Here is a 461,373-nt window from a genome sequence, read left to right as displayed (position 1 = left end):
GTGAACAATACGGCGATAACGCTAAAATAAACCTTATTTTTACCGGCTATTTAAATGGTGATAAAATTGACGAAATGCGCAGTGTAAAAATGCTTCGTAAAAAGGGAAAATGGTATATAGATAAAATTGTTGCCGACCCTTACGCTCGTTAAAAATAAATGAATTAAACATAAAAAAGGCCTTACATTCGTAAGGCCTTTTTCGTTTTAGCAGGGCGTGTTGATCTTTGTGGATTGAAATTTGTTCAATCTAGGGGCGATTTAATCGCGGCGCGAGGTTTGTAACCTAGTGGGCTAAGTAAAAACCGAGCAACAAAGAGTTAATCATCCCTAGAAAGAACCCAAAGGGCAGCGTATGTTTGGCATTTATGCTGCGTTATCGCCTATTTATGGGGAATAACCACACTACATAGGCTCTGCCTTGCCTAAAAACCAAACAGTCTGCTGCAAATTCAACCACGAAAGGTCAACACGCCCTAGTATTCAAAGTACTGCGCTACAGCTCACCAGGTTGAAAGTTATCAACTGCAATGGCTTTCTTACGTAGCTTATTAGCATGATGCATTGCATCAGCATCCGTTTGCTCTAACAACTTATTTTCAAGCGCATAATTTATAGCACCTTCAATATCAAGCGTTGCAGGCACACTGCCCTTACGCTGCCATTGTTTTAAGTCTTTAAACTGCACTTGCATATCATGCATAGCTAAAAATGCGCTTTCCATGACCCCTGTACCTGCATTTTCATCTACATAACATAAATGCGTTAAGCGGTTTCTAAATACACCAGGTTGAGTCATACGCTCGCAAATACTTTGTGCTATTTCATCACTTGGTCTGTGGTAATGGTTTCCAAGCGGGAACACGATACGTTTAAGGATAAAATTCACAACCGGATTTGAAAAGTTTTTAAAGAAGCCATTAAACGCTTGGCCAATTTCAAATAATGAGTTCTCAATTGCATATTTTACAAATGGTAAATCAGCTTGTTGGCGCCCTTCATCTTCATAACGTTTTAAAACAGTTGATGCTAAGTACAAATGACTTAATACATCACCCAAACGCGCTGATATCATTTCTTTACGTTTGAGCTCACCGCCAAGCATTAACATTGCAACGTCTGTACAAATAGCTAAGCCTCGGCTCATTCTACTCAGTTGTTTATAATAAATAGCCGTTTCACCACCTACAGGCGCTTTAGCAAAGTAGCTACGTGTTAAGCCATGCACAAATGCCATGCCTGCATTACTTGCTGCAAATAATATATGGTTCATTAATAAACCATCAAATTGTTCAAGTGCTGCGTCGTCATCTTCCATTGCAGCGGCTTCCATTTCTTTTAAAACAAATGGGTGGCAGCGCGTTGCACCTTGACCAAATATCATTAAATTACGCGTTAGAATATTCGCGCCTTCTACTGTAATTGATACTGGAATCCCCATATAGCCATGCGCCAAATAGTTATTAGGCCCTACTTGAATTCCTTTACCTGAATGAATATCCATTGCATCATTCATTACCGTACGACCCATTTCAGTCATATGGTATTTAGCAATCGCTGTTACAACCGATGGGCTTAATTTTAAATCAATCGCACCTGCGGTCATTAATCTGCACGACTCAAGTGTGTAAGTTAAACCACCAATACGCGCAAGTGCCTCTTGCACGCCTTCAAATTGCCCTATAGATACACCAAACTGCTGGCGTACCATGGCATATGCCGATGTCATTTTTGAAGCTAAATGCCCAGTTGCTGCACTTAATGCTGGTAGTGATATTCCACGCCCTGCACTTAAACACTCAACAAGCATTCTCCAGCCACGCCCTGCACACTCTTGACCACCAATGATCCAGTCCAGTGGTATAAATACATCTTTACCGTAAGTGGTACCATTCATAAAGGCCATATTAAGGGGATAATGACGCTCACCCGTTTCAACACCCGGATGATCGGTTGGTATAAGCGCACACGTTATACCTAGCTCTTTTTTATCACCTAATAAAGCGTCTGGATCATACATTTTAAATGCTAAGCCGAGTACAGTAGCCACTGGTGCAAGCGTAATGTAACGTTTTGACCAATTTAAACGCAGGCCCATTACTTGCTCGCCATTGTGCTCACCCATACACACAACGCCTGAATCAGGAATGCTGCCAGCATCAGAGCCCGCCTCTGGCCCCGTTAATGCAAAACAAGGAACATCTGTACCATTAGCTAAACTTGGCAGCCAACGATCTTGCTGCTCTTTAGTGCCATAGTGAAGAAGTAACTCGCCCGGACCTAAGCTATTAGGCACCATAACAGTGACTGCGGCTGTTAAGCTTTTAGTCGAAATTTTTGACACTATCGTCGAATTAGCAATTGCTGAGAACTCACGACCGCCAAATTTTTCAGGAATGATCAGTGCAAAAAAACCTTCTGTTTTTAGGTAATCCCACACTTCTTTTGGTAAGTCTTTGTCTTTTTGTACAATTTGATAATCATCAAGCATCGCCAATAAGGTTTCTACTTGGTTAGCCATAAATGCGTTTTCTTTATCGCTAAGCTCTGGTTTTGGAAAGTGGTGCAGTTTTTGCCAGTCTGGGTTACCACTAAATAACTCACCATCCCACCAAACATCACCTGCTTCCATTGCCTCTCGCTCTGTTTGCGATAATGGCGGAAGCACCTTTTTGAACATTTTAAACGTAGGACGACTAATCAAGTTTAGGCGAATATCTTTAACCGCAAAAATAACCACCACCACGACCAGCAATATTATAAATATTAACATGCGCACATTCCTTACACATTGAATGAAAATAGTAACTTAATTATGACCCATCTTAATTTAAATACAATCATTGCACGACGAGTCGTGAGCCTTAACGCATTCATTTTATTGTTTTAAACATCACTGCTATTATCAACGTTTTAATAACAATAAATTAAAGGAATAGCATGACCCCTTTTAGATTTAAACTAAGTATGAGCGCCTTAATGGTAGCAAGTACTCTTGCTTTAACGGCCTGCGATGCGCAAGTATCTATTGACACTACCGATTCACCACACACTAAAAAAGCTGTAACAGCTAAAGATGCAAATACATTTATAACAAACACAGAAAAAGAACTAAGTGCACTTTATTTAGAATCGAGCCGTGCAGAGTGGATTTACGCAAACTTTATTACTCACGATACATCTGCTCTATCGGCTGAAGTTAACCGTAAAATGACCGAAACAGTCGTGCGTTTAGCAAATGAAGCTGCAAAATACGACGAACTAGAGCTTGATTACGATGCTCGCCGTAAGCTTGATAAACTAAAACTAGCACTTACACTTCCAGCCCCACAAGACGCTGATAAAACAGCGAAGCTTTCACAAATTGTCGCAGAGCTTGGCGGGCTATATGGTAAAGGTAAATACTGTAAAGAAGATGGCAGCTGTTTAAGCCTTGGCGACATGACCTCAAAAATGGCCACCAGCCGAGATTACAACGAACTACTTGATTTATGGCAAGGCTGGCGTGAAATATCAAAACCCATGCGCCCACTTTACGAGCAACAAGTAGCACTTACCAACGAAGGTGCAAAGGAGCTTGGTTATGCCGATACGGGCGCTATGTGGCGCAGTAAATACGATATGCCTGCTGATGACTTTACCACTGAGCTTGACCGTATTTGGGGCCAAGTTAAACCACTTTATAACTCGCTACATTGCCATGTTCGCGCAAAGTTAGGTGAAAAGTACGGCACCGACAAAGTACCTCAAGATCAGCCAATACCAGCGCACTTACTCGGTAATATGTGGGCGCAAGCATGGGGTAACATTTACGATGTAGTTGCACCAGAAAACGCCGATCCGGGTTACGACGTAACCGAGTTATTAGCTCAAAATAATTACGACGAACTTAAAATGGTCAAAGGGGCTGAAAACTTTTTTACCTCAATGGGTTTTGATGCACTACCAGAGACATTTTACGAGCGTTCACTGTTTGTAAAACCAAAAGACAGAGACGTGCAATGTCATGCATCTGCATGGAATATAGATAGCAAAGACGATTTACGTATTAAAATGTGTATTCAGCGCACGGGCGAAGAGTTCTCTGTTATTCACCATGAGCTAGGCCACAATTTTTATCAGCGCGCTTACAACAAACAGCCTTTATTTTATCAAGAAAGTGCCAACGATGGTTTTCATGAAGCCATTGGCGACACCATTGCCCTTTCGGTTACACCAGGCTACTTAAAAGAAATTGGCTTACTAGAGCAAGTACCTGATGAATCAAAAGACATTGGTCTATTAATGAAAATGGCACTTGATAAAGTGGCTTTTGTGCCATTTAGCTTAATGGTTGATCAATGGCGTTGGCAGGTATTTTCAGGGCAAGTAAAGCCGCAAGATTACAATAAAGCATGGTGGGAACTACGTGAAAAATACCAAGGAGTACAAGCGCCTATCGCACGTAGCGAAAACGACTTTGATCCGGGTGCTAAGTACCACGTTCCGGGCAACACGCCTTATACACGTTACTTTTTAGCGCATATTTTACAATTTGAGTTTCATCGCAGCTTATGTGAAATTGCCGGTAACGATAAAGCCATTCATCGCTGCTCTATTTATAATTCAAAAGAAGCAGGGGATAAGCTAAACGCTATGCTTGAAATGGGTTCATCTCGCCCTTGGCAAGAAGCGCTTGAAACTGTAACAGGTAAGCCGCAAATGGATGCAACAGCAATGCTCGATTACTTTGCACCATTACAAACATATTTAGATAAACAAAACGAAGGCCGCAACTGCGGCTGGTAAATAGCGCTGAATAAAAAGCCCGCTCAAATGAGCGGGCTTTTTATTCATATTCTAATTTTAGTTAAATTAGAACTGTAAACTTACATTTGCAAAGTAAGCATCATAATCAGAATCATCCCAGTTATTGCCGTAACCTGCTTCTAAACCAACATTGTTGTTGAAGAAGTGTTGAGCACCAAGAGTGTAATCATCATTTTTATTAACTGTAACAAAAACCGATGTTGCTTTGCTGAAATAGTAGTTAGATGCTAATTCCCAGTTACTTGAACCACCATCAACATCTTCAAATTTACCTTCAACAGTCAAGTAGTTACCTTGCTGTAAATCAGCAAAGTACTTAGCTGCTACTGCACGGTAATCAAACTCATCATCTGCTGTTACTGTGAAACCGATATAATCAGTGCTATTTAATTCGTGGTTATATGCTAGGTCAAACACAAACTGATTCTCAGCATCTTCTACATCAACAAACGTTGCTTTTAATAAAAGGTTTGGATTAAAGAAGTAACCTGCAGAAAGTTCAATTACATCCGTGCTTGAGCCAAAATCACTATCGAAATTATTGTACTGTGCACCTAATACAAAATCTTCTACAAAATACTCACCGCCAATGCTAGTAACATCTGCAAAATCATTATCACTGTATGCACCATAAACATTTGTTTGCTTATTGATGTACTCAAATTGATCGTAAGGACCTAACGTCGCTTTTGGAGAAAAATAATAAGTTGAGTCAACACTTAGTGTGTCATCACCATCTACATCCACGTATCCTACATGGCTGATTGATTGGTAAGTATCTGCGGCTATTGCAGTGGTTGCAGCGCTTGATAATAAAATGCTCGAAATGATAACGGCTAATTTTTTCATTTTAAATTCCCTATAAATATTACTTTTATGCCTCAGCTGTCTAGCCAAAGTCGGGGCGCATCCTAACGCCAAAAAAATGAACAAAAACTGAATAAGAGGTTAGATTAAAACCACTTGAAATGTAAATAATTACAAGTAAATGTAAACAACGGGTATCAATAAAATATACGTAACAATAGTCTGTCATCATTTAAACTCAAAAAGTAACAAATAAGGTACAAGTTGTCGCTAAATTAAACACAACTTAATTATTCGATAAACCTCATCAATATAACCTCCCTCACTAAATTTTTCTAATTTCTCAAAATAATGACTATAATTAATTCATTATTTCTGAATTTATAATAAAGAATAGGTTTGTATAAGTGCATATTTTTATCTGTTTTTTCCAATAACCATTATTTACCAGCAAAAAAACTCCAATACTCATTATTTTATAACTATTATCATCGACTCTACTTAATGGCTTTAATAACAATCTAGCCATTTATGGCAACTCTATTTATAACTTAAAGGGGTTATTTAGATGAGCATAATAAAAGCCGTAATTATGGTTGGTAAAAGATCAAACGTTTATAAACAACAAAGCCCGCTAAATTTAGCGGGCTTTTGATATTACTTTTGTATTAACTAAGTACGGGACTTAATTAAAACTGAAAACGCATGTTAGCAAAGTACGCATCGTTATCAGAATCATCAGCGTTGTTTTCGTAACCCACCTTTACACCAATATTTTTATTGATGAAGTGTTGAGCACCAAAGCTGTAAGTGTCTTGCTTGTTGTAGTTAGCAAATACAGATGTTGCTTTTGAGAAGTAGTAGTTAGTTTCTGCTACCCATTGGTTTTCTGCGTCATCAATGCTTTCGTATTTACCTTCAAAAGTTAGATAGTTACCTTGCTGTAAATCAATAAAGTATTTAGCAGCAACTGCACGGTAATCAAAATCGTCGTCTGATGTAAGTGTAACACCTACGTAATCTGTGCTGTTTAGCATGTAGTTGTAAGCTAAATCAAATAATGCGTAATCGTCGCCGTCTTTGTTTTCAACTAGTGTTACTTTTGCAAGTAAATCAGGGTTGAAAAAGTAACCACCCGTCAGTTTATAAAGCTCACTGTTAGAACCTGAATCTGGGTCTAGGTTTTCGTAAGATGCGCCAACAACAAATTCATTAATGAAGTATTCACCACCAACTGATGTTAAATCGCCAAAGTCGTCATCAGCATAGCCACCATATACGTTAGTTTGTTTATTGATGTATTCAAACTGATCGTACGGACCTAAAGTTTTTTTAGGAGATAAGTAGTAAATAGAATCTACCGCAACGGTGTCGTTGTTATCGCTATTTTTGTAGCTTAGGTTACTAATTGAATTATAGCTGTCTGCAGCAGCCGCAGTGCTAGATAATAAAATGCTCGAAATAATAACTGCTAATTTTTTCATTGTAAGACTTCCCTATGTACATTGCTTTTTATGCTCTAGCTGTATTGCTAAAGTCGAGGCACATGCTAACGTTAGGAAACTGAATGAAAACTTAACTAACCAGTTGTATTTATTAAGTTAATTGTAAGGAAGTGTTGTAAACTGTAAAATTAAAGTAGTTGCAACATCTAGTCAACAACTACTTAAAACATGTACCGTATTAAAGCGCGTGTTGGCTAATAATTCGGTAAACATCGTTAATATTATCGCCAGACTTAAACTCTTTACTAATTGGTGTTGGATCTGAGCCAACCCATATTTTTAGCTCGGCATCTAAGTCAAAATGGCCTGCACTTTCTTTACTAAACTTGGTAATTTTAGAGTAAGCAATACTCACCATTTCCATTTTAGAACCGGTCATACCTTGCTTATCAATTAAGATTAAGCGCTTATTAGTAAAAATAAACATATCACGTACTACTTTATATGCTTTTTCTACTTGCTCGCCGTCAATTAATGTATTGGCGAGGATTTTTTCTAAATCAGAATCGTCAACTTCGCTTGCATTACCCATAAGTCCGCTAAGTAAACCCATTATACTTTCTCCTGTTTAAATATTTGATTCTCTAATGTATGACCATTAACTAACTGCCTGTACTGCCAGTGTTGTTGATGACAAAAATTCAGTAGTGCAATATCAAGTGGATCGCTCGTTGGCTGATACTCAACTACATATTCTTTATGTTGGCTCATATACACACGACTCACACCTGCAATTGCTTGAAGCTGTTGCTCAACATTTTGATAAGCCTCGCTTAGCATTAATGTATAAAAGTGTTTATCGGTATTATTAGTTTTTGTTTGATGCTCGCTTAGTACGCCTTTATCTAAATGAAGTACCTGTGAGCATAGTCGCTCAAGCTCAGTTAAATCGTGAGAGCTTAAAATAAATGTAGCCTGTTCACTTAATTCTGATACCAGCTCACGTACTTCTCTGGCATGAATCGGATCAAGCCCTGCGGTTGCTTCATCAAGCATTACAATTTGTGGTGCGCCAATAAGTGCTTGCGCTATCGTAACGCGCTTGCGCATACCGTGCGATAAATCCCCCGCACGCTGCTTTGCAATTTCTTTTAAGCCAACTAAATCAAGTACACGTAGCGCCTCAGTTTGACTTTGCTTAGCACCCATACCTTGCAGCTTTGCATAAAAGGCGAGTTGCTTATCTATATTAAAGCGAGGGTCAAGTTGCGCGTCTTGCGGTAATGCACTTACTTTATTAAATAAAGCAGCGCTACCAGGTTTGTGCCCTAATATTTCAAGGCTGCCTTTACTTGGCGCAATATAGCCGCACAACAAACTAAATAAGGTAGTTTTACCCGCACCATTTGGCCCAACAAGTGCCACTGGCGCGCCTTTGTTAATTTCAAAGTCCACATTATTAAGCGCAAGTTTTGCACCATACGATTTACTCAAACCGCTAGCTGTAATTAATGGTCTCATAGTGAGCTCCTTGCAAAAATACGTTGAGCAACGCTTAGTAATACCGCTGTTTGCACAAGGGGAATAGTCACAGCGCTCAATAATGGTAAATTTTGCCCCGCTAATAGCTCTATTTGCACACCCGGAAATAAATAATCAAACAGGCCTAATGCGGGTATTTGCCATTGCAATAAACCAACTACAATACCGCCTGCTGCAAAATATAAAATTGCCAATACAATAGATAAACGTGATGAGCGAGCAAAGGTATTAATTAACGTCATTAGTGCTACAAATGGGCACAGAGTAATCACTAATATTAAAAATATAGAAAGCGCACGGGCAAAACCACCAGCCAGTAAACTTGGATCTCTAAAACCCAATACCGCGAGTGTAGCCACAAGCGTTATACCCACCAAACATGCTAATACTCCTAGCTGCCCTAAAAAACGGCCAAACAGTATTTCAAAGCGAGTGGAGCGCAGTGATAAAAACCTTAGTGTGCCGCGCTCTCTATCGCCTACCGTTTGGTCGCTACAAATAAATAAACCAAAAACGGGAAAGCTATAAAGGGCTATTAACCAGTACATAGCAAATTCGGCCTCAGGCCAATCCAATAATTTACTTAAACCAATAGAACCTGATATATCACGGGCTATTTGTTCAAAATCGGGCGCACTTACAATGCCTACTGCCTGCCCTATTGGGTAGCGCAGTATTATTAGCCACACCAATGCAAAGGCAGCTAATGCAATAAGTCCACGTTTAGTTAAAAACATACGTACAAGCTCAAATCCCGCTATTTGCGTTAATCGCCCTACGTTTATCGGTAATGGTGTTGCCATTGACTATCCTTAATGACTTTTTATTTTCTGTTTATTTATCCACACTAAGTGTAAACACCCTGAATTACCAGCAAAAAAAAGCCCACCTATGGTGAGCTTTGTAACAATACATTTAAATGTAATAGTATAAATTGCGATATAAATTATAAATGCTGCTTATAAACCTCAAGTGCTTGGCTTAAATCGCTAATTAAATCTTCTACATCTTCAAGGCCAATATGCAAGCGAATAACCGGCCCTAAATCCCAACCTGTATTTGAGCGCAGCCCTTTCATGGTTAAATTAGCCGTTACCAAACTTTCAAAACCGCCCCACGAAAAGCCCATTTTGATATGCTCAAGGCTATCTAAAAATGCATCAATCGCTTTTTGATTGCCGGTTTTCATCACAAATGAAAACAACCCATTACTGCCATCAAAGTCACGTTTAAAAAACTCATGCCCTGGGCAGCTTTCAAATGCAGGGTGTCGAATATGATCAACAAGCTCATGTTGCTCAAGCCATTTAGCTACTTCTATTGCTGCTTTTTCATGTTGATTTAAACGCACACCCATTGTACGCAGGCCTCTAAGTGCTAAATACGCATCATCGGCACTGGTACATTGCCCTAGTAAGTATGAGTTTTCGCGCAAGGTTGGCCAATACTTTTTATTAGCAACAGCCACCCCCATCATCACGTCTGAATGGCCAACAATATACTTTGTTGCAGCTTGAATACTAATATCAACACCGTGCTCTAACGGGCGATAATGCAAGCCGTTACCGTAGGTATTATCAAGCATGGTCATTACGTTGTGCTCATTGGCTACTTTTACCATAGCGGGCACATCTTGCACTTCCATCGTAATAGAGCCTGGAGATTCTAAAAACAACACTTTAGTATTTGGCTGAATGTAATCTTTAATACCTGCGCCAATGGTTGGCGGGTAATAGGTTGTTGTAATACCCAGCCCCACTAAAATTTTATCGCAAAAATCACGAGTTGGTTCGTACACGTTATCAACCATTAAAATATGATCACCGGTTTTTAAAAACGATAAAAATACTTGGCTGATCGCCGCAGCGCCACAAGGGTACAATGCACACCCTTCGCCGCCTTCAAGTTCTGTAATCGCTTCTTGTAGCGCAAAGTGTGTTGTTGTTCCTCGGCGCCCATAAAATAACGTTTTATCGCCACGGGTTTTAGCTGCATCTTTTAAATCGGCTACAGTATCAAATACAATGGTAGATGCACGCTGTACAACAGGGTTTACTACGCCATGTGTATAGGCTTTTTTTCGCCCTGATGATACCAGCTGAGTGTTTTTATTACTTTTACTCGACATTGTTAATCCTTAAGGGTTTGTGCGCCAATGCTCAATTAAATAACGAGAGATAGAATCGGTTCTAGGCAGCTTTAAATGCTCGCCTTCTTCGTGCCAATTACCAAATTGCTCTAAGTCTTCACGACTAAACCATTTTGCATCGTCTAGCTCTTCTTTATCTACGTTAATTTGCTCAGATGTCGCCTGTGCAAAAAAGCCAAGCATAATTGACGATGGGAACGGCCATGGCTGAGATGCAACATAACGTACGTTATCAACTTCTATGCCTGCCTCTTCTTTAACTTCACGCGCAACAGCTTGTTCCAGTGTCTCCCCTGGGTCTACAAATCCAGCAAGCGAAGAATACATACCAGTGGGCCACGCAGATTGGCGACCTAATAGGCATCGCTCTACTCCGTCAGCAAAGACTTTAGTAACGACCATAATTACCGCAGGATCGGTGCGCGGGAATGTAGGATGCTTACAGTTTTCGTTTTCACATACACGAGAATGCCCGGCTTCCACTGAACGGTTTTTACTACCGCAGCGCCCACAAAAACGGTGCGTGGCATGCCAATAACATAACCCTCTCGCAAGGGCGGCTATTGAGGCATACTTAATGGTTACTTGAGGCCCATATTGGCGAATATCAAAAAACTGAGCGCCCTCGATTAAAGGCGAAAGTACGCTTTCATCCAGATCAGAAACATCCAATGCAAACACACCATGTTTAGCATTGTTTAAACCAACAAAAATAGCACTCGTTAAATCTAAATGTGCCACTTGTTGATACGTTAAATAGCTTACTTTAGGAGTATCTTTAATAAATAGGGTTTGATTATTTTTAACTAAAACCCATTTACTTTGCACCGACATTTGCGCTTTAAGCCACGATGGGTCTTTACGAAAATTTGAGCCTCTATCTAGTGGCATGTTGCTGTAATGAAGCATGTAAGTCCTTGGTAACTCGTTATGCTTTAAAATTACCATAATCATTTAGCAAACCCAATTGATTACAGTAATAAAAAAAGCCTATATAAGGCTTAATTCATCTATTACGGCTTTGTATTAAAATCTCTCATGTTGCAGGCACTTAGCTTGCACTTTTTTAACTATTTTTTACTGTTAAAGTAGCAAAGTATTATCAATTAAATGAAATTGCTCTGCGCTTTGTTTTAATACCTCAGCAGTTAACCTGTCAGCACCGTATACATCGCACGGTACATTATATTGATTTTTTAAATGCCCAAGTAACAAAGCAAAGTCACCATCGCCAGAGAGCAAAATAACTTTATTAAGATTTTTACCCTGCTCTAACATGTCTATTGTTATGCCTACATCCCAATCGCCTTTAGCACTTCCATCACGGCGTTGAATAAATGGCTTTAGCTTTACCTCAAAACCAATCGCACGCAAAATATTTTGAAACTGATTTTGCTTTTCATCTCCTCGATAAATTGCATACGCAAAAGCACACTCAATATTGTATTGCGCCTCCATCATTCGCCAAAACGCATTGTAGTCAAAATTTTTCCCGTAACTCTCACGGCACGTGTAATAAATATTTTGCACATCAACAAAAATACCGACCCGTGGTTTCGTGCTTTGCTGCTCGTTTTGTAAAGTCATTTAGTGTCCTAGTGAGGATTAATAGCAATAAAAGTAACGTTATAAAATAAGTGTACCTTGCAATTTATATTTAAGTAACCTAAATTAGTTACATCCCCTTATGTAACCAATATTGGTTACATATTAAAAAGTAACCATTTTGAGATTTTTATGATTGGTGTGATCAGCGGCGATATTATTAAATCGCAAACAATCCCTAAGCAGCAATACGATGCCATGCTTTACGAACTAGAGCAAAGTTTGCGAAACATTTCGGGTGAGCAAACACTTTGGAATATATACCGAGGCGATGCCTTTCAGTTACAAGTTAATAATCCTGAGCTCCTTTTTAAAAATGCCATACTTGTATATTTACACCTTAAATCGTCAGGTTATGAACTACGACAAAGCTTGGCGCTTGGGCAAATAGATAACCCACGCAGCGATATAAAAACAGCAACCGGTTCTGCTTTTACTCTTTCGGGGCAAGGCCTTGATAAAATAGGCAATCAACGCTTTGTTTTTAATATTAACGAGCAGCAGCTCGATGAAAGCTTAAATCTTAATTTAGCTTTTGCCGACGTATTGCTCACTAAAATCACACAAAAACAAGCAAATGCCCTGTATGTCTATTTAACATCACCAGACAACAGCCACGCGGCACTGGCTAAAGAGCTTAAAACAAGTCGCGAAAACGTAACCAAACTACTAAATTTAGCGCACTACCAACTTATAGAGCACTTTATTAAGCACACACAACACGTTATAAAAAATATAATTAAAGGAGGTGAATAATGGAATTTTCACTTTTACTGGTCGCGCTTATTATTGGCCACTTACTCGCTGATTTTTACTGGCAACCTATGAGTTGGGTAAACGACAGAAATACCCGTCACTTTAAAGCCAGTAAGCTTTATTTTCATGTACTAGTGCATGGTGTAACAAGTGCACTCATTATTACCCTGTGGGAATACACATTCGGGTGGCAGCAACTAAGCAGTGTTTTAATTGCCACGGCGAGCATTATGCTCAGCCATTACTTTATTGATATAGCTAAATCGTATTCTGATAAAGGCGTGGTGCCTTTTTTACTAGATCAAATAGCGCACATACTCGTTATTATTGCGCTCAGTATTTGGTTAACTGATAACAGTAGCTTTATGGCTGCAATTAAAAATATGCTCACTGATCCCAAAATACTGTGGGTGGTATGCGGTTATTTAATTATTTTAAGTCCCAGCGCCGTATTTATAAGAATGATGTTAGAGCGTTTAACAAGTAACTTTTCAAGTACTGGTAGCTTACCACTTGCAGGGCAAAGCATAGGTATGTTGGAACGCGTACTTATGCTGAGCTTTATATTGCTTGACCAATTTGCAGGGCTGGGTTTTTTACTTGCGGCAAAGTCAGTATTTAGGTTTGGTGATTTAAGTGCAAGCAAAGATAAAAAACTTACCGAGTACGTTATGCTCGGCACATTACTTAGCGTAAGTGTTACTTTATTTGTCGGCTTGGGTATTAACTATTTAATCAGGTAGGCAATACAGTAAGTACAAATTACAGGCAATAAAAAACGCACTGCTTCTATTTAATTAAAGAAGGGAGCGCGTTTTTTGTATCAGCATTTAACTAAATTAATTATACCAATTCGCTTAATTAAGTGATCTATTTTGAGGGTGGAAAAACGTGTTGATAGCTAGGCAAAAAAATCGCTATTTAGTTGTTCTAAATGAGACTTTTTTAACGCAGGTAGCGACACGTTTAGCCCCGCAAAATGATTAAGTATTATTGCAGATTGGTATAAACGCCAATATGATCATTAATCGTTATTTGTGCGACGACGGCGTTGGCCATTACCGCCAACAGATTCACGCTTTGCCCATGGGTTTTGCGCGCTGTCATCTGTTTTAGCAGCTGGCTTTTTAGAACCACCACGGCGTGGGCCGGTACCATTACCACCATTGTTCGGCTTTTTACTGTTAGGCTTGCTGCTATCAGATTTAGGCTTATTAAAAGGCTGCTTTTTCTTAGGCTTTTTAGCCGGCAGTGGGCGAGCATCTAATGCGCGTTCAGCTACTGGATTAATAGGCTCAAAACCGTCTTCTTCAGCACGTGGAATAAGCTCACCAATAAAGCGTTCAATACCATATAAATCAACAGCATCATCAACCGTTACAAACGAAATCGCATGACCCGACGCACCAGCACGGCCTGTACGGCCAATACGGTGAACGTAATCTTCATATACATTTGGCAAATCGTAGTTAACAACATGCGGTAATTCAACAATGTCTAAGCCACGTGCAACAATGTCTGTTGCTACTAATACGCGTACTTCACCACTTTTAAAACCATCAAGTGCTTTAACACGTGCGCCTTGTGATTTATTACCATGGATAGCCGCGCCTACAATGTCATCGCGTTCAAGTTGTTTAACTAAGCGGTTAGCACCGTGCTTTGTACGGCTAAACACTAATACTTGTTGCCAATCGTTAGTGCGAATTAAGTGGCTTAGCAATGCTGTTTTACGTGTTTTATCTACCGCGTAAACGCACTGAGTAACACTTTTTGCAGTGGTATTTTTTGCTGCAACTGAAATTTCAACTGGGTCATTAATTAACCCTTTTGCTAATGCACGAATTTCATCTGAAAATGTAGCCGAAAACATCAAGTTTTGACGTTTAGCAGGCATTTTAGCAATTAAGCGTTTAATGTCGTGAATAAAGCCCATGTCTAACATGCGGTCAGCTTCATCGAGTACAAGCACTTCAACGCTATCAAATTTAACTGCATTTTGATTATGTAAGTCGATTAAACGACCCGGCGTAGCTACTAAAATATCAACACCTTTACGAAGACGCTGCATTTGTGGGTTAATTTTAACGCCACCGTAAACTACAAATGAACTCACATCAGAATGCTTAGCGTACTCTTCAACGTTTTCGCTTACTTGCAAAGCAAGTTCACGTGTAGGCGTTAAAATAAGCGCACGTACGTGATTGCTTTTAGCTTTAGGACCCGACGACAAGCGCTCAATAAGTGGTAATGTAAAACCCGCTGTTTTACCTGTACCTGTTTGCGCTGCTGCCATAACGTCACGGCGTTCAATAATTGCAGGAATTGCTTGAGCCTGAATCGGCGTTGGCGTTTCATAGCCCTTTTCTAAAACCGCATTAACCAAAGACTGTGATAAACCTAAACCTTCAAAACTCATATAAACTCTCTTTTAAATAAGGCTACATTAGCCAGTTGCGCGCATTATACCTGTAGTAGCTAAGAATGCATGCCATTATTTACGTTGCAGGCAATTGAGCATAGTTTATTAAAATTAAACCTGTGATTAAGTTGCTTAAAAATGCAAAAAACGGCCATAGGCCGTTTTTTGTTTATACTTAATTACTCTAAGTATTAGAGTTACTTAACACCTAACTCACGCAAACGTTCTTGCAAGTAGCTATCTGCCGTGTAGCGCTCTGAAAGCACAACATCTGGATGCGGGTGTAAAAATAACGGTAATGAAATACGCGATTTAGTAGATGCTTTACCCGTTGGGTTAATTACACGGTGAATTGTCGATGGGAAATACCCGCCCGACGCTTCTTGTAGCATGTCGCCGATATTAATAATTAAGCTGCCAAAATCACATGGCACGTCTAACCAACCGCCATCTGTTTTTTGAACTTGTAAACCAGGCTCATTAGAAGCTGGTAATACAGTCAATAAATTAATATCGCCATGGGCTGCTGCGCGAATAGCACCAGGCTCTTCATCACCCGTCATAGGCGGATAATGAAGGATACGTAACAATGTTTGCTCAGAATCGGCAATCATGTCTTTTAAATCAATTGAAAACTTAGCACGCACATCAGCTGGTGCTTCAGCCTGAACCCAGCTTAATAATGTGCCAGCAAATTCACTTGCTAAACGGTAGTATTCACGTACATCAGCTTCAAGCTGGGCAGGAACGCGACCTTTAGGGTACACATGAAAGTACTCTTTAATGTCTTTTATTGTAAAGCCTTTCGCTACTTCTGATACTGAAGGCGGAAAGTAACCGTCTTGAGTTTCTTTAGAGAATAAAAAGTCGTGCTTTTGCTCTGAGTTAAAAAAGTCTTGCCAATTTTCGTAAATAGACTCAACTAAAGACTGTGGGATTGGGTGGTTTTTTAAAACGCCAAATCCAGTATTTCTCAACGATTCAACAAATTGTGCAGCCGCATCGGGAGCTTTATAATCAACAGTAGGTAATTGCATTGTACGTTCCAGTGAATAGGTTGTGTGAAGTGAGTTGCTTTTAATAGTGCTAAATTACTTATATAAAGTAGCAAAGCCTTCATTATAGCGCTATGCGAGGATAGACAAATGACCTCAAAAACATAAGGACATATGTCCTCAAGACATGGTCACCGACACTTTGCTTGATCAAGATCAACTTATAAAAAAACGTTGAATTTGCAAGGTTTAGTAACTATCTCTGGTCTACTAGGGCGTGCTGACCTTTGGTGGGTGAATTTGCAGCAGACTGTTTGGTATTTAAGCAAGGCAGAGCCTATGATGTGTGGTTGTTCCCCATAAATAGGCGATAACGCAGCATAAATGCCAAACATGCGCTACCCTTTGGGTTCTTTCTAGGGACGATTAAATCGCCCCTAGATTGAACAAATTTCAATCCACAACGGTCAACACGCCCTGACAGAATATATTTTATTTGTGTAAATAAGGCCCCCCATGCGACAAAAAGTATCTTTTAAAAGCGGCGATTTAGAACTTGCCGGCCAACTTGAACTTCCCTCTGGTGACGTTAAGTTTTACGCGCTATTTGCACACTGCTTTACATGCGGTAAAGACATTGCAGCAGCTACACGGATCAGCCGTGCACTCACACAACAAGGTATCGCCGTACTGCGTTTCGACTTTACCGGTTTAGGTAATAGTGATGGTGATTTTGCTAACAGTAACTTTTCATCAAACATTCAAGATTTAGTATCTGCGGCAAATCATTTACGTGAACATTTTGCTCCGCCGCAACTACTCATTGGCCACAGTTTAGGCGGGGCAGCCGTTCTTGCTGCTGCTGAGCATATTCCTGAAGTATCGGCTATTACAACCATTGGCGCACCGTCAGATGCGCAGCACGTAGCGCATAACTTTGAAGCACACCTTGATGAAATTAACGCAGCAGGTGAAGCTAAAGTTAACTTAGCTGGTCGTGAATTTACCATTAAAAAGCAATTTATTGACGATATAGCCAAGTACGATAAAAGCCACATTAGTAAACTTAAGCGCGCATTATTAGTAATGCACTCCCCTATTGATGCGACGGTAAATATTAGTGAAGCTGAAAAAATTTATGCATCAGCTAAACACCCTAAAAGCTTTATTAGTTTAGATAACGCCGATCACCTTTTAACAAATAAAAACGATGCCGACTACGCTGCACAAATAATTGCAACGTGGGCAAACCGTTATGTTAAGTACGACAAAACTAAATACACGGCAAGTTTAACGGGTGGCAATGTACTTGTTGAAGAAAAAGACCATGTATTTACTCAGCACGTAAGTACAAAAGATCATACTTGGCTTGCAGATGAGCCAGTAAAAGTAGGCGGTAAAAACTTAGGTCCCGATCCGTATCATCACTTATTAGCGGGGCTTGGTGCCTGTACGGCCATGACACTGCGTATGTACGCTACACGTAAAAACTTACCACTGGAGCATGTAAAAGTAGAGCTTGATCACACTCGCGATTACAACAAAGATTGCGACGATTGTGAGCAAACAGGTAACCTTGAAGCCATTACCCGTAAAATCACCTTACGTGGCGACTTAACTGAGCCAGAGCGTCAGCGTTTACTCGAAATAGCCGACAAATGCCCAGTGCATAAAACACTACATAATAACCCTGTTATTGTTAGTGAACTGGTAGAATAACTGCCGTAAAATAAATATAGCGCAGGTAACACTGCGCTATGATTTAACTTTTATATACCTAACTTTTACTATCTAAAAATCCCTCTACTTCTTTACTCATTCTACCCACCAGCCATTTTGGCCCGCCATCGTACATATCGTTATGGCGCGATTTTTCTATTAGTGTTTGTGTAACAGGAAACTTATCCAGCTCTGAATCGTTTAACAGCACATCCGCATCAGCTGGGTAATCACTACCGCGTAGAGTAAGTACGCGTATATTTTTATTGCGTGGGATCAACATGCGGCGATGATCGAGCGTAATAATAGTGCTAACTTCATTGGGGTAAATAGAGCCATATAATGCGGAAATATCACCGCCATTAGAATGCCCAAATAAGGTGAGTTTTGTAAAGTCGTACGCTGGGTATTTACTCGCTAGCTCATTAACTAAAAACTTAAGCGTTACTACGCCACGATGCCAGTTTTCCATACGTGTTGTTAAGTAAGGCTGCTCACGATTAAGATCAGGGTCGCTTTTTAGTTCATGTGCAACGGCTATTGTTAAATATCCGTGCTGATTAAACGCATTACTGGCAAACGTATACCCGTTATGGCTAATCCCGTAACCTGCGTTAATAAACGCTACAGGGCATTTTACTTGTTCAGTGCACTTAGCATTGTTACTTGGTAGTGTGATATTGATAGGAATAGTGCGATTACGGCTTTCATCAGTCATAACGCCATCGTTTGCATAGCTTGTCGCGCTTATTGCTGATGTGCTTATAACTGATGCACTTAGAGCTAGTGCGCTTAACATAAAAAGCTTTTTAAGTGTTTTTTACATATTTAAACTTATATAAATTATTGTTTTTAATTAAAAATAATTTTTACTTTATAGGTTTGCATTCTCTATTGTCAAACTATGCGATAATAGTCGCCATTGTTTAAATATATTTAGTAAAAGATCCAATAAATGAAATCATACAATAGCATTCAAGAACGTATAGAAATTTTAGAAGACAAACTAACGGCAATACATGACGAAATCGAAACACTAAAAACCCCTGCTAAAAACAACAATGAACGTATTATTTTTAAGTTTATTGAAACAGGCAGCACAGGTAAAACGAAGGATTTTGTTCGTGAGTTAGGTATTAAATCACCACGTGACGGTTTGTTTTCATCAGGTGACGTTACAAAACTAATTAAAGATGGCGCTGAAGATATTTCACCAGCGTTATTAGCAATCGCAAGACAGCTTGCCAGTGCACGTAATAAAAATGGCCCTAGCCGTTAATTACGCAGTCACGCAGTATCTAGAAGCCCAGCCAAGCTGTCGCTTCTAGATAGTAATCATATTAAACTAAATTAATCACAAAGCTCTATATTAAGGCTGGTAAGCAAATTAAGTGCTTCGAAGCGATCAAACTTAGCATTCGCTAAAATATTATTATTCAAATCTATATTAAATGCTGTAGCACCTACAAAATCACATTTTGTTAAGTTAGTTTGAAAAAACTCACTATCGCGAAAATCTGTTCCTGTAAATTCACTACCGCTTAAATCTGCATGTCTAAAATCAACATTTTTGGCAAAACAGTGTTTTAGTTTGAGGGCTTTGAGGGTTAATTCAAAAAAAGAACTATTGCTGAGCTCGCAATAATTAAAACTCACCGGTGCGTTAATACTAAGCGCTGGCCAATCCACGTCAGTCCATTGCAGACTATTTAATTTACAGTGGCTAAAACTTACATCTTCAAGCGAACTGTAGTTCCATTTAAGTGACGATAAATTACAGTTTTTAAAGTTGCACTGTATAAATCGGCAATTTTTAAACTGCCCGTCTGAAAAATCGCAATCGGTAAATGTGCACTCTTCAAACTCAGAATTTTCAGTTAGTTGCTCTTCGCGCTGTAAAGCGTTAAATTGCTCGTCGAAGTAGTGATTATTATTTGAAATTGACACTATTAACCTAGTTTTTAATGGGCATAGACGCTATTTTTAGATAAATCTTTTTTAAGCGCAAGCACTGCAATAAAAATCAAAGCAAATAGTGGAAATAGCGCTAAACAGCCACCCACAAAAGCTAAAACACCAGCATAGTACTTTTACGCTTACCTATTTTGTAGCTAATTACAGCAAAAATAGGAATACTCAGCACAATAAAAAAAACTAAGAACTCACCAAATAAGGTTGCATTGATCGACATAATAATTCCTTTTTCGTCTGTTCGGTTAAAATACACTCTGCTGCAAATTTAACCAAAAAAAACCCTTAAGCATATAACTTAAGGGTTTTTAAATTTAGCTCAATAAGCAAAATAAAAATTACTCTTCGCTAGGTATCGATTTTTCAACAACACTAATTGCAAGCTCAGCTAAAGAATCCATATTAGGCTTACTAGGCGCGTTAGTTAATAAACACGACGCTTGTGTTGTTTTAGGGAAAGCAATAACGTCACGAATGTTATCGGTACCACATAAAAGCATTGCTAAACGGTCAAGACCAAATGCTAAACCAGCATGTGGTGGTGTACCGTATTTAAGTGCATCAAGTAAAAAGCCAAACTTGTCTTGTTGCTCTTGCTCGTTAATACCTAAAATTCTAAATGCAGTTTCTTGCATATCTGCATTATGAATACGTACCGAACCGCCACCCACTTCGTAGCCGTTTAATACCATATCGTAGGCATCTGAAATAGCCGCAGCAGGGTTTGCTTCAAGCTCACTTGCAGTAATATCTTTTGGTGCAGTGAATGGATGATGCACAGCATGTAATGTGCCCTCGTCATCTTCTTCAAACATTGGGAAGTCTACAACCCAAAGTGGTGCCCAACTATTAAGGTTAGTGATTTCTAAGTCAACACCAATCTTAACGCGCAGTGCGCCCATTGCTTCATTTACTGTGTTGCGCTTATCGGCACCGAATAAAATAATATCGCCAGACTGTGCATTAGTACGCTCAAGTAATTTTGTGATTACGTCTTCGCTTAAAAACTTAGCCACTGGTGATTGAACGCCTTCAGCGCCTGCAGTGTGGTCATTTACTTTCATCCACGCCATGCCTTTAGCGCCGTAAATACCAATAAACTTAGTGTAATCGTCAAGCTGTTTACGAGAAAGCTTAGCGCCACCCGGTACAGTTAATACAGCAACACGACCTTTTTCGTCGTTAGCTGGACCTGAGAAAACATTAAACTCTACGTCTTTAACTAAATCTGCAACATCAACTAACTTCATTGGGTTACGTAAATCAGGCTTATCAGAACCGTAAAGGCTCATTGCCTCGCTGTAAGGCATGATTGGAAAATCGCCTAAATCAACGTTTAACAAAGTTTGCCACATCTCGCGGATCATTTTTTCAGTCATACCACGAACTTGATCAGAACTCATGAACGAGGTTTCTATATCTATTTGGGTAAATTCTGGTTGACGATCGGCACGTAAATCTTCATCACGGAAACATTTAACAATTTGGTAGTAACGGTCAAAACCCGACATCATCAACAATTGCTTAAATAACTGTGGAGACTGTGGTAAAGCGTAAAAACTACCTTTATGAACGCGGCTTGGCACTAAGTAATCGCGTGCGCCTTCTGGCGTTGCTTTAGTAAGTACAGGTGTTTCGATGTCTAAAAAGCCGTTTTCATCTAAAAAGCGACGAACAAAGCTGCTTGCTTTAGCACGTAATTTAATACGATCACTCATTTCTAGACGACGTAGGTCTAAGTAGCGGTATTTTAAACGACGCTCTTCTGAGTTTACTTGGTTAAAATCAAGTGGAAGCGGTTCAGAGCGGTTAATAATTGTAAGCTCAGTACCTAAAACTTCAATTTCACCTGTTGCCATATCTTTATTTACTTGGCTATCAGGGCGTGCACGTACAGTACCTTTTAGCTGAACACAAAATTCTTGGCGAAGTGTGTTAGCTGAACTCATTAACTCTTCAATGTCAGAGTCGAATACAACTTGTACTAAACCTTCTCTATCGCGTAAATCGACAAAGATAAGTCCACCAAGGTCACGTCGTTTGTTGATCCAGCCACATAGTTCAACTTCTTGACCTACGTGAGTTTTATTTAGCTGTCCGCAATATATAGAGCGCATAGTTTTCCTGTCAGATAAAAGGCTTAAACGGTTATATTTATTTGTTTTAAGGCGTGTGATTTAAAAAACAGGTCACCACAATACAAATAAAGCCGCTAGCAATCTAAAAATAATCAAATTAAGCCCTGCATTATACTCAACTAACATTAAGATGCTAGGGCGTGTGCCGCTTTTGCCCCTGAATTTACAGCAGCTCGTTTTGTTATTTGCTACACTATCGCCACTTTATAATAAGGCGCTAGTTTGTATGTTATATATTGGATGCCCGCAGTGGTCGAGTAATGCATGGAAAGGCAATTTATTTTCAAGCCAATGTAAAAACGCCGATATGCTTAGCCAATACGCCCAACACTTTAACTCTGTTGAAGGTAATACCAGCTTTTACGCTGACCCATCGCCAAGTACCGTATTGCGCTGGGCAAACAGCGTACCCGATGATTTTAAATTTACGTTTAAGTTTAATCGTCGCTTTAGCCACGAGCTGCATCTTACTAATGTTCAAACCGAGCTTACTGATTGGCTTAACTTGTTCTCCCCTATTTTAGAAAAAACCGGTCAAATCATGCTGCAATTACCTAAAGCATTTGGCCCTGGTGACTTACCCAAACTCGCCCAATTTATTAGCCTGTTACCAAAAGAGGTTAATTACGGTATAGAGGTACGTCATACTGCGTTTTTTCAAAAGGGTGAAGCCGAAATAGCGCTTAACCAATTATTAATGGCAAACAACATAAATCGCATATCGATGGATACTCGCGCCCTATTTGCGGTAAAACCAACAACCGAAGCGCTAATAGATGCACAGCAAAAAAAGCCCCATTTACCGGTACATGCAATAGCTACTGGCTCAGAGCCTATGGCGCGCTTTGTAATAGCCGATTTACAAAACGACTATAAACCCTTTTATAAACCGTGGCTGAGTAAAGTAAAACAATGGCTTGATGAAGGAAAAACGCCCTATGTGTTTTTTCATACGGCAGATAACCGAGAAGCGCCATTATTAGCAAGGCAGTTTTGTAAAGACCTTGGTTATGATCACAAAGCATTAAACCCATTTACTGGCGAAAAAGAAGCCCACCAGCCAGCACTTTTTTAAAAGTAAAACGACAGAGAAGCAATAATGAGTGAATACGCACGTTACTTTACCGGCTACCCAGCTAACATTGTTGAGCAAGTATTAAGCCTTATAAATAACAAAAAGGTATGTGACTACTTACTTAAAAAGTATCCGCAAGCACACACTATTACCAGCGATAAACTACTTTATAGCTATGCAACCGAGCTTAAAAAACAATATTTAAAAAATGCGCCACCATTTGGTCGTGCGGCGTTTAAAAAGCAAGGCGATATGGTCACCAATGCACTCGGTACACATACGTATCGAATGCAAGGTAAAACCCGTAAACACGATTTAGCGATAAACAGCGACTTGCTCCGCGCTCCCGAGCCGTTATTAAAAGCGTTAGTGGTACATGAGCTCGCCCACTTTAAAGAAAAAGACCACAACAAAGGTTTTTATCAACTTTGCTGCCATATGGAGCCGAGTTACCACCAGCTAGAGTTAGATTTAAGAATTTTTTGTGTGGTAGTCGCAATGGGAGAAAATCCTTATTTAAAATAAGGATTTTAGCGTTATTTAAATGAGTGAAAATAACGCCATACTTAAGTTAATATTTCCTTTCATAACCAAACGCCCATACCCAGTCTTTTATCCCCGTAAGCAGCTCACAACTTAACGCCAGCCCTTAATAAAAAAAGTTTAAAACTACATAATTGCCCTACATTTGAGAACTACACTCTTAAAAGTTAATTTAATCTTTGGAGTTTTTAAATGATGAAAAATACCCATGCCATTTTACTCAGTGCACTGTGCTGCTTAACCTTAAGTGCCTGCAACGAGCAAAACAGCCAATCACTTGAACAATCAAACCTCAATGATTTTACTCTAACCAGCTCAAAAGTAAGTGATGGCGGTAATTTGCCTATTACTTATACATGCGATGGGCAAAGCATTAGCCCGCCACTTAACTGGAGTGGAGCACCTAAGGCAACCAAATATTATGCGTTAATTATGGATCATAAAGCGCCAGAGGGAATGCATTGGTATTGGACCATGTACAATATTGCCGCCGATAAAACACAAATTAAAGCGGGCGAAACTCTCGGTGAAGTGGGCTCTAATAGCGTAAACGATTTAAACCAATACGCGCCGCCTTGCTCTGAAGGTCCAGGTGAAAAAAGCTATACTTATACTATGTATGCGTTATCTGCACCGGTTACCTTTAATAGCGATACAAAGGTAGATCGCTCAGCATTACTCGCTGCTGTAAGAGATATTACGCTCGATACTGCAAGTATGACGGTTAAATACTCGCGAAGCGCCAGTAGCGCCGAGTACAAACCTAATACAAGGCCAAAACCAAATGAGCAACCAAAGCCTGATAAATCATATTTAACCGCTAACGTAAAATCACCTCGTTGCGATGCTATTACACAATCAGTAAGTAATGCAGGGTTTGATCAAAGCGTATCTGTTACGTGCGATGAACAATATGCTTATATTGCCTCATCTACTTATCCTGATCATGAAGTAATGACTGGTATTACAGGTACTAACGAGCAAATACCTGTTCCAGCTAAAGACTATGGCGCACCTATAAAGCTAAATCCTAAAAAAGCAAAAACAATAACAACAATTGATGCAGCCGTAGGTGTTGCCGTTAATGGCGTACCAATATACGACTATTCTTCGCAAGGTGAGTTGGACGTAAATAGCTACGATGAAAAACACGACACGTTAGTACTCGGACAGTTAGATATATGTGGCGGACACGCAGGACGAGGTGATGACTACCATTATCATGTATCGCCAACTTGTATGATTGACACAATGAAAAACCAAACAAGCGATGCCATTATTGGTTGGGCTTACGATGGTTACCCGCTGTATGGCAGTAAAAACCCAGACGGCAGTGCAATTGCCAAAGGTGACCTTGATGTATGTAACGGGCAAGCCGACGACACATTTGGCTATCGCTACCAAACATCAGCTACGCCGCCGTATATTATTCAGTGCTTAGTAGGTGAAGTAGATACAGAAAAATTACCAAGAGTGGCACCACTGAGTGGCGATACTCAAGGTATAAGAGCCGACTTGCGCCCGCCACAAGGAGGCGTTGAAAACCTAACGCACACAATCTCTGAAAACGGCAGCCGTACAATGAGCTACTCATACAAAGGTGAAAACTACTTTACTACCTACAGCCCTGCATCACAGGGAAAAGACTGCTATAGCTTTAAACAAAAAACCATCAGTAATGGTGGCAAAGTTCAAACAGGTACATTTTGTAGAGGTCCGCAACCAAATCACCTTACTCCAACAGTCACTAAGCAAAATACAAATCCTGCCATTACGGGCAAGCATAACTTAAAGCTAGAAGCATGGGCTGATAACTGGTTTACAGCCTACATAGGCGAGCAGTTACTTGTTGAAGATTCTGTGCCTATAACCACAGAGCGTTCATTTAATGCCGAAAGTATTACGTTTTCTGCAAACTACCCTATTGAGCTTAATTTAATAATTAAAGACTTTAAGCAAAACGACACTGGGCTTGAATACATCGGCGCTAAAAATCAGCAAATGGGTGATGGCGGTTTTATTATGCAGCTTACCGACACCGATACAAATAAAGTAGTTGCCGTAAGCGATAAAAGCTTTAAATGCGAAATACTTCACAAAGCGCCGCTCAACAAATTATGCGAAAGCGAATCAAACCCAGTTGCGGGCGAAGGCGTTTGTACGTTTATGTCAAAAGAAGCACCAACTAACTGGCTGCAAAGTAACTTTGACGATACCAATTGGGCTAATGCAGTAGAGCACAACTTTGCCGATGTAGGACCAAAAGACGGTTACGACGACATTAACTGGGATGAAAACGCAAAATTCATATGGGGCGAAGACTTAGAAACCGACAACACCCTTATTTGTAAAGCAATTATTGAGCAACCTCAATAAACAAAAAGGTCAACCGCCTCAATAAAAGGTAGTAATTATGTATTTTTTAAAAAAATCAAAATGGCTAATGCTAGCGTGTATTTTAACAAGTATGAGCGCTCAAGTGAGCGCCCATGTATTAAAAAACACAACAGCCCAAGTAATTTTAAGAGACGGGCAAGTTGAGGTTAAAGTATTAACTAATGCTGAGCATTTAATTTCAGCGCTGCAAAGCGAGCAAGCATGGCTTATGGGCGATATTGATAAGCTTATGCCTACAAACTTAAGTGCAGAGCAACAGGAAGAGTTTGTAAAAAATGCACTTAAACAAAAAACGAGCTTACGTGTAAATCAGCAAGTTATCGTGTTTGAACGCGTCGCTTTTACCACCAGCAACAACAACGAAGCGCACGACCTAGAAATTGTTTTTCAAGCGAAGCACACATTTACAACAGTAGATGAGCTTGCCATATCGTTCCCTAAAAGTTTAGGTGCAGTACACGCAAGCTTTGTAAAACCACAATATAAGTTACTGGGTGCTGGCGATACCGCAAAAATAAAGTTCTAGTCCAAATATCAACATATCTAAAAAGCTTACTTAAAAAGGATTTTAGTAAGCAACTCCCCAAATACGCTAATTGTAGGCACATAATCAATATGCAATACTGCTTGGTACGTTAACACATGATTTTTACTATTTGCCAATCAGTGAAATTAATACATAAATTCTTTTTAGCTTTTTTTATCACTAATATCGCCCTTGTTGGGCTTATGTTTGTGTTTATATACATGACCTTTTCGTCAGGGTTTAACGACTTTGTTGAACAAGAAGAAACAAAGCATGTCGCAATGGTTAAGCAGCAACTTATTGAGCTTTATAGCGAATTAGGCAGTTGGCAACCTATTACGCAAAACACGCAATTATGGCGCTCTATTGTAGAGCCGCAAAAAAAGCCAGGTGAGACTAAAACTAATAAACACACAAGCACCCCACCCAAACCAAATAGCAGTAAAGCAACGCCCTCTTTATTGTGGGTACACTTACCTGCGGGTTCCTTTAAAACAGGGCAACGTATAAGTTTATATGATCAAAATAAAAAAGTTGTTGTTGGTAGAGCGAATTTAAACGACAACCCACATATAGAGCCAATTTTATTAAACAATAACGTTATAGGCTGGATAGGTTTAGTACCTTCAAAACTTGTGCAAAGTAGCCCAGCTAAAGCGTTTTTAGCAGCGCAATTTCATAACTATTTTATGATCACGTTACTCGTTATTGCGCTCGCATTTATTATGGCTATTGTGTTATCTCGCCATTTAATAAAACCAATAAAGCAAATAGTGACTGGCACAGATGAGTTAACAAAAGGAAATTTTGCCAGCAGAATAATTCCCTCTAGTAAAGATGAGCTAGGTACCCTATCCAACAACTTTAATGCCTTAGCCCACACGCTTGAGCAAAACCAACAAATGCGGTTTCAATGGGTGTCAGACACATCCCACGAATTAAGAACCCCGCTTACCGTACTACGATCGCACTTGTTAGCTGTGCAAGATGGTGTATTTACAGCCGACACAAAGCGCATTAATTTACTCATAAACCAAGTAGATAACTTAAGCCACATTGTTGACGACCTAGCCCAACTAGCACAAACAGATAGCGTTAATTTAACCTATAACAATGCACACATTGATTTAATAAACATTTTTGAGCAATCAATTGAAAACTACACCGCTCGCTTTAAAGAGCGTGAATTAAATGTAGATAGCAAAAGCTTAGCCAAAGCCGGTAAATGTATAATAAACGGTGATAAAGAACGCCTTATACAATTATTTTCAAACCTGTTAGAAAATACCTGCAGATACACGCATAAAGGTGGGCAAGTAATAATACTTGCCAACAAAACGCACAATAACATTGAGCTTATTTTACAAGACTCAGCCCCAAGTGTTTTACCAAACGACTTACAAAAATTGTTTGAGCGTTTTTATCGCGTTGAAAAATCTCGAAGCCGAGAGCACGGCGGCTCGGGCTTAGGGCTTGCACTTTGCAAACAAATAGTAGAAGCACATGGCGGTCAAATATCGTTGCACAACTCACCACTCGGTGGGCTAGAAGTTAAAATAACGCTGACACTTTTAGGTTAAAATAATGGCATCACAAAAAATACTTATCGTTGAAGACGAAGAAAACATTGCAGAGGTACTTATTGCCTATGCTAAGCAACAAAATTACGAAACTGAGCACTTTAATAGTGGCAAAGGTGTAGTTAGTTTTGTAAAACAAAACGCAGTAGATTTAATACTTCTTGATTTAATGCTGCCAGATGTTGATGGCATAGAGCTATGTAAGCAAATAAGAGCCTTTTCAAGTGTGCCTATTATTATGCTTACCGCAAAAAGTGAAGAAATAGACCGCTTGCAGGGTTTAGAGATCGGCGCCGATGACTACATATGCAAACCCTTCAGCCCCAAAGAAGTTATAGCACGCATAAAAGCCGTACTAAGAAGGACCAGCCAGCCTAAAACCAACATCATCAATCATAATAATTTCCAATTACACAAAGACGATTACGAAGCACGCCTAAACGACAAAAGTATTGGCTTTACCGCCGTCGAGTTTAAAATATTTTTATTATTTATAAGCCACGTAGGGCGTGTTTTTACCCGCGAAGATATTATTAATAACGTATACAGCGACACAACCGACATATCCGATCGCAACATAGATACACATATTAAAAATATACGAAAAAAGATTAACGACATTCAAGCAGGGCTAAACCCAATAGCAGCGGTTTATAGTGTGGGCTATAAATTTAAAGAGTAGGTAGTATTGCCTAAAGATAGTTATAGCCGCACGCATTAGTAACGAGAAAATAGCTCAATTAAGGAGTGAAATTCTAAAGCACTTGGTAAATCAATTTAAAAAAACATTTCAGAATTAAAAGAAAAATAAACATGTTTAGATACTGCTTCAAGTTATTCGGGTGCAATGAATTTTTTCAACAATGCTCGTCGTCGCCTTTCAAGAAGCTGAGACCTTCTTTTATTAATATGTACTAGCTCAGACTTGATCTGAACTAATACAATTAATACTTGGTAAATATTCAAATACTATTAGTCTACAATTCCTCTCCTTAAGTTGCTCTGCTATTAAATCCCACCATAACTGATCAGTCTCTCCAATAGATGAACCAAATATGCATATTAGATCTGCTTCTGAAATCAACTTTTCACAGTCGGACTCAATGCCATGTCTCATAACTAAATTACAGTCTCGTTTTATCAAATGATTTGTAGCATCAATATTATTTGAAAGTTCTTTATTAATTATTTGCTCAGCATTATCAACGCCGATGACCATATCTGAATCTATTGTCCCATGAACATGGAATATAGAATCTAGCCTATGTAGACCAACATCTTCTTTTTTCTCAATTTTAAGATTTGAGTTACGATTAGAAATATTATTTAGACCTAAAATATGTTCTGCCGTATGTGTGTAATTAAAATTAACTATAGAATAAAAATTATGTCTTCGATCTTTACCCCCGAAGAATTTTCTCAAAGATATTGCATCTCTGACTAAAAGAAACTTTTCAGGATGAAATAGATCTTCAATGAATTTTTCATTATTTATGCTTGATATTTTTTCTTTAGTAAATTGTTTTTGAGCTAAAGTTAAATATTCGGCGAGTTCTTCTACGATATTCTCATGAATATCATCCAATTCATCTAATGAGTTTATTTCTTTTGTATATTCACCAAGAGCTAACTCTAAATCAGACCATTTATCTATATTATTAGAGATATTGTCTTTGAAATTTTTGACTGGATAAGAGTCACTTTCTTGAATTTTGTAAAACCCATAAAAATCATTATAGCTACTTTTTAAACCAAGATTAAGATCAAAGCCATTCCCTATTAAGTACACCGTTTTCACACTTTATTTCCATATTCAATTTTAAAAGACAAAAACTTGGTCGTCATATATGAGCGTATTCAGTTTTTTAATTGTATCGATTGTAAATAGATCAAAAAATTAATTCAAATTAATGCTTAAATAACCTTAACCCACAAAAAAACACGATATAAAATCGCGTTTTTATTTTAATCACTAACCCGAACACTCATAACTAAAGATTAATAGCTGAGCAGTCGTTGGGTTTCGTTTCACTCAACCCAACCTACGTAAATAGACTTAAAGCCCTAGGCCTGCCATAAAATCATCATCGCCATCATCTTGTTCTACTGCTTTAGATGATTTTTCTATGTCCGCTTTTTTACGTGCTTCGTTTTCAATTATGTCATCTGGGTCTAGAGCTTCTGCAATATCAAAGTCATGTAATTTAATGAACTCTGTTTTATCCATCGCTAATTCCAAGTAAAAAATATTTTGCTTACTTGTGGTGAATGTTACGCGGCGAGCTTGCGGGCGATCCATTGTGGTATCTACCGATATTTGAACTTGCTTATTTATTGCCATCATTTTTGGCTGGTTTTGCGTAATAGAGGTATGCAATTGCTCACGCACTTTAGACGTAAAGTCGCCAACAATTTGATTCATCAACTCGCCTAGTACGTTTGATACGTCGTCTGATAAATGGCTATGCGCTATTTCATCTTCTGGCATTCCCATATTGCGCATGTAATCGCCATAAATTTCCATCGCCGCTTGCGAGGTAAAGTTGGTAATTACGAGCCCTGTAAAACCGCCGTCAAATAAAACAAAACAACCAATATCTGGTCGCATACATGTACGTGTTATTTTTTGCACCATGGCTGAGTAGCTAATACCATTGCCGCTGGCTGATGTGAGTACACCTGTCACTGAATGACAAAGGGTTGCTAATATATCGTCTGTGCTGATGACCTTACTTTTGCTCATTTAATCTTCTCTTTTGTACTTATTATTCATAATTCTAGTCAAGCTACTGAATTTATCACTGACTATCCAGTATAAAATGTTAAAATAGCGCCATTATTTACAAAGAGACTGCCTTCGTGACCATAAAAGACAGTATTTATGCCTCTGAGCAACAAGTAAAAGATTTTAGCTTTGACCAAAATGTAGTCGAAGTTTTTCCAGATATGATCCAGCGCTCTGTGCCTGGCTACGCCACCATTGTAAGCACTATGGGTAAACTTGCGGGTGAATACGCACAAAGTAACTCAAATCTTTATGATTTAGGCTGCTCTCTTGGCGCAGTCACGCTTAGCATGCGTCGTAACATTCGCACCGATAACTGCCATATAATAGCGGTAGATAACTCTCAAGCTATGGTTGAACGTTGTAAGGTACATTTACAAGGTTTTAAATCAGATGTGCCGGTTACTGTTACTTTGGGCGATATTAACGAGCTTGAGATTCAAAACGCATCGGTTGTGGCAATGAACTTTACGCTGCAGTTTATTCCACACGCACAGCGCCAAGCCGTGCTTGAGAAAATATACGCTAATTTAAAACCTGGTGGTGTATTGCTGCTAAGCGAAAAAATTAAAGCCGAAAACGAGCAATGCGATAACCTATTAATTGATTTGCACCACGACTTTAAACGTCACAATGGCTACTCTGAGCTTGAAATAAGCCAAAAACGTACCGCCATCGAAAACGTTATGCGCCCAGATACACTAAGCGCTCACTTTACTCGCTTACAAGATATTGGTTTTAGCCAAACTCAAGTGTGGTATCAATGTTTTAATTTTTGCTCAATGGTAGCAATTAAATAAAGAGAGTCATCATGTCTCAATGGTTTAACCAATTTTACGCATCTATCGCACAAAGCCCACTTAGTCACTGGCTAGAAACCCTCCCTGCTCAATTAAAACATTGGCAAAACGAGGCTAGCCATGGTGATTTGCCTAAATGGCAAAAAGTACTTAAAAACTTGCCAGAGGTGGCAACTTCGCATGTTGATATTTCTACTAAGGTAGAAATTGGCGTCCCAGGGGAAATGAGTGATGGCGAGCAAAAGCAAGCCATGCATTTATTAAAACGCATGATGCCATGGCGCAAAGGCCCATTTAGTGTGCACGGTATTGAAATAGATACAGAGTGGCGCAGTGATTGGAAATGGGACCGCCTGCTGCCTCATATTGAGCCATTAAAAGGCCGCACTGTTTTAGATATTGGTTGTGGCTCAGGTTATCATTTATGGCGTATGCGCGGTGAAGGCGCAGAGTTTGTCGTGGGTATTGATCCGTCTGATTTATTTTTATGTCAGTTTCAGGCAATTAAACACTATAATCCAGACGAAAACGTACATTTACTGCCACTAGGCGTTGAAGCATTACCCGAGCTTAAAGCGTTTGATACGGTTTTTTCGATGGGCGTACTTTATCATCGTCGCTCACCTATCGACTTTTTAGCGCAGTTAAAAGCGCAGCTTCGCCCAGGCGGCGAACTCGTACTTGAAACCCTAGTAATTGAAGGCGACGAAAACACAGTATTAGTCCCTACCGACCGCTACGCTAAAATGCGCAACGTTTGGTTTATTCCAAGTACTGCAGCATTAAAACTGTGGATGGAACGCGTTGGCTTTAAAGATGTGCAAATAAAAGATTGCGCTATTACCACGCTTGAAGAGCAACGCAAAACCGACTGGATGGAAAACGAATCGTTAATCGACTTTTTAGATCCAAACGATACAAGTAAAACAATTGAAGGCTACCCTGCTCCACTTCGAGCCATATTAACCGCAAAAGCATAGCTGTTAATTTAACGCCTTTAATACTAAAAAAACGCCTACGGGCGTTTTTTTGTTTATTTAAACAACAAACAGCGGACAAGTGTCCTTGTTAATTATTTCAAAATTACATTTACGCTAGCCGCGACCTTGCAATTGTTGTAAAATACGCGCGTTTCTAAGCAACCCAAAACAACTATTTTGAGGAAAACCTGTGAGCGAACAAAAAAAGTCTCTAAGCTATAAAGACGCGGGCGTAGATATCGACGCTGGTAATGCACTTGTTGAGCGTATTAAAGGCGTAGTTAAAAAAACTCGTCGTCCTGAAGTAATGGGCGGAATTGGTGGTTTTGGCGCACTTTGCGAAATTCCTGAAGGCTACAAGCAACCAGTATTAGTTGCAGGCACAGATGGCGTTGGTACTAAACTACGTTTAGCAATCGACTTAAAAAAACACGATACGGTTGGTATTGATTTAGTTGCAATGTGTGTGAACGACTTAATTGTTCAAGGTGCTGAACCCCTGTTTTTTCTAGATTACTATGCAACTGGTAAACTAGATGTAGACACAGCAGCTGACGTAGTTACAGGTATTGGCAAAGGTTGTGAAATTTCAGGTTGTGCCCTAATTGGTGGCGAAACAGCTGAAATGCCAGGTATGTATGATGGTGAAGACTACGACATGGCAGGCTTTTGTACAGGCGTTGTAGAAAAATCAAAAATTATTGATGGCACAAAAGTAGCAGCAGGCGATCAGCTTATTGCACTTGCTTCAAGCGGTCCTCATTCAAATGGCTTCTCTTTAATTCGTAAAGTACTTGAAGTGTCAAAAGCTGATACCAGCGCTGACTTTGAAGGTAAAACATTAGGCGAAACTCTACTTGAGCCTACGCGTATTTACGTAAAACCTTTACTTGAGTTATTCAAAAACGTTGACGTACATGCGCTTTCGCATATTACTGGCGGCGGTTTTTGGGAAAATATTCCACGTGTATTACCCGCTTCAGCAAAAGCTGTAGTTAAAGGTGATAGCTGGCAGTGGCCACCTATTTTTAACTGGCTACAAGAAAACGGCAATATTACTACACACGAAATGTACCGTACATTTAACTGTGGTGTAGGTATGGTTTTAGTAGTTCCTGCAGACAAACTTGAGCAAAGCTTAACAATGCTAAAAGACTTGGGCGAAAATGCATGGCACCTTGGTGAAATTCAAGATGCAGCAGCTGGCGAAGAGCAAGTTGAAATTGTAGGTGGTGCTAAGTAATGGCACCGACTCGTCTGGTAGTTTTAATCTCAGGTAGTGGCTCTAATTTACAAGCCATCATAGATGCCTGCGAACGTGGCGAGATAAACGGACATATAGCGGCTGTTATTAGTAACAAAGCAGACGCTTATGGCCTAGAGCGTGCAAAAAAAGCAGGTATTGCTACAAAAGTGCTCAGTCATAAAGATTTTGACTCGCGCGAAGCGTACGATGCGCAATTAATGAACGTTATCGACTCTTTTATGCCAAATCTAGTTGTATTAGCTGGGTTTATGCGTATTCTTACTCCTGGCTTAGTGCAAAAATATGTTGGAAAAATGTTGAACATTCATCCATCTTTGTTGCCTAAGTATCAGGGGCTGAATACCCACCAAAGAGCAATTGATGCAAAAGACGATGTTCATGGCGTAAGTGTTCACTTTGTTACTGAAGAATTAGACGGCGGTCCCGTTATTCTTCAGGCGCAAATACCTGTACTCAAGGATGATACAGCAGAAACATTAGCAAAACGCGTGCATGAGCAAGAGCATATAATTTATCCTTTGGTGGTCAAGTGGTTCAGTGAACACAGACTTACTATGGAAGCAGATTATGCAGTTCTTGACAAAAAACAACTTCCTGCACACGGCGCGCACTACTCACAATAAAAAAATAAGTGCCCTGTTGTTATGTGCGGGCGCTTTACTTCCAACTAGCCTAATTGCAGGCGAATTGACCCAATATCAAGCTAACTACGATATTTTACGCAAAGGTAAAAATCATGGTGAGGCTGTTCGTGAGCTCAAAAAAACGGGCGACGATACTTATGAACTTACATACCACAGCAATATTGAGTGGATGATTTTCTCTGACTCTCGTGAAGAAACATCAAAGTTTACCTTTAAAGATGGCAAGGTTACCCCGCATCATTACAACATGATTCGTACAGGGACAGGCCCAGATAAAGATTACAAAATTGATTTTGATACAACAAACAAAGTAGTGACTAGCAGCGCTAGCGAATACCCACTTAAATGCGAATGGACTGATGAGTTTCAGGATGCTATTTCATACCAAGTGCAAGTGCGCGAAGGATTGAAAAAAGGCGAAACAAGCTTTTCATTCCCCCTTATAGATAAAAAAGGTAACCGCCGCGACTACAACTTTGAAGTTGTTGAAAAAGAGATGATCTCCTTACCTATCGGTAATGTAGAAGCCATTAAAGTGAAGCGTTTATACGATAACGATAAACGCCAAGCAATTGCATGGTTTGCGCCAGAAATGGATTACATGCTGGTACGTATGTGGAAAGGCGAAAAAGGTATGGAGCAGTTTGAAGTTCAAATGAATTCATTTACTGTTACTGCGCCTACAGCTGTTGCGCCTGCTACAGCACAACAATCTCAAGAAGCTAACTAAATTTAATTAAACTAAAGTTAAGCTAATATTTAAAATAGGTGGGCTAAATTAGCTCACCCATTTTAAACAATGCAAATTCCCCAGGCTCCATTTTTTGCCAGCGCTCATCATTCGTCAAAGGCCTTGTAGCTATAACTGTTACTACATCGTTTGGTGTGGTCTCTTGTTGAAAATCAACCACCATGTCGGCATCAATCAACGTTGCTTTACCAAATGGCGCACGGCGCGTTATGTAGTGTAAGTTATTAGTGCAATACGCTAAAACAAACACCCCATCGGTCAATAACATATTAAACACCCCTTTTTCACGCAGAGTTTGCGAAAGCTTAGCCGCGTATCTAAAAACCGACGCCATATTACTTGGACGCTTTGGGTATTTTTCGCGAATTTTATCAAGCAACCAACAAAAAACGAGTTCGCTATCGGTGTTACCCACTGGGCGATAGTACTGCGGTTTTAAATCATGATAATTAGATAGCTGCCCGTTATGAGCGTAAGTAAGCTCGCGCCCCCATAACTCTCGCGTAAAAGGATGAGTATTTTCAAGGCATACTCGCCCGCGATTACCTTGGCGAATATGGCTAATAACCGAGACACTTTTAATGGGGTATGCTTTAACGAGCTTTGCAATTTCAGATTGATAACTCGGCTCAGGATCTTTAAAGGTTCTACAGCCTTTACCTTCGTAAAATGTAATACCCCAACCATCTTTATGTGGACCTGTATTACCACCACGCTCTAAAAGGCCTGAAAAACTAAAACAAATATCGGTAGGCACATTGGCTGACATGCCAAGTAATTCACACATTAATAAAATAACCCTTAAAAACCATACATTAAAATAAATAGCGAATATTTGTGTATTAAGCGTACACTAAATTGCAGCCCGCTATAACGGCTATACTTACTTAAAAAGTGTCATTTTGCTATTAGATTTATTTATTTTTACGTTAACACTACTTACGGCTAATGCTTTGACTATACGATAGTTATTGATTGTTCCTTTGTCGGGTAATTAAATATCGTATTTAAGTTACTTTCTACTACAATTTAACATCGTTATGTACTTGAAAATTACTGTTACTAGCGCTACTCTAAGCGAGGTGGTCTGACCTCTATTAAGGAATAAAAATGACACTCATATTTACACTGGTTCTAATCGCGTTGCTATGCACTGCGGTTTACCACAGAGCAAGTTGGAACACAGCACTTGGTGTTTCGGCTATAACTTTATTAATTGGTACCTTTGCGGGTGCTTTTGGTTTAATTAGCTGGTTGATCTTTTTGATCATCGCGGTTCCTCTTTCTGTTACTGGCCTTCGTCAGCAATATATCATCAAGCCTATTTTTGCTACGTTTAAAAAAGTAACGCCAAGCATGTCTGATACTGAAAAATCAGCTATTGATGCCGGTACGACGTGGTGGGAAGCTGACTTATTTTGCGGTAACCCAGATTGGAAAAAACTTCACCAATACCCAGTTCCTAAACTTACTATTGAAGAGCAAGCATTTGTTGATGGCCCTGTTGAAGTAGTATGTAGCATGTTGGACGATTGGGAAGCAACGCACGAACTAACCGACCTTCCTCAAGATGTATGGCAGTATCTAAAAGATAATAAATTTTTTGCCATGATCATCAAAAAAGAATACGGCGGTTTAGAGTTTTCTGCATTTGCACAGTCTTGTGTACTTCAAAAACTAACAAGTAAATCAACATTACTTTCGTCAATTGTTGGTGTACCAAACTCTTTAGGCCCAGGTGAATTATTACAACACTATGGTACAAAAGAGCAAAAAGATCATTACTTACCGCGCCTAGCGAGCGGTCAAGAAATTCCATGTTTTGCATTAACTTCGCCAGAAGCGGGTTCTGATGCAAGCTCAATTCCAGACTACGGTGTGGTATGTAAAGGGCAATGGAATGGTGAGGAAGTTGTGGGTGTTAGTTTAACGTGGAATAAGCGTTACATTACACTTGCCCCAGTGGCTACCGTACTTGGTCTTGCGTTTAAGTTACAAGATCCAGATGGGCTAATTGGCGACAATAAAGAGCCAGGCATCACCTGTGCACTTATTCCAACGGACACTCCTGGAGTTGAAATTGGTCGTCGACATTTCCCGCTAAACGTACCATTTCAAAATGGTCCTACTCGCGGTAAAGATATTTTCGTACCACTTGATTATATTATTGGTGGTCCAGATATGGCTGGTCAAGGCTGGCGCATGCTGGTTGAGTGTTTATCGGTTGGTCGTGCAATTACATTGCCGTCAAATTCTGCCGGTGGCATTAAAATGATTGCCGTTGCAACGGGTGCGTATAGCCGTATTCGTCGTCAGTTCCGTTTACCTATTGGTAAAATGGAAGGTGTTGAAGAGTCACTAGCAAAACTTGCTGGTTACGCTTACAGCTCTGATGCTGCGGTTAGTATGTCTACGGGTGCGGTTGATTTAGGCGAAAAGCCATCGGTAGTTTCTGCCATTATTAAATACCACCTTACAGAGCAAATGCGTGATGCAACTATTCATGCAATGGATGTACTTGGCGGTAAGGGCATCATGCTTGGGCCAAATAACTATTTAGGTCGTGGCTATCAAGGGGCACCTATTGCCATTACCGTTGAAGGTGCAAACATCTTGACCCGTAATATGATTATTTATGGTCAAGGTGCAATTCGCTGTCATCCATTTGTACTTACCGAACTAGGTGCGTGCGAAATTGAAGACCGCGAAGAAGCGCTTAACGTATTTGATAAAGCGCTAATGGGTCACATTGGTTTTACTATGTCGAACCTTGTACGTACTAAATGGCTTGCACTTACCGGCGCTCGTTTTACAAGTGTGCCGTACAACGACGAAACTGCTGAATTTTACCGTATAGCGTCACGCTTTAGTGCATCACTTGCTCTTATGTCTGACATTAGCATGGCAGTATTTGGTGGTTCACTAAAACGTAAAGAACGTATTTCAGCACGTTTAGGTGACTTACTTAGTTACTTATACTTAGTGTCTGCAACGCTTAAGCGTTACAACGATGAAGGCCGTAAAAAAGAAGATTTTGCTCTAGTAAAATGGAGTTGCCAAGATCACCTTTACCATTGCCAACGTGCACTTGCTGATTTAATTAATAACATGCCTTCGGCTCCACTACGTGCCGTGTTAAAAGTATTGTTATTCCCTTTTGGTCGCCCTGTTCGTAAACCAACTGACCAACTTGAGCATAAACTTGCGCAACTACTACAAGTACCTAGTGAAACGCGTAACCGTTTAGCAAGCTACGTATACTTAAAAAATGAGCCGCTTAACCTTGTGGGTCGTCAAGAGCAAACGCTTAAAGACATCCTAGACGTTGAGCCATTATTTGAAAGAGTATGTAAAGAGAAAGGCCTTAAACTGCCATTCTTCCAGCTTGATAAGGTAGCGCAAATGGGGCTTGAAGCAGGTATATTAAGCCAAGCAGAGGCTGATAAACTAGCTGCTGTTGAGCAATCTCGTTTAGATGTTATTAACGTTGATGACTTTGACCCTGCTGACTTACTTGCAGGCAAAGCCGCGCGTAATAGCGTTAAAAAAGAAGCTGATGCTGCTTAACTAAGCTAAGCATTTACAGACCAAAAGCCAGCATATAACGTGCTGGCTTTTTTGTGCACAATAAAAAGTTTTAACAACGTGATGGAATAGTTTAATTCGTTAGATTGTTTAAATAATTATACAGCTTGGTATAACAGGCAGCTCTGACATCTAACCAACCCTAAAAGCTCTGTATTGATTAAATACCCTTAATTCATCTCTATACTCCTGTAAAAACTTAAACCCTCTCAAGAGCTCTACAAGTACAACACTATAAAGTTAATGACTATACCAATTAGCAATAATACTTAGAGCCTGCCTAGCAGTGTTAAAAGTCTCTGATATACGACTGCATGGATGCAGGAGATAGAGCAATGCAGGATCATTTGCCGAAAACAACTAAATAACGAATTATTCCTTATTATCGACATGCTTTTCTTACATCAAAATAGATTACTTAATTAAGCGAATTGGGGTTAAACCTGGCGTTAAGTTAACTGCGGTAAAAGTTTCAAAGTTACGAAAGAAGGGATACAGCGCAATGCACAAGCACTTAACCAGAGCATCGGCAGATTGATATAGGTATTGATACAATAAGGAATATAAGCAGGTTCGTGCAAGGGATGTATTTGATAGCTGATAGCTGATAGCTGATAGCTGATAGCTGATAGCTGATAGCTGATAGCTGATAGCTGATAGCTGATAGCTGATAGCTGATAGCTGATAGCCAAAGAATGTTTTACTAAATTATTTAATCAAGGATTTTATAAGCTTGTTATTGAGGAAATAACAAGTGGCGGAGTGGACGGGACTCGAACCCGCGACCCCCGGCGTGACAGGCCGGTATTCTAACCAACTGAACTACCACTCCGCAGTGGTATGTGCATGGGGTAATGCACTTACTAATTTTAATCATGATATCAAATGGCGGAGTGGACGGGACTCGAACCCGCGACCCCCGGCGTGACAGGCCGGTATTCTAACCAACTGAACTACCACTCCGCAGAGATATCATTATACTTGTTATTACTTAATTTGTTGGCGGAGTGGACGGGACTCGAACCCGCGACCCCCGGCGTGACAGGCCGGTATTCTAACCAACTGAACTACCACTCCAGCATACAAATTTTGTAATATAACGTTGTTTAAATAGTTGGCGGAGTGGACGGGACTCGAACCCGCGACCCCCGGCGTGACAGGCCGGTATTCTAACCAACTGAACTACCACTCCAGCGCATATTTAAACTATTATTTTTTCTTATTGGCGGAGTGGACGGGACTCGAACCCGCGACCCCCGGCGTGACAGGCCGGTATTCTAACCAACTGAACTACCACTCCATAATAAGAATATGTTTTACAACCATACGTTGTGTAAGTGTTGGCGGAGTGGACGGGACTCGAACCCGCGACCCCCGGCGTGACAGGCCGGTATTCTAACCAACTGAACTACCACTCCAGCTTTTACTTACAAGTTTTACGAAAATGGCGGAGTGGACGGGACTCGAACCCGCGACCCCCGGCGTGACAGGCCGGTATTCTAACCAACTGAACTACCACTCCATATTTTCGTTGCTGTTTAGGTCTCCCTGACAGCGGCGTGAATAATACGAACCAACCCCTATTTCGTCAAGGGCTTTTTTGTTTTTTTATAGGTTTTTTAGTCATCTGTCATCGAAAGGTTTAAAATTTCACCTGATCTGTCATTTTTTGAGCCATTTTTACCGACTTGATTTTTTTCTGTGTCGGCAACACCACCTTCACTTGTTTTCTTTTTCTTTAAAAAAGGCAGCTTCACTTTAAATTTAATCGGTTTTTTCTGAACAAATATACGAATTAACAACCAACCGAGTAATAAAATGAGCGTATTGCAGCCTACAATTAAACTAATAATTGCCGATGTGGCCATTTTTTCTTCAACAGGCTCACTCTCAATCATTTTATCTGGCGTAGTAATTGTTGCCGAATCAATTTCGGGCACCGCTTCTATGGGTCGTTCTATCTCAAATTTATACGTTGGTAGCGTTGCCATAAATTCACGGCCATTAATATTAGTGCCAAAAACAGACAGTTCAACACTATATCTACCCCAATCATAATTTTTAACACTAAGCTGACGTGAGTCTTTAGCTGCAGCATCTATGGTAAACATTTGCTCTTCGTTATTGGGATAGTATATTTTTCCCTGGATGATGACTGTTTCTGGCTTAACAATACTTGGGTCTATATTTATAGTTAACAGATGCTCGTCTGTGTCTTGCTCTGCTAACGCGACTTCGGTTACAAAAGGTGGCTCGTGCACTTCTATTGTATTTTGCACAATGCGACGCTGCAGCAGAGGTGTTGCCACGTAAAGCTCTGGTGTCCATTCACCCGCAGGAAAATCTAAAGTAAACTCGCCGGTAAACACACCATCTTTAGGGCGCTCATCAAACCCACGTCCATCGTCTTTAAATTCCGCTACTTCTTGAATGCCTGCGCCAAAGTTAGCAAAGTTTTCATTGTTGGTACTTACAAAGTCAACATTAAGGCTCACAACATCCCTAAATAGGTTTGTGTTAATTGGCTCACCGTCGTTTAGTATTTTCCCGGTGATTTTTATTGTCTCCCCCCTAAACAACATTGAAGGAAGAGGCTCTGCCTCAAGAGATATTTCGCCTAATACAACTATTCTGCTATCGGGCAAAATACTGCCTATTACTTGCCAAGGACCTGCCATAGGTTTTTTTATGGTAACTAAATCGTAGCTGAGTTCGTCAAACCAATCTAAGTTAGGGTTTTTAACTGAGTCAGTAGCAAAGTACTTACTGCCATCGGGCCGCACTAAAATAACAGCAGGTGCACCTGATTTTCTAAAAAACAGCAGTGTTATTTCATCTATTTTGCTATCTATGCGAAAACGATTATCAAGTAAAGGGATCTCATTTTGATGCCCATCGCGCTTGAGCACTTCTACTTGTTTTACGCCATATGCATTGCCAGTAAATAAACTAGCGGCACATAACGCTGTTACAAAATACATCGTTTTCATTAAATCGCCTTATTTAGCGCGCCATATACATTGGCCGCCTTCTTTGTTTACAAGATCTAATCGTGCTTCGTGTGCGCTTTGCTCAGCGTCGCTTGCTCGCAATACAACTAATGGGGCTCTATCGCTATTTAAACGCTTTATACCGCCTTTCTGTTGCTCGCTGCCGTCATCTTTGTTTTGATTCAAATTCAGCTTTGTTTGACCACCCGTCATGGCAAGGTAAACATCGGCTAAAATTTCAGAATCCAGTAGCGCGCCATGAAGTGTTCGCTTTGCGTTATCTACATCGTAACGACGACATAATGCATCAAGATTGTTCTTTTGACCTGGATGCAAGTCACGCGCCATTTTAAGCGTGTCGAGAACTTGACAAAAAGTCTCTGTTTTAGGATAGCCCTGATTAAGTAGTGCAAATTCATTATCCATATGACCAACATCGAACGGTGCGTTATGAATAACTAACTCTGCCCCTTCAATATAGTCGAAAAACTCTTGGGCAATTTGATGAAACAGTGGTTTATCACGTAAAAATTCGTTAGTGATACCGTGAACGTCGATTGCTTCTTCTTCACTTGGCCGTTGTGGGTTTATATAAACGTGAAAGTTATTGCCTGTTAAACGACGGTTTACTAACTCCACACAACCAATTTCTATAATACGGTGCCCTTGTTTAGGGTCGATGCCGGTGGTTTCTGTATCTAAAACTATTTGTCTACGTGCCATATCGAATTTAGCCTGATTCTGGTATCTTTCTATAATCACTTTATTGTACATAAGATCAAGGTAAAACAGTGCAAAAAACCGTAGAGATTTACACCGACGGCTCATGTTTAGGTAATCCAGGCCCCGGCGGTTATGGTATTTTTATGATTTATAACGGCCACGAAAAAGAAATGAGCCAAGGTTATATACTCACAACAAATAACCGAATGGAAATGCTCGCGGCTATTGTAGCCCTAGAATCACTCACTCGAGAATGCGAAGTAAACCTAACAACCGATAGCCAATATGTTAAACAAGGCATTGAATCGTGGATCACTAACTGGAAAAAACGTGGCTGGTTAACATCAGCTAAAAAGCCGGTTAAAAACGTCGATTTATGGAAACGCCTAGATAAAGCCTGTAGCGAGCACAATGTAACTTGGAAGTGGGTTAAAGGGCATAGCGGCAATAAATACAACGAAATAGTTGACGATTTAGCCCGCGATGCCGCTGGCAGTAAAGATTTACTAGAAGATGTAGGCTACCAGCCTTAAATTTATTCTAAGCTAGTTGTTATACCAATTTTATTAAAAACATGTTCATTCTATCGCATTAAATAACTCACTAACTGCGTTAAAAATTATTCATATAGAACAACTATATGTCACAATTTTCGCCTTGTTAATGTGCTATTTTCTTAGCGCTATAATAGATCACTTACTTAATGCAATTGGTATTATTTTTTTGCTCGCACGATTTAAAGTGTTGCTTTGACGTTTGTCTAAGCCCTGCCCCTTTTACTGGTGCAAATTGCGGCCTAGCATGCCACTTAGGTTTTATTGGCGTAAGTGGCGCAACTCTTTTTCGTGCCACCAGCATATAAACACTGCCCATTGGTTTTAAATACTGTTTTGCAAAAGTCCGCCAAAACTCAAATCTTGATAACCTGTTACCTCTTGCCAGTGATGAATAAATAAAACGTTCGTCACTTACAATTTCAAAACCCAATAAATTTAGCCAATCTTTAACCCTCGCAGGGGTAAAAAAGCGCCCCGTCCATGGTAATTTCTGACCACTAAAAGGCAACATTTGTGCAAGCCCACACAAACTAAACGGGTTAAAACCAGTCACTAGTATATAACCACCCGGAATAAGCGTGCGATGTGCTTCTCGTAAAATGTGATGTGGGTCTGAATGATACTCTAAGCAGTGGCTTAGTATGCAGGCATCAATACTGTGCTCGTAAAATGGCAATTCATCTATGTCAGCAACTACCCCGGTGTAAGGCCCAGGCTCTGCAACACACACTTGGTGTTTAATCGTACTTATACTTGTGTTTAATTCGCCACTTAAATTACCCAACTTAAGCATATGATAGCCAAACATACGCGGTAGCCATTGCTCCATTTTACGTTCAATATCTGTGCGTAAATAATCCCCATGAGGAAACTGCTGCCACGACAGTGGTTTGGGTCCTTCTTGAAAACTAAGGGCTGGTTTCATTTTTTGAGCTCGTTATACTATGTGATAAGTGTCACTTTATAGAGCAATTTACCATGGTGCAAGTCAAAGCAATTAAAGCCTTTTCTGATAATTACATTTGGTGTTTAACTACCGATAACAGTAACCAAGCATGGGTAGTCGATCCAGGCCAAGCACATCCCGTATTAACGTACTTAGCTGAGCACAAACTAACGCTTGGTGGTATTTTAATTACGCATCATCACTACGACCACACTGATGGCGTAGCTGAATTAGTTGACGCCTATCCAGATATATCGGTTTATGGCCCTGCAAATAGTCCATTTAAAGGCGTCACTCACGCACTCACTGATGGACAAAGCATCAGTGTGCTTAATATTAACTTTACTATTTTAGCAACTCCTGGGCACACGCTTGATCATATTTGTTACACAAATGATGAACTTGCTTTTACAGGCGATACATTATTTAGCGGCGGATGTGGGCGCTTATTTGAAGGCACGCCAGAGCAAATGTGGAAATCTTTTAATAAACTAAGAGAGCTGCCTGCAAGCTGTGTTGTGTATTGCACACACGAATACACGCAAGCTAATCTTGCCTTTGCCAAAGCAGTTGAACCACGCAATCCAGAACTACTCGCGTACAGTAAAAAAGTAGATGTATTACGCAGTAATAATCAAATTTCTCTACCGACCTCTATTGGACAGGAGCTAAAAATAAATCCATTTATGCGTAGCGATTTGCCAACCATTATAGAGTTAGTGCCCGAGAAATTTATCTCGGTTACAAAAAACAATGAACCTTGGGGAAACTTTGCGAGTCTGAGACAGTTCAAAGACAATTTTTAATGCAAAAACTAATACTTTAATATTTATTTTATTAGAATCATTAACTTAAGATATAGTGATGATTCTATTTCTGCGTTTTAAAATGTCATTAAGTGGCAATGTTAACTCATAGCAGGTAGTATTCGCCGAGTTTTTTACCCGATGTATTGGTATTTATGAATAAATCTCCCCTATTAGTAGCCTTGGCGTTAGCGCTAAGTGGTTGTCAAACACTGACAACATTAGAGTCAGACTCTAAAGTTGCCACGCAAGCAAACCAACAACTCGAAGGCGCAAGTCCTAACGACATTAACAATGCATTGATGGTAAACGCACAATATCAGCAAGTTGACTCTGATGAGCAAGAAGCTCCCGTGTTTGATGATGTGTGGGAGCGAATTCGCTACCAACTTTCTATCGAAATACCGCAAAACCGCCCTGTTGTTACTGAACGTAATTATTACGCTCGCCACCAAGCCTATTTAGATCGTATTTCTAAACGTGCAGAACCTTACTTACACTTTATTGTTGAAGAAGTAGAAAAGCGCGAAATGCCAATCGAAATTGCACTACTGCCTATTGTAGAAAGCGCATTTGACCCGTTTGGTTATTCTAATCGCAGCGCATCGGGCATTTGGCAGTTTATGCCTGCAACCGGTGAGCGATTCGATTTAAAACAAAACTGGTGGTACGACGGTCGTCGCGACATAGTGCAGTCGACTCGCGCAGCACTTGACTACTTATCGTATTTACATAAAACACTTGAAGGCGATTGGCTAAATGCGATTGCTGCTTATAATTCAGGTGAAGGGCGCTTGATGCGCGCAATTAAAAAGAATCGTAAAAAGCATTTACCTACCGATTTTTGGTCTCTTGATTTACCAAGCGAAACAACAGCCTACGTACCAAAGTTATTAGCACTTGCCGATTTATTAAAACGCTCAGATGATTTTAACGTTACATGGCAACCAGTAATTAATGCACAAGTGGTTGAAGTGGTTGATGTTGGCTCGCAAATAGATCTAGCGCTTGCTGCTGATATGGCCGATATGACGCTTACTGAGCTATACAGATTAAACCCCGGTTTTAATCGCTGGGCAACTGATCCTAATGGCCCACATTCTTTATTACTGCCAGTAGATAAAGCAGAGCAATTTAGCCAAAAACTAGCAAACACTGATGTTAAAAACAGATTACGCTGGCAGCGTTATATTGTGGCTCGAGGCGACAGCTTATCAGTAATTGCCAAAAAATTTACAACGAGCTCAAGTGCAATCCGATCGCTTAATAAACTCAAATCAAATACGATTAAAGTAGGCCAAGAGTTACTAGTCCCGCTTACTGATGGCGCTATAAATAGCGAACATTTACCAAAGCAGATGCGTTTAGCTGCTAATAAAGCAACTCGCACAAAGCTTTCGCACACAGTTAAAAGTGGCGACACGTTATGGGACATTAGCCGCGAATATGACGTAACTATGGATGAGTTGGCTAAATGGAATAAGCTAAAGAAAAACTCTGTACTGCGCCTAAATCAAAAACTTACTGTGTATAAGTCAGCTAATAAACCACAAGCAACGGCAAGTACCAACCGTACTATTACATACAAAGTACGCCGTGGTGACTCACTTGCACGTATTGCGTCTAAGTTTAATCTAAGCGTTAACGAAATTATTAAGTGGAATAATTTAGCCGGTCAAAAATACTTACAACCTGGCCAAAAGCTAAAACTTAAAGTTGATGTCAGAAGTAGTTAATTTATAAAACTATATTAAAAGTAAAAAAGTAAAAAGGAGCGCATGCGCTCCTTTTTTAATACCTTAAAATTAAGGGTTAAGCAGGTAGTTTTTCTAGCCATACTTTTAACCAAGGCTCGGTTACCGGCCACGGTTCAAAATCTTCACATGCATCTATTTCTAGGCGGTTGCCCACAGGCTTTGCTTGTAAATCACGAAGTAGCTCGTCAAAGCTTCGCCCTGCGCCACAAAATGTATCGCCGTAACATCTGTCACCCATTGCAATTACACCAAACGGTTTATCGGTAAGCATTGGGAAAGTGCTATTCATTGCAAAGTACAATCCGGCCAAATTACTCGGTACATCACCTTGGCCTGTTGTGGAGGTAACAATTAAAATATGCGATGCATTTTTTATATCATCAAGTGATGCTTCAGTAATTACTGTAGCATTATGACCCGCTTGCTCAATTGTGGCTGCAACTTCATCGCTTAAACGCTCTGCACCGCCATTAACGCTGCCTACAAAAATACTAATATGTGCCATTAATAATCCTTTTCTTGCTCTGGCCAACCTAGCTGCTTACATATTTCAAGCATGTCTTCACCTAGTGGCGCTTTAATTGTTATTGATTCATTACTATAAGGGTGCACAAAACTAAGCTCTGTTGCAAATAACATTAAGCGTCTTAGCTCAAAATGCTCTCTAAAAAATTGATTATGCTGGTTATCACCATGATTTACATCACCAATGATAGGCAGTGATAAGTGCTTTAAGTGTCTGCGAATTTGATGCTTTCGCCCGGTTTTTGGAAAACACTCAACTAACGAGTAACGCACTGTTGGATACTTACCTATAGGAATAGGCAATGCAGCTTGGTGCAAGCAATTAAACTGGGTTTGCGCTTCTTGCGGTGCTTTATCTTGATCTGCAAACTTATCGGCTATTTTATCAAGTTCTTCTTTAAGCGGTTTATCTAAAAATACTGACTCTGGCGCAAAGCCGCGCACTAAGGCCAAATAGCGCTTAGCAATAGTACCTTCAATAAATAGCTGGTTCATATCGCGAGCAGCTTCCGAGTTCAATGCAAACAGCAATACGCCCGACGTAGGTCTATCGAGCCTATGTACTGGAAATACATGTTGCCCTAGCTGGTCGCGCAACATTTGCATAGCAAACTGGGTTTCGTGTTTATCTAAAAACGAGCGATGCACTAATAAACCTGAAGGCTTATTTATAGCCACATAGTTTTCATCTTGATACAAAATAGTCAGCTCGCCATATTCAATAGGCGCTGGACGCTCACTCATTTGGTTCTCCTAAAAAGGTATCAAGGGCTGTTAGTAATTCAATTATTTCATCGCTCCCCGCTTTATTCACAAGTGTCATTTGCGCCATAGGGGCAATAGCAAAGTTACGTGGCAGTGGTTGCTTGTGCGTTATTAATAGCTGTATTTTATCAATAAATACAAATTGTAACCACTGCTCAAACGCCATTGTATCGTGACAAAAAGGAGTATTTGAAAGCAGTGCATCAGCGTCTATTGGCTCACTTTGCCAAAGCGCGTGTTTTTGTAAAAGTGCCGTTAGCTGCACTAAATAAGTTTGGGTTTGCTGGTACATAACCACCCTCTTTTATATATGTAATGCAATTATACCCTGTTCCCTCATAGGCGGCTATGACGTATAATTAATGTAATTTTGCAGTAAAAACAGTTGAGAAAACAATGAGTGATCAAATAGCTACATTAGGTCAGCTTTTAGATGGTGCGGGTACTCAGTGGCGTGCTTTTGATATTGGCAGGCACATTACTAAGCTTGATAAAAAACAATTTTTAGCTATTGAACAAGCTCAAGTGCCTTACCCTTATCCACTTGCTGGTCATGCATGGCTCGCTATTCAATTTTGGGATACTAAAGCCAGTAAAGAACCGTATGTATGGTTTTTAAAGTTTCCACTTGATGAGCAAAGCATGCTGGTAAGTGCTAGTCGCGATCATTTTGCTGATATGGTTATTCAAGCGCTAGGCACTGAAATTACAGGCGAACAAGCCGATGGAAAGCTTGATAATAACCCTTATGTTTTTACACCAAACGCAAATAAATTAGCAGCATTTAACGCCCAAGTAAAAGTACTATTAAAACAGCCTGCATCGCAGTATTACGAGCATGCACAACTGTACTTTAGCGGTAAAATTGGTTTTGATAATTGGCAAAGTGTTGCACTACAGGGTATTGCCGATTTTGCACTACGCTTAGACAGCGATACAAACTTAAGTAATCTGCAAAAAGCATGGGCGCATTTACCTATTGAAGTACTACAACCACTCAGTGCAATGCTTGAACACGTTGAAATACCAACATCAATGAGTGAGTTACTTGTTGATTACACCCAGGGTGCAATTAGTAACAACGACACAGTGGCTATAACCGCAGCACTAAGATCAGCTTCAAAAGGTCAAGCTCAAGGGTTATGCGCTCAATTAGTTGATACTGTACTAAGCTCACCAGTGAAGCACGACTCTGACGTGTTACTAACAATAGCTGGGCGGTGTTTTAAACAATTAGAAAACCCTGAACGCTTACATGTATTTATGGATAATTGCGCGCATCATCAAAAAATTGAAGAACTGTTTCCAAGTATTTTTGCTGACTTAGTTGCAATACCAACTATTCGCCCGCATTTATTAGGCTTATTACGTAAAGAAAATCGTAGCGAAACCCTCGCGCGTGCAATTGGAAGGTTATTCTCTTAAATGGCAAGTTTATGGACGTTCATACTTATTGGTAGTGTAATTTACTTATTTTGGCTTAACCGAAAGGTTGCTGAAGCGGCGAACGTTCATGCTAAACGTCAAAGTGAGCAACTGCAGGTGCAGTTGATGAGTGTTGCATGCACAAAACGCCGCTTTGGTTTTTTAAAGAACGGCAAGCCAGGCATTAAAAGTGAATTTATATTTGAGTTTTCAAGCGACGGTGAAAATGCTTATCAAGGTGTGTTAATTATGGAGAATGAGTTTTTGAAAAGTGTGGTTGTTCCACCGCATAAAATATAAACTTAATATACTTTAAGAGTGTGTGTCTTAAATTAATAAATTTAATTCAACACAAAAAACTAAGGCGTAACTAAAGTTACGCCCCAATTGGACTGCATCCTGCTAGATATCCATTATCTTAAATCCGTATTATCATCCCCTGAACGAGTAAACAACCTTGTTTACCCTCACATTGCATCCTGCAATATCCATGGCCACCTTGGCATACCCACGAAATCTATCGTTTGGCTACATCCGTAGCATCATCCTTGGTAATCCTTTTAAGTAGCTCCTGCCACTTTTGCATCCTGCAATATCCATAGCCATCTTGGCAAACCCACGAAATCTATCGTTTGGCTACGTCCCGTAGCATCATCCCTAGTAATCCTTTAAAGTAGCTCCTGCCACTTTTTGCATCCTGCAATGTCCACTTGCCATCTTGGCAGTCCTGCGTAAACTAACGCTCCTGCTACTTCCTGTAGCGTCATCCGTGATTATCCTAAAGTAACTCCTAGCTACTAAGTGCTTCATGCACTTCCTTATTCTTCCTTGTATCCGTTTTAGCTTGTCCTTTATGCTTCCTGCTAGCGTCTGCTATGTTGCCTATTCCTTATCCTTGGCAGTAACTCAATCATTGAGCTATGTCGTCTTGACAAAGAGAAGTTTAAAGCAATCAGGGGGGAGAAATAGGACTTAACACTAAATAAATAAACGTCACAAAAATGAAAAAACAAAATAAACACTGCAGAACAATGACTTAGAACAAAAAAGGCTACTTATTAGTAGCCTTTAAGTGACAATGCTTACGATGATGTGAGATATATCTCACGGTCTTATGTCCGTTTGGGCGCATTGGCTCACATTATAATTTTAAATAGTTGGCTCAATTATTGATTTAAACAGTAACTCGCCCTCTACTTGATTAAAAGTAAGGTGTTTAAAAGCTTCAAACTTTTCAGTTTTAAAAAATTCAATGTGCTCCTTACGTGTTACAAATACAGCCATCCCCGTTGACTCAGCGTTACATTTAACTAAATCATCCAGCCCACGTAGTAAGTAACGGCCAAAGCCTTGTCCATGAAAATGTGGGTCTACGGCAATAAAAGCTAAAAAATAGTAATTGCCTTTTTGTTTAAGGGCGTCTCTAATTGTTTGTTCTTTATCTATTAATTGATTTGTTTGTAAGTAGCCCGCACTCAGCATTAATTTTAAACGCCAGTGCCAATAACGCTGCGCTTGTAATTGGCTATTAGATTCAAATACACACGCTACTGCTTTTAATTTATCGTTGCGGTATAAACCAATTAATGGCTGTTTTTCTTGCCAAAAACTACTGAGCTCTTCGCGAATTAATGATCGTAATTTTTTTTCGTAAACTGATTTATTTTCGTCATTGTAGCTAAGCATGTTTAGTAATACAGGATCGTCATGATAAGCCTGATAAATTAGGCTCGCTGCAGTACTAATATCTTCTGCAGCTAAATACTGTACGCTGAACGTATCAGCTGGTGTGGTTACACTCATTGTATTTCCTTTATTATTTTAGCTATAGGCTGTTTAACTTTAAACCTAACTATATACCTAAAATTATTAACCGTAAATTCAGCGAGAGTTTAACTAGCAGGAGGTACAGTTAGGTACTAGTATGAATTTTCATTCATTTAAAGGAGCAATATCATGGATACGACAAAACACGACATTAACACACTTTTTGCACAGCTTGGATTACCAAATAGTGATGAGCAAATAGATGCGTTTATTGCCTCACATGAATTAGAAGACACAACATTACTCCAAGAAGCTTCTTTTTGGGATGAGGCACAACAGCACTTTTTAGCTGAATCCCTTGCACAAGACGGAGATTGGAGTGAAGTAATTGACGAGTTAGATGTACGCATTCGTCAAAGTAAGTAATTTTATTTAATGTACCCTCCCTTATTTATTGCTAACATAGCATCTGCGCAGCATTTATATGCTGCGTATTTATTTTATTAAAGAGTTATATATCTAATGAATTCAGTTGTATTTGATGCAATCAAAGCCCTTCTCGATGAAGGCAAAACCCCTACTGTAGCACTAACTAAAAGCCGTTTGGCGCAACCGGTTCCAATGCCGATGATTATTGCAGCAGTAAGCCAATATAAAAACAATCCTGATTCAATTAATAACTTCATGAGAAACCCACAGCAGTCAGATAATACTGAGCTTAAAACAAGTCAATTAGATAGAATTGAGCAAAAACTCGATAAACTTCTTGCGCTGCTAGAACAAAAATAATTTGAGACTATAAATGTTCGTTGTTGATTTAACTTTTGATTGCTACCAAGACACCACCCTAGAACAAGCCGAACAAGCAATAAATCGCTTAGTAAATGCACTGCGTTTTAATGGTCAAATAATGGGAGAAGAATTTCCAACCGTTTTAAAAGATGGATTTTTTATTACCCGCGTAATGTGCCCTACTGAAGATGCAATGCACCCGCTAAATAACAGCCCGTTTGTTAAGCACAGTATCGAAAAGTTACATAGTGCTGGGCTACTTGCGCCAAAAGTAAAAGTGATCGGACAAGATATTCACTCCAACGGTGCTGATTGCTGCAAAGAACCATCAAGTTATATTTTATATACAACCTATGTGCATACGTGCAGCCCGCTTTATTGTGGTGATGACTTTTTGCCTGTGCCGCTATTTCGTATTCCGGCAATTGCTAATGGTGACTATAAAACGCTTATAAAATGGCAAGAAGATTGGCAAGCCTGCGATCAAATTCAAATTAATGGCGCAACCCGTTGTGAATTTCCGGCGCTTGAAGAAATATCGAGTATTCAAAGCGACTTATACAGACGCGGAAAAGACATAACAAAGCGAATTAGTTTTTTAACTAAAAAGCCAACCTATTATTATTTATACCGTGTAGGCGGCGTAGATAAAGCGTCTGAACTTGAACGAAAGTGCCCTAGTTGTAATGGCGACTGGAAATTACCTGAATCGTGGTTTGGGTTATTCGACTTTAGGTGTGAGCCGTGTGGCTTGGTGTCTAATATATCGTGGGATTTTCAGTAACTACTTTAATAAGCGCTTAAAATCAGCTTAGTGATAACGCTAAGCTGATTTATTAAACACGTTTTAAACCTCTAACGCCTTTAAAAAAGCATTAATGTTAGGTGCAAGTACATGGTGTGTTTTTTTGCCTACGTGCTCTAAGCATACCTCGCCAGTGTGCACCAATACACTCACTAGCAAATCATCTTGATCTGTTAAACCAATAAACACTGTTTCTGGCTGCTTGAGCTTGCGTTTCATTAACACGTGGCCCGTGATATTTTGCTGTAGCAAATTAAAGTCTTCTTCGTTCCATGCTTGTAGTAATTCAACCTGATGCCCATCAATACTTGCTAAAATACTTCCACCGTACATATGTCCGTATAGCTCGCTAAGCGCTTTTGGAAACTCAAGTTCTAGTGCACTGGCTAAATCATTAAGCGAACCTGCAGGTCGCTGACGCGCCCCCTGCCATTGAATGTTTCCTTGCTCGTCAACCTCACCAACTTCACATGGGCTTGGCCATTGCTCGTCATGCGCAATAAGTGGGTACTTTGTAGTGTTTTTAAGGGTATTTTCGCTAAATGTTTGATGAAGTTGTTCTATAAGCAATGCAACAGACATACTGTGAAACTCATTTAAATTAGATATAATGTCCCTATTGTAACTATTTAAGAGCAAACATGACAGATTACAGCAATTCTCCAGACCTTAAAGGTAGCGTATTAGGCCAATCTACTGAGTATGTAGATGTGTACACGCCAAGCTTGCTTTTCCCTATTGCGCGCAAACTAAATCGTGATGCTTTAAATATTGACGAAGCAGAGCTTCCATTTAAAGGCCAAGACATTTGGACAGGTTACGAGCTTTCATGGCTAAACAATAAAGGTAAACCGCAAGTTGCCGTGGCCTTATTTACATTTGAATGCCAAAGCAGCCATATTATTGAGTCAAAGTCGTTTAAACTTTATTTAAATAGCTTTAACCAAACCCGATTTGAAAGCATTGATGTAGTAAAACAGCATTTAATTGATGATTTATCAAACGCGGTTAACAGCCCTGTCAAAGTGACTTTATATAATCCTGATGATTACAATTGCTTACCGTGTACAGCGCTGCCAGGTGAATGTATTGATGATTTAGATATTGTGATTAATAATTACGATATTGATGCTAATTCACTTAAAGCAAAAAGTGATGAAGTAGTTACTGAAACGCTCTACAGCCACTTACTTAAGTCGAACTGTTTAATTACCTCCCAGCCTGACTGGGCAAGTGTCATTATACGATACACAGGCGAGCAAATATGTCGCGAATCGTTATTGCGTTATTTAATTTCGTTCAGAACGCATAACGAATTTCATGAGCAGTGTGTTGAGCGTATTTATAGCGATTTAACAACACAACTTAATATTAAAGAATTAGAGGTTTACGCGCGTTATACTCGTCGCGGTGGGCTTGATATAAACCCGTATCGCTCTACGCATTATAACGATACGCCATTTGCAGTTAAAATTAATCGTCAGTAGGTTATTTTAAACTGGAATATGAGTATTAAAAAAGGAGCCTAGGCTCCTTTTTACATTTTTTAATTAATACCAATTCCATTAAGTATGTGATCTAAATTTTACGCCGAAAAAACAATTCAGTTCTAGGCGTAAATTGATGTAAATGGTTGTTCCCTTTGCGAAATTTACAACAAAGAAATGGGTTGTTTTAGCAAGTAAAATAGATCAGCTATTTATTGGAATTGGTATAACTTCGCGCTTAGTGGGTATGGGCATACCACACACGTCAACGTAGTTATGTGCTTTAACAAACCATGGTTCAACACGGTTTTTACGAGCATTTATTAAGTTTTTAAACACCGGTGAGTTTGTTTTCATCACTTTAAATATACTTTTATCGCTTTGTACATCACCAAGTACTTGTATATTGGTAATTGGGTTAAATGCTTTACCTTCACTTGGTGTGCGCGCTAAACGGTTAAAATGCTCTATACCTTCGAGCAATCGACCAAACACCGTAATATTTTTATCAAGGTAGCGCGGGCCTTGCCCTATTGTTACAAAAAACTCCGTACTCGCACTATTTTTATCGTTGTCGCGCGCCATGGCAAACACGCCACTACAATGCACTTGCCATGTTTGCGTATGTGCTGAGTTTTGAGCTACTGCAAAGCCGTTTAAAAAGCCGGTAACTGGTGCATATCCGTCGCCATTTAGCTCAGTAATTAAAAGTGGTTTGTTTGTTGTTAAATAAAACTCAGCTGGAACTGTTTTATCTGCAGTTTTAATTAACTTTTTACCCGAGCTGTCGCCACCTTGCGCTACAAAACCCTCTACAAACCGATAAACGCTGGTGTTTTTATAAAACCCTTCTCGCGCTAACTTTTTAATGTTTTGAGCGTGCTTTGGGGCAAGCTGTTCATTAAGTTCAATATACGCATCGCCCGTTGGCAGCGTTACCTTTAAAATATTTTGAGCATCCACTACTCGCCAGTCATTATCTGTTGCACTAGCAATTACCTCACTCGCGCTCAATAAAGGTAGCTCTTGTTTAGCAAAATCATCACCTAGTTGTTGAGCACAACCGCTCAATAAAACACTAAGCAGAGCTGGCAATATAATTTTTTTCATCGCTTATATCCTTATAATTATTATAGTTTTGGTTATTCCCAATCAAACTTATATAGCACATCAACATTTTGATATAGGCCGCTTGTTATTTCTATGTATAACTGTGAAAGTAACTGATAACGCACAGCCACTTCACTGAGCGAATCAAATACACCCACGCTATATTTAACTTGCAAACTGGGTGCTACGTATCCTGATATTTCTACTTTGGTACTATCACCACTACCTGATGAGCTTAAACTTACATCTGATAACCCAAAGGTTTCACCTACCTTAGAAACAACCCCTTCGCTGCGGCTAACCCCTTGAGAAAGTAATAACTGTGTGAGCATAGCATCGCTTGACGAACTTTCTCCATCGCCTAAAGGTTGGCCATTAAGTAAATATGCGAGTGCTTGTGCTTGATCCATCGCAGGCTCAGAAAATATTTTAAGCGTTGGTTGTTCAACATTACCCGTAAGCGTAACCCCTGCAATGACACCATTTGCAGTCGTATCGGGGTTACGTATTGCTTTAATATTTAAAAATGGTTGTTCAATTGAACCGCTAAAACCTACTTGCCCGGTGCTGATTATTAAATCTTGCCCAAAGGCTAAGTAAGTACCTTCAATTAAGTTAAGCTCACCTGTGGCTATAATTGGTGCACCTTGACTCATTTTTATCGCTAAATCACCCGCAACTTTTGATTCCAAGCCAAACGATTCTACTTTTACATCGTTTTTAACAATCACTTTTAAATCTATGTCGTAATCAAACGGAACTGTTTCGGTGGCCTCGGTTTTTTGATCAACAATAATTTCATCATCGCTAACTTGCACTGCGCCCTCAGGAAGCTCTTCAATCATTATACGACCGTAAGGCACAACTACCTCACCAGCAAGCTTGAGTGCATTATTAGCCAAGCCTATTTTTAAATCCGGCGATACTTTAAAAGTAACCCCTTGCTGCGCGCGTACATAAAACTGATCGCCAACTACCGCCACATTTACAGCAGGTTGCGCACCTTGCCAATCAACGTCACCGGTGAGGTTTATTTTACCGCCCTGGTTGTCGTTTAAGTTGCCTTTTATTGTGGCTGTTGTTTTATCAAACAATACGTTTATATTTGATTTTTGCAGCGCTATAGGCAATTGCTCGCCCTCCAAACTAATATCGCTCACATTAAGCTCGCCATTTAATAATGGATCTTTTAACGTACCTGCTAACGCGACTTTTCCACTAATATCACCTTTTAACTGCTCAAGGGTTTCAAGAAATGGTTGTAAGTCTGAAAGGAGTATTTTATCAATATTAATAGTGCCGTTAAGCGCTTGCGTATTTTGTATGTCGTCAATATCAATTTGTGTGTTTATTTTACCAAGCACACTTGATTCTAAATTAGCTTCAAGCTTGCCAACTTGAGAGTCCGAAAATGCACTAACAGTTAGAGTTTCGATTGGTAATTTAAAACGATCTTCTTCCGAGGTAAGCACCGCTTCTAAGTCGCTAGAATCGATATTTGCGCGTAATGTTTTAAGCGCACCACTTTGCCAATTAAGTGCTACATCGCCAGTTATATTACCGCGAGTACGAATGCTATTAGGTAAAAAGTGCTTAAGCTCCTCAAGAGCTAAATTGCTTAGTTTAGCATTTAGCTGACCGAGGTTTTTTGATTGGGCTAAGGTGTCTATGCACAATTTACTTTGCTCAGATGCCCAACAATGTGCACTTACATCAAAGTCGCCACTTTGCGTATTAACCATAATGGCAATATTTTTAGTATTACTAAAACTAAGCTTTTTATCGCTGAGCGTTACATTACTAAGCTCGCCATTCCAAGTGGTATTATTAATTTTGCCATTAACTTCAAACTCTACACTGCCTTGCTCAGCATCTACAGATGCCGTAAGTTGGTGATCTGTTTTATCCCCGCTAATATCAATTTTAACGCTATTAATTTGCTGTTCGGCTACAAGCGCCGAACCAACACTTACCGAAACATCGGTTTGCCAATCGGCTGCGGTATCTAACTGCCCTTTTACTGATAATTTATTAATGTTTATTTCATCAAAAATAAAGCGATCGAGTATTAGCGCTAAATCAACAGAAGGCGTCAACCTTTCCCCTCTCACTTTTAAATTTGCGTTGCCATCAGCAGTAAATGGAATATTAGCTTTTTCATCACTTTTAAGCGTTACTTTGCCATCAACCTGCCAAGTGTCATCAACTTGCCCGCTTAGTGCTAATTTATTGGTGCCACTACTTAAATAAAAACTATCAATATTAGCTTTTAACGTGTTGTCGAGCTTAAAGTTCGAGGCAAATTCTAGTGGCACGTCGTTAAGTAATCCGTTTAACTTTGTATTATTCATTTGTAGCTGCCACTTGTCGTCAGCTGCATTAAACGAGCCTTTAAACTCTCCTGAAATATCACTGGTAGCGGCATCAGTTAAGTACTGCGCTTTTAAGTTAGCAAGCGTGCCATTAAAGTTAGCCTGTATGCCTTTTTGCCAATCAACATTGGCTTGTATAGTTGCACTGCTTTCGTTCGCTTTAATGCTTAGCGCTTGTAAAGTTGCTTTGGTGAGACTGCCTTTTAATTGGGTATTTAAGTCAACAGCTGGGTACGCGCCTAATTGGCTATTCCCCTGAAGGCTAAGCTGGTAATCGTCGGCATTACCTTGTGCGTTAAGGCTTACATTTCGCACTTTAAGCTCATTACTTTGTGCATCAATAAGCCACTGTTTAATTTTGCCATTTAACTCAAACGGATAGTTTTTTTGCTTTAAATTTGCCGTTGCCGTTAAACTAAGCGGATATTGTCCCTGCGTTTCTAAATTTAAGTTTAGATTTGATAAGTCGCCATTCAACTGCAAATTGGCTTGGTGCTCATCACTTTGTAAAACAACATTCCCTTTTATGGGCAAATTTCCTGCAAGCTCAGCATTAAGGTGCGTATTAAGCTGCCACTGCTCATACTTTGCTGAGAATGACTCTAAATTAATAACCGCATCTTCCACACTTAATTGCAGCGAGATGTTTTCAATAACATGCTGGGCTTCGTTTTGCTCAATCGTAATGTTAGCTATTTCAAAGTCTTCAACAACTAAATCAAGTGGTGAAGTAAATTCTATATTAGGCAGTGCGGGTAGGTGCGTCAAAGGCGCTTGAGTATTTTGCGCCATTTGTGTTTTCGCATCTTGTTCTTGCTCTTTTAAAGCAACAAGTATGGTGGGAATATTCAGGCTTTTAACCGTCAGCTTTGAACCCTCTGCTTTTGCTGAGAGTTTAAAGTTATTAACGCTTACGTTTGCACTTGGATGCTCTAGCGTAAATTTATTGATCGCAATGTTTTTTACAGCAATATTAAAAGGTAAGCTGATTTTTTCAAGCGGCTCTGCCGCGGCTTCTTCTTGTGACTCTGCAGTTTTTGGTAATGTTAAATTTATAGATTTAGCACTTAAGTTATCTATACAAATTCCATCGCACTGCCACCAAAACAAATCAATTTTCAATTGTTGTGCATTAAAGTCCAATCCGTTGCTAGTAAAGCGCACATTAAAGGCATCATTATAAATAAAACGGCCATTTTTAATTTCAATATGTAGTCCATCTACCGCTTTGTTTGCACTATAAGCAATAAATTGATTACCGGGTGCGGTAAATAACAAACAAAATAGTGCGACAACTAACGTGACAAAAATAGCACTTACGGCGGCTGTTATCTTTTTTAATACTGACATTAAATTTCTGGCCCTATGGTAATACTTAAACGTGTGCTTTTACTTTCTTTTGTTAATCCCCAAGCGTGGTCTATACGCACTGGGCCAACAGGTGTTAAATAGCGAAAACCAAAACCAGCGCCTACTTCAAAATCATCAGAAAAATCATTCGTCGCAGTACCACCGTCAACAAATAAAGCTGCGCGCCAGTTTTGAGCAAACTGATAGTTGTACTCTATTGTACTGGTTAGTAAGTATTTACCACCGATGAGATCGCCATCATCATTTTCCGGCGATATTGATTGGTACGCAAAACCACGAACACTTTGATCACCACCTGCGTAAAAACGCAGTGAGTAAGGTACGTTTTCAATATCATCAACAAGCATTGCACCAACATTTGCTTTTAAAAACACTAAATGCTTATCTAAGTAAGTACGTAACCACGCATGTTGCATTTGAACCCTAATCAGATTAGTACTCGAAAGCACATCATCTAAGCCAAACTCAGCAGATATAAGCCACTGCTCTCCCCAGTATGGAGTCGTGCCGCCTTTTGATTTTTTGCGGGCGTAGCTAATGCCCGGCATTAACATTTCTGTGCTTTCTTCCTCTTCATCACCGATGCGGTAGGTTTCTTGGTCGCGGCGTAAAAATGCAGTACGCACCCACTTATTTTCGGTTAACCATTGGCGCTGAACCTGCCCAGTTAATATTTCACTGTAAGTGTCGTTTGTGAGCTCATCTTCTAATTTATAACCAGCAGAAAAACGCCATAAATCATCATTCGGATCATCAACTGGAATGGTATAAGCCATGGAAATATCTTGCTGCCTTTGCGCCACATTTAAATTAGTTTCGAGATAATGGCCGTCTTCTGTGATCCACGGTTTACTCCATTTAAAACGCACTTTGGGCCCTAAGTCAGTACTAAAACCGCCGCCAATTTCATAGCTATTTGCAGGCTTGTGCAACACATCTACCTTAATAGGTACTTGGCCATTTTTACGCGCAGCAATATCGGCGTAAACTCGCACGCTTGCAAAATAAGGGGTGCTTGATAAATCCAAATTATAGTCAGCAATATGTGTTGATTTATAAGGTTGACCCTGAGTAAAAGGCGCAAGCGAGCGTATGTATTTTTCAGCAGGCGTATTACTGGCAATTTTTATATCGCCAAACTGATATCTAACCCCAGTATCAATTACAAAAGTAATAACAGCACTATTTTTCTTAAGTGACACTTCTAATTTGCGCGCTGGCCACTTTGCATCAAAATAGCCAAGCTCCAATAGCATAGATTCTATTTTTTTATGAGCAGAGTCATATCTACCATGATTTAAAACATCACCTTGTTTTAAGTTGGTATTTTTAATTAATGCCTGTAATTGAGTATCATTTTGGCCATCGCCGTTTAGCGTAATATTAATTGCTTCTATGCGAGTTGCAGGACCTCGCTCAACTTTAACAATTAACTCGCTATCGTCTTTATCATAAATAACCTCGACGGTCGGGCTATAATAACCAAGTGCTTTAATGCTATTTTGTACTTGCTTTTGGGCATAACGACGAAGTGTACGGGTTGGTTTTTCACCAATTAATTGCTTGAGATAAAGGGCTACGTTATTTTCTAAATCACCACTTAACCCTTTAATTTCGTAATCTTCTATGACTTTTTCTGCCGCATAGCTATTTGTCGCAATTAAAGCGCTCACAACACATATGCAACGTAAAAACTTAATAAACAAGTAAATATCCTTACTTTTAATATCTTACATAAAACTGGCTGATTACGCGCATATTAGCATAGCCATAATGAGCAACACATTAACTTAATGACAATCTAACGCGTAAATTTAACTTTGAATAAGTATCAGCATAATTAAAATTAGTACGCGTTAAGACAATATTTTAGTTACAATAGTGCCTACGAATAAAAAATTAATTTTAAATGAGTTTTTAATGCAATTCCCTGATGATGATAACGGCCAACTTTTAGCCGAAATAGCCGCTGCTGGCATTGATTTAAATAAAATGCACCAAGTCGATTTTTTTATTTTATTTGAACAAGAAGCCGATGCTGAAAAATTTGCTAAAGAAATAGTCTCTGATGCATTAGTTCAAAAGGCTGAACTTGAAAAATGTAAAGACACTGGCGTTTGGGAAGTAATCACTCAAGTACAAATGGTGCCAGAGCACACCCTTTTAGGACAAGCTGAGCAATACATTGAAAGCATTGCTAATAGCTTTAATGGATACGGTGACGGCTGGGGATTAATGGACGGTGACGAGGCTTAGTTGCCTTTTAATTGTATTAGTTCAATGTACTCTATCAGTTAAGCTTAACGGCTTAACTGATTTGCCTTCCTAAAATTGCCTTTATAGTCAAATAGCTTATCAGCCACTTTCCAACCATACTTTTTGCTTTTTCGTGCAATAACAAAATCTGGTGGTACTAATTCAATTTGTGCGCTTACTACTTGCGCTGCAGTTTTAAAATTAATAGGTGTTTGTCCAAGTCCTACTCGTAGACCAAATTGCTTATTAAATATAAATTGCCCGCCCTTATTTGCGAGGTTATATACCTCATCGCAACTTGCGCCATCTTCATCAAAATACGTTACTTTAATAAGTTCATCTTTAATTTGAGTAACCGATAACCCACTACACCGAAGCACAAGTGCGTCTTTTAAGTTTAATGCATTACGTAACTTATCATCAGGGTCGGCCATTACCGCGCCGCAATCATGGCATTTACGTGCAGCAATGTCATTTTGGACGCCGCACTGCTCACATTCTTTAAACCTAAAACGATAATCGCACTGCTCTTTATGCCCATCATCGTCTTCTAACAGCCCTTTACAACGTCTGCCAAAGTGCTCTATTACTTTGCCAGTGGAGTCTGTTTTGCCCCAAAATATATTCGCAAAACCACAACCTGGGCAAAGTACCTGCACAGGTTCATTATCACTATCGCCTTTTTTATCACCTACTTCTGGGTGAAATAAATTAAAACCATTGCCAGCATAGTCTATTACTAAGCAATCCGTTTTTGATTCAGATAACCTTAAACCTCGCCCCACAATTTGTTGATATAAACTAACTGATTCTGTAGGTCTTAAAATAGCTATAAAGTCGACATGTGGCGCATCAAAGCCGGTTGTTAGTACCGATATATTAACTAGATACTTTAATTGCTTAGCTTTAAATTGCTTAATGATTTTATCGCGCTCAGTGTTTGGCGTATCACCTGTGATTAGTGCACTTTGATGAGCTGGCAAGTAGCTTAATATTTCCTGGGCATGCATTACCGTGGCGGCAAAAACCATAACCCCTTCGCGCTTTTCACTGTATTGAATTACTTGCTGTAATATAGCCTGCGTTGCGCGCTCACTGTTTTTTAAAAGCGCATTCATGTCATCAGTCGTATATTGCCCAAATGCATTGCTATCTAAGGACGAAAAATCATAATGGCTAATTGCTGCATCAACTTCGTTAGGCGGCGTTAAATAATTATGTTTGATCATATACCTGAGCGGCAATTCAAAAATACAACTTTTAAACGGACTTTCTTGAGTACCTTTAACAAAACCATGATAATGGTGATGGTATATCCACCCCATTCCTAACCGATAAGGTGTTGCTGTTAAACCCAATACTTTTAACTGAGGGTTATACTCTTTTAAACTGTTTATTACTTTACCGTACTGACTTTTTTTATCCCCATTTACCCTGTGGCATTCATCAATAATAAGTAATGAATAATGCTCATTTAATTTATTTAAATTACGAGAAAGTGATTGCACACTGGCAAAGGTTACTTGATGGTTTAATGATTTTTCTTTTAAGCCTGCTGAAAATATACTCGCCTCTAAGCCAAAACTTTTATATTTTTGTGAATTTTGCTCTACCAGCTCTTTTACATGAGCAAGCACTAATATTTTTTGCTTAGCTATACGGGCAAGTTCAGCAATAACCAAACTCTTACCTGCGCCGGTTGGTAGTACAATAACGGCAGGATCATTACTCTTTCTAAAGTGTAAAACGGTGCGTTCTACGGCTTCTTGTTGGTAAGGTCTTAGTTTATAGCTCATGGGAAAACAAATAGGTTCAAGTGAGGAGATTTTAGCAAATAATAGCTGGGAGTTTTAAACTTTAATTATATTTTATTGAGGGGTAAACAAAAAAGAGAAGCCGAAGCTTCTCTTATATTTAGCTTTAAGCTAAAAACTTTTCAAGCTCAACACCTTCAAACGCTTTAGGACGACGGCCACGGCCAGTCCATTCAATAGTCTCACCATTAAGTTCCATGCGGTACTTAGGCTTAACTTTGGTGCGCTTGTCTGATGCTCCATCTTGTAAATCTTCTAGCGTAAGTCCTTTTTCTTTTAAAAGATCCAAAACTTCCTGTTTCGCTTTTTGCTGCTGGGTATATTTTGAAATTGCATCATTGATAAGCTGTTGAGCTTTTTCAAGCTCTGTTAATGATGCTGTTTTAATAAAAGATCGGACTTCTTTCATCTATATCTCGCTAAATTGTGTGATAGGAATTATTTAAATATTCTTTTTTAGTATAAGGCTATTTCTCAGGAATGACTATTACAAGATATAAACTAAATAATCTCTCTATTAAATATACGCTATTAGTCTTACCTTATTAAATTAGGAATAATTTAATATAAATTGTCGATGTATAAGGGAACTTCATTTTATAAAAACATATAGTCGATAAAAAACACTACTAATCCGTTGAATAATAAATCCCAACTTTCAGTACAATAAAGCAGCTAAGAACTTATATGTAATTTGCAAATATCATTACTTCGATTCAATTAAGAAAGCCACATTATCTATTCTTAGTGTCAGGTGAATATCATCGGAAATTACAAGGTAACAAACTTAAAAATTAAGTGGGTCAGTAAGTACATACAACCCATAATCTAAATTTTGAAGATAAAATAGCAAACCAAATGTAAAAAGGTCAGAAGCATAAGCAACTGACCTTTTATTATAATCGTCAACGTATTAAAGACGAAACATAATCTATAAACGATTCTTAGAAGTTTTGTTCAACTTTTAAAAATACAGCTCGGCCTAAAACATCATATAATGATGTTGAAGCGTCACGGTAACCTCTAGTGCCATCGTTTAGCTGTGGTGCTTCTTTATCAAACACATTGTTCACACCTAGTACAAACTTACCATTCCATTCATGGTTATATGATACTTGGATATTGTGTTTAATATAGCTTGGAATATCAGCTAAATATGTTACACCATACTCTTCATTACCTGAGTCTTGGTCGCCTATGTAGTATGTAGTCCATGCTGCACCAAATGCATCATTTGTCCAATCAAAGGTAACATTACCACGAAGCTCTGGGTACTCTTGCAGACCAGCATAATCAAACGCATCAGCGCCTTTTTCTGTTACTTCTTCAAAGTCGCTTACATAACTTAGCTCACCTTTAAGAGCGAAATTACCAATGCTAGACTCAAACATATAAGCTGTTTTAAAATCAAAACCTGACGTTTCTAAACTCGCCATATTTTGGTCAAAGCTGTACATTACATCAATACGACCTGTGTTTGGATCGCGAACTACTGCAGGGTTAGAACCATTGTCTTGCTCGTCTTTTAATAGGCGCTCAACACTTACAGCTGCAATTCTGTTTTCTAACTTAATATTATAGTAAGAAAGCTCTACAGATAAGTCATCTGTTACATTCCAAACAAAACCTGTTGTAAATGATTCACCTTCTTCTGGCTCAAGATCTGGATTACCACCAAACCAAGTCTTATGTTGCTGTGAAGCATTTGGGTTACAGTAAATAGCATCAGAACCTGCATTGCCTTGCGTATCACACCAAATTGTATCGTAAGCTTTTTCGAAGCTTAATGCCTGACTAGAGAACATTTCGCCCATGTTAGGTGCACGGAACGATTCACCCCAGCTAGCTCGAACTAATAGCGCATCAGAAGGACGCCATGCAACACCAATTTGAGGGGCAACGTTATCGAATGTTCCTGATACAAATTGTGAACCAACGTCACCTTCTTGCTCGTATTTGTCATATCGAACAGCTGCTTTAATATCAACATTGTATGGTAAGTTTACTTGTAGCTCTGAATATACAGATGTTCTGTCACGCTCTGCATTAACATCATCACCACCTGAACCACCTGACACTCGACCAGAGGCCGATTGAGGGTCGCTCATTTGTTCAAATTCTACTTGCTCAAATTCAGCACCAACTACACCAGCAATAGAAACATCACCATTATCAAACAATAATGTAGATGCTACCGTATCAAATTGAGTACTTGTAAAACGAGCTTGATATACACCTGTATGAGCAGCTTGACCATACAAATCCTTCATGCTGCTATCCCAGTCAGCAAAGCTCATTCCTGATGTGTTAAATATATCATACTCACCACTATCAACTAGCTTTTGAACAACATCATCATTTATAAGGTTTGTATTAAATGAATTAGTTGTAGAACGGCTGTGTTGTACATTAAATTCCCAGTCAATACCATTTGCAACATCTACAAAACCGACTAAACCACCCAAGAAATCAATACTATTAATTTCAGTACGAGTATCTCGCTCACCAATGTTAGCTGAGCGCATGTATAGAGTTAAATCTTCGCCTACAGGGTTTAGAGGATTATCAGCCAACATAGTTGGTTGGTTTGTAGATACTGGTGTACCTGCATAGCGAGAATCAGTTTCAGAAAGTGATGCACTCGCGCGACCGCGGAACTTTAAGTTATCAGTGAATTCATAATTGAAATTTGAAAGCATTGAGTTCTGAGTAGTATCACCAAATAACTTGGTTACTGCACCATAGTTATATAAACAACGAGTGCCTCCATCAACCGTGTTATTTGATTCTGCACACATAGTAGGGCTTGTAACCCAACCACTAGCACCATTACCATTTGGAACTGAGCTAAATGACGAATAATCAGCATAAGTCTCATCATTTAATTTCCAAATATCTCTATCGAATACTGATTCAGCATCATAATATTCATAAGTTAATGTAATATTACCCTTCTCACCAGAGTAACCTGTACTTACGTTAAAACGATTTGTATCACCACCTTCAGCACTAGGTAGTTCAGTATCATATGAAAAACTTAATCCGTTAAAGTCTTTTTTTGTAATAATATTAATAACACCTGCAACAGCATCTGAGCCATATACAGCAGAAGCACCTTCGCGAAGAATCTCAATTCTTTCTACGATCGCCATTGGAATACGAGAAGTATCCGCAGCTGCGCCTGAAGAAGAACTTGTACCAGGCATACGGCGACCATCAAGTAACACTAATGTGTACTCAGCCCCAAGGCCACGCATGTTTATATTACTTGTTGCTGCAGCACCGTTACCGTAACCTGACATACCACGCCAAGAACCAAAGCTATTTACAGAAGTGTTATTTAAAACATCAGCAACTGATGCTTCACCTGATAATTGTAGATCTGCAGCTGTAATAACAGTTACTGGTGATGATGTTTCCATATCAACTTGTTTAATGCGAGATCCAGTTACTTCTATACGTTCAACTTTTTCTTTTTCCGCAGCCATAGAGCTTACAGAAAAAGCTGCGGTAGATGCCGCGCCAAAAGCTATCGCTAAGCGAACCGCTTTCGAGATTTTATTATTTAACATTGGATTACCCCTAGAATATTTTTTAATTATTTTGTTTTCAAAACGGTCTGCAATTAATCACAGTACCTATTTCGGTTTGAATAGTAGGCCCAACTCGAGCAAAAGGTCAACACTTTGACAACGAAAAAACACATTAATTTACAACAACTTAAAGAAACAAAAAACTAACACATTGCGATATTATCACCATTAACTAAAGAGCAATATTCCACTTTTTGGAGTTATGCTAATAAAATGAAATTAAATGTAAGCAAAACTTGAAAGTGAATTAACATTTGTAGATTATGGTGTTCCTAACAAACAAAGGAATTGCTATGAAAACTCACCTCGTATGTATTTTAATACTCACTATCTCATTCTCGGCTTTCGCTGACTTAAAAGAACTTCCGGAAGAATTTTCAGATTTTAGTTTAAATAGAGATATTACTGTCTCATATGATGACTTAGATACTCTTCTAAGTTTTACTGTAATTGATACTGGAGCATCAGATCGTTCCAAACTAAATTCTCAAGCCTCCATCGGTACAAGAATGAAGTCGCATAAAAATAACGACACAGCATTAGAAGCAAATCGTTTCTTCTTTGAAGAAGTAACAAAATCAGAGATTAAAGACGGTTTTTATAAGATTAGAGTTAGCCTAGAAAGTCTGCCAAATGAAATCTCACTTAACGAACTCAGCCTTGATGAGCAACTTGCTTATTGGTTAAACCTTTACAATACAGCCATGTTAGAAAAACTAATCACACACTATCCTATTCGCGATACAGAAGATTTACTCTTTGGCAGCAATTCAATTTTAAAGGATGAGTTTTTAAATGTTGCTGGCCATAAACTTTCTTTAAACGACATACAACAAAATATTGTTTTTAAAAAGTTTGGTATAAAAAAACCAATAGTTATGTATGGGTTTTATCAAGGAAATATAGGAAGTCCTAACATTCGTGCCGAAGCATATAAAGGAAACAAGGTTTATCATCAATTAGTTGAAAACGCTGAAGAATTCGTCAATTCAAATAGAGGAACTAGTATCAAGCGAAAAAATCGCCTGTATGCCTCTAAGTATTATGAGCAAGTTAAACCATTATTCGGAAACTTCGAAAAAGATTTACGAGAGCACCTAAAAGACTATGCAAACCCGCCAATGAGCTCTGATATAAAATATGCTAAGAGCTTTAAAATAGGTATTGAAGATTGGAGAATCACTGATATTTATGGCACAGAGCGAAAGTTTGGTGGCGCAGCGTCAACAAATCCTGCCGCCATGCTCAATGCTGTTGCAAATAACTCATCAAAACCAATAGGAGCTGATGGCGCAGGTTCAGGACTAGGTGCTGTTAACATAAGCTTTTTATCTAATTCTATTTCGGAGAAAACGATGGACTTTGGCCGCTTTTCTCCAGAAATGCTCGAAAAAATTAGAGCTCTCAAGCTAAAAGAAACTGATAATAGTGGCTCTGTAAAAATAAAAGACCTTTAATAAATTTTATTATTTAACTTTAAAAAACACCCTGTTAACATGGTACGAAAAATAGGGTGTTTTATGTCTAACTTTCTTAACTCTGCGCTCGCTGCTTATAATTCACGCCAATATAACCAAGCTATTCTTTTTTTAAACAAATGTGATATTAAAACTGTTGATTGGTATATTTTACTTGCCGCTACATATAGCGCACTTAACCAAAATGAAAATGCCGAACAAACATATTCTTACGCAATAAATAAGTTTCCTTCATCCCTCCCTCTAATTGAAAACTATACAAACTTGCTGTGCAGAACTGCTAAACATTCGTTATGTTTAAACTTTTTAAAAAACACAAGGTATTTGGCATTAAGCAAAAAGGTATCTCTGAATTTTATAGAAAGCTTGATCAAAACCAACCAGTTGTTACAAGCAAAAAAGGAACTTTCTAAAACCGTATCTGATGAAACCTTAAAAGAGAGATATCACTGGTTAAAGCTTGAATTACTAGAACGTTTGGGTGACTTAGAATTAGTTGAAAGCTATCACCTCTCTTTACCTGCCGATTTAAAAAATCAATTTTTATTTAAATATAAACGTGCTTGTAATTTTCGCAATATGGGTAAATTCGACAATGCTTTAGATATATTTTTAATGCTAAGCGATAAGCAGAACAAGTATAGCCCCGAGGTTAACTTTTTGATTGGCTGTACTTACTATGATTTACTAAAGTTTGAGCTCTGTGAGCAGTATTTAAAACGATGTCTTGAACAGGCTCCTAACTATATACCTGCGCATGAGTGTTTAAATAAATTATACTGGGATCGTGCAAACAAATCAGCCCTTATGAGCTCCTACAATAGTACATTCTTAAATCATGCTAAAAACCCACAACTAGTTCAATCACAACTAGCTCAGCTTTTACATTTTAAAGATTTTAATCAAGCCCTTGATGTATCTTCACAAGCAATTAGGCTCTTCCCTGATAACTTAGACATAAAACATGCTCATGGCATCATTTTAGGTAAGCATGGGCAAAGTGATAAAGCATTCATTATATTAGATGAGCTTGTATCACAGGCTCCCCAATCAGCAAGATATAGTGTAGATTTGGCAAACTACTGTATTGAAAATTTTGAATATAAAAAAGCAATATTGCACTTAAACACTGCAGTTAAACACAACCCTTTTAATCAAGAAATCTGGGCTTATTTATCCACAGCTTGGCGCTTAGCTAAAGACGATAAATATCATTGGTTAACTAATTACGATATGTTTGTTAAAACAATGGCTCTACCTACGCCTAAAGGCTACAAGTCGTTTGACTCTTTTGAGAAAGATCTCAAGGAACTATTACTTACTTTACACACTAAAGAACAAGACCCGCTTGATCAAAGTGTTCGAAGAGGAAGTCAAACTGAAGGACACTTACTCTATCGCTCAAATACGTTACTCTCATTATTTAAGCAGTCAATGGAGTCATGTATATCTACTTACTTAAATGATTTACCAGCAGATAGTATGCACCCATTAACGGCAAGAAATAGCCTAAACTTTACTGCCAAAGGCAGCTGGTCAGTAAAACTAGAAAATGGAGGATATCATGCCAATCATATTCATCCTCACGGTTGGTTGTCAGCACCCAGCTATATTTCTATACCTGATGAAATGAGTAAAAATGATCCACTTAAAAATGGCTGGTTAAAGTTAGGAGAAACATGTCTTGATCTAGGAAAAAGAGAATCAATAGATCGCGAGATATGCCCTGAAAGTGGACAAATTATCATTTTTCCTAGCTATATTTGGCATGGCACAAATGAGCTTAAAAGCGATAGACCACGCTTAACAATACCTAGCGATATTATGCCAATTGGTTAATCTAGTTGATTGAAATTCAAACTAGTGCTATAAAAATAAACAAAAACAAAGGATTGATCATGATAAAATGCTTGCTACTTATAATCGCTATTGTTTTTATTCCAGTGAAAGCTGAAGAATTCTCTTTACCCGAAGAGTTTTCAGATTTTGGCTTAAATAGGGATATAAGCATATCTTATGAAGACCTAGACCAACTCCTAGAGTTAACCGTTATTGACATGGGTTTATCTGATAGGACTATTCTAAAACCAATAGTAGGTAATGGCACAAGGTTACGATCTAATAGAGACAGAGATACGGCTTTAGAGGCTAACCGCTTTTATTTCGAAGAAGTTGTAAAATCGGATATTAAGCTAGGTTTTAAAGTAATTCGCCAAAGCCTAGAAAAAGTACCTGAAGAAGTCCCTTTAAACGCATTAACCTTAGATGAGCAATTAGCTTATTGGCTAAACTTATATAATACAGCCATTATTGAAAAGTTAATTGAACATTACCCAGTTAGAAATGCAAAAAAATTACTCGAAGGTGAAAACTCAATACTAAACGATAAATTTATAAATGTTTCAGGTCATACCTTGTCACTTAATAATATTCAACATGATATCGTTTTTAAGAAATTTGGGAATAAGAAAATAGTAATGTATGGCTTCTATCAAGGGATAATCGGAAGTCCGAATTTACGTAACGAAGCTTACACAGCTGATAAGGTATATCAACAACTTTCAGGTAATGCTGAAGAGTTTGTAAACTCCAACCGAGGCGTTCAAGTTAAAAGAAATCGTCTAAGCGTTTCTATTTTTTATGATCAAGCAAAAATTTTATTTCCTGACTTTGAGAACGATCTACTAAAGCATATTTTAAACTATTCTGATTCTTCTATTAACTCACAAGTAGAAGATTCGGAAGAATTAATTCTAGCTATTGAGGACTGGAATGTAACCGACATATACGGCACTGAGCGCTCATTTGGTGAGGGTAATGCCACCAACAAAGCGGCCTTACTCAATGCCGTAGCAGCCAATAGTAACGTGCCTGGTGCAGGCGCTATGAACCTTAGCTTCCTAAGCGATATGTTATCCTCTAAAGTTAGCTCTCAATCTCGCTTTTCACCTGCAGTATTAGACAAAATTAATAAGCTTCGTCTCAAGAAAAAAATCAATAGTAGTAGTGTTAAAATAAAAGACTTACCCACTAAATAATTAAATTGTATTCAGCGCTCTATTGAGTGCTGAATACTCTCAGTGATTAATCTAATACATTATTAAACTCTTCAAAATCAGAAATAGATAAGCTTTCTTTAATATACCTACTGAAATTTTTATATCTTCCCGATGAAGATGTATAAAGAGGCTTTCTCACCTGCCAAACACTAGCAGTACTTACAATATTTTTTTGTTGATGAAATAAACCGCTTTCACCTTGATATTTTACGCCTAAAAATTCGAACAGAGGCAATAATACCCCCTCGGGCTTTGAAACAAGTTCATCATAATTGACTGTAAAAATATCATTAGGATACTTTTTTAGCCAATGTGCTTTAACACGCTGCTGCGCTTTATGATAGTGCACTGTATCATTCAGTGCGGTCGCATAATTCAAACTTGGGCCTAAATGTTGAAAGTAAGCTGATAAACTGTTATCTCTAATATCGCGCTGTGTCCAAATAACTTTTGCTTCAGGGTACATCATTTTAATTATATCAATGTATAAGTAGTTCTCAGGCCGTTTATCAGTAACAAGACTACTTTTTCCCGCTCTTAACTTTAATTCTTTCTCATAACCTTGCTGAAATAATGTTGAGTTAACCGTGCTTGACAGCACTTTAGGCTTATCAATTAGATTGAATAGTTGCTTATGCAAGTAATCAATCTCTCCTCCATTGCTAATCACCTCAGAAGTGCAAATTATTTGTTCTATTAAGGTTGAACCAGACCTAAACATGCCACAAATAATAATTGGAACAATATCGCCAGTCTTACTTTTTACGTTACTAAGCTCTCTTGCTAGTGTGCTACTTACTTTATGTTCAATATCAACTCTGTTGTATTGCGGGATATATTTTCGATTAAAACTATTGGCTTTAGTATAATAAGACCATGATTTTTCATAATCTTTGCTATCGTCAAAAGCTTTCCCAAGCGCATAATACATATCAGCTTTTAACACATCATCTTCTGTAGCTTCTAAAATAGATAGGCTTTTTAGTTCGTATTCTAACGCTTCTTTTTTATTAAATGTTTGTATATCAGCAATTCTCGCATGCGCCAGACCATATAAAGGATTTATCTTTAATACCTGATTAAAGCTCTTTAAACAGTTTTGCTTATCACCAAGCTGCTCATATATATTAGCAAGATTAAAATAGGCATTAATTTTATTTGGTTCAACTGTAATTGCCTGCTGTAAATAATTAGTCGCAGTCCCATAATCAATTAAAAGCTCAGAGTAGACGGATGCTAACTCCACATAAGCGGTATATATATCGTGGTAACCAAGCTCGATAGCTGCTAAGAAAGATGTACTTGCAAGAATACCTTTGCCATCTTTCTTTGCCATTTCACCCAATTGAAAATATGACATTGCGCTATCCGGTACTATTTCAGTGTATTTTTTAAGTAAGTCTATTGCTAAAGAGAATTCATTACTGGCGGCATATAACTGACAAAGAGTATTTACATAATCGAATTTTTTGGGGGCTATTGAAATGAGTCTTCTACAAACTTCCTTACTTTTTAGTAAATCTCCTTCATTCATAGCTACTTTAAACAATACAGCTAAAGCTTGCTCATTAACTTCAGGGTTGTCGCATAAACCTTCTAGGGTTGCTTTTCCTGCCACAATCTTTCCACTATTCAATTGCTGTATTGCAAACAGTAAACTTTCTTTTACCGATTTCATTTTTTCCCCATAAAAAAAGCGAGCCTAAGCTCGCTTAATATACATTAATTAATTCAAATTAGAATTTTAATGAAAGGCTCGCATGGAAGTAACGACCTAACGAATCGTAGTAACCAGCAATAGCATTTGCGTTTGTTGATAATGAACCACCAACTAGAGGTGCCTCTTTATCCATAACGTTGTTAACACCTACTAATAAAGACGTGTAATCATTAATAGTAAATGTACCTTTAAGGTCAATATAGCTTTGTGAGCTAATACCGTCGTCTTGTACTAATGTATCAGCACCAGTGTAATCGTTTACACCGCTGAAGAAACGCCATTTAGCAGTAGCTCTCCACCAGCTGCCCGTGTCGTAGCTAGCAGATACAACGTGACGCCATTCTGGTTGAGGGAAACAACCGTTATCTAATGAGTCAACACAGTCAAATACTTCACTTACACCAGGAATATTATCAAATTCCTTAGTTAACATGTAGGTACCAATGATACTAGTTTTTAATGTACCTTCAGCAATTTCCATATCGTAGTTTGCGCTTAAATCGATACCTTCGTAATGGATATTACCTAAGTTAGTATTTGTAGCAACAACTTGGCCAGAACCAATCCAAAGGCTACCACTACCAGGTGTACGGTCTACGTTATCACAAAATACAGCCGCGCCGCTTTTACCACATTGTGTAACTAGAATTTCTGGGTCAATATTACCAATCGCGTCTTCAAGTTCAATATCCCAGTAATCGATTGAGAAGTTGAAGTTTTCAAATGGGTTACCAACAACACCTAAAGTAATAGTATCAGCGATTTCTGGAGATAAATCTGGATTACCACCAAACAGAGCATTATATTGATCCGCAGGGCTCTTACCTACATTGCCATACTGACTTGCAGAAACACCTGTATTTGCACACTCAGCAGCTGTTAGGCTTGGTGTACCAGCACATGGATCAGTACCGGCCCATAAACCAGTGCTTTGTTGAGCGAATAGCTCACCATTGTTTGCTGCACGAACTGCACGGTTGTAGCTTGAACGAATTTTCCAATCGCTTGTTACATCCCAGTTCATTGCCACTTTATAAGTCGGCTCAGCACCTGAAGTGCTATAGTCTGACCAACGGTAGCCTAATTCAACAAGTAAACTTTCAACTAACGGTAAATCTTCAACGATTGGTAGGCTAAGCTCACCAAACACTTCACGTACTTGATAACCACCATTTAAACTCTTAGTAGTACCACCTTGGCCTAGTAATAGACCTTGTGCATATACTTCATCAGCTGTTCTACTGAATGTTTCTTCACGATACTCTGCACCAAATACTGCAGCAACTGGGTACTCTGAAGATGGAAGTGAGAAATCGAATTCGCCAGTAACAAAACCACTTACAATCAATTGCTCAGTAACACCGTTCAAAATTGCCGTACCAGTAAGTGACTGTGCAGCTTCTTCAGTTACACCATCAAACTGAAAAACATCGTACGGAATACAACCAGAAGTCGCGCTACAATCTTCACCATTTGCTGATAAAGCGGTGATTATACGCGGACCAAAGAAATCATTTTCATATGCTGAAGAAGATGAAGTTGAACCGTATTGAGCAAATGCTTCGTAAGACCAAAGGTCGTTAATTTCGCCTTTACTACCTAATACTAAACGGAAAGAGTTATGTTCAAGGCTGTCTGCACGAGGGCCACCTTCAACGTTACGCTTACCAATATAAGTTGCAAACTGATCACCAGAAGTCAATCCAAAGCGCTCAGTTAGTTGTGCACGTTGTGTATCATTTAATAATGGGCTATCAAAATCAATTGAGTAATTATCATTAAAGAACGTACCAGACTCAGCAATCTGCGCTGTAGTGCGGTTACGCATAAACATTGCTTCCATGAACGGACGGAAGCTATCATTGATTTCGTAGTTAGCAAACATACCTAATGTATGACGTTCATCAGGACGCATAAAGTGGTTAATTGGCGCGTAGTTATATGTATTACCAACTGAAGGAATAAAGCTGCTATCTTGACCTAGAGTCCAGTATTCGTACTGGCCTTCACCAAAGTCTACAACACCGTCAGCGTTAGGAGCTGAGATATAAAAGTTAGGGTTAACAGCATTACCTGAACCACCACAAGCTGTACCAGCAGCATTTAGAGCACAAGATGAGTAATCACGTGCACCTTGGCGTAATTCATTTTGTCTGTTGTAAGTAAAGTAAGCTACTGCATGACCTCTACCACTATCAAATGCACCACCTAGGGTCGCTGCAAAATCAAATGACGCGCCATCAAGACCCGTATTACCTTCTTCATATTCAAAGCCAGCATCATCCATTAGGCCTTGCATGTATTCATTATCGTTATTATGTTGGTAAGCAGTTGTACCTACATTAACTTCAAAACCTTCAAACTGATCGTTCATTACAAAGTTTACAACACCAGCAACAGCATCTGCACCGTAAGTAGATGAACCACCACCAGTCATTACATCTACGCGTTTAATTAGCGCAGCAGGAATTTGGTTAATATCAGCTGATTGTGTGTAGATACCACCTGCTTGCATACGACGACCGTTTACAAGAACAAGAGTACGCTGAGCGCCCATACCACGTAAATCAAGGGTTGCAGTTCCCGAAGCACCATTTGATTGGAAAGAAGTATTAGACGCTTCTAGTTGCGGTAAGCTATTCATCATGTCTTCAACACGAGTAAAACCTGCAACAGCAATTTCTTCAGCAGTTGTTACTTGCACTGGGCTAGCTGTTTCCATATCTGTACGTTTGATACGTGAACCAGTAACTTCAATTCGTTCAACCTTATCAACTTTTTCTTCATCAGCAGCAAACGAACTTGCTGAAAAAGCAGCTGTTGAAGCTGTACCGAAAGCTATCGCTAAGCGAACTGCTTTTGAAACTTTATTATTTAACATTTGATTCTCCCAGAATACTTTATATTTTTTATATTTTTTGCTTGATTACCATTTGTTAATAAATGGTAATCATACGTTATGATAATACCAGCAACACAATGTGGTCAACATAAAATTAACTTATTGTTAATTACCAACACTTTCGCGGCTAAAGCATTACAATTTAAAATCAAAAAATTTACATTGGCATTATTAAATAGTGCCATTACTGCATTAGGGGAAATTATAAAAAAGGGGGGATTGAATTCACAAAGGTTAACTTTTAGCTTCCGGTAACTTAAAAGAGAGAGGTTTGAGTGCTCTTTGATAGCGTCACTTCCATAGCACTAAAAATCATTTCGGCTATTGGGTCTAATTGTTTTTTTATATACAAAGGATAATTCAGTCTTTTATTTGTATCACTGAGCTCTGGTCCATCAAATGTGTAAACATACTCTATAATTTGCCCTCGTTTCACCTCAAAGTTTGGGTTCTGGGCTTTATATTTTTTAACTGCTTGGACATGTGGTGGAATATTCTTTTTATATTCAGTTAAATTTTGTCCTAACCTTTTTCTATAAATTAATTTATCGTCAAATTCTCCATTTTGTAAACGCCTAGAGTAAGAATTAACTAACTCCTCTAAAAGGCTTATTTTATAGTCACTACTGAACAAAGCTTCAAACAACTCTACTTGAAACTCTTGAGCGAACTCAGTCCAATCACTTCGAACTGCTTCAACACCTTTAAATACTAGCTCATTGTGATTTTTATTAATTTTTTGGCCTACATATCGTTTTTTAGAGCCCATCGTTTTCCCCCTAATTGTAGGCATAAAAAAAGGACTGTATAAGGTTTCAAATTCAATCTCCAAAAAGCTCTCTAAGTCGTGCTTCTGACTAATTTCTTGTACCCACTGTTGATTGATATTAATAGCTAATTGTTTACCAATTTCATCGCATTGAAGCGTATTCAAACCGTCATCCAAAGTAATGAATATTGAATCTGTATCGCCATAAATTACATTGTACCCACACTCCTCTATCCATTTTTTTGTGGTTTGCATTATATCGTGCCCACGTAGTGTGATTGAACTTGAAAGACGTGGATCGTAAAAGCGACACCCCCGAGAACCAAGCACTCCATATAAGCTATTCATTATAATTTTTATAGCCTGCGATAACATAGGTTTTTGGCTATCTTTTGCTTCTTGTCTTGTTATTGATAGAGTTTTTATAAGGGCTGGTAAATGATTTTTATGTCTTGAAAAAAGTGCATTATTATATCCTGGAATTGCATCTTTTGGATTGAGCAACCCCTCAATTAAACCAAGAGGGTCTATACAAAAAGTACGCATAATTGATGGATATAAGCTTTTAAAGTCGAGTACAAGTACATTTTTATAAAACCCCGGTTTTGAAGACATTACATACCCTCCAGGACTATCAAAACTTAAGCCATGATCTCCTAAATTAGGTGCTACATAACCACTTCGGTGAAGTAAGGGCAGATAAAGGTTAACAAATGAAGCGACTGAACCGCCCATTCTATGAAGTTCAAGCCCCGTTAATTGACTCCTAACAACAGCAAAATCAAGTAAATTTAATTTGTTAAAAATACGTAGAACCAGTACGCAATCTTGTCTATTGTATTTCGCAAGGGATAACTTATTATCATTAAATTGGCGTTCAATTTCTGCTAGCTGGCCACTTGAACTGATGAACTTTTTCTCACCAAGCTCCTTAGCAGCTACATTTGACAGGCTAAAGCTATCATAGTGGTAGGTCGCATTTTTTAACGTGTCTATACCGTCTATAACAACTCTTCCTGGTATAGTTAATCGAGTATAATGGCCTACTCGTAATTTTATTTTTTCGTTATTACGTCCAAGACGCAATTCTATACCTAGAGTTTCAGCTCTGGAGTGAAGAACAGAAAAATCAAACTCAATGACGTTCCAACCAATAATAAGATCTGGATCTGTTTTTGCTATAAAGTGCTGTAATTTTTGTAAAAGATCGATTTCATCAACACACCATATTACTTCAATTGCATCACTATATTTAATAGGACTGCCAATCATTAATACACAATCAATGCCATGACCGACCAAACCAATAGAGAATAATACCCCTTCTCCATTGCACTCGATGTCTAAAGAAACTGTTTTAAACTTAGGATTTACATCTGGGTTATTTTTAAATTGGCAATTGGTTAACAGCCTATATCCGTCTTTATGTGTAATATCTCCTCTCACCCATGTGGAGCCTTTAATAAATCGCTCCATTAAAAAGCGATCTATAGGGCGTATGTCATCTTCGTATGTCACAATGCCCTCTGCGCTTAGAGCTTTTAACGCATTGTAGTAATGTTTAAGTGATTTAAAGTAGCAACCAGCCACAGTCCCCTGCTGGAAATCTTTTAATTCTACAGGGACAATTTCAAAAGAAACATCTGAGAGCCGCAGTACTTTTTCTACCGTCGCTTTATCCTTTAACTTGATAAAAAAAACAACTGACTCTGGTAAGCTAATTGCTTTTAATGGCCCTTTTTCAGTTAAAAGCCAAATAACAAAACTTACGCCCAAAGGTGAATCAACTGTTTCTGTAGAGAGAATAAACCCCGAGTCTAAGTGCATTAATGAAATAAGCCTTGTAATAAAAAACGACAAAAATAAAATTTGTAAAGCAGGTTATATTTTATTTCTTTCTAAGTTAGTCTTAAGAAAAAATAATATGAGCATTCAATGAGCCCTTCTGAAATTATCCAACACGCTAATAATCTCCTTCAACAAAACAAGCTTCAACAAGCCAAAAAAATAATATTATCTTTAATTCAAACTGCACCAGAGCACCATCAAGCTTGGCAAGTATTAGCCCAAGTACATCGACAGTTAAAAGAGCAAGAGCAATACCAACATGCCATTAAACAATATGAGATGATTGCTTGGTTTAACCAACGTTTAGATAAAGCGAATCAGCATCTATTAAACAAAGAATTAAAACCAGCAGAAAACATTGCCCATGAGTTGCTCAAGCTTGTAGTGAATGAATACCGTGTTTTAGTGTTATTAAGTAAAATAGCTTTTCAGGCAAACGACTTTAAAACGTATTTGGCTATTACTTCTCATAATATAAATATAAATAGCACAAAATCAGCCGCTTATGATGCGCACATTGAAGCATTATTTAATACAAAGCAATATTTAGAGCTAATCTCTTTTTATAATAGGTCGACCAAATTAGTTACTTTACTACCACAATCCCAAAGTCTACTCGCTGCTGCCTATGTAAAAATGATGGACTTCAAAAATGCATCTCTAAATTACCAATCTTTGTTAAATAAAAATTATTACCCCGCATATTGCAATTTAAGACTTGGAAACATAGAAAAGATAATTGGCAATAACCAAAGTGCTATTGCGTACTATTGCAAAACAATAAAACTAGCTCCCCATATCGGCGAAGCCTATTGGAACTTAGCAAACTTAAAAACATATACTTTCACTCAGCTCAATATAGCTAATTTAGAACAGCAGATAACAATAGACTCAAATAAATTAAATAAAGCACAACTTCACTTTGCTTTAGCTAAAGCATATGAACAACATAGCAGGTACGAAGATGCCTTTTTGCAGCTAAGAATAAGTAACGATTTACAAAAGTCACTTACCCCTTACATTACTAATGACTTTAATGAGCGCTGTAAAAAATACCTAACCAAAAAAGTAGCCAATACAGTACATACCTCAACCGAAAATGAAGTCCAGCTAATATTTATTGTAAGCTTGCCTAGAAGTGGCTCTACACTTATTGAGCAAATACTGGCATCGCATAGCCATGTTGACGCTAGCTATGAATTATCAGAAATCAATTCTATTGCAGTAGAGTTAGAAAACCTTCAGATAAAAAGCAACGTACCTTATAAGCTAAATAGTTTGACTCAAGAGCACTTGGCAACATTAGCCAAACGCTACTTAAAATTCATTGAACCTTTTCGCAATAACAAGCCTTACTTTATTGATAAACAACCAGTCAACTTTCAACATATTGCTCTTATCAAAACTTTATTCCCTAATGCAAAAATAATCGATGTACAACGAGATAAAAAAGCGACTGCATGGAGCCTTTATAAGCACTCATTTTCACAAGGCCATAGTTATAGCTACGATCAGGAAGATTTAGCTCACTACATGAATGAATATTATAAGCTGATGAGACATTGGCATAGCGTATATCCTGACGAAATATATACAATTAATTATGAAAGCTTAATAAACAACTTCACTGAAACGGTTAATGATTTATTTGAACATTGCAATTTAGTAGTAGAGCAAGCGTGCTATGAGTTTTATAATAATCAACGTCCTGTTTTAACTCCCAGTTCAGAACAAGTACGTAAGCCAATTTACAAAGAAGCGCTGACTGATTGGAAAAAATATGCAAATCATCTAACGCCACTGCTTAATAGGCTAAATTAGTAAACAAGCTGCTTGTAGTTACACTCTTATAACTCTAAAATCCATAGCACTGTAATTATATACATACTTTAGGTAAATCATCCCATGCTTTCTGACTCACTAAAAAAAACAATTAGGCAAGTACACCAGCATGTGGCTAGTAACCTAAAAGATTATCGCCCTCGTAGCAGTCAAAATTATCTTGTAGCCGAAATAGCAAAAACACTTGCTGGCGAATACCATAAAAAGCAGCGCATTTGCGTAATTGAAGCAGGCACTGGTACCGGTAAGTCTCTTGCCTATTGTTTAGGCGCGTTGCCTCTTGCCTTAGCGCAAAAAAAGAAGTTAGTTATTTCTACCGCAACCGTTGCACTGCAAGAACAATTAATAGCAAAAGAGCTCCCATTTTTTAAAAAGCATTCAGGCCTCGACTTTAAATTTGATTTAGTAAAAGGTCGCCATCGTTATATTTGTGCCCACAAATTACATAATGCTGTAAACGGCGATAGCCAAACACAAATGGACTTTATGCCAACGCTTACTTCACCATTGAGCGCAATGGAAACCAAGTGTTTGAATGAGCTATATAACGCCTATGTGAATAAAAAATGGCAAGGCGATAGAGACAGTTGGGCCGATACTGTACCCGATAGAGTGTGGAACTTAATAGCGTGCGATAAACATTCATGCCAGCGCCAAATGAAGGCTCATCAAACGTGTCCGTTTCAGCTTGCTCGTAATCAATTAATGCAAATGGATGTACTGGTAATTAATCACTCTTTATTACTTGCTGATTTAGACTTAGGCGGCGGTAAAATTTTACCCGAGCCCGACAACACCATTTATGTAATTGATGAAGCGCATCATTTAGCACATATAACACGCGACTTTTCATCAGCTGCTGCCACAATAAAAGGTACAATAGAATGGCTTGATAAGCTCACCAAGTTTAGCGGAAAAATGGCAAAGGTTTTAGTGGGGCAAAGAGCCATTGGCCAAAACTTTAAACTTTGCGACAGTATTAATGACGCGAATAAAGATTTAAAAGTAGTTCGCGATATTCTCGATAATGCTGACTTTGAATATTCGAAAGACGATACTTATCGCTTTGAGCACGGTGAAATTCCAGAATCGCTGCACAGTAAAGCAAAAGACATAAGCGAAGCCACGCAAGATGCGCTGCGCTGTTTAAACAAAATGCACGACACCCTTACCCAAGATGTAAGCGACGGCGACATAAAACCTTACGTTGCCGACCCAATACTAGGCGAAAGCGGTCAATACATAAACCGCTTAGAGCAACTAAACAAACTATGGTTTAGTTACGCAAAAAAAGGCGAAGGTGCTCCCCATGCACGGTGGATAAAACGTCTTGAATATAAAAGCCATCACGACCACTTATTAAGCGACTGCCCTATCGAGGTCGGTTACTACCTAAAAGATAAATTGTGGCGAGAATGCGCGGGCGCTGTTTTATGTTCAGCTACATTAAGTGCACTGGGCTCGTTCGATCACTTTGCTTACGAAACAGGACTTGCTAAAGAAGAAGGCGTTAAATTTATTAAAGTACCTTCTCCTTTTGATTACCCAAAACAAGCCACTTTACGTATTCCGGTATCTAAAGTAGAACCTACCGATAAAGACTTTAGTGATCACCTAGCTAAAACTTTACCGGAGTACCTAAATGATAAAAAAGCGAACCTTGTACTATTCGCTTCTTACTGGCAAATGGACCACGTAACGAAGTTTCTTAGAACAAAAGGTTTTAACTTATTAGTACAAGGTGAGATGTCGCGAGAAGCGTTGCTTAAATTACACACTAAAAATGTAGACGAAGGCAAAGGCAGTATTTTATTTGGAACCCAAAGCCTTTCAGAAGGTCTTGATTTACCTGGTAAATATTTAGAGAACTTAATAATTACTAAAATTCCGTTTGCTGTACCTACTTCGCCAATAGAAGAAGCGCAAGCAGAATTTGTACAAAGCAAAGGCGGTAACCCGTTTTTAACGATTACCGTGCCAGACGCCGCAAAGAAATTGGTACAAAGCTGTGGTAGACTGCTGCGAAAAGAGAGTGATGAAGGCTGTATTACTATTCTCGATAGACGCTTAGTGACTAAGCGATACGGTAAAGCCATGCTCGACACCCTACCACCTTTTAAAAGACAAATAGATTATTAATGTTTGAACTCGCACTCGATCCAACAACTTGGGCTGTTTTATGTGCTGTTGCACTTGCCGCAGGTTTTATAGACGCTATCGCCGGTGGCGGTGGTATGTTAACTGTACCCGCTTTATTAACTGCTGGCTTACCTCCACATTTAACATTAGGCACCAACAAACTAGCTGCTAGTTTTGGCTCGTTAACGGCAAGCTATACATACTATAAAAAGAACTTATTTAGTCCTAAGTTTTGGGCAGCCTCTATTATTGCTACCGCAATAGGTGCATTGATAGGTACTGTTATTGTTGATCATTTAAGTATCGATTTTTTAAACAAACTACTCCCCATTATTATTATTTTAGTTGCTGGCTATAGCTTATTTGGTAATTTAAGTACTACCGAAGGCGATGAACTTCCTAAACTAAACAAAGCGATGAAAATAAAACAATGGCTACAAGGTTTAGCATTAGGCTTTTTTGATGGTTTAGCAGGCCCAGGTACGGGTACTTTTTGGACTGCTTCTAATGGCATGCTTTACAAAATGAACCTGCTACTCAACTGTGGCTTAGCGCGTTCAATGAACTTTGTGTCTAACTTTATATCTTTAATTACCTTTGTTGCACTCGGCCATGTAAACTTTTTACTTGGCATAACAATGGGCTTTTTTATTATGCTAGGCGCATGGTTTGGGGCGCATTCAGCAATACGTTTTGGTAGCAAATTTATTCGCCCAGTATTTAATACTATGGTTATACTTTTAGCATTAAAACTAATTTACGAGGCTTACTTTTAATATGCATTCAATGGCTTTAGATAAACTACGTCAACAAGTTGCAACGCTAAAACAACAAGCTGAGCAATTTGATAAAGCTAAACTTTTTTCTAAAAATCGTTACATGCAAGCACAACCTAGCTTGTTTGACCGCGCAGTTTTTAGTACCAAAAGCATGAACCTAGTCGATTACGTGATAGAAATAGAAGACGAAGTTTCGAGGTTACCGCCAAGCGAGCATCGCCATGCTTATACCTACGCGCTTGAACGTATTGCAGCTCAAATACAAGCTGTATTCAATGTTATTAAATCTACCCCTATTTGGGTTAAAGAAAACAAAAGCCATTATAAACCACGCCCTAAGCAAACCGTTTATAAGCAAGCTGTGCAAAAAATAATGCAATCATCCCATGAGCTTTACGACGAATTAAAACAAAACCATGAGTTTGAACGCCGTTTAGTACTTATGATTGAAGAGCGAAAAATGCAAATGGATAAAGCCTCACCTGCTAAAGCACAAAAGCTTAACCTTGAAATATTAAGCACACACGCTCGATTAGGCCGCTGCAGAAAAGCAATTTCTGCCACCGAAGATAAAATTCAACAAGTAGAAAAACTGCAGCTGCGTTAAGGCGCACTTTACTATGCAGCTTTATTATCATCCATTGTATTCAGACCTTATACTCCCAGAACGTCATCGATTCCCTATTCAAAAGTATAAGTTACTTAAAACAGAAATAGAAAACCTAGGTGTTTCGGCTATTCACTTTCAAGAGCCTAAAAAAGCAACCAAATCTCAACTTTCGCTATGTCATAGCCAACGTTATATAGATGACTTTTTAAACGGCACGCTTAGCAATAAAGCCATAAAAAAAATGGGCTTTCCTTATTCAAATGAATTGGTAGAGCGCACATTACTATCAATTGGGGCAAGCATCCAAAGTAGTGAACACGCGCTAAAACATGGTTTTTCGGCTAATTTAAGTGGTGGCTATCATCATGCATACAGTGATTACGGCAGCGGTTTTTGTATTTTTAACGATCTAGCTATTGCAGCAGCACATTTAATAAATACAGAGCAAGCCGACACTGTTTTAATTTTTGATTGCGACGTACACCAAGGCGATGGCACAGCACAAATCACTCAAAATCATGACCAAATTATTACCTGCTCAATTCATTGTGAGCAAAATTTCCCTCGTAATAAACAGCAATCCACTTACGATTTTGCATTACCCGCTAAAACAACCGACGCTGAGTACCTTGCTACATTAGAGCAAGCACTCGATTTTTGCGTGCGCATACATAACCCTGATATTATTTTGTATAATGCAGGCGCTGATATTTACACAAAAGACGAGTTAGGCTTGTTTAATATATCGCTCAATGGCGTATATGAGCGCGACTTGTTTGTTCTCAACTTCTGTAAGCAACATCAAATCCCACTAATGTGCGCTTTAGGCGGCGGTTATCAGCGTAATTTGAGTTCACTAATTAATGTTCATAAACAACTATTTAAAGCCGCTATCGATTTATAGTAAGCCTTAGTATAGACTCAGTTAAACGGATTATTTTAAAGCGGTGGGAATATGCGATTACACGAAGACATACACAACTATTACGAAAAGATTGTAGTTGAAGAAATCATCAAACTTAAACTTGATGAAAAATATGATGAAGATGTAATGGCTGACTTTTGTTGTACGGTACTAAATCAGCTCCCGCCACGATATATTCGCTACGATGTAGATATGGCGTTTTATTTACCGCAATCAGAACGCATACATATGGAACAACGTGTACAAACAGCAATAAATGTTGCCATCAGCCAAATATCAAAAAAGAAAGAATTAAATGACAAGCCCACTTGATCAAGCCCCTACACATATTAAACTTGCAGTAGATTTAATTATGATACTAGAGCAACACGATGTTGCTCCAGAAGAAGTACTTAAAGCACTTGAAATAGTTAAAAGCGACTTTGAAAAGAAGCTAGAAAAGTCATAACTCTATTATATTATCTGTATGTCGTGCTCGGTAACGCTACCTTCGTGCTTAGTGCAATCAATTTTAACTTCACCAAATGTACGCCTAGGCGAAGTTGAACGCCGACAGGTCATATTTTGTGCTTTAACGCCAAATTGCGTTATATACAACTCAACTGTTTCGTCTATTTGTTGTTTTTGCTGCGTAGTCGCTGCACTGTAAAATGCATCGTATTGCGCAGACCAATTCTCAACCCCCGCTTCTTTTGCAACACCTAGCCAGCCCATTCCGAGTTTAGTAGATTGCTCCAAGTATTGGCCTTTTAAAAACATGAATGCCAACGTATATTGTGCACTTTTATAGCCAAGTGCTGCCGGCTCTTTTAAATCATAAAAAGCTTGCTCGTACAGCCCCTTTTTATACGCTTTAATACCATTGTATTCTTTTTTCTTCATTGTATTGTCGCTGTATAGGCTAACAGGGGTCGACCCACACCCACCTAATAAACCTACAGCCAAAATTGCTGCAACCGATATACATTTAGCCATAACTAGTCCCTTATTATTTTTATATGCGAGTACCGAATCTGGCTTACACTCTTTGCAAAGCCTGCTATTGTGTAATCCTATTTGTATAATTAAAATACTATCATGAGCTTAGCAAGTTTACTTCGGTTATTTTTTCTGGCTGCAATTTGGGGCGCGTCATTTTTATTTATGCGAATGGCAGCTAACAGCTTAGGCCCAGCGGTGTTAATAGAATTTAGAGTTGGCTTTGCCGCACTCACCCTCTTTATTGTGGCGCTGTACTTAAAACGCAGCTTAGCGTTTACTGAGCACACAAAACACTTTTTTATTATAGGTGCGTTTAATTCTGCTCTGCCGTTTTTATTTTTTGCTTACGCAGCCCAAACTATTAGCGCTTCCACACTCTCAATTTTAAATTCTACAACACCAATATGGGGTGTTGTTGTTGGAATTGCATGGACAAAAACAAAGCCCAATAAAAGTATGGTGATTGGTTTACTGCTGGGTTTAATTGGCGTAGTTATTTTGGTTGGGCAAAATCATTTTGTGTTAAATAGCCAATCAATTTTGGCCATAGTAGCGGCATTAAGCGCATCACTTTGCTATGCCATTGCATCGCATTACACTAAAAACGCGCCTAAACTGGCCCCATTCGATAACGCCCATGGCTCAATGTGGGCTTCAAGCTTTATGGTATTGCCTCTTATCTTATTTATGCCAATGCGTGAAGTTCCAAGCACCAACGTTATGTTAGGTGTACTCGTATTAGGAGTAATGTGTACCGCACTTGCTTATATTTTATTTTTTAAATTAATCGACGATATAGGCCCTACCTCGGCGTTAACAGTCACGTTTTTAATTCCGCTATTTGGCATTTTTTGGGGGCATTTAATTTTAGATGAGCAAATTGGGCCAAATACGTTACTAGGCGCACTATTTGTAATTGTCGGTACTATGCTGGTTACTGGTTTTTTACCACGAAAAAAGCACTTAGCTAAAACAAGCTAAGTGCTTATATCAAGCGCATTTACCAAACGCTTACTTTTGTGCTTTTTCGCTTAAGTTTTCAATTAAGTCTTGGGCACTATAGCTGTTGTCGCTGGGTTTTATCCCTTTACCCATTTTAATATCAATCAGGGTGTGCACTTCTTTGCGTTTATCATTGTTGCTCACTTGTACGCCTACACTGCTTGTTGGGCGAGCGCGTGTTTCGCAGGTTAATAAGCCACAGCTTCGCTCATATTGCTGGCTTTGTGATGCACTAATAGATGACGCGGGAGCTTGCGATTTAGACTCAACAAAGGTTTCTTTGTTGGTTACAACAAACCAATCGTAGCCTTGTGTTTGGGTAAGCTCAGCCGCGCGTAATAATGCATAGTCACCGGCATCGGCTACATTATTTGATACGCTTTTAAACTCTACTCGGTATTGATCGTCGCTAATCTTTTGCTCGCTGTAACCTTGTGAGCCATTATTTGCGGCGCGGTAATCAGGTTTAGATGCACAGCCCGCCATAAGTAAAATACTGATAATTAAAATAGATGTTTTCATAGTTCACCTCGTTTTATACACATTATTATTTGTTTGACTGCCACTTTGCGCTAATTGCTTGCTGCTCTTGCGCTCTATCGAGTGGTGCGCCGCTGATCATGCTATCTATAACAGCATCTAACTCACTGTTATTAGACGCCGTTTGATATTGCGCGCCACTGTTACTTTGCTGCGTAGCTGTTTGCGCTTTAATTTGCCAACCGCTTTGCGTTTTACAAGCAATGCTTGTTTGCGTTGTATTATTTGAGCTTAGTGCATACTGCCTACAAAGCTCACCTTGCTGATTTTTAAAACTAAGCTGTGCACTAAATAGTGAGCCATCACTTTGCTTATACTCACCACTACTTAGCTGTGTATTAAGCGCTGTGGCTATGTTACTGGCTACTAAATTTTGCGACTCATTGGGTTGTAAATAGCTCGTCATTGCAATACCAAATACCACAGCAACGCTTGCTGCTATTGCTAAACTTTTATTAGCCGATTGCTTAACCTTTTGCCAAGGCGTTAACGTTACTACATTACTGTTTAACGTGTTTTTTGTCGTTGCTGTATCAAGCTTTGCAACCGTTTTAGCTAATGAGTCACTAAGTGGTGCGTCGTCAATACTTGCTGCGTGCTCTTTTACTAACATGTCTACTTCGCTAAATTCTGCAAGTCGCATTACTAGCTCATCATCGGTTTCAAGGGCTTTACGCACTTGCTCCATTTCGTGCTCGCTTAGTTCTGAGTCTAAAAAGGCGCTAAGTGTTTCGTCGTTAATGTTCATACTTGCTCCTTTTTAAAGTCGGGTTTTATTAAATTATAAAGTGTACTGCGTGCGCGCGATAATTTACTCATTACACTGCCTATAGGTATATCGAGTGTATGTGCTACCTCTTTATAAGCCATGCCCTGCACTGCCACCAGCGATACTATGGCGCGTTGTTCTTCGGGTAATTGCCCAAGTGCTGTATTTACATTTTTAAGCATTTGTTTGTTTTCGAGTGTTTGGTGCTCATTACTTGTTATTGGCTCTGGTAATATATCGGCCTGAGCCGTATTTTGCCTTACCTTGCGTGAGCGGTATTCATCTATCCACACATTACGGCAAATTTTAAATGCCCATTTAGCAGGCTCAACGTCATCTGGAATACCTTTTACTAATAGTTTTTCAATTGTTATTTGCACTACATCGTCTGCATCTGCTTTACTACCCGTTAGCGAATAGGCAAAACGCCTAAGCATGGGCAATAAGGTTTTTATAGTTTCGTTCATTGATTTTTACCCCTTTTATAAAGAAGACGATTCAAAAAAGCATTTATTCCCAAATAATCAAAATAATTTAAATAATGAAATATTTCTATGTGTTAAACGTTAACTAACCAGCATGATAAATTTAATAGAAGTAACCCACTATGAATATTATAAACACACGCGTTAAACACATAATAGCCGCTTCGCTTTGTATGTTTAGCGCAACGAGTTCAGCCAATATAGTAAGAGTCGATCAGGTGCTTGGGCAGCTAAACCCAATAGAGCAGCGTATTGAACAAACTATAGAGCGAGCACAGCGCCTGCCGCTTCCGGTGCCTGTTCCACAAATATCGATTGATGAACTAAAAGCGCAAATTAGTGAGCCAATTAGCAGCTTACCCAATGTGCTTAACATTAATATAAATAGCCAAAACACCGCATTTGTTGAAGTAGAGCTTGAAAACGGCTTTAGAGCAATAGAGCGCCAATGGTTATTAATGGCAAATAGCCAACAACTTAATACCCTAAAGCAGCAAAATGTAACCATCGTATCGGTAAAAAATTACAGCGCACTTAATATGAGCTTAGTGCGCTTTAACGCCCCCCAAGGTGTTAACTCTAAAAGTGAGTTATTAAAAGCGCTTAACTTAGATGAGTCTGCAATACTTGACCGAAACCACATTTACCAAGCGCAAACAGGCGATCCTACCGCAAAAGTAACACCAAATAAGTCTGTTGCTCCTTACTGCACACAAAGCGTAAAAATCGGCATGATCGACAGCGCCATTAATACCAAACACAGTGCTTTTAAAGGCGCCAATATCACCACGCAAAGCTTTTTACCTAAAGGGTTAAGCTCGCCAAATTTACACGGCACCGCCATAGCGGGGTTAATTACAGGTAAAGGAGCAACGCTCAGCCCGCTTTTAAGCAGTGCAGAGCTTTACAGTGCCGAGGTGTTTTATAGGCAATCTGAATATGCACAAGGGGCTACTTTATTTGCCATAGTAGAGGCACTTAACTGGCTAGTTAGTAATAAAATACCCGTAATAAATATGAGCCTAACGGGGCCAAATAACGCAATTTTAGAAGCAAGTATTACTGCAGCTATAAAACAAAATGGTTTAATTGTAGCAGCTGCGGGTAATCAAGGTCCGGCGTCGCAGCCGTTATACCCAGGCGCGTATAAAAGCGTGATAGCGGTAAGTGCTATTGATTCAAAAAACCACATTTATAGATGGTCAAATAAAGGCGATTACATAGACTTTGCAGCCCTTGGTGTAAATGTTGTTACAAGCCAAGGCAATGGAAAATTTGGGAGGGAGTCGGGTACGTCAATGGCGGCGCCGCATGTAAGCGCGGCATTAAGTTGTTTATTGTTAAAACATGGTAATAATAAAACCAAAGCACTTAACGAACTTACATCGCTGGCCGTCGATTTAGGCGAGCAAGGCAAAGACGCCACCTTTGGTTATGGCGCCATTTACCCACCTAAAAGTGCACTTTAACTGACGCCGATAAAACCGACTGAGTATAGGTATTGCTACTAAGCTTTGATTGATAATCGCCATATTCAGCCTCGGCTATTAGTGTTACGTGCTCAAACACAGCTAGGTTATAAAACGCATTAATTACATTTCGGTGCTCATCTCGCAACGGTATTTGCTCAAAAAAATCATCCGTTGTTTGCTCATCGTAATCTTTATTTTGATAACGCCAGCCAGCCCCTACTTTGTTAGCCACATTAAAGGCCGTAAATTTGTGCGTAACTTTAGTAGTAAAGCCGTAACCGTTAAAGTCGTATTGGTTGTCGTCGGCGTTTTCTTTATCGGCACTTAGCGCTGCCATTAGCATGGTTTGGCCATTATTTATAAAATGATAAAGCGCTACATCGCCGCCTACGCCATCGGCATTACGCGCTTTTGCAGTAGCAAAACGTTTAGCTTTGGTTTTTATGCTCATACGTAAATACGTATGCGGGTATAAAAAATGACCATAGTAAGCACTAGCTTGATTAAAATGTAAAAATGTATCGCCATCTACATTTGCTTTTGCGCCATCGTAACGAACTCCTACCTCATGGCTATTAAAGCTGTAGCTGCCATCTAAACCATATTGATGAAGGTCTAAATCGTATTGATCAAATTCATCGTAGTCTTGTTGTTCAAACCGATAGCTTGAGGTTAATTTAGCGCCTTTGGTTAATTGCCATTTTGCATTAACACCGGCTGCGGTTTTTATGCCGCTGTCGCTTTGCGACGAAATATCATCAAGCTCCTGAACAGAAAGCGCCGAGTTACTTAATACCCCAACTTCAGCATCTGCATTTAGCTCAAAGCTACTTTTAAAGGGTTTATTTTGCTCAGGTGTTTTAACGTGGTTGGTTTGTGCAAGCACCGCTTGGGCACTAAAAACACACAATGTGGCGGTTATAACTGCTTTCATATTTATTCTCCAACAGGCCGAATAGGTTTCCCTATTCGGCATTTGTGCAAACACGCGGCGTATTAAAGGCCTAGGTCTAAGTCGTTAGTAATGTTGGTTACTACTTCACTTGCAGTGCTAAGTGCTACATCGTTACTAATTTGATCAGTAACCGCTGCACTCACCTGCCCGCTAACACTTTGCTGTACCGTGCTTTGTAAGCTGCTAACCGTACTGTCTTGCACACTGGCAATTAAAGATTGCTGAACACTGCTTACTACTTCATTACTGGTATTAATTGCATCACCTACCTGCAGTGCAGAACTTACTGAGTTTGCAGCCGTACTAGTAATTGCTAATTGGTTTGTAAGCTCACCCGCATTAAGCGCACTCGCTGCATCAGCTTGTGTTACTGAATCGGTTGCGCTACTCACATTTGAAAGTAAAGAGGCACTTGTTGGTGTATCAGTAGTATCAGGCTGAGTGCCTTGTTCAGAGCTAACAGAAAGTAATGACGATTGGCTCACAGCGGTTGTTAAATTACCCGCCGATGAAGTTAACTGCGCGGTTGTATCAAGCGCTGTATTGGCTGTGGTATTGCCTGTGGCATTTAAAGACGATGCCGATGCATTTAATGCATTATTTAAAGATGAGCTGGCAGATGCAACTAATGAACTTGCAGGCTCTGCGGCCTCACTGCTTTCTTGCGATGGAGTTTGTGTGTTATTTGCCGTTGAATCTGTTTCTTGCGAGTCATCAGCCGTTACTTGTGTATCGCTAGATACGTTTGACTCGTTGCTACCACTGGCTGTTAAACCGTTTTGTGAAAGCGCAATAGATGTAGATGTTTGTTGCTGCGCCGACGTTGACTGAGATAGTTCAATATCAGCGGCATGCACTGCACCTGTAAAAGTACACACACCGCTTAACATCATTACGCTTACAATTTTATTTAATTTAGTCATTGTTTTGTCCTCTAGTTTGTCGGATTGACATAAAGAAGACGATTTACAAAAACACTTTATTCCAAAATAAATTAAAAATTTATAATAAAACTACTTATTATTTAAATTTCATATAGTTAAAAAAAGATAATACGCTACTATGTTTGCGTTTCACTATTTTGTATCAGTAATAACAGCTCGGCAGTAGCCGTTGCATCGGCCAATGCACGGTGATGGCTAGTTAAATTTAAATTAAAATGCGCACTAAGGTTACCAAGCGAATACGACTTTAAGCCTTTAAACGCTTTGCGCGATTCAACCACGGTGCACATTTTTGGCATTTTAAAAAAGTGCCCTGCCATCTCGCACTCTTTTTTAATAAAGCCGTAGTCAAAATTAACGTTATGGGCTACAAAAATACTGCCTGCGAGTTTATCTAATAGCGGCTTGGCTATATCGGCAAATACAGGCGCGCTGTAAACCATACTGTCGCTTATGCCAGTTAATGACGTAATAAAGCCAGGGATATGGCGCTCAGGGTTAACTAAGCTTGTCCAAGTATCAATTACTTTACCGTGCTGTACTTTAACTATGCCAATTTCGGTAATTCGGTTACCGCCTTTTAAGCCGCCCGTGGTTTCTATATCAACCACACTGTAAATACGGTTTGGGTCTACAAACCATTTAACCGCAGCAATGTGTACTGTAAAGCCCACATTTTTTAAATTATCAATAGTGGTTAGTTGGTTGCGCCTAAGCTTATCGCCTGGGGCTTTTACCTCTTCAAAGTGTACTTGGCCATTATTAATAACCATTAAATCGGGGTAGCCGTCTTTTAGCTGTAAATAATGTTTGCTCATGGCTGCTAGGTGCGCAATTAGCGCCTCAAGTGGGCTGTTTAAAATAAGCGCTTCTAGTGGCTCTAATAAATTGCTGCGCCATCTAAACAAACCGTTAGGTTGCTCAAAGTATTGCGCTGCATTTTTGCATACTAAATTAAGTAATGCTTGCGACGTTTGGCACTGAGCTAAGCGCTCGTTTATCTGTGTTTGCTGCGCTTCATAAAAATTACCAAGCCTTAATACTTGCGGATAAATATCAAACTCATTGCATGGCGGATAAGGCGACTCCACAAATAACTCGTGCCAAAATACTAAACCAAACAAACTTTGCCAAAGCGTGTTTTCGGTATTAAATACCTGCATACCTTGGCGAGTATAATAATCGTTTACGCCCTGCTCTACTTCACCTCGGTACAGTTCATCTATTTCTAGCACGCATTGGGTGTCGGCAAGCATGGCACTTAAACGCGAACGTGTTTTTTTATTAAACTTACGCATTAAAAAATCGTCAGCAAAATAAAGTAAATCATCAGTAAGTGGGTTTTCGATAATGGCTTCTAATCGAGCTTTGACCCACTCTTTATTGCCAAGCCTGTATTGCTCTCTTATTTGAATTTCTTGTGCTTCGCTATCATCCACGCACCCTTCAAGCAAACTAAAAGCAAGTTCGCTATCAACTGTTTTTAGCTGCTTATAAAGCCTAACTAATAGTTTGTTTTTTAATACAACGGCAATTGCACCATGTGCAGCTTGCACTAAAACCTGCGACGCTAAAGCAACGTAATCGCTCTCATCTGTAATATTTTTAAATGCTAACCGGTAACGGTTTAATAAATAGTTTGATTGCGCTTCGTCTAGTGTTTCAAAACGCGACAAGCTCTCGCTATGTCCTTCGCGCGTAGCGGTTAAGCCTAAGTCTCGCATTACAAAACGGTTCTGATGATTCACATCACCACTGCTTAGTTTGCCTGCAAATAAAAACTCAAAATACTCGTAGTAATCACTGCGGTTGTTAATTACATACTGGCTATAAAGTGGCGCAAGCTCTTGTGGGCATGCTTTAAAAAACTCACGCGCAATATCCACCAGCGCGCCTTTAGCGGCGCTCTTTTTAAAGCTTATTTGCTCACTGTAATTACTTAGCAACTCAACCAAAGAAGGCTTAGTTAAGTGCGCTAAAAGCTGCGAATAATGCTGCTCGTTTGGCTCAAATAAAATACCCGCTTTTTTTAGCGTATAAATAGCCTGATGCGGCGAGGTTATTTCTTCATAATTAAGCGATTGCGCCTGCACCAAATAAGGCTTTCGCGAGTACACACGCGCCAACATGCACTGGCTTTGCTCATCTAGCTGGTTAATTTTACTAATAAATTCGCGGTGCTTGGGCTCAAGTAAATGCATACATTTACTAGTTACAAACTCAATAAGCTCTCTAAAATGCGCTAAATAGTATTTTGCTGGTAATTCTTTTTTCATAATATCGCCATGACTGTATATAAAAACAGTATCTAGCATTTATGCTTATTATTCAATCTTAAACTTGTAACTAAAACACGCTATAGTGAGCTTATAAAGCAAATTCATTAAAAATAAAGGACTTACCATGAGCGCGCACCCGTACGATATTTTATCACTCAATAACGGCGCAAATATTATTTTTACACCTTGCCCTGGCACAAAAACACAAAACCTAGCGGATTCAATCGCCACATTAAAAGCGGCTGGCACTCACATGCTGCTTTCACTTATGCCGCAAAAGGAGCTTGAAAAAAACAACGTACAAACAATTAATACTGAGTGCAATAAGCACGATATAACCTGGTTTCATTTACCAATAAATGACGACGAAGCACCCAAACAACCTTTTACATCAAGCTGGAACACCCACAAAACCGACATATTACAGGCCATACAACACAAACAAACCATTGCCATACATTGCAAAGGCGGTACAGGCCGCACAGGGTTGGTCGCTGCGCTTATTTTAAATTCGGCAGGTTACACAAAAGAAGAAGTATACAGCCTAGTACAAGGCATTCGCCCTAAAGCGCTTACTATAGAATTGCAAAAAGAGTACTTTGAGAGTTTTAGTCGGTAATAAAAAAGCTAGCGTAAAACAGCAAAGCTACTGATAGTTAAACGCCCATTAACTGGGTCACAGGCATAACCATTAGACGCGTTTATATTACCGGAATGCAATAAGTTACTTGGGTATATTACTGCGCGATTTAGCTTTGCCTCTACACTGTAAACTTGCTCAAACAAAGTTGTACTTCCATTTATATATTGTGGATTTTTATGAAGCTTTTGCGCCATGGCTTGTTGCTTAATAGCTTGCCTATAAAGCATAAGTCGCTCTTTTGTTATACGTTCGTACCCTAGGGCTCTATGCTTATAAAATGAAGTGCCACCATGAGTTTCATCACATAAAAAGTGCACTATAGCAAGTTGATTTATATTAGGTGTATCAAAATGAGGGAGCATTTGTATTGGCCTGAGCTTGTCAGGCTCAGTGCATGCAATTGAAAAAGCAGAAAGAATTACATCGAACTCGCTTTTATCCACCATATCAAAGTGTGAATTAATAATTGGCGCAAGCGCTTTTAACCGCTCGATATAACTAAGCGGTGCTGCTTTTCTTACTCCTGGGTAAAAATCACTTTCTTGTGCGCAAAACGCTTCTCTAGCACTTTGAGAAAACACAGCAAAATTAATAAGCGCATCTACATTATTTACAAAATCATCAATAACAATAATAGGGGTTTTCTCTTCCCCTACAGTATGTATGTGTAACGCCATATTTTCGTTTAGTTTAAAATCAATCATCGGCTAAATTAAGCACTGCATTTTTACGCTCTATCAATGGGTATATTTGGCCAAGCGAGGTTATAACAGTATAAATAGCGGGTAATAAAGCGCTTTGATGTAAAAGTGTAATTTGATCACTATTAAGTTGTGCGAGTCTTTCTTGGTTAATAGTGTATAGGCCGTTTAACTTTGTTTTTTGACTGTTCTGAAACGTTACCTCAAGCGATAATGGCTGCAGTAGATCATGCTGTAACAAGGTATCAATTAACTTTTTATTGTCTATTTCGCCCTGTAGTAAATGCCCTAAACACTGCTTTATTTGTTTGAAATAGCTACTTTCTTCTGCGCTTTGGGTATAAATTGGTTCTAAATTATTCTGGCTTTGCGATCGATTATTAACGACTGCTGGGCTATTTAAATTAATACACACAGGGTATTGAGTTTGCTGCGCATGAGTATCACCAACAAAAAATGGCTGACGCTGTAATTGAAGCGGTAAATACACACCCTGCCACTGCGAGTTCTGGTAAAACAAGTTCTCATGTTGCTCAAAGCCTAATAAAGCATTGAGTGTAAACTCCCCTGTTTCTGAGTTTTTTGCAAAAACTATAGGCTGCTGAACAGCAATTTGGTTTAGTTCCGCCATAACAACAGGAACCATATTAATGTTTTCTGCGTGTGATTGTGCCTTTTGTGTGTCTATTTTTATGTGCTGATGAGCACTTTGTTCTAATGCGACTAAATTTTCCATGTGTGTCTCTATTGTTTTTATGTGTAAATTTTTAAGCTAAATAGTGCTAAAACCATGATTCTTAACTTTATTTAATAATTCTCGGTTACTAGGTAAGTTAGTTACAGCTTGGTTTATCATGCTCTTATTTTTATCAAACTGACTTTTAGCAAAAACAGTGTCTTCAAGCATATAGGCAGTTGTGCTGTAGTCACTTTTAAAGCCCATACCATATAAAACATATTGATAACTCGCAGCTGGAAACACCTCATTGTTACTTGTAAAGTCGTGATCAGCAGGGGCGCGGTATTGCCATAGTTTCATTAGATCTTGTAAGCTTTGAGGAATCGTTTTAGGGTCTCTGTTATCGCTCCAAAATGCGTTATCGTCACGGGTTGATAAAATATAATGTAACTTTAAAAAGTCGATTATTTTTTCCCACCTATAGGTAAACGTCTCATTAAAGCGTTTGGCGGTAATATCCATAATATCCCGGGTATGGGGAAGTTGTTCGCTGATCATTTGTGCTGACATTTCTACTAATACCAATGCAGAAGCTTCTAGTGGCTCTAAAAAACCAGCCGAAAGCCCAACCGCAACACAGTTGTTTTGCCAAAAGTGTGAGCGGTGGCCACTTTTAATAGGGATTTTTCTAATTGTTAACGACTCTATTTTATCGCCTACATACTCTCTAAGCTTTTCCCTTGCTTGCGACTCGGTACTGTACTTACTGGAGTACACATAGCCCACCCCACGGCGATGCTGTAATCCTATATCCCATATCCAGCCCGCTTCTTGCGCTGTTGAAATTGTGTGAGATGCAATACTGTCATTTTCATCTTCATAAGGGACTTGCACTGCTAAGGCGGTATCAATAAACAGCACATCATCGCAGGGCTGAAAAGGAACCTTATAATGCTCGCCTAATAACAATGATGAAAAACCAGTGCAATCGATAAATAAATCACCGCTAATTTCACCTTGTTGATTTGTGGTAACACTTGCAATATCGCCATTTTTAGCACTATTAACCTGTGTTACATCAGCTAAAAAATGTTTAACGCCAAGCTCCTGCGTACAATGTTTTTGTAAAAAAACGGCAAATTTTGCAGAGTCTAAATGGTAGGCATAATTGGCTATAGCAGCATATTCTGGTGTACGAATTGTTTTAGGGGCAAGCCCTTGCTCACAAATAGCTTCTTGGTAACACACTGCGTTTGAAAAAGACGTTGACTCTGCTGTGTTATTTAACCAATGCCCTGCCATATCGGTTTTTGAAAAGCCCTGCGGCAGAACTAATGGGTGATAGTAAAAATCATCATCGCTGCCATCCACCCATTTGGCGAATTTTGCTCCTTGCTTAAAGCTTGCTTCACACTCGCGTATAAAATCGGTTTCGCTAATACCAAGTGCTAATAATGTACTACGCATGGTAGGCCAAGTGCCTTCACCAACACCTATAATTGGTACATTTGGAGATTCAACTAGCACAACATTAAGACCATCGGGGGTATTACTTTTATGGTGCGCCGCTAATCGACCAGCTGTTAGCCAGCCTGCTATACCACCACCAACGACAACCACTGTTTTTATTTCTTTATTTTGCTGGTTCATGCTTGTTACCTATAAAGGCGTATTTAAAAAGTGGCTATTACTAAATGTAAAAGCCACTTTTATTATTTAAGTTAGAAACTTCCACGAACACCTAACGCAAAACGTCGCCCGCTATCTTCAACCATTAGTAATTGATTAGAGAAGCGACCACGTTTGTGTACGTATTCTTCGGTTAAGTTTATACCCTCAAAGAACACCGATACATTTTCGGTAATATCATAGCTGCCACTGGCATCGAATTGTGCATAGTCTTCAACTATCGTCACACCATCACCATTTAACTGTGTTAGTGACTGTACAAAGCTATCGCGCCAGTTATAGGCTAAACGCGCCTGAAATGGGCCATTCTCATAAAAGCCAACCACATTATAAGAGTCGCTTAAGCCTGTTAATGCAAATACTTGAGTTATATCTGCAGGGTCTAGTTCTGCATCACTATCAACAAATGTTGCATTAACCATAAAACCAAAGCCACTATCAAAACTATGCTGTAAGGCTATTTCCCAGCCATCAACAATCGCCGATTCGCTATTATTTGGTAATGTGTTTGTAAATACAGCCGTCGAGTCAGCAGCGTCAGGGTTATCTACATCGTTACCTGTTGAGGGGTCAGTCAACAATCCGCCGTCAGACAATTCAAAGGTTAAATCTTCAGTGGTATTGATAATGAAGTTAGCAACATTCTTTCTAAAGTAACCAGCGGATAAATAACTGGCATCAGCGTAATACCACTCTAATGATAAATCTAAGTTATCAGAGGTAAATGGCTCAAGCGCAGGGTTACCAGAGCTTGATGTTAAATTGCCCCCTTGGCGCGTTGTTTCAATTACTGTTACAGGCGACATACTATCGAGTGTTGGTCGCGTAATTGTTTGTGATACAGCAGCACGTGCTATTAGCTCATCGCTTATTTCAAGCTTTACGCTAAAGTTAGGTAAAATCGCTTCGTAATCTGAACTTGCTGAAATATTTTCTACGGCGCCGAAATTAGCAAGCATTTCTGTTTTATCTAAGATAGTTAACGCGCTAACCGGCTCATCTGTGCCCTTTACTTTTACATCGGTGCTTTCATATCTAAAGCCCGCTGTTGCGTATAAAGGCATGCCTGCAAGTTCAGCTTCAAAATCAAATTCTGTATAAAACGAGAAAGTATCTTCAGTTATCTCAAACGACTTATTACGTTTAACTGCATCAAAACTAATAGGCTGACCATTCGCCGCAGCTATTTGCTCAAGGTACGCAAAGTTTGCCTCTCCATCATGTGCAAGCCATGACGTTGGCATACGACCGCTGCCGCTCACATCACCTAAAAAGTCATCTCCTGCGTCAAATACAAATTGCGCTAAGCCATCCATACTTGGGTCATCTGGGTAACCACAAAAGGTACAGTGAATACCTACGCCTTCGTTGTCCCAACGATCAAGGCTTTTAGTTTCAGTTGAATACATAGCACCAAATTTAACCGAAACTAGGCCTGAGCTGCCATCGTTATGCCAAATGCTATCCCAACGAAACTGATCCACAGTATCTTCTACAGCCCAACCACGGCGAAGCATTACGTGTGCACGGCTGTTGGCTGTATCTAAATGATTTGATACGCCATCAGGTGCAACTGCAGGGTTATAAGCAACACCGTCCAGCTCTTGCTGGCCGCTATAAATGTTAGGGTTAGCAGAGGCAAACTCACTCGCGTAAGGTAGTATGCCGCCATCTACTTCAAATCGAACTCGGTTAGCATAGCCAATCAACGATAGCTGATCGCCACCGCCATTATTAGCCTCACGCTTGGCTTTTGAGTGGCTCAAATCAAACTTCATATTTAAGTTATCGTTTACATGCCAATCAAAGTTTAAACCTAATGCGCTAGAGTTGGTTAAACGATCAAACTTTTTAGCGTGCATATCGGTGGCAAGACCTACCTCTTGATATAAATCAACCACAGTGCCATTTTCATCAACGGTTGGGCCTGCAGCATCACCAAAGCCTTCTAAGTTTGGCGCTGTAAACCAGTGCCCGTAAGACGTTGTGTCTGCTTCTACATCAAAATCTGAATAGAGCGCATCAGCAGTGATAACTAAATCATCTGAAGGTGCATACTGTATAACTAAATTTGCATTAGTGCGTGTACGTGTCTCTGTAGTAACTTTATGATCGTAATTACGTGGCGAAAAAATATTACCGGTGTATGCTTGCCCGCTTTGAGTTTGAGGATTTGGGACGCCTACATTTTCTAACCAGCCATCTACCTGCGCTTGGTTTAAGCGTGTTTCGCGCTCTTGGCGAGAAACAGCAAATAACACACCCAGTGTGTCATCATTAAATGTATTGCTGATTAACCCAGATATCTCAGGTGTGGTTTCTTCGCTATTTTCATCGTAAATACCCTTAACACTGCCCGCAACTTTAAAGCCATTAATAGCAAATGGGCGCGCTGTATTTACATTGACTGTTGAACCAATACCACCTGACTGCTTTGTGGCTGTTGAGGTTTTAAATACGTCTAAGCTTTTAACCAGCTCTGATGCAATGGTATCAAAACTAAACGCACGGCTTTGATTCTCTGATGCCATTTGGCGTCCATTTACAAGCACTGTATTAAACTGAGGGCCAAAACCACGTACTGTAATGAGCTGCCCTTCACCGCCTGAACGGTCTATTGAAACCCCTGTAATACGCTGTAAAGACTCAGCTAAATTTGTGTCAGGAAATTTACCAATATCTTCAGCTGAAATGGAGTCAACCACGCCACCCGCTTCTCTTTTGGCATCCATAGCTCGACCAAGCGAGCCTCTAATTCCGCGTACTTCAATTATTTCTGGTTCTTGTGCTGCTGTCTCTGCTACTGCAGGAAGCGTTGCCATTGTGCTTAGTACAGCAAGTACTGCACTGGACACGCCATTTTTTTTATAGTTAGCCATGTTGTCAGTTCTCTCGAAGCTTGGATCTATTAAAATAGATATTTGCCCATCTTCGCTAACATGCGGTTGCAACCCTGTGCCATCGAGTAAAATCTGTAATGCGTTTATTATTGAATACTCGCCAGCAATAGTATTTGTTTGTAACTGCTGAATTTTATCCAGCGGAAAAAGCAAAGTAATATCGGCTTGCTCGGCAAAATTTATTAGCGATAAATCGGCCCTTTGTCTAGGAATATTAAACACTGCTTTATCGTTTACAGGGCTCGCTTTTACCTCGGTGGTGAATAAGCTAAAAACCAGCACATAAATTGGTAAACAAAGCGGCAAATGCACATATTCCTTGTGTATAGTTTTTGGCCATACACTGAACAAAGACGAGTGACTTTTTATTTTCCTCCATAAATATTTTTTATTTTTTTCAAATAATTTATTTTTTTGACTAGCCATACTTATTATTACTAAACCTTTATTATTTTTTGGTGTGCAAAAAAATGTTGTGGGGTTTCAACTAAAAAGTTAAATATATTTTTATATTAATTAATTGGTTATATGAACACGTATAATTATAGAGCTAGCCTATACGTGTTAATAATTTGAAAAACTGTAGTACACTTGGTATTCAAATTACAAGCTTTTAACAACAAGGATTGATAGTGCCTGCAATTTTACAAATAGAAAAACAATTTATTTTAAAATTGAGTAGCGGATTTTTTATTACCAATCGTCTTAAGCTGTAATGGCAAAACAATAACAACAATTGCCAAAACCACACACACACGAGACACACACTCAATGACAAAAGACACACTATTTTATAAGGCTTATCTGGCCTCGCGCAAAGGTCTCTCAAATGTAGTGGCACGCATAGTGCCTCCACATGAGATTGAAGACATTGTGCAAGAAACTTACGTGCGAATTTGTCAAATAAAAAACACTGAAAACATTTGCTCACCAAAATCTTTTATTTATAAAACGGCGCGTAACCTAGCGCTCGATTATCAAAAGCAAGCCAATATACGACTAGTCGATAGTATCGACAACATGGAAGCATTAGAGCAACTCTTAACGGAACATCAGAAAGACGAAATGTACGAAAATGCGCTTACCGATTGCGAATTTTCAAATTTTTGTGAAGCTGTCAGGCTTTTGCCTGTTCAATGCCGTAAAGTGTTTGTATTAAAAAAAGTGTATGGTTATTCGCAGCGAGAAATTGCTGCTCAATTAAACCTTAGTGAAAGTACCGTGGAAAAACATATAGCAACCGGCGTAAAACGTTGTACGCAGTTTATGCGACAATCTGAAAAAAGTGTGTATGGCAAACCTAACTCTTCTTCACAAAAAAGTGCAGGGGGTAGTCATGAGTAATGTCCACCATATAAACGAACGAAATAATAAGGCAGTCGAAGACGTACGCCTTGATTGTGCTAGTGAATGGCTTGCTAAGCTCGATAGAGGTTTAACTAAACCCGAAAAAGACGCATTGCAGCTATGGTTAGCTCAGTCATATAAAAACGTCGAAGTATTACTTGAAGTTGCACACCTATGGGACAAGATGGGTGAACTCAGCCGCTTATCTGATCTATTCCCGCAATCACAATCTAGAAAAAAACGCCTCCCTGTGTGGTTAGGTGCAACGGCCGCTTCTGTTTTATTGGCTGTTGCACTTAGCTTTTTTCAAGAAGCATTTAATTTTTCATTTTTTTATCCCGTTAATCAGTCAACTGTTGTCGCTAAGCAACTTAACTTTCAAACGGGTGTAGGTGAAAGCAAGGACATAATTTTGCCAGATAAAAGTGAAATTACATTAAACACTAATAGTTTTGTACAAATAAGATATACCCGAGACTCTCGAGTAATTAACTTACTGCGGGGCGAGATACATATAAATGTGGCGCATGATAAGACACGGCCTTTAAGTGTTATTGCTGGTGATAAAGTTATTCAGGCAGTAGGCACTGCGTTTAATGTTGAAGTGGGTAAAAAACAAATAGAGTTAATAGTCACTGATGGCAAAGTGCTTGTTGCCGAACAAACTAGTTCGCAACCATCAAACCTCCAAAAAAATGGAACAAATAAGCTTGGTAAATTTTTATCAAATAACTCTACAGCAGTTTCTAAAGGTGAAAAGCTCGATTTAAGTTTCAAAGGTAAAATAGCTAAGCACGTTGAAAAAGTAGACCCTATAGACGTAGCGGCTAGTCTTTCTTGGCGTAAAGGAAGCCTTATTTTTAGAGGCGAATCTCTTGCCGATGCCATGGCCGAGATTAGTCGATATACGAATATAGACTTTGAGCTTTCTGATGATGAGCGTTTAACAAGGGTACAAGTCGCTGGTATGTTTAAAACAGGCGATGTTAAGGGCTTGTTAGAAGTATTAAATAATAATTTTAATATTAGTTATGAAAGAATTAGCCCAGATAAAATTCGTTTAAATTACGCAGATCCAAGCGCTTCAATATAGTACAGTACACAATAATAAAAATCAGGACACACAATCATGACATCATCTTTATCGCCGAGGAATAATAGCTCGGCGCACACATCAAACACGTGCTCACTTTTTTACGTAATTTTTATCTCTGCCGTGGCTGCTATTGGTGGCTTTTTATTTGGTTTTGACTCGGGCGTTATTAACGGCACAGTGTCGGCACTCGGTAATGCATTTAATTCAAGCAGTGTAGCTACGGGGTTTAATGTTGCCTCGGTATTATTAGGGTGCGCCCTAGGTGCACTTGCTGCGGGGCCACTGGCTGATAAGTTTGGTCGCCGTGCAATTATGATCATCACCGCGATTATTTTTGCCATTAGTGCATTTGGTTCGGGCATTAGCGAAAGCTCTGCGGAGTTTATTTTTTACCGTTTATTTGGTGGTTTAGGTATTGGTGCTGCATCAGTATTAGCGCCAGCTTATATTGCAGAGGTGGCACCACCAGCACTACGTGGTCGTTTAGCTACATTACAACAACTCGCTATTGTATTGGGTTTATTTGCTGCTTTTTTAAGTAACTACTTAATTGCTGATGCAGCAGGCAGCGCGCAAAATATTTTAATGCTTGATATAGCCGCTTGGCGCTGGATGTTTTGGGTTGAGCTTGTGCCTGCTGTGTTGTTTTTAATCGGTGTTTTGTTTATTCCAGAGTCACCTCGTTATTTAGTGGCGCAAGGTAAAGTGGATGATGCAAAATCGGTATTTAGTAAAATATCGAACGACAATGTTGATGCGCAAATAAACGATGTTAAACGCTCATTGCATAGCGATACAAAGCCAAGTATTCGCGATTTATTTATTGATAACAGTAAAAAAGTACACCCAATTGTTTGGGTGGGTGTTGCGCTGAGTGTATTTCAGCAATTTGTGGGGATTAACGTGGTGTTTTATTACGGCTCAGAGCTTTGGCAAGCCGCTGGGTTTGATGAGTCGCAATCGTTATTTATAAATGTACTCGCAGGCACCACGAATATTGTATCAACCTTTATTGCCATTGCCCTAGTTGACAAAATTGGCCGTAAACCACTGCTATTAGTAGGCAGTATTGGTATGTTTATTAGCTTAAGCGCGCTTACTTATATCTTTGGCAGTGCAGGCCTTGATGAAGCAGGCAAACTTGCACTTAGCGATAACATGGGTACGTTTGCGCTTATTATGGCTAACTTATTTGTGGTGTTTTTTGGCTTAAGTTGGGGCCCTGTTGTATGGGTATTATTAGGCGAAATGTTTAATAACCGTATTCGCGGGGCAGCACTTGCTGTTGCAGCTAGTGCGCAGTGGATTGCTAACTTTGCCATTACCATGACCTTCCCTATTATGCTTGCCAACATTGGCCTTGCCGGTGCTTATGGCTTTTATGCATTATCGGCACTTATAAGCATATTTTTTGTTGTTAAATACATAAAAGAAACACGTGGTAAAACGCTCGAATCTATGTAATTTTTAAAAGCGATGATATTAATCGCCAGCAAAAAAAGTAACGGGTGCTAACTACTTAGCGCCTAATCAACAATTATCAATCGAAATGAAACAAACCGGTTTAGGCGCTTCTATTGTTTGGGAAATTTAAAAATGATAACAGAATTCACCCCAGTATCGGCTGCAATAGGCGGGGCATTAATAGGTATAGCGTGTACGTTATTACTGGTTTTATACGGAAAAATTGCGGGTATATCAGGCATTGTTAAATCTGTATTCGCTAAAGCAAATTCAGACTCTCGTTGGCAGTTATACTTTATTTTAGGGTTGTTGTTGGCAGGAGTGGCTGTAAGGGTATTTGCGCCATCTTTATTAGAAGGCGAATTGCAATTACCGTCTTGGCTTATTGTTGTTGCAGGGCTTTTAGTTGGCGCTGGTACAACGTTAGCTAATGGGTGCACAAGTGGCCATGGTGTGTGCGGCATGTCGCGCTTTTCTACTCGCTCTTGGGTTGCAACATGCACATTTATGCTTGTCGCCTTCATTACAGCAAACCTTGTAGGATAAATAATGAAAGCAATTATGATGGTTGTTATAGGCTTTATATTTGGCTTAGGACTTATTATTAGCGGGATGACAAACCCTGCTAAAGTGATTAACTTTCTTACGTATGGAAACCAATGGGACGCAAGCTTAATTATAGTGATGGCTGTTGCCATGCTAATAATGATGCTTACATGGTTATGGGTTGCAAAAAAAGAGAAGCCACTTCTTTCAGGAACGTTTAATTTAAGTGATTTAAAAAAAATTGATGCGCGCTTAATTATCGGCTCGGTACTTTTTGGTTTAGGCTGGGGTTTAAGTGGTATATGCCCAGGCCCGGGCTTGGTTCAATTAGTATCTCTTAAAATGGAGTTTTTATTGTTTTTTGCAGCCGTGCTAGGCGGTATGTGGTTAGCCAAAAAAGTATAATATTTGCTGCCGACTAAACTCGGCAGCTACTTTTACCCAAACAAAGGTACATAACTTGCTGCAATATATATAAAACTATATTGAACAGGTTTAAGTTATGCTAAATAAAGCGCTGGAATTTTCTAACAACACACCTTGGTTAGGCGCAGCGTCCTCCCTATTACTTATAGCTATACTACTGTTTTTAATTCGTTTTTTTGTAATGTACTGGCTAAAAAAATGGACTTCAAAAACCAAATTTATATTCGATACTTTACTAATAGATTCAATATCTAAGCCGCTAACACTGTGCACAATTATTGTGCTACTCACCATTTTAGAGCACGACACTTTCATTATTAGTACTTCTATTTCTCAACAGATCCCTTTTAATAGCATTAATATTGTATTAGCGCTGCTTGCACTTATTATGTTTTTAGACCGCTTTATTATTGGCACTATTAATTACTATGGTAAACAATCTGCCGTGGTTTTTAATTCAAAAAGCATAATTAAAGGCGTGATACGCGTTACATTATCGTCAGTGGGATTACTGGTATTAATGGGCACGTTAGGTATTTCTATTACGCCCATTATTGCCTCGTTAGGTATTACATCACTGGCTGTTGCTCTTGCTTTGCAACCTACCCTCGAAAACTTTTTTTCTGGCGTGCAGCTAGTAATAGATAAACCTATAAGGGTGGGTGATTTTATTGAGCTTGAATCTAAGGAGCAAGGCTTTGTTGATCATATAGGCTGGCGATCTACATGGGTTAAAATGCTACCTAACAATATGATTATTATACCTAATAGCCAATTATCTAAATCGCGTATTATTAATTACTTTTACCCTGAAAAAGAGCTAAGCGTGCCTGTTGATATAAGTGTGCATTACGATTCAGATTTAGAATTTGTTGAACAAGTAACACTTGAAGTGGCTCGTGAAATACTTATTTCACATGAATGGGGTGTTGATGATTACAATACCTTTGTGGTTTTTCATACCTTTGATAGATCAAGCATTAACTTTACGGTGATGCTTAGAGCTAAAGAATACTTTAATCGCTTTTGGGTAAAATCTGCTTTTATAAAAGCCCTGCATAAACGCTATAAAAAAGAAGGTATTGTAATCCCCTTCCCTATTACGGCTATTAACACTACTCAAGAAACCGCTAAATTTAATAGTGATAAAAAGGTGCAAGGCGACACTTAAAAAAAAGCGCGAGTAACTCTCGCGCTAATAAGTATTAAAACTTGTAAGTTATTTGCCCAATAATTTCACGAGGGCTGCCGGGAAAGTGGCCGTTTCGCTCACTAAATCCACTTACCGCGTATTCTTTATCAAACAGATTATTAATATTTACACTCAGCAATACGTCGTCAAAGCGACTCGTCCAGCTCATATCAAATACAGTAAATGGTTTTACTTTTTGGCCACTGGTACTCAGTTGCTCACTTACGTAATTTGCACCAAAGGCAATTGATGAGTCAATTGAATCAATAGCGTAGCGAGTCCATAAACCTGCCTGGTGGCGTGGTGCATTAGCAAAGCGCGAACCATCTCCAAATGTATTTGAAAGCGTATCACCCGTTACGCCGTCTACCACTTGCGTATCGTTGTAAGCGTAGTTAGCCGTTACGGTCCAGTGCGCTGATAAATCACCGACTAAAGTTGTTTCAAATCCTCGGCTTTCTACTTCACCTATATTTAAAAGTGCAGCAATGCCATCCCCCGCTCCCGTATCGTCAGGGTTGCTCATTACCACGTTTTCTTTATTAATTTGGTAAATTGCAAAGGTGCTCATTATTTTGCCATCGAGCCATTGGTTTTTCATACCCAGCTCGGTTTGCTTACCGGTTTCTGGTTCTAAATTACCTTCGCCTTCTACATCTTCTTGGTCGGCTGATGATGTAGGGTTAAAGCTCTCTGAGTAATTAATATATACCGATGTGTTTTCTACTGGCTGATAAGTAACAGCAACGCGCGGCGTTATATCGTTATCTGAGTAACTAAAACCTGTTTCTTGATTAAACTCTTTAAAATGGTCATAGCGCAAACCTGCAATTATTGTCCACTGCTCGCCTATGCTAATTACGTCTTGCGCGTATACACCAAATCGGTCGGTATCTACGCCATCGCGGTTCATGTCGGTAAGGTTATAAGTACCTGGATCGGTTTCACCGTAGTTTAAATTAAAAATATTTAAATTAGCGACGCCATCGGCCTCATATCGGGCGCGAAAGTAGTCATATTCGGTATCAACGGTGTGGTAATCACCACCAAATAAAAACTGATGGATTAATTGTCCTTGTCCAAAGTTATAAACAAAGTCGGTGGTTACACTTGCCTCTTTATTGGCACGAAATTGCTTACGGTATTCACGCTTAATCGTTTCATCGTCAATATTGGCAACGCCATCACCGTTTACATCTACCCAGCTTTGCGACTCATGGTAGGCTTGGTCTCGCTCGTTATCCATGTAACGAAACGTAGTACTTAACGAAAAATCATCATTAAAATAATGGCTAAGTTCTGCTTGAAGCACCAAAGCTTCCATATTTTGATAATCAAACGACTCATTCGCGTTATAACTTGGGTCAACTAAAAAGTTACCGTTGTCATCTACCGGTACGCCGCGTAAGCGGTTTCCGCCTAGGTCTTGTTTAATGTAGTCAACACTTGTGGTTAGGGTTGTTGAATCTGTTAAATCAAATAACAATCCGCCTGTCAGCTCGGTGTTTTTTGAGTCTGCATTGTTACGAAAGCTGTCTTGCTCTTCATAGTAACCACCCAATCTATAAGCCATTGTATCGCTTAAACCGCCGGTCATATCAAGTGATGCACCACGGGTGTTGTAGTTACCCAAAGTAAGCTTTAGTTCGCGTTTTTGTGTGTAGCTTGGCTTTTTGGTTACGTAATTAATCATCCCACCAGGTTCGCCACCGCCATACAAAGCAGAGGCAGGCCCTTTTAATACTTCAACACGTTCAACATTAAATAACTGCGGTACACCAAAGCCCGAATATGGGTCGCCACGCACACCATCATAAAATACATTGGCGTCATCTCTAAAACCACGAAAAGTTACACCTGAGTAGCTGTATTCACTCACACCCGCAATTGAGCGGTATAAATCGGTAATGTCACGCGCGGCTTGGTCAATAATAAGTTGCTCGGTTAATACCTGCGCAGATTGCGGTAATTTAATAAGATCTAAATCCGTTTTAGTACCAATTTTACTTTCGGTTTCTAGGTAAAATTGCTGGGCACGGCCAGTTACTTCTATTTTTTCAATATCGTTATTTTGCTCGGCAAATGCCACATTAGAAAAAGCAGAAAAAGACGCAGCAATACTGAGCGCCAAATATTTTTGGTTAAACATATTGATCCAAAGAAGAGGTTTATAAAACACTGCGAATGATAACGACTATCATTAACATGTGCAATGTAAATAATTTCATATTCATCCTTATTTTTCGAATGAAGAGTTTTTGAGTAACACACTAAATTTGCAGCTCAGCATTAAAAAAATTAATTAGCATTACTGGAATACAGAATTGATATAATATAACATACCTTTAATTGTAATTTAGTAAGATTATTAAATGATAAATAAACTGCCCGTCACAGTGTTATCAGGTTTTTTGGGGGCTGGTAAAACCACTGTACTTAGCCATATTCTTAATAACAGGCAAGGTAAAAAAGTGGCTGTTATAGTTAACGATATGAGCGATATAAATATCGATGCAGCCACTATTAAAAACGATGTATCGCTCAATCACAGTAACGAAAAGCTCGTTGAAATGAGCAACGGTTGTATTTGCTGCACCCTACGAGAAGACTTACTTGTTGAAGTGGGCAAACTTGCCAAAGATGGGCGTTTTGATTACCTCGTTATTGAATCAACCGGTATTTCTGAGCCATTACCTGTAGCCGAAACCTTCACATTTGCCGATGAAAATGGCGTATCACTGGGTGATATTGCCACCCTTGATACTATGGTAACGGTGGTTGATGCCGTTAACTTTTTAAACGACTACGAACAAGCAAATGATTTACAAGATACTGGCGAATCGTTAGGAGAAGACGACGAGCGAAGCGTAGCCGACCTACTTGTTGACCAAGTTGAATTTGCCGATGTAATCTTAATTAGTAAAACTGATTTAATTACAAACGATGAATTAAATAAACTCACTGCCATTTTAAATACGCTTAATACTCAAGCTAACATTATTCCTATTTCAAACGGCCATATTAATATTAACGAAGTGCTAAACACGGGTTTATTTAATTTTGAACGTGCCCAACAAGCACCGGGGTGGCTTAAAGAAATGCGTGGTGAACATATTCCCGAGACTGAAGAGTATGGAATTAGCAGCTTTAATTACACTGCGCGCCGCCCATTTGACCCAGAAAAGTTTTATAACTTTCTTCATAGCACCGAACAATTTGGCAAACTTATTCGCTCAAAAGGTTATTTTTGGTTAGCAACACGCCCTTTATTTTGCGCGCAGTGGAGCCAAGCAGGCGATATAGCTCATTACGGATTTGTTGGTATGTTTTTTAAAGCCATCCCCCAAAAAGACTGGCCTACAGAGCCTGAACTGCTTGCTGACATAAATAATAAATGGGTAGAACCCTTTGGTGACATGCGCCAAGAGCTTGTGTTTATTGGTCAATCATTAAATAAACAAGCGATGATTAAAGCGCTTGATGACTGCCTACTACCAGAAGATGCGGTACTTAAGGGTAAGGACTTTTGGAGAACCTATAACGACCCGTTTCCTATTTGGGAGGAAGAGTAATGAATGCCCTAGCCTCAATAACTGCTCAAATAAAGCCTGCGGAACCGCTGTACCGAAAAGCAGCTAAAGAGTGTGACGCCGATGTATTGCCACAAATTTATAACCAAGACACTAACATTGTTATTTGGCAAAGAGACCTTGAGCAAACATTAACAAATGCAGTTAATACTCTCATTAGCGCAAATGCTTTAAAGCCACTAGAATTTGCGGTATCGCCCGATGATGCGTTTGATCAATTAATAAAAACGCTTAACCCAGAAGATAATAACCGCGATGAAGTTAAAGCGCTGTGTGAAGATATCGCACTGTTGGTTGAAATGTTTTGCTGCCTGTTTGATTTAAAACGCGCCGGTTTAAGGCTAAAAATATTAGATAAACCCATGTGCCCGCGTTTTCATGTAGACAAAATTCCGTGCCGGCTAGTTACTACCTATCAAGGTGTTGCTACGCAGTGGTTAAATCACAGCGATGTAAACCGCTCAAAGCTAGGTACTGGTAATTTAGGTAGACCCGATGAAGAGTCTGGCTTATTTAAAAGCCTAAATAATATTAATCAACTCAAGCAAGGTGATGTTGCCCTGCTTAAAGGCGAGTACTGGGATGAAAACGAAGGTGCAGGGCTTGTACATCGCTCACCAGCGGTGGCTGCAAACGAGCAACGCTTATTACTTACGCTCGATTTTATCTAAAATTTGTTGTGGTGATAAACGCTAAGCTAGTACGCGTTTATCACCCTAGCGATTACTTCGTACAAACCTTGTGTATTTACAGGTTTAGATACAAAATCGTCCATGCCCACACTTAAACAGCGCTGTTTATCGTCTTCGTAGGCATTAGCGGTAATTGCAATAATGGGCACATGTGCCTTAGTGTTTGCTTCGTTAGCACGTATTGTTTGTGTACATTCGTAACCATCCATATTTGGCATTTGGCAATCCATTAAAATTAAGTCAAAGGTGTTACCCTTAAGCACTTTTAACGCTTCAATTCCATCGTTAGCCATTGTAAGTTGTATATGAGTTGGCTCTAACATTTTTGCAATTACTTGGCGGTTTATGGGGTTGTCTTCTACCAATAGTAATTTTTTGCTACCAAGATCAGGTACTGATTGCGACTTTACTGCGGCTGTGGGCTCTATAAACTCAGCTTTAGGCGCATTAATGTAAAACTTGAGCATGCTGCCTTTACCGGGTTCACTATTTAAAGATATTTCACCCTGCATTTTTTTAATTAACCCTTGGCTAATGGCCAAACCTAGCCCGGTACCGCCATATTTACGCGCAACACCTACATCAGCTTGAGTAAACTCACTAAACAATAACGATTGCTGATCTTTTTCTATGCCAATGCCGCTATCAGACACACTCACAAATAATTGCTGGCCACTGTAATCAAACGATAAACGCACAAACCCGCGCTCAGTAAACTTATACGCGTTAGATAATAAATTAATAATAACTTGGCTTAAGCGTAAATCATCTACGTTAATACAATCTGGCAAGGTGTTACTACACTGAACTATAAACTGCACATCGTCAGAGCTTACAATGGGTGAAAACAACGATTTAATATTTTCGATAAACGGCGCTAAGTTTGTTGGGCGCGGGCTAATTTGCATTGCATTAGCCTCAATTTTAGAAAAATCTAAAATATCGTTTAAGATTTTTAATAAGTTTTGAGCACTTTTTTGTTGCGTATCTAAAAGATCTCTTTGCTCGTCGGTTAACGAACTATCACGCAGTAATACTTCACCCATGCCCAAAATCCCGTTCATTGGGGTGCGTAGTTCATGACTCATATTTGCTAAAAACTGCGATTTAGCCACATTAGCTAAATTAGCACGCTCTACTGCTTGCTTAAGCTTGTTAGTTTGCTCAGCAACTTGTTTTTCTAGCTGCTGGTTAAACTCACTGAGTTGTTTGTTTAGGTCTTGGTTTTTTATATTTGACGCTTGCAGGTTTTCTATTGAATGCTGCAGCGCAGTGGCTAGCATTTCAAACTGCTGTTGTAGTTGCAATACTTCTTGCCAACTTGAATCTGTATTAAAAGTATGTTTTTTTGATTTATTAAAGCTTTGCATTAAATTAGTTAAACCACTAATTGGCTGCACTAATAAGTTTGCAAGTTGGCGTACAAACAGCACCACCATAATAATTAGCATAGCGCCTAGCAAAATACTTGGCAGCCATGCTTTAGCTACAGCCATACTCAAATGTTTACGATTATAAAAAGTGATTACTTGCCATTTGCTCTGCGGATTAACATATCTAGAACTATGGTAAACCTCATTATTATTGGAGCGAAATAAATTTTTATCGCCCATATTACGCGTATTAAAACCATCTTCGTTAAAGTCGGTTAATATTTTAAACTGCTCAAGCGAGCTAAAAACCACTTTTTGCTTATCATCCAGTACAACTAACTCGCCAGTATTTTCAAATAAATTAGGAATAAACTGCTCTAATCGTCCAAGCTTTAACGACCCCTCTACTACGCCGAAAAACTCACCATCACGATAAATAGGTGCCGACAGCGCAACAATGGCTTCATTGCCAAGCCCTCGCCCTTGAAACACACCACCGCTATAACCGAGAGGATATTGCTTAGCCTGATTAAAGTAGTCGCGATCAGTGACATTACGCTGCGCCTTAGTTAACCCCGCTATAAGGTTATTAGGCGACGTTATTTCAACGTAGCCGCTAGGGTTTGCATACAAGCTTGTAGCAAACCCTGGAAATAGATTCATTAGCCTTTTTAACTGCTGCTCACTATCTGTGCCCGCGCTTATGGCGTCGCTACTCATTACAATGGCATTTTTATGAAACGTTAAATAATCACTTAATTGAGTGCTTATATATTTGGCTTTTTCTTCAAGTTGGGCGTCTACCTCATACTCTAACCGAGAGTGGTGATCGTTCACTAAAATTACACTGGTAAGCAGTATAACCAATATAATAATAACGCTTACAACATAGCTAAGAATGCGAGCAAGAGGCCTGCCCTGATAGGCACGGCTGGCGTGGGGTACAAATACACTAAATAAATCAACTAAAGCTAAGCTAATTAACGCATTTATGAGGTACTTTGATATTGCAACAACTAGCGTTAACCATGGCAGACCAATAAGGAACTGCCCTATTCCCCAAATTATAGGTAAACCAACTAACAGCCAAAAAACAGTACCAAGAGGGAGTATGGGTTTAGAGCGGCGTAAACAAAAAGTGTAAAGCCAAAAAAGCTCGAGTAAATAAACAATACTCGGCCAGCAATGCCCCCACCTATAAAGTAAAAAGCCAGATACAATCGCAAGGCTTAAGCACGCATAACGCAGCCCAATAAACACTAAGCTACATAATACAAATACTTGCCCAAATAAAAACTCAGAACTGTCGAAAAAATATAACGGCGAGAGGTTAACTAAACCCCCTAGCAACCCTAATAAAACAGCGAGTGTCCACTTACTTCTTTGAGGCATTACTTCAACCCTAGAGTACTTTGTTAACACGCAGTGTTAAATTAATATAATTGCTACATTATTGCGTACAAGTTAAAAGTTGTCTAGCGAGAAAAGGAGCTGGAAACTATTAGGTATTATGGATTAATTTAGTGAAAAAATATAAATATTAAGGAGTTAGCGATATACACCCAATGTTGCTTGAAGTATAAGTTGGCATAGAGTTGAATCATAAAATGGCATAAAGTGACTGGTGTTCTTAAATTAAAAGCTCCTGATACCAAAGCCAGTTTTTTAATGCTAAAAAATTCCGATTAATTTAGTAGAAATAGATATTTCTCATTAAGACTTAAACACCGTTAAGTTTCAATTTTTGATGGTGAAGAAAATGATTGGATAAATTTTATGGGATATCTATGTCGATGACATGACGTACCGATTCGCAACGAACGATTATATTAGCACATCAAGAATAGTGGAAATATCACCTCAGAACCAGCTAATCAAAACAGTCAGTGGTAGCCTTTATCAAGTTATTGGAAAAGGCAAAAAGCCGAAGTGCAAATGTGAGTGAGCCATTTAACAATTTGGTTAATACTAAATTATGTCATCTTATGCTTCTGGTTTATGCAATTTTTTAGTACAAATATGTCAACTTATACTTCAAACAACACCCAATGTTGTTTGAAGTGTAAGTTGACATAGCTACATTTGATTTCATTGAGCTACAACGACACAAATGAAGTGTAAGTTGGCATAAAATTGAAGCGTAAAATGATATAAAGTGACTATTTGGTAGAGTTTATTGAGCCTGTAACAGATTCTGTATAACTGCCATTTAGTTAATATACCTTCGAGGAGTTTCAAACCCGGAAATAAAACAGCCCATCGCCTGATGCCAGATTTGAATAAACATTAACCATTTTTACTGTCATCTTAGATTAGCCAGAAAAACAAAGCCCCAAGCTGATCTCAGCGAGAGGGGCTTTGAATTTAAAAACTAGTTTAGACTTCGTTAGTGTCTAAACTTATGTATTTTTGGGTAGCGTTCGGTGGCGGCGCTGGACAAATTTGCGCACCCTTCTGGCGCACACCGAATACTTCTGCAGGCAAATGCTGATCGAGCTGTTGGTGAAACTGATCGCTTCAGGCAAAGAAAAGCCCGGCACAAGACCGGGCTAATGAAGGTTAAGGCTTGTTGTTGGAAATTTCAATTTTCAAGATCCCTTACCTCAAAGGCTAATCCAGCTATTTATCTATCGTTGCTTAAATTTATCTGAAACAACACGAAAAATAATAGCCAAAAAGTAACTTAACAAGCCGAATGAGATTAATAACAACTCTATTCCTGTTTTAGCAAGAGAAAGCTTAACTAGAAGCCTATATACCACTTCCATTATCATTGACACCATTAAGATTGCGAATCCATTAGGGGATAATAATACAATCTTGAAAAAAGCTTCTTTAACTCTATTTAACATGACTTGTTTCCTGCACACTCAACAGCCCCGCCAGAATTACTAATAACGTTACCCATAGCTTCACCTATTCCAACTGACTCTGATTTAACTGTAGCTCCCAAGGCGCTACCAGTTGTAGAATTGATGTGGGAAGAGATTTGTTTTTGAGCGAATGATGATGTACCTTTTGCTGCTCCAACCACAGCATCAACAGCATCCCCACTAACGCTGCCTGCAACAGCACCAATTGCACCGAGAGCAGCTCCCTTCAAAATTCCCGAGTCTAATTCTTTACCATCAATAGCATTATTCGCTACCGTCGAAGAAGTACCTATTAATGCACCACCATACGCATTAGCCCCAGCCTTTAGCGCAATGCTAGAAGTTAAAGAGGCAATACCTCTACCAAGACCAGCACCAGCAGCACCAGCTAAACCTGCAACTCCAATTTTCGCGACACTATTAAAATCTGCCTTTAACTCACCTGTAATAGCTTGTCTTGCAACCTCTAAACTGACTCTTGCAATAAAACCGACTAACCCCCACTCACCCGTCGGATCCGTCGCATTAATTGGATCATTCCCCACATAGGCATACCAGTTCATGCCGTCTTTGTAGCCGATGGGGTCGGTCTGCATAAAGCGGCCGAGCTTCGGATTGTAAACCCGTGCTTTGTAGTGATAAAGCTTAGTACCTGGGATTAAGATTTGCCCAGTGTAACGGAAACGCGATGAGCTGGTATTAATCGGCTCACCGAATGGGCCATATTTATGTGTTGCTATTATTGAACCTGAGCCATTCGTTTCACTAATAATTGAGCCGCGCTCATCTGCGTGTAAATAACGCTTGTTACCTGTGCCACTACCTTCGTACCACACTAGCGGGTCATCTTCGCCTATACCATGAACATAGCGACGTAATAGACTACCGCTGCTGTTGTATTCCGCAACCAGTTCGTTTGCATCATATAAGAAGGTCGTTTTAGTGCCATTGAGTGTTGAGTAATTTAATCGTCCCGTCGCATCATAGCCAAGCGCTAAGCTGGTACCTGACTTAGACGCAGACGTTAAACGGTTATGTGCATTGTAGTTATAGCGCCAACCATCATAACTTTTTAAGTTGCCGGTTAAAGCTTACCAAGGGCAACAGTCAATACCCCATTAGTTTCATTGGCACTGAACGATGACTGAGGGGAAAGCCAAAGGCCTAACTAATCCTCAATGATGCTTACTACCTAAATTATATGGCGTTATTTATTCAAGACACAGTGAATATTCACACCAATCGGCGTCATTACTGGATGTATAGTCATATTTAAAGTGAGTTTAAAAAATAACAACACTTGGTTTTTTTGAATAAAAAGATCAAGAAAACATAGCTGTCTGCTTGACCGGAACTTTCTAATGGGTGACCCTGCCGACTTTTCACAGCTTGTGCCAGCGAATAACAATCGCTTTATCATTTAGCCGTTCCGCTTTTTTATCATCTACATACAGCACTAAATGAGTGTGGTTACTCATGACTGCATAAGCGCACACGTCAATACAAAATACCTTGGCTAACTCTAACAGTTTATCTTCAACCCAGCCCCTGCGGTGCTCGTAGGATTGACCAGTAAAATGGTCTTCTCCACATAAAAATGCACGGCGCACGCAACGTGAAATACAGTGGTAGTACTTTGTATCTGCCAAACTTACTTGACGTTTTCTTGCGATAGCCATAAGACATCCTGCTTGTTTTTTACACTAAATAAAGCGTAGTACTTTGAGCGTAAAAGTGAAAAAAATTTGAGTGGATGTCTAGTTTAAATTTATAGCTAGAGAAAGGGCGGTAGTAAGTTGCAAAATAAAAGGCTCCTGAATAAATTCAGAAACCTTTATAAACTAACCAGAAGATCGGTCAATGGATCGTTAAGTATTTCTTAACTGATCGGCATTAAGCTTACGCTGGCTTTGAGTTGAGAGCAAATAATGCTAGTTTGGTTGAATCCTAGCCCCTGCTAGCGAGGCTTTGGATTCAACTTTTAACTATTGAGGGCTGTCTATTAATGCACCCCACCCATCACATTTAGTTCCAAACTCAGAAAGAATCCGGTTAAGCTCTAACTGCTCATTGATGACATTTTCATAGTTTAAAATTACATTTCTTTTGAAATATACAGAGATCCTTTCAAGGGAGCTAACTGCTTCTTCATTCTCAAATATATCCGTTTCATAGTTATCAGAAATAAACTTTTCATCACATATACTCTTTGCAGTATTTAAGTTCTTGGCATAGCAATAAAGTTCGATATCAATTTTACTTCCTTTTTTTATCCCATATTGAGCAAGCTCCTTTAGGGTTCTTCCATCATCATCATTTGGAAATTCTTCCATCATAGCTCCCCATTTTGCTTTCTGTACTTCTTACCCGGAGATTCAATAGCATTGTGATTCTTGTCACTTTTTACCCCGCCATACTGATCGATCAACCCAGATTCTTGCTTAAATGAATCCCTATCAGATGCAGCAGATTGAGTTTGAGTACTAACGTGAGCATCATCTGTTTGTTTCTCAACCCTCTTCGCTGAAATAGCTGCTCGTTCAGCATCACCTTTACCAACGTACACTTTTCCCGACTCGTGCTTATTCACATAAGTTCCTGTAGGACAATTGTGAACCAACACGTTTTTCTTCGTAACATAATAAGTATGAAAATCAGCAACAGTAAAGTTATAGGTTAAATCAAGGCGTTGTTCATCGGTGACGCTAACTACTTTCATAGAACTGTGACCGTCAGTTTCAATGAGATCGCCAACTTCTAACTCAATAGTCTGCTTCCATCCTTTTCCAACTACATAGAAGGGGTGGTTATCAGTAGCCTCAATTTTTTGCTCACCCCCCACCTCTCCAACCAACTTGATTTCGAAGATACCGCGATCTGGTTCAACGAAGATTTTGGTAACTGGCTTCCATTCTTGTTCACCCGTGTCTGTGTTCTTTGCCCAGAGCTTTTCGCCTAGTTTAACACCTTCTATATTTTTATAGCCGTCTTCTGTTAGGACTTGAGTTCCAGCGACAAAACAACATGAACGACTGACGCTCTTAGCCGCTGAATCACCTTTTGAGTTTGCCTTAATAATTTTAGCTAGACGCTTTGCTTTTTGTAATGTTTTAATCGGGTTTACAATTCCTAAAGCAGCATCAGTCACCGCGCTACCTAAACTTAATGATCCTGTTTCGGCATAGTTTAATGCAGTTTCTCCATCATCATGTTAATTCCTTTTATATACAAACCGGCTATTACATTGCGTATAGATAGATGCATTAAAAAAGCCTCGGCTAGTGAGGCTTTGGATTCAAATGATTTAATTGGTTACTATTTAAATTAGTTCCATTTGTTCCACATCATATCCTCGTTGCGCCAAAGCCCTTTTCCTTCTTCAAGCTTCATTACCAGATCTAATGTGGAGTCATACAATACAAGTGTACTCAGCGGAACGACTCTTGTATCCTCTTTTTTCACATCCGGACCTGCCCCTGAAAATAGCTCCCATTGATCAACTTCCCACCTCATTGCCTCAGTTACAGCGGCTCCCTTTAGGGCCTCTAAATTTGTCACTGCTGAACAATTTTTAGGTAACCCACTTGAGTAACTACGATCAAACCAAGACCACACTCTATTATTTGTGTCGTTCATAGGTAAATCACAATTCGGAACATCGATTGTCATTAATTGCTTTGGTGGTATTATCTGCATCAAACAAATTTTATCTGCTTTATAATAGTCGATGGCACCTAATGGCAAATTGTTAGACCAAGATTCTCCTGCTCTTTTCAGTTCAAAGCTTCCACTTATGTTTTCCACATTAAATGAGGATGCGCTAGGATTCTTCATCAAGTATTTCGCTGCACAATCTACTATATTTTTGGCTAATTGAGCCGAAAAATAAGCTCCCCCGGCAAAAAGTAGCTCCACACCAAGTTTTTCATGCAGCCCTATGGTATATAAAAAGCGCGGTGAACTTCCCCCACTTGTGGTATACACAAAATAGCCGTGACTATTGATAGCATTACCTATCGTATTTAATGCATCATTTTCATTCATTTAATCTACTTCTCTTTCGCATGTACTTCTTTATGACGGTCTTTGCAAAGTGCAGCACCATTTTCTTTAGTTGTTGGGCCACCATCTGCGTGACGCTGTTTATGGTGACCATCGATTTCACTTAAAGGTTTAGTCTCTCCACAACCAGCATATTTGCCACCTTGATCTTGCAACATTTCATTAGTTTTCCCCCTAGAGTATGTTCTTTTAGGATCTCTGTCACTGGGAGCACCAGAGCCTCTTCCTGTTGGAGTCTTGGGAACCTTCGAAAAGTCACAGACATTGTGTACCCACATATTCGTCTTACCAACGAAATATGTGTGATCAATGTCTACAGTAAAATTATAAGCATATTGTGGTTCTTCGTTAGCATGTATAGGCGCAATAGTAATATCGTTTTCAAACTTTGGTCCAGAAACAATAGTGCCTACTTCAATATCACCAGCCGCTAACAACCCAAGGTTATCTACATAAAATGGATGTTCTGCTGTTGTGGTAATAGACTCTTTTACGCCATTCTCATCTACAACTGTAAATGTAATAGTTTCTTCATGCCTGTCCTCAAAAGTACCAGCAGCCAAACTTACTGGCAGAACACTTCAGGCAAAAAAATGCAAAAACTGACCCCGATTGTTCTACTGCTTCATTTCTTTTCTAAAATAGAAATACAGAAAAATACTCCCTATAGCATTAAATAAAATTAAGACTAAAACTGTTATAAAAAAGCTTTTTTTCCTAATAACGCTAGCTACTAAGGGCATAATCAAAAGAGCTATAAATGCCCCAATTTGCGTTACGTATACAGCCAAGTGTAGTATTCTGTAGCACTCATCAAACACTGACGCCGTAACTAGAAACGTTAAAACTGCTAAAACTGCTAAAACAAATAAAATTATAGAATTGCGCCATAGTGAGCCGACATTTTTCACCGAAAAGTTAGTGTTTTTCATTTAGTTTATCCAAGTTAACTTCTGCCGGCACTTTAAAAAACCCTAAAGTAACTTCAACTTTTAATTTATTTTCATTGTTCAAGGATACATTCCCTGATTTTATTTGCCCTGTTAACTTAGGTCCTTCTTTAGTGACAGAAGTCACTTTAGGCACACCTGTACGACTATCGGATTTTTCTTCTACCTTAAATAGCTGCGCTTTAGCACTAGCAACATTTGAATCTATATTGGCTAACACTTCAATTGTTGTAACATTTTCAGTACCGTGGTCCCCATTTTGAACAGTCATAGAAGCTTCGCCACCAAACTTTGCTGTAGCATTGGGTGTTTTTATGCCAATCTTCGCTCCGATAGCAGGTCCCGCACTTACAGTTGTTGCTTGTCTTAAAGCTCTGTTTTGTTCAGGGGTAATCATCAATGATTTCGGATTATAAGAGTTTTTTCCCGTTAGATCCGTAGCATTGACTGGATCATTTCCCACATACGCGTACCAGTTCATGCCGTCTTCGTAGCCTATGGGGTCAGTCTGCATAAAACGCCCTAATTCATGGTGGTAAACCCGTGCTTTGTAGTGATAAAGCTTAGTACCTGGGATTAAGATTTGCCCTGTGTAACGGAAACGCGATGAGCTGGTATTAATCGGCTCTCCAAATGGGCCATACTTATGTGTTGCTATTATTGAACCTGAACCATTCGTTTCACTAATAATTGAGCCGCGCTCATCTGCGTGTAAATAGCGCTTGTTACCTGTGCCACTACTTTCGTACCACACCAGTGGGTCGTCTTCACCTATACCATGAACATAACGACGTAATAGACTACCGCTGCTGTTGTACTCAGCAACCAGTTTGTTTGCATCGTATAAGAAGGTCGTTTAACTCTATTTAAAGTAGTGTAATTTAAACGCCCCATTGCATTAGGTGAATGAAATTAGGGTTATTATCCGACTTGTCAACAAATCGAGCACGAAAGTCTTCGTCAGCAATTTTGCTTTGCGGTTTTACTTCTATAAATTTTTGCGTGCCGTCTGTGTGGGTAATTAAAAAGTCAGGTGTGTAACGGCAAGTACGGTTATCAAACTCATATTCGTAACCTAGTGGTTGTGCTTCAAATGCGGCTATTGATGGTGAAAATTAAAAATAGAAACATGCATCAAACTCTAAAGAGGATTCGACTAAATAAGTGATTTATCTTTTGACTAGCAAATTTATGGAGGTTTTTACACGGGTGTGTTTTATTTTGTAAATGTGAGTGAGCCATTTAACAATTTGGTTATTACTAAGCTATGTCAGTTTATACTTCTAATTTATGCCATATTTTAGTACAAATATGTCAACTTATACTTCAAACAACACCCAAATGAGGAATTTGGGTGGCAGTCTTACCAGCCACATCTCGGCACACACGTCACAAACTGTGGCTGCTCCCTTCCGGGCCTGACCAGGTTCGCCTGCTAGTGTTGCGAGAGGACCAATAAGACTACCATTGAGGGCCTTGGTTGGCGCGGGAAGGATTATCTCTACTTTTGCTCTGTTATTCAAGGGATAATCTAAAAAGAAAGTGCGATTGCATATTTCATATACAATCGCGACGTATTTAGCTGTTTTAGTGCGTATTAATTGTTCTCTAACTGCGCTTTTATATTACGAAGTGCTGCTTTTACTTTTTTCATGTTTTCTGGACCCATACGTAAAAGCTGTTTTTGCGCAGCAGGTAATTGCTCCCACTCCGAAAACGCATACTGATACGTCACTGAGTCGCGAAGTAACGGCAAGTCACCTTCAGGCTCTGGCGTATCAAGTAATAAATCGATCGCATCGGTTAGCGTTTGATTAAACTCATCATCGCCATAACCAATTTCACTGTATGCATTATTAATAAGTGGCTTGTACTCTTCGTACATACGAACGGCTTGCGCTGCACTCATACTGGTAAATATTTTCACATACGGGGTATAACGCTCGTAGCTGTTAGGGTTAATCGTGAGGATATCGCCTTCATTAACGCTAAATTTTTCTTCTGGCTGTACAACAGGCGTGTGCTTTTTAGCTACCTTACCTTTAGCTAGGTTATCTACAAATACAACACCACGGCGAATTACATCGTCGGTCACCATTAGGCTCATTACTGAGTCGCTTAGGTACTCATCCATTTTAGCAACCACAACTGCATCACTTTCGTTAAGTGTTGGTAGTGGCTCTACTTCAGGCTCCGGCTCACTCGGGCTTTGTGCTGGTACTTCAAGCTCGGCTGGTTTTTCTGGCATTACAGATGGCGCGTCTACCACTGGGTCATTCTCGGGTTTAAGCTCCATCATAGGTTGCTCTTTAACTGCGGGCTCTACCTCAGTGCGTGTTTCTTGCTCGTCACTTGGTGTGAGCAATACGAAGGCGGCCGCACATGCTACGACTATTAAAATAATAACGGCGAAAAGAATATTGTTATTAGGTGGACGTTTTTGAACATCTGATGCTTCTGGTTTATCTGACATACGAACTCCATAAAAATTAAAATGCGATATCACTTAGAGTACGCTAAGTGGATTAAATTCATTCTTACACAAATACTATGACATTTTATAATACGGCAATTATAGCAAAGTAAGTTACCTACTAAATTGGGTGATTAAATAATGTAATAAGCATTAGGGCAGTTATCCTTTGATTCTTCTAGCTTAAAGACTTACAGTTAATAAATAAAGTAAAGACGTAGAACAGTTTAACCACCAATATGAAAATCAAGCAAGTTGATCCACAAAAACCTAAAACTGCCTTATTACTTACAGGTGGTGGCGCACGAGCTGCTTATCAAGTCGGTGTGCTAAAAGCGCTAGCTCATAGTATGCCTCGTACTGCTCCATTGCCATTTAGAGTAATAAATGGCACCTCCGCTGGCGCTATTAACTCTGCTGCATTGGCATGTTACGCTTCTTGTGCGCATTTGGCTGTACGAAAGCTCGAATCAGTTTGGAAAAACTTTTCAACCTCTATGGTCTATAAAAGTGACTTTTTAAGTGTATTTGGCCATATTGCGCGTAATATTTTAACGAGCTTTCAGTCAGAGCATATTAACCACCCACCAGCGAGCTTACTAAATAACCGCCCTCTGCGTAGTTTATTAAACGAGATTTTAGATTTACACCGCATTGAGCGCAATTTACACCGTAATTATTTAGATGCGCTGTCTATTACAGCCTCAAGTTATACAACGGGTGACTCGGTTGCATTTTTTCAATCTAATACGCAAACATCGTGGCAACGTGCTAAACGCGAAGGCCGCGCAACTCGTATTAATGTTGAGCACTTAATGGCATCAAGTGCCATTCCTATGGTGTTTCCAAGTGTAAATATTTATAACCATTACTTTGGTGATGGCTCTATACATCAACTTTCTCCGCTGAGTCCGTCGATTCATTTAGGCGCTGAAAAAATATTTATTATTGGGGTAGACCAACCTAAAGAATTACACCCGCCGGGTTATTCGCCACATTATCCTGGACTATCTGCTGTTGCGGGGCATTTACTAGACAGTGTATTTACCGACACTATGCAATCGGATTTAGAGCGTTTGGCTCGTGTTAACCGAACATTAGGGCTATTACCCGCTCGTGACAAACATCAAGAACTTAAACAAATAGATACCTTTGTAATTAACCCTTCGCAAAACTTTAATGCTATTGCAGCGCAGTATTACGACGATATGCCTTGGGCTATTAAAGTATTGCTACGTACCATAGGTGTTAAAAAACATTCGCAATCGAGCTTAACCAGTTATCTATTGTTTGAAAAACGCTACACCCAGCATTTAATGCAAATTGGTTATGAAGACGGTATGAAAAAATTACCGGAGATACGCAAGTTTTTAGAACTAGATTAAGCCCTAACAGAAACGTTATTCTATGCCGTCGAGCAGGTAGTGCTCTACCCTCTCAACACGCCTTGGTTTACCTTGTAACACTAAAACGTCATTAGCCAATAAGGTTGTTTGTACTGATGGCGTGTCTATTTCGGCCCCTTCTCTGCGCAGTGCTTTTACCAGTACCCGACGCTTTTCTAAATTTAGATTTTCGATTGTTTTATTAACTGCATAAGCTTTATCAGGCAGAGCAACCACATGTAAGTACTCTAACCGGTCACTTGATGTATCTTCGTTATCTTTAAAATAGCCTGCATAAAAGCTTTGCATTAACGGATAACGATTACGACGCTCTTTACTTACTCTTCGCACAATACGCGTCATCGGTACGCCCGACATAGACAACACATGCGACACGAGCATTAAGCTTGCCTCTAACGACTCAGGTACTACTTCGGTTACACCTAGCTCTTTTAAATAATCTAGCTGGCTATCGTCACGGGTACGAATGAGTATTTTAACATTGGGTGCTATTTGCTTTATGGCATCAATAACAACCTGTGCGTGATCAAACTCTGTAAAAGTAATAATAACCAAGCGAGCTCGCTCTACTCCTGCGCACTTTAAAATATCTTTTTGTTTAACATAGCCAAATATGACAGGCTCACCTGCCGCTTTGCCTTCTTGCACTAAAATTGGGTTACTTTCAATCGCAACATAGTCAATTGCTTCGGGCTTTAAAAAACGCGCTATAGTTTGCCCAACTCGCGAAAAACCACAAATAACAACATGGTCGCTATAAAGCGTACTACTTTGTGGCTCACTCTCGAGCGCCAAACTTGGGCGATCGAGTATGCCTAAACGCTTTAAAATAAATGGCGTTTTATCAATCAAAAATGGGGTAAATGCCATTGAAAGCACACCAAGGGCAATTAAAAATGAAGCTTGCTCTGAATTTAATAATTGATGCTGGCCAGCGAGTGCAATAAGTACAAAGCCAAACTCCCCCATTTGCCACAGCATAATGCCACAGGCGAGTGAATCTTGGTTTCGCTCATGCATTAGCCGCGCGCTAAATGCTACCACTGCAATTTTTAATACCAGTAAACCCAGCAAGGCGCCAATAATTATTACGATATGTCCTAGTACAAATAAAATATCTAGCTGCATACCTACAGTAACAAAAAATAGCCCCATTAAAATATCGCGAAATGGGCGTATATCGGCCTCTAACTGATGCCTGTAATGGCTCTCACCTAACATCATTCCGGCTAAAAAAGCACCTAGCGCCATAGACAAGCCAAACATATACGTTAAAAAGCCTGCAAACAACGCGACTAATATGGTGGTAAGTACAAATAACTCATCGGTTCGTACTTGCGCTATTTCTTTAAACACAATAGGCAATACCCATTTACCAATTGCCCAAAGAAGCACACATACAAATGCGCCTTTACTTAGGGCAAACGCTAAAACCCAGCCAATACTTTGAGAGTCACTTGATGCAAATAAAGGAAGTATTATTAATAAAGGAACAACAGCAATATCTTGAAAAAGTAGAACACCAACGGCTAATTGCCCACGGCGCTGATTAAGCTCACCCGTTTCTTTTAATAGCTTAACTACTACAGCGGTTGAAGAAAGCGCCATAATTGTGCCGATGGTAAAACTGGTGAGTAATGAAAAGTTTAAGCAATATAGAATAATAATGAAGAGTAAACTGGTTATACCTACTTGTAATGAGCCCAAACCAAATACTAGGTTGCGCATTGCCATTAGCCGAGAAATAGAAAATTCTAGCCCTAAACTAAATAACAAAAACACAATACCCAGTTCAGCTACAAACTCTATTTCGTGAGATTGTGCAAGCCAGCCAATACCATGACTACCGGCTAAAACCCCCGTTGCTAGGTACGCTAAAATAGGCGGCAAGCCAATGCGCTTAAAAAACCACACAAAAAGAACTGCCGCGACTAATAAGCCAAAAATTTGAGCATTAATACTTTGCAAATGCAGCCTCGCGTTTAAATTAAACTAGTAGCTTGTAAGTAAATATAACAACCATATGTTTTTCATGCAATTTTAAAATATGGCACAAAAATAGCTTAGTTATTGCAAAGTAACACCCTCGGGGGAGAATTTAATGGAAAACGTCCATATTTTGACGCAGCGTGTGTCTGGTCGCGGTGATTTTTTGCCGTTTTCGGCTGAACAATCACCTACAAATGAAATAACTGAAACGCATGAACTCGTCGCAGAGCTACAAACAAGCTTAGTGATCGAGGATGTTCTGGCTATTTACGCTAAATTTGCAAAACAATTGCTCAATTTTTCTGGATTGCAGTTTCAATCAACTTTAGGTACTGCTCAAACATCACAAAGTGATACAAATAGTACACCCTATATTTTTGATTTAGCGATTAATAAAGACCACTTAGGGCAGCTAATTTATTTTAGTAAATTCCCGCTTGGTCACGCAATTGAGAAAAAATTACATACATTACATACTGCGCTGGTTTATCCACTTCGTAATGCGATGATGTATAGCCGCGTACTAAAGCTTGCCACAAAGGATGCGTTAACCGGTTTAAATAATCGTAGTCAATTTAATGACTTTTTACTTCAAAAGCTTGAAAACTGTCGCCGTTATCAACGTCCATTTAGTTTAATGTTGCTTGATTTAGATAACTTTAAACAAGTTAATGACAACTTCGGCCATAAAATTGGTGACGATACACTTAAAGAATTTTCAAAAGTACTGTGTAGTAGTATACGCGGCACTGATTCGGTATTTAGATTTGGTGGTGATGAGTTTGCTTTACTTATTGAAGACCCTGAGTTTACAACTAATAAAGTGATTGCTGAGCGTATAATGTGCTTAGTAAGAAAATCGCCATTAATGTCTAAATACAAAGTAACAACTAGTATTGGTTTTACTTTAGCTAACAGCCAAGATTGCGAAACTGAGATATTTGCTCGAGCCGATAAAGGTTTATACAAAGCAAAGGCATCAGGTAGAAACTGCGCAAAAGCATACTAGCCTTTACTTAACTGCATTAAATAAAAAAGCCTAGCTTCCCCCGCTAGGCTTTGCACTTACCAATTTATAAATAAACAACGCAGCACAGAATCCAAAAAAGAATCCGCTAATTAAATTAAGTAATGCGGTAATAGTAGCAAGCGGTGTAAATAATACTAAAAGCAGTGGCAGGCTCACGCCTGAAATAAAAAATAATCCACCTTTACCTAACCAATAAGCTAATAAAAGTACTGCAGATGCAATCCCACCAGCGACTGCATAACCTAACGTGACTATATTTAACTCAAGTAAAACATTAGCGATAACAGCAATAAGCGCTGTTATTAGCATACCCATTGGCGCTTTTGTTACTAACGATAAGCCAACATGCGGCTGTTTACTCATTTATTTACACTCCCAAAAAATACCATTTTCATCAACATGCTTAGCGCTTATAAAACAACCAACCACTTGAACTAATTCATCATTATAAAAAATAAGTGGCACACTGGCGCGTAGCCACGGCGCTATTTTTGCATCTTTAAACCAATGCTTAACTGTATTACTTCCAGGCTTTTTAAGTGGTTTAATACGTGCGCTATTGCAATTAAAGCGCACTATTACTTGCTCATTTGAGTGTGGAGGTCTTACTCCAAAACCAATGCTTTTAATTAATAAGCGCCCGTCTGCAAGTTTTAGCTGTGAATGATTTAGCTCAATATCTGTTAATACTTCATTTGGTGTTACAAAATACAAATAACCTTGATGACGACGTATTTGCCCATCGAGCAAATCAATACGCATTTGTGCGTCGTTTTTTGCGCACATTGCTTGATTAATAATTTGCTCAAGCTGCTTTTGCGATGGCATGACTTGTGTAAATAATGTAAGCCACGCACGTACTATATTTGCAATACGCGCTGCGCTGTATTCGTTTATTTGGCTAATGCACAGTGCTTGGTGCTCGTTAATACACTTATTTAAATCAAGCTGAGTATATTCATCAAGTAATGTTTGCTGTTGTTGTAGTAGCTCAATACTTCGTGCTGTACATTGTTCAAACCCAGTAAAGCGCTCGGCTAACACAGGTACTATTTTTGAGCGTAAAAAGTTACGGTCAAAACTTTCATCTGTATTTGAGTCATCAGTTATGTGGTTAATACTAAAGCGCGCTGCAAACGCTTCTATATCGCTTCGCTTTACGTTTAACAATGGCCTAAAACATACACGGCCACTTTGCAGCAAACGCGCTTGGTGCATGGCGCCAAGCCCTTTTAAACCCGAGCCACGCTTTAAGCGCAGTAAAAACGTTTCTACTTGGTCGTTTAAATGTTGGCCCAATAAAACAATGCTGCCTTGTGGGCTTAGCTCATCAAGTGCTTTGTAACGTGCATCGCGAGCTTGGGCTTCAAGGCTCGTACGCGACTGCTGCTCAATTACAACTTTTGCGGCTTTAAAAGGCACATCAAGCTCAATACATACGTTTTTGCAAAAGCGTTGCCAGTCATCGCCATACTGGCTCAAGCCATGGTGAACATAAATAGCCGATACATCAATTGCAGGGTTATCGGCCCTTAAAGCACGCATTAAATGCAGCAACACCACAGAATCAACACCACCAGAAAGCGCCACAGTAAAAACAGTGTTACCTTGCTCAATATAGCTATTTAGTGATTTTTTTAATTGCTGATAAATTGCTGTTGTATGCATATGGCCGCACTTTTATATAAAAATTCTGAACATTTTAAAGCAAAAAAGCCGCATAAGCGGCTTTTTTTAACAATTAATGTGTTTAGCAATAACCAAACGACATTAAACGTTTGTAACGTTGATCAAGCATTTCTTCAAGCGTAAGCGCTTGTAAGTCTGCTAGGTCACGCTTAAGGCGTACTTTTAAGTTACGTGCCATAGCATCGTAATTACGATGTGCACCACCTAGAGGCTCATCAACTAAGTTGTTGATTAAGTCTAGCTCTTTAACGCGCTCTGCGGTTACACCCATTGCTTCTGCTGCAAGCGGTGCTTTGTCAGCGCTTTTCCAAAGAATAGACGCACAACCTTCAGGCGAAATTACAGAATAAGTGCTGTACTGCAACATGTTAACTCTGTCGCCAACACCAATTGCTAATGCACCACCTGAACCGCCTTCACCAATAACCGTACATATTGTCGGCACTTTAAGTGACGCCATTACTTTTAAGTTACGTGCGATTGCTTCAGATTGACCACGTTCTTCAGCGCCAACACCTGGGTATGCACCTGGTGTGTCTATAAAGGTCATGATTGGCATTTTAAAACGCTCAGCCATTTCCATTAAGCGTAATGCTTTACGGTAACCTTCTGGCTTTGGCATACCAAAGTTACGTTTAATTTTTTCAGCAGTATCACGACCTTTTTGTTGGCCAATAACCATTACCGGTTCGCCATCTAAACGCGCAATGCCACCTAAAATAGCTGGATCGTTAGCAAAAGTACGATCGCCAGCAAACTCGTCAAATTCCGTGAAAATGCGCTCGATATAATCTCGAGTGTAAGGACGCAACGGATGACGTGCTAACTGTGATACTTGCCAAGCGCCTAAATTAGAAAAAATCTCCTGTTTTTGTTTGGCACTTTTTTCTTTTAATTTGCTGACTTCCTCTTCTAACTCAAGGTCTAATTCGCCAGCGCGGCTGATACTTTGTAATTCTTCAATTTTTGCTTCTAATTCTGCAATTGGAAGCTCAAAATCAAGATAATTGAGGCTCATGCTCTAAACTACCTAATTAGTTAAATTCTAGTTCTACATCTTGCGCAGCCATTAGTGATAACTTATGGATTAAGTCGTCACTTGGCGTAACACACCATTCGATCCCAAGAGTTAATTGCGCCAACGCATCTGGACGTTGGTAATAAACCTTGATCGGACACGTTCCCATTTTATAGGGTTCGAGTACTTTTTGTAATTTATCGAAGAAACCTGCCTCGATTTGCACCATGTTCAGCGTCATTTTAATCGCTTTAATACGCTTTTCACGCGCTTGAGCAATGGTGTTTATTTCTCTGGCGGTCATTGTAATACCACCGGAGAAGTTATCAAAGCTGACCTGTCCAGATATTACCAAGATATTGTTAACTTGAAGCATATCTTGGTACTTTTCAAACTCGTCTGAATACAAGCGTACATCAATCCGTGCACTCTTGTCATCTAAAGTTACTAAGGCCCAACGATTTCCTTTTTTATTAATTAATACCCTAGAAGCAATAACTAAACCAGCTGCCGTTGCAAACACATCACGATTAGTTGGCTGCAAATCTACTATTTTTCCGCTAGTGTAATGCCTAAGCTCACGGCGGTACTGATTTATCGGATGCCCAGTTAAATAAAGGCCTAGCGTCTCTTTTTCGCCATCTAACCACTCGTTATCAGTAAGCCCAGTGGCTTTAATAAAAGCTTGTTCAACTTCATCAGGCTCAGTGGCTAATAAACCAAATAAATCACTTTGTCCTAATTGCTCAGCTTTGTTGTGTTGATCCGCCGCACGCATAGCATCTTTTAAACTGGCTAGTAATGTAGCACGCCCAGATTGGGTTTTCTCTGGCCCTAATTGATCCAAAGCACCTGCGTAAATTAATTTTTCAGTGACACGTTTATTTAAGCGTTTTAAATCAACACGGGCACAAAAATCAAATAAATCTTTAAATGGACCGCCTTTTGCACGCGCTTCTAAAATTGCTTCAACCGGTGCCTCACCCACACCTTTTATCGCGCCAATGCCGTAAACAATTTCACCTTCAAGGTTTACTGTAAACTTAAACTCACCTGCATTTACGTCTGGTGGTAATAAGGTGAGCTTCATGTTTTCACATTCATCCACCAAAATAACTATTTTGTCGGTGTTATCCATATCGGCCGACATTACCGCAGCCATAAACTCTGCAGGGTGATGCGTTTTCATCCACAATGTTTGATACGATACGAGTGCGTAAGCTGCTGAGTGAGATTTGTTAAAACCGTAACCTGCGAACTTTTCTACCAAGTCGAAGATTTTTATCGCAAGCTCGCCGTCAATGCCGTTATTTCTTGCGCCATCTTCAAATGTTGAACGCTGCTTTGCCATTTCTTCGGGTTTTTTCTTACCCATTGCACGACGCAGCATGTCGGCGCCACCTAGCGTGTAACCTGCTAGTACTTGCGCAATTTGCATTACTTGTTCTTGATACAAAATAATGCCGTAAGTTGGATCAAGTATTGGTTTTAAGCTTTCGTGCTGATACTGCGCATCTGGGTATGAGATTTCTTCTCGGCCCAGTTTTCGGTCGATAAAGTTATCTACCATGCCTGATTGCAGTGGACCTGGGCGGAACAAGGCCACAAGTGCAATCATATCTTCAAAGCAGTCGGGCTTAAGGCGGCGTACTAAGTCTTTCATACCACGCGACTCTAACTGGAATACAGCGGTCGTTTCGGCGCGAAGTAGCAACTCAATACTTTTTTTATCATCCAGTGGAATGGTGTTTATATCAACGGGGTCTTTACCTTGGCGCTTCATGCGCACATTGGTCATATCGACCGCCCACTGCAATATAGTCAGTGTACGTAAACCCAAGAAATCGAACTTAACTAAGCCGGCTGTTTCTACATCGTTTTTATCAAACTGTGTTACTGGAAACTTACCTTCGTCATCACAATAAAGCGCAGCGAAGTCGGTAATAGTGGTTGGCGATATTACTACGCCACCAGCGTGCTTACCGGCGTTACGTGTACACCCTTCAAGGATGCGACACATGTCGATTAAGTCTTTTACCTCATTGTCGCCATCGTAGGCTTCTTGCAAGCGCGGTTCTACATCAAACGCTTTGGCAAGTGTCATACCGGGGTCACCCGGAATCAATTTTGAAATTCGATCAACAAACCCGTAAGGATGGCCAAGCACTCGCCCTACATCGCGTATTACCGCTTTTGCAGCCATGGTACCAAAGGTAATAATTTGCGAAACCGCATCTCGACCATACAAAGCCGATACGTGATCAATTACTTCGTCTCGTCTATCCATACAAAAATCGACGTCGAAATCGGGCATTGATACACGTTCAGGGTTTAAGAATCGCTCAAAGAGTAAGTCAAACTCAAGTGGATCAAGGTCGGTAATTTTAAGCGCGTACGCAACTAACGAACCCGCACCTGAACCACGACCAGGTCCAACTGGAATATTATTATCTTTACTCCACTGAATAAACTCCATTACGATTAAGAAGTAACCTGGGAATCCCATTTGGTTGATTACACCGAGCTCAATTGCAAGACGCTCATCGTATTCAACACGTTTTACTTTTCTATCTTCTTCGTCGGGGAATAAAAACTGTAGTCGCTCTTCTAGGCCGTCTTGTGACACTTTTACTAAAAAGTCTTCAATTTTAAGCGAGCCGGTTGGGTAATCAGGTAAAAAGTAAGTACCTAATTGCACAGTTACATTACAACGCTTAGCGATTTCTACGGTATTTTGTAGGGCTTCTGGAATATCGCTAAACAACTCAGCCATTTGCTCAGGTGTTTTTAGATATTGTTCTTCAGAGAATCGTTTAGGGCGGCGCTTATCATCGAGCGTGTAACCGTCAAAAATAGCAACACGAATTTCGTGCGCTTCAAAGTTTTCGGGCTTTAAAAACACCACTTCGTTAGTAGCTACAACTGGTAGCTGCTCTTTAGCAGCAAGCTCTACCGCCATGTGTAAGTAATCTTCTTCAAGCGGTCGGTTGGTGCGAACAAGCTCTAGGTAGTAGTTATCGCTAAAATGCTGCTTATAAAAACTAACAACTGATTCAATTACAGTCGGATTATTTTTTAATAACGCTTTACCTAAGTCACCGTCTTTAGCGCCTGAGAGAATAATTAAGCCTGCTTTTAGCTCAACTAACCACTCGCGGTCAATCACAGGGCGATGAAATACATGCCCACGCTGATACGCTTTAGATATTAATAAGGTAATGTTTTTATAGCCGTCGTTGTCTTTGGCTAATATGGTTAAGCGGCTTGGCTCATCAGGAAACTCTGGGCTACGAACCCAAAAGTCAGCACCCACTATAGGTTTAATACCTGCATTATGCGTGGCGCCATAAAAACGCACTAAACCACAAAAGTTCATTTGATCAGTAATTGCAATGGCTGGCATTTGCAGCTCTTGCGCTTTTGCGACTATTGGCTTTGTTTTAGCAAGGCCATCAACCATCGAAAAGTCTGAATGAACTCTTAAATGAACAAAATCAGGAGCAGCCATGCTTAGCCCTCACCATTGGCTTGCGCCAAAACGCGCTGCACAGGTTTAAAGCTTTTACGATGCTCGTCAATTGCGCCGTATTGTTCAAGCGCTGCAAAGTGCGCTTTAGTAGGATAACCTTTGTGCCCCGCAAAACCATATTCTGGGTGGCGTTTATCAAGTTCAAGCATTTCGTCATCGCGTGCTACTTTAGCTAAAATAGACGCCGCTGAAATTTCGGCCACTAAGCTATCACCTTTAACAACAGCTTGTGCTGGCATAGTGAGTTTTGGCAATCGATTACCATCTATAAATACAAATTCAGGTTGTGTGCTTAATGCCTCTACTGCGCGAGTCATGGCAAGCATCGTTGCGTGTAGAATATTTAACTCGTCAATTTCTGTTGGACTGCAGCGTCCATACGCGTAGCACAATGCTTTTTCTTTTATTTCAACTGCAAGTGCTTGGCGTTTTTTATCCGTTAACTTTTTAGAATCTGCTAAGCCTGCAATTGGTTTAGTGGGATCTAAAATAACGGCGGCAGTGACTACATCACCAACAAGTGGGCCGCGCCCTACTTCATCTACACCAGCAATTAAGGATACATTGGGTCTATCAATTTGCATTTATTAACTCCGCCACAGCATTGGCTGCTTGTTCACTGGCATTTAATCTAATTTTTTTGTGAATAGCTAAAAAGCGTGCTTTTAGCTCTTTGTTATCTGTGTTGAGCATAGGGGTAAGTGCGTTTGTTAAGTTAGTCACATTACACTCGGTTTGTAAAAACTCAGGCACTAGCTCTTCGTCGGCTAATAAATTAGGCAGCGAAAAGTACTTTATATTAAACGTAAATAAAGTTTTAAAAATCCAATAGCTCAAAGGCTTTATTTTATAGCCCACAACCATTGGTTTTTTATAAAGCATACCTTCAAGTGTTGCTGTGCCCGAGGCTAATAAAATAGCATCAGCAGCTTGCATTGCTAATTTTGATTGCCCATCAAGCAGGTTAACATTAAGGTTTGGCGCGGTAGCGTTTAATATATCACTAAACTGCGCTTTGCGTTTTTCGTTAACCAACGGCACCACAATTTTAAGATTGGGGTTTTTAGCTTGCAGCTCTGCGGCTGTTTTAATGTAAGTCTCGCTTAGCAAACCAACTTCAGAGCCTCGACTACCAGGTAGCAGCGCCAGTACTTTGTCATCAAGGCTTAAGCCAAGTTCTTCACGTGCTTTAGTATCGTCGTGCTCAAGTGCAATGTCGTCAGCCAAGGTATGCCCCACAAATGTACATGGCACTTGGTGCTTATCGTAAAATTCTTTTTCAAATGGTAATAATGCTAACACTAAGTTAGTGGCTGCACTTATTGTATGAATGCGCTTTTCGCGCCACGCCCAAACAGACGGACTTACATACTGCACGGTTTTAATACCCGTATCTTTAAGTGGTTTTTCTACACGTAAGTTAAAATCGGGTGCATCAATACCTATAAATACATCAGGTGGGTTATCTACAAAATGCTGCACGAGTTGTTTACGTATTTTAAGCAAACGTGGTAAACGCCCTAGCACCTCAACAAGCCCCATTACCGAAAGCTCATCCATGTCGTAAAGTGTTTTACAGCCCTGCGCTTGCATTTTAGGTCCTGCTATTCCTTCAAAAATAGCGTCCGGAAAGTGTTTTTTAAGGGCTTTAATTAAACCTTCACCTAAAATATCGCCCGACAGTTCACCTGCCACAATACCAATACGTAGTTGTTTTTTATCTTTATTCATTTGATTTTATTTCACAAGTAAACCAGGCGTTCATGCTTGTTAGTTTACCGTGTTTTACTGTTTGGTTAAACGCTTTAAATAACTGGTTTTTTATTACCTAAGTTAAGGCTTTATGTTGTTTGTTTTTAATACTGATGTAGCATAGGAAATATATATTACGCTTTACTAATATGTATGTTGACAAAGATTGCACAAACGTAAATACTATTACAAACTTTCAGTAATTACTGAAAGTTCATTAAATTTTAACTTTGCTAATAAAATGTTGCCCTGTTAATCCGTCACTCTCAAGGAGCCAATAATGATAGATGAAACCTTTGTGGATCTATCGCGATTACAGTTTGCTGTTACCGCTCTCTTTCATTTCTTATTCGTACCTTTAACGATAGGTATGACCTGGATTTTAGTTATTATGGAATCGGTTTATGTTATGACCGGTCGCGAAATTTATCGTGATATGACTAAGTTTTGGGGAAAATTGTTTGGTATTAACTTTGCAATTGGTGTGGCAACAGGCCTTACCATGGAATTTGAGTTTGGTACTAACTGGTCTTATTACTCCCATTACGTAGGTGATGTTTTTGGGGCTCCCCTGGCTATTGAAGGTTTAATGGCATTCTTTTTAGAATCGACCTTTGTGGGTATGTTCTTTTTAGGCTGGGACAGGCTTTCTAAACGCCAACATTTAGGCGCGACCTTTTTAATGGCCATTGGTACTAACATGTCGGCGCTGTGGATTTTAATTGCCAACGGTTGGATGCAAAACCCAGTAGGCGCTGAATTTAACTATCAAACCATGCGCATGGAAATGACCAGTTTTGCAGAGCTTGTGTTTAACCCTGTAGCCCAAGTTAAGTTTATTCATACTGTATCGGCAGGTTATGTGGCTGCCTCTATGTTTGTGCTTGGTATTAGTAGCTGGTACATATTGAAGGGTCGTGATTTAGCATTTGCTAAACGCTCTTTTTCAGTCGCATCAGGCTTTGGTTTAGCGTCAATTTTGTGTGTAATTTTACTCGGTGACGAATCAGGCTACGAAGTAGGCGAAGTCCAAAAAGTAAAACTTGCCACAATTGAAGCCGAATGGCACACAGAAGAAGCTCCGGCTGCGTTTACCGCATTTGGTTTTCCTGATTCAGAAGAGCAAGTAACACATGCGGCGGTTAAAATACCTTACGCACTTGGGTTAATTGCTACGCGCTCACTAGATGAGCAAGTAACGGGTATTAACGACCTAGAAAAACAACATGAAGTACGTATTCGCAACGGTATGATTGCTTATGAATACCTTACAAAACTCAGAAACGGTGAAGATACGCCAGATAATATTGCCAAATTTAATACTCTAAAAGATGATTTAGGTTATGGCTTGCTACTTAAGCGCTACACACCAGATGTTGTAGATGCTACTGAAGAACAAATTCAAAAAGCTGTTAAAGACTCTTTTCCTAAAGTAGGCCCTATGTTTTGGTCATTTAGGATTATGGTTGCCTGTGGTGTGGCCATGCTTGGTGTATTTATATTGGCATTTTACTACAACGCACACCGTGTGATTGAGCAAAAACGCTGGTTGTTATGGGCTGCCGTATTGAGTATTCCACTACCTTGGATAGCGATTGAATTTGGCTGGATTGTTGCCGAGTATGGCCGTCAACCTTGGGCTATATCTGAAATACTGCCGACCTTTTTAGCCACGTCGTCACTAACAGTAAACGATATTTTAATTAGCTTAACTGGATTTATTGTTTTCTATACTGGTTTAGCCATTGTGGAAGGCTGGCTGATGATCCGCTTTGTTAAGCAAGGGCCAAGCTCGCTACATACTGGTAAGTATCATTTTGAATTACCAAACAAAGCTGATAAAACTGAAGGAGAGCAATCATGATTTTTGATTATGAAACATTAAAAATGCTTTGGTGGTTGATCATTGGTGTGCTGCTTATTGGTTTTGCTATTACCGATGGTATGGATATGGGCGTTGCTATGTTGCTTCGCCTCGTTGGTAAAACAGATTCAGAGCGCCGCACAGTAATAAACACAATTGGCCCGCATTGGGATGGTAACCAAGTATGGTTTATAACTGCAGGCGGCGCATTATTTGCGGCGTGGCCTATGGTTTATGCAGCTGCATTTTCGGGCTTTTACTTTGCCATGATGCTAGTACTCTTTGCTCTGTTTTTTAGACCACTTGGATTTGATTACCGCAGTAAATTAGACTCAAAACGCTGGCGCAATAACTGGGATTGGGGCTTGCTTGCAGGCAGCGCAATTCCAGCATTAGTATTTGGTGTTGCGTTTGGTAATTTATTTTTAGGCGTACCGTTTAATATTGATAACCTTATGCGTGTTAGCTACCAAGGTTCATTTTTTGGCTTACTTAACCCATTTGGATTACTTGCAGGTTTAGTAAGTATTACCATGTTAGTTGCTCATGCGGGTATGTGGTTGCAACTTCGAACAGCAAGTGTGGTCGCAGAGCGTTCGGGTCAATATGGTCGCTATTCGCTTATTGTATTTATTGTGTTATTTGCTGCAGCTGGTTTTTGGGTGGCTAACTTAACGGGTTACCAAGTTGTATCTATGGCTGATACACAAAGTCATGCAGACCCTCTAGCTAAAGTAGTCACTACAGCGCAAGGTGCTTGGTTAAGTAATTACAGCACCCGTCCGTGGACAATGACCTTCCCTATTTTAGCCTTTGCAATGGCATTAAGTGCACTTGTGTTTTCAAAATTAAATAAACCTGCACTTGGACTTATTTCAACAAGCTTAATGTTAATTGGCGTAATTATGACGGCCGGTGTTTCTCTGTTCCCATTTATTATGCCATCAAGTAACAACCCTAATATTAGCTTAACAATTTGGGATGCGGTATCGAGCCATAAAACGCTCAATATAATGTTTGTTGCAGTGTGTATTTTTGTACCACTAATTTTGTCCTACACCACTTGGTGTTACGTAAAAATGTGGCGCAGAGTAACGGTAGAAGAAATTGAAAACAACACTCATGGTAGCTACTAAGGAGACTAAACAATGTGGTATTTCGCTTGGATTTTAGGTGTACTTTTGGCCTGTACCTTAGGTGTAATAAATGTAATGTGGTACGAATTTCATCAAAATAAAAACAGCATTGCTGATGATGAACAAGCCATGCACGATTTATTAAATGATGCTAACAACACAAAAGATGACGACTAACCCCCGACCAGATCGCGCGCAGCAGCAATCACTGCGCGCTTTTTTAAAGCGTCAAAGTAAACCCGCTGCAGTGTGGTTAAAGTTAAGCATTGCACTGGGTACTTTTAACGCATTACTGATGATTGCAGGTGCTTATTTACTGGCTCAAGCTATTCATAATGTAATGTTTGAAGGTGATAACTTAGCCCAAGTCACTCATTTATTATGGCCCTTAGCAGGCATTATTTTATTGCGCGCGGTGTTTTTAGCGTTTAGTGAGCGCTTAAGTGCATTTGCTGCGCTTAAAATAAAATCGGCTATGCGCCAAACACTTCTCCATAAGCTCAGCTTACTTGGGCCAAGCTATATAGAACAACACGGCCAAGGCGCTACATTAAACACCCTACATAATGGCGTTGAAGCACTTCACGACTATTATGCTAAATACTTGCCAGGTGTTGCTTACAGCGCGCTTATTCCGCTGGCAATATTGGTTGTTATTTTTCCGACAGATTATAAAGCTGGGCTGATATTTTTATTAACCGCACCACTTATTCCTTTTTTCATGATTTTAGTAGGCTCTAAAGCCGAAGCTTTAAACCAAAAACGCTGGAAGCAACTTGCTGTACTGGGCAATTACTTTTTTGACCGCGTGCAAGGTTTAACTCAGCTAAAACTATTTAATGCAACACGTACCGAGCTTAAACAAATAGCTAAAATTTCAGACGACTTTAGACACGCGACACTCGATGTTTTAAAAATCGCGTTTCTATCATCATTTGCACTTGAGTTTTTAGCCACCATTAGCGTGGCACTCGTTGCCGTAATTATTGGTTTTAGACTATTTTTTGGCACTCTTGATTTTGCCACTGGCTTTGTGGTGCTACTTTTAGCGCCTGAATTTTATTTACCACTGCGCCAGCTTGGTAGCCAATACCATGCACGTTTGCAAGGTATTAGTGCGGCGGCCGATATGGTTGCGATTTTAAATGCCCCACTGCCAAGTGACGTAAATGCGCCAGTAACTACAAGCGCACCTGAAAACAATTTAACTTTAAATACAATTAATTCAATAAGTATTACCGACCTTAATTTTATATACCCAGGTAGTAACGAAGGGATTAAAAATATAAATTTAACATTGCCAAATAAAGGCTTAATCGCAGTTGTGGGCAGTAGTGGCTCAGGTAAAAGTACGTTGTTTGATTGTCTATTAGGGTTTCACCCTGAGGTGATTAACAACCTATCTATTAATGATCAGAGTTTAAGTACAACCGATATTACTCACCTGCAAAATAATATTGCATGGATACCACAACAAGCGACGCTATTTTACGACACCATTGCTGCCAACATTAAATTGGCCAAACCCACTGCCACACAGCAAGAGCTTGAACACGCGGCAAAACAAGCTGGTGTGCTTGAATTTATTAATACCCTACCCGATGGTTTTAACACGCTGATAGGTGAGCAAGGCGAAGGGCTTTCTGGCGGTCAAAAACAACGTATTGCACTGGCTCGCGCATTTATAAAACAAGCACCAGTCTTAGTGCTTGATGAGCCCACTGCGCACCTTGATAGCCAAACAGAGCTGCTTATTCAAGATGCTATTAATGAATATGCTAAAAACAACTTAGTGTTAGTTATTGCCCATAGATTAAATACCGTTAAACATGCCAGCAATATCATTGTGATGCACGATGGAAAAATAGCTGAGCAAGGTGACTTTGAAACACTTGCAGCGCAAAATGGTGCATTTGCTGACTTACTAAAAACGGCTGAACAAGGGGTGGTGCATGCGTAATTTTATTCGCTTATTAAAGCTTTGTGCTCCTCATTACAAAGCTATGCTATTGGGTACATTTTTAGCAACGATTACGGTATTAGCTAATGTGGGCCTGTTGGCTATATCTGGCTGGTTTTTAGCATCAATGGCCGCTGCTGGTATTGCGGGCGTACAAATGAATTATTTTACTCCTGCCGGCACGATTCGTTTTTTAGCTATTGTGCGAACAGCATCGCGCTATGGCGAACGCCTAGTTACCCATAACGCCACGTTTTTATTACTAAGTGAAATACGTACCAATGTATTTGCAACGTTAAGCAAGCTTAACAATGTTGATTTAGCAATGAGCCGCAGCGCTGATTTAGTTAACCGATTACAAAACGATGTAGACGCACTCGACAAATTTTATTTAAACGTTTTACTTCCTATGTTGGTCGCTCTTTTAAGTGTGCCAATCATCATGCTGTTTATGTCGGCCTATAATGGCAACGTCGCCCTTATTTGCTTTACTGGCATTATACTTATTGGTGTGGTTATACCTGCCCTACTTAGCATAAAGCTCACTAAAAACAGCCATAAAGAAACACAACTGAGTGCACAACTTCGCTCTGAGCTTTCAGATACACTTACAGGCCTTAGAGAGCTTAGTATTTATCAAGCCCGTTCGCAGCAGCTTAATAAGTGCGACGAATTAAGCGAGCAGTACAATCAGCAATTATTTATTCGCCACAAAGCACTGGCAAACTCAGATGGGTTAAGCTTGTTGGTTGTTCAATTAGCCATGCTTGCTAGCATAGTAACCATAGTGCCACTGGTATACACAAGCAGTATGGTAAATGTAGAACTTGCTATGTTGAGTTTATTTGTACTTGCAAGCTTTGAAAGCGTATTGCTACTACCCAATGCGTTTATAGAGCTTCCAAGTGTTTTAAAAGCAGCAGAGCGGTTGTTTACACTTGAAGATAAAGCAGCTAGCTCACAAGTTAAAGATACACATGTAGACATTGATGAAAACTTTAGCGCGCAAAACCACACGTTAGCACTTAACAATATTAGCTACCAATATGGTGAGCAAACAGCGCTTACTAATATCAGTTTTGAGTTAATGCCCCAGCAAAAAGTAGCGATTGTAGGTAGAAGCGGCAGCGGTAAAACAACGCTTGTAAATTTACTAACTGGTTTATGGCCTTTGCAACAAGGCAGCATAACGCTAAACAATCAAAATAACGTTGTTGACTTACATTCGTTAAATAATGATATACGCGCAAGTGTGATAAATATACTCGCCCAGCAGCACCATATTTTTGATGGCACATTAAGTGAAAATTTACGTTATGCCGCGCCAAATGCAACTAAAGAGCAAATGATTGAAGCGCTCGCATTAGCTCAATTGAGCCCATGGTTTAGTGAGCTAAAAGAAGGCTTAAAAACACGATTAGGCACTGGCGGGCGTAGCGTGTCGCAAGGCCAGTCTAGGCGTATAGCCATTGCCCAAGCATTACTTAAAAACCCTGCTATTTTAGTACTTGATGAACCAACTGAAGGTCTTGATAATCAATCTAAGCAAGGGGTAATGCAAGCAATAATGCACGTTATGAATAACGCCAGCGTGCTGACAATTACGCACGACCCCGCTCTACTTGCTCAAATGGATAATGTTGTATGGTTAGAAGGCGGCAAAGTAGTTGCACAAGGCTCTCATAAAGAGCTCAGTGGCACTCATCCCGACTATGTTGCGCTAACTACCCGGTTTTAAAACCGTTACTGATACATCAATAACGCCGACTTTAGGGTCGGCTATCTTTTTAAACATACTCTTTGATAAATCAATAATACGACCTCGCACATACGGGCCTCTATCGTTAATTCTTACCGTGACTGATTTGTTATTAGCGAGGTTGGTAACAACGACCTTAGTGCCAAAATCGAATTCTAAATGGGCTGCTGTGGCGGCTTGTTGGCTAAAGCGCTCTCCGTTGGCAGTTGTTCTCCCGTGATATTTGTCAGCATAAAAAGATGCTTTACCAACTTGAGTAACCTCTCCAGTAGATGATTTAACAATAGGTTGGCTACTACAAGCGGCTAAAACTGAAGTAATAAAAAGAGTGACAACTAACTTAGGTAAACGCATAGGATGACTTTTATTATACAAATTAGATGCATACTAACTTGAGCTCGCTGAGTATTAACTGAATTAGGTCTAAACCGTGGGCAATAAAAAACCACCTTCGATTTATCATCTAGGGTGGTTTTTTTATGCTTAGAGCAAAATGCGCGAATTATCTTACGATGCCGCGCTCTGAGCTTTTAACAAAGTCGACCATCAATTTCACAGCAGGGTACTTTTCAGCATCTTCACTAAGTGATTCAATCGCTTCGTCTGCACCTAAGCTTTTACGATAAAACGCTTTGTATGCACGGCGTACAGCCATAATTTCATCACTTTCGAAACCACGACGTTTCATGCCTTCTTTATTGATAGCAGCAGGACCTGCTGGCATACCAATGGTAGTAACAAAAGGTGGTACATCTTTGTTAACACCTGAATACATACCAATAAAGGCATGTGCACCAATTTTACAAAACTGATGAACTCCCGAATTACCACCTAAGATAACCCAGTCGCCTACATGTACATGGCCGGCTACACTTGCATTGTTAGCAAAAATTACGTTATCGCCAATTACCGCGTCATGAGCAACGTGTGTATAAGCCATAAATAAGTTATTACTACCAATTTTAGTAACGCCTTGATCTTGAATTGTACCACGGTGAATTGTTGCACATTCACGGATAACGTTGTTATCACCCATGATCAATGTAGTTGGCTCGTTGTTGTATTTTTTGTCTTGGCAGGCTTCACCCACAGACGCAAACTGAAAAATATGATTGCCAGAGCCAATAGTTGATGGCCCTTTAACAACAACATGAGACTCAATAATACAGTTATCACCGATAACAACATCATTGCCAATATAGCTATACGGACCAACTGAGACATTGTTGCCTAGTTTAGCGCCAGGTTCGATTATTGCTGTAGAATGGATCACTATTAAAACTCTCTTCTCGCACACATAATTTCGGCACTACACACTACTTTGCCGTCGACTCTAGCTTCTGCTGCAAACTTCCAAATGTTGCGACGTTCTTTTAAAAACTCAACATGAAGATGCATTGTATCACCTGGGATCACTGGCTGTTTAAAACGTGCGTTATCAACGGCAGCAAATAAATATAATTCGTTTTCACTACGATTTTCTACTGTTTTAAAACCTAATAAACCCGTAGCTTGCGCCATTGATTCTAATATTAGCACACCAGGAAAAATTGGCTGATTTGGGAAATGGCCAGTAAATATAGGTTCGTTTATAGAAACATTTTTAATAGCATGTAAAGATTTGCCAGGTGTAAAATCAATAACACGATCAATTAATAGCATCGGGTAACGGTGCGGTAATAAACTTAAAATTTCTTGAATATCAAGGCTATTTAATTCGTTTGCCAAAATAGCATCCTTATTAGTGTTCAACGTTATGACTTAGCCAATGCTTCCAGCGCTTTAAGACGTGATTTCATGTCTGAAAGGTTACGCAAGTGAGCTATTGATTTACGCCATTCTTTGTTTGTTGTATGGGGCATACCAGATGAGTAAATACCTGGTTCGGTGATTGATTTTGTCACCATACTCATGCCGGTAATTATAACACTATCACATACAGACATGTGACCATTAATTGCAACCATGCCACCAATTTGACAGTTTCTGCCAATGGTAACGCTTCCTGCAAGTACGGTGCAGCCCGCGATTGCGGTGCCTGAATTAACTTCAACGTTGTGCGCTATTTGACACTGATTATCGATAATAACATTGCTATGAATGATGGTATTGTCCAGTGCGCCACGATCAATTGTCGTACTTGCACCAATTTCAACTTTGTTACCTATGATCACAGAACCAAGCTGAGGTATTTTAACCCATTGCCCGCGTTCGTTCGCATAGCCAAACCCATCACTACCTACAACACTATTTGCTTGAAACAAACAATCTGAACCAATTTCAACATCGTGATAAATAGTCACACTAGACCAAAGCTTAGTGCCAGAGCCTATTTTAACACGTTCTCCGATAAAACTGTTCGGACCAATTTGCGCATTGTCACCTATCACTGCATCAGCTTCAATGACTGCATTAGCACCTATAGCGGCGCTGTCACTAACAATCGCTGTTGAATGAACAGTGGCACTTGGATGTATACCCGTCGAGGCTGAGCGTGGTGTTGTATCCATAAATTGCGCTAATTTTGCGTAACTTACGTACGGATTAGCAACAATAACTTTGCTACCACTAAAGTACTGAGCATCGGCTTGGCTTACTATTACAGCGCTAGCTTGAGTAGTTTCAAGTTGCGAGCGATATTTTGAGTTCGCTAAAAATGCAATATGCCCAGAATGGGCATTTGCAAGTGTCGCTATTTTTTTTATTTCTAAAGCGCCATCACCCTGAAGTTCGGCGCCTAGAAGTTCCGCAATTTGCGAAAGCGTATAATTTTGCATAGAGTGATTATTTCTTACTAACAGCGGCTACAACTTTAGACGAAAGATCAGTTACTTCTTTAGGATTAAAGTAAATTGTTGTGTCTTTTACTTTAACTTCGTCGAAGTCGCCGTCTTTAGCAATTTCTTCAATTGTTTTAATAATCACACCTTGAACTTTAGCAAGTTCTTGGTTTTGGCGCGCTTTGATTTCTTGCTCTAAAGGACGACCTTGTTCAGCAAGATTTTTTTGCATGCCTTGGATTTTATCACGTAGTGCATCTTTTTGAGCTTGGCTCATAGTTGTACTTTCGCGTTTAAATTTTTCAGCTTCAAAACGAATATCGCCTTGTAACTTTTCAAGCTCTTGACGACGTTCAGCAAACTCAGTTTGTAAAGACTGTTCAATTTTAGCCATTTGAGGAATTTGCTTGTAGATTTCCTGCATATCAACAATACCTACTTTGTGTGCAAATGCATTCACAGAAGTACCCATCATTAACGTTGCTAAAACTGCTACAGCTGTTGATTTAAATAATTTTTTCACAAAAAACTCCTTTAGAAAGTGTTACTAATGTTAAAGCTGATGGTTTTCGTATCGTCATCTTCTTCTTTTTGCAATGGATACGCAAAACTGATCAGCATTGGACCCATTGGAGAGATCCATTGTAATGAAAGACCGGTTGAAACCCTAAAACGCATTGGGTCTGAATAGTCATCTAATTTAGCACGTTCATCAACGCCTAAGTTTTGATAACGGTCTACGTTAAACTCAGTATCCCATACGTTTGCAGCATCAACAAAGAAGCTAGTACGTACAGAGCTGGTATTTTCTTCATCTAAGAATGGTGTAGGAACAATTAGCTCCATACCTGCCACTGCTTTAGCATTACCACCAATACGACCTTGTGGCACTAGAATATCAAATTCTGATGCACCACCAATGCTACCGGTTGTAGTACCGTCTGCACCTGGCGTACCCGGAATAGACTGCGGTATACGCGACACAGCACGTGGTAATATTGTATTACGGTCAAAGCCACGAAGTTCCATTTCCGTTATACGGAAGTACTCTTGGAATGGAAGTGTTTGCTCATACCCGTTTGTAGAACCATAACCATTACCATAACCAAGCGCTGCACGCGTTGAGAATACCCAACGGTGGTCATTTGATATAGGCCAGTAAAAACGCGAATCGTAATTCAGTTTAAAGTACTGAAGATCTGAGTTAGGCGTTGTTGCTGTTAAGTTTAGAGTTTGACGCGAACCCGCTGTTGGGAATAAACCACGGTTAACGGTGATACGCGACCAGCCAACACTCAGCTCATACTTAGTAAAGTCAAAGCCTGCATCTGGATTGTCTGGATCTAAGAATGTTTCACGAAGTACACGCGTTTGCTCGTACTCTGCAATATCCGAAAGCTCTTCTTTAATCCAACGGGCGCCAAAGTTAACACGATTTACAGCATCAATTGGAAAACCAATATTTGTGCCTAAACCATAACTTTTTGATTTGTACTCAACAAGACTGAATTTACTTGCATCGTAGTTTCTGTAAAAGATGCTACTGCCTTGCGATACACCATCTGGCGTAAAGTATGGGTCTGTGTACGATAAGCTTAAGCTTTCAGAACCTGTAGACGTATTAAGATTTAAACCAATTTGGTTACCTGTGCCTAAAAAGTTAGATTCTGTTACACCAATATTAAATTGCAGACCTAAGTAAGAACCATAAGCAAGGCCAGCATTAAAGCTACCCGCTGATTGCTCTTTTACAGTAAAGTCTACATCTACTTGGTCATCCACACCTGGTACAGGCACTACGTTGAAATCAACAGTTTCCATGTAAGGTAAACGTTGAATTTGTAGTTTTGAACGCTCGAGGTTTTGATTAGATAACCAGGCGCCTTCAAGTTGTGTCATTTCACGGCGAAGTACTTCATCAGCTGTATTTTGGTTACCACCAACAATAATACGACGAACATATACACGCTTACCTGGATTAACCGATAGTGTTAGTTGTACTTCTTGCTTTTCGTCGTCAATTTCTGGAATTGTACGCACTTCAGCATTAGCGTAACCAAAACGTGCTAAGTAGCTTTTAATAAATTCTTCTGACGAAGTAACTACAGAACCGTTATAAAGCTCACCCGCTCTAAGTGGGATAACACTTTTAATTAAGTCTTCACGGCCAAGCAAGTCACCAATAAAGTCAAAGCCTTTAACGGTATATTTTACGCCTTCAGTTAAGTTAGCTGTAACGTAAACTGACTCACGTTCAGGGCTCACTGATACTTGCGTTGAATCGATATTAAAACGTAGGTAACCACGGTCTAAATAATAACTACGAATTTTTTCTAAATCGCCTTCAATGGTTTGCTTTTGGTAGCGATCGCTACCCATAAACTGCCACCAAGGTAAATCTTGCTGCGATTCAGCAAGTTTAAGAAGCTCTTCATTAGAAAAAAGTTCATTACCCACTAAGTTAATTTGTCGGATAGAAGCTGCATCACCTTCATCAAACTCTAATTTAAGTTTAACGCGGTTACGAGGCAACTTAGTAATACTGATATCTACTTTAGCGTTGTATTTACCAATACTGTGGAAAAACTCAACTAAGCCCTTTTCGATACTATCGATAACGGTTTTATCAAGTGGCTCACCTTGGCGAATATCTTGCTGATCAAGAGACTCATTAAGCTGCTCGTCTTTAATGTCTTTATTGCCTTCAAACTCAATGAAGCTGATGGTAGGACGTTCCGTTACTTTAAAAATAACGTTGTTGCCATCACGAAGGGCTTTTATGTTATCAAAGTGCCCAGAACGATAAAGTGACTTTATTGTTTTTGAAATCGTATAGTCATCAACATTATCGCCTACGTTAATAGGAATATGTGTTAGCGCTGCACCAAGTGCTACGCGCTGCAAACCTTCAACTTTCAGGTCTTCAACAATAAAGGAGTTTTGGCCTAGGGCTGCAAAACTTGCACCCAATAAACTTGTTACTGCCAAATGTTTTTTTATAGCCATTTTATTATCTTTATCCTTTACAACTGTATTACCGCATAACACCCTACTAAAGTGGTGCTTTACAATCGTGTTCTAATTAGTAATTTGCCACGCTGTAAAACTACAAACGCGATACATCATTGAACAAAGCGAAACATGTTAGAAAAATGAGCAACAAGGCGCCCACTTTAAAACCAAACTCTTGTGTCTTTTCAGAGACCGGCTTTTTACGAAAAAGTTCAATTATGTAATACATTAAGTGTCCACCATCAAGCACTGGTAAGGGTAATAAATTAAATACACCCAAGTTAACGCTTATTAAGGCTAAAAAGCTTAAAAAGGCCACTAACCCATAGCTTACGCTAGTTCCAGCGCCTACTGCAATGCCCACAGGGCCACTTAAATTCTTAACCGAAACCTGACCTGTAATTAAATTACCAATCATATCAAAACTGAGTGTAATTAAGCGCCACGTTTCTTTTGTGCCTCGCACGATACTATCGAGCGGGCCGTAATGTCTAGTCTCTACATAACCATTAGGCCATTGCTGTACAACAGGAGCAACGCCTAAAAAGCCTTGCTCAATACCGTTATTATCAATGCGCCCTTTAGGGGTTACTGTAATGGCTTTTATAGTATCTTGTCTTTTTACACTAAATTGTAAAGATTTGTTAGCTGATTGCGTAATAAGATTAACTAATTGCTGCCAATTGCTTATTGTTTCACCGTTTACAGCCAAAATTGTGTCATTAACTTGTAAATTAGCGTGTTCTGCAGCTGAATCTTTAGTCACGGCGGCAATTGTTAAAGTGGCTTGAGGTCTAAATGGTACAATACCTAACGAGCTTAGTGGTGGCACGTCTTGCTGATCTAGTTTCCACCCCTCTAAATTAAGGGTTTTAACACGTGGTTGAAGGTTTTTATCGCGCACTATCACTTCAACGCTTTCTTCACCTAAATTAGACATAAGTGCAAACGTGGCATCTTGCCATGTCGTTATGTCATCATCACCAATTTTTATAATATGTTGAGAAGGCATAATGCCCGCTTGCTCTGCCCGGCTACCCTCGGTAATGCTACCTACCACAGGCTTTACCGACTGCACACCCACCATATACATTACAGCAAGAGCAAAAATGGCAAACAAAAAGTTTGCCATTGGACCCGCTGCAACTATGGCAATACGTGCTTGTACAGATTTAGCGTTAAACGATAAATGACGTTGGTTTGCCGGCACGTCATCAACACGCTCATCAAGCATTTTTACATAACCGCCTAATGGAATAGCGGCAATCACGTATTCGGTATTATATTTATCGTGCCATTTTAACAGTGGCTTACCAAAGCCAATTGAAAAACGCAGCACTTTAACGCCCATTTTTCGTGCAACCCAAAAATGGCCATATTCATGTATGGCCACTAAAATACCAAGCGCTAAAATAAATGAGCCAAGATTCCAAAAAAAATCAAACATATTAATGCGCCACTTTTGTTATAAATTCTGAAGCGCTAATACGCGCTAATTTATCGCACTCTAAAATTTCATCTAAGCTTTGTACATTGGTATACGTTGCAGCTTCAAGCGTTTGTGCATTTATTTTGTATATATCAGTAAAACCAATTTTACCGTTTAAGAATGCACTTACTGCTATCTCATTTGCTGCGTTTACTGTTGTGGTAGCACCTTGTCCGGCACTACACGCATCAATCGCTAATTGTAGGTTTGGATAGCGAGAAAAGTCAGGCTTGGTGAATGAGAAATCACATATATCAGAGAAGTTTAACGGTTTAACGCCTGCATTAATTCGCTCAGGGTATGCAAGTGCATGGGCAATTGGAGTGCGCATATCAGGGTTACCCATTTGCGCTAAAATAGAACCGTCGTGGTATTGCACCATTGAGTGAATAATACTTTGTGGATGTATCACTACGTCTATATCACTGGTGTCGCAATTGAATAACCACTTAGCTTCAATAAACTCTAAGCCTTTATTCATCATAGTTGCAGAGTCTACTGATATTTTTTGACCCATCGACCAGTTAGGATGCGCCACGGCTTCACTTACAGTTACATCTTTTAGTGTGTTTATATCGCGCGTTAAAAACGGACCACCAGAACCGGTAAGCAAAATTTTACTTACGCCGTTATCTTGCAGATTTTTATCGCTTTGTGCATTTTGTAGTGAATGAGGTAAGCATTGAAAAATAGCATTATGTTCGCTATCAATTGGTAGCAAGGTCGCTTTATGTTGTTTAACTTTATCAATAAACAACTGACCTGACATAACTAACGATTCTTTATTAGCAAGGAGTACTTTTTTACCTGCTTCTACTGCACTTAATGTAGGTAGTAAACCAGCTGCACCTACAATTGCCGACATCACGACATCAACATCTGGGTGAGCACATAAGTCGCACATTGCTTGCTCGCCGTGCATAACAAGCGTTTGACATGGTGTATTAGCTAAATAAGCAGATAACTGCTCAGCGGCTTGCTGGGTAGCCATAATCGCATAAAGTGGTTCGTGTTCAATACACAGCTCAGCCATTTTTTTTGCGTTTTGCCCTGCAGCTAAAACAAAAACATCAAATAACTCTTTATTACGCGATACAACATCGAGTGTACTTAAACCAATTGAACCTGTTGCGCCTAAAATAACCAGCAATTGCTTTTGGCTCATAAACTAAGAGTCCACGCATAGCACATTACAAACATTGGAGCTGCAGCCGTCAAGCTGTCAATGCGGTCTAAAATACCGCCGTGCCCAGGTAAACAACGGCCGCTATCTTTTAAACCAGCTTCACGTTTAAACATGCTTTCAAGTAAATCACCTACTGCAGAGAACAATGCAATAAATGCAGTCATTATCGCGTAGATAGGCCAAACACCTAAATCAACATCGGTAAAGTGACAAAATGCTAAAACAAAAATGATAGAAGCGACTACACCGCCTGCTAACCCTTCAATTGTTTTATTAGGGCTCACTTTTGGCATAAGTTTATGCTTACCAAAGCTCTTACCTGAAAAATAAGCACCAACGTCTGCACTCCACACAATACCCAATACGACTAAAATCAGTACCGAGCCAAAATGTGTTGATTCAGCATATTGCGCACTGCGCAGCGTATTTAGTGCAAGCCATAACGGCACAAGTGTTAATAAACCTGCAATGCCGCGCATTACTAAACCTTCATTCCACGCTTTAGCCATTTCTGGATAGCGCCAAATTAAATAACTAGCAACAATCCACCAAGCAAACGAAAGCGTAAATACATAATTTGCATCACCTACTAGCTTGCCATTTTCCCATAGTGATTCAATAGGCCAATGTAAATTAAGCAGGCCAAGTAAGGCTGCAATCAATACAACAAAAGCACCACGTTTGAGCTTATCGCATAAACCCATAAACGCAGACCATTCCCATGCGCCTAATAATACTATTGCACCGGCAAAGTAACTAAATAACGTAAGCGGTGTATAAAAAACCAAAGCTAATGCCGATGGTGCAAGCACAAGTGAGGTTAAAATTCGTTGTTTTAACAAAATGTGACCCTTATTCTATTTAGGTTTGAGCGAGTAATTGTTTTATTTGTTCGCCCGTACAACCAAAACGTCGCTCTCTGGCAACGTAACACGCTATAGCCTCAGCAAATGCTGCTTCATTAAAATCAGGCCAAAGTGTCTCGGTAAAGTAAAGTTCTGCATAAGCAACTTGCCATAGTAAAAAATTACTAATACGAACATCGCCACCAGTGCGAATAAGTAAATCAGGTTCAGCCTGATCTGCCATGCTCATATGCTGTGCTAAGCGCTCTTCTGTAATATCTTCTGCGTTGAGTGTGCCTTGCGCAACTTGCAAAGCAAGTTGTTTAGCCGCGTTAGCCATATCCCAACGACCACCGTAATTAGCTGCAACATTTAAGCGCAATCCGGTGTTATTTTCAGTCAGCTTATGCGCAGCGTCTACCTTGCTACGTAATCCTTCAGAAAATCGTGATAAGTCTCCAATAATGGTCAGTTTTACATTGTTTTTATGAAGCTTTTTAACTTCCTTTGTTAAAACAAATAAGAAAAGCTCCATTAAAGTGTTTACTTCGTCTTCAGGGCGGCGCCAGTTTTCACTACTAAAAGCAAATAAGGTTAACGATTGTATCCCTAATTTAGTACAAAACTGAACAGATTGACGAACTGCGTCTACGCCTTTTTTATGCCCATACACACGAGGTCTATTTCTAGCTTGTGCCCAACGTCCGTTCCCATCCATGATGATAGCAACATGTTTGGGTAAACATTGCTGTGAAATTGTGTCAGCATCTAGAACCATAAATATTGAGTATTCCATAAAAAAACGCCGCCTAGTATACCCTAGACGGCGTTTCAAAACTAATAATTTTAATAGGTCCTGTCGACCTTTCACGATTGTAATTTATTCAATCTAGGCAGAACCCTTTGGGCAGCGCGTTTTTAGGTTTTATGCATTGCTATCGCCTAATAATGGGAAATAACCTCATTACATAGGCTATGCTTTGCCTTAAAACCAAACATACTACTGCAAATTCAACCTCAAAAATAAACAGGGACTTACTTAGATTTCCATTAACTCTGCTTCTTTAGCAGCTAATAGCGTATCCATTTCTTTGATAAATTTATCTGTCAGTTTTTGAATCGCATCATCTGATTGACGCGCTTCATCTTCAGATATTTCTTTATCTTTTAATAAACCTTTTACATCACCATTAGCATCACGACGAATGTTACGAATAGCAACACGACCGCCTTCAACTTCGCCACGTACAATTTTGATTAGGTCTTTACGACGCTCTTCTGTAAGTGGAGGAAGTGGTACACGAATAACAGTACCTGCCGACATAGGGTTTAAACCTAAGTCAGACGCCATAATTGCTTTTTCAACAGCTTGCGCTAAAGACTTATCAAATACACCAATAGCAAGTGTACGAGAATCTTCAATTGTTACGTTAGCAACTTGGTTTAAAGGCGTTGGTGCACCGTAGTACGACACCATAATACCATCTAGGATTGCAGGATGTGCACGGCCAGTACGAATTTTAGATAATTGGCTACCTAGTGCAGTTACACTTTTTTGCATGCGCGCTTGCGCGTCTTTTTGAATATCGTTAATCACGGTTTAATCCTAATTATTTGATTATTTCATCTGAGGCTTGTGAAGAAATAAGTGTTCCTTCTTCTTCACCCATAATTACGCGTTTTAGCGCGCCTGATTTATTCATATTAAATACGCTCAATGGCATATTGTGATCGCGGGCTAGAGTAAATGCCGCTAAATCCATAACTTTTAATTCTTTTTCAATGATTTCATTGTAGCTTAAGTGGCTGTAAAGCGTCGCTTCTGGGTTTTTAACAGGATCATCACTGTACACACCATCCACTTTAGTCGCCTTAATTACTGTATCCGCTTCAATTTCGATACCGCGTAAACACGCTGCAGAATCGGTAGTAAAAAATGGGTTGCCAGTGCCCGCTGCAAAAATAACAACGCGGCCAGTTTTAAGTAAACTAATTGCTTCAGCCCAGTTATAAGCGTCACATACACCATTTAGCGGAATAGCCGACATTAAACGACAGTTTACAAATGCACGGTGTAGCGCATCACGCATTGCAAGGCCGTTCATAACCGTTGCAAGCATACCCATGTGGTCGCCTACTACGCGGTTCATACCTGCTTCTGCAAGTGAACCACCGCGTAAAAAGTTACCTCCACCAATAACTAAACCCACTTCTACGTCAAGCTCTACTAGCTCTTTAATTTCTTGTGCCATACGGTCTAAAACTTTTGGGTCGATGCCGAAGCCTTCGTCTCCCATTAAAGCTTCACCACTTAATTTGAGAAGAACACGTCTAAAAATAGGTTTGCGATTGATAGTCATAGTATAGGGGCCAACTTTTATTGAATTATGGATAAAAAATAACCGCGCTTATGTTAAACATAAAAGCGCGGTTATTTTAAAGAATTTCTAGCTGTGAAGCAAAACCAAATAGTACTTTAATTGCATCTAATTTCCTTTTGCATCACAAATAGTTAATCTTACTGACCTTTAGCAGCTGCAATTTGAGCAGCAACTTCAGCAGCAAAATCTTCTTCTTTCTTCTCGATACCTTCACCAACTTCTACACGTACAAAGCCAGTAACTGTTGCGTTTTTCTCTTTAAGAATATCGCCAACAGATTTTTTAGGTTCCATGATGAAAGCTTGACCAGTAAGAGAAACCTCACCAGTGAATTTTTTCATGCGACCAACAACCATCTTCTCAGCGATTTCAGCAGGCTTGCCTTCATTCATCGCGATTTCGATTTGTACTTGCTTTTCTTTTTCTACAACGTCAGCTGGTACGTCTGAAGGAGTTAAGTACTCTGGACGTGAAGCAGCAACGTGCATTGCAACGTGCTTAAGTGTTTCTTCATCAGCAACACCTGCAACAACAACACCGATACGGTCGCCATGACGGTACTCAACTAGGTTTTCACCAGCAATGTACTGTAGACGACGTACGTTGATGTTTTCGCCAATTTTAGTTACTAGCTCAACACGGTCTTCTTCAAACTTAGCTTGTAAGTCTTCGATAGTAAGAGTGTCAGCAATTGCAGCTTCAGCAACTTTATCAGCAAATGCTAAAAAGCTTACGTCTTTTGCAACGAAATCTGTTTGACAGTTAACTTCTACTAGTACTGCAACACCAGCGTTTTGCTTGATGATGATAGTACCTTCAGCAGCAATGTTACCTGCTTTTTTAGCAGCTTTAGCAGCGCCACTTTTACGCATGTTTTCAATCGCTAACTCGATGTCGCCATCAGTCTCAGTTAACGCTTTTTTACAATCCATCATGCCAGCGCCTGTGCGCTCGCGTAATTCTTTAACTAGGGCAGTAGTTACAGCCATTAGTAAATCCTCAAATCTGAAATCTGGTTTAGATAAGCGGGTTACCCGCTCTACAAGAATAACAAGTCTTCACCTTAAAAAGATGAAGACTTGATGATAGCTAATTACTCAGCTTCAACGAAATCGTCTTTCTCAGCTTGAGCAACGATGTTATTCTCGCGACCTTCAGTGATAGCAGCTGCAACAGCGCTAGTGTAAAGGCTTACAGCACGGATAGCATCATCGTTACCAGGAACGATGTAATCAACGCCGTCTGGGTTAGAGTTAGTATCAACGATTGCAACAACAGGGATACCTAGGTTGTTTGCTTCACGGATAGCAATGTGCTCGTGGTCAGCATCGATAACGAAAAGCGCGTCTGGAAGACCGCCCATGTTTTTGATACCACCAAGGCTTTTTTCAAGCTTTTCCATTTCGCGGTTAAGCATTAACGTTTCTTTCTTAGTTAATTTCTCGAAAGTACCGTCTTGGCTTTGTGCTTCAAGGTCTTTAAGACGCTTGATTGATTGACGTACAGTTTTCCAGTTAGTCAACATACCACCTAACCAACGGTGATTTACGAAGAACTGATCGCTTTCTAAAGCAGCTGCTTTAACTGCGTCGCTTGCTGCGCGCTTAGTACCAACGAAAAGAACTTTACCTTTGTTTGCTGCAGCACTTGATAAAAACTTAAGTGCGTCGTTGAACATTGGTACAGTTTGCTCAAGGTTGATGATATGTACACGGTTACGTGTGCCGAAGATGAAAGGCTTCATCTTAGGGTTCCAGTAACGTGCTTGGTGACCAAAGTGAACACCAGCTTGAAGCATATCGCGCATTGAAACGTTTGCCATTTTATAGATCCTCTATAGTTGTTTAGGGTTAGGCCTCCACATATCCCATAGCACCAACACCGAAGTAATTAAACTTCAAATGCACCCAAGTGTATGTGACGATACGTGTGTGTGTTAAAATAAAATTGTGTTTGCCTTAAATACAAAAAATCATTTAAGAATTTATTTGTAAAAAGACGGCGCGCTTTATACCATATTAAAATTAAATACTCAACGTCGCGTGCAAAATTTGTTCGGCGATAAATGTTAGAAACTCAACTTTGGAGCCTCAATGAGCGCTATTATCAAGACCCCTGAAGAAATAGAGAAAATGCGCGTAGCTGGACGCTTAGCGGCCGATGTACTTGAAATGATCGGTCCTCATGTAGTGCCGGGTGTTACCACCGATGAGCTAAATACACTTTGTCATGATTATATTGTTAATGTGCAACAAGCAATCCCTGCTCCGTTAAATTATCATGGCTTTCCAAAATCAGTTTGTACGTCAGTTAATCATGTTATTTGTCACGGAATTCCAAATGACAAAGCATTAAAAGAAGGCGACAGCGTAAATATTGACGTCACTGTCATTAAAGATGGCTACCACGGCGATACTTCTAAAATGTTCCACGTTGGTACACCAAACATCCAAGCTAAGCGTCTTGCAGAAGTAACACAAGAAAGCTTATACCTTGCTATTAAAATGGTAAAACCAGGTGTGCGCTTAGGTGATATTGGCTCTGCTATTCAAAAATATGCCGAAAGTTTTAATTACTCTATTGTTCGTGAATATTGCGGCCACGGTATTGGCGCAGGATTTCATGAAGAACCACAAGTAATGCACTACGGTAAAGCGGGTACTGGCGAAACTTTAAAAGCGGGCATGTGCTTAACAATTGAGCCAATGGTTAATGCGGGTAAACGCCAATGTAAGCTACTTAAAGATGATTGGACTGTAGTAACTCGCGACCGCAGCTTGTCTGCACAGTGGGAACATACTTTATTAGTGACTGAAAATGGTGTTGAAATTTTAACGCTACGATCAGATGATACTATCGACAGGATCATAGAACACTAATAATAAATAAGAAATTAGGAGCCAGCCCACGTGGCATTACCCAACAAAGTAAAAAAGTTGCTCAGCGATGCTGAGCAACTTAGCGATTATCGCGATTGTTCTAGCTATTTTTATAAATGGTTACATAACGAATTTTCTAAACAACCGGTTGGGAATTTAATTAATGCCCGGGCTGAGTTTATTGACCGCCTACTAATTAAGCTTTTTCATGTTTACGACTTAGCGCGCGAACCTGATTTAGCATTAATAGCAGTAGGCGGATACGGACGTGGGGAGCTACATCCCTACTCCGACATCGATTTTTTATTGCTTGTAACTAAACCGCCAAGCGAAGAAATATGCGAAAAAATAGGCCAGTTTGTCACCATGCTATGGGATCTCAACTTAGAGATTGGTCACAGCGTGCGCACTATAGAACAAGCCATTGATCAAAAACGTGAAGACGTTACTTTTGCCACCAGCTTACTTGAAAGCCGCCTTATTTTTGGTAATCATATTGAGTTTGAAAAACTCAAAACGCATATTCTAGAAACACCCGTATGGCGCTCCGGTGAGTTTTTTACTGCCAAAGTTCAAGAACAAAACTTACGTCACAAAAAGTGCCACGGCACCGCGTATAATCTTGAGCCAAACATTAAAGAAAACCCCGGTGGCCTGCGCGACTTGCAAACCATTATTTGGGTTGCAAAAAAGCACTTTAGAACCGAAACCCTGCAAGAGTTAATAAGTCACGGCTACTTAACCCATGAAGAGTTTCAAGAGCTTTCTGAGTGCCTAGAAAATCTATGGAATATTCGCTTTGCACTGCATCTAGCAGCAGGTCGGGCTGAAAACCGCTTATTGTTTGATCATCAACCCCAAGCCGCCGAAATTTTAGGTTTTGGTAGCGACGGTAAAGCCTCTGTTGAGCGTATGATGAAGCGCTTATTTAGAATAATGAGCCGCGTTCGCGAACTTAACCAAATGCTACTTTCATACTTTGAGCAAAGTATCATGCCCGAAAGTAGTGAAAAAACGGTGATAGTACTCGACAGAAACTTTGAGCAAGTGGGCCATCAAATACGCGTAAAAGATCCATCTGTATTTTTTAGACGTGACCAACTTTTTGTATTGTTTGAGCACATAGCAGACAACCCTGCAATAACGCATATTTACCCAAGCACTATTCGTACAATTCGCCAAGTACGCCGCCGTTTATTAGGGGATTTACAAGATTATGCAGCCTGTCGTGAAGCCTTTTTACGCTTAGTTAAACATCCTAACGGCATGGGCCGCGCATTTACGCTCATGCACAAGCACGGCATGCTTGCCGCCTACTTACCGCAGTGGCGTAATATATTTGGGCAAATGCAGTTTGATTTGTTTCACGCCTACACCGTAGATGAGCACACTCACAAATTAATCAAAAACATTTACGAATATTTTGATAAAACAGGCATTAGCGAGTTTCCTATTTGTAGTGAAATAGTCACTCGAATGGACAAACCAGAGCTACTTTATTTAGCCGGTATATTTCACGACATTGCTAAAGGCCGAGGTGGCGACCACTCAGAACTTGGCGCTGTTGACGCAATAGCATTTGCTAAATTACATGGTTTTTCATCGGTGGATGCAAAGCTCGTTGCATGGCTTGTAAGTAATCATTTACTTATGTCGGTTACCGCACAGCGTAAAGACATTAACGATCCTGCTGTAATAAAAGACTTCGCTACACGCGTTAAAACAGAGCGCCAACTCGACTACTTATATTGTTTAACCGTTGCCGACATACGTGCAACCAACGACAACTTATGGAACGATTGGAAAAACACCCTACTGCGTGAGCTCTACTTACACACGCAACGCGCTTTGCGTCTAGGGCTCGAAAACCCAATGGATCAGCGCGACCAAATTCGCGATAAAAAGCACCAAGCTAAACAACGTCTACTCAACTTAGGCTACCCTGAGAATAAAATTGATTTAATTTGGAGTCGCTTTAAAGCCAACTACTTTACCGCCTTTAGCGAACAACAAATATCGTGGCAAAGTGAGCATTTATTAAGCAGCACCGATTTAAGCCAACCCAGTGTAATTGTATCTAACAAAGCAATGCATGGTGGTACACAAGTATTTGTATACAGCCCTTACTCTGGAGCACTATTTGCAAGATTAGTGAGTGTAATTGGCTCTAAAAAAGCACAAATACAGCACGCGCAAGTACTGACCACAAAAGACGGTTACGTCCTGTTTAGCTTTGTAATACTTGAAGTAAGTGGCGACCCTATTGCAAGTGGTCGAGCGCAATCAATTAAACGTGGGCTTGAGCAAGCACTGAGCGATCCGCGTAAAAAAATTCGCTTTAAAAAGAGCCGCTCGCAACGCTTTAAAGATTTTAATATTAAACCTAAAATTGTGTTGCGCCCACATGCACGCAAAGACCGTAGCTTAATAGAAATTCAAGCCGTCGATATACAAGGTTTACTAACCAAAATAGCCGAAGTTTTCCAAGCGCATTTACTACACATTCACGCTGCCCGCATTACAACGGTAGGTGAACGTGCCGAGGATTTCTTTGTCGTATCTAATAACGAATACCAAGCGCTGACTGATGAAGAGCAAGCAAAAATTCATCAGGCATTACGTAAAAAATTCAACGCCGAAACAGAATAGAGGACACACATGTCAGATTTAAAAACGATGATCGAAAACGCATGGGACAACCGCGATAGCATTAGCCCAAGCACAGTATCTAGCGACGTAAAACAAGCCATTATCGACGCACTTGATTTACTTGATAGCGGCGCAGCACGCGTTGCTGAAAAAATATCAGGTGAATGGGTTGTACACCAGTGGCTTAAAAAAGCAGTATTACTGTCGTTTCGTATTCGCGACAACCAACCAATGAACGACGGCGTAAACCAGTTTTACGACAAAGTACCGCTTAAATTTAGCGACTACACGCCAGAGCAATTTCAGCAAGGCGGTATGCGCGTAGTGCCAAACGCAGTAGCGCGTAAAGGCAGCTTTGTAGGTAAAAACGTAGTACTTATGCCATCGTACGTAAACATTGGCGCATATGTTGACGACGGCACCATGGTTGATACATGGGCAACTGTAGGCTCGTGTGCACAAATTGGTAAGAACGTACATTTATCAGGTGGCGTTGGCATAGGCGGCGTTTTAGAGCCTCTACAAGCTAACCCAACCATCATTGAAGACAACTGCTTTATTGGCGCACGTTCTGAAATTGTTGAAGGCGTAATTGTTGAAGAAGGCGCGGTAATTTCAATGGGCGTTTACATCAGCCAAAGCACCCGTATTTATGACCGCGAAACTGGCGAAATTCACTACGGCCGCGTACCAGCAGGCGCAGTAGTTGTACCAGGCGCACTACCGTCAAAAGATGGCACCCACAGCCTTTACGCTGCAATTATCGTGAAAAAAGTAGATCAACAAACACGTGAAAAAGTAGGCATTAACGCCCTACTACGCTCAATTGATGAGTAACAGTCGGTTGGGTTGAGTGAAACAAAACCCAACGATACTTTGAAGTTAAGTGTTTTAGCTGAACTTTAATTGTATATAGAAAAGCGCTAAGTCCTTTGGGTTTAGGGCTTTTCTTTAAACGATTACTTATCTACGTCAGATTAAAATATAGTCAATTACACCTGCAAATTTTAATCGCTTAATAAACTCTTATAATTGACAATACTCCTAATATAATATGATCTTTCGGCATGTTTTTCTAAACCATCCAAAGCGCCCACTAACCAAGAGGATCTTTCTGAGCCTTTGAAAAAATGCTTAACTTCAAATAAGTAATTTAATTGATCTAAAACACTTTCAACCAGATAACTCCTGAATTCACCATCATTTATCTCAGCAAATAGTGTTACTAGTTTAACTTTATTTATAAATGCATTTTCTAAAAGGAGTACATTAGCTTTTAAACTATTCGCTTTAGCGGATGGCTGTATACTATCGATTGCTGTACGTAATCTAGACTCACTCAAATCACCAAGCTTTAAGTTAGCTGTATATTGCCAATTCAAGCACTGCTCTATTTTATTCTCTTCCTTCTCAATCAACTTTAAAAGTTGGTTACTCTTTTCCTCGTTGAGCAATTGATAAGAAACCGCTTGCTGTGACTCTTGTGACACTCTCGATTTCTTATGTTCTTCTCTAGTTAAGGTCATCTCCTCTCTGTTAAGAGTCATTTCTTCCCTGGTAAGACTAAGCTCCTTAAGCTGCATTCTTAAAGAAAATATTAATAAGAGTACTGTTGAAAAAGATAATATGGGGTTAAGTATCCCTCCAAAGAAGTCCCCCGTAGCTCCCCAATCAGAAATCGTTTTTGCATAGCCTATTCCGAAATAGGTTATGAAGGAAATTATCACTAAAGATGTAATAATTACTAATGTGGATAAACCTATATATATTTTCATTTTGCTATTCATTATCTTTCCTTGGATTGAAAATAGACTTTTTTATTTAGTAAAAAGCTAAATATTAAAATCAGGTCCCACAATAAAGCATAAACGTCTATATAAAAATAAAGTTTAATTAAAACGCATTAATTAGCCATAGGATTTCGTTTCACTCAATCCAACCTACGGAAAAACCTCCCAAAACTAAAAAAGCACTTATAAAAATAAGTGCTTTTGGGTTTGCTCAATTAATACTTTTAATTACAGCGCGTTAAATACGTCGTCTGTTTTAGCTGCGCAAATAAAGTCGTTTTTATGTAGGCCTTTGATTGAATGGCTCCACCATGTAACGGTTACTTTGCCCCACTCGGTTAATAAACCTGGGTGGTGGCCTTCGTCTTCTGCCATGTCGCCTACTTTGTTAGTAAATGCGATAGCTTGTTTAAAGTTTTTAAATTTATAAACACGCTCAAGCTGCATAATGCCGTCACGCACTTCTGGTACCCAGTCTGGGATTTTAGTAATTAATTGTGCTAACTCTTCGTCAGATACTTTTGGCGCATCTACATGACAGGCTTCGCATTTTTGTGCACTTAATGAAGACATTCTAAATCCTTACTTTTAGCTTTTTTAGCATTAATGTTTAACTGGCTAATTTTTCTTTTGGTGGAAATTTTGGGTCGTGCAAACCAAGCTCTTTAGCTCGCTCAACCAAAGTCATAATATCCATTTGCGATATATCAAACAGATCATGAATCGAATTTATGGTGTAGTACTGTGGTTGCATAATATCAATACGGTACGGCGTACGCAGTACATCAAGCACATTCATTGGGCTGATTTCTGGCGTATTTGAGTATACGTACTGAGTCTCCCCTGGGCTTGATAAAATACCACCTCCGTAAATACGCAGACCGTCTTCGGTTTGCATTAAACCAAATTCAACCGTAAACCAGTATATACGCGCAAGGTATACACGGTCTTTTTTCTGCGCTGCGTAACCTAATTGCCCGTACTTGTGCGTAAACTCGGCAAAGTCAGGATTAGTTAGCATGGCGCAGTGGCCAAATATTTCATGAAAAATATCTGGCTCTTGTAGGTAATCAAACTTTTCGCGGCTACGAATAAATGTAGCTACCGGAAACTGCTTGTTTGCCAGTAATCTAAAAAACTCATCAAAGTCGATAAGCGCAGGTACTGGTGCAACTTGCCAACCGGTAGTGGCTAGTAACACTTCATTTAGTTCGCTTAACTGCGGAATACGGTCGTGCGGCAGGTTAATCTTTTTTAACCCTTGCATGTACTCGTTGCAGGCTTTGCCTTCAATGCATGCAAGTTGGCGCGCTACAAGCTCAGACCAAATTTTATTTTCTTCATCACTCCAGTGTATAACACCATTTTCGTCTGGTGTTTTGGATGTGTATTTACTTGCTTTAGCCATAAGTACCTTCTTGGGTGTGAGCCCTAAATCGGTGTCAGTGTGATACTCAAACCTGATGAATATCGAATGACCCCATACTATGCAAAAGTGAAGAAAAGTTTAATAGATAGGCTAATATCAGTATTTAGCGCGATCACCTATATCGTAAATTTAAAATTACACCTGTGGCACATTAAAAATACAGGCATTTAAATAAAGGCCTGTAGGTTGTTTTTATGTGTACACAATTAAATACACCTAACCAACTTTAGTAAAAGCTTGGTCTAAATCACTAATAATGTCGTTAACATCTTCAAGCCCAACCGAGAGTCTGATCAGCCCATCACTTATTCCAGCGGCGGCTCGCTCCTCTGGCGTATAAGGTGAGTGAGTCATAGATGCAGGATGCTGAATTAGTGTTTCAGCATCGCCGAGGCTTACTGCAAGTGTACAAAGTTTCATACTATCAATAAATTGTGCGCCATCTTGTAGCGTGCCTTTTATTTCAAACGCAATAACACCACCAGCGGCTTGCATTTGGTTACCAATAAACTTATAACCAGGGTGCGATTTAAGCCCCGGGTAATATACGGTGCTTACTTGTGGATGTGCTTCTAGATATTGCGCTATTGTTTGTGCGCTTTGACAATGGCGCTCTATTCTAATAGCGAGTGTTTTTAGGCCTCGATTAATTAGCCATGCATCGTGTGGGCTTATGGTTGCACCAATATCTTTTAATACGGTCATTTTAATGTGTGTTATGTGCTCAAGCGATCCACATACAATACCCGCTACCACGTCTCCGTGGCCGTTTAAGTACTTGGTCGCACTGTGCATTATTATATCGATGCCGTATTTTTTGGGTGATTGCAGTAGCGGCGTTAAAAAGGTGTTGTCGACCACACTAATTAAGTTGTGCTCTTTAGCAACTGCGCCAATGAGTGCCAAATCAATAACCGCCATAGTGGGGTTGATTGGCGTTTCTACAAATATCATTTTTGAATTAGGTTTGATAGCAGCGCGTAGTTCGTCCTCGTTGGTCATATCAACAAAAGTGACTTCGATTCCCCAGCGCGGCAACATATGCGAGAAAAATGCAAAGGTACAACCATACAAAGCACTTGATGCAACAAGATGATCTCCTTGCGATAAAAAGCTCAGTACTGAGGCAGATACAGCCCCCATACCTGTTGCGGTTGCAGCAGCTGCTTCACAGCTCTCTAGTTGAGCAACTTTTTGTTCAAGCTCTGTGGTTGTAGGGTTTCCTAAGCGCGTATAAATATAGCCAGGTTCGTCGCCTGCAAAACGCGCAGCACCTTGAGCGGCATTTTCAAAATGAAAGGTAGAGGTTTGATACAAAGGAGAAGTGAGTGCGCCGTGCGGGTCGTTTGCTTTTTGTGGTCCGTGAATACACTGGGTGTTTATATGATGCTTGCTCATTGTAGGCTCATTTTTTGATTATTATGTTTTTGCGATTCAACAATCAAAACGTATGCGCTTACAAACAGCAAGCATGCCGGATGCTCAGATGGCTATTTGTGTAAAAACCATGCAGCTCATGTTTGTACACAAATATTGCCACTGCTAATCTAGGGTCTGTTGAACTTTGCGGATTAAAATTTGTTCAAACTAGGGGCTATTTAATCGCGGCGCGAGGTTTGTAACCTAGTGGGCTAAGTAAAAATCGAGCAACAAAGAGTAAATAGCCCCTAGGAAGAACCCTTTGGGCAGCGCCTGTTTGGCATTAATGCTACGTTATCGCCTATTTTTGGGGAATAACCACATTGCATAGGCTCTGCCTTGCCTAAATACCAAACAGACTGCTGCAAATTTAACCTTGAAAGTTCAACAGACCCTAGTGTGTTGGTTCCGCCTTTTTACGGCTCATAATTTTACCTGCGATGCTTTGCACAGTGCCTTTTAGTAAGCTGCGTTTGTTTTCAAGCCGTGGTAATGGGCGACTAAGCTCCATTGCTTTGTAACCAATACGCGCTGTAAAAATACCGGCACTGACACCTTGCGCAGCCCGCCCCGAAAGCTTACCTAAAAGCTCAGCACTCAATGCTGTAGCAGCAAGGTCAGATACAAGCTCAGCACTGCCTACAAACATTACTTGTTTTATCAACATACGGTAAAGCTTAATGCGGCTTGCGTAACCAAAACCAATGCCGTAAATTTTACCAATTTGTTCTATTAACTTAGTACCGCGCCAAAGCACAGCCATCATATCCACCAGCGCAAGTGGGCTTAGGGCAACTAGCAGTGCGGATTCAGTCGCAAAACGATTTATAAGCTTTTTAGCTTTGGTGTCTTGGGTTATTAATAAACTATTGGCGTACAGCGTCATTATTTCTTTGTCGCTGTGATGCGTCGCTACTTGGTTTTTAAAGGTTTCAAAGTTATCAAGTTCTTGGTGTTTATTAAGCTTTTCGAGCCAAGGTAACGCACCGCCTACTTGCTCGCTGTTTAAAAGCCTGTCAGCTTCAACTCGGTGCAGTTGGTTACGCTTTAAACTGCGCAACATTCGGAACTCTCGCCACAATAAGCGCCCTATTAGCAGTACACCACTTACAACCGCAGTTAAATAAACACTGCCTAAAATAATTGACTGCTCGAAAGCAAATACCAACGAGTACGCAAACTCTAAAAGCACCAGCACTATAAAACTAATAGCAAAAACACCTTTAAGCGTTTGCCACTTTGACTTTTTGTATACAGGTTCTAGATCTATTTCTGGCTCTAGTGCTTCATCTTCAAGTTCTTCGTAATCACTTTGTCCGTGCTGAATAATTTTTGCAGGTGCTAAAACGGGTTCGTTTTGCTCAATGCTTTGCGTATCTATGCGACGCCCTGCTTGAAATGGTTGGTTTGACTCACTCATGTTAATTTGTCTCCTAGCAGGTACTGCATGACATGATCTAATCTAATATGTTTTAGTTGTTTATCGGGGCTCGGCATTGGAGAGAACGATAAAAACTCAAATCCCTGTGCTGGCCACTCATTTTTATTAAGCATCCGCGAGGGAGGTTGCGGCGGTAAATACGTAAGCCAATCAGGTTCGTGTAATGGTTTACCATAAATACAGTCAAGCGTTTGGCCTTTGTCGGTAATCTGGCGCGGCTGCGTTGCTGTAATTGACGACATAGCCATGGTTTCTATTTTTACACCATCAAACTTTAAATGATTACTTTGCTCATGCACGAGCGAATCTAGTAGCAGTGCTAAATCTTTATGGTGTTTTGCACTTATGTGATCTGATTTATTAGCTGCAAATAATATTTTGTCTATGTTGGGCTTAAATAAACGTTTAAAAAAGCCCGACTCACCGTAATTAAAGTGTGCGAGTAATTGGTTTATTACACTGCTTTGCTCTTGGAGTGTTTCGTGCCCTTCGTTTAACGCACTAAGTACATCTACAAGTACAATTTGGCGATCGAAGTGCCTAAAATGCTCATTATAAAATGGTTTTACGACTTCTTTTATATAGGCGTTAAAACGCTTAATTAAATGCGCTAAATTAGAACCCGCAACGACATCGTCACTGTTTATTTCACCCGATACCGGAAAAAACAATAACAATGGCGCGCCTTGTAGGTCGCCAGGCATTAGCATGCGCCCAGGTTGTAACATGGCAAGTTTGGTGTCTTTTTTAAGCCCGACTAACATGCTTTGATAAAGCTGAGCAATATGAGCAAGTGCGTTTTCATCAACGGGAGCGTTTAAGTCAAGTTGCTCAACGGCCATTAAAAAATCACTTGATGTGTTTACGCGCGAAGGCTGAGTTAATAACGGATATTGCTGCTCGCACCATTGAGAATAGCTTTGCTCAAGCATAGGTAAATCAAGGAGCCATTCACCCGGATAGTCAATAATATCTAAATAAAGCGTTGATTGCGGTGAAAAGTGGCCGCGCAGCCCTGCATTACTTTGATACTTTATTGCTAAGCGTAGCGTATTAATCCGCTCGGTAGATGCAGGCCATGTAGGCACCCCATCGCTGGGTAATAATGAATTTAGTGCGCGCGTATAATTAAACGTAGGGACTTTTAACGCCTCTTGCGGCACAACTTTAGTGGCCACATGGCGGTGCTCGCGCATTACATCAAAAAAAGGTAAGTTTTTATCGTCCGCTTGGGTTGTTAAGTGTTTAACAAGCGCGGTAATAAAGGCAGTTTTACCACTACCACTTAGGCCAGTTACGGCAAGCTTTACGTGTTGGTCTAAACTGCGATGAAGGGCTTTTTGTGCTTTGCCTTTAATGCTTTTAAAGGTCTTTTTTGCAAATGATTGGCTCATAAAGTGTCTTGCACCTAATTTGCCGTAATTTATCACGCTGCAAATAAGGTGCTATTAAATCCTTTAAAGTTTGTTAATTTCACGGCTCACCGTAAACTCGCTTGAAGTTACATGGCGCTCCATATCTTGAAGGCGAGTATCTACACGCGTTAAACGCTCTTTTAAATCTTGCAATGCGCGGCGCGGTGGCTCGCCTTTTTGCCATACTTTAAATTTTACTTCTAGCGGATCGTCAGTTTTAGTTGAGCTTTTTGTTTGCGCTGTTGCAGGCTCTTTTTTATCTAAAATGAACCAAGCTGCAATATACGCTACCACAAATAATGGGCCACCCGTTAGCAGTACCGCACTAACAAATATAATGCGAACTAACCATAACTCCATATTAAAGTAGTCACTTAATCCCGCACATACACCGGCTATTTTACCGCGTTGTGGGTCTCTTAATAATTCGCGTTTGGCACTCATACTTTGCGTCTCCATTGTGGTGACTCTTGATCAAGCAATGCTTCAAGTGTTTCTAATCGGTCCGCCATTTTTTCAGCTTTTTGTGCAAGCTCAAGTAATTGGCGATGTTCGTGCTCACTTAAACCTTGGCTTACTTGTTTTTTGCTACGGTAGTGCAAAATTAGCCACAGCGGAGCAACAAAAATCATAAACAAGATAAATGGTGCAACTAATATCTCTGGATCAAACATAATCCTCTCCTGACAATCCGTTTTGATGTTTTTAAGCTGGGGCACATGGGCCCCATATATTTTTATATGTAATTATTTATCAGCTAACTTCTTTTTAAGTTCGGCTAGCTCATCATCTATCTTTTCATTTTTTTGTAGGTTAGCAATTTCGTCCGCTAACGTCTTTTTACCTAAATCGTACGACTCAATTTGAGATTCTAATCCATCAATTTTGGTTTCGTAACGTTCAAAGCGATTAAGTGCTTCTTCTACTTTTGAGCTATCAAGTGTCTTTTTCACTTCAAGGCGCGACTCAGCCGAACGTTGGCGAAGTATAATTGCCTTTTGACGAGATTTAGCATCTGCTAGCTTTTCTTGTAGCGTCGTGACTTCTTGCTGTAATTTCTCAATATGAGACTCTACATGTTCAAGCTCACTCGCTACTGAAGCAACGGCATCTGCCGACTTTTGCTTTTCAAGTAAGGCTGAACGCGCTAAATCGTCGCGGTCTTTACTTAAAGCCAGTTCGGCTTTATCTTGCCAATCACTTACCTGCGCTTTAAGGGTATCTAAGCGGCGTACAATTTCTTTTTTCTCAGCCAATGTTTTAGCTGATGTAGAACGTACTTCAACAAGCGTATCTTCCATTTCTTGAATAATCAGACGAACCATTTTTTCTGGGTCTTCTGCTTTATCTAAAATGGCGTTGATATTAGAATTAACAATATCTGCAAAACGTGAAAAAATTCCCATAACATTTACCTCTGTAATTAAAACTTAGTTAGTCTGCTATAACTAGTATCAATATGCTTGCCAACTTTTTAAAAGTTAAAATACACTTTATTTTCATTACGTTAAACTAAATATACAAATTTCTTTAGTTATCCCTAATTATGAAATACACTAACTGTTAGTAAAAATGACCAAGAGTTAGGAAATATGAGCCAATATCGCCAACAGGATAATTTACTCGGCCAATCAGATAGCTTTCTGTCTGTATTAGATCAGGTATCGCAACTGGCTAATTTAGATAAACCGGTACTTATTATTGGTGAACGCGGCACAGGTAAAGAGCTAATAGCAGCACGCTTACACTTTTTATCAAAACGCTGGGATCAAAACTACGTAAAGCTTAACTGTGCAGCGCTTAACGAAAACCTACTCGAAAGTGAGTTATTTGGCCACGAAAGCGGTGCTTTTACGGGGGCAAGTAAACGTCACGAAGGTCGTTTTGAACGCGCTAACAGCGGCACACTGTTTTTAGACGAATTAGCTAATACCTCAGCTATGGTACAAGAAAAACTGCTGCGCGTTATAGAATACGGTGAGTTTGAACGTGTTGGCGGCAAACAAACTGTAAAAGTAGATACCCGCTTAGTGTGTGCGACAAACGAAGATCTTCCTTATTTGGCCGAGCAAGGTGAATTTAGAAGTGATTTACTCGATCGCCTTGCCTTTGATGTAATTACCCTACCACCACTGCGCGAACGCCAAGACGATATTATGCTTCTTGCTGAGCAGTTTGCGATGAATATGGCGCGCGATTTAGAGTGGGAACTGTTTAGCGGTTTTACCCGAAGCGCAACAGAAGCACTGCTTAGTTATGATTGGCCTGGTAATATTCGTGAACTTAAAAATGTGGTTGAACGCAGTTTGTATCGCCACGGTAGTGAACATATTCCCGTTCACCAGATTATTTTAGACCCATTCGATAGCCCATTTAGACCAAAAGCGCGTATTAAAGCACCTATAGCGGCTCAAAATGTTAATGCAGAGCCTATTGTTGTTGCGCCGCCGATTACTCAAACAAGCAATGATTCAGCCGTTGATATTCAATTTCCGTGCAGCTTAAAAGAGCGTTCAAACGACTTTGAAATAAACATGATTAATAAAGCACTCGAACATAGCCAATTTAATCAAAAGAAAACTGCAGAAGTACTTGGTTTAACGTATCATCAATTACGTGGTTATCTTAAAAAATACAACTTGTTGGATCAACAATAGTCAGAGGTTATGCGGGTGCATAAATTATTACTTGTTTTGCTTACCACCACTTTAGTTGGTTGCCTTGATAGCAAAGAAGAAATCATAGAAGAAAAAAACCAAGGCTTAGTTTATTGCGCTGAAGCTAACCCTGTGTCGTTTAATCCGCAAGTCACGACCACCGGTTCAACTATTGATATAATTGCTAACCAATTATACGACCGCTTAATTAGCATTGATCCTGTTACGGCAGAGTTTCAAAGTGAGCTGGCGACCGATTGGAAAATTAGCAAAGATGGTAAATCGGTTACCTTTACCCTGCGTAAAGATGTAAAGTTTCATACAACTTCTTATTTTACCCCATCGCGGGACTTTAACGCCGACGACGTTATATTCACCTTTAGCCGATTATTCGATGTATATAATCCATATCACTTTGTGGGCGATGCCGATTACCCGTATTTTCAAAGTGTAGGAATTGATCAACTTATTCGCAAAATTGTGCGCGTGTCTGACTACCAAGTCCGTTTTGAATTGTTTAATCCTGAAAGTAGTTTTTTAGCTAATTTGGCTACCGACTTTGCCGTGGTGCTTTCAGAAGAATACGCCATGAAACTTAAGAAAAATAATCAAAAGAACTTATTTGATCAGTACCCTATTGGCACCGGCCCGTATATTTATAAAGAATACCGCCGAGATCATCTTGTGCGCTTTTACCGTAACCCACTTTATTGGAAGCATGACGTTGCACTTGAGCAATTGGTTTACGATATAACCCCTAACGGCACTACGCGCATAGCAAAAATGCTGACTAAAGAGTGCGATGTAACGGCTCATCCGAGTAGTGCACAATTGAGCATTTTAGCGCAACGTGATGATATAAACGTCGAAAAAGAAACAAACTTAAACATAGGTTATTGGGCATTTAATACAGAGCGTGCTCCGTTTGACGACTTACGCGTACGCCAAGCGCTTGCGCACGCAATCGATGTAGATAAAATAATGCAGGCGGTTTATTACGGGAACGGTACTCGCGCACAATCTATTTTGCCGCCAACCTCTTGGGCATTTGAGCCACAAGAAGATATACCTACGTTTGATCCAGAACTTGCTAAAAAGTTACTTATTGAAGCAGGGTTGCCTAATGGCTTTGATATGACGATATGGGCTATGCCTGTGAGTCGTATTTATAACCCCAACGCACGTAAAATGGCTGAGCTTATGCAAAGTGATTTACGCAAAGTAGGCGTTAACGTCAGTATTGTAGAATATGAGTGGAATACGTTTATTCAACGTATTGGCGAGCATAGGCACGACAGTGTATTACTTGGTTGGGCCGCAGATACACCCGACCCTGATAACTTTTTTAGCCCGCTGCTGAGTTGCACCGCTACTTTTAGTGGCAAAAACCCTGCAAACTGGTGTAATCCCCAATTTGATTTATTGCTTACTAAAGCACTAGACACCACTGATTTAAACAAACGTAAAAAATACTACGAAGATGCACAAAGCTTAATTATTAAAGAGTTGCCGTTATTACCTATTGCTCATGGCTTGCGCTTTCAAGCAAGTAGCGCTGATGTGGAAGGCATAACACTTGGCCCGTTTGGTGCTATTTCGCTTGCTAATGCGAGGAAGAAATAATGATCTTAGATTATATTTTACGTCGCCTTGGTTTGTTCTTTTTTATGATACTAATGCTCAGCGTATTTACGTTTTCACTGGCGTATTTATTTCCCGGTGATCCGCTAAGTAATTTAAGTGGCATACCAAGTGGTAACTTTGCACAGCATAGTGAGCTTGAGGATAAATATTTATACAACAGCAATTACTTTATGCAATACATTGCCTTTTTAGGGAGAATATTTCAAGGCGATTGGGGGCTTTCATTTGCCTCTGGTAACAGCGTGTTTAGCCATATTATTGACTTACTACCGGCTACTTTAGAGCTAAGCGTATATGCATTAATTGTATCGGTTGTTATTGGTGTACCTACTGGCATTTTAGGCTCCGGCTATCATAAACGCTGGCCCGACAAACTTATAAACTCTGTCACTATGGTAGGTTATTCAATGCCTGTGTTTTGGCTAGCATTGTTGTTAATAATGGTTTTTTCATTAAAGCTTGGCTGGTTTCCTATGTCGGGCAGAATGGGCCTCCTTTACGAAATACCCGCCAGTACAGGGTTTATATTAATTGATATTGCTCTCGCTGGATTTCCATATAAAGGAATGGCCTTTGTTGATGCGCTGCGCCATTTAACACTCCCTACTATTGTACTGGCCATGTATCCAACCACGGTATTAGTGCGCTTTACTCGCGAGTCTATGCTTAAGGTAATGGATCAAAACTTTATTAAAACAGCTAGGGCAAAAGGCCTTAACCGCCGTCAACTTATCATGCACCATGCACTGCGTAATGCACTACTACCGGTAATTAAGCAAATTGGTTTGCAATTTAGCACCTTGATAACACTTGCGATGATTACTGAAGTTATTTTTTCTTGGCCGGGTATTGGCCGATGGTTAATCGATAGTATTTATCAGCGTGACTTTCCAGCTATTCAAGGTGGATTAATGGCGGTGTCTTTATTTGTTATTTTAGCCTCTATTACAGCTGAGCTTACTTACACTTTATTCGATCCACTCTCGCGGAATCAGGCCCATGGCAAAGTTTAATTTATTTTCTGAAGAGTCGAATAAATCGCCACTTGCGCGATTTTGGCGCAAATTTAAAAACAATCACCCAGCTTTGGTTGGTTTATGGATATTTATGGCGTTTGCATTATTGGCCGCCACAGCTCCTTTTTTAGCGCCCTATGGCGTAAACCAACAGCATAGTGATGCACTACTCATACCGCCCTCATGGCGAGAAATGGGCGATGTACGCTTTATTTTAGGCACCGATGATTTAGGCCGTGATGTACTCTCGCGCTTAATGAATGGTGCAACATATACGTTTGGACTTTCTGTTGTAGCTGCCCTAATCACGACCCTGTTTGGTGTATTAGTGGGGACTTTTGCAGGGATTAGTAAAGGACTGCGTTCAAGCTTTTTAAATCATTTGCTTGATATAACACTTTCTATTCCTTCTTTGTTATTGGCCATAATAATAATCGCCATACTCGGTCCTGGTTTAATGAATACCGTATGGGCAATTATTTTAGCGTTACTACCGCAGTTTATTCACTCGGTGCGCAACCTAATTGTTGATGAATTAAGTAAAGATTACATTACTGCGTTTAGACTCGATGGCGCATCTAATTGGCATATAATATCGCGCGGTATTTTCCCTAATATTTATGAGCATATTGTGGTTATATTCACGATGGCGCTTTCTACCGCGATATTAGATATTTCAGCACTGGGATTTTTAAAATTAGGGGCTCAACCACCAACGACCGAATGGGGCGCAATATTAGCCGAAAATCTGGGCCTTATTTATTTAGCGCCGTGGACTGTAGCACTACCTGGTGTGCTGTTATTTTTAGCCGTGTTATCTACTAATTTAGTAGGCGATGGCCTGCGACAAGTGCTAAAAGCACGTAAGGCTGATTAAATGCAATTACTCGATGTTCGTAACTTAACAATTGAACTACGTACCTCTGAAACTGTAATTAGAGCCGTAGACAGAGTGAGCTTTAGCTTAAAAGAAGGCGAAGTACATGCGCTTGTAGGCGAGTCTGGCTCTGGTAAAAGCCTAATAGCAAAAGCGATTATTGGTGTATTGAACGAACGCTGGGACATTACTGCCGACCGTATTCATTGGCGCGGCGTAGACTTAATGCGTTTAAGCCCAGAGAAACGCCGTAAAATAGTAAGCCAAGATATAGCGATGATCTATCAAGATCCAAGTCGCTGCCTTGACCCAACCGCTAAAATATTTGACCAAATTGCCGAAACACTCCCTGAGGTCGCAACTAAAGGTTTCTTTTTAAAGCGCAACCGCGAGAGAAAAGACAGAGTAAAAGCGCTTATTCATAAAGTGGGCATTAAAAACCACGAAGCAGTACTGAGTAGTTACCCTCATGAGCTCTCAGAAGGCGTATGTCAAAAAGTAATGATTGCAATGGCCATTGCCCGAACTCCAAAGCTATTAATCGCTGATGAGCCAACTACAGCGCTTGAGAGCACAACTCGCGCACAGGTATTTAGGTTACTAAAAAGCTTAAACCAACTTAAAAATATGTCTATTTTGATGATCTCTCATGAACTGGAAGAGATTGCACATTGGTCGCATGGCATTCATGTTTTATATTGCGGGCAAATGGTTGAAGCAGGCCCAACCCATGAAATATTTAAACAGCCTCGCCATCCATACACGCAAGCATTACTAAAAAGCTTGCCAGACTACGAGCAAGGCTTAGCACATAAAGAACCTTTTTATGCGCTTAAAGGGACTATCCCTACTTTGCAACATTTGCCTATTGGCTGTCGCCTTGGGCCGCGTTGCCCACAAGCGCAAAAAGCCTGTGTGGTTACACCAGCCCTGACTAAACATCATGGGCATAGTTATGCGTGTCACTTCCCGTTAATTAAGGACATGAAGTAATGCAGCCACTGTTAAAAGTACAAGCGCTTTGTAAAACCTTTAATGTACGAGCTGGGCTTTTTTCACGTAAAAAGTTTGAAGTCCTTAAAAACATTTCATTTTGCGTAGGTAAAGGTGAAAGCATTGCCATAATTGGCGAAACAGGCGCAGGTAAAAGTACGTTGGCAAAACTACTTTCAGGAGCTGATAGCGCTGATAGCGGGCAAATTTTGCTCGAGAATAATATTATCGAAGATAATGGCGTACGCGATAATCAATGTCGCCATATTCGTATGATTTTTCAAGATTCAGCTGCATCGCTCAACCCAGGGTTAACTATTGGCGAAATGCTTGATGATTGCTTGCAATATAATACTGAGCTTGATGCTAGTGAACGCACTGAAAAGATTGATGCAACGCTTTCTAAGGTGGGTTTGTTAATCGATCATAAACACTACTACCCGCATATGTTTAGCGTGGGGCAGTTACAGCGTGTAGCGTTTTCTCGTGCATTAATTTTAGATCCTAAGGTGATTGTACTTGATGAAGCTGTTTCGTCTTTAGATCCCTCTATACGGGCGCAAATAGTAAACTTGTTACTTAAGCTGCAGCGCGATACAGGCCTTACGTATGTGATGATCACTCATCATTTAAGTTTAGTACGTCACATTAGTGATTTTGTAGTTGTACTTGATAAAGGCGAAGTGGTTGAATACGGTCCTACTGAAGATGTTTTTCAAAACCCTCAATCAAAAGTTACGCAGCGTTTATTAAGCTGCTAAAGCAGATTATAAATACCTAACTTTTTTGTAAGGTAACCGTATTTAACTAGGTCTTCTTGTTAATTGTATTTAATTAACAAGAGATCTCATGCTTAAACAAAAGTTACTACTTAGCCTTTCCCCATTACTCCTTCTATCAGCCTCAGCTATTGCTGATACACCAAAAAAGATTAAAAACTGGGTTGGTGGCGTTGATCATTTAGGTTTAACCGTATCAAACTTAGATGCATCCAAAGCATTTTTTACTGATGTACTTGGCTTTAAAACGCTAGGAAATGACCCAGCCTATCCTGCTTATTTTTTATCAAACAATAAAATAACCATTACATTATGGCGCGTGAAAAACGATGCAAAACGTGTGGAGTTTAATAGAGCAGAAAATGTGGGCTTACATCATTTAGCACTCAGTGTTGAAAGTATCAAAAATTTAAGCGAGCTACATGAACACTTAAAAATGCAAAATAATATTATTATAGAGTTTGCACCCGAAAACTTAGGTAGCGGCCCAACCCAACATATGATGATAAGAGAGCCTAGCGGTAATCGAATTGAGTTTATTGCCAGAGGTAATTAAAAGACAATAAAAAAGGCGCTTTAAAAGCGCCTTTCTTTATGAGCTAAAATTAATTACTCAACAGTTTGTGTAGCCGTTGGTAAGTTAAGCTCAGCATTGGCTTTAAGCGCTTCAATAAATACCATGTAGTTTTTATTTGCTTGCGCCATAGTAATGCTTTGTTTTGCTTGAGGGTCAATATTAGCTGCAACTTGTGCATCTGTTACCGACTTAAGCGCAACAATTGCTGCATCACCATTATTTAAATTAACGAGATCGACTACCGCAGAATCCGCTGGGTGAGCCATTTTAAAAGCTTGAGTCACAATAGCAGGTGAAACAGTGTAGCTTTGACGTGTTAACTGCGCTTCTTGGCGAAGTGTTAAGCTTTGCTCGTTAGCAACATCGTTTAAGCTCTTACCTGCTTGTACTTCTGCAAATAAGCTACGTGCCTTTTCTTTAGCAAGCTCAGATGATTTTTCATTAACTAAACGCGCTTTAATTTCCTCGTTTACTTCATCTAACGGCTTAGTAGCAGCAGCTTTATGCTCGTTAATACGAACAATGATTGCATGCTCATCGCCAAGCTCAATAACTTCAGAATTTACTTTATCTTCAAGTAAATCAACTGATGTTAATGCTGTGACAACTGCAGGGCTGTTTAACGGCTCTGGTAGAGCATTAAGTGCTAAAAGAGGTGTAGATTTAACTTCAACTTCAGCAACTTCTGCAGCATCATCTAAGCGGTCTGAAATTTCAAATGCAAGTGCACCCATTTCAGTTTGCTTTTCGTAAAATGCATCTATTTTTTCAGCTTGTTCTAATTCAGCACGTAAGTCAGCTTTAACATCGTCATACGCTTTAACTTGTTGTGGTTGAATATCAGTAAGCTTAATTATGTGATAACCAAACTCAGAAGTAACAACGTCAGAAATATCACCTTTATTTTCAAGCGCGAAAGCCGCGTCTTCAAATGCAGGGTCCATTACGTCACGCTCAATCCACTCAAGATCGCCGCCCATTTCACCACTAACGATATCGTCAGACGATGACTCAGCAAGCTCTGCAAAATCTGCACCTTGCTCAAGTTGAGCGTGTAGCGCGTTAGCTTTTTCTTTAGCTGCATCATCGTCTTCACTGTTATCAATTAAGATATGCGATACGCGACGCTTTTCTGGCTCAACATATTGTGCTTTGTTTTGCTCATAATACGCTTTAACGTCATCCTCGGTTACCGATTCAACATTGATATCTGCAGCTTTAAGCTCAATGTAACTTACTGAGATAAGCTCTGGAGATAAAAATTGGGATGCGTTTAGGTCGTAGTAATCAGATACTTCTTGATCTGATACTTCAACATTCGCCGCAAGTGCCTCTTTGTTTACAACTACGTATTCAATACTACGAGTTTGCTGCTGAAGAGCAATTGCGCTTTTCAGCTCGCTCTCTAGAGCAAAGTCTGTACCTGCAACAGCAGATACTACCTGGCTGCGTGTCATATCTTTACGTAAATATTCACGAAAAGCATCTGGTTGAAAATTCATTTGACGAATTACTTGTAGGTAACGGTCGTTATTAAATTTTTCACCAATTTGAAAGTATGGTAATTCTAAAATTGTTTTACGTACACTTTCGTCGCTTACGCGAAGGCCTAAATCAGCCGCTAGCTGTGATTGCAATTCTTGTTGTACTAAGCGGTCAACTACACCTTGACGAATTTGTGCCATGTAATTTGGATCAGCTGCAATTTGTGTAAAGTATTCACCAAATTGTTGCTCTAAACGGCTACGTTCATTTTGGTAAGCACGGTTAAAATCGGTTTGACTAATTTTAATTCCATTTACTTCAGCAACGGGTTGTTCTGTGGTTTGACCTAAGTAACTACCGATCCCTGCTAAGGCAAAAGATAAAATCACCGCGCCTAAAATTATTTTGGCTACAGGTCCTTGCGAACCTTCTCTGATTTTCTCAAGCATTTGTTTATCTCTTTTTGATCAAGGTATTTTACCTTGTCACATGTAAAAAAAGCGTATCTTACCAGATACGCTTTTTCACTTGAAGTAACTGGCGGAAAAGTTACTTAACTCATCTGTTGTGGTGAATCAGTAACTTTACACTCGCCATAACTAATGTGTTTAAAACAGTGATTAGTTTACTGCGTCTTTAAGCGCTTTACCGGCTTTAAAAGCTGGAATAGTTGCAGCAGCAATTTGGATAGTTTCACCAGTTTGCGGGTTACGGCCTGAACGTGCAGCACGTTCACGTACTGAGAAAGTACCAAAACCTACAAGTGCAACTGAGTCGCCATCTTTTAGCGCGCCAGATACAGATTCGATGAATGAATCTAGTGCACGACCTGCAGCCGCTTTAGAAATGTCAGCATCAGCTGCGATTTGATCGATTAATTGAGATTTATTCACAATATCATCCTCTTTCATTGTTATTATCAAGAGCGATGGTTTTTTAAACTAACATCACTTTTTTGAAAATTTTAGAGCAAACTTTTAATGCCCACATGATTATATTTTTCTTAAGCCTAGGCCCCGTAAGGGCTAGGCTTGAAAACCAGTGCTTAACTTATCATACCGTTTAGATTTGAAAAGCCCTAAAAAGCACTTTTTTTATGTTTTTTCTTGGTTTTTAGGTGTTTCGACCGAAAAACTCTCAACAGGATGCACTAAAGCAAGCTTTAACACCTCGTCAATCCAAGTAACTGGGTGAATATCAAGACCTGCCAGCACGTTGTCTGGTATCTCTTTTAAGTCACGTTCGTTAATTTTTGGAATGATCACTGTTTTAATTCCACCACGATGCGCCGCTAATAACTTCTCTTTTAAACCACCAATAGGAAGTACTTCACCGCGTAGCGTAATTTCACCAGTCATAGCAACATCTGCTCGTACAGGATTACCCGTTAAGCTAGATACAAGACCCGTTACCATTGCTGCGCCCGCACTAGGACCATCTTTTGGTGTTGCGCCCTCAGGTACGTGTACGTGAATATCACGTTTTTCGTAAAAGTCGCTGTTAATACGAAAAGTATCTGCTCGATTACGCACAACCGTCATTGCCGCTTGAATCGACTCTTGCATTACATCGCCAAGAGAACCGGTGTAACTTAACTTGCCTTTACCTGGCACTGCCGCACATTCAATTGTTAGCAAATCACCGCCAACTTCTGTCCATGCTAAGCCTGTAACTTGACCAATACGGTCGCCATCTTCAGCTTTGCCATAGTCAAAGCGCTGCACACCTAAAAAGTCTTCTAGGTTATCTTGATTGATGGTCACTATTTTAGTGTCTTTTTCAAGTAAGATATTTTTAACTGCTTTACGGCATAGTTTCGAAATTTCGCGCTCTAGGTTACGTACACCCGCTTCACGTGTGTAATAACGAATAATGCCAATAATTGCGCTGTCTTCGATAACTATTTCAGACTCTTTTAAGCCGTTACGTTTAACTTGTTTAGTAATTAAGTGCTCTTTTGCAATGTTTAGCTTTTCATCTTCGGTGTAACCCGACAAGCGAATAACTTCCATACGGTCCAACAATGGACCAGGAATGTTAAAGCTGTTTGATGTTGCTACAAACATAACGTCAGATAAATCATAATCTACTTCAAGATAGTGATCGGCAAAATGACTGTTTTGCTCGGGATCAAGCACCTCTAACAATGCTGATGCTGGGTCACCGCGCATGTCAGATGACATCTTATCGATTTCGTCTAACAAGAATAATGGGTTTTTAACGCCCACTTTAGACATGTTTTGAATTAGCTTGCCTGGCATAGAACCAATGTAGGTACGACGATGGCCGCGAATCTCAGCTTCATCGCGAACGCCGCCAAGTGCCATACGCACATATTTACGACCAGTAGAACGCGCTATAGATTGCCCAAGTGATGTTTTACCAACACCAGGTGGTCCAACTAAACATAAAATTGGCCCTTTGAGCTTATTAGTACGCTGTTGCACCGCGAGGTACTCAATAATGCGTTCTTTTACTTTATCTAAGCCGTGGTGATCGCTATCAAGAATTTTTTGTGCGCCTGCTAAGTCTTTTTTCACTTTAGAGCGTTTTTTCCATGGCACATTAATTAATGTATCTATGTATGAACGCACTACAGTTGCTTCTGCAGACATTGGCGACATCATTTTAAGCTTATTGAGCTCTGTAGTTGCCTTTTCTTTAGCTTCATCAGGCATGCCAGAATCTTCAATACGCTTTTTAAGCGCTTCAAATTCGTCAGGCACATCATCAAGCTCACCAAGTTCTTTTTGAATGGCTTTCATTTGCTCATTGAGGTAATACTCGCGCTGAGATTTTTCCATCTGCTTTTTAACGCGGGTACGAATTTTCTTCTCAACTTGCAATAAGTCTATTTCGCCTTCCATTAGTGCCATTAAATATTCAAGACGTTCTGTAACACTTGAAATTTCGAGCACTTTTTGTTTTTCAGGTACTTTAAGCGGCATATGCGCTGCCATTGTGTCGGCAAGGCGTGCTGGCTCATCAATACCTGAAACCGAAGTTAGTACTTCAGGTGGAATTTTTTTATTTAGCTTTACATAGCCTTCAAACTGGCTAATTGCGCTTCGGATAAAAATATCTTGCTCTTGTTCATCTACAGAATCAGATTCAATAAATTGAGCATTAGCGACAAAAAAATCATCGTTATCAACAAACTCTTCAATTTGTGCGCGCTGTGTACCTTCGACTAAAACTTTAACTGTACCGTCTGGTAATTTTAATAACTGAAGTACAGTGGCAATAGTACCGATACGATAAATATCATCTTGCTCTGGTTCATCTACAGTTGCATCTTTTTGTGCAACCAAGAAAATTTGTTTGTCTTTGTCCATTGCCGCTTCTAGGCATTTTATTGATTTTTCACGGCCAACAAAAAGCGGGATCACCATGTGCGGATATACCACAACATCGCGCAGTGCAAGGACTGGGATTTCGACTCGGTCGGTTCTCTCAAGCGTCATTATAGTTTCTCTTCGCACTTCATTTATTTTAAAGATTACTCAAGTATATGGGGATAACCTAATTAAAGTTCAACAATTTTCCCTAACTCGATTAAATTAATTATAAAAAAAGGAGCCTAAGGCTCCTTTTTCCATTCAAATAGCTTAAAAACTATTCTGATGAAGCTTTATCTTGCTTATTATTTTCATAAATCAAGATTGGATCTGACTCACCTTTAATAACGGTTTCATCAATAACCACTTTGCTTACATCATCCATTGAAGGAAGTTCGTACATAGTATCAAGTAACACGCCTTCAACAATTGAACGAAGACCACGTGCACCTGTTTTACGCTCCATTGCTTTGTGAGCAATAGCAGCTAAGGCATCATCGCGAAACTCAAGTTCAACATCTTCCATACCAAACAATACTGAAAACTGTTTAGTAATCGCGTTTTTAGGTTCACTCAATATTTGCACAAGAGCTGCTTCATCAAGCTCAGTTAATGTAGCCACTACCGGCAAACGGCCTATAAACTCAGGAATTAAGCCATATTTAACTAAATCTTCTGGTTCTACGTCTTTAAATGTTTCACTTAAAGAACGACTCGCCGCAGACTCTTTTACGCTAACGCCAAAACCGATACCGGTGTTTTTATGGCTACGTTGCTCAATTACTTTATCTAGGCCTGAAAATGCACCACCACAAATAAACAAGATTTTAGATGTATCTACTTGTAAAAACTCTTGCTGTGGATGTTTACGACCACCTTGCGGTGGAACAGAAGCAACGGTGCCTTCAATCAGTTTAAGTAGCGCCTGTTGAACGCCCTCGCCTGATACATCACGCGTAATTGAAGGATTATCAGATTTACGAGAAATCTTGTCAATTTCATCGATGTAGACAATACCGCGCTGTGCTTTTTCAACATCGTAATCGCACTTTTGTAAAAGCTTTTGAATGATGTTTTCAACATCTTCACCTACATAACCTGCTTCGGTTAATGTAGTGGCATCGGCCATAGTAAACGGCACGTCAAGTAGGCGCGCTAATGTTTCTGCAAGTAATGTTTTACCACTACCTGTTGGGCCGATAAGCAAAATATTACTTTTACTTAATTCAATGTCTTGCTTAGTCGATTGGTTACGTAGGCGTTTATAATGGTTATAAACGGCAACAGACAATACTTTTTTAGCATGATCTTGACCAATAACATAATCGTCTAAGTGTTTACGAATTTCTTTTGGTACAGGTAGTTTGTCAGACGTATCATGCTTAGGAGCAATGTCTTTGATCTCTTCCCTGATAATATCGTTACACAACTCTACACATTCATCACAAACGTATACTGAAGGGCCTGCAATTAATTTACGCACTTCATGTTGGCTTTTGCCACAAAAAGAGCAGTATAACAATTTATTACTTTTGTCGCCGTCTGTAGGAGTGTCAGACATTCAGCTACCTCATTTTATTACGTTGGCCACCAAAACTATTGGCGGCTATTTCAATACGCTTTAACTATACCAAAATTTATTGGTTTTCGCATAGTAACTCAAAGTGGCAAACAGGCAGTCCTGCTTACCAAGCGCTTACTTTTTGTCGCGATTTGTAAATACAGAGTCTACCAAGCCGTAATCTACAGCTTGCGAAGCACTCATGAAGTTATCACGATCTGTGTCTTTAGAGATAATATCCAATGGTTGGCCTGTATGCTCAGCCATTAAGCGGTTAAGCTTATCTTTAATAGACAGAATTTCTTTAGCGTGTATTTCAAAGTCAGATGCTTGACCTTGGAAACCACCTAATGGTTGGTGAATCATCACACGTGAGTTTGGTAGGCAAAAACGCTTACCTTTAGCACCAGCAGTAAGTAAAAAAGCACCCATGCTTGCAGCTTGACCTACACATATTGTACTTACATCTGGTTTGATGAAGTTCATTGTGTCGTAAATAGCCATACCCGCAGTTACTGAACCACCTGGTGAGTTGATATATAAAAAGATATCTTTATCAGGGTTCTCTGATTCTAAAAATAGCATTTGCGCTAAGATCAGATTTGCCATGTTGTCTTCAACTTGACCTGTTAAAAAGATAATACGCTCTTTTAATAATCTCGAATAAATATCATACGAGCGCTCGCCTTTTGGTGTTTGTTCAACAACCATTGGGACCAATGCATTTAGGGGATCTGTAATACCAGTATTCATACTTATTTAATTCCTTATGCGCTTATACTTATCCTTATTATAAGGAAGCATAGTTATCGTTTTTCGCAAATTTAGAGCCAAAAACTAAAATGGCCCGAGCACGCTGTATAAACAGAGTAACACGAGCCATTTAATCGTTAGCGAGAGCTTAAGTCAATGACTTATTAAGCACCTTGCTGTGGATTCATGATGTCATCAAATGCTTTTTCAACATCAGTAACAACTGCTTTAGCTAAAATAGCTTCAACAGCTTGCTCTTCCATTGCTACATTACGCATTTGCTGCATAAGTTGATCATTACCTTTGTAGTATTCTACTACTTCAGTTGGATCTTCGTATGCAGAAGCTACTGTTGCGATTAATGCTTCAACTTTAGCATCATCAACTTTGATGTCGTTAGCTTTAATCACTTCACCTAATAAAAGGCCAGTTTTTACACGTGTTACAGCTTGCTCGTGGAACAATTCAGCTGGAAGCTCTGGCATGTTTTGAGCGTCGCCGCCAAAACGTTGAGCTGCTTGCTGACGTAGAGCATCAACTTCTTGATCAACAAGTGCTTTAGGCACTTCGATTTCGTTGTTAGCTAAAAGACCTTTGATTGCTTGGTCTTTAACGCTTGCTTTAACCGCTTGGTCTAGCTCACGTGTCATGTTCTTTTTAACTTCTTCTTTAAGCGCGTCTACGCCGCCTTCGGTAACACCGAATTTAGTTGCAAACTCTTCGCTTAATTCTGGTAATTCTTGCGCTTCAACTTTTTTCACTGTGATAGTGAATTGAGCCGCTTTACCTTTTAAGTTTTCAGCGTGGTAATCATCAGGGAAAGTTACATCAGCTACTACTTCTTCGCCTGCTTTTTTACCTACGATGTTATCTTCAAAACCTGGGATCATACGACCTTGGCCAAGTTCTAATGGGAAGTCTTCAGCTTTGCCGCCTTCAAATACTTCACCGTCGATAGTACCTACGAAATCAACTGTTACACGGTCGTTTTCGCCAGCTGCTGCATCAACATCAGCCCACGCTGCGTGTTGCTTACGAAGTGTTTCTAGCATGTTAGCTAAATCTTCGTCAGTTACTGTTACTGCTGGTTTTTCAACAGTAATTTTATCTAAACCTTGAACTTCAACTTCAGGGTAAACTTCAAACGTTGCTGAGAATTCTAAATCTTTACCTGCTTCAAGTGATTTAGGAGCGAATGTAGGCGCGCCAGCTGGGTTGATTTTTTCAGAAACGATTGCTTCAATGTAATTACGTTGCATTACTTCGCCAGCAACTTCTTGACGAACTGCAGGGCCAAAACGCTTGTTAATTACAGATACTGGAACTTTACCAGCACGGAAACCATCTATACGCTGTGTTTTTGACAGTTGTTGTAGGCGTTTTTTTACTTCGGTCTCAACGTTCTCTGAAGGAACGGTGATAGTTATACGGCGCTCAAGGCCTTGGGTCGTCTCAACAGAAACTTGCATGATTTACCTCAATATTCAATTTTGGCGACTGTTCGCCTTCCTTTACAAACAAAGTGTTCTGCATGAGTCTTGATAAAGTTTAAGCGGTTTTTCACACTTAAAAGCATCCGTCGCTACCATGAGACACCATTGCTGCTTTGCCCTTCGGGCACTATGTTAAACAATAGACGCGGCATTATAACCTAATATTTATGATAGTCGAGTATAGGGGGCAATTATTTGGACTAGATAAGGGACTATAAAGACTAACTGAATAAAAAACAGGCTAACTACGGACTAAATAGAATAAAATAGAAATTATTTAATAGAATTATAGGCTAACAGATTTAGATTTATAACTTAGAGGAATTTACTTATTGTTCTTATTAGATAAGAAAATGGTCGGCGATGCAGGATTTGAACCTGCGACCCCTTGGACCCAAACCAAGTGCGCTACCAAACTGCGCTAATCGCCGACATTGAAGAGTTAACTTCTTTTTTCATACTGAACACTTAAACTGAGAGTTTAAGACCATTTTAAGAAAATGGTCGGCGATGCAGGATTTGAACCTGCGACCCCTTGGACCCAAACCAAGTGCGCTACCAAACTGCGCTAATCGCCGATATTCGTTGTAAATGGGGTGACTGATGGGGCTCGAACCCACGACAACCGGAATCACAATCCGGGGCTCTACCAACTGAGCTACAATCACCGCTATATTTACATGTTTTCAAATGGTGCACCCAGAAGGATTCGAACCTTCGACCGACGCCTTAGAAGGGCGTTGCTCTATCCAGCTGAGCTATGGGCGCATCGAAAACTTCATAGTTTACCAATAAGCTATTCGATTATAAAAAATTATAAAAAAATGGTCGGCGATGCAGGATTTGAACCTGCGACCCCTTGGACCCAAACCAAGTGCGCTACCAAACTGCGCTAATCGCCGAAACTTATTATTGCTAGCGAGTGACCTCGTTGACAACGGGGTGCATAATAGTGATTTGACGGGGTTAGGTCAAACGTTTTTTTAAGAAAACCAATCAAGTGCTCATTTTTAGTGCACAATGGTTAAATATTACAATAGTCGGCTGAATTTTAAACTATTTAACAGCTCAAACGTTATATACCTTAAAAGCAACTTGGCGCTGCTATGCTTTTCTGCGAAAATAGTAGGCACATTATAAAACGAGTTAAATAAAGAGCGTATTTTTCTTTATTAGCATTTTTACCCCTATTTTATTATGCATTCGTTTTTAGAGTATCGGTATCTAGTTAATTAACCCCAATTAAAGGTCACCCATGACGGCAAACATCATTGATGGTAAGGCAATCGCAAAACAAGTACGTAGCGCTGTAGCAGAACGCGTAAGTGAACGTGTAGCAAATGGTTTACGTGCACCAGGACTTGCAGTAGTACTTGTAGGACTTGATCCAGCAAGCCAAGTTTATGTTGGTTCAAAACGTAAAGCCTGTGAAGAAGTCGGTTTTATCTCTAAATCATTTGATTTACCAGCAGACACACAAGAGCAAACTCTTTTAGATTTAATTGACGAGCTAAATAATGATGCCGAAGTTGATGGAATTTTAGTGCAGTTACCACTGCCAAAAGGTCTTGATGCTGAAAAGATTTTAGAACGTATTACCCCACATAAAGATGTTGATGGATTTCATCCATATAACATTGGTCGATTAGCACAGCGTATGCCTGCCCTTCGCCCATGTACGCCTAAAGGTATTATTACATTACTTGATTCAACGGGTGTACGTTATAAAGGGATGCATGCAGTTGTCGTTGGCGCGTCAAATATTGTTGGTCGTCCAATGTCGTTAGAGCTTTTATTAGCAGGTTGTACTACCACTGTGTGTCATAAGTTTACTCAAGACTTAGAAACACATGTTCGCCGCGCTGACTTATTAGTTGTGGCTGTCGGTAAACCTGAATTTATACCGGGAGATTGGATAAAAGAAGGCGCTATTGTTATCGATGTGGGCATTAACCGCTTAGATACGGGTAAATTAGTCGGTGATGTTCAATACAGTGTGGCCGAACAAAAAGCGCATTTTATTACACCTGTACCAGGTGGCGTTGGCCCGATGACTGTCGCAAGCTTAATTGAAAACACACTTGAAGCGTGTGAGAAATATCACAGCTAAGCTGTTTAAAAAATCAAAAAAGGGTTGCCATTTGGCAACCCTTTTTTAGTTTGACCTGAATTACTTTAAACGCTTACGCTTTACGCCACGTTGTTTTACCAGCTGAATCTTCAAGTATTACACCTAATGCATTAAGTGCATCGCGAGCTTCATCAGCAGCAGCCCAGTCCTTACTAGCACGTGCTTCATTACGTTTTACAATTAATGCTTCAATTGTCGCAACTTCGTCGTCATCTTGCCCACCTTGTAAAAAAGCTTCCGGTGCTTGTTGAGCAACGCCTAACACTTCACCAAGGCTACGCAGTATAAACGCAAACTTGCCAGCTTGACCTGCGTCACTTTCTTTTACGCGGTTTAATTCTTTAGCAAGTTCGAACAACACAGGTAGTGCTTCTGGTGTATTAAAGTCGTCATTCATTGCTTTTCTAAATTTAGCAACAAACTCATTGCCTTCTAAATCGCATTCTACCGGTACGACATCACGAAGCGCTGTATAAATGCGTTCAAGTGATGAACGCGCTTGGTCTAAATTTTCTTGTGAGTAATTTAATTGGCTGCGGTAATGCCCTGAAATTAAAAAGTAACGAACAGATTCAGCATCGTATGCTTTTAAAACTTCACGCACAGTAAAAAAGTTATCTAACGACTTAGACATTTTTTCTTTATTTACTTGCACCATGCCAGTATGTATCCATGTATTTACATACTTGCCGTTGTTTGCACAGCACGACTGGGCAATTTCGTTTTCATGATGTGGAAACTGTAAATCAGACCCCCCACCGTGAATATCAAAATGCTCACCTAAGTGTTTTGAGCTCATTGCCGAACATTCAATATGCCAACCAGGACGCCCTTCACCCCACGGTGATGACCATGATGGCTCACCTGCTTTGGCTTTTTTCCATAACACAAAATCAAGTGGATCGTCTTTATCTTGAGCTACTTCAACGCGAGAGCCCGATTGCAGCATAGTTAAATCTTGCTGAGAAAGCGCACCGTATTGCTCAAACGTTGATACATCAAACAATACATCGCCATCAGCTGCAACATAGGCATGGCCCTTTTCAATCAAGCGCTTAACCATAACGATAATTTCATCCATATGGCTTGTAACGGTTGGTTCAATATCTGGGCGTAGCATATTTAGGCTATCAAAATCTTCATGCATCGCTTTAGTCATGCGCACAGTTAAATCGTTTGTTGACTCACCATTTTCATTTGCGCGTTTAATTATTTTATCGTCGATATCTGTAATGTTACGTACATATTTTAAATCGTAACCAATATGACGTAAGTAGCGCACAATAACGTCAAAACCAACAAAAGTACGAGCGTGTCCAATATGGCAGTAATCATAAATGGTGATACCACACACATACATGTCGATTTTGCCTTCGACCATAGGTTTAAATTGCTCTTTTTGTCGCGTGAGTGTGTTGTATATATTTACCATTTACTTTGAGTCCTTGACTATTTACTTGAACAGTTATGTTACCACTTGAAAAGCCCCTGCTCTAGCGCTTTATAACAAACCAAACATCTACTTTGTTAATCTTAGCCAACTACGATAAAATAGCGCCAATATTTAAACCAGATATAGGAAAACACATGGTTGTTCTACACACCAATTTTGGTGACATCACCATTAAAATGTTTGAGCAAGAAGCTCCAAACACAGTTAAAAACTTTTTAGAGTATGCAAATGCTGATTTTTTCAACGGCACTATCTTTCATCGTGTAATCGATGGTTTTATGGTTCAAGGCGGTGGTTTTGTACCAGGTATGGAACAAAAAGAAGTTAACGACCCAATTAAAAATGAAGCTAATAATGGCCTATCTAATAAGATAGGTACTTTAGCAATGGCACGTACACCTGATCCTCATTCAGCTACAGCGCAGTTTTTCATTAACGTGAATAACAACGACTTTTTAAACCACAGCAGCGAAACATCGCAAGGCTGGGGTTACTGTGTTTTTGCTGAAGTAGTAGAAGGTATGGACGTAGTAAATAAAATAAAAGGCGTAGCAACAGGTAGTACTGGTTTTCACCAAGACGTGCCTCTTGAAGATGTGATCATCGAAAGCGTTACTGTTAGCTAATAGTAAGTTTACCCACGTAATGTGGAGTATCGGCGGGCATTTACGCAATGTGTATACGCCCGCTTTATTTATATCGAAAAGACTGACCTATGACTCGCCAAACTTACTTTATTGCAGATTTACACCTAAGCGAAAACCGCCCCGACATTAGCGCTGCATTTTTTGACTTTTTAAATACGCATATACTAAATAAAGATGTAGATGCACTTTATATTTTGGGTGATTTTTTTGAAGTATGGGTTGGAGATGACTACATTACAGCGCTGAGTGCCGATGTAGCAAAGCATTTAAGCGCCGTTAATGATGGTGGGACACCTGTTTATTTTATACATGGCAACCGTGATTTCATAATGCGCAAGCAATATGCAGACATGGCCGCAATGACTTTACTCGATGAACAAACAGTCATTGATTTATATGGTACGCCTACCGTTATTTTACATGGCGACGAAATGTGTACTCAAGATACTGAGTATCAAAAATTTCGTAAAAAAAGCCGTGGTTGGTGGTGGCCAAAATTAATGCTTGCAATGCCACTTTGGTATCGTAAAAAAATAGCGCGTAATGCCCGTGAAAAAAGTAAGTTGAGCCAAGCTGATAAACCTATCGAAATTTTAGACGTTGTAGATGAAGCCGTGCTTGCCACCTTTGCCAAACATAACGTTACTAATATGATTCATGGTCATACTCACCGCCCTAATGTTCATACCTATAAAGTTAATGAACAAACGCTTACTCGTACAGTGCTAGGTGACTGGTATACCCAAGGCTCTTATTTAGTCGTTACCCCTCAATCACAAGAATTAATTAGCACGCCTTTCGCATAATTTAAAATCCTGACTATTATTTAACTATATATTTGAATAATAGTGAGAGGTTTAATGATTAAGCTGTTAATTTTCATCGTAGTAATTGCCATTCCTACCAAAGTATTTAGCGAGCAAACATGGCAAATTGTTACTGAAAACTACCCTCCCTATTTTAGCGAAAACCTTCCTGATAACGGTTGGTTATATGAAATCACTCAATCAGCCCTTAAAACTCAAGGCATTAATAGCGAAGCCGAGTTTACGACATGGGACCGCGCCCTAAAGCTATTAGAAAAAAAGAGAAAAACAGCTATTTTAGGCGCTTTTTATTCATTAAAAAGAAATGAAGTTTTTTACTACTCTCGCCCACTTGCAGTTGCTCATTCAGGAATTTTTAAACGCAAAGAGAGTGCTATTAACTTCGATGGTACAGTTCAGTCATTAACACCTTATAGTATTGGTACAGAAGACAATGCCTTTGTAAGCCAAGAGTTTGCTAGAAATACTGAGCTGGCAATAACATCTACTAAAAGCCTTCCTACAAGTTTATACCTGCTACAACAAGGACGTATTGATTTGGTCGCAGGCACTAAAGAAGTAGGGAAGTATTGGCTTGAGCACAATAACGAAGTTGATTTAGATAAGAATAAAATTGAGTACTTATTGCCAGATCTTGCTTCTCATAAACTATATTTAGTTGTCTCTAAATCAAATTACAGGGCAAAAGAGTACTTACAAAAGTTTAATAGAGGGATTGATATAATAATTGAAAACGGAAGCATTGCTGAAATCATGAAGAAACACAATTTCAGCAATCAAAAAACAGCTGAATACATTAATTTTTTAAAAGAAAATTAGCTTTCTGCTATTGGCAAGCCACTATGAAACTTAAAATCTTCATCCTGTGATGAAATTAATTCGGCTTCAATCTCGCCAAATTCTTTAACTCGTTCGGTAATATCAAAATCAGCAATTTCTTGCGCTAAAGTTAGATAATCTTGGTAATGACGGGCTTCAGAGCGCAGCAGCGAAATATAAAAATCACCTAAACGTTTGTCAACATGCGGCGCAAGCTTTGCGAAACGCTCACATGAACGCGCCTCAATGTAAGCGCCTACAATTAATTTATCAACAAGGGCATTTGGCTCAAACGTTTTAACATGACGAAGCATGCCTTTTGCATAACGACATGGTGTAATGCTTTGGTACTCTACACCGTACTCGTCCATAATTTCGAGCACTTGGTAAAAATGATGCAACTCTTCTTTTATCAACAATACCATTTTATCAATTAAATCTTGTCCATATGGCGAATTAGATTTAGGAATTATTGATTTAGTTAGCTTATTTTTAGCAGCGAGATCACGCCAATTCCCTTCACGCTTATAAATAAGCGTTTCAAATGGCTTTAGCCACTCGAGTAAGGCATCACTGCCCTCTTTATCAACAGCGTATTTACGTATTAAAAACATCGCACTTTGAGCCGCTTTTAACTCACAAATTAAGTGATCGATTAAGATGACTGATAAGTTCTCTTTTTTAATTGCCTGCTCCACCCACTGCTGCGGGGTTGTACACACTAAAAAGTTATTGATCGGCTCTAAAAGTTGGCTATGTGGCACGTTGACTGCTCATTACTAAATAAATTTGATATGCCATTATTTTAACACGAAATTTTGTTTGGGATAAATCAAAGCCCTAACCTGTGCAAAAATGTTAATATTGAGTTAACTTGACTTTGCAAAATAAGTGAACCATAACTGTACATAGACTGTATAAAAATAAACCAACCAAAACAGTAATACGTTCCTTTTATGGAGTAAGCACTATGATATTAAATCACCTCTGGGGCATTTATGCTCACCCACTTGAAGAATGGCAAACAATAGATAATCGCCATGAAAGTTTAACCTATAGTTTGTCGCATATTTTACTGATTGCTTTGTTTCCTTCAATAATGGGTTATTACTCATCTGTTTATTTAGGATGGAGTATAGGCGCAGGCGACCCCGTATTTTTAACGCACGATAGTGCGCTATTAATTGCAGGTGCAATGTATTTTGCTTTAATAGCGGGCGTTTTTGCATTGGCGTATTTGGCTCATTGGATGGCCGTTACATTTGGCTCTAAGCCTACATTTACACAAACACTTGAACTTGCAGCTTATACTGCAACACCTGTGTTTATGTCGGCGCTTGCCGCCTTTTGGCCTGTACTTTGGTTTGTAGTGTGTATTGGAATTATTGCACTAGCTTACTCGGTCTACTTACTTTATACCGGCGTACCAATACTTATGCATATTCCAGAAGAGCGTGGCTTTATTTATGCCAGCTCGGTTGTAACGTGTGGATTAATATTACTAGTTATTATTTTAGCTGTAACAGCTATGCTTTGGACAAATGGGATTGTTAGTCCAATGTTTACTTAATAAAGTTTAGCTAATAAAGAGTCGTGTTTGATAGAAATGTTCCCTTTCTTTCCTTCGCAAAAAAGGAGCTAATTAGCTCCTTTTTTTATGTAACGACTTTTTATTAACTAATTATTAATCAGCTTCGTTTTCGTCTTGGTTGTGAATCTCTAAACTTGAAGACATCGCACTTTCGCGGGTGCTTTTTGCTGAATCGTTACGTAGCTCATCAATACGGTTTAAATAGTTTTGATCAATGTCGCCTGTAATATATTGCCCATCAAATACTGAGGTTTCGAACTTAGTAATTTCAGGATTTTCTTGGCTAACCGCAGCTATTAAATCTTTTAACGATTGAAAGATTAAACCGTCAGAACCAATACTTGCATTAATATCTTCAACTTCACGGCCGTGAGCAATAAGCTCAGCTGCTGAAGGCATATCAATACCGTACACATTAGGGAAGCGTATTTCAGGCGCTGCGGATGCAAAGTAAACATTTTTAGCACCAGACTCTCGAGCCATTTCAACAATTTGTGCTGATGTTGTACCACGAACAATTGAGTCATCAACCAATAATACGTTTTTACCTTTAAACTCGCGATCAATTGCGTTTAGCTTTTGACGCACTGATTTTTTACGCATCTCTTGGCCTGGCATGATAAATGTACGACCAATATAACGGTTTTTAACAAAACCTTGACGATACGGTAAATCAAGTACACGTGCAATTTCCAGTGCTACATCGCATGAAGTTTCTGGGATTGGGATAACTACATCAATGTCTTTATCAGCCCATTCGCGTGCAATTTTTTCACCTAGTTTTGTGCCCATGTTTACGCGTGTTGCGTACACAGACATCCGGTCTATTGTTGAATCAGGTCGAGCAAAATAAACAAATTCAAAAATACACGGCGAGTAAGATGCTTTATCTGCACAACTAAGTGAATGAAATTCACCTTCTTCTGTAACATATATAGCTTCACCAGGGGCAACATCACGTACAAACTCAAAGCCGTCCGGTTTTAACGCAACGCTTTCAGAGGCGAACATGTACTCAGTGCCTTTTGCAGTCTCACGTTTACCAAATACAAGTGGACGGATACCATTAGGGTCGCGAAAAGCAACAATACCGTGACCAATAATCATAGCAATTGTTGCATAACCACCGCTTACTTTATTATTTACCTCGGTTACCGCAGTAAATATATCTTCAGGGTCTAAATGCAACTTCTCAGATTTACTTAGTTCATGTGCCATGATGTTGAGTAAGATTTCTGAATCAGATGTTGTATTTACATGACGACGTGCTTCTGAGAATAACTGCTCTTTTAAAGCTTCTGCATTAGTAAGGTTACCATTATGGGCAAGCGCTATACCAAACGGTGAGTTAACATAAAAAGGCTGTGCTTCAGATGAGCTTGAAGACCCTGCTGTAGGATAGCGCACATGGCCAAGACCTATCGTACCTTGTAGTCGTTTCATATGACGAGTGTGAAAGGCATCTTTCACTAAGCCATTTGCTTTGCGTAAGCTGAACGTATTATTCTCAATGGTAATGATACCCGCGGCATCTTGACCACGGTGCTGCAAAACAGTTAAGCCATCATAAATCGCCTGATTGACAGGGGATGTTCCGACTATTCCAACGATACCACACATGTAATTTATCCTCGCCGATTAACGGTTTACTGAATTTAAAAAGCTCGAGTTGTTTTCTAGGTATGAAAAGAACCATTCAACAACAAAGCCAAATTCTGGAATCAAAATAGAATTGCCCCACCAGTGCGTATTGGGTGCACCAGTAAAAGCATCAAGAAAGAAGAGTAACGCGCTCACGACCAACACGCCTCGTAGAGCACCAAACACTATGCCAAAGACACGGTCGGTACCCGATAAACCAGTACGATGTACGAGCTCACCTAAAATGTAGTTTAGTAAACCGCCTAACAGTAGCGTCGCAAAGAATAATATGGCTATGGCCGCCGCATTTCTTAAAAGGGGTTCAGAAATGGTTGTTAGGAAGGAAGCTAAATATTGGTAAAATAAGCTAGAGATGATAAAGGCGCCAGCCCATACCGCTAATGACATTGCTTCTTTTACAAAGCCGCGTATTAAACCGATGATGGTAGACAATACAATGATGCCAATAATGGCGTAATCAACCCAGATCATAAGAACCAATTAGTCGCTAATTTGGGGCGCATTCTATACCCAAACATCGTTAGTATGCAAGTTTAAACGGGAGATTACTGGGTTGTAGTTAATACAAAAAATTAACATTCTAGTCTAGGTATTGTGAGATAAAGATAATGATAAAAAAAATATAAATAAATAAAAAAAGGCTTGTTATACAAGCCTTTTTAAAATTATTTTGTTACTTCGTACTGCGTAACTTTACCATTTAATTTAGTAAGCTCTTTGAGCTGGGGGAGCTGCTTTTGTAATTCACTTTTATCAAGCGAAGGACCAACAAATACTTTGGTTAATGTCCCATTTGGGGTTTTAATCGGTTTAGTAAACGTTTTAAACCCTTCAGCCTTTAATTTAGCCTGTAATGCTTTAACGTTTGCAACATGTGAAAAACTACCTAATTGAATAACATAGGCCATACTCGTTAGGTTTTCATCACTTTTACGTGGTGCAATTGGCTCTGGCTTAGCTTGAACAGGCGCTTTTGTAATTGGTGTAGCTTTGGGTTCTATAGTTGCTTCAACAACTTTATCTTCCACAGCGTAATCACTCTCATCCTTCGCGCTTTGCTGCTCAAAAGCTTCATCGTCAGCTTGAATGTCTTCAATTTCATCTTGCTTTAGTGGCTCAGCATTAGCCATATTTTCATCAATTGACTCTTGAAGATCGATTGTTTTGAACTCAGGGCGGTCTGGGATCGCTTTAAAGCCTTCTTTATAATGCACTTTTTCGCCATCGAGTATATTAGGGATAAACACAATTGCTGCGATCACCACTATACTTGTTCCGACTAAGCGATTAATAAAACTTGAGTTCACCGACATCCTCTCTATTTTTTAAAGTAATTAATAGCGCCAGCAACTGTAAAAAATGAACCAAATATAATCAACATAGTATCACTTTGTTGTTCTGGTAAAATTACATTCAGTGCTTGTGCCACACTATCATAGCTATTAATAGTATTATGATGAGACAATTTCTGCAGTGCATTTTGTAAATTACTTGCAGTGTCACCTCGCGGGCCACTTAAGCTCGCTAATGACCACTCATCAACCAAGTGACTTACTTCTTTAAATACACCCGCTTTATCTTTATCAGCAAGCATAGCGGCTAATGCATGAATTTTAAAGCCTTTATCTTTATAGCTTGATAACTTATTGGCTAAATAACGCGCCGACTCAGGGTTGTGTGCTACATCGGTAAAGACTAAAGGCTCAATACTTAACTGTTGAAATCGCCCTTCGACAACTAAATTAGCTAAACAACTTCGTATAATTGATTCACTAGGTAATAAGTTTAAAACACTTAGCGTAGTTAATGCGGTAGCTGCATTTTGACACGGTATTGCAGGCTTATCTATTTCAAAATTATGTTCTTTATATTGCCAATTAAAGCTCTCAGCATTTTCTTTAAAAATAAAGTCACTGCCCGACAGCGTCATGTTGGCATTAATTTCTTTACCATAATCAGTCATTGTGTGAGGAATATTTAAATCCCCTATAATAGCGGGCGTATTTTCACGAAAAATACCGGCTTTATCATAAGCCACTAACTCACGGGTATCACCTAAGTACTCTTTATGGTCTAAGTCTATAGTCGTGATCACGCTTGCAAAGGGAGTGACTATATTTGTGGCGTCAAAGCGCCCACCTAAACCAACCTCTAGCAATACATAATCGACGTTACAGCGTTTAAAAATTGCCAACGCACCCAAAGTACCATATTCAAAATAAGTCAGAGGAGTGTCTTTACGGCCTTGCTCAAGCTGGTGAAAAGCATCTATATGAAATTGGTCTGCCAATTCTTCCCCATTAACTCGTACACGCTCGTTATAACGAATTAAATGTGGAGATGCGTAAGTACCCACATTGAAACCTTGCGCTAGCAATAGCGACTCTAAGCAGCGTGCTGTGGTACCCTTACCGTTTGTACCGGCAATAAGAATAATTTTACTTGGAGTGTTTAACAGGCCAATATTGTTAGCAACATTAGCAACTCGTTCTAAGCCCATAGCAATGTTAGCTGGGTGAACACTTTCTAAATAAAAAAGCCAATCATCAAGGCTTGATGATTGGCTAGGAGTTTTTTTTGTCATAGCGTGTAATCAGTAAAGCTGAAATTTACGCTACTCTATGCTCTTGTTCCGTAGAAGGCAAGTTCATAAATTTAGCTAAAATGCGTGCAAGGGTATCGCGCATTTCACGGCGGTCAATAATCATGTCAATTGCACCGTGTTCAAGCAAAAATTCACTACGCTGAAAGCCTTCAGGTAATGTTTCGCGAACAGTTTGCTCAATAACACGAGGACCCGCAAAACCAATTAATGCTTTAGGTTCTGCAACGTTAATATCGCCCAGCATAGCAAGTGATGCAGATACACCACCCATAGTTGGGTCAGTCATGACTGAAATAAACGGAAGACCTTTTTCAGTCATTTTTGCAAGTGCAGCACTTGTTTTAGCCATTTGCATAAGCGACATAAGCGCTTCTTGCATGCGTGCACCGCCTGATGCAGAAAAACAAATAAGCGGCATGTTATGCTCTAAACATTGATCAACAGCATCAACAAAGCGAGCGCCAACAACAGAAGCCATTGAACCACCCATAAACGAGAACTCAAATGCTACTGCTGCAACTGGAATACCTTTTAATCGGCCTTTCATAGCTACAAGTGCATCTTTTTCACCACTTGCTTTTTGGGCTGCACTGATACGATCAGAGTATTTTTTAGAATCTTTAAACTTAAGAATGTCTTTAGGCTCATGTTGTGTGCCAAGCTCTTGACGGTCACTTTCATCTAAAAAGTGCTCCAGGCGCTTACGGCCACTAACACGCATGTGGTGGTCACACTTAGGACATACGTTTAATGACTTTTCTAATTCAGCTTTATATAAAATTGAATCACACGATGTGCACTTAGCCCAAACACCTTCTGGGATTTCTTTACGACCTGATGATTTTGTCGTTTTAGGTAAGATTTTTTCTAGCCAACTCATTTGCAACTCTCTTAATGCTGTTCTGTGTCGCGAGCCTGCCAATAGCAATTAGCAGACAAATTTTTTCAATTAAAACATGAATTACACTAACGCGGTATAAAAAACTGGTCTTAGTAGTTAAAAGTGTTCATAAAAAGCACTAACGACAACCATAACTAAATTTCAGCGTCAGGTAAAAACAATGGACCTAAAGGCATTTTAGGAATATTAAACTCTTCAGGATAATCGACATCAACCAAGTATAAACCTGCAGCTTTAGCTGTAGCACTTGCTTTAGCACGCTCTTTACAATCAAGTAATTCTTTCAACCAAATAGGCTGTTGCTTATGTATGCCAATATCCATCAAGCTCCCCGTTATATTACGTACCATGTGATGTAAGAACGCATTCGCCTTAATATCAATAATAACGTAACACCCTTGGCGCTGTACCGATAAATGATGAATAGTACGAGTCGGTGTATTCGCTTGACAATGGATCGCTCGAAAAGATGTAAAATCGTGTGTCCCGATCAAATACTGACAGGCTTCCTGCATTTTAACTTCATCTAATGGGTGATGAAAATGCGTAACCCCTTCGCTTAACACTGCTCCTCGAAAAGGAGAGTTATAAATAATATAGCGGTATCGGCGAGCGGTTGCACTAAAACGAGCATGAAAATCGACAGCAACTGGTTGTGCAAAGCGAATAGCAATATCTTTAGGCAATAAGGTATTCATACCCATTGTAAATGCGACCATGTCACGCGAAGCTTCAGTTTCAAAATGTATTATTTGACCTGTACCGTGCACACCCGCATCAGTTCGCCCCGCACATACTACTTCAACTGGGTGATTACAAATACGCGACAATGCCTTTTCTACTTCTTGTTGTACGCTATTTACATGTGATTGACGTTGCCACCCACTATAGCGTACGCCGTTGTATTCAACTCCAAGTGCTACTCGCATAATTACTGCTTTACCTACTGTGCTAATGAACACGGCATTTTATGCTATCTCTCGACGCAATAAAAGGAGGTGTGCGGTAATACCCTTTTTATTAAAAACATGAACATTTTAATGAATCAAATAACTTAATAATTACGATGTAAATTATTCTTTTATAACAATTACATACTATAAAATTCGCTTCATTAATGCGTTGCTTTTCCTTGTTATAATTAAACTAACATCCATAAAAAAACCCTTAATTAGAATAACCAATTAAGGGTTTTTTTAACAATTTGTTATTTTAGTTTCGCTTTTAAACTAAGTGCCTCTTCTTGAACTTCTTCTGGGCCTTTGTTGATGACATCCTCAATGACCTTGAGCGCAGAATCAAAATCATCAATTTCAATATAAGCACGCGCTAAATCTAGTTTAGCTGAGTAGCCACCACTTTCAGCATCAACATCGGTTGGGTTATCACCAGCAAGTAATGCATCAAACTCACTCAAACCGACATCCATATTAACGTCGGTGTAAGGTTCGTGTTCAAGTTCAGCCTCTTCACTTTCTTCTAATAATGAATCTATATCTACAAATTCATCATTATCAAGTTGCTCAATATCACTACTTTCAACAAGTGGCTCTTTTGTAGTTAATGAGCCATCTTCCTCTAAGTCTTCTTTTAGCAAGCTGTCAAAGTCGACATCAAATTCACTGCTATCCTCAGCGCTTAATTCTTCAGGCTCCGCTAACTCACTAAGTAATGAATCAAAATCAGTTTGCGTCAAATTTGACATAAACTCTTCATCAAGTTCATCGTCAGAGCTAATATCAGTGCTACCTGCTTCATCTGAGTTTGTTAACTGTGCTTCGCGCTCTGCATTTGTTTGCTCTTGCTGCTCGTCTGATAACTCATCAGTTAGCGCTTGCTCTAAAGTATCTTCGTCAAACTCAACATCTAAGTCAGAAAAATCGTCTTCAATTAAAATTTCATCATCAAAATCGTCTTCTAAACTATCTAAATCAGTATTTTCAGAAAGCGCAATTGATAAGTCCTGCTCAGCTTGGCTGGAAGCGACTCCCTGCGCCTCACCGTCTAAATCATCACCTTGTAATTCTTCGGGAGTAAATGGCAACTCACTTTCTAGTGTTTCTTGAACTTCATCAAGGTTAAGAGGTTTGGTATCCTCTTCTATACTAACTGGTTCAACAGAATCAATTCCGTCATTAATTTCTTGCAGTAAATCATCATCAAACGACTCGTCTTCAACCTTAGCTTCTGATTCAGAGAAGTCATTATCAAAATCATCTTCTAAGCTATCTAAGTTAGCATTTTCAGAAAGCGCATTTGCGAGATCTTTCTCTGTTTGGCTAAGTGCTACTGCATTTTCTTCACTCGGTGTATCTTCTTTAGGTTCTTGCGGCTCAAACGAAGGTTCATTCTCCAATAATGAATGATCATCATCTAATTCAAGTTCAGGATATTCATCTAACTCTTCACTTGGCGTTATAAGATCGCTATCAAGCTGCTCTTCAATTTTTGTAAGATCTGAGTCATCGTCGCCCGCTAACGGATCGTCGCCAAGATCTACTTCTATTTCTTCAAGATCGTCGTCAAGCTCATCTAAAGACCAATCTGGTGTTTCTATATAGTCATCATCCGTCGCTTGTTGTAGCTCATTTAAAAGCTCATCAACGCTCTTTAAAGTATCATCTGTATATTCTTCAAGCGCATCTTCAGGATCAAGAAGCGACTCTGATGTATCTGAAAAATCATCAACCGTTACATCTATAAGTTCAGATTCTTCTTTAAGCTCAGGTTCTTCTGCAAGTTCAGGCTCATCGTCAAGCTCAGGCTCTTCTGCAAGTTCAGGCTTATCGTCAAGCTCAGGCTCTTCTGCAAGTTCAGGCTCATTGTAAAGCTCGGGCTCTTCTTCAAGCTCAGGCTCTTCTTCAAGCTCAGGCTCTTCTTCAAGCGCAGGCTCATCGTAAAGCTCTGGCTCTTCTTCAAGTTCAGGCTCTTCTTCAAGTTCAGGCTCTTCTTCAAGCTCAGGCTCTTCTTCAAGCTCAGGCTCATCGTCAAGCTCGGGCTCTTCATTTAATGATGAAGCAAGCGACTCAATATCATCAACATTTAATTCTTCTTGAGCATCTGCTAAATCCTCAACTGAGTCTGCCAATGCATTATCAATTTCTGAATCTCTTACATCTGAATTTTTTACTTCATCATCAATTAGGTTATCTATATCGTCTAAATCAAAGCCATCACTTTGTTCAACTAATGAATCATTTGCAGCATCAACTGCAGCCTCATCAATTAGGTTATCAATGTCGTCTAAATCAAATTCGTCACTTTCCTCAACTAATGAATCATTTGCAGTATCAACTGCTGCCTCATCAATTAAGCTATCTATGTCGTCTAAATCAAAGTCGTCACTTTCCTCAACTAAAGAGTCATTCTCAGTATCAACCGCAGTCTCATCAATTAAGCTATCTATGTCGTCTAAATCAAAGTCGTCACTTTCCTCAACTAATGAATCATTTGCAGTATCAACTGCTGCTTCATCAATTAAGCTATCTATATCGTCTAAATCAAAGTCGTCACTTTCCTCAACTAATGAGTCATCTGCAGTATCAACTGCAGCCTCATCAATTAAGCTATCTATGTCGTCTAAATCAAAGTCGTCGCTTTCTTCTAGAAGTTCATCTTCGTCGAGTAACTCTGCATCAAGTGAGTCATCTACCACATCACTTTTTGGGTCATTCGCCTCATCAATTAAGCTATCTATATCGTCTAAATCAAAGTCGTCGCTTGTATCAAGTTCAGCTGAAGTGTTATTTGAGGTAGCTAATTCTGTTGATGTTTGATCTAATAATTCATCTATATCAAAATTATCTTCATCTGCAAGCTCTTCACTTAAAGCCGCCATTTCATCATGAGATTCTAAGCTGTCATCCTCTAAAGCTTCGCTTGTTTGCGGTGCATCAAACTCAGGTAGACTATCGTCTTCATCAAACAAGCTATCTAAATCGTCATTAGTTAGGATTTCATCATTGTTAATTGAGTCATCAGATAAGTCTAAATCTATATCTTCAGCGTTTTCATCTGAAGGTTGATCAAACCCTTGCTGCATAAAAATATCGAGCTCATCATCGTCATCGGTATTTTCATCATCAAAAACAATGTCATCGCTTAGCAAGCTTTCGAGCTCATCCTGATCAAGTAAATTTTCGTCGCCAGAAAAATCATCTAAGCCGTCGTCTAAATCATCATTAGGCAACATATCACTTTCGAGACTATCATCTAATTGAACACTCAAGTCATCTAAAGGGTCAGGTACAATTGGATCGTCATTTAAGCTTGGGCCTAAATCATCATCGCCAGTATAAGTTGGGGTTTGTGGTAAAAAGTCATCATCGTTTTGCGGCTCTTCTTGATTACTTGCTCGTTTGCGTAAAAACATAACGATTGCAAAAATAATCAGTAACCCAGGAATAAACATTAACAAGCCCAGTACTATGGGATTTGAAAATAATGAGCCAAAATCAAATGACTCTTTTGGTATTACTTCTTGTTTTTTTTGTTGGGCAATAATCTCGTTTTGTTTAACAATGAGTTCTTTTAACTGATTTTGAATTTCGCTGTCTTGTCCTAATTGCAAACGTAAGTTTTCGAGCTCTTTAGATATTCCTGATAACTGTTTTTTAAGATTATTATTTTCGACTAAAATCTCTTCTACATTACTAACTGAGCTTTTAAACTGTTGTTGTAACTCAACAAGCTTAGTACCTTGCTCTGTTTTTATTTCATTTAATTCTTTCTGTATCTCTTTTTTAGCATCGTCTACATCAATTTTACGCGCTTGAGTTACTTTTGTTTGCGCTGAGTTAATTTCGCTTTGTGTAAGCGTGCCATTTTTTTTCTTTTCCCATAATGCATCATCTTGCTCAGAGCGTTGCTTTGCGAGCTGCGTATTTACAGCTTTTATTTCGGCTAAGGTAGGGATTTTTAAATAGGCACCATTTTGAATGTGATTAAGATTTTGTTCTAAAAATGAATCGGGATTTTTGTTATACAAAGCCTGCATAACTTGATAAATACTGACAGAATTGTCTGGGCGCACTTTAGCTGCTATACGCCAAAGCGTATCAGTTGGTTTAATTGGCCCAATTGATCGCCCTTGCGCACCATAGTCAACGCCTTTAGGCCCCTTTAATTGGGTACTGTCCTGAGAGTAAACTGGCGTTACTATCAATGCAGACGCTAATATAATAAGTGTAGCTAAACCGCGCATGCTGATCCTTTAATATTTAAATATTAATAAAACACCTAAAACTTAAGTGCATAAATATTGTTTATTATTGCTATTATCAGCCAAATGACTGACTCGCATTTATTATTACAATCTATTTTTATTGCAAGCTCTATTCCAATTACAAACTATAAACCAGTTAGAGCGTAATATCCATCGCAACACCTTGAAAATAAATGCCTTAAAACATCTTTATAAATAACAATTTATTGAGTGTTATCAATCAGTTTTTGTATTTTTAAAATTAAACGGCAAAAATTTGACAAGCTATATAAACAAAAAGCGGCAAACAACTACTGTTTACCGCTTCAAAAGCATGTTTAGCGCAATTAACTATTACATGTAATTGGCAATAAGCTCTTCTGCAATTTGAATGCTATTAGTTGCAGCACCTTTACGAGTGTTGTCACTTACAACCCACATGTTTAATCCATGTGGATGAGAAATATCAGCACGTAATCGACCTATATACACAGTATCGTTACCACTAGCGTCAGACACTGCTGTTGGGTAGTCACCTTCATCATCAATTAGCTCGACACCAGGCGCGTCTTTTAAAAGTTGTTTAACGTGTTCAAAGTCATAAGGCATGCGCGTTTCAATATTAATTGATTCTGAGTGCCCAAAAAATACGGGAACACGTACACACGTTGGGTTCACTGCAATAGTGGTATCACCCAAAATTTTATGAGTTTCGTTTACCATTTTCATTTCTTCGCGCGTATAGCCATTATCTTCAAAGCTATCAATTTGAGGAATAACGTTAAATGCAATTTGCTTTGGGAATACTTTATTATCCATAGGGCGTGCATTCATCAAATTAGCTGTTTGCTTTGCAAGTTCATCAACCGCGTCTTTACCTGCACCCGATACAGCTTGGTAAGTAGATACATTAATACGGTCTATTCCGTAAGCATCATAAATTGGTTTAAGTGCTAACATCATCTGAATAGTTGAACAGTTAGGGTTAGCAATAATATTACGATTTCTAAAATCAGCTAGGCTTGAAGCATTAACTTCTGGCACCACGAGTGGTATTTCAAAATCATTTCTAAAGTGCGATGTATTATCGATTACAATACAGCCGGCTTCAGCAGCAATAGGAGCATATTTTTCAGATACACTGCCACCAGCAGAAAACAAACCTATATGCGCTTGGCTAAAGTCAAAGCCTTCAACGTCAAGTACTTCAATGGTCTCACCACGAAACTTTATATCTTCACCTGCGCTGCGGCTGCTAGCAAGTAAAAAAAGCTGATCAACAGGAAACTTACGATCTGCTAGCGTTTCAATGATTTGACGGCCTACTAAACCAGTAGCGCCAAGTACGGCAACGTTATATTTTTGCGACATATTTCTTCCTCTATAAACGACATTAAAACAACATCGTTAGTTAAATAATTATTCAGCTATACTAAAGCCAAGCTGGCTAAGTGCTGCTAGTTGTGGGCTATCACCTTGTAGAAATAAAGTGCTAAATTCTCGCCTTATAGGATAGTTTTTACGTAAACTATCAAAGCCGTCGCTCTCTAGACGACGAAGTAATATTCCGTCATCGCGGCGAACGTCATAAATTAAATGCACTAAACGGGCAATATCTTGCTCATTAAGGCTTTGCGTAACAGTTGCATTTGTAACGGCTGGTGTTGGTAAAAAATCATCCAACGATTTAATCGCCTCAACACCTTTGAGCTGACACAGTTTTTGATACAACATTTGTGTACCACGAGCTTTCCCCTCAAGTGTATGCCCTGCAATGTGCACACTAGCGTAACGAATATGCTCTAGTAATTCAGTTAAAATATTGGGTTCTTTCTCCCATACATCAAGTACTAAATCTAAATCAGCCCCAGCTTCCATTACCTCAAGTAATGCTTGGTTATCAATTACATCGCCACGGCTTGCATTAATTAGCGTGGTTCCTGGCTTAAGTGCCTTTAAACGCTCTTTACCCATCATGTGCAGTGTTTTATGCTCGCCACTTTTAACAAGGGGAACGTGAAAAGTAACAACATCTGACTGCGCTAATAACTCATCAAGCGCTACATGCTCTTGTAATAAGCCTTGTTCGTGCTTAATCGGATCGCACAGCAGTACAACTACGTTTAATGCTTTTAATTTTTGCGCCAAACATGTACCAATGTTGCCCATCCCTACAATACCAATTGTTTGACCACACAATGGACGCGCATTTTCTTGGCTTAATGCAAATAAGCTACTAATTACATATTCAGCTACAGCAACAGCATTACAACCAGGTGCACTTGTAAAAGCAATATTTCTATCATGCAGTAATTGCGTATCAATATGGTCAATGCCGATTGTGGCAGTACCTACAAAGCTCAACTTGTTAGCTTGTACCAAAAGTTCATGATTAACATTTGTCACCGAACGAGTAAGAAGAACATCTACATCTATTAATTGTTCAGGCGTTAATTTACGACCATCAAAACGCTCAACCTCACCAAAGTCTGCAAAGTACTGCTCAACTAAAGGCATATTTTGATCGGCAAGAATTTTCATTACAGAGTCCGTTTGGCAATTAAGAGGCGCCATTGTAGCGAACAACCTAGCCTTTACACAAACTAAAAAGGCGCATTTTAGTTAATACAAACACTCAAAAATGGGGATGTGGATTGTTTTAAATCAGCAATTTAAATTAGGAATTTAAACGATGCGAATAATAACTTTACTATTGAATACACAAAGGCCGAATCACAGCATGATTCGGCCTTTATTATGCAAAATAAACTTCAATTACATTATATTTTATTTACTTGATTTTAGTTTATAGCTCAAAATCTTTTTTGAATTTCAAACCAAATTCACTTCGATCATTACTGCGCATTACGCCAACAAAACCTGATTGTTGAAGACGACCAACGTCGTAAACTTCGTTTAGAACGTTTTCACCATACAGTGTAACTTCCATATCGCCATATGGATTAGTGTAGGAAATATTAAAACCAACTAGTTCACGAGAGTCAATTGTCTCACTTTGGTTATAAACTGATTGCCCTTGCATTTCGCTTCGGTACGAATAGTTAGCATTAAATGCAAGTGTTGCGCCGCTCTCTAAATCCATAAAGTAAGAAGGTGCAACCATGACAGTCCAGCGTGGTGTTAGTGCTGGTGAATCGCCTTTACCTATACCTTGTACACCCTCAGCCACTTCTGTTATTTCAGAATCTAAATAACCAACTGCACTGCGAATAGTAAAGTCATCAGTAATAGCGACGGTTGTTTCAAGCTCAATACCTTGTGCTTTAGACTGACCCGCATTTTCTACAATTGTTACGAAACCGCCACCAGCTGTTGGGTCTGAAAACGGTAATGCTAAATCAGTGTAATCAGTCACAAATACCGCAAGCATCATAGATACATTTTCGTGTACTTGGCCTTTTAGACCCATTTCGTAGTTAATCGCTTTCGTTTCGTCAAATGATACAAACTGGTCTGGTCCACCAAATGGGCGCGGTGGAAAACCACCTGTTTGGTAGCCTTTTTGAATCTGGCCATACACATTCATATTATTGCTAAGCTGATAAGATGCATTTACATCCCACGTAACTGCATCAAAATCTGCACTTACATACTTACGAGTAGGAAATGATGGGAATATAGCATTTGCATCTTTTTCATCTTTTGAATAACGAAGACCACCACCTACCGTTAAATCGTCAGTTAAATCGTAGCTTGCATTAAAGTAGGCTGCGTAAGAATTAGTTTCTTGGTTAATTTCAAAATCGCCGTAACCACCAAATGATTCTGTTACTCCGTCATTCAATAAGCCATTGGGTGTATTAAATGGGCTGAATACAAATGGGCCTGAACGTGTAAAGCCATCTTCATTAAAAAAGTAAAGGCCTGACACAAAGTCCATATTATCAAATGTTGCATTTAGTTGAATTTCAAACGAGTACTGATCAGCTCCGCCCTCTTCTGGAAACTCAGATAAGTTTAAAGGTGATGCATCGTCATCTAGGCCACCTTCATACTCAGATGTACGGTAGCTTGAGATAAATTTAGTAGTATAAGTATCGTTAATTGCCCAATCAGCCGAGAAAGATGTGCCCCAACCTGAGTAAGAAGTTGATTCAATACCTGCAACGGTTGTACCTAAATCATCAGGGTCTGATGGAATTAAATCTTGAGTCAATAATGGGAAGTCGCCATTAAACACATCGTTTGCATCTAGCGGGTCAGTTAATTCAATTGTGTAAGGCGATTGACCTGACTCGTTATCAACTCCATCTAAAGCAAAAGTGAATGCTAAATCGCTGTTCGCTTGCCATTTAAGGGCTACACGACCACTGAATTCCTCTTCCTCACCAATTTCTTTCTCTGGATTTGCTAAATTAACAGCTTCACCAACACCATCACGTGTTTTGTAAGATGCACTCGCAGACATGCTTAGTTCATCGTTTAGTGAGTTATTAAAATAAACATCACCAGCAATACGTCCACGACTTCCCAGCTTAGCTGAAGTAGTTACAATACCTTCATCACCAGGTTGCTTTGTAATTACATTTACAGCGCCACCTAATGTATTACGACCATATAAAGTACCTTGTGGACCACGAAGCACTTCAACACGCTCAACATTAGGTAATGATAAATTAGAACCCATTTGACGACCTAAATAAACGCCATCTAAGTATACGCCTACACCTGGATCAGTAGTTATTATGTGATCTTGCAGACCAATACCACGAATGAACACAGACGCATGTGCTGCATTACCAACACCGTAACGGGTGATGTTTAAGTTTGGAACATATTTACCAATATCTTCAAGATTACTCATATTGGCTTTATCAATTAGGTTCGCCCCAATTGATGTGATAGCGGTTGGAGATTCAAATAAGCTCTCTGTACGTTTACGAGCTGTGACTTCGATTTTTTCAAACGCGTCTTGTTTTGCGGTTGTTTTAGCTTCTTCAGCATTTACTGAAGTAGATAGTGCAGCGACAATTGCTAGGCTTAACTGTGAGAGTGTGCGTAGTTTCAAAATATTCTCCAAAGGATACCGTGTGATTTTTGTTATGCTTTTATATTGATAATATAAATTTTAGGCATAAAAAAAGACGCTAAATAGCATCTTTCCTCTGGACAGGTATTATATGACATTATTGTGAATAAATGTATAAATTATTTAAATAAATTCATAGAAAATGACAGTAATTTAAGCATTGTTAGCTTTAGATGAATTATCATAAATAAACCCCTCTAATATTTACCTCACTAATGAACTGTTTTAAAACAAAAAATCTCATAAATACTACTTTAAAGAGCGCATAAAACATACTCATACATGTACTTTAGTGTATAAAAAAAGAGCTAAAACACATTCAGGTATCATTGAAATTAACTAAAAATAAGAATATAGTGCTAAAATGTAGTCTATGGATAGAATATTATGAATATTGAAAATACAGTCAATAAAAGCCCCACATGCTTCACCAGCCCAAATTACACATCACTTTTTTGTGTTGCAGCTGACTTCAACGTCCTACTTGTTAATTATCAAGCTTTAAATGTTATTATCAACCATGAACTTATAAATCAGTTTATGCTAAAAAACGGTCATCAAGGTCTCGTTATTTTTGACGTGCCCAAAGACGGTGATGTTTTGGCATTAAAAGAGTGGCCTAATTTAAAAGGTTTGTTTTATGAAGGCACTGACGAAGTACTACTGCAGCAAGGATTAGAAGCAATAGAACAAGGAAAACTTTGGTTTCCACGTGCGGTAACTGATGGTTGGATGAGACAAATGCTAGCGAGTGAACAACAAACTGCGCTGCAATCAAATAACTTAACCTGCAAAGAAATGAAAGTATTAAACTTGTTATTTTCTGGCTTACATTCAAGCGCAATTGCAGACACTTTATTTATCAGTGAAGCTACAGTTCGTGTACATTTACACAAAGTGTATCAAAAAATAGCTGTAAAAAACAAGCAACAGGCATTACTTTGGTGCAAGAAAAACTTAAGTAAAATCAATAGTTAAGCGGGCTTATTTGAAACCTGATTGTATCTGAATACTCACCGGCAGCTTGCCTTTCGAAATCATTTAATTGAATTTTTAAAGGTAATAGATAAACGGTTTGTCCTGAGTATGTAAATTTATGTTGTGATAAGTTATCTAGTTGAAGCCAACTTCCAGCCAGATCTAGACTGTAATTAATTGCATATTTGTCTCTATAGAGACTATGTATTAATTTCCCATTATTATCTGAACTTACAGACAATTGAACATCTGAATTAGTAACGACTTGTAAACTAGGTAACATAGTGTATTCCTTACTCGGAATTAGTTCTCCCAAATTGATAGTATTTGAAAATGTATTATACCCAAGTACAGAAAGACTTGTCCTAGGGGCAATATTTTCTTGAATACTATATTCTCGCTCATCTAATAACTTACTCCCCTGATCATATAATTTCATTTGGAGCCTATCTGAGTATATACCTGCTTTAATTGGTGTTCCTGACGGTAGGACTAATGTCAATATCGTCGAAGAATCAGTAAAGTTTAACTTTAAAGTTGATGTGCTGACTAACTTACTTTGTATACTCTGCATCTCGTAGGGAATACTTTGAAATTGCCCTTTTAGCTGAGCTTGATTCTCACTTGTTAGCACGAGTTCTAATTGACAGCTTTCATCATTAGTGACGCTTATCCGTAGCTCTTTCTTAGAGTCTACTTGCTGTAAGGCATGGTAGCTTTCAAAATCATCATAAATATGTTCAATCTTATCGAACCTAGCGGCGCATTGCGCATGAATTAAGGGCGTAAAAATAAAGAGTGCTAAACCACCCAATAATAAACTTACTTTTTTATTGTACATAAATAGCTCCTTTGCGCTGTAATTGCTCACCTTCAGATACTTGAATCGTAAAATGTGACTTTTCTGCATTCTTAAGTGTAATTTTATAATTACAGGCGGTTAAACCTGTTAATGCAAATCGTCCTTTTTTATTTGTAAAAAATGTATGCTCTTTTTGGCTGTTTTTATCGATACAAATTGCTGTACCAACTTGTAATGATAAGGGTTTTTTCTGTTGATCATACAAAGTCGCAATCACTGATATGTTTGCAGCAGTCCCTATTGTGATTGCATGACCTGTTCGATAAGGTGAGTAAAGGGTAATTATGCCAGAACCAATATCATACCCCGGCTCTAAGTTATCAATATCGACTGTAACGTTGGTTGAGGCATATGAACTAATATCGTTTAATAAAATAGTTTCGAAGTCTTCATTATCAGCCCTATAGTTATCCTCATATTGTCCCAAGGTGATCTTTTTTCCTCTAAGGCTAGAGTGGGGTTCTATCAAAGCAAAGCTATCGTATATGGGTTTCCCAACAGCCCAACTCTTATCTGCAAATGCTATGCTTGATGCCAAGCTTAATCGGCTCTGATGGTAAGCTGAGGCCTCATTAAACTGCTCGTAAAAACTCCCATGATCAAAGTTCATAACAAAACGATTCGCGTTATATTGAGTATTTAAATCAAAAACAGCTTCATTTTGATCATTTTTTTCAAGCCCAGCTCTTATATTCAAAGCTCCAACATAGCGCTGATTACTATCTTGAGAGAATTCTAAGCGTGTTTTATCCTGCCTAGATTGATGAGATAATTTAGCCCGCCGAGTATTAGAAAACTTATAAGTGACAGACAACCTTACATCCCATTGACTTTCTTCAGCGAGACCCTCCCATTGCCCACCTAAACTATATCTCCATTGGCTATTATCGATCTCACCAGAAAAACTAACTCCAACTGATTTATCAAATTGAGCTTCATCATATGACCTTGATAAACTTGTAAAAAAAGATGTTTGCGTATTCTCTCCCCAAAAAAAACTATAATTAGCCTGAATATAATGCTCTCTTAAGTGAGAACTAGATTGAGAATCAGGTCGATAGCCAAGACCTGTAAAATATCTTGATGAGTATTCATAACCCACCGTAATGTCAGTGTTATTATCACTATGATTTCTATAGTTACTATAAACAATGCGATAAGCATGACCTGTTTTTTCATTGAAACTTATCGCATTTTCAAACGCAATTTGTCCAACTGTAGCTGCATAAATATTTTTAAAACCAATCTGCTGAGAATACTCATCACCTTGTACTGCCGCACCGGCTGTCCAGCTAGGTGTAATGCCATAATCAAGATAAAAGCTAGCTAGTGGCTCGTCGTAATCATAATCTAGCTCACTACCTAAGCGTGAAGGAACGCCTAAATGAAACTCATATTCCAGTTGCCCTTGAGCAAAAAGATCTAAACCGGTCGTTACATCAAAATCAACAAAACGGACTACTCCTGCTATATCAGTAATCCTCAAAGTAATATTATTGCTTCCTTCATTAAGGGGAATATCATCAAGAGAATATATACCTGCGGCTAAATTAAGTTTTTGTACTATCCGCTCGCCAACTAATACCTCAACAGAGGATGGACTCTCCAAGGTAAAACTACGTGAAGCGCTGGGCCTAATAGGCCTGTCAGAAACTAGCGAAAAATCATGTGAAAGCGACAAACCTAGTACCCGTGCCGTTGATTGAAAGTAACTACCTGAACTATAATTATCACCAATGGATATCCGAAGCCCACTAAGCGGTAGGTCATGTATTACACGAGTACCTAAGCGCCTAATATTTGATGAAGTAGGAGCTACTTCAGATAAATACTCCACTTCGTTTTCTAAAACCCACCCTTCCCAACTCACTGCCATTTCAGAGCGAATAGTTAAGAGGTCATCTGTTGTATTCTCGCCTTTATCTTGCTGATACAAATAACTTGAATAAGCATTGAAAAATCCACTCAGTTTAGCAGGTGCAGATGCTGTTAAATTCCTCGAATCTGATTTTAAACTTAGCTGTTGAGGGCGAGTCAATGTAAGAGGTACTGATATTGCTAAGCTAAAATCACTCATATCGAATGAAATATTATATCCAAATAACTCTAATGCTTTTGTATCAATAATGTTTTTATTAACTTTAGACTCTAAAGAATCAAAATCCTCTGAAAATAAAAGTCGTTCAAATGAAGCTTTAATTTCACTCCATTTAAGAGATAAATTATCATTTGGATCAACTGCAAGAGTTATTTTGCCAATAGCATTTTTATTCAGTTCTGCCTCAACGCTGAGTTCGATGGTTCTTTTAGACGGGTTAATTTTTGAATAACATAATTGAGTAAAGCTCAATAAAAATATGCATAATAAAACGCGCATAACTAGCGAGCCAGCACTAAACGTAAATGATTTAAGCTTCCTCTCTGTAACGATTGCGGAATTGGGACTTTTATAACACTGGTGCTATTAGGAGCAAAAAAAACATCGTATCCATTTGCTTTTAATTGATCTTTTAAAATTCGATCGCTTAGAGTTTTATTTTTAGTAATTTTTATTTCATAATCACTTAATCGTCCTGCCCCTTTTCCTTCATTTAATACTTCAGTGACAATAAAGCCATCTTCAACGTGAGGCTCTTTTATAGTCAGTTTAGGAACTAATCTAGGCTGGTCTAAATGAACAATTAAATTTACATTTAACAGCATTGTTAGTTGTGACTGTTTATCTATAGACTGGTTTACAATGGGCTGCTCAATCAAGCTAACTTGATAGCTTTTATCTGTACTAGGAAGTTTTTTATCTAACCATCTAAATTGCAACTGTTGGCTTTGCCCTGGTTGCAAAAATAGTGATGGAGGAAAAACCCACAATGGGGAATCATCTAAAGAAATTAATTTAGGCGTGCCTTGAGAAAAGTCAATTTCGTAAATTTGGATATCAAAAGCAATGTCTCTTGGTAATTGATTATGAACCAAGCTAGAAGCATTATTTGAACGACTATCAGGAGAGAAAGTAACCACCATAGGCGTTACTTCCACAGCAAAAACAGGTGTCATTACACTTACATATATAAAAAAGTAACTGCATATCCGCAGCATTAAAAATTGACCTCTAGATCACTGCTTGCTGCATTAAACCTTGTAGGAATTTTTATTGAAACCTCACGGCTAGATTTAGGTAATAAAATTTTTCCAGTCAATGCTTTACTCAATTCAGCCCCTTCTAATAATAGCTGTTGTTCATCACCTTTAATAAGCCACTGTGCCTGAGATAAACGGATATATTTATTACCAGTATTCTCTAGTAGTACACTCCATGTCTCTGTATCTACTTGACGTTTATTTTTAATTAATAATTTTGCCTCCGCACCTTTGGGAACTACATTAAACAAAGTTCTAAAGCTAACTGACATACCTACGCCTGATTGCCCCGCCTTTTCTAAATCAACAGATGCCTGATCAATGGCTACACGGTACGCTTTTGAGTTTTCTAATATTGGTTCCCCAATATATCGAACAATTACTGATTGACTTTGCCCAGACGGAATAATCGTAGTCATCGGAATAATTAAAAAGTCATCGTCGTTTGCTTTTAATGTTTCATCGCCATTAGGGTCAATTAGTAAATCAAACGCAGATATCTCAATAGTTAAAGGACTGTCTGAAGGGTTTGATATACGAATGGTTTGCTGTGATTGGCTACCTGAAGACTCTAGCTCCGCGACCATTGGTTTAACTTCAAAAGCACCTGTAGAATATGAATTTAACAACACTATAATTAGAAATATATAACGCATATAAAATCCCTCTTAATGAAGTAAAAGGCAGTAGCTACTGCCTTTTACTATGCTGCTTAGTTAGCTGTTATTGCCAACATAAGTGTATCAGCGTAAGTACCTGCATAAACTGGTGCTTGTGTTACAGTTAGTAATATATTTCCAGCTACGCCACCGGCTGCAAGGGTTGGTGAACCAGGACGACTTTGCGATTCTGACTGATCATTTTGGCCATTTTCAGCAGAAAGCGTAAAATCAAATGTATCTGCAGTTAACTTGGCAGTATAGCCGACACCACGATCTTCATGGTCAGCATTTTGTAAGTGCCCTTCAGACGTTGTTAATGACATTGTTGCACCATCAACATCATTACACTGCAAATCAAAGCCTACATTTTTAGTAGCACCTTCTGACAATGTTTGAAAGAATTGTGTAGTGTTAATGTTGCTCACCCCACAAACCGATGACACTGCGCCACCTACATTTAGATTTTCAGCAAATGCTGCGCCAGATGTTAGACTTGCGATTGCTGATAACACGATTAACTTTTTCATTTTAATATTCCTTATCCATGTGACATATTTGTTTTAATTAATAGTTAGTGTTTTACCAAACTCCACCAGATACAACCGATGGTGTCATTTCTATGCGGAGCACATCCTGGTAACTACCTGCATAAATTAAAGGCTTATCTAGTTTTAGTTGTAATTTAGCTACGCTGTTAAATAGAATCTCATCAACATCAAAATTGTAGATAGATTTAAGTTCAAGTGCCGTTGCAGAAACTTCGCTTGAAACGCCCTCTATTGACCAATTCAGGTTATAAGCATTTATTTGAGTACTTTGCTGATGGCGCAGGCCACCATTTTCAGATTGCATTGATACTCGCATAGGTGAATTGCAATTAATCACTAGCTTTGTACTCGCGAGGCCATCTGAAGAAAAGTGAAGGTTATTATTTTGTGTAGTAAAGCCGCACACTGGTGAGATATAACCTACCAAAGTTAAACTTACTTCATCGTTACTGTATGCATTCATTGCAAAGAAACATAATAAAAACCATATTACCTTCTTCATCCGCGCCATCTCCTTTGACCGACCTCGCTAGGACAGGACTGATACTATGATAAATTTGCCGTTTAGAAAGTTGTTATTTGCTTATGACTAGCTTTACTTATTGATAATTTCAACTATGGGAGATATATAAAAATATAAACATTTAAACTAAATAGTTTACTCAAAATCTATAGAGTGGAAGATTAAAGGTTCTATGAAGCAACAAATACAATACTTACGACTTATCAGTTACCTTCAAAAATTATAAGCAAAAATAAAAAAGTTACTACCCACATATTTAGAGACCCAAATCTGGCACTAAACATTTTTAAACATAAAATATTTGCATCTAATTTATAAAAAGAAACAATAATACTAATTAAAATTAAAATTAAAATAAAAATAAAAAACTTAAACTATTCTAATTATTAGATAAATAGAAGTTATGGACCTATAATAATAAAGAAATCAACATCTAAATAACAAATAGGAAATACATATGAAAAAGCTATCTGTAGCAGTAGCTGTATGTGCTGTACTTGCATCTAGCTATGCAAGCGCTGAAGTACGTATTAATGGTTTTGCATCTATAGTGGGTGGTAAAAGCCTAGACAGTGATCAAACCTTATACGGATATGACGATGATATCTCATTTAAAAATGAGAGTAAGTTCGCTTTACAACTATCTGCTGATCTTCAAGAGAAGCTAACGGCTACGGCTCAAATTATTGCGCGTGGAGAGGACGACTTTGACGCCACATTCGAATGGGCATATGTTACTTATGAATACAGCGATGAACTGCAATTTAGCGCTGGTAAAATGCGTGTTCCTTTCTATAAATACTCAGATTTCTTGGATGTTGGCTATGCTTATCGCTGGGTACGTCCACCTCGCTCAGTATACGGTATCCCATTTTCGACTTATGAAGGCTTGAGTGTTGTTTACAACAATCAATTAGGAGATTGGGACTCTACTTTGCAAGGGTTTTATGGCGCTTTTGATGGCGATATAGATGTATTTGGAGATAGCTTACCTGCTGAGTTAAATAATTTAGGCGGTATAAACTGGAGCCTATCATACGACTGGTTCAGTGCACGAGCTGCATATATTGTGGCCGACACAAGCATTTCATCTAATGACAGCGGTTTAATTGGACTTGTTGAAGTACTTAATACTAACGGTTTAACGAGCACAGCAAATGATCTTACTACTGACGAAGATGAAACAACTTTTGTTGGTATTGGCTTCTCTATTGACTATGATAACTTCTTATTTGATGCTGAATATACACAGTTTGAAGTAGAGGGAAGTATTTTGGCTGAACAATCACAATACTATGCCTCTGCCGGTTATCGTATAGACGATGTTATTGTTCACTTCACCTATGAAAAAAATGATGATAAACATGATTCATCACGTTTTAATACTCTTGAATCAATTCCTTTATTAAATACTACAGTGAACTTTGCCCTAGAGAGCATGCGTGCAGAGAGTAACGTATACACCATCGGCGCACGTTATGACTTCCACCCTTCAGCTGCATTTAAAATTGACTTTAGTCGATTTGATGATGACATCACTGACACTGAAACGGATATAGTCGCCGTTGGTGTTGATTTAGTATTTTAATTGGAGCGGAATATGAAAAAATTAATCCTAGCTAGTGCGCTTTCATTATGTTCTTTAGGTGCTGTAGCTGAAGTTGCAGTAATTGTAAATCCTGGTAATGCAAATGCACTTGATGCAGAGACTATTAAGAAAATTTACTTAGGAAAGGCCAAGTCGTTTGATAACGGCAATAAGGTCAACCCAGCAACTCAAAACGGTACCGCTATTGCTGATGAATTCAATTCTAAAGTGGTAGGTAAATCGAGCAGCCAATTAAATGCCTATTGGTCAAAACTTGTTTTTACAGGTAAAGGAACACCGCCTGAAAAGTTTGATTCAGATCAAGCTGTCATTGACTTTGTTGCCGCTAATGGTGATTCAATCGGCTATATAGATAGCAATAAAGCAACTGATAAAGTTAAAGTGATTGCTACCTTTTAATTGCTATTATTAAATAAAAAAAACCACCAAATCGGTGGTTTTTTTATAACTTAACTTTAATAACAATTCGCTCGATTAAGTAAGATATTTTGAGGGAGAAAAACTGTTCAATAGAAATTTTAACACAGCTAGCGTCTGATCTGCCCTCTCAAATTGAATAAGCATTACTTCGAATTGATTTAGCTACGTTACTCAATTTTAAATTTAGCCGTGGCATCTAATAGGTTATCTGAAAGGTAATGAAGGTTTTTAGCTACATCCCTCACAGCCGTTAGCGAGTCCATTGTATCTTCAAATGATACGTGCATATTTGTCACGTTTTCTACAACCATAGCAGCAACTGATGTTTGCTCTTCTGTGGCAGCAGCAATTTGTGAGTTCATTCCATTTATTTCTAACATTTGCTCTGCAATTTTCTCTATAGAAATGCCCGTTTTTTCTGCTGCAGTTGCATTATCTGTAGCCATATCTCTTGCAGTCGTCATTGCAGTAACTGATTCGTTAGCCGCTTCAGTTAAAGTAGTCAACAGCTCTCGAATCTCATTTGTAGAGTGAGCAGTTCGCGATGCAAGCTCTCTAACTTCATCAGCAACAACAGCAAAGCCTCGGCCATGCTCACCAGCACGGGCAGCCTCAATGGCAGCATTAAGTGCAAGTAAATTTGTTTGCTCCGCTATTGATGTAATAACATTTAATATTTGCGACACATTTTTTGTATCGTCTGCTAATTTATTGATAGTTGTAGCAGCGTGATTAATCTCATCACTTAACGTACGAGAAGCGGTTACTGATGTTTGTACTTGAGTTCGACTTTGCTCAACTTCTTTCTCAGCCGTTTGCGCTGCATGAGAAGCACTTGCAGCTGATTGAGAGATATCTCCTACACTCTGTTTCATCTCTTCCATCGATTGCTTTACAATCTCAGCATCAGTGGTTTGTTTAGTCGTTGCACGCTCCGCTTGTTCCATCCCCTGCACTAAGCGAGTAGAGTTTTCCATTAACGGTTCGCAAACCGCGATAATTTCTAACACCGTTTTTTTCAATATGCCAATAAAAGAGTTGAAGTTTATAGATACTTGACCTATTTCATCTTCAGAGTTAACTGTCAATTTAGTGCTTAGCGAGCCTTTACCGCTTGCTAATAAGCTTAAATTATTTGCCGCATCACTTGCCGAAGAAGCAATTCGCTTAGCTATCCAAATAGCCATAAAGAGCAATAAAATAAGCGATACAATAGAAACAACTAACATTAACGTAAGGGCGTAATCAGAGCGGTCCTTTGTGCTTGCAACAAGTTCAAAAAAACGATCGTCAGCTTTGACTTGTGCTGCCTTAAACTTTTCTAGGACATCGTTATAAAGCGCTGTTTTCCTCTGTGCTTGTTGTTGAATTTTACTAAAATCTGCTGTTCCATTTACCATGCCATTTGCGATAGTCGCTGATATTTTTTCGTAATTTGCGAGCTGCTCTTTAGTGTCACTGTGAATGTAAGAGGCATTTATTTTTTCTATCGCAATAATATTCAACTCAAGTTGCTTGTATGTGTCAGATGCTTTCTCGACTAAATCTTGCTCACCAAATGTTACGGCTTGGGTGTAAAGTTCGTCCAGCTTCTCTAAAATGCCAACATTAGCAGATGTTAACTTAACAACTTTGTAGGATGATTTTTCCATTTCATCAAGTGCAATTCTATTATCATTCATAGCAAAATAGTTGATCAGAACAATCACTAAAAATGCAACGACAGCAATACTCGTAATCGCATGTATTTTTTTACTTATGCTGAGATTTTGAAAAGTGAAGCCTGAAGCCATTGTGAATACCTTATTTTATTGTCTAAATCTATTATCGGCTTATTACTCATAAGTGTTAACTAAATTTGTAAAATTTCTAGTTTTTTTTACAAACAATTCAAAATTCTACATAACTAATTGCCCTTTAAAAAAAGAAAGTACAAATAACATTCAATTTAAATCGCAGGCACAAAAAAACCAGTAACATTTCTGTTACTGGTTTCTAAATTTGGTGCGGATGGGGGGACTTGAACCCCCACGCCCGAAAGCACCACCCCCTCAAGGTGGCGTGTCTACCAATTCCACCACATCCGCATTTTTAAGCTTTCGCTTATTTGTTAAACATATGATTTATTTGAGGAGTATAAATCGTTTAACGATAGCATTACGCTAAATTAGTTCGGTACGTCAGAGCTTTGCTCTTTCGTAGATGTTACCGGAACATCTTCTTCAACAGGAACTACAGTTTCTACTGCAGGAGCTGCTTCTAGGTTTTCCCACTCGTCAGTCTTTTTAATTTGACCTGCAGTTAGGTTACCTAGCACAATGCTTAAAACAAAAAATACTGTTGCTAAGCTTGTGGTTGTTTTTGTCATAAAGTTACCAGCACCAGACGAACCAAAAACCGTGCCTGAAGCACCAGCACCAAATGAAGAACCCATATCTGCGCCTTTACCTTGTTGAATTAAAACCATTCCAACTAGAGCTAAAGCCACAACTAAATAAACTACTAATAAAATTTCGTACATCTTATACAGTCCCTTTTGCACTGTTACAGATTGCAGAAAAAGATTCTGCTTTTAGACTTGCGCCGCCAATTAAGCCGCCATCTATATCTGTTTGTGCAAATAATAATTCGCTATTTTTTTCATTAACGCTACCACCATATAAGATGGAAAGCCCTTGTGCTAAAGTGCTATCAAGTGCAGCAATTTTATCACGGATAAATTTATGAACAGTTTGTGCCTGCTCTGGCGATGCAGTCTTACCTGTGCCTATGGCCCAAACGGGCTCGTATGCTATCACAGAATCTTTCAGTGCTGCTACACCTAATTTTTCAATTACTGCATCAATTTGTGCAGCAACTACTTGTTCGGTTTGACCGTTTTCTTGCTCACTTTCACTTTCGCCAACACATAAAATTGGTGTTAACCCAACTTCTTGTGCTCTAGCAAACTTTTCAGCGACAGTTTCATTACTTTCGTTATAAATACTGCGGCGTTCAGAGTGACCAACGAGTACGTAAGTTGCACCTAAGTCTTTTAGAAGCTGTCCGTCTACTTCACCGGTAAACGCACCAGGTGTATTTTCAGAAACAGTTTGAGCGCCTGTAGAAACACCACTAGCTATCATCGCAGGTACAAGTGGGAATGGAGGAAATAAAACAATGTCCATCTCTTGTGATTTTACATCGTTAATAGCATCAGACATTTGTTTAACTAGCTCTAACGAACCATTCATTTTCCAGTTGCCTGCGACCATCGCCTTGCGTATTGCCATTTTCCACTCCACATTAGAAAGCGGGCGAGATATTAACTTTTCTCGCCCAAAGTTACAAGAGGTTATTGTTATTAATCAGTCTGTTTGCTCATAGATTCTACAACAGCTGCAATTTTTTGAGCGCTGTCTATTACAATTTTTTCTTGCTCGGCTTCAACCATAACACGAACAACAGGTTCTGTGCCTGATTTGCGCAGTAAAACTCGGCCTTTGTCCCCTAAAGCAAGCTCAACTTCTGCTACAGCTGAAAGTACCTCTGACGCTTTTGTCGGATCTGTTCCAGCGGTATAGCGCACGTTAATCATTTTCATTGGATATTTAGTAAAACCAGCACCCAAATCTTGTAGTGTACGGTTTTGTGCAACCATAGCTGCAAGTACTTGCAAACTTGATATAATGCCATCACCCGTGCTAATTAAATCTAAATTTAATACATGGCCTGAGCTTTCACCGCCAATTTTCCAGCCTTTTTGCTGTAGTAATTCCATTACATAGCGGTCACCCACTTTACTGCGAGCAAACTCGATACCTTTTGCTTTTAAAGCATTTTCAAGACCCATGTTAGACATTACAGTGCCAACTACACCTCCACCCAACATATCATCTTCGGCAGCTTGGCAAGCAATAATATAAACTAAATCGTCACCATCAAATACACGACCATTATGATCAACCATCATTACACGATCGCCATCCCCATCGTATGCAATACCTACGTCAGCTTTAAATTCAAGCACTTTGCGTTTAAGGGTATCTACATGAGTAGCGCCACATTCATGATTTATATTAACGCCATTAGGCTCGCATGCATGTGTTATAACTTCAGCGCCAAGTTCGCGCATGACAGAAGGAGCTATATGGTATGTAGCGCCATTTGCGCAATCGACAACAATTTTAAGCCCTTCTAAAGATAACCCTTGGGGGAACTGGCTCTTACAAAACTCTATATAACGGCCGTCTGCACTAACTAAACGCGAAGCTTTACCTAGTTTATCTGAAGCAACACATGTCATTTGCTCATCAAGCATCGCTTCAATTTGAAGCTCTACTTCATCGTCAAGCTTTAGACCCTGCCCATTGAAAAACTTAATACCGTTATCGTAATAAGGGTTATGTGAGGCACTAATTACTATACCTGCCTCTGCACGAAATGTTTGCGCTAAATACGCAACTGCAGGTGTCGGCATTGGACCCAGTAATACAACATCAATACCAGCGGCAATTAAACCAGCCTCAAGTGCAGTTTCAAGCATGTAGCCAGAAATACGCGTATCTTTACCTATAATGACTTTTTTAGTACCACTTTGAGATAATACGCGCCCTGCAGCCCAACCCAACTTCATTGCAAACTCAGGGTTAATAGGTGGCGTTCCTACTAGACCACGTACGCCATCAGTACCAAAATATTTTCTTTCTTTCATTATGCAATTCCTTTCTCGCAGGCTTGATATACACCAAGTACGTCTGCGGTTTCTTTAACGTCATGTACACGAATAATTTTTGCGCCATTTTGCGCCGCGATTAACGCACCCGCTAAGCTGCCCGCTAATCGCTCATTTGTTTCTCTATTTAATAGATTACCTATCATCGACTTACGAGATAATCCGGCCAATAATGGCAAACCTAACTTGTTCAAATCATCAAACTTAGCCAATATTTGATAGTTATGGCTAAGTGTTTTTCCAAATCCAAAACCAGGGTCTAGAATAAGTCGCTCAAACTTAATCCCTGCTGTTTCACATGCTTTAATACGTTCACTAAAAAACATATTTATATCTGCAAACAGATTGTCGTAATGAGGTGCGCACTGCATGCTGCGGGGTTGCCCTTGCATATGCATTAAACAAATTGCTACATCTTCATACTGCGCAACCGTTTCTAAGGCGTTTATTTCTTGTAGAGCTCTTACATCATTGACTATATCTGCCCCAGCGAGTATTGCTTGCTCCATAACTTGCGCTTTACTAGTATCAATTGAAATAACGCAATCACTGTACTCACGTATCGCTTTAATAGCAGGAATTACTCGGGCTAGTTCATCTTTCAAACTCACATCTGGCGCGCCTGGGCGGGTAGACTCCCCCCCAATGTCTAAAATTTGCGCACCATCCCCTAACAATTGCATTGCGCGCTTTAGCGCTATTTTGGGGTCTAAAAACTGCCCGCCGTCAGAAAATGAGTCTGGCGTTACATTCAATATTCCCATAATAACAGGCTTTTCAATATTGAGCGTACGTCCTCTGGGAAGCTTTAATATATTAGTCATTGCCAACCTTTATTCTTTTTCTAAATAGCTGATACAAAAAAGCCCCGAAATTCGGGGCTTTCACTAACTATTTTAACGATTATTCAGCTTTATCATCAAGGTTTGTTTCATCTTTTTTCGATGAATCATCCGCTTTTTGACTTTCATCAAGCACTGGCTCTTGAGGCTCTTGCTCTTTTACCGGCTTAGCTTCATGGCGGTCATGAGCATCGCGCGGCTCACGCACTGGTTGGCGCGCCATTAAATCATCAATTTGCTTAGCGTCTATTGTTTCGTATTTCATTAACGCGTCTTTCATTGAGTGAAGAATATCAATATTTTCTTTTAATATTTCTTCTGCTCTTTGGTAGTTACGATCTGAAAACAAGCGTACTTCAGCATCAATTACTTTAGCAGTATCATCCGACATACTAGATGCACGGCTTCCGCCACCACCCATATACATCTCGTTTTGATCTTCAGCGTAAAGCAATGGACCTAGCTTTTCACTTAAACCCCAATGTGTAACCATTTTACGTGCAATATCAGTTGCGCGCTCAATATCGTTACTTGCACCCGTTGTTACTTTGTCAGCACCATAAATAAGCGCTTCAGCAATACGGCCACCATAAAGGCTTGAAATCATTGATTCTAAAAGCTCTTTTGAATGACTAACACGGTCTTGTTCAGGCAAGTACATTGTTACACCTAGCGCACGGCCACGTGGAATAATAGATACTTTGTAAACTGGATCATGTTCAGGAACCATACGGCCCACAATTGCGTGGCCTGCTTCGTGATATGCTGTCATTTCTTTTTCTTGCTCGCTCATCACCATGGTTTTGCGCTCTGCGCCCATCATGATTTTATCTTTAGCAGCATCAAATTCAGCCATACTTACAACACGTTTATTACCACGTGCAGCATAAAGTGCAGCTTCGTTTACTAAGTTCGCTAAATCAGCGCCAGAAAAACCTGGTGTTCCACGCGCTATAAGAGCCGCCTCTACGTTATCGCCTAATGGCACTTTACGCATGTGTACTTTAAGTATTTGCTCACGACCACGGATATCAGGTAAACCAACTTCTACTTGGCGGTCAAAACGACCTGGACGAAGTAATGCAGGATCTAGAACATCTGGTCGGTTAGTTGCCGCGATAACGATAATACCTTCGTTACCACCAAAACCATCCATTTCTACTAGCATTTGGTTGAGTGTTTGCTCACGTTCATCGTTACCGCCGCCCATACCTGCGCCACGTTTACGACCAACCGCATCAATCTCATCTATAAAGATAATACAAGGTGCCGCTTTTTTAGCTTGTTCAAACATATCACGTACACGTGACGCACCCACACCGACAAACATTTCAACAAAATCTGAACCAGAAATTGTAAAAAACGGTACTTTCGCTTCACCCGCAACAGCCTTTGCAAGTAACGTTTTACCAGTACCAGGAGGACCAACCATTAGTACGCCCTTAGGAATACTACCGCCAAGCTTTTGAAACTTAGAAGGGTCACGTAAAAAGTCTACCAATTCGGTAACATCTTCTTTCGCTTCATCACAACCAGCAACATCTGCAAACGTTGTTTTAATTTGATCTTCGCTCATTAAACGAGCTTTACTCTTACCAAATGACATAGCGCCTTTACCGCCGCCGCCTTGCATTTGACGCATGAAGAATATCCATACACCAATAAGCAGTATCATCGGGAACCAAGAAATAAATATACTTGCTAAGAATGATTGCTCTTCAGGTTGTACACCCTTCACATTTACATCATTTTTAAGTAAATCATTTATTAAGTCTTCATCGTACATTGGCATCGTTGTTTGAAAACGTTCACCACTGCTCTTAGTACCAGTAATATTTCCTGTACCGCGGTCGATAATAACTTCTTGTAAAGAGCCACTGCGGACATCTTTAACAAATTGAGTGTAACTTGTTTGACGATCAACTTGCTCGCCACCATTAAAGCTCTGAAAGACTGACATCAGCACAACTGCAATCACCAGCCATAGTATTAAATTTTTCGCCATATCGCTCAAGGGGTTAACCTCTTGTATCCAATTAATTTAAATTCAACTAAACGCCAAGCAACTGTACTACAGTTTGTATCCAGTCGCTACTATATATACTTCCCGAGAACGGGCACGTGAGGCATCAGGTTTGCGTATTTTCACTGCTTTAAAACTATTACGTACATCTTGCAAGTATTGATCAAAGCCTTCACCTTGGAAAACCTTAACAATAAATGCGCCATTTTTCTTTAGTACTTGACTACACATATCCAGCGCAAGTTCTACCAAATACATACTACCCGCTTGATCTACTGAGTTATTACCACTCATATTTGGTGCCATGTCAGAGAGTACCACATCAACATTTTTACCATCAATACGTTTTAGCAACGCATTTAACACAGCTTCTTCACGAAAGTCGCCTTGTAAAAAGTCGACACCCGCAAGTGAGTCCATAGGTAATATGTCACAGGCAATTACTTGACCTTTGTCACCTACTTTTTCTGCCAAATACTGTGACCAGCTTCCTGGAGCTGCTCCTAAATCAACAACGGTCATACCGGGGCGAAGTAACTTATCTCTATTTTGTACTTCATCTAATTTAAAAACCGCTCGTGAACGCCAGCCTTTTTTTTGCGCTTCTTGAACATATTTATCATCAAAATGTTCTTTCAGCCATCGCTGTGAACTGGCTGACTGTTTTTTATTTGTCATAAATTAACACGCAACTAATTAGTAATATTCTCTAGATGGCGTTAGAATACCCTTAATTCAAGCCATATTCAGCAAAATTTGTATAAACATGACATTATCAAACAAACAAAAGCAGTTTTTAAAAGGTCAGGCACATAGCCTCAAGCCTGTAGTTTTACTAGGTTCTAACGGTTTAACCGAAGGCGTAGTAGTCGAAATTCAAAGTGCATTAGAAATTCACGAATTAATCAAAGTTAAAGTTCCAACTGATGATCGTGAAACAAAAGCACTTATTTTTGAAGCAATCGTACGTGAAACTGGTGCGACTAAGCTACAAACGATAGGTCACACTATTGTGCTTTATCGTCAAAGTGTTGAGAAAAAAATACATTTACCACGTAACTAATTAATCCTATTTAAAGGATTTAGTACGTTTAAATTAAAAAACCAGCTTAATGCTGGTTTTTTGTTATATAACACTTTTTAATTTAAAAGCTCATTGTATGGTGCGTTACATCATAATCAGTGCCATTACTTCTGGGCTTATTATGCAATATAAAATACTGAGTAAATTGTGTCTCACTCATAGCTGGCACTTTTTCATTGGAGAGTAGTTCAGCCAGTTGCGGCGTCGTATTACTGTGCCCAATAACAACAACTACACCCTTTAGTTTGAGTAACTCATTTTTTAAATCACCTAGCTCACCTGCGTTATACACATTTAATTTGGTATTAAAATGTGCCTGCAAAGGTGCGGCTGTCTGCAACGTGCGTTTATAGTTGCTGCTAAAAAGATGTATATTTTGATGTTCTTTAAACAAAGTAACTAAATTATTTGCACGTGCCTTCCCCTCTTCTGAGAGCGCTGGGTTTTTCCCCGTTAACTTTTCGCTATGACGAAACAAATATACCTCGTCAGGTACGGCAAATGCCAAACTACAATTAAATGACAAGGCTAAAAAAGTGATTGCTAATATTATTTTATTCATATTTTTTTACCTCGTTTGTATTCTAATAGCCTGTCGATAAATTCAGTTGTTAATTCATTTATTACGCCGGTTTCAGCATTAACGATTAAACTAAAACCAACATTTAAGTGGGGAAACACAACCACATCGCTTCTATATCCTTGCACCCAGCCACTATGATAGTAAAGCGTTTCATCAGCATAATTATAAACCCGCCAACCTAGTCCGTAATAAGCCTCATTAAGGTGTTTTTTCCACACCCTGCGATGCATTTCTTTTTTTGTATGTGTATAAGGACGCGTTTGCTTTGCTAGAGTATCCAATGACAAAACATCTGGGTATTGCCCTAGCTGGGCTTTTAACCAAATGGCCATGTCACTTGCACTTGCGTTTACACCCGCTGCAGGTCCCACTTTATAATAATTTTTTTTAAGCTTAGCGCTATACCAACGTTTTGTACCGCGCACGTGTGGTAATGCGTAATTTTCATCCTGAACCATAGATTCAAAACCTAAGCTGGCATCACTCATTTTTAAAGGCGCAAAAATAGTTTCCCGTAACCACTGCGCATAACTTTTACCACTGCTTTGTAATATCACATTACCTATAAGGCTAAACATAACATTTTGATAACCGTAACATTCGCCTGGTTTGCAAATAGGTTTAACACTAAGTAATTTTTCAACAATACTGGGGTAATCCATACGAGACTCTATCAAATTATCGTACGCATTAGGCACTAACCCACTTGCATGACTTAGAAGGTGAAATACCTTTAAATCATCTTGATAAACAGTCCCTTTGAACTCAGTTATGTAATCGCTAACAGCTTTATCTAATTTAAGTAAACCCTCATTGGCTAATTTAGCTGATAACGAGCCTGCAAATGTTTTAGAAACAGACGCGAGCCTAAACCGGGTATGCTTATTTACTTTTTGTCCATTTCGGGTTTTAGTTACACCCATGGTGTGGATGTAGTCTGAGTTGTTTGTACTTACAATCGAAAGTGCAGCGCCTGGTATACCTTTATTTTTCAGTTTTTTTTGCGCATAACGGCCGTACTTTTTTACAAATGCATCCCAATCAGGATCTGCTTTTGCTGCAAAACTCACAGAGCTAAACAACAAACACAAAGCAGGTAGGCTATACAATAAAGATTTGAGATACTTCATTTTTATAAATTTTATCTTTTTAACTACATCTATGTAGATAATATCATGAAGTTTTGTTTGGACTAACGTACAATACGACGATTATTTGGTTTTTAGTGAGTGTTTAGTACTTATGCGTTTTTTAGTTGTGTCACTTTTTGTTATATTATCAACTGGTTGTACTCTTACAAAGCAGCCGGCCGAGCCACTGGCTATGCCATTAAAGCCAACATTAAAAAGTCAGACCTACCAGCTTGAGTACACCACAGAACACTCATCCCCAAAAGTTAAATCCGTTCAACTTCCTGCACATAAGGTAGTTAGAAACCAAACAGTAAAAATTATTACCGATAAGGCAAGTGTAACCGATAAACTTTTATCGCAAATTAGCCAAGCACTTAACGATAAAAAGCTAAAAGTAACCACTAAAAATAACAGCGACTACACACTAACTATTCAGCAACTTGATTTAACTTTCACTGACGATGTTAAGTACGCAGTAAAGCAACCTGAGAACCCTTTTACATTATATTCAGATATTGCTCAGCAATACCCAACTCAGGAATGCGCTGCAATATTTGCACAAGTAAGTATGCGCCTCACACACAAAGCATCAGGTGATGTTGTTTGGTTTGCTAAATCTTCTATTGATAGTGCAAGTTTTCATCGTGAGCCACTAGTTTATAGTTTCACCGAAGAGCAAAAAATAACTAATGAGCTTGAGGTTGTCGCTTTTGTCCATCAGCAAAATACTGATGAAGCCCGCATGGAAAGACTTGGAAAAGACATTCAAATTCCTCAGTACAAAACGTTGTCAAAGTTATCTAGCCTTGCCAAGCTTAGTGGTCCATGTAACAGAACAGAAGTAAGCGCATTAACGCCTATGATGCAGTTTTACTTAAGCAGTATATTAATCGATAAAATTAAAGTTCAGTAAATTAGGGTATGTTGATCTTTACGGATTAAAATTTGTTCAAACTAGGGGCTATTTAATCGCGGCGCTCGGTTTGTAACCTAGTGGGCTCGATAACTGCTCCTGCGTTATTCTAATGGCTTACATCCATGTAAGAATAAGTAAAAACCGAGCAACAAAGCGTAAATAGCCCTTAGGAAGAACCCATTGGGCAGCGCCTGTTTGGCATTAATGCTACGTTATCGCCCATTTATGGGGAATAGCCACACTGCATAGGCTCTGCCTTGCCTATATACCAAACAGACTGCTGAAAATTTAACCTTGAAAGTTCAACAGACCTAACACTTACTACATTTTTTTACAGATTAAAGGAACGAATTAACAATATACTACGCCTAATAACAAATAATAATTAGGCCCCATAGGGATGAGAAACACTTTGCTTAACCATACTTTAGTTAGCATAACATTGCTTTTTTGCTTTATTTTTAGCACCACAAGTATGGCAAGTAATCGCTATTATGCAGACAATACGTTAGAGCCAACCCAAGGCTTTGCCTGGGATTGGAGTGCAGGTGCGGGCTTTTATATTGAAGATTCTTACCTAATCGGTATCGAATCTTACGATAAGGGCGTTGAGCTTGATTTAAGTCTTGCTGTTTCTTACGATAAATTTTATCTTGATTTTGATCACAATCAACTCAGCGGTGGTCTTGTAATTGGTTACAGCCTTATAGATAAATTTGATTGGGGCTTAGATATACTTGGCACAAATACTCAAGCCGGGTTTGACGAAAAAGGCCTCGGGTTTTATAACCATGGTGTTATAAAAGAACTCCAAGGTATTAAAAAACGTAATTACGATTTTGATGTTGGTCTTAGGCTCTCGCGCCGATTTGAAAACTCACAATTCTCCTTTGAATACCTTCATGACATATCTGGTGCCCATAATGGCTGGGTTATAAATAGCTTTTTTAGCCACATTTTGCCATGGCGAAACTGGGAGTTTAGGTCTGGTGTTGGTTTAAGCGCCTACTCTGCTGACTTTACCAATTATTACTTTGGCATTGATAGCGATGAAGCCACCAGCCTTCGCCCGATTTATACCAGCAATGCCAGTACTAGTATTATCTTTGAGTTCCATGCTGAATATCCAATAAGCCAAGATTGGGTGTTTTTATCCGGTTGGCTTACTACATGGTTTTCAAAAGAAATTGACGACAGCCCAATTATTTCCCAAGGATATCAACATAAAGCCAAGGTAGGCCTACGTTATGTATTTTAGATGGATCTGGGTATTACTGATCTTTCCCAGTACCTTTACTGTTAAAGCGCAGGACCCCCCTGAAGCACTCATAGCACTACCCGACACTTGTGTTGCACTGCGCGAAGGGCGTAATTGCTATGCCGATGTCACACTTACGTGGGAGCAACCTATCATTGGCAATTACTGCCTACGCGATGCAACTTCAAAGTACATTATGCAATGTTGGCTAAAGCAACAAAGTGGTACTTTTAATTATGCTTTTGACTCACAGCAAAGCATTTCATTTGAACTATTTGATAGCAATACATCCAAAGTCATCAGTACAGCAGAAGTAAAACTACAATGGGTTTATCAAAACAGACAAAAAAAACGCCGCTGGCGACTATTTTAATACCAATCGCATTAGGGATATTTTATGGATAACTACGGCACTATTTTACTTGTTGAAGACGATGCATCACTAGCGCAATGGGTTGCTGAATATTTAACAGAGCAAGGCTATACAACGCATGTTTGTCATCGTGGTGACGAAGTTGTTAGCAAGGTCAAAACGTTAAACCCAAATATTGTGCTCCTTGATATTATGCTCCCGGGGCAAGATGGTATCAGCGTATGTAGAGAGCTTCGTAGCTTTTATAATTCGCCTATTATAATGCTCACCGCACGCGATGAAGAGATGGATGAAGTTATTGGTTTAGAAGTTGGCGCAAGCGACTACATAATGAAACCGGTGCGTCCGCGTGCATTACTAGCGCGAATAAAAGCAGCACTGCGTCAAAACAATGAGCCAAATAAGCCACAGGTTAGCCAAAGCATTATTCAAGTTGGTGCACTTAGTATTAATACCGAATCTAGAAATGTGACCCTTAACGAGCAAGATATAAACATATCAAGCGCCGAATATCTATTATTACACTACCTTGCAAGCAATGCAGGTCAAGTTGTCTCACGCGATGCCGTATTTAAAGCGACGAAAGGTAGAGAGTACGACGGGCTTGATAGAAGTGTTGATGTACTTATTTCTGCACTTCGTAAAAAATTTAATGATGATCCACAAAACCCCGAAAAAATTAAAACTATTTGGGGCCGTGGATATTTACTTGTTTCTACCGCGTGGTAATAGAGCGATGAATAAATAAATGAAAAAGTTTTATATATCGCTTCTAGGCAGTGCACTTTTATCTATTGTGGTATTGGGCTGGCTTATTGATGCTTTTAGTCAACAAGCGCATACCCCACAAGATGAATTTAGTCAGCAAAGTAAAATGATCATGGGTTTTAATAAGCAGTTAGCTAACATACCTACATCTGAGCGCAGCGATTATGTAAAACAACTAGCCCGAGAGTTTGATGTTTTAATTGACTACAAGCCAAATGAGTCACTCGCCTTACCACCTTCTTTATTATTACAAATGCACACGCCAGGTGGGCTGATTTTAGAGGATCAGCAAGGCTTTTATATGCTTTATAGTAGCGACGTTTTAAATCCTTTTCACTTATCAATGCGCTTAGATAAAATTTTTGATAGCGAGCAGCATAACGACATTATATTAACTCTACTATTTTACGCAGGCCTATGTGTATTTATGGGGTTTATTATCGCGCCCTTAGCTAAACGGCTAACTGTCTTAAATGAAGCCGCTAAAAAGTTTGCCTCTGGTAATGTTCAAGCCCGAATAAAGGTATCGCACTTTACCTATATAAAAGATGTAGAGCTTACTTTTAACCGCATGGCTAGCCAAATAGAGAAACTTGTCGCCGAAAACAAACTAATGGCCTCAAGCTTGTCTCACGACATCCGCACTCCTATCGCGTGCCTGCGATTTGGTTTAGATGCGGCATTAGATAGCCATGATGAGCAAAAAGTAAAACAGTATTTAACCCGTATGGAAAACGATTTAGATCATATGGAATCGATGCTTAGTAGCTATTTAGCATTTGCTACTTTAGAGCAAAACGCGAATAAACTAACCTATTCATCAACCAATATTAAATCCTACCTTGAAGATATTTTAGTTCAACTTGCACCAAAACTTGAAATGCAAATGCTCAACGTACAACTCAATAGTACAGATAAAATAATAAATGCAGATCTTCACTGGCTGGCCCGTGCAATTACTAACTTATTAACTAACGCATGTGATTTTGCAAACCAACATATTTACCTCAGTGCAAAGTTACACGAGCAACAGCTTATAATAACGGTAGAAGATGACGGCCCAGGTATCGCACAAGAGAACTTTAGTAATGTATTTAGCCCATTTTTTAGAGAGGAAGATCACCGTAACAGAGCCGATAAGAGTTATGGCCTTGGCCTAGCCATTGTTACCAAGGTAGCTGATTGGCATCATGGCAGCGTTAAAGTAAGTAAAAGCACCCAGTTAGGGGGGGCGTGCTTTACTCTCACTATTGCACAGCACCATAATCCGTAAAGCAATAGTTACAGACTGTAATTAACAATTATTAAACAAAATCAACTCGTTATTTTAAACGACTTAATAACAACAATTAAAATCGATGGTCATAACATACACTTTACTTATTAATTTGTGCTAGATCAGCAAATAAGCACTTTTTATTTTTTTACATTTCCAGTAGATTGTCACCGCCGTCACACAATAGAGAAGTACAATAATATGAGCGCAGTTAGAGGCGAGTTTAGCTCTCGCTTTGGTTTTATTATGGCCGCCGCGGGTTCTGCCGTTGGTTTGGGCAATATTTGGGGATTCCCTACACAAACAGCAAGTAATGGCGGTGCTGCATTTTTAGTCGCATATTTAGTGCTTGCGTTCTTTTTAGCCTACCCTGCTTTAATGGCTGAACTTATGATTGGACGTCATGGCCAAGCAAACGCAGTGTCATCACTTCAAAAAATATCTAATAAGCCATGGCAAAAACACTTTGCCTTTGCTGTTGGTTTTGGCGGTATTTTATGTGCTGGCTTTATACTAAGCTTTTACGCCATTGTTGCCGGTTGGATGCTCAGCGCCACAGCTGAACCCATAGCCACTTTAGTTGGTGCCAACACAGCATCTACATGGTTAAGCGAGCAATCACTTACTCGAAATATTATATTCACTATGATCTTTATCGTACTAACAGTCGCTATTATAAGTAGAGGCGTTGAAAACGGTATTGAGAAGTGGTCTAAGCGTTTAATGCCTGCACTTTTAGGCATTTTATTTGCACTTATTGCTTATGTGATGACGCAAGATGGTGCTATGGAAGGCTTAAAAGCCTACTTAGTTCCTGACTTTTCATCTATTTTTGACGCAAAACTATTAGTAAGTGCACTAGGGCAAGCTTTCTTCTCACTATCGCTTGGCACTAGCGTAATGATTATTTACGGCTCGTACATTAGTAAAAAAGAAAACCTCGTTTCTTTAGGTGCCTATGTAACCCTTATTGATGTATTTATAGCCTTTGTTGCAGGTTTACTGATTATTCCGGCTATGTACGTAGCACAAGCTCAAGGCGTTGAAATATTCTCGGCCACAACCGGTAAGCTACTCTCTGAAGATACATTAGTGTTTCAGGTACTCCCCGCTTTATTTGATGGAATGGGCGAAGTTGGCTTATTTGTGGGTTTTTCATTTTTTGCGTTAATGAGTATTGCCGCTTTAACATCATCTATTTCAATGTTAGAGGCGCCAGTATCATACACCGTAGAGCGCTTTGGGATGAAACGCGTTCAAGCAACGTGGTTAATTGGGGCGCTAATCGCTATCGTCAGTATTACAATTGTGTGTAACCTTAGCAGCTTATTTGGCTTAGTAATCACTCTCACTACAAAAGTAGCTCAGCCTTTACTTGGTCTTATGTGTTGTATATTTGTAGGCTGGATTTGGTATAGAGGCTCATTACTAAAAGCAATTCAAGAGGGTAACCCTGAAGTTCACAATACATTGTTTTGGAAAATATGGCCTTGGTATACTAAGTTTGTATGTCCACTTGCTATTGGCATGGTGTTTTTACATTCACTATTGAGCTAAATGATACCTTAGCCTTAAAATAGTTTTAAATAAAATAGCCCACATTAGTGGGCTTTTTTATAGCTGCTTAAATTGGATTTATTGAGTGAGTTTTAAAATCATATCTTGATGAGGTATACCGTCTTCTAGATATTCACTTTTGTAATCTTCAAAGCCAAAGGAGCGGTAAAAATCAAGTAAGTAGGTTTGTGCGCCAATATAAATATCTCGTTCAGGCCACCGCTCTTTACAGCATTCTATAGCTTTACTTACAAGTACAGTGGCGTCGCCTTTGCCACGCGCACTTTTACTTACCAGTACGCGTCCTATTGCGCTGTATTGCTCATTTTTTTCATAGCATCGGGCATAAGTGTGTAGCCGCCCATTGTCTAGTGTATATAAATGCTGTGTATTTAAATCAATATCTACATCATCAAGTTCAGGGTAAGGGCACGCCTGCTCTACAACAAATACGTCTACACGTCCTCGCATAATAGTAAAAAGAGTATGCGCATCTAAAGCATTAAACTGCTCACATTTAAATTGCATTTTAAATCCTATAAACAATAAACCCAGCCTAGGCCGGGTTTAATAAAATTATTCACTTGTTAGTTTATATTAAGCAAATAAGCGCTCTAGTTGGTCGCACAACTGCGATAAATTCACGTGGTCATGCTCTATCGTTAAATCTACATAACCATCGCCTCTAAAGGCCCTGTCTAGCTCTATAAGCACGTGTGTTTTATGTGCCTCTGGTACAAATGACAACTCGATCTCTTGAATGCCAAATAAACTACGGCTATTTGGCTTATATTCAAGTTCCTGATAACAGCCCGATAACGATTGAAATGTTGAAGCGCGCAAATGGCCTTTTTCTACATCAGCCTTCATTAAGCTAAAACCTAGCTTTTCCATCGCCTGCATGCACGTTTTAACAGCTTCATTAGGGTAAATATGTAAATGGTCTTTATCGCTCGGATCAAGTGCTAAATCAATATCTAAACCTGTTTCAAGCCACACATGGGATTGATTGTAACCTGCATTAATTTCTGTAATAGGTGTTTCAGAATGAAGACGTGCTTCAAAAGGGATACTTTTAACTTCGCCAGGCTCAATTGTACCTATATCTGTAATTCGCCATTGGTCAATCACATGATTGGTAAAATAATCGCCATCATCACCTGCCACTTTAACACGGGTCATAAGTAATAAATCTAAGCCTGCAATATCTTGGCTAACATCACCTGCGGTAATGACTATTTGTGCATTAAAAAGCTGACCAGGTTGTAGGTGTTCAGTCTCTAAAACAGTATCTACTTTTGCAGCACCAATACCTACCGACGCTAAAATCTTTTTAAACATATATTTCTCCTTAAGCTGAGCGGTTCTATTATTTGCTCTTGCTTAAACTTCTTCGTTATCGCATCTTAACCATATTTAAAAGCCAATGTCAGTGAAAAAATGTTATTTACATGCTATTTACGATTAAATATATGTTTGATGCGCATTTTTTATACACAGCTAGGCAAGTATTTGATTAGACGCGTTCATTTTTAGGTCTATTTTTATTTTCAATGGTATAAATTTTTCGTTACACTGCAATCCCAAATGAAGTGATATTAAGAATTATGGAACTAATCTATTTTGCCGCCGCGTTTGTGTGTGGCTTTGCTGTTTATCAGTTAAAGCTGCCTCCTCTTATTGGATTTTTATTAGCAGGTTTTGCTTTAAATTTATCGGGTTATAAAAGTACAGAGTTGCTCGATACAATAGCAGCACTTGGCGTAACCCTTCTTCTTTTTAGTATTGGTTTAAAGCTAAAGGTAAACAGTTTAATTAAACCCCAAGTGTGGGCGCCTGCAACATTGCATATTATTTTTAGCAGCGCGCTTTTTAGTGGCTTTATGTTATTGCTTGGTGTTTTCGCTATTCCACTGTTTATTGATTTAAGTTGGCAAAGTGCTTTATTAGTTGGGTTTGCGCTTAGTTTTTCAAGTACTGTATTTGCAGTAAAAGTGCTTGAAGAACGCGGAGAAATGGCAAGCCTTCACGGTAAAATAGCCATTGGTATACTAGTCATGCAAGATATCTTTGCTGTTATCTTTTTAGCGATTAGTACAGGTAAAATTCCAAATGTATGGGCAATTGCATTAATAATTGCTCTGCCTTTATTACGACCTGTCATGTATGGCGTATTAAATCGCTCTAAACATGGTGAACTATTACCATTATTTGGTTTTTTCTTTGCTTTAGTTGCTGGTTATCATGCATTTGAATTTGCAGGATTAAAAGGCGACCTAGGCGCACTCATAATTGGGATGATGTTTGCACCACATAAAAAAGCAGGAGAACTATCAAAATCTCTGCTTAATTTAAAAGACATATTATTAGTCGGTTTTTTCTTAAGTATTGGCTTGAGCGCAGAGCTAACCACTAGCTCATTAATCGTTGCTATCATACTTGTTTTAGTTTTACCTATTAAAATAGCGCTTTATTACGTGTTCACAAATATATTCAAACTACGCGCACGTACATCATTACTTACCGCCTTTAGTTTATCTAACTACAGTGAATTTGGGTTAATTGTATGTGCAGTAGCAGCTAGCACAGGCATGATCACTTCTGAGTGGCTGGCCGTAATGGCAATTGCTGTTTCTATTACCTTTGTAATTGCCTCGCCGTTAAATAAGCGCTCAAACGAGCTATACGTAAAAATAGAGCACTGGCTATTAAAGTTTGAAAGCAAAACTCGTTTAGCTGAAGAGCTACCTGTTAACCTAAACGATACTAAAATAGTCATTTTTGGTATGGGACGTATTGGTACTGGTGCTTATGAAACAATCAACGCGACTCACCCAAATGTTGTTGCAGGCATAGATATAAAACCTGAAGTGGTAGATAAGCACGTTAACAGAGGCCGCAACGTATTAATTGCTGATGCAACAGATCCTGACTTTTGGCAACGAGTAAATCATTCGCAAGTAGAAATGGTCATGCTTGCAATGCCAAAGCATATGCAAAATATTTTTGCGCTAGAGCAACTACAAGCCTCAGGTTATAAAGGCCAAGTAACAGCTATTGCAAACTACCCTGATCAACAAAAAGAGCTAGAAGAAATGGGTGTTCATTCTACTTATAACTTTTACTTAGAAGCAGGTAGTGGTTTTGCAGAGCACGTTAAACAAGAGCTATTTAACGAATAATCACTTTTTATAACGTCTATAAATAACAAAGCCTTAAAATCATTAAGGCTTTGTTATTAGTTTTTAAATGAAAAGCAATTCTATTTACATTCCTTTACAAGCCATTTCACCACGACCATAAAAAACAGGTAGACTATCCATGTTGGTTAAATAAAACCCCATGTTCTAATAATAACTTAATTAGATCCCAGCTAATTAAAGTTCAACTAGGTTTATATTAATCAACAAAAAATTATTAAATCAGAGGGCCTACTCCCTCGCAAAATAGGCTGTTTCTTGCCCGTCACAGCCTATTTTATATTTCTAAAATCCCTTACACTTATGCAGACTTTAAAACCTAAGTAACTCTTATGGATCCAAAACAATTAAAAATAGCTGTAAATACAACGATGCCTTTTGGGAAATATGCTGGGCGCCCTTTATTACTACTACCAGAACCTTATTTGGTGTGGTTCAAACAGCAGGGATTTCCTAACTCGAAACTTGGTAGCCAACTAGCGATGATGTATGAGGTTAAACTAAATGGCCTTGAGCAAATGTTAATGCCATTACTTGAAAAAAATAAAAAATAATTGAGAACTTTTTTAAATACTTGCGGTCTATTATATTGCTACTTGTTGATTTTGGTTTTTAACCGCAAAAAAAGCGCCTTAGGCGCTTTTTTTATGTCTTAAATTTGAGAGGTAAATATACAATAAATTTAGCACCACCTAAGCTTGAGCTTTCTGCTTTACACTCTCCTTGGTGCCACGACACAATTTTAGCAACTATAGCAAGCCCTAAACCAAAGCCACCAGTGTCCTTGCCTCTACTTTTATCTAATCGAGTAAAAGGCTTAAATACGTTTTCTCGCTCAACGGGGTCAATCCCTTCACCATCATCTTCAACAATCAATACTATGTGAGTTGCCTCTTGTAGCAATGAAATTTTGACTTGTTGATGAGTGTATTTGAGCGCATTGCCAATTAAATTTTGAAATACTCGCGCCATAAAGTGGCTATCACAGTAGTAGTTTAAATGCTCAGGGAGGTTTATAGAGAGCGTTGTTCTAGCTTCAAAATTTAGCTTTTCAACAGTGGTTTTTACCAGCCCAGCTAAATCGCAGTTTATTGGCTGTAAACTTGGTTGTTGAGAGTCTAATCGCGCGTATTCAAGCATTTCAGAAACTAGTGACTCAAGCTCACTAATATCTGTTTGCATGTTTGTTAGGTATTTTTCGCCTTTTTCGTCAAGCATTTGTTCTTGTAGCATGACTATTGCAAACTTTAAACGTGCTAGTGGTGTTCTAAACTCATGCGACACCGATGAGGTAAGTTCTTGCTGCGCACTAAGTAAAAACTCAATACGTTGCTGCATTACCTTTAATGTATCAGTTATAGGTAAAAAGAAAGACTTAGAAGAGTCATTTAGTTGAAAGTCTTGCAAACCCTCTACCGCTTCACACGCTTTACGTAGCTTTGCAAAGTCACGCCAGAGTAAAAAGCTCCATAGCCCAACTGGTATGCCTACAATAATAAGTAGTAATAAATACGGCCAAACAGAAGATGATTGCTGCGTTAATACGCCTACCGGTCCTACTTGAAGTAATGAGTCATTACCGAGATCTACATACCAAACAATGCGTTGTTGCTTATCATACAAATATAAGTAGTGGTTTTGATTTAGCTGCGATTGTTGTTTTTGAGGAAGTATTAAATCACGTCGTTCAATCACTTTACTTTCAAAGTTATGCTTTAGTTTTTTAAGACCATTTGGAGTTTGTGAAAGCAACCACAGTGATTGCCCAAACTCATCGTCTAAGAAGACCTGCTGCTGCGACTCTTCATAGGGCCACAGCTGCTCAATAACACCACTTACAACAAATAATGAAACAATGATATATAAGTATAAGCTGGTAAACAGTTTTCCCATTACAGCCGATTAACCTTAAATAGTTCTAAAGATCCCATGCATCAGAAACAAATAAATAGCCTTGTCCCCATACGGTTTTTATACGATACGGCTTATCACTATTATCGCCTAATTTTTTACGAATTCGTGATACGCGTACATCCACAGTTCTATCAAGTCCGTCATATTGACGGCCAATCATATGTTGGTGCACATGTTCTCTGCTTAGTACTTCACCCGCATTTGACGCTAATAGCCATAGTAGTTCAAACTCGTGCGAAGTTAATACAATCTCTGAATCACTTAGTTTTACAATACGGCTTGTTTTATCGATGACTAAATCACCAAACTGCAGTTCTTCACTAGATTTTACTATTGGTTGCCCACGTCGTAGTAATGCATTGATCCGCGCTAGTAATACACGTGGCTCTGCTGGTTTTATTACATAATCATCAGCACCAAGTTCTAAACCAAGCACTTGGTCGAAGTCTTCACCTTTAGCAGTCAACATTAAAATTGGTAGAGTAAATTTATCTCTTACTTGGCGGCAAACGCTAAAGCCATCTTTACCTGGCAGCATAACGTCTAGAATCATTAAATCGGGTGTATTGTTTTCTAGGTAATTAAACACTTCGTCACCGCGGTCTAACACTTCGACTTCAAGGCCATTATGTTCAAGGTAATCTTTTGTTAGCTGTTGTAAACCGAGATCATCTTCAACAAGTAAAATTTTTGGCATTAGTTGCTCCTAAATTAAAAAAAGCTCCACGGAGAGCGAAGCCTACGCCTATTTTTTTTAGCATGGGCGCTTTGTACTTCAACCTGTGTTTTTGCTATTAACACACCCGTATGAGGATTGATTAAGGAGTATATGGTCTCCACCTGAACACGCGCTTTATAATTAAATTGCCCAGAACGCTGCTGCTGCCAGCATTGAAGTAGTTGTTCTTGTTGATACAAACAGACATCACTATAGGTGTTTAATAGCCATTTAAACTGTAAATCAAGATCGCAAAAATCCTGCTGTTCGGAAACCACGCAGACTTTTGGAGAAACACTAAAAACAGGGGTTTGTGCCACGCTAAAACCACTAAAAAAAGTGGTAATAAACACAACTAATATTGAATACTTCATATTAAAAAGTACGATCGAATCCTATAAATGCAGTCATTGAATAAGTACGTTCAAAGAGCGGACTGCCATCCATAGCCGAATAGTCGTAATATGCTACATGAAAACGAAGAGAGTCAGCCTTACTCAGTGACCAACGGGCGTCGATTTTAGCATAAGGTTGCCAACTACTACCAACGTCTATTTTGCCAAATTGAGTTTCACCCTCATTAAGTCCATAAAAATAGCTATTTAGTTCCGCAGATTTATAGTTTATTCCAAGTGTTGGCTTTATTTTAAGCTTTCCTAGCACAGTATGATATTGCCACTGCAATGCACCGCGTACACCTCGATAAACATCGGTTATATCATGCAGAGCCTGAACTGAAAAAACATGGTCATCATTTACATAGTGATATGCAATACCCGCATCCAAGGCAATTTGCCGTTTATGCAAATTATCAATATCAGCGTAGCGAGAGGACGAGGCTTCATTTTGCATTACAAACTGATTATTAAGAGCACTACTTTGCAATGCAAATACATTTTCAGGGTGCCAGTCTATAAAAAAGCGAGATTCAGAGTTGAGTTCACTAACTAGATTAAAGTGATGCTTTGGGGATTGTGAAAATGAATAGCCAAGGCGGCCATTATCAAAAAACCATTGCTCTGCATAAAACGCAATTTGTGGAATAAGCACAAGCGGAATATGATCTCCACCATGCAAAGGGTTGGTTATAACTCCAGCCCCAACGCTTAAACTCAAATGCAGGCGATCAGTTGTTATATCTTGCTCTGTATAATCGTCAGCATGCTTGCTTGCCTGTGTTGCTTGCACCGAAAGGCAAGCAAACAAAGTGCTAAAACATAGAGCAGTTAATAAGGAGAAGGAATACCGCATCAGCGTACATCAAAGTATTAAATTAAGTAAGTTCCCCATACTAGCAAGGTCTTTTTAAACTAGCTCTAGCTGGTTACAATTATTCACAATTTGTATACACAAATGTTAACTTTTGTGTTTTTGAAGTGACAAACCCTTCAAATTAGTTATGTGCGTTGGCTAAGCTGGCACTGCTTTGAGAAACTTTGGAAATGAGGGATAACCTCGCAAATGCTTTAATTCAAATAAAATCTGCAGGAAGCCAACTCTAACAACTTTTTTTTATTAACCTTACAAGCTACTAGGTTACCAAAGTTAATAGCGGCTTTAGCCGTAATAAATCAAGCTTCTGATGCTTATTAAATATCAGGGGCTATTTCTATTCGGTTTCGGCCATGTGTTTTTGCGATATATAAGGCTCTATCTGCACGCTCAACTAAAACTGAGCTATTAGTAAATGGACGTAAAATAGCTAAACCAAAACTTGCAGAAATAGCACGTTTAGCTGTTATATCATGCTTTTTACGAATCGCTAATTTCGCAATAGCTAAACGTATACAATCGGCAAACGCTATTATATCGTTAATAGTGTCAAAATAAGCTGTTATACAAAACTCTTCGCCACCGTATCTATATATATTTGCTGTTTCAGTTGTATTTTCTCTCACTTTTTTGGCAACTAACCTCAACACTTCGTCACCCTTTTGATGACCAAAGTCATCGTTAAAACGTTTAAAGTGGTCAATATCAAACATAATTAGTACGGCAAGAGAATCTTCCTGTGCTTTCTCTGAGTATTCAAAACAAAATTTTACGATATCTGAATCAAACTTACCTCGGTTATAAAACCCCGTAAGCGTGTCGGTATCAGCTGCTTCTTTTGAAATATTAAGTGCTTCTTTTAAATCTTTTATTTCGTTGTAAGCAACAGCTAACTTAGTTTGAAATTCTCTAGCATAATCCTGCATAGCAATAGAATCGTCGGTTAAGCGCTCTACACAACCTAATATTTCATTATAAGAATTTACATCAGCAAGCATATTTAATTCATTTTGTGAATCAACTAAACTTGTTGTAAAGCTTTTGGAATGCTCAAGCGTGGTGCTTATATCTTGCTGGACTTGCTCCATAGTTGTATGGAACTTTTCAGTCATTTCTTGAAAGAAAGCCAGATCGTCTTGCGTTAAATGCTTATCAAAAATTTCTTTTGCTTTGTCTTGTGAGCATGTTTGTTGCTCAGCAATAACATGGTCTAATTCAGCATTTAATGAAGGGTTACTCCCTTGAATGTAACAGTACCAAATTGCATAGTTGATAGGCGTAACCGGCATGCGGTATTTTACCATCAAAGGAATTGCCTTTTTAAGGCATTGAGCAGAATGAGCAAGTGATACGGCGTGGTTCATAAATAAACTCTCAAGCGTCATTGTTTTTATTATTAGCACTCAATGTTAAGTAATAGTAAACTCATACGCAACCTATATTAATACTATTTAACTAATTTGCTTGCTCTGTGTGCATATTAAATTGCTTTTGCTTCTAAAGTTTGCGCAATATTCCACAACGCACTGATTGCAGGGTCATTTAACTCTTTCCTTAATACAGCCAAGCCAATATCAAACCCATCAGGAGCTTGCATTTTTGGTGTTAGTATTTGTACTTTATCTTGCAGCGGGCTGTTATCTAGCACTATTTTAGGAACCATTGCGACACCTAATCCTAAGCTCACCATAGATACCATCGCTTCGTGCCCAGCAACTTGTGCGTAAATTTTCCCGTGAATATTATTTTTGCGCCACCAGTGTTCTAACCTTTGGCGAGAAAAACCTTGTTCTGGCACAATAAATTCTAAATCAGACCAATTAATGTCATCACCATTCTGCGTTAGTTTTTGTGTGATCGGGCATTGAATTTTTGGGCCAATTAATAAAAGTGGTGAGTGCCCAATATCAACAAAGGCAATTTGCGACGGTAATTTATTAGGCTTAGCTGCAATTGCCATTAATTCGTGGCCATCAAGCACACGATTTATAGCAAGTGCTGGGTCGCCTGTATTTAATGTTATCTCTATGTACTGATGCTGCGCACGAAGTTGTTCTAATATTTGATGTAAAAAACTATAAGATGCAGTTACAGAACAATAAATACTTACTTTGCCGTAAATATGCTGTTGTGGGTCTTTTACATTCGTTTTAAAACGTTGCCAATTAGCAAGCGTTGCCGTTGCGTAATCAATAAAGGACTCCCCCTCACGCGTTAATTTAACGCTTCGGTTATCGCGGATAAACAATGCTACTCCAACTTCTTCTTCCAAATGTTTTATATTTCGGCTCAAAGTGGGTGCGCTTATGTGGCAAAGCTCACTTGCGCGCCCAAAGTGAAGTGTTTTAGCCAACGCTAAAAAGTAGTTTAAGTGCTTATGTTCCATCCAACCCCCTGTATTTCATATTATGAAACACTTTAATTCAAATATATCATTTTACGCAAGCAACGATTTTACATATGGTGTTTGTAAGCGCAGTAAACATTGCGCATCTAACAAACATGACTTTATAGGACACTAACAATGGCGAATTATTTCAATACCTTACCTTTACGCGAGCAATTAGCGCAATTAGCGCAATGTGAATTTATGGACGCAGGCGAATTTGCCGATGGCGTTGATGCACTTAAAGGTAAAAAACTAGTTATTGTAGGCTGTGGCGCACAAGGTTTAAACCAAGGCTTAAACTTACGTGACTCTGGTTTAGATGTTTCTTACACATTACGCGCATCAGCTATATCTGAGCGTCGCCAATCATTTTTGAACGCATCTGAAAACGGCTTTACTGTTGGCACTTACGAAGAACTAATCCCAACAGCTGATGTAGTACTTAATTTAACACCAGATAAGCAACATACTGCTGTAGTAAGTGCAATTATGCCGCTTATGAAAAAAGGCTCTACACTTGCCTACTCTCATGGCTTTAATATTGTTGAAGAAGGCATGCAAGTACGTGAAGACATTACTGTAATCATGGTTGCGCCTAAGTGTCCTGGTTCTGAAGTACGTGAAGAATACAAACGCGGTTTTGGTGTACCAACTCTAATTGCTGTTCACCCAGAAAATGACCCTCAAGGTCATGGTTTAGCACAAGCTAAAGCGTATGCAGCAGGGACTGGCGGACACCGTGCTGGTGTACTTAAATCATCATTTATTGCTGAAGTTAAGTCAGACCTAATGGGCGAGCAAACCATTTTATGTGGCATGTTACAAACTGGCTCTATTTTATGTTTTGATAAAATGATAGAAAAAGGCGTTGATGCGGGTTATGCATCAAAGCTAATTCAATACGGCTGGGAAGTAATTACCGAAGCACTTAAGTACGGCGGCGTTACAAACATGCTTGACCGCCTTTCAAACCCTGCAAAAGTAAAAGCGTTCGAACTAAGCGAAGAGCTAAAACTAATTATGCGCCCGCTTTATAATAAGCATCAAGATGACATCATCGACGGCACTTTCTCACGCACTATGATGGAAGACTGGAATAACGATGACGTAAACTTACTTAAATGGCGCGCTGAAACAGCAGAGACTAACTTTGAAAAGACCCCTGCTGGCGATGTGGAAATCTCAGAACAGGAATTTTTTGATAACGGTATTTTAATGGTAGCAATGGTAAAAGCAGGTGTTGAACTTGCTTTTGAAACCATGACAGCAGCCGGTATTATTGAAGAGTCAGCTTACTACGAGTCTTTACATGAAACGCCATTAATTGCTAATACTATTGCACGCAAAAAGCTTTTTGAAATGAACCGTACAATTTCTGACACTGCAGAGTATGGATGTTACCTATATAACCATGCATGTTTGCCATTACTTGCAGGTTTTATGAAAAAAATTGATACAGATGTCATTGGTAAAGGCCTTGGCGAGCACAGTAACCAAGTTGATAACCAAACATTAATTCAAATTAACGCCGCCCTTCGTGAACACCCAGTTGAAAAAGTAGGTGCTAAATTACGTGGCTACATGTCAGCAATGAAAAAGATTGTTTAACCCTAAACGATAAATGTTTCGCTTGTTAGAAACCAAGCCCATATGCTTTGCTTATGGGCTTTTTTATGCATATTCATAAAACTTTAACCATAACACGCTACCTTCTATTCATTTCACAGTAGGCAATATCTAGCTCTAAATAAATAATGTGCTAGTATAGTCCTCTACTCAGTTGTAAAATTAATTAATATCATGACGATACAAAACCTTTCTATTACTCAAAAAATCACAGCTTTAGGCAGTGTTATTGCTATATGCGTAGCGGCACTGATTGGCTTGACCTCTTTATACAGCTCTAAAGACATAATTGAGCAACGTATGATCGAGTCAGAGCTACCTAGTAAACTGCAAACAATCAGTAATCATATAGGCGGTGAAATTAATGAGTTACTTGGTGCTGCTCAGCAACTATCATCAAACGAATTTGTTTTACAGTGGGCTCAGTCTAGTAATCAAGACGACACTTTATTATTAAAAGAATTAAATCGTGTTGCCCAGCAATACGATTTAGCAACAGCATCTTGGGCAAATAGAGACACTGCACAGTACTGGAACCAAAATGGTTTTTTGCGTGTGTTAAAAAACGATACAGCTGATGGCTGGTTTTTTGCGTTCAAACAATCAAAACAACCTTATTCTATCAGTATTTATCAAGAGTCAGCCAATGATGTGAAAATGTTTGTAAATCATCAGCAAGCTAATGGTACTGGTTTAGCAGGTCTTGCAAAAAGCATCACTGATATGCAAAAGCTATTACAGCAATTTAAAATTGAGCAAACAGGTTTTGTATTTATTGCAGATAAAAATGGATTAATTCAACTTCATAAAGATGCCAATAAAGTAGCAAAAGCAAATATTGACGATTTATATACTGCAAATATTCACAGCCAACTATTTAATAGTAATGGCTTTGCACTAGAAGAAATTAGCTTAAATGGCGAACCTACTCTTATAGCTGCAACCCCAATTAAAAACACTGACTTATATGTTGTAGCTCAAGTACCAAAAAGTGAAGTATTCGCAAGTGTAAACACCCTACAATGGCAAATATTTACTTTTACAGTAATTACCGCGTTAGTTGCTAGCTTGATTAGTTACTTACTTGCTCGCTCTCTTTCATCTCCACTTTCTAAAATGGCTGAGTTATTTTCACGCTTAGGCTCTGGCGATGCAAACTTAGCGTACCGCTTACCAGAATCGAGCCAACCAGAGCTCAACAATCTAAGTAATGGCTTTAACCAGTTTATAAATAAAATAGAAACAGCGATTACTCAAGTTGCCAGTGAAAGCCACGATATTCGCCAAAGTTCTGATCATGTATTTGAACAGGCAAAACGAAACTCGCAAGCAATTGATAATCAAAAAGAGCAAACAATATCTGTCGCAGCAGCTATCAACGAAATGGGCGCTACAGTGCAAGAAATAGCACAAAGCGCAGCGAATACAGCTAAGTTAACCGATAACAGCCGTGAGAACACCATTCAAAGCCACAAACAAGTATTACAAAGCCAGGCAACTATCTCAGCCCTAGCTAGCGATATTGATGGCATAACAGAGCAAGTTACTTTGCTTTCTAAAAAAACGGTTGATATAGCAAGTATTGTGGATTCAATTAGAGGGATATCGGATCAGACTAATCTACTTGCTTTAAACGCGGCAATTGAATCTGCTCGCGCAGGTGAGCACGGCCGAGGCTTTGCTGTTGTTGCTGATGAAGTACGCGCTCTGGCAAACCGTACATCGCAATCAACCACCGAAATTCAATCTATGATTGAAGAGCTTACAAGAATATCTGATGATGTAGTTAACGATATTAGCCAATCAAAAGATAAAGCGCAGCAAAGCGTTGGAGCCATGCAAAGCTCAGTAGAATTACTCGATGCGATAGCCGAAACAGCTAATCAAATAAACGATATGGCTACGCTTATTGCAACTGCAACTGAGCAGCAAAGTAATGTGGTTGCTGATGTAGGTCGTAACATAGAGCAAATAAGTGAAATTAGCGATAAAGCAATGAGCGAGCAAATCAATACAGAGCAAGCTATTCGTGACTTGGCAAACAGCGCTCAAACACTCGATGCACTTGTCGCTACCTTTGAAAAACATCGCTAAGCAGCTATAACGGCTATATTTCCTTTGTGAGCAAAAGCTATATTAAAAGCTAGCTTTTGCCCATAGCGAATACGGTTTAATCTAAATAAATTAACTAAATGATTTTAGTGTCGCCGGTATTAAATGCTAAAACGTATGCTTCTTTTTTGGCTCTAGGGAGCTTTTTTAATTGATACTCAAGTTTACTTGCTTCACTTTTATTACCAACTTGTTGTTGATGAATAAGTAAAAGCGGCCCTTTCCCTCTAAGGTTTTTGGCCCCTTTGCCGGCTTGATGAGTTGCAAAGCGTTTTTCAACATTAGTCGTGATCCCTGTGTACCAATGACCAAATCGTGTCTCAACTATATATAAAAACCAAGTAGACTCCGTTTTTAAAATATTCGTTTCGATGTGCTGTAAACTTTTTTCATTATTTATGGTCAAAACATTACCTTAACGCCCTTAACATAAAACAATTGCTTAAAAGGGTTTTACCTTCAGTGACTAATCGGTATCATGCAGATTATAAAAAATAAGGATCACAACTAACAATGCAGTCGTTAAAAACTTTTTCTCTTTGGCTTATCGTTGCTTTAACACTTAGCTCAGCAGCAGGTTGCTCTAGCTGGGTATACCGAATTAACATCCCACAAGGCAACTTTTTAGAGCAATCGGATGTTGAAAAACTTCGTGTAAATATGACTCGAGAGCAAGTTGTTTACGTATTAGGCAGACCTATTGCCGAAGACGCCTTTGATAACAATACTTGGCGTTATATTTACAGCTTCAATAAAGGCCGTAAAAACGAGCAAAATAAAGAGTTAGTAATTAACTTTGAAAATGAAAAGTTAGTTTCAATTTCAGGTGATTATGACCAACCTGAAAACTTTACTACACCGCTCGAGCAATAAATTTCTCAAGTGGTAAAAAAAGGTGAGCATGGCTCACCTTTTTTATTGGTTTATTTAAAAGCTTTTACCATTTTAAACAACGTTAGCGTGTGATTTAATCCGTTAAATTTTCCACGTTTATACCGATTTTCGTTACTTTTCGAGTGGGCGGCCACCCGTTATTTTATTTGCACGCCCTTCTTCTTTAGCTTTTTCTGCACGCTTTCTACGCGCATCTTTAGGGTCTGCAATTAATGGACGATATATTTCTATACGGTCACCGTCTTTTAACTCATAGTTAGCTTTTACAGTTCGATTCCACACACCTAAAGTTAGCGATGTAGCATCTATCTCAGGGCACTTTTGTATAATACCTGACTGAATAACAGCCTGTTCTACTGTAGTCCCTTGTGGCACTTCAATTGATAAACACGTGGCCGTGGTTGGTAACGCAAATACCACCTCAACATTAATCATGCTCTCGCTCCATAAACCTGTTTTGCACGTTGAGTAAATGCACTCACCATATTTTTTGCAACATCGTTAAAAATCTTACCAAAGGCAAGCTCTATTAACTTACTTGAAAATTCAAATTCTAGTTGCAAGTGAACTTTACATGCTTTGGCGTCAAGCTCTTGAAAGTGCCAACGTCCTTTTAACATCTTAAATGGTCCATCAACAAGGCTTAGTAACACTGTTTGCTCATCAACAAAGGTGTTTTCGGTGGTAAACCACTTTTTTATACCCGCCTTGGATATTTCTAAACTCGCGGTCATGTTATTATCATGCTGTGAAACAATTTTTGAGTCTGAGCAATTTGGTAAAAACTGCGAATAAGCTTCTACATCATTAACTAGATCAAACATCTCTTTAGTGCTGTACATAACCAGCGCACTTTTTTCTATTTGTGGCATACTCACTCCCAACTGTGTGGGCGAATTTTAGCAAGCTTTGCGCGTTTCCCCAAATTTTCATGCTGCTTAAATTAAAGCTTAATTTTTAAAAGCATTATTAAAAAATCGATGTAAAACATCTCACATTACGTATATTATAGGGCACTATGGCTAAGAAAAATTCATCAAAATCGACAAGTAATACCATCGCGCTAAACAAAAAAGCGCGACATGAGTATTTTTTACACGATAAGTTTGAAGCAGGTGTTGAACTACAAGGCTGGGAAGTAAAAAGTATCCGAGCAGGTAAGGTAAACATCACCGAAACTTATATTCATCTTAAAAATGGCGAAGCATTTTTGCTTGGCGCGCAAATCCAGCCACTTAATAGTGCATCAACCCATGTAATTTGCGATCCGTTGCGTTATCGTAAGTTACTATTAAGCAGACGCGAACTTGACCGTCTACTCGGTGCAACAGAGCGAGATGGCTATTCATTAATAGCTACAGCTATGTACTGGAAAAAATGTTGGGTGAAACTTGAATTTCATCTAGCAAAAGGTAAAAAGTTGCACGATAAACGTGACGACGGGAAAAATAAAGATTGGTCTCGCGAAAAAGAACGTTTAATGAAACACAAAGTATAAGCACAACGCCTAACTAACAAGTTAGGCGTTTTTTTTATTAAAAAAAACCAACTATTATTTGTTTTATTAATATACAACAAGATTACTATTCATTCAGAATATACATGTAAATAATTTATTACAATTTTATTGTGAATTAATTAATTTAATTATTACTCGCATTTAGGCTGTATTTGTTATTTCCAAAATAAAGCATATGCGCCTATTTCAACCTTCTTCAGCGCATAACATCTGTTTTAAAATCATCCAAAAACACACAAAAAACCATACTAAAATCACATTTCAGTCTAATTGCTAACACTTAATTTACATGATATTAATGTCGTCGCTTGTTATATCAATCCGCTTAAATATGGGATTTATTTAACAATTTAAAAAGGATTGGTATAGAGCAACTAAATTTATAACATATCAACAAGGACTTAAGGATGAAGCAATCAACTGCATTTACACCTAGCTTAATTGCAGGTGCTACAATCGCACTTTCAGCAGGTTTTACAACAACAACTTACGCTGCTGAAGAAGCTAAAAAAGTAGAGCGCATTGAAGTAACTGGCTCACGAATCAAACGTTCAGATATCGAAGGACCTTCTCCGGTTCAATCAATCGCAAGAGCTGATATTGAGAACATGGGTTATGACAACCTACAACAACTCCTCGAAAGAATGCCTGTCGCGGGTAGCGGTACTTTCTCAACACGTGGTAACAACCAAGACTCAACTGCAAATGGGTCTGCTGCTGTTAGTTTACGTGGCTTAGGTGCTGATGCTACGCTCGTACTCATCAATGGCCGTCGTGTATCTATTAGTGCATTTGCCGAAGGTATCACAAACTCATTTGTAGATATTAACAGTATCCCAGTTTCTGCCATTGAGCGAATCGATATACTAAAAGATGGTGCTTCAGCTATCTACGGCTCAGACGCAGTGGCGGGTGTGGTAAACGTTATCTTGAAAAAAGACATTGACGGTGTTGAAGTTAATTTGGGCTACGGTGGTACTGATGGTCCCAATTATGAAGAAACAACAGCAAGTTTAGTATGGGGTACTACTAGCGAGAAAAGTAGCGCGTCAGTTATTATCGATTACTTCAAAAATACATCTCTTTCTTCTGATGAAATGGGCAGCTTAGGTACAGCAAATCAATCACCTTATGGTGGTGAAGATTTTCGCTCATCTCGTGGCTTCCCTGGATATTTTTATGTAGACGGTGTTAAAACAATTGATCCGGCTTGTCCTGCTGAAAATGCAACTTCAAGCGGCAGTTGTTTATTTGATTACGGCCCTTACGGTTATATCGCACCAGCGTCTGAACGCGTGGGTGCTATTTCTCAATTTGAATATAACTTTGATAATGGCATTACGGGCTTTTTAGAAATGGCAGTACAGCACAATACGTCTGTTGCGGCCGGAGCCCCTACTCCACTTGATGAAGATGCAGGCTTAACTGTCCCAGCTAGCCACCCTAACAATCCATTTGGTGAAGACATTCAAATTGGTCGTTACCGTACAGTTGATGCTGGCGCACGCCAATGGGATATTGAATCAGATACTCTTCGCTTTGTTGCAGGGCTTAGAGGTGAGTTTAATGACTGGAGTTGGGAAACCGCTGTACAAAAAGGCCGAAGTAAATCTCTTCAAACAGGTGATAGAACACAAGGTTGGGTGCGTACTGATTTCTTACAACAAGAAATTGATGCAGGAAACTACAATCCATTTGGTGGCACATACAACGACCCTGCTGTAATTGATCGTATTACAACAAGCTTAGTGCGTCGTGGTGAGTCTCACATGACTTCCTTTGATGCAAACATTACAGGCGAAGCATTTAGTTTTGGCGATGATGTAGTAATGATGGCTGCAGGTATTGAGTACCGTGAAGAAGACGTTAATGACATTCCAGATGATCAATTTCAACGTGGTTTAATATTTGGCACAGAGTCTGTATCTGCATCTGCAGATCGTGAACAATACGCAGCCTATGTCGAGTTTTCTATCCCTCTTGCTGATAATTTAGAGCTACAACTTGCTGGCCGTTACGATGACTACAGTGACTTCGGTACAACAACAAACCCTAAAGTAGCTCTTCGCTGGGCGCCTACTGATGAAATCACAGTGCGTGGCTCTTGGGCACAAGGCTTTAGAGCGCCTTCTTTGGCACAAGTTGGTTTAGGTCCATCTCAAGAAAGCCAATTCTTTGTAGATACATACCGATGTGAAGCAACGGGCCTTGATTGTGATGCACTTGATTACAACATTGAATTTGCTGGTAACCCTGACCTTGAAGCTGAAGAATCAGAATCATGGAATGTCGGCTTTATTTGGGCGCCTTCTGCTGAGTTTGGTTTAAGTGTCGATGTGTGGAGCATCACTCAAGATAACAAAATTGATGAGCAAGAGTTTGGTCCAATTTATAACTCTGAGTGTAATAACCAAGATAGTACTGTATGTGTGCGCTTAACACCTACAGGTGGCGATAGCTTAGGAACAATTCAAAAAATTTACAGCACATTTGAAAACGTTTCTTCGCAAGAAGTATCTGGGGTCGATGTTTCAGCTAACTACAATCACTCACTTGATGACTTAGGTTTATTGAAATTTAATTTAGAATGGGCATACCAAGATAAATTTGAAAAAGATGGCCGCGATTACACCGGTGAGTATGGCTATCCAGAGCACCGCTGGATTTTCTCTACAAACTGGGAAATTGGCGAGTTTAATACAAACGTAAACATCAGTTATGTAGGTGAGTTTGAAGATACCCCAGATATTGATTTTGACGGTAATTTAGACTTTGATAGCAATACATCACGTATGGTTGATTCGCAAACATTGGTAGATTTACAAACATCTTATCGTGTTACTGACTCAACTAAAGTATCGCTAGGTGTAAATAACTTATTTGATGAAGAGCCACCATTTGCAATTGGTGATGGCGACGCTGATCTATACGGTTATGCCTCAGGTGTACACAACCCTAGAGGCCGATACTTCTACACTAAAGTTAGTTTCTCGTTTTAACTTTGCGAGCTTATTTTAAAGTGAGCTAACGCTACAAATAAAAAAACCGCCAATTGGCGGTTTTTTTATTTAAAACTAAGGGCTAAATTATAGCTCGCCTTCGTTTTCAGATAAGAACTTAGCAACGCCTTCAGGGCTTGCGTCCATACCTTTTTTACCTTCAGTCCAACCAGCAGGACATACTTCACCGTGCTCAGTGTGGAACGCTAGCGCGTCAACCATGCGAAGCATTTCGTCGATGTTACGACCTAGTGGTAAATCGTTCACTACTTGGTGACGTACGTTACCTTCTTCATCAATTAAGAAAGAACCACGGAACGCAACACCCGCTTCTGGATGCTCAACGTCGTATGCTTTACAAATTTCGTGTTTAACGTCTGCAACTAGTGCGTATTGAACTTTACCAATACCGCCGTCTGCAACAGCAGTGTTACGCCATGCGTTATGTGAGAATTGTGAATCGATAGAAACACCAATTACTTCTACGCCACGCTTTTGAAACTCTTCAAAACGCTTATCAAATGCAATAAGTTCAGAAGGACATACAAACGTGAAATCTAGTGGGTAAAAGAAGATAACTGCTTTTTTACCTTTAATTGTTTCATGAAGGTTATAGCTATCTACAATTTCACCGTTACCAAGAACAGCTGCAGCGGTAAAGTCTGGTGCCTGGCGGCCTACTAATACACCCATTTTATTCTCCAAATATTTTGAGTTTGTTTTCAATTGCTTTCGCAATGCTGGTACTTATATGGGCGCTAAAAATTAAAAACCAATAGCGCATACATATAATTAATTGGCATTCTAAAGTTATTCACTACAAAAGAACAATCGCATTTAACGATGTGAGCAATCGAAAATAACGAACACTTGCAACTTGCGCTAATATGTTTAAATAATAGGTCTAATTTAAAGTGTAAGTTGCGTTGTAACTAAGTAGAAATTTTAAAAATATCGAAGTGGTTTATGCATTAAACTTTTTAGAATTTCATATACGGTGGCGCTAAATTTTACAGATATAAAAAAACCTGCAAATGCAGGTTTCTCGCTTAGACTTAGTCCATTATATCTGAGGGCATATCACCACGGATTTTTTGCCAAATCTCACCCGTTTGATGACCGTATTTACGCATCATAGAAATAGCACCATCATGCTCTTTCTTTTCTGCCAAAATGGTTAAATCTTTATAAAACTGACGAGCAAGTTCACGAGTTCCAGCATCAGAGAAGTAATGACAACCAATCTTTGAATAAAAGCCTCTAAAGCCGTTAAGTATTAATACATAAATACGGTTATTACCCGCAACGGCTAATTCGTGATGCACTTTATAATCATAGTCAGCAAATGCTTGAGCGGTGTCTTCTAGCTCATGGCTTTGTGATAAAATTTCAATCACGCGTTCAGGATTTAACTTAATTGCAGCACGTGTATAAATAGCACTAATATTAGTACGTGCAGATAAAAGCTGATCTGTCAGCTCTGGCATCTTGTCTTCATCTAAGCGCGCTAATGTTTCAAGAATGTTTAAGCCAGACGTTTCCCAAAAGTTATTTACTTTTGTAGGTTTACCATGCTGAATTGTTAGCCAACCATCACGTGCTAAACGCTGTAATACTTCTCTCAAGGTTGTTCTTGTAACACCAATTAACTCTGAAAGTTCTCGCTCGGCAGGTAAAATTGAACCTGGAGGGAAATCGCCGTTCCAAATGGACTCAACTATATATTCTTCAGCAAATCCTGCTGGGCTTTTCGCTTTAAAAATTCTCATCCAGTTCCCACTCGAATTAATCAACACTCATCGTTTTACACGAATAACTGACTGATTGTACCAGACGAAGCACAACTAACAAGTAAAGTAATATATATTAATAAAGTGATCATACATATCAAAGGTGAGATTGTTGCACAGCGTGAGATTTTTGGCTTGGTAAAAAGATCAGAATTGGCTTTTAATTGAACGCACAGTCCATATATATAAAAATTATAATCACACGTATATCAAGGGCAGCTATGTGTAAATACCTAACGTCAGCTGAGTGCCATAAGCCGACCTTGAGACACATAAAGATTAAGACTGCAAAGATACGAAAGCGGAAGTTAGCTTTGGCCTGTTTAACGACAAATATTCCGACAAAGCAGTCATGACTATTAGTTTATTGTTAAATCTAATCTTTCTTTTCGTTCATCTACTCAATAACCCCACGCTAAACGTGACTTTAGCGTGGGGTTAGAGTTCACAGTCATTTTATCTGGATAGCTCTTTTATTTTTTTCTCTGAAAACCAGCGATATAAAACAGGTAAAACAAATAATGTTAACAGTGTTGCAGTTACCAAGCCGCCAACAATAACACTCGCTAAGGGGCGCTGTATTTCTGCACCAACACCATTAGACATTAACATCGGTATCAAACCTAAAGCTGATGTTATAGCAGTCATAAGTACAGGTCTTAATCTTGAAGTAGCGCCTTCAAAAACGGCTTTAGATGCTTCTAGACCGTCTTTAATACGTTGGTTGATACTTTCTACCATAACGACCCCATTCAATACCGCTACACCAAATAAGGTAATAAAGCCAACGGAGCTTGGTACAGACAAGTATTGTCCAGATAAATATAAGGAGAAAACTCCGCCAATTACAGCAAGCGGCACGTTGACCAATATCAGCATAGCTTGACCAACAGAACCAAAGGCAAAGTAAAGTAGTAGTGCGATTAGTGCTAACGATAAAGGTACAACTATAGCTAACCTATTTTGAGCACGTTTTTGACTTTCGAACTGGCCGCCAATCGAAACAGAATAACCTGAAGGTAAGTCAACCTTTTCAGCAATTACCGTTCTGATATCGGCAACCACGCTTCCCATATCTCGATTTTGTACATTTGCTTGGATAACGACTCTTCGTTGTACATCATCGCGTCTAACTTGTGGTGGGCCTGACTCAAATGAGACTGAGGCTACGTCACCCAGTCGCACCCAAGCACCAGTAGGTGATTGAAGCCGAATATCAGCAATAGCTTCTTTGTTACTTCGGTACTCTTCCTCTATGCGAACGTAAATATCATAACGTTCATTACCATTGATTATTTGTCCGGCTTCAACACCACCAATACCATCACGCACAACCTCCATTATGTCACTCACAGACAATCCAAAGCGCGATAGTTCTTGCCTGTTAGGACTTATCACCAATTGCGCTTCACCAGCAATTTGCTCCAATGCAACATCCCTTGCACCTTCAATGTTTTTAATTGCTGTTTCTATTTCTTGACCTTTAGCCGCCAGTACCTCAAGTTCAGGCCCAAACAACTTTATCGCCAACTGAGCCTTAACACCAGATAGTAGCTCATCGACACGAGTCGCAATAGGTTGAGAAAAGTTGAGTAGCAACCCAGGGAATTCTTCTAAAGATCTCTCCATTTTTCCTTGAAGTTCATATCGATTAGATGCACTGGTCCACTCAGAAACAGGCTTCAACCCTATGTAAATTTCGATGTTATTCACAGGCTCTGGGTCTCCACCTATTTCTGCTCGACCAATTCGGCTTAATGCATAGGTTACTTCAGGGAAAGCCATTAGTTTTTCTTCTAGAATTGGTGCCACAGTGAGCGCGGTATCTAAACTGGAAGAAGGTGCAAGCGTTGCTCTTAAGTTTATCGTCCCTTCTTCTAACTCAGGTACAAATTCAGTACCAATTAATGGAACTAATGCAAAGGCAGAGAAAACTAATATAAGTGCGGCTGAAATGACTAATTTGGTGCGTTTTAGTGCGAATGTAAGCCCTTTTCTGTAGAGTTTGTCTAATGGCCTAAGAACAAAGCTTTCCCTCTCTTTTACACCTGACTTAAATAAATAAGTAGCTAAAGCGGGTACAACAAACAACGCAACCACAATAGCAGATATAACAGCTAAAATGATGCTTATTGCCATAGGTTGAAATAACTTTGCCTCAACACCTTCAAAGCTAAATAAAGGCGTAAATACGACTAAAATAATAGAAGCTGCAAAAAATACGGGACGAGCCACTTCTTTACCCGCATTTTGAAGACGTAACTTAATACCATGCTCATCTTGTTCTACATCATGTGGATCAGTATCAGCACTAGGCACTCTTTCTTTTACAGTTTTTAAATGGGTAGAGTCTGGTCTATTTAAATGCTTAAACATGTTTTCAACCATCACGACTGAACCATCAACTAGCATACCAATGGCTACGGCAATGCCACCCAATGACATAAGGTTTGCAGAAATGCCCCACCAAGCCATGATCATTAACGCGATACCAATTGAAATTGGAATAGATATTAGGACAAGGAAGGTTGCACGTATATTCATTAAAAATAGTGCTAATACAATACAGATGAAAATAAATGCTAGTAATAGTGCATCAACTACTGTATCAACGGCTTTTTCAATCAAATCAGCCTGATCATAAAATGGTTCAAAGCGAACACCTTTAGGCAATGCTTGATTAATTAATGGGATTCTTGCATTGATACCATCAATGGTGGCTTTAGTATTAGACCCCATGCGTTTTAAGACAATGCCAGAGACAACTTCACCTAAATTTTCGACTTTACCGTCTTCGGTTTTGCGCGTCATTGTGACAGCACCTTGACGAATTTCACTGCCCATTTCAACTTTAGCAATATCCGAAACCGTCACAACTGTCCCATCAACTGTTTTGACGGGAACTTGTTTGATATTACTAATACCAGCGTCACCACTTTCAAACCAACCTGCACCTCTAATAACAAGCTGCTCTTGCCCACGGTTCATATACCATCCGCCAACATTGGCATTGTTGTTATCTAGGGCACCAACAACGTCTTCTTGCGTTAGGTTATAAGAAAGAAGCTTAGATGGATCTACATTTACTTGGTACTGCCTAACAATACCTCCAAAGGAGAGTACATCAGTAACACCATCGACAGGCATAACGAGTAATTTTACTACCCAATCATTGAGACTCCTGAGTGCCATAGCATCATAGCCTGCATCTTTATCTGAAATAAGAAGGTACTGAAATACTTGGCCTAGCCCTGAGGTGTTTGGCCCCATTTCGGGTGTGCCGACACCTTCTGGTATCAGTTCTTTTGCGGCTTGAAGACGCTCAAATACAAGTTGTCTTGCAAAGTAAATGTCGGTGCCTTCTTTGAAAACAACCGTGACGCCAGACAAGCCTGTTTTAGAAATTGAGCGCACTTGTTCTACATCAGGTAAGGCATACATGACCGCTTCAATGGGGTACGTAATGAGTTGTTCAACTTCTTCAGCAGCTAGTCCTGGCGCTTCAGTATTTACAGCAACTTGAACATTAGTAACATCAGGAAAGGCATCTAAATTTAGTTTTGGTATAACCATAATTGCGCCGACAATTGTGGCAAACAGCGCAATCAAAATCAGGAGTCTATTATTAACAGACCAATCTATTATTTTATTAAACATAGTCTTGCTCCTTAGTGGTTATGCGGATCAAATCCGCCTTTAGCGATTTCAGAAGCAACAAAAAATGCGCCTTTGGTTACAATTCGCGTCCCACTATCAAGGCCAATGATTTCCCTAAAATCACCTAAGGCTCGGCCTAGTTCTACTTCTACAGCTTTAAATTCTCCAGGGTGGTCTTCGACAAATACGGTCCAATCACCATCTGCGCTGCGGATCAATGCTTCTTCTGGCACAGCCATCACTTTCTGCTTTGTGGCAAACTGAAAGTAAACTTTTACAAACATACCTGAATGAAGGTTATCATCAGCATTCTGTACCCCCAATCTAATAATTCTTGTACGAGTTACGGGATCAATTGTATGGGCTTCTTGGATAACTTTGGCATTGTAACTCTGGCCTTCTAATTTAAGTACCGCAGGAGAATCAATTGATAAATTTAGCTTTTTATTTGGAGAAACTTTTGCTTCAACCCATAGTTGTTTTTCATCAGCTAACAACATGACTGAATCCCCAGCATCAACACGTTGCCCTTGGATAAAGTCGTCTTGAAGCACGACACCTTCACGGTGCGCCGTTAATGCATATTGCCCAAATGCTTTAATGTCTTTGTTAGAAATACCATTTATTGCTTTTTCAGTTAACCCTAAAGCAATGAGCTTGCCATAGCTCGCATTGTATGTTGTTTCAGCTTGTAATAATCGACTTTCACTCACCGTCTTATTACCCAGCTTTTTTACACGTTGCCATTCGGTTGAAGCGATTAAATAGTCAGCTTGTGCTTGTGCCATTGCTTCACTAAATAATGTAACTAACTTCTGACCTATTTCTACATACTCGCCAAGCGCTGCATGGCGACTGATAATGACTGACTCTGTACGTGGTGATACCACATAACTTTTATAGCCATTAGCTTTTATTTCGCCAGGTGCATATACGGAGCTAAATTGATATTCAGGCTTAACACTTTCCACTTTAATTTTAGCAAGCGACATCTTCTTTGGATCAATAGTGATACCTTCTTCATGTTCTTCTTCTCCCTCTTTATTACCACCTTCATGGCCGTGCTCGTCATGGTCACCTTTATCTTCTTCATGTCCCTTTTCGTGTTCATGCTCATCTTGATGTTCTTTTTCTTCTTGTTTCGAAACGTTTGTGACAGAACCAGTTCCATCTGACGACTGTGCAAAAGCATCATGATTTGTAGTAAACCCAACTAACAGGCTGCTAATTACTACGGCTAAAAATTTTTTACTAATTACTGTATTCATTTTTGTAACCTATATTTTTAATAAATTTAAGATTTCGTTTTTCGCTACTGAAAAAACAAAGCGCTCAAATCTCAAATTTGGATAACTGACCCATACTTAAAATGAAGGATATTTCTGCAAGCTTGAATTGATTTTCCAAACGTATTCCTGCATGAAGCCCTTCCGCACGTTGATTTAATGCAAGTAAGTAGTCAGAAGTATTAATATCACCAGCTTGCCAGCGCTTATTTAATAAGTTTTCGCTGCTATCTAATCTGCCTTTTGTCAGTTTTTGCCATTGCTCATAATATTTTCTACTGACATTAAGCGATTCATAATTAGCTTTTGCTTCAAAAGACTGCTTTCGATATACCGACTGAAAATTCGCCTCGGCTGCAATGGCTTCTGAATAAGCGGCTTTAACATTATCTGTATAGTTATTTCTGATGTTTAAAGGCATTGAAAAAGTCACACCAACCAAGTCTTCATCTCCACTTTTCCCTGCGCTAACGCCAATGGTTGGATTAGCTTTAGATTCCATAGTGGTTAGTTGAGCTTTAGATTGTTGTCCCTTCCATTTCGCTCTAGCAAGTTTAACTTTTGGATGTTCCTCAACCCACTGGGAGTTAAATGAGTAGCTTGTTGCTCCAAAAGTAAATGAAAACAAATTGGTAGTATTAGGCGTCCAATCAGGCAATAACTCCTGAACCTTTACCTCTGCATTTTTCAAAGCAATTTGAGACTCAGATATTTCACTAAAAATTTGCGACAAGTTTAAATAGACTAGCTCAGCGTCAAGTGGCTCTAGAAGTCCAGCTTTTCGTTTGTCTTCAACAATTCCAACGAGCGTTTGCAATTGCTCTTCTCTTTCTGAAAGTAACTGAGCAGCTTTTTTTGCTGCTTGCCAATTAACTAATGCAGTTAAGGCATTAGCCTTTTTAGAATCGAGTAGAGATAACAATTGTTGCTGGTTTGCATAAACATCAATTTCACCAATGGTTTTATTTGTTGATTGCTTATCCCAAAAATCTATCGTTTGACTGATACCAATAGAGTAATTATCAAAATCACCTTCTTTTTCATAGCTTGCTTCAAGCTCTGGGTTATATACGGCTTGAGTTAAGCTTTTGGCTCTATGATTACTTGCATTAAGTAACTCTTTAGCCGCAACAACTTCGGGATCTTTATTTATTTGACTATCTAGCCATGAAATACTTTTCTGTTTGCCATAAGTGGCAACTGAAAAACTCACAGCCATGCATAAAGACAGGGTTAAACCTGTATTTTTTAAAAATATATACATAAAACTTCTTAATTTTTTAATTTATAAACACGAACCCTTTATCCTTCTCATGGACAAATAGGTCATTAAAAATCAATCTAATTAAGAAATGGGTGGGCGAAGTATCGCTTCAAGGTAAGTATTTGTTTGATCAATTTGATAAGGCGTTTTATTGATAATGTTTAGTTTGCCCGTGGTATTTGAATTACTGACTAAAATCCAAGATAAGTGGCTGCCACTGCAATGACCGCAGTGATGACAATCTTTTTCATTATGCTGCTCATCACCTACATTATCATTTGAGACATTTCGATCATCTGCATGATCATGTTGAGTTTGAAGGTGCTCTATATCTATTTGGTGATTCTCAGATGTTGAGGATGCTACAGCAGTTAACGATTGTAAAACAATCGAAATAACCAAGAGCATTTTTAGTACAACATTAAGGTTCAAAGTTATCACCAGTTAAATATAGTATTTAAAATACTAGCAGAAACTATTTTCTTAAACTAGCTTTTCAATTCAGTTTCCACGCTTTTACATTAAATAATTTTTTATTTGACTCTATAGCCACTATAGATTTTATACTTATTTTAATATTATTACGGAGTGTTAAATATGTCAGAAAAATGTAGTGGTCAGTGTCAATCATCTTCTACCAATGAAGATGTAAAAATTGATACACAATTAGATAACTATAGTGGCGCGTTTGTCAGTACATTTAAAGTACCTCAAATGGACTGTCCTTCAGAAGAGAGATTGATTAGGTTAGCACTTGACTCAATTGAGCCTTCAGTTGGGTTGCAATTTGATATTCCTAGCCGTTTAGTCAAGGTTTTTCATGATGAAAATTTAGATGAGATAACAAAAAAATTACAACAACTCAATCTCGGTGCAGAGTTGGCATCAACTAAAGAAAGTTGCAGCACCGAAGCTGCAAAAGCAAAAGATCTAGCCCAAAAAAATGAGATGAAAGAAGCATCAACGCTAAAATGGTTGTTAGCCATTAATGGAGTCATGTTTTTTATAGAAGTAATTGCTGGGATTATTGCGCAATCTGCTGGCCTTATTGCCGACTCATTAGATATGTTTGCTGATGCTGCTGTTTATGGTTTAGCTATATATGCTGTCGGTAAAAGCATAAGCATGAAACTTAGAGCGGCACATATATCTGGTGTACTTCAAATTATTCTAGCGCTAGGTGCTTTGAGTGAAGTCGTAAGACGCTTTATTTACGGTAGTGAACCTATCTCTTCTTTAATGATGATATTTGGTGGAATAGCACTAATCGCTAACATTGCTTGTCTGTTTTTAATATTTGGCAACAAAGAAGACGGCGCTCATATGAAAGCGAGTTGGATTTTTTCCGCAAATGACGTAATCGCAAACGTAGGTGTAATCTTAGCTGGCTTATTAGTTACAGTAACTAGCAGCCGTTATCCAGATTTAGTGATTGGTTTGATTATTGCTGTTGTCGTTTTAAACGGTGCTCGCCGCATCTTACAGCTAAAGTCTTAAGTAGAAAGTAGTTAAAAGAATGCACCCGTCATATTTTAAACCATATATATCATACGTGATAATGATTTTAATCGCGGTGCAGTCTGTGTTTTTTTCGCAAGAAGAGATTGAAGGAAACTTAATTGAAAGTTCTTTTAATATATCACTAACTGAGTCTATTACCCCGCTAAAAGCTCCTGAAAGCTCTAATTTATTTGAGGAGGGTAATAGCCAAACTTTAATTGATAATTGTAATTTTTGTTGCTGCTGTCAGTTATTTTTAAATACAGATTCTTCTTGTAATATTTTACAAGCAATAGAATATTTCCCTACCTACGCCTTAGTTTCCCCTGAGCTAAAAGGCTATATCTCGGTGCCATTCCGCCCACCTAAATACGCCTAAATTTTATAGAAAATTAAGAAAGGTCAAATGTTAATGACCTAAATATCACATATAAATTTATAGGAAAGTATACATGGCACTTAATACCTGTGTGCATCGCAAGATAGCAATTTTAAGGTGTGTAACACCTCGGCTTAAATATATCGCGTTTCTCGCTTTGTCACTTTTTACATTTAATGTTTATGCCTTTGAGAAGCAGTTAAACCTTCAAGAGGCAATTCAGTGGACGCTTAAACAAAATCCAGAACTTAAAATATTTGATTTCAAGCAAACGGCATTAATTGGACGAGAACAAATCGCAAGTTTAAATCCTGCTTATGAACTAGAGCTTGAAGCTGAGAACTTTGCAGGCTCAGGTGAATTTAATACATTCGACAGTGCTGAATTAACAGTCGCTCTATCTTCGGTTATCGAAATGGGAGATAAACGCTCAGCGCGGATTGGAATTGTTTCAAAATCAAGAACACTACTCACTGCTGAAAAAGAAGTCTCTGCGCTTAATTTAATGGCTCAAGTCACTGAGAAGTACGTGGAAGTACTTGCAGCCCAACAAAGAGTTATATTGGCAGAAAATGCTTTGAGCTTAGCACAAGAAACCTTAGAGATTGTATCTCAGCGTAACCGCGCAGGTGCTACTCCTGAGGCTGAAGTGAAACGCTCAAAAGCAGTTATTGCTCAGGCTAACCTCACCCTTCAATCTGAACAAAAGCGCTTGGAATATCTAAAGCTTTCTTTATCAGCTTACTGGGGAGAAACATCAGTGTCATTCTCTAGAGTAACTGGAGATCTGTTTCAGTTTGGCAATGATAGTGATTTTAGTAGTCTCTTTGCGAAATTAGAGAAAAACCCTGCTATTCAAGTTTATGCAAGTGAGCAGCGACTAAAAGAGGCCGAGTTACAGTTGGCTAAAACAGAGTCAACGGCCAATATCAAATGGTCTGTTGGTGTTAGGCGCTCTCAAGAAGCCAATGATACGGCACTGGTCGCTGGCTTTAGCTTACCTTTGTTTGCTGAAAAGCGAAATTCTGGCGCAATCGCTAGTGCGCTAGCAGAGCGTGACCAAGTTGCCATAGAGAAAGAGGCGACTAAGTTAAGATTTAGAAATCACTTACTACGAGCATACTCCAATAGAAAACAAGCCATATTAACAGCTAATTCATTAAAGCAGTCGGTTATCCCAATGCTTGAAGATGCACTGGAAGATACTCAAGACGCCTATCAAAAAGGTCGATATGGATATCTTGATTATGTATCGGCTAGACAAGAGCTGTTAAATGCTCGGCGAACCCTTATTGACGCGGCATCTGCTGCCCTAATTTATGGCGCAGAGATAGAAAAACTAACAAACGAAGCGCTGTCACTCTAAATAAACATCACTTTAAGTTTAATAACAATTTATTGATTCAGTGATTAACTGAATCGTTTAGGAATTCAAAATGAAAAACTATTTACTCGCACTATTGATTTTTATTGGGTATCTATCACCCATTCAAAGTGTTTTCGCTAGTGAAGATGAACATGAAGGCGAAGAAGGCATAAGCAAAATCGACAATAACATGGCAAAAAAGGTTGGTGTTGAAACAGCCTATTTAGCTTCAAAAACGTTGAACCAAACTATCCCTGTATACGGCTCTACGACGATAGGCGCTGAACAATTATTTCAAGTTAGCGCTAGATATAACGGCGTTATAAAGACAATAAACTTCACTGTTGGTGATACGGTAAAAAAAGGCGATCTATTAGCCGTTATTGAATCTAATGAGAGCTTAAATACTTATAAAATAACATCGCCTGTTTCTGGGACTGTTTTACAGCGAAATGGAAATATTGGCGGTATCACGCAAAACACTAGCTTGTTTGAAATCGTCAAATTTGACACCTTGTGGGCTGAATTTAAGGTGTTTACCAGCCAATATAATCAAATCAAAGTCGGTCAGCATGTTGATATTGAGCAAGGTGAACACGCATTCAGTTCAGTCATCACTAATATTATTCCAGCTAAAGATCAGCCTTATGTTTTAGCACGGGTACGATTAAACAACACTGAGTTAAAGCTAACGTCAGGTCAATTATTAAAAGGCAACGTAAAGATAAACCAATTTGAGGTGGATTTAGCGGTCGAGAAAGTTGCCATACAAGAGCTAGGTGGACAATTAGGTGTCTTTGTAAAAGAAAATGAAGAGTACGAGTTTGCACCACTTGTCCTTGGTCGTTCAGACAAAAACTATATCGAGGTCATTGATGGCCTCAGTAAAGACGCTGAATATGTAAACAAAAACAGTTATCTGATTAAAGCAGATATCTTGAAATCTGAAGTAGAAGACGACGATTAGGAGACGCAATATGATTGAATCAATTTTGCGTCTTGCAATAAATAGGCGCTATTTAGTATTAAGCTTGCTGATGGTAATCATCGGCGTTGGTATGTGGAGTTATCAAAAACTTCCCATTGATGCTGTTCCAGATATAACAAACGTACAGGTACAAATAAATACCTCTGCCCCCGGTTATTCACCTTTAGAAGCGGAGCAAAGGGTAACTTTTCCAGTAGAAAACGCATTAGCTGGACTACCAAAGCTGTCTCACACCCGCTCTCTTTCAAGATATGGTTTATCCCAGGTGACCGTTATCTTTGAAGAGGGAACCGATATTTATTTCGCACGCAACTTAATCAATGCAAGATTAGCTGCGATAAAAGGCGTTATTCCCTCTGGCTTAGAGCCAGAGATGGGTCCTATTTCCACAGGGCTTGGTGAAATATTTATGTATACCGTACAAGCTTCTCCTGACGCTAAAATGCCTAATGGAGAGCCTTATACCGCTATTGCCTTAAGAGAAATACAAGACTGGATCATTAAACCGCAATTGGCTCAAGTTAAAGGCGTCATTGAGGTCAACAGCATCGGCGGCTATAACAAGCAGTATCATATAACGCCGAAACCCGAAAAATTACTTTTTCATCAGGTAAGCTTTGAAGACGTTTCTGATGCATTACGTAAAAATAATGATAACCGTGGCGCGGGTTATATTGAGCAAAACGGACAACAAGTGTTAGTGCGCTCCATCGGGCAACTTGCGACAATGGATGAAATCCTCAATGTCATCATCAAAAAGAACGATGGTATTCCTGTAAAAATAAGTGATGTTGCCAATGTTGCTATAGGCAAAGAACTTAGAACAGGGGCTGCTACTCGTAATGGCATTGAGACAGTGCTTGGTACAACCATGATGCTGATTGGTGAGAATTCTCGCACCGTTGCTTTAGAAGTGGAACATAAGCTCAGCGAAATACAAAAATCTCTGCCAAAGGGCATTACCGCAGAGCCTGTTTACGACAGAACAACGTTAGTAGATAAAGCGATTGCAACCGTTACCAAAAACCTCGTTGAAGGTGCGCTTTTAGTTATTGTTGTGTTATTTATTCTACTTGGAAATTTACGTGCAGCTCTCATTACCGCTGCTGTTATCCCTATTTCCATGTTAATGACAATCACAGGTATGGTGCAAGCAGGAGTATCTGCCAATTTAATGAGTCTCGGCGCATTGGACTTTGGCTTGATAGTGGACGGGGCTGTAATCATCGTTGAAAACTCTGTCCGTAGGTTAGCACAGGCCCAACACAACGGTCATAGGCAAGACTTAAGAGAACGCCTAAATACCGTTTTTGAAGCCACTTCAGAAGTGATACGTCCAAGCTTGTTTGGTGTGGCAATTATCACTGTTGTTTACATCCCCATTTTCACGCTAACTGGCGTTGAAGGGAAAATGTTCCACCCTATGGCGGCAACTGTCGTTATGGCGTTAATTTCCGCAATGATCCTTTCAGTTACACTGGTTCCTGCTGCTGTAGCTGTGTTTATGAAAGGTAAAATCAGCGAAAAAGAAAGTGTAGTTATTCGTTCAACCAAGTCTATTTATGAACCATTGTTAAAAATGGCGATGAAATTTCGTTGGATTATTGTTTCATTCTCAACGCTGTTAATGGGGTATAGCCTTTGGTTAGCAACTACGCTTGGGACAGAATTTGTTCCTCAATTAAATGAAGGTGATATTGCACTACAGGCATTAAGAATTCCATCGACTGGCCTAGAGCAATCAGTAGAAATGCAAGAAGTACTTGAGCAACGTATTAAAGCGTTTCCTGAAGTTGATAAAGTATTCTCGCGCATTGGCACACCAGAAGTAGCAACCGACCCAATGCCACCGAGTATTGCTGATATCTTTGTTATTTTAAAACCACGTAAAGAATGGGCCGAACCTTCAAAACCAAAAAGTGAATTAGTTGAAGAAATGGAAAAAGTACTGAAAAACATTCCAGGCAACAACTATGAATTCACTCAGCCTATTCAAATGCGTTTCAATGAATTGATTTCTGGCGTTAGAGCTGATGTCGGCATCAAAATATTTGGTGATGATTTGGATCGGTTATTACTTACCGCAAAAGATATTCTAAATATTGTGAAAACCGTGGATGGTGCCGCTGATGCTCGAATAGAACAGGTCACAGGTGTTCCATCTTTATCAGTAATTCCTAAACGAGAAGCGCTTGGTAGGTATGGATTGAACGTTACCGAATTGCAAGACTGGGTTGCCACTGCGATTGGCGGTGAATCTGCGGGGATCATTTATGAAGGTGACAGACGGTTTGAGTTAGTTGTTCGCCTACCAGAGCAAATAAGAACGGATATCGATAGCTTGAAGCATCTGCCGCTTCCACTTGAGAATGGTAACTATGTGCCAATTGAAGAAGTTGCAGAGCTTAAATCAGAGTCTTTACCCGCGCAGATTAGCCGAGAGAACGGAAAAAGAAGAGTTGTGGTTACCGTCAATGTTCGTGGTAGAGATTTAGGCGGTTTTGTAAAAGAAGTTAAAGCTAAAATTAATCAGGAAGGAGAAATTCCAGCAGGATACTGGCTTGATTATGGTGGAACGTTTGAACAACTAGAATCAGCAAGTAAGCGATTAAGCCTAGTTGTACCGATAACATTGGTTGTTATCCTAGGTATTTTGATTATAGCATTTGGTTCATTAAAAGATGCATTAATCATTTTCAGTGGCGTGCCTTTAGCATTAACAGGGGGCGTATTTTCACTTTATTTAAGAGACATGCCCTTATCAATTTCGGCAGGTGTCGGCTTCATTGCATTGTCAGGTGTCGCAGTATTAAATGGCTTGGTTATGTTGGCTTTTATTCGAGATCTTTGGCATGAAAAAGGCGACCTATACGTAGCGATCATTGAAGGTGCCATCATTCGTTTAAGACCTATTTTAATGACGGCACTGGTCGCAAGTTTAGGTTTTATTCCAATGGCGTTAAACACTGGAATTGGTGCAGAAGTACAACGACCACTAGCAACAGTTGTTATCGGCGGTATTGTATCTTCTACCATTTTAACTTTGTTTGTATTGCCTATTTTATATCAATGGGCGCATGGCGCTGAGAGTAACAAACAGCAATCCGACGAAATCTAAAAGCAAAAAAGCAGCTTAATTACTAAGTTATGCCTAATTAAGCTGCTTTTTATATTGTATGCTCCAAAATTTTATTGATAAAACTTACTCTGCTTCATCCCTACAATTTTCATTTAAAAACTCAAACTCTATCGTCGTATGCGATAAATGATAGGAAGATAATTTAGCTGCAACCTCTTGTTTAAGCTTAATTAATTCTTTAACGTCAAAGTTGTCACTCAGCTCAAGGTGCGCTGTTAAAACGTGACTTTCACCATCCAGTGACCAAAAATGCATATGGTGTATACCATTTACTTCAGGAAATTCAATTAATGACTGCTTAATACGCTCTTGGGTCTCTTTATCGGGTGCAGCTTGAAGAAAAAGCACCAATGTTGATTTAAGATTTTTGAAAACGTTAAATAAGATAAACAGCGTAAACCCTATTGATAATAGAGGATCTAATATCGGCAGTTCAACGAACAACAATACAATAGAGACTATAAGAACGGCAACCCAACCGAGTACATCTTCAAGTAGGTGCCATGTCAGCACTTTTTCATTTAGTGTTTCACCCGCTTTTAATTTGAATACCGCATAACCATTTACGGCAACACCGAGTATGGCTAGCCCTAACATCCCCTCAACTACAGGCATTTCAGGATTGGACAGCTTAGGTATTGCTTCAAATAAAACCCAAATAGAGCCGATAATCAAAACAATACTATTTACCAATGCACCAAAAAGTGTAAGTCGGCGATAACCATAGCTGAATTTGTCTGATGCTTCTTTATCTGAAAAACGACTTAAAATCCACGCAAAACCTATTGAAAGACTATCACCAAGATCGTGAACGGCATCCGCCATTATCGCCGTACTGTTTGTGAGCCAACCACCTATAAATTCGATAATGGTAAATATCACATTAAGGAAAAATGCCCAACCAATCCGGTCGTCTTTACCATGCTGATGACTGTGACTATGGTTGTGCATTTTGTACCTCCAGTACTTTTTTATTTCTTATTTTTGATACATTCATATTAATCAAATGTCGGATCACTCGTTGATACAACCAACGTTTTACACCTGATAGATTAGTACCTTTTTCGAGATAGAACTTATCTGGTGAATCATAAAGCCCAAAGTCGTCATGAATACCTTCTTTTTGAATATAGGTATCCTCTCCACGCCAATCCGTACCGGGTGAAGATAAGCACTTTGTTGCAACACCATAACCACAAAACTCATCTTTTGCTTGGCTAAATTTCTGCTGTAGTGAGCTTAAGTATTGCTCATCCAATATAAAGCCCTCTAAGTTTATCCAACGCCCTTCAAAGTAAACTTCTACCCAACTATGAATGATGTATTTAGGTGCTAACCAAAATACAAGCTTAGGATAGCACCTTTTTATAGTTGCTGATCAATGGTAAAACCTTGGAAACGACACTGGATACCTAGTCCACGCAATAGTGCCATTAACAGATTACCCTTAGTATTACATTGTCCATAACCATCTGCTAGCACATCGCTTGCTGAAATATCATCACTCTTGTTATAGCCAAACATTATTTCATCTTTTACAAACTGATAAGCGGCACCAATTTTGTTGAAATTATCCAAATTTTTCCACCCTCGTTGATCGATCAGGGATTGGATATCTTTGTGTTCAAAATTAACGATATTCGTATTGTTTAAATATTTCTCAGTCATTTTTATATATCCCTTTCGTTGCATACCTATACTATAGATCCTATAGTAACTATAGAGTCAAATGTCTGGGGGAAATTGATGAAAATAGGCGAATTGTCAAAAAAATCGGGCTGTTCAATACAAACGATTAGATATTATGAAAGAGAAGGATTACTGTTAAATCCAAACCGTTCAGAAGGTAATTTCAGGCTGTATGATAGTAAAGCACTTAAACAATTGGAATTCGTAAAGCATTGTCGCAGCCTAGATATATCACTCAATGATATTAAACGTCTTATCGAATTAAAAAATAAGCCAGAAGAAAGCTGCTCTAGCGTTAATGCATTAATTGATCAGCAACTTGCACTAGTGAATAAACGTATGAAAGAATTAAGGGCGCTTAAAGCTGAATTACAACAGATGGCAAGTGCTTGTGGTTCAGACAATACAATTGAAGCGTGCGGCATCATCAAATCATTGGATAGCTAAACTAAATATAACTTTAGATTAGTAGTATTCACAAAGGCAATAATGTAAACCATTGGCAAATTAGCACAATCATTAAATTTAAATGTAGAAACCATTCGTTTTTATGAACGAGAAGGGCTGATTACACAACCTGAAAAACCAATATCTGGTTATAGACAATATGACGAAACAATAGCAGGACAACTTAGGTTTATCACAAAAGCCAAAGCGCTCGGCTTTACGTTAAGAGAAATAAAATCGCTAATGTCTATGGACAGCAACTGCACTCAAGTTGAGCTATTAAGCCGACAAAAGTTAGCAATCATTCGAGACAAAATTAATGACCTTCAACGTTTAGAGAAAGTAATTGTGGATATGACAAATACCTGTATGCAAAACGAAGATCCAACACATTGCCCCATAATTGATTCATTAAAATGATTGACTCCGTACTTATATACGGAGTTTAGAATGATGGTAATATCAACCAATAGACTTTCAAATGATAAATAAAATATTAGACAGAGTAGGCTCTAGTGGCGTTTGGCTAGCGGCACGGCCTGCTTCCCTGCATTAAGGTCACTTGCATCGGCATTAGGACTAGGCTTCTTCTCTCACTTCGAAGGAATAGCTGTAAATACGCTTTTACCTATTTTTGCATCTTTGGAACTATTGGTAAACTTATACAACTGGCACAAAAATAAAAACCATACCAGAGCTGTCTTCAGCATTCTAGGGCCTGTAGCAGTGCTATTAACGCTTTATCCTCTTTGGCTATATGATTGAAGCACATACCTATTTTACTTTGGTATTTGCTTAATGGTCGTTATGTCGGTTTTGGATATCGTAAAACCAGTAAGGGAGCAAACATGCAACGTATGGCTAATTGCCGTCGTTGAAACGATTAACGGTCAATGTCTGCTTTTCGCTCAAAGGCGACCTTAGAGAATTACGTTAACTCATAAAGGGGCAAATACGAGTTAGACGATAGCCGGCTTTGCAGAATAAAACTAATTACATAAAGTTATCGTGACCGTCTCTTCATCACTCACAGCCGAACTTCGCAAAGGTACTAGAAGTGGAAATGTTAATACTGTAGATACCTATATTCGAATACAACAAGTTTCTCAAAAAAATTATCAACATCAAAAATTTCTCATCATTTAGACTAGTTAGCTGATTTATCAAAGAAAGTGCTTATTCATCTTTGTTTACTGCTTGGTTATATTATTTAAAGCATTGTTTTATTTGATTTTATTTCATACCAACGAAATCCATCTGGAAATTATCTGCTATGATCGTTAATGAAGATTGAGTGCAATACGGAAATTAAACAGATTAACTTAGCTAGTCTCAAGTATGCATCTTCAAATGATGACTTGCTCATCAATCACAAGGAATGACGCAGCTATAAACAGGATGTTTGGAGAATTTTATGCAACAGCGAACACTTCGTAGGATCAGGCGAGATAGGCCCGTAGACTACTTTTACAGTTTAAAGAACAATTGCCATGTTTGGGTTGAATCAACATTAGAGCTAGACTTTTTGTATTGGCTCGAATTTGACGAACGAGTGTCTGCCTATACAACCCAACCAGAGAGTGCGGATACACCAGCAGGTCGCTATACGCCCGATGTATTAGTTGAGCTTCAAAATGGTTCTAGTATTTACTTTGACCCGCATCCATACAAGTACGTGCATTCTAAAACTTTTATAAACAAGTTTACTGAAAAGGCGCAGTATATTGAGCGCTTAACTGGGCGCCCTGTTCGTATTGTCACTGAAAAGGATTTAAACCCAATTACTATTGGCAACTTTAAAACACTTTACCCCTACCTAAGAACAGAACCGAGCGAAGTTCATAAATTATTACCTTTAGTTAATTCATTCCCAACTACTTTTGGTGATTTGAGGAAACAAGCTGAATCTATTGGCATTAGCCCATTTGTTCCTTTTGCTCTACTCGCTCACTCACACATCGGGTTTGACAATACTGTAAAGCTTTCTGACAGCACTCAATTGAGAAATTAAGCTCGATGAATATACTTCCTTATTCTCAACTATTAGATGATAAAGATCGTAAATTCGATATCTTGCTTTGCGATCAATTAAACGTAGTTACTAGAGATATTAAAACCAAGGAGCTGCAAACTTTTACTCGTAATGAGTTTGCATTTGCCTTAAAAACTTATTTGATACCAGTTACCCCTAATTCACCTCATTCAGCATTAGATCCATTCCAAAAACTAATAAAAGAAAAGCAAGCACCTTACCTTTCTTTAATGAAAAAGATTTTTGAAGAAGAAAACGCACATATGACCACGTTATCAATTTATAAACGAGTTATAGCTGAAGTGGAAGAGCAGCAAACAATAAATAGCAAACCAGGGACAGTTGTTAAGGTAAAGCATCCAAGCCAATCAAGCTTATCAAGGTGGTGGAAGAGGTTTAAAGACGCTGGGTTTAGTCATATTGACTATCTCCCAAAACGAAAGTCTAAGAGAAATACAACAGACTCTCGCTCTGAACAAATCATGTGGGAGGGTTACGAAAAGTTCATGATGGGAAAAATAACTCCAAGTATTGCTGTAGGACATGCAAAGTATGAGAATTGGGTCAACGAGATGAATGACCCTACCATTACCATCGTAAGTAGAGAAAAATTTAGAAAGCACCATCACAGCTTCAACGATCTAGACCGTGCCGAAGCTTCGGGCAACAGAGCTGAAGTCAATAAGCTAATGAGAACATACAAAACTCGCATCAAAACGGATCGAGTACTTACGCGTATAGAAGCAGATAGATTAGCGCTTAATCTTCGCCTAATTGATGATACTACTGGAGAAGTTACTGGAAAAGTCGCTTTATATATTGCCATTGATTGTCATTCTCGCTACCCGATTGCAGTCACTGTGGAGTTTGGTGAAGCCGAAAAGGCTATCGGTGGCGTTAACTTACTTCGCAATATTGTTATACCCGCGAGTGAACAACTCGATGCATTTGGCATACCTATCAGAATAATTTGCGATAATGGTCCGGGGTTCAATAATGAAACATTTGCAAAAACAGCTGAATCATTGAAGTGTGAACTGATTTACGCGCCAAGCAATCAGCCCTACAAAAAACCTTTTGTAGAATCATTTAATAAAACGATCCGAAGTGAGTTTTTAGAAAGCGCTGAGCTTAAAGTTGGCAATAAAATCGTGCATGGCGTGCCTGGATACAAAGGTAAGCGTTATGAAGGGAAAAACACTAACAGGAACCCTACAGATGAAACGCTAAAACAAGCTGCCGCCATGACGGTAGATAGCTTCGTTCAGAATCTCCACGATTTTTTAGTGCATTATGTAAATCAGCCACACAATGAACTCAATGGCAAAACTCCCCAGGAAGTATGGGAAGCTTCTTGCCTAGAGTACCCATTGATTCCGTGCCACTATGAACATCTAAAAACCAGTTTCCATGTTTTTCAGGGGGAGACTACCTTAAACGAGACTGGTAAATTCAGATTCAACAAACAGGACTTTTATGGTGAAGAGGTTCAAAACCTATATTGGCAGCTTAAAACCGGCAAAGCTTCAGGGAAAAACCCTAAAGTATCGGTATTGCATGATACACAAGATTGCAGGGCTGTAACCCTTGCGGTCACATTGCCTGGCGACACTCATGTTACAAAAATCATTGCTTACAACATCGATTTGGTTGATGAACAGGTGGCAATTTCATTTGAGGTCGCCAATATGAATCACAGTACACCTATTCGTCGCTCAATATATTGTGGCGAAGCTGAGCTTATAAAACGTAAACGTCGAAAAATACGTAATGGCAAGCAAACGCAAAATATGGAGCAAAACTTAATAGATGATCGATCTACTAAAGATATCATTAAGCAATCTAATAGCTCTCCCCATGAACGCCAATCTAAACGCACAGATCCGTTACTAGGTACGGATCTCTCACAAGAGAATCAGGATGACTCTCACTTCAGAAACAAGGAAGGTTATGAAAAATGGTAAGCACTACTCTTAATACATCACCAAGTTCGTTATATGTACCGCAAAGTGGCACATTCCATTGCCATTCGTCTACAACGGAAGCATGGGAATACATTAGCAAGATTCATCAGAATAGAAACTACTCAGGCTTATTGACGGGGGTTTCTGGTGTTGGCAAATCATATTTGGCTAAGACGTATACCCAACAATTCCCTCAATCTGAGTTAGATGAAAAAAATATTATTCCAGTGCTTTACGTTAAGTTAGGTGCAACATCAACTCCAACTGACTTGCTTCATCAAATTTTAATGGCTTTAGGGTGCACTGTAATGAACAGCAAAGAAAGGCCTTATACTGCACTTGAACGTTTGTTACATCTACTCAATGAACAAAGTGTTGAGCTTATTATTATTGATGAGGTTCAAGAGTGCTTACCTGATACAGACGGTATCAGAGCTCAGCAAATGGCAAAACAATTTGCAGGTCTAGTAGACAAAGCTAGCATCCCTGTAATTTTAATGGGAACGCCATTGGCTAAAAGAATTATCGAACTCGCCTACAAAGGTGGAGATAAAGAAGAGCAATTAAGCCGTCGTTTTCTAGCCCCACATCAACTTAGTCCCTGTCCAAGCCAGTGCCTAGCTTGGATAAGCATGGTTAATTTTTATCAACTTAAATATGGCTTTAATAGGCTAACGGCTCAGTCACATAAAGACTTACTCAACCGCATTTATATTGCAACAAATGGCATGCATGGGCTCCTTAATAAGCTTTATGCACAGATGTTACCCGCTGATTACAAGAATACAGCTCAGTACATAAGAGCATTTGAAGAAGCGTATAAATTTGCTATCAGAAATAGCGAAGACAACCCGTTTAATGCTGACATGATTAATGCACAGCAAACTGAACGCAATATTGAAGATTTAGATCGCAAGTTAAAGGAAACGTTCACACATGGCTAGGTTACCAATTCGAGTTAGGCCTTTCGTTGGAGAAAGCCAGGCTGGCTACATTCTTCGTCTTGCAATGCGAAATGGTTTTATGAAACCAGAAGACATTGTTAATAAGAAAGTATTTAACTTAGCAATTCGCAATAATCTAAAAAAAGCTGATATCAACAATATCAGCTCACTCATACAACGCCCTATTTCATTTTCAGAAACGGAGGGGAGCCCTTTTCCAAAAGTCTGTTCCAGTGCTCGAATTCTCCACGCTAGAGCATGTCTAAAATGCTTGAATGAAAACCCTATTCATAGAGATAATTGGCAAGACCCAAGATATACGCACTGTGCAAAGCACCAGGTCATGCTTATTGATGTATGCCCTCACTGCGAACACGAACTGGAATTTAACGCAAGTTTACTTCAAGGGTATTGCAGCAATGAATATTGTGGAAGAAAACTTCTTCAGCTTTCGGTGGATGAAAAGATTAAAAGGCTCACAACCGGTAATATAGAAGACTGTATTATTGCAGGTTTGTACGTTCTTGAAATTTCAGAGCTTAAAAGAAAAGCCTATTTTAATTATAAAGACATACCAAAAATCCTAACCGCAGGAATTGACTTGTTAACTAATAATGAAGCATTAGGGCATTGGCTAGCAAAAATATCTAGCAAAGGGCTGCCAGCTGGTTATCCTAAAAACCTGGCATATCCTGAGCTTTATTCCTTATCATGTCATATTCATAGAGATTGGAACTTGATAAAGCGCGCTCAAATCGGCAATAGAAAGCCTTCTCTCCAGCTTACTTCCACAAGCAAGCCTTTGGAAATAAGGATACTCGCATCTTGTCTAGGGCTCAACGCAGCTGATTTAAAGCCTCTGTGGTACAAAAATATTCTACGATTCAGCAATACAAACCGATATCAAGTCGATGGTTTAATTGATGCCAAGCAGTTAATAGAAGAGCTGGTAACTAAATCAACCTCTGAAGTCATAAATGAAGTCGATTTCATGGAAGCCACAAAGTTTGTCGAGCAATACCTGATGGAAAAATCAGATCTTTTATTAGCAATATTTTTGAAAGATTTACCTTTTTATTATCAAGGTAAGAATAACCTCCTTGATTCAATTTACTTCAACCGTGATGAGCTGATAAAAGTAGGCGAACGTCATTTGAAATCGTCTAAAGCCAGAACAATCAGTATTGATACATGTGCAAAAATTGCCAAAATATCACCCAACATCATCAAAAATGCAATTAGTAGCGGATTAATCAAATCCTCTGACTGGAAAGCAGATAACTCAACTTTAAAGCTAATTGAGCTGAAGAAGTTGCAAGAGCTGCATAAAAACAGACAACTCAACCTCCCTCTGTGAAGAGGGGGGCATTGTTTTACAAATAATCTAAGAGGTTGCTATTAATAGCTTTCTACTGTCTTAGAGTAATTCTTTAACTAATACCTGTGCTTTCTCAACATCAAAAGTTCTTGCAGCATACCCTTGTGCAAGAATTTCTTGAGGTAAATACTCATCAAACTTATCTATAGTTTTTTCTGCAATAGCATCAGCTAAATCAATTGCTGATATGGTTTTATCATCTCGAAAGCTTTTAAGAGCCCCGATAACATGATCAATTAAGGTATTCTCAACTTCTATAATTCCTGCAAATGCACCCGCTCCAAACCCTTTGTGTATAAGTACTGCAACAAGTGTATTTACAACTTTATCACCGGCCCAAGGCAAAACAACGGCTGTATTGCCATGCTGTAAGAAATATGTACTTTCAAGTTTTGCAGTTTTAAAAAAGTCTGCCCCCTCTTTAAAAAGTGCTTGGGCAACTGCATCACCAAATTCAATTCTTTGTTCACCAACTTGAACTCTGTAGTCACTTTCTTTCAGAATTTTAAGCATTTCTTGTCTCACTACATCATGTACAGCCATCCCTGAACCACCAAATTTAGGTGGTTTCCCTCCTTTTGCATGCTGTACTGAAATCACTTTTTTGTCTGTATCTACTAGCTCAACCACCCAACGTTTACCCGCAAATACAATATGTTGGCCCTCTAAAATAAGGCTATCTACGGGTAATGTCCCTAGTGTTTTACTACCCGTTACAATTCTAAATTCTTCAGGGGTTTTAAAGACGGCATAAAACGTATAATGATTTGTTACTTTTTCACCCATAAAACCTAAAACCAGTTCACCACTTCCTAACTGGGTAATAAGATCTACCTTACCCATGTGAGATAGCAAATCTTTAAAATGAGTAACAGTAACTTGTTGGAATGGCCCGTCTTTACAAAGTAATACGTAGATTTGATCTGCTCTTATACCACCCCATTGCGCGATGAGAGCTAAAACTTGATGAAGTAATGTTGAAAAGTGATAGAGCGAAGTGTCTGCTGGTTCATACCATTTACTTGCAACCAATAACCGTATCATCGCTAGCGATTGAACCAATTCAAGCCGCAGTTTATCTACAATACTCGATTTTTCTGTAAGGTCAGCCTCAGTTATCAGCATTCGCAAAATACTAGCGCCACCACGCCTACCTGAACGACCCATGCGCTGCCGTAAACTTGCAATAGAATGCGGCGCAGTAACTTGCACGACAGAGTTAACCTTGCCTATATCAATGCCTAACTCCAAAGTCATAGTACACACTGCTGTCGTGGGAATTTGATCTTGCTGAAGCCGAGCCTCAAGTGATTCTCGCATTTCTTTGGCTAACGAGCCGTGATGTGGAAAAAACTCGTTAGGCACAGTGTTGCTCTCACACATCTCTGCAAGAGTGGTCGCAATACTTTCGGTGCGACTTCTGCTATTTGCAAACACTAGGTGGTTTCCACCACGGCAAAGACCATATAAATCGTTACATACGGTTTGCTCCGCAGTAACCGTCTCATCTGCCACAACAGCGCTCTCAATATATCCCTTCACTTGCATTTTTAACGATGATGAAGACTGCGTTTGCTTTATTATTTTACAAGACAGTGATTTATTAGGTCTTAAAGATGCTGGGACACTTTCTAAGTTACCTAAAGTGGCACTTAAAGCCGTTCTGGGTATTGGTGAGTTTATACGGCCTACAAGGTGTTCTAAGCGGTGCAGTAAGCTCAACAAGTGATGGCCTCGCTCTGTGCCAATAAATGCGTGAAATTCGTCTATAACTATGTGCTTTAAATTCTGAAAAGCAGACTTTACCCAGCCACTGTCTCTTATTAATAATGACTCTAGGGACTCTGGCGTTATTAACATAATGCCTGATGGATTTCGTTTCAGCTTATTTTTTCGACTTTGAGGACTATCACCATGCCAAGGTGTAACTTGTATGTTTAACAAATCTGACAAGCTTTCTAGCCTTCGGTCTTGATCGTTTATTAACGCCTTTAGTGGGCTGATATATAAAATGCCCACACCACTTACTTCATCTGCGATACTACTTATTGCAGGTAAAAAAAATGCTTCGGTTTTACCTGCGGCAGTAGAGGCACTAATAAGCACATCAGTATTGCCTGATAGGATAGGGTCAATTGCTAAACATTGAATCTCTCTGAGCCGATCCCAGCCTTGTTTAAAAATCCACTGCTGAATGCGCAAATCGAGCTTTTCGTGTGCGTCAATCATAATTTGAAGTCAGCTAGCTCATCGTCTTCAGATTCAATGTCTAGCTCTACATCGGAAGGTTTTTCCTCTGCAATATCAACATTTTTTATTAAGCTGTCCCACGAAATATTTGGATTTTGATCAATCACGGCAAGCATATCTAAAAACGCTTTGATCGTATTTCTTGGCGTTCTGAAGTAAGCGTCTCCAATTGTTTTACTGCAATGGACTAAAAATGCTTTGAGGGACTCGTCAGGTACTAAATATAACGATTCATCGCCTGATGCAAAAACATGTCTAAGGTTTTTAAGTAGTATAAATAACTCTTCTGGCGTTAAACTTGCCAAGTGTAATGCAGGGGATGAGTAATCAATAACACCGGCTTGTTTTGCAAATGTGTTGCCAGCTAGGCGAGATTGCAGCGCCTCATAGCTATATAACCCTTTTCTTGGATCAAGTAAAAACTCGGGTGTACCACCGAGTAAAAACCCTAAGTACTCAGCCGATCCTTGTAAGCAGTCGTTGAGTATTCTAAGAATTTGCTCGTAATTTGATAATCGTGCTTGGGTGCTATTGAGTTTGTATAAATTTACCATTTCATCGAGGTTAACTAATAACCCTTCGTAGCCAGCTTGCCTTACAAATAAACTCATAAGCTTTAGAGAGTCATAAAACGAAGCATCTGAGATAATACTTCTTATACCAAGATCTTTGCGAGCATCTGTTTTTGTTGCATATTCTGCTCTTAACCATTTTACAGCGTTGTTCTTAAGTTGCTCGTTATCTGTTTCATGGCCAGTCCAGTATGCTTCTATAACTTTTGCAAAGTCGTAACCACCTACAAGCTCAGAGAGAGACGCGAGCCTTTCGTGAATCACTGTGGTTATTTCTTTGCTTGTATTATCTGATTCTTTTCGTGCCTCGGTAATAAACTTTTCAACCACACTGGTCAATGCATTACCATCAGGCTTATTACGAGTAGACATGTTTCTCATTAACTCAGAATACAAGTTTCTGGCTTGTCCAGATGATGCATGAATACGACGATCGGGAGATAAATCTGCATTAACAGTAACTAACTTTCGCTCTAATGCGATCGCTCTTACAACACTTAAAAAGAATGTTTTACCTGAGCCGTATTCGCCAATAATTAACCGAAAAGCAGAGCCGCCCTCTGTCACTCTGTCGATATCTTTAATGAGCGCTTTAAGCTCATTACCACGACCTACTTGTATATGCTGTATGCCGACTTTTGGGGTAACACCCGATTTAAGAGACTGTATAATTGCATCGCGCTCTTTTGATCTAATTTTTTTTGCTGCCATTGTTATAACTCCCTTATCTCTTTGACTATTTCTTCATCAATGTATATATCACCGTCGTCATCAATTACTGGTGCATCCACTAAATCAAATGACCAGTCATTAATGGTTTCTATAGCACCATCGACCATTAATTTTAGCTCACTACACATTTGGGCTACCTCTTCGCGACCCCATTGCGCTTTAGCGCATAGCTTTTCAAACAACTGACTATGAGCCTGATCTAATCCATCAACTTCGTTTGTCAGCTCTGGGACTTCAATATAATCGCTTTCATCTTCATCTGAGGTAAAGATCTGTTCCAGCATGTTTTTAGCTTCTGTTGTTTGGCTTTCATGAAGGGCTAATATTGTTTCATCTAAGCTAAACTCTGATGAGCTTTGACTACGTGGCGCTGGCTGGTGACTACTTGTAGTAAGCTGATGAATATCACTCGTAACAGACTCTTTATCCAGTCCTAAATTTGTGTAGAGTTTTTCGATTTGCTTTACTTCTCTGTTATCGACATTGCCATCTGCTAGCGCAATAGACAGAATAAACCTTTTCACAAATTCTATTTCTTTTACACCTAAATTATTAAGTCTATTTTTTAAACCCGTATTATCCGATGGTGTAACTAGTCGCCATGTAAGATAAGCCTTTAGAGATCGCTTTTCTATATCCGTTAATTTTTCATCATGAGCAATTAGCTTTTCTAGCTCAGAACTTTCTGATTCATCCACAACCCCATCTATATTTGCAACCATAGCACCTAAACGCAGTGCGACACCCACTTGGTTAAACGCATGACTAGGGACGAATTCTTCCTCATGCCCTGGAGTAAATAGTACAAGTTTGCCATCTAATTTGGGTTTTGTATGGTGGTAACGTAAGTCAGGCGCAATACCAATATCAGCAAAGTTCGCTAAGTTATAAATGAGCTCACCTTCTTTTTTATTTATCGCTTTCGGTGTTGGTAAGCCTGTTTGCAACCAAAATTCAGATACATCTGTTACCCCATCATTTTCTAAAATGATGGCCTTAGCCCACGCTTTAAACTTTTCGATTAATGGTGACGGTTGACTGCTAGCAATGACACGAGGCAACAGCATTAATGCAGCTAAATCATCTTTGCTTGTATCAGCCTTAGCTAAATAACGGCTATAACTAGCTAGCTCCTCAGTGACTTTATCTGCTATTGGAATAAGCTTTTTTATAGGTGCTTTTAATATGCTCGGATCAGGCAAACCGTCGAGTAAAATTTTAATACTAGGGATACCACCGCTGGCGGCAAAGTACTCTGCGTTTAATTTGGTTTTATTGGGCTTCACTTGCATTCCCTCTGGGAATTTTTGCTTGTAGTAAAGTTTAAAAAGTGAATCAAACTCTATATCGCAGCGCCTAGCTGCGGTTTTTAAATTGTATTGGTCTGTATTTTTAATCCACTCAAGTGCTAACTCATCACTCACTCTTTCTGTAGCAACGATTTGCTCTGAAAGACGTAATTTAAAAAGTAGTGAATGACGTGTCTTTGGTAATTTATGCTTTCTACATTCAAATAATTTAGGTTTAACTAAATACATAAACTCTAAGAGATTTGCTGAATAACAAGCAAAAGAGCGATTTGAAGCAAACACTTTATGTAAACGAAGTACTTCATCAAAAATATCTTCAAATTGTTCCTCTTCAATTTTATTATCTTGACCATTCTCAACAACAAATCTTTCAAATCCGTAAAAGTACAAAAATACAAAGCCTATTGGGGTGTTGCCCGCACTTCTATCGGTTGCTAACCAATCAAGGTAGGCACCTCTAGACTCTTTAGATAATAAACCGTAGCTTGGCCAGTAGCCTAAAGATTCATCAGTTGGGAATTCGTTTGAATTAGTCCGTGGTGATATTACTGGTAAGTCTGCACAAATTAATGCTGGTTCAGAGCGATAACCAACCAATGATTCCATCACCCCACCTACGTACAGAAACCCTTTTAACTTTCGACTGTGAATAGTAACTTCTTGACCCTTGCTTAACCATTGAGCTTGTTTACCCTTATTGATATAGGTGTCTTCAGATACATTACTCTCAAAAATATTAAATGTGGCTAAATCGTCTTCAGAATTTCTCGAACTATGGGCACGCTCTATAATTGTGGGAGGTGTATTAACAACAGTGATGCGAGGTTTTGGACTAAGCTGCTTTGAAGTTGTTAATTCATTTGTTTGTTTGTGTAGCTCAACACTTACTGATGCATTATTAATTTTAATAGACTTTATTGGGCTGCTTTCGTCATTTTGAAGATCAGATATAGAAGACTTAGAGGCTGACTTATCAAGAGTGTCTTTTATGTTCGGGCTTGGATTACCTAGTGATCCAGATTTTGCTTTATTTGAATTTGAGCGTGGACTGGTAATTAACCAAATTATCAATATAACAACTGCGATTATAAAAATGAATTCCATGTAATATCCCTTTAAAAATGGTTGGTACCATTTTGGTATTTAAAACTCCATATGCTACTAACATACCACTAATAAATTCAGAAATGTATAATACTGCTGCTAAGTAGTTTCAATTATTCTTAATCAAAAAAATTGTCTTTAATGAAACCTCTTTTGTATAAGGTTCCTCGAACATCCCTATAGGATGTTAAGTTTGCGAAATATGAAACTAACATGGGCTTGGTTCATAATTAGTAACTGAACGCACATTAGGTCACCGCTATATCGTCTAAAAAATCTCAACTTATACGTGTATATTTAAAAAAAATCTCACGTTATGCGTGGTGTGAGATTCTCACATGGCTAATTAAAAGCTATAAATTGGCCTTTTTCAGTGTGTGAGATTCTTATGTGATGTATGTATGATCAAAAGCAAATGGGTAGAAATTTAAAATTAATAAATAATTAAATTTGGGTTTCTCTAATTTAGCTACAATGCATGAATATCTAGAGTAATATTCATTGTAGGTACATTGTTATTATGGAGATATTTTTATTTACGCAGCGCCTGAGCTTAATTAACTTATCCCGCACTTGCCATAAGAAAAAGTACAAAAAAGTGCAACCATAAAAAATTCTTTAGATGATGCATCACCTTAGTATAAGTAAGCAATATAGCTGAGCTTATGTATCGATGGGGAAATAATAGAGCGTCATTTAACCTTTGCTAAGGCTGTATTGATTTGTCACTAATTTCATCTTATAAAAAGTGACTTCGGTAGCTTTTTTTTCCTTTTTGTTGCTGCATACTTTATCCTACGTCATAATCTAACGTCCTATTAAAACGCGGAATTTTTATGAACTGGCTTGCACAATTACCTACCCAACGAACCCCGTGGCTTTTATTTACAGCTATCGTTTTTTTACTTGAAGTTACCGCTCTTTTCTTTCAATACAAAATGGGGTTAGCGCCTTGCATAATGTGTATATATCAACGCACTGCAGTATTGGGGTTATTAGGCGCAGGGATTGTAGGCTCAAGTAAACCACAAAGTAAAACTGTGCGTATGATAGCGTATGTTATTTGGGGAATATCGAGTGTTTGGGGATACTTAATTGCTCGCGAACATATTGATATGCAGACCACCACAGACCCTTTTGCATTTAGCTGCGAGTTTGAACCAAATTTCCCATCATTTATGCCACTACATGAATGGATACCTAGCTTTTTTCAAGCTACCGGGGATTGTGGAAATATAGATTGGCAGTTTGTTGGCATGAGCATGCCTGCTTGGATGGAAGTGATATTTGGGATTTTCTCACTAACGCTATTTATTATAATTATTGCCCGTTTATCAATTAAAAAGTCGATTTGATATGTTTACATTTTTTTCAAGCCAATTAGACCAGCTTAAGCATTTAAAAGTACGCCAGCGTCAAGACGTAATTGCGCTTGCATTAAGTCAGCTATCGCCAACTGATAAAGTTCTATTGCGTATTATAAAGTTGCTATTACTTAGCCCACTATTTTTAATATTCACTGTATTTAAAGGTTGGATATTAATACCATTTTTGATACTTGGCGGATTGTGCTATCCACTATTAACTACACCTATTGAAATTAACTTTGCTAAAAAGCACTTAAGCGATGCGCTAAAACAATTTAATCAGGGCGCCTAGCACCCTGATTACTTTTTAGAAATATTAAAGTGAAAGTTTCCCCTCTAATTTAGCTAAAAGTTTTTTGCCAATCCCTTTAACTTGCGATAAATCACTAACGCTTTTAAATTCGCCATTTTCTTCACGATAATCCACAATTGCCTGCGCTTTTTTCTTACCTATACCAGGTAACTTAGCAAGCATCTCTGCATCAGCATTATTTATACTAATTGTCTCAGCTTGAGGCATTTGCTTAGTTACTTCTGATAATTGTGCATACGCGGTAGTCGCGGGTAGTAAACATAATAAACTTATGATGAGTAAATTTTTTAACGTTTTCATTAAACTTGCCCTTATTCTTCTTTTCTTAATTTTGAGTATTGCTCAGGAAATCAATAAATAAGGAACTGTAAAGTTCATCACTTAAAGTGTACCTAAACGCATTATCACTATGATCCGAAATCCTGAAAATGCAGCTGGTACAACAAAGTGATTGCTTAACTAAAGTAAAGTTACCGTTTTTTGTCAAATTTAAGACACCTAAAAATTAATACTTCGCGCTTGCAAATTTACTTACAAACCATTACTGTACATAAAAACAGTAATCTAATGGTTTTTTAAAAACCACGGTGCCAAGCAATTTTGCAGGAGAAATCATGGCTGTTGTTGTTAAATATGTTGTAGAACGAAACGGAGTCGAGCGTATGACGTTTACTACCAAAAAAGAAGCGGATGCTTATGACAAGATGCTCGATATAGCAGAATCACTTGAGCTGATGCTAGAAAAGGTAGACGTACCGCTTAGTGAGCAACAAATTGAATCACTTGCTTTAGAAATAGCGAAAAGCAAAGATGATTTTATGACCATATTAAAAGGTGGCAAAGATCCAGCTGTTACCAAAGCGCCAGCAAAAAGTAAAAAGTCAGATAACGTTGCATCAATTGAAGATAACAACGATAAAAAAGTAAGTTAATTCATAGAATGCTCCCTCCTCGGACGGGACAAACTAAATAAAAAAGGGAGCAACTAAGTTGCTCCCTTTTTTATTATACCAATTCGCTTAATTAAGTGATCTCTTTGAGGGTGGAAAAACGTGTTGATAGCTAGGCAAAAATTCGATATTTAGTTGTTCTAAATGAGAATTTTTTAACGCCGGTAGCAACACGTTTAGCCCCGCAAAATGATTAAGTATTATTGCGGATTGGTATTAATTACTACTCATTTTAAAATAAATAGTAATTGCTAATTAAAGCTCTTTTTCTACTTCATCAAATAAAGCAGTGATGTTTTGCTCAGGCTCTTTTGTTACTAAGCTAACAACAACAATTGCAATACTCGCTAAAATAAAGCCCGGTACTATTTCGTACATAAAGCTACTTAAGCTTTCACCATTGATAGTAAATGGTCCATATATCCAAATTAGCACAGTAAATGCGCCTACTAACATACCAGCTAACGCACCAGCAAAGTTCATGCGTTTCCAATAAAGGCTAAACAATACAAGTGGTCCAAACGCAGCACCAAAGCCAGCCCACGCATTACTTACTAGGTCTAAAATAGAGCTATCTCTGTCGTAAGCTAAATAAATAGCGAACATAGCAACTACGGCAACACTTATACGGCCAACAGCAACTAGCTCTTTATCACTGGCATCTTTACGTAAGAATGTTTTATAGAAATCTTCTGTTAATGAACTTGAACTAACCAATAATTGAGATGAGATAGTACTCATAATCGCAGCCAAAATTGCAGCAAGTAAAAAGCCAGCAATAAGTGGGTGGAACAGCAACTCAGAAAGAATTAAGAAAATTGTTTCAGGGTCTTCAACTACAATGTTGTTCTCATAAGTATAAGCTGCACCAAATATACCAGTACCAACAGCACCAATGGCAGCAACAATCATCCATGTCATACCAATACGGCGTGCTTTAGGCATATCTTTAACACTACGTACCGACATAAAACGAACAATGATATGTGGTTGGCCAAAATAACCTAAACCCCAAGCCATTGCAGAAATAATACCTAATGCAGAACCTGCACCAATCCAGTTAAGCATATCTGGATTTACGCTATGTAAAGTTGATTCTAAAGGTTGTTCAAGCAAAGAGTATGCAACCGTTGGTACTAGAATAAGTGCAATGAACATAATACAACCTTGCACAAAGTCAGTTAAGCTTACAGCTAAAAAACCACCAAACAAGGTATATAAAACAACTACGCCCGTTGTAATGTATAAACCCATTTCATAAGTTAAACCAAATGAGCTTTCAAACAATTTACCACCAGCGACAACACCAGATGAAGTATAAAGAGTAAAGAAAACAATAATTACCACAGCTGATACAACACGTAATAGGTTGGATTTATCATTGAAGCGATTTGAAAAGTAGTCTGGGATGGTTATAGAGTCATTTGCTTTTTCAGTGTAAACACGTAATCTCGGTGCAACTAACAGATAATTTAACCAAGCACCAATCACCAAGCCAATTGCTATCCATGTACTACTAAAACCAGTAACAAACATCGCACCAGGTAGGCCCATTAAAATCCAGCCACTCATATCAGATGCACCTGCAGACAGTGCAGCTACACTTGGAGATAGATTTCGTCCACCTAACATGTAACCAGATACATCGTCAGTAGATTGCTTATATGCATATAGTCCGATACCTAACATTACAATAAAATATAATGCTAGTGAAATAATCATTCCTGTTTCCAAATTAGCCTCCGCATAATTATTAATAATAGGCTTTAATCCAAATAATGACTCTTAAAATTTTATAGTTAAGACACTATTGGGGTAAAAACCATTCTCGCTGACTATATCATGCTTGATAATAAAATCTCCAACTTGTTGCCCTCACCTGATACAAAAATACTCATGTTGAATGATTTTAAAGCGAATTGGTGAAATATAATAAATTAAATACTAGAAAGACCTTAATTTTTAATGATAATTTATTAATCTAGCAAATATACGTAATGCTATTTTGAGTCTTTTGCCATATATTATTACAATAACTAATTAGATTACTCTTACGGAACTGTTTATGTATTTTTACGCTGCACGCCAACCTATTTTAGACAGAGATAAAAAGCTCATCGGATATGAACTTTTATTTCGCGATGGCGTTGATAACGTATTTCCCGATATAGACGGTGACGAGGCAACTACACGACTAATTGAAGGTAGTCAGTTTAATTTCGGCTTAGAAGATTTAACCGACAATAAACCCGCCTATATAAATTTCACCCTAGAAACGCTATCAAAGGGCTACCCAACACTACTGGGCAAAGATACTGTAGTTGTAGAAATCCTTGAAACTGTGCAACCTGGGAAGCGATTATTAGCCATAGTGAAAGATCTAAAAGATAAAGGTTACACTATTGCTCTTGATGATTATATTCATCAGCCTGTTTGGCGCCACTTTTATCCATTTATTGATATTATTAAAATAGACTTTTTAGCATCTGATATAGATACAATAAAAACGGTTCTTAATGATTTAAAACTGCACTCGCATATTAAGTTACTTGCCGAAAAAGTAGAAACCTATGAAATTTACCAACAAGCTCTAGAGCTTGGTTTTGATTATTTCCAAGGATTTTTCTTCTCAAAACCTGAAATGGTACAAAGTAAGGCTCTACCGCCTTCAGAAATGGCATTAGCTGAATTACTTTACGAAACATCAAGCGTTGATATGGATCTTAAAAAAATCACTGATGTGTTTGAGCGTGATGTAAACCTATCTTACAAATTACTTAGGTATTCAAATTCTGCTGCCTTTGCAAGGCGTGCTGAAATAAGTACCATTAAGCAAGCCCTTATAGTGCTTGGTGCTAACGAAATTAAAAAACTATTATCATTATTATTTGCAGCGCAAGTATCAGCAGATAAACCTGTAGAGCTAATTAGGCTATCGCTTACGCGCGCTCGTTTTGGTGAGTTACTCGCTATATCCCATGGACAATTTAAAGATACCGGCATGGCATTTTTAACCGGTATGATGTCTCTTATGGATGCTATTTTAGATGAGAGTATGGAAAGCGTTATGAAAAAGCTTCCACTTTCGAATGACATAAAAGCAGCGTTATTAAACGATGAAGGCTTGCTGGCAAAATATTTAAACTTAGTTAAGTATTATGAACAAGCTAACTGGTCAGCCGCAAACGAATTAACGAAAGAACTAAACCTAGGTGAAAAAGTTCCTGATGCCTATCATGAAGCACTGACTTGGGTTAATGAGCAAATGCAGTTAATAGTTAACGAAAAATAAGTAACCCGAACTCTGGTTAAAACATTTACTAATATATTGAATCATAATGATATCTAAGTTTATTTTTCTCTAGCCAAAGTTCAGATTCTATATAAACAGTCAATAAAAACGCCAGCATTTAGCTGGCGTTTTTATCATTGGCTTCAATTATAAACTTTCTAAAAAGTCTTCATCAAAATCAGCTGGCTCTTCTTTAACTGGTGGATTGCCATCGTACAGCTCATAAATTTGACGCTGGAAGTAAATATCTTTTACAAATAAGTACGGATCAAGTGAATCATTTAATAGCCCTTCTTGTGGTATTAAAGATGCACGCGCCTCAACTGCTTTTAAAACAAATACTAAAATAGTTTGTGGAGTCGTTAGCGCAACTTCAGGTAATACAAAGTTGTCGACTACATCACCGGTCAGGTTACGTGCTGTTGTTGGCCCCATACCTGGTAACATTAAATAGGCGCCATCACCTACACCCCATATACCCAACGTTTGTCCAAAGTCTTCATCGACTATTTCAAGACCTAGTGAGCTTGCAACATCAAAGATACCAAACAGACCGACAGTAGAGTTAACTAAAAAGCGTGCTAAGCTCACACTTGCATTACCCGGTTTACCTTGCAAACCCGCATTGATCATATCTACAGGTGCGGTGATATTACCTGTAAAATTAACAATACCGTTTCTTACCGGTACAGGCGTTACTTCAACATAACCTACAGCAACTGGGCGCAACAGATAAGCATCCAGTACATCCATATTAAAGTCATATAATGGACGATTAATACTTTGCAGCGGATCTCTGTCATCTACTTTGCTTTGAGGTACTTGAGCACAGCCGGCTAGTATCAATAAACATAAAAAAGTAAAACTGTGTTTTAACATCTAACGTCCTTAAGGTATTAATGTATCAATTTGAAGTTGGTAGTCACTTACACTTTCACGCTTTAACGCCTGCGAATGACCTTCTTGCTCACCAGAGCTTGGCATAACAGAGTCATCGATAGAAATACGCGCCGAAATAATAATATTTTCTGCACTAGATAGGTTAAGCCCTGCAACCATTGCACTACTATCACTCAACTCAACTGTAATTGGAAATGAATATTTAGTAAGCTTAACAGCAGCCAATGGCATAGGTGAGCCAGTTGCAGCTTTTGCAAATATAAACAAAATACCGTCTTTTGGCTGTTTATCAATAAGCTCTTTTGCAATGTCGACTGTAACTGCAATAGCACCCGTTGTAGTAGTAACTGGCATAACTGAGCCTTCACTTTGCATTTGTTGCTCAATATCAGCAATACGTTCTGAGATCATGTTATAACGTGAATCATTTTTTTCCATGCTCGCCAATAAAACTTCAAATGCAGTTTTAGCTTGCGGCCAATCTTTACGCTCATACGCTATCAGCGCTAGTAACGAAATAGCATCTAAATTAGTAGGCTCAACGTTTAGCACTTTTGAAAGCATACCTGCCGCGCGAGTCATATTAGCTTCGCTACCTTCAAGTAATAAAACCTGACTGTAACTAATAAGAACCTGCATATTATCAGGGTTCATACGTAGTGCTTTATCAAATGACTGCTGCGCCATGTCAAATTCATTAAGCGACATAGCCACTCGACCAAGTAGCATCCAAGCAACTTCATCATCGCCAGAGCGGCTAAGTTTAGTACGAAGCGCCAATGCAAAAGCCTGCAGCTCATTTTGACTAAGCGGCTCACCTTTTTGCATTACAGCACGCTCGCCATATTCAGCTAAATTATCCATTGCGTCATGCCAAGCCGAAATTTGCTGCTGACTGCCTGTAAAACTATAAAAAATCCCTGTAAGTGCAAGAACAAATGCACCGCCTGTTAAAGCAAAAATACGGTTATTACCTTTGCTGTTAAGTGATTTCTCTGGTGATAGCTCGTTCAATAAGCGACGTTTTAATTCAACAATTGATTCTGCGTGGTTTACGCTATCAATGCGTTGATTATCTAAATCAGTTTGCAAATCGACTAAACGCTGCTCATAAATACTAATTAATTCAGCATTGGCGTTATGAGTAATCGTTTGAACACGCTCTTTTTTTAAAAAAGGTATCATAACAAAGCTAAGAGCAACCAGTGTGAGTAAGGCAAAACACGCCCACATTAAAATCATTTAGCTTTGCTCCTGACGTTTATTTTGTTCAATTAGCTTCGCTAGCAGCATTTCATCGTCGCTGCTCCATGTTTGTTTTACTGATGCTTTTCGTTGGCGAATAACAATAAAGCCAAAGCCAACAATTACAATTAATACCGGTAGTACCCACAGCACTAAAGTCGCTGGTGTAACAGGTGGGTCGTAATGAACAAAATAGCCAAAGCGGTCAATCATATAATCAATCACTTCGTCTTTGCTTTTACCTTCTTTAACCAATACGAGCACTTTATCGCGCAAGTCTTTAGCAACAACAGCGTCGGAGTCCGCAATGTTTTGATTTTGACACTTAGGGCAACGTAGTTCTTTGGTTAGCTCTTCAAACAATATTGCTTGTTTGTTGTTATCAAATTGATAGCGATCTTGCTGTGCAAACGCCCCCATGCTTACAAAAAGGCTAAGCGTAAGTAGTAACCACTTCATTATTTTAGCTCCTGCATAATTGGCGCAAATTTAGCACGCCATACTCGCGGATTTATATCACCGGTGTGATGTAACAAAATAGTGCCGTTCTTATCGACTAAAAAAGTTTCTGGCGCACCCGACACGCCTAAATCCAACGACAAAGTACGGTGTAAATCTAAAATATTAAATTGGTAAGGGTCACCTGCACGTTGCAGCATATCAGTGACTTCGCTGCGAAGTGATTGCATATCAAACGGGCCATCAAAATCAGCGTCGTAACCTTGTACGTAATATAGTCCAATAATTTTAACGCCTTGCTCACGTAACTTAGTTAAATAACCAAGCTCGACTAAACATGTTGGGCACCACGTACCCCATACATTTAATAAGTAAACTTCACCTTTTAACGACTCGTTAGTCCACTGCTTATTGTCTTGCATTAAATCAGGTAAATTAAATGCTGGCATTTCTTGACCTAACCGCCCTGTTTGAATTTCACGAGGGTTGGCAAAAAGACCTTGGTATAAAAATACACACACAAAAGCAAACACTAAAAGCGGCGCAATAGCTAAAATTTTACGGTTCATAAAACACTCTCCGGTACATCTTTACGGGCTGTTTTAGCTGATGTACGGTAACGTTTATCAAACAAAATCATGAAACCTGCAAATGACATAAGCACGCCACCAATCCATATCCAGCGTACAAATGGTTTATGATAAATGCGAAGTGACCATGCATCACCACTTAATTGCTCACCTAATGCTAAATATAAATCACGTTTAAAACCGGCATCTATTGCCGCCTCAGTCATAAACTGCATACCAATGTCATATTTACGTTTTTCGGCGTGTAAACGTGTTACTAGCTCATTATTTTTAAGCACAGATACAACGCCCGCATGACCGCTGTAGTTTGGCCCACGAATAGTTTTAACGCCATCAAAGCGATATTCATACTCATTAAGCTGTGCTATTTCACCCGGTTTCATCGATACATCTCGCTCTACTGAATAAGCAGAGGTAAGTGTTACGCCCGCAATAATAAATGCAATACCAATATGCCCAAGTACCATAGCCCAGTAACTTACAGTAAAGCGTTTTAAGCCTTCTTTTAAGCTCCCGTGCACAGCTGCTTTGGTGTAAATATCAATCCCTGTTGATATTGCAATCCAAACCGCCAGTGTTGTCGCTAATAACGTAAGTGGTTTTACTAAATCGTAACTTGAGAATAACCAAGCGCAGGTAATCACAACACTTGCTAATACGCCCATTAATATTTTGTTTTGCAAAAAAGCCCACTTGTTTTGCTTCCAACGTAAAAGTGGTCCGATACCCATCAAAATAGCAAACGGTACTAAAATTATTGCAAACATCTTATTAAAAAACGGTTCGCCAATAGAAATGCTACCTAAGCCCATTTCTTTATGAACCATTGGCAACAATGTACCTAACATAACAATTAATGTAGCAACAACTAAAAATATATTATTGAGCCATAAGGCCACTTCGCGCGATACCAGCTTGTATCGTCCTTCACTGTGAACTTGTGACACACGCATTGCATATAACGCCAAGCCACCACCGACAACGATGCCTAAAAAGGCGAGTATAAATAAGCCTCTATCGGGGTCTGTAGCAAACGCATGTACCGATACAATAATACCCGAGCGTACAATAAACGTACCTAGCAAACTTAAAGAGAATGCTGCAATTGCGAGTAATACGGTCCATGATTTAAATATACCGCGCTTTTCTGTCACACTTAATGAATGCAGTAATGCGGTTGCAACAAGCCAAGGCATAAGCGCTGCGTTTTCTACTGGATCCCAAAACCACCAGCCGCCCCAGCCTAGTTCTGAATACGCCCACCAGCTACCAATAGTAAGACCTAAACCTAAGAAACCCCACGCAGTCATCGTCCACGGGCGTGACCATTTAGCCCATGTGTTATCAAGTTTACCTGTTAACAATGCAGCTATAGCAAAAGAGAAAGCAACCGACAGCCCCACATAACCCATGTACAGTAATGGTGGATGAATAATCATACCTGGATCTTGAAGCAGCGGATTCAAATCACGCCCTTCTACCGGAAAATAAGGAAGTAGGCGCTCAAACGGGCTTGAAAGCAGTAAGGTGTACATCATAAAACCTACACCTAAAAAGCCAAGTACACCCAGTACGCGAGCACGTAATACCCAAGGTAATGATTTAGAACGCGCTGCTACAGCAGCAGTCCAACCCGCTTGCATTACTAACCATAATAAAATAGCACCTTCATGACCGCCCCACGTAGAGGTGATTTTATAGTACCAAGGCAGCGTACTACTTGAATGATACGCTACGTAAGATACGGTAAAGTCGTCTGTTAAACTTGCATAAATAAGTGCAGCAAAAGAGATTAGTACAAAAGCAAACTGGCCTATTGCTAAAGATGGAGCCGCACGCATTAACCGAAGATTACCAGTATGCGCGCCCCAAAGAGGAAAAATACACAGTAAAACGCTTAGCACCATGGCAAGCGTTAAAGAAAAATAACCAATTTCTGGGATCATAGCTAATTACCACTATCTAAGTTGTATTTTGGTTTTTCGTGTTTAATACCTTTAACTGCCTCTGCAACTTCTGCTGGCATGTATTCTTCGTCATGCTTTGCAAGTACTTCAAATGCTTCAATAACATTAGGTTCTATTAATACACCTTGCGCTACAATGCCTTGCCCCTCACGAAACAAGTCTGGCAATATGCCTTGATAACGCACGGTAACTAATGGACCTGTATCAATTAACTTAAAGCTTACTTGCAAGCTTTGTTCATTTCGCTCAACTGTACCAGGTACAACCATACCGCCAATACGTAACTTTTGGCCTATGTGTGGTTTTTCTTTGTTAGGACCTTTACCATCAATAAGCTCGCTTGGCGTATAAAATAAGTTTATATTTTCTTGAAGTGCATAAAGCACTAAACCAATCGATCCACCAATACCAAACAGTACGGCAATAATTACCAATAGGCGCTTTTTACGTCTTGGATTCATGATACTTGTTCCTGTTTAGCTTTTTTAATTCGCGCTTCACGTACTATTTGTTGCTCTACTGAAGCCATAATACGTTTAGTATCTCTCAAAGAGTTCACTAAAATACCAAGTAAAATAAGTGCGCATGTACCAAAAGAAAGCCATACATAAAACCCATAGCCTCCCATTGCAATAAAATCAGAAAAAGAGTCAAACTGCATAATTACCTCTTATTTAACAACGAGCGCACCCACGGTCGGTGCTTTTCGCGTTGCAAAATTTCATTTTTAAGACGAATCAAAGTCACTGTGCCTACAAAAGCAGCAAAGGCTAAAATATTAACCATAAGAGGCCAAAACATACTTGGGTCTATTGCTTTGGTGTCTAGTTTTGTAATGCTTGCACCTTGGTGTAACGTATTCCACCACTCAACAGAGTAATGAATAATAGGTAAATTAATTACGCCAACAATCGCTAAAATAGAAGCCGCACGCCCTGCTGACTTTTTATCTTCAAACGCATGGTAAAGCGAAAGCACCCCAAGATATAAAAATAATAAAATAAGTTCAGACGTTAAACGTGCATCCCACACCCACCAAGCACCCCACATAGGTTTACCCCATGCAGCGCCAGTAATAAGCGCTATAGCAGTAATACATGCACCAACAGGGGCTATAGCAATAACAGCAAGTTCAGCATTTCGTAGTTGCCATACAAGTGCAACAATGGCGGCAATTGCCATTGAGGAGTAAGCGCCCATAGATAAAATGGCAGAAGGAACATGAATAAAAATGATACGGTAGCTGTCTTTTTGTTGGTAATCGGCAGGTGCAAAACCAAGCCCCCATACCCATCCAACAATCATACTAACCACTGTAACTACGGCAAAATAAGGCAGTAACGTATTGCATAACTGGTATGCACGCTCTGCTTTAGCATAGGGATGTAACCACTTCCACATTAACTTACACTCACTTTTAAAGCTGACGATATGGCAATTGGTGCGCTAATAATAGCAATAAGTAACATTGCACCAAGGATGGCAAGCTGCCCACTATAATCCAGTGACATTGTACTGGTATCGATAGCCGACGTTGCAAAAATCAAAACAGGAATATACAAAGGCAGTACGAGTAAACTCATCAAAATACCCCCTTTTTGTAATCCTACAGTAAGCCCTGCGCCTATTGCGCCAATAAAGCTCAATAGTGGAGTGCCTAATAATAATGTTAAAACAGTTGCTGTTAACGCCGTACTTTCTAGGTTTAACAACAATGCAAATAGCGGGGTCATTAATACAAGCGGTAAACCTGTTACCACCCAATGAGCAGCCACTTTAGCAAGTACGGTTAGCGATAATGGATAAGAGGATGCAATTAACTGCTCCAACGAGCCATCGTTAAAATCATCCCTAAACAACTTATCTAAACCCAACATGGTAGAGAGTAATGCGGCAACCCAAATAATACCTGGCGCCATTCTCGCAAGTAGACTGGGCTCAGGCCCTATTGCTAACGGAAATAATGAAATTACAATTAAGAAGAATAAAATAGGATTTACAATTTCGGCGCGCTGGCGAAACGCAAGTTTTACATCTTTGGTAAATACCGCACTAAATAGCAACCAATAAGAGTGTTGACGAGTCATTAGTGGCGATACTCCAGTGTAACCGTTTGTAAGTTACTAAAGTGGGTCGTTAAGTCTTGGTGGGTCGTTAATAAAATGGCACCACCGCTTTGTAAGTGTTCAGTAAATCGCTGCTGTAAAAAGGCGACACCGCTTTTATCAAGCGCGGTAAATGGCTCATCAAGTACCCATAATTTAGCATCACTTAACCAAAGCCTAACAAGCGCTACACGTCTTTGTTGTCCAGCAGATAACATTCTAACGGGTACATCTTCGAGTCCAACAAGGCCAAGTTGCGCTAAAATAGGATATAAATCAGGCTCATTTATGTAGCCATTAATTTGTAACCAGTGGCGAACATTTTCAACTGCACTAAGCTGAGTACTTACACCTGTTTTATGCCCTATAAAAAGCAGCTCTCTGGCATACTCTTCATAGTACTTAGATATAGGTTGATCTTGGAACAGAACAGACCCTTCATCAGGCACAGAAAAGCCAGCAATAATACGCAATAGCGATGTTTTACCAGCCCCATTAGGACCCGCTAATTGCATGATTTGACCGCTATTAAGGCTAAAATTAAGATCCGCAAACAAACAACGATCTTGCTTGATGCAGGTGACGGACTTAATGTGTAACAAGATGACGATTCTCTCTGCCAAAAATTAGGCGTTAGTCTACCATAATGATAGGGTAATACGAATATTGCTTTATAATCGATTAACAAAAACTTGATTTAAAATAATGAATACACCAACGCAAATAACATTATCTAACTCATTGGTTATCAATCAATCTGCTCACAGCCAGACCAATGAGTTACCACAGTTACCTAGTGAGGTACTTGCGGCTAAAAACATCCAATTTTCGAAAGACTCGATTACGCTTGATGTATTTATTGATAAGCATTGGCAAACATTAAGGCTTGGCACTACAAGCGCACCACAAAACCTGCAAAAAATAGTCAGTGCTAACATACAGATCAGCCCTGATGGTAAGCAGCTCAACATCTCGCCAAACAGTACAACCCTTACTTTAAATCAGCCAGTACAATTGCAGCGCTTGTTAAATTATGTAAGCACGGGCACTGAGGTACAAAGCCAACCAATGGATGTACAAGTTGCTGTATCCCCTTCTCCCAAGTTAGTTATTGATAAACTCAACGCAAGTATTGCCATAAATAAAGACGTGGCCCAGTTACTTACAACTGAACAGCCTTTAAAAGTAGTTGTTAGTACGACTAATAAAGGCGCACAGATTAATATTATTAACCGTTTTGCTGATACGGTTCACTCGCAACCACTTAGCCAAACTAAACTTACTAATTTACTCGCGGCCTTATTACCCAGTGCGCAGCTTCAAGTAACACCAAAACTGGCTATTTTAACTCATCCTCAAAAGTCAGGTTCATTTACAACACCTATTACTAATCAACAACTTGCCGAACTACCTAATACACCTATTAAAGTGAATTTAGTAAACCAGGCAGATAAATTATTTATTAAAACCGATACAAACAATATAAAAGTAACGCTTAACAACTCATTCTCAAAACCATTTAACGAGTTACTTTTAGCGCAAAAAAGCAATGCACCTGAAGTAGCCGTTTCTGCGAGTAATATTAAAGTAAATCCATTATTGACCCTAAATAGTCCAATAAAATCGTGGCTACAAAATAGTTTTAGTGATTTAAAAACGCGAATTAATGATGCGGTTAAATATTTTGAAAATAAGCCTTTTGCTACAATAAGTAAACCTGAGTTAACGCAGCTATCAACTTCGCCCGCGCAACAAAAAACGTCTTTAGCTATACAACTGAGTGAATCACCGCTAATTAGAGTTAACATTACTCAAAGTGTGAGTACTGCGTTAAATAACAATACGAGCAATATTTTGCCAGAGCACTTTTCAAGGCTCCCGCCGATTGTACAATTAACGCAACTAGTAAAAGGAAGTGTTAGTGTTTGGCAAACATCTGCAAACACAGCAGCAACGTACACGCCAATAACAAATAATTCTACTCCAGGTGAAGTGGCGAGCGCTAAGCCAAGTGATTTAAAAACAAGCCAATTAAGCTCCCTTATTACTAGTGAAAACAGTAAATCGAACACCTTGCTTAACCCTACCAATGAAGTAGTCACTAAGGGACTTACCACCTCCTCAGCACAGCTTGCAATAAACGATAACAATCAAAACAACACAAGCACAGTGAACACTAAAAGCATTACCTTGTTAACTGAGCCGTTATCTAATGCGCCCTCTCGTAGTCAAATGCTACAACCAATAGAAGCAAAACTATTAAGTACATTATTAAAGCTTCCTGATGCCACAACCCCTACAGATAGGCTGGCTTACAATAAACAACTTTTAAGCAGTCAAATTACTGATATTACAGATAAGGCAACAAAAGACACCCCTGATTTAACTCGCTTAATTAATCAGGCATTTAACCGTATGGTTTCAAGTAATAACATAAACCCTGCAACCATACAGCGTGAGATACTTGCTACTTTACAGCCCACTCAACTAGCGGGTGATATGCTGCAAAGTAGTTTCACTAAAGGGCTTGAACAGGTGGCTGTGAGTATTTTAGCTGCGCCTCTGATTAGCCAATCAGTAACGCCTATCAGTTTTAATAATCAAACTGGCTTAGATGCTCTCTTACAAGTACTTATACCTACTTTTAAAATGGGTAACACGGGAGCAAAAATGCTTGAACAGCTTCAACAAGCTCAAGTACAAGCTTTGGCCAGCGAAATCGTACACGTTAAAAACACACTTACCCAAGTGAGTCTCTCAACACCAAATCAACAGCCAGACACAAACCCGCTTGCACAATTTTTATTACCGATGAGATTACCCCCAGAAGCAGCCCAAACAGAAATAACACTTGGACAGTATAAAAAGCCAAGCGCCGGTAAATTAGAAGATAAAAATGTATGGTTTGTCAGATTAAACTTTGATTATGCCCAACTTGGGCAGCTACAAATTACTGCAGAGTTAATGGATCAAGCACTCGATTGCCAGCTATTAGCCTCGAGCCAAGAAGTAAGTGCAATTGCTCACCCTCACTTAGATAATTTAAGATCAAAACTAGCTAAACATGGCTTACAAGTTGGCGAGCTCAATTTAAGGCGAGGCGATGCCAACAATCAGGCATTCTATAAATCTCACGCAATTATTAATATTAAGGTTTAGCTATGAGTGAAACACCGATTAATAAATCAGCCATTGGGCTTTTGTACGAAGCTGGTAACACACCCACTGTAAGTGTTAAAGGGTTTGGTGAATTAGCTGATGAAATAATAGCAGCGGCTAAACTAAAAGGAATTATGATCCACGAAGATGCAGCACTTGCTAAAACGTTGTCGCATTTAGAGTTAGGAGAAGAAATTCCTAAAGAGCTTTATTATGTTATTGCAGAGCTTATTGCGTTTTCGTATGTATTAAGAGGTCAATTTCCGCCAGGTTGGCAGGATTTTCAAGGTAAGTTAAATATTAAGGCTTGAGCCAATTTATCCGCACATAAAAAAAGGCGCTAAGCACCTTTTTGTTTATGTAATGAAAATAGTAATTCGGCTTCTGCTCGTGGTAGTTCGCACTCGCGTATTACTTCATCAAGGTCTGCACCTAACTCAACCATTTTTACAGCACGAGAGTAAATTTTAGCATCAGGGTCATCGTATTTTTGCGCCGCTTGCTGTTGCATTAAATCTTGGTTTTGTTGTTCAACTTCAAGCACTCGCTTACCAATACTTAAGAGCCCGGTTCTAATCTCCGAAATTTCACTGCGCAAAATATGAGTCTGCTCTGAGCTATCTTTAAGCTGCTGCGATACAGCATTAATTTCATTCGCGTGTTTATTTTTTAATGCAATAATTAACGCCAGCGATATAAGTCCTACCGCTAACGCTGATATAGCTATACTAAGTAACACCATAATTTATTTGGTAAAGCTTATATATCGCTTAACTCATCCCATTCGTCATCACTGAGTAACTTATTTAAATCAACCAAAATCAGTAATTCATTATCGCGGTTACAAACACCTTGAATAAACTTAGCGCTTTCTTCAGTACCAACATTTGGCGCACTGTCGATTTCAGAGCTGCGCAAGTAAACCACTTCCGATACGCTGTCGGCTAAAATACCAATAACTTGCTCTTCTGCTTCAATAATTAAGATGCGAGAGTTGTCAGTTGCATCAGCAGCTAGCAAACCAAAACGTGCGCGAGTATCAATAACGGTAACAACGTTGCCGCGTAAGTTAATAATACCAATCACATATGAAGGTGCACCTGGTACAGGAGCTATCTCTGTATAACGAAGTATTTCTTGTACTTGCATTACATTTACGCCGTAGGTTTCTTCCTCTAGCTTAAACGTAACCCACTGTAAAATTTCATCGTTATTATCTGCGTTTTTATTTGCTGACAGTAATTTATCTTGATTCATGCTATTACCCCGTAATGGTCATTACTACTGACGGCTATCTAAGCCTTTCTCTAATAATATATTTAAATTATCTACGTCTATCAAAGCACACATTTTTTCTTTTATAACGCCAGCAAGCCATGGGCGCTTGCTTTTATTTGTACGCCATTTTACATCTTCTTTACTCAATGTAATGTTATTTATCAACTTTTCAGCTAATAAACCCCACTGGCTATCACCTAGTGTAATCAAATATTGATAATCTAAAGATGCCTCTAATTTATCATCATATTTTTCTGGCATAACCCAACGCGCAGTATCAACAACATTAAGCTTTTCTTCTCTGTTGAGCATAACGCCTTTAAACCATTTCGGCTTACCAAACAAATGATTTACTTCACCTAATTGATGTATTCCACCAAGTGCTTTTAATGGCACAGCCAAGGTCAAGCCAGCAACTTCAAAAAACAATGCCTGAAATTCACCATCAAAATAGTCTGATTGGCTAGTAGTTACAATCTCCAGCTCTGGCTTTTCTATAGTAGTAATTGCAGGTGCTATTACTTCCTCGTCAACCACTTCATTAACTTTTTCAGTTTCAAACGCTGGCTCAGCTATTGGCTCAATTTCAACATTGAGCAAGTCATTATCAAATGTACTCTCTGCTGCTTTTAATTGTTCTTTAGGTTTTGAATGAATATGCTGTTGTGAATCATCTGGGATTTGCTCAAGTAATTTTGCAACTGGCTCAAGGTTATCTACAGGCTCATCTTCACATAACAAAGCCCCGAGGTATTGTTTCATTACTTTTTCATTAGCAAACAATTGCTTACTCATTCATTAACCTTGTTCAATTAAATATTCTAGCAGTGCTTTATATGCGTATACACCGCGCGAGCGAGGACAATACTCTACAGGTACTTTTTGTGCAAAGCTTGCATCTCTAAATTTGGTATCCACCGGTATCACACCTGGCCAAACTTTATCACCATATGTACTTTGCAATGTTTTGTATGCTTCTAACGATGCTTTAGTACGTTTGTCGTACATGGTAGGAATTATAGTATATTGATAATCTTTTGCTTGAGAGGATTGCATCAAATCCATAGTACGCATCATTCTATCAAGCCCTTTGAGTGCTAAAAACTCCGTTTGCACTGGCACTAAAATTCGCTCACTTGCTGCAAGCGCATTGACCATTAACACCCCTAAAACTGGAGGGCAATCTAAAATGGCATAATCGTAATGTTCGCTAATTTTTGCAAGCGCTTTTTTTAGTATTAACCCCATCCCTGTTTTATTACCCATACTTCGATCAAGCGTAGCTATTGCCATAGTCGCAGGTAAAATATCCAGGTTTTGAAGTGTTGATGGACACAAAGCTTGGAGTATCTCTTCACTTTGCATACTTGTACCACGGGCAAAAATATCGTACACACTGACTTCTAAATCCTCTGAGTCAATGCCAAAGTAATAAGTGAGTGACGCATGAGGGTCTGTATCTATAAGCAATACACGTTTACCTTGTAATGCCAAAATACCGGCAAGGCTCACTGCGGTTGTTGTTTTACCAACCCCTCCTTTTTGATTAGCGACAGTCCAAATCTTCACATTACATCCTAATTACTGTTCATTGCGCGTTGTTATGCGAATACCGCCATGAGGCAAACGAATTATTTTTATTGTATCGTCATCTGAAGGAAGTTCAATTTCAGGTTCAATCACTGCAGGCTCATCAGCTTGCCCGTCACTTTTAACCTCTTGTTTTGGCGGTAATCCATACTTAGAAAGTGCGATAACAACTTTACGATTTTCTGCGCGCCCTTGTTCTGTATCGTTACTTGCAAAAGGTGAATATTGGCCATAACCTTCTATCGCCATTCTAGCTGAATTAATGCCTAATGCTTCCAGCTCTACTAAAATTGACGTGGCTCTAGCTACCGACAGCTCCCAGTTCGAACGAAATATCTCATTACGAATACTTTCATCATCAGTATAACCTCGTACTCTTACATAGTTATCTACTGGTGCAATAATATCTTTAACAATCTTGACGACCTGTTTTGCTCGAGAGTGTGCAACTGAACTACCACTTGAAAATAACATACCTGAGCTTAGCTCTATAATCAGCCAATCTTGGTTAAGCTCTAAACTGGCTTCTCCATCACGGATTTCATCAATAAGCGCTGACTGTAATTTAATTAATAAACTATCAAGAGGTTTGCCTAAATACTTTTGCTGGATGTTGCTTGTATCACTTTGGCCGTCGAGTAGCTCAGGACCTTGCTCTTCTTTTAATATACTTTCGCCATAAAGAACTTCTTGTTCAGGTGTCACTCTATCTGTCAATATTCCATTACCGTTGACACCTTCACCTTGCTGGGAGTATTGGCGAGCTGACTTATCAAAAACCTGTTCAAGGGAATCTGACAATATTTGGAATTGTTCTTCTTTATTAATCGCTATCGCATACAGAACCACAAAAAAAGCAAACATAATAGTCATGTAATCGGCATACGATACAAGCCAACGTTCGGTATGTTGACTTTTAGCAGCAGAGTGACGAAGTCGTCGGCGTAACATGTTATTCGTCCACTAAATTAGGGCGCTCTACACGATAGGCTTCAAGCTTTAATTCTATATTTACTGGGCTTTCACCTATGCTTATTGCAATAACGCCTTCAGCAAGCATTTCATGGTAAAGCATTTTTTGCTCTACACGCTGTTTTAACTTATTTGCCATAGGTAAAAACAATAAATTAGCTAAACCAACACCATAAATGGTCGCAATAAATGCCGTTGCAACGCCGGCGCCAAGCATTTGTGGATCGGTAATAAACGACATTGCCTGTATTAAGCCAAGCACCGCACCTAAAATACCAATGGTAGGGCTGTAACCCCCCATTGCTTCATAAACACGCGCGGCTTCAAGCAAACGATCGCGTTCTAGCAGTAAATCAATTTCAAGCGTGTCTCGTAGTTTTTGCTCTGAGCAGCCATCGACAAGTAAGCTTAAACCTTTTGCTGCATAAGCATCTGGGTGAGCTAAGGCTTCATTCTCAAGCGCTAAGTAACCTTCTTGACGTGCTTTATGAGACCATCGTTTAACTTGCTCTATTGCGTCTTCAATATCGTATTGTGGTGCAACAAAAACCCACGAGCTCATATTTAGCATTTTTTTGAATGTGCTAGCAGAGGTTTGCAACATAACAGCGCCAAGCGTGCCACCAAGTACAATAATAAGCGCAGGGCCATTAAATAAAGCTGAAACAACACCGCCTTCTAAAGAATAACCTAAACCTATTGCACTAAGTGCTACCAATAGTCCAAATATTGAGAGTTTATCCACAACCTACCTCTCTCATTATACGTGCTGCAACATCGCTCAATGCTAAGCTTTCACTTGAAAGCCCCGCATTAGCAATTGCTTGAGGCATTCCATAAACGACACAGCTTTTCTCATCCTGTGCCCAAATAGTTGCCCCCGTTTGTTTTAACATTCTTGCACCATCACGACCATCAGCGCCCATACCTGTTAAAACAATAGCAAGTACATCACCTTGGTACGTTTTAGCTGCACTAGCAAACGTTACATCTACGCTTGGTTTATAACTTATTCTCTCGCTATGATCTTCAAATACGCGCAGCGTTCTATTTGCTCCACGCCCCTCTACCATCATCTGCTGTCCGCCAGGCGCTAAATAAGCAGTTCCTGGTTGTAAGCGATCGCCCTGTTGTGCTTCTTTCACTTTTATTTGGCACAAACCGTTTAAGCGCGCTGCAAACGCGGGTGTAAATGCAGCGGGCATGTGCTGAATAAGTAAAATAGGGTGAGGAAAATTAGCAGGCAATTGAGTCAATATAGTTTGCAGAGCAACAGGACCACCTGTAGAAGTACCAATAGCTAAAAGTTGATATTGTTTTCCACTTGCTCGCATTGAGGCAACATTTGAACTTGTCGATGCAACAGGCGTAGCTCTTTGAAAGCTTCTATCAGGCTGCTTGATTTGAGTTGTTGATGTGCTTGTTCTTTGCGAAAGTGAACTTGTTGGTTTCGTTGAAATGACTGGTTTAGCTGGTGTTGCCGCTCTAAATGTTCGCGGTAAACGTCTTCGTCCTATATCTTTTACTTTACTTTGCAAAAGCTTAATTGCATCTTCATTATTGCGCGCAATATCTTCAAATTTTTTCGGTAAAAAATCCATTGCGCCAGCATCTAACGCATCAAACGTTGCTGTTGCACCATCACGTGTAAGTGATGAAAACATTAAGATAGGAGTTGGGTTACTCGCCATTATCTCTTTAACTGCGCTAATACCATCAAGTACAGGCATTTCGACATCCATGGTGATCATGTCAGGACGCAATTGAGCTGCTTTCTCAACAGCCTCTCTGCCATTAACAGCAAAGCCTATAACTTGTATATCGCTATCTTGCTCAAGGATTTCGCTTACTCTACGGCGAAAAAAGCTTGAATCATCAACAACTAAAACTTTAACGGCCATTTAGCTCTCTTATTAAATTTATGCGTAGGTATATATTAAATATATACCTACTTTATTATTAGCCTGCGTAATGTTTTAACATGTTTGGAACGTCTAAAATCAGTGCAATGCCGCCATCTGAAGTTATTGTAGCGCCTGCCATACCTGGCGTTCCTTGAAGTAACGCATCAAGCGGCTTAATAACTACTTCTTCTTGGCCAATTAATGAGTCAACAACAAAACCAATTTGTTGCGTACCAATTTGTACAATAACGACGTGACCTTTAGATTTTCGCTGAGAACGATCTGAGTCTTTTACTAACCAATGCTCAAGGTAAAATAACGGTATCGCCTTTTTACGCACAATAATTGTTAATTGCCCATCAACTACATTCGTCTTCGTTAAATCTAAATTGAATATCTCACTAACACCAGCCAGTGGTAACGCAAATGTTTGTGCGCCAACAACGACCATTAATGTCGGTAATATAGCCAAGGTAAGTGGTACTTTTATTTCTAAAATAGTACCGACACCAAGTTCAGACTGAATGCTTACTGAGCCATTAAGTTGCGTGATCTTAGTTTTAACTACGTCCATTCCTACACCACGGCCTGAAATATCAGATATTTCTTCTTTTGTAGAAAAGCCAGGTGCAAAAATCAGGTTATATGCTTCGGTGTCAGAAAGTCGACTCGCTTGGTCATGATCGAGTACGCCTTTACTAATTGCAATTTTTTTCAGTTTTTCAGCATCCATACCTGCACCATCATCTTTGATGGTTAGCAAAATATGGTCGCCCTCTTGAGACGCTGATAAAGTAACATTACCTGTTCTAGGCTTACCTGCAGCTTCACGGACAGCGGGCATTTCAATACCATGGTCAACTGAGTTTCTAACTAAATGCACAAGCGGATCGGCAAGTGCTTCAACTAAGTTTTTATCTAGATCCGTTTCTTCACCAATAAGCTTTAAATCAATATCTTTATTTAAGCTACGTGCTAAGTCGCGTACAACGCGAGGGAAGCGACCAAATACTTTCTTAATTGGTTGCATTCGCGTTTGCATAACCGCACCTTGAATATCCGCAGTCACCACATCTAAGTTAGAGATTGCTTTACCCATCGCTTCACTGTCTGAGTTAGTCGCTAAACTAACCAAACGATTTCGTACAAGAACTAACTCACCAACCATATTCATAATTTGATCGAGTCGTTTTGTATCTACGCGAACAGTGGTCTCTGCTGCTGGTGGCGCTGATTTTTTTGGAGCTGCTGCTGGTGGTACTTTAGCTACTGGCTTCTCTGGCGCTTTTTCAACTGGTTTTGGAGTAGGAGCTTTAGCTGGCTCAGCTTTTTTTACTGGTTCACTCACTTGTTTAGCTGGCGGTGAAACAGGTTCAGGTTGTTTTGCAGCTGGCGCACTTTCTATCGATTTAGGAGCAGTGCCTTTACCATGAAGTTCATCAAGAAGCGCTTCAAATTCGTCATCACTAATTTCATCATCTGATGAATTAACTGTATTTACAGCTGGTATAGCAGATTCTACAGGTGTTTTATTGGCATCATTTTGTTCAGGTTTGCTCGTAACTTCACCAAAACTGCCAACACCATGTAACTCGTCTAATAAGCTGTCAAATTCATCATCAGTAATATCACCACTAAAATCACTACTACTTGCTACTGGTTTTTCAACTGCAGGACCTTGTCCTTTACCGTGCAGCTCATCAAGTAAGCTTTCAAATTCGTCTTCAGTGATTTCATCTATTTCAGCATCGCTAACCGAAGGCGCTCCGCTAAATAGTTCATCAAATGCAAACGGATCTTCATCATCAGCTACCGGTGTATCCACCACTTCATTATGAGGTTGTTCAACCTCTGTTTGTGAAGAGGCTTCAGTGGCTTCGGCTTCTGTTGGAGGTAGACCTAAGATATGAAGAGTATGAAGTAATTCAGGATCTGCAGGTTCAGGCTTGTCTCTGTTTTGGATAGTCGCAAACATCTCATTAATGGTGTCTAGTGCTTGTAAAATAACATCCATTAACTCTGAGTTGACTGTTCGCACGCCTTGACGTAGTAAATCAAATACGTTTTCAGCACCGTGACAAGCATCAACAAGTTCTGTCATAGCTAAAAAGCCTGCACCACCTTTTACAGTGTGAAAACCTCTAAATATAGCGTTTAGTAACTCGGTATCTTCTGGATTATTTTCCAGCTCAACTAACTGTTCAGATAAAAGCTCTAGGATTTCTCCAGCCTCTACAAGAAAGTCTTGTAAAATATCTTCATCGACTTCAAACATGCAGTTACTCTCCTCTTAGAAGCCCAAACTTGATAAAAGATCATCAACTTCATCTTGATCAGATACAACATCATTACGCGATTCTTTATCAATAATAGGGCCTTCAGGACCTGCTAAAGTTTGTGTGGCAACTGGTTCTTTTATTTTTTGTTGTTCTACTTTATTCGCGGTGCTGTTACTGTCGTCTTGTTCAGCAAACGCAGTTAAAAGATGCAGTAAACTTTCTTCTACTTCCCTAACAAGTTCAATAACACGGCGAATAACTTGACCTGTTAAGTCTTGATAGTCTTGAGCCATTAATACATTTGTCATTAAGTTTTGAAGCTCATCAGTCTTATGATGAGAGTTGTTCATAAACTTATCGATGCTATGGCAAAGTTGCTTAAACTCACCAAGCTCAATCTCGCGGCTCATTAAACGATCCCATGTCGGTTTGATATGAGATATTTCGTCCGCTAACTGTTGGGCTATAGGAAGACTCGCCTCCACTGCATCCATTGTTTTATTAGCCGCATTTTCTGTCATTTCTATAACATAATTAAGCCGCTTTTTAGCATCTGGAATCGCATCTGTCGTTATATCAGTTAAGCGAGTATCAAGCTCAAAACTTTTAAGGGCTTCGTGCAGTTGACGAGTCAACTTTCCAACTTCAGCAAATAATTCAGACTGCTCTTTAGATGCAGCCTCTAAAATCAACTGATTTGCTTTGTCTTGCTCATCATTTTCTAAAAAAACAACGAGCTGACGAGCTTGTTCTAACGTTATTTGAGGCGCAGCTGGTGCTGGCATAAGCCTCTCCCCCATCATTAGCCTAAGCGTTCAAATACTTTTTCTAATTTAGTTTTTAATGTTCCAGCCGTAAATGGCTTAACAATATAACCATTAACACCAGCTTGCGCTGCAGCTATTATTTGTTCTTTTTTAGCCTCTGCCGTTACCATTAATACAGGGATATGTTTTAACTTATCGTCTGCACGTATTGCTCTTAAAAGATCAATACCCTGCATTCCAGGCATATTCCAATCCGTAACTACAAAATCAAACACTTGATTTTGCAACATAGGCAAAGCTGTAGACCCATCATCAGCTTCTTGAACGTTAGTGAAACCTAAGTCACGTAACAGGTTTTTTATAATGCGTCTCATTGTTGAAAAATCATCAACTACAAGAATTTTCATGTTTTTATCCAAAACATCCCCCAGTGAGGTATTAACCTTTGTTTACTTACTACTAATTTATCCAGTCATTGATTTTAGCTTTAAGCTTAATCATCGCCTGACCATGTATCTGACTTACACGCGATTCACTTACATCGAGTATATGTCCTATTTCTTTTAAATTCATTTCATCGTTGTAGTACAAAGAAAGCACCATTGCATCACGCTCTGGTAATGACTTAATTGCACTTAGCAAAGACTCATTAAACCTATCATTTTTAACATTATTAAAAGGTTTATCTTGTGCTAAATCTTGGCCTACAGGAGTAATAACATCCTCATCTACACCAAGGTCTTCAATGCCTAATATTTTACTCGTATTCGCATCATTTAAAATATGATGGTACTCATTGAGCGAAATTTCAAGTTTTTCAGCAACTTCTATGTCCGTTGGTTCGCGGTTCAGACTACTTTCGAGCTCAGTAATTGCTTCTGCAACTTGCCTGTTTTTACGGTGAACTGAACGAGGAGCCCAATCACCACGGCGCATTTCATCAAGCATAGCACCGCGAATACGAATACCTGCAAAAGTTTCAAAGCTTGCGCCTTTTGTTGCATCAAAGTTTTTCGAAGCTTCTATTAAGCCTATCATTCCTGATTGAATTAAATCATCAAGTTGAACGCTAGGTGGTAATCGAGCAATTAGATGACATGCCACTTTTTTAACAAGTGATGCATGCTTCTCAACAATCACATTTAAATTTTGTGTTGATTGATATCCCATAGCTCTATTCACCAGTGTTGTCATAATTAACCGTTTACTAGTTTCTCAATGAAAAACTCTAAATGCCCAGATGGTTGGTTGGGTATTGGCCATTTAACTGCTTTTGTTGCCAGCGTTTTAAACGCAAGAGCGGCTGGCGAATTTGGAAAGAGCTCTACTATTACTTTTTGACGACGTGTTGCTTTGCGCATATTTTCATCATAAGGAACCGTTGCTACTAGCTCCATTGATACATCTAAAAAGCGGTCGGTAACTTTAGATAGCTTTGCAAACAATTCAGTGCCTTCACGCATACTGCGCACCATATTGGCAACAATTTTAAATTTATAAACGCCGTGCTCACGACTTAATACTTTAATAAGTGCGTAAGCGTCGGTGATTGATGTCGGCTCATCGCATACAACAACCATTACATCTTGCGCTGCACGCGAGAAGCTCAGTACCATGTCTGAAATACCAGCAGCTGTATCTACAATTAAAATATCAAATTCGGTATTCAATTCGCTAAACGCACGAATTAGCCCAGCATGCTCAGATGGTGATAATTCAACCATACTTTGCGAACCCGATGTAGCGGGTACAATTTTAATTCCTGCAGGGCCTTCAACTAAAATTTCATCAAGCTCACATTCACCAGACAAGACATGTGACAAGTTACGCTCTACACGTAAACCAAGCATCACATCACAGTTTGCTAAACCCAAGTCAGCATCCAGCACTAATACTCGATTACCTTGCTGCCCAAGTGCAATAGCTGTATTTAGAGAAACATTTGTTTTCCCTACTCCACCTTTACCACCGGTTACAGCGATAACTTTTACGCCGTTGTTATTGTTTTGACTCATTTTGCGCAGGCCGCTTGCTTGATCTAATACTGTGTTAATCATACATCCCTACTGTGCTTGGCGCCACTGATTGGTGCCTTGAATGTTGTTCTTTTGTTCTTTTTAAATATAATTGCTCAGCCTTTTTAACTAGTTTCTCAGCATTTGCAACACGAATATCCTCTGGTACTCGTTGACCATTAGTAAGATACCCTATTGGAAGGCGATTTTGAATCGCAATACTAATAATCTCACCCAAACTTAATGATTCGTCTAACTTAGTGAAAATACAGCCACTTAACTGTACTTTTTTAAAGTGACGTACAGTTTCTTGCAATACATTAATTTGTGCTGTCGCGCTAAGTACTAAGTAGCTGCGAATATCTACACGTTGGTTACGCATTAACGTGTTTAATTGCTCAGTTAAACGTAAATCTCGCTGGCTCATACCTGCTGTGTCAATTAATACTAGACGTTTATTTCGTAAATGATATAAAACTTCAGCTAATTCATTAGCATCTTTAACTTGCTTAACACCACAACCAATAATACGACCATATGTTGCAAGTTGTTCATAAGCACCAATTCTGTATGTATCAGTGGTTATTAACGCCACTTTATCGGCACCATATTTTTGTGCGCCTAGAGCTGCAAGCTTAGCAACAGTCGTTGTTTTACCCACACCAGTTGGACCCACTAACGCATATACACCACCTTGGCGAAGTATTTCATTATTGGTTGTTTGCATTTGATCTTCGACCATAGTTAACAATGCTTTCCAACCTTGCTTACGAGACACATCATCAGGTACAAAACATGCCATTTGCTGTGCTACTTCTTTATCGATACCCATACCGACTAAACGGTCAACCATACAAGCGCGTGTTGGATCGCGACGCGCCATATCTTGCTGCATCAAGCCTGATACTTGGTGCTCAAGTAATTGACGAATTGCGTTCATTTCTTCACGCATTGTTGTCATTTCTTCGCTTTCATTATTAGGTGCTTGTTGGCGAGTGGTTACGGGGCTATCTAAATCATCAAAGTCGCGGTCTAAATCATCAAAACCTAAGCTATCCGCTTGAGTTTGTGGACGAACTGGCGCAGCAGCTTCAGGAGCAAACATATTTTTAGTACGCTGCCCCATATCTGGTTCTTGATAGTTATCAGTAGTATCAATACCCGATTGTGAAAACATTGATGCAAGCTCAGGAGAACGAGGACGCGGTGATTGACGCTCTAATAATGCTTGTAGGCTGTCAGCAACTTTTGCTTGAGGCTCAGGCTTGGCACGCTGTGGCTCTGGTTTTACAAAATTATGCATGCTTTGTTGTGGCGCCTGAGTACGCGGCTCTGCAGGGCGTTGTGGTTGCGCTGCTACTTTAGGGGCTGCTTTGTCATAATCAACTGCCGCTACAATTTCTACACCGTTAGCCAGTTTTTTATTTGACATAATAACCGCATCAACACCTAACTCATCTTTAACTTCTTTAAGTGCTGTGCGCATATCTTTAGCAAAAAAACGTTTAATTTTCATGATTCAACCCCTGTTAAAATCTTATTGTTGGCCTACCGAGCTTACAATTTTGATCTGTCTTTCGTCTGGTACCTCTTGATAAGACATCACTCTCAATCCTGGAATGGTGTACTTAACAAAACGAGATAACACAGTGCGTAACATTCCTGACGTTAGCAATATAGAAGGTTCGCCGGCCATTTCTTGATTTTGATGCGCTTGTGTCAATGACACTTGAAGTCGCTCTGCAAGTCCTGGCTCAATACCGGCACCTTCATCGCCTGCATTTTGTAATGACTGATGCAACATTTGTTCCAACTCAGGCGCCAAGGTTATGACAGGGATTTCTGATGACATTCCCACCGCATCTTGAACAATTAATCTACGCAGTGAAATACGCACTGCAGCCGTTAATACATCAGGGTCTTGACTACGTGGGCCATACTCAACAAGGGTTTGAACAATTGAGCGCATATCGCGAATAGCCACGCCTTCATTTAATAAATTTTGTAGTACTTTTACAATAGCAGTTAATGGCAATACATCAGGTACTAGTCCTTCCACTAAGCGAGGATGGCTTTTAGCAAGCATATCAAGTAGGTTTTGAACTTCTTCGTGCCCTAGTAGTAACGCCGCACTGTTAGTTAATAACTGGCTGATATGAGTGGCAACTACCGTGGCTGAATCTACAACGGTGTAACCTAGTGATTGAGCTTCATCTTTTTGATCTGGTTTGATCCATACTGCATCAAGGCCAAATGCAGGGTCTTTAGTTTCAACGCCTTTAATTGGGCCAAATACTTGCCCTGGATTAATCGCCAGCTCGTCGCCATGTTTAAGTTCGCTTTCACCTGTTGAAACACCCATTAGCGTTATTCTGTAAGCATTAGGGTCAAGCTCTAAATTGTCGCGAATGTGCACAGGTGGTACTAAAAAGCCAAGCTCTTGAGAAAGCTTTTTACGTACACCTTTAATACGATTAAGTAGCTCACCACCTTGAGATTGATCTACCAACGGAATTAATCTGTAACCTACTTCTAGGCCAATTACATCAACTTGTTGAACGTCATCCCAGCCAAGTTCTTTTTGCTCTTGTTTATTAGCAATACCCGTTGCAGCGCTTCCACCACTGGCGGCTTCTTCAGCTTCTGCTGCAGCGGCTTTTAATTTACTTTGCTGCGTGTAGTAAGCTAAATAACCAAGTAACGCACCTAAACTTAAAAAAGCAAAATGTGGCATACCAGGCACTAAGCCCATGATGATCAAAATACCTGAAGCAATGAAGAGAGATTTTTCGTTACCAAGTTGCTTCTTAAATTGGTCACCCATATTGAGCGACTCATTTTGGCGTGTTACAACAATCGCAGTACCAATTGAAAGTAGTAAAGAAGGGAGCTGAGCAACTAAGCCATCACCAATGGTAAGTAATGTATATACTTCCATTGCGTCGCCAAAACTCAAATTGTGCTGAATCATACCGACAAATAAACCACCAACAATGTTGATGATTAATATAACAATACCTGCAATAGCATCGCCTTTTACAAATTTACTCGCACCATCCATTGAACCGTAAAAATCGGCTTCTCGGGTTACTTCCTCTCGGCGGTCACGCGCTTGTTCAGCACTGATAAAACCAGCGTTTAAATCAGCGTCAATTGCCATTTGTTTACCCGGCATTGCATCAAGGGTAAAACGTGCAGATACCTCAGATATACGCCCTGCACCTTTAGTAATTACCACAAAGTTAATAATGATCAGGATTAAAAACACGACCAAACCAACAGCGTAGTTACCACCAATAACAACTGAGCCAAACGCTTCAATCACCTTACCTGCAGAATCTCCTCCGTTATGACCTTCAAGTAGTACAACTCGAGTACTGGCAACGTTAAGCGCTAAGCGCATAATCGTAGCGATTAATAATACAGAGGGGAATATACCAAACTCAACCGGCTTCATCGTGTAAACGGTCACGAGTAAAACCACTAATGCGAGAGCAATATTAAACGAGAAAAGGATATCGAGTAAAAATGGCGGTAACGGTAGAATCACCATTCCCAAGGCAGCAAGCACAAGCAAAGGAGTACCTACCCCTTTGGCATAGTCTTTTTTGTCTCTGTTAAGTTGTTGTAATACCGCTTTAAAACTCATAATTCTACAATTTCAAAAAATTGACACTACATAGAATTTGCAATAACTATTCCAAGTTATTAAGTTAGCGATTTAATACTTATAGGCATCGGGGATTGGGAGCTTATTATTAAGCTTAGTTGGGCGTTTACCGCGCCCTTTATTAAAGCGCTTAAGCTGAAATACATATGCTAAAACTTGCGCAACAGCAGTAAATAGCTGATCGGGTATTTGCTCTCCTACTTCAGCCGTATGGTAAAGCGCTCGGGTCAACATAGGGGATTCTAAAATAGGTACTTCATTCCCTATTGCTACTTTTCGAATTTGCATCGCCATTTCATCAATACCTTTAGCAAGCACAATAGGCGCTCCTGCACGCTCTGTATCGTATTTTAATGCTACTGAGTAGTGAGTTGGGTTGGTAACAATAACGTCAGCGTCAGGGACATCTTGCATCATGCGGTTTTGCGACATTTGCCTTTGTGTTTGCCTAATACGCGCTTTTATTTGTGGGTCACCTTCAGAGTTTTTATACTCATCTTTAATTTCTTGCATGGTCATTTTAAGTTGTTTGTTATGGTTATAACTTTGAAATGGCGCATCGATGGCGGCAATAATAATTAAAGTGCATGAAAGGCCTAAAAACATCCAGCCTAAAATCTCTAAGGCATGAATAATATTACCTGGTGCACTTTCTAAACTTAAATGCAGTATTTCATCAAAATAAGTATTAATTAAAAACACAGCAAAACTTGCAACCAAACCAAATTTTAAAAGTGACTTTACAAGCTCAATAGCCGCTTGCGGGCCAAACATACGTTTAAAGCCTTTCATTGGCGACATTTTACTTGCTTTAGGTGCAGCGGCTTCCCAGCTAAAATTAAAACCACCTAGTAACGTATTCCCAATAAATGCAGCCAAAACTATAATTAATACAAACATAGCCATAGGAAACATTAAAGCGTCTGCAACCTCTCCCCATACAGCAAACATTTTAGTGGTATCAAAGGCTTCGTTACGGTTTAAGCTAAGGGTTCGGCCCATTACATTGTATAAACCTTTGCCAATTTCAGGACCATACATCAAAAGCGATATAGCCGAAAAGATAAGTACAAACATGGTACCTAGCTCTTTTGAGCGTGCTATTTGGCCTTTCTTTTTAGATTCTTCAAGCTTTTTGGATGTGGGTTCTTCTGTTTTTTCTTGCCCTGAGTCTTCAGACATGACTTTCTCCTAAGGTGAGCAACCAACTAAAGTACACATTAGCTCAACCATTTTTAACCATTGAAACTCAAACTGAGTAACAAAGTTACCTAGTGTCGCCCAAATAATAATAAGTCCCGCTACCAAGGTAAACGGAAAACCAATAGAGAAAATATTTAATTGCGGTGCTGCGCGCGTCATAATACCAAACGACATATTAATAACGAGCATAGCCGTAAGCGGTGCAAGTGAGAGTACTAGTGCTGTAGTAAACATCCAGCCACCCCAGGTCACTATGTCCCAGTAATGATCTACAGACCACCATGTGCCATCAATGGGTAGCACTTGAAAACTATGCACCACCATTTGAATCATCATTAAATGACCGTTAAAAGCAAAAAATAACAGGGTGGCCAAAATAAGGAAAAACTGACCCACAGCAGGCACACTCGCGCCATTAGAAGGGTCAATAACCGAAGCAAAACCTAAACCCGTTTGCATCGCAAGTATTTGCCCTGCTAACACAAAAGTATTTAGTAAAAGTATAGATGCAAAACCAATAGCAACACCAATCAACATTTGTTGAATAACCACTAAAATCATCTCAAACGAAAATAAATTAGTGAATGTAGCTGGCGGTAAGACGGGGACAACAACAAAAGTTACAACAACTGATAAACCCATTTTTATACGCGTAGGAACATTTTTAGCCCCTAAGCCCGCCATAATCATAATCATTGAGCTAATGCGTACCAGCGGCAACAAAAAATCGCTCAACCATTGAATAACGACAGCAAATGGATATTCCACATTTAACCTGCAATTTCAGGAATAAGTAATACTAGGCGAGTAAAAAAGTCCATTAGTTCTTGAGTAAGCCAGTGCCCACCAACAATTAGCGCACTAATAGTAATTAATAAACGAGGTAAAAAGCTCAGTGTTTGTTCATTGATTGACGTTGCGGCCTGAAACACAGCAACCACTAAACCAATAATTAAACCTGGGACTACAATTGCAGACACCAGCTTAATAACTAGAAATAAAGCGTCACTTAGGATATCAACAAAAATTTCCGGTTCCATGTTGTACTCCTATTGTTGAGTCATGTTAATGCTTTGCATACTAAGTCCCTAAACCAAAGCTTTTGGCTAGAGTCCCCATCACTAAGCTCCAGCCGTCTACAAGTACAAATAACATAATTTTAAACGGCAAGGACACAATCATGGGTGAAAGCATCATCATACCCATCGCCATTAATACCGAGGCGACCACTAAATCAACGATTAAAAATGGAATAAAAAACATAAAACCGATTATAAATGCGGTTTGCAGTTCACTGGTTACAAATGCAGGTATCAATACTATTAATGGAGTATCTTGTGGCGAATCTAGCTGATCATAACCGGCAATTTTAGCAAATGTTTCTAAGTCTTTGAGACGCACTTGAGAAAGCATAAAGGCTTTCATTGGCTCTTTAGCAAGCTCTAAAGCCTCTACTGATGTAACCTGCTCATTTAAGTAAGGCTCTATAGCTCGCTCATTTACCTGCTGATAAATAGGCGACATAATAAAAATACTTAAAAAAAGCGACATGCCTAATAACACTTGGTTTGACGGTGTTTGCTGTAAACCAATTGCTTGGCGCAAAATAGCGAGTACAACAATAATTCGTGTAAATGAGGTCATCATAATTATGGCAGCCGGTATAAAACTCAGCGCCGTCATAATTGCTAAAACTTGTAACGTTACTGAGTAATCTTGTGTGCCATCAGTGTTTGTTGTAATAGTAAGCGCATCAATTCCCTCTGCGCTTACACTTGGTACAAACACCATGGCAAAAATAATAAGCAGCCACTTAGTCATAGGTTTAATTCTTTTTATTTTGGTTTGATTGCGGGTTTAAAAGTTTACCAAATCGTTTAGCGAGTTCAGGCAGTTCTTTTTCACTTAATGGGGTTTCTAACTTGTGTAAATAATTAATACTGTGGGGAGTTACACCAAGCAAATGCTGAGCATTATCTATCTCAACAACCATTAAACGCTCACGAGAACCCAAAGGCAGGCTCCTGACTACTTTAAATTCATCGCTGTTTGCTAAATTTGGATTAAGCTTTTTAACAAAAAATGCCAGCACAATAATTAGTACTAGCACCATTACAAGCGACAGCACCATAGAGAGTATATCTCCAGTTGGTGTTGCCACATCTGCTTTTGAAAAAACGGAACTAGTTAAAGCAACTAATAAGCTCATCGTAGTTTTTTGATCCGCTCTACTTGGCTTATCACGTCAGTTAAGCGAATACCAAACTTGTCGTTTACTACAACTACTTCGCCATGAGCTATCAAAGTACCGTTAACTAGTACGTCTAGCGGCTCGCCCGCGACACGGTCAAGCTCAACAACAGAGCCTTGGTTGAGTTGCAGTAAGTTACGAATATTAATTTTAGAGCGCCCTACTTCCATTGAAATAGTAACGGGGATATCTAAAATAGTGTCGAGTTTTCGTTTTTCATCGCCACTCATTTCGTGTTTTGAATCACTTAACTCATCAAGCTCTGCAACATGTGCTTCGCTACTATCATCTGGACCTTCGGCTTCTGCTAATGCTGCTGCCCATTCGTCCATTGTATCTTGATCATCGCTCATACTTTTAACCTTTTAATCAATTACCAGTCTAAGTCTACACCGTCAGAGAGGTGTAAATCATCTTCTAGTTCTGCTAATTCTGCATCTGAGTCAATTTTCTTGCCGCCTTTGGTAAATACATGCAGCTCAGATTTAACTGAATCAGGTCGTTTAATTTTTTCACTAATTTGAAGCGCAACATTATCGCGAGAGCGGCCCATCTTGGCTCTAAATGTAGGTAATTCCTCAACAAATACGGTTATATGCTCAGGCATTTCAACCGGAATAATATCGCCAGTTTTGAGTTCCATAATCTGCCTTAAGGTTAAATCGACTTCAAGTAACTGAGTCGACATATCAACCTCTACATCCATTATTTCGTCGCGAAGTGCTTTGCTCCAACGTAAATCAGTATCTTCAGTATCAGATTGAACACCCGCGTCTAACAGCTCTCGAATTGGCTCAAGCATTGAATATGGAAGTGCAATATGAAAATCGCCACCGCCACCATCGAGTTCAATATGAAAAGAACTAATAACCACAACCTCGGTTGGGCTTACAATATTAGCCATAGCTGGGTTTACTTCAGAATCGAGATATTCAAACGATACATCCATAACCGGTGCCCATGCTTCTTTATAATCTTCAAAAATGATCTTAAGGAGCATTTGCACAATACGACGTTCTGTAGGCGTAAATTCTCGGCCTTCAATTTTTGCATGATAACGCCCGTCACCACCAAAAAAGTTATCTACCAAAATAAACACAAGTCGTGCTTCCATGGTAATAAGGCCGGTACCTTTCAGCGGTCTAAAACGCACCATATTTAAGCTGGTTGGAACAAACAGAGTATGGATATACTCACCAAATTTAATCATTTGCACGCCGTTAATAGACACCTCTGCGGTGCGGCGCATCATGTTAAATAGGCTAATTCGCATATGACGAGCAAAGCGTTCATTAACAATTTCCAGTGTCGGCATACGACCACGCACGATCCGATCTTGCGAAGAAAAATCGTACTGAAGCGTACTTCCCCCGCCGTCTTCAGCTTCGTGTATATCTTCCTCTTCAACGTCATCAACGCCGTGTAATAGCGCATCAATTTCGTCTTGGGATAATAAATCGCTCACGCTAACCCCTTATTGCATCACAAAGCCGGTAAACAATACCCGCTCAATTACTTTGCTGCCTTCAACATCCATCAAGGCTTTTTGTACCTTTTCAAGTGCAGAAAAACGAAGTGTTTCTTTACCAGAACTCGTACTTAACTCATCGGCTGTTGTAGTAGAAAACACACTTAGTAGCGTCCCTTCTATTAGCGGAATATGCTTTTTAGCGGTTTCTTCGTTTACTTCACCACGTACTAATAACTGTACTTTAATTTGCACAATTCTGTCGCGACTTGAGCCAGGCACATTAAATACAAATGGGCGTGGCATCGCAACATATAAAGCACTGCCTATTTCAGCTGAATCACTAGGCTCAGCTGAGGGGGTATCTGCTGATATTGCAGTTTCTTCATCCAAGGTTTCAACTGACGCATCCGAACCTGACATAAAAAAGTAACCCGCAGCACCACCTATTATAAGTAGTACAGCCACTATAATTATTATGAGTTTCTTTTTGCTTTTACCGGTTTCTTCAATTTCTAAACTTGCTTCTTCAGCCATCATGATTCCTTTAATCGCAAAGGTACTTGCTTGTTTTAACTATTATAATAGCAGTACTTAGGCATAGTAATCTATTGATGATGAAGTTTGTTGTCGAGAACTTTGTGCAGTGTTATTTGCTTGCTCGTCGTTTTCATCATTAACAGACTTATTATTAGCCATATTACCTTGGGGTCCACTCTCACTTTGCTCGGCAGTTTCACCACCTGATTGCCCATAAGAAATAGTGCTTTCACCAAGCTCTAACCCTTGTTGCGCTAACATTTCACGTAAGCGCGGCATTGATTGTTCAAGTGCTTCTTTGGCTTGCTGATTTTGTACTACAAAGTTTATATGTGCTTGTTCTGCATCGCTACGAATACGTATTTGCATACTGCCCATTTCGGGAGGATCTAAACGAATTTCAGCTTCTTTGTTATTAATGCTCAGCATTGAGCTGACGCGCTCTTGCAATAATTTAGCTGCATCACTTTTAACAATATTAATTGCCTGCATTACACCAGGATCAATACTTACTTGCTTAACTTGCGATGTACTTTGTAATTGTTGAGTTTGTATTATTTGGGTATCAAGTAAGCTCTGCTCGTAACTTAATGAGTCGTATTGGCTTAATGTGCTCGTTTGCTGAGTATTTAAAGCAGCTGTAATTTGCGTAAATACTTGTGCTACGCGTGCAGGTGTTTGTTCTGCAGTTATTTTTTTAAGGCCATCTTTTTGTAATTCTTCAAGTGATTTTAATAAATCATCACCCTCAGTTGAGGTTGTTACGGCTTTATTTAAATCAGCCCCTTCGTTTGTCGATGTCTTTAAGCTTAACTTTTGTGGATTATATACTGTATTGGGAGTCTCTGACGCTACAAACGTTTTTGAGTCTGATTTAGCTGTGTCGGCAAGTCCTATTTCAATTGAAGCTTTTAACTCATTAACGGTTTGCTTAAGCGCTGACAACTGTTCGCCTTTAGGCTGCTCTGTTTTAATATAAGCGTTTAATTGCGTTAATAAGCTTTGTTTTTCAGCTGTATTAAGTGAATTTATTTCTGTGCTAAAAGAGTGTTTAGTTACTGTGCTCTGTGCTTTTTCGTTATCAGTAATAAATTGCGCAAGCATTTGCTTGAGATCAGCAGTACTGCTAGTCGCGCCGTTCATTGAATCAGTATTTTCTAACACCTTAACTTGCGCATTAAGTTGTGAGCGCTGCTCTGGCGTTAAACTAGCAATAACATTATTAGCTTTAATTAAGCTCGCATCTTTAGCTATTAAGGCGTCAATTGCTGCGCCTTTTTCGCTCTCAGATGTCTGTGAACTTGATTGCATCGTTTCTGATTCAGTTAAAGAAGGTGTCGCTACAGATGGAGCAGCTGGCGTAGGCACTGGTGTTGGCAACACTATATTTTTTGCACTTTTATCAACAGATTTATCCTGAGCTAATTGTCCCTTTATATCCATTGAAACTAATTCAGTGTCATCAACTATAGAGCCAAAACTGTCATCGGGTTTTTTACTTATAGGGTTTAATGGCCCTTCAATTGCCTCAGCAACACCACTTTTACGATGCTTGCCTTCATTTAATGGCAACGAATTTAAAGATAGTGAGCTAAAGTTATCGCTTTTTGAATCAGTTAATTTAGCCGCTTTAGAGTCTACATTAGTGGCAATTGGATTTTGCACTACACTCGCTGCATTCGCTTCTTCAGTCGATACTTCGCCACTTGCATTAGCTGATGCAATTATTGGTGTGCTTTGTAATTCTGTATTTTCTATTTCTGTGTTTTGTATTTCGGTATTCTCTACCTGTGTAGCTTCTAGCTCTGCATTTTCTGATTCTAAACTGTTAGTTGCATCAAAAGGCTTATTGACCGAAGTGCTCATTGCTTGTGCTGAATTAATCTGATCAAGCATCTCAACAGACACAAAAGTAACTTCGCCCGTCGCTACTTCATATAGCTTTACGCTCAGGTTTTCATTTTTTTCTGGCTGTTTATGCTTTGGAATAGCAATCGAATTTTCGGCACCGGGATTTTTATTGCCTTTAAGCAAAGGCTCCATAGAATTATGCGCTTCGTGTAATTGGCTTGAAAACTCCGCACCTAAATCGCCTTCATTATTAGCTAAGCTATTGTCTTTAAAGGCTAACAAAGAGTCTTTTTCAGAAGAAACTAAAAACGAAATGTTATTCATCGCCATAAATCACCTAATACCATTACGGCAATATGCCACCGCATACCGCCAAAAGTTGAATTCCACTAAGTAATAAAGCAATTAGCGTGCCTGAATTACAAAGCTTTACGACGTTGAAAAAACTGATTAGCTGAAAATTCATCTAACATTTTTTGCTCATTTTTAGCCATTAACGCATTTGCTTTAAGTTTTTGATTTTCGATTAATTTGGCGACTGCTTTAGCTTTAATTTGCTGCTTAAGCCATAGCGTTTTACGTTGAGTAACAACTTGCTTAGCGGTATTTACCGTACTTGCTTGTTGGCGAATTGCTTCTTCAATTTTAGCTATAAAGGCATGATACTGCCCAAATCCGGCACTAGATAAACCCGATTTTCCCTTAAGGTGTAACTGCTGAGAGTACTCAAGTCTAAAATTATTTAAACCTTGTAGCTTTTGTTGATTCGATTGCAAGTTTTGATTGGCTTGTAAGTAACTCATGCGCAAACTTTCTTCTTTGTCATTTTCAATTTTGAGCAATAAATCGAGTTTATTTTTAGCCATTATGCTTGTCCTAGTAACTGAGCAAGACCTTGCAGACCATCATCGTAACTAATGACATCTCGCATACCTTGTTGTAAAAATGCATTTACTCTTGGCATCATATTTATGGCTTGGTCGAGCATTTGATCGGTCCCTTTTTGATAGGCACCTAAAGTAATCATATCTTTGTTTTGTTGATACATTGAATATACTTGCTTAAGCACTCGGGCTTGTTGCATATGCGGCTCAGAAACAACTTGAGGCATAACACGCGAAATCGACTTTTCTATATCTATAGCGGGATAGTGCCCGCTGTCGGCTAAATCACGCGATAATACAATGTGGCCATCTAATATAGCTCGCGCTGCATCAGCAATAGGGTCTTGCATATCATCGCCTTCACTAAGCACTGTAAAAAAGGCAGTAATTGAACCTTGCCCTTCTCCGCCATTACCGGCGCGTTCTACTAGCGCAGGTAATTTAGCAAACACCGAAGGCGGATAACCTTTGGTTGCCGGCGGTTCGCCTACAGCAAGTGCAATTTCACGTTGCGCCATTGCGTAACGCGTTACCGAATCGAGTAATAATAATACGTTTAAACCCTGATCTCTAAAATACTCTGCAATAGTTACGGCGCTCTCGCAGCCTTTTAAACGCATAAGTGGTGATGAATCAGCGGGTGCTGCGACAACAACTGAGCGTTTGCGTCCTTCTACACCGAGTATTTCTTCAATAAATTCTTTTACTTCGCGGCCACGCTCCCCCACCAAGCCAACAACAATAACATCGGCTTCACTACCTCGGGTCATCATACCGAGAAGTACAGATTTACCCACACCGGAGCCTGCAAACAACCCCATACGTTGGCCTTGCCCTACTGTAATTACCGAGTTAATAGCTCGCACACCTACGTCCATAGGCTTAGTGATTGGTCTTCTAGAAAGCGGGTTTATAGTATTTTGCGCAAACTTTAAATGATGCTCAGCATTAATTTTACCAAGGCCATCTAGCGGCCGGCCTAAACCATCTACAACGCGGCCTAATAAACTCATCCCTACAGGCAAACCTAAGTTATTAACTTGAGGAATAACACGCGCACCAGGTAGTACACCAGAAATATGATCGTTAGGCATTAAGTACAAAGTTTGGTCGTTAAAACCGACTATTTCGGCGTCAACAAAGCCGTTCATGGTTTCTATTTTACATTGGCTACCAACGGGTGCACGTAAACCTCTAGCCTCAAGGGTAAGGCCAACAACACGCGTTAAAATACCTGCTACAGCAGGCGCTGGGATTTTAATATGTTGTTGATATTGAGATAAGCGTTCGCTTAAAGGTGCACGTTGAGTTGACATAACACGCCAATAAAATAGTTAGATACCACTATTATGCAAAAAACTATCCAACGTTTCTTTGACACGTGTTTTTAGAGTCATATCGAGTGACGATTGCGCTGTTTTAACTTCACAGCCACCGCGTTCAAGAGTGGGTTCTGCCATTAGTTGCCAGTTATTGTCAATAATGGTTTGTTCGCCGTAGCTCTCTTTTATGAGTTCTAAGTCTTCGGGGTTTAAATGGATTCGTACTTTTTCTTGCTCCGCATTAAGTGAATTAATACTTTGCTTTAACGTGTGTAAAATCACACCTGGCGATGTTTTTACTTCTTGATAAATAACAGCTTCCGCCAACATGCTAGCAAGTTGTACTAATTGCTTCTCGGCTTGTTCGTCCACTTTATCTAGCGGTGCAGTTAACCCCTCTAAAATGGCTTTTAAACTTGTTAACTGCTCTTCAATTAATGGTTTTACATCTTCAAGGCCTTGTGTTTTACCTTGCTCTAACCCTTCTTTGTAACCTGCTTCTTTACCTTCGCCAACGCCTTTTTCAAAGCCGTCTATGTAGCCTTGCTCATGACCTTGTTTGAGGCCTTCTTCGTACGCGTCTTGTCTAATGCGTTCAAGCTCAACCATGGTAAGCGCAGGGAGTTCTGGTTCTTGTGGCTCATCAACTGGCATTTCTTCAGCTAATTCTTTTTTGTACAGCTCACTAAGCGGTGTGCCGTAAGCTGTAGAGCGATTGCCAAAGCTGCTCTCATCTGGTGCTACATCTGGAATAGCCCAGTTTTTTAATAGTTCATCTGCTTCATCAGCGTGAAGAGTGCGCCCTTTGAGTTTGCTCATGGTTTACAGGAACTCCTCGCCACCGCCGCCGCCCAGCTGAATTTCACCTGAGTCAGATAAACGACGCGCTGTTGATAAAATCTCTTTTTGCGCCGCTTCTACTTCACTTATACGCACCGGTGCCATTGCTTCTAAATCATCAGCAAGCATTTCGGCTGCACGTTTAGACATATTGCCCAGTATTTTATCTTTAAGGGCATCGTCGGTGCCCTTAATTGCCTTCATTAATACGTCTTGTTGTACTTCTCGTAGGATTGCTTGAATACCACGGTCTTCAACATCCATTAAGTTTTCAAACACAAACATTAAGTCTTGAATTTGCTGCGACATCTCTTCGTCATGTTCACGAATAGAATCCATTAACTGCCCTTCTACATTTGTATCTAGGTAGTTCATAATATCTGCAGCAGCTTTTAAGCCGCCCATTTTAGCCGCTTGCGCACCAGCTTGACCGGCAAATTGTTTTTCCATGATTTCGTTTAGCTCTTGCAGTGCTGCTGGCTGAACTTCTTCGAGGTTTGCAATACGCATGGTTAAATCTAAGCGTACTTTTTCAGGGAACTGAGCAATAATCTCAGCTGACTGTTCTGGTTCTAAATACGATAATACAATGGTTTGAATTTGTGGATGCTCATTACGAATAATATTCGCTACTTGCTTAGAGTCCATCCATTTTAATGAATCCAGGCCTTTAGCGCCTGAGCCCATAACAATTTGGTCAATAAGGCTAGCAGCTTTGTCTTCACCAAGAGCGGCTGTAAGCGCTTTTTTAATAAAGTCTTCTGACTGAAAACCAATGGTACTAAAACTTTGAATTTGCTCTATAAACAAGTTGTGTACAGCGCTTATTTTAGCTTGAGATAAATCCTGTAACCCAGCCATCGCCATACCCACTTTTTGCACCTGTTTAGGTTCTAAGTGTTTAAGAATTTGCGCGGCATCTTCTTCTGATAAACTCAAAAGTAATATAGCGGCTTTATCTACCCCATCGAGCTTATCAACATCAAAGGCTGGCGGGAGTTGTTTTTGTTCTTGATCAGTCATCTTCTGTTAACCACGCTTTCACTACTTGTGATGATAGTTCTGGTTCGTTAGCTACAAGGGCACGAATTGCTTTAAGTAGATCTTCGTCGCCATGTAAATCCGGTAACTGCAGTGTACCATCACTTGAGAAACCAACCGAAGCAGAATCAAAGTCTTTATTTAGCATATCAAGAGTATTGTCGCCAATATCTACGCCTGAGCTTAGTGCATCTTCGTCGTATTCTTCTAGTGTATCGTCTGGGTAAATCAAGCGTTTAAGCATTGGTTTTACCACTGCCATTATTAATACAATGATAACTAAGGCGCCCAATACAAGGCGGGCTATTTTCATAAACCAGTCTTGTTCCCACAGTGGCACTTCTATAGCTAAATCTGTTGCTTCACGTACAAACGGCACTGTTACTACTTCAAGTGCATCACCACGTTGCATATCAAAGCCCACACCGCCTTGTAGTAAGCGACGAATATTTGACAATGCTTCAACCGAGCGTGGAGCCATGGTTGTTTCGCCGTTTTCTCCCACTTTAGGAATATAGTCAACAGCAACTGATACGCTTATTCTGCGTATAACACCACTTTGCTGGCGCTTGTGCGAAATGGTTGTATCGAGTTCATAATTACGTGTAGCTTCTTTGTGGCTGCGTGTTGGAGAAGTAGCAGTGCCTGCACCACCTTGCCCCGCAACCTCAGGAATATTTGAATTTAGCGGTGGCTGATTTGTAAGCGCACCTGGAATACCAACAGCTAGGCCGCCAATGTTATTTTCTTCAAATGTGGTTTCGCTTCTAACCGCTGGTAAGTCTGGGTTATAACGCTTTTGAGTTTCCTCAATCGAGCTAAAGTCCATACTCAAATCAACTTGAGCTGTATAGTTTGCAAGCCCGACAACCGGTATTAAAATACTGTCTATTTTTTCAAGGTACTCTTGTTCGCGCTTACGCTCTAAATCGTATTCTTTGCGAGAGCGTGCTGCTAATGAGCTTTGCGAACCTGAATTTAATAATCGACCATTTTGATCGGTAACTGTAACACGTGCAGGTTCTAAGCCTTGTACTGCTGAGGCAATCATATCAACAACAGAGTCTACTTCTTCACGGTCAAGTGAACGCCCACGTTTAAGTGTTAATACAACGGTAGCTGATGGTTTTTTCTCTCTGCGGGCAAATACGTTTTCTTTAGGAATGGCTAACAATACTTTGGCGCGAGTAATGTTGTTAAGCTCTTCAATTGTGCGTGCTAATTGCTGTTCACGACCATGTTTTAGGCGCTCACGCTCCAAGCGTTGGCTTACGCCAAAGCCCATATCTTGCATAATAATGTCAGAGCCTGATGCTGGACCTTGCTCTAACCCTTCACGGGTCATTAGTAGCTTAATGTTTTGGTATTCACTTTCATCAACCGATACAACATTGCCATCGAGTTGATATTCAATTTTTTGTGCATCTAAAAAGTCTAATGTTTGAATAAGCTCTTCAGTTTGCATTTTGCCTAACGGGCGCATATCTGGCTGACGAGCCCAGATAATAATGAAAATCGCGATAGCCAAACAAATCGCTAATGCTATTACCAGTGTTACTTGGCGCAATACATCAACACCACTTAAAGCACTTAAGTAGCCTGACTTTTGTTCTTGTTGATCATCACCACCACTTTGGTCGATACCGCCGCCAGCAAGTGCTAGGTCTGTAGATTGGTTAGATTGCGCCACAATAATTCTCCACTACCTAATTAAACAGGCATGTTCATGATTTCTTTATAAGCTTCAACAAGTTTATTACGAACCTGTACTGTAGCCTCAAAAGCAACTGACGATTTTTGAGAAGCAATCATTGCCTCAGCAAGCGATACACTTCGATCACCCATTTCAACTGCTTTTACTTTTTGACCTGCATCTTGCTGTAAACCGTGCACTGTATTTAGTGCATCGCTTAGCATGTCGCCAAACTGGGAAGTGGAAGTAGGCTGAACTGGAGTCGGCAATTTATTTATTTGATTATTACGGCCGGCTTCTAAAGCCATTGATTGCATTTCTTGAAATACAGCACTGTTTTGAATTTTCATAATTTATCTCTGACACGCAGTGAACTCTTACAAGTAATAAAGCACAAAACATGCCAAATAATTAATTGTTAAAATACATGCAGTTAGATTTAAATTATGTGAGTCAGAGTTTTGACAACCCTAAGTTCGCAGCGCAAACTTAGGGTTTATAGGAGGTTATGCAGGAAGTGAAATACCTAAATCGCGCATTTGCGCTAGTTTATAACGTAAAGTTCGTGGGCTTATGCCCAACGTTTCGGCAACGTCTTTACGCTTACCTTGGCAACGTGCAAGGGTTTCTAAAATAATGCGATGCTCTTTGTCTTTAAGCTCATCTTTATAGCTACCGGTATCTGCGGCTAGTAAACCTTGTTTGGGCTCATCCTCGGCATGCGATTTTTCATCATAATATGCAGAGCTTAGCGTGCTTTTATCAACGCCTTTATTTACGTGGGCCACTTCTGTTGGCGATAATGTTTGCGCTGGTGCCAATGAAGGCTCCATAACAAAGTTATTAGATACTAAGTTTTCAATAAAAATAGCATGCTCGTTTATTGTATCGCCACTTCGCAGTATAAGCGCACGTTGTATAACGTTATCAAGCTCGCGTACATTTCCAGGCCACGCGTGAGCCAGTAACTTTTGCTCGGCAGCTTTATCTAAATACGCCATGGGCTCTTTGCTTTTACTGATATGGCGCTCAATTAAATGCTTAGCCAATACAATAATATCGCCAGGGCGTTGGCACAATGCTCGCCACATAAGTGGAAAAACATTAAGCCTGTAATATAAATCTTCTCTAAATTGGTTTTCAGACACGGCTTCTTTTAAATCACGATTACTGGTTGCCAAAATACGTACATCGAGCTGAATTGTTTTACGCCCCCCTAAACGCTCAACTTCACGCTCTTGCAGTACGCGTAACAGCTTAGCTTGTAGCCCTAAGTCCATCTCAGTAATTTCATCAAGTAAAATAGTGCCGCCTTGTGCTTGCTCAAACTTACCCGGACATGCTTGAATCGCACCTGTAAAAGCCCCTTTTTCGTAACCAAATAAAGTAGCTTCGAGCATGTTTTCAGGAATGGCCGCGCAGTTAATCGCTACAAAAGGCTCATTACAACGACTCGACTTATCATGAATATAACGAGCGAGTACTTCCTTACCTGAACCACTAGGGCCAAGTACCATTACACTTGCATCAGAGCGTGCTACTTTACTCGCAAGCTCTAATAATTGAATACTAGTTGGGTCAGCAACAATAGGTCCGTCGGTTTCTTTTGCTTTTTCAGGCAAATAACGGCTCACCATATTTAACAGCACTTCAGGTGCAAATGGTTTAGCCATGTAGTCAATAGCACCTAGGCGCATGGCCTCTACCGCATCGTCAATTGTGGCGTACGCCGTCATCATCAGTACAGGTAAATCAGGGTGGTTTAATTTAATACTGCGTAGTAAATCAAGTCCACTCATTGCGCCCATTTGCACGTCGCTTACAACAAGCGAAAATTGATCTTTTTTAAGCAGTAACATTGCTTGCTCAGCACTGCTCGCTGCAACACATTCAATACCCGACATTTCAAGGGTATCTATTAAGGCTTCACGAAGCCCAGCGTCATCTTCGACAACTAAAATAGTGTTACTCATAATGACCCCTCTAATTTAGATGCTGCCTTAATAGGTAGTAACAAGCTAAAGCAGGCACCACCATGCGTATTATTAGTCACATCAACACGGCCTTGGTGTGCACTAGCAACCGAACTCACTACAGCAAGCCCTAAGCCTGTGCCCTGACTTTTTGTAGTAAAAAATGGTTCAAAAATTTTATCGCTTTGGCTTAAATCAACACCTGGGCCATTGTCGCTCACACTAATACGGACCATATCTAAATCTTTTAAATCTCTTTGTGCGCTAATTTTTACTTTTGCACCGCCACCAATAACTTGAATACTATTGTGCACTAGATTTTGAATAGCACTGGCCAATGCCGTTTTATTACCAACTATTTGTATATCGGGTTCTGGTAAGCTTACATCCAGTTCACTTTCATTAAGTGCGACCATCGCATCAGCGCCCGCTTTAACTTCTGTTAAAAGCTGCTGCATTGAAACTTGCTCAACAACTTGCTGATCGCCACTTTTAGCAAATAACAGCATGTCGTTTACTTGAGTTTCTAAATCTTTTAAACGCGACATTAACTTTGTTTGAAAATTATCACGAGATGCTTCGGGTAAGCGCTTAGACCCTAAATTAGCAGCGTACAGCATAGCGGCTGAGAGCGGCGTACGGACTTGATGCGCTAATGATGCAACCATTTTACCCAGCGCGCTTAATCGCTGCATATGTGCAACACGTTTTTGTAAGCGGCGGGTTTCGGTTAAATCCGTCATTAAAATAAGTTGCCCAGGCTCTGGTGCTAAAGCGGTAATATCAAGCTTTATTAGGCGCCCGTCCTTTAAAGACACTTCATGACCATCATCTTGATGTGGCCTAAAAGAGCGCTGAATAACATTAAACCAGCGTTCGCCTTCAAGTGGCTCGCCAAGCATATCAATCGCTATTTGATTCGCTTTTGCAATCAACCCTTTGCCATCAAGTACAACCACACCTGCTGGCATGGTATCAACCAAGTGCGAAAGCCAACTTGCTTGCTTACGCAGATCGCTTAATTCACCAATGTACTCCTCTTGAAGTAAACATGGGTTATACTGATTTGCAGAAAAAAACTGTGGTTTTAGCACGCTAGCAAGGGCCATAATCAAATCTCGAATTGATGTAGATATATGTCCAAATGCACGATTTATACCAAAATTTATTTACATACTTATCATTAAGTTACATCAATAATTTGAGCGACATAAAAATGACGCACACAAAAAGGAATAATAATGAGTGAGCAAATAAAGTGCCGTTGCCCGTGGCTCGACACCACTAAACCCGACTACGTTATTTACCATGATGAAGAATGGGGCGTCCCTCTTTATGATGATACAAAGCTGTTTGAATTTATCACTCTTGAATCAGCGCAAGCCGGCTTAAGCTGGTACACAATTTTAAAAAAGCGTAGCGGTTACAAAAAAGCATTTGCTAATTTTGATGTAGATAAAGTGGCACAATTCACACAAGATGACGTTGAGAGACTAATGCTTGATGAAGGGATTGTGCGCAATCGCTTAAAAATTGCGGCAACTGTTAACAACGCAAAGTGCTTTATAGAAATACAAAAAGAATTTGGAAGTTTTAGTAACTACCAATGGCAGTTTGTCGATAATAAACCGATTATAAGTAATTTAAATAACGCTGAGGACTACCCAGCAATTACAGAGGCATCAACTGCATTTGCTAAAGATTTAAAAAAACGGGGTTTTAAGTTTTTAGGCCCTACAACGGTTTACGCTCATATGCAGGCCTGCGGTATGGTTAACGATCATAGTAATGATTGTTTTAGAAAAGAAGAAATTATTAAGGCTTCTAGTGAGTAAGTGATTAGTTCACAAAGAGGTTAAGAGACGCTGCGCTTTAGAGAAGTAAAGCGTAAGTTGACTATGGTTTCTCATTTACCTTCGTTTTTCTCTTTGTGAAATAACGTTTTATTTAAATGATTAAAAGCTACGCTTTTCATGCGAGCAAGCTCAGCGTATACCGCCAAGGTTTAAGTTTGTGTTTATCTTGTAGACGCCAAGCTTGCTTGCGTGACGGGCAAAGCCCGTAAAGTGATTGCTCACAAATGAATAATAAATAACGAAAAGTATTTCACCATTTTAGTACTTCTAATCTCGTGAAAGATTATACTTTTTCATTTTCTCAACGAGTGTGGTTCTGCGAACCCCTAATATCTCTGCAGCGCGAGCTACAACATAATCATAGCGCTCTAACGCTTGGGTAATTAAGCTAATTTCGAGCTCGGCTAAATAATCTTTAAGCTCAATACCATCATCAGGTAATAGCCCACTACCCGTTTGGCTAAACTCAGCGTCTGGCTCACTTTCGTAATCACTGAAACCGGTGCTAAATATATCGTTAAAGGCGTCTTTTTCCATTAACTCTTCGGGGTATTCTGGCTCGTATGCTTCAACTTCAATGTAACGATATTTATTAGGTAAGTCGGGAATATCAACCACTTTTTCAGGAAACATAATAACCATACGTTCCACTAAATTAGCAAGCTCACGAATATTACCAGGCCAAGCATGTTCTTTTAAACTCTCAACTGCGCGCTCAGTAAACTTAGCGGTAGAACCTGTTTGGTCGTTAACACGGCGCATTAACTCTTTTAAAAGCAGCGGAATATCATCAGCACGTTCACTCAGCGATGGGTTTTCGATAGGAAATACATTTAAGCGGTAATATAAATCTTCCCTAAAACTCCCCTCTTCAATCATTGTTTCAAGATTACGATGCGTGGCCGCAATAACGCGTACATCAGCCTGAATAGCCTTTGTGCCACCAACACGCTCGTAGCTGCGTTCTTGCAATACTCGCAGCAACTTAACTTGCATTTGCAGTGGCATATCGCCTATTTCATCTAAAAATAGCGTTCCACCTTGAGCAAGTTCAAAGCGCCCTTTACGAGCTGATATAGCACCAGTAAACGCGCCCTTTTCATGGCCAAATAGTTCACTTTCGAGCAGCTCTGCAGGAATAGCACCACAGTTAACTGGTACAAACGGTCCATTAATACGCTTTGAAAGCAAGTGAACATTACGGGCAACCACTTCTTTACCTGTGCCTGATTCGCCTAAAATTAAAACATTAGCGTCGGTTTTTGCCACTTGTTCAATTAAAAAGCGAACATCTTTTACGGCCTCTGTTTCACCAACAAGTCCATCAAAAATCTTATGCGGTTTAGTATGCTTATGCTCATTAGGCAGCATACGCTGATATTGCTGACAGTCGTGAAGTAACTGAGTTGTCACTTCGTGATTAAATGGCTCGCAAATAAGCCCCACCACATTAGCTATACTTAATAGTGGTTTTAGCGTTTCGCCAATTAATAAAAACGGCAATGTTGGATAGCGTTTAATTAAGCTTTCGTGGTCAAGTGATTGTAACGCTCCTAAAATAATCATGCATTCTTGCTGCTGATATTTTTTGCATTCTTGTTCAAAGCAGTCTTCGCTTAATAGTTGGACAGCTTCACCAATAAAGCCAAGTGAAGCATTTAATCCTATTGCGCGGTTGTTATTATTATCTAAAATCAAGATCATATTTAGCGAGCCGTACTTTCACTAATTTGTATAATTAGTTAAATTGTAAGCCAGTTCAGCATGGATGCAAGTGATAGCGGCAGTTTTTTGACATAAACGCCAAAAAACAGACGGGCTAGTTAAGTTAACCATACTTAATAGTTAATCATTAAGTATGGGTTATAGTTTTAACTTATTTATTACCTAGCTATAACTTAGCTCTAAAAATTAATTTACTCGGCTATAAAAATGCTATTGTTAGTAAATAAACTCAATTATAAATTTAAGTTGAAGTTACAAATGCCGATACATAAATAAGTGAAAATGCTTGGCATTAATATTGCTTTGTTCTTATAAAAGTATAAAAGCTTTATTGATTTTTTATATTAGCTTTCACATAATTTTATCGTTTTAAATTTTAGGATTTCCCCATGGCTCATGTCTCAGTAAAAAAATACGGTCAAGTTCGTGCCAGTAGTATTGCCGAAATGGCCCCTTACGAACAAATAAACCTTATATTCAGTAATATTATCGGTCGCTTAGCAGCAACAAAAGGGTTTATTGAGCGCAAAGAAATACAAAAGAAGGGTGAAAACATTTCAGCCTGTGTTTTATTATTTGGTGCACTGCAAGACGCACTTAATTTAGAAGTAGAACAAGACCCTAGTATTTCTAACAATTTATTGGCACTTTACGATTACTGCCAACGCCGTTTAACGCAAGCGAACATAAATAACGATATTGAAGCTATTATTGAAGTATCAAATATTGTTAAAGAAATTAAAGAAGGCTGGGATAACATCCCGCTAGATCAACGCAGCCCTGCAGTTTAATTTAAATTATGGACTCGCAAACACCAGTAAGCCATGCTGAGCAGATACAAGCATTACTTAGTAACATTGAAGTGTTGGTAAATGATAATAATGCAGATGAAGCTCAGCCTTTTTTAGACACTTTAAATACTGAACTAAAGCAATGGTGCGAAAGTAGCGAAGGCCCAAGTACAGAGCAATTAGAATTAATTCAACTACGAATAAATACTATTTTAGTAAAAGCAAATAGTTCAAAAAACGAATCATCAAAAGCTATTATTAAACATAAAAAGTCTGGTAAGGCCATTAAAGCTTATAAAAACACCTAGTAAACAGACCTAATAAACGACCTTTATTCTAACTAAATACATGGCTATAGCTTACTATTTGAATCAAAGAATAATACACACAAAAAACCGCTAAGTTTAAACTTAGCGGTTTTTTATTAAATCTATAATATTTTTAACTCAGCTATTAATTTGATTGCCTAACAACGCCTGGCATATTCTCTAATTGAGCTTGAACATAACTACTGGTGTTATTAAGGCTCGCCACTAGTAAATCCATCGCATTATATTGAGCATATAGTCGAGACGATAGCGACTCCATTTTACTGGCAAGATCCAAGCGATCATCATCTAAATTATCTAGCTGATTCGTTTTACTATCAATCCGGTTTTGTATAATGCCGTCAGAGTCTGTATAAAAGCTCATTAGCTCATCAAACGACTGTGCGAAGCCATTATCGTCATCGCCTACAAAAAACTGCTGCACTAAATTTACATTAGCGTCTATTTGCTCATCCAATGTTTCAGTATTTAGGGTTAAAACACCGTAGCGGTCTGTTTCAACACCTAATTGCGAAAGCGATAACGAGTTACCATCGCCTAAATCAACTGATTCAGTTATTTCACTACGCAGCTTGGACATAACACCACGAAGTAGTGAGTCACCAGCCATAACACCTGCACCATCAGCACCTGATGCACCTAAATTATTACTAAGCGTTAGAAGCTCATTGTAACTAGCAATAAACCCATTTAAACCTGTTTTAATATTGTTGTTGTTTTCGGTAACTGATATGTCGCTTAAGTCGTCGTCAAGATCATGCAATTTTTTAGCTGTTATATCCACGCCATCAATCACGTTACTAAATTCATTAGTATTGCTTGATATCGTCAACGTGCCATCAATCGTTATTTGTGCATTTTGAGCAGCATTAACTTGTGTTAAATTAGTTGTGTGATTAGCAGGGTCTGCGTCTGATACATCATAAGCTAACCGAGATAGGCCACCTGTATCAGTATTATTACCGTCCTCGTCTTGTACGGTAATTGTTATAGCGTTGTCTTCACCGGTTTCTTTACTTGTAAGCACTAAATGCTGACCTGTATCGCTAGTTACTATGGTCGCTACAACCGAATCATTGCTATCACTGCCAGTAAAAGGACCGTTATTAATCTGGTCTCGTAAATCTTCTAACGTGTTTGTAGCCGATAAAACTGTAGAAAAACTATTTGCACCAGAGCCAATTGTAATTACGCCAGCACCAATTGCTTCGTCTGCTGCAAATGCAGGGGAAGATAATTTGTGAGCTTGTGCTAATGCGTCTACTTTTACGTTGTAACTGCCTGGCTGAGCGTCTTTATCTGAACTAATAGATATAAAATCGTCATTGCCAGATGCTGTTCGCTTTTGGTAGTTATCAGTATCGCCCAATGCTTCCATTGATGTTTGTACTTTTTCAAGGGCAGACTTTAATGCGCCAACGGCCGAAATATCCGTCGTTAACTTACTTTCTGTAGTATTTAAACGAGCTTCAGCAGGTGCTTGTTCAGCATTAACTAGTGCATCAACAATATCTGACACTGCTAACCCAGAACCTAAGCCATTAAATGTAATAGACATACTTCACCTCTTAAATACTCAAAAATAAACTAGCTTAGTATTAGTAATTCAAACTCAAACTACCGACTAAACTGTTTGATCAATTAAAATACCTGCCGACTCTGACAACTTGGAAACCAAACTTAATACTTCCTCAGAAGGATATTGTTTAATGACCTCACCACTGTTTTTATCAAGCACTTTAATTACATCACGTCCTGAATCTTCATCAACCTTAAATTGCAAGCTGCGGTTCATTTCGCCCATAAAGTCCTGCAATTGTTGCGCCATTTGTTCTAGCTGTTCGCGCTCTAACGGTTGAGCTTTTTCATCTTGGTCATTATTTTTATATTGACTTTGCTGTAGCTTTTGTTGATTTTGTGCATCCATCTGCTTTACATCATCTACCGCTCGCTCAGTTAAAGAGCGAGCGGCTTGCCCTACTTGCTTATCATCACCAGCAACGGAAGCCGGTAATGTTGTAATTTCTGCATTGGAATTAATTGTATTCATAACAGATTCCTATTTGTACTTAATTAAACCAACAATAGCTTAGTTTATATTCTTAAACCACAAAAGGAGGTAGCTAAAGCCACCTCCTTTTTTTAAATACTAATACTGACTTTATGTATTAGTTAGCTAACCATTAAGCTATAACTTATTAACCTAATAAGCTAAGTGCTGTTTGTGGTAACTGGTTCGCTTGCGATAAGATTGACGTACCTGCTTGTTGCAAAATTTGGTTTTTCGTCATTTGCGCTGTTTCTGTAGCAAAGTCAGTATCTTGAATACGGCTACGTGACGCAGATACGTTTTCAGAAATATTAGATAAGTTACTAATCGTAAAATCAAAACGATTTTGAACAGCACCCAAATCAGCTCGTTGCGAATCAATTTGAGCTAATGCACCATCAATAACATCTAAAGCACTTTGTGAACCGTCTTGAGACGTAATATCTAAATCTGATACTTTAGTAAGTTTAGAAACAGCATCAGCCCCTAAATCAGCATCTAATGCTGTAACTACACTGAAACTACTATTTGAAGAAAGCTTTATACTTCCCGCAACAGTCGTACTATCGCTAGTCGCCCCCTGACCATCTAAAGAAATAGCTGCTGTTTGAGTAGTACCGTCTTGCGCAATACCTTTAACACTTAAGTCTGACGTTGTTGAAGTAAAATCAGATATGTTAATATCAGCACCAGTTTCATCCGTTAAAATTAACGCACCATCTTTTACCTCAGCTGTAACTCCAGTATTAGTGTTTTCTTCATTTATAGCTGAAGCTAAATCAGTTAAATCATTTGCATCCGCAATTGTTGCTGAAACTTGAGTCCCATTTAAATCAAATGATACAGAACCCGCAACATCTAGAGAAATTTCAGCTTGAGATCTTGCGTCTGCAGTAACGCCCGTTTCCCCAGATAGTTCATTAATTGAGTTAGCCAGAGTACTTGCTTCAGTTCCTGCAGTGATTACATCAAGTTTTTCACCATTAATGAAAAGTGCATCAGAAGCTGAACCTGCTAGACCATTTGCAGATGTATTATCATCTGCAGCAGCTGAAGCTCGACCTAAACCAACTGCCGCTCCAATTCCCCCAGCTAAAGTTGAATTAAATGAACCAATATCGCTTGCTCCAATGCTTTTAAGTGATACGTTTATAGTTTCATTTGCATTAGAACCAACTTGAAATGACTTGGAGCCAAATGAGCCATCAAGAAGTTGTTGGCCACCAAATGATGTCGTTTCTGAAATACGTGTAAGTTCAGTTTTTAGTGCTGTCACTTCTTTTTGAAGAGCATCACGGTCTGTATCTGAGTTTGAACCATTCGCCGATTGAAGAGCTAGCTCACGCATACGTTGCAAGATATTGGTAGACTCGCTCATCGCACCTTCAGCAGTTTGCGCCATTGAAATGCCATCGTTGGCGTTACGTTGTGCTACAGCTAGACCATTTACTTGTGATGTTAAACGGTTTGAAATTTGTAGGCCTGCCGCATCATCTTTTGCGCTATTGATACGCATACCTGATGATAAACGTTCCATAGAAGTTGCTAAGTCAGAACCTGATTGAGATAGGTTACGTTGAGCATTTAGTGAAGATACATTTGTATTTACTGAAATCATAATAAAACTCCTGATTACTTTCGTAATGTTGCTATTTTAATTTAACCAAGAGCTGTCACAAATGTATGCTCAGCTCCGTACTGATTAAGTTAACGGCAGAAGATAAATTATCTTTAGAAGTATTTTAGAAATAAATTGGTTTATTTACTTAAAAAAAGCTAACCGATTGTTTTAAAAGATTAGTTATTTTAAATGAGTTTAAAATACAGTTTGAATATTATGCTTTAGATGATTTAAATAACCTAAAACGAAAAACGCACTTCTAACTCAAGTGCGTTTACATATAAAGTTAGTAGTAAACGAAATAACTAGCCACCTAATAAACTAATTGCAGCTTGTGGAATTTGATTTGCTTGAGAAAGTATTGACGTACCTGCCTGCTGCAATATTTGGTTTTTAGTCATTTGTGCTGTTTCAGTCGCAAAATCAGTATCTTGAATACGACTTCGTGAAGCAGAAACATTTTCTTCAACATTAGCTAAATTACTAATAGTAAAGCTAAAGCGATTTTGTATGGCACCTAAATCGGCTCTTTGAGAATCTATTTGTGATAGAGCTTTATCAATAACCGCCAGAGCATTTTGAGAGCCATCTTGGGTTTCAATATTAAGAGATGATACATTATTTAGAATAGAAACTGCATCAGCGCCTAAATCGGCATCAGTACCTGTCACTGCACTAAAACTATTTTCTGAAGATAATTTTATACTTCCCGCCACAGTTGTGCTATCAGCTGCTGTTCCTGGTCCATCTAATGTAATTGGAGTTGTTTGGGTGGTGCCATCTTGAGAAATACCTGCAACTGTCATATCTGCAGATGCGGCTGAAAAATCAGCAATTTCAATATCTTTACCACTTTCATCTGTTAATATTAATTTGCCGTCTTTACTTGAAGCAGTAACCCCGGTGTTAGTCGTTTCAGCATTTATAGCGGATGCTAAATCAGTTAAATCTGCGTTATCTGCTACTGATGCAGAAATTTGTGTACCATTTAATTGAAATGTAACAGAGTCTGCTGCTGTTAACTTTATTTCAGCCTGAGATCGAGCATCGGCTGTAACGCCGGTAGTACCTGTAAGCTCGTTAATTGAAGTTTCAATTGTGTTTGCTTGAGCATTAACCCCAATGTTTGCAGGTAAAGCAGTTCCATTAACGCTCAGTGCCCCACCAGCAACACCATTTAAAGATAAAGTAGCAGTATCAGCTGCAGTTGATGCACGACCTAAACCAAGAGCAGTTGCTTCATCACCTGATAAAGTAGCTTCAAAAGCTCCAATACTATCAGCAGCCATATTTCTCAATGTTAAATCAATTGTCTCATTTGCATTGGCTCCTACTTGGAATGATTTCGATCCAAAAGAACCATCTAATAACTGCTGTCCACCAAAACTTGTTGTCTCCGCAATTCTTGTAAGCTCAGTTTTTAATGCAGTTACTTCCTTTTGAAGTGCGTCACGATCGCTATCTGAATTCGAGCCATTTGCTGATTGCAAAGCGAGTTCACGCATACGCTGTAATATGTTGGTTGACTCAGCCATTGCACCTTCAGCTGTTTGCGCCATTGAAATACCATCATTAGCATTTCGCTGAGCAACGGCTAGGCCATTAATTTGTGACGTCAATCTGTTTGAAATTTGTAGACCTGCAGCATCATCTTTTGCGCTATTAATACGCATGCCCGATGATAAACGCTCCATCGAAGTTGCTAGGCCTTCGCCAGATTTTGTTAAGTTACGTTGTGCGTTTAGTGACGACACATTAGTATTTACTGTTAATGCCATTTTACCATCTCCTAGGTTTAAACAGAGTGTGGTTCAACACGATTTAACAGGAACCACTGTTCGATAATTTCTTATAATAAGAAAAGCATTTACTGTGCCAACTTTAATTTATTTTTAAGCAGTTGTTTTTACTTGTAAATTAATGATTGTTTGAATTATAAATAAAGAGTGAAGTTGTTTAGGAAGGGGTGACATTTTTTTGCCGCGGTTTTGTAGCCAATTTTTGCCGCAAAGTATTGCCGCTTTAAAGTAGGTAAAGCGGCAAGGTATTTCTGCTTATAATCTGCTTATAAGTAATCGAATAACGAGAGGTTAGTTAAACGGCCAAAAGTGGCTTGCGATGCTTGCAGTGCCGTTTCTTGTTTGGTTAGTTCGCTAATAGCTTCTGCCATATCAACTTCAACTAAGTTAGAGCGATTACTTTTATTTTGAATATCGAGTGCTAAGTTTGAATCGCTTACTCTTTCAAGCGCGTTCATACGTCCGCCTAAACTTGATTGGGTAAATACCACTTGCTCACTGGCGTTTTGTAATTGCACTAGGCCATCAGCAAGCACTTGCTGAAAGTCATCACCTTCAAGTGTGCCATCGTTAAGGCCGGTAATAAGTGCTTGCAGTGTATTGAGTACGTTTTCTTTGCCTGGCTTTTCAAGGCTAAAATCGAGTTGACCTGGTGCTGTGCCTTCAAATTCAATTTTCATACCGGCAAAATCGATAGGCTCATCAGTAACTTCACCTGTTACTGCGGGGGTTAGTGCAGCGCCATCTCGGTATATTTCGTAGGTTTGTGGATCTGTTGCTGTAGCACCTGGGCTTACTAATACACTATATGTATTTGCAGTTGCTAGAGCTGTTGGGTCTGCGTTGTAATTTGCTTGATGAAATTTGTCAAACTCAGCTTGGCCGTCAACATATACACTTGCCGCTGTAATAGAGCCTGAAACACTTGCCGTGTTAGATTCTACATTTAATCGCGCGTTAGTTTTTTCAAACGTATCAAAGCCGTTATCACTCGCCTTAATTGATACACCTTCAGCTATAGTTATTTGGTGCTGGCCTTGGTCGCCATTATAGGTGTACTCACCCGCTACAGAATCAAACTGATACGGCTGCGTGCTGTCTTGGTATCCTGAAAATATAAATTTACCGTCTTCTGATCGGGTGTTCATTAAGTTAGCTAACGTTTGTTGAATGCCACTAAGTTCTGATGCAATCGATTTTAAATCGTCTTTGGTGTAAACACCATTACCAGCCTGAATAGTGAGCTCTTGCGCTTGTTGTATATTACTATTTATGCTTTGTAATACGCTTTCTTCAGTTTCTAGGCGGCCATTTAGCTGATCGATATTTTTAGTGTATTGCTCATTAGTTTGTATTTTATTTGAATACAGCATAGCTTGCGAAATAGCAGCTGGCGCTTCTGAGGTAGATAAATACTTTTGCCTAGTATTTACTCGCTCTTGAGCATTTGCAACACCTTGTTGGTTGTCGAGTATTTTATTTATGTTGTTTTGGTACATTAGATTATTTGATAAACGCATAATTACCTCGCCGCATTTAATAAGGTGTCAAAAATTTCTTGAGCTGCTGCTAAAACTTGTGCTGATGCTGAATATGATTGTTGAAAACGCAGTAAATTTGCGGCCTCTTCATCTAGGTTTACTCCAGATAACGACTCGTACCATGCCTCAGATTGCTGTGCTAGAGCGTCAAATGCAGCCCCACTTGTGATCGCTTGGCCAGTTATAACACCTATATCACTCACTAATCCTGAATAAGCTTGGTTAAAGGTTTTATGGTTGTCGGCCGTTGCTGTTGTTTCTACATTTAAACGGACTAACTCACCATTTTGTAAATCAGCTAATTTTAAACCATTACGGTTATCATCAAAGCCGCCTTCGTTAAACTCAAGTGTAAAGGTGTCGCCTGTTGCTGGTGTACCTTCTATATCAAAATCGAATCCGTAGGTATCAAATGGAGCACCCGCTTGCGATAACATTCCTTTTGCAGGAGGCGTAATAGTAAAAGTACTCGTTCCGCTATTATCAGTAATTTGATATTCGTTAGCATTACCTGTTTTAACAAGCGTTATTTCACCGTTTGTTAAGCTTGGTGTTGAAGTAAATCCACCGGAGGTAACACTTGTTACTTCTCCCGCTGAAATAGTAGCGGTGCCTATATTATTTAAATCGTTAGCAGTACGGATTGGCGATGCTAGTGCTAAATCTTCTGCGCGCCCTGTTGCAAGTGTAATACTTGAAGCAGCATCTGAATTAAGCTTTATTTGAAACTGATCGCCTTCAACACCTGCCCCAGATACATTTACTTGAAGACCAAATGATTCGCCTGAGGTTATAGTCGATGAATCAATAACACCTGTCGATATATCAGCAAGTGAAGGCTGCCCTAACGGATCGCCTTTGTTATCTATAGGCTGAATACTTACTTCATTAGCATTAGCTGTATAAGTAATAATAAAGTCACTGGCAGGGAGTTCACTGCCCTTACCTGGCTCTACCGTTGCAGTCATACCGGCTGTACCTGTGTTAGCTTGATACGCATAAGCGCCAACGGTAGGAATATTAAAAATATTACCCCCTAGCTGACCTGTTGCATCCATACCCAATTTGTTTTGTTCGTTAAATGCATCAGCTATCGCTAAGCCCATTTGGCCAATTTGGTTTTGCGCAGGGACTAATATGTCATCTCTAAAAGCAAGTAAGCCGCCAATTTTTCCTTTAAGCTTACTTACATCAACTTCAAGCGGCACTGCTTTGCCACCATTAACGTCAAGCGTGAATTCTTTAAAGTTAGGATCAGGATCCCCTGTCATCGAAAATAAGTTAAATGCGCCATTTTGCATAACCACTGCTTCGCCTGTGCCCATAAAAACGAGTTTTTCGCCATTTGGACCATCAAGCGTTTCTATGTCTATTAGCTCTGATAAGTCGCGTATTGCTTTATCGCGTTCGTTATAGGTAGAGCTCGCATCTGCGGCGTTATTAGTGCCATTAACTGCTGCAATATTTTGATTTAGCGTACTAATACTTTGAATGAGTGAGTTTGCTTCATCTGAAAAAATTTCGAGCTGCTCGTTTACTATACTTTTTTGATCAAGCACGATGCCCGAAAGCCTATCCATTTGATCAATTAAACTTTGCGCATCTGTCATTACTAATGAGCGAGCAACAGTAGACGACGGCTGATTTAGTGCTTCTTGTACATTATTAAATAAAGAGTTAATACCCGTTGATAGATTATTCGACTCTTCAGAAAAAATAGTATCAACTCGATTAGCCTCAGTAATAAACTGATCGAAAAACGATTTATTAGAGGTGTCACGATTTAGCTGTGACTGAGCAAACTCGTTTAATAATCGGTATGTTTCGCCTCGCCCTACTTGGTTATCAACCATAGTAGTAAACTCTGTACGCTCGCGCACATAGCCTTCGGTATTGACATTGGCGATATTTTTACTTGTCGTTTGCAGTAGCTCCGAGCTTGCTCTAACCCCAGAACTGGCAATGTTTAATAAATTAAACGACATGTTACTCTACTCCTTGGCGGATCACGTTTGCCGCATTGTCTTTTAGCTGACTGCTATTGAGCACTTTTTTTATTTTGCTGGCATAATTTGGATCGGTTGCATAACCTGCTTTTTGTAATGAATCTAAAAAGTCATTTGGTTTTGCTGTATTTTGTAATGCTTCTTTGTAGCGTGGGTTTTGCGTTAAAAAATCAACGAAGTCGTTCACGCTATCTTTAATTGAATCGTAGGCTCTAAAGCTGGCTTGTTTTTTAACGGGTGTACCTTGCTCAAACTCAAGCGTTACTTTGCTTGCTTTGTCGCCTTCCCAACTTTTATCTGACTTAATATTAAATAAGTTGTTTGAGCTGCCACCGTCACTTTTATTAATAATGTGTTTACCCCAACCGGTTTCAAGTGCCGCTTGTGCAACCATTACAGCTGGGTTTAAACCAATTTTTTGCGCTGCAGTTTTAGCGTGTTCCCACACTGAACTTACAAACTCTTCTGCATTTTTAAATGTTGGGCTATCGGTTTTAGACCCTGCAGTATCGACTTTAGGCTCAGCAATATCGGCTTTAGTGTTATTAACGATAAGATCGGATTGCTTATTTTTTTGCTCATGAGGAAGAGCAGATCCCACTTGTGTATCGCTAAAGATATCGTTGGTTGTTCTAAGCACCGAGCCTGGCATAAAGTTTTTAGACTCAGGCGATAACTGCTGAACAATTAAATCGGCAAGGCCTAACGAGCCATTTGAAGAAAGCTCTGTTGAAAGTTGCTGGTCGTGCATTTCTTCAAAAAACTTTACGCCACTTGAATTAAATGGGCTGTCTTTGTCTTCAAATGCTTCGTTGGCTTTGCGCATTCCTTTGAGCAGCATTTGCGTAAAAATAGCTTCAAATTGTGCGGCCGCTTTTTTGAGCGCAGCTTTAGAGGCATCAGTTGATGCATCGCCACTGGTTAAGGCTTCTTTACGAAGTGAATCTAAGTTGCCTAAATCAAAAAAGTTTTGTTTATCGAGGTGATTAGTTTCCATCGGCTTTTTGACACAAAATGAATAATGCAGTTAAAAATGCAAAAATTGAGCCACTACCGATAAAACAAGGAAGATAAAAATAATAAACTTAAGTTGCTGTAAATAAAAAGCCCTATATCTTGTTTCAAAAATATAGGGCTTAAGTAATACGTTATTTATTGGCTTGAGTTATTTATATAACAACTAACTGTCCGTTAATTGCGCCGGCTTCTTTTAGTGCTTCTAAAATAGCCATTAGATCACCAGGCGCTGCGCCTACTTCGTTAATTGCGCGAACTAAATCGTCAAGGCTTACACCTGGATTAAATACAAAGGCGCGCGAGTCATCTTGATTTACATCAATAATGCTCTGCTGCGTGACAACAGTATCACCGTTTGCTAGCGGGTTTGGTTGTGACACGTTTTGTTGTTCTGCAATTGTTACTGTTAAGCCACCGTGAGTTATAGCGGCAGGCTGAAGCTTAACGTTTTTACCAATGACAATTGTACCAGTGCGCGAGTTAACTATAATTTTAGCGGCCATATCAGCTGGCTTAAATTCTAAGTTTTCGAGTGTCGATAAGTACGATACACGTTGGGATGCATCGCGTGGAGCTATAACACGAATAGAAACAGAATCAATTGCCTGTGCGCTATTTGGGCCAACTAAGTCATTAATTGTTTTTTCTAGGCGTTTTGCCGTTGTAAAGTCTGGGCGGTTTAAATTAAAAGTAATGTAATCGCCTTGCATAAATGGGCTTTCCACGGCGCGCTCAACTGTAGCGCCATTTGGTATACGACCAACTGTAGGGGTGTTAATTACAACTCTACTACCATCAAGGCCTTGTGCGCCTAAGCCACCGACAATTAAACTACCTTGTGCAATTGCGTACACGTTACCGTCTACACCTTTTAAAAAAGTTTGTAGTAAAGTACCGCCACGTAAGCTGCCTGCACTACCAATAGAAGAAACCGTAATATCGATTGCTTGCCCAGGCTTTCTAAATGCAGGTAGTTCTGCATGCACCGCCACAGCGGCAACATTTTTAATTTTAGGACTTTGAGTTGAAGGTAGCGTAATACCAAAGCTGTTCAACATGCCTCTAAAACTTTGTTGTGTGTATGAGTTTTGCTCGCCAGTGCCCGGTAAACCAACCACTAAGCCATAACCAACTAGCTGGTTAGAGCGTACGCCTTCAACCATAGACACATCTTTTATGCGCTCAGCACTGGCAGTAAAATGCCAACCTAATAACACAACTAAACATAAAGCTTTAAGGCTATTCATGTTGTTACCCTCTAAAATGGAAACAGCGAACTGCTAAAGAAACGTGTAAGCCAACCAGGACTTTGCGCTTCTTGCGTTTGCCCTTTACCTGAGTATTGAATACGTGCATTAGCAATACGGTTTGATTCCACCGTATTATCGGCACTTACGTCTTGAGGGCGTACGAGCCCTTCTAAACGAATAAACTCTTCGCCGGTATTAAGCGTTAGCCATTTTTCACCGCGTATAACTAAATTACCGTTAGGTAAAACGCGCATTACATTAACCGAAATATCGCCCACTAAGCTGTTTGACTGGTTTGACTTTGAATCGCCTGTAAACGACGAATCGCTGCCAATACCAAACTGAATGCTATCGCCACCTATATTGACAGGTAGGCCACCTAAGCCAATCACTGGGTCTAAGCTTGCGTCAGTTTCTTTGTCTGTTTCTGTTTTAGCGGCTTTTGTTGCTTGAGTAGACTCTTGCAACTTAACCGTGATTATATCGCCAGTACGTAGCGCTTTTTTATCAGAATATAAGTCGTTTGATGTATGAGTATTAAACAATGAACCTGTGGCTACCAGCGGCTCTAAAATAGGCTCGGGGTACATAGGAGCGTAGTAAGGGTCGTCCTGCACTACTTCACTATTTTGCGTAGACATACAGCCACTTAAAAATAATGTGCCCGCTGCAAATAAAATAATATTACGCATAATTCCCCCTACTCTATTAAAGCTGTTGATTGATGTAACTCATCATTTCGTCAACGGCCGAAATTACTTTTGAGTTCATTTCGTAAATACGCTGAGTTTCAATTAGGTTTACGAGCTCTTCAGTTACATTTACGTTTGAAGTTTCAAGTGAGCCTTGAATAATGCTCCCTAACCCTTCAACACCCGGGTTACCTTGTACCGGTGCACCACTTACAGCGGTTTCGGTATAAAGGTTTTGACCAATTGGCTCAAGGCCTGATGGATTAATAAAGTCACTAATTGTTAGCTGACCAATTACAACGTTATCGGCTTGCCCTGCAACACGTACAGATACTTCGCCGTCTTGCGAAACCGTAATTGATTGCGCGTCATCAGGTACATTCATTTCTGGCTGAATAACGTAACCAGCGCCCGATGTAACAATTCGTCCATCGCCATCGGTAGTAAACTGACCATTGCGCGAGTAAGCAATATTGCCATCTGGTTGCAGTACTTCAAAAAAGCCTTCACCAGAAATCATCCAATCTAGTGAGTTTTCGGTGGTCAACATGTTGCCTTGCGTAAACTCTTTTTGGTTAGCTACAACTTTAGCACCCGCACCTAACATTAAACCCGACGGCATTTCGGTATCTTGCGATGAACGACCACCTGGTTGATTAATATTTTGATAAAGTAAATCTTCAAATATAGCGCGGCTTTTTTTGTAACCTACGGTACTCGCATTCGCTAAGTTATTTGAAATAACCGATATATCGGTTTGTTGAGCGTCTAGCCCAGTTTTACTGATCCACAATGCTGGATTCATAATCGTGTCCTCACTTTAAAGTTAAACTATGCGTAATAACTGATCTTGACGCTCGTCAATTTCTTCAGCTGTTTTCATTAATTTCACTTGTAATTCAAATTGGCGCTGGTGGCTTATCATGTCGACCATTTCGTGAACAGGATTCACATTCGACATTTCAAGCGAACCACTTAAAACTTTTACATTGGCAGAGGTATCTACTGTTACATTTGCTTTTGGTCTAAATAAACCATCGTTACCTTTTTCGAGCTGTGAGCTATTTGCTTCTACCACTCTAAGCGTATCTATTTCTTCTAAAAAGTTAGCGGGAGCGCCTTGTGGTCGTACTTGAATAGCGCCATCTTGACTAAACCCTATTTTTTCGACTGGGACGGGTAAAATAACAGGTCCCCCTTCGCCAATAACTTGACGACCGTGGCTGGTTACGAGCATGCCTTGAGCAGTAACGTTTAACGTACCCACTTTTGTGTAAGCTTCATTACCGGAGGCATCTTGCACAGCAAGCCATGCGTTATCGCTCATCGCGATATCTAAGTCGCGCCCGGTTTGAACAATGCCACCCGATACCATGTTAGAACCCGGACGCTCTTGCATTGAAAATACACGGGTAGGCAAACCTTCGCCAAACGCTTGCATAGAACGCGCCTGCGCAAAGTCGGCTTTAAATCCTGTTGTATTTGCATTCGCCAAATTATTGGCTTTAAGCGCAAGCCCTTGTAGGCTTTGCTTAGCGCCAGAGGCCGCAATGTAGACCATTTTGTCCATAGTATCGACTCACATAAAAAATCTCTGAACTTATAAATGCAAAATAGGTGCCAGATTAAATTTGACACAACATTGAGAGGTATTTAGAAGGGCTTACAAAGAGGACTTATAAAAAAGGCTGCAAAAATGCAGCCTAATATATTCAATGGGGTTTAACTTATCGAATCTGCAAAATACTTTGCTGAATAGTTGAGTTAACTTCAAGCGCACGTGAGTTTGCTTGGTAATTACGCTGTGCAGTAATTAAGTCTACAAGCTCATTAGTAAGGTTAGTATTTGATTGCTCAAGTGCTGATGAGTTAATTCCACCAAATGTACCCGAACCAGCTTCACCCGCTACAGGTTCACCTGAATCAATACTTTGCTTCCAACTTGTATCACCCACTTGTGATAACCCTTGTGAGTTTGGAAAACGTACCATAGCCACTTGGCCTAAAAATGTTGAGTCGCCATTACTGTAAGAAGCAACAATTTTACCGTCTGTGCCTATATCGATTCCGGCTAAACGACCAACTGTTGAGCCATCTTGATCGAGTGCTTTTACTTCAAAACCGCTTGAATACTGAGTTGGGATACGTCCTGCCGTGTTATTTTCATCGCGCCAGTTAAGCTCAATACCAGTACCTGGGAAAGTTGCACCATTGTCTAGTAATGTTGATAAACCAGCACCAGAACCCGCTGGTAGTAATATTTCATCAAAAGTAGTTGTATTTGTATTTGCCACACCACCTGTTGTTGATGGTAAACCACTTGAGTTAAAACCTAGGGTGGTCAGTGGTGTATAAGGTGTCGTTGTTTGTTCTCCACCAGTTGTGGCATCAACTACTTTGCCATCGAGTGTTGCGTATACTTCCCAACTGTTATCTGTACCACCTGCTGCGGCATCATCTTCTTTAGCAAAAAAGTATTGTAAAATATGTGGTTCACCTAGTGAATCATATACCGTTGTTGACGTAGATGAGTTATAAGTACCACTAGATGTAGGGTCAAAATCTAGACCTGTTGGATCCGCCGTTGCATCTAAGTTAAACGACAAAAATACATTTTCTGTTGCGCGAGGTGAACCAGACGAATCAGGGATTTGAATTGGATCAGTTGTGCTCAAACTTACCGACGTTGTATCACCTGTAGATGAATCAACTGGGAATGCTTGTAAAAAGTTACCTTTTGCGTCAACCATAAAGTTATCTTGGTTAAGCTTAAATGCACCCGCACGTGTATATGTTAAATCTTGCGAAGATAAATCGTCGGTCATCGCAAAATAACCTTCACCAGTGATTGCTAAATCAAGTGAGTTATTTGTAAATTGCAGTGAGCCTTGGTGAAACTGCTGCGCAACCATGGTTGTTTGCACACCGTCACCATTTTTAGTCTTACCAGAGCTAAACACTGATGAAGCGTAAACATCGGCAAACTCAGCGCGTGACTCTTTAAAACCTGTGGTATTAACGTTTGCAATATTATTTGCAGTTACGTCTAAATCTTTTTGTGCGGCAGCTAAGCCAGTTAATGCAATATTGAAGCTCATAATTCACCTCTAACCTGTTAATATTTAGCCTGCTGACAGGCGAAGTATAATTAAAATTTATTACGCGATTTCTGCGACGTCTGTCAACCTAACCGCACCTTCTTTAGTGTTAATAATAATGCCACTTGAGCCATTAATATTAACGCTTTCAATGTTCTTAAATGTAGCAATGGGTAAGCTTGAAAATTCACCGTCAGTACTTCCTTCGGCGGTTACTGAATATTCACCTTCAGGTAAACGCTCACCAGCTTCATTTTTGCCATCCCACGCAAAACGTACCGCACCTGCCGGCTGAGAACCCATATCAATAGTTCTTACTAGCTGACCTGATGCATCAGTAACTTTAATTTTTAAGTTATCAACGGCTTCTTCTGCCACTGCAGAGCCTCTGGCATCACCTGTTTCATTTAAATCCAGGGTGTTTGACTCTAGTAAAGCTTGTTTGCCTACAAGTGTAGATGCTTGCAGTGCTGAATTAGATGTCATTGAAGAGGCTAAAGATTCAAAATTAGTATTTAAATCTGTAATCCCTTGCGCCATCGTAAAGCTAGTCATTTGAGCAATCATTTGGTCATTATCCGCAGGGTTACTGGGATCCTGATACGATAATTGCTGAGTTAACAAAGAGAAAAAGTCTTCTTGTGTTAACGCATCACTCTCATTATCACTGGTAGCAACTTGTTGCTCTTGCCAGCGTATAGAGTCTAAATAGGATGAAGATGTACTAATATCGTTACTCATAACCTACCCTCGGTTACCGCTGCCCTAGCAACAGTGTTTTACTTAGCATTTGCTTAGCTGCATCAGCAACTTGCACGTTTGTTTGGTAAGAACGAGAGGCAGAAATCATATTTGCCATCTCCTCTACAACATTAACGTTGGGTTTATAGATATAGCCATTTTCATCCGCACTTGGATGGTTTGGGTTATATTCAATTTGTAATGGTGCATCGCTTTCAACAATGCCCAAAACTTTAACACCAACTGCGGAGCCCTGCTGGTTACTTACTGATGCTGAAGCCTTTGTCAGCTCAGCCGCAAATACAGGTTGGCGCGCTCGGTACGTTTTGTCTTGAGATGAACTAATGGTATTAGCATTAGAAATATTACTAGCTGTAGTATTTAAGCGAACGTTTTGTGCGCTCATACCCGAACCTGCAATATCAAAAACATTATATAAACTCATAATTTTTATCCTTGACTACCGAGAGCTTTATTCAGACCTTTGAATCTGCCGCTTAAAAATTGCAAGCTGGCCTGATACTCCATAGCATTCTGTGTATACAAGTTTCGTTCCACTTGTATATCAACCGAGTTACCATCTCCTGTATCTGATTGATTTGGTAAGCGAAATGATTCAGAATTACCCATACTATGAGTACCTCCACTAATGTGTTTATCGTTAGTTCTTACCATGGTATTGCCGCTTTGCTGGGTTGACCTTGCCGCTTTTAATGCCGAGGCAAAGTCTATATCTTTTGCTTTATAGCCAGGCGTATCAGCGTTAGCTATATTAGTTGCAATTAATTCTGCTCGCTGTGAACGGATCAACATGGCTTGCGGATGCACACCTAATGCTTTATCAAAACTGATAGCCATAACCTTCTCCAAAAAATTGACTTACCCATGAATAAAGCAAAAAATAAGCCATTTATAATAAGGAAAGTTATATTTTTATAAGGCCATGTATCTAAATAGAAAAACGACGCTGAGTGCGTCGTTTTAGGGAAAGGAATTAGCTTAATTATTTCTTTTGGTAAATAATACCGGGGTTGCATCTAACCATATCGAACTCAGTACTTAAGCCAGTCAAGGACTCTGACGCACCTAAAAACAAGTACCCTTTTGGATTTAACGCTTGTGCAAACTGATTAATAATTTTAGCTTTTATTTCAGGAGCAAAGTAAATAAGTACATTACGGCAAAAAATAATATCAAACTTGCCCATTAACGCGTACGAATCAAGCAAATTTAAATGCCTAAAACTAACTTGTTTTTTTATTGTATCGTTTACTTGTGCCATACCGTTGCCGCTATCTTTAAAAAACTTTTTACGACGTTCTGCCGATAAGCCTCTGGCAAGTGCAAGCGCGTCGTATTCTGCATTTTTACACATATCAAGCATGGTATTAGATATATCTGTACCAATAATTTGCGCTCCCATACGTAGCACGCCAGGTTGCTTAGCTTGAAACTCGGCAACCGACATAGCAATCGAGTAGGGTTCTTGCCCTGATGAGCTGGCAGCAGACCAAATTTTTAATGGTCTTCTTAACTCTTTAAACTCAGGGAATAATTTATTTTGAAGTAATTCAAATGGGTATTGATCTCTAAACCATAACGTTTCGTTTGTGGTCATTGCATCAACAACAGCGGCTCTTAATTGCCGCTCATGAAGGCCAAGTGTTTTACTTACTAATTGTGATAAAGATTCCACATTAAATCGAGCCATGAGTGGAGCAAGTCGACTTTTAACTAAGTATTGCTTGTTTTCACCTAAAACAATACCGCATTGCTGCTCTAAAAACGAACGAAACTGGTCGTATTCACTTTGCTGCAAATCTTTATTATTCAAATCAATAACACCTATTTTTATTGGTCACTATGGACCCATTTTTTAACCGCAGTTGCTAACTCATCAGGGTTAAATTTGGCGATAAAGTCGTCAGCACCTACTTTTTCTATCATTGCTTGGTTAAACACACCACTCAATGATGTATGTAAAATAACATGTAATGGTGCAAGCTTAGGATCTGCTTTTATTTCAGCTGTTAAGGTATAGCCGTCCATTTCTGGCATTTCAACGTCTGAGATGAGTAACGCTACCCGCTCAGTAATGTCATTTTTACAATCAAATTCTGCTATTTCTTTAAGCCTAATTAAAGCTTCTTTACCATTTTTAGCAAGCTCTGTTTGCACGCCTAACGGCTCTAGGGCACGTTTAACTTGGTTACGCGCAACAGCGGAGTCGTCTGCAATAAATACGATACGCTCGCCTAAGTCTTTTTGAATGTCGCCACTTTGTGCAACTTCAGCACTTACTTCTGTATTTACTGGGCAAATTTCATTAAGTATTTTTTCTACGTCTAAAATTTCTACTAATTCATTTTCGATTTCGGTCACGGCTGTTAAATATGAATAACGCCCGGCACCTGATGGTGGTGGCATTATTTTTTCCCAATTCATATTTACAATACGCTCAACCCCGCCCACTAAAAAGCCTTGAACCGAGCGGTTGTACTCAGCAATGATGATAAAACTGTCTTTAATATTTTCTATTGGGCGCCCGCCTACAGCCATCGACAGGTCGATTACTGAGATAGTTTGACCACGAATATGAGCAACACCACGAATATAAGCATTCGATTTTGGCATGCTTGTAAGTGGAGGACATTGCAATACTTCCCTCACTTTAAATACATTAATGCCAAAACGCTGACGCCCTCTGAGCTTAAATAAAAGTAATTCTAGGCGGTTCTGCCCAACCAACTGTGTGCGTTGGTTTACTGAGTCTAAAATGCCTGCCATTCAAATCTCCTAAAGAAAACAAATAATGCGGAACGATAATTGCTTTCTATTAATAAAGCTACATAACATCGCGGGAGCGTCTATTTTTTGACGCAAAATATTTATACCCTGTTTGAAACCATAAGCATAGTCGAAACATTATGAGTTTGTTAAAAAAAGTCAGAAGATACAGTGTTTTTTATTTTGTTGCTAGCCTCTGCTTTGCATTACCTTTGCAGGCCAAAGTATTTAGCAAAGATTTATTACAAGAGATGGCTGTTGCTTATATAGCTGAGCAGATTGGTACATTAAAAAATAATAATATGCAATTAAGTGCACTGCCTTTAGACAGTCGTATCCCTGATCGTATTTGTAATTCTGAGCTTGAATTATCAACATCTGATGAGCCACCATTTAACCGCCAAGTAACCTTACAAGCCAAGTGCAATGATGTGCAAACGTGGACTCAATACGTTCATGTAAGAGTTGTTGAAATGGCTCCAGTTGTTGTTGCCACTGCTAATTTAACTCGTGGTGAAGTAATAACTAAATCGCATTTAAGTATTGAAATGAAACCAACTCACTTTGTACGAATTCAGTACTTAGATGACCCTACAATGCTAATAGGCAGCAGAAGTAAACGAAATATTAGAAGTGGTATGCCAGTATTACTAAACCAAATTTGTATGGTGTGTAAAGGTGACTCTGTTAATATTTACGCTAATCTCAGAGGCCTTAGAATTAAAACCACAGGTATTGCTTTAGAAGACGGTACTTTGGGCGAACAGATACAAATAAAAAACAAAAAATCAGGTAAAGTTTTAAATGCGCGAGTAGATGGTGTAGAGTCTGTTCAAGTGAATATTTAATTTAGATTTATACTAAAGTATCCCACGTATATGCCGATAACATGGCATAAGTTGGGTAATATACGGGTTTATTATTATGGTTAATCAAGTTAATGGCAGTAATCAACAAGCTAATGCGCTTACAAATGCAAAGCAGCAACAAGTTGATTTAAAAAAAGATAATGCTAATACACAATCTGCTCAGGCTCCTTCGCCTAAAGCTGCTAGTGATTCTGTAAGTTTAACGCCGCAGGCACAGCAATTAAAAACGCTTCAAGATAAAGCGCAGCAATCGCCTGGCTTTGACAGCGATAAAGTTGCTGAGCTAAAAAAAGCAATAACTGAAGGTAAATACCAAGTGGATAGTGAAAAGCTTGCTAAAAACTTAGCTGATTTTGAGTTTAACGTGTATGGCTGATCATAATAGTTTAATTAGCGTAAAACTAAACCAACAAGTAAGTTGTTTAGACTCTTTGCATACGCTATTAAACGACGAGCTTACTGCTATTGCCTCACGACGTGGTGCTGGTTTAAAAGAAATTGCCCAACAAAAAATGTCTTTTTTAACTAAGTTAAGCACTCTTGATAAAGAGCTAAGTAAGCTAATTGCTAGTAACGACTCACAAAATCCTGAAATATCTGAGCTAATAAGCCAAGTTAAAACTCAACTTGCACAATGCCAAAAACAAAATAACGTTAATGCTCATGCTGCCCGCCAAGCGCAACTAAGTGTTAAACAATTAAAAGAGATATTAATTGGCGCACCAACGTCAATGACCTACGATCAAGCCGGTAAATCTGTAAATACCGAGAGTAAACTGGTTCGTAACTTAAAAGCTTAAGCCCCAAATTTTACATTAAAAAAGCCTTATTGACTTATCAATAAGGCTTTTTTAATGTCCTTTATTCTTAAATTTAGTTATAAATAATACCAATTCACTTAATTATGTAAGCCCCCCCTTAATAAATAATTAGGGGGGCTTTATTGGTATTAAATATCCGTTTGATTATTACTACTTTCAATTAAGTGTTTAATCATTTCCTCCGATTGATTTTGTACATCAACTGCAGGTGCTGCTGTATCAATGCTTCCCCGCTTTGGGCTGGGGTATAAGCAATTGCAGAGCCTTCGTCTTCAACCAGTGTATTTAGCGCTATAAGCTGCTCTGCATCTTCGTTAATGATTACATCATCAATATTAAGCGGCTCCGCCGAACTCATTTGCACCGTTTGCTCAGGCGTTGATAGACCACTCAAGTTACCTAAATCTATCGTTTCAGTGCTTAATATGTTGTTGCTTGAAAGCAGATAAAACCTTTGTTATTGAACGATCTAAAATAAGTGGCAATAAAATACATCTGTTGAGCACTACGCAATCTGCTTAAAATTAATCCTAACAACAGCATAGCACTCAATATAGGAGGATGAGGTATTTTGAATAACTTTTTTAGTAGTACGTTACTTTTTTAACTTCGCGTGGTTTTACTTCACCTATGTATAAATCGTGCACACGCTTCATATTAAGCTCAAGCTCGGTCACGTAAGTGTCATCTACTGCGTAAGTTTTAATTATTTGTGCACCTTTAATAAGCCCCTGCACTTTACTTTCTAAGTAATCGTCTTGAGCAATTGAGCCTTCCACCGTTGTTCCTGCGGTAATTTTTTGCCCATATACTTGCTCAGTAAGCTCCCGGTAAGCTTCAAGCTTAGAAGCCTTAATGGCCATAAGTTGCTTTTGCGACGCGTTAGCGCCTTTTTGCAAGCTAATAGGTGCATACCCTATCGCTTTTAAAACGGGGTAATTATTTGGCTCTACATATTTATATTCAACATGCTTATCAAAAACGCTGCTACAACCACCTAAGGTTAAACACCCAAGTGTAATAAGTAATGAAATTGCTCGCATAGCATTTAGCCCTTGTATAGTAATTAGCAGTACATATGCACGTTTAATGCCATTTATAGCATTACTAATAATTACCAAATAACATTGGTACAGTCCTTGCTCTACCTAGTTAATAGCTAACGTTTAATTGGAGTAAAAGTATGAAGTCGTTTTTATCATTGGCATTTGCAGGATTAAGTGCAACGGCATTATTAACGTTCTCCCCTTTTACTAAAGCACAGTGGTATGAATCAACGGGTCACGCGAACGTCCAAAATGGTGATACAAGCGCGGCTAAATCTGCCGCTATAAAAGATGCGATTACACAGGCGTTAGTATTCTCTGGCGCACGGGTTAGCTCTGTGCAAACGTTGGTAGATGGCGTGTTGATGCAAGATCAGCTAAAAATTAGCAGCCACGGAGAAATTCAAAAAATTGAACTGGTCAGCGAAAATAAATACGACAATAAATTTGCCGTTACATTACGGCTCGATATTTTTTCTCAAACAGAGCAATGCCCACAAAATAGTTTTAATAAGTTTGTGGCCGTTACACAAAGCCAACTTGTTCATCGTGAACACGCCAAAATGGGTCAAATATTTGACGTAAGCAAAGCTATTAGCAAAAATATTTTTACTTCCCTGCAAAAATCAAAAATGAGCGCAGTACCTATTGCTTACTATAATAATGCAATAAGCGTTGATAAGTACTTTTCGCAGCAGCACGACTATTCAAACGCTCAATTAGAAGAAATATCTTCGCGCAGTAACGCTCAATATGTTCTGCTTAGCCAAATAACCAGCCTTTCGACTAGCGACAAACTCAATAACGATTATGCATTTTGGCAAGACGAGGCGTATGAGCGCAGTTACAACATTGAGTTTGCACTGTTTGATGGCACTACCTATGAGCAACTTTGGCAAAATAGTTACCATACTCAAGCAATTTGGCCATTTGAAAAAACAACCATAGTTGACGTTAATAGTGATAGGTTTTGGCAATCGCCTTATGGGCAAAGCATAACCGATATCAACCAAGCAGTAAGTTATGACATTCAAGCAGCCATGGCGTGTTTGCCAACTCAAGGCAAAATAATGCACATGGAAAATAGCAAAATTGTTATTAATTTAGGTAAAGCTCATGGGTTAAAAAAAGGCCAGATGCTAAGCATTGCGCACCATAACTATTTAACCGACGCGGCAGGTAATGTTATGCCACACACCATCACCACGCTTAATAAAATTCGCGTTGAGCAGCTTTATCAGCAAACTGCAGTAGCTGTCAGTATTGATGACAAACCACTACCTGGCGTGCAAATTAACGATGTAGTAGAAATAATCAGCCAAGATCTTTAGTTAATTTAGCTTTTAAATTAGGGTGAGCCGATAACCACTTGCCCAATTGTTCTACACCCGATAAATGCGGATAATGCTTTCTGCATGCAAACACCACATTACGCTGCTGATTAGGGAATATAGGCAAGTAATCAATCCCTACACGGTCGGTACATGCCAGTTTTGGTACAAATGTAATACCGTCATCCATGGCCACTAACGCTAATAATGTTTCTAAACTATTACCTTTATACTGATTAGATATATCGACTCCCGCAGAAAAACAAAACTTTTGGGCTTGATCTTTAAAGCAATGACCATCACTTAACATTAGTAGGCTGCATCCTTGAAGGTCGTTCAACGCCACTTTTTTATGCTTAGAAAGCGCGTTATCTTGTGATACCGCCACTAAAAAATCTTCTTTGTATAAAGCAACCGTATGGTAATTAATAAGCTCTGGCACATCGGCTAAAATAGCAAAGTCGAGTTCGCCATTATTTAAAGCTTCTAAAATTGTTGCTGTTTGCATCTCAATAAACGAAAACTGACTATCAATAAATGCCGCTTTCATTGATGTTAATAACGCAGGCAACAAGTAAGGCGCAATGGTAGGAATAATACCAATAGTTAATTTACCTTGTAGAGGCTCATTAGAAGTAGCAGCAAGTTCTTTGAGTATTTGCGTTTGTTCTAAAATAATCTCTATTTGCGTCAACAAACGTTCACCTTTTGCTGTTAACGTAACTTGTTTAGTTGAGCGGTCAAATAAAGTAACGCCAAGCTCATGTTCGAGTTTTTTTACTTGGCCACTTAATGTAGGCTGACTTACAAAACATGCATTGGCAGCTTTGCGAAAGTGCTTGTATTGCGCTATTGCTTTTACATATTCAAAATCTTTTAAGTTCATATTCAGCTCCGCATGATAGTTTATAACTATCAGTTTAATACAAACAAACGATTGGAACTATATTTAATTGTTCGCCATAATGGCTATCAACAAATCAAGAGGAACAAAAAACTATGTTAAACAATATCGAAGGTCAAACAGTCCCAAGTGTTACATTTGCAACTCGTCAAAATAACGAATGGAAATCAGTAACAACAGATGAAATTTTTAAAGGTAAAACGGTTGTAGTGTTTTCACTACCTGGTGCATTCACACCAACATGTTCATCAACTCACTTACCACGTTACAACGAATTAGCAGGCGTACTTAAGCAAAACGGCGTTGACGAAATTGTATGTTTATCAGTAAACGATACCTTTGTAATGAACGCATGGGCTGAGCATCAAGAAGCGCAAAACATTACTTTATTACCAGACGGCAACGGCGAATTTACTGACGGCATGGGCATGTTAGTAGACAAAAACGACCTAGGCTTTGGTAAGCGCAGCTGGAGATACTCTATGCTTGTTAAAGATGGCGTGATTGACAAAATGTTCATCGAACCAGATTTACCAGGTGACCCGTTTGAAGTATCTGACGCAGACACAATGCTTGATTACATCAACCCTAAGCAAGCTAAACCAGAGCCAGTAACTGTATTTACTAAACCTGGTTGTCCGTTCTGTTCAAAAGCTAAAGCGCTTCTTACAGAAAAAGGCTTTGCATTTGAAGAAATTGTTATGGGCTCAGGCGCATCACTAACAAGCCTTAAAGCAGTATCTGGCCGTGAAACCGTTCCACAAGTATTTATTGGCGGTAAGCACATTGGTGGCTCAGATGATTTAGAAAAATACTTTGCTTAATTAATAATTTTGCTCAATTAGTAAATATAAATAGGGGCACTGGTTGCCCCTATTTTATAAGGAAAAAATAATGAAAGAATTGCAAACCGACGTTGTTGTTATTGGTGCGGGTACTGCGGGTTTAAGTGCTTATCGTAATGCTAAACAATTTACAAATAACGTACTTATGATCGAATCAGGCCCTTACGGCACTACCTGCGCACGAGTTGGTTGCATGCCGAGTAAATTATTAATTGCAGCTGCTGAAGCTGCGCACTCAATCACAATGGCACCTGCATTTGGTGTACACAGCTCTGCACCACGTATTAATGGTAAAGAAGTGATGGCACGCGTTAAAAGCGAACGCGACCGCTTTGCCGGATTTGTAGTAGAAGCTGTAGATGAATTACCAGATGGTGATAAAATTCGTGGTTACGCTAAATTTTTAGACACAAACCGCATACAAATAGACGACCACACAATTATTACAGCAAAACGCTTTGTAATTGCTACCGGTTCACGCCCTTCGTACCCTGGCGTATTTAATAACTTTGGCGACAAACTTATTATAAACGACGACGTATTTGATTGGGATGACCTACCAGAATCAGTCGCTGTATTTGGCCCTGGTGTAATAGGTCTTGAAATTGGCCAAGCACTTAGCCGACTAGGCGTAAATGTAAAACTATTTGGTGTAGGCGGCGCAATTGGCCCACTTACAGATCCAGTAGTAAAAGACTACGCAAACACTGTTTTTGCCGAAGAATTTTTTGTTGATACCGACTCAAACGTATCCGACATGATGCAAGTAAACAGCAAAGCGCAGCTTACTTACACCGACAAACAAGGTGAAAAACACACCGAACAGTTTGACTACGTACTTGCAGCCACAGGCCGAGTACCTAACGTAGATAAACTAGGCCTTGAAAACACAGGCATTGAACTTGATGAACGCGGCGTACCGCACGCAGACACACATACAATGCAGTGTGGTGAGTCGAACATATTTATAGCAGGCGATGCAAGTAACATGCTACCACTGTTACACGAAGCATCTGACCAAGGTGCTATTGCAGGTCAAAATGCAGGGCGCTTCCCAGATGTACGTATAGGTCTGCGCAGAGCAAAAATTGCAGCTGTATTTAGCGACCCACAAATAGCAATGGTAGGCGAAAGCTACAAGCAAATTACTGACCGATTAGGCCCATGCGGTTGTTTTGAAGTAGGCGAAGTAAGCTTTGAAAACCAAGGCCGTAGCCGAGTAATGCTTAAAAACAAAGGTCATATGCGTGTATATGCAGAGCAAGGCACAGGCTTATTTTTAGGTGCAGAATTTATTGGCCCACAAGCCGAACACATCGCTCACTTATTAGCTTGGGCTGTACAAAACAAAATGACCGTACCAGAAATGCTTGATATGCCATTTTACCACCCAGTAATTGAAGAAGGGTTACGCACCGCTCTTCGCGACTTAAACGCCAAACTTAAATTTGGCCCAGACATTGTAAATTCATGTATGGAATGTGGCCCAGGCGCATAACCTATTTACCACACATACAAACTTGCTAAGTAAAAGCCAAAACTAACGTTTTGGCTTTTTTTTATAATTTTTTTAAGCTTACCTCTCAAAAAAAAATTTAGTTGTTACACTTAATTGTTAATCGAATCAAAAAAGATAAAAACATCACCTAGTTCTAGCGCAATTTTCTTAACGTTAGATAGACTCTCTATATAAGCAGATTTGTATTATTTAATAAAGTTATCTCTGAGTAACGACACTACTTCGTTAGTACGACCATTTAGTACTGCTTTAAGGCCAAATAAAGCCGTAGAGGCTACCTGCCCTGCTTCTATTTTAGGCGGCATGACTAACTCCATTCTATTTACTTTTACTTCTAATAAAGCCGGTCCTTTTGCATCTAGCCATGCGCGCATCGTTGAAGGCAGTTCATCAGGGTCTGATACTTGCCAACTGTGCAAGCCAATTTGCTGTGCTAATAGAGCAAAATTAGGGTTCGAGAGACCTGTGTAACTATCAAGTAAGCCTTCTACCCTTTGCTCCATTTCTACAAAGCCGAGTGAGTCATTGTTAAAAATTAAAATTTTAACTGCTATTTTCTCTTGCACTAAGGTAAGTAAATCTCCCAATAACATGGTGATCCCGCCATCGCCACACATCGCTATTACTTGCCTATCAGGATATGCATTTGCAATTCCTAATGCCTGAGGATACGCATTTGCCATAGTACCATGCAATAAACTGGCTAAAAAACGGCGCTCTCCTGTAGCCTTTAAATGCCTTAATAACCAAACCATTGGACTTCCTCCATCGGCGGTAAAAATAGCATTATCAGTGGCCTGTTCACTGAGTAGCTGCGCCAGGTACTGCGGGTGAATAAGGTCAGAGTCGTGTTTTGCCTTTTTATTGTAGCCCTGAGTGTCTTTTTTCCACTGCTCAAGCGATTCATTCAAATGTCTATTATCTGATTTTTGTTCAAGTAGTGGGGTTAACGCAGCTAAAGTATCTTTAACATCGCCCACTAAACCAAGTTCGATAGGCGAACGGCGCCCTAAATGGTTAGCCTCTTTATTGATTTGCACAATACGGGCTTTTTCAGGATAAAATTGGGTATAGGCAAAGTCAGAACCTAAGCAAATTAACAAATCGCAATCGCTCATTGCTTGCACTCCTGCAAGATTTCCTAAAATCCCTGTCATACCAATGTTAAAAGGGTTATTAGGCTCTACAAATTCTTTTGCTCGCGAACTATGAGCTATCGGAGCGTTTAACTTTTTTGCCAAAGTAATAAGTTGATCATGCGCCTTTCGGGCGCCAATACCTGCGTAAATGGTAATGCGCTTTGCATCGAGAATCATACCAGCAAGCTTTTTGAGTTCGTCGTCACTTGGACGAATAACCGGTTGAGGCTGGTGAACCGACCAAGGCAAATCATCATCTATTTTCTCCTTAAATACATCGCCATTAACTACAACCACCGCCACCCCCTTGTGTGCCAATGCCGCTTGAGCAGCCTGGGTTACGATACGCCGAGCTTGATCTGGGTGGCTAATACGCTTACAAAATACAGAGCACTGCTCGTAAATTTTGGTTTGGTCCAACTCTTGTGGAAAATCCATTCCTTCCTCCGCCCTATCAATGTTGGAGGCTATTAAAACAACAGGGGCACCATTACGGTGGCTTTCAAAAATACCATTTACAAAATGTAAGCTGCCAGGTCCACATGTTCCAGCACAAACAGCAAGCTGCTCTGTCATATAAGCTTCTGCACCGGCGGCAAAGCCACCTACTTCTTCATGACGTACATTGACCCACTTTAAATCGGTGTGCCTAATCGCATCAGTAAAATGATTTATTGTGTCGCCAACAATACCATAACAACGTTTTGCTCCCGCTTGTACGAGAGTGTCTGCTATAACGTGTGAAACTGTTGTACTCATTAGTAATGTCCTCTTTTATGTGCTAATAACGTTGTTCCCATTGCATCGGTTAAATTTTTAATTGGCTTAAATGTATCTTTAGAAGCAGCTTCCCACCAATCGCAATACGCTGTATCGCCAGGGGTATCAAGCAAACTGTTAGGAGGTAAAAATGGATGGACTTCCATAATTGACTTAGATTGTGCTGCATCTATGCGCGTTATAATTTGATGGGGATCTAACTCACTAGGATGAACGCCACCGCAGGAGCCCACAATTTCACCTAATGCAGCTAACGTTTTAGAATGAAACAGCGCTGCTCTTTGTGATTGTATTTCTATATCTAACGAGCGTTGGCGCTGTGGATCTTGGGTGGTGATCCCCGTAGGGCACGTCCCTTTGTCACAACGCTTAGCTTGCACACAACCAATGGAAAACATAAACGCACGCGCGGCATTACACCAATCAGCGCCTAAAGCAATATGCTTAGCCATGCCCATACCATTATAAATTTTACCACTGGCACCGAGCTTTATATGCTTCCTTAACCCCGTACCCACTAACATATTTTGCATCATTACTAAACCATCCTCTAAAGGCATACCAACCCAATCCGACAATTCATTAGGTGCAGCGCCCGTACCGCCTTCTGCGCCATCGACCACAATAAAATCAGGGTAAATTTCAGTGCTAAGCATAGCTTTACCCAACGCCATAACCTCGTGGGGCATACCAACGCACAGCTTTAACCCTACTGGCTTACCGCCAGAAAGCTCACGCATATGTTGTGCAAATTCAAGTAATTCAACGGGTGTTGAAAAAGCAGAGTGCCCAGCGGGCGACAAACAATCTTCATGAGCGGGAACTTTACGGGTGCGGGCTATTTCTTCAGTTACCTTAGAGCCTGGTAACAAGCCACCATGGCCTGGTTTAGCACCTTGACTGAGTTTTATTTCAGTCATTTTTACTTGTTTACTTTGTGCAGTATCAGCAAACTGCTTTGGATCAAAATTGCCGTGCTCGTCGCGACAACCAAAGTAGCCAGTGCCTAACTCCCATACAATGTCGCCACCATGCTTTTTATGATACTCACTAAGCCCTCCTTCCCCGGTATCATGATAAAAGTCACCTATTTTAGCGCCTTTATTTAATGCCTCAACTGCTCTACCCGATAATGCGCCGAAGCTCATTGCCGATATATTTAATAAGGATGCTTCATAAGGTTGGCTAGATTGCTCATTACCAATAGTTACCCTTGGCTTAGTATCTGGCTGAGATTTAGGTGCCATAGAGTGGCAAACCCACGTATAACCATCTTCTTTTACGTTGCGTTCTGTACCTAAAGGCCGCGTATCACTTTTACCTTGCGAGCGAGCATAAATAAGATTACGCGCTTCAAAACTGTAAGGTGTACCTTCTAAATCATCCTCCACAATGTATTGGCGTAAAAATGGTCGTAAGTCGTAAAATATGTGCCTTATCCATGCTATTACCGGATAATTTCTAAGCAACGTGCTACTAGTTTGCAACCTGTCTTTAATGCCTAGTGCCACAAAAAAACCAGCAATAATGATGACGAATATTGAGAGGTAATTATAAGGATTTAAAAACAGAACTAGCACTAACACAATCAATGCACTGATCGGTAAAAAAGCGCGCATTAATAAATGAAAAAAAGAAGCCATTTGTTTCATTATCGTATTTCCCTTTCTTTTGAGTGAGCAAAAGCAAGGTGAAAGCATATACTAACCCAAGCTCGAGCAATTAATAATCTACTCTAGGGACACACTATAATAAGCAAACTGAACAAAAACTGATGAAAGAGACTAAAAAAGGAACAAACAAAAATGGGCTACGCTCAATCAACTAATAGCAATTGCATTAAATAAGTGATCTATTATAGCGCTAAGAAAATAGCACAATAACAAGGCAAAATTGTGATGTATAAAGTCAAAATTTGATGATCATATACAAAGCTCCTAGAGTTTTTCGATATAGTTGTGTTGACCAAGACATAAACGTTATCAGAGGAGCTTAGTATAAAACTATATGGTGGGGTGGAGTTGACTTGCATTCAAATAATAGTGTAATTCCTATCATTAATGAACAGGGTGAAACGCTTAACTGCAATCGTTTAAATAATGACATCTCTGTCATTTTATCTTTTTAGCCCCTTATAAATACAAGCTAGCAGGACTTGTTGTTGAATCAACATTTAATTTGTATTGGTTAGTTGATGCATTAATAGCTGCAAAGTTTAAACTTCACTTAGCGAATCCAGCTGCAACCCAGCAATACTCTGGTTAAAAATATACCAACGAGCATAGTGATGCACGCCGGTTAGCTGAAATGCTAAGTCTAGATATACTCTCTGGAGGCTATATTTATCCCCGAGAACTCAGGGCTGTTCGAGATTTAATGCACAAACAAATGGACATTGTTCAACAGTCCACTAAAAACTTATTATCGGTGTAAAGTTGTTATATGCGTCATCTTGGTTATAAGCTCGGTAGCAACAAAATGACCGTACCAGAAATGCTTGATATGCCATTTTACCACCCAGTAATTGAAGAAGGGTTACGTACCGCCCTTCGCGACTTAAACGCCAAACTTAAATTTGGCCCAGACATTGTAAATTCATGTATGGAATGTGGTCCAGGCGCATAACCTATTTGCCACACATACAAACTTGCTAAGCAAAAGCCAAAACTAACGTTTTGGCTTTTTTTTATAATTTTTTTAAGCTAACCTCTCAAAAAAAAATTTAGCTGTTACACTTAATTGATAATTCAATTAAAAAGATGGAATAGCTATGCCCAATAATAAATTTAGACTAGTCACTCGCAGCGATTTTGATGGCTTAGTTTGTGCCGTATTGCTCAAAGACTTAGACCTAATTGACGATATTTTATTTGTTCATCCAAAAGACATGCAAGATGGCAAAATAGACATTACCGAAAACGACATTACGACCAACCTCCCCTACGTTGCAGGCTGTCATATAGCATTCGATCATCACCTTAGCGAAACCGTTCGCAACTCAAGCGACATAAAAAACCATATTATTGACCCAAAAGCCCCATCAGCAGCTCGCGTAGTTTATGACTATTATGGCGGCGCTGAAAAACTTCCAAATATTTCTGTTGAAATGATGGACGCGGTAGACAAAGGCGATGCTGCTCAGTTTTCAAAAGACGAAATATTAAACCCAACCGATTGGGTATTAATGAACTTTATTATGGATGCGCGAACTGGACTTGGCCGTTTTCGCGAGTTTAAAATTTCAAATTACCAATTAATGATGCAACTGATTGATGCGTGTAAAGATCAGAGCATCGAAGAAATCCTACAAATGGAAGACGTAGCCGAACGTGTTGCTTTATATAACGAGCATAACGAAAAAGCCAAAGAGCAAATTTCTCAATGCGCTACCGTTCATAAAAACTTAGTAGTCCTTGATTTAACTCAAGAAGAAACAATTTACGCCACAAACCGATTTGTTATTTATGCCATGTACCCCGACTGCAATATCTCGATTCATAAAATGTGGGGCCTTAAAAAGCAAAATGTGGTGTATGCCATAGGTAAATCAATAACTAACCGCAGTTCAAACACCAATGTTGGCGAACTGTGCCTTAAATACGGCGGCGGCGGCCATTTAAATGCAGGTACTTGCCAAGTAGAAACAAGTAAAGCTGAAGCTGTACTTAGCGAATTGATTGATAAAATTACAAGTGATGGTTAGTTGTAAGCTGTTATCTACCTAGCAGCGAAATATAGTGTATTAGTATTGACTATAGCCTCAGTTGAGTTTGGGTTGAACCAAAGTTAGGATCCTGAATTCATTCCGGGTGTGGGTAAAATTATTGATCATACTTTCAACCATAAGTTGATTTATGTTTTCATGCAGCGCGATAGATTACGTGGCGAAAAGTAGCCTAGCAAAGCACGTTATTATCACCAATAGTGTTAGTATTGAGTGCCGACTAGCCACTGTTAAAAATAATTTTTTAACAGTGGCTAGTATGTGTACCTAGTGTTTGGCGAGCAAGGTAGAAGGGCATAGTTAGTATGATTTAACGTCGAAGAAAAATGTATCCGATACGCAAAGTGACTGCTAAAAGCTCTGCTGGGATAGTTCGGGCGATGATTGCATCTTAAGATACTACCGTCATCATTTCCTCACGATCATAGTAGGTAATACCAGTAAATTCTGTGACCATGGCTGGTAGCAAACAAACTAAAAAACTGCCCCCCCCCCCTCGCCAAATAAAACCCATATTAAAAACTTAAGGTAAGTAAAAACTTTAACGGATCCCTATCGCAGCAAAGCAAATTGCTGGCGCTCAACGAGACCTTAACTTTCGGCCAAGAAAATGTTTGGGATATAAAAACTCAGCAGTGGTGTTCGATAAATTACCTAGTGCGACTTAATTTACTAAGTGGGGCACTTCGAGTTAATTGGCGTCATGCTGCAGATTAAAACCTTAGCAGGAAAGCTCCTCAAGCCTCGAAGCAACAGTATTTTATGGGTAGGCATCGCTTTTTGACTCATCGAAAAATAACAACACGGGATCCTTTAATCGGTATTCATTCTTCTAATGCATAAGCGTTAGCATAAAAAGTATTATAACTTCCTTCTTAACAACTTAATCGATTAAGTTAAGCCTTCATTCAACAGGTGCCGCGTGAGAATTAATACATTATTTTTTCGTTAAGATTTAAATGAATGATGATAACTTTCAAGCATAAAAACTTATTTTTTTAATATTAATATTCACTTTTAAATTCCTACCTCTAAGTTACTTACAAAAAAGCCAGTAAACACTAACACTATAGAGCCCATATATAATACGCAACCTTAATTCAAGATGAATTAAGGTTGTCATTTGAAAGTTCCTATATGCAATAGTATTTTATATTTATATTTTCGATTGTTTTTGATTGTTAAATCGGTGAACCATTACAAAAAAACAAACTTAATCGTTTAAGTTTTTAAAAGAGTGGTATATAGTAAAAAAGCTAACATCATGTAGCGCGGGCATTATTACGCCCGAATTTCCTGGCTAATTCCAGAAGACAACCTTTGTCCGAATCGATTTCGCTATAAAAGTCACATATATTCAAGTGAATACAACTGGTTTTCACTCAAAATAATTGATTTAGACTAGGATAACAGGGGTCTTATTAGGCTGAGGCCATCCTTTTACGGGAAACAATTTTTAATTTAGTGAGAAGATATTGATGAATAGTAAAATAGGTAAATCGACAATCCCAATTCTGTGTTCATTTCTGGGCTTAACAACGGCAGCTGTTGCAGAACCTTATCTACAGCCGGGTCCCGAGCCGACATTTCACACCCAAGAGGCATTTGCACCTGAGAGTAATTTCACTGCGAAGTGGACGCGGGCTGATGCACGCCAAATCAAGCGAATGTCTGATCCGACGGCTGGTTCACGTCAGAATTCGATGCCTGAAGAATACACTATGCCTGACATCCCGCAGAACTTCCCTGACATGTCGAACGAACAGGTCTGGGTATGGGACTCTTGGCCTCTGACTGACGAGGATGCTAATCAGTACAGTGTCAATGGACAGGAAATCATTTTTTCTTTAGTAGCCGACCGTAGCCTTGGCTTTGATGACCGCCACGTTTACGCAAAGATCGGCTACTTCTATCGGCCGGCTGGGATTTCCGCTGACCAACGCCCCGAAAATGGTGGTTGGACCTATGGTGGTCTCGTGTTCGATGAAGGTGTCACCGGTGAAATTTTCGAAGACCAGTCTTACAGCCACCAGACCCAGTGGTCAGGCTCGGCGCGTATTTTTCCGGGTGGCGAAATAAAGTTATTTTTCACAGATGTTGCCTTCTACCGTGATCAAGACGGTGGACCGGACATCAAGCCTTACGACTCTCGGCTCGCGCTAAGCGTAGGCCATGTGCATGCTAATAAACACGGCGTGAGATTCACCGGTTTCAACAAGGTTACGTCGCTACTCGAGGCTGACGGCACTTACTACCAAAATGCTGAGCAAAACCCTTACTATAACTTCCGCGACCCGTTTACTTTCGAAGATCCGGCTCATCCAGGTGAGACCTATATGGTATTTGAGGGCAACTCGGCCATGGACCGGACAACTGCACAGTGTGATGCGGACGACCTTGGCTACCGGGACGGCGACCCTTATGCAGAAACCGTAACCCAAGTGAATGCATCGGGTGCGCCCTTTCAGATCGGTAACGTCGGTCTGGCAAGGGCTACGAACGACGACCTAACCGAGTGGGAATTTCTGCCGCCTATTCTATCTGCAAACTGTGTCACCGATCAGACTGAACGACCGCAGATCTACCAACAAGATGGCAAGTACTACCTTTTCACTATTAGCCACAGCACCACATACGCAACAGGTATTACTGGCCCCGAGGGCGTATATGGTTTCGTAGGCAACGGTATTCGCAGCGATTACCAGCCGATGAACCAGGGATCCGGACTGGTGCTGGGTAACCCAACGAACCTCAACTACTGGCCGGGTAGTCCGTTTGCGCCAGACTATAATCAGCATCCAGGTCAATTCCAGTCGTACTCGCACTACGTGATGCCTGGGGGCTTGATCCAATCGTTCATCGACACGATCGGCACTCAAGAAAATTTTCGTCGCGGTGGGACGCTTGCACCTACAGTCAGGATAGAAATCAACGGCGACTCGTCAGAGGTTGATTATTCCTATAGCGTAAATGGTTATGGGCTAGGTGGTTGGGCCGATATCCCTGCAAACCTTAATGTGAATTCGGGTGGACAGATCAAGCCTCTAAAGAAATAGCTTTAGTAAATTAATCTATACAGCCATTATCGGTGGGAAGAGGAGATGGCGATGTACCGGCGTATCCTCTTCTCCCTTGTTTGTAAATGGCAAATAAAGGTATGCTCGACTTATTCGACAGTCTCTCGAACTGTCGCTCTGTTTTTTTGTTTTACAGCAGTGATTTCTGAAGCACTGCATTTCCTTATTTTACAAGTTTTTCGTACTGCCCAATATCATCTATCATGCTCAATGAGTACCTTTGCGCAATTACATTGCTTTGTAATCGGTGCTCCAATAAGGGGAATTATGAACCACAATCTTATTTTAATATTTGCAAGTCGCTGGTATATGACAATTTGCGTGTTGGTCGTGTTGTTCTGCTCAGGAATGTCGCTGGCCGTCGAATTAGGTTCTGAAGCAGCGTTTAGCTCTTCACCGTTGCCTCTGTTGACAGAAGAATCATCTAAATACAAGCGCCCAGCTAATTGGGCTAGATATCGGCCCGCGGTGCACCTAACCCCCGCCAAACACTGGATGAACGATCCCCAGCGTCCAATTCTGATTGACGGTATCTGGCACTACTATTACCTCTACAATGCCGATTATCCCATAGGAAACGGTACTGAGTGGTACCACGCGACCTCGGTTGATCTTGTGCACTGGCAAGATCACGGTGTGGCAATCGACAAATACAAGAACGGCCTCGGCGACATTGAAACCGGTAGCGCAGTAATTGACATCGATAACACTGCAGGCTTCGGCCCTGGCGCTGTAATCGCCATCATGACTCAACAACACGAGGGTGTACAGCGCCAGTCGCTCTTTGTCTCGACTGACGGCGGCTATCGATTTAAGGCGTACCACGACAATCCTGTCATGGACAACCCTGGATCCGAGCATTGGCGTGATCCTAAGATCATCTGGGACGACACGCGCAATGAATGGCTGATGGTGCTGGCTGAGGGTCATAAGATCGGCTTTTACACGTCGCCCGATTTGAAGCATTGGAAGTATCAGTCTGGGTTCGAGCGCGACGACCTTGGGATTCTGGAATGTCCCGACCTATTCCAAATGTCGGTCAACGGTGACAGTGCAACTACACGATGGGTGCTGGCAACTGGCGCGAACGGCTTTAAAAAAGGAATGACCACGGGAACCCTGTACTGGACCGGAGTATGGGACGGAAAAAATTTCACCGTGGATAGCGATGAACCTCAATGGCTAGACTTCGGCGCCGACTTTTATGCCGCAGTGACATGGGAAGACCCTCGCCACAATGACGCCGAACGCCTTGCTTCTCGCTATGCCATTGGTTGGCTCAATAACTGGGCCTACGCCACCAAACTCCCAACCGATGAGTGGCACGGGGGGGCCAACTCGATCGTACGGCGCATCATGCTACGGTCTGTAGACGGTAAGCCGCAGCTTGTCTCGCAGCCCATCAATGCGATCGACAAACTTGAGGGTAATACAGTAGCTCGATCCAATATTCGGGTGACGGAAGCGTCGAAGATGGCACTTCCTCACCCTCAATCCGATGCCTACCGACTCCGGGTTAAGATTGACGCTGACTCAGATGCTAAAGAGATCCGCTTCCGTCTTAAGGAAGGCAATGGGCACTTTTCTGTCGTTGGATACAACTTTGCGAATGACACTGTTTTTGTCAAACGCGATAAGGATGCTATAGCCAATGCGATGCCCAAAGTTTACCGCGAGGTTCGAAAGTCCCCCGTACAAGCGCGCGATGGCTTTGTCATGCTGGATATCATTGTAGATACAACATCCATTGAGGTCTTTGTAAATAACGGCGAAGTTGTACTTTCAAACCTTGTATTCGGCGCTCCCGGTGCAAATGACCTATCGGTCGAGTCAATTGGAGGAAATACGGAACTGAGTTTATTTGAGCTAACCCCTCTCAAGGTTGCCCCGGTCACTCGCAGTAAAGGTAATGCGGGCTTGGGCCCTACTCCGTGAAATTTAGCCTAGATTGTATTTTAAGATGTTGCTGGTTATTGTGTGATTCATAGGTATCGTTTCAATATACTATCTCTCTATGAACAAAGAAACTCAACAGCTATTAAAGTGGATTGAGCTTTAAGAAAAAACAATGTTGTGGGTCTAGTTTGACGTCGTTGGTATATCTAGACCTACTCTTCAAATTGCTACCAGCGATACATAGAAAACAGCATAGACGTACTCACAGACCCCAAGCACTAATATTTATTATCAAATAGAAAATGGGTGCTAGAAGCTCCAAAATCAGCTTCTACACGAGCATAACTTCCATCCATCACTTGACTCAATTCATAAAGTCCTGACCAAATACGAAGTAAAGCCAATAGTTTTTCAGCAAAAGAAAAATACTTCATTCGATAATAAAGGCCTATTCCTAGTGACTAAATTCAGATGGATACATGTAAAGTCGCGCCTGAATTTATCAGTACACTACCATTGATGATTGCTCTAGATATCGCGTGTTAGACGCCTTTAAACGTAGAACGGCAAACAATACACTTACCTTTGTCGATAAAGTGATAGAAGAAATGCCATTTCCAACACGACGGTACAAACTGATCGCGCAATGGAGTTTTTTGCTGAGAAGGTACTGCTCAAATTGATGGAGCATAACATTAAATTTCGTCCCAACAAATCAGGCTCTCCTCACTTAAATGGTAAAGTTAAGAGGCCACAAAGAATCGACAAAGAAGAGTTTTATTCGACCGTTAATTTGGATTTTGGAGATCTCAAAAGTTAAACTTTACCTGAATGACGGCATTACTACACTACAATCAGCAGCACGCTTACGGCTCATTTAGAGGTAAAACACCACGGGTATTGAATGTGAACGCCTTGAACTACATCACTTTGAAGAACGTTCAAGCTAACTACGAAACGCCTAAAAATAGTTAAGAAATCAATTAAACTATATAATATTAAGCCTGAGAAATTAATGCATCATTAGTTAAGCTGATTTTTAGAAATCTTTATCATTTATATTTTATAAAAAATCAGGAGTGATGTAGCGGTCAATTAATTTCAAATTTGATGAGGTTTCTACTTTCTACTTAACTTTATTGGCTAACTTTAAAAAACCTTTCGGCTTTTTTTACACTTTATTCTTAACTGGGCTATTCGTAATAAATCTATGCTAGTTGATATCAGTGAAACAATGGCTAGGTACAATTATAAGAGTTGAGTGTAATCCACTATTTAATAAACTCATCACGCTACATATGTGCTACTCAAGCATAACTCATTAAATTTAATTGGTAGCCCCTGCAACCACCAGATTAAACCTATAAATAACTGATTAATAAAAACATAATAAAAACAAAAAACAGGCAGTGTAACTTACAGTGTAACAAAAACACTTTCTCTGCGTAGATATTAAAAAACCTTCGTTATATAACCAAATCAAAAATTGAATTTAAATATAAATAAACCTATATTTAAAAACCAATCATTCAAAGAGTTACCATCATGGACGATAAAATGGATACGGCTAGAACCATTCTTAATATAACCTCTTCAATCGAGAAAATAGAGAAAGATAAAAACGAACTTTTCATTATTTTATGGATTGGGCTGGGGTTTTTATTTTCTGTTTTAAGAGAGGAACTATTAGTCTCTTGGATTGCGGCAATTACAATCGCAGCTGTTTATGCCTATGGATTTTATAAAAAAGAGGAGCTCAACAATTTAAAAAAATCAAAGAGCTATTACTTGCAAATACTTAACCCCCACATGCAACCTAAAAATAAATAATATTTATGTCAGCGAGGGTTTTGTATTTTATTTATAGCGGCAAGACTTTACATAAATAGTATCACTTGGTGTTGAGCTAAACCTTGACGGTAACTCACTATGTAATCTACACAGATCACCTTTAGTGCTTATTCCTGCTACAACAAATTCACGAGTGACTACCTTGTCATCGTGCTTATAAAATATTTTAATACTGCTACCCTCTTTTATAAGCTTTGGGATTTTAGCGTCAAAGCTCTTAGCGCTTGAGAAAAGCAAATAGTCACTCACTACCTCTATCCGCCCATACCCTGGTGTTGATGCGATAGACGCCCAATCATCGGCCGTAGCAAAGCTTGAAAAAACGATCAATAAAAAAGTTATTTTGTGTTTAATCATTTCAGTTCCTTTGATAAATATTGTAAGTAAAGCACCAAATATATTTGCTTTTTTGTGCCTTTGCGTTAGTATTATCAGCAACACGGCCCCTATCGGTAATGTTACGAAAGTAACAACTGCTTAGGGGTTTTTTTATGGCTGTAATATTATTGCCAATCATTTTGCCAATTGTCTGGCGCCCCCATTCCTACTAAGTTTAACTTCAAATGTTCTAAGTTTGGAAATGACTCTAAGTGGTCTTTTACTCGTTCTGGCCAACTAGAGTTAGGGTTTATTCGTTTCATTAATACTAAGCAGATACGAAGTAATAAATAACAACGAGCCTGGGCATGAGTATTTGTAATGTAGTCATTGACCCAAGGATGCTCCGCTTTGGGTGGTAGCTTAGGCTGTTCCGTCATATTACGGTTCCATAATCTACTGTGGTGTGCGCATACATTACGTAAATAATTCAGACTCCTCAGCCAAGAGGCAAATATCCGACCATTACTGATACCATAACGGTTTGCTATAGCGTCTTGGTCAGCCTCTAGCATTCCATCAAATAAGCGCGACATAGTGCCAAAATCCCAGACCTCACAGGCGACCCAAATAGGTAAAGGTAGTCCATACTTCGCTTTATTATGCTTAACAAACTCTTCTTTTGAACGGCTTATTAGTTTAGCGTGACCGCTGAGCCAGTCGTGATGTTTTGTTACACCTTTGCGCCCATCAAGTACTTGGCTAAAATCGGGAAATAAACAATCAGGCTTTAAATAAGCAAAGGGGTGTTTCTCGCCAAGTGTATGCGATATATCTACTCTAAGGGCAACTTCAATGCGCTCTAAGGCATCCATAGCAAGCATACGTAGCCGTTTATCAAACACATACAGCTCAACCGCATCTGTAAAGCAGCTACCCGCTTTAAAGGTTTCAAAAGGGAAGGTGGTTTCTTTAGTTCTTTGAGTTTTATTGCCTTTATAAATTATCTCGCACACCTTACCTGAGCGCTCCCTAAAAGAGTACCAGTAACCACTTAAACGATAGTAGCCTATGCGCTCAATGTAATTCAGTGCTGCGGCTTTATCGGTAACACTCAAGCCGCGTTGTTGTAATTTAGCAAGCTGTTCATCAAAGCCAAGCCAAGGTTTGCTATAAGCCATAGCTAAAGCGCCTGTTCGACTATGGCGTCGGTTAGGTGAAGTTTAGTGGTTTGTGCGTCGGTTAAACGGGCTTTGAGTTGATCACATAGCGCCATTAATTCATCGACTTTAGCGACGATGCAGTGTTGTTCTTCTAATGGAGCTATTGGTATAACCCAATTTTGAATAGCCTCAATACCTATATTTGCTTGATTAGCTGTACCTGTCGATTTACTGTAAATAGCATCTAATAATCTATCATCCTTTAAAACTATATTAGTATAGCGACTATCTACATTTAACATTCTCGAAATACATAGCCTTTGATTTAGAAACAGCCTTTTGTCTTTGACGTCATTTTCACTCACAATTAAAGAATATAGGTAATCTCTCTTCCCATTCGTTCCTGTCATTGTAAGTAGAATATCGTTACTAACAATTTCATATTCGATCGTTTTTTCTGCTAGTTCATGTGTGATAAAAACTGGGTTAGCTTCAAACCTAAATGTATCAGGTCTAATATTACCCATCCGAATGACTTGAGCATTACCACCTTCTACAAACATAGTGCTTTTATACGCAAAACCACCTTTTAAAATGGATGTGTTACCAAGTTTGCTCCACTCCCAGCCCTTTGGTAATTCAAACGGCTTTTCTTCGTCGGTGATTTCTGGCAGTGGTTTTTGCTTTTTGATTTTTTTGTCTTTAATCAGTTGGGCTTTTTCTGCTGCGATGCGCTCTAGGAGTTTGGCGGCGGGTTCGTCGTTTGGGTTTTGTGGGACGAGTTTGCCCATTACTGCTAGTTGTAAAATGGTTTGCTTTAGCGTGTCGATGCTGGCGGTGGTGGTGAATAGCGTGTCGAAGTGCTCGCTTAAACGTTGCCAGTTTTGTTGAAACTGTGCTGTGGCTTGTTCGGTTGTTGCGGTTTGACCTGGTGCTTTAAGCAAGGCTTCTAACAGCACTTCAACTAATGTTTGGTGTGCCGCAATACTATTTTCAGTTTGTGCCTCAAGCGCATCGCACAAGCTCATTAGCTCTTCAACTTTAGCGACTATGCGTTGTTGTTCTTTTTCAGGCGGAAGTAGAATCTCAAAACTTTTGATACTAGCTTGAGTAATGCTAGCCTGATTTGCCGTTCCCTGTGCTACTTTAACTAAATAACTTTTGAACGTTGAAGAGTTTATACATAGATATAAATACATTGGGTTGAGACCTGTATAAGGTCTTATCCTTACAGCATTTTGATTCAATAAAGAGTTATCAAATTGCTTATTAATTAAAAAGGACCTCCCGACAGCAGACTTTGGAGCGGAAAACCAACTTCCAACTGTTGTCATAACAATATCACCCTCAAAAATAAGATATTGTTTAAACTCTTCCGCACTTTTTGGATCAATGTATACAGCGTTTTGTATATGGTTATCCGTTAAGGTTTGAATTTTAGTTATCATAAAGCCACTTTCTAAGTAGTCTTTAGACTTAAAAGCATACCCCTTCTGAAATTGGCCTAAATCATTTAAATTAGAACTCTCCCACCCTTTCGGCAATTCAAACGGTTTTTCATCTTCGCTGAGTAATGGCTGTGCTTTTGGCTTTTTGATTTTCTTATCTTTCATCAATTGCGCTTTTTCATCGGCTATTCGCTCAAGCAATACTGAAGCGGGTTCGTCGGTTGGATCTTGTGGCACTAATTTTCCACGTACGGCGAGCTCTAAAATAAGCTCACGGAGCTTTTTAATGCCATGTAGTGAAAACTTTTTCGATGAACCGCGACCTGATGACGACTTTTGCTCTATGGCAGTCGTCCAAATATCAAGATGTTCGGTGATTAACTGCTCTGCGTTTGTGTTTAGTGCTTTAGTCTCAGCCATTACTTGCCCTCAGTATCTTTTGAAAGGGCCGCTGACAATATGCCTTTAAGCTGATCACGTAGTGCTTGTATGTCGGCTTGCTGCTTTGAGTAATCGGCTAGTAGCTCTTCTGGGTCGTGACTGATTACCTCGCCTACATGCGGATTTTTAATATCGAGGTTGTAGTTACGAGCAATAATATCGTCGATTGATACTTTCCACGCTTGCTCGGTCTCTGTTCGGCTGGCAAAGCCGTCTGCCTCATAGCCCCACCATTCGAGCTCCGTTTTGAACTCTTCAAACTTCATTGGTTTGGTTTTGTTGTAATTTTTTACACCGGCTGGATATGGGTGCTCGTAAAACCACACGTCTTTTGTTGGCGTGCCTTTAGTAAAAAACAGTATGTTGGTTTTAATACCGGTATACGGGTTAAACACGCCATTGGGTAAGCGTATTATGGTATGTAAGTTACATTCCTCTACCAGTAGCTTTTTAATTTTGGTTTTTACGCCTTCACCAAACAAGGTGCCGTCTGGCAGTACCACTGCGGCGCGCCCTTTAGTGTTGAGCACTTCTATAATGAGCTGTAAGAACAAGTCGGCTGTTTCGCGAGTTTGCAGGTCGCTTGGGAAGTTTTTTTCTATACCGTCTTCTTCAGTGCCGCCAAATGGTGGGTTGGTGATGATGACATCTACTTGGTCATCCCAGCTTGAAAGCGGTTTATTTAGGGTATTGCCGTGTTTAACTTGTACCGGTACCTCTATGCCGTGAAGCATCATGTTGGTAGTACACAGTAAATGCGGGAGTTGTTTTTTCTCTACACCATGTATTTGCTTTTGAAGTATTTGGTGGTCGTCGCCCGATTTTACATAGTTTGTTTTTACGTGGTCGAACGCACACGCTAAAAAGCCACCAGTACCACACGCCGGGTCCATGATTGACTCGCCTAATTTTGGGTCGGTTACTGCTACTATAAATTTAGTGATGGCGCGCGGAGTATAAAATTCGCCCGCGTTGCCTGCGCTTTGTAAGTCTTTTAGTATTTGCTCGTACAGGTCGCCAAATAAGTGGCGCTCTTTTGAGTCGGTGAAGTCTATTTCGTTTAGCTTATTAATAACCTGGCGCAGTAGCGTGCCGTTTTTCATGTAGTTAAAAGCATCACTAAATGCCTCTTTTACTACATAGCCGCGAGGGTTTTTGTCTATGGGTGCTGTTAAGTTTTTAAGTTCAATAAACAGCTTATCGTTTACAAACTCTAAAAGCTCATCGCCGGTTATACCTTCGTTATCGGCCGCCCAGTTACGCCATAAATACTGCTCGGGGATTGGCTCGCGATAATCGTCTAATTCAAGCTCTAGTTCTTCTTCTTGCGCGTCGAATACTTTTAAAAAAAGTAACCACGACATTTGGCCAAGGCGTTGTGCGTCGCCATCGACACCGGCATCTTTACGCATAATATCTTGAATAGACTTAATAGCTGAACTGATAGACATAGTATTCTCTTGTTTAGTTATTTTTATAAACAGCGGCTAAAAGCAAATATGAAAGCTGTTTAATTTAAATGGTTTAATGCTTTGCTATAGCTGATACATAGCGACAGCAAACAACAATTTAGGCTGTTTTAGGCGCTGGCATTTGGTAAATTTCGGCCTCGAGCTCTTTAAGTGCTTGCTCGTATTGTGGTTTGCCACCAAAGCCTTTTTTTACTATTTCACTTAGGCTGCCAATTTCATTAAATGGCGCTACTTTAAGTGCTTGCATAGATTCTATTTCTTGCACGCCAACATCGGCGTATTTTAACAGAAGGTTCTCGAGTACAGTGTGTGCGGTACCCGAATATTTAGTGAAATAGTTACGCTTTTGTACGTTATCTGCGCGCTCTTTACGGGTAAGGGGCGGTTGGTCGTATACTACATGGCAGATCATATCAAAAGGGTCCATGTCTTTGCCGACCTCCTCTTCAAGCGCTGACCAAATAATGCCTTCTTCGGCAAGCTCATCTATTACGGCTTGCTTACGGTCTGATTCATTCCAGCGTTTTACAAAGTCATCCAGTGAGCTGTACTGCTTGCTCATGGTTTTACGGGTGTAATCTATAAATGACTCGGTAACCAGTTTACCGTCGGTATCGTAATACTGGACTCGCTCTGCCACTTTATTAACGGTAACACCGGACACGCGATACTTAACCATTTTATTAGTTTCATCGTCCCACTCGCCATCAAGGCTGCCATCGCCTTTAGAGTCATTAATTGTGTCGTTATTGGCATCGGTTGTATCGTCAGCGGTTGATTGATCGTCGAATACACTATCAGGCTGCTCTTCGCCGGTTGTATCGTCTTGTGATTCAATATCTACGTCTTCGTTTTCAATGTCGGTTGGCGTTACTTTAATTACTTTTTCTGGTGTGCCATCAAAACGTTCATCGGCAAATAACTCGGTGGCTTTTTTAAAGTCGAGTATAGTAAACCACAACTTGCCGTAACGGTCGTCAATACGGGTACCACGACCAATGATTTGTTTAAACTTGGTCATTGATTGGATGTTTTGATCAAGCACTACTAGCTTACAGGTTTTAGCGTCTACCCCTGTGGTCATAAGCTCTGAGGTGGTAGCAATTACTGGGTAAGGGCGTTTAGGGTTTATAAAGTTGTCGAGCTGGCCTTTACCTAGTTCGTCATCGCCGGTGATCTTCATCACGTATTTATCGTTTTTAGCCATTTGCTCTGGATTTAAGTTGGCAAGAGCGCGGCGCATACGCTCGGCATGATCTATGTCGTTACAAAACACTATGGTTTTAGCCATAGGGTCTGTACGTTTTAAGTAATTAGTAATAGTTTCGGCCACCAGCTGGGTACGCTCGTCTATGACCATTGTGCGGTCAAAGTCTTTTTGGTTGTATATACGGTCTTCTATTATTTCGCCTTGGTTATCTACTTGCCCTTTTGTTGGCCGCCAACCTTGTAGGTCTACGTCGAGATCGACACGTACCACTTTGTATGGCGCTAAAAAGCCATCTTCTATCCCTTCTTTAAGGGAGTAGGTATAAGCAGGGTCACCAAAGTAATCGGTGTTTGATACTTCGTCGGTTTCTTTTGGTGTTGCGGTTAAACCTACTTGAGCAGCCCCTTTAAAGTAGGTGAGTATTTCGCGCCATGCGCTATCTTCACTTGCGCTACCCCGGTGGCACTCGTCGATGATAATAAGGTCGAAAAAGTCAGGGTCAACTTGCTTAAACGCTTTTTGAGATTCTTCTGGGCCTGTTAGTGCTTGGTATAGTGCTAGGTGTATTTCGTAAGCGGGGTCGATTGTTCTGCCGGTAATTTTGGTCATTGACGTACCAAACGGCTGAAAGTCGTTAATACGTGTTTGATCAACCAATATGTTGCGGTCGGCTAAAAATAAGATGCGTTTTTTAGCGCGTGATTTCCATAAGCGCCAAATGATTTGAAACGCGGTATAGGTTTTACCGGTTCCTGTTGCCATAACGAGGAGTACACGGTCTTTACCTGACGATATGGCCTCTACTGTTTTATTAATGGCTTGGAGCTGATAGTAACGCGGGTGCTTACCACTACCATCATCATAATAGGCTTGGTTTATTATAGGAAGTTGCGACTGTGTATAACCTTTGTAAGCGCAATACTTAGCCCAAAGCTCTTGGGGTGATGGAAAGTCTTCTAAGCGTATTTCGGTTTCGAGGTTATGCGCATCAGGTGTGCCTAGCTTGGTTTTATCGTGGAAAATAAAGCCATCACCATTAGAGGCAAATATAAACGGCACATCAAGCAGCCTGGCGTAATCTAAGCCTTGTTGAAGGCCTTTACCTACTTCATGCTTATTGGCTTTAGCCTCAATAACAGCAAGCGGCATGCTGGGTTTATGGTAAAGCACTATGTCAGCCGATTTAACCGTTTTACGTACACCAAGTTGCCCACGGACGATTACTTTACCATCACGTAGTTTAACCTCTTGGCGTATTTGAGTTATGTCGTCCCACCCTGCGGTTTTAACTGCGGGCAGAATAAACTTACTGATTATATCGGTTTCGCTGAGCTTTCTTTTATCCATAACTTAAACCATCCCTAAATACTGCGCTACAAGCCAACAAGGCTTTGCGTACAACTCGTTGATTCAACGTGTTTCATGCTATTTAGTGATGCTATATAAAATACGGTTAATAAGCAAAATAAAAGGTAAACAAAATAATGAGATATTAAAAAATAAAATTGTAACTTCTATACAAAATAGAGAAGAGGACAAATCGTTTATTTACCAATTTTTATGTTCCGATAAAACAACAAAGTATTATTCTATCATGCACTTAAAAATATATTTGTTCCGCCATTTGTTCCGCGTTGTTCCGTTTATAAAAAGCGTTTTTAGAACAGGTGAACGGGTGATATTTTTGCAATATTTAAGTTTACTACAACTGCTAAGCATTATCGTAATCATCTAGCCACTCGTCTACAGTTTGCTCTTGTGGTTTTCGTTTTAAATATATTCCCTCTTCTTGCTCTGTAGAAGGGGCTATAGCATTACCTTTTACCGCACTACCTTGTTTACTTATACCGTGGCTATAAGACTCCGTATTATTTAATGTCCGTGATTCACAATATACGTAGTTATTCATACTCGTAGTCTCACCATTTTCTATGCCTTGGTATATGTGGCTATTAGCATTTTCGCTGCCACTGTTTAATGCCCCATAAACATGCCCCGCTATATTGCCACGGCTAAGTGCCGCACGAGTGCCACCGCTTTGCCCTTCGCCTGTCGCTAAAACGCCCCGATTAACCGCCTTAATAATTTGCTGATATGTTATGTTTGCTAAGCAAAGTGTTTTAGAGTCGAGTTTATTACCTTTTCTTATTTCAGCTTGCCACAGGTAGTTTTTCATAATATTTATTTTTTTATAAAGTTCACTTGGCCTTCTAGGTTTTGGTAAGTTTGAGCAACTCCAGAATTTGAGTAACGCTCCTTGTGCTGGTGGATTAAAAAGTTTTCCATTTAAGCGCCCTGACTTTTTTTTACGATCCAATGATACGTTAAAAATTGTGTAGTAATCTTCGTGGAAACTCAAATCAGTAAAGCTCATTGTTAGGCCATCGTATTTACTCAAATATCGTCCAACTTTAAACTGTCTAAATTGGTATATAGGCTGTGCGATCACACTGCTTAACTGGCTTAGTAAAGTGTTTTGATAGATGTGGAGCCAGTCACTAGGAACCGGCTTTCCACTTTTTGGAGTAATATTTAATTCACCGTTAGTAATACTAATTACATCACCACGGTTAATTAAGTCATTAAGCTTAACCATATAACCTCCTAGCTTCCCAGGAGGTGCTTTATTGGCTTTAAAAGTTCAGTAGTTTGCTCTGATGTGAACTCAGCTAATTTACGATGAATGCGGCTTTTATTTATAGCTTTTATGATGGTTTCAGCAATATCTAATGAGCTAAAACTATATTTTAAATGACCACCGATACCATCTGAATTTGGTATCTTTTCGCGTGCAAAAGTAAAATTATACTCACGCTCAAGATCTGTAAAATAGTTTCTGCCACTCGATAAACCAGCATTAAGTAAAATATCTAACTCAGTCGCGCCTTCAGGATGAGCAAGAATATATAAGTTAGCTCGCTCTGTTTTAGACTGCGGCTTTTTAGGAGCAGGGCTTACGGCGTTACTACCGCTTACAGCACACATTATGCTGCCCCTTTGTAGATGTTGCTACATGGTAGCTTCTCGACCCAGCGTTGAATATCACTTTCAAGCCAACCAACTGAGTTTAAACCTAGCTGTTTTCTTTTTGGAAATACACCTAATCGCTCTTTGCGCCAAATAGTAGAACGACTCAAACCGGTGAGTTCTGTTACTTCTTGAAAACGTAAAATTTTGTTGTTCATGGAGATTCGCCTTGTTTCGTTTTAGTTCAAGGCGAATGTTAGAGGTTCAGAAATAAAAATCTCGGAAGCTAACTTTAGCTTCCGGGAAGCTAAATTAATCTTTTGTTTTTGTTAAGCTTTATTTTGATTTTTCTTTTTAAATATGGAACGGATGAGCCTTTCAATTGTCTCTCCTTCGTAAGGCATTCGTTTTATTTCTTTCGTTTTAGTATCAATACCACAACCGTCTGGCCAGTGTATTTCAGCATTTTTGAAAATAGCCTCAACAATTCTAGATGCTTGAACAATCCCTCCTTTTAAGCATTTTTCATAGTTGTAAGCTAATTCATATAATCCAGCCTCCAAAACCTCTTTTTGAATATTTTGGTTCCTTTCAGTCGCTTTAGGCCGCTTTTTTACTCCGCTTGCACTCTTTATATATGTTTCGATTTGATCACGCTGAAAAGTGAAATTTTCAATAGCAGGCCTTACAAAAGCCTCAAGCGAGGTTATAAATTTTTTGCCTGAATCATAGACATGTCGCTGAGTATCACTCATACAAAGTACCCATAATTCATCATTTAAAGATTCAACTTTGCTGATAGCCTTATCCGCTAAATCAAACCCCAACTCAGCTAGCTCATCTTCATTCTTACCATAAACAATCATCTGTTTAAGGCTTTTTAGGTAACTGCTGCCAAATTCATGAGGAATACAGTATATACCCACCATTTCAACTAATTCACTTTCATAGAAATAATCGACCTGACCTTTTAGTATTTCTTCAGAGTAAATATTTAAGAAAGTTACAACACCTTCTAGTTCAGCAAGCTTATTGTTGTATTTAGCTTCGTAAACTTTAGTAGCTAGCTCAGTAACATCCTGAAGTGGAACTTCTCGCCAGCCGACATATTTATATAGTAATATTGTAATTTCAGAACTCAAGTAATCAACACGCCTATCAAGCTCCATATCCCAAGTAGCCGCAATATCATTTAAATCAGTATGCTTTAGTGGAAGGGCACAGCACGGAAAACATCGTTTACCATATTGACCAAAGAACTCTATAAACAAATCAATCTCAGCGTTTAAGTATAGGTCAATCAACTTAATAGACTGATTTCTATAGCTGTCCTTTTGATGCTTGTCTAGCAACTCTATTGCTTCATTAAAAGTTATAAACTCATCCATTAGCTAACCCTTAAACTACTTTCAAATGTTGGCTGCCAGTAACAGAATAATTCCCCTTACTAGCCTCTTCAATATGATCCGACCACCAGCACATCATTTTACGTCTGCGCTCTAAGTAGTCGGTTCGATTATAAGCAGCGCGAACTTTATTTTTATCTACATGGGCCAGTGCTGCTTCAATAACATCAGCATCAAAACCTTGCTCATTTAATGTGGTGCTTGCAAGCGCTCTTAACCCATGCGCTGTTTGTTTGCCTATTAAACCCATACGCCTAAGTGCTGCGCCCAGAGTTTCTCGGCTGGCATGCGCTCTAGGGTCTTTATCAGCAGGGAAAATAAATTCTCGATGCGCACTAATAGGTTTTAGGTACTCGAGTATAGCTAATGCCTGCGGTGATAAGGGAACTGTATGAGGTTTTCGCTTTTTCATTCGTTCAACTGGAATATTCCATAGCTTATTTTCAAAGTCAATTTCGTGCCAAGCGGCGCCGGCAGCTTCACCAGGGCGGACCATGGTATGTAGTTGCCATTCAAATAAACACCGTGTCATCAACTTGATATTAGCGCTATTCACTATGCTAATAAGTTTAGGAAGCTCCTGGGGTGTGAAGCTAGCCATGCTTTCATGCTTGGCAGAATCAAACGCTTTACTTATACCACTTAGGTTATTTGTTTGTATTCGGCCGGTGTTAATAGCAAACTCCATAACCTCATTTACTCTGCGACAAATACGCCCAAGAATATCCAGCTTATCAGCTGCGGCTAGAGGCTTTAATGCCGCAATTGCTTGTTGTGCTGACAACTTGCTAATGGGCACCTTCCCTAAAGAGGGAAACAAGTGAAGCTCAAAACCTCTTCGTAAATTAAAAGCATATCGCGCGCTTACTTTTGGCTCTTTTAGGGCTATCCACTCTTTAACTATGGCTTCAAATGTACTTTTAGCTTCAGCGACTTTATGGTTCGCAAATGCCTCTTTATGCTCTTTAGGATCTATGTTCTTTGCTAATAAGGCTCTGGCCTCATCTCTACTCGTGCGAGCATCAGACAAAGTTACATCTGAATACATGCCAAAACTAATTTGAGCTCTTTTTTTGGTGTAGGGTTTAGAGTAAGTAAATAACCACATTTTTGAGCCATTTGGCTTAACTCTCAGAGCAAGGCCTTTGCCATCGGCTAAAAGGTATTCCTTTTCTTTTGGCTTCGCTTTTTTTACTTGGGTGTCATTTAATGGGGTAACTAATTTAGGCATTTAACGCTCCACTGTCGAACTGGTAACCAGCGCTAAGAAAACAAAAAAAGTTAAAATTTTGATTCTTTCTTTAATTTTCATCTGGTTACGTTTTTATGTTACACCAATCACTAAATTTTGGTTCGGTGTAACAAACAGTGTAACTAAAAATTTGAATTATGGCGACACCTTATGAACCAAGGTGAAACGCTAAAGCCTTTCATATAAAGGGTCAAAGGATAATTGTGGTGTGTGGTGAACCACCCTGAATAGTGATTGTGGTAGCCCCTGCAGGAATCGAACCTGCAACTGCCCCTTAGGAGGGGGCCGTTATATCCATTTAACTAAGAGGCCACAAATAAGCTGTGTGCTTAGAGGTGTGAATTATAACGGCATCTGGTTTTTTATATCAAGCGACAACTGAACTTAATTACTTGATAAGTATATATCTTCTTTATTTAGTACATAAATTGGGATTAGTTTTCGACTACTCGCGACGATTTTTTTTGTATGCGCGTTAATTACACGTGTATTTACAACAACAGCATCACTGCGATAAATTAATGTACCCGCTAATACATGGCTCGCCATTTGCTCTTCGCTAAGCTTTTCAATATCACGCGAGAAAGCAAAATCACCACGGCTATTTACATCTATTGTTTGGGTTGTCTTAAAATCAACCACGCCATAACCAAACTTTTGTAACTGATGAATTAATGTTTCAGAAATTTGATTACCCAATTGATTACTTTTAGTAAGCGATGAATCAAGATCGACCAAAGTAGTAACAGCAATATTAATGTTGGTGTCGGTATCACTTTCATACTCAAGCGTATCAACCAAATCAAGTGCCATTTGCTCTACATAGTTAGAAAGTGTTTTATGGTGCTGAAGTGGTATAAATTGATTGCCGTTAGCATCGTCTTGAGTTGATTTTTGCTCGGCTGTTTTAAGCATGCTTGCTAAGTCATAATTTACTTGTGTGGTTGAAGATGCATTCATTTCAGCACTTTCATTATTTTGAGTAAAGGCACAACCAGTTAAATTAGCTAAAGCAAAAAAAACGATAAAGCGGTTTAATAATTTACTATACATAATTATCTCACTTGCTTGCTTGTTTTAACATTATGCCATCAGTGCGATAGCTACTATTAAGCGCATCAACAACCGACTGTGGAATAAACCCTTGTGCAGAACCGACTACGGCCTTACTTTCTAGCCCAACAATACGTGCATTAACAAGTACACCACCTTGATGGTTTACAAGCGTACCGGCTAGTACGTACTTAAAGTTTTGATCTTGTTTTAGCTCTAAATAGTCGCGACTAAATACAAAGTCGCCTGTTGAGGTAACACGCATATAATCAGTTGTTTTAAAATCAATAACGGGTACACCAAAGCTGTGTAATTCATGCATGAAGCTTTCTGCAATTTGGTTTCCTAGTAAGCTACCATCGTTGTAGTCTTCATCTAAAAAAATAAAACTCGAAACAGCTAACGGTGTTTGTTCACTTACGTACTGTAAGTTTTCAACCATGTCTTGCATTATGCCGCGCACATAATGGTTAATATTTTTGCGCATTGGCGGTGTTGCTTTTGTGTAGTTATCTTGTGGAGCCATTCCTGACTGAAATAAGTTATCGTCAGAAACAGGCGCTGCAACGTCGCGTTGGTTACTCACCAGTTGGTTGCTTTGCTCACTTTGTGGTGTTGTGGTGTCTGTATTCATTGTGCCTAGTATTTGAGAGCAACCAAAGCCCAGTGGTAAGCATAATGTAATTAATAGGTTTTTCATTTTGTGCTCCAAATTAGTATTCGCTTCGGTATAAAAGTCCGTCACGCTGCTGAATTTTCTCATTGCCCCACATTACATTAATTGGGATCTCGGTACTTCCCGCAGAGAGCACCTGTTTATTTTCTATATTCACAAGCCGTGCATTAACTATGTATGCATGCTGCTGGCGAGTCACTGTTCCTGTGATAACTAAGTCAATATTTTGGCGATTACGTAATTTACTTAAATCGCGACTTAAAATACTGTCTGAGTTTTCTGATAAAGAGAGGTTATTCCCAAGTCTGTACTCAACGGTGTGATAACCCAGTTGAGTAAATTGTGTAAGCAGACTTTCTTGGATCTGCTGACTTAAGCCTGAGGCTTGCCCTGTCACTAATTTTGTATCTAGTGCATCTGCATAAAAGAAGCTACTAACGCCAACACGTGCATTAGCATTTAATGCTCCGTTTAGGTGGTTAAGTTGCGACGTTAAATTAACTACATAGTCATTAACCGTAAAAGGAGCCATGGCCGCTTTAGGTGCATCTGTAGGCACACTTGGTTCTGGTGGTGGCACCAAGTTACAAGCAGCTAAATTTAAAAATAATAAAGGCAGTAAAAGGCGCATAATTGCCATCCTCTTCAAAACATACTGAGGATAAAGCAATTTATATGCCGACTTAGCTATTGTGCGGTAAAAGGCTGATCTACGTAATAACTAACTAAACAATTTATATTTTGGCTCTTTAATTTTTGACAGTCAGCCATAGCGTTTTTTTTGTCTATGTATGCGCCTAGCTTTAAGCGGTTATACATAACTCCTTTTACATTTATTGTTTCAACATTCATCACAAAATTATCGCCTAGTAAGCTAGGAAGCTTTTTCTGTAGTTGCCTAAAAGCTAAAGAGAGTTGTTCTTTTTGCGTTATTGAAAGCACTTGTAAAGCAAATTTGGGATTAACTGGTTTTGTTACTTGTAAATTGGAGCGATTAATTGTGTTGGTATTAACGATTTCTGCTTTTATTACGGGTGCGTTTTTCTGCTCATTTTCTTTTGCAATTGTATTGAGTTGCGATATTAGTAAGCTTAAGTCTTCTTCAATAAGTAATAAACGTGCAAGTTCTGGCTTCATATTTTGCCACTGTTGGGAGCTCACTTTTAAAGTTTCAAGTTCCTGCTTTGTTATTTTTACGTAGCTTTTTTCGTCAGTTATGTTGGTCTGAGTAGCACTATCATCAATTGCTTTATTATTCGCACAACCATAACTTAGCAACATTGCACTGATTAAAAATATATATTGAACTCTTTTCATCCTAATTCCTTTAATGGAGTATTTTATGTGTTTCAACAACACACTTTAATCCTTGCGCTTTTACTGAGTCGCATACAGAAATAAGATCTGGCGAACTGCTTGTTGCGTACGCTAAGGCTAAAATAAATTTATTTTTAGCTTTATCATGCATATAAAAAGCTTCTTGCTGCTCTATTCGTGGTGCTATTAAACGGTAATAAATTTTTAAGATATTTAACGAACTAAAACTTCCTGCATTGGCAATGCTTCCAGTTGTTGCACTGAGCGTCTTTAACGTTAAATCAACGCCCATTACTACATCTCCTTGAGGCGATAAATTAACTGTTATATTTTGAGTGTTTTTTAGCTGCTTGCGTTGTTTATATTCATCATCAATTACTGCTTTATACTGCCCCGGTTTAAGGTCTGTAAATAAATAATAGCCATCATATGCTGCTTGAGTTTGTGCAACTTGATCCCCTTTTTCATTCAACAGCGCTATATTTGCAAAGGGTTGGATCTGTGTTGTATCACCTTTTTGTTGATAAACAACTCCCTCCACTTCACTTGCATTATTTAATGCAAAATCCATATACTCTACAAAACCAGCCCTTGGTGTAATAGAAAAACCCTCGTTAGCTGGTATTAGAAACGGATCTTCAAAACTATTTCTATCAAGTATTATATCTGTTGTACGATTTGCTGGCATTGAAGTTAATAACGCAACGCCGTGTTCGTCTGTAATTGCTTGACGATAATTGTGAACGCCTTTTACTTTTACGCCGGCAACGCCGTGCTCATCATCATCCATAATACCGTTATTATTTTGATCTAAAAATACGCGTAACATTAAGCTACCCGTGTTAGTTAAGCTGCGCTTAGAGACAAAATATGCATTGTGTTCAACATCAAACCCTAAGCTAAAACGGCTATAAATACCGAGCCGCCAATCATCGTTACTGTTGTAGTTTAAGTTACTCGTTAAACTAAACTTGTCGCTTTGCCAATTGAGCCCTAATTCGGCCGATTGAATATTATTACGAAGTGAATCAATTAAAGTCAGTTCGGCTTGTAAATCTCGGCCCAAGTTGCGGCTAAACTCAGCCTCGTAACTAACAAGCTCACTTACTGGCGATATACTATAATCTATACCAAACCTTGTGTAGGTTCTCCCAAAGCGCTTTTGAAAACGTGTTGTTCCAAAAGTACTCTTAGAGCTATCGTCTTGTTGCCACAGCAATTGGTTACTTAGTGCAAACCCTGAGTATGAGTAGTTGAACTGGTTACGTACTTGCTTAAAACGCCCTCTAGTATCACTCTCGTCATATAGGATGTTATTTTGATAAGAAAGGCGTCCATAGGTATTATTCATTAGCCCACCAGCTAAATTTATTTGGTAGCTATTAAAATCTTGCTGCTGTTCGTCGGTACGATTTGTAGCGCTAAAAAGTAGTGATTGTTCGGCAATTTGAGTTCGGGCTGTAAATTCAAATTCTTGTTCATTATTATTATTTTTTTCAATATTCGCATTTAATAATAATCGGTCAAATAAGCTTATGTTGGTGCCAAATGCATACTTAAGTAGATCGTCATCTGTGTTTTTTTGACCTGATGCAGCAGTGTATACAGATATATTATCTGTAAGCCCTTGCTCATATCTACCCGCAACTTGCCAACCCTGCCCCTGCGAGCTTGAAACATTGTTATTTAGTAATTGCTTGCCTTGTTCAGTAACCGACAATTCATAGTTACCCTGTCCCTGCTTAAGTTGATTTCCGTCCACAAAGTAATAATCACTTTTACGCTCAACTTGACCTTGAGGCCCATAAAAAATAAGCTCAAAATTATTAGCTCCGAATAATAGGTTTATATTATCAAAAATATAACGCCCATCTGCGAGGCTAAGCTGCTGGTCTATTAATATTTCATTACGATACAGCTCTACATCCCAACCTGGCTGTATAGCACCGCTTAAGTTAATTTGATTATTGACTATTTTTCTATTGGTTACATTATTAGAAACTTTAACACCACGGGCATACTGACTACTGTAGCTATTACCAACTTGCGTGGCGATAACATCACCAAAAGATATTTCAGTAGGCATGAAGCCATTTTTTATTTCTTTGTCTAAGTTTTGCTTTGTAAACGTTAACCTAGAGTTGGTAAGTAAGTCAGTACTTCGTCCAGACAAAAAATACTCTGCAGATAAATACGCAAAGTCTTGAGTGCCTAAAAGTGAATAGTTCGTAGAATGTCTATCATCGCTCGCGGTAAAATTTAGTTGTAAGTCGGCAACCGGAGAAGATAGCGCTTTATATGGGCTAGCTTTCCATGGCAGCGTAGGTGGCGATCTTTTGTTAGGTGATCTAAGGTTGCGCGACTGTCTGTATCTTTGTTGTTCAACTGGTAAGGGGCTCTCTGAGCTTATAAGTAATTCTAAATCTGGGTAATCAATATTAAACTCTAGATTTAAAGCATTATGTAAACTTTGAATATCTACATAAATATCATCTTCAATGGTAATTTGATTTTTTGCTAATAAGTAGCTCTGTGTAGGACTAGTAAATACAGCGGGTGTAACCGCTGCATTTAGAGAAAGAGGTTGTTGATTTGCTCCAGCACCTTGAGCAATTCGATTGCTAGCATCAACATTCATTGCAAATTGTAGAATATCAAATAAGTCGCTTAAACTAACTTGTACACTTTGCTCGCTTTTAATTGCTGCAACTTCACCTAAGTAGTATGAGTTTAAATAAAGCGAAAGTATTAATAACTCGCCTGTGGCGATACGCTGTTGCTGATTTTCTTTGTTTTTATAATCAATTACTTCAACGGGCTTAGTTAGCTTTAGTTCAATTGCGCGTAGTGTTGTTAAAGCATCCCCTACGGAAGAATTGGGATTAGCTATTACACTATTACTAAGCAAACTACTTATGCTTAGTAATAGTGCATACAATAAATTATTTCGCGTCATTCACTGTTAAAACATTAAGTAATTGTGAAGTTAAAGGCAGGGTGTATTGTGCAAATGTAAGGTCTTTATATTCTTGACTGCCTTCATATTTAAAAATGACTTTTCCTGCATTATCTAAATTTTTGTCACTAAATAAACCAAGGGTTACAAATGCATTATCCACTTCTGGATAAATACTTAAATTACCAATTTCTGCAATTTTAACTTGCTCGTTATTGCTATCAACAAAGTAAGCACTCAATTTACCGTAACTACTAAACTTACCTTCTCGTTTTATATTCAATAAAAACTGAGGACGTTGATTGCTTTCATTTAGCACTAGCTTAGCTTGCTCTATGGCAACTTCTGGCTGTTTCATGTCTTTACGTAACAAAATAGGAATGCTGTAGCTCATAATCATATTAACTTTTATTGAGCTTGTTTTATTAGTATTTTCACTAGGCAATGCTTGAAATAGAAGATGAGAGCGGTACTCACCAGAAGCTAGGCCTTTAGGTTTACGTATTGCTATTTTTACTGTTTGTTTTTCACCTGGTGCTAAACGCATTTGTTTTGGTGATAAACGTGCCATTGAACTTAAACTTTCGCTTGTAGCCTCTGCCAACTGTATGTAGCCACCGCTTGGTTGCGCTTGCTTCTCACTCCATAAAACACGATATGTTTGATATTTATCACCTGTATTAATTACGGTAACTTTAGCGGTTCGTTGACGTTCATCAAAACTAATACGGGTTGGAGAGATAAGTAAATTTGCGTATGCATTTTTTCCTAAAATACATACACTCAGTGCGAGCAGCACTACAACTTTATAAAGCATGTTTTTCCTTTAGTAATCAATCGTAATTTCTAATTGGGTGTCAGTAATAAAATGACCATCTAAGTAACTTTGGCTAGTCCCTGTCGTTATTAGACGGCCACCTACTTTGAGTAAAAGTTCTCCAAACTCATCGCTAGCTTGCGTTCTTGGTAAATCCACTAATACTACCGAAAACTTGGCACTATTAGATCCAAGTACTTCACTTTGCAATGTAGAGTCACTCGTTTTGTTAAACGATATTTGAGTAAGCGGAGGTAAATCGGTAAATAAAAGTTCTGCGGGATTCCCCTCAGTTAATACGTAAATACTACCAAATGTGGTTATTTCACCATCGTGGTTAATCGTGATAGAGCTTAAAGTATTATTTTGAGGGATAACTAAAGTGCCAAAATTAAGCGCTTCTTGTTGTATGCTTGCGCTATAGGCTTGCTCGCTAAACATTAACAAAAGCCAAACAGAAACATACAAAAAGCGCATTGTTTGTTTAAACACTAATTAATATGACACTTCAATATTAAAGCTACCAGAATACTCACCATCAGGGTAATCCACACTTGATGCGTTTGATGAAGTAGAAAGAGTCGCGCCTATATTAAATGATACAGCGCCATCAGCACCAGCTTGTAGGTTAGGAGTACCCTGCGTATAAAGCGCTCCTGCATTTGTTCCGCTCGTTATAAAGTAAGTCCAAGCATCTACAGTAAAATCAGGTTCATTTAAGCCTTGGCCAGCTAAGGGTAGTATTAAAGTATTTACTGGGTCGCTAATGGTTAAAATAGAGTTTGGTACTACATCTGACACACTAAAAGCACCCGCTTCACCACCTTCAATTATTGAGATACTCGCAGCGTTACCAGTTGGATTATCTTGTGAAGTAACAGGGCTCGCAGCTGGATCAGGATTAACTGTCAGCGTTGCTTGTTCGGCGCCTAATGGATCTGAAATAGCACGAATAGTACCAAAATTTAAATCGTTATCTTTTGTGAGTACTACAGCATTTTGTACTGTTACTTTCGCTTCAAATGACTCTGTAGCAGCATAAGTGCTAAACGAGCTGACCACGGTGGCTACAGCTAATGCAGATAAATAAAACTTCATGCTAAATCCTTATAAGAAAATGGGCTTTATCAAATATTTGCCCAACTATAGTTAGTATCGACTATTAGTACAAATACTTTAATACTATATAAGTTTAAAAGGCCTAATTTATTAATTATATTGGTTTTCCGACAAAAGCAGCAATATTACATGCTTGATCAAGCTGATTAGCTAAATAACAAAACGCACTTACTTGAGCATCGTTTTTAAATGGACCTACACGTAATCCATACAAAGTCATATTATTATTTTCACGTTCAAACATAGTAAAATTAAATTGAGTAAATGCACTGGGGTATAATTGCTTAAGCCTTTCGACTCTTGCTTTAACAAGCTCTGGCTTTAAATACCAACCAAGCTGTGCTCCAATTTTAGTTTCATCTGTTAAGGTGAGTTCTGAATTTTGTAAGTTTGGTGTTTTTACTTCGGGAGTGTTATTTAGTGCCGTCGGTTCCAAATTCTGTGAAGGCTGATTACCATAGGTAATATCGGTTTTATTTTGCATGAGTAAAGGAGGGTTTTCAGTTAATTCACTTTGAGACGATAACGCCATAATTAATAGCTGTAAATCATCTTCCATAGCAGTTAAACGACCAATGCTTTCTTGCTGTAAGTGCCACTGCGAAACATACTCTTTTACTTGTTTATCAGTTATTAAAGAATGCTGCACGCTCTCGTTATTTACAGTTGCGCTGCTACATCCATATAAATAAAAAGATAAGAATAAAACTGATATTAAATGACAAGACTTAAAATACCGCATTGCAAAAGCACTCTACTAACCAAGATAATAAATCAAAGCAAATTTTGCGCCACTTTACACGCTGTAAGTTAAAGCTTTACAGGTTTATCTGTGTAGTTACTTACTATGCAATCGAGTTTATACAGCTTGAATACGGCACAGTCTGCTTTTGCATTTTTAAAGTTTTGGTAAGAGCCAAGTTTCAGCCTGTAAAACATTTTGTCGTTTATTTTGGCGGTTTCTACGTTAGTCAATATTTTGTCTCTAAACAACGGTGCTGCTTTAGTATTTAGCTCTTGCCATGCTTTAGCCACACCTTGCTCTGAGTCAACCGAAGCTACCTGTAAAGCAAATACATGTTTAGGTTTATTTAATTTTACAGTTTGTTTTTTATTACTGTAATTTTGTTTAACTTGTTGGCGTGACTTAACATTGCGTGTGTTTCTTGGTGAACGTACAGACTTGCTGCTGTACCCTTGATTAGACTGCGCTATTGCTTTGCTGTTTATAATATCAATATGATTTACGAGGTAAGTTATTTCTTTTTCTAATCTTAAAATTCGCTCTATACCTTCACGAGCTTGTTGCCACTGCATTGCGGCATCTTTTAGCTGAGCAAGTTCAAGGGCTGTAATTGACACGTAGTCAGGCGAGTTACTTTGAGGTTGTTCATCAATAGTTTTTATTTCAGGCGTAACGCTGCATGCTGTGCCAAATAAAAGCATTAGCAAGCTAAGTAAAAGCCCAATGTTATTTTTTTTATATATAAACATGTATTTGCTGTCCTGAAAGCAGTGTTTTTACACTACATTTCAGTTAAACATTCTCACAAGAAAGCGTTTAACTTTATTTAAGCTGTGAGCTATAAAACTTAGCTCTTCGCATGCTTGTCAGTATTTCGTAAAACACAACACTGCATACTCCACCCCTTCCTTGAGAGCATTATTTAATACAAATTCAATGCCAATTAACACAAACTTTACAACATAAATAACAATATGTCTGTAATGACTTAAAAACTTTTATTTTAGAGCTATCCCTTTCCTTATTCTATTCTAGGGCCTGTTGACCTTTCAGGATTAAAATTTGTTCAATCTAGGGGCCATTTAATCGCGGCGCGAGGTTTGTAACCTAGTGGGCTCGATAACTGCTCCCGCGTTATTCTAATGGCTTACATCCATGTAAGAATAAGTAAAAACCGAGTAAAGCTTCCGCGTCCTGCTCACGCCCCTTACCTACATCCATGTAGGCAACAAAGAGTAAATTGCCCCGAGGCAGAACCCTTCGGGCAGCGCATGTTTGGCATTTATGCTACGTTACCGCCTATTTATGGGGAATAACCACACTACATAGGCTCTGCCTTGCCTAAGTACCAAACAGCCTGCTGTAAATTTAACCTCGAAAGATAAACAGACTCTAATAAAACTCATAAAAAAGGCGCCGATATAGGCGCCTTTCATGTTTTACGTTAACTGTTAAATCAGTTTTTTAATAAATGATTTTAATTCATCGGCAAATTCATCGCGACGAAGTGCAAACTCAATCGTTGCTTTTAAGTAACCAATTTTACTTCCGCAATCGTGGCTACGGCCTTTTATTGCGTATGCATCTACTTTTTCGTGTTCCATCAACATTGCAATTGCATCAGTTAATTGAATTTCGTCGCCTGCACCTTGCGGAGTTTTTGCAAGTAACGGCCAGATATTTTCGCTTAACACATATCGACCCACTACAGCTAAGTTTGATGGAGCTTCATCTACTGGCGGCTTTTCTACCATATTAAGAATTGGCGAGCTTTCACCTTGCTTTAAGTCAACATCACCTAAATCAACCACACCAAACTGGTTCACTTGTGCCATTGGTACTGGTTCTACCATAATTTGGCTGTGCTTATTTTTCTCAAAGTTAGCGATCATTTCTGCTAAGTTATCTTTTTTAAGATCGCTCTCTACATCGTCGATAATTACATCTGGTAAAATAACTACAAACGGTTCGTTACCAATAATAGGCGCTGCACAACTAATAGCATGGCCTAAGCCTTTTGCTTCACCTTGGCGTACGTGAATAATGGTTACGTCTTTAGGGCAAATTGCTTGCACTTCGGCAAGTAATTGCCGCTTAACACGCTTTTCTAAAGTAGCTTCTAGTTCAAAGCTCGTATCGAAGTGATTTTCGATTGAATTTTTACTTGAGTGCGTTACTAACACTATTTCTTTAATTCCTGCAGCAACGGCTTCGTTTACTACATATTGAATTAAAGGACGGTCTACCACTGGCAGCATTTCTTTAGGAATTGCTTTAGTGGCTGGTAACATACGAGTACCAAGGCCCGCTACTGGGATCACTGCTTTCATTTTATGTTTTCCTTAATCTTTTATTATACTGAAAATGGATATTGAATCGCTTCATGGCATTGATAGCCTGTTACTTCAAAGTCGTCTCGTGTTACCCACGTTTCTATGTCTTCTAATGATTTAATTTTTGGATTAATTTTTAACTGAGGTGACGCAAATGGCTCACGCGTTAACTGCACATCTCGCATCAGTTCAAGTTGGTTTTGGTAAATATGTGCATTAGCAATTTTATGGTACGCCTTACCCGCTTTGTGGCCGGTAATTTGAGCCACTAACGCAAGCAACACAAAACACTGAATTTGATTAAAATTAAGGCCAAGAGGTTTTACAACCCTTAATTTATGCACAATACGTTATGCAATATAGTAAAGTGTGAAGTATTTGCAATGTGCAAAATTATTTTATGCACATTTCGAAATTAATTTTAATACTCGAACAATGAACCCTTTACTAACTCTAAAATTAACTTTTATCAATTCGGATATTTATATATTCTAACTTAAAGAGTACCCAACAACCACTTATCAATTTTCGTTTTAAATTATATATTCTTAAATTAAATACAAAGTCAGAAAAGTGCCATGAGCGGACAGTGGTAACGCCCGCATTTACGGCTGGATTGGATCGCAGCGGAAAACCAGTCCGACAACACGCGTTTATTAGTTGAGAACAACACGATCTATATTCCAATTTGTATAATTGTAATCAGTAAATTTTATTGGCTCACCATATTGGATAGGATTTCTGGCCATTGCTTCAATTACCGCTCTTTTGGCACTGTCTAAGCTATCAACCCAAGCTTTAGAAAAATAACTGTTTTCAATGTAGCTAAAGATAATTTCAATTAATCTGCTTGGAAGTAATGTTTTATCTACCTCAATCAGAGATTCAATGAACTTGGTGCATTTCTTATACTTCTTGGGCCATGAGAACACAATCGCATAACCTTGGTCAGTATTCAGAGTGTTTACCGATAGGTTCTCAACAAACTTTACACCCGGTTCCAGTGACTGGATTCTCTCTTCATCTATCGAAAAGTCTGGAGCAAATGCACCCCCGACAACTACGCTTAAGTCACCGCTGAAATAGAATGAAGCGCTTTTAAACTCATCATAGCTTTGTTGCCGATGATGATTTACATACAAATTTAATGTTTCCTTAAAATCCTCAACGCCTTTCATGAATCCTTGGTTCATTGCTTCCAAGGTTCTTTGCAGTTCGAACTGTTCTTCATGCTTCATGCCTCTGTCGACATTTTCTTTCATGAAAGGAAGACCTTTTATAACACTTACCTTCTTAAAATATTCGAGTGCATAAGCGCGATAACCTGCTATGAAACACTGTAATTGAGAGCCTGTGTAGCTTTCATCCTCTATGGGGCTAAACATTGCCTTGTCATGAACTCCGCAAAACCCTTTAAAGGTAGATGCTTTTTGCCAGCCTAATTTTGAAATTTCTTTTTTACCATTACTGTCAATACTAAACTTGTAAACATGACTGGTGTCATCAATGATATGTTTTAAAGGTCCACTCTTTTGAATCGAATGCGCATCAATAACTTTTTTACTACATTGGCCTTTCCCTGCTTCTGGGTGAAGACATTCTTTATGTGCTGTCTTTGACTTTATTTCGGCAAGCAGTCGCCCTATTGGATGAGCAATTTCATCTGATCTTAAATAATGACATTTTTTGTATTTCTTACCTGAACCACACCAACACGGCTCATTTCTACCAATTTTAGCCATACTTTCCTTGATCAACTAACGAGCCTGTAGATTAACTCGTTTTAAATTTATTTTTATTGATGAATTAACCATAGCCGAGTTCCTATTTTGGTTCAATTGATTACTGTATTTTCCCGCAGAAAATAAAAAGAGCTTGGTGTTGTTTTAATTGGCGTTTTGGGAGGGATTACAGGTGTTTGAGTGGCTTATTTAAGGTGATAAGGACTTAACTTTCTTAATGCAGCCTGTTTTGCAGCTTTTCTATGTTATGAACAAGGCAATACAGCTGCCATTGGGCATTCACTTTCGTTTGTCCCCGTAAGGTTAATTTATTCATGCCTTTGTTTACTGTAATATTCCCGAACACTGGCTCTATACAGCCAAGTCGTTTACTGTACTGCCGTCGCCCCATCGGGCTGTCTATTTTGACCTTCATTTTATCCATGTAGCTTAACTTTTTACGCGATTCATCATTTTTAAACTGCACTTGTCGCCCTGTTTTTATAGGTGGCTTTCGCATGCACTGCTGTTGCAGTAGGCATACTTTACAGTCTCTTAAGTAACCGCAGAATCGGGTGTATTGTTGGTTGTGGCTGTTTACATTAACTCCGCTTCGCCACATATCATTGCCTGCGGGGCACCGGCAGGTTTGGGTTGCTTCATCATAGTGGAAGTCGTTTGAGGTAAATAACCGAGGCTTGCCTTTACTGCGTTTTAATCGGCGTTTTTCTTGCTCTGTTTCATAGGTTTCACTCTCTTTAAATAGCGGATTTCGTTTTCTAAACTGATTATCGGCTATGTATGTATCAAACCCACTTTGCGCCATAAACTCTAGGTTTGCTTCGCTGTTAAACCCACTGTCTGCGGTGAACTTAATTGTCCGTTCGTCTGTGATTTTATCAGTATTTAATTTATCAAGTTGTCGTTTTAATTGCTCAACGGCTGGCTGGAGTGTTTGTTGCTCGCCCACTGAGCCCCATGCTTGTGCTTGCAGTATAATTTGGTGCTTGTCGTCATTTATCGCAATGCCATTGTAGCCTTGAATGATGCCTTTGGAGGTCGTCATTTTTGCGCTGTCTGGGTCGGTGATATTACTTTTAACTGGCTTGCCTTTACTGCCTGTTTTCTCTTGATGGGTGGCTAGAAACTCCGTGATTTTAGCGGCGCTTTTATCGAGTTTTTCTTTTTGCTTTAAGTCCTGAGTGACAAGTTCTTCACTTAGGCCATCTTGGGCTTGATGGCGTTCAATGATGCGTTTACTTGCGCGCTCTAGTTTTGCTTTTTTGCGACCAAGCTCATCAAATGTGCCGCTCCACTCTTTACTCGCATTGGACTTTAATTTACACCCATCAATAGCAAATAGGTTGCGGCCTACCAAGCCTTCTTCATCACATATCATCAGTACTTGCGTAAATAGCGGCTCAATCTGTTCATGCATTTTAGCCACGAAGCCTGCTATTGATGTGTAATGCGGCTGAATATCACCCGACACACTCATAAATAAAATGTTCGTCTCACACGCTTTGGCAATTCGGCGGCTACTTATTAACCCATGCGCATAACCGAGTAAAATAATCTTTAGCATTACCGAAGGCGGATACGCCGCGGCACCCGTTTTATCGTTGTTATACCACGCGTCAAAGCCCGACAAGTCGAGTTTATTTTCGACAATATAACAAAGCGCATACTCAAAGGTACCTAGTAAAATTTGCTCAGCGAAATTGATGGGGATGAATTTATTTTGGCAGGATAAGTCAGGCTTGTAGTTGGCCATAACAATTTACCGTGAGTGAATAATATCTATTAGATCACAGCAACCCTGTGGTTTAAAGGTTAAAAAACAATCAGTTTTGTATAGTAGGATATGTTTCTAAAAAGAGTAATTCTACAGCCTCAACGGCCTGTTAAGGTGTGAGCAACGCAATACAAAAGCCACCGCATACCACCTTAAACACTAAACACAACGCATAGTAAAAATGCCACGCGTTGCGAATCACTCTTAAACAGTTTGTTATATTTTTTGTACGTATGACTTAATTTCATCAAGATTAAGAGGCTCTTTGCGCAAATGAGCAATCCTGTGATCAGTGCCACTTAAGTCGAGAATACACGGCGCGTTGAGAACTTATTGATTTATAATGAAATATAGCACTTAAATTGAGATTTATTAACTAAATTACACTCTAAAAATAATTATGTTTTTTATTAGGTAAATTTCTTAAACAACGAGAAATCGCTTACAAACATCTATTACAGTAAGTGATTTGAAGCGGTAATTAGCCTAGTTATTAAAACGTATACTTTTTGCTTTAAACATATGGTCGAAAATGAGATGCCCTGATGAAGATTAACGGCTTTGACTTAATATGCTTGTGTAGTGGCAGCGTTAACTTGTCCAACTTTATAGATGTTCATCGGTAAAACTTATAATTAAATATTTACTGGTATTTTACTTTGTGGGAAAATAGCCACCCTCTTAGGGGAGTAGCCTGCTCATTAGTGAGTAAACTTATCAACATAATTGCACCTCATGTGCATGGTAAGTTTGTAATGTTGTAGCAAGCATTATCGGCAAGACCTAGGTAGACACTATCCTCATGGCGGGAGATAGTTGTTTGCCTCGGTTTAATATTTCCCGCCAAAAGACTAAAATTTATGGATATTTTCTTAACCTCTACCGTAACTGTCGCTCTTGCTGAAATAGGCGATAAAACCCAACTTTTATCTTTACTCTTAGCAGCCCGCTTTCATAATAAAATAGCGCTTATTTTAGGTATTCTCGCTGCAACAATAATTAATCATGGTTTATCTGCTTGGTTTGGTGATTGGCTAAGTGGGAACTTTGTCGTGGAATACTTACCTTGGATAGTGAATTCAAGCTTTATTGTAGTGGGTCTTTGGCTACTTATTCCAGATAAGGATGAAGAAGTGAGCCACAAATATGACTGCTATGGCGCGTTTGTAGTAGCTTTAATCTTATTTTTTATTGCTGAAATTGGTGACAAAACACAAATCGCAACCGTATTGCTTGGTGCGCAATATCAATCAGTACTATGGGTTACCATAGGGACAACGGTAGGAATGTTAATTGCTAATGTCCCTATTATATACGTTGGTAAAGCTTTGTTACAAAGAATTCCACTAAAAACAGTAAGAGCTATTGCGGCCAGTGTTTTTGTGATATTGGGTATTCATGGCTTAATGACGATATATTGATAAAGTAACGTTGAAATCAAGCGCAAACGCTTACATAACACTATACAAGTGACTGTAAGCGTTTTAATAGTGTCAATTGTAAACAACTTTAATACTATATTAGTCCTTAAATTTACTATTAAATTTTCGTAATTTCAGATCATAGTGGCGTTTAATAAAATAGCCAATGTTCAAAACTTGTTATTTAGAGCCTAAGCAACAGCTAAAATCGCCACCTGGTAACATGGAATCCAACACATTAAAAACCCGATTGTAGTGTTTGCGCTGATTTATTTAAGCTGTACCTCTTTAATGTGCTATTTACAGACTACTATCTTAGGTTTATCTCGAATTAAATGAAGCTATCATAGGTGAAAAATTATATCTCCATTTTTTATTGACCTTCACTGCAACCGTTTATAGCGATACCATTCATTACATCGACGCATCCTCACTCAGGCACACCCCAATAAATAAGTACTTTATTGAGGTTCTGACAAAAGCCCTAAAAACATCAGAACCCGAGTTTGGAAAATTTAATCTAAGCCCAATAGACACCCTAATTAGCCAAGTGGACTTCCCAGCTTTGACTTGGCACCTGCTTAGAACCTTAAAGTGCAAAACGGAAGTAAACTTCCGTTTGTAAGCCTGCATTGCAATATTTCGGAAGCAAACTTCCGTTTCTAGGGCTTCGTAGCTAGTTCTCAGAAATATACTTCTGTTTTTTGAAAGCGTTAACTTAGATAGCTTTATGAGTCACTATTGGGGTCTTATTTGAGCGAGAAACAGACGGTCGATCAAACTCATTTTTGGACAAAAACAATTTAGAGTCGTTGGACGGCTATGTGCCAGAAGCAAAGGATGGTTTATCAAATTTGAACGTCGGCTATCCAGTGATAAACAGCCGTTTATATGACTCAATTGGGTAAGCTAGAAGCGTACCCAACATTTTGATAGGCAAAATGTTGGGACTTACTTCGTTGGAATCAATCTACACAGGCTAAACGCTAAAGTGCTAGACTTTCGCCAATCACTGTTAAATTAAGTCTCTATTTTTCTTATCATTTTTTAAATTTATAGCTAAAGGTGATAAGCCAGATGTTTGATATTTATAGGATACATAATTCGCGATTCTACTTTCATGTGTAGACATTATAATTTGATAACCCTTAAACTCTTCCCTCAACAATTGAATAAATGATGCCATATTTATGTCATCCATACTTTGAATTGGGTCATCAATTAATAACGTTTTTAACCCTGTAGGAAACACTTTATTCATCGCCAGCATAAAAGCAATAATCACTCCAGCTAGTTGGCCTGAACTCATTGTACTCCAAGCGTCATGTTCAGATCCGATACTTGAACAAAAACGATAATAACCATTATTGTTCAATTTATCAGGTGCTTCCAAAATAACACCACTCGCCGGCATCCCTGATTCAAGTCTTGTTTGTAAGATTTTACTGCTAATATTGTAAAAAGGTATTTGAATTTTTTTGGCTATCTCTTTTTCATATCGAGTAATATTAGTTTTATATATTTTATGCCCGTCATTTAATGCGTTTAGTATATTTTTATAGTTTGATATACCTGTGTCATACTCTGTTATTTCATCTGTTAACTTACTGTATTGATTGTTATTTAATAGTTTAATTTGATTTTCTAAGTACTGAATATCGTTAGTAACATTTTCTAATGAAAAAGGCCAATCATTAACTTCTGTACTCGCATCTACACCAATATCATCTAATTTAGCTTTAATTGGCTCAAATTCGTCCCCAACTTTGACTGAAAGCTTACTGTCTAAAGTTTCCAACAGAGTCTTAATTTCAGTATATTTTTCTTCTACAGAATAATCTGCAGAGAATAAGCTAGGGCAAGCGTGTTCACTGTATTGCGGGAGGTGTTCATCGAACCAACTTTTAAGTTTTATAATCTCATCAAATCGATCTTTACTAACCTGACGGGTTCTCAATATTTCTTTGTAGTTATCATTAAAATGGCTGTATTTAGCAAAGCGATCTTTACTTCGTTGGATAGAAGGTGAAATTAACTCATCTATAAGCTTGTTATAAGCTAGCTCTAGCTTTTTACTTGAATCTGTTTGTAATTTTTCAAAAGCTACCTTTTGTTCTTTATATGCTTTATTAAGTTCGATTAAATCGTCATATGGTTGCCCGCATAATGGACAATCGATACCTTCTTTATTATCCGAATGTTCAATGATCTCTTCTTCTTCGCGGCAATATTTATTTAACTTTTTAATTAGCGTTTCACTGGAATTGGTTATGCTAGTTAAAAGTTTCTCGGTTGTGCTTTGAGTATTTACAAGAGTTTCATAGCTATTGATATCAGCTTTGTTTACTTCGTATAATTTTTTGAAATGTTTTTGTATTTTATTCAATAAAACATCTGTAATCTCAATTTCTTTAGTAATATCTAAATTTTTTAGTTCACTATAATCTGCACATTTTTCAACAGTCTTAGTAATCCACAGGATATGTTTGCTTAGTGATTCAATGCGGGTATAGCCTACGTTTTTACTATCCGCGATATTACTAAAAAGAAGCAGGTTTTTTATTGAATTTTTATTCTCTGCTTCAAGCTGTTTTTTAACCTCGTGTCGCTGTTTAATAAGTGACCAAACATTACCCCCGCCATCACTTAATATCTTTTTGCATTCCTCAAGCGCGGCTTTATATTTTTCGAGTTCTGCAATCGTTTTTGTATCTAGCTGTTCTATTGTATTTCCAGATAAGCTAATCTCATCATATGCACCCTCTTCAGTTCGAAGTTCTTCACGTTCTGCTGTTTTATCGCTTTTTTTTGTTTCCAAGTCTGTTTTTTTAGCTAAAACTAAATTTTTTAATTTTTCTAATTTCTCGAACGCGTTTTTTTCATCACCGATACCAAAGAGGTGATCTATTTGATTAAATCTTGATTTTTCATCAAGTTTAAGAAAATGCAAAGTTTCTTCTTGCTGAATGTAATTGAATACAGTAAACATTTTATTTAATTCTTTAAAATTTAACGCTTCCTGTAATTCTTCAATTATATTCCCATTTCCTTCTCCAATTTCAATAGATATATCGTCAACATTATCTGGCCAGCTCTTTAAGATTCCGCGATAAATATGATTAGCCCATTCTTTATTTTTTCCTTTTTTAGCTTCTATGTAAGTGCCGATAATCAATGAGTTATTATTAGAGATTAATTCTAAAACCACGAAAGCCGGAGCTCCGTCGACTCCATTAGTTGATATCAACATATTTTTATTTCGTTGCTTGGTATCAATTATTTTAGAATCTTTAAACCGACTGACAGTACCTGTGAAGGCTATTTCAATTGCATCAAATATTGTTGTTTTACCAAATCCATTTGGGCCATCTAAAATAATTAAATCTTTATTTTCGAAGTTATATGAAAATTCTTCCGTGTAGGATTTGAAGTTTTTAACAAGCAATCGGCCAATTCTATAATTACCCATTGAACCCATTTCCTTTTAAATTAGTTAGCAGTGCTTCTGCATCTAAGTAGGCATCGGACTCTTCCATTTTTGACGCATATTTCATTGCTACTACATAAATTTCCTCTAGGTTTTTATCTAAGATGGTAAATTTACTATTTTCTTCTTCGTCCGTGTCGGTGTTGATCGTAATACTGTATTTTTTTGTATTTTCCGCGATTTCATTGTCGATCATATTCTGTAAGGAATTAGATTCCGAGCTTTTTACGTTTAAATGTAAAAATGGCAACTTTTCAAAAAATTGGGCGCATCCTGCATAATCAGAGTCTTCGTTTGTCTTGCTCATGAATTGTTTAAACTTTTCAGTGTCATGCATGTAATCTTGCAAATATCTAGTTATTTCAAAATCCGTTGAGCTGGAGATTTTATTTCCCAAATTATCTAAAAACTTGGTTGGGAGCAGTACAACTTGTTTTTTAAAAAAATACTCGTTTTCTTCTATTTCAGTAATTTGGGTAAGTAGGTTAGTAATATCACCAATTTTACTTGTGAATAGCAATAACGTGGTGTTTTTCTCAAAGCTATTATCTAACGCTAAAAATGGAACTCCATTTAATGGTCGCAAATCATTAACACCCGCATCAGTCATTAAGTGGGTTAAGTATGACATCAGACTGATTTGTAAATCACGATTGACTAAATTTAATTCGGATATTTGAATTTCGGCCAATAAAAAATAATCACCAACTTTATTGTTTCTAATGAGGATAAAGTCTTGTGACTGTAGAATTGTTGTGTCGTCATCAACTAAATTAAAAATACCAGCAGACAAGCCTAATTCACCTAATAATTTAGTAATGGTATTGAGAAAATCCTTATTCATTTAATTTTTCCTGTGCTAATTCATAATGAACAAAAGTAAGATCTTTGGTTGAGGTTATATGTTTTTTATCTGTTACTTCATAGCCTAGCACGTTAGGTACTTCTACAAATTTTTCAAGACGACCTGAAAATTTAGTGTTATTAGGTGAATCGATAACAATAAAGTCAGTATCTTTATTTAAATATATATATCGATCTTTAAAATCTATTTTTAAAGCTTCAATAGCCTTTCTTGTATGACGGGGGTTTGAGCGATTTACGCTAATAGTACTTGCATAAAAATACTGACCATTTTTTGGAAAAAAGAAAGAGTCCTCGTATTCCATGTTTAGATTTTCAAGAAAACTTAAATAAACTATGCTGATATCATTTTCACTTGCTATATGTTGATGATAATAATTACTTTTAGTGGAATTATTGCAAACAGGTAGGTGTGGTTTTAATGCTTTTAACAATAAAGCTAACTTCCCTTGTTTAATATATTTATCCTTAGTCGTTTTATAATGCCTATAGAGGTTTCTTCGCTCTACTAAGTTTTCTTCATCTAAAAAATCAATTTGCTTTTGGAATGCATTCTCAAAGTTTTCACGGCAAATTAGTTCCCAGTAGTGATCGTTTGATTCATCAATAATTTCCATTCTTAGGCAGGCTAAAATATTTTCGAATGGTAATTTTCGTTTTACTTTTTCACTTAGCCGTATTGTTTCATCCCGATTTAGATCTTCATGCCTCTGTGCGACATATTTATCAACAAGGTCTTTTATTGATGCAACGTAAATAGTTAATATTTCAGGAGTGATAACAAGGTTTGGATTTTGATGTTGCAAAATAGATTCAGCTAAACAAATCAATTTCTTCGTTAATTCTGCATCTTCAAGTGCTAGTTCGTAGTCGGAGTTGCTGTCAAACGAGCATATAATACTTTGATTTATAAGTGTTCTTTTTGAACCGTGTTTCAAACTGACGTTTGATTTTTTTATGTCTTTGTAATCTGATAGGTCTTTATCAGGAATGGCTATCTTTTTTGATGTATGGACGTAAACACACCCATTTAAATATTGATCTTTTATAGTTATAAAATCACCTAAGTAATTATTAACCGCAGTTACCGCATCATCATTGTAACCATCTAGGTTTGAGATTTTATTTACTATTATAAATCGGCTTTGATCGACAACGTTCTCTTCAATTAATCTACTAACTAATGTTTCAATGTATTTCTTTTTATTAAAGTCTTTGGAATTAATCTGAGCATAATAACCAATATATTTAAATAGATCATTTTCGGATATTCGACCTTGTTGTCTTGATAAAATAGTAACAATGGCGTCAATATAACTACTAAATTGATCATTATTGTAATGTTTAACTTGATGATGGCTTATATACTGGTTATTTTGGAGTATAGAAAAATCCTCCAACCATTCGAATTCAATACTATATTGCTCACAGAACTCATCTATATCTTCATTACGAAGCAATGCATCATTAATAAGCTTTAAACATACATAAAGTCCGACTTTTCCTTGATAAGAAAAACCGTTCCACGTCGCGGTTGCATCAAACAATGGACTTTTAAATTGTGTATCTTCCATTTTCTAGCTATTTCAATCCTTTTGGGTGATATGCGAGGTAGCCACATATAAAAACAATAAATTACAACAGCTTCAAATCTAATTCCATTTTATTTTGCAAATCAATTAGGCAAGCATCTATTGATCGCTAAATCTGAATTAGCTATCCGAATTCAGGCTCAGTTTTTATTCTCATATATTCAGAGGGCATATCGGCAGATATAACTTGGAAAGCTGACGTTTAAGCTTCAAAGATTAACGCCCGCCCCTCGCTCAAAGCCACCTTTAGTGCATTTACGCTAACTCACTTTGGGGCAGAAATGGGTTAAACCGTAAATGTAACTTATGACACTTTTAAGAGGTTCGGCTCAGAGCGATCAAGAGACGCTCACTATAATCATGTGCTATCAGCTCAATTCTATAAAGCGGGCATTCCCCCAACTCATTTATGCCCCAAAACGAGTTAAGTTCCTTCGCCAAAAGTGTCAATAAATTTAACAATGAACTAAGTCATGCTTTTGTAACCCCTGCAAATAGTGGTGTATAAATAAGGTACAAATTTTGCTTCGTATTGTTTTTTCTAAGATTTAAGTATCAATATAAGGGAACGTAATGCTGGATTATAAAAATAAAACGTTGGCAGTCATCGCGTTGGTATTAACTTTAACTATTGCTTCAACTCATTCAATTGCAGGGTTCATCGAAAATTGCGACAACTTAACGTCAGCAGCAACTTCAACAGGTCCCGATGATTTTGGTATTTGTTACAACGCCAGTACAAATGAAGGGGCTTTTTTTGGAACTACATCTCTGCTAAATACAGACGTGATTTTGTATAATGAAAATTATTCGGGTGGATTTGAAAATTTATTTAATTTCAATACTGATGTTTTTTTCGGAATTCTGCAAGTAACTACTCGATTATTGATCCAAATATAAACTTAAATGGAGATTACTTTATTCCTTTTGAAATTGATTCAAGTAAAGTAATTGATGGGATTCAATATGATTCAACTAAAACTCATGGTTTTATTAACAATGAGCCTAACTTCATCCAATTCAACACAGATCCAAAAAATGATGGCCTGTATTTAGCGCTCTCAGATAGACAAACACAACCAACACCTGAAGTGTCTGAACCATCAACTATTGCACTGTTTGCTCTAGGTTTAGCTGGGCTTGTAGCTAGAGTTAGACGAAAAACACTGTAGCGAAAATGACTTTTGCATTGCTATCGATGTAATCGGTTCATAGAACTATTAGATAAGCCCTGCCATTGCTAGGGCTTTTTTGTGTGTAAAAATTATCGCTAAATTTTGTTAATGCTCTAGGGCAGTTCAAACACGTTTCTGTCCAAAAACGAGTTTACCCGACCCTCCGCTTTTCGCTCAAATAAGACCCCGAAAAATGGCTCATATAGCTATCTAGGCCAACGCTTTCAAAAACAGAAGTATATTTCCGATAACTACCTTTGAATTCCTATAAACGGAAGTTTGCTTCCGAAATATAGCAATATTGGGTTAGAAACCGGAAGTTTACTTCCGTTTTGTACTTTAAGTTTATAAACCGGTGTTTAATGAAAGCTGGGAAGTCTAGAGGTACAAGCAAACATTGGGTTATTAAATTTAATAATTAGCTTTTAGCTAAATTTAGAAAAACTTTAAAGCTGGTAGTTTGATTATTTGAACTGACCTCTATATTTCCACCGTTTGCTTGCGCTAGAGCTTTAACTATTGCAAGCCCTAAACCAGCTCCATCGCTGTGTCGTTGGCGCGATTTATCGGGTCGATAAAAGCGGTCAAATAAATAAGGTAAATGCTCAGAAGGTATTCTCTCCCCAGTATTAATCACTGAAATACATATTTTATCAGCGGTAAATATTTCACTATTTACTGTGATTGATGAGCCTTTTGGGGCATACCTTATTGCATTGGATAGGAGGTTTGATAATAATTGGCGAAAGTGTAATTTGTCACAATAAAAACAAAGGTTTTGACCTTTTTTCTTAAATGTAATCAATGAGTCTTCAGCCAAAGCATCAAAGTACTCAAATAATGCTTCAATTTCATCATGGCTTTTTAGAGTATTTTGAACGGGTTTAACCAGTCCATTCTGAGTTTTTGCAAGCCAAAGCATATCACTAACCATCTTAGTTAGTCGTTCCAGCTCTTCTAGATTAGAAAACAATAATTCTTGATACTCTAACAACTGTCTTTTTTTAGATAAACCAACCTGTGTTTGAGTGATTATATTTGTTAGTGGAGTACGTAACTCATGCGCAATATCACTAGAGAAATTTGATAAACGAATAAATTCACTTTGGAGCCTGTCGAGCATCGAGTTAAACGACTGCACCATATTAACAAGCTCAATAGGCACTTTATTTTCATCAAGCCTTACATCCATCTTATTAGTTTGGATGTCATGCATTTTCTGACTCAAACCTCGTAAAGGGTTCAATCCTTGATGTATAGCAAACCAAGCCACCAATAAAATGAGTACCGCAGAGCCAAACATAATAGCCCAAAGACTTTGTTGAAATTGATTGAGAAAGTGTAAATGAAAGCTCATGTCTATCGCTGTAGTAATTTTGTATTGCTGTTGCCCAGTACTTAAATTACTCACCAGAGCTCGGTAGGTGTGGGTATCATTTTGCCATGAGGTAATGTTGTTACGGTTAAAGCCAGCTGAAGCATTAGCACTCATTACAAAATCACTAAAATCTCGTTCAGAACTTTGAAAAATGAGCTCTCCTTTTGCGGTATTTACCTGATAGTAAACACCGTGATGACCCGCTACAGCGTTAGATAATTCATTTTTAAGTTTCAGGTTTGATTTATACTGTTGTCTTAAAACTAATTCAATAGATTGATTAATAACATGCAGTTCACTACTATCTTGCTGGAAAAAATGATGTTTTATCGAACTATTTATTAAGGTGGCAACTAAAGTTAAGCACGCAATAACGGTTACAGCGACAAACAACACAACACGCATCGTAAGTGATAAAGGCCGTGACTTAATAGCCATCAGTTTCAACCTCTAATTTATAGCCCATACCACGAACCGTATGAATTAATTTAACAGTAAAGTCATCATCAACTTTTGCTCTTAGCCTACGAATGGCAACATCAATCACATTGGTGTCGCTATCAAAATTCATATCCCATACTTGAGAAGCAATTAACGAACGTGGCAGTACTTCACCTTCGCGCCGTAACAATAGTTCAAGTAAGCTAAACTCTTTATTACTCAATAAAATACGCTTGCCTGCACGTTGTATTTTTCGCTTTGGAATATCCATTTCTAAATCAGCAACTATCAGTATATCGTCAACTGTTTGTACTACACCACGGCGAATAAGAGTGCGTACTCTTGCTAAAACTTCAGCAAAAGCAAAAGGCTTTATTAAATAGTCATCAGCACCAAGTTCGAGCCCCTTTACTCTATCGTCTATACTATCGCGAGCAGATAAAAATAGTACTGGGGTTTTGTTATCTGCTTCACGTAGCGACTGTAAAATTTTCCAACCGGATACGTCAGGTAACATGACATCAAGTATTATTACATCAAATAAGTCGGTCATTGCTAGGTGATGACCGTCAAGTCCATTGCGCGCCAAAGAAACCTGAAAACCAGCTTCACTTAGCCCCTGTTTTAAATAATCTCCTGTCTTTGATTCATCTTCAACAACTAATAAGCGCATACAATTCCTTCATTAAAGTCCTAACAACTACCTCTGCAAATATTATGCAGTATCTGTCACTACAGCAACATGACACCAACATTACAACTTTGTAATGTTCGCGTCATGTTTAAGACAGGTCTATTTTCTATACTCAATACATATTCTGGTATGAAGGAGTAAGGAAATGGGGTTTAAAAAGTCATCACAACAGGTTAGCACACCACGAAGACGATTTGTTCAAGGCTTAATTGCAGGAGGTGTACTTGCTGCTTTTCCGAGTGTATTACATGCTGCATCATCTTTAGTAACAGGAACAATAACAGGCACTGTGCCCGAACTTAGCGGCAAAGTAATTGATCTGGTTATAGATGAATCGCCGGTTAACTTTACTGGCGTAGTACGTATGGCGACAACTATCAATGGCTCTATACCCGCCCCTACCTTGCGCCTCAAAGAAGGCGATGACGTTACTATTAGAGTAACAAATAAGTTATCAGTACCGAGTTCAATTCATTGGCATGGCATTATTTTACCGTACCAAATGGATGGCGTACCTGGTATCAGTTTTAAAGGCATTATGCCTGGCGAAACCTTTGTTTATAAATTTAAATTACAACAAAGCGGTACATATTGGTATCACTCACATAGTGGCTTTCAAGAAATGACTGGCATGTACGGTGCATTAATTATTGAACCGCGAGAAAAAGATATTATTAGTGCAGATAACGAGCATGTTATTCAATTATCTGATTGGACTGATGATGACCCAATGGCGCTGTTCCGCAAATTAAAAATACAGAGTGATGTATTTAACTTCAATCAGCCCACTGTTCCAGAATTTTTTGATGACGTTTCAAATAGCGGTGTTTCGAATGCTTTGCAACGCCGCAAAATGTGGAATCAAATGAGAATGAATCCTACAGATTTAGCTGACTTATCTGCATCAGCAATGACCTTTTTAATGAACGGTAGTACGCCAATGTCAAATTGGCGAGGAATGTTTAAAGTTGGAGAAAAAGTAAGACTTAGGTTTATTAATGGCTCAAGCAATACTTTTTTTGACGTTCGTATTCCAGAACTAAAACTAACAGTTGTACAAGCTGATGGGCAAAACGTTGAACCAGTGACAGTTGATGAATTTAGATTCGGCCCTGGTGAGACCTACGACGTAATTGTTGAGCCTAAAAATGATGCCTATACGATTTTTGCTCAAAGTATGGATCGCTCTGGTTACGCAAAAGGAACTTTATCAAGCTCGCCTAATATTGATGCGCCAGTACCTGCACTTGACCCTGTTGAATGGTTAACGATGACCGATATGATGGGCAATATGACCCACGGCGGTGAGCATTCTGCAATGGCAGGTATGGCTGGCATGTCAGGTATGAACTCTAAAGAAATGGATCATAGCGCTATGGAGCACGGTGCAATGGCGATGGATCATAGCAAACATGGTATGTCTGAAAACCCATTGGCAGTTGCCAGCCCTAAAGTGCGTCATGCCAAAACGGAGTATGGAGCTTCAGTTGATATGCGCGTTGATATGCCTAGAACAAATCTTGATGATCCTGGTATTGGTTTACGTAAAAATGGTCGCCGTGTTTTAACACTTGCAGATTTACACTCACTTGAAGGGGTCACTAACCAGCAAGAGCCAGAAGCTGAAATTGAGTTGCATTTAACCGGAAATATGGAACGTTATAGCTGGTCATTTGATGGCTTAGAATTTGGTAAAAGCACGCCAGTGCATATGAAGCATAACCAACGTTTAAGAGTTATTTTACAAAACGATACCATGATGACGCACCCTATGCATCTGCATGGTATGTGGAGTGATTTAGAAAACGAGCAAGGTGATGTGCAAGTGCGACGTCATACAATACCTGTTCAACCCGCACAAAGAATCAGCTTTTTAACCACCCCTCACGATGTAGGGCGCTGGGCTTGGCATTGCCATTTATTATTCCATATGGATGCCGGCATGTTTAGAGAGGTAGTCGTATCATGAAACAATTAAAACTATCTAAATCATTTAGTTTATTAATGTTAACTGGGGCTTCATTAATTAGTTTCCCTTTATTAGCGCAAAGTGAAATGGCACAAATGAATAGCGCTAAGATGCAACCACAAGGAGGAAGTGCACCTAAAGATGCAAGAGACCCCCATGCTTACTCTGCGGGAACAACTTTAACAGAAGGCCCATATGCGCTTGAGGGCAATGAGCGATTAACACTCGCTGATGAGCATCCATTTTACGCATTACTAGGCGATCGTCTTGAATATAACGAGCAAGCAAACGCAGGTGTATTTGACTTACAAGCATGGTACGGCACTACCTTTGATCGATTGGTAATTAAAACCGAGGGTGATTTCAGCGAAGGAAGTATTGAAGAAAACCAAACCGATATTTTATGGGGTCACGCCGTATCAGCATATTGGGATACTCAAGCAGGTGTTCGTCTTGATTACAATAAAGAAGGTGAAAATCGGCAATGGTTGGCTTTTGGCTTACAAGGTTTAGCCCCTTATTGGTTTGAACTTGATATGACAGCATACGTAGGTGAGCGAGGCAATACCGCATTTACGTTAGAGGCAGAGTACGAACTACTACTCACGCAAAAGCTAATTATACAACCGCGAGCCGAAATTACACTTTATGGCAAAAACGATAAACAAAACGAGCTTGGAAGTGGCCTATCAAGCAGCGCGATTGGCTTTAGGGTTCGTTATGAATTTACACGCCAGTTTGCGCCCTATATTGGCGTTGAATGGGGCAATAAATTTGGCAATACCGCCGACTATGCCACATCAAGTGGACAAAGTAGCAACAACACCGCATTTGTTGCGGGTATTAAATTTTGGTTTTAATCATTTTAAATAAGAGGTAATTATGAAGTTTTTTAACTCTGCAGTAGCCATTTTAGGTTTAGTGCTTACATTTTCCGCATCAGCGCATATATCACTCAAGCAATCAATACCTGCACAAGAAGCCATGTTAATGCAAGGACCAGAGGAACTTTCGTTAATTTTTAGTGGTGAAGTAAGGCTAGCAAAAGTCATCATCAAAGATGAAAAAAATAAAACAATAAACTTTGATTTCAAACCCAGCGCCACCCCAAGCACAGACTTTAATTGGTCATTACCGAGCCTAGCCCAAGGCACTTACACGGTTAAATGGACAGCACTGGGTGGTGATGGACATAAAATGACTGGCACGTTTAGATTTATGGTACATAAAAATGAATCGCATAAGATGATGCAAGAACAATCTAATACCCACAGCAAACATAATCATTAAGTAGCAACATCATGCAATTAAGTGAATGGTCAGTGCTCTTACTATTATTAAAACTAGCAAGCTATATAGCAATTGTAGGGCTTGCGGGCACTTTATTAATGCGCTTTATGTGTGGCAACAGCAATGTTGCAGGGCATCACTTAATTAGCTTTCATCAGTTCTTAAAACGTTGGCAAATTACGTGTGTAGTTACAGGTAGTATTGCTGCACTTTTACAAGTACCTATAGAAGCTGGAGCAATGGCTGAATTAGGCTTTATGGGAATGTTTGACCCCTTTATGCTTGAAATTGTTTGGCAATCAGTCATAGGTGACCAAGCAAGGTTTAGAATACCAGCGCTTATTATTGCTCTAATTAGCGCATGTATGTGGAATGTGGAATCAGATGATAACGTAGCAGGTTATAAAAACGATGCCGTTATACTAATCATGCTTGGGTTTATCGCTTATAGCTTCACTTTTACTGGGCACAGTGCAAACGAAAATGGGTTAGTGAAAAGTATTTTAACCTTTCACCTTATTGCCATTGCGAGCTGGTTAGGGTCATTGTGGCCGCTTTACAAAAGCTGCACTTTACTACCTACCAGTGAAGTAAAGCGGTTAATGCATTACTTTGGTCAACTCGCTATTGTTATTGTATTTGTACTACTTATTTCGGGCTTAACTCTGCTCCTGCAGTACCTAGAGTCATTTTCTGCATTGTTTACATCAGATTATGGGCAACTAATTTTATTAAAGCTGTTACTCGTCAGCGCGATGCTGCTCCTAGGTGCATGGCATAAGCTTTTTTTAGTCCCGCAAATCACTCAACAACACCATATAAGTATATTAAAACGCTCGATTACTGTTGAAATAGTAATTGCCCTGTTTGTACTTATTACAACAAGTGTATTTACCACACTTGTTGGTCCGCCTATTTAACGATTAATAAAAAGGGAAACGTATGTTAATTAAATCCTTTAATTTAAAAATTTTATTGCTACTAATTTTTAGCACTGTTAGTTCTTTTACTGTTAGTGCACATGACGATGAAAAATATTCAAAAAAAGGCAAGGCCTTTGTCAATGTTGATAGCGAGGCTGCAAAAACAGTCAGCCTATTTCATGCATCTCTAAAACAAGGTAATCGCGAAGCTGCACGTAAATTACTGGCCGACGATGTCATCATTTTTGAAGGCGGAAGTGTTGAGCGTTCTGCAGATGAATACGCGAAACATCATATGATAGCGGATATGAAATTCTTAAGTGCTGTTAATAGTGAACTACTAGAGCATCAAGTTTACACAAATGGAGACATAGCTTACTCAATTTCAAGAAGTAAAACTCAAGGAAAGTACAAAGGAAAAGATATTAAGTCTATGGGAATGGAATCAATCACATTAAAAAACACCGATACAGGTTGGAAAATCACTCATATTCATTGGTCAAATTAAGGAGTTAAGAATGCGAGTAATCTACATTACCTCAGCGTTATTTTTATCATTAACTATGTCATTTTCGGCGATAAGTATCGAAAAACAACATAAAGCATTAATAACTTATGAGAATTCAGAAAAACCTAAAATTGAGCTTACCGTTTATAAAAGTAAAAATTGTGGATGTTGTAATAAGTGGATTGCTCATTTGAGCGAAAACAATATTCAAACAAAAGCAATTAACGTCAATGACATGGGGACGATTAAATCTCAGTATCAAATAAAATCAAATATGCGGTCATGCCATACAGCCGTTTCAGCCGATGGATTTGTATTTGAAGGTCATGTTCCCGCCAAACATATAAAACAGTTTTTAGCTGAACAACATCCTGAAAAGACGATAGGGCTCTCTGTTCCCGCTATGCCTGCTGGTACGCCAGGTATGGAAATGGGCGATCGCTTTTATAAATATAATATTGAAATGCTTACGCACGATTTACAGCAAAATACTTATAAGCATATTAGCAAATACGCTGAGCAGTTTTAACACTTATGGCACAACTCTTGATGTAATATTAAACATTGATTCAATGATTAAATATATAGTGGGTTTACGCCTAATAACCTGTAAGAATTACCCATTGGTATAAATGATATACAAAGTAAATGATAGAAAGGAGCCATCTAATGTCGCAGTATTTAAAGTTTTTCTTAATGATAGCCACATCAACATTAGTCATGTTTGTACTGATGTATTTGAATACTTATCAGCTAAGTCATGTTTTTTTTAGTGAAACTCGCACTTATATGGCGCTTTATATGGGAGCCATGATGGCAGTGATAATGCTACTTTTCATGCTCAATATGTATAAAGATAAAAAGAAAAATATAACAGTACTCATTGCTAGTGTTACCGTATTTGCGGGAAGTTTATTTTTAGTTCGATCACAAGCGACTGTTGATGATAGCTCATGGATGTCGGCGATGATCCCACATCATTCAATTGCAATACTCACCAGTGAAAGGGCAAAAATCAAAGATAAGCGAGTCCAAGAGCTTGCAACAAATATTATTGAGGCACAGCGTCGTGAGATTAAAGAAATGCAGTGGTTACTAAAGGATATAGAGAAAAATGGCCTAGCAGAAACTCAGGAGCAAGCACAATCTAGGACCGTACCGGATTTTAATGCTAAGTAAAATTTTATACCAATACATAAAAGGGAGCTAAACATGAGTAAATCAGCCCAACTTTTTAGAATGGCCACAGATGAGCATATTTGTCCGTTTGGTTTAAAATCAAAAGACCTACTAGAGCGAGAGGGATATACAGTTGATGATCAGCTATTAACTTCTCGAGAGCAAACAGATGAATTTAAAAAACAACACAGTGTAGAAACTACACCTCAAACATTTATTGATAATAAACGTATAGGTGGCTATGACGACTTACTCGATTACTTTGATAAGCCAAAAGCTGGGCAAGAAGGTACAACTTACACGCCCGTGATTGCGATTTTTTCGGTTAGTTTTTTGCTTAGTGTGGCATTTAGTTTTGCAGCGAATAATAGCTTATTATCAATGCAAACCGCTGAACTGTTTGTAGCCCTAACAATGGCAGTGTTAGCAATACAAAAGCTTCAAGACTTATTTAGCTTTACTAATTCATTTATAACCTATGACTTAGTCGCTATGAAAGTAGTCAGGTACGCCTATGTTTACCCATTTTTAGAAGCATTTGTTGGCATTGGAATGATAGCCGGATTACCAGCCTATATTATTGCCCCTATTTCATTGTTCATAGGTGGGGTTGGTGCTGTTTCAGTGATAAAAGCAGTCTATATAGATAAACGAGAGTTAAAATGTGCGTGTGTAGGCGGTGACAGTAACGTACCACTAGGGTTTATCTCCCTAACAGAAAACCTGTTTATGATCGCTGCCGGTATTTGGATGTTTGTTAAGTAAACAACAGCTTTAATTTAAAAACATGATGATGTACTAGTGTGATTACCAAGGGATTATGTCGCTCTAATTACCGAGCGACTTTGTCGTAAATAGCATATCAGCTGTACTAGCTCATATCAGATCTCACAGTTTAAGTGAATAAGTTTAGACTTCATCAGGCAGACTGCTATGAGCGAGAAGCAGCCGCTCATTAGCTACATCAATCATGCATATTGCTTGCATACTCAGGAAAACGAACCAATCGCTAGTTTTTGTCTGTAGTTAAAATGCTCGATAGTTAAATTTTCTTTTTACTAGCAATTAGTTAATGACTTTGGTAGAAATAACATGTTCAAAAAAAGCGAGCTATAATACGGTAGGAAAACACGCAATTCGCTCGCTATAAATATGTGCCAGTGCACCTTTGAAGATCAGAGGAAGATTAAATAGTGATACCTGAATTGAATCAATCTGGAGTTTTGCCTCCATTTATTCCAGAACGAGGTCCAACAGACCCTGCTGGTATGGCTCCTTATAGAACAACAATTACTGAATTTGTAAGCCGATACGCCCTGTCCCCCGAAAGAATAACTATACTTAGAGGGCTATTAGAGTATCGACAGAAATTAAGAGCGATTGGTATTAATAATGGTTTTCAATGGTTGGATGGCAGCTTCGTAGAAAATGTAGAATTAAATCGCGGGCGGCCGCCAGCTGATGTTGATTTAGTCACTTTTGCAATGAGACCGACGACGGACTTGGAGATATGGAAAGGAATAGTCAATGACAATAAAGAGCTATTTCTACCAAACGAATCCAAGGAACGTTTTAAGTGTGATGCTTACTTTGTAGATTTAAATACTCACCCAATACATGTCGTTAGTAATACAAGATATTGGTTCGGTTTATTTTCTCACCAAAGGGAATCGTATCTTTGGAAAGGCATGGTTGAAGTGCCTATTGTGTGTGCAGATGAAGACGCTTTAGAGTTATTAGATAGGGGGATTGGCAATGTCTAAAAAGCTTAATATAGATAGCCTGTCTTCTGAAATCAACGCAGTGAAGGAACTGTTAAATAGCGCGCAACAATCCGGAGATATAGTTGGTGAAATGCAGCTGGAGCATCGGCTTAAAGAACTATCTCTGAAATTAGAATCGCTGCAAAGCGATACCATTGCTGATAATAGCGCTAGTGTCGCACTTTTCTTTGGTGGGCAGCCAGTTTTAGGTTCAAAAGGTATTGCAGCTGAATTTGCAGGTTTGGCCTTAGAGCAGTTCCAAAATTTAATAGCAAAGGTTTTTGCTAGCAATGAAACTGGTGCGTTAGGTGAAAGAGGAAAAGTCCCTTTCAAAGCAAATTCAGAGTTAATGGTTACGGGCCTTGCGAGAGGTTCGTTTGGCTTTGTTCTCGATGAAATGAGTGATCAAATGCAGCTTGAGTCGTCACAGCTGTCACATGTACTAGATAAAGCATCAGTCTTGCTCAGAGACATAGCGGCGCAAGACGAGGCCGTGTTTGAAGCTCTTCTAGAAGAGTTAGAGCCAAGAACCTTAATAGCATTTAAAGAGTTCTTCTCAAATCTAGATTCAAATAAAGCAACTATAAGAGTTGTCGAGCGAGATTTAGATTTTACCCTTGATGGCCCGGCAATACATCGCGCGAAAATTAGAACAGAAGCCACTTCTATCGAAGAGAAAACAAGTGACATTGACGGAGTACTTGTAGGATTCCTGCCTGAACACAGAAAGTTTGAGCTACAAGATAAGACCGGCCAGCTTTATTATGGATCAGCAACAACAGAGGCTGTTGAACAGTTTGTAAAAGCTACTGATACCGTGATAGGTAAGCCCTGTTTAATTAGAGTAACAATAAAAACTTTAGCTCCCTTGAATCGCCCTCCGAGAGAGGTAGTTCGATTGCTCGAGTTTCTACGTTTTGGAGAATAGGCATATAACAAACCGTCAATGAGGGCGCTCGTAAGCTCGCACCTATTACGTGGCGTTATCGAGCGTCAGTTTTCATCCTCTATATTTATCGCGAACGTCCGAATTTGGCACCCAGGCGTACTTCGGCATAGAGCGAAAAGCAGACATTGACCGTTAATCGTTTCAACGACGGCAATTAGCCATACGTTGCATGTTTGCTCCCTTACTGGTTTTACGATATCCAAAACCGACATAACGACCATTAAGCAAATACCAAAGTAAAATAGGTATGTGCTCCAATCATATAGCCAAAGAGGATAAAGCGTTAATAGCACTGCTACAGGCCCTAGAATGCTGAAGACAGCTCTGGTATGGTTTTTATTTTTGTGCCAGTTGTATAAGTTTACCAATAGTTCCAAAGATGCAAAAATAGGTAAAAGCGTATTTACAGCTATTCCTTCGAAGTGAGAGAAGAAGCCTAGTCCTAATGCCGATGCAAGTGACCTTAATGCAGGGAGGCAGGCCGTGCCGCTAGCCAAACGCCACTAGAGCCTACTCTGTCTAATATTTTATTTATCATTTGAAAGTCTATTGGTTGATATTACCATCATTCTAAACTCCGTATACAAGTACGGAGTCAATCATTTTAATGAGTCAATTATGGGGCAATGTGTTGGATCTTCGTTTTGCATACAGGTATTTGTCATACCCACAATTACTTTCTCTAAACGTTGAAGGTCATTAATTTTGTCTCGAATGATTGCTAACTTTTGTCGGTTTAATAGCTCAACTTGAGCGCAGTTGCTGTCCATAGACATTAGCGATTTTATTTCTCTTAACGTAAAGCCGAGCGCTTTGGCTTTTGTGATAAACCTAAGTTGTCCTGCTATTGATTCGTCATATTGTCTATAACCAGATATTGGTTTTTCAGGTTGTGTAATCAGTCCTTCTCGTTCATAAAAACGAATGGTTTCTACATTTAAATTTAATGATTGTGCTAATTTGCCAATGGTTTTCATTATTGCCTTTGTGAATACTACTAATCTAAAGTTATATTTAGTTCAACTATCTAATGACTTGATAATGCCACAGACTTCAATTGTACCGTCAGACCCGCAAGAGCTTGCCATTAGTTTTAACTCTTTTTTGAGTGCATTCAATTCCTTCATTCGTTGATTAACTAAAGTTAGTTGCCGATCAATTAATGCATTTACACTAGAGCAACTCTCCTCTGGCTTGTTTTTTAATTCAATGAGTCGCTTAATATCATTAAGCGGAATATCTAAACTTCGACAATGCTTTACGAACTCTAGCTCTTTAAATGCCTTATTAGAATACAACCTGAAATTCCCTTCAGTGCGATCAGGATCTGACAGCAAGCCCTCCTTTTCATAATATCGGATGGTTTGTACTGAATACCCCGATGTTTTCGATAACTCACCAATTTTCATAAAATTTCCAAATAAACTTGACCCTATAGTCACTATAGGATTTATAGTTAGAGCATACAAGTTAATCGGAGATGAAAATGAGCGATTGTGGGTGTGAAGTTGAGCTAAAAGATAACCAGCAAAAAACGGTGCTTTATTGGCTTCTGGCTATCAATGCCTCGATGTTTGTTTTTGAAATTGGCTTTGGTTGGTTATCAGAATCAACGGCTTTAATTGCAGATTCGTTAGACATGCTAGCGGATGCAATCGTCTATGCAATTGCACTATACGCGGTGGGAAAGTCAATCCAACATAAGGCTAATGCTGCTTTAGTGAGTGGCTATTTCCAACTGGGGTTAGGCGTGCTAATTCTAATGGATATTGCTAGAAGGCTGTATGGTGAAAGTGAGCCTCACTCTTGGTTTATGATTGGCGTAGGCATGGTTGCTTTAGTTGCAAATGTGATTTGTCTCATCCTTATTCGAAAGCACAACAACGATGAAGTACATATGAGAGCTAGCTGGATATTTTCAGCGAATGATGTAATTGCAAATCTTGGTGTCGTTATCGCAGGCATACTCGTTATGGTGCTGAAACAGCGTTGGCCTGATATCGTCATTGGTAGCATCATTTCAATGTTAATTCTTCGAGGCGCTTACCGAATACTAAGCGATGCTAAACAAGAATTAGCTGTTGCTGAGAAAACACGTTAAACACCAAATGAAGATAAACAATCAACCTTTGGTTGTTCAAAGTAAGGAAACATCAATGAATAGCAAATATCTAGAAAAAACCAAGATAGTAAATTTTGAACACTCTACAATTCAATCATTAATTTCTGAGCGTAATTGGCAAGAACTCGATGACTTCAACAAAATTGGTGCAGCCTACCAATTTGTTAAAGATGAAATATTATTTGGTTACAATGAGAGTGATGATATTTCAGCAAGCAGTGTTTTAGCCGATGGTTACGGACAATGCAATACCAAGGGTAACTTGCTGATGGCTTTGTTACGAGGATTAGGTATTCAATGTCGTTTTCACGGCTTTACTATTGAGCAGCGATTACAAAAAGGAGCTATTCCAACTTATGTATTTTGGTTAGCACCTAAATATATCATTCATAGTTGGATTGAAGTTTATTTCAAGGATCGTTGGATAAACTTAGAAGGCTTTATATTAGATGAACAATATTTAAGTTCACTACAGCACAAATTTAGTCAAATAAAAAACGAATTTTGTGGTTATGGTGTTGCAACAAAGTGTTTCTCTTCGCCAGATACAGATTGGCGTGGTCAAGATACCTATATACAAAAAGAAGGTATTCATGATGATTTTGGTGTTTATAATTCCCCTGATGAGTTTTATCTCGAAAAAGGAACTAACTTATCAGGAATCAAACGTTGGATGTATCAACGAGTGATCCGTCACTTTATCAATTTTAACGTAGTCAATGTAAGAAATTTAAAAGTTCTTGAGGTGGAAAATGCACAATCATAGCCATAGCCATTCGCATGGAAAAGACGACCGTATAGGTTGGACATTTTTCCTTAATGTTTCATTTACTATTATCGAATTTATTGGTGGTTGGCTAACCAACAGTACCGCTATTATGGCTGATGCTGTACATGACCTGGGTGACAGTTTATCTATAGGATTCGCTTGGATACTGAGTCGTTTCTCGGATAAAGAAGCATCCGATAGATTTAGCTATGGCTATCGTCGTCTTACCCTGTTTGGCGCATTAATTAACAGTATTGTATTAGTTATTGGTTCTGTCTGGGTGCTATTTGAAGCAATACCAAGATTATCTAATCCTGAAATGCCAATGGCTGAAGGAATGTTGGGTCTTGCATTACTTGGGGTTGCTGTTAATGGGTATGCAGTATTTAAACTAAAAGCGGGTAAAACGCTGAACGAAAAAGTACTTACGTGGCATTTGCTTGAAGACGTACTTGGCTGGGTTGCAGTCCTAATTGTTTCTATCGTGCTGCTTTTTGTAGATCTACCAATATTAGATCCTTTGCTTTCTATAGGCTTTACACTGTTTATATTGTTTAACGTTTTGAAAAACCTGAAAACAACATTGGCACTATTTCTTCAAGCTACACCTGATGAAGAAGTGCAGAATAATATTGAAAAAGCGATAAAGGCTATACCTGAAATTAATGGGATTCATCATATGCACTTTTGGTCATTAGACGGGGAAAGTCACGTATTAACTGCTCACCTAGAGTTAGCCCATAACTTTGAGGTTGATAAATTAATTAGGCTAAAACAACAAGTGGCTAAGGAACTTTCTTCTTATAATTTATCTCATACAACCATTGAGTTTGAGTTTCCTCAAGAAACTTGCCGTGACGAGCATGAAAAACATGCGCATGGCTAGTTTAGAAAACCTTTTTTTGATATTATAATTTTTCATATTTAAGTAGGTGTTTATTTTGAAATTCAATGTTGCGTTAAAAATACTATTAGTCGTTTCGATTGTTTTGCAATCGTTAACTGCTGTTGTATCCGCAACACCTGAGAATCACCAAATAGATATAGAGCACCTTCAAATTCAACATGATCATGCAGATGATCGAAATGTCTCAAATGATAATGTAGGTGATGAGCAGCATAATGAAAAAGATTGTCATCACTGCGGACATTGCAGTGGCAGCCACTTATCTTGGATTTTAGTCAGTAATTCAAATACCACGGGCAAACTAAACATTATCAATAAAACGCCTTATCAAATTGATCAAACAAGTACCTTTCTTGAAGCGATACTTCGTCCGCCCATTTCTTAATTAGATTAATTTTTAATGACCTATTTATCCTTTAATAATGGATAAAGGTTTCGTGTTTATTAATTTTAAAATTAAGAATTTTTATGTATATATATTTAAAAAATGCAGGTTTAGTCCTGTCTTTATGTATGGCTGTGAGTTTTTCAGTTGCCACTTATGCCAAACAGAAAAGTATTTCATGGCTAGATAGTCAAATAAATAAAGATCCCGAAGTTGTTGCGGCTAAAGAGTTACTTAATGCAAGTAATCATAGAGCCAAGAGCTTAACTAAAGCCGTATATAACCCAGAGCTTGAAGCAAGCTATGAAAAAGAGGGTGATTTTGATAATTATTCTATTGGTATCAGTCAAACGATTGATTTTTGGGATAAGCAATCAGCAAATAAAAGCATTGGTGAAATTGGTGTTTATGCAAACCAGCAACAATTGTTATCTCTACTCGATTCTAAAAAGGCTAACGCTTTAACTGCAATAGTTAATTGGCAAGCAGCAAAAAAGGTGGCTCAGTTACTTTCAGTAAGAGAAAATCAATTACAAACGCTCGTTGGAATTATTGAAGATAAGCGAAAAGCAGGACTTTTAGAGCCACTTGACGCTGAACTGGTTTATTTAAACTTGTCCCAAGTTTTCAGTGAAATATCTGAGTCGCAAATTGCTTTGAAAAATGCAGAGGTAAATGTTCAGGAGTTATTGCCTGATTGGACGCCTAATACTACCAATTTGTTTTCATTTACTTTTGGAGCAACAAACTATTCATTTAACTCTCAGTGGGTTGAGGAACATCCAAAAGTTAAACTCGCTAGAGCGCAATGGAAGATAAAACAATCTAAAGCTCAACTAACCACTATGGAATCTAAAGCCAATCCAACCATTGGAGTTAACGCAGGGAAAAGTGGAGATGAAGACTTGATTGGCGTGACTTTCTCAATGCCTTTAAATATCAGAAATAACTATTCAGATACTGTTAAAGCCGCTTATTCAGAAGCAATTGCAGCAGAGGCTAACTTTCGGTCGGTTTATCGAAAGCAGTCATTTGAAGCAAAAGCTAATTATGAATCGCTTATTGTCAGTAAAAAATATTATGAGCAATGGCAAAAACTGACAAAAGGCAGATTAGATAGCAGCGAAAACTTATTAAATAAGCGCTGGGAAGCTGGTGACATTAATACTTCTGACTACTTACTTGCATTAAATCAACGTGCGGAAGGGCTTCATGCAGGAATACGTTTGGAAAATCAATTCAAGCTTGCAGAAATATCCTTCATTTTAAGTATGGGTCAGTTATCCAAATTTGAGATTTGAGCGCTTTGTTTTTTCAGTAGCGAAAAACGAAATCTTAAATTTATTAAAAATATAGGTTACAAAAATGAATACAGTAATTAGTAAAAAATTTTTAGCCGTAGTAATTAGCTGCCTGTTAGTTGGGTTTACTACAAATCATGATGCTTTTGCACAGTCGTCAGATGGAACTGGTTCTGTCACAAACGTTTCGAAACAAGAAGAAAAAGAACATCAAGATGAGCATGAACACGAAAAGGGACATGAAGAAGATAAAGGTGACCATGACGAGCACGGCCATGAAGGTGGTAATAAAGAGGGAGAAGAAGGACATGAAGAAGGTATCACTATTGATCCAAAGAAGATGTCGCTTGCTAACATTAAAGTGGAAAGTGTTAAGCCTGAATATCAATTTAGCTCCGTATATGCACCTGGCGAAATAAAAGCTAATGGCTATAAAAGTTATGTGGTATCACCACGTACAGAGTCAGTCATTATCAGTCGCCATGCAGCGCTTGGCGAGTATGTAGAAATAGGTCAGAAGTTAGTTACATTATTTAGTGAAGCAATGGCACAAGCACAAGCTGACTATTTAATCGCTTCAACCGAATGGCAACGTGTAAAAAAGCTGGGTAATAAGACGGTGAGTGAAAGTCGATTATTACAAGCTGAAACAACATACAATGCGAGCTATGGCAAGCTCATTGCTTTAGGGTTAACTGAAAAAGCAATAAATGGTATTTCTAACAAAGACATTAAAGCATTTGGACAATATGCATTAACGGCGCACCGTGAAGGTGTCGTGCTTCAAGACGACTTTATCCAAGGGCAACGTGTTGATGCTGGGGATTCAGTCATGTTGTTAGCTGATGAAAAACAACTATGGGTTGAAGCAAAAGTTTCTCCAAATAAAAAGCTAAATTTATCAATTGATTCTCCTGCGGTACTTAAATTAGAAGGCCAGAGTTACAATGCCAAAGTTATCCAAGAAGCCCATACAATTGATCCCGTAACTCGTACAAGAATTATTAGATTGGGGGTACAGAATGCTGATGATAACCTTCATTCAGGTATGTTTGTAAAAGTTTACTTTCAGTTTGCCACAAAGCAGAAAGTGATGGCTGTGCCAGAAGAAGCATTGATCCGCAGCGCAGATGGTGATTGGACCGTATTTGTCGAAGACCACCCTGGAGAATTTAAAGCTGTAGAAGTAGAACTAGGCCGAGCCTTAGGTGATTTTAGGGAAATCATTGGCCTTGATAGTGGGACGCGAATTGTAACCAAAGGCGCATTTTTTGTTGCTTCTGAAATCGCTAAAGGCGGATTTGATCCGCATAACCACTAAGGAGCAAGACTATGTTTAATAAAATAATAGATTGGTCTGTTAATAATAGACTCCTGATTTTGATTGCGCTGTTTGCCACAATTGTCGGCGCAATTATGGTTATACCAAAACTAAATTTAGATGCCTTTCCTGATGTTACTAATGTTCAAGTTGCTGTAAATACTGAAGCGCCAGGACTAGCTGCTGAAGAAGTTGAACAACTCATTACGTACCCCATTGAAGCGGTCATGTATGCCTTACCTGATGTAGAACAAGTGCGCTCAATTTCTAAAACAGGCTTGTCTGGCGTCACGGTTGTTTTCAAAGAAGGCACCGACATTTACTTTGCAAGACAACTTGTATTTGAGCGTCTTCAAGCCGCAAAAGAACTGATACCAGAAGGTGTCGGCACACCCGAAATGGGGCCAAACACCTCAGGGCTAGGCCAAGTATTTCAGTACCTTCTTATTTCAGATAAAGATGCAGGCTATGATGCTATGGCACTCAGGAGTCTCAATGATTGGGTAGTAAAATTACTCGTTATGCCTGTCGATGGTGTTACTGATGTACTCTCCTTTGGAGGTATTGTTAGGCAGTACCAAGTAAATGTAGATCCATCTAAGCTTCTTTCTTATAACCTAACGCAAGAAGACGTTGTTGGTGCCCTAGATAACAACAATGCCAATGTTGGCGGATGGTATATGAACCGTGGGCAAGAGCAGCTTGTTATTAGAGGTGCAGGTTGGTTTGAAAGTGGTGACGCTGGTATTAGTAATATCAAACAAGTTCCCGTCAAAACAGTTGATGGGACAGTTGTGACGGTTTCGGATATTGCTAAAGTTGAAATGGGCAGTGAAATTCGTCAAGGTGCTGTCACAATGACGCGCAAAACCGAAGACGGTAAAGTCGAAAATTTAGGTGAAGTTGTCTCTGGCATTGTCTTAAAACGCATGGGGTCTAATACTAAAGCCACCATTGATGGTATCAATGCAAGAATCCCATTGATTAATCAAGCATTGCCTAAAGGTGTTCGCTTTGAACCATTTTATGATCAGGCTGATTTGATTGAAAAAGCCGTTGATACAGTAGTTGATGCACTATTACTAGCATTTATTTTCATCTGTATTGTATTAGCACTATTTTTAATGAATATACGTGCAACCTTCCTTGTCCTAATATCTATTCCAATTTCAATTGGTATCGCGTTAATGATCATGGCTTGGTGGGGCATTTCTGCAAACCTTATGTCATTGGGTGGCATTGCCGTAGCCATTGGTATGCTAGTTGATGGTTCAGTCGTGATGGTTGAAAACATGTTTAAGCATTTAAATAGACCAGACTCTACCCATTTAAAAACTGTAAAAGAAAGAGTGCCTAGTGCTGATACTGATCCACATGATGTAGAACAAGATGAGCATGGTATTAAGTTACGTCTTCAAAATGCGGGTAAAGAAGTGGCTCGTCCCGTATTTTTTGCAGCTTCTATTATTTTAGTCGTATTTACGCCTTTATTTAGCTTTGAAGGTGTTGAGGCAAAGTTATTTCAACCTATGGCAATAAGCATCATTTTAGCTGTTATATCTGCTATTGTGGTTGCGTTGTTTGTTGTACCCGCTTTAGCTACTTATTTATTTAAGTCAGGTGTAAAAGAGAGGGAAAGCTTTGTTCTTAGGCCATTAGACAAACTCTACAGAAAAGGGCTTACATTCGCACTAAAACGCACCAAATTAGTCATTTCAGCCGCACTTATATTAGTTTTCTCTGCCTTTGCATTAGTTCCATTAATTGGTACTGAATTTGTACCTGAGTTAGAAGAAGGGACGATAAACTTAAGAGCAACGCTTGCACCTTCTTCCAGTTTAGATACCGCGCTCACTGTGGCACCAATTCTAGAAGAAAAACTAATGGCTTTCCCTGAAGTAACCTATGCATTAAGCCGAATTGGTCGAGCAGAAATAGGTGGAGACCCAGAGCCTGTGAATAACATCGAAATTTACATAGGGTTGAAGCCTGTTTCTGAGTGGACCAGTGCATCTAATCGATATGAACTTCAAGGAAAAATGGAGAGATCTTTAGAAGAATTCCCTGGGTTGCTACTCAACTTTTCTCAACCTATTGCGACTCGTGTCGATGAGCTACTATCTGGTGTTAAGGCTCAGTTGGCGATAAAGTTGTTTGGGCCTGAACTTGAGGTACTGGCGGCTAAAGGTCAAGAAATAGAAACAGCAATTAAAAACATTGAAGGTGCAAGGGATGTTGCATTGGAGCAAATTGCTGGTGAAGCGCAATTGGTGATAAGTCCTAACAGGCAAGAACTATCACGCTTTGGATTGTCTGTGAGTGACATAATGGAGGTTGTGCGTGATGGTATTGGTGGTGTTGAAGCCGGACAAATAATCAATGGTAATGAACGTTATGATATTTACGTTCGCATAGAGGAAGAGTACCGAAGTAACAAAGAAGCTATTGCTGATATTCGGCTTCAATCACCTACTGGTGCTTGGGTGCGGCTGGGTGACGTAGCCTCAGTCTCATTTGAGTCAGGCCCACCACAAGTTAGACGCGATGATGTACAACGAAGAGTCGTTATCCAAGCAAATGTACAAAATCGAGATATGGGAAGCGTGGTTGCCGATATCAGAACGGTAATTGCTGAAAAGGTTGACTTACCTTCAGGTTATTCTGTTTCGATTGGCGGCCAGTTCGAAAGTCAAAAACGTGCTCAAAATAGGTTAGCTATAGTTGTACCTTTATCGTTAGCACTAATCGCACTACTACTTTACTTTGCCTTTGGTTCTGTTGGTCAAGCTATGCTGATATTGGTCAACGTGCCGCTTGCTGTAATTGGCGGAGTTTTCTCCTTATATTTATCTGGACAATACTTGTCTGTACCAAGCTCCGTTGGCTTTATTACCTTATTTGGTGTAGCGGTATTGAATGGGGTCGTTATGGTAGAAAGTATCAACCAACGTATTAAAGACGGTCTAGAAGCATCTAAAGCCGTTTTTGAAGGCGCTACTTCAAGATTAAGACCTGTACTTATGACTGCTATAACATCAGCTTTAGGTTTGATACCGATGTTAATGTCTAATGGTGTTGGTGCAGAAATACAGCGCCCATTAGCGAGTGTTATTGTTGGCGGCTTGGTAACTGCAACACTGTTAACATTATTTGTTTTACCTGTTTTATATCGCTGGTTTTCAGAGAAAAAAATAAAAGAGCTATCCAGATAAAATTACTGTGAACTCTAACCCCACGCTAAAGTCACGTTTAGCGTGGGGTTATTGAGTAGATGAACGAAAAGAAAGATTAGATTTAACAATAAACTAATAGTCATGACTGCTTTGTCGGAATATTTGTCGTTAAACAGGCCAAAGCTAACTTCCGCTTTCGTATCTTTGCAGTCTTAATCTCTATGTGTCTCAAGGTCGGATTATGGCACGTGCCAGACTCTAACTTCGAGTCTGGCTTAGGTTCAAATTTAAGCATCGATCTGTTCTGATACTTCTAACGCATCATCAACTTCTATTCCCAAGTACCTGACAGTGCTCTCTAGTTTTCTATGGCCAAGTAGAAGCTGACAGGCTCTTAAATTTTTAGTTTTTTTGTAAATTAGTGATGGTTTGGTACGTCTCATTGAATGAGTGCCATATTGAGTCTTATCTAACCCAATTGAGGTGACCCAAGAGTCAACTATACGTCCATATTGACGGGTTGAAAGGTGTTCAGAGGAATGAATTCGTGACTTAAACAAGTAATCATAAGAATTGAGAGTAAATTGCTCTATGAGCGCCACAATTGATTTCCTTGTATTTCCAGTAATTTCAAATTGAACAGGCATACCAGTCTTTTTTTGAACGACTATTGCCCGTGATTGGATTGCTTTACCATGTGCAATGTCATTAACTTTTAGTGAAACTAAATCACACCCTCTTAGTTTGCTATCTATGGCTAGGTTAAATAGTGCTAGATCTCTTATTTTATGAAAAAGTTCCAGTCGTATTCGGATAGCCCATATTTGCTGTAATTTTAGAGGTAACTTTTGTCCTACAAGCTTATTTTTATTCCAAGGCTCTTTAGGCTGATATATAGTTAACTGGTGCATTAGTTGTACTCCGGTGTTTATGGAGTTTTAAGCTTAGCTCGCTACAAAAGAATTCGGGTATGAGCGAAAACCAGTCATTGTAGTTCGAGCAATTTTACTTCGTATTGATATACTAATGTCATGATTAAAGTTGATTTTATGGTTGGACGATGAAAACAATAGGCAAGTTGGCTAAAGAACTTGATATAGGCGTAGAAACTATACGGTTTTATGAGCGGGAAGGCTTGATAAAACAGCCTCAAAAACCTCAAAATGGTTATCGTGTCTATGACGACTCAATCACCAAACAATTACAATTCATCTGTAAGGCCAAAGCACTTGGCTTTACTCTAAAAGAAGTGGCTTCATTGATGTCAATGGATGGCGATTGTGCCAAAGTAGAATCCCTAGGCTTGCTGAAATTGAACGTAATTCAAAATAAGATAGCTGACCTTCAACGCTTAGAAGTCGTCATAAAAGAAATGACTAATTCATGCCGCAACAATAACGATCAATCCCACTGCCCAATAATCGATTCGCTAAAATAGTATTGACTCCGTACCTACCTACGGAGTTCATACTCAAATCATTCAAATAATGTTAGACGTTAAAAATGATTAATAAGATTTTAGATAAAGTTAGCTCAGGTGGTGTTTGGCTTGCGGCTCTTAGTTGTACGGGGTGCTTCCCCGCACTCGGCTCGTTAGCATCAGCATTAGGATTAGGCTTTCTCTCTCACTTTGAGGGAATTGCTGTAAATACCTTGTTACCTATATTTGCAACTCTGGCATTGTTGGTAAATTTGTATAACTGGTATAAAAACCAAAATCATGCGAGAGGTATTCTTGGGGTTATTGGCCCTATAGCGGTTTTGTTAACCCTCTATCCACTATGGCAATACGAATGGAGCACTTATTTGTTTTATGTAGGTATTTGTTTGATGATTGTAATGTCCGTATTAGACATTGTTAAACCTTTGAAGGAGCAAACATGCAAAGTATAGAGTTAAATTCTACCATTACTTGCCCTGAGTGTGGCTTCAGTAAAACTGAAGAAATGCCAACCAACGCTTGCCAGTGGTATTATGAATGTGAATCTTGCAAAGTTCTCCTAAAGCCTTTGAAAGGCGATTGTTGCGTATATTGCTCTTATGGAACAGTGAAATGCCCGCCAATTCAAGAAGGTCAAAGTTGTTGCGATAGCTAAATGACAGTCTATTAATGGCAATGAGAAGGCATAAAAAGAAATAGTGAAATGTCAGCAATCGTATCATTGCAGCCTTTATCACTAAGTCACTCAAGGGCTGCTTTTGGCACAGAGCCGTCCTTCGGCTCTAACTCATTTATGTCCAAAAACGTGCTTGAGCTACCGCCTGTTTCTCGCACTTTGCCGAAGTTGAGCTCAGTGCCAAGAGCACACGTTCACTAATGTGATACCCAAAGTGAAGAGCAATGGTTTTGACTTAATATATTTACTTGAAGTTTATGTATAAAAAATTATTTTTAATAGTAGGTATTATGTTTAGTACATTAGTCATTTGAGTTGGATTCAATACGGATTCTTCAGTCTATTTTTTTACTTTTGAAGATAATGGGCTTTGCATAACGTCACATATTTAAAAACTTTAAGTAAGCACAGGTAAAAGCTAATAAATGAATGCACTAAAAGCTAATAAATGAATGCACTAAAAGCTAACGTTGATAATATAAATCTATTACAAAATCTTGTGTACTAACTCAGGCTTAGCCTACATTCAAAATATCATTCAAAGCGATACGCTTAACTTTCGTTCCGTCGCTATACCCATTTGCTAATAAGTTATCTAAAACTGCGCCGGTATAAAATGTGTAACCATTTTCCCCATCAATTGGCAGTTCATAGATTGAGCCTGATTTTTGAGGCCAAATCCAGTATTTTCCGCATGGTGATAAATCAGGTAAAGCCTTAGAGCCAGAGCTTACTCTCCAAATATCATTACCCTTCCAAGAGCAAAAAATGGCATACCGCGTTACATCGTCAGCTGATTGATATATTAAAACTACCCAGCCCTCTGGTTTGTGTTTCATAGTTACTATATCTCTTTGTATATTTAAATTAAGTACTTACAGCGTATAAAATTTTTTATATTAGGAACTAAGTAAACCACCTTAGAGTTCTAACCTGGCTCCATTGTGCTTTAACCATTCTTTACACTCTAAATAATCAGGCATAAAGCGCTCTACTTCTCGCCAAAACTTTGGAGAATGGTCATGGTATATTAAATGGCAAAGTTCATGCACCACTACGTAGTCCACAATGCGGTTAGGAGCCATTATTACTTTCCAGTTAAAGGTAATATCACCTTCAGCAGTACAGCTACCCCAGCGGCTTTTATAATTCTTAATACCTACCGAGTTATATTTAACATTCATTATATCGGCGTAACGTTTTACTTTTTCGTTAAACTTACTCTCAGCGTGCTTTTCGTACCAAGCAAGTAATGACTCTTTAATTAACTCTGCGTTATTAGCACCAGCAAATAAGGTCACACTAAAGCGGCCATTAATCAATTTTGCCGGTTTATAATACCCTTGATTTACTTTTAAGCGATAATTGCGGCCAAGATATGAAAAACACTCGCCAGAAACAAACTCTTTATTGCTCTTAGGCTGAGCTTCATAATGAAGGGCTATTTTTTCTTTTATCCACTGCCTTTTATCTTTGAGTAGCTTAATTATTCTTTCATTGTCTAAAGCATGGGGCACCACAACGCATACTTCACCGCTTTCAACAGTTATAGAAGCTGTTTTAGTGCGATTGGTACGTTTTATAAGGGCGGTAAACCCATTACTTTCTAAGTACTCTTGTGTGCTTTCTTCTGCTAAAGACTTAGTCATAAATTAACGCTTATCAAACTTGGTTTTACCAAGTTCCATAAAGCGCTCCTGTACTACTTTAACCAAACTAGGTTCACCGAATGATTGGTCGATAATGGCGCGTTTAATCTCTTTTTTCATTCGTTTTACTTCATCCTGCTTATTGAAAAAATCAACAATTTGAGTCGCTTCATCAAAAGTATTAACCAATGTTTGCGTAGTCGCTTTTACTTCTTCCATTACTGTTTCATCAATAACATAGCCGCCTTTATTTTCAGCTACCTGCGATACTTCAGCGGTTAAAATATTATAAAAGGCGTATTCGGTTTCTGATAAACCAATATCTTGGGCTGCTTTTTTGTGCTCACTCTCAATGTTATCAACCATATCAAGTAGCAGCTCTAACTGGTGTTCCCAGTTGCCTGCATTCTTCACAATAATATCTCTCAGCCTCAAGCTTAGTGATTTATAGTATTCAGGGTCTTCTTCAAGGTTAACGGTAATATGGTGCTTAATGGCACTTTCAACTTCAGAGGCTTTTGATTCGGTTGATTTAACCTCTTTAAGTTTATCTTTAAAGTTGGCTGCTAATAAATCCACAGGAGGGATTTTAGGGTCAACTCCCGTGCTGATAATGTGCTCATCAACTAGTTGTCTCACCTTTTCGCCAACGCCCGATAAATCAAGCCCTTCCTCACGGTAGCGTACTCTTGCTGCATTTAGTACTTTACCTAAAAAGGTTAAATCTTTAATAAAAGGCGACGCTGCCTTATCGGGTAAAATAACGTTCATCTGTTTAGCAAAACGCTTAAACGCCATTTCAAATTGCGATCTTATTGCTTCGTCTTTTAAAACCAGCACATAGTCATCAACGTCAGTGCTAGCCTTGCCATTTACAAGTACACCTTTAAAAAAGCTCATAGCAACAGTATGGGCCGCTTTTAGTTTAGGAATTTCATCTTTTAATGACTGAAAAGTACCGTCTACATCATCGCTGGTAAACATATCCAGCGCATCAGTTAAATGCTGCGAAAGCCCATAGTAGTCAACCACAAAGCCACAGGTTTTACCTTTATATGTTCTGTTAACGCGGGCTATAGCCTGCATTAAAGTATGGTCTTGTAGTTTGCGGTCTATATACATTACTTGTGCTATTGGCGCGTCAAAGCCCGTTAATAGCATGTCTTTAACAATTAAAAATGCAGTCGGGTTTTCACTCAATGGCTTAGGGAAGTTATCAATCGCTTTTTTTTGTTTAACTTTATCGGTGTACTGCGATATGTAAGTTTCATCATTATGATCGCCTGAAATAATCACTTCAGATGGTGGAGCACCTAACTCATCTAACGTTTTTTTATAAAGTGCAGCAGCATGGCGGCTACCGGTTACTATCATGGCTTTAAAACCATCGGGCTGAATGTGCTCGCGGTAATGTTTTAGTAAATCTATACATACCCATCGAATACGTGCAGGGGCTTCACGTACAGCTCGCTCAACACCATATTTCTTCTTAATTTCGCGTTGTTCTTCTTTAGTATAATCACCAAAGTACTCTTCAAAAAGTTTATCGAGAGACTTACCCGACACATCAGTAATTACCTCTCTACCTTCATAAAGTATTCTTACTGTAGCGCCATCTTCAACCGCTTCATTAATTTTGTATTGGTCAATATACCCACCAAACGCTTGCCCCATTTTTTGAGTTTTAAGCAGGGGGGTTCCCGTAAAGCCAATTTTAGGCGCCTTAGGCAAAGCAGCATTAATTACCATTGCTAGCCCACCAAACTGCGTGCGGTGTGCTTCATCGGCAAGTACTATAATTTTTTCGCTGGTGTTTAAATCTGTAAATGTTTTATCGGGGTCGCCGTTAGCAGCTTCTTTTTCAGCTTCCTGAAATTTTTGTACCATTGCAGTTACTAAATCAGATGAATCTTTTTTCAAAAGCTCTCTTAATTTAGCAACAGTCGATGCGTTATAAACCGTTTCACCTTGTGCGTCCCTGAACGTAGATGAAAGCTGCTCGTCTAGTTGAGTACGGTCAGTTACAAATACAAGCTTGTATTGCTGTAGCTCTGCATCTCTTCGCATTTTAACTGCAAGCATAACCATTGTAAGTGACTTACCAGAGCCTTGTGTATGCCAAACAACGCCCGATTTATCTCTACGGGTTTCGCCATTTTTAAGGCGTTCAATTACTTTATTTACGGCTCTGTATTGCTGATAACGTGCTACTTTTTTAATTAAACGGCCGTCAACGGTTTCGTAAATAACAAAGTTTTGTAATAGGTCTAAAAAACCTTCTCGGTTAAACATGCCGGCTAATAAACGCTGTTGTGCAGTAACACCTTCAGTGCCATTTTCTACAATAAGTTCTTTATCTGTAAACGGGTAAGCGTCTTTCCAGTCACCATAGTGCTGAGAGCTTGAGCTAATAGTGCCTACTTTAGCTTGGTCTCTACAGGTAGATACCATAAGTTGGTTATACCAAAATAACTTTTCAGCGCCTTCGTCATCGTTGGGGTGGCGTAAATTAGCATAACGTCTTAACTGGTTAATCCCATCGCTCATAGGGCTTGTTATATAAGGTGATTTACACTCAATAACTGCAAGTGGAATACCATTAACAAAACACACAATATCAGGGATTATATTTTGGTTAACACCTTCAACCTTGAACTGATTAGTACAAATAAACTCGTTGTTATTTATATTGTCAAAATCAATAATTTTAACGGTTTGTCCTTTACGGCCTTTACCTAAATCTTGCTCTACTGATTGGTAGTTAACTAACGTTTTGTAAAAGGCGTGGTTGTATTCCATTAAACCAGCAAAAAGAGGGTGAGTAACTTCACGCGATACTTTTTTTAAGTTCTCATCGCTTATCCAAGGATTAATGCGCTTAATGGCCGCGTTTAGTTGCCCTACAAGCACAACATCACGGTTATAAGGCCTAACCCCCGCTTCTGGAGAAAGGTTTAATCCATTAATATACTTCCAGCCCAGTTGCTGTAACTGCGCTATTGCCGGAAGCTCTACCTTGTTTAATTCATCCTGATTCATACTTTTCCCAGTGCGTTTACTTTTTATAGATACTTATAAAATTCGATATAGCTAATATTCCCTTATATTAAAGATACTTATAAAAATTAATAGTTGTTTTAATAAAAAATGATTTTGGACGGTTTCCCCCCCATCCCAGGGCTTATTCTTCAATGCATAATGCACCTCGTTAACAGAGGCTTCTGTTAATAATCATTAACTATATAAGGAGTGTGCACATGAGCACCAACAAAACCCCAATGACAACTGACGCAGCCCGCAGAATTCAACGCCAAGAAGCAAAAGCGAATGATGGTAAAGTTGAAAAAGGCAGCTTTGCAGCAAAGGCACAAAGAGCGGCAGCAAAAAACAAAAATAACGGAGTAATATAATTATGTCTCAACATGATATTGATAACCGCGCTGACCAACTTAACCCTGAAAACGATGCCTATTGGCAAAGTCGTGGTGAAGACGAACGCCCAGATGACTGGGAAGAACAATTAGATGATGAATAAATTATTTAGTCTTTACTAAGTTAGCCACACCAACAGCTAGTAATTTAATTTTTAAAATTCATTACTGGCTGTTGCATTTCAAGCCCAGCCTTTAAATTAGCTCTGTAATAACTAGGAATATTAGAAAGCACTTTTTTAATTATTATTTCTATCTCTTCTTGAGTGGCGGTTTCATTTTTTGTTTGAGCTAGTTTTTCAGCAATAAGTTTATCAACAGCCATTACTATTTTGCACATATCAAAGGTGAGGTAGCCACTAGATGCATTCGCGTATGTATCTAAATTGTCTAAAAATACGGTTAACTTTTTATCACTCGGTAAATTAATACCTTTTCGCCAATCTTTAAACTGGTTGTATTGCCTGTTCTCTAATGATTCGGCGGATTGATGCGGAGCTGCTTCTTCTATTTCAATAAAGCTTGCAAGCTGTCTATAGCCTGTATCACCCACAAGTTCAGATACAGCCTCCTTAAGCTCCTTTAACATACCTGAAAAACACGTATTAATTGTTTCATCAGTAGCATAAGCGTTTATTGCATTTGTAATCATGCCGAGTTGATTTTCAATTTTCTCTTTACTCGAACCATAAGCAATCCTGCAACCTACCTCATAGTGGGTTATTGCTTCTAAGTAAAAATCAAAAATTAAGTAAAAATAGCCTTCAAAAAAAGTAAGTTTTTGTTTTTCGCTTAAGCTCTTTTTTTGGGAATGTAGCAATGCTAATTTACCCATATCTTCGATGGTGCCTTTAGGTATATATGGATTGTGTTCCCATAAAGGATATTGAGTTTTCCATGCAGCTTCCATATCAAGCGATTTTAATTTACCCGCTTTAACCTCTTTTTTAATATCCAACAAAAAGCTTACTTCGATATTGCAACGGTGCTCTATAAAGTTAAACAATAAATCGAATTCATTTTTATTAATATCGCTATAGTAAAATGAGCTACATTTAAATCCATTCAGCGCAGAATACCACTCTCCAGCATTAGAGCCTGCTCTATCACTACGCCTCGCTTTAACTAATAATCTTCTATTTAATAATTTAGCTAATGGAAAAGGAATTAATTTAATCCAGTGAACTATTTTGCCAATGCTTCTTAAGCCAACGCCTTTATTAAATAAGTCATACCGACTGCTCTGAGATAATTTTAATGGTGTTTTATATGTAGTTTCAAAAAATTCAAACAACTGCTTTTTATTTTTTATAAAGCCAATCAGCGTATAAAACTCACTTAAAGGGGGTAAGTAAAAAGAGGGTGAAACCTGCTCTATAAATTTAACTTTATTATTTTCATCAGCAGTACTTTTCAAATCTTCGTGAAATTGATCCAACGAAGTGCCATTATCTTTTAGTTGCTTGGTATCAGTGGTGTTCATTGCTTGTCGTCCTTGACTACTTTTTACTATTCACTATCTACTTTGACGCGTACTTTGCCGGTGAGTAAATCTTGCATTAGGGCTTTTTTTAAGTTTTTTAAACTATCCATTTTTTTATTTTTTATAAAAATAGAACGCTCAATATTAGTAATGTTTTTAGAAATACTTTTTTGCTCTTTAAGTGTTGGTAATGCTAACTTATAAGACTTAATATCAACTTGACTAATATTTTTTTGGCCGCTTGAGCCACCCCAACTTAGTTCAATTTGCTTTCTATTTCTTTCTGAATTAAATGAATGTAATAAGAATTCTGAATCAATATTTTCATTAGGTATTAGCCTAAGTAGCTTATCTGACATCATCAGCTTTCTTTTTGGCTCTTCACGAACCATGACGCACTTTCCAACTAAATCAGCCACACCGTTAGCCCTTGTAAGTAAAATATCTCCTTTATTTACTTGGATATGGTGTTTTGGCTCTAATAGTGGTGGTAGCTCCTTTGATTGGATTTCTAAAAACTCCCCCCTTGTTACAGAACTAACCTTCAAGACTCCCCATTTACCGATCGCGGGAGGCACTTCAGTGCAGCTGGGACTCCAACCTGAATCTATTTTTTTGAGAACATAAGAAAAAGTAACAACCTCCCAATCAGCAGGGATTCTGCCAACGGATGAGTCTTTAAATTCAGTGTGGCCGATGCCGTTGGTTAGCAACTCTTGCATCATGCCTGTTTTGAGATCTTTTAATTTATCGATTTGCGCATGTGTTTTTTCAATCACTTCATCAACAGAAGTGAGGATTTTGGCTATTTTTTGTTGTTCATAAAGTGGAGGGAAAGTCGTTTTATACAACAGGTATTCTTTCAGTTGAAAATTAATAATCCCTGTTGTTTGCTGTTGAAATTTCAAAACTGTTTTGTTCTGATACTCAAAATAAAATTTATAAAATAGGTATTTACTATCGCATTTTTCAGATGGAATTAGCTTTTGGGTAAAATTTGAATATAAGAAAGGTTTTGTACTATTAAAATATATCACCCTGCCAACGGGTTGAGTCGGACTTCCACCTGACTTTTCAAGTACAATATCCCCGCGCTGTAGTAGTTTTTGCTGTATTTTTTTCTCATCAACATTACGAAAAGCTAACTTTGTATAATCGATAGCCCCACTTTCACTAAAATTCGTAGCTCTTAGAATTGGTATATCATTCTTATCACCGACGGCTTCATTACCCCACTCTCCAGCCATAGAGTTTGAAATAAATGTTCCCAGCGTTTCTTCGACCCAATCAACAGGTATCTTATTACTCATAACCTAATTCCTTTAGGTAGCCTTTCATTTCAACTTCAGCACTGGTCACTTGCTCATCAAGCTCATGTAACGATATTTGATATTTATCCCACCAACGTTCTAGTTGTGTAATAACAGCTGCTTCAACTTCATCAATAATATTCTCTGCAAGAAAAGATCTAATTTGCTCTTTAGAAGTAAACTGTGCTTTAAATACAAAGTAGTTTTCATCGCGTTTATCGAATACCGTTGTAACGTCAAAATCTTGCAGTATTTCTTCTCGAATGTATTCACTTTCAACTTCGCGTACAGGAATACCGCCGTGCAATATTGCACGCACGTCAAAAATTTCGGGTGGTGGTGAGGTATCTGCGTAGCGCCTAATGTTTAAGTTAAAGTCGTTTTCTTTAATCTCGCTAATATTGACTACTTTGGCGTAACGTTTTGTGTCTCGGTAATCATGGAATGTAGCTATAATTTTTTTAATGTCTTTTGGGCGTAACTTATTTTGGTTTTTACCTTCTTCAAACTCAAGTTCTGAGTTAATAAATAACACTTTGTTTTTACGTATCGCGGTTTTGTTTTTATTAATAATTAATAAACAGGCAGGTATACCCGTGCCGTAAAATAAGCCTGAAGGTAGTCCTACAACGGCTTCTAGTAAGTCGTCTTCTAATATGCCTTGGCGAACTGCCTTTTCACTTGAACCACGGAATAAAACACCATGTGGCATGACTATGCCGGCCATGCCTTCATCGTTTAATGAGGCAATCATGTGTTGTACAAACGCTAAGTCTCCTGCGTCTTTTGGTGGTGTACCATATGGAAAGCGCCCGTAGCCGTCGTTATCGCACTCTTCTTTACCCCATTTTTTTAAACTAAATGGCGGGTTTGCAATAACGCGGTCGAAGGTCATGAGTTGACCATGCTCGGTATGCTGTGGATCTCGTAAGGTGTCGCCTTTACGAATGTCGGCACTAAATACGCCATGTAAAAACATATTCATTTTACAAATAGCCCACGTATTTAGGTTCATCTCTTGCCCAGCAAGCGATAAGTTAGATGGGTTTTGACCGTGAGACGCTAAGTAATTACGTGTTTGCACCAACATACCTCCGGAGCCTGCGGTAGGGTCGTATACACGCATACCCGCTTTTGGCTCTAGAAGTGATACAAGCAGCTGTACCACCTCGCTTGGGGTATAAAACTCGCCCCCTTTTTTGCCAGACGAATCAGCAAACATTTTAATTAAGTACTCGTAAGCCGTACCTAATAAATCAGGACGTTCAAAATCACTGTTACGCAAGCGGTGTTTACTAAAGTGAGAGAGCAAGTCACGTAGTTTGGCATCAGACAGTTTGTTTTTTATATTAAAATCGATGCTTACTAACACGCCTTCAAGCGAGCTGTTGTGCTCCTCAATGGCTTCTGTCGCTTTATTAAGCATTGCACCTATGTCGTGCTTTAAGTCCTTTAAAACGCTCCAACGCGCGTTTTCAGGGATATAAAAGGTGCTGTCGTATTCGTCTTCATCTTGCGATAGCTCTTTTGCTTGTGCCTCTGTTTTACCGGTGGATAAATAATGCTGGATTACGGTTTCTTGTGCTTCATCAAACGAGTCTGAAAGACGTTTTAAAAACATCATCCCGAATATGTAATCTTTAAATTCTGAAGCATCCATGTTGCCACGTAAAATATCGGCAGTTTCCCATAGGAAAGATTCTAATTGTTGGAGAGTAATTTGAGTCATGTTGGTTTTTATTCCGTTTGTATTTATTGCTTAAATTCCGTCATTAAGCGATTAAATGAAAAGCTTTGATTAATACTGCAATTACTTATTTTTGCTTAGCTGTATATCTACTTCTGATGGGTCTGGGAAAATCTCTTCTAGTCCACAGTTTAGTATTTTAATTATTTGATAAATTCGCTCACAAGAAACAGGCACTCGGCCTTTTTCAATACGGCTTAAGTAGCTTGCCTCAATACCGAGTTTATTAGCTAGCTCAGCTTGAGGTATTGAGCATTTTGTTCGCGCTAATTTTATATTCATACCAATCAGCGTTTGTATAGGCTGCATTGCTAATATCCACAGGCAAAGTGTAAATATTCCCATATTGCAGCCTGCCAACCCATGACATATAATGAAACTTATTTACATATATATCAATAAATGAACCTTTCTATCAATTAAATTTGTTTAAGTTGTCGATGAAGCTAGATCCCTTAATTAAAATCATTATATGCAAGCGTAATATTGATCGCTTTACTGTTGTAGAAGTTAGAACTGCGTACATAGCTCTACATCAAGATCAAACACTTGATCCTGTAAAAATTAGAAAGCTTGTTTACGCACAGCTTAATAAACTTGTATGCAAAGGTTGGTTACACTCATCGACATCATTAAATAGAAAAATAACGACTTACACAAAAACACGTTATTTTGAGCCAAATAAAATTATCCCTACTCAATCCTCTGTGCCAAATGTCAGTAATTTTAAAGCTGATTGCCAAAAGGAGCTAAGTGATTGCAATAACGAGTTATTGCAATGTATAGGCACGCTCGAAACTTATATAAATCTTTGGAATAAACACCCACAACATCAAACGCTATTTAAACGGCAATATTTAATTGCCCAAGAACGACAACAAAATTTAAAAGGCCGAATTGCCGCTTTAAATATACTTTTAGAAAATATAACTGAACAAGGCACTCTAAATGCGGCTACGTGATTGGCAACAAAAGTGTGTAAAAATAGCGCTAGCAAAGTACAAAAGCAACGTTAAGCAATTTTTAACATTAGCTACACCTGGTGCTGGAAAAACAGTAATGGCCTCGGTATTAGCAAAAAGACTATATGATGAAAAGCTTGTAGATATCATACTCTGCTTTTCTCCTTCGTCTGTTGTTTCTGCTGATTTTGCCGATGAATTATCTCTGCAATTTAATGCTCGATTTGATGGTTCTATAGGTGCGCTAGGTGATTCATACACATATCAAGCACTAAGCACATTAAATGAAAATGTTTGGCAGTTATTTGAGCAATATAGAGTTTTTGTAATATTTGATGAAATACACCACTGTGCGGGTTCTTCAATTGAGGATGCAAACTCTTGGGGAAGCCCTATCCTCAATTTAATTAAAGAAAAAGCTGTATTTACACTCTCGCTGACCGGCACGCCTTGGCGATCTGATTCCTTGCCAATAGCACTATCAAATTACTGTAATGAGTCTGGCCAAATAAACTGTGATTATGTGTATGGGTTAAAAGAAGCTATATCAGATAAAGTATGCCGAGTGCCGCAAATAATTGCGTTAGATAATAATAAAATTACTTTAACAAAATCCGAAGAAACAACGACCTTTACTAATTTTTTTGAATTGCTTAAGGCAAAAGTTATTTCATACTCTGAGCTTGTTACTAACGAATTAGTTATTGAAAATTTGCTCCTTAGAGCTACTAATAAACTAAATGAGATTAGAAGTATTAACCCTGAAGCTGGAGGGCTAATTGTGGCTTCATCAATCTCACATGCTCATGTAATTAATAGGATAATGCGTAGCAAGTTCTACAGCAGCGCAATTATTGTTACTAGCAGCGAAAATGAGCCAGACAAAATCATAAAGCAATTTAGGCAAAACGATAGTGAGTGGCTTATTAGCGTTGGAATGGTAAGTGAAGGCACTAATATTCCTCGGTTACAAGTATGCTGTAATTTAACAAATTACCGCACTGAGCTTTATTTTAGGCAAATATTAGGACGCATTCTGCGCATGACTGATTCAGTTAACCAAGATGCATTTATGTTTATGCCAGCTGAGCCTAACTTAATTGATTTTGCATTACGTGTTGCAGAGGACGTCCCTGGTGAACTAGGCAAAGTTAAAATTTTTGATGTTGAAATTGAGAGTGAAAAAAGCATTGTGCTCGAACCGATTGATAGCCCACCTAAAGTTTTAGCAGAGGAAGGGGATTTGTTTGATATTAATATAGATAGATTAATTAACAATGAAAAGACGGCTAAAACAAACCTCAAAAACAATTCAAAAGCACCTTTGGCTAAAGTTGCAAACAACCTAACCCTAGATGGTGATTTTAATCATCGACCTATTAAACCTGAAGGGTTGGATGAATTATTACTCTTTGATATTTCAGATGAAGCACATGCGAAGTTAGAGCAATTGAATAGATTGTTCATTTAGAAACTTTAAAGTTAAATCGTATATTTGAGCGTTAGAGGATGTGTGGACTTCCCAGCTTTCGCTAGAAAGCTACTAACAAAGATAACTTGAGAAATTAAATAAGCCCTTGTGTAGTGGTCAATAACTTGGGGACCCAAGCATGGAGAAAGCGCAGCTACCTAATTCGTCACCACCAATTAAAATTACTAGCTTTGACAACTATCGCTATATATCGAAAACATCACATTATTTTGTGGGAAAGTAAGGAGCTCCATGCCACTTAGATAAAACAAAAGGGTTTAACAAAAAAAAATTGCTTTTATGTTGTCCAGAAAAAAACGTAATCTTATCTAAGCCTTGTTTAGCAAGACTTTTAATTGACCACCGTCATTGTTAGGTAAGAAGGCATCAGTATTAATATTTGTTCACCTTGCTTAAGAGCTGAAGATAAGGCTGATATTAGACTTATGTTCATGGACAAAAGTAAACTCAAAATTTTGTCCATGATGATTTACCAAAATTAAGACATTAAATAGCCACAGGCGCTTTAATATTTGGATGTGCGTCATAACCGACGATTTCAAAGTCTTCAAACTTATAATCATAAATAGAGTCAGGTTTTCTAATTATCTTAAGTTCGGGTAGAGGTTTAGCCTCACGAGACATTTGCTCTTGAATTTGCTCCATGTGATTAGAATAGGCATGTAAGTCACCAAAGCTTACAATCACTTCACCTGGCTCAAGATCACATTGTTGGCAGAGCATATGTACGAGCAATGATAGACTAGCAATATTATATGGAAGACCTAAAAATATGTCTGAACTTCTGATATAAAGCTGACCTGAGAGCTTTCCGTTAGCTACATAGAATTGATATAATAAATGGCAAGGTGGAAGCGCCATCTTTCCGTTCTGTACATTTTCGTGTGGGCTGACAGTCTCATCTGGTAAATATTCAACATTCCACCCGTGAAATAGTATTCTTCGACTATTTGGATTGTTTTTAAGCGTATCAATTACGTAGTCAATTTGATTTATTGTACCACCTTCTTTTGTAGGCCAAGCTGTCCACTGTGCACCATAGATTGGTCCTAATGAACCATCTTCTAAGGCCCACTCATCCCAAATTTTCACGCCATGTTCATTTAACCAATTATTGTTTGTGTCACCATTCAAAAACCAAATTAGTTCATTAGCTATACTTTTAAAGTGGAGTTTCTTGGTAGTTAGTAGCGGAAAACCTTTTGAAAGATCATGTCTAATTTGGCGGCCAAAAACAGAAGTTGTTCCAGTACCAGTTCTGTCACCTTTTTGCGTGCCACTTTCCAGTACATCTTTAAGTAAATCTAAGTATGATTTCATTTATTTAAGTCTCTTATTAATTCATTAAGTTGTTCATTTTTAGCTTCTAGAGCATTTATTAGATTTTTCTGTCTATCGAATTCTCGCTTGTAAAATTCGCCTGACTCTAATGCTCGTTTTAACTGTATTTCATAGGAATCACTGTCCCTTTTAGCTTTTGAGTATTTAGAAAACCAAAGAACAACTTCTGTTGCTAGTTTATCACGTTCTTCTGTAATAATTTCCAGTTCAGTTCGTTTTTGTTTTTTATCGTCGAGGGTCTTTCGTTTCCTTTGATCTTTTATTTCCTTAAGTCTTTCTTTTGGAAACTCTCTATCAGCAACTGTATTTCTACCTACCCCCGACAGTCGAGCAACTTCACTGATCGTAGCCTTCAATTTAGTGTTTTTACTTATTTCATCGAGGGCATTATTTAATCTACGAGTGTACTCATCATAATCGAGCTGATTTTTCTCATCATAGGCTTGTGTGCTCATCAATCTACAGCCTCTCCGAGATAAATTAAAACCTGTTTAGCTTCTTCTATAGCTTCGAGAAGCTGGCTCTTTCTATCTTCGTATCCATCTTTACCAAGTAAGGCGGTATTAGACGCGTAAACCTCTTTCCATTTAGGGATATTTGCTTTTCCCACTATGGCATTTTTACATCTTATTGGGTTGCACCTAAGGGAGCCAATACAAGGGATACTTTCGTCATAGTCTTCCATTCCACCAAAACAAAATCCGGTTCCAACATTAATAACTGCCATTCCTTGATCGGCCATAGCGTCAAAAATTTCATCCTTGGTATACCCTACTTCCATATAACCTTGAAAAACCTTATTTAATCTGACTTTGTGTTCTTTAGCGTTGGGGCCAACATAAACCCCATCGGGGTCCATAACCGTTTTAATTCGCTCAACTTCAGCATCACGTCTAATTGATTTATTCATCGACTTATTAGCAATTATATTTTCAGCTATTTCACCATAGCCCAATGTCGTGCCACTTGAACTTCCAAAACTTGTGTACTTGCCAACCCTATCAACTACGTGTTTCAATTGAAAAGAAATAAACGGCAACCCAAGCTCTATTCGGTGTAGTTGATATGCTAAAGAATGTCGAAACATATAAGAATTGAATTTAATTGACTTAGTTCGTTCTTTTCCTAAAACAACATTTAAGTAGTTATCAATAAAGTGCTTAATTCCCGATGAACTCATGTTGGTTGCAGCTTTTGTTGGTGAAACTGTATCCACGTTACTAAATAGGAAGTCGTTATTTTTTAAGGATGAAATCATTGAAGCTGCTTTGATAGCATCTTTAATGATCGCTATCGCAACCCATTTATCATCAAATAATTTTAAGTTCTCAAAATCATTTTTTTTAACATTTGAAACTAAAACGTCATAGCCCTCATGCACAACCAAACAACTACTAATTCTGATTTCACTCAACTCTTCAGGTCTCATACCAGTCAACAGAGCAGTTATAATTGCCGAAGAGTAATAGACTTGGTTAATATAGTTTCTAACATGATCGAAGTGCCGAATATTATGCTTACCATTCATAATATTTCGGACTTCTCTGTGCGGATATAATTTACCAAAGGGATCACAAAATTCTCTAGGGACATGACATTTAGAAGCAATGAAGCCTTGAGAGTAACCTTTAGACCATAATCTTAATAAAATATAATCATTAAGAGTGCTTTCATTAAAATTAAAGTTTAAATCGCGCCTCTTATTGAAAGCATTAAAATGTTTTAACGCGGTTTTATCTTCAACATCCTTAGATAATCGAGTTAAAAAATCAATCACTGTAAAAGTGGAATGAAGAGCCAATTTTTCAAAATCTTCGTTTGCAAAATATCGCTTAGCTTCTCTCTTTTTTTGTTTATGTTCAGGCCACTCCATTGACTCAAAATCAACTTCAATGCAGGAACCTAATATATTTTTAGTATATGGATGAGTCAAATAATAGAGAAACTTTCTCAATTCATTGCCTGCAACATACTCGAAACATTTTGCAGTTGTTCTAAAGTCGTTATCCAAAACATCAGTCAGACTTTGAAAACGCTCATTTATGAATTCTTGGCCTAAAGAGCTTAAGTCTTGAAAGACTTTATCGATATACCTTAAGCCAGCCTCGAAATGAGCTATCACTGTATTTGGTCTAGTTGAAATTCGGTCTTGTTTCTTGACCTTCGTTTTCTTAAAGGCCATAGGAGTTAAGACGCACATGTGAAGAAGGCACTTGATCTCTGTCATAACAAAATTAGGAATGCAGGGATAATCATTAAAGTTAATTCGAAGCTTAGCCCCCTGAACTGATTTAGGAGGATTAAGGTAGTCCTCGTTATAGTCCCAGACATTCTCATGAAACTGACTTTTCTTTGTGACTTGTAAATTTAGCAAACTAGGCAACCAACTGACGGTTGCTGGCAATTCCATATCATTTTTAAGTTCATTGAATTGTTCAATAATTGGAATCAAAACAGTTTTATTTTGAGCGAAGCTTTTAACTAATGACACGCTTGCGTCGATGTTGTAATTTTCCATTATACTGTTACTCCATCAATGACTGCTGTTTCTTCAAATTGTGCGAGTTTCTCCGCTCTAAACAGAACTTCTGCATCAAAGTCAGACTTCTTAGGATTAAGAATCTCATCTAACAGACATAAGTTTTCTTCAATTACATAACCATGAGGAGTATCCATAATTCGATTTCTTTGCATCAAGAGCATGTAATCTCTCTTCATTGCAAAAAGCATAGGTAGCTTATCGACAGTTATCATTACATTTTCACATGACAGGCATTTATTGTATTGAGAGCAAGGGCTTCCCTTCTTAAATCCTGACACTTTCTTAACAAAATCTGGTGGCGAGAATATATTTGAGCAGCCCCCAAGTGGGGTTGTGAAAATTACTTTATCCGGATTGTCTAAAAATTTATTAGAAGCTTCATCATCAGCTTTAACAAAAATACGATTATGAATTTTGCTAATTGCATCAGTTAACTTTTCTCTAGCTATGCGATTAAAGTCTAACTTGTCCAAATAATTCATAGTTGTTTCAATGTTTGAATGGCCCAGCATTAATTGGATTTCTCTAATACTGACACCTGCTTCCAATAATTCACTAACGAATGTTGGTCTAAATCGACTAATAGTGAATACCAGTGGCTCACCACTTTCAGACTTTAAATCATGTTTTGCTACGAAGTTAGAATAAATAGAGGTGGTTTTTCCTTTTAAATCGGAAAAAGATTTAATTTCACCGTGAGTTGTTTGACCTGTACTCTTATACATAAACAACTTATCTTTAACATGTTCCGGAGCATCTTTGCGGATGCTATCAGTAATTCTAATGACGTTCTCGAATACTTCCTTTACTTCTTCGCTTTGCTTTTTTGATAACCACTGAAGCTTAGCTTCAAAAAGATCAAGATGGAGTTGTTTACCTCCAGAGCTTCTTTCTTTCCAATATCTCAAACATGGCTTTTGCGTTGTTTCGTGTGAAATCACAAAATCATCAACATAAATATCAAACAATGGGTCTGCATTCATTCCTGTAATTTGCGCAAGTCTATAGACGAAAGGAGCAATAGTGTCTGCATCTATAACGGAAGGTACACCCCAACTTCTATACACTTCGTGCAACCCCATGTCTAGCTTCTCTATTATTTTTAAGAACCCCTTTTCTTCTAGAGTTTGAGCACCATTAAAAGAAGTTGGTATGCAATTTAAATGATTTTCAAACAAGTATCTTGCATTTTCAATATTAGAAAAACCCGGTTTAATGAAACCATTGTCGCCTAAAGAATACTCACCAACTCCTGACTTTTGGTATGGTTCAAATAAAGCCATTGTGTCATCAATAGAGGTTTGAATAGCGCGTGTAACAGCCTGACGCTCGCTTTTTAAATAAGGCTTATAAGTGTCTGTAACACGACCTAAAGTTTTTACTTCCACGTCATGAAAACTGTGAAAACTGATCTCTTTTAGTTTAGTTGCTCGTTTCAACATCTTCCGAACCGAACTAATGATTGTAGGGGCATTGCTAGGAGCAATATTTCCGTTATGCATTTTAGGGATAACATAGTCTTGATGGAATCTAACTAACAAAAACTCACTTAAAATATCTTGTAGGGTAGATTTAGGATCAATATTATTTTGTTCCAAAAATCTACATAAATGAACAAATGCTTCTTTTGGTTTCTTTTTACTAGAAACTGACGCTGCTCCTTTTCTTACTAGTGCAGCTAACTGTTTTAATTGTACGAATGGTTCATCAGAACTATCAACATTAACGAATTCTCTATATGAATTGAGTGATTTTTTGGCTAGATCGTCCCAGCGTTGAACTGCCTGATGCTGTTTGTTTCTATATTCTTGATCACGAAGAGTACCTCTGTCTTTTACAGCAAAGTAATTGCTATCAAGCCCACCTAACTGTAAAAGTTCAGCGTTCAACTCTTTACCACAATCTTTAACAATTTCGTATCCTTTACCTCCGCGCCAATTCTTAATATACGCCTTAAAGCGAATTGCATTTCCGAAAGTTTTAACGTTAAGCTTTTCTTTTGTAGTTAGGTTATTCCACCAATGTTTCGTTGTTCTGCGGACTTCCAGTGCTGACGCTATATGACCTTTTAAGATTACACCTTCTTCTTTAAGAATATTATTCAATTTCTCGAGGTGAGGACTGTATCCGCTAACTTTATATAAATCAAAATTGATCCCCTGTTGGGATAAACCAAGATTTCGACTTAACTCAGCATAAGATGCGGATGCTAGATATCCATTTTTTTTTGAAATATGAGATACTGGAACACCCCAAACTTTATCGCGGTTTTTATCTATTTCGTTTACGAAATTCTCTAAAATTTTAACTTTTGGATCTTGCATAATTAATAACTACTTCCTTTTAGTCTTCGTCTGGGCATTCAACTGCTCCATCAAATGAGAACGAGTTAATATTTCACCGTTATTGCCAGCAATTTTACCGTAGGTTTCATAAGGTAATTGAGTATAGATTTGAGTTGTTTTCAAATATGCGTGTCCAAGACATATCTGAAGCAATACTAGTTTATCAACAGCATGATCGCCTAAATCCGGAGATCTTAATACAGAACCAGCGAAGCCGTGTCTCAACATATGTGGATGAATCGCTCTCTTTATCAGCCCATTTCTTAACGCACGTTCAGATACACGGCTTAAAAATTTACTTACCGATCCCGAATTGTATGGTGCACCATGAGAATTTAGAAATGCGGGTGCATCTAAGCCAAACTTTTTAGCTCTGATCCTATATTCAGGTGTTGAAAAATATCGTCGCAATCTAGCTAAAGTATGAATGCTTGTTAGTGTATATCTTTCATTAATTTGACGCTTTTTTCCTTTTGAACCCGCAACAAATACTTGTTTGTACTCAGAAGGAATTACAATAGTTTGAGCATCTAATATATACATTTGCTTGTCAGTAGATAACGCAGTATCAATGTGTTCTTTCTTAACTCTAGGGATTTCGGAACGCCTAAGACCAGTGTCATACATGAATTGCAGTAAAACTTTTTCTCGCTCGTGATTTGTACACATCATCAGTGCAGCTAATTCATCTAAACTACACATTTCAACTAACTTAGACTTTGAAGACCCATAAATTAAACCATTATCATATGGATTATCATCACGAAGTGCTTTACCGTTATTTCGAGCCTTACAAAGATAGTCATTAAAGAAGGATTGGAAAGTAGCGTCTCTGTTACTGATAGTCGTTGAAGCGAGACGTTTTATTTGACTTAAATAAGCAAAATATTCATTAAAATTATACTCTTGAATATCTAGTATTGCATTGTCGAGCTCCTGATACTTAAATGTACTTTGCTCGTTCAAGTAATCAAATAAATACGAAAGGTTTTTTGCGTAAGTTGATATTGTTGTTAATGGCGTTTTTCCATGCCGTAATGCTTCTGACAACCAATTAGAGACATGTGGAAGAACTTGATGTTTTGAGTTAAATACAGCAACTCCAGTTACTGTTACTTCTTCATTTGGACGGTCATGCTTAGGAAGCGACATTACTGCTTCTGATTCCTTTAAATCAATTTGCTCTCCTTCTACTATTTTAAATCTCATTTAATACTTATTTCACCCTAAATCACAATATCCATAGCGTAATATGCGAATAACTAATGTATCGAATTCCGTTTACTATAGTATAAAAAAAAGGAATCTTTCAATTCCTCATTCTCATACTGTGCATTTCTATTATAGGGTAATAAAAGTGGCACATCACAGCTTCGCTGGTATGACGTTAAATATAGCGTATCACCAAGTAAGGAGAAAGTGTGTGTATGCATACACGGGCGCAGGCAACCAAGCTCAAACTCACCTGGATTATAAAACGTGATTATTTCACCACGGTCATCAATGCCATTTTTTAAGTTATTAATAACTTTGGAAAGTTGATCGAGTGTTGAGCCATCTGGTCGTTGCCAACCACGACCTTGTACGCCGTAAACACGCCCCATGTCATCCTCACCTTTACGGTTAGGATTATTAAGCCATGCATTGTTATCGTTTGCGTTAGCATCCCACGTTTTACAGCCAATTTCACGAAATTGCGCAGCGCTGTCGTACCCGCGTAAATAGCCTAGCAATTCAGCAATCGCTGCTTTGTAGTAACTTTTGCGTGTAGTAATCATCGGAAACTGATTATTAGCCACATCGTATTCTAAATCAGCATTGATAACGGTTAAACAACGCGTACCTGTACGTTTATTTTCGACCCACTGCCCTTCGTCAACAATACGCTGACATAATTCTAAATATTGTTTCATGCGTTACTTCTTATTATGCTTTAGCTGTGGTTATTTGTTTAGGTTGTTTATATGCCCAAATTAATAAGCCTAAACCACCCACTATCATAGGAAGTGAAAGTATTTGCCCCATTGAAATAAAGTCTGCAAATAAACCTAGTTGTGCATCGGGTTGGCGGAAATATTCAATACAGAATCTAAACACGCCGTAACCTAATAAAAACACTCCGGCTACACTGCCTGCTGGGCGCGGTTTTTTAATAAACCATTGCAGGATTAAAAACAGCACTAAGCCTTCAAAAAATGCTTCGTATAATTGCGATGGGTGACGCGCAAGCGGACCGCCTGTTGGAAATACCATTGCCCATGGCACGTCGGTAACTCGGCCCCATAATTCACCATTTATAAAGTTACCAATACGTCCAGCTAAAAGCCCTACTGGAACCAGTGGAGCAACAAAATCGCCCACTTGAAGCAGTGATTTTTTACGCGTCCACGAAAAAATTGCGACGGCGGTTATAACGCCAAGTGTTCCACCATGGAACGACATACCACCCTGATCTATTCTAAATAAATACAGTGGGTTTTCTATAAAGTAACTAAACTGGTAAAACAATACGTAGCCAATACGCCCGCCTAGTATTACCCCCAACATGCCGTAAAACAGTAAATCGCTTACTTGCTCTTTAGTCCAACCCGAATTTGGCTTTGATGCTTGACGATTTGCAAACCACATCGCAAATGCAAAACCTATTAAATACATTAAGCCATACCAACGTACGCTTAGCGGTCCAACAGAAAAAATAATTGGATCAATTTGAGGAAACTCAAGTGCCATAAAAAATCAACCTTTAGCTAAAAACCATTTTAATTGCGATAACTACAAGCAGCACCGCGAAAACTTTTTTAATTGTATTAACAGGTAAATAGTGAGTTGCTTTAGCGCCAATAGGCGCAACAAACCACGAGGTAATAACAATTCCAAATAATGCAGGTAAATAAACAAACCCAGCAAAGCCATGCTCTAAATCGGTAACATGCCAGCCTGCGCTGATGTAACCAATAGAGCCAAATAATGCTATAACAATTCCGCACGCGGCTGCGCAGCCAATTGCTTTTTTTATATCAACCGAAAAATAATTAAGCATAGGTACTATTAAAGCACCACCGCCAATACCAATTAAACCTGATAATCCGCCCATTATCGCAGAAAATCCATATAAAATAGGACCTGCCGGTAACGATTTATCTGACATCGGTTTATTACGCGCGGATAGCACCATTCTTGCTGCAATAAATACAACACTTATAGCAAACACTGTACGCAATATTTGTTCAGGGATTAAACTTGCTGCAAAGCCACTAATAAGTGCACCTAAAGCCACGCCCGACATAACCCATGGGGCAAAATCCCAAGGCACGTTATCATTTTTATGATGAGCCAGCGCTGAAGACGTTGAAGTAAATAAAATAGAAGCGAGTGAGGTTGCAATAGCAATTACTAGTACATGATCAGCTGACGTTACATTAAATGACAGTAGCAGAGTACTTAGAACTGGAACGATAATTAAACCGCCACCAATGCCTAGTAACCCAGCTAAAAACCCAACAATACAGCCTAGTAGTGCACAGCTTGCGACTAACAAACCTAAGTCATACATAGTAATCTCAAATACCCTTTTAAGGTTTATATATTAAAGGATTATAAAACTAATAGCATCTGTGTATTGCAATTAATTAGGCGTATAAGCTTATTTGGGAGTGTAAAACAAATCACCTAATTTATGCTCTAGCATAAAGCTTCGCGTTAAACGTAGTACTTGTTTGGCTGTGGATTGCGCTAAGCATTCACTTAATAGTTGTTCCATGTCACTAACATTTAAACGCCTAAGTACCCATTTAACTTTATTAAGCGATGATAAATTCATACTAAGGCGCCTGTAACCCATGGCAATAAGCAAAATAGCCCCTTCAGGATCGCCGCCTAGTTCACCACATAAACTAAATGGCAGTTCATATTGCTCACATTCACGCGCTACTTTATTTAGTACCCTGAGTACGCCCGGATGATAAGGGTTAAAAAGTTCGGCAACTCGTGCATTAGCCCTGTCTACTGCTAATAAATACTGTGTTAAATCGTTACTACCTACTGAGCAAAAATCGACTTTTTTCGACCACTCTGGAAGCATAAATACACTTGAAGGTACCTCTAGCATTATCCCTATGTCGGGTCTTTCTATGGTTTGCTCTGGGTATTTTTCACTTAACTCAAAATAAGCCTGTTCAAATAACGCAAGTGACTCATCAACTTCTTCAGTGCCGCTGATCATAGGGAGCATTATTTTTAGATTGCCTAAACCAATATTGGCTTTAAGCATCGCTTTTAGTTGATCTAAAAATAACTCTGGGTGATCAAGGCTAATACGAATGCCACGCCAACCTAAAAATGGGTTTTCTTCGGTAATGTTAAAGTAATCGAGTACCTTATCGCCCCCAATATCCAATGTACGCATAACCACAGGATTAGGATGATAGCTAGTTAGTACTTCTCGGTACCAATTTTCTTGCTCTGATTGCGAAGGAAACTGACCCTTTTGCATAAACCACGCTTCGGTACGGTAAAGCCCCACACCGTCACAAATATGCGCGCTACTTTGCTCGGTATTAAGCTCAAGGCCTGCGTTTAATAATAAGCTAACATGCTCACCGTCAAGCGTAATTGATTCTGAGTCTTGCTCTGCTAAAAAGCGGTTATTAAGTAGGTTATCTTGATGCTGTAACTCTGTGTATTCATCCATCAACATTTGCGAAGGCGATATATATAAACGCCCAGCAAATGCATCTAAAATCATCGGTTTGCCATTAAACTGCAGTAGAGGTAAATCTTCTATACCCCAAATGGCAGGGATCCCCATCGCACGCGTTAATATAGAAGCATGGCTATTTGCAGAGCCATTTACGCTTACAACGCCTGTTAAGTGACCTTTTGGCACCTCAGCTAGCATGGCGGGTGTTAAGGTATTAGCAATTAAAATAGTGTTGGCCGGATAATTTTTAACAGCGTGCTCGGTATTTACAAGATGGTGTAATACGCGAAGACCAATGTCTTTAACGTCAACAGCACGCTCTTTTATATAAGGGTCTTGCATGGCATTAAATTGAGATATTAAACGCTCTATTACAATTTTTAGGGCGCTTTTAGCACACCAGCCTTCTTGTAATTGCATTTCAACATTATGCCCTAAACTTTTAGCGTCAAGCAGTTGTTGATACACATCAAATACCGCAAGAGCTTCGTGCGGAATAGAATCGCTTAGCGTCATAGATAGGGTATTAAATTCTTTGCGCGTTGCAGCTACAGCTTGTGTAAACAAACGGCGCTGCTCAGTAACGTCACTGTCTTTTAAAAGCTCAATAGATTTAAAATCGAGTTTTGGTAATACAACAAATGCTTGCCCTATACCTATTCCAGGCGCGCTCGATACGCCTTTTAAAACAAACGTTTGATGAGATGACTCATCTTGGCGGAGTATTTCTTTAATTTCAGCATGCGCTAACTGTGAAGCAAGCTGGGCAGAAAGCGTTATTAAAAACGACTCTTCGTCTTGGCTAAATACACGTGCCATTTTTTGTTGAACAACAATAACACCCAGTACTTTTTTTTGATGAACAACGGGTACAGATAAAAAAGCGTTGTAGCCTTCTTCATTTACTTCGGGAGAGAGTTTAAAGCGAGGATGTGATTTAGCAAATGCAATATTAATAGGTTCTTCGCGTTGCGCTACTAGGCCCACTAAGCCTTCGGTAAACCCAATTCTAAACTTACCCACCGCATCAGGATTTAACCCTTCGGTAGCCATAAGTACAAAATTGTCTTGGCTGTAATCTGCAAAATAAATGGAGCAGCACTGGGTTTTCATGGCATCTTTAACCATTTGCACAAAGCACACTAATGCGCTGTCTAAATTCGCTTGTCGCGATACAGACTCCGCAATAGATCTCAGTGTAGCCAGCATACCCTGCTCCTTTATTGTATCGAGAAATTACTACCTTTTACTTCGCCAATGATCTTTATGTTGTTCTCTCTTATTAAAAGGCATGGCGAAAGGAGCAAACTCTTTCATTACTCGTCGATAAACATCCCGTTTAAACGATACAACCTGTCTTACAGGATACCAATAACTTACCCAGCGCCAATCATCAAACTCTGGATGATGGGTTTTAAGTAAATTTACATCTTCGTCTTTACAGCGTAATTTTAGTAAAAACCATTTTTGTTTTTGCCCAATACACACCGGACTAGAGTCTCGGCGGATTAATCGTTTGGGTAATTTATAGCGTAACCAATGTTTTGAGCTTGCGACTATTTCTACATCTTCTGGTCGCAACCCTACTTCTTCGTGTAATTCACGGTACATGGTTTGTTCTGCAGTTTCGCCATCATCAACACCACCTTGGGGAAATTGCCAAGAGTGTTGACCATAACGTCTGGCCCAAAAAACCTGTCCCTGATTATTGCAAATCACAATTCCGACATTGGCACGAAAACCTTCGGCATCAATCACCTTAGTGCCTCATTTGTAAGTCGATTTTTAATGATTGTTCCACATTAGCCGCAATACGGCAAATACTATTATACCCAAGCCAATTAGTGAGCTAAGTTTAAGCTTTTAGTATGTTGATAAATTAATAGAGAATAGGTAAATATTTAGAAAATAACTCAGCAAAGCTATTGCGGTTCTTGTTTTCCTCTAGTTACTCACAGTTTGTGCATAACTTTTGTAAAACACGCTCATTTTGCAAACAAATCCACAATATTAGATCTTAAAACTTAGCTTCTCCACAGATTCTGTGGATAAACATGTTCATATAGTTGTATTTATCCTTACAACTTTTAAATGGCTTAATCAAAACTGAACGTGCACATTTAAAAAAACCTGCAGAGTCAGTAACTTAAAGTAAAGTAGCTTAATTTCAATATGTGCAAAATTAACACAAACAACAGGCGAGCAAAAAACGTACAACCTTAAAGATATCCACGGCTTAGCCTATTTGCTATCATGGCTGTGGTATTTATACAACCGAAATTAAGAATATGCGACCTACAAAACCACACTCAATAAACGACTTAATGCAACGCGTTAACAGTATTGCCGGATTAACGCTAGGACAACTTGCTAACAAGTATAATTTTAAAACGCCAGATGATTTACTACGTGAAAAAGGCTGGACTGGGCAACTCATTGAATACGTACTAGGCGCTACTGCAGGCTCAAAACCCCTCCCCGATTTTGAAGATTTAGGAATTGAGCTAAAAACACTGCCTATTTCTTATAAAGGTAGGCCACTGGAAACTACGTTTGTATCGGTTACACCTTTAATGAACGTAACGGGAATGACGTGGCATACCAGCTCTGTGCGTAAAAAACTAAATCATGTTTTATGGCTGCCAATTTTAAGCGAACGTGATATTGCGCCGTTTGACAGAACTATCGGCAGCGGCTTTTTGTGGCAGCCTTCACCTGAACAAGACGCTTTGTTACAACGCGACTGGGAAGAGCAAATGGAGCTAATTGCGCTAGGTAGAGTCGACGAAATATCAGGCCATTTAGGCGATGCTATGCAAATACGCCCTAAAGCTGCTCATAGTAAAATAGTCACTGATGCTATTGGCCCAAATGGGCAAATAATTAAAACTCTACCCCGTGGTTTTTATTTAAAAACCAGTTTTACAGGTGATATTTTAAAGCAGCAGTTTCAGCTATGAGTACGTAAGAAGTTAAAGTATGAATAAAGCGTTATACTTTTGTGTTCCACTCTTTAGTGCTGCGTACATCAACAAGCTTAAAGCCTACAATTTATTTTCATCTCTTTGGAAAAAGTATCAGGCATAAAAAATCCCCGCATAGGCGAGGATTTTATCATCTAAAGTTAAAAGTTAGATTCTATATAAAATAGAATTACTGACCTTTAACTTCTTTAAGACCGTTGTACGGTGCTTTATCACCTAATTGCTCTTCAATACGTAGCAATTGGTTGTACTTTGCAACACGGTCAGAACGGCTCAATGAACCTGTTTTGATTTGACCTGCAGCCGTACCCACTGCTAAATCAGCAATTGTTGAATCTTCAGTTTCACCAGAACGGTGAGAAATAACAACAGTAAAACCAGCATCTTTAGCCATTTTGATTGCAGCTAAAGTTTCAGTTAAAGAACCGATTTGGTTAAACTTAATTAAGATTGAGTTAGCAATACCGTTGTCGATACCACGTTTTAAAATCTTAGTGTTTGTTACAAATAAATCATCACCTACTAATTGGATTTTATCACCCATTAGTTTAGTTTGGTGTGCAAAGCCATCCCAATCAGACTCATCAAGACCATCTTCGATAGAAACGATTGGGTACTGATTAGTAAGATTTTGTAAGAAGAAGTTAAATTCTTCAGAAGTGAATTTTTTACCTTCACCTTTAAGATCGTAGATGTTTGCTTCTTTATCGTAAAACTCAGATGCAGCACAATCCATCGCTAAAGTAATATCTTTACCTAGCTCGTAACCTGCGTTTGCAACAGCTACTTTGATTGCAGCAAGAGCCGCTTCATTAGATGCAAGGTCAGGTGCAAAACCACCTTCATCGCCAACCGCTGTTGAATGACCATCAGCTTTAAGCACTTTAGCAAGGCTGTGGAATACTTCAGCGCCCATACGTAGGCCTTCGCGGAAGTTTTTAGCGCCAACAGGTTGGATCATGAATTCTTGAATATCTACAGAGTTATCTGCGTGCTCACCACCATTGATGATGTTCATCATTGGAAGTGGCATAGAGTAAACACCTGGTGTGCCATTTAAGTCAGCAATATGCTCATAAAGCTCAACTTTTTTAGACTGTGCAGCTGCTTTCGCAGTTGCTAGTGATACAGCTAAGATTGCGTTTGCACCTAATTTTTCTTTATTTTCGGTACCATCTAAATCTAGCATCACTTTATCAACAGCGTTTTGATCTAATGCATTTTGACCAGCTAAAGCATCAGCAATTTCTTTATTAATATAACCAACTGCTTTTAATACGCCTTTACCTAAGTAACGTGATTTATCACCGTCGCGTAACTCTAATGCTTCACGAGTACCAGTAGATGCGCCTGAAGGTGCTGCTGCACGACCCCAAGAACCATCTGCTAAATGTACGTCTGCTTCAACAGTTGGGTTACCACGCGAGTCCATAATTTCGCGACCGATTACTTTTACGATTTCTGACATCTTGATTCCTCTATATTCCCAAAATGGTGAGTTCAGCTAACTTTACTACGTTTTATATAGCTTAGTCAGCCCTTAAAACAAAAAAGCCGTGCAATATGCACGGCTTTTAAAATTACGAATTCGCTTTTTGGTGGATGTGCGCAGCTGCTACAAACCCTTCAAATAACGGATGACCATCACGTGGCGTTGACGTGAATTCCGGATGGAACTGCGCGGCAATAAACCATGGGTGATCTTTATTTTCGATAATTTCTACCAGTTTTTTATCTTCTGATAAACCAGTAAAGCTTAAGCCTGCTTTTTCAAGTATTTCTACGAAGTTATTATTTACTTCGTAGCGATGACGATGACGTTCAACAATTTCGTCGCTGCCATATACTCCATGTACTTTAGAACCAGGCGTTAAATGACATTTTTGTGCGCCTAAACGCATAGTGCCACCTAAATCAGATTTTTCGCTACGTGTTTCAACATTACCTTCAGCATCTAGCCATTCAGTAATTAAGCCAACTACAGGCGCTTCTGAATTTGCATTAAATTCTGTAGAGTTTGCATCCGTTAAACCTGCAACATTACGTGCATATTCAATTAATGCTACTTGCATCCCTAAACAAATACCTAAGTATGGTACTTTATTTTCACGTGCATATTTAGCTGCTAAAATTTTACCTTCAACACCACGTCCGCCAAATCCACCCGGTACTAAAATAGCATCTAAGTGTGAAAGTAATTCAACACCTTTGCTTTCTAAGTCTTGTGAATCTACGTATTCAATGTTGATTGTTAGGCGGTTTTTAAGACCCGCATGCTTTAATGCTTCGTTTACCGATTTGTACGCATCTGGTAATTCAATATATTTACCAACCATACCAATGGTCACTTCACCCGTTGGGTTAGACTCTTGATAAAGTACTTGTTCCCACTCAGCTAAATCAGCTTCTGGTGGATCTAAGTGAAAACGACGACATACAAAGTTATCTAATTCTTGTGTTTTTAATAACGCAGGAATTTTATAAATACTGTCTACATCGGGTAGTGAAATAACCGCTTTTTCTTCTACGTTTGTGAATAATGAGATTTTTGCACGCTCATTATTAGGTAGTTTACGGTCTGAACGACAAATAAGAATATCTGGTTGAATACCTACTGAGCGTAACTCTTTAACAGAGTGCTGAGTTGGTTTCGTTTTAACTTCACCGGCAGGGCCTAAAAATGGCACTAGCGTTAAGTGAATAAATAGCGCGCGTTCGCGACCAATTTCAGTACCCATCTGACGAATTGCTTCAATAAACGGTTGTGATTCAATATCACCTACAGTGCCGCCAATTTCTACAATAGCAATATCATAACCTTCAGCACCGTCGTATACACGTTGCTTAATATCGTTAGTGATATGTGGAATAACCTGAATAGTAGCACCTAGGTATTCACCACGGCGCTCACGACGTAATACGTCTTCATATACACGCCCTTGTGTGAAGTTATTACGACTAGTCATTTTGGTACGGATAAAACGCTCGTAGTGACCTAAATCAAGGTCAGTTTCTGCGCCGTCTTCTGTAACGTAAACTTCACCGTGTTGAATTGGGCTCATTGTGCCTGGGTCAACGTTGATGTAAGGATCCAGCTTTAAAATGGTAACATTTAAACCACGGGCTTCTAAAATAGCGGCCAGTGAAGCTGCGGCAATACCTTTACCCAACGAAGAAACAACTCCGCCAGTAACGAAGATAAATTTTGTACTCATGCGAACCCTAGAATATCAGGAATTAAAAGGAATATAACACCCAAAGAAGAGCCTAAGGGTATATCATCAAGACGGGGCGAAATTGTACCAAAACACTGCTTATCAATCCAGCTAAAATTAGCTAATACGCGCACAAAAAATGTGCACTATTTAACATTAAGCCTATTTTACTTTTTTAATCGCATCCCACGCACTATCCATCTCTTCAAAGGTTGCTGTATCTAAGCTTTTACCTTGCGCATGCAAATAAGCGTTTACCTTTTCAAAACGCGCTGAAAACTTATCATTAGCGCTACGAAGCAGTTGTTCGGGATCTCGTTTAACATGGCGTACAACATTAACAGTGGCAAAAAGTAAGTCGCCGAGTTCTTCCGCTGTATGATCAGATAGCGGGTCTTGCTCAATCGCTTCTTTTACTTCAAGCACTTCTTCACTCACTTTATCTAGTGCACCATGATACGTTGGCCAATCAAAGCCAAGGGAAGCCACGCGTTGTTGAATTTTTTTGGCTTTGCTTAAGCTTGGCATATTGCCAGGGATATCTTGCCAAAAAGAAGGGGATTCGATTTGCGCTTTAGCACTTCGCTCCTGTGCTTTGATTGCTTGCCACTGCTGCGATAATTGATCGTCTGTTAACTCTTTTTTTTCACCAAACACATGCGGATGACGACGGGTAAGCTTATCGTTTAATTGCTCTACTAGATCATTAAAATCAAATAGATTTTGCTCTTGTGCAAGCTGCGCATAAAAAACTATTTGAAATAGCAAATCACCCAATTCACCTTTAAGCTCATCTAAGTTGCCTGATTCAATACAGTCGGCAACTTCGTACGCTTCTTCTAGCGTATGCGGCACAATAGATTTAAAATTTTGCTTGAGATCCCACGGACAACCGCCCTTGGGATCTCGCAGTGTTTTCATTATGCTAAGAAGTTGTGTAAGCGCTGTATTATCATTCATGATTAATGACCACGCTTGGCATCATGTACACCTTCAATTTGGTGTAATTTAGAAAGAACACGGTTAGTACCCGATAAGTCATGTACTTCTATTTGCATTGTAAATATAGCTAACTGATTATCTTCAACCGTATTTACGTTCATGTTTAAAACATTTACTTTTTCATTAGCAAGTACTGAGCTTATATCGCGTATCAACCCTGAACGATCGGTGGCTTCTATTTTAATACTTAGTGCGTACGAGCCGTTAATATCATCTGACCAACTTACCGAAATAACACGCTCAGGATGCTGGTTTTTTAAGTTATTAAACGAATCACAGTCTTCCTTATGAACACCTATTCCTCGACCTTGGGTTATATAACCTATTATTTCATCGCCAGGTACTGGGCGACAGCACTTGGCTACATGGCTCATTAAGCTGCCAACACCATCAACCACAATGCCGTTTTTATCACCAGTTACTTTACTTGGTGCTTTAATGCGAATAACCGGCTCATCTTCTGTCCGATCACTTACAAAGTTAAGCATTTGATTGAGGCGAACATCGCCCGCACCAATCGCAACCATTAAGTCATCCAGCTCTTTAAAGTTAAAACGCTTAATGGCTGGCTCTAAATCTTTATATGTTAAATTGAGCTTTTGTAATTCACTGTCGAGAATTTCTTTCCCCGCACTTAAGTTTTTGTCGCGGTCGAGCTGTTTAAACCAGTGGTGGATTTTAGCTCTAGCACGGGATGACTTAATGTATCCTAATGACGGGTTTAACCAATCACGACTTGGATTTGGTTGTTTTTGGGTGAGTATTTCTACCTGATCCCCTGTTGTAAGTTGATGCGTAAACGGCACTATTTTGCCGAATATTTTTGCACCAATACAACGATGCCCCACATTTGAGTGAATGTAGTAAGCAAAATCAAGCGGTGTAGCGCCAAGTGGTAAATCGATAATATCGCCGCTTGGGGTAAATATGTATACGCGATCTTCTACTACTTGGTTTTTAAGCTCTTCTGCTAAATCGCCACCATCAACCACTTCTTCTTGCCATTGGAGTAGCTTACGCAACCAGCTGATTTTTTGCTCATAACCCGAGCCGCGCCCTGGTAATGCACCTTCTTTGTACATCCAGTGTGCAGCCACTCCTAACTCAGCATCTTGATGCATGTCGCTGGTACGAATTTGTATCTCTACCGTTTTACCTTCAGGTCCAAATACCACGGTATGAATTGACTGATAGCCGTTTTGCTTTGGGGTTGCTACATAGTCGTCAAACTCTTTATTAAGATGACGCCAATTGGTGTGCACAATGCCCAGCGCACCGTAGCAGTCTTGCAGGCGTTCAACGACGATACGCATTGCCCGAATATCAAAAAGCTGATCAAACTCGTAGTTTTTTTGCTGCATTTTTTTATAAATGCTGTAAATGTGCTTAGGACGACCATAAACTTGGGCTTCTATGCCCGCTTCACTTAAACGGTTTTTTACTTGCTCAACCATATCTTCCATGTAGGCTTCGCGTGTAAGGCGTTTGTCGTCAAGTTGTTTGGCTATGCTTTTATAGGTGCCTGGGTGCAAATATCTAAACGATAAATCTTCCAGTTCCCATTTTAATTGCCCTATTCCTAATCTGTTTGCCAATGGTGCAAAAATATCAGCCGTTTCTTTAGCGGCAATGACGCGGTCTTCTTCATCCGCATTTTTTACATTGCGTAAATGACATACCTGCTCGGCAAGCTTAATGACCACGGCGCGCACATCTTCAACCATGGTTAATAACATTTTTCGAATATTATCAACTTGCATAGTGCCTTTACCTTGATGCGATAAAGTACTAATAGTGGCCATTTGTGCAACCCCAGTTAGCAGCATGGCAATGTTATTCCCAAGCTGCTCTTCGATGGTTTCAAGCGATATTAAGTCGTTTAAAAAATACGGGGTTAAATACGCAGTAGCTAACGATTCGGGGTCGAGATTTAGCTCAGCTAAAATTTCAACCATTTCGATTGCAGTAGTTTGCCTGCTTTCACTATCACATTTTACGCAGAGCGCTTGGGCTTTAGTAAGTAGCTCTGTTTTTTCTTCAGACAAGGCAAGAAATGAAAGCCGAGTGCTAAAATCTGTTGTCTCATCTTGTTGATGTGATTGTCGTGTAGCTACCATAATGCGTTCTACCTCCGTTGAAATAACGCCATAGTTTCAATATGCCCTGTATGAGGAAACATATTCATTAGCCCAATTTTATTAAGATCAAAGCCAGCTTGTGAAATAATTGCGCTGTCACGGGCTAAAGTAACAGGGTCACAAGAGACATATAAAATAGTTTTAAACTGCTTTAAAGGTAATTCCTCTAATACAGCCATAGCACCAGTCCTCGAAGGATCGAGTACAAGCACATCTAAGTTTTTGCTAAACCATGGGGCGCTCTGTATGCTTTGGGTTAAATCAAAGCAATGAAACTGCGCATTGGTAATAGAGTTAGTTTGCGCATTTTGAGCAGCCATTGCAACCGCTGAAGTCACACCTTCTACACCAATTACAGATTTTGCTTGTTTTGCTAACACTAATGAGAAATTACCAATCCCACAAAATAAATCCAATAAATTTTCATCACCTTTTAAATCAAGCCAATTTGCAGCTTGCTTTAACATAGCTTCGTTAACTTGCGCATTTACCTGAATAAAATTACCTAAACCAAATTCAAATTTTAGATCAAATTCTTTAAGATAATAAAATGGCATGGCTAAGTGTGAATGTTCTATTGCATCGCTCTCGCTTTGCCATACAATTTTAAACTGCTGGCTTTTTGTTATGTGCTCAACCAAAGCCTTTGTATCATCATTAATTGCTTTAGTGTGACGAATAACAACAAAGTTTTGTTTATCACTTTGGCATAACTGTAAATGGCTTATACTGTGCAGTGCTTTGTGTTGATTAATTAAATCATCAAAAAGTGTAAAAACATCTGTAAATACTTCATCAAGTACTGCACATTTATTAATACTCACAATATTTTTTGAGCCACTTGCTCTGTAACCCACGCGCATTTTTTTAGCTGCTTTATCAAACATAACAGCTATACGAGCGCTGCGTCTGTAATGCACAGGTTTACTTAATAATGGGGCTTGCCAGTTTAAGCTGTTTAATTTAGCAAACTTACTAAATAACTGAGTAACTGCAGTTTGTTTTTCTACAACTTGTTGGCTTTCTTCTAAATGCTGTAATTGGCAACCACCACACTGATTATAGTGCTCACAAAAAGCATCTACTCTTGATTCACTCGCTTTAATAACTTTAATTACTTTTGCACTGCTGTATTTAGCTTTATCTTC

General features: G+C 39.1%; 404 protein-coding genes, 14 tRNA genes, 1 other RNA gene, 9 pseudogenes and 1 riboswitch (2 of these 429 running past the window's edge). Of the genes and pseudogenes, 149 read left to right on the top strand and 279 right to left on the bottom strand.

The genetic code is table 11. From position 1 onward, the window contains the following. Nucleotides 1–152, top strand: the end of a protein-coding gene (locus tag AC5NT5_RS06305; protein ID WP_002963139.1) for a hypothetical protein. It extends 283 nt beyond the left edge of the window; only the last 152 of its 435 coding nucleotides appear in the window; its start codon lies off the left edge, out of view; the stop codon is at nucleotides 150–152. A gap of 343 nt (nucleotides 153–495) precedes the next feature. On the opposite strand, the gene AC5NT5_RS06300 is transcribed toward AC5NT5_RS06305, so the two are convergent. Beyond that, entirely contained in the window at nucleotides 496–2,772 is a 2,277-nt protein-coding gene (locus tag AC5NT5_RS06300; protein WP_335676629.1) for an acyl-CoA dehydrogenase, read from the bottom strand. A 167-nt stretch (nucleotides 2,773–2,939) separates the two neighbouring features. Here AC5NT5_RS06300 and AC5NT5_RS06295 point away from each other — a divergent pair, with 167 nt between their 5' ends. After that, complete coding sequence (locus AC5NT5_RS06295) at nucleotides 2,940–4,787, top strand: M2 family metallopeptidase (RefSeq protein ID WP_335676628.1); 1,848 nt, start codon at nucleotides 2,940–2,942, stop codon at nucleotides 4,785–4,787. A 66-nt stretch (nucleotides 4,788–4,853) separates the two neighbouring features. Here the strand turns inward: AC5NT5_RS06295 and AC5NT5_RS06290 are convergent, their stop codons facing one another. The 8 genes from AC5NT5_RS06290 to AC5NT5_RS06255 form a co-directional block, all read right to left on the bottom strand. Continuing rightward, nucleotides 4,854–5,657 (bottom strand): putative porin, encoded by an 804-nt coding sequence (locus tag AC5NT5_RS06290; RefSeq protein ID WP_182712721.1) that lies wholly within the window; start codon nucleotides 5,655–5,657, stop codon nucleotides 4,854–4,856. Between the two features lie 647 nt (nucleotides 5,658–6,304). Further along, nucleotides 6,305–7,099, bottom strand: a complete 795-nt coding sequence (locus AC5NT5_RS06285; RefSeq protein ID WP_002962833.1) for a putative porin — start codon at nucleotides 7,097–7,099, stop codon at nucleotides 6,305–6,307. A 199-nt stretch (nucleotides 7,100–7,298) separates the two neighbouring features. Beyond that, nucleotides 7,299–7,673: a PH domain-containing protein gene (locus AC5NT5_RS06280; protein ID WP_007377979.1), complete on the bottom strand. Its 375-nt coding sequence runs from the start codon at nucleotides 7,671–7,673 to the stop codon at nucleotides 7,299–7,301. Next, complete coding sequence (locus AC5NT5_RS06275; RefSeq protein WP_007377980.1) at nucleotides 7,673–8,581, bottom strand: ABC transporter ATP-binding protein; 909 nt, start codon at nucleotides 8,579–8,581, stop codon at nucleotides 7,673–7,675. The genes AC5NT5_RS06280 and AC5NT5_RS06275 overlap by 1 nt, the downstream gene beginning before the upstream one ends. Further along, nucleotides 8,578–9,405 (bottom strand): ABC transporter permease, encoded by an 828-nt coding sequence (locus tag AC5NT5_RS06270; protein WP_494514334.1) that lies wholly within the window; start codon nucleotides 9,403–9,405, stop codon nucleotides 8,578–8,580. The genes AC5NT5_RS06275 and AC5NT5_RS06270 overlap by 4 nt, the downstream gene beginning before the upstream one ends. Before the next feature lie 143 nt (nucleotides 9,406–9,548). Further along, nucleotides 9,549–10,730, bottom strand: coding sequence for a cystathionine beta-lyase (locus AC5NT5_RS06265; protein ID WP_494514335.1), 1,182 nt, complete (start codon nucleotides 10,728–10,730; stop codon nucleotides 9,549–9,551). A 9-nt stretch (nucleotides 10,731–10,739) separates the two neighbouring features. Further along, nucleotides 10,740–11,660: an NAD(+) diphosphatase gene (nudC, locus tag AC5NT5_RS06260; protein WP_494514353.1), complete on the bottom strand. Its 921-nt coding sequence runs from the start codon at nucleotides 11,658–11,660 to the stop codon at nucleotides 10,740–10,742. 174 nt (nucleotides 11,661–11,834) lie between these two features. Next, nucleotides 11,835–12,338, bottom strand: a complete 504-nt coding sequence (locus tag AC5NT5_RS06255; RefSeq protein WP_494514336.1) for a LabA-like NYN domain-containing protein — start codon at nucleotides 12,336–12,338, stop codon at nucleotides 11,835–11,837. A 150-nt stretch (nucleotides 12,339–12,488) separates the two neighbouring features. On the opposite strand from AC5NT5_RS06255, the gene AC5NT5_RS06250 reads away from it, so the two are divergent. Both AC5NT5_RS06250 and AC5NT5_RS06245 read left to right on the top strand, forming a co-directional pair. Next, nucleotides 12,489–13,112 (top strand): hypothetical protein, encoded by a 624-nt coding sequence (locus AC5NT5_RS06250; RefSeq protein WP_494514337.1) that lies wholly within the window; start codon nucleotides 12,489–12,491, stop codon nucleotides 13,110–13,112. After that, nucleotides 13,112–13,855: a DUF3307 domain-containing protein gene (locus AC5NT5_RS06245; protein ID WP_494514338.1), complete on the top strand. Its 744-nt coding sequence runs from the start codon at nucleotides 13,112–13,114 to the stop codon at nucleotides 13,853–13,855. Before AC5NT5_RS06250 ends, AC5NT5_RS06245 begins: the two co-directional genes overlap by 1 nt. Before the next feature lie 281 nt (nucleotides 13,856–14,136). Here AC5NT5_RS06245 and AC5NT5_RS06240 read toward each other — a convergent pair whose 3' ends face one another. Next, nucleotides 14,137–15,531 (bottom strand): DEAD/DEAH box helicase, encoded by a 1,395-nt coding sequence (locus AC5NT5_RS06240; protein WP_024595752.1) that lies wholly within the window; start codon nucleotides 15,529–15,531, stop codon nucleotides 14,137–14,139. A 200-nt stretch (nucleotides 15,532–15,731) separates the two neighbouring features. Beyond that, on the bottom strand, nucleotides 15,732–16,571 hold the full coding sequence (locus tag AC5NT5_RS06235; protein ID WP_494514339.1) for an isopenicillin N synthase family dioxygenase: 840 nt from the start codon (nucleotides 16,569–16,571) through the stop codon (nucleotides 15,732–15,734). Nucleotides 16,572–17,045: 474 nt separating this feature from the next. On the opposite strand from AC5NT5_RS06235, the gene AC5NT5_RS06230 reads away from it, so the two are divergent. Continuing rightward, nucleotides 17,046–18,248: a bifunctional alpha/beta hydrolase/OsmC family protein gene (locus tag AC5NT5_RS06230; RefSeq protein ID WP_494514340.1), complete on the top strand. Its 1,203-nt coding sequence runs from the start codon at nucleotides 17,046–17,048 to the stop codon at nucleotides 18,246–18,248. A gap of 58 nt (nucleotides 18,249–18,306) precedes the next feature. Here AC5NT5_RS06230 and AC5NT5_RS06225 read toward each other — a convergent pair whose 3' ends face one another. Beyond that, nucleotides 18,307–19,047, bottom strand: coding sequence for an alpha/beta hydrolase (locus tag AC5NT5_RS06225; RefSeq protein WP_494514341.1), 741 nt, complete (start codon nucleotides 19,045–19,047; stop codon nucleotides 18,307–18,309). A 156-nt stretch (nucleotides 19,048–19,203) separates the two neighbouring features. Here AC5NT5_RS06225 and AC5NT5_RS06220 point away from each other — a divergent pair, with 156 nt between their 5' ends. After that, nucleotides 19,204–19,527 carry a hypothetical protein gene (locus AC5NT5_RS06220; protein ID WP_007377991.1) on the top strand — a complete coding sequence of 108 codons (324 nt, stop codon included), beginning with the start codon at nucleotides 19,204–19,206 and terminating at the stop codon, nucleotides 19,525–19,527. Nucleotides 19,528–19,598: 71 nt separating this feature from the next. On the opposite strand, the gene AC5NT5_RS06215 is transcribed toward AC5NT5_RS06220, so the two are convergent. From AC5NT5_RS06215 to aspS, 3 genes and pseudogenes are all read right to left on the bottom strand, one after another. Continuing rightward, nucleotides 19,599–20,195, bottom strand: a complete 597-nt coding sequence (locus AC5NT5_RS06215) for a pentapeptide repeat-containing protein (protein WP_188162311.1) — start codon at nucleotides 20,193–20,195, stop codon at nucleotides 19,599–19,601. 14 nt (nucleotides 20,196–20,209) lie between these two features. Continuing rightward, nucleotides 20,210–20,439, bottom strand: a pseudogene (locus AC5NT5_RS06210) (hypothetical protein). Between the two features lie 118 nt (nucleotides 20,440–20,557). Beyond that, nucleotides 20,558–22,336, bottom strand: coding sequence for an aspartate--tRNA ligase (aspS, locus tag AC5NT5_RS06205; RefSeq protein WP_494514342.1), 1,779 nt, complete (start codon nucleotides 22,334–22,336; stop codon nucleotides 20,558–20,560). 247 nt (nucleotides 22,337–22,583) lie between these two features. On the opposite strand from aspS, the gene AC5NT5_RS06200 reads away from it, so the two are divergent. From AC5NT5_RS06200 to AC5NT5_RS06175, 6 genes are all read left to right on the top strand, one after another. Further along, complete coding sequence (locus tag AC5NT5_RS06200; RefSeq protein WP_494514343.1) at nucleotides 22,584–23,432, top strand: DUF72 domain-containing protein; 849 nt, start codon at nucleotides 22,584–22,586, stop codon at nucleotides 23,430–23,432. Between the two features lie 24 nt (nucleotides 23,433–23,456). Continuing rightward, a complete protein-coding gene (locus tag AC5NT5_RS06195; RefSeq protein ID WP_007586965.1) occupies nucleotides 23,457–23,957 on the top strand; it encodes a M48 metallopeptidase family protein in 501 nt (166 codons plus the stop codon). 210 nt (nucleotides 23,958–24,167) lie between these two features. Then, complete coding sequence (locus AC5NT5_RS06190) at nucleotides 24,168–26,351, top strand: YbhB/YbcL family Raf kinase inhibitor-like protein (RefSeq protein WP_494514344.1); 2,184 nt, start codon at nucleotides 24,168–24,170, stop codon at nucleotides 26,349–26,351. Nucleotides 26,352–26,388: 37 nt separating this feature from the next. After that, nucleotides 26,389–26,898, top strand: a complete 510-nt coding sequence (locus AC5NT5_RS06185; protein ID WP_188162307.1) for a hypothetical protein — start codon at nucleotides 26,389–26,391, stop codon at nucleotides 26,896–26,898. 116 nt (nucleotides 26,899–27,014) lie between these two features. After that, nucleotides 27,015–28,478 (top strand): ATP-binding protein, encoded by a 1,464-nt coding sequence (locus AC5NT5_RS06180; RefSeq protein WP_494514345.1) that lies wholly within the window; start codon nucleotides 27,015–27,017, stop codon nucleotides 28,476–28,478. Nucleotides 28,479–28,482: 4 nt separating this feature from the next. After that, nucleotides 28,483–29,160: a response regulator gene (locus AC5NT5_RS06175; RefSeq protein ID WP_494514346.1), complete on the top strand. Its 678-nt coding sequence runs from the start codon at nucleotides 28,483–28,485 to the stop codon at nucleotides 29,158–29,160. 237 nt (nucleotides 29,161–29,397) lie between these two features. On the opposite strand, the gene AC5NT5_RS06170 is transcribed toward AC5NT5_RS06175, so the two are convergent. Next, a complete protein-coding gene (locus AC5NT5_RS06170; protein ID WP_494514347.1) occupies nucleotides 29,398–30,276 on the bottom strand; it encodes an AbiH family protein in 879 nt (292 codons plus the stop codon). 258 nt (nucleotides 30,277–30,534) lie between these two features. Next, a complete protein-coding gene (locus tag AC5NT5_RS06165; RefSeq protein WP_494514348.1) occupies nucleotides 30,535–31,221 on the bottom strand; it encodes a DUF3334 family protein in 687 nt (228 codons plus the stop codon). 116 nt (nucleotides 31,222–31,337) lie between these two features. Between AC5NT5_RS06165 and cmoA the strand changes: the two genes are divergently transcribed. The 5 genes from cmoA to AC5NT5_RS06140 all read left to right on the top strand — a co-directional run bounded on the left by cmoA (nucleotide 31,338) and on the right by AC5NT5_RS06140 (nucleotide 35,684). After that, complete coding sequence (gene cmoA, locus AC5NT5_RS06160) at nucleotides 31,338–32,063, top strand: carboxy-S-adenosyl-L-methionine synthase CmoA (RefSeq protein ID WP_007378000.1); 726 nt, start codon at nucleotides 31,338–31,340, stop codon at nucleotides 32,061–32,063. An 11-nt stretch (nucleotides 32,064–32,074) separates the two neighbouring features. Beyond that, the gene (cmoB, locus tag AC5NT5_RS06155) at nucleotides 32,075–33,043 is read left to right on the top strand and encodes a tRNA 5-methoxyuridine(34)/uridine 5-oxyacetic acid(34) synthase CmoB (protein ID WP_494514349.1); all 969 of its coding nucleotides are present in this window, start codon (nucleotides 32,075–32,077) and stop codon (nucleotides 33,041–33,043) included. Nucleotides 33,044–33,233: 190 nt separating this feature from the next. Continuing rightward, nucleotides 33,234–34,286: a phosphoribosylformylglycinamidine cyclo-ligase gene (gene purM / locus AC5NT5_RS06150; RefSeq protein WP_494514350.1), complete on the top strand. Its 1,053-nt coding sequence runs from the start codon at nucleotides 33,234–33,236 to the stop codon at nucleotides 34,284–34,286. Beyond that, nucleotides 34,286–34,933: a phosphoribosylglycinamide formyltransferase gene (gene purN, locus AC5NT5_RS06145; protein WP_007586949.1), complete on the top strand. Its 648-nt coding sequence runs from the start codon at nucleotides 34,286–34,288 to the stop codon at nucleotides 34,931–34,933. The genes purM and purN overlap by 1 nt, the downstream gene beginning before the upstream one ends. A 16-nt stretch (nucleotides 34,934–34,949) precedes the next feature. Further along, a complete protein-coding gene (locus AC5NT5_RS06140) occupies nucleotides 34,950–35,684 on the top strand; it encodes a DUF3108 domain-containing protein (protein WP_494514354.1) in 735 nt (244 codons plus the stop codon). A 43-nt stretch (nucleotides 35,685–35,727) separates the two neighbouring features. On the opposite strand, the gene AC5NT5_RS06135 is transcribed toward AC5NT5_RS06140, so the two are convergent. After that, entirely contained in the window at nucleotides 35,728–36,492 is a 765-nt protein-coding gene (locus AC5NT5_RS06135) for a class II glutamine amidotransferase (protein ID WP_494514351.1), read from the bottom strand. A gap of 323 nt (nucleotides 36,493–36,815) precedes the next feature. Between AC5NT5_RS06135 and fadE the strand changes: the two genes are divergently transcribed. Then, nucleotides 36,816–39,272, top strand: a complete 2,457-nt coding sequence (gene fadE, locus AC5NT5_RS06130) for an acyl-CoA dehydrogenase FadE (protein ID WP_002960075.1) — start codon at nucleotides 36,816–36,818, stop codon at nucleotides 39,270–39,272. Nucleotides 39,273–40,045: 773 nt separating this feature from the next. On the opposite strand, the gene AC5NT5_RS06125 is transcribed toward fadE, so the two are convergent. From AC5NT5_RS06125 to dnaQ, 9 genes are all read right to left on the bottom strand, one after another. Beyond that, a tRNA-Asp gene (locus tag AC5NT5_RS06125) sits at nucleotides 40,046–40,122 on the bottom strand. Between the two features lie 54 nt (nucleotides 40,123–40,176). Then, a tRNA-Asp gene (locus AC5NT5_RS06120) sits at nucleotides 40,177–40,253 on the bottom strand. Nucleotides 40,254–40,290: 37 nt separating this feature from the next. Continuing rightward, nucleotides 40,291–40,367 (bottom strand) — tRNA-Asp (locus AC5NT5_RS06115). Between the two features lie 38 nt (nucleotides 40,368–40,405). Beyond that, nucleotides 40,406–40,482 (bottom strand) — tRNA-Asp (locus AC5NT5_RS06110). Between the two features lie 31 nt (nucleotides 40,483–40,513). Further along, nucleotides 40,514–40,590: transfer RNA gene (locus AC5NT5_RS06105), tRNA-Asp, on the bottom strand. A gap of 41 nt (nucleotides 40,591–40,631) precedes the next feature. After that, nucleotides 40,632–40,708 (bottom strand) — tRNA-Asp (locus AC5NT5_RS06100). A gap of 27 nt (nucleotides 40,709–40,735) precedes the next feature. After that, a tRNA-Asp gene (locus AC5NT5_RS06095) sits at nucleotides 40,736–40,812 on the bottom strand. Between the two features lie 97 nt (nucleotides 40,813–40,909). Next, the gene (locus AC5NT5_RS06090) at nucleotides 40,910–42,280 is read right to left on the bottom strand and encodes a TIGR03503 family protein (RefSeq protein WP_494514251.1); all 1,371 of its coding nucleotides are present in this window, start codon (nucleotides 42,278–42,280) and stop codon (nucleotides 40,910–40,912) included. Nucleotides 42,281–42,289: 9 nt separating this feature from the next. Beyond that, the gene (dnaQ, locus tag AC5NT5_RS06085; protein WP_149602937.1) at nucleotides 42,290–43,003 is read right to left on the bottom strand and encodes a DNA polymerase III subunit epsilon; all 714 of its coding nucleotides are present in this window, start codon (nucleotides 43,001–43,003) and stop codon (nucleotides 42,290–42,292) included. A 68-nt stretch (nucleotides 43,004–43,071) separates the two neighbouring features. On the opposite strand from dnaQ, the gene rnhA reads away from it, so the two are divergent. Continuing rightward, on the top strand, nucleotides 43,072–43,536 hold the full coding sequence (gene rnhA / locus AC5NT5_RS06080; RefSeq protein ID WP_182682292.1) for a ribonuclease HI: 465 nt from the start codon (nucleotides 43,072–43,074) through the stop codon (nucleotides 43,534–43,536). Nucleotides 43,537–43,699: 163 nt separating this feature from the next. Here rnhA and AC5NT5_RS06075 read toward each other — a convergent pair whose 3' ends face one another. Next, entirely contained in the window at nucleotides 43,700–44,485 is a 786-nt protein-coding gene (locus tag AC5NT5_RS06075; protein ID WP_002963022.1) for a class I SAM-dependent methyltransferase, read from the bottom strand. Between the two features lie 53 nt (nucleotides 44,486–44,538). Here AC5NT5_RS06075 and gloB point away from each other — a divergent pair, with 53 nt between their 5' ends. Together gloB and AC5NT5_RS06065 are read left to right on the top strand one after the other, a co-directional pair. Continuing rightward, nucleotides 44,539–45,312 carry a hydroxyacylglutathione hydrolase gene (gene gloB, locus AC5NT5_RS06070; protein ID WP_494514252.1) on the top strand — a complete coding sequence of 258 codons (774 nt, stop codon included), beginning with the start codon at nucleotides 44,539–44,541 and terminating at the stop codon, nucleotides 45,310–45,312. Between the two features lie 155 nt (nucleotides 45,313–45,467). Next, entirely contained in the window at nucleotides 45,468–47,048 is a 1,581-nt protein-coding gene (locus AC5NT5_RS06065; protein WP_182675669.1) for a LysM peptidoglycan-binding domain-containing protein, read from the top strand. A gap of 76 nt (nucleotides 47,049–47,124) precedes the next feature. On the opposite strand, the gene AC5NT5_RS06060 is transcribed toward AC5NT5_RS06065, so the two are convergent. From AC5NT5_RS06060 to AC5NT5_RS06050, 3 genes are read right to left on the bottom strand one after another with little or no spacing between them, the layout of a single operon-like run. Further along, entirely contained in the window at nucleotides 47,125–47,574 is a 450-nt protein-coding gene (locus tag AC5NT5_RS06060; protein ID WP_494514253.1) for a flavodoxin, read from the bottom strand. Continuing rightward, entirely contained in the window at nucleotides 47,574–48,338 is a 765-nt protein-coding gene (gene truC / locus AC5NT5_RS06055; protein ID WP_024597672.1) for a tRNA pseudouridine(65) synthase TruC, read from the bottom strand. Before truC ends, AC5NT5_RS06060 begins: the two co-directional genes overlap by 1 nt. Continuing rightward, complete coding sequence (locus tag AC5NT5_RS06050) at nucleotides 48,331–48,651, bottom strand: YqcC family protein (protein WP_197118469.1); 321 nt, start codon at nucleotides 48,649–48,651, stop codon at nucleotides 48,331–48,333. The genes truC and AC5NT5_RS06050 overlap by 8 nt, the downstream gene beginning before the upstream one ends. A gap of 104 nt (nucleotides 48,652–48,755) precedes the next feature. Between AC5NT5_RS06050 and AC5NT5_RS06045 the strand changes: the two genes are divergently transcribed. Beyond that, nucleotides 48,756–49,784, top strand: coding sequence for a DUF3549 family protein (locus tag AC5NT5_RS06045; protein ID WP_182675671.1), 1,029 nt, complete (start codon nucleotides 48,756–48,758; stop codon nucleotides 49,782–49,784). After that, nucleotides 49,785–50,084, top strand: coding sequence for a DUF3301 domain-containing protein (locus tag AC5NT5_RS06040; RefSeq protein WP_002963032.1), 300 nt, complete (start codon nucleotides 49,785–49,787; stop codon nucleotides 50,082–50,084). It begins immediately after the preceding gene. A gap of 849 nt (nucleotides 50,085–50,933) precedes the next feature. Here AC5NT5_RS06040 and AC5NT5_RS06035 read toward each other — a convergent pair. After that, nucleotides 50,934–51,587, bottom strand: coding sequence for a GNAT family N-acetyltransferase (locus tag AC5NT5_RS06035; RefSeq protein WP_024597670.1), 654 nt, complete (start codon nucleotides 51,585–51,587; stop codon nucleotides 50,934–50,936). A gap of 153 nt (nucleotides 51,588–51,740) precedes the next feature. On the opposite strand from AC5NT5_RS06035, the gene AC5NT5_RS06030 reads away from it, so the two are divergent. The 3 genes from AC5NT5_RS06030 to AC5NT5_RS06020 all read left to right on the top strand — a co-directional run bounded on the left by AC5NT5_RS06030 (nucleotide 51,741) and on the right by AC5NT5_RS06020 (nucleotide 53,127). After that, entirely contained in the window at nucleotides 51,741–51,977 is a 237-nt protein-coding gene (locus AC5NT5_RS06030; protein ID WP_002958240.1) for a DUF2789 domain-containing protein, read from the top strand. Between the two features lie 96 nt (nucleotides 51,978–52,073). Further along, nucleotides 52,074–52,340 (top strand): hypothetical protein, encoded by a 267-nt coding sequence (locus AC5NT5_RS06025; protein WP_007378199.1) that lies wholly within the window; start codon nucleotides 52,074–52,076, stop codon nucleotides 52,338–52,340. A 13-nt stretch (nucleotides 52,341–52,353) separates the two neighbouring features. After that, nucleotides 52,354–53,127, top strand: a complete 774-nt coding sequence (locus AC5NT5_RS06020) for a Zn-ribbon-containing protein (RefSeq protein ID WP_002958242.1) — start codon at nucleotides 52,354–52,356, stop codon at nucleotides 53,125–53,127. Between the two features lie 63 nt (nucleotides 53,128–53,190). Here the strand turns inward: AC5NT5_RS06020 and syd are convergent, their stop codons facing one another. Then, complete coding sequence (gene syd, locus AC5NT5_RS06015; RefSeq protein WP_165744940.1) at nucleotides 53,191–53,730, bottom strand: SecY-interacting protein; 540 nt, start codon at nucleotides 53,728–53,730, stop codon at nucleotides 53,191–53,193. Nucleotides 53,731–53,789: 59 nt separating this feature from the next. On the opposite strand from syd, the gene queF reads away from it, so the two are divergent. Further along, a complete protein-coding gene (queF, locus tag AC5NT5_RS06010) occupies nucleotides 53,790–54,635 on the top strand; it encodes an NADPH-dependent 7-cyano-7-deazaguanine reductase QueF (RefSeq protein ID WP_182675672.1) in 846 nt (281 codons plus the stop codon). A gap of 204 nt (nucleotides 54,636–54,839) precedes the next feature. Here the strand turns inward: queF and AC5NT5_RS06005 are convergent, their stop codons facing one another. From AC5NT5_RS06005 to AC5NT5_RS05995, 3 genes are read right to left on the bottom strand one after another with little or no spacing between them, the layout of a single operon-like run. Continuing rightward, nucleotides 54,840–55,745 carry a peptidylprolyl isomerase gene (locus AC5NT5_RS06005; protein WP_494514254.1) on the bottom strand — a complete coding sequence of 302 codons (906 nt, stop codon included), beginning with the start codon at nucleotides 55,743–55,745 and terminating at the stop codon, nucleotides 54,840–54,842. Nucleotides 55,746–55,777: 32 nt separating this feature from the next. After that, a complete protein-coding gene (gene tamB / locus AC5NT5_RS06000) occupies nucleotides 55,778–59,467 on the bottom strand; it encodes an autotransporter assembly complex protein TamB (protein WP_494514255.1) in 3,690 nt (1,229 codons plus the stop codon). Then, nucleotides 59,467–61,194: an autotransporter assembly complex protein TamA gene (locus AC5NT5_RS05995; RefSeq protein WP_182675675.1), complete on the bottom strand. Its 1,728-nt coding sequence runs from the start codon at nucleotides 61,192–61,194 to the stop codon at nucleotides 59,467–59,469. The genes tamB and AC5NT5_RS05995 overlap by 1 nt, the downstream gene beginning before the upstream one ends. Nucleotides 61,195–61,408: 214 nt before the next feature. On the opposite strand from AC5NT5_RS05995, the gene AC5NT5_RS05990 reads away from it, so the two are divergent. Then, nucleotides 61,409–61,744, top strand: coding sequence for a ribonuclease E inhibitor RraB (locus AC5NT5_RS05990; protein ID WP_002958248.1), 336 nt, complete (start codon nucleotides 61,409–61,411; stop codon nucleotides 61,742–61,744). Nucleotides 61,745–61,788: 44 nt separating this feature from the next. Here AC5NT5_RS05990 and radD read toward each other — a convergent pair whose 3' ends face one another. From radD to AC5NT5_RS05975, 3 genes are all read right to left on the bottom strand, one after another. Beyond that, entirely contained in the window at nucleotides 61,789–63,540 is a 1,752-nt protein-coding gene (gene radD / locus AC5NT5_RS05985) for a DNA repair helicase RadD (protein ID WP_494514256.1), read from the bottom strand. 124 nt (nucleotides 63,541–63,664) lie between these two features. Continuing rightward, nucleotides 63,665–63,967 carry an H-NS histone family protein gene (locus tag AC5NT5_RS05980; protein ID WP_002958250.1) on the bottom strand — a complete coding sequence of 101 codons (303 nt, stop codon included), beginning with the start codon at nucleotides 63,965–63,967 and terminating at the stop codon, nucleotides 63,665–63,667. A 535-nt stretch (nucleotides 63,968–64,502) separates the two neighbouring features. After that, a complete protein-coding gene (locus AC5NT5_RS05975; RefSeq protein WP_182674426.1) occupies nucleotides 64,503–67,130 on the bottom strand; it encodes a TonB-dependent receptor in 2,628 nt (875 codons plus the stop codon). 314 nt (nucleotides 67,131–67,444) lie between these two features. Here AC5NT5_RS05975 and AC5NT5_RS05970 point away from each other — a divergent pair, with 314 nt between their 5' ends. The 3 genes from AC5NT5_RS05970 (at nucleotide 67,445) to AC5NT5_RS05960 (ending at nucleotide 71,667) form a co-directional block, all read left to right on the top strand. After that, a complete protein-coding gene (locus AC5NT5_RS05970) occupies nucleotides 67,445–68,608 on the top strand; it encodes a DUF547 domain-containing protein (protein WP_494514257.1) in 1,164 nt (387 codons plus the stop codon). 63 nt (nucleotides 68,609–68,671) lie between these two features. Then, nucleotides 68,672–70,468, top strand: coding sequence for a 2OG-Fe(II) oxygenase family protein (locus AC5NT5_RS05965; protein WP_494514258.1), 1,797 nt, complete (start codon nucleotides 68,672–68,674; stop codon nucleotides 70,466–70,468). Nucleotides 70,469–70,473: 5 nt separating this feature from the next. Then, on the top strand, nucleotides 70,474–71,667 hold the full coding sequence (locus tag AC5NT5_RS05960; RefSeq protein ID WP_494514259.1) for a DUF547 domain-containing protein: 1,194 nt from the start codon (nucleotides 70,474–70,476) through the stop codon (nucleotides 71,665–71,667). Nucleotides 71,668–71,713: 46 nt separating this feature from the next. Here AC5NT5_RS05960 and AC5NT5_RS05955 read toward each other — a convergent pair whose 3' ends face one another. The 3 genes from AC5NT5_RS05955 to AC5NT5_RS05945 form a co-directional block, all read right to left on the bottom strand. Further along, the gene (locus tag AC5NT5_RS05955) at nucleotides 71,714–73,366 is read right to left on the bottom strand and encodes a tetratricopeptide repeat-containing sulfotransferase family protein (RefSeq protein ID WP_494514260.1); all 1,653 of its coding nucleotides are present in this window, start codon (nucleotides 73,364–73,366) and stop codon (nucleotides 71,714–71,716) included. A 58-nt stretch (nucleotides 73,367–73,424) separates the two neighbouring features. After that, nucleotides 73,425–76,289 (bottom strand): TonB-dependent receptor domain-containing protein, encoded by a 2,865-nt coding sequence (locus AC5NT5_RS05950; protein ID WP_494514261.1) that lies wholly within the window; start codon nucleotides 76,287–76,289, stop codon nucleotides 73,425–73,427. Between the two features lie 277 nt (nucleotides 76,290–76,566). Then, nucleotides 76,567–78,906, bottom strand: coding sequence for a DNA polymerase II (locus AC5NT5_RS05945; RefSeq protein ID WP_494514262.1), 2,340 nt, complete (start codon nucleotides 78,904–78,906; stop codon nucleotides 76,567–76,569). Between the two features lie 108 nt (nucleotides 78,907–79,014). On the opposite strand from AC5NT5_RS05945, the gene AC5NT5_RS05940 reads away from it, so the two are divergent. The 7 genes from AC5NT5_RS05940 to AC5NT5_RS05910 all read left to right on the top strand — a co-directional run bounded on the left by AC5NT5_RS05940 (nucleotide 79,015) and on the right by AC5NT5_RS05910 (nucleotide 85,670). Then, nucleotides 79,015–80,748, top strand: a complete 1,734-nt coding sequence (locus AC5NT5_RS05940) for a tetratricopeptide repeat-containing sulfotransferase family protein (RefSeq protein WP_494514263.1) — start codon at nucleotides 79,015–79,017, stop codon at nucleotides 80,746–80,748. Nucleotides 80,749–80,832: 84 nt separating this feature from the next. Further along, nucleotides 80,833–82,908 carry an ATP-dependent DNA helicase DinG gene (gene dinG, locus AC5NT5_RS05935; RefSeq protein WP_197120673.1) on the top strand — a complete coding sequence of 692 codons (2,076 nt, stop codon included), beginning with the start codon at nucleotides 80,833–80,835 and terminating at the stop codon, nucleotides 82,906–82,908. Next, the gene (locus AC5NT5_RS05930; protein ID WP_002958254.1) at nucleotides 82,908–83,684 is read left to right on the top strand and encodes a sulfite exporter TauE/SafE family protein; all 777 of its coding nucleotides are present in this window, start codon (nucleotides 82,908–82,910) and stop codon (nucleotides 83,682–83,684) included. The genes dinG and AC5NT5_RS05930 overlap by 1 nt, the downstream gene beginning before the upstream one ends. 1 nt (nucleotide 83,685) lies before the next feature. Continuing rightward, the gene (locus AC5NT5_RS05925) at nucleotides 83,686–84,294 is read left to right on the top strand and encodes a primosomal replication protein (RefSeq protein ID WP_182674411.1); all 609 of its coding nucleotides are present in this window, start codon (nucleotides 83,686–83,688) and stop codon (nucleotides 84,292–84,294) included. Nucleotides 84,295–84,307: 13 nt separating this feature from the next. Then, nucleotides 84,308–85,201: a histone deacetylase family protein gene (locus AC5NT5_RS05920; RefSeq protein ID WP_494514264.1), complete on the top strand. Its 894-nt coding sequence runs from the start codon at nucleotides 84,308–84,310 to the stop codon at nucleotides 85,199–85,201. A 51-nt stretch (nucleotides 85,202–85,252) separates the two neighbouring features. Continuing rightward, nucleotides 85,253–85,534: a late competence development ComFB family protein gene (locus AC5NT5_RS05915; RefSeq protein WP_024590772.1), complete on the top strand. Its 282-nt coding sequence runs from the start codon at nucleotides 85,253–85,255 to the stop codon at nucleotides 85,532–85,534. After that, nucleotides 85,518–85,670, top strand: coding sequence for a DUF2496 domain-containing protein (locus AC5NT5_RS05910; RefSeq protein WP_076915489.1), 153 nt, complete (start codon nucleotides 85,518–85,520; stop codon nucleotides 85,668–85,670). Before AC5NT5_RS05915 ends, AC5NT5_RS05910 begins: the two co-directional genes overlap by 17 nt. 5 nt (nucleotides 85,671–85,675) lie before the next feature. Here the strand turns inward: AC5NT5_RS05910 and AC5NT5_RS05905 are convergent, their stop codons facing one another. Beyond that, complete coding sequence (locus AC5NT5_RS05905) at nucleotides 85,676–86,197, bottom strand: SEL1-like repeat protein (RefSeq protein WP_494514265.1); 522 nt, start codon at nucleotides 86,195–86,197, stop codon at nucleotides 85,676–85,678. Between the two features lie 102 nt (nucleotides 86,198–86,299). Between AC5NT5_RS05905 and AC5NT5_RS05900 the strand changes: the two genes are divergently transcribed. Next, complete coding sequence (locus AC5NT5_RS05900) at nucleotides 86,300–87,184, top strand: DMT family transporter (protein WP_494514266.1); 885 nt, start codon at nucleotides 86,300–86,302, stop codon at nucleotides 87,182–87,184. Nucleotides 87,185–87,214: 30 nt separating this feature from the next. On the opposite strand, the gene AC5NT5_RS05895 is transcribed toward AC5NT5_RS05900, so the two are convergent. The 3 genes from AC5NT5_RS05895 to AC5NT5_RS05885 are packed head-to-tail and all read right to left on the bottom strand — an operon-like array spanning nucleotide 87,215 to nucleotide 88,981. Beyond that, complete coding sequence (locus tag AC5NT5_RS05895; protein WP_494514267.1) at nucleotides 87,215–87,727, bottom strand: CC0125/CC1285 family lipoprotein; 513 nt, start codon at nucleotides 87,725–87,727, stop codon at nucleotides 87,215–87,217. Nucleotides 87,728–87,752: 25 nt separating this feature from the next. Then, nucleotides 87,753–88,493 carry an anti-sigma factor family protein gene (locus AC5NT5_RS05890; protein WP_494514268.1) on the bottom strand — a complete coding sequence of 247 codons (741 nt, stop codon included), beginning with the start codon at nucleotides 88,491–88,493 and terminating at the stop codon, nucleotides 87,753–87,755. Continuing rightward, entirely contained in the window at nucleotides 88,490–88,981 is a 492-nt protein-coding gene (locus tag AC5NT5_RS05885; RefSeq protein WP_024596777.1) for an RNA polymerase sigma factor, read from the bottom strand. Before AC5NT5_RS05885 ends, AC5NT5_RS05890 begins: the two co-directional genes overlap by 4 nt. 140 nt (nucleotides 88,982–89,121) lie before the next feature. Here AC5NT5_RS05885 and AC5NT5_RS05880 point away from each other — a divergent pair, with 140 nt between their 5' ends. After that, nucleotides 89,122–90,468: a S8 family serine peptidase gene (locus tag AC5NT5_RS05880; RefSeq protein ID WP_494514269.1), complete on the top strand. Its 1,347-nt coding sequence runs from the start codon at nucleotides 89,122–89,124 to the stop codon at nucleotides 90,466–90,468. On the opposite strand, the gene AC5NT5_RS05875 is transcribed toward AC5NT5_RS05880, so the two are convergent. The 3 genes from AC5NT5_RS05875 to AC5NT5_RS05865 form a co-directional block, all read right to left on the bottom strand. Next, nucleotides 90,452–91,405 (bottom strand): hypothetical protein, encoded by a 954-nt coding sequence (locus tag AC5NT5_RS05875; RefSeq protein WP_494514270.1) that lies wholly within the window; start codon nucleotides 91,403–91,405, stop codon nucleotides 90,452–90,454. The two genes, AC5NT5_RS05880 and AC5NT5_RS05875, sit on opposite strands and share 17 nt — an antisense overlap. A gap of 62 nt (nucleotides 91,406–91,467) precedes the next feature. After that, the gene (locus tag AC5NT5_RS05870) at nucleotides 91,468–92,349 is read right to left on the bottom strand and encodes a RodZ family helix-turn-helix domain-containing protein (protein WP_494514271.1); all 882 of its coding nucleotides are present in this window, start codon (nucleotides 92,347–92,349) and stop codon (nucleotides 91,468–91,470) included. A 137-nt stretch (nucleotides 92,350–92,486) separates the two neighbouring features. After that, nucleotides 92,487–94,685: an exonuclease domain-containing protein gene (locus AC5NT5_RS05865; RefSeq protein ID WP_494514272.1), complete on the bottom strand. Its 2,199-nt coding sequence runs from the start codon at nucleotides 94,683–94,685 to the stop codon at nucleotides 92,487–92,489. A gap of 88 nt (nucleotides 94,686–94,773) precedes the next feature. Between AC5NT5_RS05865 and AC5NT5_RS05860 the strand changes: the two genes are divergently transcribed. Beyond that, a complete protein-coding gene (locus tag AC5NT5_RS05860; RefSeq protein WP_494514273.1) occupies nucleotides 94,774–95,268 on the top strand; it encodes a phosphatase domain-containing protein in 495 nt (164 codons plus the stop codon). An 8-nt stretch (nucleotides 95,269–95,276) separates the two neighbouring features. Here AC5NT5_RS05860 and AC5NT5_RS05855 read toward each other — a convergent pair whose 3' ends face one another. The 4 genes from AC5NT5_RS05855 to AC5NT5_RS05840 all read right to left on the bottom strand — a co-directional run bounded on the left by AC5NT5_RS05855 (nucleotide 95,277) and on the right by AC5NT5_RS05840 (nucleotide 101,687). Further along, nucleotides 95,277–95,996: a DUF6445 family protein gene (locus AC5NT5_RS05855; RefSeq protein WP_494514274.1), complete on the bottom strand. Its 720-nt coding sequence runs from the start codon at nucleotides 95,994–95,996 to the stop codon at nucleotides 95,277–95,279. Then, entirely contained in the window at nucleotides 95,989–96,729 is a 741-nt protein-coding gene (locus tag AC5NT5_RS05850; RefSeq protein WP_182674402.1) for a SapC family protein, read from the bottom strand. The genes AC5NT5_RS05855 and AC5NT5_RS05850 overlap by 8 nt, the downstream gene beginning before the upstream one ends. A gap of 36 nt (nucleotides 96,730–96,765) precedes the next feature. Further along, nucleotides 96,766–98,322 (bottom strand): tryptophan halogenase family protein, encoded by a 1,557-nt coding sequence (locus AC5NT5_RS05845; protein ID WP_494514275.1) that lies wholly within the window; start codon nucleotides 98,320–98,322, stop codon nucleotides 96,766–96,768. Nucleotides 98,323–98,393: 71 nt separating this feature from the next. Continuing rightward, nucleotides 98,394–101,687 (bottom strand): TonB-dependent receptor, encoded by a 3,294-nt coding sequence (locus AC5NT5_RS05840; RefSeq protein ID WP_494514276.1) that lies wholly within the window; start codon nucleotides 101,685–101,687, stop codon nucleotides 98,394–98,396. A 345-nt stretch (nucleotides 101,688–102,032) separates the two neighbouring features. Here AC5NT5_RS05840 and AC5NT5_RS05835 point away from each other — a divergent pair, with 345 nt between their 5' ends. From AC5NT5_RS05835 to AC5NT5_RS05810, 6 genes are all read left to right on the top strand, one after another. Beyond that, on the top strand, nucleotides 102,033–102,605 hold the full coding sequence (locus tag AC5NT5_RS05835; RefSeq protein WP_002958279.1) for an RNA polymerase sigma factor: 573 nt from the start codon (nucleotides 102,033–102,035) through the stop codon (nucleotides 102,603–102,605). Further along, nucleotides 102,598–103,701 carry a FecR family protein gene (locus AC5NT5_RS05830; protein WP_182682315.1) on the top strand — a complete coding sequence of 368 codons (1,104 nt, stop codon included), beginning with the start codon at nucleotides 102,598–102,600 and terminating at the stop codon, nucleotides 103,699–103,701. Before AC5NT5_RS05835 ends, AC5NT5_RS05830 begins: the two co-directional genes overlap by 8 nt. Nucleotides 103,702–103,737: 36 nt before the next feature. Then, nucleotides 103,738–105,168: a sugar porter family MFS transporter gene (locus tag AC5NT5_RS05825; protein ID WP_494514277.1), complete on the top strand. Its 1,431-nt coding sequence runs from the start codon at nucleotides 103,738–103,740 to the stop codon at nucleotides 105,166–105,168. 132 nt (nucleotides 105,169–105,300) lie between these two features. Beyond that, nucleotides 105,301–105,714 (top strand): YeeE/YedE family protein, encoded by a 414-nt coding sequence (locus AC5NT5_RS05820; protein ID WP_082007390.1) that lies wholly within the window; start codon nucleotides 105,301–105,303, stop codon nucleotides 105,712–105,714. Between the two features lie 3 nt (nucleotides 105,715–105,717). After that, nucleotides 105,718–106,119, top strand: coding sequence for a DUF6691 family protein (locus AC5NT5_RS05815; RefSeq protein ID WP_002958285.1), 402 nt, complete (start codon nucleotides 105,718–105,720; stop codon nucleotides 106,117–106,119). Nucleotides 106,120–106,216: 97 nt separating this feature from the next. Further along, nucleotides 106,217–107,311, top strand: a complete 1,095-nt coding sequence (locus tag AC5NT5_RS05810; protein WP_494514278.1) for a mechanosensitive ion channel family protein — start codon at nucleotides 106,217–106,219, stop codon at nucleotides 107,309–107,311. A 34-nt stretch (nucleotides 107,312–107,345) separates the two neighbouring features. On the opposite strand, the gene AC5NT5_RS05805 is transcribed toward AC5NT5_RS05810, so the two are convergent. Next, entirely contained in the window at nucleotides 107,346–109,481 is a 2,136-nt protein-coding gene (locus tag AC5NT5_RS05805; RefSeq protein ID WP_494514279.1) for a TonB-dependent siderophore receptor, read from the bottom strand. A 223-nt stretch (nucleotides 109,482–109,704) separates the two neighbouring features. Here AC5NT5_RS05805 and zigA point away from each other — a divergent pair, with 223 nt between their 5' ends. Further along, nucleotides 109,705–110,904 (top strand): zinc metallochaperone GTPase ZigA, encoded by a 1,200-nt coding sequence (gene zigA, locus AC5NT5_RS05800; RefSeq protein ID WP_494514280.1) that lies wholly within the window; start codon nucleotides 109,705–109,707, stop codon nucleotides 110,902–110,904. Further along, complete coding sequence (locus AC5NT5_RS05795) at nucleotides 110,904–111,593, top strand: DUF1826 domain-containing protein (RefSeq protein ID WP_494514281.1); 690 nt, start codon at nucleotides 110,904–110,906, stop codon at nucleotides 111,591–111,593. The genes zigA and AC5NT5_RS05795 overlap by 1 nt, the downstream gene beginning before the upstream one ends. Before the next feature lie 26 nt (nucleotides 111,594–111,619). Here AC5NT5_RS05795 and AC5NT5_RS05790 read toward each other — a convergent pair whose 3' ends face one another. From AC5NT5_RS05790 to AC5NT5_RS05740, 11 genes and pseudogenes are all read right to left on the bottom strand, one after another. Next, on the bottom strand, nucleotides 111,620–114,379 hold the full coding sequence (locus tag AC5NT5_RS05790; protein ID WP_494514282.1) for a response regulator: 2,760 nt from the start codon (nucleotides 114,377–114,379) through the stop codon (nucleotides 111,620–111,622). Nucleotides 114,380–115,832: 1,453 nt separating this feature from the next. Then, nucleotides 115,833–116,918 (bottom strand): annotated as a pseudogene (locus AC5NT5_RS05785) (RHS repeat domain-containing protein); the annotation flags it as partial. A gap of 327 nt (nucleotides 116,919–117,245) precedes the next feature. After that, a pseudogene (locus AC5NT5_RS05780) lies at nucleotides 117,246–117,539 on the bottom strand (transposase); the annotation flags it as partial. Between the two features lie 306 nt (nucleotides 117,540–117,845). Then, entirely contained in the window at nucleotides 117,846–118,193 is a 348-nt protein-coding gene (locus tag AC5NT5_RS05775) for a ribonuclease E inhibitor RraB (protein ID WP_182715264.1), read from the bottom strand. Beyond that, nucleotides 118,193–119,008: a polymorphic toxin-type HINT domain-containing protein gene (locus tag AC5NT5_RS05770; protein ID WP_494514283.1), complete on the bottom strand. Its 816-nt coding sequence runs from the start codon at nucleotides 119,006–119,008 to the stop codon at nucleotides 118,193–118,195. Before AC5NT5_RS05770 ends, AC5NT5_RS05775 begins: the two co-directional genes overlap by 1 nt. A 176-nt stretch (nucleotides 119,009–119,184) precedes the next feature. Next, nucleotides 119,185–119,904, bottom strand: coding sequence for a hypothetical protein (locus tag AC5NT5_RS05765; protein ID WP_182682322.1), 720 nt, complete (start codon nucleotides 119,902–119,904; stop codon nucleotides 119,185–119,187). A gap of 5 nt (nucleotides 119,905–119,909) precedes the next feature. Next, a complete protein-coding gene (locus AC5NT5_RS05760; RefSeq protein WP_182682323.1) occupies nucleotides 119,910–120,485 on the bottom strand; it encodes a polymorphic toxin-type HINT domain-containing protein in 576 nt (191 codons plus the stop codon). A 355-nt stretch (nucleotides 120,486–120,840) separates the two neighbouring features. Continuing rightward, nucleotides 120,841–121,626 (bottom strand): RHS repeat-associated core domain-containing protein, encoded by a 786-nt coding sequence (locus AC5NT5_RS05755; RefSeq protein ID WP_494514284.1) that lies wholly within the window; start codon nucleotides 121,624–121,626, stop codon nucleotides 120,841–120,843. 127 nt (nucleotides 121,627–121,753) lie between these two features. Further along, nucleotides 121,754–121,975, bottom strand: a complete 222-nt coding sequence (locus AC5NT5_RS05750) for a TnsA endonuclease N-terminal domain-containing protein (protein ID WP_310736078.1) — start codon at nucleotides 121,973–121,975, stop codon at nucleotides 121,754–121,756. 258 nt (nucleotides 121,976–122,233) lie between these two features. After that, nucleotides 122,234–122,330: signal recognition particle sRNA small type (gene ffs / locus AC5NT5_RS05745), an RNA gene on the bottom strand. A 139-nt stretch (nucleotides 122,331–122,469) separates the two neighbouring features. After that, nucleotides 122,470–123,345 (bottom strand): DUF3014 domain-containing protein, encoded by an 876-nt coding sequence (locus AC5NT5_RS05740; RefSeq protein ID WP_039484317.1) that lies wholly within the window; start codon nucleotides 123,343–123,345, stop codon nucleotides 122,470–122,472. 239 nt (nucleotides 123,346–123,584) lie between these two features. On the opposite strand from AC5NT5_RS05740, the gene AC5NT5_RS05735 reads away from it, so the two are divergent. Next, nucleotides 123,585–124,730 carry a patatin-like phospholipase family protein gene (locus AC5NT5_RS05735; RefSeq protein ID WP_002958292.1) on the top strand — a complete coding sequence of 382 codons (1,146 nt, stop codon included), beginning with the start codon at nucleotides 123,585–123,587 and terminating at the stop codon, nucleotides 124,728–124,730. 15 nt (nucleotides 124,731–124,745) lie between these two features. Here the strand turns inward: AC5NT5_RS05735 and AC5NT5_RS05730 are convergent, their stop codons facing one another. Beyond that, nucleotides 124,746–126,719, bottom strand: a complete 1,974-nt coding sequence (locus AC5NT5_RS05730) for a monovalent cation:proton antiporter family protein (RefSeq protein ID WP_494514285.1) — start codon at nucleotides 126,717–126,719, stop codon at nucleotides 124,746–124,748. Between the two features lie 133 nt (nucleotides 126,720–126,852). Between AC5NT5_RS05730 and AC5NT5_RS05725 the strand changes: the two genes are divergently transcribed. Further along, nucleotides 126,853–127,749 carry a GGDEF domain-containing protein gene (locus tag AC5NT5_RS05725; RefSeq protein ID WP_182672024.1) on the top strand — a complete coding sequence of 299 codons (897 nt, stop codon included), beginning with the start codon at nucleotides 126,853–126,855 and terminating at the stop codon, nucleotides 127,747–127,749. 30 nt (nucleotides 127,750–127,779) lie between these two features. On the opposite strand, the gene AC5NT5_RS05720 is transcribed toward AC5NT5_RS05725, so the two are convergent. From AC5NT5_RS05720 to lpxB, 6 genes are all read right to left on the bottom strand, one after another. Then, nucleotides 127,780–128,133, bottom strand: a complete 354-nt coding sequence (locus AC5NT5_RS05720; RefSeq protein WP_182195842.1) for a hypothetical protein — start codon at nucleotides 128,131–128,133, stop codon at nucleotides 127,780–127,782. Next, nucleotides 128,134–129,438, bottom strand: coding sequence for a tRNA lysidine(34) synthetase TilS (tilS, locus tag AC5NT5_RS05715; RefSeq protein WP_188161869.1), 1,305 nt, complete (start codon nucleotides 129,436–129,438; stop codon nucleotides 128,134–128,136). A gap of 82 nt (nucleotides 129,439–129,520) precedes the next feature. Next, nucleotides 129,521–130,477, bottom strand: coding sequence for an acetyl-CoA carboxylase carboxyl transferase subunit alpha (gene accA, locus AC5NT5_RS05710; RefSeq protein ID WP_002958297.1), 957 nt, complete (start codon nucleotides 130,475–130,477; stop codon nucleotides 129,521–129,523). Nucleotides 130,478–130,493: 16 nt separating this feature from the next. After that, a complete protein-coding gene (gene dnaE / locus AC5NT5_RS05705) occupies nucleotides 130,494–133,985 on the bottom strand; it encodes a DNA polymerase III subunit alpha (protein WP_138488763.1) in 3,492 nt (1,163 codons plus the stop codon). Nucleotides 133,986–133,987: 2 nt separating this feature from the next. Continuing rightward, nucleotides 133,988–134,590 (bottom strand): ribonuclease HII, encoded by a 603-nt coding sequence (gene rnhB / locus AC5NT5_RS05700; RefSeq protein ID WP_154903575.1) that lies wholly within the window; start codon nucleotides 134,588–134,590, stop codon nucleotides 133,988–133,990. Next, nucleotides 134,580–135,737 carry a lipid-A-disaccharide synthase gene (gene lpxB / locus AC5NT5_RS05695; protein WP_494514286.1) on the bottom strand — a complete coding sequence of 386 codons (1,158 nt, stop codon included), beginning with the start codon at nucleotides 135,735–135,737 and terminating at the stop codon, nucleotides 134,580–134,582. Before lpxB ends, rnhB begins: the two co-directional genes overlap by 11 nt. Before the next feature lie 301 nt (nucleotides 135,738–136,038). On the opposite strand from lpxB, the gene AC5NT5_RS05690 reads away from it, so the two are divergent. Genes AC5NT5_RS05690 through cydC form a run of 5 tightly spaced genes read left to right on the top strand, consistent with a single transcriptional unit; the run spans nucleotide 136,039 to nucleotide 142,456 of the window. Then, the gene (locus tag AC5NT5_RS05690; RefSeq protein WP_002958301.1) at nucleotides 136,039–137,622 is read left to right on the top strand and encodes a cytochrome ubiquinol oxidase subunit I; all 1,584 of its coding nucleotides are present in this window, start codon (nucleotides 136,039–136,041) and stop codon (nucleotides 137,620–137,622) included. Then, nucleotides 137,619–138,758 (top strand): cytochrome d ubiquinol oxidase subunit II, encoded by a 1,140-nt coding sequence (gene cydB / locus AC5NT5_RS05685; protein ID WP_494514287.1) that lies wholly within the window; start codon nucleotides 137,619–137,621, stop codon nucleotides 138,756–138,758. Before AC5NT5_RS05690 ends, cydB begins: the two co-directional genes overlap by 4 nt. A 12-nt stretch (nucleotides 138,759–138,770) precedes the next feature. Further along, nucleotides 138,771–138,935: a cytochrome bd-I oxidase subunit CydX gene (gene cydX / locus AC5NT5_RS05680; protein WP_002958303.1), complete on the top strand. Its 165-nt coding sequence runs from the start codon at nucleotides 138,771–138,773 to the stop codon at nucleotides 138,933–138,935. Continuing rightward, entirely contained in the window at nucleotides 138,925–140,718 is a 1,794-nt protein-coding gene (gene cydD, locus AC5NT5_RS05675; protein ID WP_494514297.1) for a thiol reductant ABC exporter subunit CydD, read from the top strand. Before cydX ends, cydD begins: the two co-directional genes overlap by 11 nt. Beyond that, the gene (gene cydC / locus AC5NT5_RS05670; protein WP_494514288.1) at nucleotides 140,711–142,456 is read left to right on the top strand and encodes a thiol reductant ABC exporter subunit CydC; all 1,746 of its coding nucleotides are present in this window, start codon (nucleotides 140,711–140,713) and stop codon (nucleotides 142,454–142,456) included. The genes cydD and cydC overlap by 8 nt, the downstream gene beginning before the upstream one ends. On the opposite strand, the gene AC5NT5_RS05665 is transcribed toward cydC, so the two are convergent. From AC5NT5_RS05665 to rpsB, 14 genes are all read right to left on the bottom strand, one after another. Beyond that, on the bottom strand, nucleotides 142,439–142,831 hold the full coding sequence (locus AC5NT5_RS05665) for a septal ring lytic transglycosylase RlpA family protein (protein ID WP_494514289.1): 393 nt from the start codon (nucleotides 142,829–142,831) through the stop codon (nucleotides 142,439–142,441). The genes cydC and AC5NT5_RS05665 overlap by 18 nt on opposite strands. Nucleotides 142,832–142,979: 148 nt before the next feature. After that, nucleotides 142,980–143,750, bottom strand: a complete 771-nt coding sequence (lpxA, locus tag AC5NT5_RS05660; RefSeq protein ID WP_165742989.1) for an acyl-ACP--UDP-N-acetylglucosamine O-acyltransferase — start codon at nucleotides 143,748–143,750, stop codon at nucleotides 142,980–142,982. Between the two features lie 2 nt (nucleotides 143,751–143,752). Next, nucleotides 143,753–144,205, bottom strand: a complete 453-nt coding sequence (gene fabZ, locus AC5NT5_RS05655; protein ID WP_002958310.1) for a 3-hydroxyacyl-ACP dehydratase FabZ — start codon at nucleotides 144,203–144,205, stop codon at nucleotides 143,753–143,755. Between the two features lie 26 nt (nucleotides 144,206–144,231). Next, nucleotides 144,232–145,254 (bottom strand): UDP-3-O-(3-hydroxymyristoyl)glucosamine N-acyltransferase, encoded by a 1,023-nt coding sequence (gene lpxD, locus AC5NT5_RS05650; RefSeq protein WP_494514290.1) that lies wholly within the window; start codon nucleotides 145,252–145,254, stop codon nucleotides 144,232–144,234. A 7-nt stretch (nucleotides 145,255–145,261) separates the two neighbouring features. Continuing rightward, nucleotides 145,262–145,780, bottom strand: coding sequence for an OmpH/Skp family outer membrane protein (locus tag AC5NT5_RS05645; protein WP_002958312.1), 519 nt, complete (start codon nucleotides 145,778–145,780; stop codon nucleotides 145,262–145,264). An 11-nt stretch (nucleotides 145,781–145,791) separates the two neighbouring features. Then, nucleotides 145,792–148,263 carry an outer membrane protein assembly factor BamA gene (gene bamA, locus AC5NT5_RS05640; protein WP_024596248.1) on the bottom strand — a complete coding sequence of 824 codons (2,472 nt, stop codon included), beginning with the start codon at nucleotides 148,261–148,263 and terminating at the stop codon, nucleotides 145,792–145,794. Between the two features lie 100 nt (nucleotides 148,264–148,363). Next, nucleotides 148,364–149,716, bottom strand: coding sequence for a sigma E protease regulator RseP (gene rseP, locus AC5NT5_RS05635; RefSeq protein ID WP_494514291.1), 1,353 nt, complete (start codon nucleotides 149,714–149,716; stop codon nucleotides 148,364–148,366). A gap of 1 nt (nucleotide 149,717) precedes the next feature. Further along, nucleotides 149,718–150,923, bottom strand: coding sequence for a 1-deoxy-D-xylulose-5-phosphate reductoisomerase (ispC, locus tag AC5NT5_RS05630; RefSeq protein WP_494514292.1), 1,206 nt, complete (start codon nucleotides 150,921–150,923; stop codon nucleotides 149,718–149,720). Continuing rightward, a complete protein-coding gene (locus AC5NT5_RS05625; protein WP_024606268.1) occupies nucleotides 150,920–151,786 on the bottom strand; it encodes a phosphatidate cytidylyltransferase in 867 nt (288 codons plus the stop codon). The genes ispC and AC5NT5_RS05625 overlap by 4 nt, the downstream gene beginning before the upstream one ends. A 19-nt stretch (nucleotides 151,787–151,805) precedes the next feature. Beyond that, on the bottom strand, nucleotides 151,806–152,585 hold the full coding sequence (gene uppS / locus AC5NT5_RS05620) for an undecaprenyl pyrophosphate synthase (protein WP_024596497.1): 780 nt from the start codon (nucleotides 152,583–152,585) through the stop codon (nucleotides 151,806–151,808). A gap of 243 nt (nucleotides 152,586–152,828) precedes the next feature. After that, nucleotides 152,829–153,350, bottom strand: coding sequence for a ribosome recycling factor (gene frr, locus AC5NT5_RS05615; protein WP_206013162.1), 522 nt, complete (start codon nucleotides 153,348–153,350; stop codon nucleotides 152,829–152,831). A gap of 49 nt (nucleotides 153,351–153,399) precedes the next feature. Continuing rightward, nucleotides 153,400–154,149, bottom strand: coding sequence for a UMP kinase (pyrH, locus tag AC5NT5_RS05610; RefSeq protein ID WP_024596498.1), 750 nt, complete (start codon nucleotides 154,147–154,149; stop codon nucleotides 153,400–153,402). Between the two features lie 158 nt (nucleotides 154,150–154,307). Beyond that, nucleotides 154,308–155,159, bottom strand: coding sequence for a translation elongation factor Ts (gene tsf / locus AC5NT5_RS05605; RefSeq protein WP_002958320.1), 852 nt, complete (start codon nucleotides 155,157–155,159; stop codon nucleotides 154,308–154,310). A 104-nt stretch (nucleotides 155,160–155,263) separates the two neighbouring features. After that, entirely contained in the window at nucleotides 155,264–155,992 is a 729-nt protein-coding gene (gene rpsB / locus AC5NT5_RS05600; RefSeq protein ID WP_002958321.1) for a 30S ribosomal protein S2, read from the bottom strand. A gap of 271 nt (nucleotides 155,993–156,263) precedes the next feature. Here rpsB and map point away from each other — a divergent pair, with 271 nt between their 5' ends. Genes map through dapD form a run of 3 tightly spaced genes read left to right on the top strand, consistent with a single transcriptional unit; the run spans nucleotide 156,264 to nucleotide 160,535 of the window. Further along, on the top strand, nucleotides 156,264–157,049 hold the full coding sequence (gene map / locus AC5NT5_RS05595) for a type I methionyl aminopeptidase (protein WP_002958322.1): 786 nt from the start codon (nucleotides 156,264–156,266) through the stop codon (nucleotides 157,047–157,049). 30 nt (nucleotides 157,050–157,079) lie between these two features. Next, nucleotides 157,080–159,698 (top strand): [protein-PII] uridylyltransferase, encoded by a 2,619-nt coding sequence (gene glnD / locus AC5NT5_RS05590; RefSeq protein ID WP_494514293.1) that lies wholly within the window; start codon nucleotides 157,080–157,082, stop codon nucleotides 159,696–159,698. A gap of 9 nt (nucleotides 159,699–159,707) precedes the next feature. Continuing rightward, nucleotides 159,708–160,535 carry a 2,3,4,5-tetrahydropyridine-2,6-dicarboxylate N-succinyltransferase gene (gene dapD / locus AC5NT5_RS05585; RefSeq protein WP_138584315.1) on the top strand — a complete coding sequence of 276 codons (828 nt, stop codon included), beginning with the start codon at nucleotides 159,708–159,710 and terminating at the stop codon, nucleotides 160,533–160,535. Between the two features lie 170 nt (nucleotides 160,536–160,705). On the opposite strand, the gene AC5NT5_RS05580 is transcribed toward dapD, so the two are convergent. The 9 genes from AC5NT5_RS05580 to pspA form a co-directional block, all read right to left on the bottom strand. Next, the gene (locus AC5NT5_RS05580) at nucleotides 160,706–161,485 is read right to left on the bottom strand and encodes a hypothetical protein (protein WP_494514294.1); all 780 of its coding nucleotides are present in this window, start codon (nucleotides 161,483–161,485) and stop codon (nucleotides 160,706–160,708) included. Nucleotides 161,486–161,716: 231 nt separating this feature from the next. Next, a complete protein-coding gene (locus tag AC5NT5_RS05575) occupies nucleotides 161,717–162,061 on the bottom strand; it encodes a 4a-hydroxytetrahydrobiopterin dehydratase (protein ID WP_002958326.1) in 345 nt (114 codons plus the stop codon). 37 nt (nucleotides 162,062–162,098) lie between these two features. Next, nucleotides 162,099–162,896 carry a phenylalanine 4-monooxygenase gene (gene phhA / locus AC5NT5_RS05570; protein ID WP_494514295.1) on the bottom strand — a complete coding sequence of 266 codons (798 nt, stop codon included), beginning with the start codon at nucleotides 162,894–162,896 and terminating at the stop codon, nucleotides 162,099–162,101. A 237-nt stretch (nucleotides 162,897–163,133) separates the two neighbouring features. Beyond that, on the bottom strand, nucleotides 163,134–164,315 hold the full coding sequence (gene megL / locus AC5NT5_RS05565; RefSeq protein WP_494514296.1) for a methionine gamma-lyase: 1,182 nt from the start codon (nucleotides 164,313–164,315) through the stop codon (nucleotides 163,134–163,136). A 415-nt stretch (nucleotides 164,316–164,730) separates the two neighbouring features. Continuing rightward, nucleotides 164,731–165,756, bottom strand: coding sequence for a TIGR01620 family protein (locus AC5NT5_RS05560; RefSeq protein WP_494513493.1), 1,026 nt, complete (start codon nucleotides 165,754–165,756; stop codon nucleotides 164,731–164,733). Then, complete coding sequence (locus tag AC5NT5_RS05555; protein ID WP_494513492.1) at nucleotides 165,753–167,171, bottom strand: YcjX family GTP-binding protein; 1,419 nt, start codon at nucleotides 167,169–167,171, stop codon at nucleotides 165,753–165,755. Before AC5NT5_RS05555 ends, AC5NT5_RS05560 begins: the two co-directional genes overlap by 4 nt. Nucleotides 167,172–167,234: 63 nt before the next feature. Beyond that, a complete protein-coding gene (pspC, locus tag AC5NT5_RS05550; protein WP_024596503.1) occupies nucleotides 167,235–167,636 on the bottom strand; it encodes an envelope stress response membrane protein PspC in 402 nt (133 codons plus the stop codon). Beyond that, on the bottom strand, nucleotides 167,633–167,866 hold the full coding sequence (gene pspB / locus AC5NT5_RS05545; RefSeq protein ID WP_024590985.1) for an envelope stress response membrane protein PspB: 234 nt from the start codon (nucleotides 167,864–167,866) through the stop codon (nucleotides 167,633–167,635). The genes pspC and pspB overlap by 4 nt, the downstream gene beginning before the upstream one ends. Before the next feature lie 72 nt (nucleotides 167,867–167,938). Beyond that, entirely contained in the window at nucleotides 167,939–168,598 is a 660-nt protein-coding gene (gene pspA / locus AC5NT5_RS05540) for a phage shock protein PspA (protein ID WP_007376832.1), read from the bottom strand. Nucleotides 168,599–168,784: 186 nt separating this feature from the next. Here pspA and pspF point away from each other — a divergent pair, with 186 nt between their 5' ends. The 7 genes from pspF to AC5NT5_RS05505 all read left to right on the top strand — a co-directional run bounded on the left by pspF (nucleotide 168,785) and on the right by AC5NT5_RS05505 (nucleotide 175,714). Then, a complete protein-coding gene (pspF, locus tag AC5NT5_RS05535) occupies nucleotides 168,785–169,849 on the top strand; it encodes a phage shock protein operon transcriptional activator (protein ID WP_494513491.1) in 1,065 nt (354 codons plus the stop codon). Nucleotides 169,850–169,864: 15 nt separating this feature from the next. After that, on the top strand, nucleotides 169,865–171,472 hold the full coding sequence (locus AC5NT5_RS05530) for an ABC transporter substrate-binding protein (protein WP_494513490.1): 1,608 nt from the start codon (nucleotides 169,865–169,867) through the stop codon (nucleotides 171,470–171,472). Beyond that, a complete protein-coding gene (locus tag AC5NT5_RS05525; protein ID WP_002958336.1) occupies nucleotides 171,472–172,506 on the top strand; it encodes an ABC transporter permease in 1,035 nt (344 codons plus the stop codon). The genes AC5NT5_RS05530 and AC5NT5_RS05525 overlap by 1 nt, the downstream gene beginning before the upstream one ends. Further along, complete coding sequence (locus AC5NT5_RS05520; protein ID WP_002958337.1) at nucleotides 172,493–173,386, top strand: ABC transporter permease subunit; 894 nt, start codon at nucleotides 172,493–172,495, stop codon at nucleotides 173,384–173,386. The genes AC5NT5_RS05525 and AC5NT5_RS05520 overlap by 14 nt, the downstream gene beginning before the upstream one ends. Continuing rightward, on the top strand, nucleotides 173,387–174,379 hold the full coding sequence (locus AC5NT5_RS05515) for a peptide ABC transporter ATP-binding protein (protein ID WP_002958338.1): 993 nt from the start codon (nucleotides 173,387–173,389) through the stop codon (nucleotides 174,377–174,379). Next, complete coding sequence (locus AC5NT5_RS05510; protein WP_002958339.1) at nucleotides 174,379–175,140, top strand: ATP-binding cassette domain-containing protein; 762 nt, start codon at nucleotides 174,379–174,381, stop codon at nucleotides 175,138–175,140. The genes AC5NT5_RS05515 and AC5NT5_RS05510 overlap by 1 nt, the downstream gene beginning before the upstream one ends. 88 nt (nucleotides 175,141–175,228) lie before the next feature. Continuing rightward, nucleotides 175,229–175,714 carry a VOC family protein gene (locus tag AC5NT5_RS05505; protein WP_188161860.1) on the top strand — a complete coding sequence of 162 codons (486 nt, stop codon included), beginning with the start codon at nucleotides 175,229–175,231 and terminating at the stop codon, nucleotides 175,712–175,714. A gap of 53 nt (nucleotides 175,715–175,767) precedes the next feature. Here the strand turns inward: AC5NT5_RS05505 and AC5NT5_RS05500 are convergent, their stop codons facing one another. The 11 genes from AC5NT5_RS05500 to AC5NT5_RS05450 form a co-directional block, all read right to left on the bottom strand. After that, nucleotides 175,768–177,669, bottom strand: a complete 1,902-nt coding sequence (locus AC5NT5_RS05500; RefSeq protein WP_494513489.1) for a SurA N-terminal domain-containing protein — start codon at nucleotides 177,667–177,669, stop codon at nucleotides 175,768–175,770. A 171-nt stretch (nucleotides 177,670–177,840) separates the two neighbouring features. Beyond that, nucleotides 177,841–178,137 (bottom strand): HU family DNA-binding protein, encoded by a 297-nt coding sequence (locus tag AC5NT5_RS05495; protein WP_290173982.1) that lies wholly within the window; start codon nucleotides 178,135–178,137, stop codon nucleotides 177,841–177,843. Between the two features lie 177 nt (nucleotides 178,138–178,314). Then, nucleotides 178,315–180,684 carry an endopeptidase La gene (gene lon / locus AC5NT5_RS05490; RefSeq protein ID WP_149591824.1) on the bottom strand — a complete coding sequence of 790 codons (2,370 nt, stop codon included), beginning with the start codon at nucleotides 180,682–180,684 and terminating at the stop codon, nucleotides 178,315–178,317. Between the two features lie 151 nt (nucleotides 180,685–180,835). Next, nucleotides 180,836–182,119: an ATP-dependent protease ATP-binding subunit ClpX gene (clpX, locus tag AC5NT5_RS05485; protein ID WP_182672005.1), complete on the bottom strand. Its 1,284-nt coding sequence runs from the start codon at nucleotides 182,117–182,119 to the stop codon at nucleotides 180,836–180,838. A gap of 135 nt (nucleotides 182,120–182,254) precedes the next feature. Continuing rightward, on the bottom strand, nucleotides 182,255–182,872 hold the full coding sequence (gene clpP / locus AC5NT5_RS05480; protein WP_002958346.1) for an ATP-dependent Clp endopeptidase proteolytic subunit ClpP: 618 nt from the start codon (nucleotides 182,870–182,872) through the stop codon (nucleotides 182,255–182,257). Nucleotides 182,873–183,036: 164 nt separating this feature from the next. Beyond that, nucleotides 183,037–184,341 carry a trigger factor gene (gene tig, locus AC5NT5_RS05475; protein ID WP_002958347.1) on the bottom strand — a complete coding sequence of 435 codons (1,305 nt, stop codon included), beginning with the start codon at nucleotides 184,339–184,341 and terminating at the stop codon, nucleotides 183,037–183,039. A gap of 378 nt (nucleotides 184,342–184,719) precedes the next feature. Next, nucleotides 184,720–184,796 (bottom strand) — tRNA-Pro (locus AC5NT5_RS05470). 70 nt (nucleotides 184,797–184,866) lie between these two features. Further along, nucleotides 184,867–184,943, bottom strand: a tRNA-Pro gene (locus AC5NT5_RS05465). A gap of 14 nt (nucleotides 184,944–184,957) precedes the next feature. Beyond that, a tRNA-His gene (locus AC5NT5_RS05460) sits at nucleotides 184,958–185,033 on the bottom strand. Between the two features lie 23 nt (nucleotides 185,034–185,056). Continuing rightward, a tRNA-Arg gene (locus AC5NT5_RS05455) sits at nucleotides 185,057–185,133 on the bottom strand. 57 nt (nucleotides 185,134–185,190) lie between these two features. After that, nucleotides 185,191–185,267 (bottom strand) — tRNA-Pro (locus tag AC5NT5_RS05450). Between the two features lie 353 nt (nucleotides 185,268–185,620). Between AC5NT5_RS05450 and folD the strand changes: the two genes are divergently transcribed. Continuing rightward, on the top strand, nucleotides 185,621–186,475 hold the full coding sequence (gene folD / locus AC5NT5_RS05445) for a bifunctional methylenetetrahydrofolate dehydrogenase/methenyltetrahydrofolate cyclohydrolase FolD (protein WP_002958348.1): 855 nt from the start codon (nucleotides 185,621–185,623) through the stop codon (nucleotides 186,473–186,475). A gap of 73 nt (nucleotides 186,476–186,548) precedes the next feature. On the opposite strand, the gene cysS is transcribed toward folD, so the two are convergent. Further along, entirely contained in the window at nucleotides 186,549–187,928 is a 1,380-nt protein-coding gene (cysS, locus tag AC5NT5_RS05440) for a cysteine--tRNA ligase (protein WP_188161818.1), read from the bottom strand. Between the two features lie 155 nt (nucleotides 187,929–188,083). Between cysS and AC5NT5_RS05435 the strand changes: the two genes are divergently transcribed. From AC5NT5_RS05435 to AC5NT5_RS05425, 3 genes are all read left to right on the top strand, one after another. Then, nucleotides 188,084–188,575 (top strand): peptidylprolyl isomerase, encoded by a 492-nt coding sequence (locus AC5NT5_RS05435; RefSeq protein WP_002958350.1) that lies wholly within the window; start codon nucleotides 188,084–188,086, stop codon nucleotides 188,573–188,575. Between the two features lie 89 nt (nucleotides 188,576–188,664). Beyond that, nucleotides 188,665–189,402: a UDP-2,3-diacylglucosamine diphosphatase gene (locus tag AC5NT5_RS05430; protein WP_002958351.1), complete on the top strand. Its 738-nt coding sequence runs from the start codon at nucleotides 188,665–188,667 to the stop codon at nucleotides 189,400–189,402. 54 nt (nucleotides 189,403–189,456) lie between these two features. Continuing rightward, the gene (locus AC5NT5_RS05425; RefSeq protein WP_188161817.1) at nucleotides 189,457–190,242 is read left to right on the top strand and encodes a transporter substrate-binding domain-containing protein; all 786 of its coding nucleotides are present in this window, start codon (nucleotides 189,457–189,459) and stop codon (nucleotides 190,240–190,242) included. Here the strand turns inward: AC5NT5_RS05425 and miaE are convergent. After that, nucleotides 190,239–191,006 carry a tRNA isopentenyl-2-thiomethyl-A-37 hydroxylase MiaE gene (gene miaE, locus AC5NT5_RS05420; RefSeq protein WP_182696375.1) on the bottom strand — a complete coding sequence of 256 codons (768 nt, stop codon included), beginning with the start codon at nucleotides 191,004–191,006 and terminating at the stop codon, nucleotides 190,239–190,241. The genes AC5NT5_RS05425 and miaE overlap by 4 nt on opposite strands. A 206-nt stretch (nucleotides 191,007–191,212) precedes the next feature. On the opposite strand from miaE, the gene AC5NT5_RS05415 reads away from it, so the two are divergent. Then, nucleotides 191,213–191,812, top strand: a complete 600-nt coding sequence (locus tag AC5NT5_RS05415; RefSeq protein ID WP_165744914.1) for a Yip1 family protein — start codon at nucleotides 191,213–191,215, stop codon at nucleotides 191,810–191,812. A 114-nt stretch (nucleotides 191,813–191,926) separates the two neighbouring features. Here AC5NT5_RS05415 and purF read toward each other — a convergent pair whose 3' ends face one another. From purF to AC5NT5_RS05365, 10 genes are all read right to left on the bottom strand, one after another. Beyond that, nucleotides 191,927–193,453, bottom strand: a complete 1,527-nt coding sequence (gene purF, locus AC5NT5_RS05410) for an amidophosphoribosyltransferase (RefSeq protein ID WP_494513488.1) — start codon at nucleotides 193,451–193,453, stop codon at nucleotides 191,927–191,929. Between the two features lie 18 nt (nucleotides 193,454–193,471). Continuing rightward, nucleotides 193,472–193,966, bottom strand: coding sequence for a CvpA family protein (locus AC5NT5_RS05405; RefSeq protein WP_002958356.1), 495 nt, complete (start codon nucleotides 193,964–193,966; stop codon nucleotides 193,472–193,474). Between the two features lie 194 nt (nucleotides 193,967–194,160). Then, on the bottom strand, nucleotides 194,161–194,802 hold the full coding sequence (locus AC5NT5_RS05400) for an SPOR domain-containing protein (protein WP_182672002.1): 642 nt from the start codon (nucleotides 194,800–194,802) through the stop codon (nucleotides 194,161–194,163). An 11-nt stretch (nucleotides 194,803–194,813) separates the two neighbouring features. Next, nucleotides 194,814–196,079: a bifunctional tetrahydrofolate synthase/dihydrofolate synthase gene (gene folC, locus AC5NT5_RS05395; RefSeq protein WP_494513487.1), complete on the bottom strand. Its 1,266-nt coding sequence runs from the start codon at nucleotides 196,077–196,079 to the stop codon at nucleotides 194,814–194,816. A gap of 25 nt (nucleotides 196,080–196,104) precedes the next feature. Next, nucleotides 196,105–196,980, bottom strand: a complete 876-nt coding sequence (accD, locus tag AC5NT5_RS05390; protein ID WP_494513486.1) for an acetyl-CoA carboxylase, carboxyltransferase subunit beta — start codon at nucleotides 196,978–196,980, stop codon at nucleotides 196,105–196,107. A 155-nt stretch (nucleotides 196,981–197,135) separates the two neighbouring features. After that, complete coding sequence (truA, locus tag AC5NT5_RS05385) at nucleotides 197,136–197,930, bottom strand: tRNA pseudouridine(38-40) synthase TruA (protein ID WP_002958360.1); 795 nt, start codon at nucleotides 197,928–197,930, stop codon at nucleotides 197,136–197,138. A gap of 278 nt (nucleotides 197,931–198,208) precedes the next feature. After that, nucleotides 198,209–202,204 (bottom strand): FimV/HubP family polar landmark protein, encoded by a 3,996-nt coding sequence (locus AC5NT5_RS05380; RefSeq protein WP_494513485.1) that lies wholly within the window; start codon nucleotides 202,202–202,204, stop codon nucleotides 198,209–198,211. A 354-nt stretch (nucleotides 202,205–202,558) separates the two neighbouring features. Beyond that, nucleotides 202,559–203,575: an aspartate-semialdehyde dehydrogenase gene (locus tag AC5NT5_RS05375; protein ID WP_024594855.1), complete on the bottom strand. Its 1,017-nt coding sequence runs from the start codon at nucleotides 203,573–203,575 to the stop codon at nucleotides 202,559–202,561. 48 nt (nucleotides 203,576–203,623) lie between these two features. Further along, complete coding sequence (locus AC5NT5_RS05370; RefSeq protein ID WP_494513484.1) at nucleotides 203,624–204,745, bottom strand: 4-phosphoerythronate dehydrogenase; 1,122 nt, start codon at nucleotides 204,743–204,745, stop codon at nucleotides 203,624–203,626. Nucleotides 204,746–205,010: 265 nt separating this feature from the next. Beyond that, nucleotides 205,011–207,233 carry a TonB-dependent receptor gene (locus tag AC5NT5_RS05365; protein ID WP_149602317.1) on the bottom strand — a complete coding sequence of 741 codons (2,223 nt, stop codon included), beginning with the start codon at nucleotides 207,231–207,233 and terminating at the stop codon, nucleotides 205,011–205,013. Between the two features lie 408 nt (nucleotides 207,234–207,641). Between AC5NT5_RS05365 and AC5NT5_RS05360 the strand changes: the two genes are divergently transcribed. Then, nucleotides 207,642–208,232 carry a LuxR C-terminal-related transcriptional regulator gene (locus AC5NT5_RS05360; protein WP_182675039.1) on the top strand — a complete coding sequence of 197 codons (591 nt, stop codon included), beginning with the start codon at nucleotides 207,642–207,644 and terminating at the stop codon, nucleotides 208,230–208,232. On the opposite strand, the gene AC5NT5_RS05355 is transcribed toward AC5NT5_RS05360, so the two are convergent. From AC5NT5_RS05355 to AC5NT5_RS05330, 6 genes are read right to left on the bottom strand one after another with little or no spacing between them, the layout of a single operon-like run. Continuing rightward, entirely contained in the window at nucleotides 208,222–209,073 is an 852-nt protein-coding gene (locus AC5NT5_RS05355; RefSeq protein ID WP_182712939.1) for a hypothetical protein, read from the bottom strand. The genes AC5NT5_RS05360 and AC5NT5_RS05355 overlap by 11 nt on opposite strands. Further along, nucleotides 209,063–211,471, bottom strand: coding sequence for a fimbria/pilus outer membrane usher protein (locus AC5NT5_RS05350; protein WP_494513483.1), 2,409 nt, complete (start codon nucleotides 211,469–211,471; stop codon nucleotides 209,063–209,065). Before AC5NT5_RS05350 ends, AC5NT5_RS05355 begins: the two co-directional genes overlap by 11 nt. 2 nt (nucleotides 211,472–211,473) lie before the next feature. Further along, nucleotides 211,474–212,148 (bottom strand): fimbrial biogenesis chaperone, encoded by a 675-nt coding sequence (locus AC5NT5_RS05345; RefSeq protein ID WP_259396093.1) that lies wholly within the window; start codon nucleotides 212,146–212,148, stop codon nucleotides 211,474–211,476. A 41-nt stretch (nucleotides 212,149–212,189) separates the two neighbouring features. Then, entirely contained in the window at nucleotides 212,190–212,888 is a 699-nt protein-coding gene (locus AC5NT5_RS05340; RefSeq protein WP_182712942.1) for a fimbrial biogenesis chaperone, read from the bottom strand. Between the two features lie 56 nt (nucleotides 212,889–212,944). Further along, a complete protein-coding gene (locus AC5NT5_RS05335) occupies nucleotides 212,945–213,421 on the bottom strand; it encodes a hypothetical protein (protein ID WP_182712943.1) in 477 nt (158 codons plus the stop codon). Nucleotides 213,422–213,473: 52 nt separating this feature from the next. Next, nucleotides 213,474–213,944, bottom strand: a complete 471-nt coding sequence (locus AC5NT5_RS05330) for a hypothetical protein (protein WP_182673104.1) — start codon at nucleotides 213,942–213,944, stop codon at nucleotides 213,474–213,476. Nucleotides 213,945–214,422: 478 nt separating this feature from the next. On the opposite strand from AC5NT5_RS05330, the gene AC5NT5_RS05325 reads away from it, so the two are divergent. Then, nucleotides 214,423–215,553 (top strand): porin, encoded by a 1,131-nt coding sequence (locus AC5NT5_RS05325; protein ID WP_182737115.1) that lies wholly within the window; start codon nucleotides 214,423–214,425, stop codon nucleotides 215,551–215,553. Between the two features lie 12 nt (nucleotides 215,554–215,565). Then, on the top strand, nucleotides 215,566–215,973 hold the full coding sequence (locus AC5NT5_RS05320) for a phosphate ABC transporter substrate-binding protein (RefSeq protein WP_494513482.1): 408 nt from the start codon (nucleotides 215,566–215,568) through the stop codon (nucleotides 215,971–215,973). Nucleotides 215,974–216,161: 188 nt separating this feature from the next. Here the strand turns inward: AC5NT5_RS05320 and AC5NT5_RS05315 are convergent, their stop codons facing one another. The 8 genes from AC5NT5_RS05315 to rlmE all read right to left on the bottom strand — a co-directional run bounded on the left by AC5NT5_RS05315 (nucleotide 216,162) and on the right by rlmE (nucleotide 224,251). Then, nucleotides 216,162–217,787, bottom strand: a complete 1,626-nt coding sequence (locus tag AC5NT5_RS05315) for a methyl-accepting chemotaxis protein (protein ID WP_024594860.1) — start codon at nucleotides 217,785–217,787, stop codon at nucleotides 216,162–216,164. A 209-nt stretch (nucleotides 217,788–217,996) separates the two neighbouring features. Then, nucleotides 217,997–218,081, bottom strand: a tRNA-Leu gene (locus tag AC5NT5_RS05310). A gap of 80 nt (nucleotides 218,082–218,161) precedes the next feature. Then, nucleotides 218,162–218,515, bottom strand: a complete 354-nt coding sequence (gene secG / locus AC5NT5_RS05305; RefSeq protein ID WP_002962769.1) for a preprotein translocase subunit SecG — start codon at nucleotides 218,513–218,515, stop codon at nucleotides 218,162–218,164. Nucleotide 218,516: 1 nt separating this feature from the next. Next, nucleotides 218,517–219,266, bottom strand: a complete 750-nt coding sequence (tpiA, locus tag AC5NT5_RS05300) for a triose-phosphate isomerase (protein ID WP_002962767.1) — start codon at nucleotides 219,264–219,266, stop codon at nucleotides 218,517–218,519. 71 nt (nucleotides 219,267–219,337) lie between these two features. Beyond that, nucleotides 219,338–220,687, bottom strand: a complete 1,350-nt coding sequence (glmM, locus tag AC5NT5_RS05295) for a phosphoglucosamine mutase (protein ID WP_335675639.1) — start codon at nucleotides 220,685–220,687, stop codon at nucleotides 219,338–219,340. Beyond that, nucleotides 220,687–221,532 (bottom strand): dihydropteroate synthase, encoded by an 846-nt coding sequence (gene folP, locus AC5NT5_RS05290; RefSeq protein ID WP_335675638.1) that lies wholly within the window; start codon nucleotides 221,530–221,532, stop codon nucleotides 220,687–220,689. The genes glmM and folP overlap by 1 nt, the downstream gene beginning before the upstream one ends. A 79-nt stretch (nucleotides 221,533–221,611) precedes the next feature. Then, nucleotides 221,612–223,564: an ATP-dependent zinc metalloprotease FtsH gene (ftsH, locus tag AC5NT5_RS05285; RefSeq protein WP_182672334.1), complete on the bottom strand. Its 1,953-nt coding sequence runs from the start codon at nucleotides 223,562–223,564 to the stop codon at nucleotides 221,612–221,614. 57 nt (nucleotides 223,565–223,621) lie between these two features. Then, complete coding sequence (rlmE, locus tag AC5NT5_RS05280; RefSeq protein ID WP_002963155.1) at nucleotides 223,622–224,251, bottom strand: 23S rRNA (uridine(2552)-2'-O)-methyltransferase RlmE; 630 nt, start codon at nucleotides 224,249–224,251, stop codon at nucleotides 223,622–223,624. Nucleotides 224,252–224,339: 88 nt separating this feature from the next. Here rlmE and yhbY point away from each other — a divergent pair, with 88 nt between their 5' ends. Next, nucleotides 224,340–224,636, top strand: coding sequence for a ribosome assembly RNA-binding protein YhbY (gene yhbY, locus AC5NT5_RS05275; RefSeq protein ID WP_002963153.1), 297 nt, complete (start codon nucleotides 224,340–224,342; stop codon nucleotides 224,634–224,636). A gap of 82 nt (nucleotides 224,637–224,718) precedes the next feature. On the opposite strand, the gene AC5NT5_RS05270 is transcribed toward yhbY, so the two are convergent. Beyond that, the gene (locus AC5NT5_RS05270) at nucleotides 224,719–225,219 is read right to left on the bottom strand and encodes a SixA phosphatase family protein (RefSeq protein ID WP_494513481.1); all 501 of its coding nucleotides are present in this window, start codon (nucleotides 225,217–225,219) and stop codon (nucleotides 224,719–224,721) included. After that, nucleotides 225,216–226,370, bottom strand: coding sequence for a serine hydrolase domain-containing protein (locus AC5NT5_RS05265; protein ID WP_039484498.1), 1,155 nt, complete (start codon nucleotides 226,368–226,370; stop codon nucleotides 225,216–225,218). The genes AC5NT5_RS05270 and AC5NT5_RS05265 overlap by 4 nt, the downstream gene beginning before the upstream one ends. Before the next feature lie 112 nt (nucleotides 226,371–226,482). Here AC5NT5_RS05265 and AC5NT5_RS05260 point away from each other — a divergent pair, with 112 nt between their 5' ends. The 6 genes from AC5NT5_RS05260 to AC5NT5_RS05235 all read left to right on the top strand — a co-directional run bounded on the left by AC5NT5_RS05260 (nucleotide 226,483) and on the right by AC5NT5_RS05235 (nucleotide 232,521). Beyond that, nucleotides 226,483–227,286 (top strand): hypothetical protein, encoded by an 804-nt coding sequence (locus AC5NT5_RS05260; RefSeq protein WP_494513480.1) that lies wholly within the window; start codon nucleotides 226,483–226,485, stop codon nucleotides 227,284–227,286. 403 nt (nucleotides 227,287–227,689) lie between these two features. Beyond that, nucleotides 227,690–228,547 carry a MipA/OmpV family protein gene (locus tag AC5NT5_RS05255; protein WP_033021645.1) on the top strand — a complete coding sequence of 286 codons (858 nt, stop codon included), beginning with the start codon at nucleotides 227,690–227,692 and terminating at the stop codon, nucleotides 228,545–228,547. Further along, on the top strand, nucleotides 228,537–228,920 hold the full coding sequence (locus tag AC5NT5_RS05250; protein ID WP_024597091.1) for a DUF3019 domain-containing protein: 384 nt from the start codon (nucleotides 228,537–228,539) through the stop codon (nucleotides 228,918–228,920). The genes AC5NT5_RS05255 and AC5NT5_RS05250 overlap by 11 nt, the downstream gene beginning before the upstream one ends. Nucleotides 228,921–228,944: 24 nt before the next feature. Further along, on the top strand, nucleotides 228,945–229,649 hold the full coding sequence (locus AC5NT5_RS05245) for a response regulator (protein WP_004335749.1): 705 nt from the start codon (nucleotides 228,945–228,947) through the stop codon (nucleotides 229,647–229,649). Between the two features lie 19 nt (nucleotides 229,650–229,668). Next, nucleotides 229,669–230,961, top strand: coding sequence for a sensor histidine kinase (locus AC5NT5_RS05240; RefSeq protein WP_182682682.1), 1,293 nt, complete (start codon nucleotides 229,669–229,671; stop codon nucleotides 230,959–230,961). 204 nt (nucleotides 230,962–231,165) lie between these two features. After that, nucleotides 231,166–232,521, top strand: a complete 1,356-nt coding sequence (locus AC5NT5_RS05235) for a sodium-dependent transporter (protein ID WP_138488731.1) — start codon at nucleotides 231,166–231,168, stop codon at nucleotides 232,519–232,521. 78 nt (nucleotides 232,522–232,599) lie between these two features. Here the strand turns inward: AC5NT5_RS05235 and AC5NT5_RS05230 are convergent, their stop codons facing one another. Then, nucleotides 232,600–233,049, bottom strand: coding sequence for a GNAT family N-acetyltransferase (locus tag AC5NT5_RS05230; RefSeq protein ID WP_004335742.1), 450 nt, complete (start codon nucleotides 233,047–233,049; stop codon nucleotides 232,600–232,602). A gap of 69 nt (nucleotides 233,050–233,118) precedes the next feature. After that, nucleotides 233,119–233,862, bottom strand: coding sequence for a sporulation protein (locus tag AC5NT5_RS05225; protein ID WP_004335740.1), 744 nt, complete (start codon nucleotides 233,860–233,862; stop codon nucleotides 233,119–233,121). A 266-nt stretch (nucleotides 233,863–234,128) separates the two neighbouring features. Between AC5NT5_RS05225 and AC5NT5_RS05220 the strand changes: the two genes are divergently transcribed. Beyond that, the gene (locus AC5NT5_RS05220) at nucleotides 234,129–235,703 is read left to right on the top strand and encodes a cation:proton antiporter domain-containing protein (RefSeq protein ID WP_004335737.1); all 1,575 of its coding nucleotides are present in this window, start codon (nucleotides 234,129–234,131) and stop codon (nucleotides 235,701–235,703) included. Between the two features lie 350 nt (nucleotides 235,704–236,053). Then, a complete protein-coding gene (locus AC5NT5_RS05215; protein WP_024594942.1) occupies nucleotides 236,054–236,275 on the top strand; it encodes a DUF3820 family protein in 222 nt (73 codons plus the stop codon). Between the two features lie 91 nt (nucleotides 236,276–236,366). Here AC5NT5_RS05215 and AC5NT5_RS05210 read toward each other — a convergent pair whose 3' ends face one another. The 6 genes from AC5NT5_RS05210 to ilvY all read right to left on the bottom strand — a co-directional run bounded on the left by AC5NT5_RS05210 (nucleotide 236,367) and on the right by ilvY (nucleotide 242,011). Next, the gene (locus tag AC5NT5_RS05210; RefSeq protein ID WP_004335732.1) at nucleotides 236,367–237,614 is read right to left on the bottom strand and encodes an ATP-binding protein; all 1,248 of its coding nucleotides are present in this window, start codon (nucleotides 237,612–237,614) and stop codon (nucleotides 236,367–236,369) included. Between the two features lie 25 nt (nucleotides 237,615–237,639). Then, entirely contained in the window at nucleotides 237,640–238,332 is a 693-nt protein-coding gene (locus tag AC5NT5_RS05205; protein WP_004335729.1) for a response regulator, read from the bottom strand. 14 nt (nucleotides 238,333–238,346) lie between these two features. After that, entirely contained in the window at nucleotides 238,347–238,727 is a 381-nt protein-coding gene (locus tag AC5NT5_RS05200; RefSeq protein WP_024594944.1) for a DUF3019 domain-containing protein, read from the bottom strand. Nucleotide 238,728: 1 nt separating this feature from the next. After that, entirely contained in the window at nucleotides 238,729–239,541 is an 813-nt protein-coding gene (locus tag AC5NT5_RS05195; RefSeq protein WP_494513479.1) for a MipA/OmpV family protein, read from the bottom strand. A 401-nt stretch (nucleotides 239,542–239,942) separates the two neighbouring features. After that, nucleotides 239,943–240,989, bottom strand: a complete 1,047-nt coding sequence (locus AC5NT5_RS05190; protein ID WP_024594946.1) for a GGDEF domain-containing protein — start codon at nucleotides 240,987–240,989, stop codon at nucleotides 239,943–239,945. Nucleotides 240,990–241,105: 116 nt separating this feature from the next. After that, nucleotides 241,106–242,011: an HTH-type transcriptional activator IlvY gene (gene ilvY / locus AC5NT5_RS05185; RefSeq protein ID WP_494513478.1), complete on the bottom strand. Its 906-nt coding sequence runs from the start codon at nucleotides 242,009–242,011 to the stop codon at nucleotides 241,106–241,108. A gap of 138 nt (nucleotides 242,012–242,149) precedes the next feature. On the opposite strand from ilvY, the gene ilvC reads away from it, so the two are divergent. Both ilvC and AC5NT5_RS05175 read left to right on the top strand, forming a co-directional pair. Then, a complete protein-coding gene (gene ilvC / locus AC5NT5_RS05180; RefSeq protein WP_494513477.1) occupies nucleotides 242,150–243,622 on the top strand; it encodes a ketol-acid reductoisomerase in 1,473 nt (490 codons plus the stop codon). 192 nt (nucleotides 243,623–243,814) lie between these two features. Then, nucleotides 243,815–245,734, top strand: coding sequence for a methyl-accepting chemotaxis protein (locus AC5NT5_RS05175; RefSeq protein ID WP_182737838.1), 1,920 nt, complete (start codon nucleotides 243,815–243,817; stop codon nucleotides 245,732–245,734). A 94-nt stretch (nucleotides 245,735–245,828) separates the two neighbouring features. Here AC5NT5_RS05175 and AC5NT5_RS05170 read toward each other — a convergent pair whose 3' ends face one another. Continuing rightward, complete coding sequence (locus AC5NT5_RS05170) at nucleotides 245,829–246,158, bottom strand: GIY-YIG nuclease family protein (RefSeq protein ID WP_024594786.1); 330 nt, start codon at nucleotides 246,156–246,158, stop codon at nucleotides 245,829–245,831. 107 nt (nucleotides 246,159–246,265) lie between these two features. Between AC5NT5_RS05170 and AC5NT5_RS05165 the strand changes: the two genes are divergently transcribed. Then, nucleotides 246,266–246,625 carry an outer membrane protein assembly factor BamE gene (locus tag AC5NT5_RS05165; RefSeq protein ID WP_004335706.1) on the top strand — a complete coding sequence of 120 codons (360 nt, stop codon included), beginning with the start codon at nucleotides 246,266–246,268 and terminating at the stop codon, nucleotides 246,623–246,625. Between the two features lie 132 nt (nucleotides 246,626–246,757). Here the strand turns inward: AC5NT5_RS05165 and AC5NT5_RS05160 are convergent, their stop codons facing one another. Then, nucleotides 246,758–247,081 carry an RnfH family protein gene (locus tag AC5NT5_RS05160; protein WP_004335703.1) on the bottom strand — a complete coding sequence of 108 codons (324 nt, stop codon included), beginning with the start codon at nucleotides 247,079–247,081 and terminating at the stop codon, nucleotides 246,758–246,760. Further along, entirely contained in the window at nucleotides 247,078–247,518 is a 441-nt protein-coding gene (locus AC5NT5_RS05155) for a type II toxin-antitoxin system RatA family toxin (RefSeq protein ID WP_182715998.1), read from the bottom strand. Before AC5NT5_RS05155 ends, AC5NT5_RS05160 begins: the two co-directional genes overlap by 4 nt. Nucleotides 247,519–247,664: 146 nt before the next feature. Here AC5NT5_RS05155 and smpB point away from each other — a divergent pair, with 146 nt between their 5' ends. Then, entirely contained in the window at nucleotides 247,665–248,144 is a 480-nt protein-coding gene (gene smpB / locus AC5NT5_RS05150; RefSeq protein WP_004335699.1) for an SsrA-binding protein SmpB, read from the top strand. Between the two features lie 428 nt (nucleotides 248,145–248,572). Continuing rightward, entirely contained in the window at nucleotides 248,573–251,164 is a 2,592-nt protein-coding gene (locus AC5NT5_RS05145; RefSeq protein ID WP_165723513.1) for a TonB-dependent receptor, read from the top strand. A gap of 87 nt (nucleotides 251,165–251,251) precedes the next feature. On the opposite strand, the gene AC5NT5_RS05140 is transcribed toward AC5NT5_RS05145, so the two are convergent. From AC5NT5_RS05140 to AC5NT5_RS05115, 6 genes are all read right to left on the bottom strand, one after another. Further along, a complete protein-coding gene (locus tag AC5NT5_RS05140) occupies nucleotides 251,252–251,857 on the bottom strand; it encodes a peroxiredoxin (RefSeq protein ID WP_007378637.1) in 606 nt (201 codons plus the stop codon). A gap of 362 nt (nucleotides 251,858–252,219) precedes the next feature. After that, nucleotides 252,220–252,933: a fatty acid metabolism transcriptional regulator FadR gene (fadR, locus tag AC5NT5_RS05135; RefSeq protein ID WP_024606190.1), complete on the bottom strand. Its 714-nt coding sequence runs from the start codon at nucleotides 252,931–252,933 to the stop codon at nucleotides 252,220–252,222. A 477-nt stretch (nucleotides 252,934–253,410) separates the two neighbouring features. Beyond that, a complete protein-coding gene (locus AC5NT5_RS05130; RefSeq protein WP_004588883.1) occupies nucleotides 253,411–256,611 on the bottom strand; it encodes an efflux RND transporter permease subunit in 3,201 nt (1,066 codons plus the stop codon). A gap of 11 nt (nucleotides 256,612–256,622) precedes the next feature. Continuing rightward, nucleotides 256,623–257,879 (bottom strand): efflux RND transporter periplasmic adaptor subunit, encoded by a 1,257-nt coding sequence (locus tag AC5NT5_RS05125; protein WP_010388432.1) that lies wholly within the window; start codon nucleotides 257,877–257,879, stop codon nucleotides 256,623–256,625. A gap of 64 nt (nucleotides 257,880–257,943) precedes the next feature. After that, a complete protein-coding gene (locus tag AC5NT5_RS05120; protein ID WP_010388430.1) occupies nucleotides 257,944–259,161 on the bottom strand; it encodes a TolC family protein in 1,218 nt (405 codons plus the stop codon). An 81-nt stretch (nucleotides 259,162–259,242) separates the two neighbouring features. Then, nucleotides 259,243–259,602, bottom strand: coding sequence for a hypothetical protein (locus AC5NT5_RS05115; protein WP_227006932.1), 360 nt, complete (start codon nucleotides 259,600–259,602; stop codon nucleotides 259,243–259,245). A gap of 156 nt (nucleotides 259,603–259,758) precedes the next feature. On the opposite strand from AC5NT5_RS05115, the gene AC5NT5_RS05110 reads away from it, so the two are divergent. From AC5NT5_RS05110 to AC5NT5_RS05090, 5 genes are all read left to right on the top strand, one after another. Beyond that, nucleotides 259,759–260,658, top strand: coding sequence for a cation efflux transmembrane domain-containing protein (locus AC5NT5_RS05110; protein ID WP_002962256.1), 900 nt, complete (start codon nucleotides 259,759–259,761; stop codon nucleotides 260,656–260,658). A 61-nt stretch (nucleotides 260,659–260,719) separates the two neighbouring features. Next, a complete protein-coding gene (locus AC5NT5_RS05105) occupies nucleotides 260,720–261,040 on the top strand; it encodes a hypothetical protein (protein ID WP_024598538.1) in 321 nt (106 codons plus the stop codon). Nucleotides 261,041–261,113: 73 nt separating this feature from the next. Next, nucleotides 261,114–262,406: a TolC family protein gene (locus AC5NT5_RS05100; protein ID WP_002962255.1), complete on the top strand. Its 1,293-nt coding sequence runs from the start codon at nucleotides 261,114–261,116 to the stop codon at nucleotides 262,404–262,406. 70 nt (nucleotides 262,407–262,476) lie between these two features. Beyond that, nucleotides 262,477–263,373, top strand: coding sequence for an efflux RND transporter periplasmic adaptor subunit (locus AC5NT5_RS05095; RefSeq protein WP_002962254.1), 897 nt, complete (start codon nucleotides 262,477–262,479; stop codon nucleotides 263,371–263,373). Between the two features lie 10 nt (nucleotides 263,374–263,383). Next, nucleotides 263,384–266,512, top strand: coding sequence for an efflux RND transporter permease subunit (locus AC5NT5_RS05090; RefSeq protein ID WP_002962253.1), 3,129 nt, complete (start codon nucleotides 263,384–263,386; stop codon nucleotides 266,510–266,512). Between the two features lie 84 nt (nucleotides 266,513–266,596). Here the strand turns inward: AC5NT5_RS05090 and AC5NT5_RS05085 are convergent, their stop codons facing one another. Further along, nucleotides 266,597–267,484, bottom strand: a complete 888-nt coding sequence (locus AC5NT5_RS05085) for a cation diffusion facilitator family transporter (RefSeq protein ID WP_002962252.1) — start codon at nucleotides 267,482–267,484, stop codon at nucleotides 266,597–266,599. Beyond that, nucleotides 267,471–268,201 (bottom strand): annotated as a pseudogene (locus tag AC5NT5_RS05080) (transglutaminase-like domain-containing protein). The gene AC5NT5_RS05085 and the pseudogene AC5NT5_RS05080 overlap by 14 nt, the downstream one beginning before the upstream one ends. A 78-nt stretch (nucleotides 268,202–268,279) precedes the next feature. On the opposite strand from AC5NT5_RS05080, the gene cadR reads away from it, so the two are divergent. From cadR to AC5NT5_RS05045, 7 genes are all read left to right on the top strand, one after another. After that, complete coding sequence (gene cadR / locus AC5NT5_RS05075) at nucleotides 268,280–268,669, top strand: Cd(II)/Pb(II)-responsive transcriptional regulator (protein ID WP_002962247.1); 390 nt, start codon at nucleotides 268,280–268,282, stop codon at nucleotides 268,667–268,669. Between the two features lie 51 nt (nucleotides 268,670–268,720). Continuing rightward, nucleotides 268,721–269,089 (top strand): MerR family transcriptional regulator, encoded by a 369-nt coding sequence (locus tag AC5NT5_RS05070; RefSeq protein WP_028834999.1) that lies wholly within the window; start codon nucleotides 268,721–268,723, stop codon nucleotides 269,087–269,089. 102 nt (nucleotides 269,090–269,191) lie between these two features. Then, nucleotides 269,192–269,434: a MerC family mercury resistance protein gene (locus tag AC5NT5_RS05065; protein ID WP_327077832.1), complete on the top strand. Its 243-nt coding sequence runs from the start codon at nucleotides 269,192–269,194 to the stop codon at nucleotides 269,432–269,434. A gap of 649 nt (nucleotides 269,435–270,083) precedes the next feature. Next, the gene (locus AC5NT5_RS05060; protein ID WP_139015384.1) at nucleotides 270,084–270,680 is read left to right on the top strand and encodes a PDDEXK family nuclease; all 597 of its coding nucleotides are present in this window, start codon (nucleotides 270,084–270,086) and stop codon (nucleotides 270,678–270,680) included. Between the two features lie 5 nt (nucleotides 270,681–270,685). Continuing rightward, the gene (locus AC5NT5_RS05055; RefSeq protein WP_024595342.1) at nucleotides 270,686–272,665 is read left to right on the top strand and encodes a TnsB C-terminal domain-containing protein; all 1,980 of its coding nucleotides are present in this window, start codon (nucleotides 270,686–270,688) and stop codon (nucleotides 272,663–272,665) included. Then, nucleotides 272,659–273,609: a TniB family NTP-binding protein gene (locus tag AC5NT5_RS05050; RefSeq protein ID WP_024595343.1), complete on the top strand. Its 951-nt coding sequence runs from the start codon at nucleotides 272,659–272,661 to the stop codon at nucleotides 273,607–273,609. Before AC5NT5_RS05055 ends, AC5NT5_RS05050 begins: the two co-directional genes overlap by 7 nt. Next, on the top strand, nucleotides 273,602–274,966 hold the full coding sequence (locus AC5NT5_RS05045; RefSeq protein ID WP_024595344.1) for a TniQ family protein: 1,365 nt from the start codon (nucleotides 273,602–273,604) through the stop codon (nucleotides 274,964–274,966). Before AC5NT5_RS05050 ends, AC5NT5_RS05045 begins: the two co-directional genes overlap by 8 nt. A gap of 60 nt (nucleotides 274,967–275,026) precedes the next feature. Here the strand turns inward: AC5NT5_RS05045 and AC5NT5_RS05040 are convergent, their stop codons facing one another. The 3 genes from AC5NT5_RS05040 to AC5NT5_RS05030 are packed head-to-tail and all read right to left on the bottom strand — an operon-like array spanning nucleotide 275,027 to nucleotide 280,955. Then, a complete protein-coding gene (locus AC5NT5_RS05040; protein WP_494513476.1) occupies nucleotides 275,027–277,216 on the bottom strand; it encodes a DEAD/DEAH box helicase in 2,190 nt (729 codons plus the stop codon). Next, nucleotides 277,213–278,520 carry an ATP-binding protein gene (locus tag AC5NT5_RS05035; protein WP_024595345.1) on the bottom strand — a complete coding sequence of 436 codons (1,308 nt, stop codon included), beginning with the start codon at nucleotides 278,518–278,520 and terminating at the stop codon, nucleotides 277,213–277,215. Before AC5NT5_RS05035 ends, AC5NT5_RS05040 begins: the two co-directional genes overlap by 4 nt. A 2-nt stretch (nucleotides 278,521–278,522) precedes the next feature. Further along, nucleotides 278,523–280,955 (bottom strand): tellurite resistance TerB family protein, encoded by a 2,433-nt coding sequence (locus tag AC5NT5_RS05030; RefSeq protein WP_024595346.1) that lies wholly within the window; start codon nucleotides 280,953–280,955, stop codon nucleotides 278,523–278,525. Nucleotides 280,956–281,791: 836 nt separating this feature from the next. On the opposite strand from AC5NT5_RS05030, the gene dsbB reads away from it, so the two are divergent. Next, nucleotides 281,792–282,310 (top strand): disulfide bond formation protein DsbB, encoded by a 519-nt coding sequence (gene dsbB / locus AC5NT5_RS05025; RefSeq protein WP_024595347.1) that lies wholly within the window; start codon nucleotides 281,792–281,794, stop codon nucleotides 282,308–282,310. 1 nt (nucleotide 282,311) lies between these two features. Then, entirely contained in the window at nucleotides 282,312–282,614 is a 303-nt protein-coding gene (locus AC5NT5_RS05020; RefSeq protein ID WP_024595348.1) for a DUF6170 family protein, read from the top strand. Nucleotides 282,615–282,638: 24 nt separating this feature from the next. On the opposite strand, the gene AC5NT5_RS05015 is transcribed toward AC5NT5_RS05020, so the two are convergent. After that, nucleotides 282,639–282,935, bottom strand: a complete 297-nt coding sequence (locus tag AC5NT5_RS05015) for a ComEA family DNA-binding protein (RefSeq protein WP_165723515.1) — start codon at nucleotides 282,933–282,935, stop codon at nucleotides 282,639–282,641. 314 nt (nucleotides 282,936–283,249) lie between these two features. Between AC5NT5_RS05015 and AC5NT5_RS05010 the strand changes: the two genes are divergently transcribed. After that, complete coding sequence (locus AC5NT5_RS05010; RefSeq protein ID WP_004335683.1) at nucleotides 283,250–283,567, top strand: YebG family protein; 318 nt, start codon at nucleotides 283,250–283,252, stop codon at nucleotides 283,565–283,567. 273 nt (nucleotides 283,568–283,840) lie between these two features. Here the strand turns inward: AC5NT5_RS05010 and putP are convergent, their stop codons facing one another. Then, on the bottom strand, nucleotides 283,841–285,319 hold the full coding sequence (putP, locus tag AC5NT5_RS05005; protein ID WP_149602304.1) for a sodium/proline symporter PutP: 1,479 nt from the start codon (nucleotides 285,317–285,319) through the stop codon (nucleotides 283,841–283,843). A gap of 331 nt (nucleotides 285,320–285,650) precedes the next feature. Between putP and AC5NT5_RS05000 the strand changes: the two genes are divergently transcribed. Continuing rightward, the gene (locus AC5NT5_RS05000) at nucleotides 285,651–286,877 is read left to right on the top strand and encodes an EAL and HDOD domain-containing protein (RefSeq protein WP_004335679.1); all 1,227 of its coding nucleotides are present in this window, start codon (nucleotides 285,651–285,653) and stop codon (nucleotides 286,875–286,877) included. 147 nt (nucleotides 286,878–287,024) lie between these two features. Here AC5NT5_RS05000 and AC5NT5_RS04995 read toward each other — a convergent pair whose 3' ends face one another. Genes AC5NT5_RS04995 through ccmA form a run of 10 tightly spaced genes read right to left on the bottom strand, consistent with a single transcriptional unit; the run spans nucleotide 287,025 to nucleotide 294,745 of the window. After that, nucleotides 287,025–287,756: an MlaA family lipoprotein gene (locus AC5NT5_RS04995; protein WP_494513475.1), complete on the bottom strand. Its 732-nt coding sequence runs from the start codon at nucleotides 287,754–287,756 to the stop codon at nucleotides 287,025–287,027. A gap of 9 nt (nucleotides 287,757–287,765) precedes the next feature. Beyond that, nucleotides 287,766–289,019 carry a c-type cytochrome biogenesis protein CcmI gene (gene ccmI / locus AC5NT5_RS04990; RefSeq protein WP_494513474.1) on the bottom strand — a complete coding sequence of 418 codons (1,254 nt, stop codon included), beginning with the start codon at nucleotides 289,017–289,019 and terminating at the stop codon, nucleotides 287,766–287,768. Continuing rightward, nucleotides 289,020–289,481, bottom strand: coding sequence for a cytochrome c-type biogenesis protein (locus AC5NT5_RS04985; protein WP_002959280.1), 462 nt, complete (start codon nucleotides 289,479–289,481; stop codon nucleotides 289,020–289,022). Further along, nucleotides 289,481–290,050 (bottom strand): redoxin family protein, encoded by a 570-nt coding sequence (locus AC5NT5_RS04980; RefSeq protein WP_002959281.1) that lies wholly within the window; start codon nucleotides 290,048–290,050, stop codon nucleotides 289,481–289,483. Before AC5NT5_RS04980 ends, AC5NT5_RS04985 begins: the two co-directional genes overlap by 1 nt. Beyond that, the gene (locus tag AC5NT5_RS04975; protein WP_002959282.1) at nucleotides 290,047–292,017 is read right to left on the bottom strand and encodes a heme lyase CcmF/NrfE family subunit; all 1,971 of its coding nucleotides are present in this window, start codon (nucleotides 292,015–292,017) and stop codon (nucleotides 290,047–290,049) included. The genes AC5NT5_RS04980 and AC5NT5_RS04975 overlap by 4 nt, the downstream gene beginning before the upstream one ends. 2 nt (nucleotides 292,018–292,019) lie before the next feature. Beyond that, nucleotides 292,020–292,499, bottom strand: a complete 480-nt coding sequence (gene ccmE / locus AC5NT5_RS04970) for a cytochrome c maturation protein CcmE (protein ID WP_024599192.1) — start codon at nucleotides 292,497–292,499, stop codon at nucleotides 292,020–292,022. After that, entirely contained in the window at nucleotides 292,496–292,699 is a 204-nt protein-coding gene (gene ccmD, locus AC5NT5_RS04965) for a heme exporter protein CcmD (RefSeq protein WP_024599193.1), read from the bottom strand. The genes ccmE and ccmD overlap by 4 nt, the downstream gene beginning before the upstream one ends. Before the next feature lie 2 nt (nucleotides 292,700–292,701). Further along, nucleotides 292,702–293,439 (bottom strand): heme ABC transporter permease, encoded by a 738-nt coding sequence (locus tag AC5NT5_RS04960; protein WP_024599194.1) that lies wholly within the window; start codon nucleotides 293,437–293,439, stop codon nucleotides 292,702–292,704. Next, a complete protein-coding gene (ccmB, locus tag AC5NT5_RS04955) occupies nucleotides 293,439–294,125 on the bottom strand; it encodes a heme exporter protein CcmB (RefSeq protein WP_165723519.1) in 687 nt (228 codons plus the stop codon). Before ccmB ends, AC5NT5_RS04960 begins: the two co-directional genes overlap by 1 nt. After that, complete coding sequence (ccmA, locus tag AC5NT5_RS04950) at nucleotides 294,125–294,745, bottom strand: cytochrome c biogenesis heme-transporting ATPase CcmA (protein WP_152609331.1); 621 nt, start codon at nucleotides 294,743–294,745, stop codon at nucleotides 294,125–294,127. Before ccmA ends, ccmB begins: the two co-directional genes overlap by 1 nt. A 103-nt stretch (nucleotides 294,746–294,848) precedes the next feature. On the opposite strand from ccmA, the gene fliK reads away from it, so the two are divergent. Together fliK and AC5NT5_RS04940 are read left to right on the top strand one after the other, a co-directional pair. Further along, nucleotides 294,849–297,302 (top strand): flagellar hook-length control protein FliK, encoded by a 2,454-nt coding sequence (gene fliK / locus AC5NT5_RS04945; RefSeq protein ID WP_494513473.1) that lies wholly within the window; start codon nucleotides 294,849–294,851, stop codon nucleotides 297,300–297,302. A gap of 2 nt (nucleotides 297,303–297,304) precedes the next feature. After that, the gene (locus AC5NT5_RS04940) at nucleotides 297,305–297,613 is read left to right on the top strand and encodes an EscU/YscU/HrcU family type III secretion system export apparatus switch protein (RefSeq protein ID WP_138488715.1); all 309 of its coding nucleotides are present in this window, start codon (nucleotides 297,305–297,307) and stop codon (nucleotides 297,611–297,613) included. A 29-nt stretch (nucleotides 297,614–297,642) separates the two neighbouring features. Here the strand turns inward: AC5NT5_RS04940 and AC5NT5_RS04935 are convergent, their stop codons facing one another. The 31 genes from AC5NT5_RS04935 to AC5NT5_RS04785 form a co-directional block, all read right to left on the bottom strand. Continuing rightward, nucleotides 297,643–298,044, bottom strand: a complete 402-nt coding sequence (locus AC5NT5_RS04935) for a DUF2802 domain-containing protein (protein WP_024595394.1) — start codon at nucleotides 298,042–298,044, stop codon at nucleotides 297,643–297,645. Between the two features lie 17 nt (nucleotides 298,045–298,061). Then, nucleotides 298,062–298,559, bottom strand: coding sequence for a chemotaxis protein CheW (locus AC5NT5_RS04930; protein ID WP_002959294.1), 498 nt, complete (start codon nucleotides 298,557–298,559; stop codon nucleotides 298,062–298,064). Between the two features lie 24 nt (nucleotides 298,560–298,583). Further along, complete coding sequence (locus AC5NT5_RS04925) at nucleotides 298,584–299,375, bottom strand: chemotaxis protein CheW (protein ID WP_024595393.1); 792 nt, start codon at nucleotides 299,373–299,375, stop codon at nucleotides 298,584–298,586. A gap of 3 nt (nucleotides 299,376–299,378) precedes the next feature. Beyond that, nucleotides 299,379–300,149, bottom strand: a complete 771-nt coding sequence (locus tag AC5NT5_RS04920) for a ParA family protein (RefSeq protein ID WP_002959298.1) — start codon at nucleotides 300,147–300,149, stop codon at nucleotides 299,379–299,381. Nucleotides 300,150–300,161: 12 nt separating this feature from the next. Next, complete coding sequence (locus AC5NT5_RS04915) at nucleotides 300,162–301,121, bottom strand: flagellar motor protein MotB (protein ID WP_024595392.1); 960 nt, start codon at nucleotides 301,119–301,121, stop codon at nucleotides 300,162–300,164. A 1-nt stretch (nucleotide 301,122) separates the two neighbouring features. Beyond that, nucleotides 301,123–301,887: a flagellar motor protein gene (locus AC5NT5_RS04910; RefSeq protein WP_024606204.1), complete on the bottom strand. Its 765-nt coding sequence runs from the start codon at nucleotides 301,885–301,887 to the stop codon at nucleotides 301,123–301,125. After that, nucleotides 301,880–303,043, bottom strand: coding sequence for a protein-glutamate methylesterase/protein-glutamine glutaminase (locus tag AC5NT5_RS04905; RefSeq protein WP_494513472.1), 1,164 nt, complete (start codon nucleotides 303,041–303,043; stop codon nucleotides 301,880–301,882). The genes AC5NT5_RS04910 and AC5NT5_RS04905 overlap by 8 nt, the downstream gene beginning before the upstream one ends. A gap of 58 nt (nucleotides 303,044–303,101) precedes the next feature. Further along, nucleotides 303,102–305,321, bottom strand: coding sequence for a chemotaxis protein CheA (locus AC5NT5_RS04900; RefSeq protein WP_290173833.1), 2,220 nt, complete (start codon nucleotides 305,319–305,321; stop codon nucleotides 303,102–303,104). A 15-nt stretch (nucleotides 305,322–305,336) separates the two neighbouring features. After that, on the bottom strand, nucleotides 305,337–306,110 hold the full coding sequence (locus tag AC5NT5_RS04895) for a protein phosphatase CheZ (RefSeq protein ID WP_165742705.1): 774 nt from the start codon (nucleotides 306,108–306,110) through the stop codon (nucleotides 305,337–305,339). A gap of 17 nt (nucleotides 306,111–306,127) precedes the next feature. Further along, nucleotides 306,128–306,511, bottom strand: a complete 384-nt coding sequence (cheY, locus tag AC5NT5_RS04890) for a chemotaxis response regulator CheY (RefSeq protein ID WP_008132609.1) — start codon at nucleotides 306,509–306,511, stop codon at nucleotides 306,128–306,130. 40 nt (nucleotides 306,512–306,551) lie between these two features. Further along, nucleotides 306,552–307,262 carry an RNA polymerase sigma factor FliA gene (locus AC5NT5_RS04885; protein WP_002959310.1) on the bottom strand — a complete coding sequence of 237 codons (711 nt, stop codon included), beginning with the start codon at nucleotides 307,260–307,262 and terminating at the stop codon, nucleotides 306,552–306,554. A gap of 26 nt (nucleotides 307,263–307,288) precedes the next feature. Continuing rightward, nucleotides 307,289–308,149, bottom strand: coding sequence for a MinD/ParA family ATP-binding protein (locus AC5NT5_RS04880; protein ID WP_002959312.1), 861 nt, complete (start codon nucleotides 308,147–308,149; stop codon nucleotides 307,289–307,291). Continuing rightward, nucleotides 308,142–309,623, bottom strand: coding sequence for a flagellar biosynthesis GTPase FlhF (gene flhF / locus AC5NT5_RS04875; RefSeq protein ID WP_165723527.1), 1,482 nt, complete (start codon nucleotides 309,621–309,623; stop codon nucleotides 308,142–308,144). The genes AC5NT5_RS04880 and flhF overlap by 8 nt, the downstream gene beginning before the upstream one ends. Before the next feature lie 21 nt (nucleotides 309,624–309,644). Then, nucleotides 309,645–311,756 (bottom strand): flagellar biosynthesis protein FlhA, encoded by a 2,112-nt coding sequence (flhA, locus tag AC5NT5_RS04870; protein ID WP_024599209.1) that lies wholly within the window; start codon nucleotides 311,754–311,756, stop codon nucleotides 309,645–309,647. A 72-nt stretch (nucleotides 311,757–311,828) separates the two neighbouring features. Next, complete coding sequence (gene flhB / locus AC5NT5_RS04865; protein WP_010553902.1) at nucleotides 311,829–312,959, bottom strand: flagellar biosynthesis protein FlhB; 1,131 nt, start codon at nucleotides 312,957–312,959, stop codon at nucleotides 311,829–311,831. A gap of 9 nt (nucleotides 312,960–312,968) precedes the next feature. Further along, nucleotides 312,969–313,748 (bottom strand): flagellar biosynthetic protein FliR, encoded by a 780-nt coding sequence (fliR, locus tag AC5NT5_RS04860; RefSeq protein ID WP_007585805.1) that lies wholly within the window; start codon nucleotides 313,746–313,748, stop codon nucleotides 312,969–312,971. A gap of 2 nt (nucleotides 313,749–313,750) precedes the next feature. Continuing rightward, on the bottom strand, nucleotides 313,751–314,020 hold the full coding sequence (fliQ, locus tag AC5NT5_RS04855) for a flagellar biosynthesis protein FliQ (protein ID WP_002959325.1): 270 nt from the start codon (nucleotides 314,018–314,020) through the stop codon (nucleotides 313,751–313,753). A 40-nt stretch (nucleotides 314,021–314,060) separates the two neighbouring features. Then, nucleotides 314,061–314,801: a flagellar type III secretion system pore protein FliP gene (gene fliP, locus AC5NT5_RS04850; protein WP_076923505.1), complete on the bottom strand. Its 741-nt coding sequence runs from the start codon at nucleotides 314,799–314,801 to the stop codon at nucleotides 314,061–314,063. Between the two features lie 4 nt (nucleotides 314,802–314,805). Continuing rightward, on the bottom strand, nucleotides 314,806–315,189 hold the full coding sequence (fliO, locus tag AC5NT5_RS04845) for a flagellar biosynthetic protein FliO (protein WP_007377952.1): 384 nt from the start codon (nucleotides 315,187–315,189) through the stop codon (nucleotides 314,806–314,808). Next, nucleotides 315,186–315,584: a flagellar motor switch protein FliN gene (gene fliN, locus AC5NT5_RS04840; protein WP_024599211.1), complete on the bottom strand. Its 399-nt coding sequence runs from the start codon at nucleotides 315,582–315,584 to the stop codon at nucleotides 315,186–315,188. The genes fliO and fliN overlap by 4 nt, the downstream gene beginning before the upstream one ends. A 20-nt stretch (nucleotides 315,585–315,604) precedes the next feature. Continuing rightward, the gene (gene fliM, locus AC5NT5_RS04835; protein WP_494513471.1) at nucleotides 315,605–316,696 is read right to left on the bottom strand and encodes a flagellar motor switch protein FliM; all 1,092 of its coding nucleotides are present in this window, start codon (nucleotides 316,694–316,696) and stop codon (nucleotides 315,605–315,607) included. 9 nt (nucleotides 316,697–316,705) lie between these two features. Further along, nucleotides 316,706–317,236 carry a flagellar basal body-associated protein FliL gene (fliL, locus tag AC5NT5_RS04830; RefSeq protein WP_024599213.1) on the bottom strand — a complete coding sequence of 177 codons (531 nt, stop codon included), beginning with the start codon at nucleotides 317,234–317,236 and terminating at the stop codon, nucleotides 316,706–316,708. Nucleotides 317,237–317,293: 57 nt separating this feature from the next. Then, nucleotides 317,294–319,420, bottom strand: coding sequence for a flagellar hook-length control protein FliK (locus AC5NT5_RS04825; RefSeq protein WP_494513470.1), 2,127 nt, complete (start codon nucleotides 319,418–319,420; stop codon nucleotides 317,294–317,296). A gap of 89 nt (nucleotides 319,421–319,509) precedes the next feature. Continuing rightward, nucleotides 319,510–319,956, bottom strand: a complete 447-nt coding sequence (gene fliJ / locus AC5NT5_RS04820) for a flagellar export protein FliJ (RefSeq protein WP_010553907.1) — start codon at nucleotides 319,954–319,956, stop codon at nucleotides 319,510–319,512. After that, nucleotides 319,956–321,290: a flagellar protein export ATPase FliI gene (gene fliI, locus AC5NT5_RS04815; RefSeq protein ID WP_076923507.1), complete on the bottom strand. Its 1,335-nt coding sequence runs from the start codon at nucleotides 321,288–321,290 to the stop codon at nucleotides 319,956–319,958. Before fliI ends, fliJ begins: the two co-directional genes overlap by 1 nt. Before the next feature lie 18 nt (nucleotides 321,291–321,308). Then, entirely contained in the window at nucleotides 321,309–322,115 is an 807-nt protein-coding gene (gene fliH, locus AC5NT5_RS04810) for a flagellar assembly protein FliH (protein WP_494513469.1), read from the bottom strand. Between the two features lie 3 nt (nucleotides 322,116–322,118). Then, a complete protein-coding gene (fliG, locus tag AC5NT5_RS04805; RefSeq protein ID WP_007581881.1) occupies nucleotides 322,119–323,159 on the bottom strand; it encodes a flagellar motor switch protein FliG in 1,041 nt (346 codons plus the stop codon). Continuing rightward, nucleotides 323,152–324,867, bottom strand: coding sequence for a flagellar basal-body MS-ring/collar protein FliF (gene fliF, locus AC5NT5_RS04800; protein WP_024606216.1), 1,716 nt, complete (start codon nucleotides 324,865–324,867; stop codon nucleotides 323,152–323,154). Before fliF ends, fliG begins: the two co-directional genes overlap by 8 nt. 20 nt (nucleotides 324,868–324,887) lie before the next feature. Continuing rightward, entirely contained in the window at nucleotides 324,888–325,220 is a 333-nt protein-coding gene (gene fliE, locus AC5NT5_RS04795; protein ID WP_494513468.1) for a flagellar hook-basal body complex protein FliE, read from the bottom strand. Between the two features lie 156 nt (nucleotides 325,221–325,376). Beyond that, nucleotides 325,377–326,843, bottom strand: a complete 1,467-nt coding sequence (locus AC5NT5_RS04790; RefSeq protein WP_494513467.1) for a sigma-54-dependent transcriptional regulator — start codon at nucleotides 326,841–326,843, stop codon at nucleotides 325,377–325,379. Beyond that, a complete protein-coding gene (locus AC5NT5_RS04785; protein WP_494513466.1) occupies nucleotides 326,840–327,952 on the bottom strand; it encodes a sensor histidine kinase in 1,113 nt (370 codons plus the stop codon). The genes AC5NT5_RS04790 and AC5NT5_RS04785 overlap by 4 nt, the downstream gene beginning before the upstream one ends. 132 nt (nucleotides 327,953–328,084) lie before the next feature. Here AC5NT5_RS04785 and AC5NT5_RS04780 point away from each other — a divergent pair, with 132 nt between their 5' ends. After that, nucleotides 328,085–328,678 (top strand): DNA-3-methyladenine glycosylase I, encoded by a 594-nt coding sequence (locus tag AC5NT5_RS04780; protein WP_182682705.1) that lies wholly within the window; start codon nucleotides 328,085–328,087, stop codon nucleotides 328,676–328,678. A gap of 288 nt (nucleotides 328,679–328,966) precedes the next feature. On the opposite strand, the gene AC5NT5_RS04775 is transcribed toward AC5NT5_RS04780, so the two are convergent. Then, nucleotides 328,967–330,403, bottom strand: a complete 1,437-nt coding sequence (locus AC5NT5_RS04775) for a sigma-54 dependent transcriptional regulator (RefSeq protein WP_197141403.1) — start codon at nucleotides 330,401–330,403, stop codon at nucleotides 328,967–328,969. 410 nt (nucleotides 330,404–330,813) lie between these two features. On the opposite strand from AC5NT5_RS04775, the gene fliS reads away from it, so the two are divergent. Together fliS and AC5NT5_RS04765 are read left to right on the top strand one after the other, a co-directional pair. Next, nucleotides 330,814–331,215 carry a flagellar export chaperone FliS gene (gene fliS, locus AC5NT5_RS04770; RefSeq protein WP_494513465.1) on the top strand — a complete coding sequence of 134 codons (402 nt, stop codon included), beginning with the start codon at nucleotides 330,814–330,816 and terminating at the stop codon, nucleotides 331,213–331,215. Between the two features lie 8 nt (nucleotides 331,216–331,223). Beyond that, on the top strand, nucleotides 331,224–331,523 hold the full coding sequence (locus AC5NT5_RS04765) for a hypothetical protein (protein ID WP_494513464.1): 300 nt from the start codon (nucleotides 331,224–331,226) through the stop codon (nucleotides 331,521–331,523). A 145-nt stretch (nucleotides 331,524–331,668) separates the two neighbouring features. Here the strand turns inward: AC5NT5_RS04765 and fliD are convergent, their stop codons facing one another. From fliD to AC5NT5_RS04675, 18 genes and pseudogenes are all read right to left on the bottom strand, one after another. After that, nucleotides 331,669–333,102, bottom strand: a complete 1,434-nt coding sequence (gene fliD / locus AC5NT5_RS04760; protein ID WP_494513463.1) for a flagellar filament capping protein FliD — start codon at nucleotides 333,100–333,102, stop codon at nucleotides 331,669–331,671. 66 nt (nucleotides 333,103–333,168) lie between these two features. Further along, nucleotides 333,169–333,594 carry a flagellar protein FlaG gene (locus tag AC5NT5_RS04755; RefSeq protein ID WP_494513462.1) on the bottom strand — a complete coding sequence of 142 codons (426 nt, stop codon included), beginning with the start codon at nucleotides 333,592–333,594 and terminating at the stop codon, nucleotides 333,169–333,171. Between the two features lie 148 nt (nucleotides 333,595–333,742). After that, a complete protein-coding gene (locus AC5NT5_RS04750; RefSeq protein WP_494513500.1) occupies nucleotides 333,743–333,997 on the bottom strand; it encodes a flagellin in 255 nt (84 codons plus the stop codon). 807 nt (nucleotides 333,998–334,804) lie between these two features. Beyond that, nucleotides 334,805–335,212, bottom strand: a pseudogene (locus AC5NT5_RS04745) (flagellin N-terminal helical domain-containing protein); the annotation flags it as partial. A gap of 308 nt (nucleotides 335,213–335,520) precedes the next feature. Continuing rightward, nucleotides 335,521–336,993 (bottom strand): flagellin, encoded by a 1,473-nt coding sequence (locus AC5NT5_RS04740; RefSeq protein ID WP_494513461.1) that lies wholly within the window; start codon nucleotides 336,991–336,993, stop codon nucleotides 335,521–335,523. A 287-nt stretch (nucleotides 336,994–337,280) separates the two neighbouring features. Next, on the bottom strand, nucleotides 337,281–338,534 hold the full coding sequence (gene flgL, locus AC5NT5_RS04735) for a flagellar hook-associated protein FlgL (RefSeq protein ID WP_494513460.1): 1,254 nt from the start codon (nucleotides 338,532–338,534) through the stop codon (nucleotides 337,281–337,283). Between the two features lie 2 nt (nucleotides 338,535–338,536). Next, nucleotides 338,537–340,540, bottom strand: a complete 2,004-nt coding sequence (flgK, locus tag AC5NT5_RS04730; RefSeq protein ID WP_342875976.1) for a flagellar hook-associated protein FlgK — start codon at nucleotides 340,538–340,540, stop codon at nucleotides 338,537–338,539. 1 nt (nucleotide 340,541) lies between these two features. Next, nucleotides 340,542–341,558: a flagellar assembly peptidoglycan hydrolase FlgJ gene (flgJ, locus tag AC5NT5_RS04725; protein WP_494513459.1), complete on the bottom strand. Its 1,017-nt coding sequence runs from the start codon at nucleotides 341,556–341,558 to the stop codon at nucleotides 340,542–340,544. Nucleotides 341,559–341,730: 172 nt separating this feature from the next. Then, nucleotides 341,731–342,825 (bottom strand): flagellar basal body P-ring protein FlgI, encoded by a 1,095-nt coding sequence (locus AC5NT5_RS04720; RefSeq protein WP_024599231.1) that lies wholly within the window; start codon nucleotides 342,823–342,825, stop codon nucleotides 341,731–341,733. Between the two features lie 11 nt (nucleotides 342,826–342,836). Further along, nucleotides 342,837–343,520, bottom strand: a complete 684-nt coding sequence (flgH, locus tag AC5NT5_RS04715; RefSeq protein WP_002959418.1) for a flagellar basal body L-ring protein FlgH — start codon at nucleotides 343,518–343,520, stop codon at nucleotides 342,837–342,839. A 16-nt stretch (nucleotides 343,521–343,536) separates the two neighbouring features. Then, on the bottom strand, nucleotides 343,537–344,325 hold the full coding sequence (flgG, locus tag AC5NT5_RS04710) for a flagellar basal-body rod protein FlgG (RefSeq protein WP_002959420.1): 789 nt from the start codon (nucleotides 344,323–344,325) through the stop codon (nucleotides 343,537–343,539). Nucleotides 344,326–344,346: 21 nt separating this feature from the next. Continuing rightward, entirely contained in the window at nucleotides 344,347–345,090 is a 744-nt protein-coding gene (locus tag AC5NT5_RS04705) for a flagellar basal-body rod protein FlgF (RefSeq protein ID WP_007581863.1), read from the bottom strand. Between the two features lie 157 nt (nucleotides 345,091–345,247). Next, a complete protein-coding gene (gene flgE, locus AC5NT5_RS04700) occupies nucleotides 345,248–346,618 on the bottom strand; it encodes a flagellar hook protein FlgE (protein WP_165723550.1) in 1,371 nt (456 codons plus the stop codon). A gap of 60 nt (nucleotides 346,619–346,678) precedes the next feature. Further along, nucleotides 346,679–347,359: a flagellar hook assembly protein FlgD gene (locus tag AC5NT5_RS04695; protein ID WP_002959427.1), complete on the bottom strand. Its 681-nt coding sequence runs from the start codon at nucleotides 347,357–347,359 to the stop codon at nucleotides 346,679–346,681. Nucleotides 347,360–347,372: 13 nt separating this feature from the next. Next, nucleotides 347,373–347,804: a flagellar basal body rod protein FlgC gene (gene flgC, locus AC5NT5_RS04690; RefSeq protein WP_002959429.1), complete on the bottom strand. Its 432-nt coding sequence runs from the start codon at nucleotides 347,802–347,804 to the stop codon at nucleotides 347,373–347,375. 5 nt (nucleotides 347,805–347,809) lie between these two features. Continuing rightward, nucleotides 347,810–348,217, bottom strand: a complete 408-nt coding sequence (gene flgB / locus AC5NT5_RS04685; RefSeq protein WP_165723551.1) for a flagellar basal body rod protein FlgB — start codon at nucleotides 348,215–348,217, stop codon at nucleotides 347,810–347,812. Between the two features lie 145 nt (nucleotides 348,218–348,362). Next, complete coding sequence (locus tag AC5NT5_RS04680) at nucleotides 348,363–349,193, bottom strand: CheR family methyltransferase (RefSeq protein ID WP_010553245.1); 831 nt, start codon at nucleotides 349,191–349,193, stop codon at nucleotides 348,363–348,365. Between the two features lie 17 nt (nucleotides 349,194–349,210). Beyond that, nucleotides 349,211–350,146 carry a chemotaxis protein CheV gene (locus AC5NT5_RS04675; RefSeq protein ID WP_165723552.1) on the bottom strand — a complete coding sequence of 312 codons (936 nt, stop codon included), beginning with the start codon at nucleotides 350,144–350,146 and terminating at the stop codon, nucleotides 349,211–349,213. Between the two features lie 140 nt (nucleotides 350,147–350,286). Here AC5NT5_RS04675 and flgA point away from each other — a divergent pair, with 140 nt between their 5' ends. The 3 genes from flgA (at nucleotide 350,287) to flgN (ending at nucleotide 351,815) form a co-directional block, all read left to right on the top strand. After that, nucleotides 350,287–350,994, top strand: a complete 708-nt coding sequence (flgA, locus tag AC5NT5_RS04670) for a flagellar basal body P-ring formation chaperone FlgA (protein ID WP_165723553.1) — start codon at nucleotides 350,287–350,289, stop codon at nucleotides 350,992–350,994. 76 nt (nucleotides 350,995–351,070) lie between these two features. Then, nucleotides 351,071–351,391: a flagellar biosynthesis anti-sigma factor FlgM gene (gene flgM / locus AC5NT5_RS04665; protein ID WP_165723554.1), complete on the top strand. Its 321-nt coding sequence runs from the start codon at nucleotides 351,071–351,073 to the stop codon at nucleotides 351,389–351,391. Next, nucleotides 351,384–351,815, top strand: a complete 432-nt coding sequence (gene flgN / locus AC5NT5_RS04660; RefSeq protein WP_024595784.1) for a flagellar protein FlgN — start codon at nucleotides 351,384–351,386, stop codon at nucleotides 351,813–351,815. Before flgM ends, flgN begins: the two co-directional genes overlap by 8 nt. A 193-nt stretch (nucleotides 351,816–352,008) precedes the next feature. On the opposite strand, the gene AC5NT5_RS04655 is transcribed toward flgN, so the two are convergent. Together AC5NT5_RS04655 and AC5NT5_RS04650 are read right to left on the bottom strand one after the other, a co-directional pair. Further along, nucleotides 352,009–352,230 (bottom strand): hypothetical protein, encoded by a 222-nt coding sequence (locus AC5NT5_RS04655; RefSeq protein WP_165723555.1) that lies wholly within the window; start codon nucleotides 352,228–352,230, stop codon nucleotides 352,009–352,011. Between the two features lie 190 nt (nucleotides 352,231–352,420). Beyond that, the gene (locus AC5NT5_RS04650; protein WP_008168853.1) at nucleotides 352,421–352,879 is read right to left on the bottom strand and encodes an LPP20 family lipoprotein; all 459 of its coding nucleotides are present in this window, start codon (nucleotides 352,877–352,879) and stop codon (nucleotides 352,421–352,423) included. Between the two features lie 140 nt (nucleotides 352,880–353,019). On the opposite strand from AC5NT5_RS04650, the gene AC5NT5_RS04645 reads away from it, so the two are divergent. After that, complete coding sequence (locus AC5NT5_RS04645; RefSeq protein ID WP_024595782.1) at nucleotides 353,020–354,213, top strand: flagellar assembly protein FlgT; 1,194 nt, start codon at nucleotides 353,020–353,022, stop codon at nucleotides 354,211–354,213. On the opposite strand, the gene AC5NT5_RS04640 is transcribed toward AC5NT5_RS04645, so the two are convergent. After that, nucleotides 354,197–355,099, bottom strand: coding sequence for a LysR substrate-binding domain-containing protein (locus AC5NT5_RS04640; RefSeq protein ID WP_024595781.1), 903 nt, complete (start codon nucleotides 355,097–355,099; stop codon nucleotides 354,197–354,199). The two genes, AC5NT5_RS04645 and AC5NT5_RS04640, sit on opposite strands and share 17 nt — an antisense overlap. Before the next feature lie 113 nt (nucleotides 355,100–355,212). On the opposite strand from AC5NT5_RS04640, the gene AC5NT5_RS04635 reads away from it, so the two are divergent. Both AC5NT5_RS04635 and AC5NT5_RS04630 read left to right on the top strand, forming a co-directional pair. Continuing rightward, entirely contained in the window at nucleotides 355,213–355,941 is a 729-nt protein-coding gene (locus tag AC5NT5_RS04635; RefSeq protein WP_024603642.1) for a glutathione peroxidase, read from the top strand. 70 nt (nucleotides 355,942–356,011) lie between these two features. Next, on the top strand, nucleotides 356,012–357,460 hold the full coding sequence (locus AC5NT5_RS04630) for a dihydrolipoyl dehydrogenase (protein WP_024595779.1): 1,449 nt from the start codon (nucleotides 356,012–356,014) through the stop codon (nucleotides 357,458–357,460). 206 nt (nucleotides 357,461–357,666) lie between these two features. Here AC5NT5_RS04630 and AC5NT5_RS04625 read toward each other — a convergent pair whose 3' ends face one another. Continuing rightward, a complete protein-coding gene (locus AC5NT5_RS04625; RefSeq protein WP_165723556.1) occupies nucleotides 357,667–359,379 on the bottom strand; it encodes a thiamine pyrophosphate-dependent enzyme in 1,713 nt (570 codons plus the stop codon). Further along, nucleotides 359,379–361,052, bottom strand: coding sequence for an FMN-binding glutamate synthase family protein (locus tag AC5NT5_RS04620; protein WP_024595777.1), 1,674 nt, complete (start codon nucleotides 361,050–361,052; stop codon nucleotides 359,379–359,381). The genes AC5NT5_RS04625 and AC5NT5_RS04620 overlap by 1 nt, the downstream gene beginning before the upstream one ends. A gap of 817 nt (nucleotides 361,053–361,869) precedes the next feature. On the opposite strand from AC5NT5_RS04620, the pseudogene AC5NT5_RS04615 reads away from it, so the two are divergent. The 6 genes and pseudogenes from AC5NT5_RS04615 to AC5NT5_RS04590 all read left to right on the top strand — a co-directional run. Further along, nucleotides 361,870–362,025 (top strand): annotated as a pseudogene (locus AC5NT5_RS04615) (dihydrolipoyl dehydrogenase); the annotation flags it as partial. A gap of 145 nt (nucleotides 362,026–362,170) precedes the next feature. Next, the gene (locus AC5NT5_RS04610) at nucleotides 362,171–363,103 is read left to right on the top strand and encodes a DHH family phosphoesterase (RefSeq protein WP_165723557.1); all 933 of its coding nucleotides are present in this window, start codon (nucleotides 362,171–362,173) and stop codon (nucleotides 363,101–363,103) included. A 1,499-nt stretch (nucleotides 363,104–364,602) separates the two neighbouring features. Beyond that, entirely contained in the window at nucleotides 364,603–366,180 is a 1,578-nt protein-coding gene (locus tag AC5NT5_RS04605) for a glycoside hydrolase family 68 protein (RefSeq protein WP_002961343.1), read from the top strand. 288 nt (nucleotides 366,181–366,468) lie between these two features. Beyond that, entirely contained in the window at nucleotides 366,469–368,136 is a 1,668-nt protein-coding gene (locus AC5NT5_RS04600) for a glycoside hydrolase family 32 protein (protein WP_240915856.1), read from the top strand. Nucleotides 368,137–368,410: 274 nt separating this feature from the next. Next, nucleotides 368,411–368,902: pseudogene (locus AC5NT5_RS04595) on the top strand (DDE-type integrase/transposase/recombinase); the annotation flags it as partial. Nucleotides 368,903–369,642: 740 nt separating this feature from the next. Then, complete coding sequence (locus AC5NT5_RS04590; RefSeq protein WP_494513458.1) at nucleotides 369,643–369,927, top strand: hypothetical protein; 285 nt, start codon at nucleotides 369,643–369,645, stop codon at nucleotides 369,925–369,927. 27 nt (nucleotides 369,928–369,954) lie between these two features. On the opposite strand, the gene AC5NT5_RS04585 is transcribed toward AC5NT5_RS04590, so the two are convergent. From AC5NT5_RS04585 to AC5NT5_RS04465, 25 genes and pseudogenes are all read right to left on the bottom strand, one after another. Continuing rightward, nucleotides 369,955–370,305: a hypothetical protein gene (locus tag AC5NT5_RS04585; protein WP_494513457.1), complete on the bottom strand. Its 351-nt coding sequence runs from the start codon at nucleotides 370,303–370,305 to the stop codon at nucleotides 369,955–369,957. A 146-nt stretch (nucleotides 370,306–370,451) separates the two neighbouring features. After that, nucleotides 370,452–371,447, bottom strand: coding sequence for an Abi family protein (locus AC5NT5_RS04580; RefSeq protein ID WP_494513456.1), 996 nt, complete (start codon nucleotides 371,445–371,447; stop codon nucleotides 370,452–370,454). Nucleotides 371,448–371,449: 2 nt separating this feature from the next. Next, nucleotides 371,450–373,297: a restriction endonuclease subunit S gene (locus AC5NT5_RS04575; protein ID WP_494513455.1), complete on the bottom strand. Its 1,848-nt coding sequence runs from the start codon at nucleotides 373,295–373,297 to the stop codon at nucleotides 371,450–371,452. Next, complete coding sequence (locus tag AC5NT5_RS04570; protein ID WP_494513454.1) at nucleotides 373,297–374,769, bottom strand: N-6 DNA methylase; 1,473 nt, start codon at nucleotides 374,767–374,769, stop codon at nucleotides 373,297–373,299. Before AC5NT5_RS04570 ends, AC5NT5_RS04575 begins: the two co-directional genes overlap by 1 nt. 118 nt (nucleotides 374,770–374,887) lie before the next feature. Further along, nucleotides 374,888–377,347, bottom strand: coding sequence for an EcoAI/FtnUII family type I restriction enzme subunit R (gene hsdR / locus AC5NT5_RS04565; RefSeq protein ID WP_494513453.1), 2,460 nt, complete (start codon nucleotides 377,345–377,347; stop codon nucleotides 374,888–374,890). A gap of 364 nt (nucleotides 377,348–377,711) precedes the next feature. Beyond that, complete coding sequence (locus AC5NT5_RS04560) at nucleotides 377,712–378,596, bottom strand: hypothetical protein (RefSeq protein WP_494513452.1); 885 nt, start codon at nucleotides 378,594–378,596, stop codon at nucleotides 377,712–377,714. 8 nt (nucleotides 378,597–378,604) lie between these two features. Continuing rightward, nucleotides 378,605–378,985: a hypothetical protein gene (locus tag AC5NT5_RS04555; RefSeq protein WP_494513451.1), complete on the bottom strand. Its 381-nt coding sequence runs from the start codon at nucleotides 378,983–378,985 to the stop codon at nucleotides 378,605–378,607. Beyond that, nucleotides 378,985–379,185, bottom strand: a complete 201-nt coding sequence (locus tag AC5NT5_RS04550) for a helix-turn-helix transcriptional regulator (protein ID WP_039484739.1) — start codon at nucleotides 379,183–379,185, stop codon at nucleotides 378,985–378,987. The genes AC5NT5_RS04555 and AC5NT5_RS04550 overlap by 1 nt, the downstream gene beginning before the upstream one ends. Before the next feature lie 111 nt (nucleotides 379,186–379,296). After that, on the bottom strand, nucleotides 379,297–380,355 hold the full coding sequence (locus AC5NT5_RS04545) for a hypothetical protein (RefSeq protein WP_494513450.1): 1,059 nt from the start codon (nucleotides 380,353–380,355) through the stop codon (nucleotides 379,297–379,299). A gap of 10 nt (nucleotides 380,356–380,365) precedes the next feature. Then, the gene (locus AC5NT5_RS04540) at nucleotides 380,366–381,604 is read right to left on the bottom strand and encodes an integrase domain-containing protein (RefSeq protein ID WP_494513449.1); all 1,239 of its coding nucleotides are present in this window, start codon (nucleotides 381,602–381,604) and stop codon (nucleotides 380,366–380,368) included. Nucleotides 381,605–381,862: 258 nt separating this feature from the next. Next, nucleotides 381,863–381,937 (bottom strand) — tRNA-Arg (locus tag AC5NT5_RS04535). A gap of 72 nt (nucleotides 381,938–382,009) precedes the next feature. Beyond that, a complete protein-coding gene (locus AC5NT5_RS04530) occupies nucleotides 382,010–382,678 on the bottom strand; it encodes a FlgO family outer membrane protein (RefSeq protein WP_024595022.1) in 669 nt (222 codons plus the stop codon). Between the two features lie 7 nt (nucleotides 382,679–382,685). Continuing rightward, entirely contained in the window at nucleotides 382,686–383,378 is a 693-nt protein-coding gene (locus AC5NT5_RS04525; protein ID WP_024603281.1) for a FlgO family outer membrane protein, read from the bottom strand. 13 nt (nucleotides 383,379–383,391) lie between these two features. Next, entirely contained in the window at nucleotides 383,392–383,985 is a 594-nt protein-coding gene (locus AC5NT5_RS04520) for a FlgO family outer membrane protein (RefSeq protein WP_007583140.1), read from the bottom strand. A gap of 56 nt (nucleotides 383,986–384,041) precedes the next feature. Next, complete coding sequence (locus AC5NT5_RS04515; protein WP_248280143.1) at nucleotides 384,042–384,707, bottom strand: SPOR domain-containing protein; 666 nt, start codon at nucleotides 384,705–384,707, stop codon at nucleotides 384,042–384,044. Then, nucleotides 384,682–387,627, bottom strand: a complete 2,946-nt coding sequence (locus AC5NT5_RS04510; RefSeq protein ID WP_494513448.1) for a hypothetical protein — start codon at nucleotides 387,625–387,627, stop codon at nucleotides 384,682–384,684. Before AC5NT5_RS04510 ends, AC5NT5_RS04515 begins: the two co-directional genes overlap by 26 nt. Further along, a complete protein-coding gene (locus AC5NT5_RS04505; protein ID WP_494513447.1) occupies nucleotides 387,614–388,444 on the bottom strand; it encodes a fimbrial biogenesis chaperone in 831 nt (276 codons plus the stop codon). Before AC5NT5_RS04505 ends, AC5NT5_RS04510 begins: the two co-directional genes overlap by 14 nt. Nucleotides 388,445–388,453: 9 nt before the next feature. Beyond that, nucleotides 388,454–388,885 (bottom strand): DUF4402 domain-containing protein, encoded by a 432-nt coding sequence (locus AC5NT5_RS04500; RefSeq protein WP_494513446.1) that lies wholly within the window; start codon nucleotides 388,883–388,885, stop codon nucleotides 388,454–388,456. Nucleotides 388,886–388,939: 54 nt separating this feature from the next. Beyond that, nucleotides 388,940–389,542 carry a DUF4402 domain-containing protein gene (locus tag AC5NT5_RS04495; protein WP_170071817.1) on the bottom strand — a complete coding sequence of 201 codons (603 nt, stop codon included), beginning with the start codon at nucleotides 389,540–389,542 and terminating at the stop codon, nucleotides 388,940–388,942. Nucleotides 389,543–389,657: 115 nt separating this feature from the next. Further along, nucleotides 389,658–390,212, bottom strand: a complete 555-nt coding sequence (locus tag AC5NT5_RS04490; protein ID WP_347154209.1) for an SPOR domain-containing protein — start codon at nucleotides 390,210–390,212, stop codon at nucleotides 389,658–389,660. A 161-nt stretch (nucleotides 390,213–390,373) separates the two neighbouring features. After that, the gene (locus AC5NT5_RS04485) at nucleotides 390,374–391,057 is read right to left on the bottom strand and encodes an SPOR domain-containing protein (RefSeq protein WP_494513445.1); all 684 of its coding nucleotides are present in this window, start codon (nucleotides 391,055–391,057) and stop codon (nucleotides 390,374–390,376) included. A gap of 702 nt (nucleotides 391,058–391,759) precedes the next feature. Then, complete coding sequence (galU, locus tag AC5NT5_RS04480; protein ID WP_076923554.1) at nucleotides 391,760–392,638, bottom strand: UTP--glucose-1-phosphate uridylyltransferase GalU; 879 nt, start codon at nucleotides 392,636–392,638, stop codon at nucleotides 391,760–391,762. A 23-nt stretch (nucleotides 392,639–392,661) separates the two neighbouring features. Then, nucleotides 392,662–392,961 (bottom strand): annotated as a pseudogene (locus tag AC5NT5_RS04475) (thymidylate synthase); the annotation flags it as partial. Between the two features lie 336 nt (nucleotides 392,962–393,297). Then, entirely contained in the window at nucleotides 393,298–394,383 is a 1,086-nt protein-coding gene (locus tag AC5NT5_RS04470; protein WP_055016732.1) for a YecA family protein, read from the bottom strand. A 214-nt stretch (nucleotides 394,384–394,597) separates the two neighbouring features. After that, a complete protein-coding gene (locus AC5NT5_RS04465; RefSeq protein WP_055016733.1) occupies nucleotides 394,598–396,136 on the bottom strand; it encodes a transposase in 1,539 nt (512 codons plus the stop codon). A 693-nt stretch (nucleotides 396,137–396,829) separates the two neighbouring features. Continuing rightward, nucleotides 396,830–396,932: riboswitch (yybP-ykoY riboswitch) on the top strand. A gap of 85 nt (nucleotides 396,933–397,017) precedes the next feature. Here AC5NT5_RS04465 and AC5NT5_RS04460 point away from each other — a divergent pair. Further along, nucleotides 397,018–397,578, top strand: a complete 561-nt coding sequence (locus AC5NT5_RS04460; RefSeq protein ID WP_055016676.1) for a TMEM165/GDT1 family protein — start codon at nucleotides 397,018–397,020, stop codon at nucleotides 397,576–397,578. A gap of 1,015 nt (nucleotides 397,579–398,593) precedes the next feature. Here AC5NT5_RS04460 and AC5NT5_RS04455 read toward each other — a convergent pair. Genes AC5NT5_RS04455 through AC5NT5_RS04445 form a run of 3 tightly spaced genes read right to left on the bottom strand, consistent with a single transcriptional unit; the run spans nucleotide 398,594 to nucleotide 403,503 of the window. Next, nucleotides 398,594–401,047 (bottom strand): AAA family ATPase, encoded by a 2,454-nt coding sequence (locus tag AC5NT5_RS04455; protein ID WP_055015338.1) that lies wholly within the window; start codon nucleotides 401,045–401,047, stop codon nucleotides 398,594–398,596. Next, entirely contained in the window at nucleotides 401,040–401,909 is an 870-nt protein-coding gene (locus AC5NT5_RS04450; RefSeq protein ID WP_055015337.1) for an ABC-three component system middle component 1, read from the bottom strand. Before AC5NT5_RS04450 ends, AC5NT5_RS04455 begins: the two co-directional genes overlap by 8 nt. Then, nucleotides 401,902–403,503, bottom strand: coding sequence for a hypothetical protein (locus AC5NT5_RS04445; RefSeq protein ID WP_055015336.1), 1,602 nt, complete (start codon nucleotides 403,501–403,503; stop codon nucleotides 401,902–401,904). The genes AC5NT5_RS04450 and AC5NT5_RS04445 overlap by 8 nt, the downstream gene beginning before the upstream one ends. A gap of 591 nt (nucleotides 403,504–404,094) precedes the next feature. Between AC5NT5_RS04445 and AC5NT5_RS04440 the strand changes: the two genes are divergently transcribed. After that, nucleotides 404,095–404,421: a hypothetical protein gene (locus tag AC5NT5_RS04440; RefSeq protein WP_494513444.1), complete on the top strand. Its 327-nt coding sequence runs from the start codon at nucleotides 404,095–404,097 to the stop codon at nucleotides 404,419–404,421. 191 nt (nucleotides 404,422–404,612) lie between these two features. Next, a complete protein-coding gene (locus AC5NT5_RS04435) occupies nucleotides 404,613–404,693 on the top strand; it encodes a PEP-CTERM sorting domain-containing protein (RefSeq protein WP_494513499.1) in 81 nt (26 codons plus the stop codon). 421 nt (nucleotides 404,694–405,114) lie between these two features. Here AC5NT5_RS04435 and AC5NT5_RS04430 read toward each other — a convergent pair whose 3' ends face one another. Continuing rightward, nucleotides 405,115–406,512 (bottom strand): heavy metal sensor histidine kinase, encoded by a 1,398-nt coding sequence (locus tag AC5NT5_RS04430; protein WP_055016679.1) that lies wholly within the window; start codon nucleotides 406,510–406,512, stop codon nucleotides 405,115–405,117. Further along, nucleotides 406,502–407,188, bottom strand: coding sequence for a heavy metal response regulator transcription factor (locus AC5NT5_RS04425; protein WP_004588805.1), 687 nt, complete (start codon nucleotides 407,186–407,188; stop codon nucleotides 406,502–406,504). The genes AC5NT5_RS04430 and AC5NT5_RS04425 overlap by 11 nt, the downstream gene beginning before the upstream one ends. Nucleotides 407,189–407,354: 166 nt before the next feature. Here AC5NT5_RS04425 and AC5NT5_RS04420 point away from each other — a divergent pair, with 166 nt between their 5' ends. The 10 genes from AC5NT5_RS04420 to AC5NT5_RS04375 all read left to right on the top strand — a co-directional run bounded on the left by AC5NT5_RS04420 (nucleotide 407,355) and on the right by AC5NT5_RS04375 (nucleotide 415,769). Further along, on the top strand, nucleotides 407,355–409,178 hold the full coding sequence (locus tag AC5NT5_RS04420) for a copper resistance system multicopper oxidase (protein WP_036972186.1): 1,824 nt from the start codon (nucleotides 407,355–407,357) through the stop codon (nucleotides 409,176–409,178). Next, on the top strand, nucleotides 409,175–410,038 hold the full coding sequence (locus AC5NT5_RS04415) for a copper resistance protein B (protein ID WP_036972184.1): 864 nt from the start codon (nucleotides 409,175–409,177) through the stop codon (nucleotides 410,036–410,038). Before AC5NT5_RS04420 ends, AC5NT5_RS04415 begins: the two co-directional genes overlap by 4 nt. 22 nt (nucleotides 410,039–410,060) lie before the next feature. Continuing rightward, nucleotides 410,061–410,468 carry a copper resistance CopC family protein gene (locus tag AC5NT5_RS04410; protein WP_004588802.1) on the top strand — a complete coding sequence of 136 codons (408 nt, stop codon included), beginning with the start codon at nucleotides 410,061–410,063 and terminating at the stop codon, nucleotides 410,466–410,468. Nucleotides 410,469–410,479: 11 nt separating this feature from the next. Next, nucleotides 410,480–411,388 carry a CopD family protein gene (locus AC5NT5_RS04405; protein WP_055016677.1) on the top strand — a complete coding sequence of 303 codons (909 nt, stop codon included), beginning with the start codon at nucleotides 410,480–410,482 and terminating at the stop codon, nucleotides 411,386–411,388. 22 nt (nucleotides 411,389–411,410) lie between these two features. Further along, on the top strand, nucleotides 411,411–411,899 hold the full coding sequence (locus AC5NT5_RS04400; protein ID WP_008109928.1) for a YybH family protein: 489 nt from the start codon (nucleotides 411,411–411,413) through the stop codon (nucleotides 411,897–411,899). A 10-nt stretch (nucleotides 411,900–411,909) separates the two neighbouring features. Next, nucleotides 411,910–412,428: a DUF411 domain-containing protein gene (locus AC5NT5_RS04395; protein ID WP_024032684.1), complete on the top strand. Its 519-nt coding sequence runs from the start codon at nucleotides 411,910–411,912 to the stop codon at nucleotides 412,426–412,428. A 140-nt stretch (nucleotides 412,429–412,568) separates the two neighbouring features. Continuing rightward, nucleotides 412,569–413,078: a DUF305 domain-containing protein gene (locus AC5NT5_RS04390; protein WP_024032683.1), complete on the top strand. Its 510-nt coding sequence runs from the start codon at nucleotides 412,569–412,571 to the stop codon at nucleotides 413,076–413,078. 33 nt (nucleotides 413,079–413,111) lie between these two features. After that, nucleotides 413,112–413,843, top strand: coding sequence for a MauE/DoxX family redox-associated membrane protein (locus tag AC5NT5_RS04385; protein ID WP_024032682.1), 732 nt, complete (start codon nucleotides 413,112–413,114; stop codon nucleotides 413,841–413,843). Between the two features lie 428 nt (nucleotides 413,844–414,271). Further along, complete coding sequence (locus AC5NT5_RS04380) at nucleotides 414,272–414,841, top strand: DUF6932 family protein (RefSeq protein ID WP_442449728.1); 570 nt, start codon at nucleotides 414,272–414,274, stop codon at nucleotides 414,839–414,841. After that, nucleotides 414,834–415,769: a hypothetical protein gene (locus tag AC5NT5_RS04375; RefSeq protein WP_494513443.1), complete on the top strand. Its 936-nt coding sequence runs from the start codon at nucleotides 414,834–414,836 to the stop codon at nucleotides 415,767–415,769. The genes AC5NT5_RS04380 and AC5NT5_RS04375 overlap by 8 nt, the downstream gene beginning before the upstream one ends. A 65-nt stretch (nucleotides 415,770–415,834) precedes the next feature. On the opposite strand, the gene AC5NT5_RS04370 is transcribed toward AC5NT5_RS04375, so the two are convergent. The 3 genes from AC5NT5_RS04370 to AC5NT5_RS04360 form a co-directional block, all read right to left on the bottom strand. Continuing rightward, nucleotides 415,835–416,287: a MerC family mercury resistance protein gene (locus AC5NT5_RS04370; protein ID WP_494513442.1), complete on the bottom strand. Its 453-nt coding sequence runs from the start codon at nucleotides 416,285–416,287 to the stop codon at nucleotides 415,835–415,837. A 102-nt stretch (nucleotides 416,288–416,389) separates the two neighbouring features. Further along, nucleotides 416,390–416,767, bottom strand: coding sequence for a MerR family transcriptional regulator (locus tag AC5NT5_RS04365; RefSeq protein ID WP_004588890.1), 378 nt, complete (start codon nucleotides 416,765–416,767; stop codon nucleotides 416,390–416,392). Nucleotides 416,768–416,809: 42 nt separating this feature from the next. Further along, nucleotides 416,810–417,199, bottom strand: coding sequence for a Cd(II)/Pb(II)-responsive transcriptional regulator (locus AC5NT5_RS04360; RefSeq protein ID WP_004588889.1), 390 nt, complete (start codon nucleotides 417,197–417,199; stop codon nucleotides 416,810–416,812). Between the two features lie 77 nt (nucleotides 417,200–417,276). Between AC5NT5_RS04360 and AC5NT5_RS04355 the strand changes: the two genes are divergently transcribed. From AC5NT5_RS04355 to AC5NT5_RS04325, 7 genes are all read left to right on the top strand, one after another. Continuing rightward, the gene (locus AC5NT5_RS04355) at nucleotides 417,277–417,891 is read left to right on the top strand and encodes a cation efflux transmembrane domain-containing protein (RefSeq protein WP_004588888.1); all 615 of its coding nucleotides are present in this window, start codon (nucleotides 417,277–417,279) and stop codon (nucleotides 417,889–417,891) included. A 55-nt stretch (nucleotides 417,892–417,946) separates the two neighbouring features. Next, nucleotides 417,947–418,678 carry a transglutaminase-like domain-containing protein gene (locus tag AC5NT5_RS04350; protein ID WP_004588887.1) on the top strand — a complete coding sequence of 244 codons (732 nt, stop codon included), beginning with the start codon at nucleotides 417,947–417,949 and terminating at the stop codon, nucleotides 418,676–418,678. Further along, a complete protein-coding gene (locus AC5NT5_RS04345; protein WP_004588886.1) occupies nucleotides 418,665–419,567 on the top strand; it encodes a cation diffusion facilitator family transporter in 903 nt (300 codons plus the stop codon). Before AC5NT5_RS04350 ends, AC5NT5_RS04345 begins: the two co-directional genes overlap by 14 nt. A 55-nt stretch (nucleotides 419,568–419,622) precedes the next feature. Then, nucleotides 419,623–419,973, top strand: a complete 351-nt coding sequence (locus tag AC5NT5_RS04340; protein ID WP_004588885.1) for a hypothetical protein — start codon at nucleotides 419,623–419,625, stop codon at nucleotides 419,971–419,973. An 83-nt stretch (nucleotides 419,974–420,056) separates the two neighbouring features. After that, on the top strand, nucleotides 420,057–421,274 hold the full coding sequence (locus AC5NT5_RS04335; protein ID WP_008468875.1) for a TolC family protein: 1,218 nt from the start codon (nucleotides 420,057–420,059) through the stop codon (nucleotides 421,272–421,274). A 64-nt stretch (nucleotides 421,275–421,338) separates the two neighbouring features. Then, nucleotides 421,339–422,595, top strand: a complete 1,257-nt coding sequence (locus AC5NT5_RS04330; protein WP_002962258.1) for an efflux RND transporter periplasmic adaptor subunit — start codon at nucleotides 421,339–421,341, stop codon at nucleotides 422,593–422,595. 11 nt (nucleotides 422,596–422,606) lie between these two features. After that, entirely contained in the window at nucleotides 422,607–425,807 is a 3,201-nt protein-coding gene (locus AC5NT5_RS04325; RefSeq protein ID WP_004588883.1) for an efflux RND transporter permease subunit, read from the top strand. Nucleotides 425,808–426,055: 248 nt separating this feature from the next. Here the strand turns inward: AC5NT5_RS04325 and AC5NT5_RS04320 are convergent, their stop codons facing one another. Further along, nucleotides 426,056–426,679 (bottom strand): tyrosine-type recombinase/integrase, encoded by a 624-nt coding sequence (locus tag AC5NT5_RS04320; protein ID WP_004589486.1) that lies wholly within the window; start codon nucleotides 426,677–426,679, stop codon nucleotides 426,056–426,058. Nucleotides 426,680–426,828: 149 nt separating this feature from the next. Between AC5NT5_RS04320 and AC5NT5_RS04315 the strand changes: the two genes are divergently transcribed. The 3 genes from AC5NT5_RS04315 to AC5NT5_RS04305 all read left to right on the top strand — a co-directional run bounded on the left by AC5NT5_RS04315 (nucleotide 426,829) and on the right by AC5NT5_RS04305 (nucleotide 427,864). Next, complete coding sequence (locus AC5NT5_RS04315) at nucleotides 426,829–427,206, top strand: MerR family transcriptional regulator (protein ID WP_010557530.1); 378 nt, start codon at nucleotides 426,829–426,831, stop codon at nucleotides 427,204–427,206. A gap of 65 nt (nucleotides 427,207–427,271) precedes the next feature. Then, nucleotides 427,272–427,661, top strand: a complete 390-nt coding sequence (gene merC, locus AC5NT5_RS04310) for an organomercurial transporter MerC (RefSeq protein ID WP_024601094.1) — start codon at nucleotides 427,272–427,274, stop codon at nucleotides 427,659–427,661. Further along, nucleotides 427,649–427,864: a GDCCVxC domain-containing (seleno)protein gene (locus tag AC5NT5_RS04305; protein WP_076916053.1), complete on the top strand. Its 216-nt coding sequence runs from the start codon at nucleotides 427,649–427,651 to the stop codon at nucleotides 427,862–427,864. The genes merC and AC5NT5_RS04305 overlap by 13 nt, the downstream gene beginning before the upstream one ends. A 536-nt stretch (nucleotides 427,865–428,400) precedes the next feature. Here the strand turns inward: AC5NT5_RS04305 and AC5NT5_RS04300 are convergent. The 3 genes from AC5NT5_RS04300 to AC5NT5_RS04290 form a co-directional block, all read right to left on the bottom strand. Continuing rightward, nucleotides 428,401–428,724, bottom strand: coding sequence for a hypothetical protein (locus tag AC5NT5_RS04300; RefSeq protein WP_055015339.1), 324 nt, complete (start codon nucleotides 428,722–428,724; stop codon nucleotides 428,401–428,403). Nucleotides 428,725–428,805: 81 nt separating this feature from the next. Then, nucleotides 428,806–429,534: a M48 family metallopeptidase gene (locus AC5NT5_RS04295; RefSeq protein WP_101164279.1), complete on the bottom strand. Its 729-nt coding sequence runs from the start codon at nucleotides 429,532–429,534 to the stop codon at nucleotides 428,806–428,808. 3 nt (nucleotides 429,535–429,537) lie between these two features. After that, nucleotides 429,538–432,573, bottom strand: coding sequence for a type I restriction endonuclease subunit R (locus AC5NT5_RS04290; protein ID WP_101164280.1), 3,036 nt, complete (start codon nucleotides 432,571–432,573; stop codon nucleotides 429,538–429,540). A 218-nt stretch (nucleotides 432,574–432,791) separates the two neighbouring features. On the opposite strand from AC5NT5_RS04290, the gene AC5NT5_RS04285 reads away from it, so the two are divergent. Then, nucleotides 432,792–432,944, top strand: coding sequence for a hypothetical protein (locus AC5NT5_RS04285; protein WP_157823357.1), 153 nt, complete (start codon nucleotides 432,792–432,794; stop codon nucleotides 432,942–432,944). Between the two features lie 2 nt (nucleotides 432,945–432,946). Beyond that, on the top strand, nucleotides 432,947–433,069 hold the full coding sequence (locus AC5NT5_RS04280; RefSeq protein ID WP_269801305.1) for a hypothetical protein: 123 nt from the start codon (nucleotides 432,947–432,949) through the stop codon (nucleotides 433,067–433,069). A gap of 44 nt (nucleotides 433,070–433,113) precedes the next feature. Here AC5NT5_RS04280 and AC5NT5_RS04275 read toward each other — a convergent pair whose 3' ends face one another. The 4 genes from AC5NT5_RS04275 to AC5NT5_RS04260 all read right to left on the bottom strand — a co-directional run bounded on the left by AC5NT5_RS04275 (nucleotide 433,114) and on the right by AC5NT5_RS04260 (nucleotide 437,814). Further along, nucleotides 433,114–434,448 (bottom strand): hypothetical protein, encoded by a 1,335-nt coding sequence (locus tag AC5NT5_RS04275; protein ID WP_101164281.1) that lies wholly within the window; start codon nucleotides 434,446–434,448, stop codon nucleotides 433,114–433,116. Between the two features lie 26 nt (nucleotides 434,449–434,474). Next, nucleotides 434,475–435,758, bottom strand: coding sequence for a restriction endonuclease subunit S (locus AC5NT5_RS04270; protein WP_101164282.1), 1,284 nt, complete (start codon nucleotides 435,756–435,758; stop codon nucleotides 434,475–434,477). Further along, entirely contained in the window at nucleotides 435,751–437,487 is a 1,737-nt protein-coding gene (locus AC5NT5_RS04265) for a type I restriction-modification system subunit M (protein ID WP_494513441.1), read from the bottom strand. The genes AC5NT5_RS04270 and AC5NT5_RS04265 overlap by 8 nt, the downstream gene beginning before the upstream one ends. A gap of 81 nt (nucleotides 437,488–437,568) precedes the next feature. Further along, nucleotides 437,569–437,814, bottom strand: coding sequence for a helix-turn-helix domain-containing protein (locus tag AC5NT5_RS04260; protein WP_055015347.1), 246 nt, complete (start codon nucleotides 437,812–437,814; stop codon nucleotides 437,569–437,571). Nucleotides 437,815–437,945: 131 nt separating this feature from the next. Between AC5NT5_RS04260 and AC5NT5_RS04255 the strand changes: the two genes are divergently transcribed. Both AC5NT5_RS04255 and AC5NT5_RS04250 read left to right on the top strand, forming a co-directional pair. Next, the gene (locus AC5NT5_RS04255) at nucleotides 437,946–438,467 is read left to right on the top strand and encodes a VspR family transcription factor (RefSeq protein WP_055015348.1); all 522 of its coding nucleotides are present in this window, start codon (nucleotides 437,946–437,948) and stop codon (nucleotides 438,465–438,467) included. After that, nucleotides 438,454–439,938: a DEAD/DEAH box helicase gene (locus tag AC5NT5_RS04250; protein ID WP_055015349.1), complete on the top strand. Its 1,485-nt coding sequence runs from the start codon at nucleotides 438,454–438,456 to the stop codon at nucleotides 439,936–439,938. Before AC5NT5_RS04255 ends, AC5NT5_RS04250 begins: the two co-directional genes overlap by 14 nt. A gap of 507 nt (nucleotides 439,939–440,445) precedes the next feature. Here the strand turns inward: AC5NT5_RS04250 and AC5NT5_RS04245 are convergent. The 10 genes and pseudogenes from AC5NT5_RS04245 to rppH form a co-directional block, all read right to left on the bottom strand. Beyond that, complete coding sequence (locus AC5NT5_RS04245; protein WP_055015350.1) at nucleotides 440,446–441,279, bottom strand: thymidylate synthase; 834 nt, start codon at nucleotides 441,277–441,279, stop codon at nucleotides 440,446–440,448. Then, the gene (locus tag AC5NT5_RS04240) at nucleotides 441,276–441,755 is read right to left on the bottom strand and encodes a hypothetical protein (RefSeq protein WP_055015351.1); all 480 of its coding nucleotides are present in this window, start codon (nucleotides 441,753–441,755) and stop codon (nucleotides 441,276–441,278) included. Before AC5NT5_RS04240 ends, AC5NT5_RS04245 begins: the two co-directional genes overlap by 4 nt. After that, nucleotides 441,755–443,818 (bottom strand): tyrosine-type recombinase/integrase, encoded by a 2,064-nt coding sequence (locus tag AC5NT5_RS04235; RefSeq protein WP_055015352.1) that lies wholly within the window; start codon nucleotides 443,816–443,818, stop codon nucleotides 441,755–441,757. Before AC5NT5_RS04235 ends, AC5NT5_RS04240 begins: the two co-directional genes overlap by 1 nt. Beyond that, the gene (locus tag AC5NT5_RS04230) at nucleotides 443,818–446,166 is read right to left on the bottom strand and encodes a site-specific integrase (protein WP_055015353.1); all 2,349 of its coding nucleotides are present in this window, start codon (nucleotides 446,164–446,166) and stop codon (nucleotides 443,818–443,820) included. The genes AC5NT5_RS04235 and AC5NT5_RS04230 overlap by 1 nt, the downstream gene beginning before the upstream one ends. Nucleotides 446,167–446,175: 9 nt before the next feature. Next, a complete protein-coding gene (locus AC5NT5_RS04225) occupies nucleotides 446,176–447,396 on the bottom strand; it encodes a tyrosine-type recombinase/integrase (RefSeq protein ID WP_055015354.1) in 1,221 nt (406 codons plus the stop codon). A 128-nt stretch (nucleotides 447,397–447,524) separates the two neighbouring features. Beyond that, nucleotides 447,525–448,100 (bottom strand): annotated as a pseudogene (locus AC5NT5_RS04220) (thymidylate synthase); the annotation flags it as partial. A gap of 13 nt (nucleotides 448,101–448,113) precedes the next feature. Next, complete coding sequence (gene lgt, locus AC5NT5_RS04215) at nucleotides 448,114–448,917, bottom strand: prolipoprotein diacylglyceryl transferase (RefSeq protein WP_002958701.1); 804 nt, start codon at nucleotides 448,915–448,917, stop codon at nucleotides 448,114–448,116. Between the two features lie 13 nt (nucleotides 448,918–448,930). After that, the gene (locus AC5NT5_RS04210; RefSeq protein ID WP_494513440.1) at nucleotides 448,931–449,740 is read right to left on the bottom strand and encodes a sulfite exporter TauE/SafE family protein; all 810 of its coding nucleotides are present in this window, start codon (nucleotides 449,738–449,740) and stop codon (nucleotides 448,931–448,933) included. 90 nt (nucleotides 449,741–449,830) lie between these two features. Next, complete coding sequence (gene ptsP / locus AC5NT5_RS04205; protein ID WP_494513439.1) at nucleotides 449,831–452,095, bottom strand: phosphoenolpyruvate--protein phosphotransferase; 2,265 nt, start codon at nucleotides 452,093–452,095, stop codon at nucleotides 449,831–449,833. Nucleotides 452,096–452,125: 30 nt separating this feature from the next. Continuing rightward, nucleotides 452,126–452,644, bottom strand: a complete 519-nt coding sequence (gene rppH, locus AC5NT5_RS04200) for an RNA pyrophosphohydrolase (protein ID WP_002958704.1) — start codon at nucleotides 452,642–452,644, stop codon at nucleotides 452,126–452,128. Between the two features lie 530 nt (nucleotides 452,645–453,174). Between rppH and mutH the strand changes: the two genes are divergently transcribed. After that, a complete protein-coding gene (gene mutH / locus AC5NT5_RS04195) occupies nucleotides 453,175–453,846 on the top strand; it encodes a DNA mismatch repair endonuclease MutH (RefSeq protein WP_182672523.1) in 672 nt (223 codons plus the stop codon). Between the two features lie 193 nt (nucleotides 453,847–454,039). Here mutH and eno read toward each other — a convergent pair whose 3' ends face one another. From eno to rlmD, 5 genes are all read right to left on the bottom strand, one after another. After that, nucleotides 454,040–455,338 carry a phosphopyruvate hydratase gene (eno, locus tag AC5NT5_RS04190; protein ID WP_494513438.1) on the bottom strand — a complete coding sequence of 433 codons (1,299 nt, stop codon included), beginning with the start codon at nucleotides 455,336–455,338 and terminating at the stop codon, nucleotides 454,040–454,042. A gap of 112 nt (nucleotides 455,339–455,450) precedes the next feature. Next, complete coding sequence (gene pyrG, locus AC5NT5_RS04185) at nucleotides 455,451–457,085, bottom strand: CTP synthase (RefSeq protein ID WP_033020682.1); 1,635 nt, start codon at nucleotides 457,083–457,085, stop codon at nucleotides 455,451–455,453. A 162-nt stretch (nucleotides 457,086–457,247) separates the two neighbouring features. Further along, on the bottom strand, nucleotides 457,248–458,045 hold the full coding sequence (gene mazG / locus AC5NT5_RS04180) for a nucleoside triphosphate pyrophosphohydrolase (protein WP_182696097.1): 798 nt from the start codon (nucleotides 458,043–458,045) through the stop codon (nucleotides 457,248–457,250). 2 nt (nucleotides 458,046–458,047) lie between these two features. Further along, complete coding sequence (gene relA / locus AC5NT5_RS04175; protein ID WP_024594977.1) at nucleotides 458,048–460,204, bottom strand: GTP diphosphokinase; 2,157 nt, start codon at nucleotides 460,202–460,204, stop codon at nucleotides 458,048–458,050. A gap of 8 nt (nucleotides 460,205–460,212) precedes the next feature. Continuing rightward, nucleotides 460,213–461,373, bottom strand: partial view of a 23S rRNA (uracil(1939)-C(5))-methyltransferase RlmD gene (rlmD, locus tag AC5NT5_RS04170; RefSeq protein ID WP_024594976.1) — the 3' portion only. The gene runs 165 nt beyond the window's last position; 1,161 of the gene's 1,326 nt are visible here — the last part of the coding sequence; its start codon lies off the right edge, out of view; the stop codon is at nucleotides 460,213–460,215.

It is taken from the genome of Pseudoalteromonas sp. J2K-J599 (assembly GCF_059295115.2).
Note: the sequence above shows the minus strand (reverse complement) of the source record. Positions and strands in the feature narration are given on the sequence as shown.

Coding starts and splice junctions, on each gene's coding strand:
- AC5NT5_RS06300 (WP_335676629.1), bottom strand. CDS start 2,772: ATGTTAATATTTATAATATTGCTGGTCGTGGTGGTGGTTATTTTTGCG.
- AC5NT5_RS06295 (WP_335676628.1), top strand. CDS start 2,940: ATGACCCCTTTTAGATTTAAACTAAGTATGAGCGCCTTAATGGTAGCA.
- AC5NT5_RS06290 (WP_182712721.1), bottom strand. CDS start 5,657: ATGAAAAAATTAGCCGTTATCATTTCGAGCATTTTATTATCAAGCGCT.
- AC5NT5_RS06285 (WP_002962833.1), bottom strand. CDS start 7,099: ATGAAAAAATTAGCAGTTATTATTTCGAGCATTTTATTATCTAGCACT.
- AC5NT5_RS06280 (WP_007377979.1), bottom strand. CDS start 7,673: ATGGGTTTACTTAGCGGACTTATGGGTAATGCAAGCGAAGTTGACGAT.
- AC5NT5_RS06275 (WP_007377980.1), bottom strand. CDS start 8,581: ATGAGACCATTAATTACAGCTAGCGGTTTGAGTAAATCGTATGGTGCA.
- AC5NT5_RS06270 (WP_494514334.1), bottom strand. CDS start 9,405: ATGGCAACACCATTACCGATAAACGTAGGGCGATTAACGCAAATAGCG.
- AC5NT5_RS06265 (WP_494514335.1), bottom strand. CDS start 10,730: ATGTCGAGTAAAAGTAATAAAAACACTCAGCTGGTATCATCAGGGCGA.
- nudC (WP_494514353.1), bottom strand. CDS start 11,660: ATGCTTCATTACAGCAACATGCCACTAGATAGAGGCTCAAATTTTCGT.
- AC5NT5_RS06255 (WP_494514336.1), bottom strand. CDS start 12,338: ATGACTTTACAAAACGAGCAGCAAAGCACGAAACCACGGGTCGGTATT.
- AC5NT5_RS06250 (WP_494514337.1), top strand. CDS start 12,489: ATGATTGGTGTGATCAGCGGCGATATTATTAAATCGCAAACAATCCCT.
- AC5NT5_RS06245 (WP_494514338.1), top strand. CDS start 13,112: ATGGAATTTTCACTTTTACTGGTCGCGCTTATTATTGGCCACTTACTC.
- AC5NT5_RS06240 (WP_024595752.1), bottom strand. CDS start 15,531: ATGAGTTTTGAAGGTTTAGGTTTATCACAGTCTTTGGTTAATGCGGTT.
- AC5NT5_RS06235 (WP_494514339.1), bottom strand. CDS start 16,571: ATGCAATTACCTACTGTTGATTATAAAGCTCCCGATGCGGCTGCACAA.
- AC5NT5_RS06230 (WP_494514340.1), top strand. CDS start 17,046: ATGCGACAAAAAGTATCTTTTAAAAGCGGCGATTTAGAACTTGCCGGC.
- AC5NT5_RS06225 (WP_494514341.1), bottom strand. CDS start 19,047: ATGTTAAGCGCACTAGCTCTAAGTGCATCAGTTATAAGCACATCAGCA.
- AC5NT5_RS06220 (WP_007377991.1), top strand. CDS start 19,204: ATGAAATCATACAATAGCATTCAAGAACGTATAGAAATTTTAGAAGAC.
- aspS (WP_494514342.1), bottom strand. CDS start 22,336: ATGCGCTCTATATATTGCGGACAGCTAAATAAAACTCACGTAGGTCAA.
- AC5NT5_RS06200 (WP_494514343.1), top strand. CDS start 22,584: ATGTTATATATTGGATGCCCGCAGTGGTCGAGTAATGCATGGAAAGGC.
- AC5NT5_RS06195 (WP_007586965.1), top strand. CDS start 23,457: ATGAGTGAATACGCACGTTACTTTACCGGCTACCCAGCTAACATTGTT.
- AC5NT5_RS06190 (WP_494514344.1), top strand. CDS start 24,168: ATGATGAAAAATACCCATGCCATTTTACTCAGTGCACTGTGCTGCTTA.
- AC5NT5_RS06185 (WP_188162307.1), top strand. CDS start 26,389: ATGTATTTTTTAAAAAAATCAAAATGGCTAATGCTAGCGTGTATTTTA.
- AC5NT5_RS06180 (WP_494514345.1), top strand. CDS start 27,015: ATGATTTTTACTATTTGCCAATCAGTGAAATTAATACATAAATTCTTT.
- AC5NT5_RS06175 (WP_494514346.1), top strand. CDS start 28,483: ATGGCATCACAAAAAATACTTATCGTTGAAGACGAAGAAAACATTGCA.
- AC5NT5_RS06165 (WP_494514348.1), bottom strand. CDS start 31,221: ATGAGCAAAAGTAAGGTCATCAGCACAGACGATATATTAGCAACCCTT.
- cmoB (WP_494514349.1), top strand. CDS start 32,075: ATGTCTCAATGGTTTAACCAATTTTACGCATCTATCGCACAAAGCCCA.
- purN (WP_007586949.1), top strand. CDS start 34,286: ATGGCACCGACTCGTCTGGTAGTTTTAATCTCAGGTAGTGGCTCTAAT.
- AC5NT5_RS06135 (WP_494514351.1), bottom strand. CDS start 36,492: ATGTGTGAATTACTTGGCATGTCAGCCAATGTGCCTACCGATATTTGT.
- fadE (WP_002960075.1), top strand. CDS start 36,816: ATGACACTCATATTTACACTGGTTCTAATCGCGTTGCTATGCACTGCG.
- AC5NT5_RS06090 (WP_494514251.1), bottom strand. CDS start 42,280: ATGAAAACGATGTATTTTGTAACAGCGTTATGTGCCGCTAGTTTATTT.
- dnaQ (WP_149602937.1), bottom strand. CDS start 43,003: ATGGCACGTAGACAAATAGTTTTAGATACAGAAACCACCGGCATCGAC.
- AC5NT5_RS06075 (WP_002963022.1), bottom strand. CDS start 44,485: ATGAAACCAGCCCTTAGTTTTCAAGAAGGACCCAAACCACTGTCGTGG.
- gloB (WP_494514252.1), top strand. CDS start 44,539: ATGGTGCAAGTCAAAGCAATTAAAGCCTTTTCTGATAATTACATTTGG.
- AC5NT5_RS06065 (WP_182675669.1), top strand. CDS start 45,468: ATGAATAAATCTCCCCTATTAGTAGCCTTGGCGTTAGCGCTAAGTGGT.
- AC5NT5_RS06060 (WP_494514253.1), bottom strand. CDS start 47,574: ATGGCACATATTAGTATTTTTGTAGGCAGCGTTAATGGCGGTGCAGAG.
- truC (WP_024597672.1), bottom strand. CDS start 48,338: ATGAGTGAGCGTCCAGCGCCTATTGAATATGGCGAGCTGACTATTTTG.
- AC5NT5_RS06050 (WP_197118469.1), bottom strand. CDS start 48,651: ATGTACCAGCAAACCCAAACTTATTTAGTGCAGCTAACGGCACTTTTA.
- AC5NT5_RS06045 (WP_182675671.1), top strand. CDS start 48,756: ATGAGTGATCAAATAGCTACATTAGGTCAGCTTTTAGATGGTGCGGGT.
- AC5NT5_RS06040 (WP_002963032.1), top strand. CDS start 49,785: ATGGCAAGTTTATGGACGTTCATACTTATTGGTAGTGTAATTTACTTA.
- AC5NT5_RS06035 (WP_024597670.1), bottom strand. CDS start 51,587: ATGAGTGTAACCACACCAGCTGATACGTTCAGCGTACAGTATTTAGCT.
- AC5NT5_RS06030 (WP_002958240.1), top strand. CDS start 51,741: ATGGATACGACAAAACACGACATTAACACACTTTTTGCACAGCTTGGA.
- AC5NT5_RS06025 (WP_007378199.1), top strand. CDS start 52,074: ATGAATTCAGTTGTATTTGATGCAATCAAAGCCCTTCTCGATGAAGGC.
- AC5NT5_RS06020 (WP_002958242.1), top strand. CDS start 52,354: ATGTTCGTTGTTGATTTAACTTTTGATTGCTACCAAGACACCACCCTA.
- syd (WP_165744940.1), bottom strand. CDS start 53,730: ATGTCTGTTGCATTGCTTATAGAACAACTTCATCAAACATTTAGCGAA.
- queF (WP_182675672.1), top strand. CDS start 53,790: ATGACAGATTACAGCAATTCTCCAGACCTTAAAGGTAGCGTATTAGGC.
- AC5NT5_RS06005 (WP_494514254.1), bottom strand. CDS start 55,745: ATGAAAAAAATTATATTGCCAGCTCTGCTTAGTGTTTTATTGAGCGGT.
- tamB (WP_494514255.1), bottom strand. CDS start 59,467: ATGTCAGTATTAAAAAAGATAACAGCCGCCGTAAGTGCTATTTTTGTC.
- AC5NT5_RS05990 (WP_002958248.1), top strand. CDS start 61,409: ATGCAATTCCCTGATGATGATAACGGCCAACTTTTAGCCGAAATAGCC.
- radD (WP_494514256.1), bottom strand. CDS start 63,540: ATGAGCTATAAACTAAGACCTTACCAACAAGAAGCCGTAGAACGCACC.
- AC5NT5_RS05980 (WP_002958250.1), bottom strand. CDS start 63,967: ATGAAAGAAGTCCGATCTTTTATTAAAACAGCATCATTAACAGAGCTT.
- AC5NT5_RS05975 (WP_182674426.1), bottom strand. CDS start 67,130: ATGTTAAATAATAAAATCTCGAAAGCGGTTCGCTTAGCGATAGCTTTT.
- AC5NT5_RS05970 (WP_494514257.1), top strand. CDS start 67,445: ATGAAAACTCACCTCGTATGTATTTTAATACTCACTATCTCATTCTCG.
- AC5NT5_RS05965 (WP_494514258.1), top strand. CDS start 68,672: ATGTCTAACTTTCTTAACTCTGCGCTCGCTGCTTATAATTCACGCCAA.
- AC5NT5_RS05955 (WP_494514260.1), bottom strand. CDS start 73,366: ATGAAATCGGTAAAAGAAAGTTTACTGTTTGCAATACAGCAATTGAAT.
- AC5NT5_RS05950 (WP_494514261.1), bottom strand. CDS start 76,289: ATGTTAAATAATAAAGTTTCAAAAGCAGTTCGCTTAGCGATAGCTTTC.
- AC5NT5_RS05945 (WP_494514262.1), bottom strand. CDS start 78,906: ATGCACTTAGACTCGGGGTTTATTCTCTCTACAGAAACAGTTGATTCA.
- AC5NT5_RS05940 (WP_494514263.1), top strand. CDS start 79,015: ATGAGCCCTTCTGAAATTATCCAACACGCTAATAATCTCCTTCAACAA.
- dinG (WP_197120673.1), top strand. CDS start 80,833: ATGCTTTCTGACTCACTAAAAAAAACAATTAGGCAAGTACACCAGCAT.
- AC5NT5_RS05930 (WP_002958254.1), top strand. CDS start 82,908: ATGTTTGAACTCGCACTCGATCCAACAACTTGGGCTGTTTTATGTGCT.
- AC5NT5_RS05925 (WP_182674411.1), top strand. CDS start 83,686: ATGCATTCAATGGCTTTAGATAAACTACGTCAACAAGTTGCAACGCTA.
- AC5NT5_RS05920 (WP_494514264.1), top strand. CDS start 84,308: ATGCAGCTTTATTATCATCCATTGTATTCAGACCTTATACTCCCAGAA.
- AC5NT5_RS05915 (WP_024590772.1), top strand. CDS start 85,253: ATGCGATTACACGAAGACATACACAACTATTACGAAAAGATTGTAGTT.
- AC5NT5_RS05910 (WP_076915489.1), top strand. CDS start 85,518: ATGACAAGCCCACTTGATCAAGCCCCTACACATATTAAACTTGCAGTA.
- AC5NT5_RS05905 (WP_494514265.1), bottom strand. CDS start 86,197: ATGGCTAAATGTATATCGGTTGCAGCAATTTTGGCTGTAGGTTTATTA.
- AC5NT5_RS05900 (WP_494514266.1), top strand. CDS start 86,300: ATGAGCTTAGCAAGTTTACTTCGGTTATTTTTTCTGGCTGCAATTTGG.
- AC5NT5_RS05895 (WP_494514267.1), bottom strand. CDS start 87,727: ATGAAAACATCTATTTTAATTATCAGTATTTTACTTATGGCGGGCTGT.
- AC5NT5_RS05890 (WP_494514268.1), bottom strand. CDS start 88,493: ATGAACATTAACGACGAAACACTTAGCGCCTTTTTAGACTCAGAACTA.
- AC5NT5_RS05885 (WP_024596777.1), bottom strand. CDS start 88,981: ATGAACGAAACTATAAAAACCTTATTGCCCATGCTTAGGCGTTTTGCC.
- AC5NT5_RS05880 (WP_494514269.1), top strand. CDS start 89,122: ATGAATATTATAAACACACGCGTTAAACACATAATAGCCGCTTCGCTT.
- AC5NT5_RS05875 (WP_494514270.1), bottom strand. CDS start 91,405: ATGAAAGCAGTTATAACCGCCACATTGTGTGTTTTTAGTGCCCAAGCG.
- AC5NT5_RS05870 (WP_494514271.1), bottom strand. CDS start 92,349: ATGACTAAATTAAATAAAATTGTAAGCGTAATGATGTTAAGCGGTGTG.
- AC5NT5_RS05865 (WP_494514272.1), bottom strand. CDS start 94,685: ATGCTAGATACTGTTTTTATATACAGTCATGGCGATATTATGAAAAAA.
- AC5NT5_RS05860 (WP_494514273.1), top strand. CDS start 94,774: ATGAGCGCGCACCCGTACGATATTTTATCACTCAATAACGGCGCAAAT.
- AC5NT5_RS05855 (WP_494514274.1), bottom strand. CDS start 95,996: ATGATTGATTTTAAACTAAACGAAAATATGGCGTTACACATACATACT.
- AC5NT5_RS05850 (WP_182674402.1), bottom strand. CDS start 96,729: ATGGAAAATTTAGTCGCATTAGAACAAAGTGCTCATCAGCACATAAAA.
- AC5NT5_RS05845 (WP_494514275.1), bottom strand. CDS start 98,322: ATGAACCAGCAAAATAAAGAAATAAAAACAGTGGTTGTCGTTGGTGGT.
- AC5NT5_RS05840 (WP_494514276.1), bottom strand. CDS start 101,687: ATGGCTAGTCAAAAAAATAAATTATTTGAAAAAAATAAAAAATATTTA.
- AC5NT5_RS05835 (WP_002958279.1), top strand. CDS start 102,033: ATGACAAAAGACACACTATTTTATAAGGCTTATCTGGCCTCGCGCAAA.
- AC5NT5_RS05830 (WP_182682315.1), top strand. CDS start 102,598: ATGAGTAATGTCCACCATATAAACGAACGAAATAATAAGGCAGTCGAA.
- AC5NT5_RS05825 (WP_494514277.1), top strand. CDS start 103,738: ATGACATCATCTTTATCGCCGAGGAATAATAGCTCGGCGCACACATCA.
- AC5NT5_RS05820 (WP_082007390.1), top strand. CDS start 105,301: ATGATAACAGAATTCACCCCAGTATCGGCTGCAATAGGCGGGGCATTA.
- AC5NT5_RS05815 (WP_002958285.1), top strand. CDS start 105,718: ATGAAAGCAATTATGATGGTTGTTATAGGCTTTATATTTGGCTTAGGA.
- AC5NT5_RS05810 (WP_494514278.1), top strand. CDS start 106,217: ATGCTAAATAAAGCGCTGGAATTTTCTAACAACACACCTTGGTTAGGC.
- AC5NT5_RS05805 (WP_494514279.1), bottom strand. CDS start 109,481: ATGTTTAACCAAAAATATTTGGCGCTCAGTATTGCTGCGTCTTTTTCT.
- zigA (WP_494514280.1), top strand. CDS start 109,705: ATGATAAATAAACTGCCCGTCACAGTGTTATCAGGTTTTTTGGGGGCT.
- AC5NT5_RS05795 (WP_494514281.1), top strand. CDS start 110,904: ATGAATGCCCTAGCCTCAATAACTGCTCAAATAAAGCCTGCGGAACCG.
- AC5NT5_RS05790 (WP_494514282.1), bottom strand. CDS start 114,379: ATGCCTCAAAGAAGTAAGTGGACACTCGCTGTTTTATTAGGGTTGCTA.
- AC5NT5_RS05775 (WP_182715264.1), bottom strand. CDS start 118,193: ATGGAAGAATTTCCAAATGATGATGATGGAAGAACCCTAAAGGAGCTT.
- AC5NT5_RS05765 (WP_182682322.1), bottom strand. CDS start 119,904: ATGAATGAAAATGATGCATTAAATACGATAGGTAATGCTATCAATAGT.
- AC5NT5_RS05740 (WP_039484317.1), bottom strand. CDS start 123,345: ATGTCAGATAAACCAGAAGCATCAGATGTTCAAAAACGTCCACCTAAT.
- AC5NT5_RS05735 (WP_002958292.1), top strand. CDS start 123,585: ATGAAAATCAAGCAAGTTGATCCACAAAAACCTAAAACTGCCTTATTA.
- AC5NT5_RS05725 (WP_182672024.1), top strand. CDS start 126,853: ATGGAAAACGTCCATATTTTGACGCAGCGTGTGTCTGGTCGCGGTGAT.
- AC5NT5_RS05720 (WP_182195842.1), bottom strand. CDS start 128,133: ATGAGTAAACAGCCGCATGTTGGCTTATCGTTAGTAACAAAAGCGCCA.
- tilS (WP_188161869.1), bottom strand. CDS start 129,438: ATGCATACAACAGCAATTTATCAGCAATTAAAAAAATCACTAAATAGC.
- accA (WP_002958297.1), bottom strand. CDS start 130,477: ATGAGCCTCAATTATCTTGATTTTGAGCTTCCAATTGCAGAATTAGAA.
- dnaE (WP_138488763.1), bottom strand. CDS start 133,985: ATGGCTGCTCCTGATTTTGTTCATTTAAGAGTTCATTCAGACTTTTCG.
- rnhB (WP_154903575.1), bottom strand. CDS start 134,590: ATGCAAATTGATAGACCCAATGTATCCTTAATTGCTGGTGTAGATGAA.
- lpxB (WP_494514286.1), bottom strand. CDS start 135,737: ATGAATAAAGATAAAAAACAACTACGTATTGGTATTGTGGCAGGTGAA.
- AC5NT5_RS05690 (WP_002958301.1), top strand. CDS start 136,039: ATGATAGATGAAACCTTTGTGGATCTATCGCGATTACAGTTTGCTGTT.
- cydB (WP_494514287.1), top strand. CDS start 137,619: ATGATTTTTGATTATGAAACATTAAAAATGCTTTGGTGGTTGATCATT.
- cydX (WP_002958303.1), top strand. CDS start 138,771: ATGTGGTATTTCGCTTGGATTTTAGGTGTACTTTTGGCCTGTACCTTA.
- cydD (WP_494514297.1), top strand. CDS start 138,925: ATGACGACTAACCCCCGACCAGATCGCGCGCAGCAGCAATCACTGCGC.
- cydC (WP_494514288.1), top strand. CDS start 140,711: ATGCGTAATTTTATTCGCTTATTAAAGCTTTGTGCTCCTCATTACAAA.
- AC5NT5_RS05665 (WP_494514289.1), bottom strand. CDS start 142,831: ATGCGTTTACCTAAGTTAGTTGTCACTCTTTTTATTACTTCAGTTTTA.
- lpxD (WP_494514290.1), bottom strand. CDS start 145,254: ATGCAAAATTATACGCTTTCGCAAATTGCGGAACTTCTAGGCGCCGAA.
- bamA (WP_024596248.1), bottom strand. CDS start 148,263: ATGGCTATAAAAAAACATTTGGCAGTAACAAGTTTATTGGGTGCAAGT.
- rseP (WP_494514291.1), bottom strand. CDS start 149,716: ATGTTTGATTTTTTTTGGAATCTTGGCTCATTTATTTTAGCGCTTGGT.
- ispC (WP_494514292.1), bottom strand. CDS start 150,923: ATGAGCCAAAAGCAATTGCTGGTTATTTTAGGCGCAACAGGTTCAATT.
- uppS (WP_024596497.1), bottom strand. CDS start 152,585: ATGGAATACTCAATATTTATGGTTCTAGATGCTGACACAATTTCACAG.
- frr (WP_206013162.1), bottom strand. CDS start 153,350: ATGCAAAAAAGTGTAACTGCACTAGGTAGCCAATTATCTAAAATTCGT.
- pyrH (WP_024596498.1), bottom strand. CDS start 154,149: ATGACTATCAATCGCAAACCTATTTTTAGACGTGTTCTTCTCAAATTA.
- tsf (WP_002958320.1), bottom strand. CDS start 155,159: ATGGCTGTAACTACTGCCCTAGTTAAAGAATTACGCGAGCGCACAGGC.
- rpsB (WP_002958321.1), bottom strand. CDS start 155,992: ATGGCAAACGTTTCAATGCGCGATATGCTTCAAGCTGGTGTTCACTTT.
- map (WP_002958322.1), top strand. CDS start 156,264: ATGAGCGCTATTATCAAGACCCCTGAAGAAATAGAGAAAATGCGCGTA.
- dapD (WP_138584315.1), top strand. CDS start 159,708: ATGTCAGATTTAAAAACGATGATCGAAAACGCATGGGACAACCGCGAT.
- AC5NT5_RS05580 (WP_494514294.1), bottom strand. CDS start 161,485: ATGAATAGCAAAATGAAAATATATATAGGTTTATCCACATTAGTAATT.
- AC5NT5_RS05575 (WP_002958326.1), bottom strand. CDS start 162,061: ATGTCTTCATTAAGTGCACAAAAATGCGAAGCCTGTCATGTAGATGCG.
- phhA (WP_494514295.1), bottom strand. CDS start 162,896: ATGGCTAAAGCAAGTAAATACACATCCAAAACACCAGACGAAAATGGT.
- megL (WP_494514296.1), bottom strand. CDS start 164,315: ATGAGCAAGCATCATATAAACACCCAGTGTATTCACGGACCACAAAAA.
- AC5NT5_RS05560 (WP_494513493.1), bottom strand. CDS start 165,756: ATGAGTGAGTCAAACCAACCATTTCAAGCAGGGCGTCGCATAGATACG.
- AC5NT5_RS05555 (WP_494513492.1), bottom strand. CDS start 167,171: ATGAGCCAATCATTTGCAAAAAAGACCTTTAAAAGCATTAAAGGCAAA.
- pspC (WP_024596503.1), bottom strand. CDS start 167,636: ATGAGTGCCAAACGCGAATTATTAAGAGACCCACAACGCGGTAAAATA.
- pspB (WP_024590985.1), bottom strand. CDS start 167,866: ATGTTTGATCCAGAGATATTAGTTGCACCATTTATCTTGTTTATGATT.
- pspA (WP_007376832.1), bottom strand. CDS start 168,598: ATGGGAATTTTTTCACGTTTTGCAGATATTGTTAATTCTAATATCAAC.
- pspF (WP_494513491.1), top strand. CDS start 168,785: ATGAGCCAATATCGCCAACAGGATAATTTACTCGGCCAATCAGATAGC.
- AC5NT5_RS05525 (WP_002958336.1), top strand. CDS start 171,472: ATGATCTTAGATTATATTTTACGTCGCCTTGGTTTGTTCTTTTTTATG.
- AC5NT5_RS05520 (WP_002958337.1), top strand. CDS start 172,493: ATGGCAAAGTTTAATTTATTTTCTGAAGAGTCGAATAAATCGCCACTT.
- AC5NT5_RS05515 (WP_002958338.1), top strand. CDS start 173,387: ATGCAATTACTCGATGTTCGTAACTTAACAATTGAACTACGTACCTCT.
- AC5NT5_RS05510 (WP_002958339.1), top strand. CDS start 174,379: ATGCAGCCACTGTTAAAAGTACAAGCGCTTTGTAAAACCTTTAATGTA.
- AC5NT5_RS05505 (WP_188161860.1), top strand. CDS start 175,229: ATGCTTAAACAAAAGTTACTACTTAGCCTTTCCCCATTACTCCTTCTA.
- AC5NT5_RS05500 (WP_494513489.1), bottom strand. CDS start 177,669: ATGCTTGAGAAAATCAGAGAAGGTTCGCAAGGACCTGTAGCCAAAATA.
- lon (WP_149591824.1), bottom strand. CDS start 180,684: ATGACGCTTGAGAGAACCGACCGAGTCGAAATCCCAGTCCTTGCACTG.
- clpX (WP_182672005.1), bottom strand. CDS start 182,119: ATGTCTGACACTCCTACAGACGGCGACAAAAGTAATAAATTGTTATAC.
- clpP (WP_002958346.1), bottom strand. CDS start 182,872: ATGAATACTGGTATTACAGATCCCCTAAATGCATTGGTCCCAATGGTT.
- tig (WP_002958347.1), bottom strand. CDS start 184,341: ATGCAAGTTTCTGTTGAGACGACCCAAGGCCTTGAGCGCCGTATAACT.
- folD (WP_002958348.1), top strand. CDS start 185,621: ATGACGGCAAACATCATTGATGGTAAGGCAATCGCAAAACAAGTACGT.
- cysS (WP_188161818.1), bottom strand. CDS start 187,928: ATGGTAAATATATACAACACACTCACGCGACAAAAAGAGCAATTTAAA.
- AC5NT5_RS05435 (WP_002958350.1), top strand. CDS start 188,084: ATGGTTGTTCTACACACCAATTTTGGTGACATCACCATTAAAATGTTT.
- AC5NT5_RS05430 (WP_002958351.1), top strand. CDS start 188,665: ATGACTCGCCAAACTTACTTTATTGCAGATTTACACCTAAGCGAAAAC.
- AC5NT5_RS05425 (WP_188161817.1), top strand. CDS start 189,457: ATGATTAAGCTGTTAATTTTCATCGTAGTAATTGCCATTCCTACCAAA.
- AC5NT5_RS05415 (WP_165744914.1), top strand. CDS start 191,213: ATGATATTAAATCACCTCTGGGGCATTTATGCTCACCCACTTGAAGAA.
- purF (WP_494513488.1), bottom strand. CDS start 193,453: ATGTGTGGTATCGTTGGAATAGTCGGAACATCCCCTGTCAATCAGGCG.
- AC5NT5_RS05405 (WP_002958356.1), bottom strand. CDS start 193,966: ATGATCTGGGTTGATTACGCCATTATTGGCATCATTGTATTGTCTACC.
- folC (WP_494513487.1), bottom strand. CDS start 196,079: ATGACAAAAAAAACTCCTAGCCAATCATCAAGCCTTGATGATTGGCTT.
- accD (WP_494513486.1), bottom strand. CDS start 196,980: ATGAGTTGGCTAGAAAAAATCTTACCTAAAACGACAAAATCATCAGGT.
- truA (WP_002958360.1), bottom strand. CDS start 197,930: ATGCGAGTAGCACTTGGAGTTGAATACAACGGCGTACGCTATAGTGGG.
- AC5NT5_RS05380 (WP_494513485.1), bottom strand. CDS start 202,204: ATGCGCGGTTTAGCTACACTTATTATATTAGCGTCTGCATTGATAGTA.
- AC5NT5_RS05375 (WP_024594855.1), bottom strand. CDS start 203,575: ATGTCGCAAAAATATAACGTTGCCGTACTTGGCGCTACTGGTTTAGTA.
- AC5NT5_RS05370 (WP_494513484.1), bottom strand. CDS start 204,745: ATGAAAATTCTTGCCGATCAAAATATGCCTTTAGTTGAGCAGTACTTT.
- AC5NT5_RS05360 (WP_182675039.1), top strand. CDS start 207,642: ATGAATATTGAAAATACAGTCAATAAAAGCCCCACATGCTTCACCAGC.
- AC5NT5_RS05355 (WP_182712939.1), bottom strand. CDS start 209,073: ATGTACAATAAAAAAGTAAGTTTATTATTGGGTGGTTTAGCACTCTTT.
- AC5NT5_RS05350 (WP_494513483.1), bottom strand. CDS start 211,471: ATGCGCGTTTTATTATGCATATTTTTATTGAGCTTTACTCAATTATGT.
- AC5NT5_RS05345 (WP_259396093.1), bottom strand. CDS start 212,148: ATGACACCTGTTTTTGCTGTGGAAGTAACGCCTATGGTGGTTACTTTC.
- AC5NT5_RS05340 (WP_182712942.1), bottom strand. CDS start 212,888: ATGCGTTATATATTTCTAATTATAGTGTTGTTAAATTCATATTCTACA.
- AC5NT5_RS05335 (WP_182712943.1), bottom strand. CDS start 213,421: ATGAAAAAGTTAATCGTGTTATCAGCAATCGCAAGTCTAACATCTGGC.
- AC5NT5_RS05330 (WP_182673104.1), bottom strand. CDS start 213,944: ATGAAGAAGGTAATATGGTTTTTATTATGTTTCTTTGCAATGAATGCA.
- AC5NT5_RS05325 (WP_182737115.1), top strand. CDS start 214,423: ATGAAAAAGCTATCTGTAGCAGTAGCTGTATGTGCTGTACTTGCATCT.
- AC5NT5_RS05320 (WP_494513482.1), top strand. CDS start 215,566: ATGAAAAAATTAATCCTAGCTAGTGCGCTTTCATTATGTTCTTTAGGT.
- AC5NT5_RS05315 (WP_024594860.1), bottom strand. CDS start 217,787: ATGGCTTCAGGCTTCACTTTTCAAAATCTCAGCATAAGTAAAAAAATA.
- secG (WP_002962769.1), bottom strand. CDS start 218,515: ATGTACGAAATTTTATTAGTAGTTTATTTAGTTGTGGCTTTAGCTCTA.
- tpiA (WP_002962767.1), bottom strand. CDS start 219,266: ATGGCAATACGCAAGGCGATGGTCGCAGGCAACTGGAAAATGAATGGT.
- glmM (WP_335675639.1), bottom strand. CDS start 220,687: ATGAAAGAAAGAAAATATTTTGGTACTGATGGCGTACGTGGTCTAGTA.
- folP (WP_335675638.1), bottom strand. CDS start 221,532: ATGACTAATATATTAAAGCTTCCCAGAGGACGTACGCTCAATATTGAA.
- rlmE (WP_002963155.1), bottom strand. CDS start 224,251: ATGACAAATAAAAAACAGTCAGCCAGTTCACAGCGATGGCTGAAAGAA.
- yhbY (WP_002963153.1), top strand. CDS start 224,340: ATGACATTATCAAACAAACAAAAGCAGTTTTTAAAAGGTCAGGCACAT.
- AC5NT5_RS05270 (WP_494513481.1), bottom strand. CDS start 225,219: ATGAATAAAATAATATTAGCAATCACTTTTTTAGCCTTGTCATTTAAT.
- AC5NT5_RS05265 (WP_039484498.1), bottom strand. CDS start 226,370: ATGAAGTATCTCAAATCTTTATTGTATAGCCTACCTGCTTTGTGTTTG.
- AC5NT5_RS05260 (WP_494513480.1), top strand. CDS start 226,483: ATGCGTTTTTTAGTTGTGTCACTTTTTGTTATATTATCAACTGGTTGT.
- AC5NT5_RS05255 (WP_033021645.1), top strand. CDS start 227,690: ATGAGAAACACTTTGCTTAACCATACTTTAGTTAGCATAACATTGCTT.
- AC5NT5_RS05250 (WP_024597091.1), top strand. CDS start 228,537: ATGTATTTTAGATGGATCTGGGTATTACTGATCTTTCCCAGTACCTTT.
- AC5NT5_RS05245 (WP_004335749.1), top strand. CDS start 228,945: ATGGATAACTACGGCACTATTTTACTTGTTGAAGACGATGCATCACTA.
- AC5NT5_RS05240 (WP_182682682.1), top strand. CDS start 229,669: ATGAAAAAGTTTTATATATCGCTTCTAGGCAGTGCACTTTTATCTATT.
- AC5NT5_RS05235 (WP_138488731.1), top strand. CDS start 231,166: ATGAGCGCAGTTAGAGGCGAGTTTAGCTCTCGCTTTGGTTTTATTATG.
- AC5NT5_RS05230 (WP_004335742.1), bottom strand. CDS start 233,049: ATGCAATTTAAATGTGAGCAGTTTAATGCTTTAGATGCGCATACTCTT.
- AC5NT5_RS05225 (WP_004335740.1), bottom strand. CDS start 233,862: ATGTTTAAAAAGATTTTAGCGTCGGTAGGTATTGGTGCTGCAAAAGTA.
- AC5NT5_RS05220 (WP_004335737.1), top strand. CDS start 234,129: ATGGAACTAATCTATTTTGCCGCCGCGTTTGTGTGTGGCTTTGCTGTT.
- AC5NT5_RS05215 (WP_024594942.1), top strand. CDS start 236,054: ATGGATCCAAAACAATTAAAAATAGCTGTAAATACAACGATGCCTTTT.
- AC5NT5_RS05210 (WP_004335732.1), bottom strand. CDS start 237,614: ATGGGAAAACTGTTTACCAGCTTATACTTATATATCATTGTTTCATTA.
- AC5NT5_RS05205 (WP_004335729.1), bottom strand. CDS start 238,332: ATGCCAAAAATTTTACTTGTTGAAGATGATCTCGGTTTACAACAGCTA.
- AC5NT5_RS05200 (WP_024594944.1), bottom strand. CDS start 238,727: ATGAAGTATTCAATATTAGTTGTGTTTATTACCACTTTTTTTAGTGGT.
- AC5NT5_RS05190 (WP_024594946.1), bottom strand. CDS start 240,989: ATGAACCACGCCGTATCACTTGCTCATTCTGCTCAATGCCTTAAAAAG.
- ilvY (WP_494513478.1), bottom strand. CDS start 242,011: ATGGAACATAAGCACTTAAACTACTTTTTAGCGTTGGCTAAAACACTT.
- ilvC (WP_494513477.1), top strand. CDS start 242,150: ATGGCGAATTATTTCAATACCTTACCTTTACGCGAGCAATTAGCGCAA.
- AC5NT5_RS05175 (WP_182737838.1), top strand. CDS start 243,815: ATGACGATACAAAACCTTTCTATTACTCAAAAAATCACAGCTTTAGGC.
- AC5NT5_RS05165 (WP_004335706.1), top strand. CDS start 246,266: ATGCAGTCGTTAAAAACTTTTTCTCTTTGGCTTATCGTTGCTTTAACA.
- AC5NT5_RS05160 (WP_004335703.1), bottom strand. CDS start 247,081: ATGATTAATGTTGAGGTGGTATTTGCGTTACCAACCACGGCCACGTGT.
- AC5NT5_RS05155 (WP_182715998.1), bottom strand. CDS start 247,518: ATGCCACAAATAGAAAAAAGTGCGCTGGTTATGTACAGCACTAAAGAG.
- smpB (WP_004335699.1), top strand. CDS start 247,665: ATGGCTAAGAAAAATTCATCAAAATCGACAAGTAATACCATCGCGCTA.
- AC5NT5_RS05145 (WP_165723513.1), top strand. CDS start 248,573: ATGAAGCAATCAACTGCATTTACACCTAGCTTAATTGCAGGTGCTACA.
- AC5NT5_RS05140 (WP_007378637.1), bottom strand. CDS start 251,857: ATGGGTGTATTAGTAGGCCGCCAGGCACCAGACTTTACCGCTGCAGCT.
- fadR (WP_024606190.1), bottom strand. CDS start 252,933: ATGAGAATTTTTAAAGCGAAAAGCCCAGCAGGATTTGCTGAAGAATAT.
- AC5NT5_RS05130 (WP_004588883.1), bottom strand. CDS start 256,611: ATGTTTAATAAAATAATAGATTGGTCTGTTAATAATAGACTCCTGATT.
- AC5NT5_RS05125 (WP_010388432.1), bottom strand. CDS start 257,879: ATGAATACAGTAATTAGTAAAAAATTTTTAGCCGTAGTAATTAGCAGC.
- AC5NT5_RS05120 (WP_010388430.1), bottom strand. CDS start 259,161: ATGTATATATTTTTAAAAAATACAGGTTTAACCCTGTCTTTATGCATG.
- AC5NT5_RS05110 (WP_002962256.1), top strand. CDS start 259,759: ATGTCAGAAAAATGTAGTGGTCAGTGTCAATCATCTTCTACCAATGAA.
- AC5NT5_RS05105 (WP_024598538.1), top strand. CDS start 260,720: ATGATTTTAATCGCGGTGCAGTCTGTGTTTTTTTCGCAAGAAGAGATT.
- AC5NT5_RS05100 (WP_002962255.1), top strand. CDS start 261,114: ATGGCACTTAATACCTGTGTGCATCGCAAGATAGCAATTTTAAGGTGT.
- AC5NT5_RS05095 (WP_002962254.1), top strand. CDS start 262,477: ATGAAAAACTATTTACTCGCACTATTGATTTTTATTGGGTATCTATCA.
- AC5NT5_RS05090 (WP_002962253.1), top strand. CDS start 263,384: ATGATTGAATCAATTTTGCGTCTTGCAATAAATAGGCGCTATTTAGTA.
- AC5NT5_RS05085 (WP_002962252.1), bottom strand. CDS start 267,484: ATGCACAACCATAGTCACAGTCATCAGCATGGTAAAGACGACCGGATT.
- cadR (WP_002962247.1), top strand. CDS start 268,280: ATGAAAATAGGCGAATTGTCAAAAAAATCGGGCTGTTCAATACAAACG.
- AC5NT5_RS05060 (WP_139015384.1), top strand. CDS start 270,084: ATGCAACAGCGAACACTTCGTAGGATCAGGCGAGATAGGCCCGTAGAC.
- AC5NT5_RS05055 (WP_024595342.1), top strand. CDS start 270,686: ATGAATATACTTCCTTATTCTCAACTATTAGATGATAAAGATCGTAAA.
- AC5NT5_RS05050 (WP_024595343.1), top strand. CDS start 272,659: ATGGTAAGCACTACTCTTAATACATCACCAAGTTCGTTATATGTACCG.
- AC5NT5_RS05045 (WP_024595344.1), top strand. CDS start 273,602: ATGGCTAGGTTACCAATTCGAGTTAGGCCTTTCGTTGGAGAAAGCCAG.
- AC5NT5_RS05040 (WP_494513476.1), bottom strand. CDS start 277,216: ATGATTGACGCACACGAAAAGCTCGATTTGCGCATTCAGCAGTGGATT.
- AC5NT5_RS05035 (WP_024595345.1), bottom strand. CDS start 278,520: ATGGCAGCAAAAAAAATTAGATCAAAAGAGCGCGATGCAATTATACAG.
- AC5NT5_RS05030 (WP_024595346.1), bottom strand. CDS start 280,955: ATGGAATTCATTTTTATAATCGCAGTTGTTATATTGATAATTTGGTTA.
- dsbB (WP_024595347.1), top strand. CDS start 281,792: ATGAACTGGCTTGCACAATTACCTACCCAACGAACCCCGTGGCTTTTA.
- AC5NT5_RS05020 (WP_024595348.1), top strand. CDS start 282,312: ATGTTTACATTTTTTTCAAGCCAATTAGACCAGCTTAAGCATTTAAAA.
- AC5NT5_RS05015 (WP_165723515.1), bottom strand. CDS start 282,935: ATGAAAACGTTAAAAAATTTACTCATCATAAGTTTATTATGTTTACTA.
- AC5NT5_RS05010 (WP_004335683.1), top strand. CDS start 283,250: ATGGCTGTTGTTGTTAAATATGTTGTAGAACGAAACGGAGTCGAGCGT.
- AC5NT5_RS05000 (WP_004335679.1), top strand. CDS start 285,651: ATGTATTTTTACGCTGCACGCCAACCTATTTTAGACAGAGATAAAAAG.
- AC5NT5_RS04995 (WP_494513475.1), bottom strand. CDS start 287,756: ATGTTAAAACACAGTTTTACTTTTTTATGTTTATTGATACTAGCCGGC.
- ccmI (WP_494513474.1), bottom strand. CDS start 289,019: ATGATTTTAATGTGGGCGTGTTTTGCCTTACTCACACTGGTTGCTCTT.
- AC5NT5_RS04985 (WP_002959280.1), bottom strand. CDS start 289,481: ATGAAGTGGTTACTACTTACGCTTAGCCTTTTTGTAAGCATGGGGGCG.
- AC5NT5_RS04980 (WP_002959281.1), bottom strand. CDS start 290,050: ATGAACCGTAAAATTTTAGCTATTGCGCCGCTTTTAGTGTTTGCTTTT.
- AC5NT5_RS04975 (WP_002959282.1), bottom strand. CDS start 292,017: ATGATCCCAGAAATTGGTTATTTTTCTTTAACGCTTGCCATGGTGCTA.
- ccmE (WP_024599192.1), bottom strand. CDS start 292,499: ATGAATCCAAGACGTAAAAAGCGCCTATTGGTAATTATTGCCGTACTG.
- ccmD (WP_024599193.1), bottom strand. CDS start 292,699: ATGCAGTTTGACTCTTTTTCTGATTTTATTGCAATGGGAGGCTATGGG.
- AC5NT5_RS04960 (WP_024599194.1), bottom strand. CDS start 293,439: ATGTGGAAGTGGTTACATCCCTATGCTAAAGCAGAGCGTGCATACCAG.
- ccmB (WP_165723519.1), bottom strand. CDS start 294,125: ATGACTCGTCAACACTCTTATTGGTTGCTATTTAGTGCGGTATTTACC.
- fliK (WP_494513473.1), top strand. CDS start 294,849: ATGAATACACCAACGCAAATAACATTATCTAACTCATTGGTTATCAAT.
- AC5NT5_RS04940 (WP_138488715.1), top strand. CDS start 297,305: ATGAGTGAAACACCGATTAATAAATCAGCCATTGGGCTTTTGTACGAA.
- AC5NT5_RS04935 (WP_024595394.1), bottom strand. CDS start 298,044: ATGGTGTTACTTAGTATAGCTATATCAGCGTTAGCGGTAGGACTTATA.
- AC5NT5_RS04930 (WP_002959294.1), bottom strand. CDS start 298,559: ATGAATCAAGATAAATTACTGTCAGCAAATAAAAACGCAGATAATAAC.
- AC5NT5_RS04925 (WP_024595393.1), bottom strand. CDS start 299,375: ATGAGTAAGCAATTGTTTGCTAATGAAAAAGTAATGAAACAATACCTC.
- AC5NT5_RS04915 (WP_024595392.1), bottom strand. CDS start 301,121: ATGTTACGCCGACGACTTCGTCACTCTGCTGCTAAAAGTCAACATACC.
- AC5NT5_RS04905 (WP_494513472.1), bottom strand. CDS start 303,043: ATGGCCGTTAAAGTTTTAGTTGTTGATGATTCAAGCTTTTTTCGCCGT.
- AC5NT5_RS04900 (WP_290173833.1), bottom strand. CDS start 305,321: ATGTTTGAAGTCGATGAAGATATTTTACAAGACTTTCTTGTAGAGGCT.
- AC5NT5_RS04895 (WP_165742705.1), bottom strand. CDS start 306,110: ATGCCAGCACCAGCTGCGCCTCAAATAACGTTAGAACAAGCTCGTCAG.
- AC5NT5_RS04885 (WP_002959310.1), bottom strand. CDS start 307,262: ATGGGATATCAATCAACACAAAATTTAAATGTGATTGTTGAGAAGCAT.
- AC5NT5_RS04880 (WP_002959312.1), bottom strand. CDS start 308,149: ATGATTAACACAGTATTAGATCAAGCAAGCGGCCTGCGCAAAATGAGT.
- flhF (WP_165723527.1), bottom strand. CDS start 309,623: ATGAAAATTAAACGTTTTTTTGCTAAAGATATGCGCACAGCACTTAAA.
- flhA (WP_024599209.1), bottom strand. CDS start 311,756: ATGAGTTTTAAAGCGGTATTACAACAACTTAACAGAGACAAAAAAGAC.
- flhB (WP_010553902.1), bottom strand. CDS start 312,959: ATGTCTGAAGACTCAGGGCAAGAAAAAACAGAAGAACCCACATCCAAA.
- fliQ (WP_002959325.1), bottom strand. CDS start 314,020: ATGGAACCGGAAATTTTTGTTGATATCCTAAGTGACGCTTTATTTCTA.
- fliP (WP_076923505.1), bottom strand. CDS start 314,801: ATGACTAAGTGGCTGCTTATTATTTTTGCCATGGTGTTTGTACCAAGT.
- fliO (WP_007377952.1), bottom strand. CDS start 315,189: ATGAGCTTATTAGTTGCTTTAACTAGTTCCGTTTTTTCAAAAGCAGAT.
- fliN (WP_024599211.1), bottom strand. CDS start 315,584: ATGAGCGATGATCAAGATACAATGGACGAATGGGCAGCAGCATTAGCA.
- fliL (WP_024599213.1), bottom strand. CDS start 317,236: ATGGCTGAAGAAGCAAGTTTAGAAATTGAAGAAACCGGTAAAAGCAAA.
- AC5NT5_RS04825 (WP_494513470.1), bottom strand. CDS start 319,420: ATGGCGATGAATAACATTTCGTTTTTAGTTTCTTCTGAAAAAGACTCT.
- fliJ (WP_010553907.1), bottom strand. CDS start 319,956: ATGGCTAAAAATAAACTCGATTTATTGCTCAAAATTGAAAATGACAAA.
- fliI (WP_076923507.1), bottom strand. CDS start 321,290: ATGTCAACTCAACGTGCACCTTTAAGCGAACGCTTATCTCAATATCAA.
- fliH (WP_494513469.1), bottom strand. CDS start 322,115: ATGAGCAAACTCAAAGGGCGCACTCTTCACGCTGATGAAGCAGATGAA.
- fliG (WP_007581881.1), bottom strand. CDS start 323,159: ATGACTGATCAAGAACAAAAACAACTCCCGCCAGCCTTTGATGTTGAT.
- fliE (WP_494513468.1), bottom strand. CDS start 325,220: ATGAAAATTCAAAACAGTGCTGTATTTCAAGAAATGCAATCAATGGCT.
- AC5NT5_RS04790 (WP_494513467.1), bottom strand. CDS start 326,843: ATGAGTAACACTATTTTAGTTGTCGAAGATGACGCTGGGCTTCGTGAA.
- AC5NT5_RS04785 (WP_494513466.1), bottom strand. CDS start 327,952: ATGGCCCTTGCTAGCGTGCTAAAACCACAGTTTTTTTCTGCAAATCAG.
- AC5NT5_RS04780 (WP_182682705.1), top strand. CDS start 328,085: ATGAGTGAGCAAATAAAGTGCCGTTGCCCGTGGCTCGACACCACTAAA.
- AC5NT5_RS04775 (WP_197141403.1), bottom strand. CDS start 330,403: ATGATCTTGATTTTAGATAATAATAACAACCGCGCAATAGGATTAAAT.
- fliS (WP_494513465.1), top strand. CDS start 330,814: ATGGCTCATGTCTCAGTAAAAAAATACGGTCAAGTTCGTGCCAGTAGT.
- AC5NT5_RS04765 (WP_494513464.1), top strand. CDS start 331,224: ATGGACTCGCAAACACCAGTAAGCCATGCTGAGCAGATACAAGCATTA.
- fliD (WP_494513463.1), bottom strand. CDS start 333,102: ATGTCTATTACATTTAATGGCTTAGGTTCTGGGTTAGCAGTGTCAGAT.
- AC5NT5_RS04755 (WP_494513462.1), bottom strand. CDS start 333,594: ATGAATACAATTAATTCCAATGCAGAAATTACAACATTACCGGCTTCC.
- AC5NT5_RS04740 (WP_494513461.1), bottom strand. CDS start 336,993: ATGGCATTAACAGTAAATACTAATGTGTCGTCACTAAACGCACAACGT.
- flgL (WP_494513460.1), bottom strand. CDS start 338,534: ATGCGTTTATCAAATAATCTAATGTACCAAAACAACATAAATAAAATA.
- flgK (WP_342875976.1), bottom strand. CDS start 340,540: ATGTCGTTTAATTTATTAAACATTGCCAGTTCTGGGGTTAGAGCAAGC.
- flgJ (WP_494513459.1), bottom strand. CDS start 341,558: ATGGAAACTAATCACCTCGATAAACAAAACTTTTTTGATTTAGGCAAC.
- AC5NT5_RS04720 (WP_024599231.1), bottom strand. CDS start 342,825: ATGAATAGCCTTAAAGCTTTATGTTTAGTTGTGTTATTAGGTTGGCAT.
- flgH (WP_002959418.1), bottom strand. CDS start 343,520: ATGCGTAATATTATTTTATTTGCAGCGGGCACATTATTTTTAAGTGGC.
- flgG (WP_002959420.1), bottom strand. CDS start 344,325: ATGAATCCAGCATTGTGGATCAGTAAAACTGGGCTAGACGCTCAACAA.
- AC5NT5_RS04705 (WP_007581863.1), bottom strand. CDS start 345,090: ATGGACAAAATGGTCTACATTGCGGCCTCTGGCGCTAAGCAAAGCCTA.
- flgE (WP_165723550.1), bottom strand. CDS start 346,618: ATGAGCTTCAATATTGCATTAACTGGCTTAGCTGCCGCACAAAAAGAT.
- AC5NT5_RS04695 (WP_002959427.1), bottom strand. CDS start 347,359: ATGAGTAACGATATTAGTACATCTTCATCCTATTTAGACTCTATACGC.
- flgC (WP_002959429.1), bottom strand. CDS start 347,804: ATGAGTTTATATAATGTTTTTGATATTGCAGGTTCGGGTATGAGCGCA.
- flgB (WP_165723551.1), bottom strand. CDS start 348,217: ATGGCTATCAGTTTTGATAAAGCATTAGGTGTGCATCCGCAAGCCATG.
- AC5NT5_RS04675 (WP_165723552.1), bottom strand. CDS start 350,146: ATGGCAGGCATTTTAGACTCAGTAAACCAACGCACACAGTTGGTTGGG.
- flgA (WP_165723553.1), top strand. CDS start 350,287: ATGAGTTTGTTAAAAAAAGTCAGAAGATACAGTGTTTTTTATTTTGTT.
- flgM (WP_165723554.1), top strand. CDS start 351,071: ATGGTTAATCAAGTTAATGGCAGTAATCAACAAGCTAATGCGCTTACA.
- flgN (WP_024595784.1), top strand. CDS start 351,384: ATGGCTGATCATAATAGTTTAATTAGCGTAAAACTAAACCAACAAGTA.
- AC5NT5_RS04650 (WP_008168853.1), bottom strand. CDS start 352,879: ATGCGAGCAATTTCATTACTTATTACACTTGGGTGTTTAACCTTAGGT.
- AC5NT5_RS04645 (WP_024595782.1), top strand. CDS start 353,020: ATGAAGTCGTTTTTATCATTGGCATTTGCAGGATTAAGTGCAACGGCA.
- AC5NT5_RS04640 (WP_024595781.1), bottom strand. CDS start 355,099: ATGAACTTAAAAGATTTTGAATATGTAAAAGCAATAGCGCAATACAAG.
- AC5NT5_RS04635 (WP_024603642.1), top strand. CDS start 355,213: ATGTTAAACAATATCGAAGGTCAAACAGTCCCAAGTGTTACATTTGCA.
- AC5NT5_RS04630 (WP_024595779.1), top strand. CDS start 356,012: ATGAAAGAATTGCAAACCGACGTTGTTGTTATTGGTGCGGGTACTGCG.
- AC5NT5_RS04625 (WP_165723556.1), bottom strand. CDS start 359,379: ATGAGTACAACAGTTTCACACGTTATAGCAGACACTCTCGTACAAGCG.
- AC5NT5_RS04620 (WP_024595777.1), bottom strand. CDS start 361,052: ATGAAACAAATGGCTTCTTTTTTTCATTTATTAATGCGCGCTTTTTTA.
- AC5NT5_RS04610 (WP_165723557.1), top strand. CDS start 362,171: ATGCCCAATAATAAATTTAGACTAGTCACTCGCAGCGATTTTGATGGC.
- AC5NT5_RS04605 (WP_002961343.1), top strand. CDS start 364,603: ATGAATAGTAAAATAGGTAAATCGACAATCCCAATTCTGTGTTCATTT.
- AC5NT5_RS04600 (WP_240915856.1), top strand. CDS start 366,469: ATGAACCACAATCTTATTTTAATATTTGCAAGTCGCTGGTATATGACA.
- AC5NT5_RS04590 (WP_494513458.1), top strand. CDS start 369,643: ATGGACGATAAAATGGATACGGCTAGAACCATTCTTAATATAACCTCT.
- AC5NT5_RS04585 (WP_494513457.1), bottom strand. CDS start 370,305: ATGATTAAACACAAAATAACTTTTTTATTGATCGTTTTTTCAAGCTTT.
- AC5NT5_RS04580 (WP_494513456.1), bottom strand. CDS start 371,447: ATGGCTTATAGCAAACCTTGGCTTGGCTTTGATGAACAGCTTGCTAAA.
- AC5NT5_RS04575 (WP_494513455.1), bottom strand. CDS start 373,297: ATGGCTGAGACTAAAGCACTAAACACAAACGCAGAGCAGTTAATCACC.
- AC5NT5_RS04570 (WP_494513454.1), bottom strand. CDS start 374,769: ATGTCTATCAGTTCAGCTATTAAGTCTATTCAAGATATTATGCGTAAA.
- hsdR (WP_494513453.1), bottom strand. CDS start 377,347: ATGGATAAAAGAAAGCTCAGCGAAACCGATATAATCAGTAAGTTTATT.
- AC5NT5_RS04560 (WP_494513452.1), bottom strand. CDS start 378,596: ATGGTTAAGCTTAATGACTTAATTAACCGTGGTGATGTAATTAGTATT.
- AC5NT5_RS04555 (WP_494513451.1), bottom strand. CDS start 378,985: ATGTGTGCTGTAAGCGGTAGTAACGCCGTAAGCCCTGCTCCTAAAAAG.
- AC5NT5_RS04550 (WP_039484739.1), bottom strand. CDS start 379,185: ATGAACAACAAAATTTTACGTTTTCAAGAAGTAACAGAACTCACCGGT.
- AC5NT5_RS04545 (WP_494513450.1), bottom strand. CDS start 380,355: ATGGATGAGTTTATAACTTTTAATGAAGCAATAGAGTTGCTAGACAAG.
- AC5NT5_RS04540 (WP_494513449.1), bottom strand. CDS start 381,604: ATGCCTAAATTAGTTACCCCATTAAATGACACCCAAGTAAAAAAAGCG.
- AC5NT5_RS04530 (WP_024595022.1), bottom strand. CDS start 382,678: ATGTATAGTAAATTATTAAACCGCTTTATCGTTTTTTTTGCTTTAGCT.
- AC5NT5_RS04525 (WP_024603281.1), bottom strand. CDS start 383,378: ATGAAAAACCTATTAATTACATTATGCTTACCACTGGGCTTTGGTTGC.
- AC5NT5_RS04520 (WP_007583140.1), bottom strand. CDS start 383,985: ATGCGCCTTTTACTGCCTTTATTATTTTTAAATTTAGCTGCTTGTAAC.
- AC5NT5_RS04510 (WP_494513448.1), bottom strand. CDS start 387,627: ATGACGCGAAATAATTTATTGTATGCACTATTACTAAGCATAAGTAGT.
- AC5NT5_RS04505 (WP_494513447.1), bottom strand. CDS start 388,444: ATGCTTTATAAAGTTGTAGTGCTGCTCGCACTGAGTGTATGTATTTTA.
- AC5NT5_RS04500 (WP_494513446.1), bottom strand. CDS start 388,885: ATGTTTAGCGAGCAAGCCTATAGCGCAAGCATACAACAAGAAGCGCTT.
- AC5NT5_RS04495 (WP_170071817.1), bottom strand. CDS start 389,542: ATGAAGTTTTATTTATCTGCATTAGCTGTAGCCACCGTGGTCAGCTCG.
- AC5NT5_RS04485 (WP_494513445.1), bottom strand. CDS start 391,057: ATGTTTATATATAAAAAAAATAACATTGGGCTTTTACTTAGCTTGCTA.
- galU (WP_076923554.1), bottom strand. CDS start 392,638: ATGAAAGCAGTGATCCCAGTAGCGGGCCTTGGTACTCGTATGTTACCA.
- AC5NT5_RS04470 (WP_055016732.1), bottom strand. CDS start 394,383: ATGGCTAAAATTGGTAGAAATGAGCCGTGTTGGTGTGGTTCAGGTAAG.
- AC5NT5_RS04465 (WP_055016733.1), bottom strand. CDS start 396,136: ATGGCCAACTACAAGCCTGACTTATCCTGCCAAAATAAATTCATCCCC.
- AC5NT5_RS04460 (WP_055016676.1), top strand. CDS start 397,018: ATGGATATTTTCTTAACCTCTACCGTAACTGTCGCTCTTGCTGAAATA.
- AC5NT5_RS04455 (WP_055015338.1), bottom strand. CDS start 401,047: ATGGGTAATTATAGAATTGGCCGATTGCTTGTTAAAAACTTCAAATCC.
- AC5NT5_RS04450 (WP_055015337.1), bottom strand. CDS start 401,909: ATGAATAAGGATTTTCTCAATACCATTACTAAATTATTAGGTGAATTA.
- AC5NT5_RS04445 (WP_055015336.1), bottom strand. CDS start 403,503: ATGGAAGATACACAATTTAAAAGTCCATTGTTTGATGCAACCGCGACG.
- AC5NT5_RS04440 (WP_494513444.1), top strand. CDS start 404,095: ATGCTGGATTATAAAAATAAAACGTTGGCAGTCATCGCGTTGGTATTA.
- AC5NT5_RS04430 (WP_055016679.1), bottom strand. CDS start 406,512: ATGGCTATTAAGTCACGGCCTTTATCACTTACGATGCGTGTTGTGTTG.
- AC5NT5_RS04425 (WP_004588805.1), bottom strand. CDS start 407,188: ATGCGCTTATTAGTTGTTGAAGATGAATCAAAGACAGGAGATTATTTA.
- AC5NT5_RS04420 (WP_036972186.1), top strand. CDS start 407,355: ATGGGGTTTAAAAAGTCATCACAACAGGTTAGCACACCACGAAGACGA.
- AC5NT5_RS04415 (WP_036972184.1), top strand. CDS start 409,175: ATGAAACAATTAAAACTATCTAAATCATTTAGTTTATTAATGTTAACT.
- AC5NT5_RS04410 (WP_004588802.1), top strand. CDS start 410,061: ATGAAGTTTTTTAACTCTGCAGTAGCCATTTTAGGTTTAGTGCTTACA.
- AC5NT5_RS04405 (WP_055016677.1), top strand. CDS start 410,480: ATGCAATTAAGTGAATGGTCAGTGCTCTTACTATTATTAAAACTAGCA.
- AC5NT5_RS04400 (WP_008109928.1), top strand. CDS start 411,411: ATGTTAATTAAATCCTTTAATTTAAAAATTTTATTGCTACTAATTTTT.
- AC5NT5_RS04395 (WP_024032684.1), top strand. CDS start 411,910: ATGCGAGTAATCTACATTACCTCAGCGTTATTTTTATCATTAACTATG.
- AC5NT5_RS04390 (WP_024032683.1), top strand. CDS start 412,569: ATGTCGCAGTATTTAAAGTTTTTCTTAATGATAGCCACATCAACATTA.
- AC5NT5_RS04385 (WP_024032682.1), top strand. CDS start 413,112: ATGAGTAAATCAGCCCAACTTTTTAGAATGGCCACAGATGAGCATATT.
- AC5NT5_RS04375 (WP_494513443.1), top strand. CDS start 414,834: ATGTCTAAAAAGCTTAATATAGATAGCCTGTCTTCTGAAATCAACGCA.
- AC5NT5_RS04365 (WP_004588890.1), bottom strand. CDS start 416,767: ATGAAAACCATTGGCAAATTAGCACAATCATTAAATTTAAATGTAGAA.
- AC5NT5_RS04360 (WP_004588889.1), bottom strand. CDS start 417,199: ATGAAAATTGGTGAGTTATCGAAAACATCGGGGTATTCAGTACAAACC.
- AC5NT5_RS04355 (WP_004588888.1), top strand. CDS start 417,277: ATGAGCGATTGTGGGTGTGAAGTTGAGCTAAAAGATAACCAGCAAAAA.
- AC5NT5_RS04350 (WP_004588887.1), top strand. CDS start 417,947: ATGAATAGCAAATATCTAGAAAAAACCAAGATAGTAAATTTTGAACAC.
- AC5NT5_RS04345 (WP_004588886.1), top strand. CDS start 418,665: ATGCACAATCATAGCCATAGCCATTCGCATGGAAAAGACGACCGTATA.
- AC5NT5_RS04335 (WP_008468875.1), top strand. CDS start 420,057: ATGTATATATATTTAAAAAATGCAGGTTTAGTCCTGTCTTTATGTATG.
- AC5NT5_RS04330 (WP_002962258.1), top strand. CDS start 421,339: ATGAATACAGTAATTAGTAAAAAATTTTTAGCCGTAGTAATTAGCTGC.
- AC5NT5_RS04325 (WP_004588883.1), top strand. CDS start 422,607: ATGTTTAATAAAATAATAGATTGGTCTGTTAATAATAGACTCCTGATT.
- AC5NT5_RS04320 (WP_004589486.1), bottom strand. CDS start 426,679: ATGCACCAGTTAACTATATATCAGCCTAAAGAGCCTTGGAATAAAAAT.
- AC5NT5_RS04315 (WP_010557530.1), top strand. CDS start 426,829: ATGAAAACAATAGGCAAGTTGGCTAAAGAACTTGATATAGGCGTAGAA.
- merC (WP_024601094.1), top strand. CDS start 427,272: ATGATTAATAAGATTTTAGATAAAGTTAGCTCAGGTGGTGTTTGGCTT.
- AC5NT5_RS04305 (WP_076916053.1), top strand. CDS start 427,649: ATGCAAAGTATAGAGTTAAATTCTACCATTACTTGCCCTGAGTGTGGC.
- AC5NT5_RS04300 (WP_055015339.1), bottom strand. CDS start 428,724: ATGAAACACAAACCAGAGGGCTGGGTAGTTTTAATATATCAATCAGCT.
- AC5NT5_RS04295 (WP_101164279.1), bottom strand. CDS start 429,534: ATGACTAAGTCTTTAGCAGAAGAAAGCACACAAGAGTACTTAGAAAGT.
- AC5NT5_RS04290 (WP_101164280.1), bottom strand. CDS start 432,573: ATGAATCAGGATGAATTAAACAAGGTAGAGCTTCCGGCAATAGCGCAG.
- AC5NT5_RS04285 (WP_157823357.1), top strand. CDS start 432,792: ATGAGCACCAACAAAACCCCAATGACAACTGACGCAGCCCGCAGAATT.
- AC5NT5_RS04280 (WP_269801305.1), top strand. CDS start 432,947: ATGTCTCAACATGATATTGATAACCGCGCTGACCAACTTAACCCTGAA.
- AC5NT5_RS04275 (WP_101164281.1), bottom strand. CDS start 434,448: ATGAACACCACTGATACCAAGCAACTAAAAGATAATGGCACTTCGTTG.
- AC5NT5_RS04270 (WP_101164282.1), bottom strand. CDS start 435,758: ATGAGTAATAAGATACCTGTTGATTGGGTCGAAGAAACGCTGGGAACA.
- AC5NT5_RS04265 (WP_494513441.1), bottom strand. CDS start 437,487: ATGACTCAAATTACTCTCCAACAATTAGAATCTTTCCTATGGGAAACT.
- AC5NT5_RS04260 (WP_055015347.1), bottom strand. CDS start 437,814: ATGCAGCCTATACAAACGCTGATTGGTATGAATATAAAATTAGCGCGA.
- AC5NT5_RS04255 (WP_055015348.1), top strand. CDS start 437,946: ATGAAGCTAGATCCCTTAATTAAAATCATTATATGCAAGCGTAATATT.
- AC5NT5_RS04250 (WP_055015349.1), top strand. CDS start 438,454: ATGCGGCTACGTGATTGGCAACAAAAGTGTGTAAAAATAGCGCTAGCA.
- AC5NT5_RS04245 (WP_055015350.1), bottom strand. CDS start 441,279: ATGAAATCATACTTAGATTTACTTAAAGATGTACTGGAAAGTGGCACG.
- AC5NT5_RS04240 (WP_055015351.1), bottom strand. CDS start 441,755: ATGAGCACACAAGCCTATGATGAGAAAAATCAGCTCGATTATGATGAG.
- AC5NT5_RS04235 (WP_055015352.1), bottom strand. CDS start 443,818: ATGGAAAATTACAACATCGACGCAAGCGTGTCATTAGTTAAAAGCTTC.
- AC5NT5_RS04230 (WP_055015353.1), bottom strand. CDS start 446,166: ATGCAAGATCCAAAAGTTAAAATTTTAGAGAATTTCGTAAACGAAATA.
- AC5NT5_RS04225 (WP_055015354.1), bottom strand. CDS start 447,396: ATGAGATTTAAAATAGTAGAAGGAGAGCAAATTGATTTAAAGGAATCA.
- lgt (WP_002958701.1), bottom strand. CDS start 448,917: ATGGCACTTGAGTTTCCTCAAATTGATCCAATTATTTTTTCTGTTGGA.
- AC5NT5_RS04210 (WP_494513440.1), bottom strand. CDS start 449,740: ATGTATGACTTAGGTTTGTTAGTCGCAAGCTGTGCACTACTAGGCTGT.
- ptsP (WP_494513439.1), bottom strand. CDS start 452,095: ATGCTGGCTACACTGAGATCTATTGCGGAGTCTGTATCGCGACAAGCG.
- mutH (WP_182672523.1), top strand. CDS start 453,175: ATGCGACCTACAAAACCACACTCAATAAACGACTTAATGCAACGCGTT.
- eno (WP_494513438.1), bottom strand. CDS start 455,338: ATGTCAGAAATCGTAAAAGTAATCGGTCGCGAAATTATGGACTCGCGT.
- pyrG (WP_033020682.1), bottom strand. CDS start 457,085: ATGAGTACAAAATTTATCTTCGTTACTGGCGGAGTTGTTTCTTCGTTG.
- mazG (WP_182696097.1), bottom strand. CDS start 458,045: ATGAATGATAATACAGCGCTTACACAACTTCTTAGCATAATGAAAACA.
- relA (WP_024594977.1), bottom strand. CDS start 460,204: ATGGTAGCTACACGACAATCACATCAACAAGATGAGACAACAGATTTT.